Source organism: Paenibacillus athensensis (genome assembly GCF_004514475.2).
Lineage (GTDB): Bacteria > Bacillota > Bacilli > Paenibacillales > NBRC-103111 > Paenibacillus_AL > Paenibacillus_AL athensensis.
On record NZ_MYFO02000004.1, the window covers coordinates 228,570 to 565,108 of the forward strand.

General features: G+C 53.9%; 287 protein-coding genes, 1 tRNA gene, 1 other RNA gene and 2 riboswitches (1 of these 291 only partly in view). Of the genes, 200 read left to right on the forward strand and 89 right to left on the reverse strand.

The window, feature by feature from the left end; genetic code table 11:
• Window positions 1-46, forward strand: a riboswitch (cyclic di-GMP riboswitch) (it extends 50 nt beyond the left edge of the window).
• A gap of 110 nt (window positions 47-156) precedes the next feature.
• From B5M42_RS09200 to B5M42_RS09215, 4 genes are all read left to right on the forward strand, one after another.
• On the forward strand, window positions 157-456 hold the full coding sequence (locus B5M42_RS09200; protein ID WP_134749379.1) for a hypothetical protein: 300 nt from the start codon (window positions 157-159) through the stop codon (window positions 454-456).
• Window positions 457-717: 261 nt separating this feature from the next.
• The gene (locus tag B5M42_RS09205) at window positions 718-1,632 is read left to right on the forward strand and encodes an exopolyphosphatase (protein WP_134749382.1); all 915 of its coding nucleotides are present in this window, start codon (window positions 718-720) and stop codon (window positions 1,630-1,632) included.
• Between the two features lie 42 nt (window positions 1,633-1,674).
• Complete coding sequence (locus B5M42_RS09210) at window positions 1,675-2,454, forward strand: DinB family protein (protein WP_134749385.1); 780 nt, start codon at window positions 1,675-1,677, stop codon at window positions 2,452-2,454.
• A 19-nt stretch (window positions 2,455-2,473) separates the two neighbouring features.
• Window positions 2,474-4,969: a hypothetical protein gene (locus tag B5M42_RS09215; protein ID WP_134749389.1), complete on the forward strand. Its 2,496-nt coding sequence runs from the start codon at window positions 2,474-2,476 to the stop codon at window positions 4,967-4,969.
• Window positions 4,970-5,137: 168 nt separating this feature from the next.
• Here B5M42_RS09215 and B5M42_RS09220 read toward each other — a convergent pair whose 3' ends face one another.
• On the reverse strand, window positions 5,138-6,298 hold the full coding sequence (locus tag B5M42_RS09220) for a THUMP domain-containing class I SAM-dependent RNA methyltransferase (protein WP_134749392.1): 1,161 nt from the start codon (window positions 6,296-6,298) through the stop codon (window positions 5,138-5,140).
• 132 nt (window positions 6,299-6,430) lie between these two features.
• On the opposite strand from B5M42_RS09220, the gene B5M42_RS09225 reads away from it, so the two are divergent.
• On the forward strand, window positions 6,431-7,069 hold the full coding sequence (locus tag B5M42_RS09225) for an O-methyltransferase (RefSeq protein ID WP_134749396.1): 639 nt from the start codon (window positions 6,431-6,433) through the stop codon (window positions 7,067-7,069).
• Between the two features lie 125 nt (window positions 7,070-7,194).
• Here the strand turns inward: B5M42_RS09225 and B5M42_RS09230 are convergent, their stop codons facing one another.
• Both B5M42_RS09230 and B5M42_RS09235 read right to left on the reverse strand, forming a co-directional pair.
• The gene (locus tag B5M42_RS09230; protein WP_134749399.1) at window positions 7,195-7,413 is read right to left on the reverse strand and encodes a hypothetical protein; all 219 of its coding nucleotides are present in this window, start codon (window positions 7,411-7,413) and stop codon (window positions 7,195-7,197) included.
• 127 nt (window positions 7,414-7,540) lie between these two features.
• Window positions 7,541-8,761, reverse strand: a complete 1,221-nt coding sequence (locus tag B5M42_RS09235) for an MFS transporter (protein WP_134749401.1) — start codon at window positions 8,759-8,761, stop codon at window positions 7,541-7,543.
• Between the two features lie 184 nt (window positions 8,762-8,945).
• Between B5M42_RS09235 and B5M42_RS09240 the strand changes: the two genes are divergently transcribed.
• The gene (locus B5M42_RS09240) at window positions 8,946-9,542 is read left to right on the forward strand and encodes a spore coat protein (protein ID WP_134749404.1); all 597 of its coding nucleotides are present in this window, start codon (window positions 8,946-8,948) and stop codon (window positions 9,540-9,542) included.
• An 80-nt stretch (window positions 9,543-9,622) separates the two neighbouring features.
• On the opposite strand, the gene B5M42_RS09245 is transcribed toward B5M42_RS09240, so the two are convergent.
• Window positions 9,623-10,378 (reverse strand): metallophosphoesterase family protein, encoded by a 756-nt coding sequence (locus tag B5M42_RS09245; RefSeq protein ID WP_134749407.1) that lies wholly within the window; start codon window positions 10,376-10,378, stop codon window positions 9,623-9,625.
• Window positions 10,379-10,498: 120 nt separating this feature from the next.
• On the opposite strand from B5M42_RS09245, the gene B5M42_RS09250 reads away from it, so the two are divergent.
• Window positions 10,499-11,767: a CapA family protein gene (locus B5M42_RS09250; protein WP_230632820.1), complete on the forward strand. Its 1,269-nt coding sequence runs from the start codon at window positions 10,499-10,501 to the stop codon at window positions 11,765-11,767.
• A gap of 138 nt (window positions 11,768-11,905) precedes the next feature.
• Here B5M42_RS09250 and B5M42_RS09255 read toward each other — a convergent pair whose 3' ends face one another.
• Together B5M42_RS09255 and B5M42_RS09260 are read right to left on the reverse strand one after the other, a co-directional pair.
• Complete coding sequence (locus tag B5M42_RS09255) at window positions 11,906-13,612, reverse strand: methyl-accepting chemotaxis protein (RefSeq protein WP_134749412.1); 1,707 nt, start codon at window positions 13,610-13,612, stop codon at window positions 11,906-11,908.
• Window positions 13,613-13,768: 156 nt separating this feature from the next.
• A complete protein-coding gene (locus B5M42_RS09260) occupies window positions 13,769-14,971 on the reverse strand; it encodes an HD domain-containing phosphohydrolase (RefSeq protein ID WP_134749415.1) in 1,203 nt (400 codons plus the stop codon).
• A 318-nt stretch (window positions 14,972-15,289) separates the two neighbouring features.
• On the opposite strand from B5M42_RS09260, the gene B5M42_RS09265 reads away from it, so the two are divergent.
• Window positions 15,290-16,147, forward strand: coding sequence for a DUF92 domain-containing protein (locus B5M42_RS09265; protein WP_134749418.1), 858 nt, complete (start codon window positions 15,290-15,292; stop codon window positions 16,145-16,147).
• Window positions 16,148-16,553: 406 nt separating this feature from the next.
• On the opposite strand, the gene B5M42_RS09270 is transcribed toward B5M42_RS09265, so the two are convergent.
• The 6 genes from B5M42_RS09270 to B5M42_RS09295 all read right to left on the reverse strand — a co-directional run bounded on the left by B5M42_RS09270 (window position 16,554) and on the right by B5M42_RS09295 (window position 23,516).
• Window positions 16,554-19,112: a beta-propeller domain-containing protein gene (locus B5M42_RS09270; RefSeq protein WP_134749421.1), complete on the reverse strand. Its 2,559-nt coding sequence runs from the start codon at window positions 19,110-19,112 to the stop codon at window positions 16,554-16,556.
• Between the two features lie 267 nt (window positions 19,113-19,379).
• Entirely contained in the window at window positions 19,380-19,802 is a 423-nt protein-coding gene (locus B5M42_RS09275; protein WP_134749424.1) for a LapA family protein, read from the reverse strand.
• Window positions 19,803-19,860: 58 nt separating this feature from the next.
• Window positions 19,861-21,654, reverse strand: a complete 1,794-nt coding sequence (pepF, locus tag B5M42_RS09280) for an oligoendopeptidase F (protein ID WP_134749427.1) — start codon at window positions 21,652-21,654, stop codon at window positions 19,861-19,863.
• Window positions 21,655-21,880: 226 nt separating this feature from the next.
• Complete coding sequence (locus B5M42_RS09285) at window positions 21,881-22,063, reverse strand: hypothetical protein (protein ID WP_134749430.1); 183 nt, start codon at window positions 22,061-22,063, stop codon at window positions 21,881-21,883.
• A gap of 106 nt (window positions 22,064-22,169) precedes the next feature.
• Window positions 22,170-23,009: a TerC family protein gene (locus tag B5M42_RS09290; protein ID WP_134749433.1), complete on the reverse strand. Its 840-nt coding sequence runs from the start codon at window positions 23,007-23,009 to the stop codon at window positions 22,170-22,172.
• Window positions 23,010-23,282: 273 nt separating this feature from the next.
• Complete coding sequence (locus B5M42_RS09295) at window positions 23,283-23,516, reverse strand: hypothetical protein (protein ID WP_134749435.1); 234 nt, start codon at window positions 23,514-23,516, stop codon at window positions 23,283-23,285.
• 218 nt (window positions 23,517-23,734) lie between these two features.
• On the opposite strand from B5M42_RS09295, the gene B5M42_RS09300 reads away from it, so the two are divergent.
• The 3 genes from B5M42_RS09300 to B5M42_RS09310 all read left to right on the forward strand — a co-directional run bounded on the left by B5M42_RS09300 (window position 23,735) and on the right by B5M42_RS09310 (window position 25,774).
• Window positions 23,735-24,451 carry a class I SAM-dependent methyltransferase gene (locus tag B5M42_RS09300; RefSeq protein ID WP_134749438.1) on the forward strand — a complete coding sequence of 239 codons (717 nt, stop codon included), beginning with the start codon at window positions 23,735-23,737 and terminating at the stop codon, window positions 24,449-24,451.
• 106 nt (window positions 24,452-24,557) lie between these two features.
• Window positions 24,558-24,755 (forward strand): cold-shock protein, encoded by a 198-nt coding sequence (locus B5M42_RS09305; protein ID WP_134749440.1) that lies wholly within the window; start codon window positions 24,558-24,560, stop codon window positions 24,753-24,755.
• Between the two features lie 449 nt (window positions 24,756-25,204).
• Window positions 25,205-25,774 carry a dihydrofolate reductase family protein gene (locus tag B5M42_RS09310; protein WP_134749443.1) on the forward strand — a complete coding sequence of 190 codons (570 nt, stop codon included), beginning with the start codon at window positions 25,205-25,207 and terminating at the stop codon, window positions 25,772-25,774.
• Between the two features lie 233 nt (window positions 25,775-26,007).
• On the opposite strand, the gene B5M42_RS09315 is transcribed toward B5M42_RS09310, so the two are convergent.
• Complete coding sequence (locus tag B5M42_RS09315) at window positions 26,008-26,631, reverse strand: TetR/AcrR family transcriptional regulator (protein ID WP_134749446.1); 624 nt, start codon at window positions 26,629-26,631, stop codon at window positions 26,008-26,010.
• A 134-nt stretch (window positions 26,632-26,765) separates the two neighbouring features.
• On the opposite strand from B5M42_RS09315, the gene B5M42_RS09320 reads away from it, so the two are divergent.
• Window positions 26,766-29,018: an MMPL family transporter gene (locus B5M42_RS09320; RefSeq protein ID WP_134749448.1), complete on the forward strand. Its 2,253-nt coding sequence runs from the start codon at window positions 26,766-26,768 to the stop codon at window positions 29,016-29,018.
• An 80-nt stretch (window positions 29,019-29,098) separates the two neighbouring features.
• On the opposite strand, the gene B5M42_RS09325 is transcribed toward B5M42_RS09320, so the two are convergent.
• The 6 genes from B5M42_RS09325 to B5M42_RS09350 form a co-directional block, all read right to left on the reverse strand.
• Window positions 29,099-29,746, reverse strand: a complete 648-nt coding sequence (locus B5M42_RS09325) for a nitroreductase family protein (RefSeq protein ID WP_134749451.1) — start codon at window positions 29,744-29,746, stop codon at window positions 29,099-29,101.
• A 177-nt stretch (window positions 29,747-29,923) separates the two neighbouring features.
• The gene (locus B5M42_RS09330; RefSeq protein ID WP_134749454.1) at window positions 29,924-31,024 is read right to left on the reverse strand and encodes an efflux RND transporter periplasmic adaptor subunit; all 1,101 of its coding nucleotides are present in this window, start codon (window positions 31,022-31,024) and stop codon (window positions 29,924-29,926) included.
• 13 nt (window positions 31,025-31,037) lie between these two features.
• A complete protein-coding gene (locus B5M42_RS09335; protein WP_134749457.1) occupies window positions 31,038-32,381 on the reverse strand; it encodes an ABC transporter permease in 1,344 nt (447 codons plus the stop codon).
• Window positions 32,378-33,067: an ABC transporter ATP-binding protein gene (locus B5M42_RS09340; protein WP_134749460.1), complete on the reverse strand. Its 690-nt coding sequence runs from the start codon at window positions 33,065-33,067 to the stop codon at window positions 32,378-32,380. Before B5M42_RS09340 ends, B5M42_RS09335 begins: the two co-directional genes overlap by 4 nt.
• A 13-nt stretch (window positions 33,068-33,080) precedes the next feature.
• Window positions 33,081-34,268, reverse strand: coding sequence for an MFS transporter (locus B5M42_RS09345; RefSeq protein ID WP_134749463.1), 1,188 nt, complete (start codon window positions 34,266-34,268; stop codon window positions 33,081-33,083).
• Window positions 34,255-35,628, reverse strand: a complete 1,374-nt coding sequence (locus B5M42_RS09350) for a multi antimicrobial extrusion protein MatE (RefSeq protein ID WP_230632821.1) — start codon at window positions 35,626-35,628, stop codon at window positions 34,255-34,257. The genes B5M42_RS09345 and B5M42_RS09350 overlap by 14 nt, the downstream gene beginning before the upstream one ends.
• Window positions 35,629-35,820: 192 nt before the next feature.
• Between B5M42_RS09350 and B5M42_RS09355 the strand changes: the two genes are divergently transcribed.
• From B5M42_RS09355 to B5M42_RS09375, 5 genes are all read left to right on the forward strand, one after another.
• The gene (locus B5M42_RS09355; protein ID WP_134749465.1) at window positions 35,821-36,135 is read left to right on the forward strand and encodes a hypothetical protein; all 315 of its coding nucleotides are present in this window, start codon (window positions 35,821-35,823) and stop codon (window positions 36,133-36,135) included.
• Between the two features lie 24 nt (window positions 36,136-36,159).
• Window positions 36,160-36,792 carry a hypothetical protein gene (locus tag B5M42_RS09360; protein WP_134749468.1) on the forward strand — a complete coding sequence of 211 codons (633 nt, stop codon included), beginning with the start codon at window positions 36,160-36,162 and terminating at the stop codon, window positions 36,790-36,792.
• A 31-nt stretch (window positions 36,793-36,823) separates the two neighbouring features.
• The gene (locus B5M42_RS09365; RefSeq protein ID WP_134749644.1) at window positions 36,824-37,855 is read left to right on the forward strand and encodes a tetraprenyl-beta-curcumene synthase family protein; all 1,032 of its coding nucleotides are present in this window, start codon (window positions 36,824-36,826) and stop codon (window positions 37,853-37,855) included.
• A gap of 40 nt (window positions 37,856-37,895) precedes the next feature.
• Window positions 37,896-38,864, forward strand: coding sequence for a 6-phosphofructokinase (gene pfkA / locus B5M42_RS09370; protein WP_134749472.1), 969 nt, complete (start codon window positions 37,896-37,898; stop codon window positions 38,862-38,864).
• 90 nt (window positions 38,865-38,954) lie between these two features.
• Window positions 38,955-39,494, forward strand: a complete 540-nt coding sequence (locus B5M42_RS09375) for an NADPH-dependent FMN reductase (protein ID WP_134749475.1) — start codon at window positions 38,955-38,957, stop codon at window positions 39,492-39,494.
• A gap of 87 nt (window positions 39,495-39,581) precedes the next feature.
• Here B5M42_RS09375 and B5M42_RS09380 read toward each other — a convergent pair whose 3' ends face one another.
• Window positions 39,582-40,772: a putative glycoside hydrolase gene (locus B5M42_RS09380; RefSeq protein ID WP_134749478.1), complete on the reverse strand. Its 1,191-nt coding sequence runs from the start codon at window positions 40,770-40,772 to the stop codon at window positions 39,582-39,584.
• 166 nt (window positions 40,773-40,938) lie between these two features.
• On the opposite strand from B5M42_RS09380, the gene B5M42_RS09385 reads away from it, so the two are divergent.
• The gene (locus tag B5M42_RS09385) at window positions 40,939-42,096 is read left to right on the forward strand and encodes an MFS transporter (protein WP_134749480.1); all 1,158 of its coding nucleotides are present in this window, start codon (window positions 40,939-40,941) and stop codon (window positions 42,094-42,096) included.
• Window positions 42,097-42,161: 65 nt separating this feature from the next.
• Here B5M42_RS09385 and B5M42_RS09390 read toward each other — a convergent pair whose 3' ends face one another.
• A complete protein-coding gene (locus B5M42_RS09390) occupies window positions 42,162-42,404 on the reverse strand; it encodes a Sec-independent protein translocase subunit TatA/TatB (protein WP_329959282.1) in 243 nt (80 codons plus the stop codon).
• A gap of 112 nt (window positions 42,405-42,516) precedes the next feature.
• Window positions 42,517-42,705 (reverse strand): hypothetical protein, encoded by a 189-nt coding sequence (locus tag B5M42_RS09395; protein WP_134749482.1) that lies wholly within the window; start codon window positions 42,703-42,705, stop codon window positions 42,517-42,519.
• A gap of 269 nt (window positions 42,706-42,974) precedes the next feature.
• Here B5M42_RS09395 and B5M42_RS09400 point away from each other — a divergent pair, with 269 nt between their 5' ends.
• Together B5M42_RS09400 and B5M42_RS09405 are read left to right on the forward strand one after the other, a co-directional pair.
• Window positions 42,975-43,574 (forward strand): TetR/AcrR family transcriptional regulator, encoded by a 600-nt coding sequence (locus B5M42_RS09400; RefSeq protein WP_134749485.1) that lies wholly within the window; start codon window positions 42,975-42,977, stop codon window positions 43,572-43,574.
• Window positions 43,571-45,385, forward strand: a complete 1,815-nt coding sequence (locus tag B5M42_RS09405) for a YhgE/Pip domain-containing protein (protein WP_167689583.1) — start codon at window positions 43,571-43,573, stop codon at window positions 45,383-45,385. Before B5M42_RS09400 ends, B5M42_RS09405 begins: the two co-directional genes overlap by 4 nt.
• 265 nt (window positions 45,386-45,650) lie before the next feature.
• Here the strand turns inward: B5M42_RS09405 and B5M42_RS09410 are convergent, their stop codons facing one another.
• The gene (locus B5M42_RS09410) at window positions 45,651-46,376 is read right to left on the reverse strand and encodes a DUF4247 domain-containing protein (RefSeq protein ID WP_230632822.1); all 726 of its coding nucleotides are present in this window, start codon (window positions 46,374-46,376) and stop codon (window positions 45,651-45,653) included.
• 58 nt (window positions 46,377-46,434) lie between these two features.
• A complete protein-coding gene (locus B5M42_RS09415; protein ID WP_134749491.1) occupies window positions 46,435-46,968 on the reverse strand; it encodes a DUF4178 domain-containing protein in 534 nt (177 codons plus the stop codon).
• Window positions 46,969-47,258: 290 nt separating this feature from the next.
• Between B5M42_RS09415 and B5M42_RS09420 the strand changes: the two genes are divergently transcribed.
• The 3 genes from B5M42_RS09420 to ssrS all read left to right on the forward strand — a co-directional run bounded on the left by B5M42_RS09420 (window position 47,259) and on the right by ssrS (window position 50,033).
• On the forward strand, window positions 47,259-48,860 hold the full coding sequence (locus B5M42_RS09420; RefSeq protein WP_134749494.1) for a DEAD/DEAH box helicase: 1,602 nt from the start codon (window positions 47,259-47,261) through the stop codon (window positions 48,858-48,860).
• Between the two features lie 128 nt (window positions 48,861-48,988).
• Entirely contained in the window at window positions 48,989-49,795 is an 807-nt protein-coding gene (locus tag B5M42_RS09425) for a YesL family protein (protein ID WP_134749497.1), read from the forward strand.
• Between the two features lie 56 nt (window positions 49,796-49,851).
• Window positions 49,852-50,033, forward strand: a non-coding RNA gene (ssrS, locus tag B5M42_RS09430) — 6S RNA.
• A gap of 384 nt (window positions 50,034-50,417) precedes the next feature.
• Here the strand turns inward: ssrS and B5M42_RS09435 are convergent.
• From B5M42_RS09435 to B5M42_RS09460, 6 genes are all read right to left on the reverse strand, one after another.
• Entirely contained in the window at window positions 50,418-50,555 is a 138-nt protein-coding gene (locus B5M42_RS09435; RefSeq protein ID WP_167689585.1) for a hypothetical protein, read from the reverse strand.
• Window positions 50,556-50,559: 4 nt separating this feature from the next.
• Window positions 50,560-51,102, reverse strand: coding sequence for an accessory gene regulator B family protein (locus B5M42_RS09440; protein ID WP_134749500.1), 543 nt, complete (start codon window positions 51,100-51,102; stop codon window positions 50,560-50,562).
• Complete coding sequence (locus B5M42_RS09445; protein WP_134749503.1) at window positions 51,099-51,794, reverse strand: hypothetical protein; 696 nt, start codon at window positions 51,792-51,794, stop codon at window positions 51,099-51,101. Before B5M42_RS09445 ends, B5M42_RS09440 begins: the two co-directional genes overlap by 4 nt.
• A gap of 123 nt (window positions 51,795-51,917) precedes the next feature.
• On the reverse strand, window positions 51,918-52,559 hold the full coding sequence (locus B5M42_RS25495) for a CPBP family intramembrane glutamic endopeptidase (protein WP_134749505.1): 642 nt from the start codon (window positions 52,557-52,559) through the stop codon (window positions 51,918-51,920).
• A 415-nt stretch (window positions 52,560-52,974) separates the two neighbouring features.
• On the reverse strand, window positions 52,975-54,507 hold the full coding sequence (xylB, locus tag B5M42_RS09455) for a xylulokinase (protein ID WP_134749507.1): 1,533 nt from the start codon (window positions 54,505-54,507) through the stop codon (window positions 52,975-52,977).
• A 151-nt stretch (window positions 54,508-54,658) separates the two neighbouring features.
• Window positions 54,659-55,213 carry a GNAT family N-acetyltransferase gene (locus tag B5M42_RS09460; protein WP_167689587.1) on the reverse strand — a complete coding sequence of 185 codons (555 nt, stop codon included), beginning with the start codon at window positions 55,211-55,213 and terminating at the stop codon, window positions 54,659-54,661.
• 150 nt (window positions 55,214-55,363) lie between these two features.
• On the opposite strand from B5M42_RS09460, the gene B5M42_RS09465 reads away from it, so the two are divergent.
• Window positions 55,364-56,725, forward strand: a complete 1,362-nt coding sequence (locus B5M42_RS09465) for an Nramp family divalent metal transporter (RefSeq protein ID WP_134749511.1) — start codon at window positions 55,364-55,366, stop codon at window positions 56,723-56,725.
• A 136-nt stretch (window positions 56,726-56,861) separates the two neighbouring features.
• Window positions 56,862-57,251 (forward strand): DUF1499 domain-containing protein, encoded by a 390-nt coding sequence (locus B5M42_RS09470; RefSeq protein WP_134749513.1) that lies wholly within the window; start codon window positions 56,862-56,864, stop codon window positions 57,249-57,251.
• Window positions 57,252-57,316: 65 nt separating this feature from the next.
• On the opposite strand, the gene tpx is transcribed toward B5M42_RS09470, so the two are convergent.
• Window positions 57,317-57,835: a thiol peroxidase gene (gene tpx / locus B5M42_RS09475; RefSeq protein ID WP_134749515.1), complete on the reverse strand. Its 519-nt coding sequence runs from the start codon at window positions 57,833-57,835 to the stop codon at window positions 57,317-57,319.
• A gap of 142 nt (window positions 57,836-57,977) precedes the next feature.
• Here tpx and B5M42_RS09480 point away from each other — a divergent pair, with 142 nt between their 5' ends.
• On the forward strand, window positions 57,978-58,871 hold the full coding sequence (locus B5M42_RS09480) for a LysR family transcriptional regulator (protein WP_134749517.1): 894 nt from the start codon (window positions 57,978-57,980) through the stop codon (window positions 58,869-58,871).
• Between the two features lie 96 nt (window positions 58,872-58,967).
• On the opposite strand, the gene B5M42_RS09485 is transcribed toward B5M42_RS09480, so the two are convergent.
• Both B5M42_RS09485 and B5M42_RS09490 read right to left on the reverse strand, forming a co-directional pair.
• A complete protein-coding gene (locus B5M42_RS09485) occupies window positions 58,968-59,657 on the reverse strand; it encodes a zinc metallopeptidase (RefSeq protein WP_134749519.1) in 690 nt (229 codons plus the stop codon).
• 21 nt (window positions 59,658-59,678) lie between these two features.
• Window positions 59,679-60,119: a MerR family transcriptional regulator gene (locus B5M42_RS09490; RefSeq protein ID WP_134749520.1), complete on the reverse strand. Its 441-nt coding sequence runs from the start codon at window positions 60,117-60,119 to the stop codon at window positions 59,679-59,681.
• A gap of 313 nt (window positions 60,120-60,432) precedes the next feature.
• Between B5M42_RS09490 and B5M42_RS09495 the strand changes: the two genes are divergently transcribed.
• From B5M42_RS09495 to B5M42_RS09505, 3 genes are read left to right on the forward strand one after another with little or no spacing between them, the layout of a single operon-like run.
• Entirely contained in the window at window positions 60,433-61,815 is a 1,383-nt protein-coding gene (locus B5M42_RS09495; protein ID WP_134749522.1) for an ammonium transporter, read from the forward strand.
• Between the two features lie 44 nt (window positions 61,816-61,859).
• Window positions 61,860-62,945: a DUF294 nucleotidyltransferase-like domain-containing protein gene (locus B5M42_RS09500; protein WP_134749524.1), complete on the forward strand. Its 1,086-nt coding sequence runs from the start codon at window positions 61,860-61,862 to the stop codon at window positions 62,943-62,945.
• A gap of 51 nt (window positions 62,946-62,996) precedes the next feature.
• Window positions 62,997-63,731, forward strand: a complete 735-nt coding sequence (locus B5M42_RS09505) for an exonuclease domain-containing protein (RefSeq protein WP_134749526.1) — start codon at window positions 62,997-62,999, stop codon at window positions 63,729-63,731.
• Here B5M42_RS09505 and B5M42_RS09510 read toward each other — a convergent pair.
• Both B5M42_RS09510 and B5M42_RS09515 read right to left on the reverse strand, forming a co-directional pair.
• The gene (locus B5M42_RS09510) at window positions 63,725-64,156 is read right to left on the reverse strand and encodes a Mov34/MPN/PAD-1 family protein (protein ID WP_134749528.1); all 432 of its coding nucleotides are present in this window, start codon (window positions 64,154-64,156) and stop codon (window positions 63,725-63,727) included. The two genes, B5M42_RS09505 and B5M42_RS09510, sit on opposite strands and share 7 nt — an antisense overlap.
• A 71-nt stretch (window positions 64,157-64,227) precedes the next feature.
• Window positions 64,228-65,550, reverse strand: coding sequence for an MFS transporter (locus B5M42_RS09515; protein WP_134749530.1), 1,323 nt, complete (start codon window positions 65,548-65,550; stop codon window positions 64,228-64,230).
• A gap of 140 nt (window positions 65,551-65,690) precedes the next feature.
• Between B5M42_RS09515 and B5M42_RS09520 the strand changes: the two genes are divergently transcribed.
• Window positions 65,691-66,245, forward strand: coding sequence for a TlpA disulfide reductase family protein (locus tag B5M42_RS09520; protein WP_134749532.1), 555 nt, complete (start codon window positions 65,691-65,693; stop codon window positions 66,243-66,245).
• Between the two features lie 119 nt (window positions 66,246-66,364).
• Here B5M42_RS09520 and cimA read toward each other — a convergent pair whose 3' ends face one another.
• Complete coding sequence (cimA, locus tag B5M42_RS09525; RefSeq protein WP_134749534.1) at window positions 66,365-67,984, reverse strand: citramalate synthase; 1,620 nt, start codon at window positions 67,982-67,984, stop codon at window positions 66,365-66,367.
• A 247-nt stretch (window positions 67,985-68,231) separates the two neighbouring features.
• Between cimA and queF the strand changes: the two genes are divergently transcribed.
• The 9 genes from queF to B5M42_RS09570 all read left to right on the forward strand — a co-directional run bounded on the left by queF (window position 68,232) and on the right by B5M42_RS09570 (window position 79,491).
• Complete coding sequence (gene queF / locus B5M42_RS09530) at window positions 68,232-68,591, forward strand: preQ(1) synthase (RefSeq protein ID WP_134749536.1); 360 nt, start codon at window positions 68,232-68,234, stop codon at window positions 68,589-68,591.
• A complete protein-coding gene (locus tag B5M42_RS09535) occupies window positions 68,575-69,879 on the forward strand; it encodes a DNA polymerase IV (RefSeq protein WP_134749650.1) in 1,305 nt (434 codons plus the stop codon). The genes queF and B5M42_RS09535 overlap by 17 nt, the downstream gene beginning before the upstream one ends.
• Window position 69,880: 1 nt before the next feature.
• Window positions 69,881-70,381: a molybdopterin-guanine dinucleotide biosynthesis protein B gene (mobB, locus tag B5M42_RS09540; RefSeq protein WP_134749538.1), complete on the forward strand. Its 501-nt coding sequence runs from the start codon at window positions 69,881-69,883 to the stop codon at window positions 70,379-70,381.
• Window positions 70,382-70,445: 64 nt separating this feature from the next.
• On the forward strand, window positions 70,446-70,679 hold the full coding sequence (locus B5M42_RS09545; protein ID WP_134749540.1) for a ferredoxin: 234 nt from the start codon (window positions 70,446-70,448) through the stop codon (window positions 70,677-70,679).
• 175 nt (window positions 70,680-70,854) lie between these two features.
• The gene (locus tag B5M42_RS09550) at window positions 70,855-72,723 is read left to right on the forward strand and encodes a CHASE2 domain-containing protein (protein WP_167689589.1); all 1,869 of its coding nucleotides are present in this window, start codon (window positions 70,855-70,857) and stop codon (window positions 72,721-72,723) included.
• Window positions 72,720-74,795, forward strand: a complete 2,076-nt coding sequence (locus B5M42_RS09555; protein ID WP_134749544.1) for a FecR domain-containing protein — start codon at window positions 72,720-72,722, stop codon at window positions 74,793-74,795. The genes B5M42_RS09550 and B5M42_RS09555 overlap by 4 nt, the downstream gene beginning before the upstream one ends.
• 49 nt (window positions 74,796-74,844) lie before the next feature.
• Window positions 74,845-76,461 (forward strand): NHL domain-containing protein, encoded by a 1,617-nt coding sequence (locus tag B5M42_RS09560; RefSeq protein ID WP_134749546.1) that lies wholly within the window; start codon window positions 74,845-74,847, stop codon window positions 76,459-76,461.
• Between the two features lie 134 nt (window positions 76,462-76,595).
• Window positions 76,596-77,390 carry an HD-GYP domain-containing protein gene (locus B5M42_RS09565; protein ID WP_167689591.1) on the forward strand — a complete coding sequence of 265 codons (795 nt, stop codon included), beginning with the start codon at window positions 76,596-76,598 and terminating at the stop codon, window positions 77,388-77,390.
• A 496-nt stretch (window positions 77,391-77,886) separates the two neighbouring features.
• Entirely contained in the window at window positions 77,887-79,491 is a 1,605-nt protein-coding gene (locus B5M42_RS09570) for a L,D-transpeptidase (RefSeq protein WP_230632843.1), read from the forward strand.
• A 100-nt stretch (window positions 79,492-79,591) separates the two neighbouring features.
• Here B5M42_RS09570 and B5M42_RS09575 read toward each other — a convergent pair whose 3' ends face one another.
• A complete protein-coding gene (locus B5M42_RS09575) occupies window positions 79,592-79,729 on the reverse strand; it encodes a hypothetical protein (protein ID WP_167689593.1) in 138 nt (45 codons plus the stop codon).
• A 371-nt stretch (window positions 79,730-80,100) separates the two neighbouring features.
• Here B5M42_RS09575 and B5M42_RS09580 point away from each other — a divergent pair, with 371 nt between their 5' ends.
• The 11 genes from B5M42_RS09580 (at window position 80,101) to B5M42_RS09630 (ending at window position 91,283) form a co-directional block, all read left to right on the forward strand.
• Complete coding sequence (locus tag B5M42_RS09580; protein ID WP_134749550.1) at window positions 80,101-81,456, forward strand: ABC transporter substrate-binding protein; 1,356 nt, start codon at window positions 80,101-80,103, stop codon at window positions 81,454-81,456.
• 273 nt (window positions 81,457-81,729) lie between these two features.
• Window positions 81,730-82,635: a carbohydrate ABC transporter permease gene (locus B5M42_RS09585; RefSeq protein WP_134749552.1), complete on the forward strand. Its 906-nt coding sequence runs from the start codon at window positions 81,730-81,732 to the stop codon at window positions 82,633-82,635.
• Between the two features lie 40 nt (window positions 82,636-82,675).
• Window positions 82,676-83,515: a carbohydrate ABC transporter permease gene (locus B5M42_RS09590; RefSeq protein WP_134749554.1), complete on the forward strand. Its 840-nt coding sequence runs from the start codon at window positions 82,676-82,678 to the stop codon at window positions 83,513-83,515.
• Between the two features lie 144 nt (window positions 83,516-83,659).
• The gene (locus B5M42_RS09595; protein ID WP_329959283.1) at window positions 83,660-85,114 is read left to right on the forward strand and encodes a PTS transporter subunit EIIC; all 1,455 of its coding nucleotides are present in this window, start codon (window positions 83,660-83,662) and stop codon (window positions 85,112-85,114) included.
• Window positions 85,115-85,197: 83 nt separating this feature from the next.
• Window positions 85,198-86,031: a PRD domain-containing protein gene (locus tag B5M42_RS09600; protein WP_134749556.1), complete on the forward strand. Its 834-nt coding sequence runs from the start codon at window positions 85,198-85,200 to the stop codon at window positions 86,029-86,031.
• Between the two features lie 160 nt (window positions 86,032-86,191).
• Complete coding sequence (locus B5M42_RS09605; protein WP_134749558.1) at window positions 86,192-87,289, forward strand: quinone-dependent dihydroorotate dehydrogenase; 1,098 nt, start codon at window positions 86,192-86,194, stop codon at window positions 87,287-87,289.
• Window positions 87,290-87,324: 35 nt separating this feature from the next.
• Entirely contained in the window at window positions 87,325-88,128 is an 804-nt protein-coding gene (locus B5M42_RS09610; RefSeq protein WP_134749560.1) for a GTP pyrophosphokinase, read from the forward strand.
• A gap of 2 nt (window positions 88,129-88,130) precedes the next feature.
• Window positions 88,131-88,547: a DUF309 domain-containing protein gene (locus B5M42_RS09615; RefSeq protein WP_134749562.1), complete on the forward strand. Its 417-nt coding sequence runs from the start codon at window positions 88,131-88,133 to the stop codon at window positions 88,545-88,547.
• 2 nt (window positions 88,548-88,549) lie between these two features.
• Window positions 88,550-89,560, forward strand: a complete 1,011-nt coding sequence (locus B5M42_RS09620) for an ABC transporter ATP-binding protein (RefSeq protein ID WP_134749564.1) — start codon at window positions 88,550-88,552, stop codon at window positions 89,558-89,560.
• Window positions 89,557-90,375 carry an ABC transporter permease gene (locus B5M42_RS09625; RefSeq protein WP_134749566.1) on the forward strand — a complete coding sequence of 273 codons (819 nt, stop codon included), beginning with the start codon at window positions 89,557-89,559 and terminating at the stop codon, window positions 90,373-90,375. Before B5M42_RS09620 ends, B5M42_RS09625 begins: the two co-directional genes overlap by 4 nt.
• 122 nt (window positions 90,376-90,497) lie before the next feature.
• On the forward strand, window positions 90,498-91,283 hold the full coding sequence (locus B5M42_RS09630) for an ABC transporter permease (protein WP_134749568.1): 786 nt from the start codon (window positions 90,498-90,500) through the stop codon (window positions 91,281-91,283).
• Window positions 91,284-91,973: 690 nt separating this feature from the next.
• Here B5M42_RS09630 and B5M42_RS09635 read toward each other — a convergent pair.
• A complete protein-coding gene (locus B5M42_RS09635) occupies window positions 91,974-92,483 on the reverse strand; it encodes a thioredoxin family protein (RefSeq protein WP_134749656.1) in 510 nt (169 codons plus the stop codon).
• 154 nt (window positions 92,484-92,637) lie between these two features.
• Here B5M42_RS09635 and B5M42_RS09640 point away from each other — a divergent pair, with 154 nt between their 5' ends.
• The 5 genes from B5M42_RS09640 (at window position 92,638) to B5M42_RS09660 (ending at window position 99,653) form a co-directional block, all read left to right on the forward strand.
• Entirely contained in the window at window positions 92,638-94,188 is a 1,551-nt protein-coding gene (locus tag B5M42_RS09640) for an RsmB/NOP family class I SAM-dependent RNA methyltransferase (RefSeq protein ID WP_134749570.1), read from the forward strand.
• A gap of 4 nt (window positions 94,189-94,192) precedes the next feature.
• A complete protein-coding gene (locus tag B5M42_RS09645; protein ID WP_134749572.1) occupies window positions 94,193-94,945 on the forward strand; it encodes a pseudouridine synthase in 753 nt (250 codons plus the stop codon).
• A 716-nt stretch (window positions 94,946-95,661) separates the two neighbouring features.
• The gene (locus tag B5M42_RS09650) at window positions 95,662-96,474 is read left to right on the forward strand and encodes a Cof-type HAD-IIB family hydrolase (RefSeq protein ID WP_134749574.1); all 813 of its coding nucleotides are present in this window, start codon (window positions 95,662-95,664) and stop codon (window positions 96,472-96,474) included.
• Between the two features lie 87 nt (window positions 96,475-96,561).
• The gene (locus B5M42_RS09655; RefSeq protein WP_134749576.1) at window positions 96,562-98,205 is read left to right on the forward strand and encodes a hypothetical protein; all 1,644 of its coding nucleotides are present in this window, start codon (window positions 96,562-96,564) and stop codon (window positions 98,203-98,205) included.
• Window positions 98,205-99,653, forward strand: coding sequence for a tetratricopeptide repeat protein (locus B5M42_RS09660; RefSeq protein WP_134749578.1), 1,449 nt, complete (start codon window positions 98,205-98,207; stop codon window positions 99,651-99,653). Before B5M42_RS09655 ends, B5M42_RS09660 begins: the two co-directional genes overlap by 1 nt.
• Window positions 99,654-99,747: 94 nt before the next feature.
• Here the strand turns inward: B5M42_RS09660 and B5M42_RS09665 are convergent, their stop codons facing one another.
• Window positions 99,748-99,837 (reverse strand): YjcZ family sporulation protein, encoded by a 90-nt coding sequence (locus tag B5M42_RS09665; protein WP_209280650.1) that lies wholly within the window; start codon window positions 99,835-99,837, stop codon window positions 99,748-99,750.
• A 180-nt stretch (window positions 99,838-100,017) separates the two neighbouring features.
• Here B5M42_RS09665 and B5M42_RS09670 point away from each other — a divergent pair, with 180 nt between their 5' ends.
• Window positions 100,018-101,115, forward strand: coding sequence for a hypothetical protein (locus B5M42_RS09670; RefSeq protein WP_134749580.1), 1,098 nt, complete (start codon window positions 100,018-100,020; stop codon window positions 101,113-101,115).
• 70 nt (window positions 101,116-101,185) lie between these two features.
• Here B5M42_RS09670 and B5M42_RS09675 read toward each other — a convergent pair whose 3' ends face one another.
• Window positions 101,186-101,815 (reverse strand): nitroreductase family protein, encoded by a 630-nt coding sequence (locus tag B5M42_RS09675; RefSeq protein ID WP_134749582.1) that lies wholly within the window; start codon window positions 101,813-101,815, stop codon window positions 101,186-101,188.
• A gap of 137 nt (window positions 101,816-101,952) precedes the next feature.
• On the opposite strand from B5M42_RS09675, the gene B5M42_RS09680 reads away from it, so the two are divergent.
• A complete protein-coding gene (locus tag B5M42_RS09680; RefSeq protein ID WP_134749584.1) occupies window positions 101,953-102,228 on the forward strand; it encodes a hypothetical protein in 276 nt (91 codons plus the stop codon).
• Here the strand turns inward: B5M42_RS09680 and B5M42_RS09685 are convergent.
• A complete protein-coding gene (locus B5M42_RS09685; protein ID WP_134749586.1) occupies window positions 102,198-103,610 on the reverse strand; it encodes an RsmB/NOP family class I SAM-dependent RNA methyltransferase in 1,413 nt (470 codons plus the stop codon). The genes B5M42_RS09680 and B5M42_RS09685 overlap by 31 nt on opposite strands.
• A 169-nt stretch (window positions 103,611-103,779) precedes the next feature.
• On the opposite strand from B5M42_RS09685, the gene B5M42_RS09690 reads away from it, so the two are divergent.
• The 8 genes from B5M42_RS09690 to B5M42_RS09725 all read left to right on the forward strand — a co-directional run bounded on the left by B5M42_RS09690 (window position 103,780) and on the right by B5M42_RS09725 (window position 117,136).
• Entirely contained in the window at window positions 103,780-104,466 is a 687-nt protein-coding gene (locus tag B5M42_RS09690; protein WP_134749588.1) for a 7-carboxy-7-deazaguanine synthase QueE, read from the forward strand.
• A 47-nt stretch (window positions 104,467-104,513) separates the two neighbouring features.
• Window positions 104,514-105,191: a response regulator transcription factor gene (locus B5M42_RS09695; RefSeq protein ID WP_134749590.1), complete on the forward strand. Its 678-nt coding sequence runs from the start codon at window positions 104,514-104,516 to the stop codon at window positions 105,189-105,191.
• A complete protein-coding gene (locus tag B5M42_RS09700) occupies window positions 105,188-106,579 on the forward strand; it encodes a sensor histidine kinase (RefSeq protein ID WP_134749592.1) in 1,392 nt (463 codons plus the stop codon). The genes B5M42_RS09695 and B5M42_RS09700 overlap by 4 nt, the downstream gene beginning before the upstream one ends.
• A gap of 208 nt (window positions 106,580-106,787) precedes the next feature.
• Entirely contained in the window at window positions 106,788-109,919 is a 3,132-nt protein-coding gene (locus tag B5M42_RS09705; protein ID WP_134749594.1) for an efflux RND transporter permease subunit, read from the forward strand.
• 26 nt (window positions 109,920-109,945) lie between these two features.
• Entirely contained in the window at window positions 109,946-111,196 is a 1,251-nt protein-coding gene (locus B5M42_RS09710) for an efflux RND transporter periplasmic adaptor subunit (RefSeq protein ID WP_134749596.1), read from the forward strand.
• Between the two features lie 28 nt (window positions 111,197-111,224).
• The gene (locus B5M42_RS09715) at window positions 111,225-112,991 is read left to right on the forward strand and encodes a hypothetical protein (RefSeq protein ID WP_134749598.1); all 1,767 of its coding nucleotides are present in this window, start codon (window positions 111,225-111,227) and stop codon (window positions 112,989-112,991) included.
• Window positions 112,992-113,147: 156 nt separating this feature from the next.
• On the forward strand, window positions 113,148-114,419 hold the full coding sequence (locus B5M42_RS09720; protein ID WP_134749600.1) for a hypothetical protein: 1,272 nt from the start codon (window positions 113,148-113,150) through the stop codon (window positions 114,417-114,419).
• Window positions 114,420-114,613: 194 nt separating this feature from the next.
• Complete coding sequence (locus tag B5M42_RS09725; RefSeq protein WP_134749602.1) at window positions 114,614-117,136, forward strand: hypothetical protein; 2,523 nt, start codon at window positions 114,614-114,616, stop codon at window positions 117,134-117,136.
• Window positions 117,137-117,228: 92 nt separating this feature from the next.
• On the opposite strand, the gene B5M42_RS09730 is transcribed toward B5M42_RS09725, so the two are convergent.
• From B5M42_RS09730 to fabF, 3 genes are all read right to left on the reverse strand, one after another.
• Window positions 117,229-117,684: a helix-turn-helix domain-containing protein gene (locus tag B5M42_RS09730; protein WP_134749605.1), complete on the reverse strand. Its 456-nt coding sequence runs from the start codon at window positions 117,682-117,684 to the stop codon at window positions 117,229-117,231.
• A gap of 101 nt (window positions 117,685-117,785) precedes the next feature.
• Complete coding sequence (locus B5M42_RS09735) at window positions 117,786-118,184, reverse strand: helix-turn-helix domain-containing protein (RefSeq protein ID WP_134749607.1); 399 nt, start codon at window positions 118,182-118,184, stop codon at window positions 117,786-117,788.
• Window positions 118,185-118,407: 223 nt separating this feature from the next.
• Window positions 118,408-119,646, reverse strand: a complete 1,239-nt coding sequence (fabF, locus tag B5M42_RS09740; protein ID WP_134749609.1) for a beta-ketoacyl-ACP synthase II — start codon at window positions 119,644-119,646, stop codon at window positions 118,408-118,410.
• Window positions 119,647-119,794: 148 nt separating this feature from the next.
• Between fabF and B5M42_RS09745 the strand changes: the two genes are divergently transcribed.
• From B5M42_RS09745 to B5M42_RS09755, 3 genes are all read left to right on the forward strand, one after another.
• A complete protein-coding gene (locus tag B5M42_RS09745; protein WP_134749611.1) occupies window positions 119,795-120,643 on the forward strand; it encodes a helix-turn-helix transcriptional regulator in 849 nt (282 codons plus the stop codon).
• A 413-nt stretch (window positions 120,644-121,056) separates the two neighbouring features.
• On the forward strand, window positions 121,057-121,263 hold the full coding sequence (locus tag B5M42_RS09750; RefSeq protein ID WP_134749613.1) for a helix-turn-helix domain-containing protein: 207 nt from the start codon (window positions 121,057-121,059) through the stop codon (window positions 121,261-121,263).
• Between the two features lie 97 nt (window positions 121,264-121,360).
• The gene (locus B5M42_RS09755; RefSeq protein WP_167689595.1) at window positions 121,361-122,383 is read left to right on the forward strand and encodes a potassium channel family protein; all 1,023 of its coding nucleotides are present in this window, start codon (window positions 121,361-121,363) and stop codon (window positions 122,381-122,383) included.
• 181 nt (window positions 122,384-122,564) lie between these two features.
• Here B5M42_RS09755 and B5M42_RS09760 read toward each other — a convergent pair whose 3' ends face one another.
• On the reverse strand, window positions 122,565-123,692 hold the full coding sequence (locus B5M42_RS09760; RefSeq protein ID WP_134749618.1) for a GGDEF domain-containing protein: 1,128 nt from the start codon (window positions 123,690-123,692) through the stop codon (window positions 122,565-122,567).
• A gap of 162 nt (window positions 123,693-123,854) precedes the next feature.
• Here B5M42_RS09760 and B5M42_RS09765 point away from each other — a divergent pair, with 162 nt between their 5' ends.
• The 5 genes from B5M42_RS09765 (at window position 123,855) to B5M42_RS09785 (ending at window position 131,571) form a co-directional block, all read left to right on the forward strand.
• Entirely contained in the window at window positions 123,855-124,976 is a 1,122-nt protein-coding gene (locus tag B5M42_RS09765; protein ID WP_134749620.1) for a glycosyltransferase family 4 protein, read from the forward strand.
• Window positions 124,977-125,010: 34 nt separating this feature from the next.
• Window positions 125,011-126,288 carry a metallophosphoesterase family protein gene (locus B5M42_RS09770; RefSeq protein ID WP_134749622.1) on the forward strand — a complete coding sequence of 426 codons (1,278 nt, stop codon included), beginning with the start codon at window positions 125,011-125,013 and terminating at the stop codon, window positions 126,286-126,288.
• Window positions 126,285-130,484: an AAA family ATPase gene (locus tag B5M42_RS25290; RefSeq protein ID WP_268999132.1), complete on the forward strand. Its 4,200-nt coding sequence runs from the start codon at window positions 126,285-126,287 to the stop codon at window positions 130,482-130,484. Before B5M42_RS09770 ends, B5M42_RS25290 begins: the two co-directional genes overlap by 4 nt.
• Before the next feature lie 22 nt (window positions 130,485-130,506).
• Window positions 130,507-130,791, forward strand: a complete 285-nt coding sequence (locus tag B5M42_RS09780) for a hypothetical protein (protein WP_134757658.1) — start codon at window positions 130,507-130,509, stop codon at window positions 130,789-130,791.
• 357 nt (window positions 130,792-131,148) lie between these two features.
• On the forward strand, window positions 131,149-131,571 hold the full coding sequence (locus B5M42_RS09785) for a hypothetical protein (RefSeq protein ID WP_134757656.1): 423 nt from the start codon (window positions 131,149-131,151) through the stop codon (window positions 131,569-131,571).
• Here B5M42_RS09785 and B5M42_RS09790 read toward each other — a convergent pair.
• Window positions 131,518-132,552, reverse strand: coding sequence for a YkvI family membrane protein (locus B5M42_RS09790; RefSeq protein WP_134757654.1), 1,035 nt, complete (start codon window positions 132,550-132,552; stop codon window positions 131,518-131,520). The two genes, B5M42_RS09785 and B5M42_RS09790, sit on opposite strands and share 54 nt — an antisense overlap.
• 82 nt (window positions 132,553-132,634) lie before the next feature.
• Between B5M42_RS09790 and B5M42_RS09795 the strand changes: the two genes are divergently transcribed.
• On the forward strand, window positions 132,635-133,237 hold the full coding sequence (locus B5M42_RS09795) for a DedA family protein (RefSeq protein WP_230632823.1): 603 nt from the start codon (window positions 132,635-132,637) through the stop codon (window positions 133,235-133,237).
• Between the two features lie 210 nt (window positions 133,238-133,447).
• On the opposite strand, the gene B5M42_RS09800 is transcribed toward B5M42_RS09795, so the two are convergent.
• Window positions 133,448-134,173 carry a hypothetical protein gene (locus B5M42_RS09800; RefSeq protein ID WP_134757652.1) on the reverse strand — a complete coding sequence of 242 codons (726 nt, stop codon included), beginning with the start codon at window positions 134,171-134,173 and terminating at the stop codon, window positions 133,448-133,450.
• Between the two features lie 304 nt (window positions 134,174-134,477).
• Between B5M42_RS09800 and B5M42_RS09805 the strand changes: the two genes are divergently transcribed.
• The 5 genes from B5M42_RS09805 (at window position 134,478) to B5M42_RS09825 (ending at window position 137,248) form a co-directional block, all read left to right on the forward strand.
• Complete coding sequence (locus B5M42_RS09805) at window positions 134,478-135,047, forward strand: xanthine phosphoribosyltransferase (RefSeq protein ID WP_134757650.1); 570 nt, start codon at window positions 134,478-134,480, stop codon at window positions 135,045-135,047.
• Between the two features lie 87 nt (window positions 135,048-135,134).
• A complete protein-coding gene (locus B5M42_RS09810; RefSeq protein WP_134757648.1) occupies window positions 135,135-135,455 on the forward strand; it encodes a hypothetical protein in 321 nt (106 codons plus the stop codon).
• Window positions 135,456-135,489: 34 nt separating this feature from the next.
• The gene (locus B5M42_RS09815; RefSeq protein WP_134757646.1) at window positions 135,490-135,783 is read left to right on the forward strand and encodes a hypothetical protein; all 294 of its coding nucleotides are present in this window, start codon (window positions 135,490-135,492) and stop codon (window positions 135,781-135,783) included.
• A gap of 30 nt (window positions 135,784-135,813) precedes the next feature.
• A complete protein-coding gene (locus B5M42_RS09820) occupies window positions 135,814-136,071 on the forward strand; it encodes a hypothetical protein (protein WP_134757644.1) in 258 nt (85 codons plus the stop codon).
• A 331-nt stretch (window positions 136,072-136,402) separates the two neighbouring features.
• Window positions 136,403-137,248 (forward strand): adenosylcobinamide amidohydrolase, encoded by an 846-nt coding sequence (locus tag B5M42_RS09825; RefSeq protein WP_134757643.1) that lies wholly within the window; start codon window positions 136,403-136,405, stop codon window positions 137,246-137,248.
• A gap of 78 nt (window positions 137,249-137,326) precedes the next feature.
• Here B5M42_RS09825 and B5M42_RS09830 read toward each other — a convergent pair whose 3' ends face one another.
• Complete coding sequence (locus B5M42_RS09830) at window positions 137,327-137,518, reverse strand: hypothetical protein (protein ID WP_134757641.1); 192 nt, start codon at window positions 137,516-137,518, stop codon at window positions 137,327-137,329.
• A gap of 187 nt (window positions 137,519-137,705) precedes the next feature.
• On the opposite strand from B5M42_RS09830, the gene B5M42_RS09835 reads away from it, so the two are divergent.
• Window positions 137,706-137,792: transfer RNA gene (locus tag B5M42_RS09835), tRNA-Leu, on the forward strand.
• A gap of 2 nt (window positions 137,793-137,794) precedes the next feature.
• Here the strand turns inward: B5M42_RS09835 and B5M42_RS09840 are convergent.
• Both B5M42_RS09840 and B5M42_RS09845 read right to left on the reverse strand, forming a co-directional pair.
• Window positions 137,795-139,063 carry a tyrosine-type recombinase/integrase gene (locus B5M42_RS09840; RefSeq protein WP_134757639.1) on the reverse strand — a complete coding sequence of 423 codons (1,269 nt, stop codon included), beginning with the start codon at window positions 139,061-139,063 and terminating at the stop codon, window positions 137,795-137,797.
• Window positions 139,064-139,138: 75 nt separating this feature from the next.
• Window positions 139,139-139,408: a helix-turn-helix domain-containing protein gene (locus B5M42_RS09845; protein WP_134757637.1), complete on the reverse strand. Its 270-nt coding sequence runs from the start codon at window positions 139,406-139,408 to the stop codon at window positions 139,139-139,141.
• A gap of 896 nt (window positions 139,409-140,304) precedes the next feature.
• Here B5M42_RS09845 and B5M42_RS09850 point away from each other — a divergent pair.
• Window positions 140,305-141,177, forward strand: a complete 873-nt coding sequence (locus B5M42_RS09850; RefSeq protein ID WP_230632824.1) for an ankyrin repeat domain-containing protein — start codon at window positions 140,305-140,307, stop codon at window positions 141,175-141,177.
• Window positions 141,178-141,544: 367 nt separating this feature from the next.
• Here B5M42_RS09850 and tnpB read toward each other — a convergent pair whose 3' ends face one another.
• Window positions 141,545-141,943 (reverse strand): IS66 family insertion sequence element accessory protein TnpB, encoded by a 399-nt coding sequence (gene tnpB / locus B5M42_RS25715; RefSeq protein ID WP_167689825.1) that lies wholly within the window; start codon window positions 141,941-141,943, stop codon window positions 141,545-141,547.
• Between the two features lie 69 nt (window positions 141,944-142,012).
• Here tnpB and B5M42_RS09855 point away from each other — a divergent pair, with 69 nt between their 5' ends.
• The 21 genes from B5M42_RS09855 (at window position 142,013) to B5M42_RS09955 (ending at window position 168,756) form a co-directional block, all read left to right on the forward strand.
• The gene (locus B5M42_RS09855) at window positions 142,013-142,840 is read left to right on the forward strand and encodes a ParA family protein (RefSeq protein ID WP_134752239.1); all 828 of its coding nucleotides are present in this window, start codon (window positions 142,013-142,015) and stop codon (window positions 142,838-142,840) included.
• A complete protein-coding gene (locus B5M42_RS09860) occupies window positions 142,788-143,732 on the forward strand; it encodes a ParB/RepB/Spo0J family partition protein (protein ID WP_134752241.1) in 945 nt (314 codons plus the stop codon). The genes B5M42_RS09855 and B5M42_RS09860 overlap by 53 nt, the downstream gene beginning before the upstream one ends.
• Window positions 143,733-143,815: 83 nt before the next feature.
• Window positions 143,816-143,986, forward strand: a complete 171-nt coding sequence (locus tag B5M42_RS09865; protein ID WP_167689827.1) for a hypothetical protein — start codon at window positions 143,816-143,818, stop codon at window positions 143,984-143,986.
• A 2-nt stretch (window positions 143,987-143,988) separates the two neighbouring features.
• On the forward strand, window positions 143,989-144,600 hold the full coding sequence (locus B5M42_RS09870) for a hypothetical protein (RefSeq protein ID WP_134752243.1): 612 nt from the start codon (window positions 143,989-143,991) through the stop codon (window positions 144,598-144,600).
• Window positions 144,601-144,733: 133 nt separating this feature from the next.
• Window positions 144,734-145,777 (forward strand): SAF domain-containing protein, encoded by a 1,044-nt coding sequence (locus B5M42_RS09875; protein ID WP_230632825.1) that lies wholly within the window; start codon window positions 144,734-144,736, stop codon window positions 145,775-145,777.
• Window positions 145,778-145,788: 11 nt separating this feature from the next.
• A complete protein-coding gene (locus tag B5M42_RS09880) occupies window positions 145,789-146,496 on the forward strand; it encodes a hypothetical protein (protein WP_134752247.1) in 708 nt (235 codons plus the stop codon).
• Between the two features lie 14 nt (window positions 146,497-146,510).
• Window positions 146,511-147,350 (forward strand): hypothetical protein, encoded by an 840-nt coding sequence (locus B5M42_RS09885; protein ID WP_134752249.1) that lies wholly within the window; start codon window positions 146,511-146,513, stop codon window positions 147,348-147,350.
• Complete coding sequence (locus B5M42_RS09890; protein WP_134752251.1) at window positions 147,347-149,209, forward strand: Flp pilus assembly complex ATPase component TadA; 1,863 nt, start codon at window positions 147,347-147,349, stop codon at window positions 149,207-149,209. Before B5M42_RS09885 ends, B5M42_RS09890 begins: the two co-directional genes overlap by 4 nt.
• Window positions 149,206-151,275 carry a hypothetical protein gene (locus B5M42_RS09895; RefSeq protein ID WP_134752253.1) on the forward strand — a complete coding sequence of 690 codons (2,070 nt, stop codon included), beginning with the start codon at window positions 149,206-149,208 and terminating at the stop codon, window positions 151,273-151,275. The genes B5M42_RS09890 and B5M42_RS09895 overlap by 4 nt, the downstream gene beginning before the upstream one ends.
• Before the next feature lie 73 nt (window positions 151,276-151,348).
• A complete protein-coding gene (locus B5M42_RS09900) occupies window positions 151,349-151,828 on the forward strand; it encodes an ABC transporter permease (protein ID WP_076119684.1) in 480 nt (159 codons plus the stop codon).
• Window positions 151,829-151,895: 67 nt separating this feature from the next.
• A complete protein-coding gene (locus B5M42_RS09905; protein WP_134752255.1) occupies window positions 151,896-152,288 on the forward strand; it encodes a hypothetical protein in 393 nt (130 codons plus the stop codon).
• The gene (locus tag B5M42_RS09910) at window positions 152,285-152,833 is read left to right on the forward strand and encodes a hypothetical protein (protein WP_134752257.1); all 549 of its coding nucleotides are present in this window, start codon (window positions 152,285-152,287) and stop codon (window positions 152,831-152,833) included. The genes B5M42_RS09905 and B5M42_RS09910 overlap by 4 nt, the downstream gene beginning before the upstream one ends.
• Complete coding sequence (locus tag B5M42_RS09915) at window positions 152,820-153,803, forward strand: hypothetical protein (RefSeq protein ID WP_134752259.1); 984 nt, start codon at window positions 152,820-152,822, stop codon at window positions 153,801-153,803. Before B5M42_RS09910 ends, B5M42_RS09915 begins: the two co-directional genes overlap by 14 nt.
• 69 nt (window positions 153,804-153,872) lie before the next feature.
• Window positions 153,873-154,844 carry a hypothetical protein gene (locus B5M42_RS09920; RefSeq protein WP_167689829.1) on the forward strand — a complete coding sequence of 324 codons (972 nt, stop codon included), beginning with the start codon at window positions 153,873-153,875 and terminating at the stop codon, window positions 154,842-154,844.
• A 126-nt stretch (window positions 154,845-154,970) separates the two neighbouring features.
• Window positions 154,971-156,083 (forward strand): copper amine oxidase N-terminal domain-containing protein, encoded by a 1,113-nt coding sequence (locus B5M42_RS09925; protein ID WP_134752263.1) that lies wholly within the window; start codon window positions 154,971-154,973, stop codon window positions 156,081-156,083.
• Entirely contained in the window at window positions 156,084-159,917 is a 3,834-nt protein-coding gene (locus B5M42_RS09930; RefSeq protein WP_230632826.1) for a DUF5704 domain-containing protein, read from the forward strand.
• Window positions 159,918-159,947: 30 nt separating this feature from the next.
• Window positions 159,948-160,436 (forward strand): hypothetical protein, encoded by a 489-nt coding sequence (locus B5M42_RS09935; protein ID WP_134752265.1) that lies wholly within the window; start codon window positions 159,948-159,950, stop codon window positions 160,434-160,436.
• Window positions 160,437-160,450: 14 nt separating this feature from the next.
• Window positions 160,451-160,717: a helix-turn-helix domain-containing protein gene (locus tag B5M42_RS09940; RefSeq protein WP_084781212.1), complete on the forward strand. Its 267-nt coding sequence runs from the start codon at window positions 160,451-160,453 to the stop codon at window positions 160,715-160,717.
• A 13-nt stretch (window positions 160,718-160,730) separates the two neighbouring features.
• Complete coding sequence (locus tag B5M42_RS25850; protein ID WP_230632827.1) at window positions 160,731-166,484, forward strand: DEAD/DEAH box helicase family protein; 5,754 nt, start codon at window positions 160,731-160,733, stop codon at window positions 166,482-166,484.
• Between the two features lie 46 nt (window positions 166,485-166,530).
• Complete coding sequence (locus B5M42_RS09950) at window positions 166,531-166,725, forward strand: transposon-encoded TnpW family protein (RefSeq protein ID WP_134752267.1); 195 nt, start codon at window positions 166,531-166,533, stop codon at window positions 166,723-166,725.
• Between the two features lie 81 nt (window positions 166,726-166,806).
• Window positions 166,807-168,756, forward strand: a complete 1,950-nt coding sequence (locus B5M42_RS09955) for a DUF4368 domain-containing protein (protein WP_134752270.1) — start codon at window positions 166,807-166,809, stop codon at window positions 168,754-168,756.
• Window positions 168,757-168,825: 69 nt separating this feature from the next.
• On the opposite strand, the gene B5M42_RS09960 is transcribed toward B5M42_RS09955, so the two are convergent.
• Window positions 168,826-169,044 (reverse strand): helix-turn-helix domain-containing protein, encoded by a 219-nt coding sequence (locus tag B5M42_RS09960; protein WP_134752272.1) that lies wholly within the window; start codon window positions 169,042-169,044, stop codon window positions 168,826-168,828.
• A 258-nt stretch (window positions 169,045-169,302) separates the two neighbouring features.
• Here B5M42_RS09960 and B5M42_RS09965 point away from each other — a divergent pair, with 258 nt between their 5' ends.
• From B5M42_RS09965 to B5M42_RS09990, 6 genes are all read left to right on the forward strand, one after another.
• Window positions 169,303-169,602 carry a hypothetical protein gene (locus B5M42_RS09965; protein WP_134752274.1) on the forward strand — a complete coding sequence of 100 codons (300 nt, stop codon included), beginning with the start codon at window positions 169,303-169,305 and terminating at the stop codon, window positions 169,600-169,602.
• 310 nt (window positions 169,603-169,912) lie between these two features.
• A complete protein-coding gene (locus tag B5M42_RS09970) occupies window positions 169,913-170,773 on the forward strand; it encodes a ParB/RepB/Spo0J family partition protein (RefSeq protein WP_134752276.1) in 861 nt (286 codons plus the stop codon).
• Between the two features lie 400 nt (window positions 170,774-171,173).
• The gene (locus tag B5M42_RS09975) at window positions 171,174-172,310 is read left to right on the forward strand and encodes an endospore germination permease (protein ID WP_230632828.1); all 1,137 of its coding nucleotides are present in this window, start codon (window positions 171,174-171,176) and stop codon (window positions 172,308-172,310) included.
• 2 nt (window positions 172,311-172,312) lie between these two features.
• Window positions 172,313-173,839: a spore germination protein gene (locus tag B5M42_RS09980; RefSeq protein WP_134752278.1), complete on the forward strand. Its 1,527-nt coding sequence runs from the start codon at window positions 172,313-172,315 to the stop codon at window positions 173,837-173,839.
• Complete coding sequence (locus B5M42_RS09985; protein WP_134752280.1) at window positions 173,836-174,972, forward strand: Ger(x)C family spore germination protein; 1,137 nt, start codon at window positions 173,836-173,838, stop codon at window positions 174,970-174,972. The genes B5M42_RS09980 and B5M42_RS09985 overlap by 4 nt, the downstream gene beginning before the upstream one ends.
• 88 nt (window positions 174,973-175,060) lie before the next feature.
• Window positions 175,061-175,756, forward strand: coding sequence for a hypothetical protein (locus tag B5M42_RS09990; protein WP_230632829.1), 696 nt, complete (start codon window positions 175,061-175,063; stop codon window positions 175,754-175,756).
• An 11-nt stretch (window positions 175,757-175,767) separates the two neighbouring features.
• Here the strand turns inward: B5M42_RS09990 and B5M42_RS09995 are convergent, their stop codons facing one another.
• Together B5M42_RS09995 and B5M42_RS10000 are read right to left on the reverse strand one after the other, a co-directional pair.
• Entirely contained in the window at window positions 175,768-175,986 is a 219-nt protein-coding gene (locus B5M42_RS09995; protein ID WP_134752282.1) for a helix-turn-helix domain-containing protein, read from the reverse strand.
• Between the two features lie 267 nt (window positions 175,987-176,253).
• Window positions 176,254-176,493, reverse strand: a complete 240-nt coding sequence (locus tag B5M42_RS10000) for a hypothetical protein (protein WP_134752284.1) — start codon at window positions 176,491-176,493, stop codon at window positions 176,254-176,256.
• Window positions 176,494-176,954: 461 nt separating this feature from the next.
• On the opposite strand from B5M42_RS10000, the gene B5M42_RS10005 reads away from it, so the two are divergent.
• The 8 genes from B5M42_RS10005 to B5M42_RS10040 all read left to right on the forward strand — a co-directional run bounded on the left by B5M42_RS10005 (window position 176,955) and on the right by B5M42_RS10040 (window position 183,735).
• Window positions 176,955-177,320 carry a plasmid mobilization protein gene (locus tag B5M42_RS10005; protein ID WP_230632830.1) on the forward strand — a complete coding sequence of 122 codons (366 nt, stop codon included), beginning with the start codon at window positions 176,955-176,957 and terminating at the stop codon, window positions 177,318-177,320.
• Window positions 177,321-177,334: 14 nt separating this feature from the next.
• Entirely contained in the window at window positions 177,335-178,726 is a 1,392-nt protein-coding gene (locus tag B5M42_RS10010; protein WP_134752286.1) for a relaxase/mobilization nuclease domain-containing protein, read from the forward strand.
• Window positions 178,668-179,630 (forward strand): PcfB family protein, encoded by a 963-nt coding sequence (locus B5M42_RS10015; RefSeq protein WP_134752288.1) that lies wholly within the window; start codon window positions 178,668-178,670, stop codon window positions 179,628-179,630. The genes B5M42_RS10010 and B5M42_RS10015 overlap by 59 nt, the downstream gene beginning before the upstream one ends.
• A complete protein-coding gene (locus B5M42_RS10020; RefSeq protein WP_134752290.1) occupies window positions 179,627-180,529 on the forward strand; it encodes a hypothetical protein in 903 nt (300 codons plus the stop codon). The genes B5M42_RS10015 and B5M42_RS10020 overlap by 4 nt, the downstream gene beginning before the upstream one ends.
• Window positions 180,530-180,575: 46 nt before the next feature.
• Window positions 180,576-180,767, forward strand: a complete 192-nt coding sequence (locus B5M42_RS10025; protein ID WP_021877380.1) for a hypothetical protein — start codon at window positions 180,576-180,578, stop codon at window positions 180,765-180,767.
• A complete protein-coding gene (locus tag B5M42_RS10030; protein WP_134752292.1) occupies window positions 180,754-182,523 on the forward strand; it encodes a VirD4-like conjugal transfer protein, CD1115 family in 1,770 nt (589 codons plus the stop codon). The genes B5M42_RS10025 and B5M42_RS10030 overlap by 14 nt, the downstream gene beginning before the upstream one ends.
• 11 nt (window positions 182,524-182,534) lie before the next feature.
• Window positions 182,535-182,828 (forward strand): glutamyl-tRNA amidotransferase, encoded by a 294-nt coding sequence (locus B5M42_RS10035; protein WP_256715116.1) that lies wholly within the window; start codon window positions 182,535-182,537, stop codon window positions 182,826-182,828.
• A gap of 67 nt (window positions 182,829-182,895) precedes the next feature.
• Complete coding sequence (locus tag B5M42_RS10040; RefSeq protein ID WP_028598725.1) at window positions 182,896-183,735, forward strand: hypothetical protein; 840 nt, start codon at window positions 182,896-182,898, stop codon at window positions 183,733-183,735.
• A 21-nt stretch (window positions 183,736-183,756) separates the two neighbouring features.
• Here B5M42_RS10040 and B5M42_RS10045 read toward each other — a convergent pair whose 3' ends face one another.
• Window positions 183,757-184,092 carry a helix-turn-helix domain-containing protein gene (locus B5M42_RS10045; RefSeq protein ID WP_134752294.1) on the reverse strand — a complete coding sequence of 112 codons (336 nt, stop codon included), beginning with the start codon at window positions 184,090-184,092 and terminating at the stop codon, window positions 183,757-183,759.
• A gap of 164 nt (window positions 184,093-184,256) precedes the next feature.
• Between B5M42_RS10045 and B5M42_RS10050 the strand changes: the two genes are divergently transcribed.
• Genes B5M42_RS10050 through B5M42_RS10065 form a run of 4 tightly spaced genes read left to right on the forward strand, consistent with a single transcriptional unit; the run spans window position 184,257 to window position 187,510 of the window.
• On the forward strand, window positions 184,257-184,442 hold the full coding sequence (locus B5M42_RS10050) for a hypothetical protein (protein ID WP_076119668.1): 186 nt from the start codon (window positions 184,257-184,259) through the stop codon (window positions 184,440-184,442).
• Window positions 184,443-184,466: 24 nt separating this feature from the next.
• Complete coding sequence (locus tag B5M42_RS10055; protein WP_134752296.1) at window positions 184,467-184,796, forward strand: hypothetical protein; 330 nt, start codon at window positions 184,467-184,469, stop codon at window positions 184,794-184,796.
• Window positions 184,797-184,821: 25 nt separating this feature from the next.
• Window positions 184,822-185,187, forward strand: a complete 366-nt coding sequence (locus tag B5M42_RS10060; protein WP_028598727.1) for a PrgI family protein — start codon at window positions 184,822-184,824, stop codon at window positions 185,185-185,187.
• Entirely contained in the window at window positions 185,180-187,510 is a 2,331-nt protein-coding gene (locus B5M42_RS10065) for a VirB4-like conjugal transfer ATPase, CD1110 family (RefSeq protein ID WP_134752298.1), read from the forward strand. Before B5M42_RS10060 ends, B5M42_RS10065 begins: the two co-directional genes overlap by 8 nt.
• A gap of 340 nt (window positions 187,511-187,850) precedes the next feature.
• Here B5M42_RS10065 and B5M42_RS10070 read toward each other — a convergent pair whose 3' ends face one another.
• Both B5M42_RS10070 and B5M42_RS10075 read right to left on the reverse strand, forming a co-directional pair.
• Window positions 187,851-189,968 carry a heavy metal translocating P-type ATPase gene (locus tag B5M42_RS10070; RefSeq protein ID WP_134752300.1) on the reverse strand — a complete coding sequence of 706 codons (2,118 nt, stop codon included), beginning with the start codon at window positions 189,966-189,968 and terminating at the stop codon, window positions 187,851-187,853.
• Window positions 189,958-190,335, reverse strand: a complete 378-nt coding sequence (locus B5M42_RS10075) for an ArsR/SmtB family transcription factor (protein WP_134752302.1) — start codon at window positions 190,333-190,335, stop codon at window positions 189,958-189,960. Before B5M42_RS10075 ends, B5M42_RS10070 begins: the two co-directional genes overlap by 11 nt.
• A 210-nt stretch (window positions 190,336-190,545) precedes the next feature.
• Here B5M42_RS10075 and B5M42_RS10080 point away from each other — a divergent pair, with 210 nt between their 5' ends.
• The 8 genes from B5M42_RS10080 (at window position 190,546) to B5M42_RS10115 (ending at window position 195,784) form a co-directional block, all read left to right on the forward strand.
• Window positions 190,546-190,977, forward strand: a complete 432-nt coding sequence (locus tag B5M42_RS10080) for an arsenate reductase ArsC (RefSeq protein WP_134752304.1) — start codon at window positions 190,546-190,548, stop codon at window positions 190,975-190,977.
• 14 nt (window positions 190,978-190,991) lie between these two features.
• Window positions 190,992-191,315, forward strand: a complete 324-nt coding sequence (locus B5M42_RS10085; RefSeq protein ID WP_134752306.1) for an ArsR/SmtB family transcription factor — start codon at window positions 190,992-190,994, stop codon at window positions 191,313-191,315.
• A 15-nt stretch (window positions 191,316-191,330) separates the two neighbouring features.
• A complete protein-coding gene (locus tag B5M42_RS10090; protein WP_134752308.1) occupies window positions 191,331-192,743 on the forward strand; it encodes an arsenic transporter in 1,413 nt (470 codons plus the stop codon).
• Between the two features lie 29 nt (window positions 192,744-192,772).
• On the forward strand, window positions 192,773-193,198 hold the full coding sequence (arsC, locus tag B5M42_RS10095) for an arsenate reductase (thioredoxin) (RefSeq protein WP_134752310.1): 426 nt from the start codon (window positions 192,773-192,775) through the stop codon (window positions 193,196-193,198).
• A gap of 10 nt (window positions 193,199-193,208) precedes the next feature.
• Window positions 193,209-193,679 carry an ArsI/CadI family heavy metal resistance metalloenzyme gene (locus B5M42_RS10100; RefSeq protein ID WP_134752441.1) on the forward strand — a complete coding sequence of 157 codons (471 nt, stop codon included), beginning with the start codon at window positions 193,209-193,211 and terminating at the stop codon, window positions 193,677-193,679.
• Window positions 193,680-193,682: 3 nt separating this feature from the next.
• Window positions 193,683-194,126 (forward strand): protein-tyrosine phosphatase family protein, encoded by a 444-nt coding sequence (locus tag B5M42_RS10105; RefSeq protein ID WP_134752312.1) that lies wholly within the window; start codon window positions 193,683-193,685, stop codon window positions 194,124-194,126.
• 101 nt (window positions 194,127-194,227) lie between these two features.
• Window positions 194,228-194,677: a MarR family winged helix-turn-helix transcriptional regulator gene (locus tag B5M42_RS10110; RefSeq protein ID WP_134752314.1), complete on the forward strand. Its 450-nt coding sequence runs from the start codon at window positions 194,228-194,230 to the stop codon at window positions 194,675-194,677.
• Window positions 194,678-194,728: 51 nt separating this feature from the next.
• Window positions 194,729-195,784, forward strand: coding sequence for a flavin-containing monooxygenase (locus tag B5M42_RS10115; protein ID WP_134752316.1), 1,056 nt, complete (start codon window positions 194,729-194,731; stop codon window positions 195,782-195,784).
• Window positions 195,785-196,159: 375 nt separating this feature from the next.
• On the opposite strand, the gene B5M42_RS10120 is transcribed toward B5M42_RS10115, so the two are convergent.
• Entirely contained in the window at window positions 196,160-197,638 is a 1,479-nt protein-coding gene (locus B5M42_RS10120; RefSeq protein ID WP_134752318.1) for a transposase, read from the reverse strand.
• A 230-nt stretch (window positions 197,639-197,868) separates the two neighbouring features.
• On the opposite strand from B5M42_RS10120, the gene B5M42_RS10125 reads away from it, so the two are divergent.
• The 3 genes from B5M42_RS10125 to B5M42_RS10135 all read left to right on the forward strand — a co-directional run bounded on the left by B5M42_RS10125 (window position 197,869) and on the right by B5M42_RS10135 (window position 199,460).
• The gene (locus B5M42_RS10125; protein WP_134752320.1) at window positions 197,869-198,669 is read left to right on the forward strand and encodes an arsenite methyltransferase; all 801 of its coding nucleotides are present in this window, start codon (window positions 197,869-197,871) and stop codon (window positions 198,667-198,669) included.
• 42 nt (window positions 198,670-198,711) lie between these two features.
• On the forward strand, window positions 198,712-198,945 hold the full coding sequence (locus B5M42_RS25505) for a hypothetical protein (protein WP_329959285.1): 234 nt from the start codon (window positions 198,712-198,714) through the stop codon (window positions 198,943-198,945).
• Window positions 198,946-199,115: 170 nt separating this feature from the next.
• Entirely contained in the window at window positions 199,116-199,460 is a 345-nt protein-coding gene (locus tag B5M42_RS10135; RefSeq protein ID WP_230632831.1) for a bacterioferritin-associated ferredoxin, read from the forward strand.
• A 130-nt stretch (window positions 199,461-199,590) separates the two neighbouring features.
• On the opposite strand, the gene B5M42_RS10140 is transcribed toward B5M42_RS10135, so the two are convergent.
• Window positions 199,591-200,601, reverse strand: a complete 1,011-nt coding sequence (locus tag B5M42_RS10140; protein ID WP_134752322.1) for a cation diffusion facilitator family transporter — start codon at window positions 200,599-200,601, stop codon at window positions 199,591-199,593.
• A 199-nt stretch (window positions 200,602-200,800) separates the two neighbouring features.
• Window positions 200,801-202,426: a multicopper oxidase family protein gene (locus tag B5M42_RS10145; protein ID WP_134752324.1), complete on the reverse strand. Its 1,626-nt coding sequence runs from the start codon at window positions 202,424-202,426 to the stop codon at window positions 200,801-200,803.
• A gap of 164 nt (window positions 202,427-202,590) precedes the next feature.
• Here B5M42_RS10145 and B5M42_RS10150 point away from each other — a divergent pair, with 164 nt between their 5' ends.
• The 8 genes from B5M42_RS10150 to B5M42_RS10185 all read left to right on the forward strand — a co-directional run bounded on the left by B5M42_RS10150 (window position 202,591) and on the right by B5M42_RS10185 (window position 209,428).
• Window positions 202,591-202,989: a DUF1259 domain-containing protein gene (locus B5M42_RS10150; protein WP_134752326.1), complete on the forward strand. Its 399-nt coding sequence runs from the start codon at window positions 202,591-202,593 to the stop codon at window positions 202,987-202,989.
• Window positions 202,990-203,161: 172 nt separating this feature from the next.
• A complete protein-coding gene (gene lgt / locus B5M42_RS10155) occupies window positions 203,162-203,944 on the forward strand; it encodes a prolipoprotein diacylglyceryl transferase (RefSeq protein ID WP_134752328.1) in 783 nt (260 codons plus the stop codon).
• A gap of 7 nt (window positions 203,945-203,951) precedes the next feature.
• A complete protein-coding gene (locus B5M42_RS10160; protein WP_134752330.1) occupies window positions 203,952-204,596 on the forward strand; it encodes a TVP38/TMEM64 family protein in 645 nt (214 codons plus the stop codon).
• A 105-nt stretch (window positions 204,597-204,701) separates the two neighbouring features.
• On the forward strand, window positions 204,702-205,394 hold the full coding sequence (locus B5M42_RS10165) for a response regulator transcription factor (RefSeq protein ID WP_134752332.1): 693 nt from the start codon (window positions 204,702-204,704) through the stop codon (window positions 205,392-205,394).
• A complete protein-coding gene (locus tag B5M42_RS10170; protein WP_134752334.1) occupies window positions 205,391-206,458 on the forward strand; it encodes a sensor histidine kinase in 1,068 nt (355 codons plus the stop codon). The genes B5M42_RS10165 and B5M42_RS10170 overlap by 4 nt, the downstream gene beginning before the upstream one ends.
• Before the next feature lie 136 nt (window positions 206,459-206,594).
• Entirely contained in the window at window positions 206,595-207,500 is a 906-nt protein-coding gene (locus B5M42_RS10175; RefSeq protein ID WP_134752445.1) for a F510_1955 family glycosylhydrolase, read from the forward strand.
• 12 nt (window positions 207,501-207,512) lie between these two features.
• Window positions 207,513-208,820, forward strand: a complete 1,308-nt coding sequence (locus B5M42_RS10180; protein WP_230632832.1) for a cell wall-binding repeat-containing protein — start codon at window positions 207,513-207,515, stop codon at window positions 208,818-208,820.
• A 260-nt stretch (window positions 208,821-209,080) separates the two neighbouring features.
• Window positions 209,081-209,428, forward strand: a complete 348-nt coding sequence (locus B5M42_RS10185; RefSeq protein WP_134752336.1) for a four-helix bundle copper-binding protein — start codon at window positions 209,081-209,083, stop codon at window positions 209,426-209,428.
• Window positions 209,429-209,525: 97 nt separating this feature from the next.
• On the opposite strand, the gene B5M42_RS25735 is transcribed toward B5M42_RS10185, so the two are convergent.
• A complete protein-coding gene (locus B5M42_RS25735) occupies window positions 209,526-209,708 on the reverse strand; it encodes a DUF4158 domain-containing protein (protein WP_134752338.1) in 183 nt (60 codons plus the stop codon).
• Between the two features lie 226 nt (window positions 209,709-209,934).
• Here B5M42_RS25735 and merR point away from each other — a divergent pair, with 226 nt between their 5' ends.
• The 3 genes from merR to merA all read left to right on the forward strand — a co-directional run bounded on the left by merR (window position 209,935) and on the right by merA (window position 212,576).
• Window positions 209,935-210,348 (forward strand): Hg(II)-responsive transcriptional regulator, encoded by a 414-nt coding sequence (merR, locus tag B5M42_RS10190; protein ID WP_134752340.1) that lies wholly within the window; start codon window positions 209,935-209,937, stop codon window positions 210,346-210,348.
• Window positions 210,345-210,593: a hypothetical protein gene (locus B5M42_RS10195; protein ID WP_134752342.1), complete on the forward strand. Its 249-nt coding sequence runs from the start codon at window positions 210,345-210,347 to the stop codon at window positions 210,591-210,593. The genes merR and B5M42_RS10195 overlap by 4 nt, the downstream gene beginning before the upstream one ends.
• 342 nt (window positions 210,594-210,935) lie before the next feature.
• Window positions 210,936-212,576 carry a mercury(II) reductase gene (merA, locus tag B5M42_RS10200; RefSeq protein WP_134752344.1) on the forward strand — a complete coding sequence of 547 codons (1,641 nt, stop codon included), beginning with the start codon at window positions 210,936-210,938 and terminating at the stop codon, window positions 212,574-212,576.
• Between the two features lie 199 nt (window positions 212,577-212,775).
• On the opposite strand, the gene B5M42_RS10205 is transcribed toward merA, so the two are convergent.
• Window positions 212,776-213,663 carry a cupredoxin domain-containing protein gene (locus tag B5M42_RS10205; protein WP_134752346.1) on the reverse strand — a complete coding sequence of 296 codons (888 nt, stop codon included), beginning with the start codon at window positions 213,661-213,663 and terminating at the stop codon, window positions 212,776-212,778.
• A gap of 269 nt (window positions 213,664-213,932) precedes the next feature.
• On the opposite strand from B5M42_RS10205, the gene B5M42_RS10210 reads away from it, so the two are divergent.
• The 18 genes from B5M42_RS10210 (at window position 213,933) to B5M42_RS10295 (ending at window position 234,118) form a co-directional block, all read left to right on the forward strand.
• Window positions 213,933-215,354, forward strand: a complete 1,422-nt coding sequence (locus B5M42_RS10210; RefSeq protein ID WP_134752348.1) for an MFS transporter — start codon at window positions 213,933-213,935, stop codon at window positions 215,352-215,354.
• Between the two features lie 163 nt (window positions 215,355-215,517).
• Entirely contained in the window at window positions 215,518-215,868 is a 351-nt protein-coding gene (locus B5M42_RS10215) for a metal-sensitive transcriptional regulator (RefSeq protein ID WP_134752350.1), read from the forward strand.
• A gap of 120 nt (window positions 215,869-215,988) precedes the next feature.
• Window positions 215,989-216,324 (forward strand): metal-sensitive transcriptional regulator, encoded by a 336-nt coding sequence (locus B5M42_RS10220; RefSeq protein WP_167689833.1) that lies wholly within the window; start codon window positions 215,989-215,991, stop codon window positions 216,322-216,324.
• The gene (locus tag B5M42_RS10225) at window positions 216,321-216,521 is read left to right on the forward strand and encodes a copper ion binding protein (protein WP_134752354.1); all 201 of its coding nucleotides are present in this window, start codon (window positions 216,321-216,323) and stop codon (window positions 216,519-216,521) included. The genes B5M42_RS10220 and B5M42_RS10225 overlap by 4 nt, the downstream gene beginning before the upstream one ends.
• A 29-nt stretch (window positions 216,522-216,550) precedes the next feature.
• Window positions 216,551-218,986 (forward strand): heavy metal translocating P-type ATPase, encoded by a 2,436-nt coding sequence (locus B5M42_RS10230; protein ID WP_134752356.1) that lies wholly within the window; start codon window positions 216,551-216,553, stop codon window positions 218,984-218,986.
• Window positions 218,987-219,030: 44 nt separating this feature from the next.
• Complete coding sequence (locus tag B5M42_RS10235) at window positions 219,031-219,651, forward strand: NAD(P)/FAD-dependent oxidoreductase (RefSeq protein WP_134752358.1); 621 nt, start codon at window positions 219,031-219,033, stop codon at window positions 219,649-219,651.
• A gap of 26 nt (window positions 219,652-219,677) precedes the next feature.
• Window positions 219,678-219,881 carry a heavy-metal-associated domain-containing protein gene (locus tag B5M42_RS10240; RefSeq protein ID WP_134752360.1) on the forward strand — a complete coding sequence of 68 codons (204 nt, stop codon included), beginning with the start codon at window positions 219,678-219,680 and terminating at the stop codon, window positions 219,879-219,881.
• A gap of 30 nt (window positions 219,882-219,911) precedes the next feature.
• Complete coding sequence (locus tag B5M42_RS10245; protein ID WP_134752362.1) at window positions 219,912-220,151, forward strand: glutaredoxin family protein; 240 nt, start codon at window positions 219,912-219,914, stop codon at window positions 220,149-220,151.
• 252 nt (window positions 220,152-220,403) lie between these two features.
• Window positions 220,404-220,489: riboswitch (cyclic di-GMP riboswitch) on the forward strand.
• Window positions 220,490-220,574: 85 nt separating this feature from the next.
• Window positions 220,575-221,300 (forward strand): response regulator transcription factor, encoded by a 726-nt coding sequence (locus B5M42_RS10250; protein ID WP_134752364.1) that lies wholly within the window; start codon window positions 220,575-220,577, stop codon window positions 221,298-221,300.
• A 424-nt stretch (window positions 221,301-221,724) separates the two neighbouring features.
• Window positions 221,725-222,186: a hypothetical protein gene (locus B5M42_RS10255; RefSeq protein ID WP_134752366.1), complete on the forward strand. Its 462-nt coding sequence runs from the start codon at window positions 221,725-221,727 to the stop codon at window positions 222,184-222,186.
• A 1,011-nt stretch (window positions 222,187-223,197) separates the two neighbouring features.
• Entirely contained in the window at window positions 223,198-223,617 is a 420-nt protein-coding gene (locus tag B5M42_RS10260) for an RNA polymerase sigma factor (protein ID WP_134752368.1), read from the forward strand.
• Between the two features lie 119 nt (window positions 223,618-223,736).
• Window positions 223,737-224,144, forward strand: coding sequence for a DUF6075 family protein (locus B5M42_RS10265; RefSeq protein ID WP_021877429.1), 408 nt, complete (start codon window positions 223,737-223,739; stop codon window positions 224,142-224,144).
• Between the two features lie 28 nt (window positions 224,145-224,172).
• The gene (locus B5M42_RS10270; RefSeq protein WP_209280695.1) at window positions 224,173-226,176 is read left to right on the forward strand and encodes a C40 family peptidase; all 2,004 of its coding nucleotides are present in this window, start codon (window positions 224,173-224,175) and stop codon (window positions 226,174-226,176) included.
• A 406-nt stretch (window positions 226,177-226,582) separates the two neighbouring features.
• Window positions 226,583-227,695, forward strand: coding sequence for an ABC-three component system protein (locus tag B5M42_RS10275; RefSeq protein ID WP_134752370.1), 1,113 nt, complete (start codon window positions 226,583-226,585; stop codon window positions 227,693-227,695).
• On the forward strand, window positions 227,692-228,195 hold the full coding sequence (locus B5M42_RS10280; protein ID WP_134752372.1) for an ABC-three component system middle component 2: 504 nt from the start codon (window positions 227,692-227,694) through the stop codon (window positions 228,193-228,195). The genes B5M42_RS10275 and B5M42_RS10280 overlap by 4 nt, the downstream gene beginning before the upstream one ends.
• Window positions 228,195-230,093: an SMC family protein gene (locus tag B5M42_RS10285; protein ID WP_134752374.1), complete on the forward strand. Its 1,899-nt coding sequence runs from the start codon at window positions 228,195-228,197 to the stop codon at window positions 230,091-230,093. The genes B5M42_RS10280 and B5M42_RS10285 overlap by 1 nt, the downstream gene beginning before the upstream one ends.
• A 27-nt stretch (window positions 230,094-230,120) precedes the next feature.
• The gene (locus B5M42_RS10290; RefSeq protein ID WP_209280696.1) at window positions 230,121-233,213 is read left to right on the forward strand and encodes a sacsin N-terminal ATP-binding-like domain-containing protein; all 3,093 of its coding nucleotides are present in this window, start codon (window positions 230,121-230,123) and stop codon (window positions 233,211-233,213) included.
• Window positions 233,210-234,118 (forward strand): AlbA family DNA-binding domain-containing protein, encoded by a 909-nt coding sequence (locus B5M42_RS10295; RefSeq protein ID WP_134752376.1) that lies wholly within the window; start codon window positions 233,210-233,212, stop codon window positions 234,116-234,118. Before B5M42_RS10290 ends, B5M42_RS10295 begins: the two co-directional genes overlap by 4 nt.
• A 531-nt stretch (window positions 234,119-234,649) precedes the next feature.
• Here B5M42_RS10295 and B5M42_RS10300 read toward each other — a convergent pair.
• The 3 genes from B5M42_RS10300 to B5M42_RS10310 form a co-directional block, all read right to left on the reverse strand.
• Window positions 234,650-234,853 carry a hypothetical protein gene (locus tag B5M42_RS10300; RefSeq protein WP_230632833.1) on the reverse strand — a complete coding sequence of 68 codons (204 nt, stop codon included), beginning with the start codon at window positions 234,851-234,853 and terminating at the stop codon, window positions 234,650-234,652.
• Between the two features lie 345 nt (window positions 234,854-235,198).
• A complete protein-coding gene (locus tag B5M42_RS10305) occupies window positions 235,199-235,690 on the reverse strand; it encodes a CBO0543 family protein (RefSeq protein ID WP_134752378.1) in 492 nt (163 codons plus the stop codon).
• Window positions 235,687-236,178, reverse strand: coding sequence for a CBO0543 family protein (locus B5M42_RS10310; protein WP_230632834.1), 492 nt, complete (start codon window positions 236,176-236,178; stop codon window positions 235,687-235,689). The genes B5M42_RS10305 and B5M42_RS10310 overlap by 4 nt, the downstream gene beginning before the upstream one ends.
• Before the next feature lie 143 nt (window positions 236,179-236,321).
• Here B5M42_RS10310 and B5M42_RS10315 point away from each other — a divergent pair, with 143 nt between their 5' ends.
• The 6 genes from B5M42_RS10315 to B5M42_RS10340 all read left to right on the forward strand — a co-directional run bounded on the left by B5M42_RS10315 (window position 236,322) and on the right by B5M42_RS10340 (window position 250,893).
• Window positions 236,322-237,416 carry an L-dopachrome tautomerase-related protein gene (locus B5M42_RS10315; RefSeq protein ID WP_209280697.1) on the forward strand — a complete coding sequence of 365 codons (1,095 nt, stop codon included), beginning with the start codon at window positions 236,322-236,324 and terminating at the stop codon, window positions 237,414-237,416.
• A gap of 394 nt (window positions 237,417-237,810) precedes the next feature.
• Window positions 237,811-242,637, forward strand: coding sequence for a RecQ family ATP-dependent DNA helicase (locus tag B5M42_RS10320; RefSeq protein ID WP_134752382.1), 4,827 nt, complete (start codon window positions 237,811-237,813; stop codon window positions 242,635-242,637).
• 27 nt (window positions 242,638-242,664) lie between these two features.
• Window positions 242,665-243,111 carry an oxidoreductase gene (locus B5M42_RS10325; protein ID WP_134752384.1) on the forward strand — a complete coding sequence of 149 codons (447 nt, stop codon included), beginning with the start codon at window positions 242,665-242,667 and terminating at the stop codon, window positions 243,109-243,111.
• 254 nt (window positions 243,112-243,365) lie between these two features.
• Window positions 243,366-244,997, forward strand: a complete 1,632-nt coding sequence (locus B5M42_RS10330; RefSeq protein ID WP_167689835.1) for a condensation domain-containing protein — start codon at window positions 243,366-243,368, stop codon at window positions 244,995-244,997.
• Entirely contained in the window at window positions 244,994-247,519 is a 2,526-nt protein-coding gene (locus B5M42_RS10335; RefSeq protein WP_134752388.1) for an ATP-binding protein, read from the forward strand. Before B5M42_RS10330 ends, B5M42_RS10335 begins: the two co-directional genes overlap by 4 nt.
• A gap of 266 nt (window positions 247,520-247,785) precedes the next feature.
• Complete coding sequence (locus B5M42_RS10340; protein WP_134752390.1) at window positions 247,786-250,893, forward strand: ATP-binding protein; 3,108 nt, start codon at window positions 247,786-247,788, stop codon at window positions 250,891-250,893.
• A 5-nt stretch (window positions 250,894-250,898) separates the two neighbouring features.
• Here B5M42_RS10340 and B5M42_RS10345 read toward each other — a convergent pair whose 3' ends face one another.
• Both B5M42_RS10345 and B5M42_RS10350 read right to left on the reverse strand, forming a co-directional pair.
• Window positions 250,899-251,882: a glycosyltransferase family 2 protein gene (locus B5M42_RS10345; protein ID WP_167689837.1), complete on the reverse strand. Its 984-nt coding sequence runs from the start codon at window positions 251,880-251,882 to the stop codon at window positions 250,899-250,901.
• Window positions 251,883-251,921: 39 nt separating this feature from the next.
• On the reverse strand, window positions 251,922-252,860 hold the full coding sequence (locus tag B5M42_RS10350) for a tyrosine-type recombinase/integrase (RefSeq protein ID WP_134752394.1): 939 nt from the start codon (window positions 252,858-252,860) through the stop codon (window positions 251,922-251,924).
• A 345-nt stretch (window positions 252,861-253,205) separates the two neighbouring features.
• On the opposite strand from B5M42_RS10350, the gene B5M42_RS10355 reads away from it, so the two are divergent.
• Both B5M42_RS10355 and B5M42_RS10360 read left to right on the forward strand, forming a co-directional pair.
• On the forward strand, window positions 253,206-254,177 hold the full coding sequence (locus tag B5M42_RS10355) for a LacI family DNA-binding transcriptional regulator (RefSeq protein ID WP_134752396.1): 972 nt from the start codon (window positions 253,206-253,208) through the stop codon (window positions 254,175-254,177).
• Complete coding sequence (locus B5M42_RS10360) at window positions 254,170-254,355, forward strand: hypothetical protein (protein WP_134752398.1); 186 nt, start codon at window positions 254,170-254,172, stop codon at window positions 254,353-254,355. Before B5M42_RS10355 ends, B5M42_RS10360 begins: the two co-directional genes overlap by 8 nt.
• A gap of 47 nt (window positions 254,356-254,402) precedes the next feature.
• On the opposite strand, the gene B5M42_RS10365 is transcribed toward B5M42_RS10360, so the two are convergent.
• A complete protein-coding gene (locus B5M42_RS10365) occupies window positions 254,403-255,614 on the reverse strand; it encodes an MFS transporter (RefSeq protein ID WP_134752400.1) in 1,212 nt (403 codons plus the stop codon).
• Window positions 255,615-255,829: 215 nt separating this feature from the next.
• Entirely contained in the window at window positions 255,830-256,276 is a 447-nt protein-coding gene (locus tag B5M42_RS10370) for a DoxX family protein (protein WP_230632835.1), read from the reverse strand.
• A 130-nt stretch (window positions 256,277-256,406) separates the two neighbouring features.
• Between B5M42_RS10370 and greA the strand changes: the two genes are divergently transcribed.
• Together greA and B5M42_RS10380 are read left to right on the forward strand one after the other, a co-directional pair.
• Window positions 256,407-256,886: a transcription elongation factor GreA gene (greA, locus tag B5M42_RS10375; RefSeq protein ID WP_134752404.1), complete on the forward strand. Its 480-nt coding sequence runs from the start codon at window positions 256,407-256,409 to the stop codon at window positions 256,884-256,886.
• 452 nt (window positions 256,887-257,338) lie between these two features.
• Entirely contained in the window at window positions 257,339-262,558 is a 5,220-nt protein-coding gene (locus B5M42_RS10380) for a galactose-binding domain-containing protein (RefSeq protein ID WP_134752406.1), read from the forward strand.
• A gap of 235 nt (window positions 262,559-262,793) precedes the next feature.
• Here B5M42_RS10380 and B5M42_RS10385 read toward each other — a convergent pair whose 3' ends face one another.
• The 3 genes from B5M42_RS10385 to B5M42_RS10395 are packed head-to-tail and all read right to left on the reverse strand — an operon-like array spanning window position 262,794 to window position 266,985.
• Entirely contained in the window at window positions 262,794-263,753 is a 960-nt protein-coding gene (locus B5M42_RS10385) for a polyprenyl synthetase family protein (RefSeq protein ID WP_134752408.1), read from the reverse strand.
• Window positions 263,750-264,430, reverse strand: coding sequence for a response regulator (locus B5M42_RS10390; protein ID WP_134752410.1), 681 nt, complete (start codon window positions 264,428-264,430; stop codon window positions 263,750-263,752). The genes B5M42_RS10385 and B5M42_RS10390 overlap by 4 nt, the downstream gene beginning before the upstream one ends.
• Complete coding sequence (locus B5M42_RS10395; RefSeq protein WP_134752412.1) at window positions 264,427-266,985, reverse strand: ATP-binding protein; 2,559 nt, start codon at window positions 266,983-266,985, stop codon at window positions 264,427-264,429. The genes B5M42_RS10390 and B5M42_RS10395 overlap by 4 nt, the downstream gene beginning before the upstream one ends.
• 88 nt (window positions 266,986-267,073) lie before the next feature.
• Here B5M42_RS10395 and B5M42_RS10400 point away from each other — a divergent pair, with 88 nt between their 5' ends.
• The 6 genes from B5M42_RS10400 to B5M42_RS10425 all read left to right on the forward strand — a co-directional run bounded on the left by B5M42_RS10400 (window position 267,074) and on the right by B5M42_RS10425 (window position 278,343).
• Complete coding sequence (locus B5M42_RS10400) at window positions 267,074-267,247, forward strand: hypothetical protein (RefSeq protein WP_167689839.1); 174 nt, start codon at window positions 267,074-267,076, stop codon at window positions 267,245-267,247.
• A gap of 221 nt (window positions 267,248-267,468) precedes the next feature.
• Window positions 267,469-267,906, forward strand: a complete 438-nt coding sequence (locus B5M42_RS10405; RefSeq protein WP_134752453.1) for a hypothetical protein — start codon at window positions 267,469-267,471, stop codon at window positions 267,904-267,906.
• A gap of 202 nt (window positions 267,907-268,108) precedes the next feature.
• A complete protein-coding gene (locus B5M42_RS10410; protein ID WP_134752414.1) occupies window positions 268,109-269,515 on the forward strand; it encodes a hypothetical protein in 1,407 nt (468 codons plus the stop codon).
• Window positions 269,516-269,692: 177 nt separating this feature from the next.
• Window positions 269,693-270,034, forward strand: coding sequence for a helix-turn-helix domain-containing protein (locus B5M42_RS10415; RefSeq protein ID WP_134752416.1), 342 nt, complete (start codon window positions 269,693-269,695; stop codon window positions 270,032-270,034).
• 149 nt (window positions 270,035-270,183) lie between these two features.
• Complete coding sequence (locus tag B5M42_RS10420; protein WP_134752418.1) at window positions 270,184-271,383, forward strand: MFS transporter; 1,200 nt, start codon at window positions 270,184-270,186, stop codon at window positions 271,381-271,383.
• A 789-nt stretch (window positions 271,384-272,172) separates the two neighbouring features.
• Window positions 272,173-278,343 carry a galactose-binding domain-containing protein gene (locus B5M42_RS10425; protein ID WP_167689841.1) on the forward strand — a complete coding sequence of 2,057 codons (6,171 nt, stop codon included), beginning with the start codon at window positions 272,173-272,175 and terminating at the stop codon, window positions 278,341-278,343.
• 318 nt (window positions 278,344-278,661) lie between these two features.
• On the opposite strand, the gene B5M42_RS10430 is transcribed toward B5M42_RS10425, so the two are convergent.
• From B5M42_RS10430 to B5M42_RS10445, 4 genes are read right to left on the reverse strand one after another with little or no spacing between them, the layout of a single operon-like run.
• Window positions 278,662-280,536 (reverse strand): electron transport protein, encoded by a 1,875-nt coding sequence (locus B5M42_RS10430; protein ID WP_134752422.1) that lies wholly within the window; start codon window positions 280,534-280,536, stop codon window positions 278,662-278,664.
• A 19-nt stretch (window positions 280,537-280,555) separates the two neighbouring features.
• Window positions 280,556-281,677: a Ger(x)C family spore germination protein gene (locus B5M42_RS10435; protein ID WP_134752424.1), complete on the reverse strand. Its 1,122-nt coding sequence runs from the start codon at window positions 281,675-281,677 to the stop codon at window positions 280,556-280,558.
• Entirely contained in the window at window positions 281,667-282,746 is a 1,080-nt protein-coding gene (locus B5M42_RS10440) for a GerAB/ArcD/ProY family transporter (RefSeq protein ID WP_134752426.1), read from the reverse strand. The genes B5M42_RS10435 and B5M42_RS10440 overlap by 11 nt, the downstream gene beginning before the upstream one ends.
• Before the next feature lie 19 nt (window positions 282,747-282,765).
• The gene (locus tag B5M42_RS10445; RefSeq protein ID WP_167689843.1) at window positions 282,766-284,106 is read right to left on the reverse strand and encodes a spore germination protein; all 1,341 of its coding nucleotides are present in this window, start codon (window positions 284,104-284,106) and stop codon (window positions 282,766-282,768) included.
• Between the two features lie 762 nt (window positions 284,107-284,868).
• Here B5M42_RS10445 and B5M42_RS25300 point away from each other — a divergent pair.
• Complete coding sequence (locus tag B5M42_RS25300) at window positions 284,869-287,439, forward strand: carbohydrate-binding protein (RefSeq protein WP_134752430.1); 2,571 nt, start codon at window positions 284,869-284,871, stop codon at window positions 287,437-287,439.
• A gap of 413 nt (window positions 287,440-287,852) precedes the next feature.
• Here the strand turns inward: B5M42_RS25300 and B5M42_RS10460 are convergent, their stop codons facing one another.
• The gene (locus B5M42_RS10460; protein ID WP_134757822.1) at window positions 287,853-288,488 is read right to left on the reverse strand and encodes an isochorismatase family protein; all 636 of its coding nucleotides are present in this window, start codon (window positions 288,486-288,488) and stop codon (window positions 287,853-287,855) included.
• Between the two features lie 518 nt (window positions 288,489-289,006).
• On the opposite strand from B5M42_RS10460, the gene B5M42_RS10465 reads away from it, so the two are divergent.
• Both B5M42_RS10465 and B5M42_RS10470 read left to right on the forward strand, forming a co-directional pair.
• Complete coding sequence (locus B5M42_RS10465; RefSeq protein WP_230632836.1) at window positions 289,007-293,095, forward strand: carbohydrate-binding protein; 4,089 nt, start codon at window positions 289,007-289,009, stop codon at window positions 293,093-293,095.
• A gap of 360 nt (window positions 293,096-293,455) precedes the next feature.
• Entirely contained in the window at window positions 293,456-293,872 is a 417-nt protein-coding gene (locus B5M42_RS10470; RefSeq protein WP_134757492.1) for a hypothetical protein, read from the forward strand.
• Between the two features lie 152 nt (window positions 293,873-294,024).
• Here the strand turns inward: B5M42_RS10470 and B5M42_RS10475 are convergent, their stop codons facing one another.
• Both B5M42_RS10475 and B5M42_RS10480 read right to left on the reverse strand, forming a co-directional pair.
• Window positions 294,025-294,507, reverse strand: a complete 483-nt coding sequence (locus tag B5M42_RS10475) for an SRPBCC family protein (RefSeq protein WP_134757494.1) — start codon at window positions 294,505-294,507, stop codon at window positions 294,025-294,027.
• The gene (locus B5M42_RS10480) at window positions 294,494-294,871 is read right to left on the reverse strand and encodes an ArsR/SmtB family transcription factor (protein ID WP_209280805.1); all 378 of its coding nucleotides are present in this window, start codon (window positions 294,869-294,871) and stop codon (window positions 294,494-294,496) included. Before B5M42_RS10480 ends, B5M42_RS10475 begins: the two co-directional genes overlap by 14 nt.
• 97 nt (window positions 294,872-294,968) lie before the next feature.
• Here B5M42_RS10480 and B5M42_RS10485 point away from each other — a divergent pair, with 97 nt between their 5' ends.
• Entirely contained in the window at window positions 294,969-295,517 is a 549-nt protein-coding gene (locus B5M42_RS10485) for a hypothetical protein (protein ID WP_134757496.1), read from the forward strand.
• Window positions 295,518-295,672: 155 nt separating this feature from the next.
• Here the strand turns inward: B5M42_RS10485 and B5M42_RS10490 are convergent, their stop codons facing one another.
• Window positions 295,673-296,266, reverse strand: coding sequence for a TetR/AcrR family transcriptional regulator (locus B5M42_RS10490; RefSeq protein ID WP_167690340.1), 594 nt, complete (start codon window positions 296,264-296,266; stop codon window positions 295,673-295,675).
• A gap of 159 nt (window positions 296,267-296,425) precedes the next feature.
• Between B5M42_RS10490 and B5M42_RS10495 the strand changes: the two genes are divergently transcribed.
• The 6 genes from B5M42_RS10495 (at window position 296,426) to B5M42_RS10520 (ending at window position 301,552) form a co-directional block, all read left to right on the forward strand.
• Window positions 296,426-297,316 carry an ABC transporter ATP-binding protein gene (locus tag B5M42_RS10495; RefSeq protein ID WP_134757500.1) on the forward strand — a complete coding sequence of 297 codons (891 nt, stop codon included), beginning with the start codon at window positions 296,426-296,428 and terminating at the stop codon, window positions 297,314-297,316.
• Window positions 297,313-298,122 carry an ABC transporter permease subunit gene (locus B5M42_RS10500; protein ID WP_134757501.1) on the forward strand — a complete coding sequence of 270 codons (810 nt, stop codon included), beginning with the start codon at window positions 297,313-297,315 and terminating at the stop codon, window positions 298,120-298,122. Before B5M42_RS10495 ends, B5M42_RS10500 begins: the two co-directional genes overlap by 4 nt.
• A gap of 130 nt (window positions 298,123-298,252) precedes the next feature.
• Entirely contained in the window at window positions 298,253-300,301 is a 2,049-nt protein-coding gene (locus B5M42_RS10505) for a Na+/H+ antiporter (protein WP_134757503.1), read from the forward strand.
• Window positions 300,302-300,408: 107 nt separating this feature from the next.
• Window positions 300,409-300,546 carry a hypothetical protein gene (locus B5M42_RS10510; protein ID WP_167690342.1) on the forward strand — a complete coding sequence of 46 codons (138 nt, stop codon included), beginning with the start codon at window positions 300,409-300,411 and terminating at the stop codon, window positions 300,544-300,546.
• A 43-nt stretch (window positions 300,547-300,589) separates the two neighbouring features.
• Window positions 300,590-300,859: a hypothetical protein gene (locus B5M42_RS10515; RefSeq protein ID WP_134757505.1), complete on the forward strand. Its 270-nt coding sequence runs from the start codon at window positions 300,590-300,592 to the stop codon at window positions 300,857-300,859.
• A 33-nt stretch (window positions 300,860-300,892) separates the two neighbouring features.
• Window positions 300,893-301,552: a YidC/Oxa1 family membrane protein insertase gene (locus B5M42_RS10520; RefSeq protein ID WP_134757507.1), complete on the forward strand. Its 660-nt coding sequence runs from the start codon at window positions 300,893-300,895 to the stop codon at window positions 301,550-301,552.
• A gap of 194 nt (window positions 301,553-301,746) precedes the next feature.
• On the opposite strand, the gene B5M42_RS10525 is transcribed toward B5M42_RS10520, so the two are convergent.
• The gene (locus tag B5M42_RS10525) at window positions 301,747-302,712 is read right to left on the reverse strand and encodes an acetylxylan esterase (RefSeq protein ID WP_134757509.1); all 966 of its coding nucleotides are present in this window, start codon (window positions 302,710-302,712) and stop codon (window positions 301,747-301,749) included.
• 145 nt (window positions 302,713-302,857) lie between these two features.
• Between B5M42_RS10525 and B5M42_RS10530 the strand changes: the two genes are divergently transcribed.
• From B5M42_RS10530 to B5M42_RS10540, 3 genes are all read left to right on the forward strand, one after another.
• Window positions 302,858-303,022 carry a hypothetical protein gene (locus B5M42_RS10530; protein WP_167690345.1) on the forward strand — a complete coding sequence of 55 codons (165 nt, stop codon included), beginning with the start codon at window positions 302,858-302,860 and terminating at the stop codon, window positions 303,020-303,022.
• A gap of 12 nt (window positions 303,023-303,034) precedes the next feature.
• On the forward strand, window positions 303,035-303,904 hold the full coding sequence (locus tag B5M42_RS10535; RefSeq protein WP_134757511.1) for a DUF695 domain-containing protein: 870 nt from the start codon (window positions 303,035-303,037) through the stop codon (window positions 303,902-303,904).
• A 62-nt stretch (window positions 303,905-303,966) separates the two neighbouring features.
• Window positions 303,967-304,620 carry a Bax inhibitor-1/YccA family protein gene (locus B5M42_RS10540; protein ID WP_134757513.1) on the forward strand — a complete coding sequence of 218 codons (654 nt, stop codon included), beginning with the start codon at window positions 303,967-303,969 and terminating at the stop codon, window positions 304,618-304,620.
• Between the two features lie 104 nt (window positions 304,621-304,724).
• On the opposite strand, the gene B5M42_RS10545 is transcribed toward B5M42_RS10540, so the two are convergent.
• Both B5M42_RS10545 and B5M42_RS10550 read right to left on the reverse strand, forming a co-directional pair.
• Window positions 304,725-304,934 (reverse strand): hypothetical protein, encoded by a 210-nt coding sequence (locus B5M42_RS10545; RefSeq protein WP_134757514.1) that lies wholly within the window; start codon window positions 304,932-304,934, stop codon window positions 304,725-304,727.
• A gap of 99 nt (window positions 304,935-305,033) precedes the next feature.
• Window positions 305,034-305,444, reverse strand: a complete 411-nt coding sequence (locus B5M42_RS10550; RefSeq protein ID WP_134757516.1) for a YjdF family protein — start codon at window positions 305,442-305,444, stop codon at window positions 305,034-305,036.
• A gap of 232 nt (window positions 305,445-305,676) precedes the next feature.
• Here B5M42_RS10550 and B5M42_RS10555 point away from each other — a divergent pair, with 232 nt between their 5' ends.
• Window positions 305,677-305,958 carry a hypothetical protein gene (locus B5M42_RS10555; RefSeq protein ID WP_134757518.1) on the forward strand — a complete coding sequence of 94 codons (282 nt, stop codon included), beginning with the start codon at window positions 305,677-305,679 and terminating at the stop codon, window positions 305,956-305,958.
• Window positions 305,959-306,115: 157 nt separating this feature from the next.
• Complete coding sequence (locus B5M42_RS10560; protein ID WP_134757520.1) at window positions 306,116-306,328, forward strand: YqzE family protein; 213 nt, start codon at window positions 306,116-306,118, stop codon at window positions 306,326-306,328.
• 180 nt (window positions 306,329-306,508) lie between these two features.
• Here B5M42_RS10560 and B5M42_RS10565 read toward each other — a convergent pair whose 3' ends face one another.
• The 3 genes from B5M42_RS10565 to B5M42_RS10580 all read right to left on the reverse strand — a co-directional run bounded on the left by B5M42_RS10565 (window position 306,509) and on the right by B5M42_RS10580 (window position 311,265).
• Complete coding sequence (locus B5M42_RS10565) at window positions 306,509-307,762, reverse strand: hypothetical protein (RefSeq protein WP_230632837.1); 1,254 nt, start codon at window positions 307,760-307,762, stop codon at window positions 306,509-306,511.
• Window positions 307,763-307,870: 108 nt separating this feature from the next.
• On the reverse strand, window positions 307,871-309,478 hold the full coding sequence (locus B5M42_RS25305; protein ID WP_134757184.1) for a YqhG family protein: 1,608 nt from the start codon (window positions 309,476-309,478) through the stop codon (window positions 307,871-307,873).
• Window positions 309,475-311,265 (reverse strand): DEAD/DEAH box helicase, encoded by a 1,791-nt coding sequence (locus tag B5M42_RS10580; RefSeq protein ID WP_134757182.1) that lies wholly within the window; start codon window positions 311,263-311,265, stop codon window positions 309,475-309,477. Before B5M42_RS10580 ends, B5M42_RS25305 begins: the two co-directional genes overlap by 4 nt.
• Window positions 311,266-311,507: 242 nt before the next feature.
• Here B5M42_RS10580 and B5M42_RS10585 point away from each other — a divergent pair, with 242 nt between their 5' ends.
• Window positions 311,508-312,347 (forward strand): lipoate--protein ligase family protein, encoded by an 840-nt coding sequence (locus B5M42_RS10585; protein WP_134757180.1) that lies wholly within the window; start codon window positions 311,508-311,510, stop codon window positions 312,345-312,347.
• A gap of 332 nt (window positions 312,348-312,679) precedes the next feature.
• Here the strand turns inward: B5M42_RS10585 and dat are convergent, their stop codons facing one another.
• Window positions 312,680-313,510 carry a D-amino-acid transaminase gene (gene dat, locus B5M42_RS10590; RefSeq protein ID WP_134757178.1) on the reverse strand — a complete coding sequence of 277 codons (831 nt, stop codon included), beginning with the start codon at window positions 313,508-313,510 and terminating at the stop codon, window positions 312,680-312,682.
• A 569-nt stretch (window positions 313,511-314,079) separates the two neighbouring features.
• Between dat and B5M42_RS10595 the strand changes: the two genes are divergently transcribed.
• Window positions 314,080-316,761 (forward strand): adenosylcobalamin-dependent ribonucleoside-diphosphate reductase, encoded by a 2,682-nt coding sequence (locus B5M42_RS10595; RefSeq protein WP_134757176.1) that lies wholly within the window; start codon window positions 314,080-314,082, stop codon window positions 316,759-316,761.
• 521 nt (window positions 316,762-317,282) lie between these two features.
• Here the strand turns inward: B5M42_RS10595 and B5M42_RS10600 are convergent.
• The gene (locus B5M42_RS10600) at window positions 317,283-318,503 is read right to left on the reverse strand and encodes an IS256 family transposase (protein ID WP_134757174.1); all 1,221 of its coding nucleotides are present in this window, start codon (window positions 318,501-318,503) and stop codon (window positions 317,283-317,285) included.
• Window positions 318,504-318,994: 491 nt separating this feature from the next.
• Between B5M42_RS10600 and B5M42_RS10605 the strand changes: the two genes are divergently transcribed.
• Window positions 318,995-320,449: a 4-hydroxyphenylacetate 3-hydroxylase family protein gene (locus B5M42_RS10605; RefSeq protein ID WP_134757172.1), complete on the forward strand. Its 1,455-nt coding sequence runs from the start codon at window positions 318,995-318,997 to the stop codon at window positions 320,447-320,449.
• 112 nt (window positions 320,450-320,561) lie between these two features.
• Here the strand turns inward: B5M42_RS10605 and B5M42_RS10610 are convergent, their stop codons facing one another.
• Entirely contained in the window at window positions 320,562-321,269 is a 708-nt protein-coding gene (locus B5M42_RS10610; RefSeq protein ID WP_134757170.1) for a DNA alkylation repair protein, read from the reverse strand.
• Window positions 321,270-321,692: 423 nt separating this feature from the next.
• Between B5M42_RS10610 and B5M42_RS10615 the strand changes: the two genes are divergently transcribed.
• The 6 genes from B5M42_RS10615 to B5M42_RS10640 all read left to right on the forward strand — a co-directional run.
• On the forward strand, window positions 321,693-328,430 hold the full coding sequence (locus B5M42_RS10615) for an SdrD B-like domain-containing protein (RefSeq protein WP_167690309.1): 6,738 nt from the start codon (window positions 321,693-321,695) through the stop codon (window positions 328,428-328,430).
• Window positions 328,431-328,504: 74 nt separating this feature from the next.
• Window positions 328,505-329,338 carry a class B sortase gene (gene srtB / locus B5M42_RS10620; RefSeq protein ID WP_134757166.1) on the forward strand — a complete coding sequence of 278 codons (834 nt, stop codon included), beginning with the start codon at window positions 328,505-328,507 and terminating at the stop codon, window positions 329,336-329,338.
• 184 nt (window positions 329,339-329,522) lie between these two features.
• Window positions 329,523-330,677 (forward strand): response regulator, encoded by a 1,155-nt coding sequence (locus B5M42_RS10625; RefSeq protein WP_134757164.1) that lies wholly within the window; start codon window positions 329,523-329,525, stop codon window positions 330,675-330,677.
• Between the two features lie 370 nt (window positions 330,678-331,047).
• Window positions 331,048-332,841 (forward strand): sensor histidine kinase, encoded by a 1,794-nt coding sequence (locus B5M42_RS10630; protein WP_134757162.1) that lies wholly within the window; start codon window positions 331,048-331,050, stop codon window positions 332,839-332,841.
• A 3-nt stretch (window positions 332,842-332,844) separates the two neighbouring features.
• Window positions 332,845-333,966 (forward strand): response regulator, encoded by a 1,122-nt coding sequence (locus B5M42_RS10635; RefSeq protein WP_134757160.1) that lies wholly within the window; start codon window positions 332,845-332,847, stop codon window positions 333,964-333,966.
• Between the two features lie 146 nt (window positions 333,967-334,112).
• On the forward strand, window positions 334,113-336,539 hold a 2,427-nt coding region (locus B5M42_RS10640), incomplete at its 3' end, for an S-layer homology domain-containing protein (protein WP_230632838.1).

Consider the following 336,539-nt stretch of genomic DNA (forward strand, 5'->3'; position numbering starts at 1 on the left):
CTTACGATCCCGCCTGCGGGACGCCGGTTGCCAGCCAGCTGCCGAAGGACAGGTTGCGCTCAGCGAATGCGAGCCCCTACCGTCGGATCTCGAGGTAGGGCTTTTGATATGAAACTCGGCAGTCCATCAAACATTACAAAGGGGGACATTTCAGGCATGCAGCCAGAATGGACGCACAATGAAGAAGCGGTGCTTACGTCAATGAACGGCAGCCAGATCCGGCTCATTCCGTCAAGCGACGGGCCGAAGCTGCTGATTGACCGGGAGGAGTATTTGCTGAAGGAATCGTGCTGGGACGTGGAGATGTTTCACGGGCGCAGCAGCAGCATTCTGATTTTTTACTGGAAGGGCGAAGTGAAGCTGTCTGTCAAAATCCCGCCGCTGTCGCAGGTGGATGCCTTTTTGACCCGATTGTTCCAATGTCTGACCTTTAAAGCAAGAGCGGTATTGGCTTGAAGCAAAGCGGCCAAAGCCGCTTTTTTGTTGCCGAAAATCGGACATCCGGTGCGGATTTGCCGTGGGCCGTCGCCGGACAGGCTCCAAACCTCCCTCAAGCGCATAAAATAAAGGAAACGTCATGCTGCCGCTGCGAGAAGGAGGGGGACCGGGATTGTTTGTCATTTGCGTAAAAAGCGTTGTCGGACTCCGGCAGGAGCGATATAATAATGATGAATACATAGCAAGTAGTTCTTGGGAACTATCGGGAGGAGTACATAGATGAGATTGATTACACGTTCGGATTTTGACGGTCTGGTCTGCGCCATGCTGTTCAAAAAGCTCAATATGGTGGACGAAATGAAATTCGTGCATCCGAAGGATATGCAGGACGGCTTGATCGAAGTGAATGAAAACGACATTCTCGCCAATGTGCCATACGTTCCCGGCTGCGGCCTCTGGTTCGACCATCATTCCAGCGAGCTGGAGCGCATGGGCGAGAAGGTGGAGTTCAAGGGCGAGACGCGCATGGCGCCAAGCGCCGCCCGCGTCGTGTACGACTATTACGGCGGCAAAGCCGTTTTTGGCGATATTGACGACATTATGCGCGGGGTGGACAAAGCCGATGCGGCGCAGTTCAGCAAGGAAGATATTTTGAATCCGCAGGGTTGGGATTTGCTCTCGTTCATCATGGATGCGCGTACGGGCCTTGGCCGCTACCGCGATTACAATATCAGCAATTATCAACTGATGGAGCAGCTGGTGGATCACTGCGCAACGATGAGCGTGGACGAGATCATGCAGCTGCCGGACGTGAAGCAGCGCGTCGACCGCTATTTTGAGCTGGATGCGCAGTACCGCGAGATGCTGCAGAAATATACGCGCACGGAAGGCAATGTCATTATTACCGATCTGCGCGATGTGGAGACGATTTATCCGGGCAACCGCTTTATGGTGTACGCGCTGAACCCGGAACAGAACATCTCGATCTGGATCGTCGACGGCCGCAATAAGCAAAATTGTGTATTCGCTTGCGGACACAGCATCGTGAACCGTACATCGAAGACAAACGTTGGCGCGTTGATGCTCAAAAACGGCGGTGGCGGCCATCATGCCGCCGGTACGTGTCAGGTCCCTTACGAGCAGGCGGAAGCGGTACTGCAGGAGCTTGTGGCCACGATGAGACAGGACGGATAAGATCAGCTTGGACATCGCAGGGGCTTCCTGAAGAGGCCGCAAATGCTGCAGCGTACTGATGGGGTGCGCTCAGTGTTTGCGGCTTTTTGGCTTGACCGACTTGACGTTGTGCGCGATAGCGGTCTTGCGCGGCGGGAAGTTGAACAGCAAGGAATGAATGAAGATGAGGTGAGCGGCATGAAGGAGCAGCGGACACAGAGGCAGCAGCGGGGGGACGCAGACAAGTCGGCGGAGCAGCAGGTGCGTTTGAGCGAGCAGGCGGCGTCCGTGCCAGGCGGGCTGCTGCAGCTTCAGCGGACGCTGGGCAATCGAGCATTTGGACGGTGGCTGGGCGGCACGCTTGTGCAAAGAGGCAGCAAGCCTGGGAAGGAAGCGGAGAGCCCGGCCGACAAGCTGCCGCCGGTCGATCCGGACTTGAACATCATTTGCTGGAGATCGGTCGGCAAATACAAATATTTTCAGGGCGATTTCACCCGAGAGCAATACGAGCAATTTGAATGGGGCTACAAGGATGGAAGCGATGCGGCGAAAGCGATGCTCGTCAACGATGGCGATACGGAGGTCACCGATCCCGGCTCGATTCCGGACGGCGCGGCGGTCGGCTTGTACCGGGCCAAAGCTTCAAGCGACGGCTATACGCTGGCGCATGTGATGGTGGCCAAGGGCGGCGGTATTTGTCTGGGCAGCAACAATGGTTGTATTGGCGGCACTGCCAACTGGTCGGAGTACGATTTGGGCAAGCAGTTTGACTGGAAAAGCGGTCAGCCTACGCTGCAAATTGGCGATTTCACGCAAAAATGGAAAATCTATTACCGATTGTAACGAGCATAGGAGGGATTTGATGAACATGTATGCAGGCGGGCGCCGCTTGTCGAAGAAGTCGATCAAGCGCAAGGCCGCAACCGGCTCCGGCTTGCAGGAGGAGGTGCGCCCGCTTGCGGGAAGCGAGCCATCGGCTTTGTCCGCGCCGCTCCAGCTTCGCCGCTGGCAGGAAACGCTGGGCAACCGCGCAACGCAGCAGCTCGTGCAGCGCCAGCTGGCGCTGCCGTCGATTGTGGCTGCCGGTCCATCCGCAAACTCAGCCGGCGCGCATGCCAGCAAGCGTGGTTCCGGCGGGGCTTTTCGTCCGAACGGCGGCTCCGGGCTGGTCGTGCAGCGCGTGCTTTCCCAATTCCGGTTTAATGAAGAGCAGAAGACTGAGGGGAATGCCAACAACATTGCGATTGCCGATGTGCTGATTGCCGGCCGCACCCCCTCTCCGTTCACGGGCACGATGGGCGCGCATTCAACGGCATGGGTCGCCCATATCGATGCCGTCCGCAGGCAGATGATCGGTTATCATCTGGACGAGGTTTGCAGCTACATGACCGACTTTTCGATCAAGCAGCTGAACTCGCCGCTGCTGCGGCTTACCCAATATATACATAGTGACCATCGCGAAAAGCTGAAATTGGCCGGCGAGTCTTTGCAATTAGCCGTGCTTCAGATTGCACCTTTTAAAGACGAGAGCAATATTACCAGTGCGCAGCCGGTTGTGGCGGGCCTGCAGAAGCTGCTGGGCTCGTTGCTGACCTTTGTCAACTATTTGCCGATGGCGACGGTGGCGGGCGGAGATCCGGGAGGAAACGGCGAGGGGCCAGCGCGCACGCTGCTCAATCTGCACGAGACAGCCGGCTCGGCCAAGGATTATATCGACGGGGCGAAAGAAGATATTGTAAGCGAGAAGATGAAGGATGAGCCGTCGGAGGAGAAGCTCCAGGGCTACGGGGAGACGATTTCCAGCTACGAACAACTGCTCAAAGATGTGAAAAAGGAAGACTCCGCAGTCGACCTTGACAAGCAGGAGCCGTTGAAAAAGAAAGTTCAGGAGCAACTGCGCAAAATGTTTGCAGCGGAAACGCCCGGCGTCTTTGCGCAAACCCGTATCGGGAAGCAGGATGCGCAGCTGATCTGCGAAATCTGGGCGCTTGGCCTGCAGCATTATCTGGAAACCGTCAAGTCCGCATACCCGTATTCCTACACGTTGGCCGGCTGGAATGATGAGAAGCAGCTTGGCAAGGAAGTGCGGCTGCTGCTTGAGCGTCAGGCTGAAGCGTATGAGGTCGACAATGAGTTCAAGCTGCAAAGCAACAAGAATATCTCCACGTATATCCTGCAGCTGCTGCGCGGACAACAGGGCTTTGCCAAGCTGGGCAAGGAGCACGAAGCTCCGCTTGAAGACGTGCTAGGCAAGCAGGCGGAAAGCTCGGCTGCCGGCGTCGGTCTTTCCGATTTTGCCAGTGAAAGCAAGGGCACGTTCATGAGCTCGATTTTTCTCGACGAGGACGGGAAGGTCGGCGATGTGTTCATTCAAGGGCGGACGCCCAAGCCGTTTTCCAGCTCGGAGGGCATGGGAGCGCATTCGACGGCATGGACGGCCCATGTGGACGCCGTGCGTACGACAATGAGCGGCAAGACGGTCAAGGACGCCGGAGGCGCGTTGGCCAAGCTGGCGAGTCAGGCGCTTTCCGCTCCGGCTTTTACGGAGCTGTACGATCAGGTGGGCGAGAAGCAGGCTTATCAGCTGGAGAATGCGGCTGATTATTTGCGGAAGCTGCTGGATCAGCAAATCGATTTTGGCAACCTCACAGCGGCGCTGGGCCATTTGGAGCAATTGATATATTTGCACCTTAATTTTGTGAACCTGACGCCGCTTAGCACCGTTTCGGGCGGCCACGTGCCGGGCGGGCGCAACGAGGGCCGTCATCGCCAGCTGCTGCAATCGTTTGAGCAAAACGAGCCGGAGGTTACGATGAATCTGAAAAGCGGACTGCGCGAGGCGATGTACGGATTGTTTGACGCCAATGCGATCGATAAATTTTCGCGGGATGAAGATAGCAAGGGCAAAGAGGCCGAAAACCTCGAAACGAAGAAATGGCTTTACAGCCTGAATTCGCTGATGCATACATTGAAAACCGCGTACCCCAGATCTTATGCGGCTGCCGATTTTCGTGAATTTTTGCTGGACAAGCTGAATGCGCCGATTGAAGTGGTGATGGGCGGCTCGGAATACGAAAAAAGCGATAAAGAAAAGGACGTTGAACTGAACGAATTGAGCAAGAAGAAGAAAATTTCCAGCCTGCTGGACCCGAGCGAATGGAAGCTGGGACAAATGGTTCGAGTCGAACGTCCATACTTGGAGCACTACGATACGGGGGTTATTTGCGGCCGATTGAACAAGGAAAGCCAGACGGTCAAGGTGCAATTTATTAACGAAAAGGACAAGGGCTCCTATCAGATTTACAACATCATCGGTATGGAGTCCTATCCGGTCGATGAAGTAACGCCGCTGCTGTGAGCGGCAGACCGGACTTATGCAGCCGCAGCGGACAGTTGCGGCCCAATAATCACCTTAACCGTTGCGGCACATACAAACAACCCTTTTCCGCGCCATTCGCAAGCCTTGTCCCGCCTGATAAGGGCAAGGAGCCGCGTTTGCCGGAAAAGGGTTGTTAGCTGCGTTGGCTTACTTCGCTGTCGCGCCGCCGCCCTTAAAAATATGGCCTGAAGCCCAGTACTGGTAAAGGTTGCATTCAATCCGGCCGTTGAACAGCTTGCGCTTCTTGTCGGCGCGGCGGGCCATGTAATGCTCCAACTGGCGGCTCGGGCTGAGAATAAACACGCTCCACGTAGGCAGCTGCCCCGTGATCGAGCCGAGCTGTCGCAGCGCCTGCTCCACCTCGCGTGAATCGCCAAGCCGTTCGCCGTAAGGCGGGTTGGTGATCAAGCAGCCGTTCTCGCCGATGGGCCGCGCCTTGGCGACAGGCTCCACGCGCAGCGCGAACTGCTTGGAGAGGCCCGCGGCTTTGGCGGCGGCGAGCGCCACATCGATGGCTTTGGCATCGATGTCGCTGCCGACGATGTCCAGCGGCACATCGTCGCGAACGGCGTCGTAGGCCTCGTCGCGGGCCGCTTCCCACAGCTCGGGCGGGACGACGTTGTCCCACGCCTCGCTTGGGAAGCTGCGGCGCAGGCCCGGCGCGATATTCCAGCCAATCATCGCCGCCTCGATCGGAATCGTACCCGATCCGCAGAACGGATCGTAGAGCGGGCGATCGGCGCGCCAGCGGCTGAGCAGCACCATCGCCGCCGCCATCGTCTCCTTGAGCGGCGCCTCGGTGACGAGCTTGCGGTAGCCGCGCTTGTGCAGGCTTGGGCCGGTCGTGTCGATCGTCAGCGTGGCGATATCGTTCAGCAGCGCGACCTCGATCACGTAGCGCGGGCCTTGCTCGGCGAACCATTCGGTGCCGTAGCGCAGCTTCATTTTTTCCACAATCGCTTTTTTAACAATGCCTTGACAGGCGGGAACGCTGGACAGCTGCGATTTATGCGACCGGCCCTGCACCGGAAATTCGGCGTCCTCCGGCAGCCATTCCGGCCAGTCGAGCGCCCTGGTGCCTTCAAACAGCTCGTCAAAGGTACGGGCCGTGAATTGGCCCATCAGCACGAGCACGCGGTCGGCGGTGCGCAGCCATAGATTGGCGCGGGCAATGGCCAGCGGATCGGCTTTAAACACCACCCGTCCGTTCTCGACGGTGGCGTCGGCGTAGCCAAGCTCGCGGATTTCGCGGGCGACGACGGCTTCAAGGCCCATCGGGCAGGTGGCGATCAAAATTAGTTGCTGCATAACAGACATCCCTTCCTGTACGGCAAAATTTCGGCGAGTTGTGCGTCCGGGCAAAAACTCATACAATTAACAAGTATAGGGCAAAAGAGACGCACATACAAACACAAAAACGCCCGAAAGGAGCACGGCACAATGGAAACGATGACGGCGGAAAGCTACGTCGAGAGTTTATATGAAGAGGATGCGCTCTTGCAGCGGGTCAAGCAAGGGATACGCGAGCGCAACATGCCGGAAATTTCGATTGCGCCCGGCTACGGCCGGCTGCTGACGATGCTGGTGCGGATGACGCGGGCCAAGCGGGTGCTGGAGATCGGCGCTTTGGGCGGCTACAGCGGAATTTGTCTGGCACGAGGTTTGGAGCAAGGCGGTAAGCTGGTTTCGCTGGAGCTGCGGCCCGAATTTGCCGAAGCGGCGCTGGCGCACATGCGTGAGGCGGGGCTGGGCGATTGCGTGGAGCTGAGAGTCGGCGAGGCGCTGGCGAGTCTCGAAGCGCTTGCGGCTGAAGGAGCGCGATTCGATCTGTTTTTTATCGATGCGGACAAAGTGAATTATCCGAATTATTTGGAGGCGGCGATTGGGCTGGCCAATCCCGGCGCGATTATTGTTGGTGATAATACGCTGATGCGCGGCCGGGTCGTCAATCCCGAGGAGCGCAAGGCGTCGGTGGAGGCGATGCGGTTGTTCAACCGGCGAATTGCCGAAGACGAGCGGCTGGAGAGCACGATGCTGCCGGCCTATGACGGCTTGGCGCTTGCCAGGGTCAAAGATTAACGCCGCTGCGCGTCATCCGGCGCTTGCAGCCGCTTCACGTTGCAATGCCCCCCTGCTGGGCGAAGATCAAGCCTGATTGGCTGGTTCTTCGCCCCGTAGGGGGGCATTTTGTTGAACGGGGAACGTCAGGACGCCTTCCGTTTCAATACGAGCGGAGCTTCCGGCGTTTGCGGTACGGGACCGGGGGTTTGCAATTGGCTCAGCGGCTCATGAAGCGGGCTCTGGATAGCCGGATGGACGGCTTGCCGTTTGCGTGTCTGCATCACGCCGATCATGTTCCAGTATACAAACAAGAGCTCGGCCAGCAGCACAATGAACGCAATCCTACGCCAGTTCAGCTTCATTATCGGGCAAATCCTCTCTTTCGGTTGTTGTCCATATATTACCATAGCTCGCCGACTAACAGCTACAGAAACTTTTTTTTCACAAAAGCTTGCTCGCCTCCTGCATACTGCTTCAAGCTTCTCTCGTTTATCGCTTGCCTTCCGTGGCCGCAGAGCGGCGTCCGGGCAGCAGCAGCGTGCGATATACCCAGAACGCATTCAGCGCCAGCAGCACGCAGGAGACGACAAACAGCTCGCGGATGTTGAACCAGCCGGATACCGAGCCGCCGACGACGGGACCGATCATGTTGCCGAGGCTGAGCGCGCTCGTGTTGAAGCTGTAGGAGCGGCTTTCCATGCCGGACGGCGTATATTTGCGGATCAGCGCGTTGACAGTCGGCAGCAGGCCGCCCATAAAGACGCCCAATCCGAAGCGGGCTGCGAACAGCTGCCATACATTGTGGACGAGCGCTTGCGGCACAAACATCAGCGCTGCGCCGATCAGGCACAAGCCGAGAATGCGCTCGGGCCCGATCCGGTCGGACAGCCGGCCGAGCAGCGGCGAAGCGATCATATTGGAGAAGCCGGTAATGGAGCTGACCAGCCCGGCGAAGAAAGCAAGACCGGCGGCTTGACCGTGCAGCTCGGCGACAAACAGCGGCATCAGCGGCATCGCGCTCAGGAACGCGAATTGAATCACGAAGGTGACGGCGTAAAGCGCCGGGAGCTGGCGGATATGCTTCAACTGGCCGAAGCTTTGCAAAATCGAGGTTTTGGCTTTGGCTGCGGCTTCCTTTGCATTGAAATTCTCCCGCACCAGCAGCAGCGTCAGCACGGAAGCAGCAAACAGCAGCGTGCCCGTGACGAAAAAAATGTTGCGGTAGCCGATCCACTCGGCAAGCAGTCCGCCGATAAACGGTCCGAGAATCGTGCCGGCGACCGCGCCCGATTGCAGCGTGCCCATCGCAAAGCCCATATGCTGCTTGGGCGTGTTCGTCGACATAAGCGCAACGGCCGCCGGCGCGTAGCCAGAGATAACCCCGTTGAGCATGCGCAGCAGCAGAAGCTGCCAGGCGTTGCCGGCAAGCCCCATCAGCGCCATCACCAGCGCCATGCCGAAGCCGGAGCGCAGCAGCATGACCTTGCGGCCGTAACGGTCGGCGAGAGCGCCCCAGATCGGCTGAAACAGAAACGAGGTCACGAAATTGCCGGCAAAAATAATGCCTGCCCACAATGCTACCCGATGCGGATCGGTCATGCCCAGCTCCTGCAGGTACAGCGGCAGAAACGGAATAATCATCGTCATGCCGCCCATGACGAGGAACTGACCGAGCCACAGCACGGTTAAATTGACTTTCCAGCGTACCACGACAATCTCCTCTTTTCTTGTAGGTGCCGTACAGAGCGGTTCAAGATTTCATTATATCAGGAAACGGACTGCTCGCCCAAAGCGTGCAAGCTATGACGCGCAGCTGCATACTTTGGCAGCGGGCGGGGATATTAGTTGTGGCGCTGCGGCGTTAATCCACAATGAACGGTAAAGGAGCTGTACCATGCCATTCGGAGCCCACGAAACGATGGAAGTCCATGAAATTTTGAATGAAAAAATCAACATGATCAATCATTTCTCGATGTACGCCGAGCAAGCGCAAAGCGAGCAGGTGCGCGGCTTGATCCGCCAGCATTTGCAAACAGCGATCGGGCATTACGACCAGTTGGTCGCCTATACGCACGATTACGAAGCAGCGGGAGGCCTGCAGGGCAGCTGGCAGCCGGTGGGTGAGAGCGGCATGAACGGGGCGTCGTATCAGGATATCCGTTACGGCTTGCGCCAGCCGCAGCCTGTAGCGCCGCAGCTGCAGGCACAAAGCCGGTTGAACGACCGGCAAATTTTGAGCGCCGTCCTTTGCTGTCACAAGAACAGCGCCAAAAATGCGATGCAGGCATCCTTGGAATGCGCCGATCCGAACGTCCGGCAAATGCTGCTCAGCGGAGCTATTGCCGCCAATCAGCACGCCTACGATACGTTCCTGCTGATGAACCGTCAGGGCTTTTATCAGGTGCCGACGATGCAGGACCATACGGCCAAAACGTATCTTCATACGTACCAGCCTATGAACGCTGCGCCGAATGCTCATGCGTTTCAATAACAGCTCGGCTGATTGGCCGTGACAAACAAAGCCGACCGTTCTCATGCTTGACCGGCATGGGAGCGGACGGCTTTTTGGTGTTATTTGTGGACGCGCGCCGTCATAATTTCCAGGATGTAGAGCTCGGCATCGGGCATGTCCGAATCGCGGGCCAGCCGCACGGCTTCCTCGACGTCATACGGGACGCGAACAAACTGGATGCCCAGCGGAGACGGCTGGTCTGCGCCGATGATGCCCTCGACGATGCAGTAGGACGCTTGGGGGATGCCGTCATAGGGGATGCCGATGCTGCCGGTATTAAACAGCGTCAGCCCGCCGGTCGGCGTATCCGGACGCTCAAGCGTCCGCAAATATGACAGATGAATGTCGCCATAGCCGACCACATCCGGCGTCGCGCCGTCCTGCGGAACGCCGGTGGCGGCGGTATTGTCGAACATCGCCAGCCTTTCGGCCTTGGACGCCTTGCGGTTGACGCGATGGAACACGCTAACGGCCGAAGCGTGAAACAGCCGCATCCGCCGGCCGCTGATCGTCATATCGACGCAATAGGGCAGCCCCGCCAAATAGTCGAGCTGGTCGGGCAGCAGCTGGCTCTGCTGCCACAAGCCGTGAGCTTGCTCCTGCGGCATCGCCATGCTGACGTCCCAATTGCCGGGAACAACGGCTTCGCAAGCGGTCCGCACCCGGTCGATCACTTCCGCCGGGCCGGGGCCTTTGCCGACCAGATCGCCAAGACAGATGATGCGTGCGATGCCGCGGGCGGCGATATCGGCCAGCGCGGCTTCCAGCGCCGGCATATTGCCGTGAATATCGGAGATGAGGGCAATTTGATCCACGTTGCTCCGCCTTTCGAAAGTTGTTTTTTTCTTTATACCATAAACCGAACCTGCGAGAAAGGGTACCCTTGCCCGGCGCATTCTGATATAATTTGGTCAATGAAAGGTGGGTTTGTGACGGTGGAATCAAGATCCGAACGACTACGTAAACAAAAACATCGCAGAAAGTCCAAGGGAGCCGCGTGGAAGAAGCTGCTCGGTCTGACCGCAGCCGGCGTCGCTTGTTTGTCTATCGGCGTCTTCGCGGCGTATTTGACAACAAATTCCGACAAGGCCGGTTTGGAGCAGGCGCAAGAGGAGCTGGTCATTCCGACAGCTACCGCGGCGCCCAAGCCGAAACCGGCGGCAAGCGCGAAGCCTTCCGCACAGCCGGAATCCGATCAAGCCGCCAAGCCCTCCCCGCAAGCGACCGTCAAGGAGCCGTCGGCGGGAGCTTCTGCGGGAGCAAGCGGCCGTGTGGAGCTGGCTTTTGTCGGCGACGTGCTGCTCGGGAGCAAGGTTGAAGATATCATGAAGAAAAACGGTTATGATTATCCGTACTCCAATGTGAAAGCGTTATTAAGCGACCCGGATTATACGATAGCCAATCTGGAAACGCCGGTGACGACGCGCGGTGAGCAGCAAACAAAAGAATACGCGTACCGCTCGCCGCCGGAAGCGATTCCGGCGCTCAAGGCGTCGGGCATTGATCTGGTGAACCTCGCCAACAACCATACGCTCGATTTCGGCGTACAGGGACTGACCGATACGATGGATGCGCTGGACAAAAACGGCTTGGCCCACGTAGGTGCAGGGATGAACAAGGACGAAGCGTACCGTCCGGTCATTGTGGAGAAGATGGGAATCAGGATCGCCTTCCTCGGCTTCAGCCGCGTGCTGCCGGAAAGCTGGTGGAAGGCGGGCGACAGCAATCCGGGGCTGGCCGAAACGTATAACTACGTGCTGCCCGTGGAAGCGGTCAAGCAAGCCAGACAGCAGGCCGATCTGGTCGTTGTGATTGCACACTGGGGCGTGGAGCGCTCGGATTCGCCGGACGCCTCTCAGACCGAGATGGCGCACCGTTACATCGATGCGGGAGCCGATCTGGTCGTAGCGAGCCATCCTCACGTGCTGCAGGGCTTTGAAGCCTATAAGGGCAAATGGATTGCTTACAGCTTGGGCAATTTTATTTTTACAACCAACGATGTGCCCAAAACCTGGGAGACGGCTGTCCTGCAGGCATCCTGCTCGAAGGAGCGGGATTGCGACCTGACGGTCGTGCCGGTGTGGACCAAGTCGGCGCTGCCGACGCCGATGAACGCCGAGGATGGCGCCAAGCTGTTCCAGCGGCTGAGCGGGATTTCGATCAACGCGCAGGTGCAGCAGGACGGACGAGTAGTCGGCCGATAGAAGATTCTCCTGAATCGCAACGGAGCCGGATGCAGGTCGTCATGCGCAGATTAGCAGATTAGATGAATATAACGGCACAAAGGGTCGCTCGATATGTCGAGCGACCCTTTGTGTTAAGCTGCGCGCTGCCGGGACCCGCTACAGCTTGAAGCGATTGACGGCTTCCTGCAGCTCTTGAGCCATGTGAGCCAAGTTGTTCGACGCAGCCGTGACCTCTTCCATCGAAGCGAGCTGCTGCTCGGTAGCAGCAGTCACCGTCTGCGCGCCCGCCGCCGATTGCTCGGCGACAGCGGCGATGCTTTCAATCGAAGCGACCACCGACATGGCTCCGACCGCCGCTTGCTGGACGGAGGCGGACACTTCGGAAATCAGCGTGGACGTTTGCTCCGAGGCGGTGCGAATGCCTTCAAAGGTGGCGCCCAGCGTCGTGATGACTTCAACCGATTCGTTGACCGTGCCGGAGGACACTTCCATCGATTGGACGGCGGAGGCGGTTTCTTCGCGCACCTGAGCGATCAGTCCGGCGATTTGTCCGGCTGCCTGCGTCGTCTGGTCGGCCAGCTTGCGCACCTCGCTGGCGACGACGGCAAAGCCGCGGCCTTCGCTGCCGGCACGGGCCGCTTCGATGGCTGCGTTCAGCGCCAGCAGGTTCGTCTGCGCCGCGATGCCGCTGATCAGCTGCACGATGTCGCCGATTTCCCGCGAGCGATCGCCGAGCGTGTTCACGACGCCCTTGAGCTCGGACACGCTGCCTTGCAGCGCATCCATTTGGCGGATCGCGCGTGCCACGCCCTGACCGCCCGATTCAGCGCGCTGGGCCGTGCTGGCAGCATGCCGGGCCGCGGTTTGCGCCGAATCGGCGATGCTCGTGACCGTTCCTGATACGAGCTGAATCGCTTCGGAGCTTTCCATGACAGCGCGCACCTGATTTTCCGATCCGGTAGCCAGCTCTTGAATCGTCACGGAAATATGCTCGCTGCCGCGGCCGGTTTCTTCGGCGTTCTGGGTCAGCTCCTCGGAGGAAGCGGCAACCTGCTGGGCCGTGCCCTGCACCTGCGCCAGCACGTCGCGCAGCCCGGCAATCATCGTATTGAACGACAGCGTCAGCCGGCCCAGCTCGTCTCTCGAACGATAACTGCCGCTTACCGTCAAGTCGCCTTGCTCGGCGCGCGACATCGCCTGCTGAATCTCCTTCAGCGGCTTCGTGACGAGACGGTTGATCCAGTAGCCGATCAAGGAGCCGAGAAGCAGCGCCGCGATCAGCATCGCGATAATAAACTCATGCGCATTGGTATTGTCGCGGTCGACCGCCAGCTTCAAATCGTCGCCAACCTTGGCATTGTAATCGGACAGCTCGGTTAACAGCCCGTTCAGCTGATTCACCTTATCCGTATGGGCAAGCATCAGCTGTTGGGACTTGGCGATATTGCCCGCTTTGGCCGCGTCCATAATTTGACTTATTTCGTCTTGATAAGCAGCGTCCATGGCCCGGAGCTTATCCAGCCGTTCGACCTCGTAAGGATCAAGCTCGGTGGCGCCGTAGCTGGCGATCGCTTCGGCGAATTTCGCTTTGGCCTGATTGACATCGGCTTCGAGTTTTTTTTGCCCGGCGGCGTCTTGCGTCAGCGTTGCGGCGTACAGATTGGCCTGAGCCTGCCAACTGAGCGCCCGGGCTTCATTCAGCCATTTGACCGGCTGCACCCGGTTGTCGTACATTTCGGTAACCGAGTTGTGCATGATGTCGAGATAGCGTGAAGCCACGATGCCCACAGTCCCCATCAACGCCAACAGCACAAAAACGAGGATGACTAATTTGAATGAAACGCGAAGGTGCTTGAAACCCATCCCACAACCACTCCAGTCGACAATTTTCTACAATCATCTCATAAATTTGTTAGACATACATTAAAAAAACATGAAGATTTCCCTAAGTGCGCCCACGCCAAAAAAACCGGCTCCGCCCGGAACGGACTGCCGGTCTGCGGCTGCAGCGCATGAATCTTAATTGGAATCCTGCGCCTCCAGAGCCTTTTCCTCCAAAGCTACGTCGGAATATTCGTCGCGAATGCGCAGCAGATTCGGAAGCTGTTCAAAAAACACGTCCACCACCCGCGGATCGAAATGCTCGCCGCGCTCTTCCTTGAACAAATTCAAAATCCGGTCGAGCTCCCACGCCTTTTTGTACACCCGCTCGCTGCCCAAGGCGTCAAACACGTCGGCGATTGCGGTAATTCGCCCGTAAATATGCGTTTCATCGCCCTTCAAGCCGCGCGGATAACCGCGTCCGTTCCATTTTTCGTGATGCTCGTAAGCGACGATGGCTGCGGTTTTGAGGATGTGGCGCTTGGAATTTTTCAGCAGATTGTAGCCGATTTGCGTGTGCGACTGCATGATCGCGAACTCTTCCTCGGTTAGCTTGCCGGGCTTTTTCAGCACAGCGTCAGGGATGGCCACCTTGCCGATATCGTGCATCGGCGACGCCATTTTCAGCAAATCCGCCTCCTCCTGGGACATGCCAAGCCCAAGCGCGAGAATATAGGAATATTCCGCGACGCGTTTGACGTGATTGCCGGTTTCCTTGGAACGGCTTTCGCCGATTTCGCCCATCGTGAAAATGATTTCCTTTTGCGTTTCTTCAATTTCGTGCGTCAGCAGCGCCGATTCCAGCGATTTGCCCGCATAGGAGGCAGCCAGCGTCAGATACTCCATGTCCTTTTCGGAAAACTGCTCGCTTTCCGTCAGCTTGTTGATCGCTTGATATGCGCCCATAATTTCGCCTTCATTGTTGCGGAACGGAATGACCATGAGGGCTTTGGTCGTGTAGCCGGTCAGTTGGTCGGTACGCAGCGCGCCGTTGAGGAGATATTCGCGATATTCTTCGTTGGTGTAGGCGTCGTCGATAAACACGGCCTGATCGTGCGTGACGGCGTAGCCGACAAGTCCGGCCGTGCTCGGAATGCGGATTTCGCTTACCCCGTGCGCGACCTTCGACCAAAGCTCGTTTTTGTTGCGATCCAGCAGCCAGACCGTACAGCGGTCCGAAACGATCATATCGCGTCCCATGTCGGCCATCAGCATCAGCACATTGTCGAGATTGCGCTCATTGGCGATTTTGGCGGCATAATCAAAAATAACGCGCAGCATTTCCTGCGGTTCCAGGTCCCGCTTGCGCCTGGGGACGAAATCCAGTATGTCGTACTCCATAAATAACCTCCTGCTCCTGTGTCTATATAGGGCTGCCGCAGCGCCATATTCCTGCTTGGAGGACGCCGTCGGGAGTTTTCTAATTTTTACTTTTATTATAATATCTATTCCGCGCAAAAGGGGAACTTCCTGCCGCCTATCGGGACAGTCACGAGATTTTTGTCGAAAAAAAGCGAAAAACCGCCAAGATAGCCCCGGCGGGCAGCGCTATGGTAAAATGCGGATGGGACAAAAGTCGGTTCGGATCGGCCCCGCAAGCTTCCGGCAGCCTAGACGGCGGCCCGGCCTGCGGCCGAATCCGGTAAAGGGGATTCAGTTGTGGATTGGTTGATCGGGCTGGGAGGCAGCCTCGTCATTGCCGGAGCGGCATATGGCAAAAAATCGCTGTCGGGCTCCGGGTTCGCCGCCGCCGTCGTTATGGGGACGCTGCTGTATGCGCTGGGCAGCGCGGCGTGGTTCGGCTCGCTGCTTGCGTTTTTCATCTCTTCGTCGGCGCTGTCGCGGCTGAAGCCGCAGCGCAAGGCGGAAGCCGAAAGCGGCTACGCCAAAAGCGGGCGGCGCGACGCCGGGCAAGTCGCCGCCAACGGCGGCGTCGGCCTGCTGCTGTGCGTCGGCCACGCGTTATGGCCGCACCCGGCCTGGTGGGCGTTATATGTCGGCGCGATGGCCGCCGTCAACGCCGACACCTGGGCCACGGAGCTGGGCGGCCTCAGCCGCATCGCGCCGCGCTCCATCGTCAGCGGACGGCGCGTGGCCCCCGGCGTCTCCGGCGGAGTGACGCCGCTGGGTCTCGCCGCCTCTGCGCTGGGCGGCGCGTTCATCGGAGCAGCCGGCTGGCTGCTGCTCCGGTGGGGTTCGCCGCCGTTTGCCGGGGAGGCGGCGGAGGGCTGGCCGGCGGCGTCGCTGCAGCTGCTGCCGTTGGCGGCGGCGGCTTGCCTCGCCGGACTCGGCGGCTCGCTCGCCGATTCGTGGCTCGGCGCCGTCGCCCAAGCGATGTACCGCTGCCGGGCGTGCGGCAGGGAGGTCGAGCGCCGAATCCATTGCGGCGAGCCGACCTTGTTTGTCCGCGGCTTGCGCTGGATGACGAACGACGCCGTCAACGCGTTGTGCGCATGCGCGGGAGCCGGAGCAGGGCTGCTTGCTTTAGTTGTCTTTGCGCGAATAAGCTTTATTTAGCACCCAAATCAATAACGCCAGCATGCCTAATACCAAAATAATGGAAAATACGATCACGGCCGTCACAGCTTGCATTCACCCGCTTTCCATACGTTTGCTGTGATCATTGTAATGCAGCCTTTTTCACAACACAACCCTGAATGCCGACGGAGGCGTTCAGGGTTGTTGACGTTGGCAGGCGAAGCCATTGCCAGAGGTGCGAGATGGGGGCGTACCGGAGCCGTACCGGAGGAACCGTACCGGAGCCGCACCGAAGCCGTACTGGAGTCGTACCGGAGTCGTACCGGAGCCGCACCGAAGCCGTACCGGAACCGTACCGGAACCGTACCGGAGTCGTACCGGTGCCGAATGGGCTTGGGGAGCCGTCAAGCTTTAGGTTTCAGGTTTCATGTCAGGCCCAAGCGCGTCAGGGCAGCTTGAGCTCGCCGATCGGCGCCAGCGTCGTCAAATCATTGGCCTTGATCATGCCGGGAGAAACGGAATACAGCACATTGCCGACATACAAACCGCGCTGTACGTTGCGGTTGCTGTCATACCAGCCGCTGCCGGCTTGCTGCAAATCGGTAGCCGTCAGATGGCTGATTTTTCCGCGCAAGTCGAAGCCGCTATTCAGGTCGAGGTGGTACACGTATAAACCCTGGAAGGCGAAGTCGCCGTATTCCCAAGCTTGGCCGCTGCCGGCGGCTTGCGCTTCGGTGACGGTGACCGGGAACGCCAGCAGCCCTTTTTGCTGGTCAAACAGCAGCGCTTTATGATTGTACAGCAGTTCGGAATCAGTACCCCGCGCGCCGATCGCGGTTTTAAACAGCTCCTTGGGCTGCGATACGTCGCTGACATCGAACAAGGCGATTTTCATGCCTTGATAATAAGCCGTTGTTGAGCCCTGCGGGTCCCATTCGTTGGCGGCTTCAACGGCGTCTTTGCCGAAGCCGATCAGGTGAGTGGCGTCGTAAGGATGCAAATAATCGCTGTAGCCGGGAATCTTCAGCTTGCCGAGAACGGCAGGCGCTGCCGGATCATGCAGATCGAGGACAAACAGCGGATCGACCTTTTTGAACGTAACGACATAGGCGCGATCGCCGAGAAAGCGCACGGCGTAAATTTTTTCGCCGGGAGCCAGTCCCTCCAGCTTGCCTGCGGTTTGCAGCGCGCCGTCGAGCACGTAGACATTGCTCTTGGACGTGTGCTCGTCGCTGCGCCACATATCGCCGGAGGTCGTGGCCACGCGCAGATAGCCGGCATGCTCATCGAGCGAAAACTGGTTCAGCACCGTGCCGGGAACGCTGCCGCTGCCGCTGGGGCGAGCGCCGCCGCGGTCGAGCGCAAAACGGTAGACGACCGTGTTGGCTTCCTGCGGCACAAAGCGGATGGCGCTGGAGCCGGCGGTTGGAGCCGGTGCGGATACCGCTGCCGTATCGGAGCCGCCAGCGTCTGTCGCGGCAGTCGGGGCGGCTGTCGGGACTGGCGTCGCTGGATTACTGGCAGCCGAGCTGCCGGCTCCCGATCCGCTTGTATCGTCCGCAGCCGGAGCGATCATGCTTGCCGCTGTCGGCCCTTCCATCGCTTCCTGACCGGGATAAACGGTCGTGGCTACGTACAAATACGCATCGGATGCGTAGACGCTGCTGCCGGAGCCGACGACGGACGTCACCTGCATCGGTTCGCCCGGCGCATCGAGATCGACACCGCCGATCATCAAGTAATTGGCCGAAACCGCGCCGGGGAAATATTTGACCTGGGCATACGGGATGACCGTAAAGGCGTCGCCGTTCAAGGAATCGCGATAGGCGGGCGCGACGCTGTCCCGCTCCTCTGCGGAGCCCTGCAGCATATACGAATAGATCGATTTGTTCGCTGCCAGATAAAGCGAGCTGCCGATTTTGCGCGACGAGAGGTAGCTGCCCTCCAGCTCCAGCTCGCGTTGCTTGAGCAGCTTTGATTTGTCGCTGATGTCGTAGACGATCGCTTTGGTCGTTATCCGGCCTTGCGGGCGAATCGGCATTATCAGCCGTTTGCTGACGACCGGATCGCCGGCGTCGGCGTAAGGCTGGATCAGCGGCAATGTGCTGCCGATGACGATCAGGCGATTGCCGTCCACATACAGCTCCTGCGGCTGGAACGAGCCATCGTCAAAATCCACGGTGCCGACAACGGACATTTGTCCGGCCGGAACGGCTTGGGAGACGTTGATCCGGCTGCCGCTGACCTGGTACAAATACGTGCCGTCTGTTTTCACAATGTCAGCTTCGTCCACGCCGGCGACTTGCACGTTCGTCTCCGAATACCCGGCCGCTCCGCTGCCCGGCGCGCCGTTGCCGGCCGCTTCCCCCGCGGTCGCGCCGCTTCCGGCCATGCCGTCAGCCGTGGCGCCTCCGCCTGCGGCGCCGACCATCGGCGCCGGCACGGGAGCGGCGGCCTTCTCGGGCGATGCGGCCGCCCGCATCGTCAGCCCGCCGTAATAAGGCGCGCTGCTCGCGAGCAGCTGCGCCAGCTTGTCGGCGGTGCCGACCAGCGGCAGCGGGTGTTCGTCCCGCTGCAGGCTCAAGCTGTGGGTGGCTTCATTCCACAGCACAAAATACCCGAACGCTTCTGCAAAGGTGCGAAGCGGCACCATCACCCGCCCCCCCGACAGGTACGGTGCGGCTTCCAGCGTGACGCCGCCCTCCGTGCCGGCGGCGGTGCGGCTGCCCAGCGTCCAGGTTACGGAAGCGCTTCCTTTGGCGGAAGCGACCGCTTGACGCTGCTCATCCCAGACGATGCTGACGCCCAGCGCATCGGCGGTATCGCGGATCGGCACCATCAGATGGCCGTCCACATTTTGCGGGGCCGTAGCGAAGGCGATGGCGCTGCCCTCGACATCGACCGGATACGGCCCGCGAACGCCCGCGCTGTCGGCAGCCGCCGTCGCGGAGATCGTCGAAGCAGCCGTGAGCAGCACCAGGCTCCATAACGCCCATTTTTTCATAAAAAAATCCCCCTTAACCAAGCTTTGTCTTCACAGACGTAGCGAAGGGGGAGTTTTGTTGCAGCGCCGGGCGCTATTTTTGATATATTTTTTTCCTTGGCAGGGAGGACGGCTGGCGTCAACGGGACAGGCAGGCGGTTCGTCGGCGTCTTACGCGCAGTCGGTCTCCTTGTCATGCCGCATGGCCACCTGCACAGCCTGTCTGCTTGTGGGCCGTTGCTGCGCATGGAGCGCTGCCTGGGCGATTAGCCGGCCGTCCCGAAGCCGCTATTCCTCGCTGTTGCTGTTGCCGGTGCGCGGTGTGTACGCTTCGCCAGCCGCCGCCGTCGACTGCTCTTCACCGGCAACCGGCCCCGGCCCTGGCGCCACGGCCGCCGCCGCTTGCGCCATTGCCGCTTCCGTATCCGGCACCGCAGCCACCGCCGCTTCACCCGGCAGCGGCAGGCCGTGCTCGCGTAGCAAGCGCTCCAGCAGGCGCATCCGCCGCTGCAGCTTGTATTGGCGGATAATGCCGAACAAGCCGACAATCAGTCCGCCGAGCAGCGTCGAGGTCAGAATGACGAGAATGAGCGGCAGGCTCACATCGCCGAACAGCAGATTGACCTGCACGGCTTCGACGTTGCTGACGGCGAACACCGCGGTAAGCAGGGCAAAAACAAGGGCGCAAATCAAGGTCCATTGTACTCGCATCGGTGACATCTCCTTCATGGGCGAAAAAGCCGGACGCCGCAGCGCCCGGCCTTTGCTGTTATTGGGTTAACTGCTCCATCTGCTCGATCAGCGAGCCGAATACGCTCATGGCTTGCTTGATCGGCTCCGGCGAAGACATATCGACGCCGGCGCGCTTGAGAATATTCAGCGAGTAGTCGCTGCCGCCGCTTTTCAGGAAGCCAAGATAGCGGTCGACGGCCGGCTGGCCCTCGTCGAGAATTTGCTTGGCGAAGCTTGTCGCCGCCGAGAAGCCGGTTGCGTATTTGTACACGTAAAAGCTGTTGTAGAAATGGGGAATGCGCGCCCATTCCATCTCGATGTCCTTGTCGACGACCATCTCGTCGCCGTGATACAGCTTGTTCAGACCGTAATAAATTTCGCTGAATGCTTGCGGCGTCAGCGATTCGCCGTGCTCGGCCTTGTCGTGGGTAATCATTTCGAATTCGGCAAACATCGTCTGACGGAACACGGTCGTGCGGAACTGGTCGGCGTAGTAGGTGAGCAGGTAGAGCTTTTCCTTAGGATCGGTCACCCGCTTGAGCAGATAGTCCATCAGAAGCGCTTCGTTCAGCGTTGAAGCGACTTCGGCGAGGAAAATCGTGTATTGCGCATACCGATACTGCTGATTGGCGTCGGACAGGTATGAATGGATCGCATGACCCATTTCGTGCGTCAGCGTGAACATGCTGTTCAGATTGTCCTTATGGTTAAGCAGCACGTAAGGATGCGTGCCATACGCGCCCCAACTGTAAGCGCCGTTGCGTTTGTTTTTATTTTCATAGACGTCAATCCAGTGGTTGTCAAAGCCATCCTGCAAAATCTTCAGATAATCCTCGCCGAGCGGCGCGAGGCTTTTTTTGATTTCCTCCTGCGCTTGCTGGTAGGTGATGTCCATTTTGAATTCTTCAACGAGCGGAGCGAACAGGTCGTACATGTGCAGCTCGTCGACCTTGAGCAGCTTTTTGCGCAGCTTGAAATAGCGGTGCAGCAGCGGCAGCGACTCGTGAATGGTCGCGATCAGGTTCGTGTACACTTCTTTGTTGATGTTGTCGCCGAACAGCGACATCTCCAGCACCGACGGGTAGCTGCGCGCCTTGGCGTAAAAAATGTTTTTGTTGATGTTGGCGCTGAGCGTGGCGGCGATCGTATTTTTTTGACTCGCGTATGTAGAATAGACGGCTTCGAAAGCGCCTTTGCGCACGTCGCGGTTGCGGCTTTCGAGGAACTGGATGTAGCTGCCGTGGGTCAGGGGCGCGTCCTCGCCGTTTTCGTTTTTGACGTTCGGGAATTTCAGGTCGGCGTTGTTGAGCATGCCGTAAATCGTGTTCGGAGCGACGGCCATGTTGCCGGCTTGAGCCAGCAGCGCTTCCTGCTCCTTGCCCAGCGTATGCGGCTTCTGGCGGATCATTTCCTCCAGCGTATCCTTATAGAACGCAAGCGTCGGCTCGTTCACCAGCTTGTGAAGCTGCTCTTCGCTCAGGCTCAAAATTTCCGGGGAAATGAAGGAGAGCGCTTCGCTGACCTCGACGCTGATTTTTTTTGCTTTATCGGATAAGGCCTGGTATTCGGATTCTGCGGTGTCTTCATGGTGCTTCATGTTAGCGTACACATACAGACGTTCGGCGTGGAGCGAAATTTCGTCCTCCAGCTCAAAGCACGCTTTCACCTGCGCGGGGTCGCCAAGCTTGCCCTGGAAGGCGCTGATGCGGCCCAGGGAATCCTTGACCTGCTGATATTCCTGATCCCAAGCCTGCTGATTGGGGAACAAATCCTCCAGATTCCAGCGATGCTCGGCCGGTACTTGCTTGCGTTCGAGTACTTGTTGATTCATCGGAGCCCTCCTGATCTTCGTTTGAGATTGGGGTTTAGCTGCTTGCTTCGCTTGCGAATCGGCCGCGGGCAGCCCGCCTGCCAGCAGACTGAGCGCGGCAGCTACCTGTATCCAGCGCATGACGGTCACACTCCCGGTAGTTTGCCATCCAAATGATGGGTTTCACCTAGTATGACCGCTTCATTCTTCATTTATGATTATAAGAAAAAGCTGGAAGGAAGTAAATTTACTTGCCCAGTCCGAAAAAACTCATCACGATCAGCACAAACGACATCGTCACCATCACAAGAGCAAGAATCGCCAGATAGCGTTTCATCGGCGGAGCGATGGAATCCCGCTTGAGAATCAAGATCAGGGCCAGACAAAAGGAAACGATAATAAACGTTAAAATAGTACCGGACTCCGTCATAAACGACCACCTGCCGCGTTGAAGTAAGGAAGGGAGGAAACTTTTTCCTTCCGCCTATCCCTATGATATGTTCGCGGTCGACGGCGAAATTCCTGCCGGCTGCGTTTCAGCCCGCATGCGGCATCGAGGAGCCGCCAGGTCCGCCTTCTGCGTCCAGCTTGACGAGCGTGAGCCGGCCGCCTTCGTCGCGGATGACCGTGTAGCGGTCGTCTGGACAAATGCGCGCTTCTTCGCTCAGCTCCTGCGGCAAGGTCAGCTCGCCGCGCGCGCCGACGCGCACAAGGTAGCCGGCGCTGCGGCTCCATTTGCCTGCGGCCAGCACCGCAAACGTCAGCAGGGCGATCAGCAGCCATTTGGCGGAGGGATGCGCGCCCAGCCAGGAGCCGAGCAGCGGCTCGGCCGCGAGCATTTTGCCGGCGGTGAATGCCAGCACGCCGGCTCCGGCGTAGATCAGCGCGGGGCGTCGTTCGAGCAGCCGGGCGAACAGTCCGCTGCCCCAGACGACCAGCGGCACGCTGATGGCGAGGCCCGCGGCGACGAGCGCGAAGCTGCCGTGCGCGGCTCCGGCGACAGCGATCACGTTGTCGAAGCCCATGACGGCGTCGGCGACGATGATCGTGCGGATCGCTGCGCCGAGTCCGGCGACGCTGTGAACGGCCGGCCCGCTCTTGCGCTCGGCGAGCAGCCGGTAGGCGATCCAGAGCAGCGCCAGCCCGCCGGCCAGCAGCAGGCCGGGCAGCTTGAGCAGCAGCGAGACGCCCAGCGTCGCGATGACGCGGATCAGCACTGCGCCGGCGGTGCCCCACCAGATGACCCGGCGGCGCTCCGCGGGGGGCAGCTTGCTGGCGGCGATGCCGATGACCAGCGCATTATCGCCGGCGAGCACCAGATCGATGACGATGACGCCGAGCAGCGCTGCGAGAAATTCGGGTGACAACCCTTCCATGTTGACCACGCTCCTTTTTTTCGATGGGATGCTTGAACAGCCTCACACCTGCTGCGGCGAAGGCTCTTTTCCATCAAAAAAGACCTTCGCCGACAGATCGGCAAAGGTCTTGCTAACAACGCGTGCGTTGCCAATAAAGCCGGGGGCGGTGCGGCCCCGAATTGACGACTTTACTGTATCAGCTACTCCCCTTTGGAGTGACAGGTATGAACTTATAAGGTCATTATAAGGAGCGGACAAGCGGCGAGTCAAGCGCCAAAGGGCGGCTGCGGCTCACACCTCGGCAAAAGCGTTCATGATCGCTTCCCATTCCTGCTCGTTGCCCTCGAAATTCGACTTGGGAAAGCGTTCGTGGGCCCAGTGCATCATGGCCGGCCGGCCGACAAACGTATACGATTCCTCGCCCCACTGGTCGGAAATCTCGGTCAGGACGATTTTCGTGCCGTGAACCTCCACGTTCATCATGTTCCATTTGTCCTTTTTGTAGATCGTATGTTTTTTGATCATGGCGGTTGTACCCCCAAAGCGAAATAAGTTGAAGCCATCATACCGCAACGCGCCGGGGAAAGCAAACAAAAGGGCAGGAAGGGCTATTGCCAATTTGGAAATCCGGTGGTAAAATTCCTTCAATCCTTTCCCGAGGGGAGAGAGCCTTGAGGCGGCGTGCAGACGAGTTGAGCCGGTTGAGGCAAGTGGAGATCAGACGAGACGAGGAGAGATGAGACATGCAAGAGAGCAGGTTTTATGAACAGATCGGCGTTGCGATGACGTCAAGATCGTATGAGGAGTACGTGCGGATGTTTAGCCTGGACGGCGGGCTTGCTGCCGGGAGCCGGGTGCTCGACGTGGCCGGAGGCGCAGCGTCGTTTACAGCCGATGCGCAGCGGCGGGGCTTGCGGGCCGAAGCGGCCGATCCGCTGTATGCGATGACGCCGGAAGCGATCGAACGGCACGGCCGGGACGAAATCGAAGCGGTGGCGGCCAAGATGGATAAGCTGCGCGGGGTATACAATTGGGAGTATTACGGTTCGGTAGAGCGTCACAAGGCCGGACGGGTGGCGAGTCTGGAGCAATTTCTCGGCCATTACCGCAGCGGGGATGCTTCGGGAACGTACAGTGCCGCGGCGCTGCCGGACTTGCCTTACGAGGCGGGACGGTTCGATCATGTGTTTTGCAGCCATTTCCTGTTTCTGTATGAGCAGCAATTCGATTATGCCTTTCATGAAGCGGCATTGCGCGAGCTGCTGCGCGTATGCAAGCCGGGAGGCGAGGTGCGCGTCTATCCGCTGCTGAATTTCCGTACCGAGGAGTACAGCCGGATGGAGGAGCTGCTTGCCATGCTACGCGCATCGGGAGCCGAAGCGGAGCGCAGACGGGCGCAATTGCCTTTTTTGCCAAATTCGGAATTTTACCTGTATATTCGCAAACAAAACGAGAAATAATGAAATTCGTTAACGCCTTTGAATTTGCGAGTTGATTTATGCAGACAAAGGTGATATACTTTTGGTATTCGTCATAGATGGCGATATTTTTAGGAGGTTGTTTACAGTGAAAGGCACAGTGAAATGGTTTAATGCAGAAAAAGGCTACGGCTTCATTTCCGTTGAAGGCGGCGAAGACGTATTCGTACACTTCTCGGCAATCCAAGGCGATGGCTTCAAAACTTTGGAGGAAAACCAAACGGTTGAGTTCGAAATCACGGATGGTAACCGCGGTCCTCAAGCATCAAACGTTGTAAAACTCTAATAGCTAACATTACCTTATAAGATCAAGGGATTTCCCACTTATAAATAGTGTCAAGCGTACAGAAAAACAAAGACAGTTACCGTCAACGGGGCTGTCTTTTTTTGGCGTTACGGCGAACTTTGCTGAAAAATGTAAGGACGGGCTTCCGGCCAAGCTTTCGTTGAGGAGCGGGGCGCTGCGCTCGGGGTGCGAAAAATCAGCTTCCAATGTATGTGCTTTCATAAAGAAAGGCAATCGTATATAATGAAAAGAATGCAGTCCAGCGAAGCGTTTTCTTGCTATGAAACGGATAGCAGCCTGACGGGGCAGGGTCGTTTGTAAAAAAATCAAATCAGCCTCTTGAACCTGACGTAACGTTATGTTTTATAGTGATTGCAGCAGCAGAAGAAAAACGATCGGGCTTCGGCCCCTAATTGCACCCATCATTTCAATATTGGAGGAAAACGAACATGAGAAAACTCGTATTATTCATGCATGTGTCGCTGGACGGGTATGCGTCAGATTCAAACGGAGGACTGGGCTGGATTCCGTACAACGAGGAGTTAGAGAAATATGCCGAAGAGGTTGTGGCCGAAGTCGGCTCTCCCGTTTACGGGCGTACGACGTACCGCATGATGGAAAATTACTGGCCCGAAGTGCTGAAGAATCCGGATGAATCGAAGCACGCTTTGGAGCACGCCGCATGGCTGCAGGAAGTGCAAAAAATCGTCATTTCCAGCACAATGGACGAGCCGGAATGGAACAATACGCTGCTGATCAAGGACAATGTTGCCGAGCAAATTCAAGCGCTCAAGGAGCAGCCTGGTAAAAATCTCGTTATTTTCGGCAGCCCGGGAGCTGCAAAGACGCTGCTGGACCTTGGTCTGATCGATGAATTCCTGCTGACTATTTGTCCGGTTGTGCTTGGCAGCGGGAAGACGGTATTCGAAGCAGGGGGCGAGAAAATCAAGCTCAAGCTGCTGTCCAGCCGCACGTTCCAGTCGGGCATTATCGCCACTCGCTATGAGGTTGAGAAATAACCGCGTCCTGCGCGCCATACGCCATATAAGAAGCTCCGCTTGATCAGGCATCCTGCTTTGACGCAGGGGCCTGCCGGAGCAAAGATCAAGCCTGTCGTCGAAACGACAGGTTTTTTCGTGTGGGCCACAATCAGAGCGGTTGAGCGGTAAGGGAGTGCTGGAAATGGCACCCCCCGGCCGATCACGCCGCAGGATGAACGCGCGAGGTCTGCCCGTGCGGGCTGGCGCTGCGGTCAGCCGGCGGGCGGGAACAGGCCGTGCCACAGCAGCCCGATGATGTGTTCGGCCGCTTCCTGCGGCGAGCGGAACAGCGGCGCCCCTTCGGCATCGCGGGAGTGGCCGGTCATCAGCAGGGCGACAAAAGCGCGCGCCGTCATGCGCGGCTGCACGGGGCCGATCTCGCCGTCGCCGGCAGCTTGCGAGAACGCGGCTTCCAGCGCGTCGAAGATGCCCTGCTCGGCTCGCCGCATCAGCGCCATCTGCTCGGCGGACATCGTCGATTCCAGCTTGCGCATGAAGGAATGCAGGTCGAAGTCGATGGCTCGCAGGTGCGCTACGGCAATGTCGAGCAGGCGCTCGCGCAGAGGCCGGGGCTCGCTCAAGCGGGCCTGGGTAATCCGGGCGACGCTTTCCATCATTTGCACCATTGCAGCGGTTAGCAGCTCGGCCTTGGAGGGATAGTAGTAATAGACGGAGGCTTTGGTTACGCCGCTTTCGCGCGCGATGTCGTCCATTGAAACAGCTTCATAGCCGCGCTGTAAAAACATCGGGATCGCGGCCCGGATAATCGATTGCTGGACGTTAGGAGCCCCCGGTTTGGAGCGGGGGCGGCCAGGTGACTTGGGTGATTGGGTCATGGGTGCTCATCCTTTTGTATAAGGTTTAGAGAAAATTTTATACAGAGGTTGTACAAAACACTTGATTAATTAACCGACTGGTATATATAATTATAGCATGTTCCTCATTATTCATGAAGGGTGAGTTTTCGCGTATGCAAAGAACATCGTGGCTTCAAGAATGGACCGGGGTCGTGGCCGGCCGCCGTTCCAAGTGGGTGACGCTGCTCGTCTGGATCGTGCTGACGGGCGTGTTATCGGTAGTGTGGCCCAACGTGAATTCGCAAGAAAACAACGCTGCCCGCCAGCTGCCGGAGGATTCCTGGTCGCTGGCTGCAAGCGAGCTGCAGCAGCGGGAGTTTCCAAGCAGCGAGGGCGTTCCGGCGCTTGTCGTCTGGTATCGCGCCGGAGGGCTTGGCGACGACGATTTAGCCGGCGTGCAGAAGGTAGCTGCTCGCCTTGCCGCCGAGCCGCTGCCAGCGCAGACTGGCGTGCCGCCGTATGACCGCATGCCGCTGCCGGCTTTGAAGGCGGCGTTGTCGCAAGACGGCAGCCTGCTCGTGATGCCCGTGACCTTTGCCGAGGGTACGGAAACCGAGGTACTGCAAAGCGGCGTCACCAAGCTGCAGGAGCTCGCTGCCGCCGAGCTGGGCACGGATCCGTTTGCGGCCGCGGATGTGGAAGCGGCCGGATTGCATGCCCGCGTCACCGGCCCTGTCGGCATCCAGACGGACGCCACTGAGCTGTTCAAGGGAGCCGACTTTGCGCTGTTGCTCGCGACCGTGCTGCTGGTGCTTGTGCTGCTCATTGTGCTGTACCGCTCGCCGATTCTCGCGATTGTACCGCTAATCGGCGTCGGCTTCGCCTACGGTGTCATTTCGCCGATTCTCGGCTGGCTGGCGCGAGAAGGCTGGATCGTCGTCGATGCGCAGGCGATCTCGATTATGACGGTGCTGTTGTTCGGCGCAGGCACCGACTATTGCCTCTTCTTCGTTGCTCGCTACCGCCAGGCGCTGCTGGAAGAGGCCGACAAGCACCGCGCGCTTAAAGCCGCGCTCTCCGGCTCGGCAGGCGCGATCGGCATGAGCGGCTTGACCGTCATCGTCTCCTTGCTTGGCCTGTTATTCGCCCGCTACGGCTCGAACCATCGTTTTGCGATTCCGTTCAGCGTCGCGATTCTGATTATGGCGCTGGCCAGCTTGACGCTCGTGCCTGCATTGCTCGCCATCGTCGGCCGCAAGTCGTTTTTCCCGTTCGTGCCGCTGACGCCGGAGCAGCGCGCTGCGCGCGAAGCCGCCACCGGCAAGCGTCTGCGCCCGCAAAAGGCCGTCGGCCGGGCCAGCGCGCTGCTGGGCCGGATCGTTACCGAACGGCCGCGCAGCGTGCTGGCAGTCAGCCTGCTCGTGCTGCTCGTGCTGAGCGCGTTCGCTCCACAAATCAAATTTACGTATAATTTGCTCGAATCGTTCCCCGCGGATATGCCGTCGCGGGAAGGATTTACGCTGCTGGCGAAGCATACGTCCCCGGGGGCGCTTGCACCGCTCAAAGCGATTGTCGACACGAACGGAGCGAACGGGGAGGTCGATGTTCGCGGCGCGCTGCAGGGGCTGCCCTACGTGGCGACGGTATCCGAGCCGCAGAGCGGCAGCAGCGATGCCAACCTGAAGCTGTACGAGGTCGTATTCAAGGATGATCCGTACAGCCTGGAAGCTATTGAGTGTATCCCGGAAATACGCGGCACGCTGCAAACTACGCTGGCCGGAGCGGGGATTGCAACGCCGAAGCTGTGGGTCGGCGGGGAAACGGCGACGCAATACGATACGAAGACCGTTGTTGAACGCGATACGCGTGTGGTCATTCCGATCGTTATTGCTGTCATTGCGCTGCTGCTGCTTGTGTATTTACGGTCGATTGTAGCTACCGTCTATCTGATTTTGACTGTCCTGTTGTCGTATTTCTCGGCTCTGGGCGCAGGCTGGCTGATTTTGCACCACGGCATGGGAACTGATGCGATCCAGGGGCTGATCCCGCTGTATGCGTTTGTTTTTCTCGTTGCGCTGGGAGAAGACTACAACATCTTCATGGTATCGAGCATTTGGCAGGAACGCAAAGTCCGCTCGCTGCGCGAAGCGATTCGGCTCGGTGTCAGTCAGACGAGCAGCGTCATTACCTCGGCCGGGCTGATTCTCGCCGGCACGTTTGCGGTGCTGGCCACCTTGCCGATCCAGGTGCTTGTCCAGTTCGGCATTATTTGCGCCGTCGGCGTGCTGCTCGACACCTTTGTCGTGCGCCCGTTCCTCGTACCGTCGATTACACTGCTGCTGGGGCGCTTGTCGTTCTGGCCGGGACGCCTGTACGCCGCCCAAGATGAAAGCCGCGGCGAAGCTTCCGCCGAAGCGGCGAAGTAAGCAAAAACCTCCAATCCCGCAAGGTCCGGGGATTGGAGGTTTTTTGGCTTGTGTGGCGCGCCGCATTTTTCACCGGACGATTAACGCACAATCATCAAGATATCGTCGATCTCCTTGCGCGGCAGCTTGCCGGGCCGTTCCGACGGATAGCCGAGCGAAATGACCATATTGATCTGGCATTCGGCGGGAATGTCCAAATACTCGCGCAGCTGGTCCTGCGCCAGCAGAACGGGGCCGGTCATCGGGCAGGTTGCCAGCCCTTTGGCGTGCGCGGCCAGCATCAGGTTCTGCGCTGCCAGGCAGGAGCTTTTGATGCCTTCTTCAGCCCACACCTCGTCGCTGACGAAGCGGATCGGATCAAAAATTTTCTCGCGGAATTTGGAGTTGTAGGGGGTAGCCAAGCAAACGATCAGCACCGGCGCATCGGCAAAAGCCGTCGCGTAGGGACCAAACGATTTGGTCAGCAGGCGTGCTTCCTTGCTTAACCCTGCCTGCTCGGCAGCTGACGCCCGCAAGTGCAGCTGCTCCCAGGTCATTTCTTCGATCCGTTTGATTTTTTCTTTATTCATCACGGCAATGAACTTCCACGTCTGTGAGTTGGTGTCGCTCGGCGCATAACGCGCGCAATCGATGATTTCGCGGACGTCGTCTGCGGAAACCTCTTGTTCGGTGAAGCTGCGGATGCTGCGGCGCTCAAGCACAATGGCTTTGAATGCATCATAATTCATAAGAGCGGTTACCTGCCTTTATCGGAATAAGGTGCCATGAAACCGAATGGTATCTGGTACTAAAATCGTTCTTCATTTATTATAAGGCAGTTTGCCGATTTTGCAATGACAACGCGAAGCCCCGGCAGTGGGCAGCGGCTAGCGCGACTCACTGTCGGGGCTTATCTTGTACAGCGCTTATTGGAGCACGACTGTTTCGCCTTCCTTGACGCCTTTGAGCACTTCCGTTTTCTCCGGCGTTTCCAAGCCCAGCTCGATATCGCGGCGTTCTACGCCTTGCGGCGTCTGCACCATCACGAAATACGTTTCCTTTTCCCGTTGAACGGCCAGCGTTGGCACAACGATGGCGCCGGAACGTTTGTCCGTTTCAATCGTGCCCGACAAGCTCAAGCCAGCGATCAGCTGCTCGTTAGGCTCCAGTGAAATCGTCACCTCGAATTGCGCCGCGCCGGTTCCCTGATCGGAGCCGGACTTGGCGAACTTCGACACCTTCTCGACCTTGCCGCGCAGCTTGGTTTGCTTGAGCGCGTCGACTTTGACGTCAACGGCCATCTCCGGCTTGATGCGAAACACGTCGAGCTCGCCGACCGTGCAGACAAGCTGCAGCTTGGTCAAATCGACGATTTTGCCGATCCGCTCGTTATCCTGCACAAGCTGCGGAATTTTCGCCGAGTCTTCGAACAGGAAGATGCCGTCTTCCGGCGCTTTGAAGGCCGCTTGGGCGATTTTCTCCTGCTTTTGCCGCAGCTGGAGCTGCGCCGATTCGCTGTTGACGACGCCCAGCTCCTCCTGAATGCGGCGCTCCTCGGCATTGGCGAAACGCTGGCGGGCATCGGCTTCGGCGACGCCGCCGGCGGCAACTGCGCCGTCCGTCGCTTCGCCGGAGGCGCGAAAGCGGCTGAGCTGCGCTTCCAGCGACATCTTGCGGATGTTCGACTGCAGCTCGGAAATTTCACTGCGCAGCGGCGTATCGTCCAACTCGAACAACAGATCGCCTTTTTTCACTTGGGCGCCTTCGGCGACGCTCCAGGCGCGAATTTCTCCGCCGAAGGGAGCGTAGACGCGGGTTTCTTTTTGATACGAAGATTTACCTTTGACCTCCACGGTGCTGACCAGATCCTCTTTGGTCACCGGAAACTGCAGCGCGGCTGCGGCTCCGGTCGCAAGCGCGGTGTCGACGGGCTTTTTGCCCTGATGGCCCATGACGTAGAGGCCGCTGCTGATCGCGCAGACGACGACGGCTGCCGCCACGAGCGCCACGGTTCTTTTTTTATTCATCGTCCGTAATCTCCTATTCTCGTTTGATGGCGGTCAGCGCATCGGTTCGCGACGCCTTGACGGCGGGGTACAAACCGGAGAGCACGCCCGTTAAAATAGCAAAAAACATCCCGACCGGCAAAATCCACAAGCTGACGAACAGCACCTGCACGTCTTCGCCCGGCGGTCCGCCGCTGAATTTGATAATAATGGCGTTGATGCCCCAGATGACCCAATACGACAGCACGATGCCGCACAAGCCGCCGAGCATGCCCAGCAGCGACGATTCGACGATAAACATGTTGCGGATTTGCCGCAGGTTGGCGCCCAGCACCTTCATGATGCCGATCTGGCGGCGGCGCTGGTGCGTCGACATCGTCATCGCCACGACTATGGAGATCGATGCGACGAACAAAACGAACAAGCCGACGCCGGTCAGCAGCAAGCGGATGATGGCGAATTCGCCCTTCATCCGGTCCTCCTGATACAGATTGGACTGCGGATTGAGGCGCAGCTTGCGAATCAGCTCCACGACTTCATTCACATGGGCGCTGCTGTCGACTTTCACCTTCACCTGGGAAAAAACAGGCGAGCTGCCGGCGGACGAGCCCTTCATCAGCTCGGTAATTCGGGCCCCGACTTCGAGCGAAACAAAGGCGCGTTTGTCGCCGGTCAGCATGTAATCGGGTATGCCGTCGGACTTTTTCAGCACGCCGGTGACGCGCATCGGAATGTCGATCGCTTTGCCGCCTGCTTGCGTCTGGCCGCTTTCGGGACCGTTGAAGCTGACGGGAATCAGATGAAGCTGTTTCTGGTACAGCGGCGTCGGAATCCGGTCGAGCTGCTCGAACGTATCCTTGAGCTCCTTGTTCGGGTTTTGCTCCATCAGCTTGCTGCGGACCGTTTGAGTTTTCTCGTCCATCAGTCCGAGCATCGAGCCGAAGGTGAGTGCAACGCTGTTGTCCGAATCCGACGGCCCGCCTTGCTGAAACTTGTTGTCGAACACGTCAATCGTTTCCGGCTCGGTGGCGATCAGGCGCAGCGTGCCGCTTTTGCCGTCATCCAGCTTGTATGTAAAATATTGCAGGTCCTGAAAGCTCGCAACCGCGGTTACGTGCGGAAAGGTGCGGATCAGGTTGAGCTTTTCCTTGGTGATGCCGCCGTCACTGCCGCCATTGCCGTTTTCAATCGTAATTTCATCGGTTTTCAAATAATAGCTCATTTGCTTCTGACTGTAATGCTGGATCGATTCGCCGAACGCCAGCGCGACCATGATCGAGGCCGAGCCGATGGCGATGCCAACCGCGCAAAGCGCCGTTACGACCTTGCGCCGCTGCAGCTGATCCCAGCCAAGCCGGAAATAGTCTTTCAGCTTCATGTGAGCGCTCCTTTCCCGGCGCTATCCTGCATATAGCCGTCGCGCAGCTGCAAAATGCGCTGGGTTCGCGCTGCGACCTCGTGCTCGTGCGTGACGATGACGAACGTAATGCCCGACTGCTGATTCAGGTTGATGAGCAGATCGATAATTTCTTTTTCGGTTTTGGTGTCGAGATTGCCGGTCGGCTCATCGGCGAACACAATCGCCGGTTTCGTGATGAGCGAGCGGGCGATACTGACCCGTTGCTGCTGGCCGCCGGACAGCTGCGAAGGGAACAGCTCGGCTTTGTCGCCGATGCCGACCTGGTGCAGCAGCTCCAGTGCCCTGGCCGCGCGCTGCTTGCCGGACACGCCCTGGAACACGAGCGGCAGCTCGACGTTCTCGCGCACAGTCAGATGAGGAATCAGCTCATACGATTGAAAAATAAAGCCGATGTGCGAGCGCCGAAATTCGGCGAGCCGGTTCTCGCTCATCTTCTCGATCGGTTCGCCGGCGATGCGGATGGTGCCGCTGGAGGGCTTCATCAGACCGGCCATCAGGTTGAGCAGCGTCGATTTGCCAGAGCCGGAGCTGCCTAGCAGCGCGACCATTTCACCGGCTTCGACGCGAAAGTCGATATTGTGCAGAACCGGCGTTTCCTCCGGTCCGTTGCGAAAGCTGTGCGATAACCGTTCTACGGTTAACACGCGCTCACCTCCTTCATTTAGGTGTTTTGGAATCCGTCAGCAGCTCGCCTGTTTGCAGCGCGTGCGTGGCGGCAAAGCCCAGAGCAGCCAGCAGCGACAGGCCGGCTCCCGCATAATACAGCGTCGTGCCGCCCCATTCGTCAAACAGATAGCCGCCCAGGGTGCCGCTGATCAAGCCGGCCACGCTGGACCAGGCGACGGTGAAGATCGCTTGTCCCGAAGCGCGGTACTGATCGGGTACAATGCTTTGCAGATAACGGACGGCCGTGAACAAAAAGATGCCGAACGTCAGGCTGTGGAGCATCTGGATGAAGATGATCCAGACCGGATCATGCGTCAGCGCGACAAGCGTAAAGCGCAGCGTATAAGCCAAGCCTGCGAATGCGAGCAGCGGCAGCTCCTTATAGCGGTGGCCGAATCTGCTGAGCAGGAAGAAGATGGGGATTTCGCTGAGCGAGGAGGCCATCCACGCATAGCCGACGAGCGTCGCCGGCGCGCCAAGCTGCCGCATGTGCACGGCGAGGAAGCCGTCGTTCATCCGGTGGGCTGTGGCCAACATGCAAATCAGCAGCAGGAACCACAGGAACCGTTTTTGCCGGACGATGGCAAGCATGCCGCCAAAAGCGATGCGGCCCGGCTGGCGCGGGGCGTCCTTGAGCACAACGGCCAACAGCAGCGACAGGCCGATTGTGGTCAGGCACAGCCACGGCGTCAGACCGTAGCCGAACGTCTTGAGCAGCAGGCCGAAGGCTCCGGCCGCGAACGCAAAGCCGCTGGAGCCCCAAATGCGGAAGGAGGCGTAGCTGGCGCGCGTTTTGCCGACATGCAGCATCAGTTGACTGTCGTTCAAGGAATTGACCGGCTGCTGAAAAAAGAAAAAAACAGCCAGACACAAATACAACACGACAAATCGCTGCGAGCTGAACACCAGCAGGGCGGCTGCGGCTTGCCCGACCAGCAGCACCAGCATAATGCGCTTCACGGTTTGAAACTTGTCGCTGAGAATGCCCCACAGCAGATTCGTGGCGATGCCGATCAGCGGTCCGATCGCGTACAACATGCCGATCTGCAGCTTCGTATACCCCTTATAATCGAAGTATAGCGGAAAGAAAGAAACAACGATGCCCATCGTCATAAAGAAAGAGAATGTAAATGGCTTGAGCAAATGGTCATTCCACTTCACAGTATTAGACGTTTTCATGATGATTTTCCACTCGCTTTCCGGTAAAAAAATAAAACGGCCCAACAGCCTGCCCTTGATCGCGTTCGGTGATCCGAAGCACGTACAGCACGACGCCAAGCTCCGCCAGCATGCCGAGCGATTGGGCCAGCGCGCCGATCGCCCCGTTCCAGCCGGGAGTCAGCCAAATGCACAGCACGAGCGTCAGCAGCGTCAGCACGACATTGGCGCCCTGCGACCAGACCATGATTTTTGTCTGGCCGCGCAGCATAATCAGGCCGTTGGCGAAATCGAGCTGGGGAAACACAAGCGTCACGATCATCAGCACCCGCAGCGCGTCCAGGCTTGCTTCCATCAAGCGATCGCTGACGCCCATCACATGCGTCATCAGCCACGGGCCTACGGCTGTATAGGCCATGATGGCAATGAGCAGGCCGGGCAAAAGGCTGATTGATAACGTAAACCGACGCACCGCGCGCGGGTCCTTGCGGTAGAAATTAAGCACGATTTGGTGCGTATATGAAAAAAAGCTCATGACGAGCTGTGACAGGCTGCCGGCAATCGCATACGAGGCGATGGCCAAATGAATATCGGCGGATTTGCCAAGCATGGCATTGATGGATGGACCAATAAAGACGGCGATAAACGAAGAATATAGCAGAGGCTTGTAGAACTTGAGAATGTGACCGGGCTTCTCTACAGGATGGTCGGGCATCCGGCGGGGAATAACGGTGCGCAGCAGCGAACGTCCTTCCCACACGCTGACGGCGGCTTCGATGGCCATGCCGGCGAGAAAGATGACGGCTCCGACCCGGCCGCTTTCAATGGGGCCGGAGGCAATGAAATACAGCGCGAGCAGGTACATGACGGCAAGCCGCACGCCCATGCCGATCGTGAGCCATTTGGTGCGCATATTGGAGATGATGATGCCGTGGAACAGGCAGCGAATGCCGGAGAACAGACTGACGAACATCATGATGCGGTAGACGCCGATGGTTGCAGCCAGCTGATCGGGCTCAACCCCAAAGCCGTAGACGAAAATCCATTCGCCAAGCGCGGTGTAGTTGATCAGCACGCCGAGCAGCAAAATGCCGGCGATTACAACGGCAGCCAGACGGCTCATGGACAGGAACGACAGGCGGTCGCGCACGAGCGTCGAGCAGGTCTGGCGCAGCAGCAGAGCCGGGCGTTCAGTGATCCCCTGCAGGCTTAACGCCAGCGCATAGCTGGAAATAATCAGCTCGGGCCGCTCGGCGCGGGCCAGCGTGCCGTTAATGATGACATGCGATAGCGTAACGAGCGTTGCCGACAGGCCGAGCGGTACAAAAAACGAGATCAGCCGCTTCCAGGTTACGGGCGATAGGGGTGCGTCAGCGTTCATAGACTTACTCTCCTTACGGATGCTTTTTCGCAAACGTTATTCTAGTATAGCAGAAATTGAAATGTGATTGACATATATTTTTAACTGGAATGCAGGGGCGTGAAATGATACATTTAAAGGTAGCATCCGTCATTTGCGCCTTGGGCGGCTGACGCCCGCAGGGCGCTGGAGAGAAGGAGGGCTGCGTCAATCATGGATCGATATTTTCAATATGATGAGAGATTGGGCATTGAGCTGCCCGCGCTGGATCAGGAGTGGGAGATGTATTCCGAACAGACGCGCGCCGATATTTTGCTGCGCTGGGAGCAAACCCGCGGCCGGATTCCGGACCGCATCCATCAGCTGGAAGCGATCATTATCCGCAAGCAGCATTCGCTTGACCACGAAGACGACTTTCCGACCTCGTGTCGTTTAAATTCCGAAATAGCCGATTTGGCGAGCGCCATCAACGATCTGCATCTGTGGTTCCGCATCAATCAGGATTTGGAGACGAAAATGCATCAATAATCGTCAGAAAGGAGCGTACCGCACATGACTAACGGGAATGGACAGTCGTCATGGCTGGCGACGATTGCGAGGCCGCTGCTTGAGCGCTTGCCGTCCTTGAACCCTTTGCAGGAATGGGACGCCGCTCTGGACGCGCAGATCGACGCTTTGTCATTGGACATCCCTACGAGGGGCAAACTGGAGCAGGAGACCTACGGGCTGGCCCTGAAAGCCGGTCTGCATCTATGGAATGAAAGTCTGGACCGCTCGCATACGATTTCCCAGGAAATTACCAATTCGACCGGCAGCTATTGGCACGCCTTGATGCATCGCATGGAGGGCGATTACAGCAATGCGAAGTATTGGTTTCAGGATGTCGGGCATCACCCGATTTTCACCCGGCTCGTTCATTGCGTCCAGAGCCACGTATCCGTGAGGGATTTGACCGATACGGACAATGACGCGCTGCGCAGCAAGCTGGAGGTGCTGATTACGTCGCCGGAATGGAACCCGTTTGTGTTTATCGACGCGGTCGAGCTGCAGGTAACGCATGTGCAGCAGCCGCGGACGGACGATTGGCTGCGCCACTTTCAGCGATACGAGATGAAGCTGCTGCTGGAATACTGCTATGAGCAAAGTTGTGGGGGAAGTTTACTTGAAGCGATTGGAGACGAATAAAGGCGGCGTCCCGCGGGGGCCGCTGAAGCTGATGCAGCGGGTGTACCGCTATGTGCTGCCCGAGGTGCGCAGCCAGTTGGCGCTGTGGAAGGACGCCGCAGCGCGCATCCCGGATGCCGAGCTGCAGAAGCAGGCGCTGGCCAGCATCGCCACCAAGCAGTTTCATTGCGAGGGCGGGGCGGTGTATGCCGCGGCGCGGCTGCCGATGCGGCATATTTTGATTCCGCTGATTGTGGCGTTTCAGACGATCAGCGATTATTTGGACAACCTGTGCGACCGCAGCACGTCGCTGGACCCCGCCGACTTCCGGCAGCTGCATCAGGCGATGCTTGATGCGGTCAATCCGGCTGCGCCGCTGCACGATTATTACGCCTTCCGCGACGAAAAGGAGGACGGCGGTTATTTGCACGAGCTGGTCAAGACGTGCCAGTCGTGCATTTGCCTTTTGCCTGCCTATGACCGTGTCGCCGAGGAGGTGCGCGTGCTCGTCGGGTTATATTGCGATTTGCAGGTGCACAAGCATATTCGCCACGACCTGCGGGAAGCGGCGCTGCTCGGGTGGTGGCGGGAGCACGAAGCCGTCTACGGCAAGGAGCTGGGCTGGAATGAATTCGCCGCAGCGACAGGCTCGACGCTGGGCGTATTCATGCTGTTTCTGGCGGCATGCGATGCCGGTTTGCAGCGAGCGGCTGTGATACATATTATGGAAGCGTATTTTCCGTACGTTTGCGGCTTGCACATTTTGCTCGATTATTTGATCGATCAGGAAGAGGACGAAGCGGGCGGAGATTTGAATTTTTGCAGCTATTACGGCGGGATGGACGAAACGGTGGAGCGCATCGCTTTTATTGTCCGGCAGGCCCGCGATAAAATTTTATGCTTGGAACATCCGTCATTTCATCGTATGATAATTGAGGGCTTGCTTGCGCTCTATTTATCCGATCCCAAGGTACGGAGCCAGCGGCAGGTTCGGCAAATTTCGAAGCGATTGATGAAGAACAGTCCGTTAACCCGGTTGTTTTTTTTCATGAACAGCGTGTATATTCGAACTACATCAACATAAAGAAGCGCAAGTTGTGCACATTCTGGAGGAGGAAGAGGAAATGTCAGCAGTAAAATCCATAGCAGTATTAACCAGCGGGGGGGATTCCCAGGGAATGAACGCGGCCGTGCGCGCTGTCGTGCGCAGCGCCTTGTTCCACGGTCTGGAGGTTTACGCCGTGCAGCGCGGTTATGCCGGTCTGATCAATGACGACATTCGCCCGATGGACTTGCGCAGCGTAGGCGATATCATTCAACGCGGGGGAACGATTCTGCAGACGGCCCGCTGCAAGGAATTCATGACGCCGGAAGGCCAGCAGCTTGGCGCTGACAATCTGCGCAAGCGCGGCATCGACGGTCTTGTCGTCATTGGCGGTGACGGCTCGTATCAAGGTGCGAACAAGCTTAGCAAGCTGGGCATCCGCACGATGGGTCTGCCGGGCACCATCGATAACGATATTCCGTTCACCGATTTCACCATTGGCTTTGATACCGCAGTCAGCATCGTTGTGGATGCGATCAACAAGCTGCGCGATACGATGACTTCCCACGAACGCTCCTCGGTTGTCGAGGTCATGGGCCGCCACTGCGGGGAAATTGCCCTGTATGCCGGTCTTGCGAGCGGTGCGGAAACGATTCTCGTGCCGGAGGTGCCGTTTGATATTAATGAAGTCGCTACGCGGATGAAGGATAACTTCTCGCACGGCAAGCGCCACAGCATCGTGATCGTGGCCGAAGGCGCAGGCACAGGCGAAGACATCGCCCGTCAGATTACCGAGAACAACGGCATCGAGCCGCGCGTTACCGTGCTCGGCCACATTCAGCGCGGCGGCTCGCCGACGCATAACGACCGGATTCTGGCCAGCCGTCTGGGCGATTTTGCCGTGCGCAAGCTGATCGAGGGCGATTCCTCCAAGGCGTGCGGCGTCATTGACGGCGAGCTCGTGGCGACGGACATTGATCTGGTCGTCAACAGCAAACGCGAGTTTAACAGAGAGTTGTATGAGCTGGCTCAACGACTTTCTCAATAGCAGGCATGCCAAGCAACCGCCCGGCTCGAATCAGGAGTCAGGGCGGTTTTTAGAAAGAGAATCGGCCAAGATAGAAAGGAAGAGTGGGAGATGACGTCAATTGCAATTATTTCCGGCAGCAATCGCGCGGGTTCTACCAGCGGTCAGCTGGCGTTGTATGCGGGCAAAAAGCTGGAAGAGCTCGGCTGCAAGGTAACGGTAATCAATTTGTATGAAAAGCCGGTTCCGTTCTACAGCCCGGATACGATTCCGTATGGCGACGACCATTTGCAGCTACTGCTGGACACGGCCAAGCAAGCGGACGGCCTGATGCTGATTTCACCCGAATATCATGGCGGCGTAACCGGCGTTTTCAAGAACGCGTTCGACCATTTGAGCTGGGAGCAGTTTCAAGGCAAGGTCGTGCTGTCGGCATGCTCGGCCGGGGGAGCAGTCGGCATCAGCGCGCTGCAGCAGCTGCAAGCCATGGTGCGTTATGTACACGGCGTCAATTGCCCGGAGTGGATTTCGCTCGGCGGCGATCAGCGACGTTTCAATGCCGACGGTGAACCGGAATCGGAAGCGGTGCGGGCCCGCGTCGCCAAGTGCTTGTCCTATTTCGTCCATATGATCGAAAAGCTGCGGGCGTAAGCCGCCCTTGAGCGCGTCTCAAGCCCACAAGCGCAAAAAAAGCACTCCGTTCAGCCGTCAAACGGCCTAAGCGGAGTGCTTCTGCACTTATTTGCCGATACTGTAGTTAACATCGGCCGTATAGTTGTTGTTGGCGTTCCACAGCAGGAACTCGTCGACGCCGTTTTGCTCCAGCGCGCGAATCTGCTCCTCCAGCTCGTGCTTGCCGTATTTGATATGGCCGGGCACCCAACTGGCCGTAAAGTCCTGAATCCACGGGCGGACGATCGGCTTCAAGCCGACCTGGCTGATCGGTTCCAGCTTCTTGGCCGTATCGACCATGGCCCCGTTGATCGTGGCGAACGGCGCGGCGTCCGGCACCTTCGAGCCAAACCAGCCGGTGCTGTAGTGGCTCGGATAAATCATCGGACAAATGACATCGACATTTTGCGAAATTTTTTCAAAATCCTGACCGATCCCTTCAGCTGCCGGCACGGAAGCGGCGTACCCGAAAATATCGACCGACACGCGCACGCCCAGCGGCTGCAGCTGTTCCTTGGCGTATTTCACAAACGAAGCGACCGCTTCAATGCGCGTCCGTTCGTCCTTCGTATAATTGAGAATGTCGGCACGTTTCTCAAAGCCCTCGGGGAAGCGCACATAGTCAAACTGGATTTCCTTGAAGCCGGCCTTCACCGCTTCTTTGGCGACGGCGATGTTGTAATCCCACACTTCCTTGCTGTAAGGATTGACAAAGCTGTCCGGCGGATTCTTGCTGTTGCCCCAAAGCGTGCCGTCCGGGTTGACGTAGCTGAGGTCCGGTCTTTTCTTGGCCAGCACCGTGTCCTTGAACACCACGATCCGCGCGATCGGATATACCTGATGCTCGGTTAGCGTCGTCATCAGCTTGCTCATGTCGGGAATGATTTTCTGCGTCGTTCCCATTGCGTCGAGATCGGCGTTGCCGGTTTCCCAAGTGATGTAGCCCCAGTCGTCCTTGACGTCGATGACCATTGCGTTCAGCTCCGTGTCATCCATCAGCTTCAGCAGCGTCTGCATCCGGCTTCCTCCAGCGCTGTGGGCGGTGGTGTAAATGCCTTTGACGAGCGGAGCGTCCTTCTGCGGGTCGACCTTGTTGACCGGCGCCAGCGGATCGGCGTTAGCGGCGGGAGGCGCTGCTTGCACGACTGCGGTTTTAGCATCCAGCGAAGCCTGCACAAGCTGTTCAAAATTGGCATCCGGATGATCGGCCGATACATTGCCCCAAATCATCATTAACGAAGCGAGTAAAATGTCCATGTTGGAAAAGTCCTCTCATTTTTGCAATCTCTGAAATCTATTATAAAACATGCCGCCAACCACGCACAGAGGAAATTTGTAGACGGATGTAGAATTGCGTCTAAAGTTGGGGTAGGATAGGGAAAAAAGACCTTCGCGTCCACTCCGCATAAAGGATGAAAACACCATGAAATTCGATCGCCAGCTCGCCGCTCTGCGCGGCCTCAATGTATTTTATTACGCATCCAGCGCTATTTTGCTGCCGTATTTGCCGCTGTATTTGCAGCAAAAGGGCTACGACTCCCGCGATATCGGCTTGTTGATGATGATCGGGCCGTTCGTATCGATTTTTGCCCAGCCGTTCTGGGGGTATTTGAGTGATCGCCTGCATACCGTGAAAAAGCTGATCCTGCTGCTGTGGAGCTTGTCGCTGCTCGCCAGCGCCGGGCTGTTTGCGACACAGGGCTTCTGGCTGACGCTGCTGTTTATTTTGCTGCTGTACTTTTTCCTGCTGCCCTCCGTGCCGCTGCTCGACAGCATCATGATCAAATCGGCGGCGCAACGCGGCCGCTCTTACGGCTCGATCCGCATGTGGGGCTCAATCGGCTTTTCAAGCACGGCGCTGGTGTCGGGGCTGCTGCTTGCCAAGCTCGGCGGCATCGGCAGTATACCGTATATTTACTGGACGATCTGGATTTTTCCGCTGCTGCTGCTGATTCCGCTCAAGGACGAGCAAAGCGGCGGCCAGCGCGTGTCGCTCGCTGTAGTAGGGAGGCTGACGAAAAACAAACCGTTCCTGTGGTTTCTACTGCTGGTGCTGCTGCTGGCTATTCCGCACCGCATGAACGACGCCATGCTCGGCTTGTATTTGAGCCATCTGGGAGCGAGCGATTCGATGGTCAGCTGGGCATGGGCGCTTGCCGCCCTCAGTGAAATTCCGACCTTTGCGCTGTTCGGCCGCTTCATGCACCGCTTTCACGAGCTTGCTCTGCTCGGCGTCGTTGCTGTGCTGTACGTGGTGCGCTGGAGCCTGTATGCGCTGATCGACCAGCCAACCGTGCTGATGGCGCTGCAAATGTCGCACACGATTACGTTCGCCTTGTTCTGGATCGTTTCCGTGCAATATGTGGTGCGGCTGATGCCTGCCGAGCTGGGCTCGACCGGACAGGCTTTATTGGCGATGGTTTTCATGGGGCTGGCGGGAATGATCGGCGGCACAGTGGGCGGCTGGCTGAACGAGCTGTGGGGCGGGGCGAGCATGTATGTGTTTGCCGCGGCGCTGTCGCTGCTGGCGGCCTGCCTGTTTATCGCAACCCATATGTATATGCGCAAGCGCATCGTTTAACGACGCAACAAAAAACGCCCGGTCCGACGAGGACTGAGCGTTTCAGGCGGGCTGGCTCCGGTTGCTTACTTACGAGCCTGTCCGGCTTCGGGTTGCGCGACTTCGGCCGGATTGATTTCCTTGCGGCCTGCGGACTCGTCCGGGTTGCTGCCGCCGTTGCCGTTTGTAGCGTCTTTGAATTCTCTGAACATTTTACCAAAACCACGACCGAGCTCAGGCAATTTGTTTGGCCCGAACAACAGCAGCGCGACAATTGCAATCAAAATAATGTGCCAAGGAGATAAAGCTCCCATCACAGACACCTCCACATTCAACTATCCTTATCATACCATGTTCTGCGCCCAAACCAAACACCTGAATTATTACAAAACGTTAAACTTTCTGCGAAATCCGGCAAAAACGCCAAAAAGACGCCCCCAATTAATGGTAGAGGGCGTCTTTGTGATGCTCAAGAATGCTGAATTGAATAATTTCCATAACATCGTTTTCCTGCAACGCGTCCAAGCCGTACCAAAGAATGATTTCGGATTCCAGCTCGTTATCGGTCAGGGATTCGTACAAATCGGGCACTAATTTCATCACAATTCTGGAAAGTTTCACAGTCTCCACAAGCCTCACCCTTCCAATCAAAGGATTAGAAAAAGACTTACGCCTGAATCGATGTCATTGAATGGAACCAGAACTATATGAAATTACATTTTCATTATAGCACAAAGGCCCCGTTAATAAAGAGGCGATTTTTACAATTATTGAGTGATCGGCAAAAAGGCAAAATGACCGTTGTCAAAACGGCTTGTCGGGTGTATGATTTGACTACAGAACCGAAATCGTATTTCGGTCATTTTTAGATAAAATTGGTCGGAAGGGAATGGAGCTGTATGGAGCTTTTGGATAAAAAAGAGCGGATCCTGCGGGCGGCCGAGCATCTGTTTACGTTATACGGCATCAAGAGCACGACCGTCGAGCAAATCGCCAAGCAGGCCCAGGTCGGCAAAGGCACGGTGTACCTGATCTTCGCTGATAAGGAAACATTATTCGGCGAAGTGCTGCAGCGCAATTGGGAAAGCTTTAGTGAGGAGACGGTGGCGGGGCTGGACGATTCGCTCGGGTTTCTGGCCACGATCGATTATTGGCTGACCCGGATGACGTTGCACCGCGCACAGGACCCTTTATTTCATAAGGTGTATACGGAATTTCTCGACTTCGGCACGCCGGAAATCGGCCAAGGCATCAAGCGTTTGCAGCTCTTGGCCGTCTGCCGGATCGAGGAGCTGGTGGAGCGCGGAGCCGCTGCCGGCGAGCTGCCGCCAGGCATTGCGCCGCGCATGCTGGCCTTTATGCTCGTCAAAAGCTATGCGGCGTTCAGCTATGAATGGCCCAAGGAGTTCGGACCGATCGGTCCGGCGGAGGTGCGGCAATTGCTGGACGACTTGCTCGGCGTTTATTCCCAAAGCGGCAAAGGAGCGATGAATCCATGAACAGATGGCAAGGCTTGAGCGCCATGCTCGGCTCGTTTTTCCGCGAGCGCAAGGTGTTGGCCGGCACGCTGGTCGGCTTGTTTATACCCGCTATTTATTGTGTGTTGTACTTGAATGCGATTTGGGACCCGTATGGCAAAACGCAGCAGGTCCCCGGCGTGATCATTAATCTGGATCAGCCGGCGACCTTGAACGGCAAGCCGCTGCAGCTCGGCGCCGATCTGACCGACGAGCTGCTCAAGGAGAACAAGCTCGCTTGGCAAACCGGCACGGATGAAGCGGCGGCGCTGGCGCAGCTGCGCGAGGGCAAGCAGCTGATCGTGCTGACGATTCCCGGCGATTTCTCGTCGAGCGTGGCCGGGCTGGCGAAAGCAAACGGCGCTGCTCCTGCGCCGATCCGCTATTATGCGAATCAGGGGCAAAGCCTGATCGTCAGCCAGCTGGGCGACCGGATGACGGAGCTGCTGCGCGAGCAGCTCAACGACAAGGTCGCCGCGCAGGTGCTGGCCGAGCTGATCGGCACGCTCGGCCAAGGGCAAAGCGGCTTGCTCCAAGCCGCTTCAGGGGCGCGCGAGCTGGAGGCCGGAGCCGGCCAGCTCGCCGACGGCGCAGCGACGCTGACGTCGTCGCTGGAGAAGGCCCAGCAGGGTGCCCGGCAGCTGGGCAAGGGCGCAGCCGGCGCGGCGAACGGCTCGCAGCAGCTGACCGGCGGGATCGGTCAGCTGCAGAGCGGCAGCGCGTCGGCTGCCAAGCAGACGGCCGCAGGCGCAGCGGCCGTGCAGCAGCTTGGCGAGCAGCTGAGCAAGCTCGCCGCGGATCCGCAGCTGCCGGAGGCGACAAGCCGGCAGCTCGCGCAGTTGGCGGCGCAGACGCAGCAGCTTGGCGCCGGGTTCCAGCAGGGCGCGCAAAGCTTGAGCGCCCTGGCCGCCGGCAGCGGCGAGGCGTACCGCAGCTCGCAGCAGCTGTCCGCGGGCCTCAAGCAGCTGAGCGAAGGCGTCGCCTCGCTGCAGACGGGCCTCGGCCAAGGCGCGGACGGCGCCGGTACGCTGAAGGCGAAGCTCGGCGATCTGCAAAGCGGCCTGACGCAAATGGCCGACAAGCTGACGGCAGCCGGCAGCACAGAGAACACGCTTCAGGGCAAGGAGGAGCTGCTGGCTGCGCCGGTAGCGATTGACCGCCAGCCGGTCCATCCGGTGCCGAATAACGGGACGTTTTTTGCCGGGTTTTTTGGCCCGATGTCGCTGTGGGTGGGGGCGTTCCTGTTCAGCTTCCTGACGCTGATGGTCAAATGGCAGGGCTGGGCCCGTCGCAGCCTGCTGCCGCGTTACGCGCTGCTGGCGGTGCTGGGCACGCTGCAGGCGCTGGTGCTCGACCTGGTGCTGATTCAAGGGCTGGGCCTGCAGGTTGACGATCTCGGCGCCTTCGTGCTGATGACCGTATTGACGAGCCTGAGCTTTATATCCATCGTGCACTTTATTCTGGCAATGACCGGCGTGGCCGGCAACCTGATCGTGCTGGTACTGCTGGTGTTCCAGCTCGGTCTTTCCGGAGGCTCTTATCCGGTGGCGATGCTGTCCGCAGCGAACCAGACGCTGTCCCAATGGGCGCCGCTAACCTATGCGGTGCAGGGCTTCCGCATCGCGATTTCCGGCGGCAGCAGCGCGGTATTGCAGTCGCAGGTTCTGCACTTGCTGCTGTTCCTGGCCGTTGGCCTCGGTCTGCACGTTGCCTATGGCGTCGTCAGCCGGATTCGCAGCCGGACGCGCCGCGGCTCCGGCCAGCAGCTCCAGCTTTCCGAGCTGCCGGAATAATCGGCGCTTGCTGCACAGCGCATACGTTCTGCATGGCAACGAACACAAAAAAAGGATGGCCATTTCCCGGGAAACCCGGAAGTGGCCATCCTTTTTGCAGCCGTTGCGAGCCTGAGGACGCGCGTTGGCACAGCCCGTGCGGCGGCGGTCCCCATGCGTCAGCGTCAACGCCGCTATGCCCGCGCGTGCGCGCTCCCGCAGACGCGCGCGAGCGCTCCTGCCATTGCCCGCCGCGCCATCGCCCGCCGCGCCATCGCCAGCAGATTCACTTGCGCTTGAACGACCCCGTGCGCTTGCCGGTGCTCGGCTTGCTGCCCGTGGACGGCTTCGTCACCTTATTGGGCGTCGAGCCGTCGTTCTTGCGCCCCGTTGAGCCGCTGCCGGAGCTGCCGGAGCCGGTATTGACGCCAGAAATGCCCTTGTTGGTCTTGAAATCGCCCGTGCGCGTCGAGGTCGACGGCTGCTTTTGGCCCTGATTCGACTCGGAAACAGGCGGCTTGGCCGTCGCCGTCGGGCTGCTGTAGGACGGGCTGCTCCGGTAGCCGCGGTAGTCGTAGCCCGTGCGGCTGCCCGACCAGCCGCTGCCGAAGATCGACTGCACAAGCGCTGCGGTCAAATAGCCCTGCAAAAACGACGAATTGTAATGCTCGCGCGCATACGCGATGCTGTCGATCTGCACAAGCGTCGTCGTTGCGGCCGCTTGCGGATCTTTTTGCAAATTAACGACCTTGTCGCTGTAAAGCAGGAACATCTGGTCCTGCGACGCTTTGCTCGTTTCCTTGGGCGTCTCGCTGGCCGTCAGCTCGGCCGCGACCTCGGGCACCGTTTTGCCCTCAACCGCGTACACCTTGGACAGATTGCCGCCTTGACCTTCGGCGCTGACCAGCGGATAGTGGTCCTTCGCATACCGCTGCGCGTCGCCGCATGCTGTCAGCAGGCAGACGGTCACGACCATCGCAATCCAGAAGCTCCATGTCTTCATCGCTTTCATCGCCGGCTACCTCCTTTCAGAAGAGGACGTTTTCTGTTTCTTAGTATGCGAACAACAGCTAGCGTTGAGCCTTGTAAAATTTAATCTGGCTGCCCGGCGTCCGTTCGCCCTCCATCGCTACAAACTTGCCGTCCTGCCATTGCAAAAAGAAATAGCGGTCGTCCGGGCCAAAATAATGCCAGAATAGCACCTCGTCGCCGTTGCGGAAGTCCGTATCGCCCTCCGTCTTGGCTACATCGCTGCGATGATGCTCCAGATCGTACGTCATGTCTTCATCCAGCACGAGCCTGCTGGGCACATCGTTCGGATCGTCGAGCGCGCCTTCCAGGAAGTCGCACAGGAAGCAATCGTACGTCCGGCCTTTCTGCACAAGCAGACAGCGGATCGTTGTCCCGCTTTGCAAATAGTAAGCATACCGATGCGGGGCATAGCCGCGGTCGAAGTAAGTCACCTTGCCAGTAATGACATACTCTTCCAAATCCAGCGAAGCGACATCGCCGATTTGCGCTTCCTCCAGCGGTCGGGAGGCCGGAGCCTCCGGCACCTCTTTGTTGCTGCGCAAAATATTGCCAACCCGTTTAAAAATGGACATTTGCCAACGCTCCCTCGAAATTCCGTTTATCTTGCTTTCTTTTGTTATACGTATAAGCCACGCTCGAAGTTTCGAGCTCATTTAGGAAAGACTTTACTGGCAATGTGCGGTGCACCTATGCTATAATATGCAAGATGTTCTTAAGGGCGGCTGTTTGGATCATGGATGATGTGAATCGAAAGTGTATTCCACAGAGAAAACGATAAAAAACCGGATAGGAAGTCGTACTTAAGGGTAAATTAAAGAAACAAGGCATTTGCCTGCCCTGTACAGAAGGAGATTGAATTTATTTGAAAACATTTCAGGAGTTTGGTTTGGAACCAAAGGTATTGCGCGCAATTACGGAGATGGGCTTTGAAGAGTCCACCCCGATTCAAGAAAAAACCATCCCGCTTGCGATGGAAGGCCGCGATCTGATCGGTCAAGCGCAAACGGGTACGGGTAAAACTGCCGCTTTCGGCGTTCCGCTCGTTCATAAAATCAACATTCAGGAAGACCGCATCGTCGCCCTGATCATGTGCCCGACTCGCGAGCTCGCCATTCAGGTAGCCGAAGAAATTGCCAAGCTGGGCCGCTTTAAAGGCATTCGCTCACTGCCGATTTACGGCGGACAGGATATTGTCAAGCAGATCCGCGCGCTGAAGAAGAAACCGCAAATCATCATCGGTACGCCGGGCCGCCTGCTCGACCATATCAACCGCAAGACGATCAAGCTGGATGACGTGCAGACGGTTGTGCTGGATGAAGCGGACGAAATGCTCGACATGGGCTTTATGGAAGACATCCAGTCGATCCTGAGCCTGGTGCCGGAAGAACGCCACACCATGCTGTTCTCGGCCACGATGCCGACGAACATCCAAAAGCTGGCGCAGCAGTTCCTGAGAAACCCGGAGCATGTCTCTGTTATTCCGAAACAAGTCAGCGCGCCATTGATTGATCAAGCTTACATCGAGCTGCACGAAAAGCAAAAATTCGAAGCGCTCAGCCGCCTGATCGATATGGAAGCACCGGAGCTGGCGATTATTTTCGGACGTACGAAGCGCAGAGTTGACGAATTGGCCGAAGCGCTGCAAAAACGAGGCTACGCGGCTGAAGGCTTGCACGGCGATCTGTCGCAGAACCAACGCGACAACGTGATGCGCAAATTCCGCGACGGCAGCATCGACGTGCTCGTTGCTACAGACGTAGCTGCGCGCGGTCTGGACGTATCGGGCGTAACCCACGTCATCAACTTCGATCTCCCGCAGGATCCGGAAAGCTATGTGCACCGGATCGGCCGTACGGGACGCGCCGGCAAGGAAGGTACTGCCTGGACGTTCGTAACGCCGCGCGAAATCGACCACCTGCATTTCATCGAGAAGGTTACTCGCCACAAAATCAGCAAAAAGCCACTGCCTAGCCTGGCTGAAGCGATTGAAGGCAAACAAAAAATGACGGCCGAGCGCATTCTTGAAGTCATGCAAAGCGAATCGCATAGCGAGTTCAAGGGCCTGGCGATCCAAATGCTGGAGCAATACGATTCCGTTCATCTGCTCGCTGCGGCCATGAAGCTGCTGACTGGCGAGAAAAAGGAAGTCGAAATCGAGCTGACGCCGGAAGAACCGATCCGTGCGAGAAAAAGAAAGTTCGACGTTCGCAGCCAAGGACGCCGTGTTGGCGGCGGCTACGGTTCCGGCGACCGCAATCGGAGCGACCGTCCGTCCGGCGGTTACGGCTCCAGCTCGAACCGCTACCCGCGCAAGGACGGCGGCCGTGAATACGGCTCCCGCGAAGGTGGACGCGAATACCGCGATGGCGACAGCCGCAACCGCAACCGCGATTACGGCTCCGGCCAAAGCCGCGACCGTTCCCGCGCGCCGCGCAAGAGCGAAGAGACGCTGGTTAACAACTAATATCGAGCGGCAGGCAAGCCGCTGTGAGGCGAAGATCCGGGCGGATCTTCGCCTTTCTTTTTTTTGCTCACATACGGTATAATGGACAAGAACAGGATCAGGATGAGGATGTTGAGGAGGACGCGATTTTGGAATTTAAAGGTGCAATGGGCGGGCTTTACCGCATTACTGAATGGATTATGCGCTTGACGGTTACGAATTTATTGTGGTTTTTTTGCTCCCTGCCCGTATTTTTTATCGTATTTCTCGGGCTGATTGCCGGTGCGGAAGACACCGCTTCATTTTTTTACAGTTTGATTGCTGCCGGTGTGCTGGCACCGTTTCTGCTGTTCCCGGCCACTGCGGCGCTGTTTACCGTGGCGCGCAAATGGGTGATGGGCGATGAAGATGTACCGATGTTCAAGACGTTTTTCCGCGGCTACAAAGAAAATTACAAGCAGAGTTTGCTTGGCGGCTTGATCATGATGGCGGTCGTCGGCATTATCGCCGTGAATTTCTTCTATTATAATCGGTTAAATAGCTCGCTCAGCGCGATTTCGATTGTTTTTATTATTTTTTATGTGATTATTACGCTCGCTGTATTTAATTTCTTTGCGCTGATGACGCATTTGCACATGAAGACGCTGCAATTGGTCAAGAACGCGATCCTGATTACAATCGGCAATCCGGTTACATCGTTTTTCTTGCTGGTGCTTAACGGGGCTGTCGTGTATATCAGCGTAACGTATATGAATTTTTTCTTTGTGCCGTTTTTTACGGGCAGCGTGATGGCGACGATTTCCTTCTGGCTGTTTTACCGGGCGTTCCAGAGCCTTCAGCTCAAGCAGATGGCTTTGGACGAGCAGGAGCGCCAGCGCAGCGAAGAAGCCGCGCGCGAGCTGGAGGAAGCGCAGGTGATCGACCTGCATAAATCGGGAGATAAGCGTCAAGACTAACGGATGGAGCTGCCAGTTGAAATTCTCAAGCGGCGGCACTATAATAGGAGTACAAATAAATCCTGCGATGTACGTTTCGGTTTTAAGTTGTTTTGAACCAATGACTGTTTCTAGGGAGATCAATAAGACAACGTGGCTGACATGCCCTCGAAAAGGGACTTCAAAAGCGCTGCTGCGATCACCCACCTGCGAGAGCGGGTTTGAAACGCCAAAATCGGACGGCATATGCGGGTTTTTTTGTCGCTCGAATCAGGAAAGCTCTGTTTCGCCAATCGGCGGGGCGGAGCTTTTTGCTATAGCGCCGCGTCGGCGGCTGCGCAATCAAGCGGAAGCCGAGGTGCCGCTGTCGTCACGGGGGCTTGGCGTCTTTACCGTTGGATCGCTTTTCGCGCGACTCCCGGAGTAAGGTGTCAGCCGCTCGGCGGCTGTTAGACCTTGAGGCCGCCGCGGCGGAAAGGCCGCTGGCTGAGCGGCTTTATCAACGATACGGCTGTACAACAGCGGTCAATCGGGTCTCGCACCGTCGATGTGGTCGACCGACCGCCACCGCGAGCTGGGAGCTGTGCTGTGCGGAGCAACGCGCAAAAAAGCCGTCAGTGCAAGCCTGACGGCTGCGGCTGGCTTACGCCTGCCATTGTTTTTTTAACTCATCGGGAATATCGGGCGAATAGCTGAACCAGCTCAAGGGGCCGGCAACGGGAACGACGAGCGCAACGGCGGCGACGATGAAGGTAATGAGGCGGAGAATCAAGGTTTTCATAAGCTTACCTCCTTTCCAGAAAGGTGAACAACCGCTGGAACAGAGGGGTTATGGAAACGGCCTGAAAGAAGCAGGTGCCTATGGCCAGAGGTGCCTGGATGATGGTGAAAAAGGCGACAAGGGCAAGGGCGGCCCATTTGAGATGGGCGATTTGGCCGGGCTGGAGCTTGAGGAAAACAGAAATGTTTTGAGGAGCATACAAGGTGATAAGCGCGATCGTACAAGCCGATAGCAGATAGAGGAGTTGGGGGTCGGCCAATTCGATATGCGCAAGCATGATCATGGAACCGGACGAATAGATGACGCAGGCGACGATGGAATGAAAGTGGAAGCTACCGATGAAAATTTTGATGAGCACGGTCGTGCCGACCACGATCAGGCCTGCCAGCCAGTGGCCAGTCAGCGTACAAACCAGCAGGGTGATGACCACGGTCAGCACGACGTTGCTCAAAAGGCGGAAAACGAAAATGATGACGCTTCTGGATGGCGATTCGGGATTATGCGCGAGCGAATAATCGGCGACCCGGGCGATCCAGCGGTCGATCATATCCACGGCTGTTGGCCGTTCCGCGTGTATTTGTCCAGCAGCAGCTTTTTGTTGAACTGGTAGGAGAAAGCGACGGTCAGCGATACGCACGCCAGCAACGAGAAGACGACGATGACGTGAGTCAGGCTGATCATCCCGGTAAACAGATAAGCCGCGATCATAAGCGCGAATAAGGAGGCCAGCAAAATGGCCGACACGATCATCGACAGCTTGTTCAGCGGGGGCTTGCTGTAAATGTTCGGAATGTGGAATCCGATTTTTTTGCTCCCGAGATACAGTGAAATGCCGTACAGCAGCACGGAGACGCAGCCGAGCACGATATTGCGGGCGCTCTCGTCCAGGGCTCCCAGGTTGACGGCTTGAATCAGATTCGTGATCAAGTAGCCGACAAGCTCCAGCCCGCCGCCGATCAGTGCGGATATGATGCCGATGAGCGCGCTGTACCAGATGGAAATGCGGAATACGACGGTCATCGCGATAATCCACATAAACAGCTTGAAGGCAAAGGTGTACGCGCCAAGCTGCGGCCAGTAAATGAAGAAATAACCGCCGAGGATGCCGAGAAACAGCGAAATCAGCACCTGCTTGAGCAGTTTGTAATTTTCATACGGCAGCCGGAACAGGACGTTGGCCAGCGACATACCGGCAAGAAACTCAAGGAAAGAGAAAAAGACGTTGATGACAAGATGCATGGTTCATCCCCCCTTTTGTGCGCAAGTATGCGAGTTTGGTTGTGTCATGTTCCTGTTTCGACAGAAAAAGACAGCAGTCCTGCTTGTCTGAGGCCAGAAAAGCAGGGAGCGGAAAAATATTTATCAAAAAAGTGAAATATTTAACAAAAAAATCAGGTTTAGCGCCATATGCGCGCATAAGGAAGGAACAATCGAGCGGGAGCGGGCATATAACCAGCAAAACAACAGGCCGATGGCGAAATAAAGCGCAAAACCGATCCAATCGCGATGCAGCGCGCCGAACAACGCAGAGCTGAGCAGGGCTGCGCCTGGCGCGGATAGCTTGCCGCGGAGCTGGCCGAACACGATTTTGCGGAAAACGACTTCTTCCACAATTGGCGCTTGCAGCACCATATAGACGGGCACAATCGGGTAAATCTGCATAAGCTGATAGGGCACACTGTTAACTGTGGATTCGTTGGGGAGCAGCACATGGAAGGCGATCTGGGCGAGAAGTGCGATCACGATGCCGATTTGCGCCTGGCTGCCAAGGCGGCGTCCGCGCAGCTGCTGTAAGGAGAGTGCGGCGTATTCATGCCGCAGCAGGTACATCGTCAAGCCGAGCGTAAGCAGCGGAATGCCGATAACCATATAAGGATGAAGAAGAAAATATGAGGGAATCATCGCGGCCGCATAGACGGCTGTAATCAGGGCGTAGCGCTGCCCATCCGTCAGCCTGCGGTTGGCGCCGGCCTGCGGCTGATTGCGGAATTCGGGTTTTTGCACGTGGGCCTCCTGCGTGGCTCAGCGGCTTGTCCGCCGCTGCCACCTGTCTATGGTATCGTATATCATCTTGCAGCGATTGCCTACCCTCAGAAAAAGGAAGCCGCTGCAAGGCGCCGGCTTCGCGTGGAAGCGGCGTTGCAGCGGCAAAAGGGAGCGCGCCGGCACGGCGGGTGCAGCGGGCGAGCGTTGCGGATGCGCGGGCCCTGGCGGTGCTGGGCCCAGCGGGTGCAGCGGATGCAAGGCCAACGTTGCCTGGCGCAGCGGTCCTAAGGTTACTGGGAGAAGCGCCTGTAGCGTATGGTTCCCGTGCCTGCGCTAATCCGTACACGTCATCCGGCAGGCTGCTTCAACCTTGCAGCCGGGACGCTCGGTGAGCGGCGGATATGGAACAGACGGCAGCGCAAGGATGCGGATGCTACCCTTGGGCGGCAAGATCGCTGAGCTGATGGAACGCGGGCTTCAGCGCGGCGTAAAGCTCGCGATAAATCCGGTAATACGGCTCGTAGGCGGCATGGCGTGCGGCATCCGGCTCGGCGCGATCAACGATGCGGATCCATTCGTCGCACAGCTCGGTGATGTCGCGGCCGAGCACGCCGGAAGCAGCCATCACCGCAGCGCCGTAAGCCGGACCGTCCGTCGAGTTGACGGTCACGACCGGGATGCCGAAGATGTCGGCAATCATCTGCCGCCACATTGGGCTGCGCGCTCCGCCGCCGCTGACGCGCAGCTCGCGCACGGCGACGCCGGATGCGCGGATCAGCTCCAGCGAGTCGCGCAGGCCGAAGGTGATGCCCTCCAGCACGGCGCGCGTCAGATGCGCTTTGCCGTGCCGCAAATTCAGCCCGATAAAGCCGCCGCGCGCTTTGGGATCGGGATGCGGGGTGCGTTCTCCCGTCAAATACGGGAGAAAGAGCAGCCCTTCGCTGCCGAGCGGAGCGGCAGCCGCTTCGGACGTCAATACATTGTAGACGTCCCGGCCTTCCGCTTGCGCGCGAGCGAGCTCTTCGTGGGCGAAATGCCGCCGCCACCACTGCAGCGCTCCGCCCGCCGCAAGCATGACCCCCATCCGGTGCCATTTGCCGGGCACGCCGTGGCAGAACGAATGAAGCCGGTACGCTTCATCCGTCTGATACGCGTCGTCGTGCACGAAAACGACACCGGAGGTGCCGAGGGCAACGGAGGCAATGCCCTCGCGCACGACGCCGACGCCGACCGCCCCGCACGCCTGGTCGCCGCCGCCGGCCACCACGGGCGTGCCTGCGGCCAGGCCCGTGAGCGCCGCCGCTTCCGGCAGCAGCCGGCCGGCGATCTCGCCGGACTCATACAGCGGCGGCAGCCAGTCGAGCGGGATGTCCAGCCGCTCGGTAACGGCCTGTGACCAGCGGCGCGCGGCCACATCCAGCAGCAGCGTGCCGCTGGCGTCGGCGACGTCCATGCCCAGAGCGCCCGTCAGGCGCAGCCGCACGTAGTCCTTGGGCAGCAGCAGGTGGCGCACGCGGGCATAATGCTCCGGCTCATGCTGGCGCAGCCACAGCACCTTGGGCGCGGTGAAGCCGGTCAGCGCCCGGTTGCCGGTCAAGCGCCCAAGCTCGTCGACGCCGACGGCCTGCTCGATCTGTGCGCATTGCTCGGCCGTGCGCTGATCGCACCAGAGCAGCGCCGGACGGATGACCGCTTGATCGGCGTCAAGGAACACCGAGCCGTGCATCTGGCCGGAGAAGCCAATGCCGATGATATCAACGCCCGACGTTCCCGTGTGGTCCAGCAGCTCCCGGATGCCTTGGACCGTGCCTTGCCACCAGTCCTCAGGGTGCTGCTCGGCCCAGCCCGGATGCGGCTGATCGAGCGGGTATTCAACGCTGTGACTGCCGGCCACCGCGCCGCGCTCGTCGACAAGAATACATTTTACTGCAGAAGTTCCCAAGTCCAATCCCAAAAAATAAGACACATGCTTCACCTCGGCTCGATATCGTTAACTGCAAATCTTAGTTTAATGATTATACAAAGATCATGATGTATTATATTCGCAATCGACGGCGGAAATCCTCCTTGAAAGGGAAGCGACACGCAAATAATTTGGAATTGGAGCGATAACGGGCTTATCGGCTTGCTTTCGGGCTTGAATGCGGCCCGGATTCGCTGCCGTTGCTGCCTGCTTTCGGGAACCTGGGCAAATCGAGCTTCATTTCGTGCCAGACGATGCTCCCGTGCTGCGAAGCCGAACGGCGTATATAGCAGAAGCCGAAACGCTCGTAAAACGGAATCAGCGGCTCCTCGCACATCAGCGCGATTCCGTGAAGGCGGTCGCTTTGCGCTTGCGCGATTACGGCGGCGAGCAGCGCCGAAGCAACGCCGCGGCCGCGATGCTGCTGGTCCACGACAACGGTCAGCAGACAGAAATACGCGCCGTCGTCCTGCGCGCCTTGCGCCTGCTTGATGCCTTCGTCGGCCAGATCCGGATCGTCCAGCCGGACGCCGTTGGCGACGCCAACAATGCCCCCTTCCTCTTCAGCGACGAAGAAATAGCTGCCGAATGTGCGAAAGCGGAAGCCGAACGCTTCGCGCGAAGCGGCAGCCTCCGGCGGATAGCCGGCCTGTTCAATCGCGTAGGCGTCGTCGATATCCTGCATGGTTGCGGCGGGTCGAATGTGCATGACAATCATAACCTCACTTTTTCCCTAGGGAAACTTTTTTTCGTACAAACATATTTTTTTACCTGTAGCATAAATTGAAATTGTATAGTATACTGAGCATATGTTTCCGCTGTGCAACTTTATTGCTCTTGAGAAAGAAGGCGAATTTCTATGGAACCGGCAGTTCAACCGATTGAATCAAAGCTTCATTCTAAGCAGTCAGGCTGGAGAAGGGCCTCCGATACGCCGAGCTTGCCGGAGGTGCATCAATCGATGCACGTGCCCAAGAAGGCTGGCTTTTTCCGCAAGCTTCTCGCTTTCGTAGGCCCCGGCTATCTCGTAGCCGTTGGTTATATGGACCCCGGCAACTGGGCGACAGACCTGGCGGGCGGCTCGCAGTTCGGCTACGCGCTGCTGTCCGTCATTTTGATTTCCAACCTAATGGCGATTTTGCTGCAGGCGCTTGCCGGACGGCTTGGCATCGTCACAGGTCGCGACTTGGCGCAGGCGTGCCGGGATCATTACAGCAAGCCGGTGGCAATGGGGCTGTGGCTCCTGTGTGAGCTGGCCATTGCCGCTTGCGATTTGGCCGAAGTGATCGGAGCGGCGATCGCCCTCGATCTGCTGTTCGGCATTCCGCTTATATACGGCGTCATCCTGACCGCGCTTGACGTTCTGCTCGTGCTGCTGCTGCAAAAACGCGGCTTCCGCTACATTGAAGCTATCGTCATCAGCTTGATCGCTCTGATTACGTTTTGTTTTGTTATGGAAATTATTTTCTCTCGTCCGGAAGTGCAGGCCTTATTCGCCGGCTTTATCCCGACAACGGAAATCGTCACCAATCCTAACATGCTGTACATCGCGCTTGGCATACTTGGCGCTACCGTCATGCCGCACAATCTGTATTTGCATTCTTCCATCGTCCAGACGCGCAAAATCGAGCCGACGATCGAAGGCAAACGCGCGGCGATCCGCTTCTCGACGATTGATTCGACCGTTGCTTTGATGCTGGCGTTGTTCGTGAACGCCGCTATCCTGATTTTGTCGGCCGCGGCTTTCCATACGAGCGGTCACCAGGAGGTGGCGGAAATTCAGGACGCCTACCAGCTGCTCGGACCGTTGCTCGGCACCGGAGCCGCCAGCATTTTATTTGGCGTCGCTTTGCTCGCATCCGGGCAGAACTCGACGCTGACCGGAACGCTAGCCGGCCAGATCGTCATGGAAGGCTTCCTCAACATTCGGCTGACGCCGTGGCTTCGCCGCTTGATCACGCGGCTGATCGCGATTGTTCCGGCTGTGATCGTGATCGGCATCTATGGCGAAAGCGGCGCCACCGATCTGCTCGTGCTTAGCCAGGTCATCCTGTCGCTCCAGCTTTCCTTTGCCGTCATTCCGCTGGTCAAATTTACGTCCTCGCGCAAAAAAATGGGCGAGCTCGTCGCGCCCAAATGGATGATTGTTTTAAGCTGGATCGTCGCTGTCATTATCGCGGGTTTGAACGCCTACTTGCTGTACGGCACGCTGTTCAGATAATACGGGCGTAAAATGCCGTTCAACTTTTTTCGCAAATTGAATTTCCCCCTTTTGTTGAAACCTAATCAGTGGTAAGATAAAAGATAGTGTAGAAAAGGCAAGCAGTCTATACACTCATCGAAGGGGGAAAAGGCTTTTGCTAAAGAGAACGCTGGCAGGAATCATTCGCAGTCATGAGCTGACCGGAGATAGAGCAAGAGATCCGCTGCTGAAAACGAGATATTATAAGCTGCCAAAGGAGCAGGTATGGGAGGAAGTCACGGCGGTCTTGAAGAAAACGCCGGGCTACAGGCTGCTGCACGAGGTCAAGAACGTCGGCGAGATCGTCGCTGAACGCCGGACGATTCTCGGTCGTACGCAGGACATTACGCTTACCTTGTTTGCGATCAATCCGACGAAAACCGCCGTGGACATTTATTCCGCTTCGCGCGGCTCGCTGGGTGATTTGGGCTCCAATTACCGCACAATACTCGATATTTTCAAACAGCTAGATCGGAAGCTTAATTCCTATAAAATAGACGGCTAATAAAAACAGCAGGGAAGCCAGGCCTCCTTGCTGTTTTTGTATTTTCTATGCAGGTTGCGGAAAAATTACAGGAGCGCCTTCACAGCAGCGACAGCCGCTTCGTAGTTCGGATGCTCGGTCATTTCGCCCAAATACTCGACGTATTGGATCGTGTCGTTGGCATCGATGACGAAAATCGAACGCATGTCGAGCTGGATTTCCTTGATCAGCACGCCGTACGCCTCGCCGAACGACTTCGTTTTGTAGTCGGACAGCGTAACAACCTTGTCGATGCCTGCTGCGCCGCACCAGCGGGATTGCGCAAACGGCAGGTCGACGCTGATCGTCAGAATAGCTACGTTCTCGCCGAGACCGGCGGCTTCTTCGTTGAAACGGCGAGTTTGCGCATCGCAAACGCCTGTATCCAAAGAAGGAACGACGCTGATCAGTTTTACTTTGCCGGCATAGTCCGACAGAGATACAGTGTTCATCAGATCTTTGTTAACGGTGAAATCAGGAGCTTTGTCGCCAGCTTTGAGCTCGGGGCCGATCAGCGTGATCGGGTTGCCTTTCAAAGTCGCAACGCCTGTACGTTCTTGTGCCATGATTCGTAGTTCCTCCTTTATTTTCCATAAAACTTGGTAATCCTATTCATTATAAACTTTTTGCAGATCGCTTGTCCAATCGTTTCAGGCTCGTTATAATAGAAGGCTGGATCAGCAAAACAAGCGGGCCGGAGGCGTTCGTGTGGAATTAAGACAATTGCAATATTTTGTAAAAGTTGCTCGCAAGCAGCATGTCACGCAAGCCGCCGAAGAGCTGCGCGTCGCGCAATCGGCGGTCAGCCGGCAAATTCATTTGCTGGAGGAGGAGCTGGGGGTGCAGCTGTTTGTGCAAAAAGGGCGCAACCTGCATCTGACCTCAGTCGGCCGGCTGCTGCTCAGTCGAGTGGAAGGCATTCTGACCGATCTGGAGCGGGCAGTGAACGAGATTCACGAATTTCTCGATCCCGAGGCGGGAGAAATCCGCATCGGCTTTCCGCACAGCCTGGTGATTAATCTGCTGCCTTCTGTGGTAGCGGCTTTCAAGAAGGATCATCCGAACGTGAAGTTCCGATTGCGGCAAGGTACATATAACAGCCTGATTCGCGATGTGACCAAGGGTGAAATCGACCTGGCGTTTATTTCGCCATTTCCGGAATCGCACGAGCATGTGACGGGAGAAACGCTGCTAACTGAAGAAATGTTTGCGATTCTGCCAAGCAATCACGTGCTGGCGGATTACAACTCGATTCGGCTGGAGCAGCTCCGGCACGAGCCGTTCGTCATGTTCAGCGAGGAGTATACGCTGCGCGCCATCGTCATGGATGCGTGCTTGAAGGCCGGCTTCGTGCCCAAGATTGAATTCGAGGGCGAAGAGACCGATACGATCCGCGGTTTGGTTGCAGCGGGCATGGGCGTCAGCCTGCTTCCGGGAATGGCGTTAACCGAAGGCGGACTGCTGCAGCCGGCCAAGGTCAGACTGACGGAGCCGCAGGTGACGCGCACAGTTGGGCTGATTCGGCGCGGCGGCGAGCAGTTGCCGCTGGTGGCCGAAGTGTTCCGCCGTTTTTTGCTCGAATATTTTCATTGCTCGCGATAATGAATGTAGCCTTGCTTATGGCTTATCGCAAAAAAAGCTTCCCATTGCATCCGGGTATCCGGAGCAGCGGGAAGCTTTTTGTTTATGGCGGCGTCATCAGTCGTTGCTGCGGCCGTTGAAGATCAAGACATATTTGAGCAGCTGCAGAACGGAAATCAGCGCAGCGGCGACATAGGTTAATGCAGCGGCATTCAGTACCTTGGCGACGCCGTGTTCTTCCTGGCTCGAAATGAAGCCGGCTTGCACCATTGCCGTGCGGGCCCGGGCGCTGGCGTTAAATTCAACGGGCAGCGTGACGAGCTGGAAAGCGACGGCGGCGGAGAAGAACAAGATGCCGAGCAGCAGCAGCCACGAGAATTGCTGGAATACAAAGCCGGCAATCAGCAGCAGCGGGGCGACGCCGGAAGCGAAGTTGACGACCGGGAACATGTAGTGGCGGGCGACGAGCATCGGATAGCGCATTTTGTGCTGGATGGCGTGGCCGACCTCATGGCAGGCAACCGCGATTGCAGCAATCGAGCTTTGACCAAACACGGGCTCGGACAACCTCACTGTGCGGGAGACCGGGTCGTAATGATCGCTTAGCGCGCCAGGCACACTTTCGATGCGGACATCGTAGAGACCGTTGCTGTCCAGCAGCCGTCGGGCCGCCTGGGCTCCGGTCATTCGCGAAGCAGCAGGAACCTCCGACCAGCGGTTGAAGGTGCCACGGACGCGGAAGGACGCCCATAGGGATACGCCAAACGCAATCAGAATCAGAAAGTCGACCGGATGAAAATAAAACATCTCGAACTGCCTCCATTCGGATTAAGTAAAAGGACCTTTCCCGAGGAGATACAACAGCGCTTCGATGCAGGCCGCGGTGGGCTGAGTCAAAATTTTGTACAGCTTCTTTAATTGATTGGGCTTGAGCTGCTGGATCAGCGGGCCGATTTCTTTGGCTTCCTTGACCAGCTCCTCAATATGAAGCTGCAAAGATGTCAGCTTATCTGTCACGACATCATCGCGGGAAATTTTGCTCCACTGCCGAAGATTCGCTTTGATTTCCTCAAGCGTATATTTATCCTTTTTCATGCTTTCAATACGCTTCAGCCGCGCCAGGGTTTCATCGCTGTAAAGCCGATAATTTGTGTCCGAACGTTTTTCGGGCTCCAGCAAACCGAGCTTGGTGTAATAATCAATGGTTCGGGTGCTGACATCGGCCAGGCTGGCCAGCTCTCCGATTTTATACAGCTTCGTTTCGTCCATTGCAATCACCTTCTACTCTTATATGTATGTATGGAACACCTCTATAGAAGTATGATACTTGATTCAAAAGTGTACAGTCAAACGTTATGCTTGTCCAAATTCCCGTACGGACAGGTTTGTTAAGGAAGAAATGTTGACACAGAATCAAATCTGACATCCCAAACACGAATTATTCGAGTTTGATGTCAGGTTATTTTTCGTTTTTTTCTAATTCCTCGTGAAAAAGCTATTGTCAAACCGGATGTTCCTGTATATAATGACATTAAGAATTTCATTGCATGTTATAAAAACTAACATTAAAGGAAGTGGTCGTGTGGTTAAGAAGTTTTTATTCGCTTTTGGGGTACTCGCCCTGCTGTTCCCGACATTGGCATTCGCCGATGACGCGACGCCGTCGCAGCTTACTGGAGCCATTGACGCGGTATGGGTCATGCTCGCCGCGATTCTCGTTATCTTCATGCAAGCGGGCTTCGCCCTGCTGGAAGCGGGCTCGACCCGGATGAAGAACGCCGGACACGTTGCCGGCAAAACGATTCTGACCTTCGGTATTTGCGCCATCGCCTTCTGGGCGGTTGGCTTCGGCTTCGCCTTTGGCGACGGCAACAGCTTCTTCGGTACTACCGGGTTTTTCGTCTCCGGTCTTGAGGAGCAAGCGAAATCGGCCTTCTCGGCGCTGTCCTTCTCCGATGTGCCCATCGGCATCAAGTTCCTGTTCCAATTGGCGTTTGCCGGCGTATCGCTCGCTATCGCCTGGGGCGGCTTCGCAGAACGCGCCAAGCTGCCGGTTTACTTTATCTTCGGTATTTTGTTCACGGTTGTGATTTATCCGATCGTTGCTCACTGGGTATGGGGCGGCGGCTGGTTGGCCGAGCTGAAAATGCAGGACTTCGCCGGCTCGACGGTCGTTCACTTGCAAGGTGCTACAGCGGCTCTCGTGGCCACAATTCTTTTAAAACCGCGTATCGGCAAGTATAATAAGGATAAAACAGTCAATCTGATCCCTGGTCACAACCAAGTGCTTTCCGTACTCGGCGTCATCATTCTCTGGATCGGCTGGTTCGGCTTTAACCCAGGCAGCACGCTGAGCGCAATGGGCGACGGCTTCTTCGGCTACATTGCACTCACCACGAACATGGCTGCTGCTGCAGGCGCGGTCGCTGCCTTGGTCGTATCGTGGATGTATTTCGGCAAAGCCGACATTCCAAGCATGCTCAACGGCGTACTCGCCGCACTTGTTGCCATTACTGCATCTTGCGCATTCGTAGATACTTGGGCCGCCATCGTGATCGGCGCCGTTGCTGGTATCGTTACCTTCTTCACGGCTCAATGGTTTGAAAAAGCCGGTATCGACGATCCGGTATACGCCTTCTCCGTACACGGCATCGCCGGTATCTGGGGAACGCTGTCCACAGGCTTGTTCGCAACGCCGGAGCTGGCCGAGAAGGTCGGCGTAGGTCAAGCGGGTCTGTTCTATGGCGGCGGCTGGCACCAGCTCGGCGTGCAAGCGCTCGGCGTATTCGGCGCACTGGCTTTCGTGCTCGTGCTTTCCTTCATTATCCTTGGCGCGCTGAAAGCGACGATTGGTCTGCGCGTGACGGAAGAAGAAGAAATCATCGGTCTGGACTTGTCGGAGCACGGTTCCTACGGTTATCCGGAGCAAATGAAAAAAGCGGGCCAAAACAGCGTATCCCTATAAAGAATCAAGCAGATTGATCAGCATACAAGCGAAGGAGATGCCCCATGAACCATCTCTCAATGGAACAGATTCTGGCGCGCATTACGCAATCGGAGCGATTCGACGAGATGCGGATGATCCGGGATCAGGTACATGAGATGCTTCGTGAGCATCTCCTTTTCGCCCATTCGCTCGGGCTTAGCCGCGACATCAATCGGATTCACGATGCCTTGATCCATCGTGCGGCTGCTTTGACCGAGGCGGAGCTTGCGCGGGAAGGGCGGAGTTGTCCGCCAGTCCGTTTTGCCTTGATGCTGTTTGGCAGCGGAGGCCGGTGCGAGCAGACGTTATGGAGCGATCAGGACAACGGCTTTATTTACGAGGATGTGCCGGAAGAAGAGCGGGAAGAAGTGGAGTCTTATTTTGCCGAGTTTGTCGGTCGTCTGCTCAGCGGACTGGAGGCGCTTGGCTACCCGCCCTGTGAAGGCAATGTCGTCGCCAACAATCCGCAATGGCGCAAGCCGGTATCGGCTTATATCGCTATGGCGCTGGATTGGCTGGCGGAGCCCAATTGGGAGAATATGCGCTATCTGCTGATTATGGCCGATATGCGCTGCATCTACGGGGAACCGGAGCTGGTCGAACGGCTGCGCGGCGCGGTACTGGCGTATGTACGCGAGCATGTGTCTGTCTTGCAGCAGCTATTGTCCAATACGCTGCACCACAAAATATCGCTTGGCGTTTTCGGTCACCTGATTACCGAACGGTACGGGGAGGATGCCGGGGGCTTTGATGTCAAATACGGGGCGTATATCCCGATTGTCAATGGCATTCGGCTGTTGGCGATTCAAGAAGGCATTGCTGAATCTACGACGCTGCGGCGGCTGGAGGGGCTGGTCGCTGCGGGGGTATTAGGCGCAGCCGAAGCGCAGACGTGGCGACAGGCTTTTGAAATCGCCTTGAAGCATCGCGATATGACGCCTTTTACCATAGACAACGGCATGTATACGACGCGCAGCAAGCTCAGCGCCGAGCAATTGACGCGCGAGCTGAAGCAGGAGCTTAAATTTTGTTTGCGCGCGGGCATGGAGCTGCAAAAATTTGTCCGCAAATCGGTGGAAGCGAAGCTGCATCAGAGAGAAAAAGGTTAGGGAATCGGGGAGAAGGAACGGTCGGATTTCAGAGATGAGGTGACTTGCATCATGAAAGACATGCGTCCGGGAGGTCGGATGTGGCAGCTCTACAAAATGGGCGGCATCACGCCCGCCATTACGTCCATGTTTGATGTTCAAAGCGCGCAGCAAATGGCTTTCATTCGCTCGATGCTCAAGGAGCAGCGTAAAAATTCCCTGTACGATATTCCGCTGCATTCGATGGAGCTTGTCGTCTTTGATCTGGAAACGACCGGATTCTCTCCTTATAATGGAGACGAAATTGTTTCGTTCGGCGCGGTATCCGTCGTTGGCGGCGATGTGCAATACGATCATACGTATTACAGTGTCGTGAATCCCAAGCGCAAAATTCCCGAAGAAATCGTGGAATTGACCGGCATTACGAATGAAATGGCTGCCGGCGCGCCCGATTTGATTCAGGTGCTGCGCGAGTTTCTGGAGTTTGTGCAGCAGAAGGTGCTGGTGGCCCATGCGACCGGCCACGACAAAAACTTTTTGAATGCGGCTTTATGGAAAACGTCCAAGGTGAGCTTGTCGCACCGGGTCATGGATACGATGATGATTGCCAAGTGGCTGATGCCCAAGCGGAAAAACTACAGTCTGGACGCGTTGCTTGATGAATACGGCATTCCCGTCACCCAGCGCCACCATGCGCTGGAGGATTCGCTGATGACGGCCAGGCTATGGTCTTGCTTTATGAAGGAAATTCAATCAAGACAGGTCGATACACTGGGCGACCTGTACGCGCTGTTGAGCCATCACTGAGACGCAATCGCAAACGGAAGTTTGCGGAAGGTCGCAGGGATGGTTTTTTTTATGTGGAACGTGCGGAGGGCCGGACCGCCGTTGGGAGCCAGCGACACGATCCAATACGTCGGAATCGACGTCCATAACGTGTCGCCATCGGCCCGCGACGGGGCCGCAGGCTCGTCGGGGTGCGAGTGAAACAGACCGATCACGTTGTGACGGTCTGGATCAAGCAGATACGGCAGCGCGGCAGCCGGATCGAGCAGGAAACGCCGCCGGGGATCGGCGGCGGCGTTGGGGATGGGCACGAGGGCGGTGGCGGCATATTGCTGCCGCGCCGCGTCGAACGTGCCCTGAATAAAGCCGCAAGCCTCTGCGGGCTTGCGGCTGGCGCAGTACGCCAGCAAATCGGCGTACAGCTGGCGGGGGATGGCGATGAGCATGGGCGAGTCGGCTCCGTGTTTTTTTCTATGCTGTTAGTATAACGTTCGACCGTCCGGTTGAAAAGCAGCAATCAGCCAATGGTTCCTTGCGGCTTGATCAGGAAAAACACCAGTACGAGCGTGAGAAGCGACAGCGACGAGACGGAGATGAATACGATGGCGTGCGATTTGTTCATCAGCCATTCAAAAATCGGAGGCCCGAAGGCGACGCCGATGAAGCGCAGGCTATTATAAATGGAAGTAATCATGCCGCGCTGCTCTTGCTTGACCGCTCCCGTAATCATGGAATTGAGGCAGGGCAGCAGCAAGCCGGTCCCGATGGCGCTAAGGGTCAGCAGCCCGATCAGCAGGTACAAATTCGTGTTAAGGAAGATGGTCAGCGTCAGCGTGATGGTCATGACGGCAAGTCCGATGTTGGATAACCAGCGCATGACCGTGCCGTTTTTCTTGATCAGCGCGCCGGTCGTGTACGAGGTGATGACCAGACCGAGCAGCGGGATCGCAAGGACGAGCCCTTTTTTTACCCCGTCAATCTTGTAAGGATCTTCTTCCAAAATGTTGGATAAATAAAAGAGCACGCCGAACAAAATGAACAAGGCCAGCGAGCCGGCGAAAAAAGAGGTGATCAGCCAACGGCCTTTTTCCTTGAGAATCGCCCCGATTTGCTTGATATAAGGTCCCAGCTTGTGAGCTTTGTTGTTACTTTGCGCTTTCTTGGGCTCTTTGATGATGAAGATGACCGCAAGCAGCGACAGCAAGCAAAAGACGGGGAAAGCAAAAAACGGCGCAAACCAGATCAGCAGCGCCAGCAGCGAGCCGATGATTGGGCTCAGCACCTTGCCGACGCCGTTGGAGGCCTCGATCAAGCCCAGCGCTTTGCTCTGCGTGCCACCCTTGTACAAGTCGCCGACGAGCGCCATTGCAATCGAAGCCGTGCCTGCTGCGCCAATCCCCTGAATGGCCCGGGCGATAATCAGCAGCGTGTAGGACTTCCATACCGCAGCAAAGCCGGCAAGCACCCCTGCCGCACCGTAGACGATGAGGGAAGGAATGATGACGCCCTTGCGTGTAAAGCGGTCGGATAAGTATCCCGACACGGGAATGATCAGGCCCGCAGTCAAGGAAAATAAAGTGATGACCAAACTGCTTTGAAATCGGGAAATGCCCATCTTGTCCTGCAAGTCGGGTAAAATCGGCACGAGCATGGAATTGCCGAGCACCAGCACGAGCGGAATGGACGCCAGCGCCATATACACCCATACGCTGCCCTTGGCTTCCCCGGCTTCTTGGCTCTTGCCCGCCTGTCCGTTCCGGGGGGATGTGGCGGAGCGCCGCCCGGCCGGCACTTCGCTTTCGAAAACGATCTGCAGCTTTCTTGATTTCGTTTTTTCCATGATGCAGCCCCTTTAATAACGAGATTCTACTCCCTTCAGTTACTGTCTCCGTTCGATTGAAACGTCATACTTTCTTCACGAGTTCAGATGTTGGAATCGGTCGTTTTTGGCGATAATAGAAACATGGAGGTGGGCTTGGAATGGAATCGAAAACGACAAGGAAACGGAATGCGCTTGTACTTGCGCTCGTGCTGATATTGGCCGGCTACGCGGTGTACCAGAGCTTGCATAAAAAGCATCAGGAAGAAGCGGCGCTGGCGGCTGAACGGGGGCTCGGCGCGAATACGGCTGCGCCTGGCTTTACGCTGAAGGGGCTGGACGGACAGACGTATACGGCGGGCGGGGAACGCGACAAGCCGATGATGATCAATTTCTGGGCGTCGTGGTGCGGGCCTTGTGTCGAAGAAGCGCCGGATTTGGTCAAGGTCTATGAGAAGTACAAGGATCAGTTTGATTTGTATGCGGTCAACGTGACGCCCGGCGACAAAATGGACAACATCCGCAAGTTTGTCCAAGACAACGGCTACTCGTTCCCGGTGCTGCTCGACGAGCAAGGCACGGTTGCCGAGCAATATCGGTTTATTGTGATTCCGACGAGCTTTCTCGTCGACAAGCACGGCGTGATCCGCGAGGTCATCAATGTATTACCGGCAGATCAGTTGGAAGCGAAAATCAAAAAGCTGATCGCGAGCTGATGCCGCCATGCATGCAAATAAGCCCCAAGCTCTCGTCTGTGTGACAGACAAGGCTTGGGGCTTTATTGTTGTTATACCGGACTGCTGCCGCGGCAGCAGTCCGTTTCGCCGATGCGCCGTTAGTGGTTCACCAGACCCAAACGTTCTGGCTGATCCTTGGTGCCTTGCTCGACGCGGGTACGGCCGAGCAGCGCATACCGGAGGCTGTCGACGAGGGCATACCAGCTTGCTTCAATAATATTGCTCGATACGCCGAGCGTATTCCAGGTAGTAGCGAAATCGGTCGATTCCATCAGCACGCGCACCTTGGCGGCTGTAGCGTCCTTCTCGTCCAGCACGCGCACCTTATAGTCGGACAGATGAACCTGCCGGATGTCAGGATAATATTGCACAAGCGCTTTGCGCAAGGCGTTATCGAGCGCGTTGACCGGCCCGTTGCCTTCGGCGGCTGTATAGATCGTTTCTCCGTGCACCTTAACCTTGACGATGGCTTCCGAGACAACGGCGTGGGCGGCATTTTTCTCAACCAGCATTTTGAACGATTCCAAGGTGAAGATTTCTTCCAGACCTTCGAATGATTCGCGCAGCAGCAGCTCCAGCGAGGCGTCGGCGCCTTCGAATTGATAGCCCTGATGCTCAAGATCCTTGATTTTTTCAATGATCTGCTTCGTTTTGTGCAAGTCCTTGTTGATGTCCAGGTTCAGCTCCTGGGCTTTGACCAGTACGTTGCTTTGACCGGCCAGCTCGGAGACGAGCACGCGTTGCTTGTTGCCGACCAGCTCTGGAGCAATATGCTCATAGGTGCTGGCATCCTTGAGAATGGCCGACACGTGAATACCGCCTTTGTGGGCAAAAGCGGCATTGCCGACGTAAGGCTGGTTGACCGGCATATGCATATTGGCGATTTCGCTGACGTATCGCGAAACTTGAGCCAGCGTCTTGAGCTGTTCGTCGGAAATAACATCGTATTTGAGCTTCAGCTGCAGATTCGGAATAATCGAGCTGAGGTTAGCGTTGCCGCAGCGCTCGCCGTAGCCGTTGATGGTTCCTTGAACCTGACGCGCTCCGGCTTGAACCGCAGCAAGGCTGTTAGCTACGCCCAGCTCGCAGTCGTTATGGGCGTGGATGCCGACCGGCGCCTGAATCTGTTGTTTGACGGCTTCGACGATCGTTGTAATTTCGCCCGGCAACGAGCCGCCGTTCGTGTCGCATAGCACGATCCAGTCGGCGCCTGCTTCTTCGGCTTTGGCAATCGTCTGCAGCGCGTACTCGGCATTGTTTTTGTAGCCATCGAAAAAATGCTCGGCGTCATAAATGACTTCCAGGCCCTTGCTTTTGAGATAACGCACGGAATCGAAAATCATGGCCAGATTTTCTTCCAGCGTCGTCTGAATGGCGGTGTGTACGTGGAAATCCCACGATTTGCCGAAAATCGTCGCCACCGAAACGCCGGAATCGATCAGCCGGTTCAGGTTGATGTCGTCTTCGGCGCGCGAGTCCTTGCGGCGCGTACTCCCAAAGGCGGCAATCTTGGCGTTGGCGAACGTCATCGTACGCACGCGGTCGAAAAATTCGATGTCTTTGCTGTTGCTGCCCGGCCAACCGCCTTCAATATAATGAACCCCAAGCTCATCGAGCTTGCGGGCGATTTTGATTTTGTCTTCGACCGACAGGCTGATGCCTTCTCCTTGCGTCCCGTCGCGAAGCGTGGTGTCGAAAATTTTTACAGAGTTAAGCATGGTTGTCCCCCTTCAAAACTGGCTGCCGCATGTCAGAACGTGAGGCAGATAAGTGCACGAAAGCGCTAATGTATAATGAATGATTATAACATAAACCGCAGGACGTTGGACACTTTTTCTCAAAATTCCGTTTGCTAAGCGCTGCGATTTCTTGTATGCTGAAATTGGCCTGTCCGGAGCATGTTGTCAGGCTTTCTTAGATTATGCCGAACGGCTTTTTATTATTTTTGGAGGTGCTTTGCACGTTATGTCTACCAATCCGTCAAGAACACTGCTGCCTGTCCCGAATCCGCATCCGGATCGTGAATATGAAGTGGAAATCGAATCGCCGGAATTTACCGCGCTTTGTCCGGTAACAGGCCAGCCTGATTTTGCCACGATTACATTCAAATACGTACCGGGTCCGTATATTTGCGAGCTGAAATCGCTCAAGCTGTACCTGTGGAGCTTCCGTGACGAAGGTCATTTCCACGAGGATGTCACCAATATGATTTTGAAGGATTTCGTCGAGTTCATTCAGCCGAAGAAGCTTCATGTTACCGGCAGATTCAACGTCCGGGGCGGCATTTACACGACTGTTCGCGCCGAATATGAAGCCGGACAATAAGTTTTACCCCAAGCAAGGCAGAGTTATTTTGCATATTGATATGAACGCTTTTTACTGCTCTGTTCACGAGGCGGTCGAGCCTTCCTTATATAAAGGAAAGCCGATTGCCGTCGCGGGCAGCGTTGAGCTGCGCAGAGGCATCATTGTAACGTCTTCCTATGCGGCGCGGGCCAAAGGCGTTCGAACCGGCATGCTGGTGAAGGAAGCCATGCGGCTGTGTCCGGAGCTGGTGCTGATCAAGCCGGACTTTGATTTGTACCGCAGGTTTTCGCGGCGGTTTATGGAGATTGCGTACAGCTATTCGCCGCTTGTTGAATCGATGTCGATTGACGAATGCTTTGTTGACATTACCGGCTCCAAGCAGTTCGGTACGCCGCTGGATATTGCCGGCCGGCTGCAAGAGCGGATCATGGAGGAGCTGAAGCTGCCCTGTTCGATTGGCGTTGCTCCGAACAAGCTGCTTGCCAAGATGGGCTCCGATTTCAAAAAGCCGAACGGCATTTCCGTCATGCGCTTGCGCGACGTGCCCAAGCTGTTCTGGGACAAGCCCTGCCATTATTTGTACGGCATCGGCAAAAAGACAGCGGATAAGCTGGTGAAATTGAATATTCATACTCTCGGCCAATTGGCCCACGCGGATGAGCAGCTGCTCGCCCGCCATTTTGGCGTTCTCGGGCCCCATCTCAAGCTCGCAGCCAGCGGCATCGATCACAGCCCGGTCAACCCCGAGCATGAAACGAGCAAGTCGATTGGTCATACGACGACGCTGCCGCACAATTTTACCGATAAAAAAGACGTGTATCGCGTTTTCCTGAACATTGCCGATCAGGTGGCGCGCCGACTGCGCAAGCAGCAGCTGCTTGCCTGGACGGTGCAGATCACGATCCGCAACCCGGACATGCGCACGATTACGCGTTCGCTGACGCTCAAGTCGCCGACCGAGAATATGGAAGATATTTATCGGACGGCTTGCGGCTTGTACGAGGATCACTGGCAGGAGGGCAATCCCGTCCGTTTGCTGGGCATTACGCTGCAAAGCCTGTCGCCCAAGGAGGAGACGGCCGTCCAGCTCGATTTGTTCGACTACGAGAAGCAGCCCAAGAAAGAGGAGCTGAACCGGACGCTGGATCGTTTGCGCGATAAGTTCGGCGAGAATGCCGTGCTGACAGCCGGGATGCTGGGCAACGATCCTTCGGCGATGATCCGCAACCACAAGGAACGGGGCACATCGCTGCAAATGGATCATTTGAAGCAACGGCCGCTGCACAGCGGGGAGGAGGAGGCGTAGCATGCCTGCCGTGATTGGCTTTGCAGGATATTCGGACAGCGGCAAAACGACGCTGATAACAAGGCTCGTGCCGCTGCTCAAGCAAGCGGGCCTGAAGGTTGCCGTATTGAAGCACGATGCACACGGGCATTATAAAGAAGTCGCCGGCACGGATTCCATGCGTTTGGCCGAAGCGGGGGCCGATGAGGTATGGACGCTGTCGCCGGATAGCGTGCACATGTACCGAAGGACGGCCGAGCCGCTGCCGGAAAAGCTGATCGGCGAGGAGCTGCAGGCGATGGACCTGGTGCTGATCGAGGGCTTCAAGCACGGCAGTCATCGCAAAATCGCCGTATTCCGCTTGGCAGAGCAAAGCCGCATTGTCGGCGAGCTTGCGCCTGCTCCGGTGGCGATTGCGGCGGGTACGCCGTTTGTTTGCGGAGATACGCCGGTTTTTGCGCTGGACGACGCGGAGGGGCTGGCCCGGTTTTTGATTGCCCAAGCCGGTGCCTGGCAAGATTAAGTTTGAACTTTGGCCGCTTTTATATTATATTTTACTGTGAGGATATTTTGAGGAGGAATTTAGAATGGCGAAGTACACATGGGTTGATAAAGAAACCTGCATCGCTTGCGGCGCTTGCGGCGCTACTGCCCCTGACATCTACGATTACGACGATGAGGGCCTTGCGGAAGTGATCTTTGACGGCGACGGAAACAAAGGTATTACCGAAATTCCGGACGATCTGTACGACGATCTGGCAGATGCTGTGGACGGCTGCCCAACTGATTCCATTAAAGTGCAAGACTCGCCTTTCAACTAAGTTGAAGGCGGCTGGAGATATTTTGTGAAGTACTTCACAGAATGTCGAAAGAACCCAATTCCAGCTCTGGAATTGGGTTCTTTTTTTGATACGTTTTGTAGAATGAGCCAACAATCGATTGCCAATTCTGAGCGCCCATCTTACAATGAAGCTAGTACATAAAGGGGAGGAACTTATGGGCAAGAAGAACTGGATTCAGACGCTCGGCGCCGGACTTGTCATCATGCTTCTTTCGACATACTTTTACACGGCCGGATCGAGCGGAACGTTTTATTTTATTGAGAATCCGCTGCAGGACGTGATGCGCAATGCCAAATCCAAGGCAGAGCGGCAGCCCGAAGACCGGATCAAAATTATTACGATCGACGACAAGTCGCTGAAGGAGATCGGCAAGTTTCCGTGGGACCGCTCCGTGTATGCCCAAGCGATCGAGAAGCTGGAGCAATCGGGCGTAGCGGCGATCGGCATCGACGTCGTGATGGCTGAACCTTCCAAAAACCCCGAAGACGACAAGGCGCTTGCGGATGCGCTCGGCAAATACCCCAACGTAATCATGCCGGTGCAAATCAATTATCCCGCCCAACAGCAAGCCACCAATGAATTGATTCCGGAACGAGTCGATTACCCCTCCTCCACCTTGACCACCAACAGACAGCAGATGGCGCATATCAACGTGTTCGTCGACAAGGACGCCAAGGCACGGCAGCTGTCGGTCGGATTGCCGGACGAGAAGGGTGAATATATCCCTGCGTTTAGCGTGGCGCTGGCGAATTTCCTGCTCCCTGACGACGAAAAGGTCAAACGCGACGACGCGACGGGAGAATGGCTGCGCGGCAGCGAGGTGATTCCGACCCACGGCAAAAATCAGGTGCCGACGGAGTTTTATTCCAAACCGCGTCAGAAGCTGCATGCTTCGACCGGCTATGAAACGATTTCGTTCGCTGACGTATACAAAAGCGAGAATCCGCTGCCGCTGAACGGCGCGATTGCGCTGATCGGACCGTACGTGACGGCGATGCAGGACGAATACCAGACCCCGGCCAGCTCGGTCAAAATGTTCGGGATCGAAATTCACGCCAATATGATTCAGGCGCTGCTGGAGAATCAGTTTTATAAGGAAACGAGCGGTCCAGTCGGCATAGCCATTATTGTTATTGTTTCCCTGCTGGCGATTTTCTTATTCGAACGCTTCAAGGGACGCGCGGCCATATTCTTTTTTATCGGCATGTTTCTCATGTATAACGTAATATGGCTCGGCTTGTACACCATCGGCTCGATTCTAGCGCCGTTGATTTATCCGCTGTTCGCGCTGGTTGCTATTTACATCTGGTCAATTGTCAGCCATTATCTGGCCGAGCGCAAGGAGCGCAGCCGCGTTACGGGCATTTTCGGACGTTTCGTGTCCAAAACGGTCGTTGACGAACTGCTGCAATCCGGCGAAGATGTCAAGCTTGGCGGCAGCCGAAAGGATATCAGCTTGATTTTCGTCGATATTCGCGGCTTTACGCCGATGTCGGAGCGACTGGAGCCGGAGCAGGTCATTCAGGTGCTGAACGAATATTTGGATGTGTGTACGAAAGCGATCTTCAAGTTCAACGGAACGCTGGACAAATTTATCGGCGACGGCGTTATGGCGATGTTCGGCGCGCCGATTGAATATGACAATCATCCGGAAATGGCGGTGCGCGCCGCGATCGAGATGAAAGGTCAAGCGAATGTTTTGGAGCAAAAGCTCATAGAGAAGTACGGAATCGGCGTAAAATTCGGTTTGGGGATTAACAGCGGTCCGGCGGTTGTCGGCAACATCGGCTCCGAGGATCTGCGTCTGGACTATACGGCGATTGGCGATACAGTCAACCTGTCGGCAAGGCTGGAGTCGAATGCCAAGCCCGGGCAAATTCTGATCAGCGAAAATACATACGCCCGCGTCAAGGATTTGTTTGACATCGAGCCGGTCGGCGAGATCAAAGTAAAAGGCAAGGAAAAGCCGGTCATGGTGTACGAGGTTATCGGCCATGCCGAACAAGGGAGGAATTTAGCGTGAACCTGTTGTTACCGAATCATCGCTTCAACAAGACATCATTTATCGCATTAATCATGAGCTTTGTTATTGTATTCGGGCTCGTATCGTCTGTGCTGGCAAAGCCCGCGCAAGCGAAAACGGTCCGTCTGGCGCTTGTCTCGTCGATGAGCGGCACTGTAACGGTCAAGAAGGGCGGCGGCTCCAAGACGTATGACGCTTATACGAATATGAGCTTGAATCAGGGCGATACGATTTATACCGGCTCGGGCTCTTCCGTCGTTCTGGCTGTAGGCGACGATGACGCCGAAATGACGATTGGCGCCAATTCGGAATTCAATATTTCCGATCTGGCCGGCAAAGACAGCGGCAAGAAGTCGAAGCTGAAAATGTGGGCCGGTTCGATGTGGGTCAAGGTCAAATCGCTGGCTGGCTCCGACGATGAGTTTGAAGTCGAAACGCCGACTGCGGTCATGGGCGTGCGCGGAACGCACTTCTTCGTTGGCGTAGATCCGAAAACAGGCAAGACGACGATGGCGGTTGCTGCCGGCAAAGTATCGGCTTCGACGGTGACCAACTCGCAAAACGACCAGCAGGAAGCGAAAGAAACGTTCCTGTATCCGACGCAGCAAATTTCCCTCGACTCGCGCGATGAGGTGGAAGACCTGTCCGTGAAAGTCGAGCCGATCGACATTGAAGAGATCGTCAAGCAGGCGTCTCCGGAAGTGATCGAAGCGATCGTGAAGGACAAACAATCGATCGACAAGGAAAATCAGGAATTCGTCGACAAGAAAAAAGAGCAGTTGAACAACAACACGCCGGGAACGACGAATGAGAACACGACGTTTGCGGTCGGTTCGCAGGATGATTTGAACAAGGTGAGCGGCAACCTCGACAATCTGGTCGGCAATTTCGCCAAGCAGGCGGTTAGCGATAAGAAGGTTTCCAAAGAAAAAATGGATCAAATCGTCTCCGATGCCAACTCGAAAATCGGCAGCGACGGCAAGAAGCTGGATTTGAATAACGTGAAGGATCTCGACAAAACGGCGGGCCTCGATCCGGAGAAGGAAAAACAACGTCAGGTAGAGCTTGCGAAAGCGGAAGCCGAAAAGAAGAAAAAGCAGGATGAAGCAGCGAAAAAGCTGGCCGATTTGCAGCAAAAGCTGAACAGCGTGCTGAAAACGGTCCAGGAAGCAAATAAAAAAGCCGAGGAAGCGAAAAAGCAAGCGGAAGCCGAAGCGAAAGCCAAAGCAGAAGCCGAGCTGTTGAAAAAGCTGTCTGACGCGGAAAAGGCGAAATACAACTCTGATAAATCGAAAACACCAACACCGACGCCAACACCAACACCGTCGTCTTCCGGCGGAGGTTCCTCACAGCAAACGACGGTGTTGCTGAGCGATTACGTCTCTTCCATTACCACGGCATCGACTTATGTTCACGGTCACACTGAAGCTGGCGCGCTTGTAACGGTTAGCGCTTTTTCCGGAAGCTTCAAGAAAACGGCTACGGCGGGAACGGACGGCATCTTCAGCGTTGACCTGGGGACGAACCTGAGTTTGGGTACAGTCGTGACGATCACGGCGCAAGCGCCGAACAAAAAAGTCAGCGCTGCGGTCACGCGTACGGTAACGGCGGCAGTCGGCGGTATCAAAATGACGAAGGAAACAACGGGTAACGGCACGATCAACGCGGTGCTGACGCTGAAGGATTTCATTGGCGACAGCCAGATTTACGCAGTTGAAGTCCATCTGGTTTATTGGGGCGACGTCAATGCGGTAACGTCCAGCGGCAATACGGTTACGCCGATCAACGGCACTGTGTTCAGCTACACCGGCTCTCCGTCTGTAGACAGCGCGAAAATTTATAGCGGCAACGGTCAAACCGAGCTGGTGTACGCGATTACGAGCTATGGAAGCGCCAATAACGTGTCTGTGTCCGGCGAGAAGGTGCTTGTCAAGCTGCCATTTACGCTGAACGGCATGAGCGGTGGCATTCATATGCCGGAGGACGGCGTGATTATCGTGAAAAAAGACGGTACGCGCGTGCCGGTTGATATCTACGACAACTACATTACGCTTGCAACTGCGCCGAACTAACGGCTGCTTTGAGCAGCGCTTTGAATTTACCAGTATAAAGGAGAAATCTATGAAACCGATCAAGGGAGTACTCGTTTCATCCATCGTAGCCGCTTCGTTGCTTGGCAGCACGAGCGCCTGGGCCGCCGGTTTGTCGGGCGATGCCTTGCGCACAGCTGACGGCCGTATTATGGCCGACGTGACTACGCAAGCGGGCATCGGTGATTTTGAAGATAAAGACGGAGCAGCGGCATCAGCCGCCTTCCGTTCGCCGGCAAGCGTAGCGGTGCTGCCGGACGGCAGCGTGCTGGTCGCAGACACGCGCAACCACAATTTGCGTAAAATTTCCGCTTCCTCGGTCAGTACTTATGCCGGTCCCGAGCTGCCGGTGCTGGTAAACGATCTGGGCTTTCCGGTCGGCGGTCAAGCCGACGGCAAAGCCGGAGAAGCATTCTTCAACGAGCCGTCGGGTCTGGCGGTCGACGCCCAGGGCGCTGTATACGTAGCCGATGCGGGCAACAATACGATCCGCAAGGTCGCGAAGGACGGTACGGTGACGACTTTGGCCGGCAGCGGCGAGGTCGGAGCGAAGGACGGTAAAGGCGCAGAAGCGCAGTTCAATTATCCGACGGATGTCGCTGTGGCTGCAGATGGCACAGTGTACGTGGCGGATTCGCTGAATCATGCGATTCGCAAAATCGCCGCCGACGGTACGGTGTCGACGCTGAATGCAGCGTCAACCCGCGCGATTCAGGTACGGCCGGGCGAGGCTGCTTTTGCCGGCGATTATGCCGACGGCAGTCTGGCGCAGGCCAAATTCAACGAGCCGTCGGGTCTGGCGATTGACGCCAAAGGCAATCTGTACGTCAGCGACACAGGCAATCAGCGGATTCGTTATATCGATTTGGCTGCCGGTACGGTTACGACGGTTGCAGGCTCTGGTAAAGCCTCTGACAGCAGCCTGTACGAGCAGGATGAGCTGTACGCGGCCGGCGATTATGCCGACGGCGCAGCGAGCGCGGCGATGTTTGATTTTCCGAAAGGCATTGCGCTGACTGCTGAGGGCGGTCTGGTCATCGCGGACAGCTTGAATCATGCCATTCGTTACCTGCTTGACAGCAAGGTGACGACATTGGCGGGAACGGTCAAAACCGGCGAAGCGGACGGCGTGGAGAGCGCAGCTCAATTCTACAGCCCGAGCGACGTAGCGGTAGCTGCCGACGGCAGTCTGATCATTGCCGATGCCTACAATAACAAAATTCGCAAGCTGACGCCTTATCAGCTCCCTGCTGGGCTGCCGGCACAGGGCGTGAAGGTCGTACACAATCACGACGCGATTACGTTCGATGCGCAGCCGGAAGTCATCGACGGCCGCACGATGGTTCCTGTTCGAGCGATCGGCGAGGCGTTTGGCTACGAAGTGAAATACGAGGAGAAAAACGGCGTTAAGGCCGTGCAACTGGTCAAAGGCGACGTGACGGTTGAGCTGTATATTGGCAAAACCGGCGTAGCCCGACTGGAAGCCGGCAAGGCTGCGGTCAATACGGACACAGACGCCGCTCCTTATATCAAGCAGGATCGCACGTATGTGCCGGTACGGTTTTTTGCCGAACAGATCGGCCTTGACGTACAGTGGGATCAAGCGACGACGACCGCCATTCTTCGCGAGAAGGCTTTCACCCATTAATTAGCGGCGCAAGTGCGTCGATACACCCGTTCGGCAACTGCCGGACGGGTTTTTGGCGTCTGGACGGGCGCTTCACATTCCCCGCTATTTGGATTATGATTAGAGCAATCGGAAATGTTGGGGAGGCTGGCGGGGTGTCGGACGTAAGGGAGCTCGAACGACGGATCGCAGAGCTGGAGCGGCGCAATCGGGAATTGACGCTGCTGCTGGAATCTGCGCGGGAATGGCAGCAGGAGGGGGAGCTGGCGCCGCAAACCTTTTCCATGAGTGTGATTCATTCGCTGGTGTTGGCATTGGACTCGCGCGACCCGTATACGGCGGGCCATTCGTCGCGGGTGGCGATTTATTCGCTCTGGACGGCGCGCCAGCTTGGTATGCCGGAGAAGGAATGCCGGGCTTTTCATCACATTGCGCTGATGCACGATATCGGAAAAATCGGCGTGCCGGACCATGTGCTGCTCAAGGACGGCGCATTGGATGACGAGGAATTTCGGATAATGAGCTCGCACACCACGATTGGCGCGCGGATTCTTTCGAAGATGGAGCCCAAGGAACGCCGCGAGGCCGCTACGGCAGTAGCCAAATACCATCATGAAAAGATGGACGGCACGGGTTATCCCGAGGGGCTGAAAGGTGAGCAAATTCCGTATTTGGCGCGGATTGTGGCTGTGGCCGATGCGTTTGACGCGATGACGACCGATCGCCCGTATTCGAAGGGGCGCAGCTATTTTGACGGCGTGCAGGAGCTGATTCGCTGCAAAGGCGCTCATTTTGATCCGGCTGTGGTTGATGCGTTTGCTGCGGTGATGGAGCAGCGGCGGTATTTGGCGGAAGCGGCTGAGCTGCATGTCGGGGACGAACTCCTGCAGGGAGCACGCGGAGACGGAGCGGGTGCGGAAGGGACAAAGCGCGCTGAGCTTGAGAGGTAGGCGCTTGTGTGGCTGAAATGTAAATCGGCGCAGGCTGGGTGATGGGCGGAAGTGCTGAAGTGCGGATGTGCGGAAATGCGGAAGTGCGGAAGTGCAGAGGTGCGGAAGTGTGGAAGTGCGGAAGTGCTGAGGTGCAGAAGTGCGGAGGTGCGGACGTGCTGAAGTGCAAAGGAACGAGGGTGCATGTGAGGGTGTGGGTATGGCGGTACGCACGCGCGAGCTGCAAGCATCTGGTTTAAGGGGCTAATGGCCGGTTAGTGAATGCAAACTTAGCCGCATAGCGATAGGCTGCCAATCACGTTGGCAGTTTTTTTGCGTCTTCATCCCGGAAGGCAAATTGCCGATAACAGGAGAAGAGACTGTTTATGTGAGGAAGGAGGGGCTCCTTGTGCCGGATAAGAAAATAGGCGATCAGGTGGATCGTTTTTTTCAGCATGATCCGTTTGCCGATCCGCTTTACTTGAAGCGCTATGTCAAGGAGCACCCGGATCATAAAATGGCCTGGTATTTGCTCGGTCGCGAATACGCCGCAAGGGGCGAAGCCGGCAAGGCGGCTTATTGCTTTGCGCAGTCGGGCGAAATTTACGAGGCGTTCGAGAAGCAGAAGATCGTCGTCGACGGCCCGCTGCCGCCGTTTGCGCCGCAAGCCGGCGGAGCGGCGGGGGACGCAAGTGCGGGAGCCGCAAGGAGCGGGGGGGCAGGAGCGAGTGCGGCGAGGAGCGGGAGCGCGAATGCCGCCAGAGGCGCAGGCATCGGAGCGGGAGCCGGTGCGGCGCGAAGCGGGGGCGCGGGCGCAGCCGCGGACCCAGCCGGCGAGCGGCGGGCCGCCAGGCGCAGGCGCCTGCGCTGGGCGCTGCGCCTCGCCCTGGCGCTGCTGATGCTGCTGCCCACGTCGCTGGACGTGGCCCGCCCGCAGCAGCGCGAGGACCGCGCCGCCGAGGCCGTGCCGACGGCGGCGGATGCGGGCGCGACGGCGTCTCCGACGCCCGCGCCCATAGCTACACCACCGCCGCCCAAGGACGGGCGGGCGGTGGTGTTTGCGGACGGGGATCTCGCGCAGGCGATCCCCGAGCTGCTCACGCCGGGCGAAGCGGCGTGGAAGACGGCTGTGCTCGTGGAGGCGCAGCCCACGAGCGATGGCAAATGGCTGGCGTGGAACAAGCCGCTCCAGCCGCTCTTGAGCGTCGAATACGCCTCGGCGCAAAGCAGCACGGCCCAATTGTCGTACTACAAGTCGACCCTATGCTCGTGCCAGGCCGGGGACCCGACGCCGCTCGTACCGCTGATCAGCGAGTGGTCCCGCCAGCGCGAAGAGGCGCTGGTGATGATGTCGGCGCTGATGGCGTATCAACAGCGGCACGGGGCGCTGCCGAACGCCCCGGAGCAGCTCGTGCAGCCGTATCCGGATAACGAGCTGCCAGGCTTGACCGAGGGCACGCGGGCGTATTTCCCGCAAGCCCTCGCCGAGCTGCAGCAGGTCGTCGTTGCGGGCGGGCAGCCTGCCGACGGCGCAGCCGCACCATCGGCAGCGCCGTCTCCGCAGGCTTCCCCGGCCCCGGGCGCGCAGCCTGCTGCGGCCAAAGCGGCGGCGTATCCGTTCACGCAGCCGCTGGAAATTATCGTCGATGTCGATGCGCATCGGCTGGCGCTGGTCAGCGGCAAATTCGTCATCCGCAGCTATCCCGTAGGGCTGGGCGGTGCGAAGACGCCGCTGGGCGAATTCGTCATTTCGGAGAAGGTGCGTAATCCGAACGGCCACTCCAACGGCGAATTCGGCAGCCGCGGGATGACGTTGTCCGATACGCTGTATGCGATTCACGGCACGAATAAGCCGTCCAGCATCGGGAAGGACGAATCGCACGGCTGTATCCGCATGCTGCAGGCCGATGTTGAGGAATTGTACGATATGGCGCCACAAGGCACCAAGGTGACCATTGGCAAAGGGACGTTGGCCGGAGCGCCGGGCAGCGGGGGAAGCGGAGCTGGCGAAGGAGACGGTGGCGGCAGCGGCGCAGGCGGCAGTCAGCCGGGCAAGCCGTTTCAGGCTCCGCTGCAAACCGAAGACAGCAATCCGCACAAAACCTATAAGTGGCTCGATTGAGCCCAAGGAAAAAGGACTCTTGTGAAAGAGTCCTTGACACTGAAAAAGAAAGCGATTACAATTCAAATTGCGGCATCAAGCCCGTTGGCGGGATTTCCGCTTATTTGCCGAAAATCAGCAGGACCGCCATCGCGATCACGATAAAGAGCAGCACGGACCCCGTCCAGATGATCGCTCTCTTGTTCATTTCTTCTTTGGCCCGGCGGTTGGCAATGGGAGCTGGTTTACGCTTGGACATTAGATCACCTTCTTTCTGAGATCGTGGATGGCTCTATTTTATCATAAGTTGTCTCTGCTTAGAATATGAATATTTTGAGCGAATCTGCAAGATTTGGCTTGACGGTCGTGTCATTTTATTGTAATCTTTAATTACACAAGGTGTAAGTTACAACTGTATATTTTTTCAAATAACATGTTACCGCAAGGGCATTAGTTATTGAAGAATGAGAACATTCTTCTATGACTATGCCCTTTTTTATTTTGTTTTTTTGCGGTTTTAGCCGACCTACCGTCGGCCAATCGACGCTGCGCAGCGTAGCGGACTTTTTAACAAAGTCTGCCGGTACCGCAAGATCTGATTATTTTACGAAAAAGGGAGAAGATGAAATCATGAAAATGAAAGCATGGTCGGCAGCAGGGCTGCTGGCATCCATTGCGCTGATTGCAGCGGGCTGCGGCTCGGGCAGCGCTCCGGCAGAAACGTCCAACGCAGCGGCAACGGCTGCAGCAACGGCGGCGGCATCGCCGGCAGCCAGTGGCGGCGCGCAGAAGCTGACGGGTGATTTTGAAATCCAGTATTTCGTGGGCGGATACGGCGACAAATGGTGGAAGCAGGTTATCGCCGACTTCCAGGCAGCCAACCCGGATTTGAAAATCAAGGAAAGCGCCGGCCCGAAAATCAACGAGCAAATGAAGCCCCGCTGGATCGGCGGCAATCCGCCCGATTTCGTCTACATCGACGGCCCGGAGCTGTTCGACCGGCAAATGGTTACCGACGGCCAGCTGGAGGATTTGACCGACTGGATCAAGGACGCCAAAAACGTCGACGGCGAAAAAATTCTCGATCTGCTCGCCCAGCAGCCACAGCAATTTGACGGCAAAATTTACAACATTCCGTTCGTCATGAGCTCGTGGGGCATTTTCTACGACAAAGCGCTGTTCAAGGAAAAAGGCTGGTCCGAGCCTAAGGATTTCGACGAATTCCTGAACGTCAGCGAAACGATTAAAGCAGCGGGCGTGAACCCGTTCATTCATACCGGCAAATATCCGTATTATATCAACGGCGCGGTGCTGTATCCGGCGATTGTATCGGCGAACAACAACGACTACAATCTGCTCAAGGATATGGCGTCGAACAATCTGGAGGCTTGGAAAAATCCGGCGATCCTCAAAGGCTTGGACAAAATCGTCCAACTTCGCGACAAAGGCTTTATCGACAAGGCATCGGTCCAAATCAACCACACCGATTCGCAGTCGCTGTTCCTTCAGCATAAAGACGCGTTCATTCCGAACGGCCTCTGGCTGCCGAACGAGATGGCCAAGGACGTGCCAAACGGCTTTGACTTCGGCTTCATTCCGTCGATTACACAGGACAAAGGCGGCAAGGTAGTCGCGAACACGTCGACCTCGACCTTTGCGATTGCCAAAAAGGCAAAAAACAAGGAAGCGGCCAAAGCGTTCATGCAATTCGTCTTTTCGAAAAAGCAAGCTTCGCAATGGGCTGAGCTGAGCGGCGCGCCATCGAACATCAAAGGCGATATCAGCGCTTCGAACGCGCCGAACTTCGTCAAGGACGCTGCAAAATTCCTTTCCTCGCCGGACACCGTCGTCGTGCCGAACGTTTCGTTTGCCGCCGATGTCGACAAGGCGATGCAGGATGCTACCGTGGCGCTCACCATTGGCACGATTACGCCGGAAGAGTGGGTCAAGCGCGTCAGCGACGTGGTGGCCAAGCAGAAAAAGTAACATCCGCCGCAAGCGGCGCGATCGGCACAGGCGGCGAAGCCCGACGGGCTTTGGCCGCACATGCCGTTTCGCTGCCGGGGTCAAGGCGCAGCTGCGGGCCGCGAGGTGTTTCCCGCCCATGCGGGGATGCCGCGTCCGCACTGCCCAGCCTCGGCAAATGCTTGCGATTCAGACCTGCAAGCTGCGGGTACGGCGGGCAAGCGGGATGGCAACATGCGCGCGACGCCAGCAGTTTTCGCGGTTATTCCAAGTAAAAGCGACGGTGAGAAAGGCATGACAACCAGCTCCAAAAGGTGGAAACGAAGCTTGTTTATCGCCTCGTTCATTCTGCCGACCTTTGTGTTCTTTTGTTTGTTTACCGTGTATCCCGTGGTTCAAGCGCTGCAAAAGTCGCTGTATGACTGGTCCGGCATGTCGGAAAACAGCACGTTTATCGGCCTGGACAATTTCAAGGACATGTTGAAGGACCCGATCGTTTGGCGGGCTGTCGGCAATGATTATTTTCTGGTCGCCGGCAAGGTGATCGGCATTATGTGTCTGGCGACGTTTTTCGCCGTAGCGTTAACGCGCTTCAAGCAACGCGGCTCGGGCTTTTTCCGGGCGATCTTTTTTATCCCCAATGTCATTTCCGTCGTAGTTATCGGCGTGTTGTGGAATTTTATCTACAATCCGCAAATCGGCTTTCTCAATGCGTTTTTATCCTTGTTTACCGATGAAAAGGTGGATATTACGTGGCTTGGCTTTCCCAAGCATACGATCTGGATGCTGCTGCCGCCGACGATTTGGGCGGGGATCGGCTTCTACATGATTTTGATGATTGCGGCAATCGTGAATATTCCCGCTTCCTATTACGAGGCGGCTAATATAGACGGGGCGGGGCAGTGGTCGCAATTCCGCCACATAACGCTGCCGCTGATTTGGGAGCAGATCAAGGTATCGATCATTAACATTGTCATCACCACGCTGAACGGCTCGTTTGTGATCGTGCAGTTGATGACCAATGGCGGACAGCCGGACAATACGACGCAGGTGATGGGCTCCTACCTGTACCGCATGGCGTTCCAGCAGTACCATTTTGGCTATGGGGCGGCCATCGGGGTGTTGATTCTGATCGTTTCGCTCGTGACGACGCTTTTGTTGCAGCGCATCATGCGCCAAGAGACGGTTGAAATGCAGTAAGCCGCGTCAGGCAAGTGACACTGAAGGGAGAAGCCTCGCTATGGCTATCAAAAATCCGGTCGCCAGGTCGATCGTATGGCTCATATTGCTGCTGTGGAGCGTGGCCGTGCTGTATCCGCTCATCTGGACACTGCTCGACGCGCTGAAAAATAACGAGCAATTTTTTCTGAATATGCCTTGGGCGCTGCCCAAGCTGCCGCTGCTCTGGTCGAATTTCAGCTATGTATGGAGCAAGTACAACTTCAGCACCTATTTTCTGAATTCAATCGTCGTTACGGTGGGCAGTACGCTGCTCGGGATGATTTTGTCGGCGATGACGGCTTACGTGCTGGCCCGCTATGCATTCAGGGGCGGCAAGCTGCTGTTCACCCTGTACATTTCATCGATGATGATTCCGTTCGCGCTGGCGCTGATTCCGCTGTTTTTTCTGCTCAACGATCTGCACATGGTCAATACGCGGATCGGTCTGATTCTGGTGTACGCTTCGCTGAATCTGCCGTTTGGCATTTTCCTGCTCGTCGGCTTCTACAAGTCGTTGCCCAAGGAAATTGAAGAAGCGGCGGTGATGGACGGCACCTCGCATTACGGCACGTTTTTCCGCATTATGCTGCCGCTGTCGCAGCCGGGGCTGATCACCGTATTGATTACGAACATGCTGAACAACTGGAATGAATATTTCCTCGGCGTTGTGCTGACGAATGATCCGGAGAAATATACGCTGCCGATCGGGCTGGCGGTGATGCAAGCGGAAATGCAATACCGCGTCGAGTGGGGACCACTGTTCGCGGGGCTGCTCATCACGATGGTGCCAACGCTGATCATCTACATCATCTTCCAGCGGCAAATCGCCGGCGGGATTACCGCAGGCGCCGTCAAATAGATGGACTGTGTCATGAGAGAAAAAACACCTTCGCCAAGAGGATTTTCCCCCTCTTTGAAGGTGTTCTTTCTACTATAATGGAAGAAGAGACATCAGAAGGCGCTGCAGCTTGCGGCACCACAGCGCTTGACGGGGGTTGGATAGATGAGATTGATGTATCAGCTGCAAAAGGTCGGACGTTCCCTGATGATCCCGATTGCTGTGTTGCCGGCCGCTTCCGTGCTGCTGCTGATCGGCAACATGCATTTTCAGTCGCCGCTACTGGTGCGGCTGGCACAAATATTCGCTGCCGGCGGCAGCGCCGTATTTGACAATTTACCGTTGATTTTTGCCGTCGGGTTGGCGATCGGCTTGACCTCGGGCGAAGGCATTGCCGCTTTGGCAGCCACGGTCGGCTATCTGGTTTTTGACAACGTGCTCAAATATTTCCCGGCAGGCACGCAAAATGCCGAACGCGTCGATATGGGCGTGCTCGGCGGCATGTTGGTCGGCGTGCTGGCCGCGGTGTTTTTTCGCCGGTTTCAGCATGTGCAGCTGCCCAAGGCGCTCGGCTTTTTTGGCGGCAAGCGGTTTGTGCCGCTGCTGACGGCGCTGGTGATGGTGCTGCTCGGCGGGATCATGGGCTTCGCTTGGCCGCCCGTGCAAAGCGTCATCAGCGAGGTTGGCTTGTGGGTTGTGGATAACGGCAGCGTCGGCGTGTTCATTTACGGCGTCATGAACCGGCTGCTGATTCCGACCGGGCTGCACCATATTATTAACAACATCGCCTGGTTCCAGATCGGTGACTTCGTCACGCCTACGGGCAAGGTCGTGCATGGCGACATCGCGCGGTTTTTCGCCGGCGATCCAACGGCCGGACTGTTTACGACCGGCTTCTATCCGGTGTTTATGTTCGGGCTGCCGGCAGCGGCGCTGGCGATGATTCAGCGGATGGATGCGTCGCGCCGCCAATTGTACGTGCCCGTACTGCTAAGCGCCGGGCTGATCAGCTTCCTGACCGGGATTACCGAGCCGATTGAATTTGCATTTATGTTCGTGGCTCCGCTGCTGTACGTCGTCCATGCCTGCCTTACCGGCTTGTCCTTGACGGTGATGAACCTGCTTGGCGTCAAGGTGGGCTTCGGCTTTTCGGCCGGCTTCATCGATTTGGCGCTGAACTGGAATTTGTCGACGCACCCGCTGCTGGTGCCTGTCGTCGGCGCGGTCTATTTTGTCGTGTATTACACGGCATTTCGCACGTATTTGCATTTCTTTCCGGCGCGATTGTTTGCGCAAAGCGAAGCGGCAGAGGAAGCGGGAGCCGAGGCCGAGCCGGCCGCCGGGCAGGCGGAGTCGCGCACAGGCCATATTTTGCGCCATATCGGCGGTGCAGCCAACGTGGTCAGCGTCGACGCCTGCATTACGCGGCTGCGGCTGCTTGTGAAGGAGGAGAAGCTGGTCGACGATTCCGAGCTCAAGCAGCTCGGCGCGATTGGCGTCATCCGGCTTGGCCAAGGCAACGTGCATATCGTGTTCGGCACGGAATCGGAGCAGATTCGCGAGGATTTGCAGCCGCTGCTGCCAGCGGCGAGAATCAGGCCGGGCAGCGGTCAGGGATGACGGTGGAGCCTGCAGCCGTCGCGGCAGGCGGCGTGTGGCGGGAGCGCCGGAATGATTTTGGAAATGGGGCAAGGGGGTGTCTTATGATTGAAAGAACGATTATTCACGTGCTATCGCACAATGTGGTCATGTCGCATCTATCAACAGGCAAAAATTCGATTGCGTTTGGCAAAGGCATCGGATTCAAAAAGACACCAGGAATGGCGATTGCGGAAAGCGACATCACACAGGAGTTTTTGCTGCATACGTCCGAAGTGCTGCGGAACTACGAGCAAATTTTAAATGCGGTCGATGTCAAAATTATCGGGATTACCGAAGAGGTCATCGCTTATGCACAAGGGATGCTGGAGGGCGATTTCTCGGAAACGATTCACGCCTCGCTTGTCGATCATATCAACTTTGCCGTAGAGCGGCAGCGGCGCGGGATCTTTATCACCAATCCGTTTGCTTACGAGATTCAATACATGTATCCGGAGGAGTATAAAGCAGCGAAAAAATCGGTTGAATACCTGAACGAGCATCTTGACGTGACGCTGCCCGAGGACGAGGTTGCCTTTCTGGCGATGCATTTCAACGGCGCGCGGAAAAAAGGGCAAGCTTCCGATTCGCTGGCCGTCGTCAAGCTCGTATCCCGGATTATCGATTCGGCCAAGGAGCTTGGCTTCGGCTTTGACGATTCCTTCTCGACGCTGCGCTTTATCAGTCATTTGAAAAGCTTGATCGAACGGGTCAAGACGAACAAAACGCTGCAAAATTCGCTGCTGGGCAAAATTCAGGAGGAATACGGCGAAACGTATGTCAAAGCAAAGGTGCTGGCGCTGACGATTGCCGACGCTTTGCAGATGGATGTGCCCGACGACGAAGCCGGCTATCTGACGATGCATCTGGAGCGTATGCAGCAGCGCGCGGAGTCGTGAATGTCGTGAATACGGAACATTTTCAATCCCTGAGCCTTCCGGAAGCGGGGATTTTTGTTTTTTGCCCGCGGCAGCTCCCGTTCTGGCGATTGCATAAATGCACATAGTCGGCTAAACTGACTGATAGAGATAGAGTCAAGACAGAACGGAGTGTATGGACATGCTGTATTCGAAGTTGGGTAAGCCGGTGCTGTTTCGGATGGACCCGGAGAAGGCACATCATCTGATTATCGACGGACTAAGCGCAGCCAGCGCGGTGCCTGGCGCCACACAGTTGATGAAGGCGGCCTGGGGCGTGAAGCGTTCGCCGGAGCTGGCGACCAAGCTGTGGGGCATCGATTTCCCGAATCCGATCGGGCTGGCCGCGGGACTGGACAAAAACGCCAAGGCGGTGCGCGGTTTTTCGCAAATCGGCTTCGGCTTTATGGAAGTCGGAACGATTACGCCCAAGCCGCAGCCGGGCAACGAGCTGCCAAGGCTGTTCCGCTTGCCGCAGGATGAAGCGCTGATCAACCGGATGGGCTTCAACAATGTCGGCGCTGAGGAAATGGCGCGCAATTTGAGCAAGGTTGGCGCGCATACCATCCCGGTAGCGATCAATATCGGCAAAAACAAAACGACGCCCAACGAGATGGCCGAAGAGGATTATCGCGCCTGCATTCGGACACTCTTCGAATACGGCGATTTCTTTGTTGTGAACATTTCTTCGCCAAATACGCCGGATTTACGCAATTTGCAGCATGGCAACGATTTGTACCGCTTGCTGGAAGCGGTCATGACCGAGATGAACCTGCAGCGCGAGCGGCATGGCGGCAGCGGCAAGCCGGTGTTGGTGAAAATTGCACCCGATCTGAGCGATGCGGAGCTGGAGCTGACTGTCGGCACGATCAAGGAAAGCGGCGTGTCCGGCATTATCGCTACGAATACGACGCTCAGCCGCGACGGTTTGACGCATGTCAACCGCGAGCAGGCCGGCGGCTTGAGCGGCAAGCCGTTGACGAAGCGCTCGACCGAGATGATCGGCAAGGTCTACGCGATGACGGAAGGCAAGCTGCCGATCGTCGGCGCCGGCGGTATTTTTTCCGCTCAGGATGCATATGACAAAATACGGGCCGGTGCAAGCCTCGTCGAAGTGTATACGGCTTTGATCTACGAGGGGCCAACGCTGCTTGCCCGCTTGAATCAGGGCTTGCAAACGCTGCTGAAACGTGACGGATACACACATATTTCCCAGGCAATAGGCGCAGATCATAAGTGACCCCATAAGAATTTGTCAGAAATGGAGGCAACCGGATGGATGGACGCGACTGGAAAAAGTTCCTGCTTCCTTACGAGCAGTCGGTAGAAGAATTGAAGGTTAAATTTAAAACGCTGCGCAGCGAGCTGAAAAGCCGCGAGGAGTACTCTCCCGTTGAATTTGTAACCGGCAGGGTCAAAAAAATATCGAGCATTCTGGAAAAAGCGAAGCGGTTGAACGTTTCCGTTGATCTGTTGGAATCCGGAATCGAAGATATCGCCGGCATTCGCATTATGTGCCAATTCGTGGAAGACATCCAGCGGTTGGCCGATCTGATTCGCGCCCGCCAGGATATGCAGGTGCTCTACGAAAAGGACTATATTACGAATAAAAAAGAGAGCGGCTACCGCAGCTTCCATATGATTATCGAATATCCGGTGCAAACGGCGCTCGGCATGAAACGGGTGCTGGCGGAAATTCAAATTCGCACGCTGGCGATGAATTTCTGGGCGACGATTGAGCATTCATTGAATTATAAATATAAGCAAACGCTGCCTGACGATGTACGCGTGCGGCTTAGTCGCGCAGCCGAAGCGGCTTATGTGCTCGATCAGGAGATGTCGAGCATTCGCGAGGAAATCATGGAGGCTCAGCAGCTGTTCGAGGACAATTCGAACCTCGTCAATAAGGTGCTGAACAACATTCAAGAGCTGTATTTTTATCATCGGGTACGTGAAGCGGCGCAGTTTCAGCTCCGTTTTAACGAAATTTGGGAGCATGAGGATGTGTGGAGTCTCGGCGAGCTGTCGGCTGAGCTGGACGCGGCGATTACCCGGGCGAAAAAAGGAGACCAGTCCTGAAGATGCCGACCTATGACCGCTTGTATGTGGAATTTCTGTACTATTTTAATGAAGCGCGCGATTATTTCGAATGCCACGAGGTCATGGAGGAGTTGTGGCTGGAGGAAGGGCGCAATCCGTTATACCAAGGTCTGCTGCAAATTGCGGTAGGCCTTTATCATCATGCAAACGGCAATGTCAGCGGTTCGCTCAAGCTATTTACGGCCGGTTTGGAAAAGCTGGAGCCGCATCGGCCGGTGGCGCTGGGCATTGATCTGGGTCGGCTGCTCGACGACAGTCATCGGTATGTGCAGCGGCTGCTGCGAATAGCCGAAGAACCGTTTGCGCCATATGATCTCGATATCGCGGTGCTGGATGAAGGGCTGGCGGAGCTGGTGGAAGCCGTCAAACGCAACCCGCCGCAGCATGAGGAGGATTAGCGATGATCGAAGTCAATCATCTGTGCAAATATTACCAGGTGCATGAGCGCGACCCCGGTTTCATGGCTTCGATGAAAAGCTTGTTCAATCGCCGCTTTCGGACGGTCAAGGCCGTGGACGATGTAAGCTTCCATATTCCTGAGGGGCAAATTGTTGGCTTTCTCGGGCCAAACGGAGCGGGCAAAACAACGACGATGAAGGTGCTCAGCGGCTTGCTTCATCCGTCGGCCGGCGACATCCGCGTCGGCGGTTTTGTGCCATTCGAGCAGAAAAAGCAATTTAAAATGAACATCAGTCTCGTCATGGGCCAAAAAAGCCAGCTGATCTGGGACGTACCGGCGATGGAGACGTTTTTGGTCAATAAGGTCATCTATGAAATTCCCGATGCACCGTTCAAGGAAACGCTGGACGATCTGGTCGGCTTGCTGGAGCTGGATGAGGTGCTGCGAAAGCCGGTGCGCCAGCTGTCGCTGGGGGAGCGGATGAAATGCGAGCTGGCGGCTGCGCTGCTGCATCGCCCGCGCATCGTGTTTCTTGACGAGCCGACGATTGGGCTTGACGTGAACATGCAGGAAGTGATGCGGCAGTTCATTCAGGACTACAACCGCAAATATAAGGCGACGATCCTGCTGACGAGCCATTATATGGCCGACGTAACGGCGCTGTGTGAACGCGTACTGGTCATTGGTAAGGGGCGGCTGCTTTATGACGGCGCCATTTCACGGCTGATCGACAAGTATGCGCCGTTCAAGCGGGTAGCGCTCAAGCTGGCTCAGCCTGTGGACGCGGACAGCTTGCGCGAGGCGCTTGGCGGCGACGGACAGCTGGTCGGCTGCGAGTCGACCAAGGTCGAGCTGGATGTTCCGCGCGAGCGCGTGTCGGAACTGTCGGCGCGGCTGCTGACGCGCTTTAACGTGCTTGATTTGACGATTGAAGATCCGTCGATGGAATCGGTCATTGCTCAAGCGTTTGAAGGGCGGGCCGGGTTCGATGAAACGGAGGGTACGCCATGAAGCGGCTTTTGCTCGGGTTCTGGCGCAAATATGCGGTTATGCTGAAGCTGGAATGGTCGGTCATGCTCGCGTACCGCAGCGAGACCGTTGTCTGGATGCTGGGCGCGTTCATTCAGCCGCTCGTCAGCCTTGCCGTCTGGCTGTCGATCAGCGGCAGCGGCAGCGTGGCCGGTTACGACGCACATGATTATATCGTTTATTTTCTCGGCGTGCTTCTGGTAGAGCGATTGACCCGAACATGGGATGTTTGGGAGCTGGATTCCAGCATCAGTGACGGCTCGATGTCCGCCAAGCTGCTGCGGCCGTTTCATCCGGCGCATTGGAGCATTGCCCAGAATCTCGTTTACAAGCTGTTTTTTGCGCTGACGTTAATTCCGATCTGGCTGATTCTAGCCTGGATCTTCCCGCTGCTGCGGCTGGACGCCGGTCCGGGCGCTTATGCGGGCGCGTCGCTGGCGATAGCGCTGTCGTCGATCATCCGCTTCCTGCTGGGGTTCGAATTCGGCATGCTGGCGTTTTGGACGAATCGCGCCACGGCGATTTATGCGCTGTTCGAGGGCGTCCATCTGTTTTTGGCCGGGCGGCTGGCGCCGCTGTCGATGTTTCCGGGCTGGGTGGACGATTTGGGCAAATGGCTGCCCTTCTATGGGACGGTAGGCTTTCCCGTGGAGCTGATGACCGGCAAGCTGGCGGCCGGCTCGTCGGAGGCGCTGCTTGGCTTCGCCGTCCAAGCGTTTTGGTGCGCTGTGCTGTATGCGCTGTTCCGTTGGCAGTGGCGACAGGGCGTCAAACGATATGGAGCCGTTGGCGGCTAGTTTCCGGCGAGCATGTGCGTTGGGTGAGGAAGAGGGAGATCGTGAGCGTGTAAGAGTGAGCGTGTAAGACTGTGTGCAGGTGTATCCGATAGAGGCAATTTGCAAAAAAAAGAGGTGCGGCTATGAAATACGCGCGGCTGTTTCGCGAATTTTTTCGCGCTTGTCTGGTCGAGGAATTTGAATATCGCGCCAATTTCGCGGCCAATTTGCTGACGACGCTGTTCGGGCTGGCGATGGCGCTGCTTACGGTGCAGGTGTATTTTTACCGCACGCAGCAGATAGGCGGCTGGAGCTATTACGAGGTGCTGGTGCTGCTGGGCGTGTTTAATGCGATACACGGCTTTATCGAGTTTTTTCTACAGCCGAATATGTCGCGTCTGGTCGGGCATATCCGCAAGGGGACGCTCGATTTCGTCTTGACGAAGCCGGTGGACAGCCAGTTTTATATCAGCTTCCGGCATTTGGTGTTTTGGCGGCTGGCCGATGTCGCGTTGGGACTGGGGCTGGTCGGCTTTGCGTTGTGGAAGCTGGGCGCGTGGCCGTCGGTGGAGATGGGGCTGATGTTTGCTGTCGTCTTCGCGGCTTCGCTGGTTGTGGTGTATTCGTTTTGGATGGGAATGATGATTTTCTCGTTCTGGGCGGTCAAAGTCGATAATTTATCGTATTTGTTCGGTTCGTTTTTCGAAACGGCGCGGTTTCCGGTGTCGGTTTACAAGGGATTGCTGCGGCTGGCTCTGACGTATGTGTTCCCGATCGCCTTCATTACAACGTTTCCCGCGGCAGCAGTCGTCGGACGGCTTGGTCCGTGGCAGGCTGCACTTAGCGTGGGCATCGCACTGGCATCCTTTGTGCTGGCGCGGCTGCTGTGGAAGTTTGCGCTGCGATCGTATACGAGCGCGAGCAGTTAGAGCAGTTAGAGCAGATAAAGCAGATAAAGCAGATAAAGCAGATAAAGCAGATAAAGCAGATAAAGCAGGTAATGTTGTTGAGGCTGCGGGGATGGGGACTGTTGCGGGCGGCGGGAAGGAGATGCTGAGGAGATGTCCTGTGGTAGAGGACAAAAATGAGAATTTGTCTTTTAAATAGTGGACACGAGGGCTACCTGTGTTACCGGAAGTTTGCTTGCGTTGTAGTACTAGATATAGAATTTTTTTCAATGTAGATTCTATATATTGATTTTTTGCTTGAGGCGGGTCTATTAGGGGTGGTGTCTTCTTTTGAAAAGACAAGAGTCCACCTGGAGGAGACGTTTTGCCGGGTATGGATGGTGTGAAGAGCAGAAGCTAGAGCAAGGCGCAGGAAGCAAAAGCGAGAGCTGGGGCGAGAGTAGGAGCAAGTGCGAGAGCGAGAGCAGGAGCGAAGGCGAGAGCAGGAGCGAGGGCGAGAGCAGAAGCGAGGGCGAGAGCGGGAGCGAGGGCGAGAGCAGGAGCGGGGGCGAGAGCAGGAGCGAGAGCAGGGAGCGAGAGCATAGCAAGAGCGAGAGCAGGGAGCGAGAGCATAGCAAGAGCGAGCAAGTCGCATTTAAATGGATGCCGCAGCATGCGGGTGAATAAAAAAGCAATGGGCGATTGCGTTCCCATTGCTTTTTGTGTTGGCGATCAGCCTTTGTATTTGGTGAAAAATGCTTTGTATTTCTCCGGTGGATTGCCGCCTTCGGCGCCAGGCTCCGGCAGGCCGCCTTCGATTCTTTCCACTTCTACGCCGTCTTTATAGTAGATGAGGGTTGGCGTGTATTGAATTTTGTATTTTTGCCAAGCGTCGGGGAACTCTTGCAGGTTGAATTGCGTGACGTTGACGCCCATTTCTTTTTCAATCGGCACAAGCACCGGCGTGGTCAGCTTACAGTGCGGGCAAGTGGACGAGTAAAAGTACTGGAAGAAGCTTTCTTTGTTCGCCAGGCGCTTGTCGAGATCGTCCGGCAGGATAACGTTCTGGTAGTTCGGGTCGTTCAGTTGCTTGACGGTTTCGGGATTAAGCTTGTTGACCGAAACGCCGTAAGGATTGTACGGATAGTCGGCGTCGGCGGATTTGTTGGACTGTCTGTTGACCAGGTACAAGCCCCCGAATAAAATAACTACGATGCCTAGATAAATGAGCAGCTTTTTCATCATACACCTCTTTGATTTACGTACTTTCCTATACTTTCTATATAAAGATTAGCAAATCCTGCTGCCGGAGGCTGAAAAATATTGGCTGTTTGGTGACAAGTCGGCTATAATACCGATAGATTAGGGGCTCCCCGAAGAAAAGGAACGATGGATCATGAGCGGCAAGCTGCCTGCGGGCTTTGTGGACAAAATGAAGGATTTGCTTGGCGAGGAGGAGTATGCGCAGCTGGCTGCTTCCTACGACGAGCCGCGCGCTTACGGATTGCGGGCGAATACGTTGAAAATCGGGCGCGACGAGCTGGCGGCGCGGCTGCCTTTTGCGCTGACGCCGGTGCCTTGGGCAGCCGACGGTTTTTATTACGAGGAAGGCGAGCGCCCCGGCAAGCATCCGTACTATCATGCGGGGCTTTACTATATTCAGGAGCCAAGCGCGATGACGCCCGGCGAGCTGCTGGATGTGCGGCCGGGCGATCGCGTGCTGGATTTGTGCGCTGCGCCGGGCGGCAAGTCGACGCAAATTGCCGCCAAGCTGCGGGGGCGGGGCGTGCTCGTCGTCAATGACAATCATGCGGAGCGGGTCAAGGCGCTGGTGAAAAATCTGGAGCTGTTTGGCGTGCGCAATGCCGTGGTGCTTAATGAAAAGCCGGAGCGGATGCTGGGGGCGTTTGCGGGGTATTTTGACCGGATTGTGATCGACGCGCCTTGCTCGGGCGAAGGGATGTTTCGCAAGGAAGAAGAGATGATGGCGCAGTGGGAGCGCCATTCGGTGGCGGTGTGCGCCGGAATGCAGCGCGAGCTGCTGGAGCAGGCGGCGGCGATGCTGGCGCCGGGCGGTAAGCTCGTGTATTCGACCTGCACGTTCTCGCCGGAAGAGAACGAGGCGCAAATTGCCGCCTTTCTCGACAAACACGACGATTTTGACGTCGTGCCGACCGGCGGCGCAGGGTTTGCGCCGGGGCGCCCGGACTGGCTGCGGGCGCCCTGGACCGGCGGCGGCGCGTTCTCGGCGCGCGCTGCCGCCGCTGTAGCAGGCACGGCGCGGCTGTGGCCCCATCGCCTGCGGGGCGAGGGGCATTTTGCCGCCGTGCTGCAGCGGCAGGGCGGCGTGCCGTCCGCGCCGCCCGAGGCTGACGCCGCTCCCCCCGCGATGCGGATCGGGGGCGGGGGAGCGGCGGAACGCACGCGCAGCGGCCGCAAGGCCGGGCTGCGCGCAGAGCGCCCGCGCGGCGGCGGCCCTGCGGGGCCGGGCGCGGGCCTTGAGCCGCTGGCGGCGTTCGAGCGCGAGCTGCTGCGGGGCAGCAGCTGCGCCGAGCTCGCCGGCGGGCGGCTCGTGTGCTACGGCGACCACGTGTACGTGTCGCCGGAGGGCTTGCCCGGGCTGCACGGACTGAAGGTCGTGCGCCCGGGCTGGTACATCGGCACGCTGCGCCGGGGCCGATTCGAGCCTTCGCATGCGCTGGCGATGGGCCTGCGCATGGAGGAAGCGGCGCGCGTGCTGCCGCTGGCGAGCGCCGACGGCCGCGCCCTTCGTTATTTGAAGGGCGAAACGCTGGAGGTCGCGGAGGACGAGATCGTGCGCGACCGCGCGGATGTGACCGTCAAAGGCTATTGCCTCGTCGGGATCGATGGTTTTCCCGTCGGTTGGGGCAAATGGCAGGACGGATTATTCAAAAACGAATATCCTGCAGGCTGGAGGTGGACCTGAACGGATGAAAATGACACAACGTCTCGACAAACTGCTCGTTCATATCGGCATCGGCACCCGCTCCCAGCTCAAGCAACTGGCGAAAAGCGGCGCGATTACCGTCAACGGCATCGCCGTCAAGGACAGCGGCATGCAGGTCAACCCGGAAGCCGACCGCATTGCGGTGAATGGCCAAGAGGTGCGTTACCGGGAATTTGTCTATGTGATGCTCAACAAGCCGCCCGGCGTCGTGTCGGCGACAGAGGACAATCGCGACCGGACGGTCGTGGATTTGCTGCCGGACGAGTATCGGCCGTTTGCGGTGTTTCCCGTCGGGCGTCTGGACAAGGACACGGAGGGGCTGCTGCTGCTGACCAATGACGGCAAGCTGGCGCACAATCTGCTTTCTCCGCGGAAGCACGTGCCCAAGACATATTGGGCTCGCGTTGCCGGCGCGGTCGGGGAAGCGGACCGGCTGGCGTTTGCCGAAGGGGTGACGCTGGATGACGGCTACGCCACGCTGCCGGCCCAGCTGCGCGTGCTGGAGGTGCGCGAGCAAGCCGAAGGCGGGGCGATTTCGGAGATTGAGCTGACCATTATGGAAGGCAAGTTTCATCAGGTTAAGCGCATGTTCGAAGCGGTCGGCAAAAAAGTCGTGTACCTCAAGCGTTTGTCGATGGGACCGCTGGAGCTCGACCCGGCTCTGGCGCTCGGCCAATCGAGGGAGTTGACAGCTGGTGAGCTGCTGGCGCTGCAGCAGGCACACGAGGATCAATAAAGGGTTGTGCGGAAGGTAAACCGCCCGAAAACGGCCGACGTGAGCGGTGCGAGCGGGCGGTTTTTGCCGAGTCCGTCCGCGCCGCTGTTCCTGAGCGTCCATGCGTTTCTTGCGGAATCCGGCCACGCCGCTGTCCCTGAGCATCCTTGCGGTTTTTGCGGAATCCGTCCGCGCCGCTGTTCCTGAGCGTCCATGCGTTTTTTGCGGAATCCGGCCACGCCGCTGTCCCTGAGCATCCTTGCGGTTTTTGCGGAATCCGTCCGCGCCGCTGTTCCTGAGCGTCCATGCGTTTTTTGCGGAATCCGTCCACGCCGCTGTCCCTGAGCATCCTTGCGGTTTTTGCGGAATCCGTCCGCGCCGCTGTCCCTGAGCGTCCATGCGGTTTTCGCCGAGTCCGTCCGCGCCGCTGTCCCTGGGCGTCCACGCGGTTTTCGCCGAGTCCGTCCGCGCCGCTATCCCTGAGCGTCCTTGCGGTTTTTGCCGAGTCCGTCCGCGCCGCTGTCCCTGGGCGTCCATGCGTTTTTGGCCAAGTCCGACATTATCGCTGGTCTAGTGTATCCATGTCCGTGGACTACATAACGCCGGCTGCCAATGCCGCACTGCCTGCTTGGCCGCTTGCCGGCAGCGCGTCCATCCAGCGATTGCGCTAGTGTCCGCGGACCGCACTTATGTTACAATAATCGATAGATTAGGAGATTCCATTGGGAGGAACTGCAGTGAACTATCAACTGATCGCTTTGGACGTCGACGGCACCTTGTTGAATGATCAGCACCAGATAACCGAACAAACGAAAGCGACGATTTGGGAAGCGTATGAACGCGGCTGTAAAATCGTGCTTTGCACCGGACGCGGCCCGGATAACGCGCTGCCCATCTTGCAGCAGCTGGAGATGGAAGGCACGATGATTACGCATAACGGCTCGGCTACCGTCCATGCGGACGAGCGGGGGCAAAGCGTGCTGCATGAATACACGTTTGCACTGAATGAAATCGTCCCGCTTGTCGAGTACGCCAGACGGGAAGGCATTCATTTTGACGTCTGCACGTCTTACAATATGTATATCGAACGGCTGGACGAGCGGGCCAAGCAAATGTATATTCAATACGGCGTCAATCCCAAGCGGGTTGCCGATGTGATCGATCTGCAAATGCCGTTGGTCAAAATGACGCTTTCCGGTCCTGCCGAAGCGCTGGATCGCGTGCAGCGGGAATGGGACGAGCTGAAGCTGTACGGCTCCTTGCGCATGCTGCGCAGCGGCGATTTTTTCATCGACATCATGAATCCGGCGGCGAGCAAGGGCAATGCGCTGCGCGAGCTGGCGGCCTCCTGGAGCATCGGGCGCGAGCATGTTCTTGCGATTGGCAATTATTATAACGATATCGACATGCTGACATTTGCCGGGCTGGGCATTGCGGTTGCCAATTCGCCGGACGAGGTCAAGGCAGCCGCTGCAGCCGTTGTCTCCTCGAACAATGACGAAGGCGTGCATGAAGCGATTCAACGCTACGTGCTGGAGGAAAATGTCTGAGCTAACCGCCGGATTTTCTCGTTTTTGTATATCTTCGGCTATCTGGCCTGTGGTAGAATAAAAGAAAACACGAACGGTGGTGCAAGTGTGTCCACAATGAAAAAAAAGCTGTTTTCCAGACGTGAAAAAATAATTGCTGCTGCAGTAACGGCGGCAATGGTTACCGCGCCCTTTGCGCTTGGCGTAGAACGTCCGACGACGGTAGGGGCGGAGGTGAGCATGCCGCCTACAACCAATGTAGACAAAGTGTACGATATGGTGCTCCCGGCCAACGGCAGCTCGGATATTATCGATTTAAATTATTTGTTTGGCCAAGAGGTCTGGGGCTTGTATACGTCTTCCGACGAAGATCAGTTGCTGGCGTCAATCGATCAAGATCTGCTGATGAGCGGGCTTTTGAAGGTGACCACCTATGACCCGCAATCGCTTCCGGCGACGGTCAGCTTTACGCTGAGCTTGTCGCAGCCGGACTCCTCGACGATGCAAATCGAGAAGTTTAACGTTACGATCGGTCTGCCAACCGGCGCGGACGGTCATTTTGATATCAGCGATGCCGTTTCGTATATGAACAGCAACCAGGGTACATACGGTCCATCTTCGGTAACGCCGCAATTAGTCAGCGGTCTGCTGGGCAATATCGGTCCGGATGCCTCGACTTTCTACCAGTTTCCGGGCAATCGCAAGCCGGTGGCAACGTCGGGCGGCATTCAGGGGCAGGGACTGATCAGCGGCAATGATGTATCCGCGGATGAGCTGCTTGGTAATTTGTCCGATTATTTCAGCGATCCGGACGGTCAAATGCTGACTTATTATTTTGGCTCCAGCAATACGGAGGTCGTGAGGACTTATTTGGGAGAAGGCGGAGATTGGCGTTTCTGTGCAGATATGCCGGGCGACGCGACGATTTCGTTCGTGGCGACGGATTCGATGGGCGGAGCGGCTTACAAGACGTTTAACATCCACGTGGATGGGGAAGGCTCCGGCAACCAAGCGCCTTACTATTACAACACGATTACGACGAATTACCTGTATGCCGGAGCGACGATTGATTTAAGCGATTATTTTACAGATCCGGATGAGGATCCGATCTCGTATGAGCTGACTGTGATGAATTCCGGCGGTACGACCAGCACGACCTCTTTGACCGGCTCGCTGATTCAGATGAGCAATATTCCGTTGTATGGGAAAATTATCAATGTTCGCGCAATCGATCCAGAGGGCGCCTACGAGGATATGGAAGTCAACATTTCAAGAATGTCCCCGAACGCGCTTGATACGCAAAGTCTGTATACGGGAAGCTCGTATCTGCTTGATTTGAACTCGGTTTTCAATCTCGGCTCCAATATCAGCTATTCGGTGATCACCTACGATATGGTCGATGCGAGCATTGTAGACGATGTGTATTTGAAGGTGGACACGCCGGTTGACGGCAATGCGCTTCTTCACGTGTATGCTTACGATAACGACAACAACAAGACGTATCAGGACGATCTGGAGGTTCAAGTGCTGACGTTCGGCGATACGAACGGCATGGTTCACATTCCGACCTTGTTCCCTTACGACAATGCTGGCGACATTTATTCCCACATGACCAAATCGACCAGTGATTCCACCATGCTGGGAACGGGAGATTATATTTACTGGGGCGGTCCTTCCGGCGGTTCGGTGACGTTTACGTTTGATCCGAATGACGGGCACAAAATCATTACGGTTCCTTATACGAAGCCTTAATGGAAGCCGCTTTGAACTACGAGCCGGTTCGGAAGCTTTTTCAAGCCAAGCGGTTTCGCGAGGCGGAGGAGCCGTGCAAGCAGCTTGTGCGCGCGAATCCGCTGGATGCGCAGAGCTGGGTTCTGCTGGCGGAGGCGCTGCTGCATCAGGGCTTTGGCCGCGCCGCCCGTCGCCTGTTTGAACGTGCGTGGTTGCTTGATCCGCAAGCGATTTGGGTCGAGGCGGCGAAGCAAGCGCTCGGTCGAACACCCGACGGTGACGAGCGGTTTGATATCGAGGGCTTGCTGCATGTGCCGCGGGTGACGATTACAGCAGCCGTGCTCGCCGGTAACGAGGAGCAATCGATTGCCGATTGCCTCTTGTCACTGGAGGGAGCGGTTGACGAAATCGTGGTCTTTGCGACAGGTGCCGACCGGACGGCGGAAATAGCCGGTCAAATAGCCGGTGTGCGCGTCGTCCCCCTTGCATGGCAAGACCATTTTGCGGCGACGCGGAATGAGGCGATGACCTATCTGCATACGGATTGGGTCATCTGGTTTGACGCCGACGAGCGGCTGCTGCCAGAAGATGCGTCTTGCGTACGCGAGGCTGCAGGTGTTTTTCACACGCATCCGCTGTTGCCGGTTTTGCACATTTGGCATTTGAACAAGATGCGCGACACGGTCGTTCATGATTTTTCCCAAGTGCGCTTGTTTCCGCTGCGTCCGGGCGTCCGTTATTGGGGGCGCGTCCATGAGCAGGTCGGCACGAATGCAGGCTTGTATGCTGACGACACGTACCGACGTCCAGTCAAAATCCGCTATCTGCATGACGGCTACGACCCCGATGTGGTGGTACGCACAGGCAAGCTGGAGCGCAATTTACGGCTCTTGCGGCTGATGCTGGACGAGGAGCCGGATAACCCTGGCCACTGGCTGTTCTATGGGCGGGAATCGCTTTTGGCGGGATTGGACGAAGAGGCGGAACGCGCGCTGCTGGAGGCGCTGCGTCTGGCAGCGGAGCAACCGCGGTTCGGGCGGGTGTTGGACATTTACAACCTGCTTGTGCAGCTATCGATGAAGCGCGGGAATTGGGAGGAAGCCGAACGTTGGTGCCGCGAAGCGCTGGAAGTAAATCCGGATTTTCCGGACGCGTTTTTTTGGCTGGCGCAAGTGCAGATGAAACAGGCGGAAGCGCTGTACCGGGAAGCGGAGAAGGGCGTCCGCCAAGCGCAAAGGTCCTTGGCGACTTACCGCGGCGGCGTGACGGCGGACTACCGGATCGGCGCGTGGATGGCGGAGATGACACTGGCCGATATCGCCTTCCGCTCCGGCAAATGGAGCGAAGCCCGCAAGCTGTATGCGCGCCATATGCACAGACCGGAAGCACAGCAGCTTGCGCTGAAACGGCTGGCTTGGATGGACAAGGAAGGCGCAGGACCAGGGCGCGACGCGAAGCCCGGGGTCTGAAGCAAGCGAAAGAGGACGTTCCTCAGCCATGCGAATGGCTTGACGGACGTCCTCTTTGTTGTAGAAATGCCCGGAGAGGCCGGGCGTAGGGGGATTAGATCAGGAAAGAACGAGTGATGATCACCAGGAGAATGAACAGAACCAGAATGGCGCCTGCGGACGAATAACCGACTGCGTGGGACATGAGATTACCTCCCTTGTTCACATAATTGGGGACCGCGGCTCATCTTGACCGTCGGTATACGATACTATATGTCCCTAAAGGCAGCTGTGTATGGACATTTATCCCGCATCGGCATATTTTGGGCGCTTCCCGGGCAGGCTACCCTTGTACAAAAGGAACTGTAGAGGAGGCGAGTCTGTCATGGCCGCAATTCAGCTTAGACCGGATTTGAAAACAGCAGGCGGCGAGGTCTGCGACATTATGTACGAAGGAGAGTTTGCCGGCACGCTCACGCTCGTGTACCGGGAGTCGGATCGGTTGTCAGGCTCCGTCCAATTGGAGCGGCAGTCCTTATCGGCATCGGACAAGGAACGGGTATTGGTTTTCGTCAAGGAGCATGTGGAGGATCTCGTTCGCGCGGTGCGCGCGCAATCGTGCGAGGTGTTCGTGACGTACAGCGATTATGAGCTGATTATTGCTACCGAGCATGCGCTGCAAACCGCGCAGGGAAGCGGGCTTGCCCCGCGGCGGGAGCCTGTTGTTTTACACGAGGATGAAGCGGATTATGAATGGGTGCAGGATGGAACGCGCTTTGACGACGTGGACCCGGACGGCGGGGATGAGTTCGATATGGAGATGGTCTCGCCGTCGGCGGATTCCGCAGAGACGGATTACGAGTTGGTCATTGTCGGAGAAAAGCGCAACCGCGTGGAATACCACGTATACGATGACGAATCGGAGCTGATTGCCGAGTGCGCGCTGGTGCTGTATGGCGCCGACGTGGTCGGCGAGATCAACTGGCGTTTTGATCCGTTCGAGGAGGAAATGAACCGGATTACGGAGCTGCTGGTCGCCGATTTTGACGAAACGCTAATTGATACGTATGTGCTGCATATGAACTATAATGGGGAAACGATCGACACGATTGAGCTGACGCACCGGGATTTGCTGGAGGAAGCGGACAGCAGCCGCGCTCCGGTTGAGCTGGAGCCGTTCAATAGTGAGGATTACACGGTTGTGTTGGCCCGGGACGACGGGGACACGCTGACGTATGAGATTTATCAGCAATCGTACGGCGGACTGCCGATTGGCACAGCAACGGTCGATATCAGCGAGCGGCAGCTGACCGGATTTATCGATTTCCGCGAGCCGGGCAACGCCGACGACCGCGAGCTGATCGCGATGCTGCTGCTTGACGAGCTCGACAAGGAAAAGGACTACGAAACGGTCAATTTTTCGATGCTGTATCGCAATAAGCTGATCGATGAAATTTTGTTTGAATCGGAGCAGGTGCATTAGCAGACGGCAAAAAGGCATGAGCCCAAACGAGGGTTCATGCCTTTGCCATGCCGAGCCGGGGAAATGCGGATCAGAAGGATTCTTTGACGACGACCTGATCGAGCGACAGACGGCCGCTGCCGCGCGCCGGCGTTGCGGCCACACCTACAGTGATCAACATGATCGGCAGATAACGTTCAGGCACATTGAATTCGCTGACGAACCGCACCGGATCGTAACCGCCCATCGGGCACGTATCGTAGCCCAACGCTTTGGCGGCCAGCATCAGCTGCATCGAAGCAAGCGAAGCGTTGCGAATCGCTTCGTCGCGCGCAACCTGCGGGTTCTTGTAAGCGCCGTTCACTTGACCGCTGAGCCCTTCTTTAATTTCCGGCTTCAGGAAACCGGCTTCCACGAGTGGACCAAAAACCGGCTCAAGGTTAAGATTGGCTTGGAGGTCGCCCAGAACGGCGATGACGGCCGAGCTCTCGGCGATTTGCTTCTGGCCAAAGGCGATCGGCAGGAGCTTCTCCTTGTTCGCTTGATCTTCAATGACGAGGAATTTCCAATGCTGCAGGTTCCAGGAGGACGGTGCCTGGGAAGCGGCGGTGAGAATTTGTTCCAGGTGCTCTTTGGGCAGACGGTGTCCGGTTTGATACTGCTTGACGGAATGGCGCTCAGCCATCACTTTAAACACTTCGGATTGGACTTGCTCGGTCATTATGGAATCCCTCCAATTGGTATCTATCTGGCTATATACTGTAATCATAAATGTTATAGTTAGTGTTGTCAAGCGCGACCTTTTCTCTTTTCCTTTGATCGGGGATAATAGAAGAAAGGAAGGGGATGTCTTCCATCATGAATATGACGCAGGAAGAGCTGAGTCATCTCATTTTTCTGACGGAGGTCGTTATTGCCGGCAAAAAGAAAAGCCTGATGCACGAAACGCTCCAGGTGCTGCTGTACATCGTCAAATCGGTCGATCAGATTGAGCTGCCGGATTCAGTCATCGACCAGATCGAGCGGCTGATTGCGCTGATCGAACACGATTTGCGTCAGGAAAACGAGCGGATGCAGGAAACCTACAGCTATTTGGACTGGCCTCAAAGCGGCCAGCGCAAGCCTTTGGGATAATGATTTTTCAGCTGGCCGCCGCTTTCCTTGCCCCAGCCGAGCGGGAAGCCGTCGACGCGCAAGAGCGCCCAGCCGCTGGAATCCCGCGCGGTCGGCAGCGCTTCGCCGCGCAGGTAAGCGAGCGCGAGCGGCGAGTCAGCCGCGACATCGAAGGCGAGCGCGCCTGCGCAAGCGGCGTCGTTCAAGGCGAGCGCCAAAGCATGCGACGGTTCGAACCGTCGCTTCTTCAGCTCGCCCAGATGCAGCCCCGGGCGCAGCACCCGGAGGCCGTCCAGCCCGCGGCCGCCAAGGCCAAGCGCCGCTGCGGCGGGGGGCAGCAGGTATAGCTGCTCCCCGAACAAAAGCGGCTCGCCGGCCGGGCGATACGCGGGCAGCGCATCGCGGCGGAACGCCTCGAACAAGGCCAGACCTTCGGCCGCGGCCTTGTCCGGTGGAGGCGTGCCGCCGCCGCGTTTGCCGCGCGGCCGGGGGCCGGGCTCGCCGGCAACGCCCGCCGCATCAGCCGGCCCGCCCGCGTCTGCGCCGCCGCGCTTGCGCAGCAGCGCGACGAAGTGGCCCTCGCCGCGCTGGCGGTGCGGCCAGATGCGCTCGACGCGCACCAGCTCCAGCGCGCCGCCGCTTGCGGCGATGAGCTGCTCGACGACGCCCTCGTTCTCCTCACGGTTGAACGTGCAGGTCGAATAGGCGAGCAGCCCACCCGGCTTGAGCATCGCGACGGCCTCCGGCGCGATGTCGAGCTGCCGCTTGGCGCACATGACGACGTGCGCCGGCGACCACTCGGCGATGGCATCGGGGTCCTTGCGGAACATCCCTTCGCCCGAGCAGGGAGCGTCGAGCATGATTTTATCGAAAAACTGCGGGAACCGCTGCGCCAGCCGATCCGGCGCGCTGCTGACGACAATTGCGTTGGCAACGCCAAGCCGCTCGATATTTTCGGACAGGATTTTGGCCCGGGCCGGATGAATTTCATTGGCGATCAGCAAGCCTTCGCCCTGCAGCTTGCCGGCGATATGCGTCGATTTGCCGCCGGGGGCAGCGGCCAGATCGAGCACGATGTCGCCCGGCTGCGGCGCGAGCAGCTCCACAGCCGACATCGCCGACGGCTCCTGCATATAGTAGAGCCCGGCTGCATGCCACGGGTGCTTGCCTGGACGGACCGAATCCTCGTAATAATAGCCGGTCGGGCACCAGGGCACAGGCGTAAGCTCCAGCGAGCGTGTCAGGCGCTCTGCCGCTGTGCTGGCCGGCGAGAGCTTTAAGGGATTAAAGCGCAGCCCCTGCACGCGCGGGTTGTCGTAGCTGGCAGCCAGCAGCGCCGCTTCTTCGGCGCCCAGCAGGCCGTGCATTTGTTGGATAAATTCGGGCGGCAATGGCCGATTCATGCGATAGGCTCCTTTTTCCATGTTGGATCACGATCATTATACTCTTTTGCGGGCATTGTGAGAAGTCGGCCGGACGTGCTATAATACTTCGTGGTTTTTGATCGGAAGTGGCGGTGAAGCGCTCCCGCAGGCTGCAGAGCCCGCGCGGCCGAAAGATGGAGGACACAGCATGATGCAAAAGGATATCCGGATTCCGATGGTAGAAATATTCGAGACGGTGGAAGGCGAAGGGACCCGTGCCGGGTTTCCGACGATTTTCGTCCGTCTTTTTGGCTGCAATTTGCGCTGTACGTGGTGCGATACGAAATACAGCTATCCGCCAGCGGAGGCGGAGCATGTGATGACGATTGAAGAGATCGTCGCTGCGGTCGGTCGTTACCGCTCGCGGCACATTTGTTTGACCGGCGGCGAGCCGCTGCTGTACGGCGATCGTTCGCTGGCGCTGATTGAGGCGCTGGCGGCGCTGGAGCAGGTCGACGACCTGCATGTCGAGACGAACGGGGCGATTGATCTCGCGCCGTTCCTGCAAGCGGTCGCTTCGCCGAAGGTGCGGTACGTGATGGACTACAAGCTGCCGGACTCCGGGGAAGCGACGCGGATGCTGCCCGGCAATCTGGCTTTGCTGCGGCCGCAGGACGAGCTGAAGTTTGTCGTCGGCAGTCAGGCCGATTTCGATGCGGCTGTGCGGCTGCTGCGTGAGCATCCGATTGCGGCGCAGCCGCTGTTTAGTCCGGTGTGGGAAACGATGCCGCCCCGGAGGCTGGCCGAGCTGATATTGGCCGAAGGCTTGAGCCGCGTCAAGCTGAACATGCAGCTGCACAAAATCATTTGGGACCCAGCCCAGCGCGGGGTCTAGCGCCAACCGGCAGGCACGGGCGAGGCGGAGGAAAGGAGCGGCGGCCGATGGCGAAAATTTTGGTAGTGGACGATGATGCCGGCATTCGCGAGCTGATTCGTTTGTACTTGAGCGGCGAAGGCTTGGACGTGCTGGAGGCGGGCAACGGCCGGGAAGCGCTGGCGCTGCTGGAAAACGTTCAGGCCGATCTGGTCGTGCTCGATGTGATGATGCCGTATATGGACGGCTGGGAGCTGTGCCGCGAGCTGCGCCGCCTGCAGCCCGAGCTGCCGCTGCTGATGGTGACCGCCAAGGGCGAGACAGCCCACAAGGTCAAAGGCTTCCAGCTCGGCACGGACGATTACGTCGTCAAGCCGTTTGACCCGCTGGAGCTGGTTATGCGCGTCAAGGCGCTGCTCAAGCGCTACCGGATTGCCGCTGCGGCCGCTGTGCAGATCGGCGAAGCGGTCATCGACCGCGCGACGTTTGAGGTGCGGATCCACGAGCAGCGCGTCGTGCTGCCGCCCAAGGAATTCGAGCTGCTGTACAAGCTGGCCAGCTATCCGGGGCAAATTTTCACGCGGGCGCAGCTGATCGAGCATATTTGGGGCATGGACTACGAGGGCGACGAGCGGACCGTGGACGTGCATGTCAAAAGGCTGCGCGAGCGCTTCGAGCCGCTGGAAGCGGCGTTTGCGATCACGACGGTGCGTGGGCTTGGCTACCGGCTGGAGGCGCGGCTATGATCAAAACGTTGTATTTGCGCGTGGTGCTGACGTATTCGTCCATTGTGTTCATCAGCCTGCTGGTGGCGTTTCCGACGGCCATGACGCTGTTTACGAACCGCTTTATCGGCGAAATTCAAAAAGAAATGCTCTCGATTGTGGCGCGTATCGCCCAGCTGCAGGAGCAATTCCAGCCGCAGGATGTCGATGCGTTCCTGAACGGCTTTTCCGACGTGCGCTCGTATTACTACTTCATGCTGTACGACGAGCGCGGCGGGCGGCGCATGTACGGGGCGCCGAATAAGGAGCAGGCCGACGAGCCTGAAGCTGCCGATGTGCGGCTGGTGCTGAGCGGACAGGATTATAAAACGCTGGATTTCCGCACGGAGCGCGATCCAAACCGGCTGATGGTCGGTGTGCCGATGCAGGTGCGCGGCCAGCCGTATGCGCTGTTTATTTTGCCGAAATTTTTCGACCGTTATCAAGAGGCGCGTTGGCTCATTCTCGTGGTGCTGCTGATCGTGCTGGTCATTGGCAGCCTGCTCATCCTGATCGCTTCGCGGTATGTGGTCAATCCGCTGAAGAAGCTGACGCTGGCGACCAAGCGGCTGGCCCGTGGCGATTTTAACGTGGCGGTGCGCGTCAAGCAGAAGGATGAGCTCGGCGAGCTGGCGGCCAGCTTTAATCATATGGCGGGCGAGCTGAAACAGCTGGAGCAGATGCGTCAGGATTTCGTCTCCAATGTATCGCATGAAATTCAGTCGCCGCTGACGTCGATTCGCGGCTTTTCCAAGGCGCTGCGCCGCCCCGACCTTGGCGCGGAGGACCGCGACCGCTATCTGGAAATCATCGAGCGGGAAAGCGAGCGGCTGTCGCGGCTGAGCGAAAATTTGCTCAAGCTGGCTTCGCTGGAATCGGAGCATCACCCGTTCCATCCCGTTCCGATCGATCTGGATGAGCAGCTGCGCAAGGTTGTGCTGGCGTTCGAGCCGCTGTGGTCCGCCAAGCAGCTGAAGCTGGAGCTGACGCTGCCCAAGACCAAGCTGGTCGGCGACGAGGATCAGCTGCGCCAGGTCTGGACGAATTTATTCCATAACAGCGTCAAATTCACCCCGGAGGGCGGAACGGTCCGCATCGAGCTGCGGGCCTTGACGCAAAGCGTCAAGGTGCGGATTGCCGATACGGGCATCGGCATTCATCCGGCGGAGCGGGAGCAGGTGTTCCAGCGGTTTTTCAAAGCCGACGCTTCGCGGCAGGCGATGTCCGGCGGAAGCGGACTCGGTCTGGCCATCGTCAAGAAAATCGTCGACATTCATCACGGGACGATTACGCTGGATAGCGAGCCGGGACGCGGCACGGAAATGACGGTCGAGCTGCCCGCGACGCATGAAGCGCTTGTGCAGCGTTAAGCCGGGTCCAGCTTGTTCATTTCGATATTACGAGGTCTGCCGAGCAGCTAGCGGCAGGCTTTTTTGCGCAGGTCGACCGCTTGCGGGCAGCCGCTGTCACAATATTGTCTTTTTTTGCCGGGGGTTGCAGGAAGATCGTTCATATTGAGTTCATATTGGACATGTACATTGGGGAGTATTACGAGAATTCGAGAGTGGAGGGACCCGCATGATCCGATTTACCAATTTCGCCATGAAGCATGTGGCGGCGATCATGATTCTTATCGTGCTGCTCTTGGGCAGCGGGGTGTATGCGACGTCGCAGCTGAAGCTGGAAAGCTTCCCGGACATCTCCTTTCCGGTTGTCATGGTGACGACGACTTATCAGGCGCCTCCGAAAGACATCGTGGAGGATATTACGAAGCCGGTGGAGAAGGCGCTGGCCAACGTGTCCGGGCTCGACAGCATGTCGTCGACGTCCAGTGATAACGTCTCTTCGGTCATCCTGCAGTTCGTGCAGGGCACGAAGGTAGAGGACAAAAAGAAAGATATCGAAAGTCTGGTCGCCAACATCAAGCTCCCGGTCGGCGCGGAGCGCCCTAAGGTGCAAACGTTCGGTTTTGCGTCGTTCCCGTCGTATTTTATGGCAATTTCGGCAGAGGGCATGAACCAGACGGCATTGGACCAGCTGTTTAAAGACGTGCTGGAGCCGGGCTTTACGTCGATTTCGGGCATCGACCATGTCGATTCAATCGGCAGCCGCGAAGCCAAGCTCGATATCAAGCTGGATGCCAATGCGCTGCAGGCCTACAATTTGAGCAGTGCGCAGGTCGTCGCTGCCATTCGCGCCGCGCTGGCTGAAGGGCCGGCCGGAACCGTAAAGACTAACGGCAATACCGAGCTGATCCGCATCAGCGGCGATATGAACAGCATATTTAACATGGACAATCTGGAGATTACTGCGCCGACAGGCGATACGTTGCTGCTCAAGCAAATTGCCAAGGTGGAAGCGGTGGCGGAATCGGATTACGTCGCCCGCGTCGACGGGCTGCCGGCCATCGGCGTCAATTTGTATAAAACGAAGGACGCCAATGCGGTGCAATTTTCCGACGATATTCAAAAGATGATCAAGGATTGGAAGCAGCAGTATCCAGGGCTGAAATTCCAGAAAACGTTCGATATGGCCGACAGCGTGCGCGAATCGGTCAACGGATTGCTGCGCGAGGGCATTCTGGGCGCTGTGCTGGCGTCGCTGATGATTCTCGTGTTTCTGCGGAATTTCCGGATGACCGTGATCGTGCTTGTGTCGATCCCGCTGTCGATTCTTATTACGCTGCTGATGATGTGGTATTTCGATATCTCACTGAACATCATGACGCTTGGCGGTATGGCGATTGCTGTAGGCCGGGTCGTCGACGACAGTATTGTCGTCATTGAAAATATTTTTACCCAGCTGCAAAAGGCGCAGCAGCGCGACGAATCGGTCATTCGTCTGGCCACCAAGCAGGTGGCTGCGGCCATTACGTCGTCGACGCTGACCACCGTTGGTGTATTTGGCCCGATCGGGCTGGTCAGCGGCATCGCCGGGCAAATTTTCCGCCCGTTTGCGATTACGATTTCCTGCGCGCTGCTGGCGTCGCTGCTCGTGGCGCTGACGGTCATTCCGCTGCTCGCCAAGCTGCTGGTGCTGCGGGGCTCCGCTGCAGCCCATCATGAGGAGCCCAAGCAAGGCCGCGTGACGGCTTTTTATCAAAAAAGCTTGAACTGGTCGCTCAATCACCGCAAATCGACGCTGGTTGCCGCGATTCTGCTGTTCCTCCTGTCGGTGGGCGCGATTGTGCCGAATCTGGCGATCACGTTCATCCCTTCGGGCGATGAAGAGAAGGCGTTTTATTATGAGATCAAGCTGCCCAAGGAAACGTCGCTGGAGACGACCGACGCCAAGCTCAAGGAGCTGGAGAAGGTGCTGCAGGACGCCAAGGACGCCGACGGCAAGCCGGTGTTCATGTATACGGAGTCACTGGCCGGGTACACGATGCAAGGCGACAAGCTGGCTTACATGGGCATGCTGATGACCGAGGTGGCCAGCGACAAGCAGGTGGCCGAGATCAAGCAGGAATTTCAGGAGAAGCTGAGCTACAACATTCCCAAGGGCGGCAAGGTGACGCCGCAATCGCTTGGCGGAGGCGGACCGGGCGAGTCGGACTCCGACTTCACGTATTCGTTGAAGGGCGACGACCTGCTGCAGCTGGAGCAGGCAGCGGAGCTGGTGCAGACCAAGCTGGCGGCCTATCCCGAGCTGAGCAACGTGAAGAACAGCCTCAGCGACGCCAAAATGCAAATTAACGTCAAGGTGAATCAAAGCAAGGCCCGGCTGTATGGCTTGAGCGCGGCGCAAATCCGCGACAGCGTGCGCAGCTGGGTGAGCGAGGAGCAGCTCGGCGAGCTGAAATTTGACAATGTCAGCTATACGACAGTCGTCAGCATCGACGAGTCGTTCCGCAGCTCGCTGGACAGCATTGGCGGCATTCAGCTGAAAACGGCGTCCGGCAGCGCGATTGAGCTGCGCGACGTTGCTGACGTGGTGCGCGAGGAAGCGCCGACGACGATTCACCGCGATAAGCAGGAGCAGGTCGTCAGCGTGACCGCAAAAATCAATTCCAACAACAAAGCGGGCATCAGCGCGAAAATCGCCAAGGAGTTGAGCCAGGTCGAGCTGCCGAGCGGCGTCACCCGCAAGGTCGGCGGGATCAGCGAGGATATTTTCAAAAGCTTTTCGCAATTATTCATCGCAATGGGCGTTTCAATCTTTATCGTGTATTTCGTGATGGTGCTGGCATTCGGCAACGCTTCGGCGCCGTTTGCGATTCTGTTCTCGCTGCCGCTGGCGGCGATTGGCGGCTTGTTCGGACTGCTGGTCAGCCGGCAGCCGCTCGACGTCACTGCGCTGATCGGCTTTATGATGCTGATCGGGATTGTCGTTACGAATGCGATCGTACTGATCGATCGCGTGCAGCAGCTGCGCGAGGAAGGCTATACGACGCGCCATGCGCTGGTCGAGGCCGGCTTGACGCGCTTGCGTCCGATCATCATGACGGCGGTGGCGACGATTGTCGCGCTGGTGCCGCTGGCGCTCGGTTTGTCGAAGGGAACGATCATCTCGCAGGGGCTGGCCGTCGTCGTGATCGGCGGCTTGACGACCTCGACCGTGCTGACGCTCGTCGTCGTGCCGGTCGTCTACGAAATCATCGATACGCGCAAAACGAAGCGGGCCGAGCGGAAGGCGCGCAAGCGTCGCGGGCCTTCGGCGGGAGCCGGAGCCGGAGTCGGTTCTGCCGGCATGACCGTCACTGTGGAATAACGCGAAAAAGAAGGAGAGATAAAGCGATGATCTATCAAAATCGGTTCAAACGCGGCGCGCAGCTGGCCGCTTTGCTCGGGCTGGCCGCCATATTGGCGGCAGGCTGCGCCAAGCCGGGCGCGGCTCCGGAGGCGTCGGAGAAGTCGGCAAGCGGCATGAAGCAGGTGAAGGTGCAGGCGGTGACCAAGCAGAAGATCGGGGAGCCGGTCGAAATGGTCGCCGATGTCGTTGCTGCAGCGGCGCTGGACATTCCCGTGAAGGCGGACGGCGAGGTGCAGGAGGTGTTGAAAAAGCGCGGCGACCGGGTCGAGAAGGGCGAGGTGCTGCTGCGGATCGATGCCACCGACGCTATGTCGCAGCGGGCGAAAAGCGAACTGAACCGCGAAAGCCTGCAGCAGCAAATGGACAAATCGGAGCAGGACACCGAAAACGGCAAAAAGGATTTGCAAAATACAGTCAACAAGCTCCAGACGCAGGTCGGCGATTTGGAAAAAGCGTACAACCGCGTGCGCAACAGCTACGATGAAGGCAGCGCGACCGACGATCAGGTCGAACAGGCGGAAACGGCGCTGCGCAATGCGCGGATGGATTTGCAGTCGGCGCAGAGCAAGCTGGAGACGCTGGAATCGACCAATTCGCTCGCCTCGCTGGAGACACAGTTGAAATCGGCGGAGCTGTCGTTGTCCGACGCGGAGCGCGCGCTCGGCAACTACGAGGTGAAGGCGCCGGTGAGCGGCGTGCTGACGGATTTCAGCGTCGAGCCGGGCATGACGGTTTCGCGCGGCATGAAGATCGGCCAGGTGCAGCAGGTTGATCATCTGAAAATCAAAGCCGATTTGACCGCATCGGCGGCCAAGCTGGTGCGGGGCAAAACGCAGCTGCTCTTTCATCAGTCCGGCAGCGCCGATGTGATGACGGCCGACGTGACCTATTTGGCCGACATTATGAGCACGCAAAGCAAAACATACCCGCTGGAGCTTGCCGTCAGCAACGCCTCCGGGACGCTTGTGCCGGGCATGCGCGTTCAGGTGCAGCTTACCGGGGAGTCGGAACAAAACGTCGTCGCCGTGCCGACGCTGAGCATCGTGCGCGAGGGCAGCGACAACTTCGTATTCGTGCTTTCCGGCGACCATGTGGAGAAGCGCAAGGTAACGCCGGGCCGGCTGAGCGGCTCGATGCAGGAGGTGCTGGACGGCGTGAAGGAAGGCGAGCAGCTTGTCGTCAGCGGCCAGCATCAGGTGCAGGATCAGGAAAAAGTGGAGGTCGTCAAGCCGTAGGCTTGGCCCCGATAAGGAGGATAACAACGTGAAACAACCGTGGAAAACAACCTTGACCGCCGTCGCCCTTTCTTGCACGCTGCTGACTGGCGCCTACCCGGCGCTGGCCGACAGCGGCGCAGCCACTCCCGCGCCGCTTTCCTATGCGCTGACAGGCAGCCTGCAGGTGGCTGTGAAAAGTGTGCTGAACGAATATGACAGCAGCGGCACGGGACTTGGCGTCGTCGTTCGCGTGACGAATACTTCGACGCGCGTCACGCGCGTGCCGGATTACGAGGTGCGCTTGCGCACGGCCGAGGGCGTCGAATATACGCTTGCGCCCAGCAGCTCCAACGTTCGCTCCGTGCAGCCCAAGGGCAGCGTCGAGCTGAATTATATCGCTTCCGTTGACAGCGACGGCGCGTTCAGCGTGACCGATCTCGTCTGGACCGACGTCAATCTGGACGTCTATCCGAAGACCGAGACGGTCAAGCTCGACGTGCCGCTTGACGGCAGCGTCTGGCAGGGCGATCTGACGATGCTCAGCGATCCGTCGGCGATCAAGAGCTGGGGCGACAGCTTCACGCTGCCGGCGCTGAATTCGCCGCTCCGCTATGCGACCGCAGGCTTTACCAAGGACACCGCTTCGGGCAAGCCGGTGTACGTCGTGCAGCTGCTCGTAACGAACCCGAGCGCGTGGACGCAGACGCTGCCGGAATTCAGCCTGAGCGGCGTTAGCGGCAGCAAGGCGTTTGCGGGCTCCCGCGTCGAGCAAGGACCGATCAAGCTGGAGCCGGGCGAGTCGAGCTATGTGCACGTGGCGATTCCGGTCGATGAAGACGTTACGCTGAGCCGGTTGAACGTGCTGTCGCCGGAAACGTTCCGCGTGGCTGGCTCCGCCGTCACCTACAATGTCGGCCGCCTGCAAATCGGCCTGCCTCAAGGCGACGACCAGCAGGCGATTGCAGCAGCCAGCGACAAGGCGTTCGGCCAGCCGATTGCGTTCGATCCGCACAGCCAGCTGCTGCCAAGCGGCGTCAGCGTGTCGCTGATGAGCTTGCAGCGCTTCGAGAACGACGGCGAAAGCTTCGGCACGGCCGTTGCCAAGCTGAAGATCGTCAATCAGGGCGACACGGCGATTGGCGTGCCGGTCATGGGCGCCGATCTCGTCAGCGAGAACGGCTACACGTATCCCGGCGCGAAAAGCGGTGCGGCCGCTGCCGGCGCAGGCGCGTCTGCTGCCGGGGCCGCAGCGGCGGGGACAACGGCGCAGCAGGTGCTGCCCGGCACGGGCACGGTGGTCAGCTACACGTTCACGCTGCCGAAATCGGACGAAAGCCAGCGCTTTGCGCTGAAGCTTAGCGATATCAAAGCGGCAGCGCCGTACAAGTCGGAAATTGCCAAGCTGTACGTGCCGCTGCAGCAGGACGACACCAGCGATACGAAGCTGACGATGTATCCGTATGAAGTCACGCTGCGCGACTGGAACCTCTCGGCGGTTGCTTCTCAGGGGCTCGCCGGCATCAGCTATTCGTACCAGCTCAAAACGAATCTCGCCGTCAAGCAGGTCGAACCGCTGATCGTCGACCCGTCGCTGACCCGTCTGACTGTCGAGGTCGAAGACGGCACCGGCAACGTCGCCGGCAGCAAAACCGTCGCTCTGACCGGCGCGGAACGCCTCATCAGCGGCGATCAGAAGCTGGTGCTCAGCTCCGGCACCGGCCAGCTGGATTACCCGCTGACGCTGAAATTTTACGAAACGGTCAGCACGCCAAACGGCGATGTGAAACGTTTGCTGTACAGCTACAAGTATTGATAAGCTTGCCCGTCAAGGCTCCGATAGGGGCGCTGGCGGGCTTTTTTTTTAGAAACGAGATAAATCGGTCATTCCATTTGCAAGCGTATTTTGGTAATATTTTATAAAGTAGAAGAATTGTTCCCACGTCAGATTTCCCGGCAAAGGAGAATGCGCATGCGAACCTATGCAAAGCCGCCCCGGACTTCGCCTTCGGGCCCGTCGCTGCGCCGCAAGGCGGGTAAAAAGGCCGGCGTTCGCCGCCAACCGCTTGACGGCCTTCACGAGCTGCACCGGACGATCGGCAATCAGGCCGTACAGCGGACGATTACGCTCGCCGATTATAACGGTCATACCAACGTTGAATTTAAAAAGCCCACCGCCGGTTCGACGAAAGCGCTGCTGAAGGAGAAAGCGATTGATGACATAGGGTATGGCGTCGTCAAAGCGGTGAAAGCTTTGGTGTCCGATCCGCTTAATCACTCGTTCGCCGATGTGGCCGAGCTGGCCAAGCATCTGGACAAACAATTAAACAAGAAAAAGTCAGGATCGGCTATCGATAAGGTGGCCAAATCCGAGCATAAGAAAAACTCCAAGCTGGCCAAGCTTGTCCTTGATCCGACCGCCAAAGAGGTATTGAACGGCCGCGCCCTGACCAACATCAGCAAAGGGACGCTGGCGGCGCTGCGCGAGCATCAGCAGAAGAAAGCCAATTACGCTTCGCTTTTCGGCGATTTCAAAACGAACATCAAGCAACCCGACGGCGTTGACAGCGGGGGCGACGGCAATGCGCTCAAGGACATGATGATGTACATGGATTATATCGAAAGTGAGGGCGTTCAGGATCTGCACGGCAAAATCCAGGACGTTGCGTTCTCGACCAATCTCGACACATCGACGAAAAACCCCGAGGAAGCGTTGTCGATGACCCATGTCAGCATGAGCGGTACGAAAAAGAAATCGGCCTACGCCACGTTCCCGGCCAACAATATTCAATTGCCGCTGCTCAGCGATAACAAATCTCAGCAAACCTTAAATGCGCTGGAAGCGTCGCGCAACAGCGGAGCGTTCATTTTCTCGCAAATCGGCAAATACAAATCGCTGCAAAACAACTGGATGACTCCGCAAAACGCCATCGATCCGATGCAGCACGGCAGCTTTGAAATCTCGTCGATTTCCGGACAGCACAGGAATGACTTTAACGATCGCCTGGCGGAGAATTCGAACCGGACGTACGATATGCTGCTGGCCAACAATGACGGCTGGGCGAAGCAGCTGGAGGGGCATGTCAAGGGCTATCAGGATTCGAAGGCGAGCGACGACGATAAATTCAAAGCCTTTAAGGAGGGGAGCCGCTTGATGGTCCAGCAGCTTGGTGCTTTCACGAATCAGGACAAGCTGACCCCGCCATCAACGCCGGAATATCAGACGGTTTACGATAATATGTAGTGTTTGGATGTAAAATAACCACGAGTACGGCCGGGAGGGATCCCGGTTTTTTTGGTGTTTTGGCAAAAAAATCAGCGATTTGTTCCCGCGGGGCCGCTGCTCTGTGATAAAATAAGGAAATGAGCTTGAAAGCGCTTATTTATCGGCAGGCGCAGATGGGTGTGCGCTGAGTACGACGAAAGGGAGGGACCGCTATGGGCGAAGATCGGCTATGGATTCGCGCGGTCGTTGGCGCGCTGCTGGGAGCGGCGCTGCTGGCCGCAGCCTGGCTGGTGCTGGTGTGGCAGCCAGAGGCGGCGGACAGGCCGCAGAAGACGCCCAAGCCCTCCTCGGAAGCGGCTCCATCCCCGACGCCGGACAAGGCCGGAGAGCTGGCCCGGCGCTTGGCGGATATGGCTGGCTGGCCCTCTGCCGGACGACGCTTTACGACCGATAGTCAAACTCCGCTGGTGCTGCTGCGCAAGGAAAGCCAGGTCGTGTATGTGCAGGACAATCAAATCCGCTATGACTGGCTCGACGGCACGAACTATCAGAACATTCCGCTCAGCTTCCCGAGCGCGCGTAGCGGTTATGTCTGGCGCAGCGGAGCGATCGCCTATATCGGGCTTCCGGTCAAGAGCGGAGAGTCGGAAACGGCAGGGGACTGGTATGTCCTTCAAGTTGCCCCCGGAGTCTCCAATCCGTTGAAGCGGCTGGGCCGACTGCCAATTGCTCCCGATATGGTCAAAGCGGTATCGTTTGCCGACGGTCCGCAGGGAGCGTTGTTTCTGGTTGAAAATGAAAAAGAAAATGAATATAAGGAATACTGGATCAGCTCCGAAGGCAAGGGGCCGCTGTATGTGTCCGATTCGTCCTACGAGGCGTCGCGGGCGGCAGCGCTGGCTGCGGAGAGGCAGCAGTTGGACAAGCTGGCGTTTGACAGCGTACGGCGGCTGGAAACAACCGGCGGCCAACTGCTGTATGCGCTGCAGGATGCGCGCGGACTTGTTCTTTATGAAGAGCTGGCGACCGGGCCGACGGTGTATCGGCTGTCGGGCTACGCGCTGAATCAGGCCCGGCCGGTATCGCCCAGAACGACGCTGGCCGGCTCGGCCGGGAGCACGGCGTATTTGCTGAATGTGCAGCCGTCGTCTGGAGCAGGCAGCCGCACGTTGCTGCTGCGTAGCGGAGGTCCGGTATGGCTTGGAGACGGGGGGCGGCTGCAGGAGCCGGGCTGGGAGCTGTTCGATGACTGGAATTTTGTCCGTTTGTCCGAAACGCACGTCGAGACGGTCGCCGTTGAACCGGCTCGCGGCTCTGCACAGGGCGCTGAGGCTGCGCCCCTCCAGCTGCGCTACGATGCGCTGGAGCTTGGCGGCGCAGCCGAGGTTGTCCGGTCGCTAAGCCTGTTGACGGGCGAGTTCGGCGAAGAACGCCGCTACTTGTCGCTTTACGATTTGCTGAATCGGACGAGCGGGGAGCAGGACGCGCTCTGGATGAAGGAGCTGCCGGAAGGCCGCTCCGTTGCCGCTGCAGGCGCAGCTGCGCCGGAGGGAGAGCTGAGCGTGCCGTTTCCGGCGCAGCCGGAAGCGACCCCCGGCGTACCGGAGGAGCTGCAGGGCGCGCTGGACGCCGTGGACCGCGCCGGCAGCGGAGAAGCGACGACGCATACGGTGCGGCGCATCGACGGGCGCTGGTACGTGCTGACCGGCAGCCGGCTGGAGGCGTGGGACCGCGAGCAGGGACTGACCCGGATTGCCGAGCTGCCGGTGTCGGTGCGCTGTACGGAGGGCAGCTATCGGACGTGCAGCACCGCGCTCGATTTTACCCGGTCGGGCGGCTATTGGTACGTGGCCGATACGTTTGGCGACCGTGTGGTCAAGGCCGATGCCGCAGGACGATTGAAGGCCGAAGCCGAGCTGCGGTTGCCGTCTGCGCTGAGCTGGAATGCTGGCGGGGAGCTGCTGGCAGAAGGACTTGGCGGACGCAGCCGGCTTTCGCGTGAGCTGACCGTGCTGGGCCATACGGCGCCGGCGCCAGCCGTCGATGCGAGCGCGCTGACGATGCAGGAGCTGCTCATTGACTCGGACAGCTATTACGAGGACGGTCGCGGGCGGCGCTGGGCGTTTCGGACCGACCGGCTGCTCGTGTGGGATGAGAAGCAGATGATGCTGCGCTCCATCTACACCGGACCGGCAAACAACGCGGCTGTTCGCGTCAGGCTGCTGCCTTACAGACAACAGTTGCTGCTTGTATATGACGACCGCATTTTGTTTTTTGACGCCAACGGAAAATGGCTCAAGCAGATGACACTGCCGCCTCCGGCGACCGGCGAGCCGCAGAGCATGGGCGATACAGGCTCCTGTGCGCTGGATGGCGGCAGCGGCGTGCTGTATATGCAACGAGGCGCGCAGGTGCTGCGGATCGATTTGGAGCAGGGCAGCGCAGCCGAATTGTTTGCGCAAACGCGCGCTTCCTTTGGCAAGCTGCTGTATGAGGCGGGCGCTTTGTACATCACGCTGCAGCCCGCCGGCGGCTATGCTGCGCCAGACGCATTGACCGAGCTGCTGCGCATCGATCCTGCCACCGCAGCGGTACAGCGTTACCGCGCCCCTGCAGGCTATCGTTCGGAAGCGCTGACGGCTGAAGCCGAGCTTGTGCTCGAAGCTCCGCGCCTTGCGGCGGGCGGCAACGGGCAGCTAACGCGGCTGCTCGTCCCGCTGCAGAGCTTGAAGTAACAGAAAACCTCCAGACCGCCATTTGGCGATTCTGGAGGTTTTGTTTTACCGGACGCTTTGGTCCCCACGGCTCGGGCCGAGGCAATGCCTGTTCAGTTATCTTCGCTGCTATCAGGTTCCGCTGCGTCTTCCGCTGTTCCGGCTGTCGACTCGGATTCCACTGCCGGAACGGATTCGACCGGCGCATGACGCCAGAACATCACCGTCAGCATCCGATCGATCCAATCCTTATCCAGCTCGCTGAGTACCACGCCGTCGAACAGCAGCTCATTTTCGCGCAAAAAACGGCGCAAATTCACCGGACTGCGGCCTTCCTCGGGCGCAGCGGGCTCCGACGCCTCCAAATAGCCGGCCATCACCATCAGTTCGGCATACGAAATATTCAGCCCTTCGGACAGCTTGGCCAGCACGTCCGGAGACGGAATGCCGCGATTGCCGTTCTCCAGCTGCGAGATATAGGCAGCCGACACGCCGGAGCGATCAGACAGCTCGCGGATGGTAAAGCCCTTGAGCTTGCGCAAGTCTCTCAATTTATCGTAGAAATACATCGAGGTCCCCCCGATCCGCGAGATGGTAAACGAAAGTTAACATTTTTATAATAACAGTTTACATTAGTGAAATCAATCACAAACGTTGCCAGGCTGTGGCGTCACTGGTCTTCACGCGTTGGAATTTCCCCGGCGCGCCGCTCTTTCCAGAACAATACGGTGAGCATGCGTTCAATCCATTCCTTGTCCTCGTCCGTCAGCAGAATACCGTCGAACAGCAGTTCATTCTCGCGCAAAAACCGCCTTAAATTCACCGGATGAACAGCCGCTTCCGCGCCTTTGGCCGGCGCTTCCAAATAACCGGCAATTTCCATCAGCTCGGCATAGCTGACGTTCAGCCCCTCAGAGAGCTTCATCAGCACTTCGGGCGAAGGCACGCCGCGATTGCCGTTCTCCAGCTGGGAAATGTAGGCCGCCGACACGCCGGAGCGCGCCGCCAGATCGCGGATCGTAAATCCGCGCAGCTTGCGCAAATCTTTTAATTTATCATAAAAATACATCGCATCCACCCCAGCATAAAACAAAAGTAAACATAAGTTAACGAATCTATAATATCAGTTAACTATAGTACTAGCAATATCCGCACAAGGGGGGCTGGGGCGTCCCTTGGCTGACTGGCGGTCGGTAAGGCGGCGGCAATAAAAAAACCGGAAGGCGCGTATCTTGCGCTTCCGGTGCTTGCCGTTGTCGAGTTGCCGCTTTGATGCCGATAACAGGCGGCGATCAGCGGGAATAGGTTTGAAAAATAACGACGGCGTTATGGCCGCCAAAGCCAAACGAGTTGGACAGGCCCGTCCGGAGTCGGGCCCGGCGCGCCGTATTCGGCACGTAGTCCAGATCGCACGCCGGATCGGGATGCTCCAGATTGATCGTTGGCGGAATCAGACCGCTCTGCAGGGTGCGAATAAGCGCCACGGCCTCGACGCCGCCGGCTGCGCCGAGCATATGCCCGAGCATCGATTTGTTGGCGCTGATCGGCACGTCGCCGGCGCGCCGTCCGAGCAGCTTTTTGATCGCCAGCGTCTCGGATAAATCGCCGGCTTCGGTGCTGGTGGCATGCGCGTTGATCGTATCGATTTCCTCCGGCGCAAGCTGGGCGTCAGCGAGCGCGTCGCGCATGGCCCGATACGCTCCTGCGCCTTCGGGATCGGTCGCCACCATATGATAGGCGTCCGATGTTGAGCCATAGCCGACGATTTCGGCATGGATGCGCGCCCCGCGCCGCTCGGCATGCTCAAGCGACTCCAGAATCAGCACGCCGGCTCCCTCGGCGGCAACGAACCCGTCCCGCTGCGCATCGAACGGGCGGCTGGCGCGCTCCGGCTCGTCGACCCGTGTCGACAGTGCCGTTGCGTTGCCGAAGCCGGCGAGCGCCAGGTCGGTCACCGTCGCTTCCGCGCCCCCGGCGATGACCGCATCCGCGCCGCCGCGTTGGATCAGCTTGAACGCCTCGCCGATCGCGTTATTGCCGGTTGCGCAAGCCGTCACCGGCGCCAGCACCGGGCCTTTGGCCCCGAACAGGATGCTCACTTGGGCAGCGGCCATGTTCGCAATCATCATCGGCACGAGGGTGGGGCTGACCCTTCCGGGGCCGCGCGCCAGCAGCGTGCGATAATTGTCCAGCATCGTTTGGATGCCGCCGATGCCGGAGCCGATGTAGACGCCGATCCGTTCCGCGTCGGCTTGGCCCATGTCGAGCGCCGCGTCGTCCAGCGCTTGGCGGGCGGCGGCGACAGCAAATTGGCAATAGCGGTCCATTCGCCGCGCTTCACGCCGGCCGACTGCGGCTTCGGCGTCAAAATCGCGGACGATGCCGGCGATATTCGTTTTATAAGCCGAGGTGTCGAAGCTGTCGATGCGGCTGACTCCTGATTGTCCGGCAACCAATCCGTTCCACAATGTGGTCGTATCGTTCCCAAGCGGAGAAATGACGCCCATTCCTGTAATGACTACGCGCTGCATAAGCTGCGGCCTCCTTCAAGCCCCGGAATCCGACGGCTTCATATCGTCTATTTGCAACTAGCATGTCACAGGATTTATCATATTACAAGTAAGCATTTATACTGGTATAAGTACTGACAGGCTAACCACACAACAGGGAGGAACGAACATGAACAGCGCAGAACGTCTGGCCGCTTTATCTGAATTTCTCACCACGCATCGCGCCCGCTTGCAGCCGGAAGCGGTAGGGCTTCCCGCTGCGGGCCGCCGTCGCACGCCCGGCTTGAGGCGCGAGGAGGTCGCGCAAATTGCCGGTGTCAGCACAACGTGGTATACGTGGCTGGAGCAGGGACGTGCCATCAAAATGTCGGCCCAGGTGCTTGATCGCATCGCCTTGGCGCTGCAGCTGAATGAGGATGAACGGCAATATTTGTTTATGCTGGCGCTGGAGCAGCCGGCGCCTACCGCTGTCGACGAGCGGGCGCCGACGGTGACACACGCCTTGCGCCGGATCATGGAGGAGCTGCGCGAATGCCCGGCGATTTTGTTCGACCGACGCTGTAATATCGTGGGCTGGAACCGGGCGGCCGCTGCCGTTTTTATCGATTTCGAGCAGGTTCCCCCGAGTGAGCGCAACATGATCTGGCTGCTGTTTACGCGCAAGGAGTTCAAGGCGCTGGCAGCGAATTGGAACGACTTCGTCAGCGGATTCCTGGCGATGTTCCGCTCCTACTACGGACAGTATGTCGGCGATGACTGGTACAGCGATTTTATTCGTTCCATCAGCGAACGAAATGCCGAATTTGACGCGCTGTGGCACCGCAACGATGTCAGCTCCGCACCCGAGGTTTCCATTGAATTCAGACACGCCAGAGCCGGCAAAATGCTGTTCGATTTGACCATGCTGCAGGTGCAGGGGCAAACGGATTTGCGCTGCAGCGTCTATACACCCGCGCCCGGCACGGACACCGGGGAAAAACTGAGCCAGCTGCAAAAAAGGCTGGGAGACAGGCTATAGCCGCGATGCAGGAGGGAATGTCCGTGGACAAAAACAGGACTGCCTTTTTTTGTCATAACATGGTATAATGAAGCGGGAAATGGGAATGCGTGTTCGTGGTGAAATAACAGCGCATCGTCCAGTTGTATAAGAATGACAGTTCGGCCATAAGCGCAAAATCAAAGCTGCTGCCGGCGGCTTTGCTTCCCGGCTTGCGAGCAGGCGTCTCCCGGCCCAGCCTTCGGCGTGCAGCGCGATCCTTCTGTTTCGTGTACGCGGCCCGCGCTTGAAACCAGCTCTCCAACCCCTGAAACGGACCCGGAAAAAGCATGATTCACAAATGTGTACTTTTGTAAACAAAATTGGTTGCAAAAGTAAAATAAAATGCTATAGTGGAAATCAGGGGAACAAAAGGAGAACAGGGGTGGGCACGGATGAGAATAGTCGCGAAGTCGCAAGATTTCATAAAGGCCAGAATTGTCAAAGGGTACACGCAGAGAGATTTGGCCAAGCGGTCGGGCCTCAGCCACGCCTATATCAGCTTGCTGGAGCGGTCGGTGAAGACGGTGGGTCCGGCGACGGCCAAGAAGCTGAGCGATTTGCTCGGCAAGGAGATGGAGGAGCTGTTCCATATCGAGTAGCCTCTATGCGCCGTAAGAAGCCTGGTGCGGCGTGCGCTTTTCCCTGACGGATCAAAGCTGTATAATGAAGAGCAAATCAATCCGTGCAGGAGGAACTATGCTTCTATTCATCCAATGGTTCCGGCGAGTTTTGAGAATGAACAGCGCCGTGCTGGTAACGGTTTCGGTCGTATTGATTGCAGCGGCTTCCTTTGCTGCGTATGCGCTGGAGCCGCAGACGTTCAAGCATCCGTTTAACGGCTTCTGGTGGGTCATGACGACGGTCACGACGGTCGGCTATGGTGATTTTTATCCGCATACGGTCCCCGGCAAAATTCTCGGCGTCGTGCTTTACTTGTTTGGCATCAGCTTGATTTCGATTATCATCAGCCGTGTGGTGGACAGCATATTCGTCTACAAGCGCAAAAAGGAGGAAGGCCGGTTGCGGTATCGGGGAGAAGGGCATTTCGTCATTATCGACTGGAGCAAGCACGCGGAATTCGCCGTGGAGGAAATATTGAACACCGATCCGAAGGCGGATATCGTATTGATTGATCAATACGAGAAAACGCCCTACGAGCATGATCGCGTGCATTACGTCCGCGGCAATCCCGTACGCAAGGAAACGCTGGACCTTGCCAATCTGGAGCAAGCCAGAGCCGTGTTCATTTTTGCCAACGAAATTACCGAATATAACAAATATGTGCGCGACGACTCGTTTGTCGACGGCAAGTCGCTGCTGACCGCCACGGCGATTGAGCGCCATTTCTCGCATATTCATACGGTCGTTGAGGTGGTGGACCGCGAGCATATTCAGAATTTCCAGCATGTCAAGGTCGACGAGTTCATTGTCAGTACGGAGACGGTGTCGAGGCTGGCCGTTCGCGCCGCCTTTAATCCTGGCGTTTCCAAAATCGTATATGAGCTGTTATCCCGCGGTCAAGGCGAGGATTTGTACGAAATTCGTCCGCGCAAGCATTGGGCCACCTATCGCGACGCGTACATGGAGCTGCTGCAGCAAGGCGCTACGTTAATCGCCGACGGGGACAAGCTCGATATCAACCGCAGGCTCGACGAGCCGATTCCCGCAACGGCAAGATTATTTGTCATTTGCGATTATGCTACCTATGCCAAGCTGTAGCGTTATTTGACGATAGCTTGTACAAAGCCGCTTGCCGCCCTTCGTTGCATGAACGCCGGGGCCAGCGGCTCTTTTGTTTTTTCGCCAGTTTGCGCGGAACCAGGATATGTCCAAGCTTTTTGGCGGCTAACGGAACCACGGAACAGGCAGCCCGGCCCGCAGCGAGTAGGACCGCCATGCGCTATTCGTATTTGACCACCTTGTTTTTGCCGGTTGTTTTGGCTTTATACATCGCTTCGTCTGCCATCTTGATCAATTTCTCGGCATCAAGTCCGCTTTTATACATACTGTAACCAACACTGACGGTAACGATCGTTTCTGTTTCAATTCGTTTGCGCACATGCTCGGCGAAAGCGGCCATGTCGACATCGGGATCGGTCACCATCGCCACGATCTCTTCGCCGCCGTATCTTCCGGCAATGCCGCAGTCCTCGCACGCTTCCTTCACAATCGCCGCCACCTGCTTGAGCGCTTCGTCGCCCATGTGATGCCCTTTCGTATCGTTCAGCTTTTTGAAGTTGTCAATATCGCTGAAAAGAATCGAGACCGGCAGCTGCCGCTGCACGTATTGCCTGACCCGCCCGTAAAAAAATTTGCGATTATACAGCCGCGTCAGTCCGTCCGTAATCGAAGATTGGTAAATCGCCTGCATCAGCTCGACCACGCGATCAAACAGCAGGAAAAACAGCAGAAAGCAGTACAGCACCGGCAGCGCAAACTCCAGAAAAGTCAAAAACGGCTGCGTATCACTGTAAATATAGGCGTTCAGCAAATGAGCGGTATGCTCGGCAAAAAACACCGTTAACGTCAACTGGTATTTGCCCTGCTGGCCGACAAAAGGCGGTATTAGATAGGAAAACACAAAGATCAGCATAAAAATATACAGCTCCAGGCCAATATCCTGCAAGAGCTGCACCTGCTGCTCCGGACCCGCATACCACTGCGGAATGTAGACATGAAGCAGGGAAATGAGCAGGCCGAGCCCGATCAAGCCGTAGAACAGCCAATAATGCCGGCGGCGCGTCCGGTTATAGAGCTGGAACACACCCATTTGCACCAGCACAAAGGATACGATTTTCAAAATGACCACCGTATAAGCCGTTACGCTATGGTAAGCCTCGACTTTAACATACAGCCGCAGCCCATAGTAGGCGGCAAGAAATACGAGCGCTACTGTAATCGACAAATAGCCTTTTTTGCGGCGGCTTGCATACAGCCTGAGCGACATGACCAGCATCAGCGCGATTATGACGAGAGCGGCGGCACAGCCCAGCAACGGGCCGTTCCCGCCATTAAACAAGTAGGTCATCGGGCAGCTTCCTCCATCATTCGACAATCGTTCTTTCATTATATGACAAAAAACGGCGTGCGCATAGAAACGGATTGATTTGGGCATACTGTTCTCTTTTCTATTCCAGCCGCACCAGTTACAATAAGAAGGAAGGTGAACGAATCAGAGAGGGGCTTTGCCGTGAACATCCTGCAAGCATTGTTTTTTCCCCCGGAGCAGCCGGGAGGGGTTTCGTCGATGGTGCCCTACATACTGGAACGTTTTCATAAAAAGGGCTGGCAAATGGAGCTGTTTTCCCTGCCCAAGCGTATTCGCGGGAAGGGGACGGAGGAAGTCGAATTCTCCACCTTCGACTGGCGCGCTTTTGCCGGCAATCCGATCGTCGATAAATATATTCAAACCTATAAGGACTACGTCTGGTGGACGAAGCTGCGTCTGACCAAGCCGTTTCATTTGATTCACGCCCATCATCCGATTGCCGGTCTGGCGATGAAGGAAGCGTTCCCGGATACGCCGGTCATTATGACCGTACACTCCAGCTTCGAACGGGAGCTGATGCTGAACGGCCGCATTCAGGAGAACGGGCCCGAACATCAATTTCTGACCGCGTTATATGGGGAGCTGGAAGCGAAGGTCGAGCAGCTTTTGACCGTGTCCAACTCCTTTAAGCATTATTTGGCCGATTACGTGCAGGATGCCGAGCGGATTGGCGTCATTCCGAACGGTTTTGACGAAAAGCGCTTTCGTCCGGTTTCTCATGAAAACAAGGTGCCGCAGCTGATTACCGTGTGCCGGCTCGTGCCGGCCAAAGGTCTCGACACGCTGCTGCTCGCTTGCGCCGAGCTGAAACGACGCGGTCATTCGTTCGTGCTGCACATTATCGGCGACGGACCCAGCCGTGAGGAATTGGAGCAGATCGCGGTTCGCGAGCAGATTTATGAAGATACGATTTTTTACGGCTATATGCTGCATCCAGAGGAGTTCATGCCGTTTTTTGATATTTTTGTGCTGCCGTCGCGGGCCGAGGCGTTTGGTTCGGTGTTTGCTGAAGCGGCCTTGTGCTGGCTGGCGCTGATCGGCACGAATGTAGGCGGCATTGCCGAGCAGATCGAACACGGTCATAACGGACTACTGGTGCCGGTCGGCGACGCGCATGCGCTTTGTCTGGCGCTGGAAAAGGTAATTATCGATCCGTCGTATCGCTACAATATGGCGCGGGCGGCTTGGGACAAGGCGAAAAAAACGTATTCCCTGAACCGCGTGCTCAATCAGCTCAAGCATGTGTACGAGGCTTATCAATAAGCGTGGCGCAGCCCAAGGAGAGTGAACGTCAGCCATGTTACCGCTAAGGTTTTTGCATGCAGCCGATCTGCATCTGGACAGTCCGTTTAAAGGAATGGCAACGCTGCCTGAGCCGATTCGCGAGCGGGTGCGCGAAGCGACCTTCGATGCGCTGCGCGCGCTGGTGACGCTTGCGGAACGCGAGCGTGTCGACTTCGTCGTGGTCAGCGGCGATGTATACGATTTGTCCGATCGCTCCCTGCGCGCCCAAATCCGCTTCCAGCGCGCGCTGGAGCGACTGGCGGCGGCTCACATTCCCGTTTATGTCATACACGGCAACCACGACCCTGAGGACGGCCGCGCGGCGCAGCTGAATTGGCCGCAGGCTGTCCATTTTTTTGCCTCCGACCGGGTGGAGACCGTTGCTGTCGAAAAGCCGGGGCGCGGCGTGATTGCTCATGTCCACGGCATTTCCTATAAAACGGCGGCTGTCCACGACAATCTGGCGCTGCGCTTCCGCGGCGCCGATCCGGGCGTGTGCCAGATTGCGCTGCTGCATACGAATGTCGACGGCGACCCTGCCCACGGCAACTACGCGCCGTGCACGCGCCGCGATTTGCTGGATCGCGGCATCGATTACTGGGCGCTTGGGCATGTCCACACCCGGCAGGTGCTGTGCGATCAGCCGGCCATCGTCTACCCGGGCAATATTCAGGGGCGCAGCGTGCGCGAAACCGGCCCGCGCGGCTGCTACATCGTCGAGATCGACGAGACGGGACGAGCCGACTTGCAATTCCATGCGCTGGATGCCGTGCGCTGGTATCAGGAAACGCTGTCTGTGCAAGGACTGGGCACCGAGCAGCAACTGAAGGATGCGCTGCTGGGCCGCTTGGAGCAGGTAAGGGAGCAGGCAGATGGCAGGTCCGCAGTGGTGCGGATCGTGCTGGAAGGCAGATCGGCGGTTGGACGCTTGCTGCGCAGAGGACGAGCCTTGGAGGAATTAACGGCCGAGCTGCGCGAAGGCGAAGCCGATCGCAGCCGCTTCGTCTGGCTGGAATCGATCGACGATCGCTCGCGCAGCGAGCTGGATTGGGAGGCGCTGCAGCAGGAAGCGAGCTTTCTCGGCGATTTGCTGCGCTTGTCCGGGCACTTGCAGCAGGATGATGAGGCGCTGCGGGCGTTTGCAGCAGAGGCGCTGGCAGCGCTGGACAGCTTGCCCTCCGTCGCGGGACGGCCGCACGCTGCCGGAGATGAGCAGTTGCGCGAATGGCTGCGCGCTGCCGAAGAGCTGGCCGCCGATTTGCTGGCCGGGGAAGGAGGGAAGGACGCATGAATATCGTCGCGATTGAAGTAGCCGGCTTCGGTGCGCTGCGCGAACGCAGCTGGTCGCTGGAAAGCGGGCTTACCGTGCTGTACGGGCCCAATGAAGCGGGCAAAAGCACGCTGATGAGCTTTATCCGCGCCGTGCTGTTCGGCTTTCCTTCACGCATGAAGCCGGCCGAGCGCTATGAGCCGGCAGGCGGCGCGCACGGCGGCGCTTTGGTGCTGCTCGACGAGTCCGGCCGCCGGATTCGCGTCGAGCGTTACGACGGAGCCGCTGCCGGAATGGCCGGAGTGCGCCACCCCTCGGCAGGCACGGTCAAGGTGACGCTCGAAGACGGCACGACCGGCGGCGAGGAACTGCTGCGCGCGCTGCTCGGCGGCTTGTCGGCCGAGCTGTTCCGCAGCCTGTTTGCTTTTGGACTCGGCGAGCTGCAGGAGCTGGGCACGCTGCAGGCCGGGGAGCTGAGCGGCTATATTTACAGCGCCGGTCTGGGCGTCAGCGGAACGACGATCCGGGAAGCCGAGCGCAAGCTGGCAGCGCAAGCAGACAGCTTGTACAAGCCGCGCGGCCGCAATCAGGAAATCGCCGTTCTGGTGCGCGAGCTGGACGAGACCGAACGGCTGCTTCGCCAGCCCCGTCAGCAGTCCGCTGCTTACGACAGCCTGCAGGCCGAAAGACGCGGCCTTGAGCTGCGTGTCGCCAAGCTTCGCGAGCGGCAGCGCACGCTGCAGCGCCAGTTGGACAAGCTCGAACTGACGGCGCGGGCGCGCAGCACGTGGGTGCGCTTCAAAGGCGTGAGCCGCGAGCTGGAGACATTGCCCGAGCTGCCGAATTTTCCCGACGAAGCGCTTGCCCGGCTGAATCACCTCGAGGATGAGCTGGAGCGGGCCGCAGCCGCCTGCGAAACGCTCGCGCTGAAGCAGCGCAGCTTAGCCGATAGCCTGGCCCGCCTGGCCGGAGCGGCTGCGGAGAGCGAGCTGGGTTTGCCCGTTGCGATGTCGGGAGTTTGGAATGAGCGGAAGTTGGAGGAAGGCGAGCTTGGGGCGGAGAGAAAGCAGAAGCCGCAGGAGGGCGAGTCTGGGCCGGAGGGTGAGCAGAAGCCTCTGGAGGATGAGCTTGGGGCGGAGAGTGAGCAGGAGCCGCAGGAGGGCGAGTCTGGGGCGGAGAGTGAGCAGAAGCCTCTGGAGGATGAGCTTGGGGCGGAGAGTGAGCAGAAGCCTCTGGAGGGCGAGTCTGGAACTGAGAGTGAGCAGAAGCCGCAGGAGGATGAGCTTGGGGAAGAGAGAAAGCAGGAGCCGTTAGAAGGCGAGTCTGGTGCGGAGAGTGAGCAGAAGCCGCAGGAGGACAAGCTTGGAGCGGAGAGAAAGCAGGAGCCGTTAGAAGGCGAGTCTGGAACTGAGAGTGAGCATAAGCCGCAGGAGGACAAGCTTGGAGCGGAGAGAAAATCGAAGCTGCGTGAAGGCGAGTCTGAAGTGAGGCAAGCGGGGTTTTCGGGTCTAGTGGTTTCTGATGTTGTTGTTACGGCGGCAGATGTACGCGCGAGCGATTCGCAGGCAAAAGCTGCGCTGGAAAAATTGCTCGATGAGCTGCCTGTCTATACTGACAAACGCAGGGAGCTGCTGGAAAATGGAGCAGAGCTGGCGCAAGCGAGGCTGCTGACCGGACGGCTGTTGGAGCAAATCGATGCAAGCTGGAGCGAGACAACGTTAGCTGCATTCCCTGTATCCATTGCGTTGCGTGAAGAAATTCGCTCGTTCAAGGAAGCGTTTGCCGGGCTCCATGCCGAGGAGCAGCGGCTGAATGCTGAGCGCGAGCATTTGCGTCTGCAGGCGGTCAGGCTGGACGACAGCGTGCGGACGCTGGAGCTTGATCTGGCGCGATTAACGGCGGCAGAGTCGGCGAACGCGGATGTTGGCGGCCAAGCGGACATCGTTGCCGGAGCGGGCCAGCGCGCGGAGAACGCCGATGCGAGCGGTCAAGCGGGCGACGGCGTGTACGGCGCGGCTGCCGGGACGGGACGCGGAGGCGACGCGCTGCGGCGGGCGCTGCAAGACGCGGAAGCGGCCGGGCAACGAGCCGACGAAGCGGCTGCGCTCGTGCGCCAGCTGACGCGCGAGCACGCGCGTTGGCGGCTGCTGAGCAAGGACGTCGAGCACGCCCGCGAGCGGGCGGACGAGCGTCAGCGCCAGCAGGCGCAATGGGCCGAGGCCGAAGCGCTCGGCCGGCAAGTCGCCGCGAGCCGTCGCCTGCGGCTCGCGCTGCTGACCGCGCTGGCCGGGCTGCTGCTGGCCGCGTGGCTGCTCTGGCAGGGCGCTGTGCCCGCCGCTGCCATCGCCGGCGCCGTGATGATCGTCATCGCGATCATCCTCGGCGCCCCGGGCGCGGGCGAAGCCCGGCGCGCCCGCAAGGCCGGCGTGCGCTTCGCCGGCACGCCGGAGCCGCCGCCCGCCCCCGGCACGCGGGCGGCAAGAGCAGCGGCGCGCGCCCCCGGCGCGCCGTTAGCGGCGGCGCCTGCGGGAGCGCCGCGGGGCGCTTCGCCCCTCGTCGGGGGCGAAGCGGAGGAGGCCGCGCGCGATGAAGGCGCGGCTGCGCGTCTGGAGGCTCAGCTCGCCGAGCTGGAGCAGAGCCTCCAGACCAAGCTGGAGCGCCTGCTCGGCGGGCGCTCCGAAGCAGCGGCGGCGCTGGGCGATGCCGGCGCGGTGCTGCGCAGCTCCGCCGCGGGTTACGATGCGGCCGCCAGCCGCACCAACGCGCCGGCCGGAGCAGCAGCCTTCGCGCCTGATCGCGGTCCTGCCGCTGCCGGGCGCATGCCCGCCTCGCTGCTTGCCGAGCTTGACAGCCTGCTGGAGCGGCTGCAGCTCGAAGTGGAGCATGGGCGTGAGCGGCGCGCCGAGCTGCGGGCCAAACGCGACAAGCTGCGCGAGGCGCAAGCGATCAGGGAAGCGCACAGAGCGCAGGAGGCGCAGCTGGCTGCTGCCGGACGAAGGCAGGAGCTGGCGCTTGCCGAGCTGCATGCGGGCTGGCAGGCTTGGCTGGGCGACCATCAGCTCAGCAGGGGACTGTCGCCGGATGCGGCGCTGGAGACGGCGCAGGCGGCCGAACGCGCTCAAGAGCAGCTGCGTCAGCAGCGCCGTCTGGAGGCACGGTGCGCGCGTCTGGGCAGCGACATTGCCGAGTACGAAGATGCGGTCGCAGCGTGGCTCGGCGAAGCGGCACGCGCTGAACCGGCTGCTGCGTTGCGGCGCTGGAAGGAGCAGCGGCAGGAGGCGGAGCGCATCGAAGAGGAGCGGCGCGGACTGCAGCAGCGGCTTGCCGAGCTGGAGCAGGAGCGCGAAGCTGCCGATGCGCATGCTGCGCGTGTGCAAAGCCGGCTTGAAGCGCTGCTGCGCGAGGCGTCTGCGGCCAGCGGCGAGCAGCTGCGTCATTTGCATCGGCGGCAGGAGCAGCGCGGCAAGCTGCTGGAGGATCACAAGCTGCTGGCTGAGGCGCTGGAGTCGCTCGTCGGTGCAGCGGCGCTGCCTGAACTAACGGAGCTGCTGGAAAGCAGCGGCGAAGACGAGCTTGAAGGAAGCCGGCGCAATCTGGAGCAGCAGCTGCAGCAGGCGGCTGAGGAAGAAGACGCGCTGCGCGAGCAAGCCGGAAGGCTGCTCGGCGAGGTCGAAAAGCTGGAGCAAGGGCGCGAGCTCGCCGACCGGCTGCTGCAGGCCGAGGCGCAGCGGACGGCGCTTTCCGCGCTCGTCGGGAAATATGCGGTGGCTTCCTTTGCCACTGCGTTAATTCGCAAGGCGCAAGAGGTGTACGAGCGCGAGCGGCAGCCGGGCGTTTTGCAACGGGCTTCGGGATATTTCAGCGCCATGACGGATGGACGGTTCGTTCGGGTAAAAGCTCCGTTTGGCCAGCAGCGTCTGGTGGCCGTCCGCGCAGGCGAGGAAGCGGTCGAGACGGAAAAGCTGAGCCGGGGCACGGCCGAGCAGCTGTATCTGGCGATGCGGCTGGCGCTGGCTGAAGAATATGCGGGTAAAGCGGTGCTGCCGCTGGTGTTGGACGACATCCTCGTTAATTTCGATGACGGGCGAATGGAGAGCTGCTTGCGGGTTTTGAACGATTTTAGCGCCAGACATCAGGTACTGCTGTTTACGTGCCATGCTCACGTCCGTGAAGCGGTGCGCAAGCTGTGTCCGGGGCAAGGCGTAATCGAGTTGTAGCAATCAACGGAGGAGATGCATCATGGAATCGGGATCGGGATCGGGGAAAAAAGAGCAGCGGGAGATTACATACCGGGTCGGCTGGCGCAAGGAACGCATCGAGCAGCGCGGCACGAACAGTTCGGGCGTTTCTGAACCGTATAGCCCGTTTGCCGATGAACTGGAGCAGGCGCAGCGTAAGCTGCGCCTGCTGTGGCGGCCCGCGCCTGCGCTGCCGGAAGCGGCGTTGTTGCCGCTGCTGGTCGCTTTGCCGGTCTTGCTGTTTGTGCTGACTGTGCTGCTGGTTTACGGCTTGCGCAGCGGGTAGAGACGTACAGGGTCTGTAGGTGTTGGCCTGAGCAGGCGCAGCGGATCAGCGCATCCGGTTTTAAACCCGCTTGCTTTAGAAGTCCGGTGAACAAGTGGCCGGAGAGTCGAGAAGGAGTTGGAACAGCGTCAGCGGTCGCCTTTGTCGACGGATTTTCACCCCAAACGGGGTCATTCCACCGGAGAATCCGGCTACAACAGCGAGTGGAAACCGCTATCGACCGGAGGACACTGGTTTTTCACCGGATTTCTAACGCTCTCAACCCGCCTGAACACGTATAGTGCCTGCCTTGAGCGAATGCGGCTGGACGTGCTTTTTTTCATAATAGTTTCGGTACATTAAACAGGAGGGAATCTCATGAATGTGGCATTAGCGGTGTTTGGCGGCGTACTCGGTCTGGGCATGACGGGCGTCGCTGTATATTCGGTATGGATGATTCGCCAATTGTGGCAGCAGCAGGCGGCGTCGCCGCACGCGGTCAGCCAGCAGGAAATCGCTGCGGCATACTTGTCCAGGTGGACGCTGCTGGATTACGGCGCGGTCGGCCTGTTTGTCGTCGGTTTGCTGCTGCTGCTCGCCGATTTGCTGGCGGTGCTGCGGGACCGCGCGGCTTTCCCCGATTATCATTTCGCGTATTTGCTGTGCGGGATCATCATTTCGGTGATGAGCATGCTACTGCTGGGCATCCGGCTGTTCGTGGTCATCGGGCTGGCGAAAAGCGGCGTTCTAAAGCGCCCTGTTGCGCCAGACCATCAAAACGAGCCAAGCCATGCTGATTAAGCCAAATACCGGATACAGCGCCGACAGCAGCGCTTTAAAGCCGATCTGGCTGACCAGATAGCTTAGCGCAAGGATAATCAGCACGATCACCTTCATCGGCAGTCGGGTCCGCTGCTGAAGCTGCAAGGCAAGCCCGTAGGCGTCAGCGATATAGGTCGTAAAAATTTCGCCGTAAATCACCAGCAGGTAGGCGATTTGCGGTACGGAGCCGAGTCGGTTCATAATATGGCCCATCGGGATTTCAAATTGGGCGATGCCGGGCATTTGCGCCGACAAGGCGTAATGTGCCGAGAGCAGCAGGACGCCAATGCCGGCTCCGCCGAGCAGGCCGCCCCAGAACAGCACCGATTTGCTCTCAACGGAAGCGCCCATCGGCACGAGTACGGCTTGGGCCATTGCAAGGTTGAAGGCGGTGTACAGCAGCGGGGCGAACCAGATCCGGCCCGGCGACAGGTCGGTCGTCAGGCGCAGCCAGTTGCCGGAGCCCGGCGAATGCCACGTGTATACGACGATGACGATGCTGAACAGCAGCATGATCGGGACGACGATGGAATTGACGGTCATGATCGCTTGAATGCCGCGCGAGATGACCAGATAGGCCAACACAAGCGTAACCAGAAGTCCGGTCTGATAGCTCAAATGGAGCTGCTCGCGGAAAACGGTGCCGCCGCCGGCCAACATGACGGTGGTAATGCCGAACAAGACGATCATCGTGAACAGGCTGATCCATTTGCCGGCCCGTTCGCCGAACAGCACCTTGTTCAAATCCTCGTAGGAGCCGGCTTTCAGCTCGCGGGCCATCAGCATCAGCTTGATGCCCAGCCAGACGAACAGGATGCTGGAGAGTGCAATCGTCAGCGTAGCCATCCACCCGTAGCGGGTAAAAAATTGCAGGATTTCCTGACCGGAAGCGAAACCGGCCCCGACAATCGTGCCGATATAGGTGAAGGCGACCCGGACAATTTGTGCACCTTTGTTCATTTGTTGCCCCACTCCCCTCCTTTTGATATAGTACAAGGTATGCGAGGAAGTCAGGATTATTCAAGTGCAGGAGTGTGTTCGCGTGCAGCAGGCTTTTTTCCATTTTATAGAACAGTTCGGCTACTTGGCGATTTTTGCGTTGTTTGCGGCGGGGATTGTTGGCGTCCCGGTTCCGGATGAGACGATGCTGACCGTGGTCGGTTCCTGGACGGCCCCCGGAGGGCCGTTTACGTTTACCAAGGCGCTGATGTGCGTCTATGCAGGCACCATGACCGGCATGGTGGTCAGCTACGCGCTCGGGCATCGTGTGGGCAAGCCATTTTTATATCGCTTCGGCAAGTGGGTCAAGCTGACGCCAAGCCGCCTGGAGCGGGCGGAGCGCTGGTTTCACAAATACGGGCTGTGGACGGTGTTTTTTGGCTATTTTGTCCCTGGCTTGCGTCATCTGACGTGTTATTTGTCGGGCATGAGCGGCGTGAAATTTTATAAATATGTGTTGTATGCAGGCACAGGGGCGCTGCTGTGGTGTACGAGCTTTTTGGTGCTCGGCCATTTCATCGGCCGCAACTTGGAGAGCATGCTGCATATGCTGCACGGCTATATCGGTATGAGCGTCGCGGCTGTCGCGGTGCTGGCCGGGCTTGTTCTGTGGCTGCTGCTGCGCTTTCGCAAACGCACGATTTGATCGCGCAGCTGCGAAAGCCCGGTTTGAGTGACGGCGCGCACGGCAAGTAGATAACGAGAAAAGCGGTCAGGCGGGCTTGAAGCCCTTTTTTTGTTTGTGCACCCGCAGGTGGAAAAGCGGACTAGACGCACAATCAGACATCGCTACTCAGGCATAAAAATAGACCGCAGGCAGCTTCCGCTCAGGAAGCGCTGCGGTCTTTCGCGTTTGTTAACGGTCGGCGAACAGCTTGATGGATTGAATCGTGTCCGATTTCGGATCGAGGTCCAGCTTGAGCACCGTGCCCTGAGCTTTGTAGGACAGCACGTATTCGGTGCGGGTATCGGGCTTGCCGAGCACGGCGACAGCGTCGTCGGTCGTTTGTCCGAGCCGGAGGCCGCCAAGGCCGGGATCGATGTCGCCCGAGCTGATATCGACGAATTCGAGCGCCCCGCCGCTGCGGAAGCCGACGGAAAAATCGGCGTATTCATATACGGTAATGGCTGCTTCATTGTCGTCTTCGTCCATGATGAATTGATTTTTGCTTTTGCCGAAGCGCTTGAGCACGGTGTCTTTCGACGTTCCGAGCGTCAGGCCCATCAGGGTAGGCTTCTCCTGCTTGTAGGCGTCTTCTGCGTTTACCTTGGGCTTGGGCGCCTGTTTGCCGGCTGTTCCCGGCGTACCGCTTTTGGGTTCGCTGCCGGCGGCTTCATTGGACGATACCTGGGCTTCATGTCCGGTATCCTCCGGCGTAGCGGTCGGCAGAGCTGTCGGCGACGGGGCCGTATCGGCAGTCGCTTGCGGCGTCGGACTGGGTGAAGCGGCCAAGCCCGGCGACGGCGAAGCCGGTGAAGCGGTCCGAATCGATGACTTCTCACAGCCTGTTAAAAGCGCGGCCGTCAGCACGATGGACATGGAGCCGAACAGGACATATTGGGAGAACTTCTTCATGGTCATCGATCCTCTCTGTTCCGAATAAACGTTGGTAAAAAGCAACATTACTAATCATAAGGCTTCCGTGCCCGCGACTCAACGGTGAAAAGTGGCCGAAAGCAGGCAAATTTCGTGAAAATAGGTCATTTTCATTTTCAAAACGCTGTTTTCATGGCAAAGGTAAACCTTTCATGTTCTTTCATGAGTATAGACAGCTTCGAAAGCCGAAAAGTTGCACCTTCAGAGGCGATCTATGAAAATTGGGACTTGAAACCTACTTTGCCAATGTGGTAATTTTACTCATAATACATAGAGTGGAGGGAACGCTATGGAACTGTTAAAGCAGCGGATCTTGGAGGTTGGCGTCATCGTATCGGACCAGGTGCTGAAGCTGGACGCCATCTTGAATCATCAGGTCGATCCGACGCTGATTGTAGAGATGGGCAAGGAGTTCGCCCGTCTGTTCCGCGAGGCCAAGCCCGACAAGGTGCTGACGGTGGAATCGTCCGGCATTCCGATCGCTTTCGCGACCGCGCTGCAACTCGGCGTACCGATGGTGTTCGCCCGGCGCAAAAAAACGGTGACGATGGATCAGGACACCTACAGCGAGCGCGTTCCGTCATTTACAAAAGGCATTGTGACCGATATTATGGTGTCGGCACATTTACTTAACAAAGGCGAGCGCATTCTGCTGATCGACGATTTTATTGCCAATGGCGATGCGGCCCGCGGCTTGATCCGGATTATTGAAAAAGCCGAAGCGGAGCTGGTCGGCGTCGGTATCGCCGTCGAGAAGATGTTCCAGGCCGGAGGCCGTTCGCTGCGCGAGCGCGACATCCGCGTAGAATCGCTGGCCCGGATCGCTTCGCTGGCGGACGGACAGATCCGCTTCGAGTGATGTCTGATTTTTCATTTGCAGGGTGCCTTCCCTGAAAGCGATTTATCCATTATAATGGGGATATGGGAAGAGAGGAGGCTGACATCTATGGGCATTGAGAATGTATCGCCTGAATATTTCGCAACCAAATTGGCAGAAGCCAAGAATCATTTCGAACGGGCTCTCGATTGTAAACATACGGAATTCGACGATCTGTACCCTTATATGATTGAACATCCGCAATTTTTCTGGTACAAACGTTACGTCGCTTGGTCGGAGCTGCTCACAGTCGTGAAGCTTTGCACGGAGCTTTCAATCGCATGGGAAGAGCAATTCTCCCAGCAGCAGGTCGAGTATATCAAAAAACGTGTGATGTCGAGCAAAGTGCTGGATTTCTGGTTTGAGACGAACGATTCCAAAGTCAGCTAACGAATCCGCCGCGGCCCCGAGGCTGCGTCCTACCTTGAAAGACCCGGAAGATGGTTTCCGGGTCTTTTTGTTGTTGGGCGTGGGCGAGCAGGCTGCGGGCGGGATGAAGCGGGCAAAAGCTGTGGCGAGGGTCGGGCTAATGACAATGAATCGCGGCCCGTTCTTAACGTCAGCCGTCGTTTTTATCCGTCGCCCCTATCCGTCGCCGCTTGGCGGCTTGTTGGAGCGGGATCGCTTTATCGTGCATGGAAACGAACATGAAACATGGGGCAATTGGTGCCGGGAAGACCGGGTGTTTGTTAGGATGGCGGTTTTTCGTGTATGCTAGAAAAAAGGATTTGCGAAAAGGAGGGGCGTTATGATCAGCGATGAGCAGTTGGATGCGTTGCGTGTGGAGGGGACGTTTTTGCGTGTCGTGCGCGACGTCAACCCGGAGAATGATGTCCGCGGCTACGTGGTTGCGTGGGATGACGAAAGCGTGCTGATCCGCAAGCGCAGCCGTAAGGTGGTCAAGCTGCGCCGCAGCTATGTCTACCAGCCGTATACGGAGCCAAGACCTGCGGAGTTCACGCTGCCTGCAGCGGGCGGAGAGCTGGAGCAGGCGGACGGCGAATAGACGGCCTGCAGGCGTTTAAACCGTGCAGTAGCGACTGGCTTGGGAGAATGGCTGGGAGCCCCTAAAAGGTGCGAACTTAGTGAATGTTCCTGCAAGCATGGCAGCGGATGTGTGGCTTGAAGCCGGGCAGGTGCGAAAGGCAGGAGTGAAAGGCGGATGCGAATGGCAGGTGCAAATAAAGCTGTGATTCAGCAATTTCACGTGCAGCAGCCAACGCGTTTAGCACCTTAGCATCCGATGGGAAACGCGCCTTGCCACGAAGTTCAAAAGCCGTTGTCGGAACGAATGAGACAAGCTGTTGCAGCAAAACGGAGCAGAGGAGGAAGCTAAGATGGAACCGATCGCAGCCTGCGTATCCGGCGTAGTCTGGAGCCGCGTGGAATCGCAGCGCGGCGCTTATTTGCTGTGGCGCAGCGCGGAGCCGCTGCGCACGCTCAACACATCTCCGTGGGGCGGAGGCTTCGGCTACCACACCTGCCTGATCAATCGGCAGGTGGACAAGTCGTATGCGGCCGAAGACCCGCTGGCGGAGATGGAGCTGTTCCTGCGGCGCGAGGAGCTGCCGCCGCAGGACACCGCCGGGCTGCTGACCGCAGCCCGGGTGCGCGACGCGGGCCGACTGGCGCTGACGGCCCGCGCAGATGATGGCGGCGACATGGCCATCGCCGCCGCCGAGCCTGCCGCGCCGCTGCTTGCGGGCGCGGGCGGTGGAGCCGCCGCTATCCGCGAGCGCGGCGGCTTGACGGTCGAGGCCTGGGCAACGGCCGGCCTCGGCAACAAAGCGCGGGCGGGCCTGACGCTGCCCGCAGCCGCGCTGTATCCCGGCACGATTAATATTATCGTGCTGACGAATGCGCAGCTGACCGACGCGGCAATGGCGAATGCGGTGATCACCGCAACGGAGGCCAAAGCGGCGGCGCTGCAAGAGCTGGCCGTGCGCGTGGCGGCGCACGGCGCACAACCGGCGGCGTCCGGCTTGCCCGCAGACGCCGCCCTGCCGCTGGCGACCGGCACAACGACGGACGCCGTGCTGATTGCCGCCACGGAGCGCGGGCGGCTGTGCAGCTATGCCGGGACTGCGACGCGGCTCGGCTATATGATCGGACGGACCGTATACGAGTCCGTCCTGGAAGCGGCGCGGCGCTGGACGCCGCCGGACGAGGCGGGCGCAGGATAATCCGGCCGCGCAGGCGACAGCCCCGGCGGCAGGCAGGGGCGGAGTCGGTTTTTATGCGGTTGAAGGAAAATCGCGCAGCTACGTTCTCCGAAAAATACCGTACGCCGCTGCAGCCGTAACGCCATCGGCGACGATTTCATCGTCAACGCCGCTGCTCTGGCTTTCGGCATTGGCCGGGTCGTGGACGATGCCTTCGGCCTCGCCTTCCGTCAGGTCGCGCGTATTGCCCGTATATTTGGGCTCCAGCGCATCAATTTCTTTTTGCTTCATGGGTCTGACCTCCTTTTTTCCATAAGGTGTGCTGCATCCTGAACGTTTATACGAAGCAACAAAAAATCATTTGACTGGAATAATCATGCGTGATATATTAAATCTTGTCGCTGCCAAGCTTTGAGCTTTGCAGAAGGCAACACTTGCGGTCGTGGCGGAATTGGCAGACGCGCACGGTTCAGGTTGTGCGGTCATGGCGGAATTGGCAGACGCGCTGGCTTCAGGTGCCAGTGGTAGCAATACCGTGGAGGTTCGAGTCCTCTTGACCGCACCACCCTAACAATTAACGAGCTCTTGAATTTGTCCTTGTGACGATTCAGGAGCTTTTTGCATGATTGGGATTTGTAAAGTGTTGCTCATGACCTGTGCCGACGAAATCTTTGAACTGTAGTCAAGATGAGCATAAATGTTAGCCGTCGTGGAGTAATGGCTATGCCCAAGCCATTCTTGAATGTCCTTCATATTAACGCCATTTGCCAGCAATAAGCTGGCGCAGCTATGCCGAAGATCGTGAAAGCGAATCCTTCTCAAATTATGCTTCTCTAGCACAATCGGGAAGTGCTGCGTAATATACCCCGGTTTTATCAATTGCCCTAGCTTATCTACATAGATATAGTCTTTGTAGTCATTGGAGTACGAACTTTTGTAGAGCGCCTGATTTCGCTGCTGTTCCTCCAGTAATCGCAAAAGCAATTCCTGAAACGCCGGGACGAGGGGAAGGGTGCGACGACTGGATTTATTTTTGGCCCGGTCCTTTGCGATTGTGATTTGTTTGCCCTCATAGGAAACAGGAATGACGGTGTGCTGGATGGTAAGTGTCTGGTTCTGAAAGTTGATCGCCTGCCATTTGAGCCCTACAATCTCGCCGCGCCGTAAACCATAAAAAGCGGCCAGTAGGACGGCAAGCTCGACTGGATCGCCTTTTACTGCCTCGAATAACTCCTGAAGCTCTTGATCGTTGTAGAAGCTTCCTACAAAATGGTTCTTTTTTGGGCGCTCAACTTTATCAGCCGGATTGGTTAAAATCATATCCATTTTAAGTGCGTGTTGCAGAGCTTGACGGATATAGGCATGAAAGTGTTGTACGGTACTTGTAGAAAGCTTGAACTCCTTTAACATGTGCTGGTAAAAATCATGCAAGTGCTTGGGTTGTATCTCCAGCAGTCGAAATCCTTTTTCACGAAAGTAAGGGACGATTCGGCCTTTGACCCCAAAGGTGTACGCGGCATGAGTAGTGACTTCGACTCGATGCTTCATCATTTCCAGCCATTCCAACATGAAATCGCTGAAAAGAACACCGGCTGGACCGTCCGCATCTGGAGGGGCTTCCTTCTCAATCGACGGCGTTATTTCCTCGACAATCATTTCAGAAGGAATTTCAAAGCTCTTGCGTGCGTCTTGCAGCATACTTTCTGCTTTCTTCTTGTTTCCCTTTGTCGGTAGCCCTGTTGCAATCCATTTAGTTCTCCGCTTTCCCTCTTCGTCTTTGTAGTTCAGAACGATATAATAATTCCCTTTCTTTTCTTGCAGATGGCCTGCTACCATCGTAATCCCTCCCAGGATAGCAGCCCGGCTTCCTACCATCGACACTTTAATGATAACAGGCATAGAAAGAATAGTTCAATGCTGTAAAGCGTCATAGTCAAGTGGAGTGCCGGGGATCATAATTTCCCGTAAATAATGGATGATGCTCAGCTTCGGGATTCTGTAGAAGCGCCCGATGCGAAAGTGGGCGATGCGCCCTGATTGGAGTAATTTGCGGCCCGTTTTGGTACTAATGCCGCCTAACATGGTACACATTTGCTCGACGTTTACGACATCGGGCATGGTCTGAAAAAGAAGTTGGTAAGGATCAGGTTCGAGAACTGGTTGATTTTGATTGTGTGGCATGGGCGAACTCCTTATTCAACATAATTCGATTGAGAAGAGGTTCTGAAATATCCTTCTACTATCCGTTTCATTTTTTTGGGGAAATCGGACACTTCCGAGAAAAATAATTTACTTTATACGCTGAAAACAGAATGAGCGGAGTTCATGTCTGCTGTGAAATTCTGGGGAATGTGCGGTGGGCAATAGAGGAAATGAAAGACTTTGTAAACCTGATCTCGAAGGAGGACTCGCACTTGCGCGAATGCTATGAAATGATCATTGTCCTAAAACACTAGAGCATATCTTCTATTAAAGAGTTTTTCAAACATACGGAAAGGATGCAGTTACACACAATAATTTGCGGCAGCTCCAAGCTCTATGAAGAGTTTGATGCTGCCGCTTTTATTTTCATAAATATTTTTGTGAGAGAAGGGTCCGGTTTGACTTCAAATATGAAACGGATGGTAGAGGGGATGTCCCTCGACCGTTCTTTGACAATAACATAACCTCTCATCCGGTACGTTCCCCGCATGCCTGAAAGGGAAAGCCATTTTGCAGGTACGCCACGACCATCCTTTATTTTGGGTGCGAGCGATCATTACCTGTGCAAAAATAAATGATGGTATCATTTAGGCGATAATCCATGCGGAGGGATAATGATACTTCCGTCTAGCCACAGTTATCGCAATGGGGGCGGCTTGCAGTGATCCTGGAAGGGGCGACAGCCTATGTGGACGGTTAACCGCCGTTCGCTGGATGAGTTTATTTTAATTTTTCGATACATATTTCCGTGTAGTAGTATTAATGATTTACCTGTTAAACGTATTCAGTCATGTGGAGCGGATCGCGTGGTAGGAATATGTGTAAGCGTCAAACAGTCCCCACCTTGATGTCAAACTGAGGGCTATTTGACGCTTATGGTTATCGAGCATTGTTGCGACGTTCCGCATTACACTGTTATAATTTGGAATAATAATTTCAGGATAAAAATTTTAGAAGGGATGTTTTACATTGTGATAATTTCCGAAAACGAGCCTCTTGCGGTCACCTTGCTCGAGGTAATCCGCACCGGCGATATCCCGGGATTGCAGAAGCTGCTCACCGAGAATCCGGGACTGGCTACGGCGAGAATTATCGGAAGCGATATGCGCAACGGTAACGTATCGCGTACGCTGTTGCATGTGGCTACCGACTGGCCCGGCCATTTTCCAAACGGTGCGTCGACGATAGCCACATTGGTCAATGCTGGCGCTGAGGTGAACACTCGAATCGCCGGCCCTCATGTCGAGACACCTCTTCATTGGGCTGCGAGCAGCGATGATATCGAGGTGCTTGACGCGCTTCTCGATGCCGGCGCTGATATTGAGGCGTCGGGTGCGGTCATCGCCGGTGGAACGCCGCTGGACGACGCAGTGGCTTTTGGGCAGTGGAGGGCTGCACATCGTCTGGTTGAGCGCGGCGCAAGCTTCGCTCTCTGGCATGCGGCCGCGCTCGGACTGTTGGATGACATGGAAGCCCACTTTACCGGGACCACACTTACACAGCGATATCCGTGGGGAGCCGGGCACAATCCACCTCCAGATGAAGTTACCGTCGCCTTCTGGTGCGCTTGCCACGGCGGACAGCGGCACTCTGCCGAGTATTTGCTCGAACGAGGGGCCGAACTGAACTGGATTTCCGTGTGGGACGGATTGACCCCTTTGGATGCAGCACAACGAAGCGCTACTGGCGATTTGGTTCAATGGTTGCACAACCGGGACGCTAAATCCGCCAAAGAACTACATCGTTAAGACATTGACTCTTGAAAGTTTTTCTCAATTTTCATCTGATAGTAAAGTTGATTAAAACAGTATCAAAAAACATACTAAAACCAGCTTAAATTACTTGCGGGTAAGAAATAAAGTTGTTTCAGCTCCAACTGATCCAAATGCGTTTTCTCGCTGGAGTCGGCAGAGCGCTTATGCTGCGCCAGACGAACTGTTCCTTATACCACTTCAGCTTGGCGGACAGCTCGGCGTTTTGGCGGACCAGCTTTCGTTCTGTTGTTGAAGTTGTTCTGCGTTGAGGGAATCCGTTCGTTTTTCCATACGTTTCGATTTCAACGTGAGAAGGCCGAAACCTCTCGTAAGCGATGGCGAGAAAAGGAAGGAATTTGTTTCAAATGACGGTTTCGGCTACCACCTTCGGATGCGCTTGCCGCTGGTTAAGAGAAAGGCGTCGAGCAACCAGCGTAGTTCGCGCGCGGAAACCGCAAACGTCCGCTCCTGATGGGTCGGCCATTTGGAAGGTGCCGCGATCCAGTCGTCGGTAGAATAACCAAATGCCGTTGTGTTCCCAATACAAGATCTTCAGTTTGTTGCGCTCGTTGTTACAAAAAACAAACAAGCTGGGGGCGAACGGATTTAACCCAAGTCCCTCTTGAACGAGCGCACCCAGTTCGTCTATAGGGATATGCCTATTTAGAATGTGGGACAATAAAACCTTCCATAAAATATTGAAATATCCAAGAGAGCGTCCTGAATTGGGGCGTTTTCTTTTTATATAGATACTTTTCAAAAAGCCGATTGTCTGGACTATTGAATGTTCAGCGCAGTCGGCTCTTTTGCGTGAAGGGAGAATTGTTGGATGGGCAAAGTAATCGCTCTCGCCAATCAGAAAGGTGGCGTCGGCAAAACGACAACAGCGGTCAACCTAGGCATTGGCTTGGCGGCTGATGGCAACAAGGTTCTGCTGTTGGATGCGGATGCGCAGGGCAACCTGACGGATTCGTTAGGCTTCCATGAACCGGATAGTCTGTCCATTTCACTCGCCACAATGCTAGTGAAGGGCATGACGGAGGAGCCGTATGAACCGAGGGAAGGTATTTTGCACCATCACGAGGGTATCGACCTGATGCCGGGAAACATCGAATTATCGGCAGTCGAAGTGGCGCTCGTCAATACGATGAGCAGGGAAACGATTATGCGTTCGTACATCGATTCCGTAAAAGCAGATTACGATTTTATCCTGATCGACTGTATGCCGAGCTTGGGCATGATGACGATCAACGCATTGGCAGCGGCGGATAGCGTCATCATCCCGGTACAGGCACACTATCTGCCCGCCAAAGGCATGACGCAGCTTTTGCAGACGGTTGCCCGCGTTCGGCGTCAAATTAATCCGAAGCTGGCTGTGGACGGTGTGCTGCTCACGATGGTAGACAGCCGAACCAATTTCGCCAAAGACATTTCTTTAGTTTTGCGTCGGGATTATGGGGATAAGCTGCGTGTATTCAATACAGAAATCCCCCTGTCCATCCGCGCGGCGGAAACAAGCGCCAAGGGTAAAAGCATTTACGCCCACGATCCGAACGGACAGGTTGCTAAAGCCTACGCTGCACTTACGAAGGAGGTGCAGGATATTGGCAGCGAAAGAAGATCGGCTCGCCAGCATAAAGCTGACCAAAGTCGATGATTTATTCTCGACAGAGGAAAGCCGCAACGATTCGCAACGGGAAAAGGTGATGGATATTCCATTGGCTGAAATTAGTGAATTTCCCGGTCATCCCTTTAAGGTAAGGGCGGATGAAGCGATGTTAGAAATGGCGGATAGTATCAAGCAGTATGGTGTCCTTGTTCCCGGCTTAGTTCGGCCAAAGGTAGGCGGTGGATACGAGATGGTATCCGGCCATCGTCGAAAGAAGGCAAGTGAATTGGCTGGTATGGAGACAATTCCATGTCTCGTTCGCGAGTTGGATGACGATCAGGCGACTATCATCATGGTGGATAGCAACCTGCAACGGGAGTATATTTCTCCGAGTGAAAAAGCTTTTGCCTACAAAATGAAATTGGAAGCTATGAACAGACAAGGACAACGAACAGATTTAACTCGTTCCCAAGTTGGGAACAAGTCTGCTGCAAAGAAATCAAGTGAGATATTAGCAGAACAGATGGGCGAAAGCAAAAACCAAATATTTAGATACGTTCGCCTAACCGAACTCACTCCTCACATTCTCGAAATGGTAGATGACAAACGGATTGCCTTTAATCCTGCCGTTGAGTTATCTTACTTGGCCGAGAAAGAACAGCAAGCCCTATTCGAGACCATGCAGGCCGAGGACTGCACGCCTTCACTTGCTCAAGCTCAGCGTATGAAAAAGATGAGTCAAGAAGGCAGGCTGAATACAGATGTCATTTACACCATACTGACGGAGGAAAAGCCGAATCAGAAAGAAAAAATGAGTATTCAGCGAGAACGAATCGACCGCTTTTTCCCACGAGATTTCTCGGAAAAACAAAAGGAAGACCTAATCGTGCAACTGCTGGAAAGCTGGTACAAAAGGCGGCAGAGGGAGCACGAACGGTAATTCCCCCGTTGCCGCCCTGTTCATGCGCCCTCTCCCCTGACGGAGAGCTTTTTTTATGCCCATTTTCGGGGAGGAGATCATCAATGGACTTTACGAAAGGAAAACGGCGTCAGTATGAACGTCTGATGAAAGAAAAGCCGGGTTTTGCGCGTAGTAGGCCATCCGAGGAGGAAGAAGCACTACTGCGCAAGCAGGCTCAGGAAGCCGAAGGCTGGCACAAGAAACGTGACCACAAAAAGAACCGGGAGGGATGACGATGGAGCAAGAGAAAAGAATGGCCGGTGACTACGAAGTCTATCAAGCGCTACCCATTGGCAGGGTGGAGGTTGTTTTAGGCATCGACATCACGAATACCGAAAAGCCCTATTTGGTTTGCTACTGCTCGCAGAATAATTTGTTTGGCATCGATCAGTATTACGGTGCAGAAGGATATGCGGATTACCTGGTCGCAATGCAGGAATTTACCAAGCTATTGCAATGGGAAATCGAGAAACTCCAGACCGAGCGCGCTACGATCACGGAGCCGATGCCTCCCATTCAACCCGACCAATGCCTGCCCATCAAAAGTGACGATGATCTCGGCGGCAGAATTGTTGTGACCCGTTTGGATTGGTTGCGGCCGGAATTTCGCACGGCAGACCATCAGTTGATTTGGGTAACGGGAGGCTTCGGTGCCTCCGGGAACTCACGTGGGCGGGCGGTCTATGCGGAAACCCTCTATTCCGGCGATGAATACCGCTATAACCGGGAAGACCTGATGGGGTTCCTGAAGCCGGAGCATACGCCCACATGGGCGGCCGAGAAGCTGGCACAACGACAAGCGGAGCAAGCCCCATCAAAGCCGCGTCCGCGAGGCGAAGCGCGTTAAGAGAAGCGCAAGGTATCTTCTATATAATGAAAGGAGATCGTGAACGATGTCATGGACGTATCGACACCGCAAGACGCTCATCATGGGAGCCATTGCGATCAGCGTGGCGCTTCTGGTAGCAGCGGCCTTGTATATGCTGATGCAGCACACCGACCAGCAGCAAAAGCAGCAACAGATGAAAGAGGAGTATGAGCGGCGGATTCAGCAATTGAAAAAGGAGGAGCAGCAAAACAGCCGAAATGTCTGGACGACTGCAAAAACGATACCGGCAGGCGTCTCGCTCAAAGCGGATGACCTCAAGGCTGTTCCGATGCCCGTCAGTTTGGTTCCGCCGGGCGTAATCACCGACCGGGAAAGCATCATCGGCAAAAACGCCAAGATCGAGCTTGCATCAGGAATGCCGCTACTTTCCTCTTTATTGTACGAAGGACAGCCCATTCCGAAGGATTTGCGCATACAGGAGTTTCAGGTCATTCAGCTTCCCTCTAATCTCAAGCCTAACCAATATATAGACGTTCGCATCGGCTTTCCAACCGGCGAGGACTTTGTTCTTTTATCTAAAAAGAAGGTACAGGAGCTGTCCGGTACGGTTGTGTGGCTGGAACTGAATGAGATGGACATCCTCCAAACGTCCAGCGCCATTATTGATGCGTACTTGCAGGGAGCGCGGCTGTATGCCCTCCCGTACATCGAGCCGGGCTTACAGGAAGCGGCTGTGGTCAACTATCCGGCCAATCAGAAGGTATTGAACCTGATGGCGGTCGATCCCAATCTGCTCGAAACCGCAAAAATCGAACTTGCCCGTGCGCTGCGACAAACGCTTGATGGCAATTTGAAGGCGGTCAGCGACTCGGAGAAGCTTCGCGTCACCAGCGGTAGTGTAACCGTGCAGCAGCAGTTGCAAAACGAACGGATGACGACTCGGCAGGGTACTGCCATGAGCGGAGCACAGCCAGTAGGAACACCGCAGTCTGGAGAATCAGCAGTTTCGACGAATGGTCCGCAGCTTAGCGTGAGTGATGCTGCTGGTGCTGCTGGTGCTGCAGCTACGCAATCTCCGAAAAATCAACAGACGCCACCTCCTGCCGTTTCGCCGTCGCTGCCATCGGGTACGCCTCCTGCAACCGAAGCGCCTCCGGCGAGCGAAGATAAGTGGGAAAACATCTTCAATCAATGAGGAGTGCGGATATGAAAAAAATTGTTTTTATCGGCGTAGCGGACAAGACGCATGCTTTGTTGGTGCTTGGCCGCTTGCTTGTGGCGTTGGGGAATAAAGTGCTGCTGGTGGATTCTACAGTCACGCAGTCGATTCGTGGTTATCTGCCGCATGCTTATGTGAGCAGCGCCATACAGGAATTTGAAGGTATGGATGTGGCCTACGGCTATCTCACTCCCGAACAGCTTGAACTAGGCTTGGCACAGGCAGGGACGACACCGGCATACGACATCATGCTGGTGGACACGGATCATACGGAATTTGTTTTCCACCACAACCTGTCCCAGTTTGACAAGCGAGTGTGGTGCTGGGACGGGAAACGGTTGTCGCTGGAGAAAAACGAGGAGCTGATGCTTCGACTGGGCTTGCAGGACGTGGAAGCGCCTGTCTCGTTTTTTGAGTTGCTCTCTCCATACGTACCGGGAAAGCTGGCAGCGTGGCGAGCCGAAAAGCGGTTGCGGCATATCCAGTTGGAGGATACGGTGTTTCGCTTCCCTTTGGACGAACGCGATGCAGCCGTCGATTTGAACAATCAACACCACGGCCGCATCGACCTTCGCGGGCTGACCGGGGCGTTTCGCGAGATGCTGCTGACGATGCTGGAGCAGCTTTGCGATTGCGACCGCAAGACAGCGCGACGAGCCTGGGCAATCGCCCGTAAACGGGTGCGGGTGTGGTAGAAAGGAGAACGTTTATGGGAGCTACCGTTGTATTTTGGAGTCCTGTATCCGGTCAGGCCGGGACAACGACCAATCTGCTCGCCGCGGCGACGTGCATGGGTTTGGAATATTCGGCGCGATTGCTGCTGCTCGGGCATTTGCTAAGCAGCTACGCCGCTGTCGAACGAGCCTATTATCGACCTGCCGCAAGAGAGGACATGCATACCCCGGACACGGGAATTGATGCGCTCTTGCGTCTGCTGAAAAACCGCAAGCTGGAGCCTGTCATGCTGCGTGACTATGCCCATCCGTTGCTGCGGGATCGCCTAGATATTTTGCACGGCTCCATCAAGCAAGAGGATATCTTTATCGAAACGGCAAAAGAATGGCTCACACCGCTGCTTGAGGTTGCCCGCCGCGCTTACGATGTAGTGCTGTTGGATGGGGGGAGCGGCAGCGGGTCGGCTTGGAACGAAATGCTGCGGCAGCAGGCCGACGTATGGGTCGTCTGCCTGCCGCAAAACCGTCTCCTTCTAGAGCGATTTTTTCAATCGGCAGAAGCAGCGATGCTGCAAGGCCGAAGAACGCTGCTCGTGTTCGGACAGTACGACCCTTATTCGACGCTCACTTCTAAAAATCTCATGCGTCAATTCCGTATAGGACCGTCCGTGTACCCTGTTTCACATAATACAGGCTGGATGGATGCGGCACAGCATGGCGAAGCGAATCCTTACTGGTTTCGCAACAGGAAGATAGCAAGCGGTCATGAGAACCACCTGTTCATGCAGCAGGTGCGACGATTGGCGCAGGCTGTGATCGACAGCGCAGGCGCAAGGCAGCCCCTTTTCGGCGGGAAGGAGGGCGACACGCCATGACGGCTATGCTCAATGCCTTCATCCTGATCGCGTTCTTGTTGCTTTCAATCTTCTTCCTTTATTTGCGCCTGAGTCGACGATTGCCGGAACGGACGGACGACACATCGGTATATACGCTGGAAGCGATGACCACTTTCGTAAAAGCAACGCTACACGAGTTAACCAGCAGCAACCTGGCCGACTTCGGTTTGTCGGAGGAAGAATACCGCCGCCGAAAAAGCAAACGGGCGGAGCTGAAAAAGGCGCTGCGGGGCTGCACCTCCGGTGATCTGCGGGACAAGGAATACGTCAAGGAGATCATTGCCGACCTGCTCGCGCAGCGCTATGAGTTGGACGATGCGCATTTGAACCTCCTGCTGCCTTTTCATCAGCCGGAGTCCCTCTCCGCGCAAGACCAGTTTGATATTCTGCTTTACACATATAAAAAGGAAGCCGGGCTTCATGCGCTCGACCGGCTCGTTCAAACCTATGAATGGGATCGGCAAAGACGAAACGAGGAGGGCCAGCTTGAAACGTACCGGATTACGGCGGAGGATATTCGTAGCGTCTTCGCCCATGAAGCGCCGTGTTTGACGACGGACGATAAGCTCCAACTTGTCGTCCAGCGGATTTATCAGCATTACAAAGGATTCAGCGTCGTGGACGAGCTGCGCGACATGCGTGTGGACGGCGTATCCGGGGGCGTATCTGGTCTGCCGCCGCTCATGTGGGAGGGCGAATGGTCGCTGGAGGAGGACGCACAACTTCAGTCGCTGCCCCGTTCGCATGACAGCGTATGGCTGTTTTACAAAGGGAAGTCCATCCACCTGAGCTTCTTGTCCTTCGGCTCCGAGCAGGAACTGCGACGCGTTTGCCAGATCATCTATAAGCACAATTTTCCCGGCCAGTTGTCCGAGGCGAACGGATTTAAGGTCAATGAAATGGCAGACGGCTCCCGCGTCGTCGTGCTGCGCCCCCGATTCAGTGAATCGTGGGCTTTTTTTGTGCGCAAATTCGACGTGAAAAGCGCGACGCTTGAGCAGTTGATTCAGGACGAAGGCGCGGAATTGCCGATTGGCCTCATTCGTTACTTGGTATCGGGTGCGCGGATCACAGCGATTACCGGCGCGCAGGGCAGCGGCAAAACAACGCTGCTTATGGCGATGGTTCGCCATATTCCAGAAGTGCTGCCGATCCGGGTACAGGAAATGAGCTTTGAGCTTCAATTGCGCAAAATTTATCCAGAACGCAACATCGTCAGCCTGCGCGAAACCGAGACGATTTCCGGTCAACAGGGGCTGGACATCCAGAAAAAGACGGACGGCTCTGTCAATATTTTGGGCGAGGTAGCGACCGATCCGGTCGCCGCTTGGATGGTTCAGATGGCACAGGTGGCGTCATTATTCACCTTGTTCACGCATCACGCAAAAACCTTCCGTGACCTTGTGCTGTCTCTCCGCAATTCCTTGTTGAAAACAAAGGTGTTTACGAACGAGCGTGTGGCGGAGCAGCAGGTCGTCAGCGTCGTCAACTTCGATATTCACCTCCGCCGCGACCTGGACGGACGGCGCTATATCGAGCGCATTACGGAATGCGTCCCAGTGCCGCAGGAGACGGCGTACCCGGAAGCCTTTCGAGGGAAAATGACAAAGGACGAACGGATGGCAGCCTTTATGGAAACGACGCTCGAATACTTTCGCCGCTCGACGGATCGCCCGCTGTACACCGCCCGAAATCTCGTCGAATACCAGGGCGGCCGTTACGTTGCCGTTCATCCCCTGTCCGAGCAAAGTCGCTGCGAGATTGCGGAATACTTGAGCGGCCCCGATCAGGCCGTCTTTGATGCGTTTCTGGCATCCCATTGGGGGGATGAGACATGATTCGGGAATGGCTCTCCCCTCTGCTCGGCATCGCAACCGTGCTCTTTCTTGCCGCTGTCGCGGCCTTCCTGTGGCTGTCCCGGCGTGATTCGGAGGTGGCGGCAGTCCGGCGCTACGAAGCGCTGCGTAAGCCGGGGCAAGCGCCTCGCAAGCAGGCGGTTTACAGCTTCATGCAGCAGCTATACAGCGTTTGCGAGCAGATGCCGGTTTTAAGGATGTACTTGCAGCACCTTCGCAGGCGATTGGTCATCCTGCGGCTCGGGGACGAATGGAAGCTTCGGCTTGAGGTGATGAAATCGGCGCTCTTGATGTGGCTTGTCCTGTTTTTGGCCGCGATTCCGCTTGTTTTGGCGGTGAGCGACCCTTACACGCTGGCGATGCTCGGCATTGGTCTTTGGGTCGGCCACGGCATCCTCTCGGATATGGGTGTTTATCGGCTCGAAATGCGGCTGCTGCGACAACTTCGCCTGTTTCTTGGGGATGTGAGACATCATTACCATCGTCACGGGATGGTGGATGAAGCCGTCTATGAATCGGCTGACAGCGCGCCGTATGAAATGGCGCTGCACGGGCAAGAACTGTTCGACATGCTGACGGACAGCGACGCCGAAGATAAACTGGCGCAATATGTGGAGCATGCCCCGAATCGCTATTTGCAGGGATTTGCGGGATTGTCGTATCTCATCAAAGAGCATGGCGATCAGCAAACGGAAAGCGGTTCGGTCTACCTCAAGGGACTGGAAAAGCTGTCCATCGAACTGAATCTGGAATTGCTGCGTCGCGAGCGTCTCAGCTTCTTATTACAGGGGCTGACCGTTATCGCGCTGCTGCCGCTGCTGTTTACCCGTCCGATTGAAGCCTGGGCCAGCCACTTTTTTCCGGCAATGGACACGTTCTACGCCAGCGCTTTCGGTTGGGCCGTCAAACTCTGTCTGCTTGTCGTCGTGTGGCTATGCTACGTGCTGCTGCGCAACCTGTCGGAGCTGGATGCGACCGCAAGGCCCACCAGCCGAAAAAGATGGGAGCAACGGGTCTATGGCTGGCCGTGGATGCGTTGGCTGGCCCACCGGCTGGGGCCGGTTCCCGGCTCGCGAGAAGCGGAACGGATAACCCGGCTGCTCAAGGATACAGCCTCTCCCTTACGTCTCGAATGGTTTTACGTGCAACGGATCGTGGCCGGGTTCGCAGCCTTTTTGACGGTGCTGGGCTTGTTCGTGTCCTTGCATGCAGCGGAGCGGCATCAGGTGCTGTATGCACCGGTGAAGCCGGGAACACTTTTCGGGCAGTTGTCCCCGGAGGAGGAAACGAAGGCGCGGGAAGCCGCCGCGCTGGATCGCAGGATGCTCGATCAATTAAAGGAGGTGAGGCCGCGAAGCGAAAATAGCGTCATCAGCCTGCTGCGCAAGGACCCGGCTGCACAGGTCAAAGAGGATCAGCTTCGAGAGGCTGCGCGGCGCATCCTGGGCAAGCTGGAGAAGCTGAATAGGCCTTTTCTGGCGTGGTGGGAAGCGTTTTTGGCTTTCGCCGCAGGATGGGGCGGGTACACGCTGCCAGTTGGTATTCGGCTGTTCCAGCGGCGTATGCGGCAGTTGGAGATGAAACACGAGGTGGATCAGTTGCAGGCCGTGATTGCCATGCTCGCCGGGATGGAACGGATGTCGGTTGAACAGCTTCTGCTATGGATGGAGCAGTTCGCGCAGGTCTTCAAGGAGCCACTGCAAGCCTGCCTTCTTCATTTTGAACAGGGTGAGGAGCAGGCGCTCGCGCAGCTCAAAGAAGATGCACCGTTTCTGCCTTTTGTTCGGATCGTGGAAAAGCTGGGAATGGCTTCGCAGCATTTGACGATCCGGCAGGCATTCGACGATCTCGAAGCAGAGCAGGGGTTTGCGCGGGAGCAGCGCAAGCAGGAGTATGAACAGTTAATTGAACAAAAGGCAGGCTGGGGCCGCTGGATCGGGTTTGCCCCCTTGATGGCGCTGATATTCGGGTATTTGGTCATTCCGCTTGTCGTCGTCAGCCTGCATCAGATGACCGTGTACTACGATCAGCTTCAACGCATCCAGTAACCCATACAGACGCTTTCCTTCATCAGCGGGAAGGCGTTTTTTTTATCCCCCCAATCAAAGGAGAGAATTGTACATGTCCAATGCGCAGAAGGCACTTGTCATGGCAGCAGGAATCTTCCTTGCCATCGCACTCATTACACTGGCTGTCGTGCTGTTTATTTCCGCCCAGGATTCGACCAAGGCGGCTCAAAGCAATTTCAGCAATATCCAGACGGAGCTTTCACAAACGGCGTTTACGGTGTATGACAATACGACGCTTTCGGGCAGTCAGGTTGTCAACGCGCTTCGCAAGTTCCGCGATCAGGACCAATTTGGCATCCAGATCGTTACCGGCAAAAACCCGACCGGTCAGTGGTACGGCAAGGTTGTCAATACCGGTGTGCCTCTGGATAGCATCACCTACGGTGCAATCGTCGGAGCCGCACCCGGCCAGATTAGCCAGACCGTAGACGAAGCGGACATCAACTACGTTAATCCAAGCGGCAAGTTCCGCAGCACGCTGGTGCTGGACAGCAGCAATGTCATTCGCGGCATCGTCTTCCGGCAGCAATAAGGTCGAATGAGGTTACGAAAGCGTCCGGCCCAGGTTGGACGCTTTCGTCATGAAGGAGGTGTAACGCATGAACTATGCGCCAAGAACGATGCTGGAGATGAGCGCAGCATTGCTCGTTTTCCTCATGGCCGCAGGGAGCGGTCTGATTTTGTTTCAGACCGGTGCCTCACTCAATTCGCTCGCCTATGTAACCGGCCAATCGCAGGATCGTAACTTGCAGCAAATCGCTGTACCGCTCTCGGGCGACGGTTCGGTATCCGGTGCGGAAGTGCTGCAAGCTATCGCTCGCCTAGATGATGGAGATGCGGAAATGGTGGTAGACGGCGTTCGGTTCGCGCCGCCGCTGGAACGAGAGCAGCTTTCGTCCGCAGGCATACGTCTGAAGGGGCGATATCAGCCCGCCTATGAACGGGACGCTTCCGGTCACTTGCAGCGCCTGACACTAAGGAGCCTGCCATGAACAGTTTGATCAAAATTTTCGCCGTATTGATCGCTATTCTGCTGCTCTATCTCTACCCGCTCTCTGCCGCCTTTGACCAGCAGGACGATATTTCGGAGCTGGTTGCCTTGCGCGCGACGACAGCCTTCGTCGATGCGGTTCGGGACAAAGGCGGCATCACGCCAACGATGTACAACGATTTCATGACCGCACTTGCGGCGACCGGCAATAGCTTTGACGTTCAGATGGAGCATGACAGCAAGAAGTATGTACCGGTTTACGACGATCCGATACGGCCCGAAACCTTTAAGGGCAACTACGAGGTACAGTACGATGCGTTTTTCAATGCGGAGATCCTGACGGTGCTGTTTCCCGACAATCGGGAAGCAAAGGATGACCCAAGCCGTCGTTATCGGATGCGCGCGGGTGACAGCTTCTCGGTGATTGTGCGCAATACGAACCGAACGGCAGGCACGCTGCTCTTCGATTTTCTGAATAATACCATCAGCCCAAATGAAAAAATCGTGATTCCGTATGGCGGGGTGGTGCGCAATGAAATGGATTGAATGGGCAATCGTCGGCGCGCTGTTGTTTCTCCCCTTCGCGATAGTCAACCGGAATGAGACGGATACCCTGCGACGGACGGTGCTGACGGAGATGAGATACGACGCTGCGCTGGATGCGGCGGTGGACGACGCCGCGAGGTTGCTCGTCGTTAACGCAAGCCAGCAGCAGGAAGCGCAATATGCCTCGGCCAAACATGTCGCACTGAACAAGGAAGAAGCACTGGCGGCGTTCTACCGGACGCTGGACGCGGGCTTCGGCGCTACTGATGATCCGGTGTCGCAAGATGTCCTGCATCGCTACATTCCGGCTATCGTGATCGTCGGGTACGACGGCTTTTACGTCTATTCCGAGCAAGAATGGACGGGGACAGACGGAAAAACCGTCATGAAACCGGCTTGGGGAACGAAGAAGCCTTATGTGTATTCCGATTCGGCGGGTAACAGCCTTTCCTTTACGCTCGACCAGCAGGTACTCGCTTACGATGCGGCCAGTCGAAGCTGTCATGAGGGCTTGCGGCAGGACATCCGGCAGCAAACGACGATTCCGCTTTTGCAGGATGCTGCGCTCTTCGAGCAGGTACGACGAAGCACGATTGTCCGGGCGATCCAGGACGAGTTGGCCTACCAGATCAATCGATATAACGAAACGGTTTCTCGAAATGGCCTGTCCTACACGTTCACCCTGCCTCTGATCTCCGATGAGGACTGGCACAATACGGTGGATGACGTGGGCGTTTTGGCTTTTGTACAAGGTATCCCGATGGGAGCAAAGGTGTACAACAACTATGCGCTTGGCGGGAGCCGCATCGTGAAACGTCCAACGATCATCGGGGCCAGGAGAGGCAGTATGAAGGTGTACTACCGCAGTTCCTGCGGTTACACCTATCCGGCCGAAGAAACGTTTGCCAGCGAGCAAGCAGCCGCGCGCAAGGGATATATGCCCCTGACTTGCCTCGGCTCGGCCTTCTAGCAGGAACGTATGCCTTTTCGCTCATGTAAGCGATGGCAAGCGGAACAGAAGCAAAGGAGTTCATCAATCATGTGGATTCGACTGTTGCTAGCGGCAATCGTTTTTTGGATAGCCGCCGGATTTACCAACCCTATGGACGGCCAGCAATTGGTCATCAGTGGGGATTCCGACCGGATCAATCCGGAGTTAGGCGCTTATGTCGAGGATATAGTACCCGGCGATAAGCGAGAGTACAAGGTTCACGTCACGAATCCCACAGATGAGGAAATAACAGCACTGCTCTATGCGGCCGATGCCATGCCTGCACTGGGCGGCGGTAAGGATTTTACTTTACCGAGCGATCCCGATACCGGTTCGGCTGCATGGTACAGGGCGCCGGATCGCAGCATATCCCTCAAGGCTGGCGAGACGCAAACCTTTTCAATGGAAATGCAGATACCTGAAAGTGTGGAGCCGGGCCAGTACGTGTCCGTCATCGGCGTCTACGATCAAAGTATGAGGGAATCGGCGGCGCGTAAAATCGGGTTGCAGGTCGTCCTCAACTACAAGTTGGACGAAGCGAAGCCTCCTGAGGCTTTCCCGCACGCAGCTGTATACTCGCTGGAGAACGGAAAAGCGAGCCTGACGATTTTGCTGGTCAATGAAGGCGAAAGCTTGTCCGAACCGGAGATCGAGGTGCGGCTCAAACGGCAGGATGATGCCAGCGAGCTTTTGTTTAAAAGGAAATCAACGGTTGATTCCATTTATGCAGGCACGGTCGCACAGTACATGGCGGACCTAAACAGGCCGCTTTCTCCCGGTTCTTACATGGCGGAAGTAAAGACAACGCTGGGTGACCGCACAGAACAGAAGGATTTCCCTTTTGAAGTAACGGACGGTCGGACTATGCCTTCAGGAACCGTGATTCAAGCTACTGAGGACATTTCTCCGCATCATGAAGGTTCATTTGGATTGCGCCCATCCTTCGTCTACGGGGGCTTGCTGCTGATTCTTGTCATCGTCGTTGTTGTTATAAGAAGAAGGGCTTCGCGCACGGAGTAACGAGCGGCTCCTGGTTCCTGCAGAGGACAGACTGCCGGACAGTGGACAGGCAACAGAATCGGCACTATGATGTAGGAAACAGCAAGTTTTTCCAGTTCCGCACATTTTCTTTAGGGAGTGAGGCATTTGAAAAGAAGGTTAGTATCCCTCCTCATTGTGACACTTTTCGGAAGTATATTCAGTTTGACGGCAAGCGCAGCCAGTAAACCGCCAACCTTTGTCAGCGTCGTCATGGACGGCAAAAAAATCTGGTTTCCCGACGCGCAGGCGTTTATTGATGAGAACGGGCGAACGCTCGTCCCGGTACGTTTTGTCGCCGAATCGCTCGGAGCGAAAGTCGGCTGGGAATCGAAAACACAGACGGTTCCGATTACGAGAGACGATCAATCTATCGTTCTGACGATTGACCAAAATGTTGTGCAGGTAGATGGCAAAGCGGTCACTTTGGATACGAAAGCCATCCTGAGCGGCGGTCGAACGTTTGTGCCGCTCCGTTTCGTCAGCGAGGTGTTGGGTGCGAAGGTGGATTGGGACAATCCGACAGACACCGTGTTCATCAAGACCAGCGAAGATAGCGCGGGGCAGATCGACCAATGGGGGCGCTTGATTCGCACGACCGACTTACCGAAGAATGCGAGCGATTATCCATACATTCTTGCGGACGTTCCGAACGAAATGTACGAGATGGGCTATCCATTTTCGCATCCAACAGACACCAAAGTTTCATCCGTCCTCTACTCGACGAAGCCGGAATTCAACAAGAAGAACGTGGATATTTGGATGGGAAGACTGAAAGCATTCGGTGCGCTTTGGCTGAATGTAAATTACAACACGATTGATGACGCTTGGGCGCAGGCGGTTTTTGCTACCAAAATGCAAAACTCTGATGCCGAACTGAAACATATTCGCCGCTACGCAGAATGGGTCAAAGAGAACCAAATCCAGATGGAAGGCTATCTTGATCCCGAGCCATCCATGATTTATAAAGATGGGTTTGGCAACAACTTTGTGCGATCCAAGTTCAGGATTAAATTCGTCTCGTACAAGGCAAGCAATGACTTGCTTTACGATGAGTGGTTCCCGAATAAACAAACGTTTGAGAAAGGTGTTTGGTACGAAGGCTACGCCGATATTTCTCTATCCACTAATGTAGGCGGCGATTGGGGAAGTACGTTGAAGGTCGATCCGAATGCAAGTTTGTTCCGCAATCATATCATTAGAAAGGCGGACTCGAACTAGATGCGCAAACTTAAATTCATACGAATCACGTTGAGCATGCTGCTGGCATGCTCTTTTTTATTGTCGTGCTTTCCGTTTCTTACGAATGCCGCGACACCGGCTGTCCGGGTAGATGAGGGTAAGATCAAATTTGAAATCACTAGCACAGCAGCAACCTCGTCCATCCGCTACAGAACGGTAGGTTGGACGGTGCGTCGTGACCAACTCTGCACGAATACATCATCCAAACAGTGTAGTGATCCGCGTAACGGCAGTCACGCATCCTTTGTCAATCAGCAGGTTCGTCAAGTCGCGCAAAATCCGAACCCCCCAATTCCCGGAGAGCCGGTCACGACCTACTACGAAGTCAGTGAAGATTTAGTAACGGACGGCATGTGGCAAGCAGGCATGGGAGACATCAAGGACAACGACGACCTGTACTTGTACGCAATTATGGTATCCGTCGATGGCAATGGAAACGTGCGCAAAGGCCCATTTTACACGTTAGAAGGAATCAAGAACGCTGAGCCTTGGGCGCACCCGGATGATCTCGATGATTACTTCGGGATTCACGTCCCCTATCGTAGCGCGAATTTTCCTGTCGATGTCGTTGCGAAAACCGTGGGAGGAACGATCCTCAAGCAGCCTGAGGTCACGTTCCATAAGGGCGACTACAAAGTCGGCGAGACGATCAACCACGAGTTTCCTGCGACGATTGAGGATAACGGGAAAACGTACAGTATTGTCCGCTCCTATCTATCGCCGAAGAAGGACCTAACGCAGAAAAGCTGGTTGCAGGAAAATCCGGATACGAATCCGAAGGTGCGAACGCGAAGCTTCACGGTGGCGCTTGGTGGAACGGACGCTATTGCCGAATACGCTGAAAATAACCCGGTAAAGGCGATCTATCAAAAGGAAGATGGTACGAAACTCAAGGAAGTCGACAAAGGCGTCTACGAGACTGGAGAGGAAGTGAACTATACGTTTGATCCGCAGCTCACATCTGGCGGCCAGACCTATGAAATTGTTCGCACTTATATCACAAACAACAAGAAGCCGGATGAGAAGCTATTCATACAAGAAAAAGGCGACGTGAAGCTGCTCGAACGCTCCATCTTGGTTGGCTCTGGTGGCTCCAACTTCGTCGGCATCTATAAAATTCCTTCCCCGATTACCGTGACCTCTCGTATTGACGCGCCAGATCACGTCGATGCTTCCGTCACCTCTGTGGATGGAAATTTTGAATTTGAAGCGAAGTCACCCGTGCCGCTCAAAACGTATGAGATCACAAAAATAGAGAACGCAACATTCGTTACGCCTAGCGATAAGTCCGGCTCACTCAGCGGGCTGACGGCAAGTAAATCGCTGCCGATCAAAATTCCATTCACATCCGGCTCCAGTATTACCGTCAAAATCACGGTCGTCGTAAAAGATGCTAATGGTAACAGCGGAGATTCCACCTCGGATCACACCGTACGCAAAGGCGACAATGACGGCGGCGATACTTCGTTACCTGGCACGAGCCAGCAAGTCGAGGCGATGGATGCCACGGCATCGGCGATCATAAAGGCGGATTCTCGCGGCGCAGAACGCTTTGACGTTTTGAAGGGAATACCGACCTCAGAAAGCCTTTATGTTAACGCGAGCGCCAAAGCGTATTTGTATCGCAACACGTTCACAGAAGTGAAAGGCTCGAAATCGTATCCGATTACAGTCAGCCGCACCTATACGCTGAGCTGGACGGAATATGTTCCCGGCCCGCCGGATAGCGAAGGTCATTCGACCACGGTTCCGGTATCCCGATCCGACACGCAAACGGTCACCCAAAGCTACAGTGTGGAACGAAAGTACAGCTATTGGCTGGCAGACCGTTTGGAAGTGTACGGCTTACAGAAGGCGACAGTCGCCAACTATGCCCTGCCCTCCGGTTCGGTGACGCTGCAAGCAAACGGGTATTCCGCACCGTCTGTTTCCGCCACCCATAATGCAGCGGTCTCGTCTCATATTACGGACCCGGTGTATCGCAACGTTGTGCTTTCCGGTCAAACGGTTTACGGCGGCTCCAGTAGACCTTCGGTTCCAAGCGAGAACTGGAAGTCAGAGGCCGAAAATGCGGTCGGGAAAATCAAGGTCAAGAACGACACGGTTGTCTTTAATGGACAAACGATCATGGACAATCGGACGGTGGAGGAAACGGCTCCTGCTCCGGGGGCGATTCCTGCATCTCCCATGATCGGTCAGGATGTTTTATATGGTTCGGGATTTATCATCGATGCGACTAAAACGAACAAGGGGAGCCAGCCAAGCACGGGGACGATTTATTATACGCTGGTCAAGGGCATCGGAGGCGGGTCGAACCAAAGCTTCCCGATCAGCGGTATCAATCCGGTGACGGTGCATACCCCCGTCGTCAATCTGGCATCTGTAGCCGACGATCAGGCGCACAATCAGAAAACGGTGCCGACAGCCGATCATTCGGCGCTTATTCTGGATCGCCCCTTTACCGTGACGATTCCTACCAGCGGGCCGCACCGGGACATTACCGGCTACGGCAATCGGGACTATGCCAAATATGTGCGAGACAAGCAGGTAAGGTTCCCATTCGATGTATACAAGGCTGACCACGCAACGTTGATTCCGAAGGACACCTGGACTTCGATTCCTGTCGGCCAGCTTACAACCACTTATTACATGCCCGTTTGGGTAGATGAGGGAAATTATGATGTACTGTTTCGCACGTTTGCCGAAAACAGTCCGGCTTCATTCACATCACAAAGTAATGCCAATTTGGACTTAACTCATCATGTGGCGACGCAAGTTGTGGCGGTTGAGGTTATTGGCCGTCTGTTCGACTTCCGAATTACCGATATTGCCGACTACCAGTGGGAAAAGGTGTTCAGAACGGCGGCAGGCAGTGCGACGCCGACCGGAAATAGCTATTGGGTTGGCACAAAAGGGATCGACGGCGCGGCGCGCGGCAATACGGCCCCTTACGTGCTGCCGATTCGGCCCGGCAGTCACCCGGAGAGCGGAAAGAAAAATGTTGTCGTAAAAACAGGCTATCACTTCAAATTTGAGGTCAAAACGCTCGGCAACATGTTCAGCGCGGGCGATGGCGTGAAGATTACGCCGACTTTTTACTTCGTTGACAAGCAGGGCAAAAACCGGCAACAGGTGGACTTGTACTATCATTCGGGAAACAAGCGGTTTATTCGGATCGGCTCCACAGAAGATACCGAGCAGCGGTTGGTGACGCTCGACACCCGCCTCCGCAATGTGTCGCAGCAGGAGCTGACCAACACGGCCAGTTCACTGTGGAAGCTGAATGGTTCCTCTGGCACTCAGACGTCGTATGTACAGCAGGTTTTGAAGGACGCGGCGCAAAAGCGGATTTACGTCGGTGGTTACGACGGCATGCTGCTTCCTTCGCAGCTTCGGACGTTTATCGGCAGCATGCAGGTGCCGTCTGGCATTGATACTGCGCGGGCCAATGCCTCGGTGCAGCGCTGGTTTGGCGAGTATAGCCTTCCGGCTGCTCCTTATGCAGTGCCAGTGGGCATGAATCTGGCCGAGTACGGACGTACCCACCGGCTGGACGACAATGCGCCGATCTTCCTGCGTGACGGCTATATTGTAGTCAATTTTAACATCGAAACCATTCGCAATAAGGACATCGCTCACCCGCATTTGCAGTATAAAAATGCGCCGCTGGACAACCAGTGGCAGATGGAAGGTTTTCAACGCAGTTTTGTCGATCCTTACGGGGGGATGTTCTCTTTGCTAGACGGGGACGTTGTGTTTTATCACGCCGACTTGTCCAGCTACGACGATTTTGGTACGGGCGGCACCCATTAAAAACAGCATACCGTTTGGGAGGAAAAGAGCATGATTGAGAAGCTGAAGCTTGCCACATCTGAGGATGAGGCTTATTTTTATTCCGCCTCCATCGAGAAGGATACGGAGCGCGGTTGTATTGGGCATGTGCGCGGTGATTTCGGCAAAGATGGGGAGGCATTCTGGGCAACTTGGTTCGAACATATTTCTTCGTTGAAAACTCCTGATTTTCGGGAGGAGCTTGGAGCGGTCATTCAAGCGTTGACGGAACAGGGGCTGATTCAAAACCGCAGTGGCATGCACGATTTTTGTATAAAACATCCAGAGGCCCGTCTACCAAGCGCGCGGCATAGCGATGTCTATGGCTTTTGTTTGCAGACGGCAAAGCATCGTTACTATCTGCGATGCTTTCCGCGTGCCGGCGACTATAACTTCTATTTATATTGCTTCGCCCGGCCGGAGCGAATGAATGAATTGTCGTCGCCCCTCCATTCCCCTTCATCGGCACCACTAAAGCAGAAGTCTGAACTGGAACGATAGGAGGATGCACTTCTATGAATGATCTTGCCCGTTACCGGTTGCTGACCGGAGCATCTATTCCCCCTGCAGCGAAGCTGCTGTACAGCTATTTGTTGGATCGTGCAGGCGGGCGAAACGGCGCGGTACTGCTTTCGTCCAGGCGACTTGCGTCAGAGGTGGGTCTTTCCACTTCTGCTGTGCGTCGCAACCTGCATCGGCTTCAGCAAAATGGACTTATTCGGCTCACGCCAAGATATTCCGAGGAAGGCATTCGTCTGACGAACCAAATTACCTTCGTATAAGGAGGTGCGACCGGTGACAGCAAAGTTACAGCGAATCGCCGAGCTTGCCGCGAGTACGGCCCACGCGGTTTCGGATCATCCCGAGCGCTGGGCCGATTTTTTACGGTCGGCAGCGTGGAACTATAAGTATCCGTTTCAAGATCAACTATTGATCTATGCACAACGACCGGATGCAACCGCCTGTGCATCCATCGATATTTGGAACAAGCGACTGGACCGCTGGGTAAAGCGCGGTGCAAAAGGCATCGCGCTGATTGAGGATCGGGGTAGTCATTTGGGGTTGCGTCATGTCTTCGATGTGTCAGACACGCAGAGTCGAAGCCGACAACCCGTCCCCCTGTGGCGCATGGAGGAGCCGGATACGGAGACCGTCATTGAAACGCTGGAAAATGCGTTTGGCAGTGAAACGGGACCGGGGATGGAACTGGTTGACACGCTGTTGTCCGCTGCCCGAAACGCGGTGGAGGATCATAGCGCCGATTACGTGCGGATGCTGCTGGCCGAACGCGATAACAGCCTGCTGGAAGAACTGGATGAGCCGCATGTGGAACTGTTGTTCAGGGAAGCCGCACAATACGCGGTCGCCTTTATGGCGCTGACACGCTGTGGTTTGGAACCCTCCCATTACATCAGCGTTGACGATCTGTCCGGCGTCGGCTATTTCAATACGCTCCCTGCGCTCTCTCATTTGGGCGCGGCGATCAGCGACGTAGCTGAAACCATGCTGCGTGAGATTGAATCCACCGTCCGGGCGATGCGCCGCGATGAGCAGCGAAAAAAAGAGCGTCAGGCCAGCCGTACCGTTGCAAGGCCAGAATCCTTGCCGCAAAATGAAGCTAAAGCACACGAAAGGATGATGAAACATGGAACTGACCTACACGCCGAACGGGGATTACCTCCTGCCCGACCTGACGATGGCCGTTCCGATGAGGTTCGGGAAATATGGGATGTTGCGCAAGACGTTTCTCAAGGACCAACGGAGGGGAACCTTCGCCCATCTGATGCTGTCGGAGCAGTTGAATCAGCATCTGGCGGACATCGACCGGACAGCGCGGGAGCAGATCGACCTGACGATGCAGGAACTGATCCGGCAGTATCCAGCACCGGACAAGGCGACCGACCCGATGGGCTGGACGGGTCACATGAACAGCCTGAAGCAACAGGCCGAGGAACTGATTCTCACGGAACTGATCTATCACTAAAATGGTATGACCGATCGACGGAAGACAGGAGTCTTCCGTTTTTTCATGACCAAGCAATCATCAATGACATGCTTTGCGTCGCGCCGCTTACGGAGAGCAAGGCGGCTATCGAAGCCTTTTTCGACGCACATGTGGAGAGCCGTGAACGAACGCTATATATACGCAGTCTGTTCCCTCCGGGAATTACGGAGTTAACGCTAGATGATGACATAAAGGCCGGATTTGAGCCGTACCGCAACGTACTGCATCTTTGGACGGGATCGACGGAGCAGCGGACGGCGCAGAGCTTTTACGATTGGTCGGTTATTGCCGGACATTTTTCCAGCATGATTCTCCTTAACGAGTTTGATCCTGCTCGTACATCGGTGCCTTCCATTCAGCAACAGACATTATGGATGAAGCAAGCGGAGGACGAAAAAGCCTTCGCTTTTTCACTTCCTCAAGCGGCCATCGACGCTGTTCTGCAAAGTGGAAGTGGTTTTGAGAACGGAAAGCTTCGCATCGCGCTATTTTTCCAACAGTCGTTATCGACGCAGGAGAACGCTGATTTTCTGAAACGGGAATATGGCACTGGCGGACGCCTCCCTGCCCTGATAGGCACCGATATTCATGAAAATCACGATAGTAAGGGGATTACGCTGACACGCGGTTCCATTATGAACCCGGATGTTCGGGTTGTGTTGCCGTGGATCAAGGTGCAAAAGCGCATTGGCGAACTGCTGGCAGCGGGCCGCTATCTGAACCGCCAGGAAGAAGAACGATTGCCTGCATATGCCGAGCAGCAGGAGGAGAAGCGCAGGCAGCGCGCGGCGGAAAAGACGGAACACAATCTGCCGCTATCGGAATTCCAGCAGCATGAAACACAGCAAACGCCCAATCGGGCTCGGGCGCATTATGCGTATGTCGAGGGCAGCAAAGTCTTTATCGGTGCGGACGAATACGAAATTGCACAACTGGAGCCGCGAAAGGTTGTGCTGCAGGACGTTCAATTTCCGTTATTCATGCAGGAAATGAATCGCCGGGATTTCGAACGCATGCTGCGCGAGAATCCACTGAACGATCATCTAATTTCCGGCCAGCAGGAATTGGATTCGGAGTATGCGGAATGGGATATGGAACCGGTGGTCGAACCGGAGCAAGCGGCACAAGTAGACGAGGACAGGATATCTCTCGGCACTCCTTCTCCTGCCACGCCCGAGAACCGACTTGAATCGACTACAGCCAGCAACTACCGGATCACGAATAACGATTTGGGACACGGCGGCGCGAAAACCAAGTACAAATGGAACGTGGAAGCGATCCGGCTGCTCGCGCGACTGGAGAAGGATAACCGTCAGGCGACAGCGGACGAACAGGCCGTGCTTGCTCGTTACGTTGGATGGGGCGGTATTCCACAGGCATTCGATGAGGGGAATCCGCAATGGGGAACGGAGTATACGGAACTGCGAGATTTACTGGACCCGGAGGAATATGAATCCGCCCGCGCCTCCACGTTGAATGCGCATTACACCTCTCCGACCGTCATCAAGGCGATGTACGAATGCCTGGAAAGAATGGGCTTTCGTAGCGGTAATATTTTGGAGCCGTCTTGCGGTATCGGCAATTTTTTCGGTCTATTGCCAGAGTCATTTAAGGATGCCCGGCTGTTTGGCGTGGAGTTGGACAGCATCACTGGGCGCATCGCGCGGCAGCTTTACCCGCAAGTTTCGATAGCCGTCAGCGGCTACGAGCAGACCAGCTTGCCAGACAGTTTTTTTGACCTTGCAGTTGGTAACGTCCCGTTCGGCGGTTATGGCGTAGCCGACAAGAAGTACGACAAGCACAAGTTTCTGATTCACGACTATTTTTTTGCAAAGACGCTGGATAAGATTCGTCCTGGCGGAATTATCGCCTTTGTTACTTCTAAAGGCACAATGGATAAGCAAAACCCATCTGTCCGCAAATACATCGCTGAACGGGCCGCACTGCTCGGTGCGGTGCGTCTGCCTAGTAATGCGTTTCTGGCGAATGCCGGAACGGAAGTGACCGCCGACATTTTGTTTTTGCAAAAACGAGATCGCATGGTGGCAGTAAGCGAGCAAACAGAGGAATGGCTTTCGCTCGGTGTTACGTCAGAAGATGTACCGATCAATTCCTACTTTGCGGCCCGTCCCGATATGGTGCTCGGCACGATGGCCTTTGACGACCGGATGTATGGCAACCAGCAGGAAACGACCTGCCGGCCCTACCCGGACGCTCCGCTGGACGAGCTGCTGCGCGAAGCACTGGCGAACATCCATGCGGAGTGGGTCGAATTGGAACGGGAGGAGCAGCCGGAGGAGGAGGAGGTCTCCTTGCCTGCCGACCCGTCCATTCGTAATTTCAGCTTTGCGCTGGTCGAAGGACGCATCTATTTTCGGGAAAACAGCCGAATGCGGCCTGTTGAAACTTCGACCACGGCGTTGGGCCGCATCAAGGGCATGATACAGCTTAGAGACACGGTTCGCGAGCTAATCGATTATCAGACCGAGGATTACAGCGACGAGATGATCCGGGAACAGCAGCGCAAGCTGAACACGCAATACGAACGGTTCACAGCACAATACGGTCTGATTAACAGCCGCGCCAACAGCCTTGCATTCTCCGATGACAGTTCATACTTCCTCCTTTGTTCTCTTGAAGTCGTGGATGAGGAAGGACGGTTGCTACGCAAGGCGGATATGTTCACGAAGCGTACCATTCGGCAACGCACCCACATTAAACAGGTGGATACGGCTTCGGAGGCGCTGGCGGTTTCTATCGGTACGAAAGCTCGCGTCGATCTGCCGTATATGGCAGAGTTGACAGGGCTCGCGCAGGAACAGCTTGTGCAGGAGCTTCGCGGAGTGATCTTCCCGAATCCTGAAAATCTGGACGAAGAAGGACAGCCGGTATACGAAACAGCAGATGCGTATCTATCTGGCAATGTCCGTGATAAGCTGCGCGTTGCCAAACAGTTCGCTGCTTATGAAGCCGAACGTTACAGCGAAAACGTCAATGCGCTGGAAAGTGTGCAACCAAAGGATTTGGATGCCTCGGAAATTGACGTGCGGCTGGGCGCAACTTGGCTGCCGCCGGAAGTCATTCGGGAATTCATTTTCGAACTGGTAGATACGCCGTACATGTACCAGTCTTACATCAACGTGATGTATTCCGGCTACACAGCAGCTTGGAACGTCAAAGGCAAAAGCGATGATCGCAGTAACAATATTAAGGCAAATGTCACCTATGGCACGAATCGCATCAATGCGTACAAAATTCTCGAAGACACGCTGAATCTGCGGGATGTGCGGATTTTCGATACGGTTGAGGAAAATGGCGTGGAAAAGCGCGTGCTGAACAAGCAGGAAACGGCTATCGCACAGCAAAAGCAGGAAGCCATGAAGGAAGCGTTTCGGGACTGGATATGGCAAGATCCGCAGCGCCGGGAGCGGCTCACTCGACTGTACAATGATCGGTTTAATTCCATCCGTCCACGCGAATATGATGGAAGTCATATCCGCTTCACCGGGATGAACCCGGAAATCCAGTTGAGACAGCATCAGGTCAATGCGGTTGCCCGAACGCTCTACGGCGGCAATTCCTTGTTCGCCCATTGCGTTGGTGCAGGCAAGACCTTTGCGATGACTGCCGCGGCGATGGAAAGCAAGCATTTGGGACTGTGCAACAAGAGCATGCTGGTCGTACCCAATCATCTGACCGAGCAGTGGGCGGCGGAATTTTTGATGCTCTATCCGTCCGCGAACGTACTTGTCGCCACCAAGAAGGATTTTGAAACGAAGAACCGGAAGACGTTCTGCGCACGGATTGCCACCGGCGATTACGACGCGATTATTATCGGCCACTCACAATTTGAAAAAATTCCGATCTCGGCGGAGCGCCAGCGGCAACAGCTTTACGAGCAAATATCCGAAATCACCAGCGGCATCCGCGAGCTAAAGGAAGCCAAGGGCGAGCGGTACGCCATCAAGCAGCTTGAGAGGACAAAGAAGACGCTGCAGGTCAAACTGGAGAAGCTGAACGACAAGAGCCGTAAGGATGATGTGGTTACCTTTGAGGAACTCGGCATCGATCGATTGTTCGTCGACGAAGCAGACTCGTACAAAAATCTATTCCTTTATACGAAAATGCGCAATGTCGCCGGGCTATCGCAAACCGAAGCGCAAAAGTCATCGGACATGTTTGCCAAGTGCCGCTATTTGGATGAATTGACCGAGGGACGGGGCATTATTTTTGCCACGGGTACGCCGATCTCCAACTCCATCACCGAGATGTACACGATGCAGCGCTACTTGCAATACGAGCGGCTCCACGGGCAAGGCTTGCAGCACTTTGATTCGTGGGCTTCAACATTTGGCGAAACAGTTACTGCCATCGAATTGGCACCGGAAGGTGGAAGCTTGCGCATGGAAGGAAACGGATATCCATGCGCAGGAGAAAAATTCCTATCATACAGGCTGAAAAGAAGATTGCCTATGGCGCAAGCGTGGCGATCTGTCTTGTTCAGCCTTTTTGTGTGCCTTTGTAGCTCTGAAATCGCGCTGTAGGCTGCGTTAAGCGCATGCAGCGTATTAGGAAGAAAGGAGCCACTACATGACCGAAAATCAAAATCCGGATGCCGTGCCGCCGCAACCCGATTTACCCGTCGCCGCGCGCAGGATATCCTGCAAAATTGGCTCAACGACCTACGATGTGACGATTCATTTCAGCAAGACCAGCAAGGAGAATATGAATGACAAGATACTGCGACTTGTCCGCAACGATCTGCAACGCCTCCAGACGGAGTAAACGGCACAATGGAGGCGGCTAACGAAAGCATGATAAAATGACACCAGCCACAAATGAGTTGACTGTCTGAAAGGAGCCATTATGCTTAGACAGTCAAATGAGAAAATCACCGCCCTGTACGAACGCCTTTCGCGGGATGATGAATTGCAGGGGGACAGCAACAGTATTGTCAATCAGAAGAAAATGCTTGAGGATTACGCGAAGAACAACGGTTTTAAAAATCTTGTTCATTTTACAGACGATGGCTATTCAGGAACGAACTTTGAAAGACCCGGCTGGAAGCAGCTCATGGCAGAAATGGAGCAGGGTAAGGTTGGCGCAATCATCGTCAAGGACATGTCGCGAGTCGGGCGGGATTATTTGCGTGTTGGCATGTATACGGAGGAATTTTTCAAAAACGGCATCCGTTTTATCGCGATAAATGACAACGTGGACAGCGAGAACGGAGATAACGATTTTACTCCCTTTCGCAACATCATGAATGAATGGACGGCACGAGACACCAGCCGTAAAATTCGGGCTGTTTTCCGAGCTAGAGCTATGGAGGGCAAGCGCATATCGCCATCAACGCCTTATGGCTATCTGCGCGATCCGCAGGACAAGCAAAAATGGATTGTGGACGCGGAAGCTGCGGAGGTTGTGCAGCGCATTTTCCGGCTTGTAATCGAAGGGTATGGCGTCTACCAAATCTCTGATATATTGACCGCTGACAAGGTGCTTATTCCTTCCGCTCATTGGGAACGCATCGGGGCAGATAATCAAAGGCACAAGCATTATCAAGATCCATACCGCTGGCGCGGCGGCGTGGTGGCAAAAATTCTTGAACGCATGGAATACATGGGCCATACCGTGGCCTTCAAGACCCATACCGTATCCTACAAAGACAAACGCTCCAAGGCGACAGCACCGGAAGAAAGGGTAATCTTTGAAAACACGCATGAACCCATCATAGACCCTGAAACGTGGCGCAACGCCCAGCGGCTGCGCCGAACGGTGCGTAAGCCTGATAAGCAAGGGAAGCCTAGCAGACTGACCGGGCTGCTGCACTGCGCCGATTGCGGCGCGAAAATGACGCATGACCGCTCCATGGACAAGCGGCCGGGCAGAAGTGCCAAGAATGAATACTTCTGTTCCAGCTACCGCACACAAACCCGTAGCTGTACAATGCACTTTATCCGCGTTCCCGTTGTTGAGACACTTATTCTGAATGCGCTGCGGGAGGTTAGCGCTTTTGCGCGGGCAAACAAGCAGGAATTTATTCGTCTGGTAACGGACAGCACTTCCATGCGGCAGGACAAAACGGCAAAGCAGCAGCGGAAGAAGCTGACCGCTTATCGGAAGCGCAATAATGAACTTGATACGATCATCCGCAAGCTTTATGAGGACAATTTGAGCGGGAAGCTGTCGGACAAGCGTTTCGAGAAGCTATCCGACGATTATGAGCGAGAGCAGGAAGAACTGGAGCAGACTATAGAGCGCATACAGAGTGAGATTGACAACATGGAGAAGCAGACGGTCAATGCAGATCGCTTCCTAGACTTGGTTGACCGCTACACCGATTTTGAGGAACTTACTACGCCTATGCTCAATGAATTTGTGGAAAAGGTAGTTGTTCACGAAAGGGATAAAGGCAGCCGCTACACGACCACGCAAAAGGTGGATATTTATTTTAACTTTGTGGGATTGATGGAGTTGCCGGGAGAGAAAAATAATGTCGTTCCTGATAGCAGTACCCTGCAAAAACCCGTTTCAAAAAAGGCAATGAAAACTTACGCGCCTTTTAAGCAATATCTGGAACGGCAGAATGCTTCTACGATTCGCCTGACCATTTCGGGTATAGAGAGAATCATTGGGAGCAAGTTAACGGCAACTGCATATAAGTACAGGGCGTACTGGTATCCTCAAAAAAACCGCCCGTTAGGCTGCTTAATCTTTAATGCCGGCTACGACATTGAAAAGCTGGATTTGGAACAGCAGATTATTCTGTTGAAAAGAACAGAGGAAATTGACGTAAAGCAGTTTATAAGCTGATTAAGATAGATAACGCACCGCTCACCGTAAAGGCAAAGGGTGCGTTTTTTCGTTCAAACTGAACTCTGTTTATATTTGTTTGCCTGTGTCGTTAAGTGTAAAAATCCCTTCAAATGTGGCATTGCAGGCTTTTGCGATTTGGTGCAAATCGTATTCGGAAAGGTTATCACGCCGCAACTTGGCAGCTACATTTTGATTAGTTGTTTTTGGCTCCAATCTATTAGCCAAATCGGCAATGGTCATACCTCTTGCCGCGAGCAACATTTTGACCTTGGTCGCCATGCCCATAAGATCACACTCCCTTTATGCAATGATATAAGATTTTGTTTCTCCGGGCAAAAGAGTATTTTCTAAAAACAATTCGCAGGTTGTTTTATATATTTGCTTATGTAAATACAAGGGTTTAGAATAAAAACGAATAAGTTTATTTGTTAAATATTTTTGTTTATTGAAAGGAGTTGAAAATTTTTTATTGATATTAGTAGGGCGTGTGGGATAAGAGTGGGACTAAGCTTTATCTTGATTTCGCTGGAACGGAGGATAGGAATGAGCCATATTTCTGAAATATTTGATAGGGCGCATATTCAATGTATCCGCGAATTTTTACTACGAGGTGTGAAAAATACCGACATTAATTCGATGGACTACAAGGAACGTCTTGCCGATGCACACAAAGCTGCTATTGAGCTTATTGAGGAAAAGTTTCCCGATATGACTGAATTTGAGGAAGTAACGACAAGGATATATGACTACGCCGGAGCCTGCGAAGATGTGTACATGGAAATCGGTTTGCAATGCGGTTTTATGTTGGCAATGCAGATGTTCCATAATGTGCAAACGAAATAGGAAGTCCTTGCATAGCGTGGAGACTGCCATACAGTGGCGGTCTTTTTTTATTTGAAGCGATACAAGCGCTGAAACAGCGAGTCGACACCGTTCCGACGCTTTTTATATAGACGGAAACCCTTCCCCAATAAAACACATGCATGCCTTATCTATAGGCGGTACTACAGGCTCGTAGAAGCGGTGGGGTATTAGGGGCGTCGCCCCTAACAAGCGAATTTGGATATCCAAATTCAGTGCTTGCTACAACGTGAGACAGCCGTCTCACGTTGCCTGTAGATCACCTGCCGGGAAAAAAGGAGGAGCACGTCCGATGAACGAAACGGTTACGACAATTCCTATAGAAAAACTACACCCGTTCCCCGACAACCCCTATCATGTTGCGGATAACGACGAGTTGCAGGCCATCGCGGAAAGCATTCGGAAGCATGGCGTGATCTCGCCGCTTGTCGTGCGACCGCGGGATGGAGGAGGTTATGAAATCATATCCGGACACCGACGAAAGGCGGCTTGTGAAAAAGCGGGAATCGCTGCGGTCCCCGCCTTCATTCGTGAAATGGACCGAAACGCCGCGATTATCGCCCTGGTGGACAGCAATCTGCACCGCGAGCATGTGTTGCCGTCCGAAAAAGCATGGGCCTACAAGATGAAGCTGGATGCCATCAAACGGCAAGGGCAGCGCAACGATTTGGCCGATAGCGGAACTCCTGACCAACTCGGACAGAAGTCGCGGGAGCGCGTTGCCGTTGATGTAGGAACGAGCGCGACGCAGGTGCAGCGCTATATCCGGCTGACTGAATTGATTCCGCCGCTTCTGGAAATGGTGGACAGCGGCAAGGTGGCGTTCAGTCCTGCCGTGGAGCTGTCCTATCTGTCCGAAAAAGAACAGGAAGCCTTGCTGGAAACGATGGGTAGCGAGGAACGCACCCCTTCCCTTTCCCAAGCCCAGCGCATGAAAAAACTGAGCGCGAACGGCCTGCTCGACATGGACGCGATTTTCAAAATCATGATCGAGGAAAAACCGAGTCAACGGGAACAAATCAAGCTGCAAAAGGAAAGCATCAAGGACTATTTTCCGAAGGGCTATACGGCCCAGCAGATGGAACAGACCATATTGAAGCTGCTGGAGGAATGGAAGAAAAGGAGGGAACGGGGCCGCGAGAACAGCCGCTGACTTTTTCCCGGCTGGTATTTGGGGTAGTAGTACCAGCGAAGCTGACACCATCCGCAAAGTAGATGTAATTAAATGGGAGCAACAGCTACCGGATGAAAGGGAAGCTGCCACTTCCCCCAAGCGCAGACGGTCAGCGAGTGGGTCATTTTTAAGTTGGCGTTAGTGGGTCAATTTAAATCCGGCCTTGACATACGCAACAGTCTTGAATTTTTTTCCGTAAATCTAAGCTCCCAATTTCGCTTCAAATGATCCCCTCCGAGAAAAGTTACCTAAAATGGTCAAAATCGGTATACCGAAGCATACTTAATGAGACAATATGGGAATAAATGCTGCGAAGTTCTAATTCCCGAATCAAAGCTGGAACTTTATCGAAAGGAATTTCTGAAATGAGTAATTTGGGATGAAGATGGGGAAAGTAATGGTACTGCTTCCATTTAGTGCTTCACAGGGTAAGGTGAGTTTGATGCCGAAAATTTCAGTTTTACAGTCATACATGATCATAATACTTTCTGTCGGTTTGCTGAACCACGTCATCATCATACCGTTACTGCTCGGTGCATCAGGGCGAGATGCCTGGCTTGTAGTACTTCTTGTTTTAATCGCTTCGCCAATTTGGATTGGCATTCTGAGCTATATCCTAAAAAACATGAACGGAATGCATGTTAGGGATTGGTTAAAGCAACAATTCGGAATGGTTCTCTCGGCAACCTTGATTGTCCTATACAGTGTACTTGTATGGCTTATGGGACTCATTTCCTTTAAGGACACTATAACATGGACAATTGCAACTTATATGCCTCAATCTCCAATGCTTGTTCTCGCAGGAACGACGCTTTTCGGATGCTTCTTCGCGGCATATAAAGGGCTTCGCACCATTGCAATTTTAAGCGGGATATTGTTGCCTTTTGTTGTTATTCTGGGTGACCTTGTCATGGTTGCAAACTTTCAGTTTAAAGACTACACCATGCTATTTCCTCTTCTCGAAAATGGGTTATCTCCGCTTTGGAAAGGCATACCCTACGCAGCTGGGGGATTGTTGGAGTTGTCGTTGCTGATTTTGTTTCAGCACAAGTTAACGAAAAAACCAGGTTTCAAAAGTTTAATGCTTATTTGCATCATATTATCCGGGCTAACGATCGGCCCTTTGATGGGCTCGATTACCATGTACGGCCCTGATGAAGCGGCACACCAACGATACCCCGCTTTCGAACAATGGAGAATGGTTCGACTGGGCGAGTATGTGGAGCATGTTGATTTTTTCTCGATTTACCAGTGGTTATCCGGTATGTACATTCGAGTTTCCCTTTCCCTGTTACTCTTAAGCGAATTGTGGAAATTGCAAAAGTATAAGTGGTTGCCTATGTTTCTGGGCGCTTTATTCATGCTGGTTGCTACATTGTTGCCAATCAGCGATATGCTTTTTCAAGACCTGCTCAGCCGATATTACTTTCCTTCGTTTTGTGTCTTTACCATTGGGGTCATGTTCGTATATTTCGTGCGAATTTTAATCTCAACACGGAGTAAAAGGAGCAATTGAAGATGATAAAGCTTTTCAGAAATAAATGGGCAAAGGACATAAAATCGTCGACACAACAAGGGGCGCCTGATACACAACCGCTTAATGAACAAACACTTCTTCAACGTTTCCAGATGTGTCGTGATGTAAAGCATCATGTTTACAAATTAAAAACTGGCGACGATCAATCCAGGATCGTTTTACTGTATTGCGATGGGTTATGTGACAACCAACAACTCATTCAGGATGTGGTGCTTCCTCACTTGACTCGGTTTTACGAAAATCACGGTTTTCAAAAGAACAAGGAAGTTCTTGAGTCGTGTCAATTACAGCTTGAGAGCATTTCCTTCGAGGAGTGGGGGCAGAAATCCGAAACGGACATTTTTGAGGGAAAACTGCTTTTGTTCATTCCGACACTAACTTCTTTGTTCTCCCTCGACATATCGAAAAAACCGGCACGCCAGCCCGAAGAATCCAATATCGAAGTCTCTATTCGCGGGCCGAAAGACGGTTTTGTTGAGGAACTCGGTGTCAATGTTGCGTTAATTCGGAAACGAATCAAGTCAACAAGCATGGTATACGAAACGAAAACAGTAGGTGTCCGGACAAAAACAACTATTGCAATTCTCTATATGCAAGACATTGTTGATCCGAAAATCGTCCAAGATATCAAGATGAAATTGGATCGTGTTCACATTGACGGAGCAATCAGCGCCACTCAACTGGAAGAGTTAATGGAACCGACCAAAGCTTTGTTTCCTTTGATGGGCTATACGGGAAGACCCGACTTTACCGTTAACTGCATGATGAATGGACGTGTAGCGCTGATTGTGGATGGTACGCCTGCCGCGTTGATCGCACCGGCAAATTTGTTCCTGCTCTTGAAAACGCCGGAAGACATCCACTTTACTGCATTATCGTCTACGTTTGGGCAAGCGCTTCGTTTGCTCGGATTGACCGTATCACTCATGCTGCCCGGTTTTTGGGTTGCCATTCTTTCGTTTCATCAGGATCAGTTGCCCTATTACCTTCTTGCAACAATTGGCATCAACCGATTAGGCATTCCTCTTGGCCTGACAGGGGAAATGTTTCTCGCGCTCATCTTTTTGGAAATATTGCGGGAAGCCGGTATTCGGTTGCCTTCAGCGATAGGATCTACAGTTACGGTAGTGGGAGGGCTTATTTTAGGGGATGCAGCCATACGCGCAGGATTTTTATCCCCTAGCATTGTTGTCATAGGAGCTATTACGCAAGTGTTCGGTTCGACTTTATCCAACCAGTCAATGAGTGGGACAATAAGCATTTTGCGCTTCTTCATCTTCGCACTGTCCGCCATCCTTGGGATCTATGGTTTCTTGCTTGCTTTATTTCTTGTAACAACTCATTTGGCCTCTTTGCGTTCATGCGGATTGCCTTATCTGGCTCCGGTTTCGCCTCCATATAAAGATTTCGCCAATGCCTTATTTCGGTTACCTTGGAAATGGCGGAAAACCCGCCCTGACATGCTAAACACTCAAGATCCCACACGCCAAGGGGAGGGGCAACAATGAACGCATACAAATTTACCGCAGTTCTTCTGCTTCCCTTCTTTCTCACCGGATGTTGGAGCAAATACGAAGTGCAAAACATGAATTATGTAACTGCTGTTGGAATTGACTATGCGGATGGTCAATACATCATTTATGCGCAGTTGCTCGATTTCTCGACAGTGGCAAAACTGGAAGGACAACAGAAAGCGGAACAGCCTCCGGTCTGGATCGGTAGAGGAAAAGGTATCTCATTTACAGAAGCAGGGAATGATTTATACAGCACTTCGCAACAAAGGTTAAACTGGGGACAAATCTCTGCAATCTTGTTTAGCGAAAGGTTATTGAAGGAACGAAAAGTCGGTGAAGTGTTGGAACTGATCGACCGATATCGTGAGATAAGGTACTTAGCTTGGGTGTTCAGTACGCGCGATCCCCTTGACGAGGTCTTAATTGCGACTCCATTTTTCAGATTATCGCCAAAAGCATCGATTCTACATAACCCCGAACAGAATTATCGGCAGCGTTCTATCCTCGCTCCGATCCGCCTGCAAAAATTTGTAATGGATTCAAACGAAAAGGCGAAGACAAGCTACATACCAGAATTATCTGTTCGAAAGGATCAATGGAAGGAAAATCAAAAACCGCATGAGATGCTTAGATATTCAGGCATACAAATATACGATAAGGACAAATATTACGCACGCATGAGCCTCGAAGAAATAAAAGGATTGCCATGGCTGAATAAACACACAATCCGACTGCCCGTTGACTTGTTTTCCGATAACAAGCTTGTTGCAGTTCTCGTCGCAGAAAAACCCGAATATGACGTCAAACCAAGGGTTAAATATGACAAAGCATATTTCGATATTTCCGTTAAGGTGAAGGCCGGAGTAAATGAGCTACATGCAGACGTTACGGAGCAAGAACTCACGCAACTGGCTCAAAAAGAAATTGAGCATCAAATTAGGCAGACCTTTCAAACCGCGTTTGAAAAGAGAATAGATATTTATAATCTAGGGGAATCTCTTTTTCGCAGGAATCCGTATGCGTGGAAACGGATTGCATCTGGGACTGTACTAAACAAAGATTCCTTACGAACGATCAACGTTAACGTACAAATCGTGTACCCTGGCAGGTATAAACTTTCACCTTGATATTTGGTTGTGATTTTCTTTGCGGGTGGTGTCAGCTTCGCTGGTACTGCCCCTATATGGGGCATTGGGCGACCGGTGCCCGTTTCATTTGAGTTATAACCTCCTTGACAAACTGCACCGGAAGGATATGCTCCAGCTTCCGGTTCCCAAAGCCCACTTCCACAACGTCGCTGTTCCGCCGAGCGATTTTCAGCGTGAGATGGTCGCGGATCTCGCCAGCCGCGCCGAACTGGTGCGAGCGAAGCGAGTAGAGCCGCATGAAGACAACATGCTCAAGATCACCAACGACGGGCGCAAGCTGGCCCTCGATCAACGGCTTGCAAACGCAATGCTACCCGATGACGAAGGCAGCAAAGTGAGCGCTTGTGCGGATAACGTCTATCGGCAATGGGCAGACAGCCAGGAGCAGCGGCTTGCGCAACTGGTCTTTTGCGATCTTTCGATCCCTAAGCAGGATGGCACCTTTAATGTGTACGACGAACTGCGGCGTAAACTGACGGAGAAGGGCGTTCCGGATGATGAGATCGCCTTCATCCACGACGCCAACACGGAGGTAAAGAAGAAGGAACTGTTTGCTAAGGTACGGACAGGGCAGGTTCGTGTTTTGCTGGGGTCGACGTTCAAAATGGGCGCAGGGACAAATGTACAAACCAAGCTAATTGCACTGCACGACCTTGACTGTCCGTGGCGGCCGCGCGATGTCGGGCGTGCTTTGCGGACAATGAAGATGTGGGGGCGCATCCCTTGTCTATCAAACAGATACAAAAACGCACCGCTCGAATGAGGGTGCGTTTCTTATATTTGCTTGCCGGTATCATTGAGCGTGAAAATCCCCTCGAACGTCGCGTTGCAGGCTTTTGCGATCTCATGCAGGTCTTGTTCCGAGAGATTATCGCGCTTCAGCTTGGTGTTCACATTTTGCCTGGTTGTTTTCGGCTCTATTCGATCAGCTAAATCGGCAACGGTCATTCCCCTTGCCGCGAGCAGCATTTTCACCTTGACGGCCATGCTCATAGAATCACGCTCCCTTATGTAATCATAAAGGATTTATTTTCCTAAAGCAAAAGAATTGTTGTCATCTCGGGGGACGGTTCAGGTGTTCGAAGAAACTAAGCCGATAAATGCAACAACGGCAGACTGGGACGTGAAAATGAAGTTCCAGTCTGCCGTTGTTGTGCTTAACCCTCAACTATCGTTTCCCGTTAGTTTAATAAGAACAGCGATGCTAATTCAATAATTGTGCCCATTTGCTGAATAAAAGCAGGAATACATTGTTTAACATTATGATGTTTTTAATGTTTTTGTTGTTTTTATAGTCATTATAAATCCTACGATTAATTCGAGAATAGCTATTCCCAACACATATAATCCGATTGAAGGAAGTGATAAGATACCCAAAGCAATATGGAAAGCTGCGGCAATGTATAAGCCTATTGGTTTCTTTAAATAAACACTTAAAACTGCATAGACTAATACAGCTATCATAAGTCCTACAGCGAGCCAGGAAATCCAAGATGCCATTACAATCCCTCCTCGTTGAGATAATATCTTACCTTAATCTTAACACATCTTATCGCAATGATCATGACCCGTTTGTTGAACAAATAACAACATTATCCTTCAAGTAAACTGCCCGTTGGCTTAAAGCCCGACGCCACTCTACCACTTTATTTTCTCCAAACATCACGCTGATCGATGGTGACGCCGCGATTGTTTTTTTCGTCGGTCTTCGTCCTTTTTCTCGGCGGGTTCTGGGAGTCAACACGAGACGGGTGTCTCGTGTTGCAGCAAGCACTGAATTTGGTCTCCCAAATTCGCTTGTTAGGGGCAAGCCCCTAATACCCCTACCTCAACAACACGCTGTTTTATCAAGAATATAGGTTTCAACAAAGATCGGTATTTTTCAGAAACGCCAGAAAATATTTAGCGTTTCATTCGGCTTCGGTGATCCAGTCTTATTTCCTTTGAAGAGGGAAGTGAACATGATGAGAAGACGAGCGATTCGCATTCAGGTATGGGTGAACAACGATGAAAACACAAGACTCCAAGCGAGCGCGAAAAAATCGGGACTTTCACAGGAGGGTTATATTCGATCTCTCATTAATGGCTATGTTCCGAAGGCGATGCCGCCAAAAGACTATTTCACGATGATGCGTGAACTGCACGCTATCGGCAATAACCTTAACCAATTGGCCGCGAAGGCGCATGCGACCGGACATCTGGATCGTGGAGCTTTTCAGCAGGAGGCTGATCACTTGCGCCGCGCTGTCCAGCAGATTCAACAGGCCGTGACAGCACCGGAACCGAGAACCGTACCACAAGGAAATCCTAACGTACATCCGCCGTAAAGGAGACAGCGCATATGGCGACAACCGCAATATGGGACGTGACCGACCGTCTCAAGCGCGTGCTGGATTACGCCACCAATCCTGATAAGACCGATCAAGCACGTGAAGCGCATGATGACTTGCAGCAGGTGCTCGCTTATACCAGCGCGGATGCCAAAACGGAAAAACAGCTTTACGTGAGCGGGATCAATTGCGATCCTCTTACCGCTTACGAGCAAATGCAGCGAACCAAGCGACAATATCAAAAGACCGATGGCATTGTGGCTTTTCACGGGTATCAGGCGTTTGCACCGGGTGAAACGACGCCGGAAATGGCACACGCCATTGGCATCAAACTGGCGCAGGAGCTATGGGGGGAGCGCTTTGAAGTCGTTGTATCGACCCATCTGGACAAGGAGCATCTGCACAATCATTTCGTATTAAACTCGGTGTCGTTTCTGGACGGTAAACGCTACTACGATAACAAAGCCTCTTACGCGCTTATGCGGCAAACCTCCGATCGACTGTGCCAGGAGCATGCCTTATCGGTCATCGAGCAGCCAGAACCGGACAAGGCCAAGCATTACGGCGAGTGGCGAGCGGAGCAGGAAAACAAGCCGACCTGGCGCGGTTTGATTCGCGAGGACATCGACGCCGCTATCGCCGCTGCCATGACGATGACGCAATTCTTCACGATCCTTCAAAAGCAGGGTTATGAAATAAAGTCGAACGTAAAGCATTTGGCGGTACGTCCGCCGGGCAAAGAGCGGTTTGTTCGATTGCACAGCCTTGGCGACGAGTACACGGAGCATGCGATAAAAGAGCGTATTCTGCAAAACCAGTTACCGCAGCGTCAGCCACCCATGCCGTTGCCGCGGCGCAGGCGAGCCGTCATCGTTCGCAGCACCGTACACATCGGACGCAGATTTAGCGGTCTGCAAGCCTTGTATCTGCGTTACTTATTCAAGATGGGTATTCTGCCCCTTTCACGTGCGTCCCGTAAACGGACGTCTTTTTTATTGCGTGAAGACTTAAGACACCTGACTGCCATTACAGAGCAAACCAAGCTGCTATGTCGTCATGGCATCTCCAGCAGGGCACAATTGACAGCTTATCACGATGGGCTGCAAGCGGAGTTGAAACAGGGATACTGTTCTCGCAAAATGCTGTACAACCGCCTTCGCCGTTGTCGGAAACCCGAGCAAATCGAGCTATACAAATCGCAAATTGCTGAACTATCCCGACAGCTCGCGAAGCTCCGAAAGGAGGTGAGGCTTTGTACGGGCATCCTAGCCCGATCCGGCGAACTGGCAAACAAGCTGCAACGTAACGAGGAAGACCAATCGACACGAAGGGAGGCTAATGTCCATGAGCAGTGGAACCGAGGCGGCCGATCAGGTCGTCAGTATGAGTCTCCGTGGCATTGAGGTCATGGCGAAAATTTCCGGTGAAGGCGCGAAGCATCTGGCTGTTTATTTGTTCGCTGCCCTACAAGGGCAAAAGCGAACAAGAGGCCGCATTCGTCTGGAAAGCTTGCTGCGCAGTGGCAAGGAACTGAAGGTATTTGCGGTACGAAATGAAGACTTGCCGACTTTTTGCAAAGAAGCGAAGCGGTATGGTGTCCTCTATTGTGCGCTGCGTGACAAGAAAAACGTAGACGGACTTTGCGATGTGATGGTACGAGCCGAGGATGCGTCCAAAATCAACCGGATCGTTGAACGCTTCCAATTGGCGACGGTAGATACCGCCAGCATTAAGAATGAAATTCAACAATCACGCAATCAAAAACAGGCGGATGACGGCAAAACCGAACAATCACCGGAGCAACATGCTGTAACACCCGAAGAAGGAGCCAGCGAGCCGCCAGCGTCAAACGAGGGCGCGGCAGTTGCCAGTGAGGATTTTTTGGACGAACTGTTGGGAAAGCCCGAGCCGTCGGCGGAGGTTCAGCCGGTAAACAAGCAGCAGCGAACCGATCATCCGGCGGTCGAGGAGCGGGTGGACGGACAAACGGAACCGGATCGTCCACTCCCCCTCCCACCGACAAAGGAGGAGACGACAACGGAACCGTCCTCTCCGTCCGCGCCTACCTTCGGGCGCAGCGCGGCATACGAAAAGGTTACGATTGACCCGGAAAAACCAAAGGAGAAAATGTCCGTTCGCCAATTGCTGCGCGAAATTCGGGAGGAAAACCGGGCAGCAGAGACAAGACGGCGGCAGCAGGAGCAGGAGCCGTCGTTGCCTAAGCGCAGAGATCGAAGGAAGTCGACGTCCAATAATAAAGCGTCCGTCCCGGCGGCCGGGAATCGAAAGCGAGGGAAATCGAAATGAGCGAACTGGACGAGTTATTCCAGCCCCAAGCATCTACGATCTCCGCTCAGCGTGAACAGCCATTCGACAAAGAAGCATGGGCGCAAAAAAAGCAAGAACTGCGGCAATGGACGTATGAGACGATTGACGCTACCACAGTCGCCATTGCTCAAAACGGTGAACAATTTCAGCATTATCTGGACGTACAAAGCCGCTTTGATCTCTACAGCGTCGCTAATGCGCTACTTATTCTGGCGCAGCGTCCGGATGCCACTCGAATTGCTGATTTTGATAGCTGGAAGGAACAAGGCGTCTTCATTCGCCGCAAGGAAACCGGATTTTATATCTTAGAGCCGGGCGAGGAATACAAGCGGGAGGATGGGAGTACCGCAATCAGCTACAACCCCAAGAAGATGTTCGATGTTGCGCAAACAACCGCGCAGAAAAAGGAGCCTGCAACCTACCCGGATGATCGCACACGCATCAAGGCGTTGATGGACCGTTCACCTGTTCCGATTGTGATTGGAGACGCCCTGCCAGCGGAAGTCCATGCGCTTTATCAGCCGGATACGCAAAACATCGTGATACGTCGTGGACTTGGGGCCGATGACATTTTTCGAGCGCTCGCGCAGGAACTGGCGCACGCAGAGATTGATCGCGGGCATAACAACTACAGTCGTTCTGATTCGAATTTCCAAGCTTACTGCTCAGCGTATATGCTTTGCAAAAAGTTTGGCGTCGAGACGACCTCCTTTCGTTTCGGTCGGGTATCCGAACGGCTCAAGGATATGGAGCCGCAGCAAATCCGCGCCGTGCTGACGGTTATGAAGGATGCGGCACACGACATTTCACGTCGTATGCACCGTATGCTGGCCCAGCAGCGACAGCAGCAACCGGGTCGCAGCGATTCCACCCGCTAGTAGTGGCACGAATCTGCTTTACATTTTTCTGTTGGGAGGAATGGCGATGAAGGAGGAAGAACGCATCCTGAGAATGGATCATTACGAGCATGGCATTGTCATCAACGCCCTGAATGCGCTGCGCAACGATTTGATCGGCCAGCAGAGGCCGACCGATCCTGTTGACGATTTATTGCTCAAAGCGATTGACGCTCCCTATCAAAAAATAAAGCGCCGGAGTCATCATGCGGCGCGCTGAAACCGCAAGGAGTAATCTCTTACTCTTTGCGGTTTTTTTTATTCCTGTCGTGTGGGCGGCGTTGCTTGCCGCCCCCGCTTTGTCTAAGGGATTACCGGCACTTCTGCTGTATCTCAGCGAAGCGATCTATCATCCCTTTCAGATTCAATGGGTCGATGATACGCCACGAAGCTTGTTTTTGTTTTTTCTCATTTACGCCGTTGCGGTCGGCGCATATCTAGCGTCGCCACGCAATTACCGCCGTCGAGAGGAACATGGCAGCGCTAAATGGGGCAAAGCGAAACCGATTAATGCCAGATATCGAAGCAAGCAACCGGAACAAAACAAAATTTTGACTCAGCAGGTACGAATCGGCTTGGACGGCCGCAAGCATCGCCGGAACTTGAATGTCCTTGTCGTGGGAGGTTCCGGGTCTGGCAAAACAAGGTTTTACGCCAAGCCGAATGTCATGCAGGCGCATACGTCCTTTGTTGTGCTCGATCCAAAGGGCGAGATTTTGCGCGATACCGGGCATCTGCTCAAGTCCAAAGGCTACGACATCAAGGTGCTGGACCTCATCAATCCGCACCGTTCGCATGGCTACAATCCTTTCGCCTATTTGCAAGACGACAAGGATGTTCTCAAGCTGGTCACCAATCTGATTCGTAATACAACTCCGAAGGGCAGCAATACCAACGATCCCTTTTGGGAGCGATCCGAGACCGCCTTGCTGGAAGCGCTCGTGCTATACCTCCTATATGAAGCACCGCCCGAGGAGCAAAACTTCCCAATGGTCATGGAAATGATCGCGGCTGCGGAGGTGCGGGAGGAGGACGAAACGTACCAAAGCCCGCTCGATGAACTATTCGAGCGGCTGGCCATGCGCGATCCGGAACACCTTGCCGTCAAGCAGTACAACATTTTCAAGCTGGCGGCGGGCAAGACGGCCAAGTCCATTTTAATTGGCCTCGGCGTTCGATTGGAGAAGTTCAATTTGCATACGATTGCGGGGATGAGCATGGTCGACGAAATGGAATTGCCCGTTATGGGGGAGAAGAAGACGGCGATGTTTGCCGTCATTCCCGATAACGACAGCAGCTTCAACTTCATTGTCGGCATGCTCTACACGCAGCTTTTTCAATGCTTGATGTACGAGGCGGACTATCGGCATGGCGGACGCCTGCCGGTTCATGTTCACTTTGTCATGGACGAGTTCGCCAATGTAGCGCTTCCCGACGAATTTGACAAGCTGCTCTCCACGATGCGCAGCCGGGAAATTTCCGTTTCTATCATTTTGCAAAATTTAGCGCAACTCAAGGCGCTGTACAAGGATGCGTGGGAATCGATTGTGGGCAACTGCGACGAATTTTTGTACTTGGGCGGCAACGAACAGTCTACCCACAAATACGTCTCGGAGCTGCTGGGCAAGGAAACGATTGATACCAATACCTACGGCCAGAGCAAGGGGAGAAACGGCAGCTACTCGATCAACTACCAGCAATCAGGCCGCGAATTGCTCACACCAGACGAGGTGAGGTTGCTGGATAACCGCTTTTGCCTGCTCTTTATCCGTGGCGAACATCCAGTCCAGGACGACAAATATGATTTGCTCAGGCATCCTCATGTCTCGCTCACGACGGATGGTAACGGTCTTCCCTATCAGCATGGCGGCACGGAACACGCTTTGGACTGGCAATCCGTGTTCCTTCATGCAGACGGGGATTATGAACTTCTTTCGGAAGAAGAAGTAGAGTCGTTATTTTTACGAAGGGAATGATGAACTTGAAAATGAAAACGAAACGGCTGCTGGCCCTGTACATCGTGCTGATCTTAACGGGAACTGTATTCGTCTCCACTGCTTATGCAGAGGGCGATCCGATGACGACAGTCAACAACCTGTCTACTTTTATCTTCGGTTTAATCCGTGCGATTGGCATGATTATTCTCGGTTTCGGCATTGTTCAAATTGGATTGTCGCTAAAATCCCATGACCCTTCTCAGCGCGCAAACGGGTTTCTGACGCTCGCCGGAGGGGTCATTATTACGTTTACGAAGGAAATTCTTACCCTGATTGCCGGATGAGCCTGAAGCTTTGCATGAAGGGGGGCGGACGTTTCGTCTGTTCCCCGTTTACGGAAGGGGTGAGCATGTGTCAAAAAACAGTTGGGTGATCGACAACCTCGAAAATGCCTTGGATACCTGGAACGATAAGATGAATGAAATCTGGAGCCTCGTTACGCAATCGCCAGCGGATTTTAAGGGTGGGGGCGTTTGGCGTGTCATCACAGATATTCACGGTGCGTTGCAGGCGACGGGACTGGCGCTTCTGGTCTTGTTTTTTGTGATTGGCGTGGTGAAGTCGACCGGCAGTTTTGCGGAAGTGAAAAGGCCGGAGATGGCCGTCAAGCTGTTTATCCGCTTTGTGCTCGCCAAGGCGGTCGTAACCTATGGTCTGGAGTTGATGATGGCTCTCTTTACGATTGTACAGGGGATCATCTCAACGATGATGGGACGCTCCGGGTTTGGAACGACAGAGGCTATGGCCTTGCCGGATACGGTAGCGCAAGCGATTGAAGACGTTGGCTTCTGGCAAAGCATTCCGCTGTGGATCGTCACCATTCTCGGCAGTTTGTTCATTACGGTGCTATCCTTTGTGATGATCCTTTCGGTGTACGGGCGCTTTTTCCGTATCTATTTGTATACGGCAATAGCCCCCGTTCCGCTGTCCGCATTTGCGGGGGAGCCAAGCCAAAATATCGGCAAGTCGTTCCTGAAAGGGTACGCGGCAGCGTGTCTGGAAGGAGCGATTATTGTACTGGCTTGTATCATCTATTCCGCTTTTGCCACCGCTCCCCCAGCCATCGATTCTAGTGCGGGCGCGGTTACGATGGTGTGGACGTATATCGGGGAACTCATTTTCAATATGCTCGTTCTCGTCGGTACAGTGAAGATGGCAGATCGTATCGTGCGCGAAATGATGGGACTGTAATCACCTTGTGAATGATGGAAGTTATCGGATTGCAGTCAGAAAAAGCTTCAATAGCGCCAAAGCATCCTTACGCTGCTTCTCTGTGCATTGATTGAGCGCAGCCATAATCAATGCTGTTTCATCGTAAGGTGAGGTGCTCTCCTCTTGACCCAGAAGCAATTCATTAGGAGAAAGCTTGAGCAAATTGCAAATGCTGAACATCGTTTCAATGGACATCCCGGCTTTACCTCGTTCAATATCGGCGCAAAATCTTGGGACCCGTCCAATTCGTTCAGCCAGTTGTTCACGAGAAGTTTCCAAAGCCTCTCGTTGCTTCCGAATGCGTTGCCCCACCTTCTTTTTATCGTAACCAATCATCAAGCGTCACCTCTTTAAAGGGGATGAGTTTATAACTCCCATTATGGAGAAGCACACAATTGACATAAATGAGATTAAAACTTACCATCGAAGTAGTCTTCTAACATACACCATGTTTCATTCAAAAATGTCGGCTCTCACAATAAAAACGGGAGGATGGATAAATGAACGAATTGTTAAGAGAGCTGGAAGAGGAGCGGCGAAAGCTGAATACGCTTGGTGAACAGTTAATAAAGCAATCCATTTCTTTATCCGGCCATCAAGCATTTCAAGAGCAAAGTCAGAAGGTCGATCAGCTAGTAGCCTGCTATCATCACATGAAAGCCAAGCAGAAGCAGCAGGTAAGGTAAAAGAGTTGTGGGGGGAAGCAGGCAATGGAAATTCCACCGTGGTTTCGAACAGCTATTCAAGGTCGATTGGACTACGTTTCTGCACGATTCGAGCATCATCCTGCTCTCAAGCGTGTTCGTGCTGAAGAAAAGAAGGCTTTTCAAGTCTTGTTTGTTGGTATGGATATTGGTCGTATGCCTGAATTTGAAGCTTGGGAGGACAGACATCATTTTAAACAATCGATTATCAATGAGTGGTTATATTTGCAAGGGATGAAGGATGGCTTTCAGCTTGCTGTGGAACTATTGAGCAATCCTGTGCCATTTGATGACGACACACTGTTCAAACCTGAACGCAACGAGCCTGAGGCGTAGACTGCTCATCCGGGAGGGATAAAAAGTGGAAGTGAAAATCAACCGGGAAATCCGGGATTATACGGAAAGCTTGTTCTTCGGACTGTCCTTGCGGCAGTTCTTTTTTTCTATTCTGGCGGTCGCTGCGGCGATTGGACTGTATTTCGGGCTGCGCAGTCATTTCGGACTGGAAACGCTCAGTTGGATGTGCATATTAGGGGCAGCTCCCTGCGCCGCGCTCGGGTTTATCCGCTATCACGGTATGACGGCGGAGCAACTATTGTGGGCGTATGTGAAGTCGGAGTTTCTGATGCCAAGACGGCTTGTCTTCCGCTCGACCAACATATACTACGAAGCGCTGAAAGGAAGCCTGCACAAGCGTGAGCAAGAAAGGATGAAGCGCAATGATTAAGACGCTCAGGCGCACCATGAAGCAGGACAAGGAACGGTCTATCATTCCCAAAAGCGTACAACAAGCGATCCCGATCCGCGCCATCTGGCCGGACGGGATTTTTGCTGTCGGCAACAAGTTCTCGAAGTCGTTCCATTTCGCGGACATCAACTACGCTGTCGCATCGAGAGAGGACAAGGAGACGATGTTCCTTTCCTACTCCGAATTGCTTAATTCGTTTGACAGCGGCGCGACGACGAAGATTACGATTCACAATCGGCGGCTTAATCAGGCAGATGTAGAACGTTCCATTCTTATTCCGCTCCAGCACGACGGGCTGGATGTGTATCGGCAGGAGTACAACGTCATGTTGCTTGGTAAAGCGACTGATGGCAACACCAATGGGACGATTCAAGAGAAATACATTACCATCTCCGTAGTTAAAAAGAACGTGGATGAAGCTCGCCATTACTTCGCGCGGGTCGGCACGGAGTTGACGGCGCATTTCTCTCGTCTCGGCTCGAAATGTACCGAGCTTGATGCGACTGACCGCCTGCGCATTCTGCATGACTTCTTCCGGATTGGCGAGGAAGCCGATTTTCGCTTCGACATGCAGGAGATGATGCGCAAGGGACACGATTTCAAGGATTACATTTGCCCGGACACCTTCGAGTTTGCCAAAGATCATTTTCGGATGGGCGAATACTACGGTCGGGTCATCTTTCTACGTGATTACGCCAGCTACATCAAGGACAGCATGGTAGCCGAACTGTGTGATTTGAATCGCAACTTGCTGCTGTCGCTCGATGTGATCCCGATACCGACCGATGAAGCTGTTCGCGAAGTGGAGAATCGACTGCTCGGCGTGGAGACGAACATTACGAATTGGCAGCGTCGGCAAAACCGGAATAACAACTTTTCCGCCGTTGTTCCTTACGACATGGAGCAACAGCGCAAAGAGAGCAAGGAATTTCTTAGCGACCTGACCACACGCGACCAGCGGATGATGTTCGGACTACTTACGATGGTGCATGTCGCGGACAGCAAAGAACAACTCGATAGCGACACGGAGACCTTGCTCACTACGGCCCGCAAGCATTTGTGTCAGTTTTCCACGCTCTACTATCAGCAAATGGACGGTTTGAACACGGTGCTGCCTTATGGGCTGCGAAAGGTTCATGCTTTGCGGACGCTCACGACTGAAAGTACGGCTGTCTTTATCCCGTTTCGAGCGCAAGAGATCATGCATCCAGAAGGCATTTATTACGGGCAAAACGTCATCAGCAAAAATATGATCGTCGCCAATCGCAAGCAACTGCTGAATGGAAACAGTTTTATCCTTGGCGTATCCGGTTCCGGTAAAAGCTTCGCCGCGAAACGGGAAATCGTCAATCAGATATTGGCGAGCGATGACGACATTATCCTAATTGACCCGGAGCGGGAGTATTCCGCTCTGGTAAATGCGCTGGGTGGCGAGACGATCCACATCTCTGCTACCTCGTCGAACCATATCAATGCGATGGATATGAACCGGGATTATGGCGACGGAGCCAATCCGATCATTCTTAAGTCGGAATTCGTCCTGTCGTTGTGCGAGCAGTTGATCGGAGGACATCAGCTTGGAGCCAAGGAGAAATCGCTCATCGATCGCTGTACCGCCGCTGTGTATCGCAAGTATTTGCGGAGCAACTATAAGGGACAGCCTCCGACATTGCAGGATTTTCGCGCGGAGCTGCTCAAGCAAGCAGAACCGGAGGCTCAGGACATCGCGCTGGCTATTGAATTATTTACTTCCGGCAGTCTGAATACGTTCGCCCAATCGACCAACGTCAATGTCAACAATCGGCTCATTTGCTACGATATTCTCGACTTGGGCAAGCAGCTTCTTCCCATCGGCATGCTGGTCGTACTCGACAACATCTTGAATCGGATTACGCAAAATCGCGCTAGAGGCAAGAATACGTTTATCTTTATTGATGAAATCTACCTTTTGTTCCAGCACGAATATAGCGCCAACTTTCTGTTCACGCTCTGGAAGCGTGTCCGAAAGTATGGCGCTTTTTGCACGGGCATCACGCAAAATGTGGATGATCTACTGCAAAGCCATACGGCCCGCACCATGCTTGCAAACAGCGAATTTATCGTCATGCTGAATCAGGCCAGCACCGACCGGATGGAGCTTGCCGAGTTGCTCAACATTTCGGACCTGCAACTGTCCTACATTACGAATGTTGACGCCGGGAATGGTCTGATGAAGGTCGGCAGTTCCCTCGTACCGTTTACCGACAGGTTCCCGCGACACACGAAACTGTATGGCCTAATGACAACGAAGCCCGGAGAGTAATGGATAAACAGCAGTAAGCGGCTGGTCGCAAACAGGATCAGCCGCTCAAGCTTTAATATGCATCTCTCAAACTTAAAATCGGAGGAGTCATATTGATTCTTAGCTCGACCAAGCATTTCGAATGACAAGTCAATTGCAGTTACAGAAACATCATTGTCTTTAATGAACTGCAAACTGCTCCTGTCCCAACGCCTACAAAAAGAACTTTGCTTTTAGGCTCAATGTCGAGGTTCTCAAAAATCTTTTTCCGGGCCTTTAAAATAGCCCGGAATTGAAGAGGTAATCATAAAAGGGTGCCCAAACCGATAAACACTTTATTCCAAGGGTTATTCATAGGCGATCATTTCCCTTTCACTCTTAACAAACGTAGGCTGTTCAAAGTAACAATTAGGGTAGCTCCCATATCTGCAAAAATAGCCATCCATAGCGTAAGCCATCCAGGAACAATCAAAGCCAACGCGACAAGTTTAATCCCGAGCGAGAACGTAATGTTTTGTTTTATTATCGCAAGGGTTTTACGGCTTAACCGAATCGTATACGGGAGTTTACCTAAGTCGTCAGCCATCAGCGCAATATCGGCGGTTTCGAGGGCAGTATCCGTACCAGCGCCGCCCATTGCGATACCAACCGTTGAAGCTGCAAGCGCGGGCGCGTCGTTTACGCCATCGCCAATCATTGCGACATTACCATATTCTTTACGAAGCTGCTTGATATAGTCTAATTTATCTTGAGGCATGAGGTCGGCTTTAACGTCTGTAACATTTAGTCGCCGCCCGATTGTTTCGGCGGTTACTTGATTATCACCCGTAAGCATAATCGTTTTCTTGATGCCAATTTCGTGTAAGTGCTTAATAACGTCATTACTGGAATCGCGCACTTCATCGGCTACGGCTATTAAGGCAAGGACTTGTTTTTCCGTTCCCAAGACCATAACCGTTTTCCCTTGTTTTTGTAGAGCTTCGATACGTTGATTCGTTTCAACTTTCATATCGGAGTGAAGTTCTGCAAAGAGTTTCGGACTACCGACGTAATACAATTCCCCGTTTACCTTTGCTTTAACGCCTTTCCCGGTTATGGATTGAAAATCCTCAACGGCTAGGGATAAGTCGGCTCCGAGGTATTCAGCTTTACGAACAATCGCGGAAGCAAGCGGGTGTTGAGAACCTTTTTCGATAACTGCCGCGATAGCAAGCAATTCTTTTTCGTCTTTCGTTCCGAAAATATCGACATTCGTTACTTCCGGGAATCCCTTCGTCAGCGTACCCGTTTTATCGAATGCAATTGCGGCAAGGCGCCCAGCTTCTTCAAGATGAATGCCGCCTTTGATAAGGACGCCATTTTTCGCCGCGTTTCCGATAGCAGTAACAATCGAAACAGGTGTCGAAATGACCAATGCGCAAGGACAGCCGACGACGAGTAACGCTAATCCCCGATATACCCAATCGCCCCAATCAGCGCCGACGAACAGAGGGGGCACAACGGCAATACCTAATGCCATAATCATAATCGCTGGCGTATAGTATTTCGCAAATCGGTCAACGAACGCTTGCGATGGTGCACGTTCGGCTTGTGCTTCTTCAACCAGGTGAATAATTTTGGAAATGGTTGTATCCTCAACGTGCTTCGTTACTTTGACCTCAAGCAACCCTTCTTCGTTTAATGTGCCTGCGAAAACTTCATCATCAATTGTTTTCGTTACGGGAACCGATTCGCCGGTTATCGCGGCTTGGTTAATGGTTGATGTCCCTTTAATAACCACGCCATCCATTGCAAGTTTTTGGCCTGGCTTTACAATCATGACGTCGCCAACCTGTATATCCGCAACACTTACCGTAATTTCTTCGGAACCGCGTCGAATCAGAGCTTCCTTCGGTGCAATATCCATCAAGGAACGAATGGATTGACGGGCTTTCTCCATAGAGTAACGTTCCAAAACTTCACTAATTGCAAACAAGATAACAACCGTCGCGCCTTCGCCCCATTTGCCGATCGCCGCGGCACCGATGACGGCCACCGTCATAAGGGTATTCATATCGAACTGAAGCCAGAAGAGATTCTTAATCCCTTTTTTGAATAGATCGTAACCACCAATGAGAATAGAAGCTGCAAAAATGACTGCAGATAAGTTACTTCCCTCACCTAGAAAATAACCTGCCGCAAGCAATACGGCAGAAACCAATACGTTCCAATGCTCTTGCCAAAATGGCTTTTTCTTTTCAATCGTCCGTTGTTTTTGAGGTGTAACTTTCAGGCGTTCAAACGCTCCAGCCTTTTCTAAATCCTCCACTGTAGTACTTCCATAAACGGTAATCTTGGATGCTCCAAAATTGACTTGTGCATCTTTAACGCCAGGCAAACCTTTTACATTTTTCTCGAAAATGCCTGCGCAATTCGTACAGGTAAAGCCTTGAACTCTGTAGACGTTTTTATCTTCGGTGTTTTCAACGCTATTTTCCATTGGTGATCAACTCCCGTGAATGAGTAGAAGCTAGTTGTACCAAGTGACGAACATGGTCGTCCTCCAGCGAGTAAAAGACTAATTTACCTTCCTTGCGATATTTCGCCAAGCCGAGCTGTTTTAATGTTCGAAGATGATGAGAAGCTGTTGCCATCGAAGAACCGATGATGTTGGCCACGTCACAAACACATAGTTCGTCTTCTTCGCACAAGGCGAAAGCAATTTTCATTCTTGTTTCATCAGCCAGTACCTTGAACAGCTTTACCATGCCTTGAATATTTTGTCCTTCAATTGCAAGTTGTACTTTTTGGACTTTAGGTTCGTCATAACAAAAAATTTCACAGGAGTCCTTTTCTTGCTCGCTCATTTCTTCACCTCAACAATCAAATCATTATTTGATTATTATCATACAACAAACCTTAATATTATTCAAATGCACATTTGATTATTTATCGAGCGCGGCTGCTTTTTTCTTTTTCCAACGTTAATACTGCGATAACATTCGGCATGTAAGATCGAACTATAAATAAGCAAATAATTATATGGCTATTTACAACGGGTAGGGGAGCGTGGGAGAATGAAACGGGATGTTACACGAATTTATTTCATTTGCGGGCAAAATCGGTGCCGAAGTCAGATGGCTGAAGCTTTTGCCAAGTATTATGGCGGGGATCAGGTGGTGGTGGAGAGCGCCGGATTAGATCCATCCGATGAAGTGCATCCTTACACCATTGAAGCCATGCGTGAGGTAGGCATCGATCTTTCCCAGCATGTTTGCAAAAAAATTGATATGAGGTTTTTTCTAGCGTCGAATGCGATCGTCAAGCTGTGCGAACAAATTGTGGAGCGCTGTCCCATCGTACCGTTCAAGATCATGAACGTTGAGTGGAACATCCCCGACCCGTTGGCTGTAGACGGCGGTACCCTAGAAGACGTGAAGCGAGCGCGTGACGAAATTCGGGAGAAAGTGATCGGGTTGCTAAAAGGGATGGACATTCCCGTCGCTTAAAAGGAGTGAAGCAGTTGAGCAAACTAGAAGAAGTAGCGGATGCCTTGAAGCTATTGGGGGACCGGAACAGGCTCACTATCGTAGCCTTGTTGCAGGAGAAGGAACTGTGCGTGTGCGAGATCGTGGACATTTTGAAAACAAGCCAGCCCAATATCAGTCAGCACATGCGCAAACTTCGGGACGGGGGCTTGGTCAAAGAGTCGCGCAGGGGGCAATGGGTGTATTATTCGCTCTGCCTGGAAGACAAGCCTTATATTTTGGATATTTTAAAGGAAGTTCCTTCGCAAGCGGCGCTGATTGAGCCTGCCGTTTGCGAAACCAATGATTGCTGTACGTAGTTCAGGAGGACGCATATGGTTTATGTAGCGATTTTGATTTTCTTGATAACGTTGCTTTTTGTCATTTGGCAACCGAAAGGATTAAATATCGGCTGGTCGGCAAGTGCCGGAGCGATCCTTGCCTTGCTATTTGGCGTGGTCAGCTTCGCGGACGTCGGCACCGTAACTGACATCGTGTGGAACGCCACCTTGGCGTTTGTGGCCATTATTTTAATCTCATTGGTGTTGGATGAAATCGGTTTTTTTGAGTGGGCTGCATTGCATATGGCGCGGCTGGCACGCGGAAACGGCCTGCTCATGTTTGTATTTATCATCCTGCTGGGATCGGCGGTTGCCGCCTTGTTTGCCAATGATGGCGGGGCCTTGATTATTACCCCGATTGTGCTCGCCATGGTCCGGGCACTTAAGTTTGATGAAAAGATGATCCTGCCGTTTATTATGGCCAGTGGGTTCATTGCGGATACGGCTTCCTTGCCGCTTGTCGTCAGCAACTTGGTTAACATCGTATCTGCGGATTATTTCAATATCGGTTTTGCGGAATACGCAAGCCGCATGATTGTTCCGAATTTCTTTTCCGTCATTGCGAGCCTCATTGTGCTGTATCTGTATTTCCGGAAAAGCATCCCAAACAATTACAATCTCACGCAGCTAAAAAGGCCGAAGGAAGCCATTAAAGATATGCGGCTGTTCAAGTTATCTTGGGTCATCTTAGCCGCGCTGCTCGTTGCGTATTTTATCAGCGAATTATTCTTGATCCCTGTTTCCATTATTGCCGGGGTTGCCGCGATTGCCTTTTTGTTCGCGGCGAGAAAAAGCCCTGCGATTCATACCTGGAAACTGGTAAAGGGCGCTCCCTGGGCTGTCGTGATCTTCTCTATCGGCATGTATGTGGTCGTTTATGGCTTGCGTAATGCCGGACTTACGGATGCACTAGGCAGCTTGATTCAAGCGGTCGCAGACAAAGGGTTATTTGTGGCTACCGTAGGTATGGGCTTTATTGCAGCCATCCTGTCGTCCATTATGAACAACATGCCCACGGTCATGATTGATGCGCTGGCCATTCAAGGCACACAAACCGATGGCTTCATTCGTGAGGCGCTGATCTATGCGAATGTGATCGGCTCTGACTTAGGACCGAAAATTACGCCAATCGGCTCCCTGGCCACGCTGCTTTGGCTGCATGTACTATCCACGAAAAACGTGAAAATTAGATGGGGCTATTATTTTAAAGTCGGCATCTTGTTAACCATTCCCACGTTGTTCATAACGCTCACCGGTCTTTATGTATGGCTTTATGTTCTCCAGACGCTACAGGTGAATGTATGGCTATGTATTGCGGTGATTGTGGTCGTCCTGGTGGTAGTTGCAATGATCATGAAGTCTTTTATGGGAAGTAAACAAACGAAAAGAGTTCATCAAGGTGATTAACGAATTGAAATTAAAGGAGATTGTTCACCATGGAGAAAAAACCGTTAATTTATTTTTTGTGCACCGGAAATTCTTGCAGAAGCCAAATCGCGGACGGTTTTTTAAACGCGCTAGGCAGCGACAAATATGAAGTCAAGAGCGCAGGTCTTGAAGCACACGGACTGAATCCGCGTGCGGTGCAAGTCATGCAAGAAGCTGGCGTAGATATTAGCAAAAACACCTCCGATGTGATCGATACGGACATTTTGAATCGCGCCGACTATGTCATTACCTTATGCGGCCACGCCGACGAGCATTGCCCTGTGATCTCCAACAAGAACGTAACGAAATGGCATTGGGGTTTTGATGATCCGGCAAAAGCAACCGGAACGGAAGAAGAAATCATGAACCAGTTCCGCACCGTTCGTGATTCGATTAAAAGCAGGATTGAACAATTCGTCAAAGAAGGGAAATGAGGTGGCGACGATGATTAAACGAATGCATGTTGCTTTAAACTGTACGGAGCTGAACAAGTCTTTAGATTTCTATCGCGCTTTTTTTGGGGCAGAACCGAGTAAGGTTAAAGATAATTACGCCAAATTTGAGTTAGAAGAACCGGCGCTTCATTTTTCGCTCAATGTACGTCCCTTCGAACAAAAGGGTGTTCTGAACCACTTAGGATTCCAAGTGAATAATACGGAAGAAGTGCTGGCCATGGGGGAAAGGCTTCGTCAAAGCGGACTGCTGCTGATTGATGAGATGAATACCACATGCTGCTATGCGTTGCAGGATAAAGTTTGGGTATATGATCCGGACGGCAACGCCTGGGAGATTTTCTACACAATAGAAAATTCCGAATTCGAATCCGCCGGTGAAGCCAGGGATTTGTCTCTGTGCTGCGCACCGCCAGCGGCCCTGATTCCGATTGAGTTTGGATCGTTTAAAAAAGGAGTATAGTCCATGGCGTCTGAAAAAACCTACCATGCTTTGATTCCGAATAAAATTTTCATGGGCGCGGCAACTGATGTGGAATCGATGGTGAAAAATGAAGGGATCGACGTGATCGTGGATCTTCGCGGTGAAGCGACGGAATGCGCCTATCCAGCGGCGAGTGCGAAATGGATTCAAATTCCGTTAGCGGATCATGCCGCTATGCCGCAAGAGAAAGCCTTCGAGCAAGCGATCCAGGCCGTCACCGAAGCGTATCACCAAAACAAGAAAATTGCTTTTCATTGTGGCGGAGGAAAGGGACGGACCGGTACGGTAGCCGCGGGCACCTTGCTTGCCTTGGGATTAAGCGATACGCTTGACGAAGCCGAGGCCAAGGCAAAGAGCATTCGCAAAATCATAGATATTAAGCCTTCACAAAGAGAATCTCTGAACAAATTATATCCCGGCAAATAAGCTCGCAAGAAGCCACTCAATCGAGTGGTTTTTCTTTTGGTGTAAAAATACTTGCAAATTGCAAATTATTAATGTATAACTAAGTCATGAGGTGAATCACAGTGGAAGATGTTCGCGAACTATTTCAGATCATGACACGCCGTTTTGGGTTTCTCAATAAAAATTGCTGCTCCGCCGGTGGCTGCGATATTACCTTAGTGCAAAGCCATATTCTTTACGAGATCGATCGTCAGCATCAACCGTCCATTCAACAGGTAGCCGAGGCGTTAGGGACAGATATTACGACCTTTAGCCGACAAATCCAATCGTTAATCAAAATGAATTTGGTCAAAAAATCGCCCGATCCGGACGATCGCAGGGTGTATGTGCTTTCGCTCACGACAGAAGGGAAGTACGTGGCCACGACGATTGACCAGCAAATGAACGCTTATTTAGCTGAAGTTTTCTCTCACATGAACGATTTTGAAAAAGAAACGGTCATTCGCTCCATTAAGCTTTTGAATGAAGCGATGTCAAAATCCAGCCTATGCTGTTCCACCCCCATCGGGTGATTTCTTTTCTCTTATACTTGCAATTTGCAAATAAATTGGAGGGTATTGGGTATGAATGAGGTACTTGATACGATTATCATTGGAGGGGGGCAGGCGGGTCTTGCATCCGGCTATCATCTTCAGAAGAAAGGACTTCGATTTCTGACTTTGGACGCGGGCGAAGAGGCGGGCGGCTCGTGGCCGCGTTATTACGATAGTCTCAAACTGTTCTCTCCAGCACGTTTCTCGTCGATGCCAGGCATGAAGTTCCCCGGCGATCCGAATAGCTATCCCAAGCGTGATGAAGTCATTCGTTATCTACAGGATTATCGAGCAAAATTTCAATTGCCGGTTCGGACCAATCAGCGCGTAGCATCGGTCGAAAGGGATGGAGAAGGGTTTACGGTCCGTACGAAGGTAGGGGATACGTTTCGGGCGCGCACCATTATTAATGCGACCGGCTCATTTCACAATCCCTATACGCCAGTTGTGCCGGGGCAGGAGGCGTTTCAAGGCCGCACACTTCATTCCTCCGAATACCGGAATCCGGAGCCATTTCGCAATCAACGCGTAGTGGTGGTCGGGCGTGGCAATTCTGCCGTACAGATCGGTGTTGAGCTGGCCGAGGTGAGCAAGACGTCTTTAGCGGTACTCCGGCCGGTCCAATTCATGAAATCAAGGCTGTTGGGTCAGGATGTGCATTTTTGGATCAAACTGATTGGATTTGACGCCTTTCCATTTTGGCGGTTCGGGAAAACTGCGCCGAGTTCAAGTGCGGTGAACGATTCGGGTGGGTACAAAGAAAAAGTAGCAGAAGGAAAACCGGATCAACAACCGATGTTCACATCCTTTTATGAGGATGGCGTCATTTGGCCGAACGGGACAAAAGAGCTGGTGGATACTGTGATCTTTGCGACAGGCTACCGGCCGCATCTTCCCTACCTTCAAGCGATTGGCGCGTTGGATGCGGAAGGAAGGCCGTTACATCAAGCAGGCATAAGCGACGTTCCGGGGCTTTATTATGTGGGGCTGGAAGGGCTGCGTTCCTTTGCTTCTGCTACCTTAAGGGGGGTGGGGCCGGACGCGCAGTTTGTTGTTAGAAAGCTTTTGCATCATCTTAAACACTGAATGCTTACATTTTTTGATAAAAGGATGGGACCGACTTGAACCTCAATTGGTTTGCTGCGGAAATGCTTATGAAACAACGCCAAAGGGAAATCGAACGATCGGCTAGAGAAGCGTGGAAATGGTCAGACGCTATGCGAAAGCAATCGGTCCGATTCTTTAACCGACGGCCAATCATTCGTGCAACACCAACGGCTTGCTGCGCTGAGAGCTGCTGTTGATTGTATAAAAAATAGACTCTCGGAGTAGCTGGTGACTTTACCGCGAATCTGTGTGTGAAGACTGGAAAATCTCCTTCGCGGAACTGGATTTCAATGGGATTTACAAAAAAGGGCACAGCGAATAAGCGTAGCATGAAGGTTTTTTTAAAAATTGGCTTTAGGCTGCGAAGAGAATCGATTGTAGGTCGAGCGTTCTCTCTTCCGCCCATGCATCCATATGCTGGCACATCATAATGCCGTAAAGGCGTATGGTCCACATACGGGTGCTACGGTGTTTGGCGGCTTCTAGCATATAGTCCACTTTCTCCCGTTTGTTGCATCGCTCGACGGTGGTGCGTCGGCTGTAGATGCGTTTCCACTCTTCGCTCCCCCGAGCGACGGGTGGAAACAAGCGGGGATTGTCCTTGGCGTACAGGTAGATGGTGCGCCCGCAGGAAGCATTCGAGCAAGGAGTATCACAAGTGAGTACGCGGTTCTTGACTAACGGACAGCGGTATTTCCGGCGGCGACGAGCGTAATCGAATCCATCGCTTTTCATTTCAAGTCCCTTTTTACAAATCGGGATTCCGTGCGGTGAAAGGGAGATGTCATCTTTGTATTTGAGGATCCCCGCCTTGCGTTTGTTAAGGTCGATGAACGGCTCGACTTGCTTGTCCAGAAAGTGCCGGTAAATCGGCATCGCGTCGTGCGCAGCGTCAAGAAGCACCTTCTTCCAGGCCCACCCAGGGAAGCGACTGCTAAACTCTCCGCTGCTGACCAGAATGGAGATGGAGTCGTGCCTGGAAGCACGATGAAGGCGCGGGTAGAGAGGAAGGTCATGCTTGCTGTCGGCGGCGGTCAGCATGTACAAGTGGTAGCCGTGAAAGTAACATTCGCGGGAGCTGTCCCAGCCAACATCACAATCCGGTTGCGTGTAGAGACGTTTGCACGAGCAGGAAGGGAAGCCCTTTTCCCGGCAATCGCACAACCGTTTGCTTCGAGGGAAAGCGGAAGTTCGCAGCGGTGTACCGTCAGCGGCAATCGAAAGGTTTTGGACGTCACCAAGCAGACCAAGGGAGGCCGAGATCATTAAAAATTGTTCGCGAAAGAGCGCAAACAAAGTGTCACACGGGGATGTCACCCTAGATAACGGATACTTGGCGATGCGCGCAGCGAGACGTTCTACCTTACCGGTTGAAGTTGTCGGCGCCTTCTCTCCCTTCTTGCCCTTCGGGGGCTTTGAGAGAGCAGGTTTCATACGACCAGTTAGATGGGCTTTGGGGGAGCTCCATAGGCGGCGAAAGAAATCGTAAAACGTACCGACACCCGGAATATGACCGGGTTCGAAGCCGCTGAGGATCGCGAAGAAATCGCAGCGATGGAGTCCTGCAACCCAACGAGTCACTGACACTTCCTTCATCTGAAGCATAAGCAGGTAAGAGCGTAGCAGATTAGCCGGATCGTGAGGAATGGGACCTTTTACATGAAAGGTATGTTGAAGCAGCGCGGCGGTACCGGATAAGTCGGTAAGCCAAAATTTCAGCAATAACGGCAGATCCTTGGCGATGAAAGGCAGGAAACCGCGAGGATAATGCAGGCGAAGCTGATGCACCACAAAATGTTGATACTGGGAATGAGTGCGTACTTGGGGAAACACGAGGAGCACCCCCGGACTCAGAAGATAGGGATAAAATGGAATATCCCTTCTTGCCGATTATTGGGGCGTTTTGAAAAAGTCAAGTAATTTCGACAGTTCGGGTAAAAATATTTTCCAGTTTTTCGACTATTGAAATGGAGTGAAATGAAAATAACCCAAGGTCCTAAAGCCTTGTATTATCTGCCTCGGCAAATACCGAGAGGCTATAAAAAACTAAGGAGTGATCTTTCATGAATCAAGTGAGTAATGATCAAATTCGTCAAAACGTTCGGAATCGGTATAAAGAAATCGCCTTACAGGACGTAGGGGCAGGGTCCTGTTGTACGCCAACGCCAGCCAATGACTGCTGTGGTTCGGCCGCGGATGTTTCCGCTAAAATGGGCTACTCGTCAGAAGAATTAACAGCCGTTCCGGATGGGGCGAATCTGGGCCTCGGCTGTGGCAATCCGCAAGCGATTGCCGCTTTGCAACCGGGAGAAGTCGTGCTGGACCTGGGCAGCGGCGGCGGGTTTGATTGCTTTCTTGCCTCCCGTCAGGTGGGCGCTTCCGGCCGCGTCATTGGTGTAGATATGACACCGGAAATGGTCAGCCGCGCCCGTGAAAATGCCAGTAAAAGCGGATTTACCAATACGGAATTTCGGCTGGGCGAGATCGAGCATCTGCCGGTTCAGGACCATTCGGTTGACGTAATTATTTCAAACTGTGTCATTAATCTGTCCCCATCGAAGCAGCAGGTTTTTGACGAGGCGTTCCGTGTGCTGCGTAACGGCGGCAGACTGGCCATATCGGATGTCGTGGCAACAGCCGATTTTCCGGATGAAATCAAGCAGGATATCGACCGTATCTATTCAGGGTGCATTTCAGGAGCTTCTTCCATCGGCGAACTGGAGGCCATGCTTGCACAAAGCGGTTTTACCCAAATTGAGATCGAACCTAAAGACGAATCCCGGACGTTCATCAAGGATTGGATTCCTGGCGCAAATGTCGAACAATACCTGGTGTCCGCCGCGATACGTGCCATCAAGCCTTGAGCCATGACGGGCCGAGCTGCACTCCCTAATAAGGAGTGGAGTGTGCTGACTTCCGCTCCTGCAGTCGCTAAATATGCGCTTCATATTTTCGACCGGGCTGAATTTTTTATGCTGCTGCTTGATATCACTGCTGAAGAGTTCAACATAATAGTCAAGCATATCGAGTGTAGCGTGACCAAAAATACGCCGGAGGGTAAAAGGATCGCCGCCATTCAAAATGTAAAACTTCGCCATCGTATGTCGGAATGTATGGGGCGGGACCCGAACTCCTTTTAAGTTTGCGGCGAGGCCATATACCTGCATCTACTCCTGTAATGCTCTGGTGCTAGGAGTGATAAAAAAATGGATAATTGTTGCCAAACGTCCATTGAAAAGCAAGTATCGCTTGCCAATGCCCTGTTTGTCATCAAAAGGGCAAAAGCGTTCAACTGATAACACTCAAAGCATTGCTACGATCTACAGCGTTAGAAACCATTCATCCAGAATCGTCATACGCATTTTGTTCCAATTCATCTTGTGTGATCTATTTTAGCGATTTGCAGACCTATGGCAAAGATACACTGAAAGTTTCGGTGTTTCAGAAATACGATTCATTGGATGTGCCTGTTTGCTACTGTTTTGGATGGATGAGAGAACGCTTATTGCAAGCGGTTCAAGTAAATCAAAGTCCAACTGAACATATTCGTGAACAAGTGCAAGCGAACCGCTGTGGTTTTGAAGTACATAACCCACAAGGAGCCTGTAGTTTGGGTAACGTTAACACGTTCATTCGAAATCTCGACAAGTGTTAGTCTCTTGTCAGCTTTTAGTAACAATGCTTACGAAAAGAGCCTAAATAAGCAGGTTTTTCCTACACTGATGGGTCATCGGCACTTATTTTGTTTTTAGGCAGTACAAATCGATTATTCAAGGTTCCGTTCCTTAGTGAACCCAGTTTCGATCAATACCGAACATTTCCTTATCGTGGAGATGTTCGTTGTCTTCCACTTGAATGGTAGCATGACCAATTTGAAATTTTTGGGCAAGAACGTTCTCAATTTCTCTTATAATAGTCTGAGCTTCCTTCACAGATAAATTTCCGTCAACGCGGATGTGACCGCTCATCGCATTTCTGTTTGACGTCAAACTCCATATATGTAAATCGTGAATATTTTTCACGCCTGAAACAGAGCGAATTGTCTTTTCGACATCTTCAAATTGAATTCCAACAGGCGTTCCCTCCATTAAAACCACATAGGTTTCTTTGATAACGCGCCATGCTCCAAAAGCAACCAATACTGCAATCAGTATGCTCAAGATTGGGTCGAGTATGTACCATTTCGTGAAATACATGATAATACCAGCTACAATGACACCAGCCGACGCCGCCGCGTCGCCCAAAACGTGAAGCATCGCACTTCGAATGTTTACATTGTTGGCTTGGTCCCTCATGCCGAGTCCGATATATAGATTCACGACAACCCCAACTGTCGCAGTGATAAATAACACCAGTCCCTCAACCGGTACTGGGTTCAGAATCCGTTGATAAGCTTCTCCTCCGATAAAGAATGCAATTCCGATTAGTGTCAACGCGTTTAAAAGCGCAGCGAGTATGGTGATTCGATGGTATCCGAATGTCATTTTGCCATGCGGTTCTTTCGTCGACATTCGGATAGCCAGCCACGCCACAATAAGCGCTGCGACATCGGTCAGCATATGCCCCGCATCGCTTAGCAATGCCAAGCTGTTTGCCCAAATGCCACCGATCACTTCAGCCGCCAACACGATGGATCCCAAGAAAATCGCTTTCTTCAGTTTGTCTTGAGCAACATGGACGTGTCCACCCCCGTGAGAATGCTTATGCCCATGATGGTCGGAGGTATGGTCATGATGCTGTTGACTGTGTTCATGAGAATTATGAGTAGACAGCCCATCATTTTTTCGTACTTTCATCTAACTTCCTCCTGGTGCTGAAAAATTACGAAAGAAAGGCGCAATGTATGCGCCTAAATAGCTTTCAGTTTATAACCGCAGCTTGGGCAAAAAGCTGCGCTTTTGGTACAGACGTTTTGCAATTTGGACAATTTTCTGTATCGGGTACCGGCAAATGAAGTTAGTTTCGTTAAATTGTTGAGCGGGCCACCTTTTCATATTATTCCGGCTTATTTCCAGCGTTCGGATCTGCAACAAAGTTAGTTTTATAATCTGTATATTTTAATTCTGTAACCATACCAGCAGAAGCGTGATGCAAATCATGACAGTGGAACATCCAGTTCCCTTCATTATTTGCCTTGAATGCGACAACATATTCTTCACCCGGCTTCAAATTCAACGTATCCTTGATGACTGGAGATCCTTCAAGAGGTTTTCCGTTCTTGCTTAGTAGTTGAAAGAAGTGACCGTGCAGGTGCATCGGATGGTCGTCAGTCTTTGAGTTATTGACGAGGCGAACCTTGACGGTATCTCCTTCTTTAACGTTTATCGGTTCGGTTTCCGGAAATGTTTTTCCGTTTATCGTATAGACCATTTCGCCTTTTTTCATTTCCGTGTTCAAATTCATCGTGTATTCCAACGTATACTTCTGACCTAATGTAAAGTTGGCTGTGCTTGCTTGGCCGTAACGGCTCATGTCTACAGCCGTCAGCTTCTCCGTTTCATTCGCCTTGTCTGAACCGACAGGAGCCCCTTCATAAGTTATCGTGGCTTTCATCCCTTTAACAGCAGCTTTGTCGCCGTGGTCTTCGATCAACCATTGGCCTGGATTGTTGGCAACAAATTCAATATCGTAACGCTCTCCTGGAGCGATGCTTACGACATTATCTTTCAGGATACCTGGATTGTTTATAGGCTGCCCGTCGGTAGCAATAACTTTGAATTCATGTCCGTGCAAATGAATTTGATGAGACAGATAGCCCGCATTTATCAAACGAATTCTAACTTTATCTCCTTGCTTGACAGGGAGATGATCCACTAACGAACCGGATTTTCCATTTATGGTATACAGATCGTACATACTCATATCGTGTCCCATATTCATCGTACTATGATCCATGCCGGACATATTCCCAGCGGAAATATTCATATCGGATTTATTGTCTTTGCTATCAGAGTTGCCCATATTCATTTTGCTATGATCCATTTCCGACATGTTGCCTCCGGACATATTCATGCCGGACATTTCCCCGGAGCTCATCCATTCATCGAGGACAAGCGTATAATCACGATCAACGCGGGTGCCTTCTTTTGGCTCGACGATAAAGGACCCATACAATCCGCGATCCAACTGATTTACGCTATCCTGATGTGAGTGGTACCAGTATGTGCCAGGGACATCTGCTTTAAACTCGTACGTAAACGACTGGCCCGGCTGAACCGCGTTTTGCGTTACACCTGGAATGCCGTCCATAGCGTTTGGTACAGGAACACCGTGCCAATGAATTGTAACTGGCTCCTGCAGCTGGTTCTTCAAGTTGACTTTTATCGTTTCACCTTGTTTTACCCGAATTTGCGGGCCAGGAACAGAATTGTTGAATGTCCATACCGGCAAAGTTTTTCCAGGGGCGATTTCCTGATTGCTTGCAGATGCAGTCAAATTAATTTCTTTGCCCGTTAAAACAGTTGTCTTTTCTGTTTGAGCATCTGACGCCTTCGGAGATTCTTTTGTCCCTTCCATATTCATTTTCGAGTGATCCATTCCATTTGAACCGGTACAGCCAGCCAATATAATGGATAAACCCCCGACTATAATCATACTTTTGAGCTTCCAACCAGTCTTCATTGCTTTCATCCCTTTCTGTATTTGAACATCCGATAGATCAATCATAGTCGGTACTTATGTAGAACTTTTGAAGAAGAATACGAAGGGATATTGTCCGATTCTTTCGTGCACATCATCCGTTCAGTAGGCATAAGCTGATAAAAATTGTATAAGGGGAACTTTGAATGCAGGATATAAGCGCACTATGCCAGCAGTTTGCACATATTCTTGGCGGGGAGCAGAAAGTAGAGCATGGTGTATGTATGGTGAATAGAGATCGTTCACATATTAAAGTCAGCATATTGGGAAGACCGAGCCATTCCGGACTTGCTCTCCATTCCATGTGGTCATTTGAATCAATGGATTCTCAGGGAAGGACATTAAACTTGGGGGAAACAGCACTTCTCCAAGATGAAGTTTATCCATTTAATTGGCATTTGCAAAAGAACGGGATTATACTGTCTGCTTTGCATAACCATTGGTTAATGGACAATCCCCATCTTATTTATGCACACTATGCTTCTGTTGAGGAGCCGCTTTCCTTCGCAAGAAAAGTAGCGGAAGCTTACAGAGTACTGAAATAAATAAGTTTTTCAACCATCGAAGGCATTATGAAAACCAGGTTCCTTTCTCTTATAAGGACCTGGTCTTCCTTTTTCTAAAAGGAACCTTGTCCATTTACCGCAGATTCTCTACACGGAATCTTCACAAGTTAAGGATATCCTTAATCGAACAGCATGGCAGGGGGGCTTTGAAATGAGGGTTGTCTTATTTATGATTGGGGATTTTCCTGTAAGGGCATATGGTACGATCATTGCTTTCGCCATCCTCCTCTCGCTTGGGGTAGCCCTCTATTTGGCTAAGGGAACGGAATACCGTAAGCATCTTTGGGATGTCGTTTTTTATGTTATCTTGGGAGCAATTGTGGGAGCTCGTTTATGGGAGGTCGTCTTCTTTGAGGGAGGATATTATTCACAGCATCTTCTCGAATCGTTCGCGATTTGGAAGGGCGGTTTATCCATTCAAGGAGGGCTCGTAGGGGGATTTACAGCCGGTCTTATTTATTGCTGGAGTAAAAAAATTAATTTCTGGGAATTTGCAGATATCGTGGCACCGGCGATTATTTTTGGGCAAGGAGTAGGTAGAATCGCTTGTCTTTTAAATGGGGATGCCTTTGGATCGCCAACGGGTTCGAGTTTTGGGCTTGTCTATCCACCGGGCACGATTGCCTATGACACTTACGGTTCCCAACCATTGTGGCCTGCGGAAGTGTGGGAAGGCCAATGGGACTTCGTTGTATTTGGGATTCTGCTTGCACTTAAAAACCGATCTTGGCCCCGCGGCTTTATTTTCCTGTCCTATAACATCCTGTACTCGCTGGGGCGCTTCATGTTGGAAATGCTTCGGGGGGATACGCCTAGATATTTATTCCATCTTACTGCCGCGCAGTGGACAAGTATTGGTGTCATACTCATTTCCCTTGTATTTATCCTGCGGAACTATCTTTCCTCTAAAAATACTCGAAGTACCTGTATATAATAAGAGTATGATAAAAAAAGGGATAATCCTTCTACTTTATGTGGCTGGAATTGCAGCTATCATTACTTACAAACAACCAATGCTTATGTGGCTGGCACATAGCGATATGGAACGTCTTCCCTGGATGATCGGAGCTGCGATTTTGCTAGCCGCAGTACCCGCCGTCCCTTTTGGGATTGTAGCCGGGATCATGGGGGCTCAATACGGACCCGTTTGGGGTACGCTGATTAATGTTGCCACTTCTGCAACAGCCGCCGCTCTCCAATTCCTTGCCGTTCGGGTGTTGTTTCAGAAACAGGGGCGGCAGTTCGTAACGAAGTTCAAACGGATTGAGCATTTCATCTTATTTTTAGAGCGTAATGCGTTCCTCGCAGTGATAACGGCCCGGCTTCTTCCTTTTGTCCCGGCTCCAGTTATCAATATAGCCGCCGCGATCAGCCATATGAGCTTCGGCAGCTTCTTCCTTGCTACGGTAATGGGGAAATTCCCGGTGATGGTTCTATTTGCCATCCTGGGAGACAAACTGCTGTTTTCGAGCGTTTCCGGTATGATCTGGCCGCTGATTATTTATGCGCTTTTCCTAATGACCGTTTATGCAGGCTATCGCTGGCTGTACATGACGAAACTTTCGAAGCCGGATTCGGAAGAATAAACGATTGCTAAGGGGAGACTGGATAGTAGCGGTCCGCCCTTTTATTATTTTGGGTAAGCACTATAAAGTTGTGGAACGGTTAAACTGTTTTTCTGGAGGGGCGTTATGAAAACCATATTAGTTGTTGATGACGAGTCCAAAATTCGAGAAGTTGTCGTGTCGTACCTGAAAAAAGAAGGCTTTCAGACTTTAGAAGCCGAAACCGGCGCTGATGCGATTCGAATCGTACAAAACGAAGCGGTTGATTTTGTCATTCTCGATCTCATGCTTCCGGATATGGAGGGGGAACAGGTCTGCCAAACTATTCGTCAAATCCATTCGGTTCCGATTCTAATGCTTACCGCCAAGGTTTCGGAAAACAACCGGATCAAGGGGTTATCCGTGGGAGCCGACGATTACTTAATTAAGCCGTTTGATCCGCGCGAAGTAGTAGCACGGGTGCGGGCCATCTTACGGCGTACGGACGATCATTATTTACTTGCCGATCGCCTTGCCTTTAATCAGGGCGAACTCACGATCGATTCATTGAAGCAGCAGGTGCACTGCAGCGGTGAACTCGTAAGCTTGACACCGAATGAATACAAGCTGCTGCTTATCATAGCGAAATATCCGCAGCGCATTTTTTCCCGGGAAGAGCTCGTGGAACGAGTGCTTGGTTATGATTTTGAAGGCGATAGTCGTACGATCGATCAGCATGTGAAAAACATACGGCAAAAAATAGAACGCGATCCCAAGTCCCCCAAATATATTGTGACGGTGTACGGAACCGGCTACCGTTTTGCAGGAGGAACAGCATGAACCGGCTGCACACCCGTTTGGCACTGATCATTATAGGAATTGCTGTCGGCATTGTCTTGATCTCAACCGTCAGTCTTATTATGACAACACACTATCACTTCTCTATGTATCAAGCACAGGCGGGTATGAGTCATGAATTTCCGGCGCTGGATTACCATTTAGAACAGGCGCTCATGCAAACGATTGTATGGACGAGCTTGATTTCAATTTTGCTTGCGATTTTTCTCGGGTTTTATGTGGCCAGGCGGATTTCGGCTCCCCTCGTGCATATGACTCACGTTGCGGAACGTATGACGGGAGGGGAGTGGAACTCGCGTGTGGTAATCCGCGGCAAAGATGAGCTTGCAGATTTGGGCGCATCTCTAAATACACTGGCGAGTCAACTTCAACAGCATGAGCAGCTACGCATGACGATGACGGAAGACATTGCTCATGAGCTGCGAACCCCTTTAGCTACGCTCAAAAGCCATATGCGTGCTTTGGAAGACGGGATTTGGGAGCCTACACCGGAACGTATCCATTCGTGCTACGAAGAAATCGAGCGATTAGCGCAGCTCGTGGCTGAACTGGAAGACCTGACCTACGTGGAATCACCCGGTTTTCAGTTGGTGAGAAAAGAAGAATCGCTCGCGGCGATCATAGAAAGAGGAGTGCAACTAGTCACTGCTGCTTATCGTGAAAAAAACGTACGTCTATCGGGCAACGCCAGCCCTCACATCCGGGTTAATGTTGATCAGGATCGCATGATTCAAGTTCTTGTGAATCTGCTTAGTAACGCTCTGAAATTCACCCCCGAACGGGGAGAGGTGCGAGTAAAGGGAAGCGAGGAGAGGGACCATGTGCTTATCCAGGTTCATGACACGGGGACGGGAATACCGCAAGAGGACTTACCTTATGTGTTCGAGCGATTTTACCGGGCAGATAAGTCTCGCAATCGACGGACCGGCGGCAGCGGTCTCGGATTAACCATTGTTAAGGAATTGGTTGCAGCACATGGCGGGGATATTTCTGTAGAAAGTTGGCAAGGTACGACGTTTACGATTCGTATTCCAAAAGGAAAATAGATGTTCTACATAGGATCTTCAAAAGTATTGTTTACACTGTTAGCGTATGTATTCCAAATGAATGATTTGGAAATAAATGTGGGACACTTGATTGAGGTCCCTTTTTAAAGAAATAGGGGGATGTTCTTTGAAAAAAATGACAATGCTTTCACTAGCGGTTGTGCTATTCATTGGGATGGCTGCATGCTCAATTAAAACGGCGGAAGGGCCGAACTCCAATACGAACACAACCTTTATGCACTTGCATGGCCTTGGTTATTCCGCAGACGGAAAGCGCCTAATGATCCCGGTTCACAGTGGGTTAAAAGTATATGCAAATGGCGCTTGGAGTGATGCTCCGGGAGAGAAGCACGACTATATGGGTTTCTCTGCTGTGGATAACGGATTTTACAGCAGCGGCCATCCGGCACCAGGTTCGAAGTATAAAAATCCTTTGGGGCTTGTGAAGAGTACAGATGATGGGAAAACCATTGCCGTTCTCACTCTTGAAGGAGAAGTTGATTTACACGGTATGGCTGCTGGTTATCGTTCGCATATACTGTATGTGGTAAATCCACAACCCAACTCAAAGATGAACCAGGCGGGGCTTTTCTACAGCAAGGATGAAGGGAAAACCTGGACAAGCAGTCCTGCAGCTGGTCTTCAGGGGCAGATGACGACGATCGCCGTGCATCCTGACAAGGAATCGATTGTCGCTATCGGCACAACAGCGGGGGCCTATTTGTCGAAGGATCACGGTCAAACGTTTACGGCTTTGGTTTCAGGGCGTCCAATTTCGGCCATAACGTTCATGAACTCCGGCGATGTGTGGGTTGCCGGTACCGGTCCAGATGCTTCGCTGGTCAAAATCAATACGGAGAGTACAGTTTCGGTAACGCTCAAATTGCCGACCAAGGATGAGATCACGTATGTTGCCCAGAATCCGGCAAATCCAAACGAGTTGGCTATAGCAACGGAACAAAAGGATGTCTATCTCTCCACAGATAGCGGCGCAACGTGGACGCAAATTGCAGATAAAGGCAACATGATCAATAAAAAATAGGGAGGTTTTTTGATGAAAACAGGATGGAAAGTCGGATTGGTTTCCGTGATTACGGCTGTGGCCCTAACTGGATGCTTTAATAAATCAAACACTTCCGCCACACACGATATGAACAACATGGGCCAGCAACAAAACGGTGCAACCCAAAGTTCGAGCAATCCGGTATCGATGCCCTGGATCGCCTCAAAAAACACGACGCGCATCAACACAAGCGACCCAGTAGAAGCGGCGGTGCTGGTTTCGAAAACATTGTGGATGGCAACCAGTGATGCGAATCGGCCCGGGGGCGTCATTCTTGCGAACCCGAAAGATTGGCAAATTGCCTTGGTTAGCGCAGATTTGATTCATCATCCCAACAATGGACCGGTGCTGTTTGTGAATAAGGATGGCGTACCGGATGTAACGCTTAACGAATTGAAGCGACTGAAACCGATGGGTGTCGACATGAACAAGGGAACTCAGGTTATATTGGTCGGAGATCTTGATCCAAAGGTAGAGGAACAGGTGAAAGTGCTCGGTTACAAGACGGATAGAATCTCAGGAGGGAATCCGGCGGCTGTAGCCAAAGCTGTCGATGCTTATTATGCCGCCGTCTCAAAAGAAAATCCTCCTTCGGTGATCGTAGGTTCAATGGACAGCGAAGAATACACGATGCCGGCCGTAAATTGGATCGCCCATATGCCGGAACCGCTGCTCTACGTTAAGAAAGATGAGGTACCCCAAGAAACGATTGATGCTTTGAAGACGCGAGGCGGCAAAGCCAACATTTATATTCTTGGCCCCGAAACGGTCATATCAACGAAAGTACAGGAACAACTGGGCCTATACGGGAAAGTGGTTCGTATTTCGGGTAACGACCCGTATTCGAATTCGGTTGCCTTTGCAAAATACAAAGATTCGGCGACAGGATTCGGATGGGGAATTACAACGCCGGGCCACAATTTTTCGTTCATCAATAAAAATTCTGCGGCTTTGGCGCTTGCAGCAGCTCCATTCTCACATCTGGGCAAACATGCGCCGCTCCTTTGGACGGACAAAGACAAGCTGCCAGATGCGGTCATGTCCTATGTGATGTCCGTCGAACCGAAGTATAAAAAGGAGCCGACCGAAGGGCCTTACAATCATGCTTGGTTAACGGGAAGTGAGGACGTTCTGTCCGCCGCGGCGCAAGGTGAGATCGATTCGATGCTGGAAATCGTGTCCGAGTCCGGAGAAGGCCATGGAGGGCACGGAGGCAGCAATACGAACGCAGGAACTCAACCAGACACAGGTGGAGGCGGCGGGCATGAAATGGGCAGTATGCCGGGGATGAAGCATTAATTAAGGGGCCTACTCCTGTAAGGTTGAAGAAACGTCATAAGCCAAGCTTTTAATGAACAAGGTAACGACGATGCTTTCGTTTCAGATTGTCCAATCCCTAAAACCAGTCATACACACGAATAAGTGTGTTTTGACTGGTTTTTGTATTGTACAAATGATTCCCGTGTTTGTCATTTTAATGATTTGGAACTGACGATACATACAAAATCATTACGCGGGGAAATAATAAAGGGGTAAATTACAAAAACGGAGGAACGTTTATGACAGCTACCGTGGATTCGTCCGTCACTCAGTTTCAAACTTGTATTGACGCGTGCAACAGATGTATGCAGGCATGTGAAGAATGTTTGATTTCTTGCTTGAAAGAGCCCGATGTGCAAGCCAGAATTCACTGCATCAATATGCTTCGTGACTGTGCGAACATCTGTGCATCAGCTTCGCAATGGATGTCTCGCGGAAGCATGTATGCCAAACAAATTTGTCAATTGTGTGCAACCATCTGCGAAGCCTGTGCAACTGAGTGCGCCAAGTTCCAAGATGCGCATTGCAAAGCTTGTGCTGACGAATGCCGAAAATGCTCCGACGAATGTAGAAGGATGGCTGGGTAAGCAATGAGGGTGGATTATTCACCCCTGTCAAATTTTTATCAACAAATGGGATGGTTGCTGCGGCAACCATCCCATTTGTTGACCAATCCGTTTTGAGTTATATCAATAAACTAACAAGAGTCCCTATAGTTTTTGCGGAATAAGGACGTTGTGCATACTGCTCAGCTAGTGTTTCGATCTTCTTCGCTATGTATTGAATAACCGCTTTGGGCACTTCGAATTTATGTGAGAGGAACCGCGCTTTGTATTGGAAAAACTTAAACAGTATGGCAACCCCCAACCCAGTTTCTCCCTATTTTTTCCGACTTGCTGCATTTCGTTAGGAAGAAACGTAAAATGCTCAATTCATTCGTTCAGCTCCCAATTACGCTTCACATGATCCCCCTCTGAGAAAAGTTCCTACTGGTAAGAATAAAACTAAATTCGGCACTTTAAGGGAATAAATAAAAATTATCTTGACTGTGTACCGTAGTACATGGTTTACACTTAAAACGGGGAGGTGAACCATGAGTTATCGTTCCGGAGACATATCAAAATTCTGTAATGTTAATAAAGAAACGCTAAGATACTATGAACGAAAGGGTCTGATTCCGGAACCCGTAAGATCGGATGCGGGCTATAGGCTTTATCCGAAAGAAACGGTAAAACGGATCATGTTCATTAAAAGTATTCAAGAGCTTGGTTTTACGTTATCTGAAATTGATAAATTGCTTGGCGTCGTTGATAAAGATAGTGTGAGATGTGCGGATATGCACGATTTTGTTATTCAAAAGCTTGAAGATGTTAGGTTGAAAATTAGAAACCTCGTGCGAATCGAATGTGTGCTTAAAGATTTAAAAGATCGCTGTCCGGATGAAAAGGCAATCCATGAATGCCCAATCATCGAAGCGTTAATTGACAACGAGGAGGAGGTCCAATGAAAGAAAATGCAAAAAAAATCGGATGGGGCTTTTTAGCTTTGGTTTCCTGTCCTTGCCATCTTGTTTTAATTCTCCCTCTGATTGCTGGTACGACGTTTGGTGCTTATTTTGCTACCCATCAAACAACGATCAGTTTGATTTTGGGGATCGTTTTTGCGATTTCCATTTTGATGATCTTCAGAAAATTGAATAAACAAGAAAAAAACGATGCAGAACATGATTGCTGCTCGGTTCCAAGGCGCTAGCCATGGTTCTTTTTTGAGTTGGCTGAAAGAGAGCTATTTTAAGAAAGGGTGTTTTATGTGAGAGGGATGGGGGAATGATGATGGTATTGTCAGATTTATTATTAAGTACGGCATGCGGTATTAATGAAAATCAGCAGTAGCTGTGCAAACTACAAATGCAAGTGCAGTTTTAGTGTACCTAACCGTTCAGAAACCTTTACGGTGACAGGGCTTGATTGCTGCCCGCCTTCCGATGTTGTAGATTTGATTTCAAAGATAGTCGGTGTTAGTCATGTAGACATTGAATAAAATAAATTCAATCATCAATTAACAATTTGGGTTTGGAATCAATGGAGGATAAAAATGGGAAAATACCGCATAAACGTACAAGGAATGACTTGCAGTGGGTGTGAAGAACACGTTGCAACGGCACTTGTAAACATTGGAGCTGTTAATATTAAAGCGAGTTTTCGCCGCAATGAAGCCACGTTTGAATTGCCCGATGGCGTTGATATCAAAACGGCACAAAAAGCGATCAACGAAGCAAAATATCAATCCGGAAATGCGGAAATAATCGAGTCTCATAATGCTCCCGTTCTTGGGGGTGAAGGCGACTATGATTTTATCATCATCGGATCCGGTGGGGCAGCGTTTGCCGCCGCGATTCAAGCGGTTGAACATGGTGCAAAAGTCGCGATCATCGAGCGAGGCACGGTTGGCGGAACCTGCGTAAACATTGGCTGTGTGCCATCCAAAACTCTGCTTCGTGCAGGGGAAATCAATCATTTAGCCAAAAGCAACCCTTTCTTAGGACTTGCTACATCGGCTGGAATTGTGGATTTAGCAAAATTGATTGAAGAAAAAAATGAACTTGTAGCCAACATGCGTGAACAAAAGTATGAACAGTTAATTGGTGAATACGGATTTGAACTCATTCGCGGCGAAGCGAAATTCATTGATGAAAAAACCATCGAAGTGGGTGCGCGAAAGCTTACCGCAAAGCGATTTTTAATCGCAACAGGTGCATCACCCTACATTCCGGATATTCCAGGATTAAAAGATGTAGAATATTTAACAAGCACATCCCTACTTGAACTAAACCGATTGCCTAAAACGCTTGCCGTCATTGGCTCCGGATATATTGCACTAGAATTAGGTCAGTTGTTTCATCAACTAGGCTCTGAAGTTACGCTACTTCAAAGAAGTTCCCGCATTTTAAAAGAATATGACCTTGAAATTTCCGAAGCGATGACAAAAGCAATCACCGAACAAGGAATAACTCTTATTACCGGCATCATATATGACCGGATTGAAGCAAATGGGCACTTGAAACAAGTTCACATTACCGTAAATGGCGAAAAGAAATTGATTGAAGCCGAGCAACTTCTAATTGCAACCGGCAGAAAGCCAAATACCGAAGATTTGAATCTTTCTGCCGCAAACGTAAATGTAGGCGCTAAAGGCGAAATCGTGGTTGATGATTTTTTAAAAACTTCAAACCCAAGAATTTTTGCTGCAGGCGATGTCACGATGGGTCCGCAATTTGTGTATGTGGCTGCGTATGAAGGAAGGATCGCGGCAGATAATGCCATTGGCGAGTTAGAGAAAAAAGTAAATCTTGAAGCTGTTCCGAGCGTTACGTTCACTTATCCTTCCGTTGCTACCGTAGGACTTACGGAAGAACAAGCCAAAGCCGAGGGGTATGAAGTGAAAACATCTGTTTTGCCTTTGGATTCTGTGCCTAGAGCACTTGTCAATCGCGAAACAACTGGTGTATTTAAGTTAGTGGCTGATTCTAAATCGTTAAAGGTGCTCGGTGTTCATATTGCCGCTGAAAATGCCGGAGATGTGATTTACGCCGCGACATTTGCCGTTAAATTTGGTTTAACGGTCGAGGATCTACGCGACAGCTTAGCGCCATATTTAACTATGGCTGAGGGATTAAGACTGGCAGCTCTTACGTTCAATAAAGATGTATCTAAATTATCCTGTTGTGCTGGATAAAAAATGAGCTATTTGAAAACAGCCTCATCTAGGTCATAACAAAAGGAATGAAACCAGTCAAACACTAGTTTTGTGTTTTGACTGGTTTTTTCTTTGCGATATTTACCGCTTTAATAACTTATATTTAATTACATCTACTTTGCGGGCTATGTCAGCTTCGATGATACTACACAAGAGGGTGATTTTCTATTCCCGAAAATTACTTTGAAACCTGAATAGAAGCTGTCATTCCAGCTTCTTTATGTCCTGGCAACGTACAAATGACCTGATAATAGCCAGCTTTATCAAAGCTAACGACCAGACTGTTCTTTTTGCCTGGTGCAGAGTGGATGTGAATATTGGTTCCAACAATTTCAAAGTCATGCTCAATTTGTCCGGTATTATCCAGGGTTATTTTGACTTTTTGACCTAAACGGATATGTATGGAACCGGGATTAAATGAATACTCCTTCGCCTGTACAAGTAATTCCATGTCTGTGCTTAAGTTAGCCTCGGGCTGGGAGGAATGGTCATGATCATGACTCAATTGAATATGGTGCTGATCGTCTGAAAATCGGGTGAAATCTTGAAGAGGGCTAATCTGAGTGAAAGCAAGAACAAGACCAATCACCAAAAACATCGAAATTGGCGTTGAGAATAAAAACGATCTTTGCTTTAAAAGTTCTGGTTTGATTTCCGATAGCAGCATGATAAAGAGGATAAAAATAACCCCGCTGAAGAGCATGGAAATGACCTTTACCGCGATCAACGTGTACGGTGAAGGCATCATCACCATGAGCATGGTTCCCATCATGCCCCCCATAATTCCGGATAACAATCCGTCCATTACAGCCATTACACTAATTGGCCCCCCGATTAAAGCCCCAACTGCTCCTCCAATTAACATGCTGATAACGGTCGACTGAAAAAATTGTCCCGGCAACCAAAGTGTAAGAATCGTTCCCATTGATAATCCAACAGACATTCCCATTGCCATGGCCGCCATCATGCCGACCATACAAGTCAATTGTTTTCGAAAGGCAAAAATAAATCGAGTTACCCATACTGTGAGAATACCGAATAAAATGCTTAGCACAATTTCGCTCATGTACTATTCCCCCTTACCCTATGTTAGATCCATATGGCTTGACCTAAGAATTTATGTCATAGGGGATAAAATGAAAGAATGCTGCCAAGTACCGGACTCTTAAGTCGAATAAATAAAGAACCATATTGACAATAGGGTAGGGGGCTATACTATAATGAATCTGTGATCCGGAAAAATATGGCTCCCCTACACACTGATTTTTTAAGACGGCCGTCGCGAGTGCTTAGGTGAACCCTTCGGACATTTTAGATTAGAACGGAGGTATAAACATGTCTACGCAACCACAGGCTTTATCGCAAGCCGATCCTAAGCGTTGGAAAGCACTTGCCTTGCTTTGCCTTGCAAATTTTATGGTGATTATGGATACCTCGATTATTGGGGTAGCATTACCGGCTATTAAAGAAGCACTTGGATATACGCAGGAAAGCTTGCAGTGGGTATTTAACGCATATGTCATTTTCTTTGGCGGTTTGCTGTTGCTCGGTGGCCGATTATCCGACCTTTTCGGTCAACGAAACATCTTCATGTGGGGTTTCTCTATCCTAACCTTAGCCTCCTTGCTTGCAGGATTGGCATGGAGTGATGTGGCGCTTAACGTTGGCCGCGCATTGCAAGGATTCGGTTCCGCTCTAATTGCACCGTCTGCATTAACGATTGTCATGATGCTGTTTAGCGGAAACCCAAAGGAACTAGGCAAGGCTCTTGGCTTCTGGGGCGCTTCCGCAGCGGCAGGAGGGTCTGCTGGCGTGTTTCTTGGAGGAGTGATTACCGAATGGCTGAGTTGGAAGTGGACGTTTCTAATCAATGTTCCAGTCGGTATTCTAGCCTTATTATTAGCCCCGACCCTGTTGTCGAAAGGGCTGCGCAGAAAAGGGAGCATTGATGTCGTTGGCTCCATGTTTGTCACAGCTGCTTTGGTTTTGATTGTATACGGCATTGTAACAGCAGAACATAATGGATGGAGATCGCCGTCCACTCTATGGACCATCATTTCGGGAGCCGTACTTTTCATTCTCTTTCTCATCATTCAGGCTGTTAAAAAAGAACCTCTGGTACCGCTTCGAATATTTAGAGCGCCAAACCTGGCTGCCGGGAATATCGCGCTCATCATGCTGTCTGGAGGATGGATCCCGCTTTGGTATTTCCTCAACCTTTACATGCAGCAGGTTTTGAAATTTACCGCCTTCGCCGGTGGGGTTGCTTTGCTTCCGATGACGATACTGATTGCGATTTTCATGATGTTCATTACAGGGAAATTGATTGGGAAGTTCGGAATGAAAGCCAATTTAGTGATCGGTTTGATCGCTCTTGGAGTATCCATGTTGTTGTTTTCCGGAAATACACCGGTAGACGGTACTTTCGTTGCGAACGTCCTCCCGCCATCGTTATTAGGGGCGTTGGGTATGTCTCTTGCCTATATCCCGGCAACTATGGCAGCTATGTCAGGGGTGAAACCGGAAGAGGCAGGCTTAGCATCTGGCCTGGCGAATACCAGTTACCAGATAGGCTCGGCAATTAGTTTAGCCATTATGGTGGCTATCGCTGCAGGAGCAACAGCTTCCCAAACAGGAGTTGATTCATTAATAGCTCTGAATGTTGGATTTCATCAAGCATTTTTTTGGTCCAGCATCGTGGCCTTTGCAGGAGCTGTTTTAGCATTTCTCTTTATTCGTTCGCCAAAACAAGGGTAATCAAACGGTCCGGCAGCAATGTGATTACGAGAGGTCTCCGGCCAAACGAATGCTTGGCTGGAGACTTCCGTTGAATAATTCTTTCCCAATACCCCTTTCAAACGAATTGCATTGTATAGGGGGTGGGAGTATAGTATAATGACTTGTAAGGGAGGCGAATCAGATGAGCGTTGATGCGGATTTGCTGGAGCATGTAAGTGAAGATGATTCCAGTTGTTGCGGGGCTGATGGATCAGAGCGAAAAAGCCATCATTCGGATAAAGTGAAAAACAGCTTAATTAGCCGGTTAAATCGAATAGAAGGACAAATACGTGGTATTAAAGGGTTAATTGAAAAAGATACGTATTGTGATGATGTACTGAATCAAATTGCTTCGGTTCAATCCGCTTTGAACGGGGTCGGAAAGCTCTTGCTGGAGAATCATCTTAAAAGCTGCGTCATCGAGCGGATCCAGGAAGGGGATACCGAAGTTTTGACAGAGCTTATGACAACCATGAATAAACTGATAAAATAAGATCGAGCAGCAGTCGCTGCTTTTTCTTTACATAAAAATATAGGGTGCTGGGGTATTGTAAAAACATGTTGACTGATATAGGGTAGTGGGGTATTCTAATTGACAAGGAGATCGATGGAAATGAAAAATAAGGAATCGATGAAATCATTTCCTGAGCATCGAAAATCAAGTCAACTTCATCCGAAAGCAAAGCATGCGATCGGGCTGAGACTAAATCGGATTGAGGGGCAGGTTCGCGGCTTACAGAGGCAAGTGGAACGGGATGAATATTGTGATCAGATCGTAAACCAACTTGAAGCTGTCCATTCCGCTCTCAATGCAGTAGGCATTCTGCTTCTATCGAACCACTTGGAATCATACGTCGCGAGAGCTAGCTCAAGGTGTAAGGATTCCATCACACAGGAAATGCTAATAACATTGAGCATTTTGATTAAAAGAAGGGATGATGAAAAATGAAAAACATTACATTGCAAGTTGAAGGTATGAGCTGCCAGCATTGCGTTAATTCCATTGAAGGGGCTCTCAAGGAAATTGGTGCAGCCGGCAAGGTCGATCTGAAGAACAATTCGGTGGACGTATCATTCGATGAAAATCAAATATCGATCGAACGTATCAAAGAAATCATCGAAGAACAAGGTTACGACGTGGTGTAATCTCATCCGACAACAGGGAGTGAAAGATCGTGGAAGCAACCGCTATTCAGGAAACGAAGCAAACGACTTTGCAAATCACGGGTATGACTTGTGCAGCTTGTGCTAACCGCATTGAAAAAGGCTTGAATAAATTGGAAGGCGTCACTTCCGCCAACGTAAATTTTGCTTTGGAAAAAGCGAGTGTTACCTATGATCCAGTGAAAGTTGGCGTTGGAAATTTGGAAGAAACCATAAAAAAACTCGGATATGATACGGCCAAAGATGTGGCTCAGTTTAAACTGGAAGGGATGACGTGCGCCGCATGCGCGAATCGGATCGAGAAGGGACTTGGCAAGATGCCCGGCGTTACAAGCGCCTCCGTCAACTTTGCGATGGAAACAGCACGTGTCGAATATTCGCCGGGTGAAGTATCGATCGAGGATATGCAAAACAAGGTCAAACAGCTCGGCTATAAAGCCATCACGAAGCAGGAAAACGAAAAAGCGGGAAATCATCGTGATCATGAAATTCGCCATCAAAAACGGAAATTGCTCATTTCGGCGATTCTTTCCTTCCCGCTTTTGTGGAGCATGGTCGCTCACTTTTCGTTTACCTCATGGATCTACATGCCGGAAGTGCTTATGAATCCATGGTTCCAGCTTATCTTGGCTACTCCGGTGCAATTTTATGTCGGAAGGCAGTTTTATGTAGGTGCGTATAAAGCGCTTCGTAATGGCAGTGCTAATATGGATGTTCTGGTTTCGCTCGGAACCTCGGCCGCTTATTTCTACAGCCTCTATCTGACAATCGATTGGTTCGCTCGGGGAGGTAGTGTCCATCACGGACCATCCTTGTACTATGAGACTAGCGCGATCTTGATTACGCTGGTCATTTTGGGGAAACTGTTCGAATCGCTCGCCAAAGGCCGCACATCGGAAGCAATCAAATCTTTGATGGGTTTACAGGCGAAAACAGCTTTGGTTGTTCGTGATGGTCAAGAACTGACAGTTCCGGTGGATGAAGTCATCGTAGGGGATATCGTGCTTGTACGTCCCGGAGACAAAGTGCCGGTAGATGGAGAAGTGCTTGAAGGTGTGTCGTCTGTAGATGAATCGATGCTCACAGGCGAAAGCCTTCCTGTGGAAAAGAAAACCGGCGACTCGGTCATCGGTGCCACGATCAACAAAAACGGCATGCTCCGAATTAAGGCAACGAAAGTCGGCAAAGAAACGGCGCTTGCCCAAATTATTAAAGTCGTGGAAGAAGCACAGGGCTCCAAAGCGCCGATTCAACGGGTAGCGGACATCATTTCAGGCATTTTTGTTCCGATTGTCGTGGGGATCGCAGTTGTCGCGTTTTTGGTATGGTATTTCTTCGTTACGCCAGGTGAATTTGCAAATGCTTTGGAAAAAGCGATCGCCATCCTCGTCATTGCTTGCCCTTGCGCGCTTGGTTTGGCAACGCCGACTTCCATCATGGCAGGTTCCGGTCGCGCCGCGGAGCTCGGGATCTTGTTTAAAGGCGGCGAGCATTTGGAGCAAACGCATAAGATCGACGCGATCATTCTGGATAAAACCGGCACCGTTACGAAGGGGAAACCGGAGCTCACAGACGTGTTGACGGAAGGAAACGAAACGGACTTCCTTAGACTCGTCGGCGCGGCGGAAAAAAATTCGGAGCATCCGCTTGCGGAAGCGATCGTTGCAGGTATTCTAGAAAAAAACATCGAGCTGCCGGGTACAGAGTCGTTCGAGGCGATTCCGGGTTTCGGAATCAAAGCTGTGGTAGAAGGCAAACAAATGCTCATCGGTACTCGCCGGTTAATGGAAAAATACGAAGTGGATGCAAAGCACGCTTATGAATCGATGGCTCGTGTAGAGGAGGTCGGAAAAACAGCCATGCTCGTTGCGATCGATAACCGGTATGCAGGTATGATCGCTGTGGCAGATACGATTAAGGAAACATCGAAGGCCGCTGTGAGCCGCCTTAAAGAAATGGGAATTGAGGTCATCATGATCACAGGCGATAATGAACGGACGGCCAAGGCTATTGCGGCTCAAGTCGGCATTGATCATGTTCTCGCAGAAGTGCTTCCGGAAGGAAAAGCCGAAGAAGTGAAGAAGTTGCAAGCTCAAGGGAAAAAAGTAGCCATGGTCGGAGACGGTATTAATGATGCACCTGCCCTGGCAACAGCGGATATTGGGATGGCCATCGGTACCGGTACCGATGTGGCCATGGAGGCAGCGGACGTAACGCTCATGCGCGGTGATCTGTCCAGCATCCCAGATGCGATCTATATGAGCCGCAAGACGATGAGCAACATCAAGCAGAATTTATTTTGGGCACTTGGTTATAACACCCTCGGGATACCGATTGCTGCGATTGGTTTGTTGGCACCATGGGTAGCAGGCGCAGCGATGGCATTAAGTTCCGTTTCCGTTGTTCTCAACGCGCTTCGCCTACAGCGTGTTAAAGTACGCCACTAGTCGATGTGAAATAATTCGATAAATTCGAAAAGAGGTGGCTGGTCATGGGAGAGACAACAAAAATCGCAATAAGCGCGGGGATTCAAGTTGGGGGCAGCCTGTTCACACCGGAGCAGTTTGCCAAAATCGGTTCCGTCGTGGGGACGGATGCAAAAATCGAGATGACCCCGTTTAAACAGCTGTATGCAGAGGTGCCTCACGAGCGGCGCGATGTCATAAAAGAAGAGCTTGAGCGTTATGACCTTGAAGTGTATCCGGCAGGGTTTGTAACTAAAAGTCTGATTGCCTGTAATTTCTGTAAAGGGGCTGAGGAAGCTGGTTTGGATTCAGCTAGATCCTTAAATACAGCAATAGCAGGTATTGAGACGCCCACGCCCCTTAAGATTGGGTATGCGGGTTGTGCATTAGGTACAAGTGAGCCGTTGCTTAAGGATATCAGCGTTGTCAAAATGCGAGATACATTTGACATCTATGTCGGCGGTGAACCGAAGGGGCTTAAAACCTCCTTTGCCAAACTACTCATCTCAGGATTAACCGAAGACAAACTCGTTCCAGCCGTAACTGCCCTTATCCATTTCTATAAGGCACACGCGAAGGGTAAAGAAAAATTCAGCAAATTTGTGGACCGGGTTTCGCTCGAGCGGCTGCGGCAAATTGCAGGTTAACAGATACCTGGAGAGGAGGTGAAACCATGCAAGAAGCAACTGTTAAAATACAAGGCATGTCTTGCCGCTCTTGCGTTAGAACGATCGAAGGGGCTCTTGATTCGATTGGTGCTGAAGGTCACGTTAACTTTGAGCAAGGCACAGTACATGTTCAGTATGACGAAGCGAAAGTACAATTAAATGATATAAAGGAAGCCATCGAAAATAAGGGGTATAACGTTTTAGTATAAGGGCAGTTTAGTAGCAAGGAGTGATCCTGGATGACGGAACCAGTAAAAATTTATTCGATACCCACCTGCAGTGACTGCAACTATGCCAAACGTTATTTCAAAGAACACGAGATTGCCTATACAGATTTCAACTGTGAAGAAGACGCCAAGTATGCAGAGGAAGTCTGGAACTTGACTGGAAAACAAGTGGTGCCGACGATCGTGATCGGAGACAAGGTGTTTGTAGGATTTGCAGAAAATTTAAGCGAAATAAGTCAGATATTTAATTAAAGTTGGAACCCGGTGAATATGGCCGGGTTCTTGTTCAACATAATATGAGAAGCAGTATCTTTAACAATGCCGATCGAGCTCGATGATCGGAATTTCCAAATCGACGTTCCTGCATAAGATCCTAGATCATTCGATCCACGTATATGAAAACACGGAGCATCACATTCGACATAAAACCTGACCAATAACGAAAGATGATCAAAGCTTCATGAAATATGGTAAAATAATTTAATTCAAATATGTCGAATAGACTAGGAAAAAAGGCAAACCTGATCGAAAGACAGGGACGCAAAGCCACGGGTCTTCTGCACTAGTGCAATGATCGCCGGGTTACCCTCTCAAACCACACCAAGATGACAAGCAGGCACGCCAGTGAGGGGGCGTGTCTTTTTGTCATTTGAAAATAAAAAGAGGTGATCGATTATGAACAAACAAACAAGCTTTTCTGTAGAGATAAAAGATATGATCCGTAGGAACGGGAGTATCAAAGTATTACTGGCGGATGGTGACCTAGCTTGGCAACAGCGACTCGCTATGTTGCTTGAATCCGAGCCAGATATTTATTTATCTAACATCGTTTCGACAAAAGAAGAAGCGATTCGAGCGAGTGCACAATTAGACGTAGACGTAATGATCTTGGAAATGATTTTGAATTCGCCCAAACGAGACGGGCTGGACGCCGCAGCGGAGATTCTCAGAAATAAAGAGTTACCGATCATTGTCCTTTCTTCGATACAAGATCCGGAAGTCATGGTCGATGCAGTTGTTGCCGGAGCGGTCAATTATATTACAAAGTCCAACTATATGGACATACCGGTTGCGATCAGAGAAGCGCACCGACGTCAGTCCTCTCTCCATGCGGATGTCGCGACGATAATCCGTAATGAGATCGAGCTTATAAAGCGAAAAGAATTGCATTGCATGCTTACACCTACGGAAAAAGAAATTTTGCAACTCATAGGCTTGGGCTATCGGCAGACAATTATCAGAGAATTACTTGGCATTACTTCGAACACCCTAAAATCGCACGTTCGGCATATCACTCGTAAATTCGACACCCGGTCCATTCGAGAAGCAGCTGAGAAGGCGAAACGAAGAGGTCTGTATGATCTGCACTATGCTACGCGATTTAATGGGACTGAAATTTGAAACAAGCTTTGAGGAAATTCGAGGATATTTGACAAAAATGTCATGGCAGAGGGTGACAAAAAGATCACCCTCCCCATTCGAACTAATAATAGGTAAAATGAAAGGGAAATATGAGGAATAATAGGAACATTATCCCGTACCAAAGGAGGTGGAGAGAAAAAAGATGAATGCTGGAGATTGTTGTCGTGAATCGAAGTCTGAAGAAAATCAAAATGGGACAGGCTCTCGTAAAATGAAGAGGATGGTGCCTTTAACTTACGTAATGATGCGGCTGTCCCCAATATAACAATGAAGGGATGATCGTCATGTATCAATTAGAAACGGAGCGTGAATTATGTTTATTAGCATGGATTGATTTGCACTTCATTCAGCAGTTTTGCGGAAGGAGAGTTGTAGTATTTCTTGGAATTGGGGAGGGTGTTTGATGAATCTTACCCAACAGTCCATCCCCTATGAAAAAGTGGAAGCATGGCTTATGTCCTATAGTGATTGGAAAGCAAGGTTAGCATATGCGCAGGCAGAGCTTAAGCATATTCCGGGATTAACTAGGGCTTTGCATGAGTGGGTGAATCATGGCAATGGAAGAAAACAAGAACCATTATTGCGTACGGTCATTCATCGGATAGAGATCACTGAACATGAAATCCCGTTGCTATTATCGAGAATCGGATTGATCGATTACGCTTTCTCGGCTCTCACCACAGAGGAAATTTTGTTCGTTCGTCTACGATATTTGGATAAACTGGCGCTTTCGGTCATTATGGATCGCATTGCACTTTCTCGCCGCGCGTTCTTTTATCATCGGAAGCGAATTCTGCATAAAGTATATCGAAAAATCAAAGATCGGGCGGTCCTGTTGGAACTGGATTCCTTTGGAGACGACTGATCATATCATTACTTCAGAAGATGCACATACGCATCTTCTATTTTTATGGTTCGTGAATTGAAGAATATCACCTCAATCCCCCATCTTTTCAAACAGGCTCTTGGGTCTACCCCCATTTTTAGCAGTCAGTTCAATCTCTCCGAGTACGATTAACTCCTCACCAAGAGATGAGATGCCGTGAATCTTTCTTGCACCGAACATGCACCGAACGCTGCACTAGATTTGCTCTTGTTTTGCACGAATTGTGCACCCAATATGCACGATTTTCCTGATACGATGATAGTATAGCAAGCTTAAGGGCAGCCTACAAGATCATCGGCTGTCCTTATGTTTGTGAAGCGAGTATTGACGAAACGGGCATAACTTGTTCCATGGTTTCGTCATGTTTCCGCATTAAGTCGTACAATCATACCGATGAAAGGAGGGCGATGATGCGGTTCCTATTAATCTGTAATTTAGAAATAGGTAGATATGCCATCCTGAACTGGTTACATCTGTATTCATTCTATGCGCATTACTTTGCATTCCAGCCATTGAGCGCCGCTTCATTTTTTGCTGTGATCAGCAAAAAGAAGCGAAGCGCTCTTTTTATTTTCTAATTGAAACCCAAAAGAAGGTAGCTTTACAGTGACGAGTGCTGAAGGCATGTGATACGGGACAGTCAAAAAGGAGCGTTTGAACTAAAACGTAGGACAACACCATCATAATACAGACTGGATATTCCTCTCGCAATGGTGTTGCCATGTGAGGAGGGAAATTGATATTATGTGCCCCACGTTGCATGCAATGTCAAACCACGATCCTTTTATGTGTTTTTTCGATTCGTATGGCTCATAACGTCTCAACGATGGATATTACTATCAGACTTGGCTGCAAATCAGCATTGGATTGCTGAGCGGCAAGGTCTTTTTTATTTTTGTAACAAAATCAAAAAACGTTTTAAAGGGAGCTTGGGCTGTCGCTCTCCCCCTCTATTTTGGTTTGCAAAAAAACCAAAATGGAGGGGCGAATATGAAAAGGATTAATTTGCGGGACATGTATCCCTATATCAAAGCGGATGTATGGATCGACCTAGATGATGAAGTGGCACAAGAAATCCGCCGTTTCGACTTAAACGAAAACGCATACAAATTGCGCACCTATCGTCATCGCGCTTATTATTCGCTTGATCGGAACGACGGTATAGAACAAGATATTCTATTCCTTTCGATTTCCCCGGAGGAATATTACGAGCGTAAGCTTTCCAATGAGCAGCTTTATGCGGCTATGTGTCGATTACCGGAAAAATCGTTCAGACGAATTTATGCTCACTTTTTCTTAGGCATGAGCAAAGTAGCGATTGCCCAAGCTGAACAAGTTGATGAACGGGCAGTACGAAAATCTATTGAACGCGGCTTAAAACAAATGGCGCAGTTTCTCAAAAAAATGTGATTGCAGTAGGTCAAAGGGTCCGATTTGCTTGCCAAAATGAACAGAAAGGTAAAGAGCTTTATGTAGGCGGCGGCTGGTTATAACCAGCCGCTCATTTTCCATGAGAGGGGCAGGTAACAATGAATCCGATTCGATTTCGAGATGCTGAACACGAAAGTTTCTACTATCGGATGCTGGATGAAAGGAAATGCAGCGACGGCTATCATCGGGCACTTTTCTACACATTAGGTATTTCCCGCGATACTCGGAGTCATATCCGCGATTTGTTTGATTTTTCTAATGGGGGCATTAAACCCGGAGGTCTCGCAGCCTCGTGGCAAACCGGTAGTTCTATCCGCGTGTGCAGGCTTGCTTTTAATCTGTGGAATGGCTGGACGGAAAAAGGTGGGGAACGCTACTCTACTCCCCACGAATTATTCGATTGCAGCTACGCTCCCTATTTTTTTGAAGCGATTCAACTTCGTTATCCGGATTATTGCCGAAGCCAGGAGAAGAATTTCAAGCGGCTGAACGAACAAGTTCGTTGAGTGGCAACCAGCTAAGGGAGTGGAATAGATGAAGGATATTAAAACGAGGACTGTTGTGAAAGACATTAAACGTTTGGACAGACTGCCAAACTTGATGGATCGTGTAAAACATTCAAGCGCTCGCACAAAACAGCATATAAACAATGAAAAGACAACTTCGCAATCTCCAAATGAATATGCGCAGCACCATTCTGCATCGGCCATAGATAAAACGGTACGTTTTCAAGTTGGAATGAGCGTGGTTGCTAGCAAAAGATTGATAAGGCTCATTCAAAAAAGGCGGGCAAAGTCAGAGGGGGATATGGTATCGGTGCAGAACCCCGCTGCTATAATTACTAAACCTTCAGGTACACATCAATTGCGACTTGCCCGTAGGTTGCATCTCCGCAAGCCGGTAGATGGGAAATATCTCTTATCAGCTAACCATCGCTCAAAAAAACAACGCTTTATTCGAAGCCGGGTCAATGCCCGGCTTCTGCATCCTTCTCGCAAAGATAGCTTTCCTGACCGAATTCGGGAAGGTAGACATCAAGAACCAGCCGGGAAAAAAGGAGCATTTGCCGCCGCGGCATCTCATTCAGCAAATGTACGCGGGAATCGCCCAAAAGCGCTAACGTCCGAAAGTTTGAGGAAGCGGCATTTCAGGCCACCGTCATCCCGAATCCCCTTCGCAATATCCAAGCAAGCAGGCCATATGATCAAACGTAAAGAACGGAAGTTCAAGACAATATCGCCATTTATTAAAACGGGACAACGGCTAGGGCAGGCTAAAAGCCATTCTGATAATCAAGCGGAAGGAAAAATGAATAGCGCCAGGACAGCGCAGCGGACTGGACAGATGGCGATGACTGCCCGCCGCTCCATTCAAAGGGCACAAGCTGCCGCGCGATTAAATCTTCGGATCATTAAAATGGTAGTAAAAGCAGCTGCTTTGCTTGTTAAAGGGGTAGCCGCGCTTTTGGGGATTAGTAGCACCGTTATTGTATTGCTGTGCATTGTTATGGCTATAGCTGCTGTCATTTCCTCTCCGTTCAGCATCTTTGTTTCCGGTGAAAACACGGATGCCGATGTAAAGCCGCTTTCCCGAATCGTTCAAGAGTTGGACATTGAGTATGCCGACCGACTGGCAGAAATACAGCGGTCCTCTGGCCGTGTAGACCGGGTGGAGTTTCATTACCCCGGTAGCGCGGACAACACGCGAATAGATAATTGGATGGATATTATAGCCGTTTTTGCCGTGAAGACTGTCATGGATTCAGAAAACGGAATGGATGTAGCAACACTTGATGCAACAAGGATCGGGATCATCCAATCGGTGTTTTGGGACATGAATCAACTGGAATCCCATATCGAAACGATTGAACATACGGAAAGCGTTACGGTAGAGCATGAAGATGGGACTACCAGCGAAGAGACGACTACCAGCTATGAACACATTTTGCATATTACCGTTTCGAGCAAAACTGCGGAGCAACAGGCTGAATCTTATCACTTTACAAATGAACAGATGGACATCATGAAGGAAATGATGTCTGGAGAGTTTCGGCCATTCATGTTTGCGATGCTGGGTAAAGAAACGGATATTGGCTTGACGCCGGGGCAGCTTGCGGATATTGGGCAGCATTTGCCCGAGGGAGAAATAGGCAGCGAAGTCGTCAAATTGGCGCTAACTCGTTTAGGTGATCCGTACAGTCAGCCGAAGGCCGGACAGGATGACTTTACAGATTGTAGCTATCTCGTTCAATGGGTTTATCGACAGCTAAGCATTAACCTGCCACGAACCGCAGCGGAACAAGCAAGATTTTGCGTAGAAAATGGCCTGACAGTAAGCGTGGTAGACCTGGCTCCCGGCGATCTTGTATTTTGGAGCTACGAGCGTAATGGCAGGTTTATGGATATAACTCACGTTGGCATTTATGCGGGGGATGGCAAAGTTGTAGATGCTTCCTCAAGTCGGGGACAGGTGGTGTACCGCAATCTATTTGATTCGGACAAGCAAGTGTTGTTTGGAAGACCTCATATTCAGGGGTAGAACTGGATTTTCGTATTTCAGTGGAGCAATAGGAATCCTATTTTTGGTGGGATACTGAATAACGTTCTGGTTCAATTGTATCCTGTATCCCAATGGAGTAATAGGGCTTTCCCGAACAAGCTAGCCTCCGCTGAAAACAATCATCTGGTAAAACATTCAGGTTGCTCGGTTATCAAGATGGAAGACACCTTTCGGTTCAGGCAGTGGTAGCTCGATACTCTCACATTGCCATACAAAGCGGTGTTTTTCTATTTTGCAATTGGACTATCTAACCGCCAATAACCTACCAACAACAAGGATCAAAGTCGATTTTCACCCTGCGGAAGTTGAGTTAATGACCAGCATTTTTGCGGAAAAGGGAGGAAATGCTTGGAAAATGTAGAATATCCTAATGAAGTAGTATTTCTTGTTGAAAGGTGATTATATGGAAACTACTCTAAGTGACTTAAAACCATTCAAATTACCGCAAAAGCCGGATAATTACGATATTCTTTTTGGGTTGCCTATCCCCCCTATAGATAGATTGCGAACATTTTCAGCAGATCAATTTGAGGATATGATTTGTGAATGGGTCGATGGATATTTGAAAAAAGAGTATACATCTGTGTATCGCTCAGGCTCGGCTGGTGATAAGGGAAGGGATATAGTTGCATTTGTAAATGATGATTCCCCGAATCATGTCTGGGATAATTATCAATGTAAGCATTATGACCATCCGCTTTATCCAAGTGATGTATGGTTAGAATTGGGGAAACTATGCTACTACACGTTTATTAAAGAATATACAATTCCAAGAAAGTACTATTTGATTTCTTCTTGTGGTTTGGGAACTTCTTTATCAGAATTAATCGAGTATCCGACTCGTCTGAATGCTGGATTAATCTCAGCTTGGGAAGATAAGTGCAAGAGAAAGATTACGAATGTAAGTGAAGTTTCTTTAACTAATGAGTTGCTGGAATATATCCAAAAGTTTGACTTTTCAATAATAAATCACTGTCCTCCTCAGAAATTGATAGAACAGTACAGCAGCACACCTTTTTATAAATATCGTTTTGGTGGTGGGTTAAATAAGCCTAGACCTCAGTCGGAGGCCCCAGGGCCTTCAATAAAACCGGAAGAGGTAAGATATGTTTCACAATTATTTGAAGCATATTCAGATCACCTTGGAAAAAAGATTGCTGGTGTTGAGGAGTTGAAAAGCTACAGCTCGCTGCATCGACATTTTAACAGACAGCGGGAAGACTATTATAAAGCAGAATCACTTAGAAGATTTGCTAGAGATGAGTTGCCTTATGACGAGCCCTTTGAAAAGTTGCAGGATGAAATTTATAGAGGAGTAATAGACACTGCAGAGGATACTCATGCTGACGGCTTTGTATGTGTTAAGGAAACAATAAAAGAAGCTAGAAAATTGGAGATTACAAGCAATGTACTAATTAGCTACATTGATGGAAGTGATAGAAGTGGAATTTGCCATCAACTGGCGAACAATGACATTCTGAACTGGGTGAGAAAATGAACGAGGTAAAATTAAGTAGAGAAACCTACCTATTCAATACTCCATTAGAAACTGGACTTCGATGCTTAGTGATTTTAGCAGGATTAGAAAATAAAGCTATAGATATTCAAAGGTTAATTTATTTGGATTATCTATTAACACATTATGGTGATGTTGAGCCAGAATTTGAGAGTCTGCATCCTTCAACACCATCTCGATCTGGTGAAATACTGATAAAGCGAGATTTAGTAAGCCAAGGGCTTCACTTAATGATTAGCAAAAAGCTCATTAACATCGAATATGGAAAAAGCGGAATTTTGTATGGAGCAACACCTTACTCTAAAGCGTTTCTTCAACATTTTGAGTCTAACTATATGCTACGGCTTCTGGATGTGAATAAATTACTGATCGACAAATTCTCTAATTATACTGATGTGGAACTCAAAAATTTTATAATGAGAAATATTGATCGCTGGGGTGGAGAATTTGTAAAAGAAGCTTTCGTAAGGGGGGGCAACTAATGAATACAGAGGGTTTTTTTATTTCGGAAATCCGACTTACAGGAAAAAATAAGAGAAATGCTAGTATCGTACTCAAAAAAGGGCTTAATGTTATCTCAGGTGCTTCTGATACTGGGAAGACTTACATATTTCAATTAATAAACTATATGTTTGGTGGTAAAGATGAACCAAAAGAAATAGATGAAAGTATTGGGTATTCAACTATTTTTATTGAACTTGAGAAATATGAAGGAGAAAGCTATACATTAAAGCGTGAAATTGGTGATTCATCAATTTTTGTCTATGAGTCAAAAATTGATGATATTTCATTTCTGCAGAATTGTGTGAAACTGAAAGCTAAGCATGATAAGGATGACAAGGACAATATATCATCATTTCTCTTAACCTTAACAGGAATCAAAGATATGCTTTTAAGGAAAAATGCAAGAGGAACCAAAGTATCTTTTTCTTTTAGAAATCTTGTTGCTCTAATGATGCTTAATGAGGAAAAAATTATATCAGAGGAAGTGCCTATTTTTTCAGGTATACCCTCTAATAAAACGACTGAACAGTCTGCATTTAAGACTATTCTAACAGGCGTAGACGATAGCCATGGAGAAGAGATAGAAGACCCTAAGATATACAGAACCCGACTCGAAGGAAAGTTGGAGTTTGTAAGCTCTTTGTTGCAGAAATTGAAAATGGAATTGAAAGAAAAAGGCGCACAAATTCAGGACTATGATGCCAATGAACTAACTAAAGAGATTGAGAAATTAATGAGTACATTATCAAATAATAGCAAAGAAATTAATCTTAGGATGGGACAAAAGAAAGAAATATGGATTCAAGAACAAGAAATGAAATCAAGAATTTTAATGCTTGAAGAACTATTAGAAAGATTCAGATTGCTTGAAAAAAGCTATCTTTCTGATTTAGATCGACTTCAATTTCTTATTGAAGGGGATCACTATATCTCACAATTATTTGATTCAAATTGCCCTGTTTGCAATAATCCTTTCAACTCAAAAACTACTGAGCATAATCATGATTTTTACTTAGAGGATTTACAAATTGCGTGTTCTGAGGAAAGTAATAAAATTAACGCCCAGCTAATTGATCTTAGAGAAACATTAACAAATCTACAAAATGAGAATAAAGAAAACAATGAAAAAGTAAAACTTCTAAGTCAACAAATTAAGGAAATTGAGGTCATTATTCAGCGTGAATTAAAGCCAGTTGCAGTATTAACGAAAGAAAGAATGGATACTTTGTTGAACATAAAAAAGATTTTTCAAGAAATCGAACTTAATGAACGTCGTATTGCTGAGTATCAAACTAGCCAGTTAGATATTATGAGGGAGTTGTCTAAAAAGAATCAGAAGATGAAATTCGTTAATGAAATAACAACAGAAATTTATGATGATTTTGCTACAGAAGTGAAAGAGTTACTTGCTGGATGGAACTACCCTGATTTAACAAGTGTAAGCATAGATTATGATGATCAGGAGTTAATTGTTTCAGGTAAGAAAAGAAAAAATCATGGAAAAGGTTATCGGGCAATATTAAATGCTGCTTTTGTTATTGCTATTATGAAATATACAAGAAGTATTGGACTCAAGCATCCTGGGCTGATTATTTTAGATTCTCCGTTAACTACTTACAAAGAAAGACTCAATCAAACAACACTAAGCAGTAGTGAAGAAGATATATCGTTAGACATGAAGCAAGCCTTTTTCAAAAATTTATCTAAACTTCGAAATGATGTTCAGGTAATCATTTTTGAAAATATAGACCCTATTAAAGAAGTACAGGATAACATGAACTATATTCACTTTAGCAAAGTAATTGGTATGGGGAGATATGGTTTTATTCCGGTTGACAATACTTCTGAATCAGTGAGCAATAATCCAATTGAATAAAATTGAATAGTTGAAGGTGATAGTGAAATGATGGAGTTTTCGCAGAAAATACGTAATTTACGAAATAAAGCCCAAGAGACACAAGCTGCAAATAAAATAATTGATATGCTGACTGAGTTAAAATTGAAGAATGATGAGACAACCTCTTATAGATGGATCTGGGAACTTATACAAAATGCGAAAGACGTTGTTAACACAAGTGGGATGGTTGACATAATTATAAACTTTGACGAAGGCAATAAGACTGTTGAATTCAAACATAATGGCAAACTGTTCTCGACAGAAAATATTGTTTTTCTTATAGAACAAGTGTCAACAAAAGATCGTACAATAACTAATGAAAAAAATAAGAAGACTACAGGGAAATTTGGAACAGGCTTTTTAACTACTCACTTGCTTTCAGAAAAAGTTAGGGTTTCTGGATATCTGCAGGATGCTGGTGAATCACCATGTTCTTTTAATGTTGTTTTAGACCGATCTGGTATGGATCAGCAATCAATAATTAGTGCCATACAAGAAAGTTGTTCGCAGTTAGATAAGAATACTACCATAACTACTGACAAAGCAATAAATGACGAAGATTTCAATACATGCTTCACCTATGTTTTGGACGAGTCTGGAGTGTCAACAGCAAAGAAAGGTCTGAAGAATCTGCTTATTGCTGCACCTTACGTATTTGCATTTGTTCCAGAGATAGGTTCAATCACAGTAACAAGCGGTCAATATATACAAAAAATTAGCCGCGGCAGAATGATTGAAACTGAGCTTAAATATGCGAGTGTGACAAATGTTGTAATTGCAACAAAGGGGATGACAAAAGATAGATATATTTTTGTTTTGGGAACGAATGACTTATCTGTTGCAGTAGAAGTCGAACAGCAAGCAGGTAACAATTTTACAACAAAGTACGATACTCAATTACCCAAAATATTTTGCGACTTTCCTCTCTTAGGAACAAATGATTTTTCATTTCCTGTTGTAGTAAACAGTCCAATGTTTAATCCAACAGAACCGCGAAACGGAATACATTTAACGGATAAAGTACATAAACAAATAGCTGAAAATAAGCAAATATTAATGGAAGCTTCACTACTTTATGTTAAGTTAGTGGACTACTTTTTAGAAAAAGAATATGAGGGAATCTACAACATTACTAAAATCCCTGAACAGCCTGCAAAGGATTGGCTATCTAAAGAGTGGTTTGAGCAAGAAATAATTAATAAACTAAAGTCCCATATCATAGAAATTCCTCTCATTTCTACACATAATGCTGGCAAAATGCCTCTTATAGATGAATGGGGCGGTACAGGTGTATTCATTCCAAAAGATTTAGATGAAACTCTCAGGGCAAAAGTATGGACACTATCAAGCAAACTCATTCCCCATATGATTACAAAGCGTGATGAATTAGAGTGTTGGTACAATTCTTTATGGGAAGAATGTCGAAATTACGGTTTATTAGATTTAATTAACCGAGTAGAAGCATTTGAAAATATTAGTGAGTTATCAAAACATCTTAATGGTAATGTAACTGACTGGCTAAATGAATTATTAGCATTATTCTATTCTAATGAATATTCGTATACCAACAACCTTGGCAGAAGCCCACGTATTTTGCCAAATCAATACGGTGAATTTCGTACTTTAGATGAGGTATCACTTGATTGCGGTATTGATGAAATTTATAAAGAAATATCTACTGTATTAAATTTCGATTTTAAAATTGAATTATTGGATAGAGAAATTAATAGTGAATTCCTTACTAATTTAAAAAAACTCACGTTAGATGATGTTTTCTCAGAGATTCTAAAAAAATTGCATAGATCACATCCTTCAGCAGAAGACTTTTATAAGAGCATTATTTCTCTTCAAGCTAAACAGAATAGCGAACAAAATGACTTTTTAGATCTCGTTTGTGAATTACAAGGTAAAGATGCCTGGATAAGGAATAGTGTATCGAAACATTCACAAGAGCTATTAAAATTGGCATTGAAATTCTGGAGGGAAAAAATAACCAAGGACATAAGCTCCTATGAAAGTATAAGAATCTTTGCCTCTAGTTTTAATTTTGCCAGTGAGCATGAGGCGATGATGTGGGTGTCAAATTTGGTTCGAATTTTGGTGAAATATGAGCAAGATGGTTTATTGGATCGGATTGCTATATTGCCTGATCAATATGGAAATTTCAAAATGAGAGCAGAATTATCACTGGATTCAGGTGAAATTGATGAAATCCTTAAAGATGCATCTAAATATGCTGGATATGATGTACGTAAAACATTGTTATCAAAAGACATTATTTTAGATCTGACTGAAAATAGAACTGTCTACCTTGAGAATATTTCCGAGAAAATCACACAGTATGTGAAAGAAAATAAAAACAGCATTGGACACAACGATATTGATGTAAAAGAAGTATTTAATAAAACGTATCTTTGGCTTAGAGAAAATTTGGCTAATGAAAAGGTCAAAAAGTGCTTCAGAGAATTATCAACTAATTTACATTGGTTTTATAATGATAATGATATTGCTGAAAATATGTCGAAAATTGAAGAATACAACGACATATTAGAGAAATATGGTGTTTCTGGAGTGCAAGAATTAGAGCAGATATTATCTCGCTCGAATGTTGAAAGTAGTTCAAGTAAAACGGTGGAGATTTCAATGGAAATTCTTGCACAATGGGGTATTTCAACTGAAGAAGATTTAAATCGTGCTCTGGCAAATAATGTGTTTGGCCCAGAATTTATTCATGATTCTAAACGCAATTCAGAATTATTCAGCTATGTCCAAGATATTCTTGAGCGCTCCAAGAATAAAATCATTGAATTTTTAGATAAGAAAAAATCGGAATATGACGTTTCAGATCCAATCAGAATTAGTAATACTATCTTCGTAATAAAAAAACACGGTACTGAAATTTATTTAATTACTCGACCGTCTGATTATGGTCAAATAATATTATATTATGATACTGAGTTGGATATGCTTGACTATGAAAAGGATTGTGAATTATGGGTTGAAGATGATAAGAGCGAGCCGCAAAAAATTACATTTGGGAAAATATTAAAGCTGACTGGTGTTAACAAGATTCCACTTAGGAGCATAAGAGAAAAATGATTGACATTAATGAAGTAAAGCAATTACTACTATCCCCTGATTCGAAAAATCTTATTTGTAGAAACGTAGAATTCAGACCGCAAAATTTGGCTATGTTTATTGCTGCTCTGTCAAACATGACAGAGGGGTATGGCTACATTGTAATCGGGGTAAGCAAAAATACAGATAATTACTCTATTAATGGAATAAGTAATGGGTTCATATTAGATGAACCTATTAAACGGGCACTCAGTTTGTTAGCTGAGCAACCAATAATAGAATTTGGTACACTTAGTATTGAAGGTAAAAATATTTATGCAATAAAAGTGATAAATATTACAAACGAGATTTTCTTCAAGCCTCCACAAAATACAGAGTCACTAACCGATTTATTTATTCGTGATCTTTACTTGGCTTGCATCAAACTTCAAGCACGTAAGCTTTACGTTAGCACTACAGAAGATGAGCGTAATGACTTTATTACAGATTTATTGGAGACAAACGGATATCGCATAAAAGACCAAACTCGACGCGGAAGTTCTGCTAGTGGTAAATCATCTGGCGAAATTGATATTTTTGTTGAAAACGATAGAATGCCTTTTACTATTATTGAAGCCCTTAATTTGGATAGCTTAAATACTAATTATCTTGATGTTCATCTTGACAAGATATATTCTTACGATACAACAGGAAATGCATTCAATGTATGTTTGTCATATGTTAAAGTTAAAGATTTTGGGTCTTTTTGGGATAGGTATTGCAACTACGTTAAAACACGTGAATATCCAGTAATGCTAGTCTCTTCTGATACAAATGCTGATAAAGATTATTCATACTCTGATATAAGATTCATGACTACGACGCATAATCGTTCAGGTAAAAATACACGGCTTTATCATATGTGCGTAAAAATACAAGAATCGTAGTTACTTAGTGAAAAGTTCTTATATAAGAATCGTAAACTAGGGAAACAACCTAATCAAGCGATTGTATTAGGCTTCTTACACAAGAAAGGTATTTAATTTCTTGCTCCGCTATAATTTGTCGATGGTAGTGGAGCAGGGCTGATTCGAGTGTCGTTCTCTCCGAGTTCTCTCAAACGTGCAATTTCAGTCACTTTTTGATGAATTTCCGAGACGCCTTGTGGCACTAGGGAAGGGTGGCGTGAAACGCCGAAACCCCTTGATTTTATAGGCTTTTCGTGGTTTTTTGGTTCCTCTAAAGGAACATAGTTTCCGCTTGCTTCCCTTTAGCGCGCAAGTTTCAGGTCTAATGACTGCGCCGACGACATTTTGGAGCTGTAGTCCAGATGAGCATAGATGTTTGTTGTTGTGGAGTAATGGCTATGCCCCAACCATTCTTGAAATTCCTACATCCCTACACCATTTGCCAGCAGAAGGCTGGCGCAACGATGCCGAAGATCGGTGTGCGCGGTTCTGCCCATGTTTCGGCTAAAATCAAAAAACGCGCCTGAAGCCATGATGGTTTTGCGCGTTTTGTCGGGACGAATACGGAGTCAGGACGGAATTCATAGCGGTCTGAATATTTTTAAGATCGAGCTGAATTTGCTCCGGAATATGGTAGGGATGGTATAGGCTCCGCTGCATCATGTAGTTTGTTATCTGTTCATGGGTGTCTATAGCTTCGCCGAGTTGTTTCATCAAAATTTGCCTGTATTACCCTCCCTTCAGCCAGCAGAATTTCTGGGCCAAGCTTTGGAGACGGCCCGGCAGCATTTGACCCAAGTTGAGGAATTTTTAGATCAAGTGCAAACTTCGGCAAACGCATTACATCTGCCGGATCAACAATAAAACGGTCATGGCGCAGATAGGCTTGGCAGAGATTCTCGTTCTTTTCGGATACAAGTGGAGTCAAGCTCACGAATGTCGAGGTATGGTCGTCTATGTAGACGCTGCGTATATTGTTTCCGAATTTACGCCGATACTTACCGCATAGGCCAATGACTTGCGTTAACGCTCGGAAGAACGTTCTGCTGCTTCCTATTATTAGGGGTGGTCTTTAAAATGCCGTGTCATGGTTCCGAAGTAGACCACACAGAACACTCGAGTTATCAGGAATGTGAGAAAAATCGTGGCCCATGACCAAAACCAGTTCCAACGAACATACCGAATCAGATCGGTATATTGTACGAGCAGCACCTCAACTATCGTCAGTACAGTAGTGAATAAGACGTAATAGCCGAATTGAATCCAGCCATTCCGATGGCTCGGATAATACGCGTTAAACACCGCGCATGTCATCGGATAGGCCATATATTCGTAGGTGAAGCTCGTCCGGCTAACGGCAGCAAGCTCCCTTACGGGATAGGCGATAAGTTGGAGTTGGACCACGACATGACCGAATATACACGTAATCCACTGTTTGAAAAAAAAAGCGACCATCGCCAATCGACGTTTCTGCCGCGGGATAAAGAGAATCAATAACAATGAAAGAATCCACACGGAAAAGATGATCCCATATTGCAGTTGCAAACTCATCGCTCGCTCGCTTCCTTCCTGAAAACTTTGCGGTCTCTAAAGAACAAGCTCGCTAGGCCGTGGACGGACAGGAAAATAATCGAGAACACGATCGCCATCAAACTCCAGTGAAAATGTACATAATCCACCAATTCGGTATTTGCAGCTATCAACCCGTCAATTAAGGTGAGCAGTGAAATCCAGGCGGCAAAGTAAAAAAACTTCGTCAAATTATTCCCACCAGGTCTGTAGATGTAATAAAGACCGCTAGCAACAGGCGTCAACACCACTTTGAACGTAATATTCAAATCCGAAGCTTTGGGGAATTCACGCAACGGGTAGGCCACCAAATCAAATTGAACGAGCAGCACTTCTACTATCCATCCAACAGCCTGACACGCAAGAAAGCACAACACAAATTCATGAGCTTTCGCTCTGGGAACAAGAAAATAGATGGTGGTTATACACACAAACCAGAATAGCAGCAATAAATTTCGTTCCATGTCCATGACCATAGCTTGTACAAGGAAGGAGGCTACTATGTAAGTGTACTTGCGGGTTACCGTAAAATTTTTTTATTATCCAGGCACTTGAACCACATTCAGCCATATACATAGGTGATAACACTTCGGAACTTGTTGAGGAGGATTCTATGCAAGTGATGTTACCGACTGAAAAGTATTTCGGTAAGTTTGAGGCGGTTTTTTTATTTTACGGAGCCATGCCTACAGGCGTTACTGTTTCTGAAACCGGACGTATTTTCATTTGCTTTCCGAAATGGGGTGACGATGTTAAATTTACAGTGGCTGAAATCGTTCGCGATACATTACAGCCTTATCCTAGTTTAGTCGCTAATGTGGGAAGTCCATCGAATATCACATCGTCCTTCATTAGTGTCCAAAGTGTTGTTGCTGATGGAAAGGGAACGCTTTGGGTACTGGATACGGGGGCTCCTAATTTCTCAGAACCCATCAAAGGGGGGGCGAAGTTAGTCGCTGTAGATTTAAATTCAAATACTATAAAAAGGGTATATACATTTACGGACAATGTTGTCCTGCCGACCACTTATCTGAATGATGTCCGATTTGATTTTCGTGTTGGTAAAGCAGGTTATGCTTATATAACGGATTCGTCTTCCCGGGGACCAGGAGCCATTATTGTCGTTGATTTAGAAACGGGTTATGCGTGGAGACGGTTAAACGGAGCCAATTCAACCTCGCCCGATCTCTTTTTCATACCGAAAGTTGAAGGTAGAATTTTGATGAATCGAAGTAAAGACGGATCTACTTCTCCTTTTAGATTGGCATCCGATGGTATAGCGATTTCCCCTGAAGGCAAGATGTTGTATTTTTGTCCTCTCTCCAGTCGTCATCTGTACTCCATTTCAACGGAAGCCCTGAGAGACCGAACGATACCGGATATGAATTTGCAGGATTACGTGAAGTATTGGGGAGAAAAAGGGGCTTCAGACGGAATGATCACCGATGCAAAAGGAAACGTTTACGCTGGAGACTACGAAAACAATAGTATTCGAAAGATATTGCCAAATGGAATAATGGAAACCATCGCACATGATCCGAGGATTTTATGGCCGGATACTTTTTCTATTGGTCCAGATCAATACTTATACTTCATCGTGAACCAATTACATCGGCAGGCAAGATTTCATTATGGAGATGACCTGCGGCAGAAGCCTTATAGTTTACTCCGTATGAAAATAGACGAACCACCTGCTCCTACTTTTTAGTATATATCTCGCTTTACAGAGTTGACTCTATTGGCATAGAAAATCTATTTTGTGACTTTATAGTTATTTAGAATTTGGAGGCTGCCGTTCGGCAGCCTGTTCAGCTATCGCATCAAAGACCAAACTCGACGCGGAAGTTTTTGGCAGGTAAAAGTACACTTCTTCATCATATGTGCAAAAATACAAGAAAAGTAGCCGCTGGACAGTGAAAAGTCCGTCCAATTTGGCTCACTTTTTGATGATTTCCGCCGGGTTCCCTTTAACGCGCACGGTTCAGGTCCGTGTGGGCTAACCCCCTCTGAAAAAGTTGGAATAGAAAGGAATTTCAGGAATCATGTCGAAAGCATAGGGAAAGCCAGCATATAGCGGCATTTTGCGGGTAGGAGAGGCTTCCATGGAACCCATTGCTTTCATCGATACGGAAATCGAACCGAAAACCGGAAGAATCGCGGATATTGGCGGCCTTTTAGAGAGCGGGCGAACCTTCCACTCCTCGTCGATCTCCGACTTTGTTTCTTTTTTGCGGGGTTCCCGCTTTATATGTGGACATAATTTGCTTAATCACGACTTGAACTATATCCGGCATGCCGTTCAGGCTGCGGGGATTGATTCGTGCCGAGTGATTGATACGCTGCACCTGTCTGCTTTATTGTTCCCCTCCAAGCCGTATCATCGGCTGGTCAAGGACGATAAGCTGCAAACGGAAGAGCTGAACAACCCGTTAAATGATGCGATTCAAGCCAAAGAGCTTTTTTTTGACGAAATTACTGCTTTTCGCAAAACTCCACCCGCTTTGCAGCTTATTTTCTATTCCCTTTTGCACGATCAAAAGGAGTTTGCCGCGTTCTTCCAATATCTTGGATACGCTGGCCAGCCCGTGAATCCGTCTGAAGCGATCCGCCGCGAGTTTCACTTGCGGATTTGCGACCACGTCGATCTTGCACATCTAATCCAACACAATCCTATCGAGCTGGCCTACTGTCTGGCTTTGATATACGCCGGTCATAAGACTTCCATCACGCCGCCGTGGATTGTCAAGAGTTTTCCGGCTGTACAGGGAACTATGTATTTGCTTAGGGGCAAGCCCTGCTATCGGGCCTGTGTCTATTGCGAGGCGCAGTTAGACAGCCGCAAAGGGCTCAAGCGCTTGTTCGGACATGATAACTATCGAAGCTATGCGGGTCAACCCCTGCAAGAAGATGCGGTTAATGCCGCGATCGCCGGTAAATCCTTGCTGGCCGTATTCCCTACCGGGGGCGGCAAATCAATTACCTTTCAAGTGCCTGCGTTGATGAGCGGGGAAAGCGTAAGAGGGCTGACTGTGGTCATTTCTCCCTTGCAGTCGCTGATGAAGGATCAAGTAGACAATTTGGAGAAGCAAGGAATAACCGAGGCGGTTACCGTTAATGGTTTATTAGATCCTATCGAACGAGCGAAATCCCTGGAACGGGTCGAGAACGGCTCCGCCTCCATTTTATATATCGCGCCGGAATCTTTGCGATCCAAAACGATCGAACGTTTGCTGCTCGGAAGGAACGTTGTCCGGTTCGTCATTGACGAAGCCCACTGTTTTTCTTCATGGGGACAGGACTTCCGGGTCGATTATTTGTATATTGGCGACTTCATTAAATCCCTCCAGGACAAGAAAAATCTCGCCGACGGGATTCCGGTATCCTGCTTTACCGCAACAGCCAAGAGGAAAGTCATCGAGGACATCCAGACGTATTTCAGGGATAAGCTTTCCATCGAGATGAGCCTCTTCAGCTCCAGCGCAACCCGAACCAATCTTCATTATCAAGTGTTCGAGCGGGCTACGGACGAAGAAAAGTACAATACCGTTCGGGAATTGCTGGAATGCAAACCATGTCCCACGATTGTCTACGTCTCCCGCACGAAACGAGCGGATGAATTAGCCATGCGGCTGTCCAAAGACGGCTATCCGGCCAAATCCTATCACGGCAAAATGGAAAAACACGTGAAAACGTCGCATCAGGACGCGTTCATGAAGGGCGACGTTCAAATCATGGTTGCTACGTCCGCCTTTGGCATGGGCGTTGACAAGAAGGACGTAGGCATGGTTATTCACTACGATATATCGGATTCTCTGGAAAACTACGTTCAGGAGGCCGGTAGAGCAGGGCGAGATGAAGCGATATCTGCCGATTGCTATGTGTTGTTTAATGATGAAGACCTGAACAGGCATTTTATTCTGTTGAATCAGACGAAGCTGAGCATTCAGGAAATTCAGCAAATCTGGAAGGCCGTCAAGGAGGTTACCCGGCTGCGCGCGACCGTGTCTCAATCGGCATTGGAGCTGGCCCGAAGAGCGGGCTGGGATGACGGGATTCTCGACATTCAAACGAAAGTCACGACGGCGGTCTCTGCGCTGGAGGAAGCGGGATATTTAAAGCGGGGGCAGAATATGCCTCGGGTGTACGCCACCAGTATTCTCGCCAAAAACGCAATGGAGGCTATCGAGCAGATTCACCGCTCCGGCAAATTTGATGAAAAACAAAAGACGAATGCTTCGCGGATCATCCGCAAGCTGTTTTCCAGCAAAAGCAGAAAGCATGTAAGCAATGAAGCGGCGGAATCGAGAATCGATTACATCGCCGACCATTTGGCGATTCCCAAGGAAGAGGTCATCCAACTGATTACGCTGATGCGCGAAATCAAGGTTCTGGCTGACGCCAAGGATTTAACGGCTTTTATTAAGAAAAGGGAGCACGTCAACCGTTCACTCGGTATCTTGAAGACGTATGTCCATGTCGAACGTTTCCTGCTCGCTGAAGTAGATATGGAGGAACAAATCCTGCATATCAAAGAATTAAATGAAAAGGCGGAGCATGCCGGCTGCCAGGAGGCTTCACCTGCCAAATTGAAAACCATCTTCAACATTTGGGCGGTGAAAAACTGGATAAAAAGGCGGACAGTAGATTTCAATAAGCATCATATCGCGATTCAGGCTCTTTACGGGCAGGAGCAGATGAAGGAAAAGCTGGAGAAGCGCCATGAGCTGGCGACTTTTATTGTGGAGTATCTTTATGAGAAAAGTAACTCCGAGTCTTCGGACGACGATAAGCCGCGTGAGGAAGATCTGGTCGAATTCTCCGTACTGGAACTGAAAGAAGCGTTTGAAAGCCGCCAAATCTTGTTTCAAGTCAGGATTGCCGCAGAGGAGATTGAAGACGCGCTTTTCTACCTGTCCAGGATTGAAGCTTTGAAAATAGAAGGCGGCTTTATGGTTGTCTATAATGCTTTGACCATCGAGCGCATTGAACAGGACAATAAACGTCGATATAAGGTTGAGGACTATCAAAAGCTGAATCAGTATTACGAGAGCAAAGTGCAGCAGATCCACATTGTGGGGGAATACGCTAAGCAGATGATCGCCGATTATCAGGCGGCCCTGCAGTTTGTAGAAGATTATTTTCAGCTCAATTACTCGTCGTTTCTGAATAAGTATTTCAAAGGTAGTCGACAAAATGAGATCAAGCGCAATATTACGCCGGCGAAATTTCGCCAGCTGTTCGGCGAGCTGTCTCCCGTCCAATTAAAGATTATTAACGATAATGCGTCTAAACATATGGTCGTAGCTGCCGGGCCCGGAAGCGGCAAGACGCGGATTCTGGTCCACAAACTTGCTTCCCTGTTGTTAATAGAGGACGTGAAGCATGAACAATTGCTGATGTTGACGTTCTCCAGAGCGGCGGCTACCGAATTCAAGATGAGACTTCAGCGGCTGATCGGGAATGCGGCTCATTTTATCGAAATTAAAACCTTCCATTCGTATTGTTTTGATCTGCTCGGTAAAATGGGGACGATCGAGAAATCGGATGAAATCATTAAAGAGACGCTGAAGCGGATCGAGTCGGGGGAAGTCGAGGCGGCCAGGTTGACCAAAACCGTGCTTGTGATTGACGAAGCTCAGGATATGAATACCCAGGAGTACGCCCTTGTCTCTCTGCTGATGGAAATGAACGAAGAGATGCGTGTTATTGCGGTTGGCGACGACGATCAGAATGTATACGAATTTCGCGGTTCGAGCGCCAAACACATGAAGAGCTTGAGCGGTCACCCATTAGCGGTAAAGTACGAGCTGCTGGAAAATTACAGAAGTAAGCGCAATCTTGTAGATTTTGCTAATCAGTTTGCAGGGACAATTACGGATCGATTGAAGGAGACGCCAGCTATTGCGGTTCAGGGGGATTCCGGTCAAATCAAGCTGATTCGGCACAGCGGCGGGAATTTGATTGCTCCGTTGGTGGAAAGCATACTGGCCGGGGAGCTGCGAGGGACGACTTGCGTACTGACCCGGACCAATGACGACGCCTCCCTCTTGGCAGGGCTTCTGGTGAAGCACGGTATGCAAGCCAAGCTTATCCAGTCCAATGATGGATTCAACCTGTATAATCTCAGCGAGGTCCGCTTCTTCGTAGAGCAGCTTCATCTGACAGAGGACATGTATACGATCGGTGAGGAGGATTGGAGGGCGGCGGAACGCGCGCTTGTCCAAAAGCATAAGAGAAGCCCGAATGTGGAGATCGTCTTGAACCTGCTGCGGGATTTCGAACAGGCGAATCCCCGGAATAAATACAAATCCGATTTGGATATCTTTATCCGGGAATCCAGGCTGGAAGATTTCATTCGGGGGAATACGGATACCATTATCGTATCCACGATACATAAGGCCAAGGGCCGCGAGTTTGACCATGTGTTTCTCATGCTGGATCAATTTTCGCTGCGTACAGACGAGGAGAAACGGCAGGTTTATGTGGCCATTACCCGGGCGAAAAGCAGCTTGACCATTCACTGCAGCGGTCCGGTTTTCGATTTCATTCAAACGGATGGCTTGCTGGCGCAGAAGGACGATCGAATACGTCTACGGCCTGACAAGCTGGTGATCCAGCTGATGCTGCAGGACGTATGGCTGGATTTTTTTCTTAGCTGTCAGGAGGCGGTCAAGCAATTGAATAGCGGTGATCAGCTTGCGGTAGATGGGGAATGCTGCCGCAACGCCAAGGGTGTCGCGATCATTCGCTTCTCCAAGCAGATGAAAGGGAAAATCGAACGGCTTCGAAGAGATCGCTACCAGCCGATGAGCGCAAGGATTAAATACATCGTGTACTGGTACAAAGAAGCTCAGGATAAAGAAATTTTGATTGCCCTGCCGGAGCTGCATGTTGAACGTGCCGTGTTGACGCAGTTGCCGAACACTTAGAAATTACGACCTATCAAGGAGGTACTTATGCCGGTTTTCAACGACCTGCAGTTCCAGCCTGCCAGCCGGTTTGATCCGCTTGACTGTGCGCAGGAGGGCAACAAAAATATCCGCTTCGCCGATGTCATGATTGACGGTCGTTCGCTTTACGGCATGCTGCGCAAGCATGATCTCGTGCCGATTTTTGGCTGGGGCGGCCGGGAGCGGCAGTTGGAGACGCTTGATTTTTTTTTGCTCCGAAAACCGCATGAGAGCTTGTTTTACCGATATCCTCTGCTGGTTTGTCCTTGGTGCGGGGACGAGGGGTGCGGCTTTATCTCGGTCAAGGTGGACCGGGAAGGGGAGCGGGTGATCTGGAAGGATTTTTATGCCGAGCATCAGCGATTGAGCATCCCGCTTGGCCCTTTTGTTTTTTCGTGGGCACTGTATGAGCAGGCGATCCTTTCAACGTTCGAGATGTTCGGGGAGCAGTAGTGCCATACACCTTCCAGATATCATTCTGGAGGGTGTATTTTTGGAACGCCTGAGACGAATGATGAAAGGAAGGAAATCGTAAAGAGATCATTGACAGCTGTCCGCATTGTTCAAAATCGCGGGCCCGGCCGGTCTTTTGTATGCTGGTAAATACGTTTTCTTGTCCCATTTTCTGTGCTATAGTAACTAGGAAGACAGCTCCTGTTTGTAACCAAATCCATTTTGGGCTGCATGGAAAGGAAGTTGCTGTACCGATGAATACCATCCAACTGAACGCTTTAATTCCCGGACAGGCATACACGTTTGACGACCTCGATGTCAATCGCTTTCACTATAAACGGATGACGATTGTCAGACAGATCAACCATCTGGTATTCCAGATGAACGATTACCACTACGGTTCTCAGGAACCGACGCCTTACGCGGTGAAGCTCGATCTGTTTCAGCATACGAGTTCCTTGCCGACGGCCAATTCGATTCTCAAGGAATACGGAGGCATGGACCCGGAGGAGATTCCGGTGGACGAATGGCTGGTGCAATATCTCGACGTTGTGCACCATCGCTACTTTACGCGGCAAGGCATCGTCGGCACGGCGACGTCGGCAGGCATTGAGCTGGATGTGGAACGAAAATATTATCCGCTCAGCCATCCGCAAAAGCGCGTCTGGTATACGGAGAAGATTTTTCCGGATACGTCGCTGTTTAATATTGGCGGTACGGTCCGCATATACGAGCATTGGGACGCGGAGCTTTTAAAGCAAGCTATTCAGCTGTTTATCCGTCGGCATGATGCGATTCGGATTCAATACGCGGAGCAACAGTCCGACGTACACCAATATGTGGTTGATGACGTAGCCGAGATTGAAGTTAAGTCTTTCCCATCCGAAACAACGTTTCAGCAATGGGCGGAGAAGGCGTTCAGAACGCCGTTCCAGCTTGCCGATCAGCCGCTGTATCAATTTACCGTTTTTCAAGTGGAGCAATCGTGCGGGTATTTAGTGCGTTATCATCACTCCATTTGTGATGGCTGGTCGATTCAATTAATGATTGACCAAATTTACGACTTGTACCGGAATTTGGCTGCAGGGGAAGCGATTGCTCATGAAGCAGGGCCTTCCTATCTGAAGATTCTCCGGAAGGAAAAGCAATATTTCGAATCGGACCGCTTGGAAACCGATAAAGCGTTTTGGAGCGAATATTTGAAACATCCTCCCATTGCCTTTTTGAAGCAAGAGCTTCATGACCTGAGCGGAGATCGCAAAAGGTTCTATTTGGATGAAGCGCGGTCGCAAGCGTTGAAAGCATGCTCTCAGGATATGAAGGTATCGCTGAATACGATGTTTACTGCATTTATGTCTGTATATTTGTTCAAGTTATCGGGGTTTGACGATATTCTTTTGAATGTGCCGGTGCTGGGACGTTCCGGACAAGTGGAGAAAGCGACGTTCGGTATGAGCACCTCGAGCATGTTGTTCCGTTCTCAGCTGCAAATGGAGCAAAGCTTGATGGATGTCATCAAGCAAACGAACGAACGCTTGCGCCAATGTATGAAGCATCAACGCTATCCGTACGATTTGTTGATCAAGGATCTGGGTCTCCATCAATCGGCGCACACGAATCCTTTGAAATATGCCATTAATTATTACAATACTTCGTTTAATAACGATTCGGAAACGATTGAGTATTACTCGGGCTATCAGTTAAACGCCCTGCAGCTGGCGATCAAAGAGTGGAATCAATTCGAGCTGCAAATGGATTATCGGTTGGAAGATTTCAGTCATGCAGATATCGAACGCTTATATAGCTATTTGGTTTACGTTATCGATCAAACGATTCTCGCGCCGCATCAAACGTTGCAGGAATTGCTTGAAGGAAGACCCGTATGAAAAAATGGGTTTTAACGATGTTATGTTTGTGGCTGCTTGCATCGACTCATGCTGCTCTGATCGTATCCGCTCAAGCGGAAGCGAGCGAGGGAGGCTGGCAATACCGCTGGGGCGACTCCCCGCTGGACGACAGCGGTCTGCCCATTTGGACGGACGCGGCAGCGAACGGAGACAAGGATTGGACAACATTGTCCAATATCAATGACATCGGCAAGAAGCAGTCGAACAGCATCTGGTACCGATTCAATCTGGACAACATTCACTGCGACGAAATTTGCTCGATCAAAATCAGCCGGATTTTTCAAAATTATGAGGTGTATGTCAATCGTAAGTTGATTTATCAATTTGGCGAGATGGATAATCCGGACCAGGTCATGATTCAAGGCCGGACGCTCAATCAGATCAGCTTCCCTAAAGATCAGAAGGGTTATGTATACTATCGAATCCATTCCGGCATTGCGCGAATCGGTCTCGAAGGAAAAGTGATTCTCGGCGAGCAAGACGATGTGATGATGCATACCGTCAAGTCCAGTATATTGTCTGGCATTCTTACGGTTCTTTCGGTTGTAGTCGGCATCATTCTGCTGATTTTCTCCGCATTAAACAAGCAGCGGCTGATGCTCGTCTCGGGTTTGTTTATTTTATTGATGGGGATTTATACCTTCCTGCTTTCGGATGTTAAATATTTGCTGTTTCCCCATCACGATCTTTTGTTCTATCAGCTGAAGATACTGGAAGAATATATACTGTCGACGTTGATCAGTCTGACCTACCAAAGTTTGTGGGGGAAGGGCTACAAGGGGATTAATCGGTGGGTGTCCGTCATTTTTGCCATCGAATTGATGGTGTATTTTGTTTATTCGCTCATCAATCTGACGGCAGCGCAAACGTTGTTTACCTATTTTAATATTTCTGTAGTTCTATCTTCTACCTATTTCTTTATCAATGCGTTGATTAAATATGTAAAGCATCGTAACTATGAAACGACCATGCTGGTTTTTGCTACCTTCAGCGTCGTGATTACATGCGCGCATGATGCACTCCGGGCCGTGCTTTTATTTAAAACGAATCAAATTATCCCTTGGGGACTTTCTACTTTCATGGTCTTTTTATGTGCCATTTTTGTAAAAAGATTTTATGATGTGCATGTTGAATTGCAGCATTCGAACAAGAGGCTGGACGAGCTTCATAGTCAGAAGGACCAGATCTTCGCCAATACGTCGCACGAATTGCGTACGCCGCTGACGGGCATTATCGGTTTAGCTGAAAGCTTGATGAGCGATGCCAACGCCAATATGAAAACGAGTCTGGAAATTATTGTTTCCAGCGGCCGGCGGCTGTCGAAGCTGATTAACGATATTCTCGATGTCTCCAGCATCAAGAATAAAACGGTCGAATTGTGGCTGAAGCCGGTGAACGTGTATGCTACTGCAGAGACGGTTATTGCTTTGTCGCAGCCGTTGATCGGTAATCGCATGGTCGATATCTCCAATAAGATCGGACCGCTGACGGTGCTTGCCGATGAAGACCGGCTGCAGCAAATTTTTCATAATCTGCTATCGAATGCGATTAAATTCACCGAGCAGGGCTGCATTGAGCTAAGCTCGTTCCTGGAGAGCGACAAGGTGGTCATTTCGGTCAAGGATACGGGTATTGGTATTCCGCAGGACAAGCTATCGGTGATCTTCAATCCGTTTGAACAGGTCGACGGCTCGCTGGCGCGGAAATATGGCGGCACAGGACTGGGGCTGCATGTTACCAAACAGCTGGTAGAGCTGCATGGCGGAACCTTGACGGTTGAATCGCAGTTGGGGCAATACACCGCATTTTCGTTTAATTTGCCGCTATTCGATCAAGAGGTTGCGGCGTCCTTGTCGACTGATAGCACAGCGCAGTTCCATCAGCTGTATCCTTCTCCAATCGACGCCAGCCTCGTCCGAACGACAGGCAAGGTCAATATTCTTGTTGTTGACGATGAAGTCGTAAATCTGCAGGTTTTGTACAATTTGCTTACGCCCAATTACGGGGTTACGGTAGCTCATGACGGTAAGCAGGCGCTGGAATGGGTGAAGCAGGAGGAGTTTGACCTGATTGTGCTCGATGTCATGATGCCCGGCCTGACCGGCTTTGACGTCTGCGGGGCCATCCGCGAGTCCTATTCACAGCTGGCGCTGCCGGTGATTCTGATTTCGGCGTACAGCACCTCCGAGCATATTGCCAACGGCTTCAAGCAGGGCGCGAACGAATACATCACCAAACCGTTCATCAAGCAGGAAATTTTAACGCGGATCGACGCGCAGTTGAAGCTGAAATTCGTAAATGAAGCTAAAAATATTTTGAGCGAAAAGGAAAAGGAAGTGCTGCGAATGTTCGAAACGGGTAAGGAGCGCAGTGCCATTCGTGAAGCCTTGTTCATTAGTGAAAGTACGTTAAAAAATCATATTACGAAAATCAATAAAAAGCTGGGCACGAAAACGATCCAGGAAGCCGCAGACCAAGCACGGAAGGAGAAAATGATATAAGGTATGTGCGTATGAGCCAGTGGAGCATCCGGTAGATGTCGGAAGGAAGCTGTTCTGCGCAGGGAGAAGGGGAAGCCGAAGGGGGCTTCCCTTTTTGTGTGCGGCGAATAATTGCGTCATAACCTTCATTTTTTATGGATCGCTGTATTTTCTATTGTAGGGAAAAATAGGGATTTGTCGAATTTTAGGAAATAGGCTGTGAGCGAAGTGGGCAGAGGGCACTTGAAAATATCCTAATAACTATGAATTATTTGGAGGTTTTGCGCATGGGGCAATTCCATTGGGGCAGTATAAAGGAGGGATTTAGAGGGTTCGAGAATCTGGCTTATGAATATGTACAAAAAGAATTTGAAAATGCTTCAGGCTGGAATGCTACGCCTAAAACTCGTGATGGTAATAAAGACGCGTTCACCATTGTTGTCGGCTATCAACCTTATGTAGGTGCAAAAGAGGAATGGTGGATGGAAGCGAAATATTCGACAGAGTCCGAAAAACTTTCACGCTATAAACTTGATGCTACCATTGTGAGTGCAATTCTTCATGGGCACGTATCGAAAATTATATTTGTGACTAATATTTCGATCCATTCAAAAACGATGATCGATATCCGTAGAGCTCTTGAAAGCTCCACCAACTGTAAAGAAGTAACGTTTTGTACGAAAAGTACATTAGAATATTGGCTTTCCAAGAATAGTTCTATTTATAATAAGTATTTCGATGACCCAAGCGGTGGGCATTTCGAAATCAACGATTTATTTATACTTGAAGAGATTAAATTCTATTCGAGCATTGATAAACATGTAGCTTTCCGAGAAGCTTTGCAAGTATTGTATGAACAGAATACATACTCCGCTTTTTTTTCTGTTTTTAGCGCAGAAGAGCGCACTGTAAAAATAAGTATAGACAAACGGATGAAGTCTTTTTGCAAATGTAAGGCAAAAAAATTACATCTCAAAAAAGGCGAAAATACGGTACATATCGATATCTATGTGAAAGAACATTTTTCTCAAAATGGGAAGTTTATATCCGGTGTGCTGTTTCTTATTGAGAATGACCTGGAGGTTTTAATCAGGTCCGCCGTCAACGTTTTTCCCACAAACAACCTTCCTTTATACATTCATTCGCAGCATGTCATTGAGGAGGATATTCATCATTCAATAAAAGCATTTATGAAGAAACCCATGCTGAGGATTCATAGTCTATTCGGTGATTCCGGCATTGGAAAAACCTATTTGTTAAATAAAATTGTTCAAACAGATCAACTTAAGGAAAGGGACACGTTATACCTCTCCTTCTCTTCGGATTCTTTTAAAAATCGCAGAATGTTGTTGGACCTTGTCTTATTTATTTTATTTCCGTTTATGTCGCTAGGAACGACTGATAGAGAGTATTTGACGAAATTAATGAATACCGGGTACATGAATGATTTACTTATTGAGCTATTCGATAGTAAAGATGATCCTGATCGTTTAAGCATCGCCATGTGCAAATATTCCCCTGAGTTGCGTTTGCTGCCTAATATAACATCGATGAATAAAAGATTTATACTTATGGATGATTTACATAAGTTATTTGAATTTGAATATAGGTTCCTAACATTTTTTTTGCAAGAAATTTCACTGTTAAAATTCCCTATATTTTTCCTGCTATGTGGTCAGAAAACCTTCTTTATGTCCAAGGAATATCAAGAGTTGAAGGAATTTTATGTACTAACAGAGCATCCATATGAATTAGGAACAGCGGATCTTATTAGCTCGATTCAAGACCATATACAACTGCCAAGTAATATTGATGAAAATATTATCAACGCTTTATTTTTAAATACTTTTGTTTTTTTTAAGTTTATACAATATATAAAAGATTCCGGTAACACGTTAAGCAGCATCCATGAGTTTGTGTTCGCCTACAAAATGTTTCAAGAATCACGGGTCGTTGAACAATATATCATAGATTCTTTTAGGCGTGTGTTCAATCAAGATAGTTCTGTCAAAGAATGGTGCGATCAAATCTATCGCTCATCGAATGGACTTGATGCTGGAATAAATGCGGAGAAACTCCCGAAAGCGATTGATCTGCTCTTGCGAGAGCAGTTAATTCGCTTTAATTATGAGGGGCGTTTGGTTCCATTTCATGATATTTATGCAGATGTATACAAAAAATCCTTTGGATTATCCAGAAGCAATCTATCGATAGCTTATCCAAATAAATATGAGGAAATGCATAATAAAATATCTATTCATAGCAATATGGATGATCTGAAAACTACTGCGCAGCAGATTATTCAATTAAAAAATGAGGGCAAGTATTATTCCATTCTTTACATTCTAGAATCTGTTTTTATGACAGACAGCAGTAAACTAAAAGATCTGTTGGGCGATGTACTTTATTACAAGCTTTACTTTGTATACGCCTATGCTATGGCTAATCAAAGCAAAACGGTTTCCGGTCGACCTATTTTTGAAAAAATTTATCAGGAGACAAAAAATAATTTAAACTTTGAGGTGATGTATACCTGTACCGAAGCCATTTCTGAATTAGTGAATAGCAAATATGAATCGCTTGACTTTCAAGAAGCTGAAGAATTAGCTGAGGATCTGGAAAAAAAGATTGAACATTTAGTGAGGTTTCATTATCTGCAAGGGCATAAGTATCAGTCAAATAGTTATATTCTAGCGCAAGAGGTAAAGGTACTGATTCTTTCTGAGAAAAATGACAGCCAAGCAGAATTAGCATATAAGGCGCTGAATCATGCGTTGATCAAACAGGGTAAGGATAATGTAACAATTATGTTCAGATATGCACGTACACTATATGTAAGAGATGTGGAAAAAGCATTGGAGTTGCTTAAACAATGCTTAGAATCGATAGAACTACGTAAAAACAACAACCCTAAGTTAAAACAATTAATCACATTTGATTATTTGTTTTTGCAACTGATTATGTCTAATAATCTCTCTTCGATACAGGAGTTAATTGAACATCACGAAAAAATGAAAGAAAATGTATTTAATGATTTTAGAAAAGGGGTATTTGCGCTCTCCGCCTTATTTTATATGCATTTTGATATAGATAGAGGCAATAGTTATTTATTTTCAGATGTTACGGTGGGTAGAAAGTTCCGGCCCCGCCAAGAAGGTTTCTATTTGCAAAACCTGTCCTTGTATGAAATCATGACGGGAAACAAGGAAAAAGCTTTAGTCGCGTTAGAACAATCGCGTAAAGTTTTTTCGGGGTTAAAGGAGTATGTCACGATGATCGATCATAATATGGAAGTCATCCAAAATGGCAATTTTTCTTCTAATCAGATTCGTTTTTATACTGGAGGAACGATGCTGACAGATGTTTATTACATAGATTCGAGATGCTGCTGGTAATAGTCTCAGTATATGGTTGTGCTTTTCAAGTGGGGTTGGATGTGCTGACGCAATTTTTCTGCCGTAGCATATTCTAAATATTCTTCGAATTCGATTAATTCCTTAATGCGACTAAAAGAGTACCGCATATACGATTTTCTTTCTTCTTCATTGTGAACGTATTCAAACATTTGCCGAATAATCAAGTTGTAAAACTGCTCGCCAAATTTATAATAATTAAATTGATAGCGTTCATAGAGGTGATTTTCTTTCAAATACTTTCGAATTTGTAAAAACACTTCATAAAAATCATCAATGTGTTTTTGTGAGAATGATTGCACAATGGATCCAATTCGTTTGTAATGGTGATAGTACGTAGATGGAATACAGATCACTTTTTTTGCATTTAACATCATTTTAAATGAAAACAATAAGTCTTCATAATATACGTGTTCTAAAAAAAACAAGTTATGTTGTAAAATAAATTCTCTTTTATATATTTTATTTACAGAAGATGGGACGATATGAATGCCGTAGTCGTATTGTTTCGTCATGATTTTAAAAGCGGTTTCTCCATTTAAGGGGATAAGCGAATCATATTTACATTTATATACTTTTTCTTGCAGCTCAACATCATAGTTTCGAACAAGTCCACACGTACCTACGTCTGCTGATTCTTGTTCCATAAAATTGACGGCAGTCTCGTAAAAATTCAAGTCCAGCCAGTCATCGCTATCACAAAAACCTATATATGTACCAGTAGACAACGATAATCCCTTATTTCTTGCGCCTCCCGGACCTTTCTTCGAATCAAGCCGAATGAACTGAACTCTCTCATCCGTATAATATTTTTCAAGTATAGTTCTAGGGTCGTTGATTGAGCAATCGTCAACTACAATTATTTCCGTTTGCTTTATCGTTTGATGTACCAAAGAATCCAAGCATTTTTCGAGATGCTTTTCAGTATCGCTTACGATCACTATAATGCTTACTTTAACTTCTTGCCCCATGCGCAAAACCTCCAAATAATTCATAGTTATTAGGAGGTTTCAAAGCTTCAAATGATTACGAGGATTAAATCGATTGAGTACTTCCTTTTTCCTTTCCACGGATACTTCGGTATAGATTTGCGTGGTGCTTACGCTGGAATGGCCGAGAATTTCCTGAACGGCACGCAGGTCTGCGCCGTTATTCAACAAATGCGTAGCGAAGCTGTGCCGCAAAAAGTGGGGGGTGGAATTTTTGCTGATATTCGATAGATCCCTGTACGTTGCGTAAATGTCTTCAATTGAATAAATCGAAAGTCGTTCGCCATATTTATTGATAAAAAGCGCATTTGTTTTGGGCTGTAGATGGGGGCGTACCCGCAGCCACATCTGTATTTTCTCAACAACTTCATTGCTTGAAATATAAAGGATGCGTTCTTTCCTGCCCTTCCCCAAAATGACGATGGTTCTCTCTGTCAAATCCATATTCTCCAGATCGATGCCCACCAGCTCTCCGATTCGAATGCCAATCACGTAGAGCAGCTCGATAATCGCATTATTGCGAATACAAATCCATTTCCGGAACGAGGTGCGTAATCGTTTCATCTGTTCTTGTGGAGAGTTGAGCAGCTTTTCGACTTCGAGAACCGAAAGCACTTTCGGTATTCGCTTGGATTGCTTGAACTTTTTGCCGAATTCCGATAACGGTGAGGCGGTCAGTTCTTGCTTGTGGACCAGGAAATTAAAAAAAGCTTTGATTGAAATATATTTTCGTTTGATGGTGGTGTCTTTTAAGTTGTAGGTGAGCGACAATTCCTCCAGATATAATTGCAGATTTTCCATCGTGATGCTGGGAAGGGCACGTGCCTGGTACCAGGCGAGCACGCCGTTCAAATCGGAGCGATAGGCTTGAATCGATTTTAAAGAAAGATTGCGTTCCAGGTTTAAAAAGACTTCGTATTGCTTCATGCAGTTGGCGAATATCGTGACGGCAAGTTCCATGTGGCCTCCTGATATATAGGAAAGTAGTAGAATACTAAGACATTCATTATACTGGACATGTTACTTTTGCAAAACCTTCACTCTCTGTCAGTTTGCGGACGAGGGCTGCCCGCGGCATAACGGTCTGGCGGTGTCCATTTTTTCGTCCAACGATTGAGGCAAGCATGACGCGTCGTATGAGGATAGCTGCGCTGTGTCGCATCTTTTTACGAATCTTCTAGTAAATTTACAAAAAAAAGCGATGATTTCTATGCTATAATTCGGTTAATCAAGCAAGCCGTCGCTCATGATAGTATCGGAGCGGATCGGTTGCCGAATTCCATTTTTCAGGGAGCGCGTTGACTTATGCCAGGATTAAAGGAAATTGCCGAATTGGCGGGTGTTTCGGTTTCTACGGTGTCTAATGTGCTGAACGAGCGTAGCAATGTCGGTCCGGATACAAAAGATAAAATTCTAAAGATTTGTGCAGAGGTGGGCTACTTGCCGAATACGCTGCGCAAGAAGGCTAAGATGTCGCACTCAAAGACAGTCATGTTTATTTTCAGCGATTTCGATCGTCATTTTTACTTGAAGATTATTAACGGTATCAGCGATTGCCTGACGGAAAACGGTTATGATTTCATGATTTGCACGAACAAATCGAGCATTCATTTTATCGAAAACCGCTTGGCCTGCGGCATTATCAGTCTGGATAGCTCGATGACGGACGAGGACCTGCTGGCGATTGCCAAGCCGGATTTGCCAGTCGTACTGATGGACCGGATTATCGATCATCCGCGCGGATTCACGAAAAGCGTTATTGTCGACAATTACCCCATCATGTGCGAGATGGTTCAACAGCTTGTGAACAAAGGATTTCGTCGTTTCGGTTTTATGGGAGGCGTTGAGCATACGCTGGATACACAAGAGCGGTTTGCCGGATTGGAGGATACGCTCGCTCTCCATGATATTGTTTTTGACCGCAAATATTATTTTCATGGGAATTATCGCGAGGAAAGCGGCTATCAGGCCGCAAAAATCATGATTCTGGGCAACGATTTGCCGGAGGTGCTCGTCTGCGCCAACGATAATATGGCGATCGGGGCGATTCGTGCGTTTGCCGAGCATCGCCTGCGCGTCCCGGAGGACATCTCCGTCGTCGGCTTTGACGACAGCGCCGCTGCTGCGGCTGCCGGGTTGACGACCATTTCCGTACCGCGATACGAGAGCGGTTATTTGGCGGCCAAGAAGCTGATCGAAATGACGGAAGGTTCAGCGAGCAAGGAAGCGTTCAAGCTGAGCGCTGCCATTTGCTGGAGACAATCGGTGCGTGGCTGAAGGTACCCTCTTGGATTTCAAAAAGGACTTCATTTCTTCCTCCGGTTTCAGCCGTTTTGGCGCACATCCGGGAGGCAAGAAATCCGAAGTCCTTTTTGTCAGGCAAAAAAGCAAACAAGCCTGCGCCGAGGAGAATCAGCGCAGGCTTGCAGCGAAGGCGGAAATGATTGGAGAGTAAGACGGATTTGGCAGGGACTGTGCCAAGCGAGTTTGCTCAAACCGGCTTTACTGCCGACCCATCAGCCGCGAATCTTTGGGCAGCAGGAAGGCGCAGACGCCAAGCAGCGGCAGGAACGCGCACAGCCGGATCATCAGACTGACGCCTGTATGGTCGATCAGCCAGCCGAGCGCTACCGAGCCGAGTCCGGCCAGCCCGAAGGCCAGGCCAAAGAACAGACCGGCGATCATGCCGACGCGCCCTGGCAGCATCTCTTGGGCATAGACGATAATTACGGAGAAGCCCGACATCAGGATCATGCCAATCGCCAGACACAGCAGGACGGCAGTCGCCGGACCGGCGTAAGGCAGCAGCAGCGAAAACGGCGCGGTGCCGGCGATGGAGAACCAGATGATCGTCTTGCGCCCGAATTTGTCGGCGAGCGGACCGCCGAGCAAGGTACCGACCATGCCGGCGAATTGCAGCGCAAATAAGGCGAGCTGGGCGCGGGACAGCGGTAACCCGTATTTGTCCATGAAATAAAACGAGTAGTAGCCGGTCATGCTGGTCAAATACACAAATTTGGAGAACAGCAGCACGATCAAAATACTGACGACAAATCCGGTATATCCCCGCGAAAAGCCGGAGCCCGCGCTTACGGCAGCGCTGCGCGTCTGGGACTCGGCCCGGCGCGTCCGCGCACCGTACCAGCGGCTGACATAGGCTTGCACGGCGATGCCGACCACGGCCAGCAGGGTCAGCCAGAGAAAGCCGCTTTGCCCGCGTGGCAGGATCAGGAAGGCGACCAGCAGCGGGGACAATGTCTGCCCGAAGTTGCCGCCGACCTGAAAGATCGACTGTGCGAGTCCACGGCCCGAGCCGGCGGCCATGTGGGCGACGCGCGATGATTCGGGGTGCAGCACGGACGAGCCGATGCCGACGAGCGCCGCCGATACGATCAGGGCAAAGAGTCCGGGCGAAAGCGCCAGGCCGATCATGCCGAGCAGCGTAAACACCATGCCGAGCGGCAGCAGCAGCGGCATCGGGCGCCGATCGGAATAGTGACCGATCAGCGGCTGCAGCACGGAAGCGGTCACGTTGAGCGTAAAGGCGATCCAGCCGATCTGCGCAAAGCTCAGGTGCATGGATTCGCGGAAGATGGGGAAGGCCGCCGGGACGACGTTTTGCATTGCATCGTTGAGCAAATGCGCGAAGCTGACCCCGAGCAGCATAACGGTAGCTGCCGAGGCCGGATTTTTGACTGCGGCGGTTGTGTTCATGGGATCACCTCAATGGTTTTCCCCAGTTTACAGTATCCGCTGCATCGTGTCTTCGTGATTGTTGCTGAGATGAGGGAGCACTATTGGCGAGAGGCAGCAGCAGTGGGGCAGCGGCACAAGCTGCGTTATGCTGGTTTGGGCTTCGAAGACGGGACGTGCGCAACGCAAAAAAGATCAGCTCCGCAGCGGAGATGATCTTTGGTTCAAAGTACGGCTCAGTAGCCGCTTCGCGAAGCAAGCCTGCGGCTTGGCGGACGCAGCGCCCACGAGGCCATAACAAGCACGAGGAACAATAGCGGCTGGGAGGCCAGTGCCAGACCGTCGCTGTTCAGCAGATGGGACAGCGTCGCTCCGCTTAATTCAAAGAAAAAGCCGGCGTAGGCCCATTCTTTGAGACGCGGGAAACGGGGAACGAGGATGGCGATGACGGCGAGCAGCTTCCAGATGCCGAGAATCGTCAGCAAATATTCGGGATAGCCGAGCTGGGCTAGCGTATCGATTTGTTCCTGTTTGTGCAGCACGAACAAGCTACCGCCGATGACGAAGCTGGTCGGGCCGAGGATCGTCGTAACCCAGTAGGCGATGGTTTTGATTTTGGACGGTTGATGGGACATGTGTTCATTCCTCTCGCGATGAAGTTGGCTTGCGCCGATGGGTTTCATTATAACATATCTCCTCTGCGAGACTTCTTATCGATTGCTGTTTACTTTGCGAAAATTAGTTGGCCGGTTTCGATTACAAATGATTGATTTTAGGGTAGAATGGGAAGAGCAAGGGAATGGGAGTGGAACGATGGCAAAAGAAGAAATGATTTTGACGCCGGAAGGCTTGGCGAAAATCGAAGAGGAGCTGCGCGATCTCAAGACAGTCAAGCGCAAGGAGCTCGCTGAGCGGCTGAAGGTCGCCATCAGCTACGGCGATTTGAAGGAGAACAGCGAATACCATTCGGCGAAAGAGGATCAGGCGTTTTTGGAGACGCGGATTTTGACGCTGGAGCGGATGCTCAAGACAGCCAAAGTCGTCGACGCTGGCGAGCTGAGCTTGAACGAGGTGGGAATCGGCTCGACGGTCATTCTGAACGATATCGAATTTGCCGAACGGATCGAATACCAGATAGTAGGTCCGGCTGAAGCCAATGTCGCCGAAAATCGCTTGTCGTATGAAAGCCCGCTGGGTAAAGAGCTGCTGGGCAAAAAGGTAGGCGACACGATCAACGTTAACGCGCCGATGGGCGTGCTGCAGTATGAGCTGCTGGAGATCAAACTGGGCTGACCGGAGCTTCTGGTTGGGCTGTGAACGGATGAAGGAATCTCGCTTGAACAAAGCGGGATTTTTTTTGTTATTCATTTTTGCTTGTTTTTATCATTTATTGACAAAAATAATGAATTATTTTTGCGTTATTTTATATAATGTGCAATAAAATGAATATAATGATTTATATTTTGCGCTATGTGCATAACTTTTATTTGTGAATAGATTTCTTTGAAAATGTTCTAATATTGAGATCGATTGGCGCAAGATCGTTTATTTGTGTTCGAAATCGTTGAATTGTTCAATTGAATTTGGACAGGGCAAGGCGTAATTTGGAAGTACTATCCCCCGCAAGCCGGGAGCGATAGAGTAGCCAACGACAGGGACGTTAGGGAGGAGAAGCGGGCCAAGGACGCATCGGCCATGCAAACGGTAGATTAGATCGACTAACCCAGAAATAAGGAGGCATTTTCATGAGTAAGAGAAGCAACAACGCCCGAAACAAGTTTCGGCAAGCCGCTTCAATCTCGATGGTGTTCGCCATGGTATTGAGCTTGCTGAACTTCATTCCGCCAACGGAGGCGGACGCGGCTGGCCCTTATCTGCTGTCGCAAAACCGTCCGGCCTATTCGTCGACGATGAACGGCAACAGTTCACCCGACCTGGCATTTGATGGTGACACGGGTACACGCTGGGAAAGCGCATGGGGCGTTGACCAACAATGGATTTATGTGGATTTGGGTGCAAACGCTAACATTACCGGCGTAACGCTGCGTTGGGAAGGCGCTTTTTCCACGAACTATAAAATTCAAACGTCCAACGACGAATTGAACTGGAGCGATGCGTATTCGGTCACAAACGGTGACGGCGCGGTGGATGCGCTGACGTTCACGGCTACAGGCCGTTATGTGCGCTTGTTCTCCAATGCCCGCTCGATTTCGGCCTACGGCATTTCGCTGTTCGAATTCGAAGTGTACGGCACGGGCGGTGTGAACCCACCTCCGGCGCAGCTGGGCACGAACGTTGCTTTGAACCGTCCTGTAACCGCTTCCTCTTACGAGGTTGCCGATTACTTGCCGCCGAACTCGACGCTGCCGCAGCTGGTCGTTGACGGCAACGGCACGACGCGCTGGTCCTCGAACCATACCGACAATGAATGGATTTATGTGGACTTGGGCAGCGTGCACAACATCGGCCGCGTCATTATCAACTGGGAGTCGGCAGCTGGCCGCACGTACGATATTCAAGTATCGAACGATGCTGCGAACTGGACAACCGTTTACCGTGAGCTGCATGGCGACGGCGGTACGTTCAATCTGCCGATGTACGCTTCCGGACGTTATGTCCGCATGAAGGGGATCAGCAGAACGACGACGTTCGGGTATTCGATTTTTGAATTCCAGGTATACGACTATGTAGCCGGCGATCCGCAGCCTACGTATTCGATTCCTGCACTGCCAACGGCTTCTACGGTTGCAGTAGGCCAAGGTAGCTATGTGAAGGACGATCTGTCGGTGCCTCAGCCTAAATATCCGCTGTACAAAGCCGATAACCTGGCAACGCCGCTTCCGTCCAATGACTGGTGGCAGTCCATTATGATCAACAAGCTTGGAAACGGTATCATTACGCTTCCGCTGAAAAACAAATACACCAAGCAAGGTCTGAGCGTATTGAACCCGGGACAAGGCTTCATCGCCAATGACCGGACGCAAGCCGCGGACGGCAGCCCGGACCTGTATATTACGACCAATACGATGGACCCGGCCAAGGTCGTGAACAAAATCATCGGTTACGGCGATTTCTCGGCCGATGTCTCCTTCACAGACGGCACTTCCGAGCTGAAAACGACGTTTGTCAAAGGCTCGCCTTACCTGTACAACACGTTCAGCAATCCTGCTGATGCGCAATTGTACCTGCCGGCGACAACCCGTTTCTTTGACGACAACAACAACACGATCCTGACGACAGACGGCGCTTCAATTACAGCCGATCATATCGGGATTCAAGTGACCAATTCGAACGGCGCTCCGACGCCTTCCAACGTCACGCGTTATTACGGAGCATTCGTGCCAGCCGGTACGACGTTTACGAAAATCGGCGCTAAAATCAAAATTTCCCTGGGCAGCGGCGCGAACTACATGTCCGTCGCCACGATTCCGGGAACTGCCAACCTGAACTACTTCTATCAACATGCGTACGCGTTTGTAACGGGAACGGCTGCCTCGTACAGCTTTAACGATACGACGTCTGACGTAAGCACGACGCTTGCTGCAACGACGACGCTGAAGCGTACCGGCTTTGCCAATACGACGCTGATGGCGCAGCTGCCGCATCAATGGAAAATTACGACTTCGCCGCTCACGGCTTTGACGTACCAGTCCATCCGCGGCTTGATGAAAGTAACTGAGGGCAACTCCTTTACGACTGTCAACAAGTTCTACGGCATCGTACCGCAATTCACGGAGCCGGGCGACTCCACGTATTCCCGCCAAACGCTGAAGGACTATCTGGTCAAGCTGGACACCGACACAGCGACCAACCTGATGCAAGGCGACGCGTACTGGCAGGGTAAAAAGCTCCATCCGCTGGCGATGGGCGCGCTGATTGCCGATCAAATCGGCGATGCGAACTACAAAGCGCTGTTCGTCAGCCGCATGAAAACCGTTCTGAGCGACTGGTACACGTACACGAACGGCGAACCGACGTACTATTTTGACTACAATTCCGACTGGGGTACACTGATTTATAAAAACAGTGAGTTCGGCGCCAACTCCGGCATCACCGACCACCATTTCACGTACGGCTACTACGTATTTGCTTCCGCCGTTCTGGCTTCCTTTGATCAGGACTTCCGCGACAAATACGGCTCGATGGTCGACATGCTGATCCGCGACTACGCGAATCCGTCGAAAACAGACCCGCTCTTCCCGTCCTTCCGTAACTTCGATCCATACGAAGGCCATTCCTGGGCAGGCGGCTATGCCGACAACGACAGCGGCAACAACCAGGAAGCAGCGGGCGAATCGCTGTTTGGCTGGGTAGGCCAATATTTGTGGGGCAACCTGACCGGCAACACCGCGTACCGCAATGCCGGTATCTACGGCTTCACAACCGAGCTGAAAGCAGTTGAGCAATACTGGTTCAACTACGATCAAGACAACTGGCTGCCAGGCTTTAACCACAAAGCGCTGGGCCAAGTATACGGCAGCTCCAATTTCTTCGGCACCTTCTTTAACGGCGATCCGGTTTTCGTTTACGGCATCCACTGGCTGCCAACGGCCGAGTATTTGACCAGCTACGGCTTTGATCCTACGAAGGTACAAACGATGTACAACGGCCTCGTAGCCGATATCGGCGGACCTGAAAATGACTGGTACCACATCGTATGGCCGATCCAGTCGTTGTTTGATCCGCAAGCTGTATTGAACAAATTCAATCCGACGATCGTTCAGCAAAACGAGCTGTTCAATACGTACTGGTTCGTTCACAGCATGGCGACGCTCGGCAACCGGACGAAAGACATCTGGGCCACCGGCGGCGCAAGCGCAACCGTGTACAAAAAAGGCACGACATACAGCGCGCTTGTCTGGAACCCGACAAATGCAGCAATTACGGTCACTTTCCGCAATAGCGGCGGTGTTACAGGTTCGGCGACGATCGCTCCGAAAACACTGGTGAAAGTGAATCCGCAAGCGACAACGAATCCGCAAAACACGCCTCCGACGCTGACAGCCGACAGCACGCAAAACAATGTCGGTCAGCCGATGGACATTACGTTCACCGATAACGCTACCTGGAGAGGCGCGATCACTGCCGTTCAAGTAGACGGAACGAACGTGGCTTCCGGTCAATACACCGTAACGTCCGGCAAAATCACGCTGAACGCTTCGCTGTTCCCGACCGCCAAAGCGTATTCGATCACGGTGCTGGCTAACGGCTACTATGCAGCGACGGTTTCGCAAACCGTGAATGCAGGCAGCAGCGGCGGTACGAATCTGGCGCTGAACAAAACGGTTACGACCTCGACAGGCGCGCTGCAAGCTGGCAGTCTCGCGGTTGACGGCAACGCCGGAACCCGTTGGGAATCGGCCTTCAGCGATCCGCAATGGATTTCCGTCGACCTTGGTTCGACGCAATCGGTTAACAAAGTCGTTCTGAACTGGGAAGGCGCGTACGGCAAAAGCTACAAAATCGAAGTTTCGACAGACGGCAGCAACTGGTCGCAAGTGTACTCCACAACGACAGGAGCAGGCGGCGTTGAAACCCTCACGTTTGGTGCAGCAAATGCCCGTTATGTGCGTTTGACAGGTACGGTCCGCGGCACAGCCTACGGCTACTCGCTGTATGAATTCGAAGTATACGGCAGCGGTTCGACGACGCAAACGCCTCCGACGCTGGCGGCAGCGGCAACGACTGTGGGCTCGGCAGGTACGGTAACCTTTACCGACAACTCCGCATGGAGAAGCGCGATCAGCGCTGTGAAAGTAGACGGCACGACCGTGGCAACGAACCAGTATACGGTCGCCGCAGGTTCGATTACGCTGAACGCCTCCTTGTTCTCGACCGCCAAAACGTACGCTATTACCGTACAGGCTTCCGGTTACTCCGACGCCTCGGCTTCGCTGGTAGTTAACGCAGCAAGCAGCGGCGGTACGAACCTGGCGCTGAACAAAACGGTTACAACTTCTACAGGGGCTGTGCAAGCAGGTAACTATGCCGTAGACGGCAACGCCGGAACTCGCTGGGAATCGGCTTCAAGCGATCCGCAATGGATTTCCGTCGACCTTGGCTCCACACAATCCGTGAACAAGGTTGTCCTGAACTGGGAAGGCGCATACGGCAAAAGCTACAAAATTGAAGTTTCAACAGACGGCAGCAACTGGTCGCAAGTGTACTCTACGACGACCGGCGCAGGTGGCGTAGAGACCCTCACGTTCACTGCGGCAAACGCTCGATATGTTCGCTTGACCGGCACGGTTCGCGGTACACAATACGGCTACTCGCTGTGGGAGCTGGAAGTGTACGGTAGCGGTTCGACAACGCAAACCCCTCCGGCACTGACCGCTGACAGCACACTGAACAACGTCGGTCAGCCAATGGACATCACGTTCACCGATAACTCCGCATGGAGAAGCGCGATCAGCGCCGTGAAGGTGGACGGCACGACTGTTGCAACGAACCAGTACACGGTAGCTTCTGGTAAAATTACGCTGAATGCTTCGCTGTTCTCCACGGCGAAAACGTATGCGATTACCGTGCAAGCGAGCGGCTACTCCGATGCGACCGTCTCGCAGGTGGTGACGGCGGCTTCCAACGTCAATCTGGCGTTGAACAAAACCGTAACGACGTCCACGGGCGCGCTGCAAGCCGGCAGCTATGCCGTAGACGGCAACACCGGAACTCGCTGGGAATCGGCCTTCAGCGATCCGCAATGGATTTCGGTCGATCTGGGCTCCGCCCAAACGATCAGCCGCGTGAACCTGAACTGGGAAGGCGCGTACGGCAAAAGCTATAAAATCGAGGTGTCGACGAACGGATCGACTTGGACGCAGGTCTACTCGACTACAACGGGCGCAGGCGGCATCGAGAATGTCACCTTTACGTCAACCAGCGCGCGTTACGTTCGCTTGACCGGCACGGTCCGCGGCACGCAATACGGCTACTCGCTGTGGGAAATGGGCATTTATCAATAAGCTTCAGCACAAGGATAAGCAAGGGGCGCCTGCGGGCTGCCCCTTGCTTTTTTGCGTGATGCGACAGCCTTTGGGCAACGCGCGTGACTTCGGAGCACGCAATTTCCGTGGCGTGCGGCATTCGCAGCCTGCCGTGCTCGCTAGCGCGATACCGGCCATACGGCTGCCGGAGCGGCTCGGCCCGGACACGACCGGACATGGGCACGGCACGATTCGGACCGGACACGGTTTCGGCTCAAGCGAGCGCGCCGAGCGTGACCTTGCGCAGCTCGCTTTTCCAGAAGCAGTCGCCGTCTATGGCCGCCAGCGCGGTTTCCGCTTGATCCTTCAGCAGTCCGACAACGATTTGCGCATATTCGATGCAGCCGGACTGCTCGATATAGCGCAAGACGTCCGGCTTATAGGCCAGAAACTGCTCGGCGGTCAAGCGATGCTCGTAGAAATCATGCAACGGCGCACATTGTGTCTTTGACTCCTGCAGCAAAAATAAAATCGGCAGCGTGCGCTTGCGTGCGAGCAGATCGTTTTTCAAATCGTAGCGGCGCAGGTCCTGCAAGTCGTTGGCGATTTGCGCGGCGACGCCGAACAGCTCGGCGAATTGCTCCAGCGCCTGCAGCGTGGCGGCGTCGGCGCAGCCGGAGGTCGCGCTGCCGAGAAAGCAGGCCAGCCGGATCAGCGAGCCCGATTTCTCGCGCGTCATGTCCAGATAGGCGCTTTCCGAATCGGCGCGGTCGAGCAGATCCTTTTGCTGGCCGCACAAGGCGCGCGACAGATGGGCGCCGACGCCGACGGCCGGCAGTACGGCTGCGATAGGCCCGGCGGCGCTGCGCCCCAGCATGTCGGCTTGCGCAGGCAGCGTCGCAAGCTCGCTGAGTGCAGTGACGAGCAGCGCCACAGCGGCGTTCAGCGCCAGTGCCGGCGGGCACGTCATCCACGGCTTGCCGGTGTTGTCCTGATCCTGCAGGTCATCGACAATGTCGAGTGCCAGCACGATGACCTCGGTGAGCGCTGCCAGCCGTTCGATGTGCGGGTCGCTGCCGCCGAGCAGATAATGGGTGAAGCGGGTAATGTCGGCCCAGCGGCTGTCCTCGCGCGCTTTTTCCCGGATGAAGCTCGCCAGATGGGCGGATAGCGACGGCTCGGAAAAGCGGTTTTCCATCAGCTCCAGCATGAGCTGCACAATAGTGGGATTCATGATTCGTTCTCCTCTCTGAAATATGCGGCATACTGCTCGTCGCCAAGCACCTTTTGCAGCGCCTGAATTTTGGATGCGACGCCGAGCTTTTCATAAATTTTGCGCAGGTGGTTGTCGACGGTGCGGCGGCTCGTATGAATTTTGTCGGCAATCGCTTCGTGCGTGACGCCACGGCTGACCATCTGCAGGATGTGGATATCCTCGTCGGTTAGCGGCGTCTGGTATAACGAAACGCGCTGCGGCCGGCGCAGCCGGTTGAGCAGCGGACGCGGCAGCACCAGCTGATCGTGCAAAACGCAGGGGATCATGTGCTGAACGATCGCCTCCGGTGTGTCTTTGGAGATGACGGCGCTGATGCCAAGCTCCCAGACGATGATATCGGCGAGCGCCGACAGATCGTGGCCGGTAAACAGCACGATTCTGACCTCGGCGTCGATCCGCCGGATTTGCTCGGCAAGCTGAATGCCCGACAGATCGGGCAGCTGGTAGTCGAGCACAACCAACTCGGGCCGGTGTTGCCCGATCAGCTCCAGACCGGCTTGTCCGGTGACGGCGGTTGCCAGCACGCGGATATCGCCGGTCTGCTCCAGCAGCTGGCGGGTCGCGCCGGCCATGAGCGGGTGATCGTCGATGACAATTGCTGTGACGGGCGAGTCCGGCGGCATTGGCGCATTCATGCGGATTCTCCTTCCTGCAGGGCGGCGGGAATCGTAATGTGCACGCGCACGCCCGCGCCGGGAGCGGCTTCGATGCGGCAGCTTCCGTCCAGCGCTCCGACGCGGCTGCGCAGCTGCTCCAGCCCCCGGCTGCGCGGCCGCTCGGAGCCGGCGCGCAGCGGAACCGGCGGCGGGGCGGCGCTTCCGGCCGCAGTGCCTGGCGTAACGTCAAAGCCGACGCCGTCGTCTTCATAGCGCAGCGTAACGCGCCCGCCTGCCGCAGCCGCCAGCTTGAACCGGACGTGCCGGGCGCGGGAATGCTTCTTGGCATTGTTGAGCAGCTCCTGAACGATCCGGAACAGATGCATTTTGACCTCCGGCGTCCGCAGCTCCAGCTCCTCGTCGGACGCGATGTCGAATTCCAGCCGGAAGCCGCAGGTTTGCCGCTCTTGTTCCACAAGCTGCTCCAGCGTCCGCATCAGTCCGATATCGGCCATCAGATACGGATGCAGCTCAAAGCAGCTTTCCCGCAAGCTGCGGTGAATCGCGTCAATGTCACTGACGAGCTGCTGCAGCGGAGCAAGCCCGGCCCGGTCGGCGGCCGGAAGCCCGCGCAGCGCGCCCGTGAGCTTGCGGCGCAGGAAAAACAAGTCCTGCATCGTCGTATCGTGCAGGTCGGCGGCGAGGCGCATGCGCTCTTTTTCCTGCAGCTCGAACGTCAGCTTGCGGAACCAGGCCAGCTCACGCGAGCTGCGCCGGTCGGGCAGTCGGCCGATCGCTTGCTCCAGCGAGGAGGTCAGCTTGCGCACCAGATGGACGTTCTCCATCGTGACGGACAGATACGTCACGATAAGACGCAGCCATTGCGTCTCTTCGCGGCTCAGGAGCGTATTGTCCTTTTTGGCCGACAAAACGAGATAGCAGGCGTATTCCTCCTGACGGGTGACGGTTATGACGGTGCAGCCGGTTTCCGTAGAGGCGCTTGCGTCCGTGTTTGCTTCGGCTCCAGAGCCAGAGCTAGAGCCGGAGCCAGAGCCACCGGCAGCACAAGTGGCAGAGCTGGAACTAGCGCCAGCGCCAGCGCCGTTGCCAGAGCCGGAGCCGGAGCCAGCGCCGTTGCCGCTACCCGCACCAGCGGATGCGCCCGCCGATGAGTTAACGGCTGTGTCGCCGCCCGTTTCGCTGGCCAGCGCCCGTGCGATGTCGGCTTCGTCGATATCGCCTTCGGCGGCGCAGTCGGTATGGTTGTCATAGCGGTAGACAACGGCGCCGCCGAACAGGTCGAGCGTGTCGACCAAGCCGCTCAACAGCGTGCGTTTCAGCTCGCGGAAGCTGCTGGTGGCGCCGAGGTCGCCGGCGATTTTTTTCAGCGATTGCTGGAGATAATGCTTGCGCGGAAACAGAAGCGGCGCGAGCCGGCTCGTCCAGGTCTCAAACGCATAGAAGATGAGCGATTGGGCGAGCAGGAACAGCGAAAAGGCGATAAAGCCCATGCGGCCCGTCATCCGGTCCGGGAACAGCAGCCAAACGATGGCGAGAAAAACAACGCACGGCGGGATGGCGGCAAGCACAGCGAACAGCATCCTTTTCAGAATAAAATCGATGTCGTAAAGCTGATGGCGAGCAATCAGACAGGCGAATGCAGCCGGAAAAAAGAGGACGAACCAGCCCGTGTAAAACGGGTTGATCCAATAGAAGCCGGCCAGCATTTCCGGCACGAATGAAAGGACAATAAGCGGCGCGAACGAGATGAACAGCGCAGCGGCAATCGTTTTGAGCAAAGCGGCGATATGCGGCGTCCGGCGGTGTCTGGCGTAAGCGTAGGCAAGCACAAGCGCGCTCAGCAGGACAATGACGATGACGAAAATTTCCAGAATCAGCGTCGTATAATGCGTGATCAGGTAGGAGACCGGGGCGTTGACGAAGGTCGTCAGCTGCAAGGCGAACAGACCGCCGATAAAGCCGTATAAATACGGGATAAAGGAAGAAGGCAGCGTGACGCCTGCCCGCTCGCGCAAAAATACGATCAGAAATTGCAAAAAGGATACCGGCAGCAGCATCACCGCCGCTCCGATCAGATTGATCGCCAGCGCGTCGCCACGAATTGAAGCCAGCAGGCTCATGAAGGCGAGCCCGATGCAAGCAAACATCTGCGCCAGTCTGCGGGCGGAGGCCGAGCGCGGCAGCTTGCGGTGGAACAGCCAAGCGACGGACAAGCTGACCAGCTCACCGAACAGCGCGAAATAATCGGCTTCGGCCGCTTTGGGGATGCGGTCGGTCGTAAGCTCAAGCTCGACGCCGCTGCGATTCACTACAATCGTGTGGGCTTGATCGATGGTGCGCAGCTTGACAACCGACGGGAATTGTCCGGCGGGAATGCCGTCCAGCGACACGACCCGGTCGCCGATGGCGATGCCCAGATCGCTGGCGATGCGGTCAAACCGCGAGACGACCCATGTGCCGTCCGGCTGCGCAGCGACGTTGATGCCGAAGCTGGGATACGTAAATAAAAGGTAGAGAAACCAGATATGGAGACAAAATAAAAGAAATATGAATATTTTCATCATTTTCACCATTTTAGGCCTTCTTTCTTTGTATATTTTAAGATACAATTGGGATAGGCTTTAGATCAAAGCCCGTTTATCCCGAATGGAGGTGAGAACGATGTCGACGGTTCTGTGGTCTGCGAATCTGCAAGAGGTGGTCCGCAAGCTGAAAGCCGCTCCGGCCGACCGTACTGCGGTTGCCGGGCTGTCCGCTTTCGAGCAGGCGGCTGTGCTGCAAGGCTTTCAACGGAAAGTGAACACTGAGCAGCAAAACCTGCCTTGGAGAGACTAACATGAAGTTGCAGTTGCTTTAAGCAAAAGGGTTGTATAATATAAACGTGCATTTAATGTACTTTATAGTATACAATCCTTTTTGTGTGCACGAGCTTATGTCGGACAATTGTTTACAATTGCGAAAATAAATTTTTGCACGAATGCGAAAGAATGTTGCGCTGAAAATTTCACAAATCCTCCATATACTAGAAATATAGGCACAATAGGGAGGCTTGAATGATGAAAGACAAAGAGACGAAGCGTTGGACGACATACGAACCGTTTTACGTGGAGCTGAACGACAAGAAGGTAGCCGACATTGTCATAACGAATCATGCGGTTGAGCGTTGGACGAGCCGGATCAGCTCCGAAGACGGCACGTTCGAGGCGATTTCCGCTTACTTGTGGAGCCGTCTGAAGGACGGGCGGATTGCGCCGTACTACCAAAGCGAGCAGGATGTGTATCTCGTTGACGGCGATGTGGTCGTTGTGGCCGATTTTGCCGTGCTGGAGCGCGAGACGGACATTGCGGGCAATCCGCTGCACAAGATGATTGTCATTACGTTTCTCGGCAAGCTGTCCGAGACGATCGAGCTGCGCGACCTGCGCTCGTATTACGCCTGGCTGCGCCATTCCCGGCGCATGACGCTGGTGAAAAATTCGCGCAAGCGCCGCTAGGCGCGATTGCGGTGTGCAGGCGGGGGAGCGGTCTTTCGTGCGACGCCTTGTTTGCTATAGTGAACCATATATTTAGTATAGTATGAAAGACGCACGGTTTCCAGCGTCATTTAAAATTTGAAAAGTTTTGGAATATTCGAAAGGTGGTGTGTTACAATTGCGTGCAAGCGCAATTTTTTTATTTTCGGGGAGGCTCTGATGAATGTCGGATTCATATCTGAGGACGTTGCTGGGGCAGTACGGTTTTACGAATTTTTTTTCACTGGATGTTATTGAAAATAACCCCAATTTTATTTTTTACACCGAAGTTCATGAATATATGCATACGAGACTTACGCTGACAACTCCATATGGATTCTATGTTTATTTGCTGAATGCGTGCGAGAAGTACGATGATACTTATGCGAAATTCAGGCTTGATTTAGTGGATAAAATGAGGTTTGTACAAGAAGCTTTTGCGACTTTCCATGAGATGTGTTATTTGCACATCAAAGAAGGGAAGGAACAATTTTCACATGAAGTAGGTCGATTAAAATCGCGGAACAAGGAATATTACTCGTATTACGAAAGTTTGGCTTTTCTTCTGGATGACTGCGGTGTTGAAGAAGCTGCGGCGGTGTCGGCTTGGATTGCAAATCTGTCGATGAATGTGGCTGTTGTCAATATACCCGTCCATCACAAAGAGCGGAAAAAATGGCTAAGTCATTCCGAGAATGCCCAACGTTACCTTCCCAACAGCAGATTCAAGAAAATTTGCAAAATGATGAAAAAGGTTTTGGCGAAGGAGCCCGACGCAACGGAGCAGTTTGCCAAATGGTTCGCCGACTATAATGAAACGTTTACGGATTTTCAATATGACGATACAAGCATCAATAAAATAAAGTCGTTTGTATTGCAGCTTTATGCTGAATCCGCTCAGCTCGATCCCATCAAGGCTATCATTTCGACCATGTATAATTTTAATTTATCCAAATACGATACATTTCTGTCGCATCCTACCTTGCTTAACAAACAGCCTGATCTTTCTTCCTATACAGCGGAACCAAACTGGTTGTCATTATTCGGGCAATCTGTTGACGCTCGCATCACATTTATTTCGTTATTTTCTATCATTAAACAGGGGGTTACTGCTTTCCATGTTTCTCATATTGTTCATAATAAAGTGGCGTCGTATGTTTCATATGTAGAAGACGACAAGCTGGCACAGCTATTGATGCAAAAACCGAATACTCTCGTATTGTTGGGGCAAAAGGCTCGTGCCTATCAATTTTATCAAACATATGCGTTGGAGCATGCTTATCAATTTATTGATCACGCGTTGGTGGACAGCGTAGCTTATATCAATCAACATTTTGCCGGAGGAAGATTCAGGGTTTTTAACTATCAGAATCGCTTTTCCGTGTTGCTCCTTTCCGACGGTAAATTAAAAGTATTGCAGCCTGTATCGATCCACGCCATTGATCAAATTCGCGAGGCATGCCGGAGCGGCTTTTTACAGTTAGCCGAAGCGGAAAAAAATGACTTGGAGTTTGATCCTTTCTTAATCAAAAATGCGCAAGACAAAAGAGAACTGGACGTCATCGTGAGTCTGCTTTTTTTTAATTGGTGATGATGTTTAGTGCATTGGAGCTGTGAGCAATCGGTTTTAGGGGTTACAGGCTACGTCGCTGTTTACTTTTTTTCAATCATTGTTTACAATTCATTCTATAGTATACACAATCATTAACCTTATCGTGTGTTCCCTTCTATCTCGCACAAAACTAGACTTGATGTGAGGTGATGCTTTTTGGAAGATACGAAGAAGCGGCTGGGCCGGAAGGTCAAGGAGCTGCGGCTCAAGCTGGGCTTGACCCAAGAAGAGCTGGCTGAGCGGGCCGACCTGCATCATAACTATATCGGACTGATCGAACATGGCAAAAAAAACGTCACGCTTCACGTGCTGCAGCGCGTTGCCAGCGGCTTGCGGGTCGAACCGGGCCATCTGTTCCAGTTCGAGCAGGAGGAGCTGCCGCTGCCGCTCGTCCAGCTGCAGGCGCTTTTGCAGCATCAATCGGAAGAAGATTTGGTTTTCCTGCTGGCGCATATCGAGCATATGCTGAAATGGCGCGTTGCGGCGGGCAAATCTTGATATACGCAGGACAATAAGCCGACAGGAGCTGGTAAAATGCCCACAACGCGACCTCCCTGCTAATCGTTAGCGTTTTGCGGTTCGCGTGCGCCTCCGGGCGTTGGATGCAAGCTGATCAAGCCGTCATCCAAACGAAGGGGAGCATTAACATGCGAATATCAAGCAATGTATGGAAGCTGTATGCTCAGCGTTTTTTTTCAAGCCTGATTCCGGCTTATGTCATCGAGCGCCTGTATTGGGAGCAACGAGGCATGACCGTGGAGATGGTCGTGTATACAGAAATCATTTATGCCGTGACGATTGTGCTGCTGGAGGTGCCGACGGGCATTCTTGCCGATCGGCTCAGCCGCAAGGCGCTTATCGTGGCTGGGGCGGCGATGGGCTGCTGCGAGTTCGCGCTGCTGCTGGGAGCCTCGCAGTTTTGGCATTTTGCACTTGTTGTGTTTCTGGCCGGAATCGGCCGCTCGGCTGCCAGCGGCTCGGAGAACGCCCTGTTGTATGAAACGCTGGCGCAGCTTGGCAAGCCGGAGGCATTCGAAAAGCAGCTCGGCCGCTTGAATGCCTTTGATTTGGCCGGAACGATGCTGGCTGCGCTTTGTGGCGGGCTGCTCGCCGCGCGATTCCCGCTTGCGCTCAATTACTGGCTGTCGCTCGGCAGCGCCGTTGTATCGCTTGCGTTCGCCTGCTGGCTGACCGAGCCAGCGGCTGCGGCGGATCGCGAAGAGCCGGGAGAAGCTGCTGCGGAGGCGGCGCTGATGCCGGTGCGCGAATATGTAAGGGCGTCGCTGCTTTTTTTCCGCAACAGACCTGGGGTCCGATTTGTGCTGCTGGCGGGGATGCTGCTGGGTGCGTCCATCAGCTTTATCGATGAATTCTGGCAGCTGTACGTCGGAAAGCTGGGCGTGCCGGTCGGTGCTTTTGGCCTCGTCTCGACCTGCCTGTTCCTGCTGCGTATGCCGGGCAGCCTGCTTGCCTACAAGCTGAAGGGACGCTTCAGCAGCAAGGGGCTGCTGGCTTCCGCTTATGCGGCGTTTGCCGTCGGCTTCGCTTGTATGGCTTGGCTGGGCGGCTGGGGCGGTTTGGCGGCAATGGCGCTGGTCTGTTTGTTCGCAGGCATCGTCGAGCCGCTGTGCGCCGGCTACTTGCATCATCGCATCGATTCGTCGATGCGGGCTACGCTCGATTCGTTCCAATCGCTGGGCGTGGGGGCTGCAACCAGCCTGGTCGGACTGGGCTTCGGTTATTTCTCGTCGCAGGTGGATGTGAGCGGAGGATATGGCTTTCTAGCGGTCGTTTGCGCAGCGTTTTTCCTGTATACTGCAGGGGTTCCGCGCAAGGTGACGGAATAGCGAAGCAAATAGGCTGTTTGTCGGGAAAACCGGCAAGCGGCCTTTTTCGTTTGTCCGGCTGGGGCTGCTAGCGGAGTTGATGCACAATGCAAACTTTGCATTAATTGCATAAATGGATATTTGAACAAAGGTTAATAGCTGCGTGTTTAGCGTTATCAAGCAAGTTCAGGTCTGTAAAGCGTGGTTTTTTCCCTGGAAGCTTGAGATGTTTTGCACGACTATGCTTGCATGCGCTTTAGCTTGTTCGCGTGCCGGTCAAGCATGGCGAACTGTGACTTCCGTTATAGAAAAACTAGATTTGACGCGGTTTAAGGAAACGATTTACAAAAAATACAGCGCTGTCCTCCCCTGATGTTCGACGGTTCATCGGGAGCAGGGAAGCCGGTCAGATGACGTGTGACGCCAAGTGAAAACGAGATTTCGTGCAATTGATGCAATTTAATGCAAAACTATTGACATAATTGCATCGCGGGTTTACATTAAGAATATGCAGTGGCAAATTCGCTTTTATTTGTTTTACGTGATAACGCTTTCTTTTTTGAAGGTTGGAAGACAGGGAGGTGCAGACGAGCATAAAGCAGGTGCAGACGATTCCCCATCACAAGAGTCGCGCGATGCAGTGTTTGAATGCAGGCCGGCAAGTTGGTGACGCGCGGTTCGGCGGCGTTTTTGTTTTATCGTTATGATACCGTTTTCAAAGAGCGAGAGGGGCGCGAAGGAGCGCCGTTTTGCAGTCGGAGCCGGTTGGTTGGCATCAAGATCAGCATGCATAAAGGAGAGAAAAGCATTATGTTTCGAAAACTACAGATAACGTTAATTGTTGCACTTTTGCTTAATTTGTTATCCGGTTTGACTGCGATGGGACAAGCCACGCAAACGCAGGAGATTGCAGCCGAACCGGCTGCGGCTCCGGTGCCGGGGGCGTCTGCAGCGGTTAATTTGGCCGACGCCGCCGCTCATTGGGCGGCCAAGCCGATTGCGCGCTGGGTGCAAGCAGGCATTGTGTCGGGCTATGACGACGGCTTGTTTCATCCGGATGCGGCAGTGACGCGGGCGCAGTTTGCTGTCATGGTCAACGGGCTGTTCGGCTTCACGCAAGCGGATGCCTCGGCTCCTGCCGATGTGCCGGCCGGGGCCTGGTACGCCGCAGCGATGCTGCAGGCGAAGAAAGCCGGCTATATGCAGGGGTATCCGGACAATACGATGCACCCGAACGATCCGGTCAGCCGACAGGATGCGGCAGTGATGCTGTCGCGGCTGTTGCGGCTGGGTGGAAGCGGCGTTGCGGATATTGTTTTCACCGACGCGGCGGCGATTGCCGATTATGCGCAGGACGCCATTCAAGCGATGGCGGGCAAGGGGTATTTGTCGGGTTATAGCGACGGAAGCATGCAGCCGCGCAAAGCGCTGACGCGTGCCGAAATCGCCACGCTGCTGGACAATATGATCGGGCGGTACGTCAGCGAGCGCGGCTCGTTCGCTTCGGCCGGAGGGCAGGGCAGCGTGATTCTCAACGCGCCGGGTCTAAGCTTGAGCGATCAGGTCGTCGCGGGCAATCTGTTTGTGACCGGCCGCGTTGGCGAAGGCGACGCCACACTGGACAACGTCATTGTCAAAGGCACGACGATTGTCGCCGGCGGCGGCAAAAACAGCATACACGTAAACAATTCGATTCTCGGCAAAACCATCATCGACAAGTCGGACGGCGCGGTCCGGGTCGTTGCATCGGGCAGCGGCAGCATCGGTGAGACGCACGTCCAGTCGAGCGCGGTGCTTGTCGAGCAAGGCGTGGATGGCGGCTCCGGCTTTACGGACGTGATCGTCGATTCGACGGAAGCGGGCGGCGCGTCCGTGGAGTTGGCCGGCAGCTTCGGCAAGGTGCGGGTCGAAGGCAGCGGTCATACGCTGAATCTGTCCGCAGGCAGCGCCGAGCAGCTCGCGCTGAACGCCAAGACGGATGTGACGATTGGCGGCGCCGCCACCGTCAAGCAGCTGCAGATTGGTGCGGGCGGCAGCGGCAGCAAGCTGAGCATCACGGGCAATCTGGGCAGCGCTGACATTCAGGCGGATGCAGTGACGCTGAACAATCAAACGGTCCGCAAGGGCCAAGCAGTCAACGTCAAAGACGGCGCAGTTGGCGCCGGCAGCGACGCGGGTGTGGCCGGCGGCTTTTTCGGCGGCGGTGGAGGCGGAGGCGGTGCGGGCGCGTCGAATCCGCGCAATGTGGATGTCATCGGCGACGGCGATTTCTCCGCCGGACTCGGCGGCTGGAAGGCTTCGTGGGGCAATGACGAAACCGGCCTTTCGACAGGCACGCTATCAACCGAGCAGGGCCAGATGAAAGTCAGCCTGCAAGCGGTCGGCAGCTCAGCGCAAAGCGCGCTGGTGTATCGCGACGGCTTGACGCTGAGCAGCGGCACCGTGTACACGGTCAGCTTCAAGGCCCGCGCAACCGCGAGCCGCAAGATCAACGTCGCTGTCAGCGACGGCGTGAAGGATGTCGCTACGTTGCGTAGCTTCGTGTTGACCTCCGATTTGCAGACGTATTCGTATTCATTTACGATGCAGGAAATTTCGTCGGCCACAGGCAAGCTGACGTTCCAGCTCGGGACGATCAGCGGCGGTACGAATGCGCCGGTCGACGTGTTTTTCGACGATGTGCAGCTGACGGCGGTGCAGGGCGCAATTGTCGATAAAACGGCGCTGAACGCCAAGCTGGCGCAAGCCGACGGGCTGCTCGAAAGCGAATATACGGCCGTGAGCTGGTCGATTTTGCAAAATGCGCTGATCACGGCCAGAGAAGCGGGCTTTTCCAACACCGCGACCAAGCAGCAGGTCGACCAAGCGGTGCTGGCGCTGACCCGGGCCATCGACGGACTCGTGAAGGTTCAGCGGTCGGCCGGTTTGACGGACATCGTCTTCACCGACGGGGGAGGCAGCGCGCTGCCTTACGAGCTGACGCCAGGCTTCCGCGCGGACCGTTACAGCTATGTGCTGGGCGTGCGCAGCGGCACGGCCACGGTGCTGCTCGATCCCAAGCTGGCGCCGAACAATACGGTGACGGCAGTTACCGGAGCGAGCGCTTCCGGCGGCAAATACGCCGCAGCCGTGCAAGCGGGCACGAACGAGGTGACGTTCGAGGTTGCGCAGCCGGGCAAGGTGGCTGCCACGTATCATGTTTATCTGATCAAGGAGCAAAGCGGCAACGTGCGGCGCGATCCGGCGGATTGGCAGCTGGACTGGAACGACGAGTTCAACGGCGATCAGGTCGATACGTCCAAATGGAATTTCGTCAATCAGGGCGGCGGCTTCGGTAACCGCGAGCTGGAGTATTACACGCCACGGACGGAGAATGCCCGCATCGAGCCGCTGGACGATGGCAACAAAGGGCTTGTCATCGAAGCGCGCAAGGAGAAATACAACGGACAGGATTACACATCCGCGAAGCTGTTTTCGCAAAATAAAGGCGACTGGACGTACGGCAAATTCGAAATCCGTGCCAAGCTGCCGAAATCGCAGGGCATCTGGCCGGCCATCTGGATGATGCCGACCAACTACGATCTGTACGGCCCGTGGCCGGCGACCGGAGAAATCGACATCATGGAGCTGGTCGGTCACGAGCCGGCGACGGTGTGGGGCACGCTCCACTACGGCATGCCGTGGAAATATTCCAACTCGTCCTTCAAGCTGCCAGGTACGATGGATTTTTCGCAGGATTTCCATACGTTTTCGATTGAATGGGAGCCGGGCGAAATTCGCTGGTACGTCGACGGTATTTTCTACCAGCGGCAAAACGACTGGTATACGAAGCGCGACGGCGAATCCGCGCCTTATACATGGCCGGCTCCGTTTGACCGCGATTTCTACATCCAGCTCAACTTGGCTGTAGGCGGCGACTGGCCGCAGTTTCCGGACAACACGACGATTTTCCCGAGCCGGATGACGGTTGACTATGTGCGGGTGTACAAATTGAAGGATGGCTTGTCTTATGCCGATCCGGGCAACGGGCCTGCTTCGACGATCAATGTGCCGACGCCGCGGCCGGAGAACGGTTTGGGCGGTCTCGTATATAACGGCACCTTCGATGAAGGCATTGGCCGGATGCAGTTCTGGAGCTTTAGCGCTGACAATACGGCTCAGGCATCGTATTCCGTAGGCACGGCGATTCCAAGCCGCGAGTTCAAAGCGTCGCTGACCAATGGCGGCTCTAGTCCGACTGCGGTCCAATTGACGCAAACCGGCATTCCGCTGGTCAAAAATCGTCAATACCAGTTGAAGTTCAAGGCGCGTGCCAGCGAAAACGGCACTGCGCTGCAGGCGAATGTGTTCAAGGGCGCGACAAGCTATTCGGGCGTGCAGACGTTCCCGCTCAGCGCCGATATGCAGACGTATTCCTACATTTTCATCATGACCGGCGACAACGAAAACAATGCCCAGCTCGCATTCAATCTGGGACAAAACACCGGCGACATCTACCTGGATGATGTCAAGCTGACGACGTATTATCCGCCGCAGTATCAGAAGCTGGAGGCGGAGGATTTTGCCAACCAGACGGGCTATGCCGTTCAGGACGGCGCGATTGCGCCGACGGCAGGAGACAGCAGCTGGGTGCAGTACAATGCGACGATCCCGGCCGAGGGCGATTATATGATCGCTTACCGCGTCGCAACGGCTGGCGATAACGCCAAGCTGACGTTCCAGGGAGCGGGACCGGGGACAAGAACGATTCATTTGCCGAATACGGGCGGCTTGACGCAATGGCAGACGGTGACCGATCTCGTGCATTTGAAAGCGGGCACGCAAACGCTGCTGCTGGCCGGCACGGGCTATCGCCTCGACAGCTTCACGCTCGGGCAAAACGTCGTGAAAAACGGCAGCCTCGACAGCGGCACCGATCAGTGGGACCTGTGGACGCAAAACGCTGGAGGTACGGTGCTGTCAACCGTGCAGGGCCAGACGAAGCTGGCGATTACGGCAGAAGGCGACGATTTCTGGGGTACGCAGTTCAGCCAGTTGAACGTCCCGCTGTATAAAGGCAAAACGTACCGCGTCTCGTTTGAAGCGCGTTCGACGGTCAATCGCAAGCTGCGTCTGACCATCGACGATCCGGTAACGAATGGGCCATATGCGTTGTACGATGCGATTTCGCTGACGCCGCAGCTCAAGACGTACACCTTTGATTTTACGATGACCGGCGCGACGAACCTGGCCAGCCGTATCGACTTTAACCTTGGCAAAATCGGCACGGCCTCCGGCGTACACGATGTGGTGCTCGATCAGGTGCGCTTTGCGGAAATCCCGGCGATCGAGCAAGCAAGCGGCGTCGCTCCAGCGCTCGTGATCGACGCTCCGGGCGACATGATTCAAGTGCAGCAAGCCGACGGCTTTACAGCGTTGACGGTTAATCAGGGCGCGCTGAATCCGGCGTTCCAGAGCGGAACGACGGACTACACCGTCAAGGTAGCGAGCAACGTCACCAGCATTACGCTGACGCCGACGCTGGCTGCCGACAACACCCTTTCGCTGGTCAGCGGAGCCGTACAAAGCGGCGGCGATTACACCGCGACGCTGAGCGAAGGCGAAAATGCGATTTCGTTCATTATCGATCAGGCCGGACGGGTGCCTAAGGCGTATATGATCCACGTCATCCGTACACCGCTCAATCTGGCCAAGGGCAAGACCGCGACGGCTTCGTCAGGAGCCGGCAATCTGGCCGTCGACGGCGATATGGCGACCCGCTGGGAATCCGACCACAGCGATCCGCAGACGCTGAACGTCGATCTTGGCGATCTGTACAATCTGTCTTCCGTTACGCTGAACTGGGAAACGTCGCGGGCGACGGCGTACACGCTGGAGGTGTCCACGGACAAATCAAGCTGGATCACCGTATACAGCACGACCAACGGTAGCGGACCGACCGATACGATTACGATTCCGGAAATGGTCACAGCCCGCTACATCCGCTTGACCGGCACGGAGCGCTTCTCCTTCGGCGGCGTGCGTTACGGCTACTCGCTGTTTGAGCTGGCCGCCAGCGGTGCGCCATATGCGACGGCAGCCGACTTCCACGCCTTCAAAGGGGCGCTCGCCGCGACAATTACCGGCGCGGGCGCGCTGATCGAAGCCGACTACACGAGCGATTCGTGGGCAGCGCTGACGACGGCGCTGTCGGCAGCAAACGCGGCTTACAATCAAGCGGACGCGGCGCAAGCTGCGGTCAATTCCGCTGCGCAGGCTTTGACGAATGCGATGGCAGCGCTGGTGAAGCTGACGAAGGCCGACGGCTTGACCGCGCTGACGCTCAGTCAGGGCACGCTTTCTCCGCAGTTTGCCAAGGATACGCTGAGCTATTCGGTCATCGTCAATAACGCTGCAGCCACGCTCGATTTCACGCCGGTGCTCGAAAGCGGCAACGTCTTCGACGCGGTGTACGGAGCTACGGAAACAAGTCCAGGCGTGTATCAGGCGAATCTCGATACAGCGCATCATACGGTGCAGTTCGTGGTGGCCAAAGCCGGCGCGCAGCTGACCAAGACGTATACGATCAACATCGTGCGCTTGTCGGCGACCAATGCGGCGCTCGGCAAGTCGGCAACCTCCTCCTCCGGAACGGCCAGCGCCGCAACAGATGGCAATGCCGGTACGCGGTGGGAGTCGCTGCAAAGCGATCCGCAGTGGATTTACGTCGATTTGGGCAGCAGCCAGACGATTACGGCCGTGAAGCTGACTTGGGAAACCGCTTCGGCGAAAACGTACAAAATCCAGGTCACGGACACGCCGAACGACGAAAGCAGCTGGCACGATATCGGCTCCTTTGATCAGGAGGGACTGGCGCAAGCGCCGCGCACCGATCTGATTACGGCGACAGGCACCGGACAGTATGTGCGGATGTACGGCACGAAGCGCAATACGCCGTGGGGCTATTCGATCTTTGAGTTTGAAGTGTACACGGATTTCTAGGCAAAAAAATCAAGAGAGCCGCATCCGATTCGTTCGGAGCGGCTCTTTTTGCTGCAGCGCTGGCCGCGTGAGGCTTGCGGCGTGAGGCAAGGGGCCGTGATTGCGCGGAAGGCGGCGTTGCGGCGCGAGGCCGGGAACGCGCGTCTGGCGACGAGGGTGGCTGCGCCGGCACGCGGCCGTAGGAAGCGGGCGACGCAAGCGCTCGGCGAAGATGCAAGCGGTCGGCCGAAGACGACGCCTGCCGGAGCGCGACCGCGCAAGCGAGCTCGCGCCGCGCCGGCCGAAGCGCCGTTGCGCCGCGCCTTGCCGCGCGCGCTGTCACGGCGCGGCGATCTGCAGCAGGTAGCGGACGAGCGCTTCCTGCTGCTCGCGTGTGAAGCCGGCCTGCGGATCGGCCCAGAACTCGTGGCCGATGCCGCGCACGTGGGCGGCGGCAGCGGCCGGGCTGGCCGCGTTCGCGCGGGTGACGCGGCTGCGCAGCTCGCGATCGATCAGCGCGAGCAAGCTGTTGTGCGCGTCGGGCAGCACGCCGCCATACAGCGTGGCGGGCGCGCCGGCTTGCCGCGCCGCGTCCGGCCCGACGGCGACGCCGCCGTCGTGAAGATAAGGCGCCGACCACGCCAGTCCCCAGAGGCTCGGCGTCTTGTAGCCGCCGCTCTGCGTGCCGTGCGCCAGCAGGAAGGCCGTCTGCGCGGGAGACGGCCCGGACACCGCCGTAGCCTGGGCCGACGGCGGCAGCGGTACGGTCGTGCTCCAGTCGTAGAAGGCGGCGGGTCCCCACTGGGCCTGCGTGTTGCGCAAACCCGCGGCCCGGACCGCTTCGCTGCCGATTTCGGCAACGGGCACGACGCGGTTGTTGGTGAAGAACGTTCCGGCATGGCAGGCGACGCAGCCTGCGCGGCGGAACACGGCTTCACCTTCGGTCAGCTCGGCTTGCGTCGCGGAGACGGGCGGAGCGGGCGGCCGCAGCGTGTTCTGGAACGCGGCCATTGCCAGCAGATGCTCGCCGAAGCGATAGCCCGGCTTGGACGCCAGCAGCCCGGTGCTGCTGACCGCTGAAGCGCGCGGGAACGGCGGCAGCGGAACCAGCTCGGTCACGCCTGGCGCTTGAGGCGTCGGATCGACGGCGGCGAAGAACGCCGAAGGCCGGGTGCGTCCGTCGGGCCGGTAGCGGAATTTGGCGTTCGCGGCTCGCTGCAGAATCGTGCCGATATACAGCTCTTTATCGATGCCCAGCAGCGCCTGACTCAGCTCCGATTGCGACAGTGGGTCCATATTTTGCGCATTCGGCGTGCTGGAGAAGACGACGAGCCCGTGGAACGGACCGGCCGCGGCAAAGCCGCTCCAGCTGTATGGGAAATCGCCCAGCGTAAACGCGTCGGGAATTTGCACCGGGCCGTTGCGCAGGTCGATGGTCGTGTCGACGCTGCCCTTGGGCCACGTCAGGAAGGCACGGTCAACCGCGTCCTCGAGGGCATCGGGATCGGGTAGCTGTCCCGTGCGGCCGTCCGACAGCGGAACAGCGCGCGCCTGCTCGCGCACGAACGTCTGCAGCGCGCCGATATCGGTGTGGGCGAAAAAAGCTGCCGAATTCGACGATAGCGCAAGCAGCAGCCCGGCGTCCAGATCAGTGTTCGGCACGCCTTCGACGATGCGGCCGTGCGGCACGTCGACGACAGCGTGGCAGGCAATGCAGCCGACGCCGGCCGATACATGTCCGCGCTCGGTTTTCATCTTGATGCCCAGCGGCACATAAGCACCGACGGGCACATCGAGTCCGGTTGCAATCAGCTCGCCCTTGCGGAACAGCCGTCCGCCGACAGTTTCCGTCCGGGCGGCCTCGACAAGCAGGTTCGTCGTTCCTTTGCCGCCCAGGCGCAAGATCGCCTTTTCGATATTGGCCAGCGACAGCACGCCGTCAAAGGCGCCGAGAATATCGGTGAAAAACACCTCGTTGCCGAACGTTTCGCCGTAGAACGCCTTGCGTCCCAGCTCCAGCATCTCCGCGGTGACAGGAGGGTCGTCCGCGGACATGGCGCGGATTCCCGGCAGCGCATCGGCGGCATAGGGCGTTTGGGCCGCTTTGTCGCGTCCGGGCACGTAAACGTAATCGAGCGTGAGCATTCGGAACACGCCGGTCAGCAGTATGGCCGTTCCGAGCGGAACGAACAGGAACAGATAAGCTTTTTTCATCACGGTTCTCCCGCTCTCTTCAATTAATCATAATGCCGGGACTGCGAATGTTCACTTTGGACGTTACCTCGAAATTCGCCGCGGGGTAGAAGGAGTGCTGCCAGCGCTGCCAGTCAGCATCGTCGACCCAATGGGAGGCCCGGTATTTCAAGCCGAAGCCGATCGGATCAAGACCCGCGGCCTGAAACTTTTGCAGCAGCGCAAGCGTCCGTTCGCGTACAGCTGCTTCAGCCAGCTTTTCCAGCTCGGGCAAATGCGTTTCGGGAATCGGGGTTTGGCTTTCCTCCATCAATCCGTGGATCGTCTGACGGGCCAGCAAGGTGCAGGAGCCGTCCGGATTTCTTCTGACGCCGAAGCTGGTTGCGAGCTGGTCGATCGACATGACCATGCGATGTCCGTTTTCTTCAAAGGCCAGATCAACTTTATCGATTTTGTTATTATAAAAGCTGTTGAAAATTTTTGTTTCCTCCGGGGACAAGTCCATGCGGCGATGCTCTTTGTCAAAGACAGTCATCGACGTGATGTTGAGCTGATCCTCCGGGAGCAGCCGAATAATCGGCATGATCGGATCCAGTCCCCGCTCGGTCATGCGTCTTCGGAAATCGTACAGAAATTCCGACACAACATACCCGGTTTCCGTTCCTGCGGCGCCGAAAAACAGAAACAGCATGTTCGAGGGCAGCCGTTCGGAACGCGGACTTGCTTGCAGGATACTGTAGGCGTCGGGATAGCCGATCCCGGTCCACGAGATGAGCTGGATATCGCGGCGGCGCAGGAACCAGTCCATCGTCACCTGCAGCGGAATCTCGGAATCAAACAGCTTATTGCCGAAAATGATCGCTTTGGCGTGGCCGAAATCGAACTCCTTGTCGACCTTGCCCTTCATAATGCGCACAGCTTCCGCCATCGTATCGGCTTCCTCCTCGACGATGATCGAACGGTTGGAGCCGAATTTCTCCTGCGGACTCGGAATCGCCAGCTTGAGCATCACTTTGTACGTGCGGTGCTTGCCCGGATCGATACCGATCGCCACGACAAAAAAACGCTTGTCGATGTCCTTAAAGCCGTAACAGCCGGTCAGCAGGCTGCAGACGAGCAGCAGCAGAAGCGCTGTGCGCCACAAGGGGGCACTAGGCCTCATGCGGACTCCTCCTTTTTTTATAAAGGGTATAAAGCAGAATCAGCAGCAAAAAAATTTCGCCGCCCATCCGCGCGCTCATCCAGTATTCGCCGATGCGGAACATCGGATATTCGTCCAGATCGTGGCTCATAAAAACGGCTGTTCCGCACATGAGCGCTGTCACGCACCAGGAGAACGTCCGCGAGCTTTTGTTCGCCGCCGACTTGATCAGCTCCAAAGCGACATGAAAATGAATGACGACGCTGATAAAGGCAATTTCGCCGTAGAGGATATAAAAAATATAAAGCACCCGCTCGACGAATCCGAATTCCACCCGCATGGAGTCCGCTGTAGAGAGCCACGGGAACAGATAGTCCTTGACCCCGTCGGCACCAAGGAAACCGATGGGCAGGAACATCGTGGTCAGCAAAATGCTTAGACCAATTGGCGCGAATACCCATAGCCATTTCATGGTAAATTTAGGAAAAACGCGATTGAAAATGACCATATTGGCATATCCGCTGAAAATATAGGTAGCGGAGGCCAGACTGCTTACCGTCGGCAACTGCTTGTAAGTTTGCACGACCGTCATCATCGAGTCGAAGCGGAGCCCGGAGCTGATGGAGGCTTTGAAGAAAATAAAAGCGACAAGCGGAAAGCTGAGAATAAAAATCATCTCGACCACATACAGCACCTGCTGGCTTTTGCATTGCATGACAAAGCAGATGACAATCAAATACATGAACACGACGTGGGAGGAGGGCATCGACGGGTTGATGAAATAATTGGTCAGGTTGGCGGTCACGAGCACGCTAAGCGCCCCGGCAGTGAACCAAATGGTGCTGAACAGCAGCATCATCAGACGAATGAGTGCCGAGGGGAATACGCCGGCCAGCATTTCGGGCAGACCCATCATCGGGAATCGCTTGATGGCATAGGAAAACGTCAGCAAAAACGCCATGCCGAGGACGGTGGAAACCGGGAGCGCCAACACGGCCCCGTTAAAGCGGTCGCGGATCAGAATGCGCGGTGTGTAGGCCAATACGTTGACGATCATGTTTACCAGAATCAGATAATAGTAGTACCGCATAATCAAGCCTCCCAGTCGGTTAGCCGGATCGTGGAGAGGAGGCCGGCTTGGCCATGTACAAGCGGAAATATTTTTGACCAAAGCTTTCCAACGTAGCCAGATAGGATAGCAGGGCTGCTGTACCGATAATCAGACCCGTAAGTCCGGAAAGCGTTGTGATGATCAGCAAAATGTATTTCAGTACCCTCAGACTGAAGCCCATTGCAGCCAAGGGGACGACAAAATTGGAGATGGCGACGGCGGCGACGATAATGATCATGATATTGCTGACCAGCCCGGCTTGCGTAGCCGCTTGACCGAGAATCAAGCCGCCGACGGTTGTAGCCGTCGAGCCGATTGACTTGGGCAGCCGAATACTGGCTTCCGTCAGCAGCTCCATCATCACCAGCATGAACAGCACCTCAATGTAGGACGGATAGGGTACCGAGGCCCGGCTCCCGGCAATGGACAACGTAAGCTGAACGCGCAGGAAATCAGGATTGTACGAAGCGATGGCGACATAGACTGAGGCGAGCGTCAGATTGATCGCCAGACCGATATACCGGACGGTGAGCAAAAAGCGGCCGACCCAATACGCTTGCGTCAGGTCCTCCATTGAAGTGAAGAAATCGTAGAAGACGACCGGAACGATCAGCGCAAACGGCGTGCCGTGCAGAACTACGATGATTTTGCCCTGCGATAAATTGAAGGCGATGCGGTCCGGGCGTTCCGTGACCATCATTGTGGGCAGCAGCGAACGATTTTTGCGATTCAGGTGCAGCTCCAGCTGATTGGCTGCCTGGATCATCGGCGCCTTGATTTCCTTGAGCGTACGGCGCAGGGCGTCCAGCACCTGCGGATCGGCCAGATTGGCGTCATAGACAATAGCAATGGGCGTTTGCGAGACGGTGCCGGCTGTCAGGCTTTCGATTTGCAGCGACGGCTGAGGGTAACGCGAGCGCACAAGGAAGAGGTTCGTGTTCAGATCCTCGCTGAGCCCGTTTTTCGGACCTTGCACGACGTTTTCTACATTAGCTTCGGAAATGGAATTGTTCAGCTCGGTGCGCAAATCCAGCAGCAGCACGCGCCCGTCGTAGAGCAATACCGCGTATCCACGGGCAACCGACTCCATAGTCTGCGTCAGCGTCTGGTACGGCTTGAGAAAAGGGAGCGCCTGCAAATAAGCCGTAAATTGGTCCGGCGACTCCATCTTGCTGAACGGAGAAAGGATCAGCTCGTGCAATTTTTGCCCGCTGCACATGCCCTGCAAATAGCCGATGCGCGCATGGGCTTGTGGGGCCTCCAGCTCCTGCCAGACAAAGCCTGAATAGCCGCTGAACTTGATATTGAGAAACTCCGCTACTTCTCGTGTATTGTCCATCGTGGACGTTCTCCTAACGGCGGTGAGGCGTATACGAAGTATTTTGTGGGAAAGCATGCTGTTTTATGCAATCGGGGGTTGTTGACGTGCAGGCTGGTAAGAAAACGTAAATTTGGACATGAATAAAATAAAATCGCACATCGTAACTCTGGCAGCGCTTCCATTATAATGTAGCAAGTGGATGCGCTTTGACGTTTCCTGATTGCCAGACCGCAGACAAGCCGCAAACGGCTAGCGGGCGTCGGCCGTGGCGCCGCCGCCCGCCTGCGCGCTGGCGTCTGCACACGTCATCGCGTTGTCCGACAGCCCCCGTATTCGTATGCACGCGATGCGGGGGCTGTCGGGCGCTGAAAGGAGCTTTTTGTGGAGCGTCGGCTTGGTCCGCCTGTCGGCTAGCCGCATGTGGTCAGAGAGCAGGTCCGCAGCAGCGAAGGACGTTCTGGACAGGTTCTGGGACAAGCAACGCTGCGGCGCCAGAGGCAGGGAGGATGCACGGGTCTGACAGCCGCCTTAGGGCCGGCACTGCACTCCGGGAGTCGCGCGGTGCGGAAGGCAGGTAAAGGGCAGCAGGGACAGGCGTGTCTCTTAATGATGGCGCTTACAAAATAATGAAATCGATTCCAAAAATCGGAGCTTCAGGAAAGGAGGTGAAACGTCGGTCAGCTTGAAGCTGAGACGGAATTTCTGCACGGCTTCATTTTTTAATGAGGACATATCGTCAACAGTTACCCTTAACGACATTTCGAAACGGAGGATGATGGGATGAAGAAGCTTTGGACAATTTACAATCAACCGCTATGGCTGCTCGTAGTGGTCCTTACACTGCTGGCGGGCCAGCTGGCACTGGCGCCGGGCGGTGCAAGCGCAGCTACGAATCTGGCGCAGGGCAAGCCGGTTACGGCTAGCGGACACGCCGACGTTTACAGCGAAGGCAACACAACCGACGGCAACGCCGGGACGTATTGGGAAAGTGTGAATAACGCCTTCCCGCAATGGGTGCGCGTGGACTTGGGCAGCGCGAGCAGCGTTAATCAGGTAGTGCTGAAGCTGCCGAGCGGCTGGGGCACGAGAACGCAAACGCTGTCGGTGCAAGGCAGCACCAACGATTCCACGTACACAACGCTGGCTGGCTCGGCCGGATATACGTTTGATCCGGCGAACGGCAACTCGGTGACGATCAATTTCACCGCAGCCAGCGTGCGTTATGTGAAAATCAATGTGACCGCCAACACAGGCTGGCCGGCGGGCCAATTGTCGGAGCTGGAGGTGTACGGCACTTCAAGCCCAACGCCAACGCCGACGCCGACACCAACAGCCACACCGACGCCAACGCCAAGCTCGGGCCCAACGGGCGTCATTCCGGGTAAAATCGAAGCCGAAGCGTGGACAGCGATGAGCGGGGTGCAGACCGAGACGACGTCTGACACCGGCGGCGGTTTGAACGTAGGCTGGATCGATAGCGGGGACTGGATGGATTATGGCGTGAATGTACAAACGGCCGGCGCGTACACGGTTGATTTCCGCGTCGCTTCGCCGAACGGCGGTCAGCAGCTGCAATTGAAAACCGGCGGCGGTACCGTGCTGGCGACCGTCAACGTGCCGAATACGGGCGGCTGGCAAAGCTGGGCGACAGCCAGCGCTACGGTAAACCTGAGCGCAGGGGCGCAAACGCTGCGCGTGGCGGCGGTGACGACGGGCTTCAACGTCAACTGGCTGAATTTTACGAAACAAACGGCCACGCCAACTCCGACGCCAACGGCGACCCCAACCCCAACGGCGACCCCGACGCCAACGCCTTCGGCGAATTTTTTGAAAGCGAACGGTACGGTGCTGCGAAATAATTATGGCTCGGGCGCGGTGGTGAATCTGCACGGAACGAATCTGGGCGGCTGGCTGATGCAAGAGGCGTGGATGTCGCCGATGAACACGGCCGATCAGTTTGCTTTGACCCAGACGTTGACGAATCGTTTTGGCGCTGCGCAGTCGGAAACGCTGCAAAACGGTTTTCAGGATAGCTGGATTCAAGCGAGCGATTTGGACAAAATCAAAAGCTTTGGTCTCAACATGGTGCGCGTGCCGATGTATTGGGAGGATTTCATGAACGCCGACGGCTCGATGAAGCCGGATGCGGTTTCGTTCCGCGAGCTGGACTGGCTGGCGGCGCAAAGCGCGGCGCGCGGTCTTTATATCATTCTTGATTTCCACGGCTTGCCGGGCGGCGATTGTCCGTGGCAGTCCTGCGGCATTTCCAATTCCAACCAGCTATGGGTGAACGGCACCTACCAAAGCCGCGCCGTGCAAATCTGGGAGCGGATCGCCGTCCATTTTAACGGCAATGCAACGATTGCGGGCTACGACTTGCTGAATGAGCCTTTGCTGACCTCGGGGGCGGGTGAATCGGCTGCCCAGGTGCGGCAGAAATACGATTATTACAACCGACTGTACAACGCCGTGCGGGCCAAAGACGCCGATCATTTGATCATCGTCGCTGCGTTTTTTGATTGGGAGCAAGCGCTGGCGCCGTCGACATATGGCTGGACGAACGTCATGTACCAGACGCACCATTACAACATGTCGCAGTATGACGACTGGAATATGACGAACTCGATGATGGATTCGTGGCTCAGTAAAATGGCCCAATATCAGGCTAATTGGAACGTTCCGGTGTATGCCGGCGAGTATTCGTTCGGGCAAAACGATCTGTGGGAAAAATGGCTGACCGGCCTGAACGCGCTGAATGCGTCCTGGTCCAACTGGTCGTACAAGGTGACGGGCGGCGGCAACTGGGGCTTTTATTTCAACAACGGCAGCCCGGTTCCGGACATTTACAACGACAGTGCCGCTACGATTGCGTCCAAATGGACGAAGTTCACAACGGCCTATTTCCAGGAAAATACCGCTTTGAAAAATCTGATTCAGAACTACGCTTCCATACCGGCTCCATCCAGTCTCAAGGCTTCGGCGAACAATACCTTCGTGTCCGCTGACAACTACGGTGCAAATCCGCTTGTCGCCAACCGTACCACGGTCGGGGATTGGGAGCGTTTCAAGGTCGTTGGCAATCCGGACGGAACGGTTTCGCTGCTGTCAATGGCGAACAATAAATACGTCAGCGCCGATCTGAATCAGGGCGGACGGCTAATTGCCGGGGCCAAAGGGGTTATGGCGTGGGAGCGGTTCCGCGTCATCGACCGCGGCAACGGCAAGGTGGCGCTGCAAGCTGTCGCCAACAATAAGTACGTCAGCGCCGATTTAAATCAGGGCGGGGTCCTGTACGCGAACCGCGATACCGTATCCGGCTGGGAGGAATTCGCGCTGGCTGCTGCGCCGTAAGGCTTCTAGCGTGCGCGCAGGGCGCGCTGCGCGACGAGCGCGGGGTAGCGCGGGCGGACGCTGAGCGCGAGTAGCGCGGACTAGCGCGGCGGGCTGAGCGCGTGTTGCCGGCGAGGCATCGTGGCGCGGCGGGCGCGGCCGGCTAACCCCCGAGCCGGCTGCAGCCCCGCCGTGCGGGCCGGTGCGCCCGCACGGCAGCCCGCCGCGCTCGCGCTACGCCGGCGCTCAGCGCCGCGCGGGCCGGTGCGCCCGCACGCGGCGCAGCCTGGCATCCCCACGACCGCAAAGCAAAGACGCTTCCCTCGCCGCCGTCCTAGCGGCGGTTGGGAAGCGTCTTTGGTCGTGGGGATGCCCAAGCGGCCCCTCCGCGCATACAGCGCAGCGTGGAGGGGCCGCTGCTGTCGCCGCCCTGCTCAGGCGGGCGGCGCTGCAGGCGCATCGCCGAAAACAGCGGCGATGGCCTGCGTCTCGCGAATCCGGCCGATTCGCGGAAAAATCACGTCGCGCACATGCGCGTGCTCGGCTTCGCTGAACCCCGTCATCGCATCAATGGCGAAGACGAGCTCATAGCCGAGCTGGAACGCTTCGCGCGCCGTTGTATCGACGCCTAGGCCCGAAGCGATCCCGCAGAGCACGATCGTCTTGATGCCGCGGCGGCGCAGCTGCAAATCGAGGTCGGTGCCGTAGAACGCGCTCCACTGTTTTTTGGTCACCAGATGATCTGTGGCTGTCACTCCGATCTCCGGTACGATCTCGTCCCAGCCGTCGGTCAGTGTCATCGGCGGCAGCGGGTGATCGAGTCGGGGACGCGGCAAATCGCCAAAATCGCTGCTGGTGACGCGAACGAGCGCGACAAAGGAGCCGGCCCGGCGAAACGCTTGCACAAGCTGCGCCGAGCGGCCGATTACTTCCTTGGCCGTGTAGGGAGCGTAGTTATTGCCCAACCAGCCTTGCAAATCGATGACGACAATCGCCGTTGTCGACGGATCGAACAGCGGCTCGGCAGGATCGGCTGGGGTAGGGGCGGAAAATTGGACAGTTGTTGTCATGGCGTTGCACTCCTTTAATTGATCATTATGGCTTCCTTAGTGTATCCGGACAGAACCACGGCAGCGAGAGGGCCGATTATCCTAGGAGATTTGCTCCCTGTTTCAGTAGCCGCAAAGAGGAAAGCCACCAAACCAGCCCGGCAGATTCGGCTGCCGGACAGAAGGCTCCGGTGAGTAGCGCTCCGACGATCCGGTTGCGTTCGATAATTTCGCACATGAAAGCGATAACATTGCACATCGAAGCGAAATAAAGCTTTCGATATAATCAAGGAAAGAAGTGGAAAACACGTTGTTAGTGTGTGGCGCTATGCTGCGTTTCAGCCGTTTGTTGGCGCGTGAGCCAAGCATAGCTCTGCAGCTGCAGGGGCCGGCAAAGATGCCGTCTGATGGGAGACATCGGCGGCTTTTTGCGCTGAGGCCGGTTTATGTCCGCTTCTGAAATCAATTTCATTTCGGCGCAGGGGAGGGATGACGCTCAGGTTTCGTGTTTTCCTATTACAGAAATGGAGGTTTATAAAATGACTTACAAGCTTTTGATGAGAAAAAATCCGTTTATTTTCTGGCTGCTTGCTGTCGCCTTGCTGTTTGGGCAGCTTACCCTGGCTCCAGGCCGGGCAGAGGCGGCGACGAATCTGGCGCTGGGCAAATCGATGACGGCCAGCGGCCACGCCGATGTTTATGGCGAAGGGAATTTGACTGACGGCAATGTCGGCACGTATTGGGAAAGTGTCAATAATGCGTTTCCGCAGTGGGCGCGCGTCGATCTGGGCAGCACCAGCAGCGTCAACCAAATTGTACTGAAGCTGCCGAACGGCTGGGGCGCGCGCACGCAAACGCTGACCGTATCGGGGAGCACGAACGATTCGACATACGCCACGATGGCGGCGTCAGCTGCGTATACGTTTGACCCGGCGAGCGGCAACACGGTCACAATTAGCTTCGCCAGCACGTCCGTCCGCTACGTCAAGGTGACGGTCACTGCCAATACGGGATGGCCGGCGGCGCAACTGTCCGAGCTTGAGGTCTACGGCGCAGCTGTGTCGAAAACCGTTCCGGGCCAAGTGGAAGCCGAAAATTGGGATGCGATGAGCGGCGTGCAAACGGAAGCTACGTCCGATACGGGCGGCGGGCTTAACGTTGGCTGGATCGATGCCGGCGATACGCTGGATTACAATGTGAACGTTCAGGCGGCGGGCACATACACGGTGCAATTCCGCGTCGCTACGCCAAACGGAGGGCAGCAGCTTCAGCTGCGCAGCGGCAGCGGCGCGGTGCTGGCCACAGTGAACGTGCCCAACACCGGCGGCTGGCAAACCTGGACCACGACCAGTGTAAGTGTCTCCCTGAGCGCGGGCGCGCAAACGCTGCGCGTGTACGCAGTGACCACGGGCTTCAACTTGAACTGGCTTAACTTTACGGCAGGAGGGACGGCCACGCCGACAGCCACGCCAACGCCAACGCCGACGGCCACGCCAACGCCAACACCAACGCCAACACCGACGGCCACGCCAACACCAACACCAACACCAACACCAACACCAACACCAACACCAACACCAACACCAACACCAACACCAACACCAACACCAACACCAACACCAACACCAACACCAACACCGACACCAACGGCCACACCAACACCAACGCCAACGTCCTCTCCGGGCGCCAATCTGGCGTTGAATAAGGGAATTACGGCGGGAAGCTATACGCAAATTTATACGGCTGCCAACGCCAATAACGGCAATCAGGCCGATTATTGGGAAGGTGCGGCCAATACGTACCCGAACTGGCTGCGCGTCGATCTTGGCGGCGTCAGCAGCTTGAACAAAGTCGTGCTGAAGCTGCCGACAAACTGGGGTTCGCGCACGCAGACGCTGTCGGTGCAGGCGAGCCTTGACGATGCGAGCTATTCTACCATCGTCAACTCTGCGACCTACACGTTTAGCCCAAGCGCCAATACCGTCACAATCACGTTTGCGTCTGTTAACGCCCGCTACGTCAAACTGAATTTTACAGCCAACAGCGGTGCAACGGGCGGTCAATTATCGGAATTCGAGGTGTACGGGGGAGCGGTTTCTACGCCAACACCAACGCCAACGCCAACGCCAACAACAACCCCATCACCGACACCGACGCCAACGTCGGGAACGCGTTCGGCTTTTGTGCAGACCGCCGGGTCGGAATATGATAGCATGTCCGGCATTCAGCTGGAAGCATCCAGCGAAGGCGGGCAAAACATCGCTTTTATCGATAACGGCGACTACATCCAGTTCAACCATGTTGATTTCGGCTCGGGCGCGTCCTCGGTTAATTTGCGCGTTGCCAGCAATTCGAGCGGCGGCAACATCGAAGTTCGTCTGGACAGCTTGAACGGCACGCTGGCTGGCACCTGTGCTGTTCCGGTTACGGGCGGCTGGCAAAACTGGGTGACACAATCCTGCGGCCTTAACACAGTCAGCGGCGTGCATAGCCTCTATTTGAAATTTACCGGCGGCAGCGGAGCCTTGTTTAACGTCAACTGGTTCAAATTCATTTCCGTGAGCGCCACGCCGACACCTCCGGGCTTTCCTCAGCCGGGCCGTCATACGAAGATTGTGAGCACGAACTATCCGACAACCGATGTTGTGATCGCCGATTATGACGTGATCGGTTACGGCGCTGACAATACCGGCGTCAGTGACTCCACCAGCGCCATCAACGCAGCAATGAACGATTGCTACAGCAACGGCGGCGGCACCGTTTGGCTGCCTGACGGCACCTACAAGGTCACCAGTACCATCAACGTGTATGCCTATTGTACGCTGCGCGGCGATTGGCACGATCCGGACAACGGAGCGGGAGCTTACGGGACGACGATTCGCGCAGAGGTGGCTTCCGGCGACAGCGGGCCGGTCGTTTTCCAAATTGGCGGCAGTGCCGGCGTCAAGGGAGTAACCGTCTATTATCCGAACCAAAATGCCAGTAATCCGGTTCCATATAACTCCACGCTGCTGATTCCGGGCGGGGACTGGATCGGCAGTCAAAATTTCATGATGTCGACGATTGAAAACGTCACGCTGTTGAATTCCTACCGTGGCATCGGCATCAGCGTCAAGCCGGGTGATGTAGGCGCAGGCGGCCATGAGGTCGCGCAGGTCAAAAATATCCGCGCCACCGCGCTTTATCGCGGCGCCGTCGCCTACAACGGCTCCGATGTCGGTACATGGCAGCATGTGAAATTCAGCAACAGCTATTGGGCCAATGCCGGCGCCAGCTTTAACGCGCCCGCTCTGACCACGCTGAACAGCTACACGCGCGCCAACGGCATCGCCTTTACGATTGGCGAGCTGGAATGGGATCAGTTCCAGGATATTTACGCCTCCGACTACAACATTGGCATGAATATCGTCAAAGGTCCGCGCGGCGAGTTCAGCGGCGTACTGTGGGGGGCTACGCTCATTAATACGAACGTGGCCGTCAAGGTTGACGCCATCGATACCCGCTGGGGAGCAGCCTTCCTGCGCAGCACGCTCGCCGGTTCCTCGTATTCGGTGCAAAATAACTCCGGCGGCTATATCAAAGTAGCCGACAGCTCCCTGAGCGGCGCGACAGCCGGCAATGTGCAGGTGTCCAATCCGGGCTCACCGACGTCGTATTCGGAGCCGGTGGTGCCTAAGGTGACGCGCGCTGTTCTGTACGATGTCAGCCAGTCGCCTTACAATGCGCCGTCCGTTTCTTCGCGCGGTCCGTCACTGCCAACCGTCGATGCCACATCGAGCATTCAAAGCGCATTGAACGACGCGGGCAATGCCGGCGGCGGCGTTGTGTACGTGCCGGCAGGCTGGTACAAAATTAGCACGCATCTGACGATTCCGGCCAATGTCGAGCTGCGCGGCGCATCTTCCGTTCCCCAGCGCGACGAGGACGGCTATAGCGCAGGTACAGTGCTGATGGCTTACGAAGGCCATAACACCTCGAATCCCGAGACGGCTACGGCGCTGCTGACACTGAACGGCAACCGGGCCGGCGTCAGCGGTCTGCGCGTCTTTTATCCGAACAACAATCCGGCGAACGGCGTAGTGCCGTATCCGTACATGATTCGCGGCAACGGCAGCAGCACCTATGTCGTGAACATTGGCACAGCAAACGCCTACAACGCTGTCGATTTGAGCACCTATCGAAACGATAATCATTATGTCCATCGCGTCGTTGGCTTGTTCCTCAATAACGGCATCGTAGTTGGCAACAGCACGACCGGCTGGATTGACAACGTGCTGACGAACGGCAATGCTATTACGCGCATCGGTTACAACGTGCCCGGTTGGGTGAGCGGCTCCAATCTGTTCAGTCAGGTCATCGACCCGGTCACGCGGCAAAACGAAAAGCTGATCGTTATTAACGGCGCCAGCAATGAGTGGGTATCCAACGCATTTGCTTATGGAGCGAATCTCGGCTTGTACGTCAAATCGGGTACCGTCAATGCGGTCAATCTCGGCACGGACAATCTGGGTACGGGCGGCTACACCGTCAAGGTAGATAGCGGCACTGCCAAAGTCATGAATATGATGCGTTATAACGGAACCACCTCGACAGGTCCGGTTACGATTTACAATGAAATGCATCTGTAACCGCTTCGCGAGGCTCTGCAGCTGAAGCAGGCTCCAATTGGAAAAGGTATCCCGGCGGTATAGGCCGCGGGATACCTTTTTATATGCATCCAGGAATAAATCGTCCGCGCATTTCACAAACTGCCGGCTTGCGTGAAGCGGAGCGAACCGCGGGACATTGCCGGCACGGTCATTTGATTAAGCGCTTTCATGAAAACGCAGCTTCGCATAACATCAGCCATAACTGAGGTAATAATACACACTCCTTTTCGCCCCTTTTTTCTTTATAATGATAGCAACGGAACAGCTCGTACCGGGCATGATTCCCGCATACAGACATCAAAAGAAAAGAGGCGAGCCATGATGATCAGAAGAAGATGGTTGAGAACATCCGTAATGACCGCAGCCGCGGCGCTCGCCGTTATGACATCGGCAACATCGGCGTTGGCAGGTACCGATATCTATGAGAATCCGAACGGATCGTCCGGCTATAGCGTGACCCCTACATTAATTGGCGCGACCAATCACGGCACGACAGCGAACAACAGGATCGTCGATTTCTGGAATTTTACCAATGACGCCAGCAGCTCGCATTCCATTACGTTTAACGTACTGACTGCAGGTGCGCACGGCGGTTTTACGGTGCTGGATCAGACGGCAAATACGGTCGCCTTCAGCGCGACTTACGGCACAGGCACCCAAACGTATGCGTTGGCGCTCATCCCCGGTCACCAGTATCAGGTGCAAGTGATTCCCTACGGCGGGCCCGGCTATCCGTACACATTTGTTATCAGCTAGCCCCGCAGGCGGTTGCTTGTTTTTGAAGCGTTGTGCGCCAAAAAGCTCGTTTCACCACGCAAAGGTCTTGGGCCATGCGAGTGAAACGAGCTTTTTGCTTAATAAGGGAAATGACGCTTGCGTCATCTCCGCAGGAGCGGGTGGAGGTCCGGCTACATGCTGGCCAGCACCTGATCCAAAGCTTCATAGGTCATCTGCATGCCTTCTTCCATGTTGCTGTGCAGCATGCCGTCACGGTCTGCTGCGCTCATGAAGGTGGAGGTGGCCACCAGTCGGGTCCGGCCGTCGCCGAGGTCGAACAGCTCCGACTTTTGCAACGAGACGTGACCGGGTTCGCCAAGCCCGTCGAATTCGAAGGTTTGAATGGTCATTTCAGGGGTGACGAGATGAAAACTGCCGTGAAAGCTGAATTGCTCTCCATTTGGACCGCTTTGTACGAATTTCCAGGAGCCGCCGTCGCGCGCATCAAGGTGCTCCACACGGTTCGTGTAGCCGGGGCCCGTCCACCAGCGTTCCAGCTTGTCCTTTTGCGTCATGGCAGCAAATACCTTGTCGCGCGGCGCGTTAAACACCCGCTCGACGATAATGTTTTGTCCGGCCGGATCGGCCTTTACCTGTGCTTTATTCGTTGTCATTGTTCGAATCCTCCTCTAAAATGGCGTCCAATAGATCAAATCGGTAATTCCACAGCTGTTCAAATTGCGTCAGGTAGTCGCTTGCATCGCGCAAGGCAACGGGGGAAATGCTGATAATCTGCTCCTTTCCGTTTTTCCGTTTGACAATCAGTTTAGCTTTCTCAAGTACATTCAAATGCTTGGCTACGGCGGCGAACGACATCTCATAGTTGGCGGCGAGCTGGCTGATCGTATGCTGGGCCCGAATCAGCCGCTGCAAAATATCTCTGCGCACCGGATCGGCCAGCGAGCCGAACAAACCGTCTAAGTAAGGATTATATTCAACCATATGGTTTAATATAGGGCGCGCGAAGCGATTTGTCAAGCTGAACCTCATCTGCGATTTACAAAAATAAGCAGGAAATTTTTTAATATTGGAATTATATTTAATTTATATTTTTACATAAATTGAAGGTTGTTGCATGGCAAGTTGGTGGCTTCAAGATTCGTATGGAAGGTTTCATCAAGCCCGTTTCCTGAGGGTTACGCCAATTAATGTCTTACAGATGCAGTGGACGACTGATCTGCTCTGGAGCAACGAGCTGGCAGTACCGTCACGGGAGGTTTATAAATTGGTCGATGAAGCGGAAGATCGTATTCAAGGTGGAATCTCTATCTCGGATGCCGACGACCACATATACATTCATTTATTGGAGGCTGCGCCGCATAATCGATACAGAGGTTGTTTTACCCGCATATTTGTGAATGTAGCTCGTTTATTGATTGCTTTTGCCGGTGGATTGTCGAATATATACGGCTGTGAGGGATTTCTTGCATTAACGCCCAAAACAAATCTTGTTTCGTATTATCGGCAGAAATTTCGGGCTTTTGATCTGCCGCAACGCAAAATGGGCATTGACGGTGTTGTGTCTAATCACTGGATTAAGGATTTACAGACCAACCGCTCAAGGTCACAGTTGGAACGCCGGATCCGAAGGTGCCGTCAGATCGGGACCCGCAAGGCATCTTGACGATCCCTGAAGGTCACACGCCCGAATCGAAAGCAGCAATGTCTGAATATATACGTCAACGCAAGAGCGGCGAAATCGACGCCTTGCGCCCCTAGCATCCGCCTTCCGCGGGTGCTTTTTTTGTTTCTTACAGCAGGCACCGTGCGCCTGCTTGTCTATTCCTTCCCGCAAATCCCGTAAAAAAACAAATGGACCATTCCCTCCAGAAATGCCTCCACGTCGGCGCTTTGCTGCGCCATATTCAGCATCTGCTCGTACTGGTTCATGTAGACGCGCATCAGCGCCAGCACGCTTTCCGCCGAAACGTGTGCGGAGATTTCCCCGTTTTGCTTGCCTTCCTCGATCATCCGCAAGGTTAGCGGTAGGGCCTTACCGGCATATTGCTCTTCCATATAGCGCGCCAGCTCCTGGTCGGCCTGCATCAGCTGCTGGATCAGCCGCGGCGGAAATTCGTGAATCATTTCATTTTTTTTCAGCAAAATGTGGGCGATTTTCTCCTTCAGCGAATGACCTTCATTCATATACGCTTCGAAATTGCGCGTGGCGTCGTCGATGTAGCTTTTGAAAGCTTCGCGCAGCAGCCCTTCCTTGCTGCCGAAGTAATTATAGATCGTAACCTGCGAGACACGGGCCGCTTTGGCGATATCGGCGATGCGCAGGTTTTCGGGACCGGAAGTGCGCAGCAGCTCCAGAGTAGTTGTTTGAATCGTTTCCTTGATTCTATGGGCTCTTTTTTCAAATCCGTTCATGTCCATTCCCCTAACCGTATCAACTTGATGAATAAAGATATGAAATATATATTCATAAATATTTCATAAAATCATTGACGAACTTTATCCGCGGGTATATTATAACATATGAAATATCAAGTATTGAATATTTCATTTTTATTCATTGGAGGTGCCGGCATGCTCACGGTGCATCAGTTGACCAAGCGTTTTTCCAACGGCAAGGGGATTTTCGACATTTCGTTTTCGGTGAACCAAGGCGAGGTATTCGGGTTTCTCGGACCTAATGGGGCAGGCAAGTCGACGACGATCCGGCACATTATGGGTTTTATGAAGCCGGATCACGGCTCCGTGCTGGTCAGCGGGCTGGATACGTGGCGCGAGCAAGGCAAGGTGCAGGCGTGCCTCGGCTATCTCCCGGGAGAGATTGCTTTCATTGAAGGGATGACCGGCCAATCGTTTCTCGATTTTATGGCTGCGATGCAGGGCGTGCGCGATTTGCGCAAGCGCGAGCGGCTGATTGAACGGCTGCAATTCGATGTCCGAACGCCGATACGCAAAATGTCCAAGGGCATGAAGCAAAAGGTCGGCATTGTCGCCGCCTTCATGCACGATCCGGCTGTGATCGTTCTGGACGAACCGACCTCCGGGCTCGACCCGTTGATGCAGAAGGTTTTTATTGAACTGGTGCTGGAGGAAAAAGCCCGCGGTACGACGTTCCTGATGTCTTCGCACAGCTTTCCGGAAATCGAGCGGACGTGCGACCGCGCCGCGATTATTAAAGACGGCCGGCTTGTTGCCGTCAGTGATATGCATGAGCTGCAGTCGCTGCAGCGCAAGCTGTTTGAAGTGACGTTTGAAGATGCTGCCGACGCGCTGCGCTTCGCGGATCATACGGAGCTGGCCATTGATTCGCGAACGGAGCGGAGCGTGCGTGTCGCCGTGCAGGGCAACTACGATGCGTTTGTGCGGGAAACAGCCAAATACAAGGTGCGCAGCATCGATGTGTTCACGCAAAACCTGGAGGACATTTTCATGAATTATTATGACCGCAAGGGGGATATCCGATGAATGCCACGTTGTATGTGCAAATGATGAAGGTGAATTTGAAAGGCTTTCTGAATTACGCGCTTGGCTCGGCTTTCTACATTTTGTTGATGTTCTGGCTGTATCCGAGCATGGCTTCGAATGCCAAGGCGATTGATGAACTGGTGCAGGCGATGCCCGAGGGCGTCGGGCGGGCGTTTGCGCTGAACGGCTTTGACAGTGCCGAAGCGTTCATATCAGGGGAGTATTACGGATTGATTCTCGTATTGATTCTGGCGATAGTGTGCGTGCAGCTGTCGACGCAGCTAATGGCCAAGCTGATCGATCAGGGAGCGATGGCGTATTTGCTGGCGACGCCGACCACACGGGCCAAGGTTGCCGGAACGCAAGCGGCGGTGCTGGTCAGCGGCTTGCTGCTGATTATGACGGTAACGACGCTGGCCGGGCTGGCGGGGGACGCCTGGTTCCTGCACGGGGAGTTTGCGTTCGACACGTCGCGGTTTTTGCAGATGAACGCTGCGGCGTTCCTGTTATTTTTTGCCGTCGGGGGCATCTCGTTTCTGGTGTCGGCCTGTGCGAATGACGAGAAAAAGGCGCGCGGCGTCTCGGGCCTGATTACGTTCGGCTTTTTCAGCCTCGACCTGCTCGGCAAGCTGAGCGAGAAGATCGCCTGGATGCGGGATATTTCGATTTTTTCCTTGTATCGGCCTGCGGAAATTGTCAATGGCACGGGGCGGCTCGCTCCGGCGTTTGCGCTGCTGCTGGCGGTCGGGTTGGCCGCTTTCGCAGCGGCGGTGGTGCTGTTCCGCAAGCGGGATTTGCCGCTATAGCGGATGAAGCAGGTTTTATCGCAGCTGGCGATAAAGCCTGCTTTTTTTATTTAAATCGGATAAGGGGCCAGTTTTGCTTTTCGTGCGGAACCGCTATAATGGAAAAAACGTGATGAAAAGGAAGGTTCCTGTGGACATTTTCATGGCTGTGCTTATGTTGTTGGCTCTTATCGGCATTTCTAACGTCGTGAATCGCATGATTCCGTTCGTCCCGGTACCGTTGATTCAAATTGCGCTCGGCAGCCTGCTGGCCGTTGCGCCGCTCGGGCTGCATTTGCCGCTGGAGCCGGAGCTGTTTTTCGTTCTGTTCATTGCTCCGCTGCTGTACAACGACGGCAAGCATACGCCGCGGGACGAGCTGTGGCGGCTGCGCGCGCCGATCCTGCTGCTGGCGGTCGGTCTGGTCTTCGTCACGGTATTTGTGGTCGGCTATGCGATCCACTGGCTGATTCCGTCGATTCCGCTGCCGGCGGCGTTTGGATTGGCTGCCATTTTGTCGCCTACCGATGCCGTTGCAGTCAGCTCGCTGGCCGGACGGATTCATCTGCCGCGCAGTCTGAAGCGTCTGCTCGAAGGTGAGGCCTTGATGAACGACGCTTCAGGTCTTGTTGCCTTTAAATTTGCCATTGCCGCGGCGGTGACCGGCGTATTCTCGCTGCCGCAGGCGTCCTGGAGCTTTGTGCTGATTTCCGTCGGCGGCTTGCTAATCGGCGCGGTGCTTGCGCTGCTGATTACGAGCCTGCGGGCGCTGCTCCGGCGCTTTGGCATGGAGGATGAGACGATGCATATGCTGCTGCAGATTTTAACTCCGTTCATTCTGTACTTAATTGCCGAGGAGCTTGGCATGTCCGGCATCCTTGCAGCCGTCGCCGGCGGCATCGTGCATGCGATTGAAAGCGATCGCTGGGGAATGGCGACGCCCAAGCTGCAGGCGATGTCGACGAACACGTGGTCTGTTATCCTTTTCGTGCTGAACGGGCTGGTATTTGTGATTCTTGGTCTGCAAATTCCCGATGTGTCGCGGACGATTTTGTCCGATCCCCACTTCAACAACATTGAGGTGCTCGGTTATGCCGCTGCGATTTTTGCAATGCTGATGGCGCTGCGTTTCCTCTGGTCGCTGGTGTTTACCCGCGGGGGCCGGCTGTTCGGCCGGGAGCGGCGCGAACGGACAAGCCTGAAAATTTTGTTGATGGCTTCGATTTCCGGCGTGCGCGGCGCGGTGACGCTGGCTGGCGCCTTTTCGATCCCGCTTGTGCTGGAGGGCGGCGGCTTGTTCCCGGAGCGCAATCTGATTATTTTTCTCGCGGCGGCGGTGATTTTAATGTCGTTGCTGACGGCCAGCGTCTTTCTGCCGATGTTGTCTCGGCGCAAGCAGACGGGCGGTGAAGCGGAGAAGCTGCGCGTGCAGCGCAAGGTGCAGGTTCAGGTGATGGAAGCGGCTGTAAACGCTGTGTACCGGCAATCGGAGCCGGAGAACGAAGGAGCGGTTTCGGCGGTCGTCGACGACTACAAGCGCTGGATGCAGCAAATCGACACGAACCATGCAGCGCGCGACACCCGGCGGCGCGGCTTCCGCGGCTATTGCGAGAAGGAGACCGGCCTGCGTTTGATGGCGCTGGGCGCAGAGCGCGACTGCGTGCGCGGGCTGCTCGACAAAGGCGAAATCAACCGCGAGATGGCCAGTCAATTCGCCTATACGCTGGACCAGATCGAGCTGGTGCTGGCCAACCGCGTCCATGTCTGGATCGTCTTCGTTAAAGCGTTGTGGCACCGTTTGCGCGCGAACTTCGGCAAAGGCCCGCTGCAGGCGATGAGCAAGATGTCCGGCTCCGACTTTGATCGGCTGCGCAAGGTGAAGATTGAAAGCTGCAACGCCGCTATCGCCGTGCTGACCCGTCAGTGCTGTCAAGACAATGAAACAGAGACCAATCGTCTGGTTATGCACTATAAAAATATCGTCGAACGCCTGCAGCGCTTCGTTCCGGGGGATAGCCGCCGAACCGAGCGTTTCGACGAGCAGAAAAAGGAGCTGCACGGCGTGGCGATTCAAGCCGAACGCAACGAGGTGCAAAGCTTATATGAGAAAGGCGCGATTACGCGCGATTTGGCCGGCGAGCTGCGGCGGATGATCGGGCTGCGCGAAGCGCAAATGCTGGAGCAAGGCGAGCTGGCATAAACGCGGGTTGCCCATTGGCAGAAAAAAAGAATGGAACCGGAAGCGTGGTTTCACGTAGAATTGAAAGATAGAGAAGTTACGATGGACGTGATTCGGGAGATGATCTTATGGCGCGGTGCACGAACAAAAACCATAAGGCCGGCTGGTTCGAGGGCTTTTTTGGTGAGTTGCTGATCGAGGGCTTGCTGCAGGGCTTGGGCCGCTTGCTGGCTGCGGCGCTGCGGCTGCTTACCCACTGGCACTAGGGAGTTACGCAGAAAGAGACAACAAGAAAAGGAGGCAGGCCGTATGGAAATCAGCGCAGATGTGTCGTTTATCGTTTTGCTGCTCGGTTTGGGCGGCCTGCTGCTCGGATGCGGTTTGGGCTGGGTTGCGAGCGGTCGGCCGTTGCTGCCTGGGACAGAAGTTGCAATGGATCTGTTGCCGCCCAAGCGCGGAAGCTCAGGCATTGAACGCCGCCGTGCCGACGAACTGCACTGGATTCGCCGCAAGCTGCCCGGACGTCGCAGCGGCCGAAGCGGACAGGATGAACCGTCTTCCTCTTATTGTGTGACTTGACCAAGTTCACCAATAAGAGGAGGAATCCGGTTCATGAGTTCAATTTTACAGCCTGTTACCGATGTGCTGCATGCGGCGCTTGTCGGCTTATATCATCTTTCTTTGGATTGGGGCGTTGCCCTGATTGTACTGACGATGGCCTTGCGTTCTGTGTTGTTTATTTTTAATTTGCGAACGGCCCGCCAGCAGATGCGTCAGCTGAGCATGCGCCCGGAGCTGGAGCGGCTGCGCACTGCTCATCAGGGCGATCATGCGGCGTTGCTGCAAGAAACGGCCAAGCTTTACGGCAAATACGGCGTCAAGCCGATGTCGATGCTCACAACCGCGCTCATCCAGGCACCGCTGTTTCTCGGGATGTACCGTTTGTTCGCGCAAAGCGGCTCGGCGATGACCAGCCATCTGATTCCTTGGGTCGCCACGCTGGGTCAATTCGATCCGCTGCACATCATTCCCGTGGCGTATGCGCTGATTACGCTCGCCAGTATGCTGATGCCGCTCGTGCCGGACATGGCCGTCGCCGGTTCCACGCTGCAGCGCTTGGGTCTGCCGCTGGTGATGTGGAGCGCTCCGGTCGCGGTCGGCATGTACAGCGCCACGAACGCGTTGTTCGCTATCGCAGAGCGCGGCTTCTACCGGACGCCGCTTGGCCGCAAATGGCTGCTGCAGGGCATGCCTGCCGCTTCGGCCGGTTGAGAATTTGCCGGAGGAGATTATGCCCGCGACTGCGGTCGTGGACGCACCGGCCAAGCCGAAAAGCCCGCCGCTTCTGTCATCTTTGAATGACGGAGGCGGCGGGCTTTTCCATAGGCTTGCTTAGTCAAGCCAACCCGCAAGCTTTAAAATCTGGCAAATAAATTCGCTTTTTGCCATGATTTCTATCCCGAATGTCACGGCTGCAGCCTTTCGGCCAGCGTGCGTAGCTTCGCTTCCATCGAACCGGGAATCCCTTCATGGCCGAAATAGCGGTGAACGGAGATGTCCTTGGAGCAGGTCAAATGATTGTAAACGGCAAAAACCGTTGACGGCGGCGTAATATCGTCGACCAGACCGATGCTGATCCAGGTATGGCAGGTGATTCGCGGCGCCAGATTCATGATGTCGACATAGCTGAGCGTTCGCCGGGCTTGCGCCTCCAGCTCGACGCCGCTGTTGCGCCGGAAAAATTCGTTCAGCTCATGGTACGGCCCGTTCGGGGCTATATCGACGGCCCGCTCGAAATGCGACAGATACGGATAATCGGCACAAGCAACGAGAGGCAGGTCGGATAAAGCGGCAGCCGCCAGCGCCAGCGCTCCGCCCTGACTGCCGCCAACGACGCCAATGCGCGCCGGATCGACGGCGTTCAGCGAAGCGAGCGCTTCGACGGCGCGTACGGCGTCCATATAAACGGCACGGTAATAATATTCCTCGGGCTGCAGGATGCCCTTGGTCATCCAGCCCGCCGCATGTCCGTTGGAGGATGCGATATTGTCAACGCTGCCCCCATGCTGGCCGCGAACGAACATTTGCAGGCTGGCATAGCCGTGCAGCGCCCAATTGACCGTATCGTGCAAATTGCCTTCGAACGCCCAGTTGTAGCCGTGGAACAGCACGAGGCCGGGAAACGGGCCGTCACCGGCCGGCAGCGCCAGCCAGCCTTCGATGCAGGCATGGGCAAAGCCGGCGTATCGCATCCGGTACACGCGCGCTCCTTTGACCGGATAGGCATACGGTTCAAGCTCGATTTCCAGCGGCACTGCCCGCAGCTGCGCGAGCGCCTTGTCCCAATAATCGCCGAAATCCGGCTGCCGCGTCAGCGCCGGACGGTAGACCCGCAGCTGCTCCAGCGGCAGGTCGTACGGTTGATTCGCCATAGTTTGCCTTCTTTCTAAAAACGTTTTCTGCTCGGGTTTGCACCTCCCATCTTATCATGAAAAACGGCAACGCGGCAGATGGGATTCGGGAAAGAGGTTGAAACTTCGCCCCGCCCCGTTATAATCGAAGTAAGGGGGGATCGCGATGCTTTTGACCAACGAGCAAAAGCGGCTGGTGCTGGAAGTGCTGCGCAAGGAAAAACGGCGGCTATTCTCCAGGCACAAAGGCAAGCTGCTCGATCGAACGATTGCCGATCTCGCGCAGATGCTGCGCAACGAGGCGGTCAACGACACCAACAGGCGCAGCTGAAAGGGGGGCCCGATGCCCGAAGACTGGAATTTGTTCGAGCGCAAGCTGGGCGGCGAGACGATGATGATTTTTATGAACACCGCGCTGAAGGACCGGGCGCCGATCGCCGGATTTTCACAGATGATCGCCGTTGTGTTCAACATGTACAGTCTCTGGGACGCCTGCGGCCACTCCAGCAAAAGCGCGCAGGAGCTGTTCTACAAGCTGGAGGAGCGGTTGATGCGCCGTTCGAAGGAAGCCGATCTTGCCGTCTATGCCGGAAGGATTTCATTGGACAGCCGTATGGAGCTGATTTTTTATGCCCGTGAGGGCGAGGAGCTGGAGGAGCGCCTGCAGGCGGTTATGGCCGACTTTCCGCAATTCCGCTGGTACACGTCGGCGCGCGAGGACGAAGCGTGGAGCTTTTATTTGCAGGACATGTACCCGTCGCGGCTGGAGGAGCAGTGGATGCGCAATGCGAAAATCGCTTTCGCGCTGCATCGCCACGGCGACAGGGCCGATGTGGTTCGCGAGGTCGAACACTGGCTGCATTTTGCCGAAGCCGACCAGCGCGATGAAGCAGCCAATCGGGCGCTTGCCACGGGCTATGAAGTAAGCGCCTCCACCATGGACGCCTCCCGTTCGGCGATGCCCTATGTGCTGCAGCTGACCAAGCGGCACGCTCTCGATCTGGCGACGGTGAATGAAGTGACGAAGGAGCTGTATACGCTGGCTGCGGAAGCGGGCGGCGCCTACGACGGCTGGGGCACGCGACTCAAGCTGCGGCGTCTGGCTCGAATGCGCAACATGCTTCGGCTCTGGTGGGCCCGCAAAGTGGTGCGAGCGGGCGTCGTGGCGCTGTTGGCGACGATTGCCGGATTTGTCGTATGGTTTCTTACATGATTACCGTGTATAATACATAGTATAGATTGTACTATTTTATGTGAAAAAGGGGATGAGTGTTCATGCAAAGAACGGTCACTGCGGCTGCTCAAGGCAGCTTCGCTCATGTACTGCAAACGTTCGCCATTTCGCTGCTCGTTTCGTTTCTCGGGACGCTGATCGGGGCGATGGTCATTCCGGCATCGCTGGTCATGCTGTTCGTAGTTGCCGAAGTGGTTATGCTGATTGCGGCGGTTGTCGTACGGATGCGCGGCAAGCACATCGGTTACGGTTTTCTTTATTCATTTACAGCGATCACCGGGGTGACGTTGTATCCGGTCATCATGGCGTACGGCAGCCAAATCGGCGCGAACGTCGTTTCTGGCGCGTTTCTGGCAACGACGCTCATTTTTGGCGGATTGGCCTTTTATGCGCATCGCTCGCAGCGTGATTTCAGCTATCTGGGCGGCTTCTTGTTTGCAGCGACGATTGGTCTGGTCGTAATGGGCTTATTGTCCATGTTCGTCAGCTTCGGCTCGACCATGACAATTGTCTGGTCGATGATCGGTATTCTGATTTTCAGCGGCTGGGTGCTGTATGACGTATCCCAATACCGCGAAGGCGTCGAGCCGCAGGAAGTGCCGCTCGCTGCGCTGAATATTTTTCTGGACTTTATCAACCTGTTCTTGTATATTCTGCGTTTCCTCGCCGCGATTCTAGGGGGCAACCGCAACTAGGCCCTTTTGACCGAAACCGCAATGTTGGAAATGAAACGGGAGGACCGTTCGAGCCGCCGAGTTGGCGTTCGGACGGTCCTTTTGCGAGCCAAAGAAGCTTGCGCTTATGCCTCAAAATAAGTCTCATCACCGCGAAACGTCCGGTTAATTTCCAGCAGTGTATGCATCACCTGCATCAGCTCGGCATGGCTCAACCGAATGGCCGTACCCGGGGTTTCCACAGCTCCGGCCTCCTGCAGCTTAACCTCGACGACTTGGCTCAACGCTTCCATTTGAATCTCCAGACGGTTTGTTTTCAGCATGCTCTTCCACATAGTGCCCATCTCCTTTCCAGTTCCGGTACTCTAGTATATGCAGAAAAAAAAAGATTAGAAGCTTGATAGCTTCTAATCTTCTCGCGGCTGTGGGACCGGCTACCGGCCCCGGTGCTTTTCCTTCGCTTTCTGACGGGCGAGCTCGCGCTTGCGCACTGCAGCGGCTTCCTTCTGCTCGCGGGAAAGCGAGCGGTGCTCCCGTTTGCGTTCGGCCAGCTCCAACTGCAGGGCTTGCTGCGCCAGTGTTGAGACGCCGCGCTGCTGGAGCTCGCGCGCTGTTTGTCGCGCCAGCCGTTTGGGGCTGATGCGACGCTCGGGTTGCATAGCCGCTTCCGCAGATTGCCGGACACGCCCGAACCACTCGAGCAAGCGATGCTGGACGAAATCCATCACTTCGCCGTCCTGCGGCTCTGCGCCGAACACATAACGCGCGGCACGCAACCGGCCTTCCGACATTTCCTCGATCACCCCGACCCAAAACGGATCTTCAAAAAACACCGTTAATTTCATCTGGTCATCCCCTCAAGAAAGCTTCTGGCGACGGACATCCCGAGGGGGGAAGGATACGACACGAAGCCGGGGGCTCCGTGCATCCGGACTACCAACCGGACCGTGTTTTTACGCTATCTTCATTATAAAATCGCCGCTCGCCGCTGACAATATGGCTTTGCCGAAAAAGGCACGAATTGCTGCACCCGCACATACAATTTAAAGTACCTATGCGGCAAAGGGGAGTGAGCCGATGGCAGCTTGCAATACGTGGAGTTACAAAGGAGTCACCGCTACCGTGTTCAGGGCGCTGCAAAGCGCCGGGAAAAAGCAAGGCTTTTCGATTCCGAGCGCAGCGACGGGGAAATTCGCGATTACGGTAGCCGGAATGAACGTGGGCTTTCAGTATGCCTGGGATCAAGGCAGCAGTACGCTGCTGCTGCAATGCGTAACCAAGCCGATGCTGCTTGGCTGCGGAACAATCAAGTCGTTTGCCGACAAAATCGTGGCCGAAAGCGGCGGACAGCCGGGTTAGACGGGGCTGCACGCAGCTGGTCTGAGCTCGCCGGAGGCTGGCGTGCAGACGGCCAGCCCTGCGCTCCGGGAGTTGTACGCGGTTGGCGCTATTTCTTTCTGTTTAGTCCGCTGCGGAGCTGGCTACACTAGGAAGGAAGGGCGGTGACCACAAGCTGATGTCCAAGGGCGATGAAATCGTTAAGCTGATTGCCGAGCGGCTGCTCACGTATCTGGAGACGCCCCGCGAGGAGCGGCACCAAGCGCGCGTCAGCCACCGCGAGCAGCGCGAAACGTGGCAGACGCGCTGGTTCGGGCAGCTGCCGCTGGCAGCGCGCATGCTGCTGGGACAAACGCGCGGCAAAAAAGGAACACCTCCAAACGGCGGCTGAAGGCCGGTCGAAGGAGGTGTTCCTTTTTGTCAGGCGTGCGAATGCAAGGGTCGTCGGTGCAAGATTTGCGTGCGACTGCGCAGCCCTGAGTGTGAAGCGCGCGGATGTAAGCATGCCGCCCGCAGCTTGAGCGGCGGCAGTTGCGGTTGGTATTTATACCGGGCAAGTAGTCGGGCGATATCAAGGATAAAAGCCGCCTTTGGCCAGCGCGTCTTGCAGCGGGATATACCGCGGACCGAGCTGGTCGAGCACCAAGTAAGGCTCGTTCGTTCCGGTTTTGCGGTAGCCGGTGACCGCCAGCGGCACTGTTACGCCGCCGTGATACAGCTCGGCGACATAGGTCAGCCGGGGATGACTGTTCAGTGCGGCTTTCAGCTCCGGCAGGCTCCCGATGTGCAGCGGCTTGCCTTCGATCCAGGGCATTCGATCGTAGGGATCAAACGTTGGCAGCAGTCGTTCATCGACGGCGCCGTCGGGCTGTGTAGCTTGCGGCGCGTCTGTGGCTGTTTCGGCGGTTGGTTCGGCCGTCAGCGGCAGCAGCTCGCCGGTTTTGGCGTCGAGGAAGTAGGTCATCTCGCCGATGCCGATTTTCCACAATGCCGACAAAGCATGATAATACAAACGTTGTTTGTCGATCGATTTGTCGTTGATGAATCCCGCCAATGAGGCGTTGCGGGGAATGAGTTCCTGCTGCACCAAAGAGCGGTACAGCGTGGCGTAGCTGAACAGCGGGCTGTCGCCGCTGCCGTATTCGGTCAGGCGGTAGCCGCCGTTTTCTGCAGCGTGGACGACCATGTAGCCGACTTCTTTGCCTTCATTATATAGCAGCACGATCCAGCCGTGCGTGCCGGGGCCAAGGGGATAGCTGTTCCAGATCGCCTTGGCCCAATTCTCGAAGCCGCGCTCTTGCGATAACGCGGCTTTCCAGCCCTCGACGACGCTGTCGAGCGTCGTCGTTGCGGGCTCGCCCGCGCTGGCTTGCGCGGCGCGGGCCCCTACGGCAGCGCTGCCTGCGGGCGCTGCCGGTTCCGCCGCCTGCACAGAGGCGGCGGTTTGTACGGCGGCGCTGCGCCCGGGCGCCGCCGCCGTGAACGCAGCCGTCTGCAGCGGCTGCGGCTGGTCTGCGCGCGCTGCCGCCGTCTGCGGCGCGCGCGCGCTGGCGCCGCCCGGCGTTGCCGGGGCGGCGGGACCTGCGGCCGCCGGCCGCTGGCCCGTGTCCGGGTTCGGCCACGACCCGGCTTGCGGGCGGCCGGAGGCCGGGGGCTGCGCGGTATCCGCGGCTTCGGCGGCTTGGGCCGAAGCCGGGGCCAGCAGCGCAGCCAGCGGGCTTGTCCCGTGCCGTCCATTGTTCGGCACGGGGAGGTTGTACGACGCCATCCCGCAGAGGGCGGCGCCTATGACACAAGCCGCAATCCAGGCTTGTCTTCGATTCATCGCAATCACCTGCCAACCTGTCAGTGTATGCTACCATTGTAATGCGTATGTCCTGAAAAGAATGTTAGAACGTGTTGCGGCAAATTTGAAAAGTTTTAGCGACTCGCGTCAGTTCCTGGGAGCACGGGGGGCGCTCAGGTGGAACATTCCGCAATTGATGACAGAAACAGCGATGCGCGGCTTGTACTGCCAATCGATTTCCTGCAGCCGGTTGCGGCACTGGCTCTCGATCTGCGGCCGCTGCTCGGGCTCTGCGCCCATCAGCAAGCCGTCGTAGTACGCTTCGACACGCCGCAGCTCAAACAAATGCTGCTCGTGCGCTTCTGCGGCCCAGCTATGATCATAGCGGGCGACGATCCGTTCAAGGTGCGCCTCCAGCTCGTTCATCGCTTTGTGTACCGGGATCAAATCCGGCAAAAGATGCAGGTTCGCCGGCAGCTTGGGCGACAAGCTTTTCGTTAATAGCTGCTTGTGAAAATGCTCGCGAATTTCACCCGTATTCAACTGCATCGCCAGCGAATGAATTTCGCTGCGCTTGCGGTCGCAAGCCAGCTCTACTTTATAATTAACGCAAAACCATGTATCGTAAACAAGCGTCGTGCGCGGCGCAGAAGGGAGGAAGAAAGGCTCTTCAAACAGACGGACAAAACGGCCCTTTTGCAGCGTAATGTCAAAAAGCTGCTCCAGCCGCCTGCTGCCCAGCGTCACCTCGTCGCGCGGCACGCGGGCAGTCACAGTCGTCGGTACGAAGCCGAAGTAGCGGCCAAGGATGCTTTCGGCTCCGCTGCCGGACTCGCCCGACGCGGCTGTTCCCGGCCCCGGCGAGGCGTTTGTCGTTGCAACGCCGCCCCCAGCACCCCGGGCACCAGCCAGTCCGCTCGCAGCAGTTCCCATGCCATACGCGCCCGGTCCCGCGCCGAACGCGCCCGCCGCCGTCACTCCCGCACCCGGTCCCGCGCCGAACGCGCCCGCTGCCATCACTCCCGCCCCCGCGCCCGCCGCCGTCGCCCCTGCGCCCGGTCCCGCGCCGAGCGCGCCCGCCGCCGTCGCCCCCGCACCCGGTCCCGCGCTCGCGCTCGAGCCCGCCGCCGTCGCCCCTGCGCCTGCACCCGCGCCGAACGCGCCTGCCGCCGTCACTCCCGCACCCGGTCCCGCGCCAATCGCGCCCGCTGCCGTCACTCCCGCGCCCGGTCCCGCGCCGAACGCGCCCGCCGTCGTCGCCCCCGCGCCCGGTCCCGTGCCCAACGCGCCCGCCGCCGTCACCCCCGCACCCGGTCCCGCGCCGAACGCGCCAGCCGCCATCGCCCCCGCGCCTGTTCCCGCGCCGAACCCGCTTCCCGCCGTCGCCCCTGCGCTCGTTCCCGCGCTGAACGCGCCCGCCGCCGTCGCGTCGGTTCCAGCGCCAATCGCGCCCGCGGCCCCCGTACCCGGTCCCGCGCCCGTCTGGTCGCTACGTCCGGCCCTCCCGCCAGCCCCCTTACCGGCCTTTATCTCCGCCTCGTGCGCCTCCGGGTCAAAAACGAACGTATACGTCATCGTTTCCGCGGCCGCGCCCGTCCGTTCGACGAAGCTCCAATAATACGGCCGGCCGGTCATTTCGCGGTCGGCTTCCGGCGACAGCTTGACTGTTACGCTGGCCGGCGTTTTTTCCAGCACTGTGCAGTCATAAGCTTCGAGAAAACGCATTACAAACGTATGAATACTGCGTTTATTCATGGCCGCACCTCAACGTTTTGTCCGTAAGCGCCGTTCAAAATCGCTCCAATCGCCGGGGCCGGGCGCTCCGTCTGCTCGCGGACGACCTCGGAGCGCGCTTGGCTGAACGCATGGCCCAGCTCGTCCAGCCGCTGGCGGATCGTTTCGCCGCCGCTTTCCATGACGATGCGGAACAATGACGATTCCAGCGAGCCTTTTTTCTCAATCCGCTCCAGAATCGTATCCAGTTCGCCAATCACGGATTCGAACATATTGATTTTCTCATGCAGCAGCGAGAGGATGTGCTCCTCGATCGTGCCTACGGTCGACAGGTTGTAAATTTTGACGTCGTGCGTCTGGCCGAGCCGGTGTACCCGCCCGATCCGCTGCTCGACGCGCATCGGATTCCACGGCAGGTCGAAGTTGATCATATGGTGGCAAAATTGCAGATTGATGCCTTCGCCGCCGGCTTCCGTGGCGACCAGCACCTGCGCCCGGCTTTTGAACAGGTCCATCATCCAGTCCTTTTTGCCGCGATTCATTCCGCCCCGATAGGGGACGGCGGAAATTTTATGCTGCTTCAAATAATTGAGCAGGTATTCTTGGGACGCCCGATATTCGGTAAAAATAATCACCTTCTCGCCCAGCGACTCGACGAGCTCCATGACCTTTTCGGCCTTCGTGTTGGCCGTGATGCTGCGGATCAGCTCGACCAGCTCCCAGATTTTCGCGCGGACGGGGGAGTCTTCAGCCGTTTTCTTGAACAGGTTGACCAGCGTAATAAATACCGCGTCCCGCGAGCTGCACACCTCGCGCTGCAGTGTAAGCAGCGACAGCATGCTCGTCATATCGCCTGCGCTTTCGCGATAGCGCGAGCGCACAAATTCGGTGACGCCGTCATACAGCGCCTGCTCCTCGGGGGATAGCGTCAACGGGATATTTTTGACCACGCGTTTGGTAAATTGCAGGCCGCCGTCGCTGCGCCGGTTGCGGATCATCACCTTGGCGAGCTCCTGCTGGAGCTGGTCTTCATTTTTGACCGTACGCTTGCCGACAACGAAATTCGTCTTGAAGCTGGTTTGCCCGCCGAGCTGGCCCGGCTTGAGCAGGGTGATCAGGTTGTACAGCTCCTTGAGATCGTTTTGCACGGGCGTAGCGGTCAGCAGCAGGCAATATTTTTTGCGCAGCTCGTTGACGAACTGGTAGTTGGTCGTTTTTTTGTTTTTCAGCTTGTGGGCCTCGTCGATGATCAGCATGTCGTATTCGAGGCGGGTGACGATATCCTTGTGCGGGTCGCGTTTGGCGGTGTCCATTGAAGCGACGACGACGTCGCATTGCTCCCACATGTAGGCTTTTTTTTGCGCGGCGGCGGGAATGCCGAACTTCTGGTTCAGCTCGCGCACCCATTGCAGGACCAGCGATGCCGGCACGAGAATCAGCGTTTTGCGGACGAGCCCGCGCACCATGTACTCTTTGAGCACCAGTCCGGCTTCAATCGTTTTGCCGAGGCCGACCTCGTCGGCGAGAATTGCCCGCCCGCGCATCTCGCTGAGCACGCGCCGCGCCGTATCGAGCTGATGCGGCAGCGGAGTTAGCCCGCGCAGATGTTTTAAACTGAGCAGTTCGTCGAAGCTGGCGATCAGCCGCGATTCCTCGGCCTCATAGGCAAGCTGGTAGAGCGTCCAGTCGTCCCACGGGCCGCCGGTAGCGAGCCGGGCGTTGAAGTGGTGGAACCATTCCCGGTCGATATGCATATGGAGATGATCATGGATCGGGCGAATATTCTCCTGCTGTTCGTTCTGACGCATGGGAGCCTCCTCGTGATCTCGGATTGTGCATACAGGAAAAAAAAGCCGCTGAACGCGGCGAAGCGCCGTCGGCCGGACCTGAAAAGGTCCCGAAGGACAGCGGTAAAGAGCTTACTGGTTAGTATGTCCAAAACGGGGGCGTTCATAACTTTTCCAAGCCGTTTGTGATATGATAGATGAAGTTTGCAGGGGGCAGCGGCCGTGTGGAGGGCCGGACAAGCCGAAGGAAGGATGGAGTGGTTATGGGATCATGGCGTTTTTTACATACAGGGAATCGTTCTCCCGCTGAAAATATGGCGATTGACGAAGCGGTGCTGACCGCGCACAGCGAAGGGCTCGCGCCGCCGACGGTGCGGTTCTACGGGTGGGAGCCGGCCACGCTGTCCATCGGATATTTTCAAAAAATCGCGGAAATCGACTTCGATGCCGTGCGCGCCGAAGGCGTCGGCTTCGTGCGCCGTCCGACGGGCGGCCGGGCCGTGCTTCACGACAAGGAGCTGACGTACAGCATCATCGTCTCGGAGACGCATCCGGGCATTCCCAAAAGCGTCACTGACGCCTACCGCGTGCTGAGCGAAGGGCTGCTGCGCGGATTTCGCGCGCTGGGGCTGGGAGCGGAGATGGTCAATCTGGCTTCGGAGGAGGAAAAAGCGAAATACGCCTCGGCCGGCTCGGCGGCGTGCTTCGATTCGCCCTCTTGGTATGAGCTGGTCGTCGAAGGCCGCAAGGTCGCCGGCAGCGCCCAGGTGCGGCAAAAGGATGTCGTACTGCAGCACGGCTCGATCCTGCTCGATATGGATACGGATCAGCTGTTCCGGCTGCTGCGCTTCGACAACGCGCGGACGGCCGAGCGGCTGAAAAGCAGCTTCCGGCAAAAGGCCGTGGCCATCAACGAGCTGCTGCGCGCTCAAGGCAAAGCGCCGGTGACGCTGGCCGACGTGGAGACGGCGTTCCGCCGGGAAATACCCGCCGGGCTTGGCGTTGAACTGGTCGAAGGGACGCTGAGCGATTATGAAAAAGAGCTGGCGGTACGGCTCGTTCGCGAAAAATACGGCACGGACGAGTGGAACCTGCGCCGTTAAGGCGCTGTCTGATGAGCGCGCCGTTCAGCACTGACTGGGAAAGTCGCCGGTATCTTAAAGGCGTCAACCGGCCCGCATCAAAAAAAGGCGCTTCGCGCCAATCGCAGCCAGAGCTGTGATTGGGCGAGGCGCCGTTTCTTTTTCAATATCGCGATCAAAACGCACGTATACGCATCCGGGACTATCGTCTCTACCTTGTGATTTCCATGCGCCCTTTGTCCGAATTTGGCGGAAAAATTTCCCGGGTAATAGTCCCGGCCAGCAACAGGGGATAACCCGGCCCTACCCTACAGCAGCTATCAGACGCCCCCCCAGTGGGCAATTCCCTTCAGCTACGCGCTGAAGGTCGCTTCAAACGCCGTTTGCAAGCGGCGCGTCACAATGCCGGGTTCGCCGCTGCCAATCGGCTGACCGTCAATGCGCACGAGCGGCGTCACTTCAACCGTCGTGCCGGTAATAAATACCTCTTCCGCGCCCAGCAGCTCATCAAGACCGAAAGCTTCCTCCCGTACCCGCAGGCCAAGCCCGCGGGCCAGCTCCAGCACGACGCCGCGCGTAATGCCGTGCAGGATCAAATGGTTGGCCGGATGCGTGAGCAGCATGCCGTCCGCGACAATCATCACATTCGAAGCGCTGCATTCTGTCACCGTTCCGTTACGATGCAGCACAACCTCCTGCACGCCGTGATCCATCGCTTTCTGCTTGGCCAGCACATTGGGCAGCAGGTTCAGCGTTTTGAGATCGCAGCGCAGCCAGCGGATATCGTCCTGCGTCACCGCGCTGATGCCGGATTGCATCGCACGCGTCGGCCGGTCGACTTCGGAGCAATAGGCCATCAGGACGCTTTCTGCGCCGGCGGGAAAAGGATGCGAGCGAACGGCCTCGCCTCTTGTAATTTGCATATAGAGCGTTGCTTCGTCCAGCTCGCTTTGTGCGGTCAGCCGCTCCAGCAGGTCGCTGATTTCGGCGAGCGAATAGGGCAGCGGCAGGCGCAGCTCGCGCGCGCTGTTTTCCAGACGGCGCATATGCGCTTCTTTTTCATACAGCTTGCCGCCGTAAATCCGGAACACCTCGTAAACGCCGTCGCCGAAATAATAGCCGCGGTCGTCCGGCGATATGCGCACCTCGTCCTTCGTCATGAAGCGGTCCTTGAAAAAATACAACGTAAATCTCCTCCTTCGCCTGCGGTTGTCCGATCTGCTACCAGCGTATCAAAGGACGGCAGTCCCGTCAAAAAGCTTCGTCGCGCTGGCAGTCGGCGCTGACGTTTTCAGATTTGGCAGCGGGTGCAGACTGTGTCTGAAGCTGTGCCTTACGCCTAGCATGAAGCGTGCTGCCGCAACGCCTGTACGGAGTCGTGGGCAGCGCGTTTCCGCCTTGCGCACCCGCCTTGTCGGCGGCAATTACGAGCGCTTTGCGGGCGATCAGGATGAGTTTTTTTCACGGTCCCGGTTGCTTGAAAATTGCTTGGGACTTTGGTCGGAGGATGCGGAAAATGTCGTTTTCGCTCAAAATATGCATTTGAAATAGAGAGGATTTCGAAGAAAATCGCAGATAAATACGGGAAAACCTGTCCCAATCGCCGAATTTGCTTTTTGGCTCATTCGATGCACAACATGTAGTGTTGTATAATGAAATCCGCACACTATATATTGTGATTTTACATATTCTTCATATAGTCCCAGACGTTATATTCGGCAGGCAGTTGAATCCTATTAGGAGGGTGTTGTGGTTGAAGACGATGCAGCTTAAAAAGAAATTGGATGGGTTAAGCGAGAAGATTTTTTTGGACCGTTATGCGTTGAAAAATGCGGACACGAGCGGAGCGAAGGTGGGCGACACCGTACTGGTGCTGACCAAGGACGATCCTAAGTTCCCGGCCAAAGAAGTTGGCGAAATCATCAGCCGCGACGGCAATACCGTCAAGGTCAGAACGCGCAGCGGGGAAGTGGTGGAATCCGCCGTTGAGAAGCTGACGTTGAATGTGGAGAAAACGCCTGAGGAGATGTGGGACCGGCTGGCCGGCGCTATGGCTTCTGTCGAAGCGACGCCGGAGAAGAAGAAGGAGTGGACCGACAAGTTCCGCTATATTCTTGACGACTGGAAGCTCGTTCCGGGTGGCCGGATCGCGGCGGGAGCCGATGCCAGCGACGAGTTGACCTTGTTCAACTGTTACGTCATTCCGTCTCCGCACGACAGCCGCGGCGGCATTATGGCTACGTTGAGCGAAATGACCGAAATCATGTCCCGCGGGGGCGGCGTCGGCATCAATCTGTCTTCGCTGCGTCCGCGCCGTTCCGTCGTGAAGGGCGTGAACGGCTCCTCCAGCGGCGCAGTATCCTGGGGCGGCTTGTTCAGCTACACGACCGGCCTGATCGAGCAGGGGGGCAGCCGCCGCGGCGCGCTTATGCTGATGATCAATGACTGGCATCCCGATCTGCTTGATTTTATTACGGTCAAGTCGACGATGGGCCAGATTACGAACGCCAACCTGTCCGTTTGCGTCAGCAACGGCTTTATGAAAGCGGTCAAGGAGGATCTGGAGTGGGAGCTGGTGTTCCCCGATACGACCGATCCTGAATATAACGACAAATGGGACGGCAACCTCGACGCCTGGAAGCAGATGGGCAAAGCGGTCAAGCCTTACCGCACCGTACGCGCGCGCGACGTCTGGCATACGATTATCGAATCGGCATGGAAATCGGCCGAGCCGGGCGTCGTGTTCATGGAATATTACAACCAGATGTCGAACAGCTGGTATTTCAACCCGATCATTTGTACGAATCCGTGCGGCGAGCAAGGGCTGCCGGCTTGGGGCGTCTGCAACCTGTCGGCGATTAACCTGTCGAAGTTTTACGACGCCGAGAAGCACGATGTCGATTGGGAGGACTTGGGCCGCGTCGTCCGTTATTCCGTGCGTTTCCTCGACAACGTCATTGACAAGACGCCGTACCATTTCGAAGAAAACCGCGAGAATCAGCAGGGCGAACGCCGCGTCGGCCTCGGCTCTATGGGCCTTGCCGAGCTGATGATCAAGCTGCGCATCCGCTACGGCAGCAAGGAATCGCTGGATTTCCTCGATCGCATTTACGGCTTTATGGCGAAGGAAGCGTATCTGGCTTCTGCCGAAATTGCCGGCGAGAAGGGCTCCTTCAAGCATTTTATCGCCGATAAATTCCTGCAAAGCGGCTTTATGCGCAACATGACCCAGGTATATCCGGAGGTTGGCGCAGCGATTCAGAAAAAAGGCATGCGCAACGTCACCGTCATCACGCAAGCGCCTACGGGCAGCACGGGCACGATGGTCGGCACGTCGACGGGCATTGAGCCGTATTTTGCCTTCGAATATTTCCGTCAAAGCCGACTGGGCTTCGACAAGCAATACGTGCCGATTGCTCAAGAGTGGAAGGATCAGCATCCGGAGCAGGAGCTGCCTGACTACTTCGTGACGGCGATGTCGCTGACCGCGGAAGACCATATCCGCGCGCAAGCGGCCATCCAGACATGGGTCGACAGCTCGATTTCGAAGACGGCGAACTGCCCGTCCGATTTCACGGTTGAAGAGACAAAGCAGCTGTATGAATTGGCGTTTGATCTTGGCTGCAAGGGCGTAACGATTTACCGTGACGGCAGCCGCGACGTGCAGGTGCTCAGCACGAGCGACAAGAAGGAAGAGAAAGCGGCAGAAGCCGCGCCGGCTGCGGTGCAAGCTGCGCCTTCCGAGGCTCCGGCCGCCGAAGCGACCACTGGTGAAGCAGGCTCCGACGTCGCAGGACTGACCAGTTTGTCCAGCAAGCTGTCCGTGAATGTCGACGCCAAAACCGAGCAGGTATTCGATAAGCAATATAAACGCCGTCCGCAAATTTTGCGCGGGGCTACGTATAAAGTCAACACGCCGTTTGGCATGGCGTACATCACGATCAACGACATGAACGGCACGCCAAGCGAAATTTTCCTGAACGTAGGCAAAGCCGGTTCCGATGTGTTCGCGATGTCCGAAGCGTTGGGCCGCGTCTGCTCCTTGTTCCTGCGCTACGGCGACCACGGCGACAAGGTCAAGCTGCTGGTCAAGCATCTCAAAGGCATCGGCGGTTCCGGCGCGATTGGCTTCGGCAATAACCGCGTCGAATCGATTGCCGACGCCGTTGCCAAAGCGCTTGAGCAGCACGCCGAAGTAATGGGCGAAGGCGACGACGCGCAGAACTACGTCACCGCGACCAGCGAAGTGCTCGACGCCCCGGCAGCTCCCGCTGTCGAAGCGCCGCAAGCCGCTTCCTACAGCGGCGGCCACAGCCACGGCGACCACGCCGGCCCGGCCACGAAGGACCTGTGCCCGTCCTGCGGCTCCGCCTCGCTGATCAACAGCGAGGGCTGTAAGAACTGTGCGAACTGCGGGTATAGTCGTTGTAGTTGATGGAATTTTGAATTGAAGATTTGGAATTAGCTAAAGAAATGAGTTTTACCTGTAGTCGAAGCCGCATCATGAAGCTTTGACTACAGGCTTTTTTTGTTTAAGTGAGATCGGTGCTTAGGGTATTGAGAGTAAATCAAAACCAAAAGTATTCGTAGCAATGAGCTTCTTTGAAAAAATAGAGAAAGCAAGAAATAGTATCTTAAAAGCAATTAAGGATTCAGGTTATATGCCAATCCTTTTATTAGACAAGCAATATAATGGACAAATTGTTCCTGAGATTCTATACGAATTAAAAAATTGTAAATTTGTTGTTGCTGATTTTACGGAGAACAAAGGTAACATATATTTCGAAGTATGAGTGATTGACAAAAAAACACCTTTCGTTTGGTAAAATGGAAATTGTCGAGATCCCCATTCCAGACAGAAAGGTGCACACCACCATGTTACACCAAATCGGGTCTGTCAAGAACTTGGTGTAAACTCCATTGAAGCGAATCCCCCCGAGGGGGGATTTTGTGCTTTCATCGCAGGTGTTGGCCGATGCGGTCAGGAAAGAATACCGAGAGCTGGAGCAGCATCTGGCCCCACTTCTGCACGCGGCCTGTCCATTTGCGAATGACGTCCATTGTCGCCAAATAGAGCATCTTCAGGAGTGCTTCGTCCGTCGGGAAAATACTTTTGCCCTTCGTCACCTTCCGCAGTTGCCGGTGGTAGCTCTCGATCATGTTGGTGGTGTAGATCAGCTTGCGGATTTCCGGCGGGTACTTGAAAAAGGTGGCTAGCTCCTCCCAGTTATTCCGCCAGGATCGTACAATGAGCGGGTATTTGCCGCCCCAAACCTCTTCAAACCGATCCAGTTCGAGCAGCGCGCTTTCCTCGGTAGCTGCCTTGTAAATCGGCTTTAGATCCGCCGTGACCTTCTTCAGATCCTTGTAGGAGACGTACCGGGTCGAATTGCGGATTTGGTGGATGATGCATGTCTGGATTTCGGTTTTCGGATAGCTGGCGCTGATCGCTTGGGAGAAGCCGCTCAGGTTATCCACACAGACGATCAGGATGTCCTGAACGCCGCGGTTTTTCAGATCATTCAGCACACCTAGCCAGAACTTGGCGGACTCGTTCTCGCCGATCCACATGCCCAGCACGTCCTTGTTGCCATCCAGATCGATGCCGATCACCATGTACGCCGCTTTGTTCACAATGGCCCCGTCCTGCTTCACTTTGAAGTGAATCGCATCCATATACACCACCGCGCACACGCTCTGCAGCGGCCGGTTTTGCCATTCCTTGATCAAGGGGACAATCTTGTTCGTCACATTGGAGATCAGCGTCGGTGAGACCTCGATGCCATACAGGTTTTGCAGATGATCTTGAATGTCTCGGGTACTCACTCCCTTGGCGTACAGGGCGATGATCTGATCTTCAATCCCGGTGACATTCGATGGGTGCTTTTTGACGACGGAAGGCTCAAACTCGCTGAGGCGATCACGGGGGACGATAATCTTTTGCTCGCCGTACTCGCTCACGACGGTCTTCTTCCGTTTTCCATTTCGGCTGTTCAGCGTGGTCTTGTCTTTCACCTCATGTTTCTCATAGCCCAAATGCGTGTCCAGTTCCGCCTCCAGCATTTCTTGCAACGTCTCGGCAAACAGGTCTTTCAAGGCGTTCTGCGCGTCCTGCGCTGTCACCAGCTTGTTCTCCTTGATGAACGCTCGCAGTTGCTCTTTGCTCCACATTCCCATGTGTACTCCCCAACCTTTCGTATACCTTCATTTTACTGGGTTTTGAGAGCCCCTGAACAGGTAGTAAATTTTTATGAGGTTTATATTGACACTGCACTTTTCAATGATGGACTAACAAATGAAAAAGATGACTACAATCAAATTTTAAGTGAGGTAGTATTTAAAAAGATTTCTTGTTTCAATGAGGTTCATTGATTCTTATATTGGAAAAAATGTTAATAAATTGTTTAAATGATAAACTGTATTCTTGTTTTCAAATGTATGGAAAAATGTTAGTATGCAACTTATTAAATAATGCTCCATTTCTACGGAAACTAAATGAAAGGCTACGGGGCCTTTTCATTTTGAGTTTAATTTCAACAAAATCTTTGCAGGCTTGTCCGACGCGGGCCAGCCTTTTTCCCTACTGTGCATAAGCCGGTAGGTATATGTACATGCAAATTCTCCTTGATTCGAATAAAGTAACGTAGAATCGAGGAGGTGACGGGACAATGCCGGTGAAAAATGGAAGCCAGTACGTGGAGCGGATCAATAGCAGCTTGCCTGACGTGCGGATCGCCGGAGAACGGCTGACAGGAGCGATTTCGGAGCACCAAGCGTTCAAGGGGGTCATGGCGACGCAAGCTGCCATGTACGATATGCAGCATGACGAGCGTTGGCAGGCGTCTCTATGCTATTCATCGCCTCTGTCGAGCGAGCCGGTGGGCCTTTCTTTTCTGCAGCCCAAAACGAAGCGGGACCTGGCAGCCAGAAGAAAGATGATGCAAGTATGGGCGGAAGCGCATCACGGCTTTTTGGGCCGGGCTCCCGACTACATGAACACCGCAGTGATGGCATTTGCCGCTGCGGCGAGGCTGCTGGAAGAGGATAATCCGCAATTTGCCGAGAATCTGCAGCATTATTACGAATACTGCCGTGAGAATGATATCACGTTATCGCACGTATTTATTCAACCGAAAGCGGCGAGATTCCCGCCATCTCTTGCCCGTTTGATCGAAGAGCCGGCCGCCGCTCGTGTGACGGATAAGAACAAGGATGGTATCGTCGTGTGCGGGGCATTCCTGATGGATACCCAAGGGGTCACCTCGGACGAAATTTTCGTCTATCCGGCTCCGTTCTTTTCAGAGTCGAGTCAAGACAGTCCCTATGCTTTTGCATTCGCTGTACCCAGCCGCCATCCGGGGGTCCGGTTCGTCTGTCGGGAGAGCTTCGTTGGCGGCGATTCCGCTTATAACTACCCGCTAAGCTCCCGATATGATGAAATGGATACGCTGGTCATCTTCGATCATGCGCTCATTCCGTGGAATCGGGTGTTCATATGTGGCAATGAAAGTATGCTGAGCAGGCTTTTCGACGGAAGCCATTTTCATACGCATGCGGGGATGCAAATTATGTGCAAAAATATTGCCAAAACAGAATTCGTGCTCGGCACGCTGGAAATGCTGATAGAAACGTCAGGATTGCAGGGATACGGACAGATCGTCGAAAAGGTGACGGAAGTCATTGTGGCGCTGGAGACGCTAAAGGCGCTGCAGCTTGCAGCGGAAAAGGGGGCCGCTCTCGACCGGTGGGGCAGCATGCTGCCAGACCGTAAGCCGCTCTTGGCCGCCAATGTTTATTTTCCGCAAATTTACCCCCGTCTGGTGGAAATCGTCCAATTGATCGGCGCAAGCAGCTTGATCATGATTCCGGACGAGAAGGATTTTGATACGGACCTCGACGATTCGCTCAACCTTTATTTGAAAGGCATCGGCTTAAACGGCAAGGCGAACGTGCAGTTGTCGCGGCTGGCCTGGGATTTGAGCGTTAGTGCGTTTGGCGGGAGGCAGACGGTGTATGAACGGTTCTTCTTCGGCAATGTCCATACGGTGAGCAGCCGCTTGTACAATGGGTACGAACACGGCAGAGAGCTCTTAATGAAACGGGTACAACATTTTTTGTCCTAACATGCAGGCTCCCGCCTATGCCATAAAATGAATGGACATAATCGTCAAGCTCAGCAAAAATACGTTGTCTGTATGGTAAACGATGATGTCATCCTTGGAAACACCACGCCCCCTAACACCTCACATGCTTCCGCTTGAACCCCAGCCTTCCTCTCTCCATTGTCTTGTGAATGTTCTCCACGGTGCTCAGCACCTTGCTTTTCCCTTTATCGCTGGTCACTTCTACGGGGCTGACGGCGTTCGCGGTGGCGACGGCTTGGTCGTGCAGCGGCAAGTAGGAGGTAGCGACGGTGTAGATGAAATTGCTCATCGAATATTTGGTTCGCTCGGGAGCGCTGTGAATCGTTTGCTCGATCTGCTCCAGCATCGCGGCGAGCTTGTTTGACGCGAATTGTGCGTCTGGGCGGCTGCCGAGCAGCCAGCAGTAGCAGCTCCAGCCGGCGGACATGCGCAGGTCTTCGCCACTGGCGATCCATTTGTCGGCCACGTCTTGGGCGATATCCGCTTCCGATAAGGTGACGGCGACGACAAAGTCGGACAGCATATAAAAGTAAGCGGCGTCCATCCAGCGGTCATAATCCGCTTCGGTCATGACGTTGGGCTCGGCGATGACGCCGGCGAAATACATCGCATCGTAATTCCCCGTGGCATACAGCTCCTCGGCCAGAGCTTGATTGAGCTTGGTTTTTTTCAAAATCGGCTTCATGTCTCCGGTCGCCACCCCAAAAAGCGGCTCGTGCGCGCCATTGGACAGGTACATTTTTTTCAGTCGTTCCTTGCCGAGCGCTTCGAGCTCCTGCATGACGGTTTCTATATGCATTGTTGACCACTTCCTTCGTTTGAACGGTTTTCTTTTCTGTGCTTCTCAAGCTTATGATACCTAATATCTGGTCCCGGCACCACTGTGAGGTGGAGTCCGATCACTGCGGGAACGCTGGTTGTAAAGCTCCTGTAGAGGTGGCTGTGGTATAATAGGAACGATTCTTTTTATGACAGCAAGTAACTGGATAAATATGATTTGGAAAGGGGGCGCACGTAAAGCGAATGGCCGGGCAACGGGAGATCGCATCGGTTGACTCGATGTCATGAAAAGAAGGGTCCAGTTATTTTATGTCACGGTATGAGACGAGGTTGTGTTGGGAAATCGCATACAGGCCCGCTCATGCCGGTAGATTTGGGGGAGCTGTGTATGAAAAGAATGCGGCGTCTGTCCAGAGGCAGACGCAGGCGCAGAAGTGCTCTTTTGCGATTCAGTAGAAGGGCGCTTGCTCTGGTATTGGCGTTGTCGCTGATCAATTTGCCGTACTTCAGTATCCTGGTGTCGGCGGCCGGGGCGATTTCGCTTTCGCTGCAAAAGACGGTAGACAAGACGACGGCGCTGCCGGGCGAAACGATCACGTATACGATCAAGTACGCCAATCCGAGCACGACGGACGATGCAGAGCACATGGTCATTACCGATGTGCTGCCTGCAGGGCTGGAATATGTCGGTGCCGATACGTCGGTCGATGTGGCGAGTGTGGATACGAGTACGCCGGGGACGGTCAAATTTGTGATGGTCCATCCGCTGTCGGCAGGAAAGACGGGGGTTCTCAAGCTAAAGACCCGGTTCAAGCCGGGTACGACCTTAGCGGGAGATACGGCGCAAAATACCGCGACGGCCAAGGCGGATAACAGCGCTGTGGCGACGGCGACGGCGCCTGTCGTGACGGCGCAGGTGAACGCGCCCGACTGGTCGATCAGCAAAAGCAAGCTGCTGCCGGCGATTGATCCGACGATGGACAGTCCTGTCACGTATCGAATGACGCTGCAGGGCAACAGCGCCATAGGCGGCACGAATATTCAGAACGTGCGGGTGGTCGATACGCTGCCGGCCGGCGCTACGTTCCTGTCGGCTTCCGGCGGCGGGGTGTACGATTCCGTATATGGAAGCGTCGCTTGGGATTTGCCGGTGCTTAATGCCGGCCAGAGCGTATCGTACAATGTCGTGCTGAGCTATCCGGGAGCGACATTCCATGCCGGAGATACGGTGACCAATTCGGTCTATGCGGCAGGCACGGATTTGTCGGGAGCGTCGCTGATGACCAATATCGCGACGGCCACGCATATGCTGACCGGACCCACGCCGGGAGTTTACGGCATTCACAAGGAGTCCCGGCAAGCGAGTGACGAGTATGCGATCGGGCAGACAGTAGCGTACAAGATCAACGGCTTCGGCAATCAGGGGAACGTCGATCTGGATACGTTTACGGTGGAAGACGCGATTCCGGATGCGATTGAGCTGGCCGGTGTTTCTACGGGCTCTTACACGAATAACGCAGGCGTCAATGTCACCGTCCAGTATCAGATTAACGGGATCAATACCTGGCATGATTGGACGGGTGGAGTTGGCCTCAGCACAGCTGCGGACCAGTCGCTGAACGTATCCGCTTTGGGACTGGCGGGCAGTGATTATGTATCCAGGGTGCGCTGGGTGTTCGGTGCGGTGCCGGCCAGCTTCCGCATCGCTTCCGATATCCAGCTGCAGGGGACGCTGCTTGGCGTCGACCACGCGAGTGCGCCGGTCGCGGTGAACGATACGATCACCAATACGGCGACGCTGAACGCGTCGTACGGAGCGACGCCTTTGAGCAGCAGCTCCAGTGTGACGATCAAGGCCGTCAATCCGAGACCGTGGATCGTCGCCGCCAAATCGGTCGTAGGCAGCGCATCGGTGCGCGAAGGCGATACGGTGACGTATCAGCTGCGGATTCAGAACCATCCGTTTGCGACAGGCGATCTGACGGCTCCGGAGATCGTGGACTTTTTCCCGGAGGATAAGCTGGACAGCTATACGGTTGTCGGCATCGATCAGTCGCACGCCACCACGCCGGATGCAGCGCCTGTAGCGACCTCCTACGACAAGGTCATTGGCGCCGATACGTTCAAAGCGAAGCTGTGGACGTTCGCCAATGCGGTGCTGAAGCCGGGCGACTATATCGACGTGACCGTGCGCGGAACTGTGAAAACGGGCGCGCCGAATGGTAACTTCGGCAATACGATGTTTGCCACGACGACGGCTACGAACGACTACAAGGGCACGACGGTTGACGACACGACTGATGACCGGGATAATGATGGCAATACGCAAAAATTCGTCGCTTCTACGGCGAATGTCTACGTCAAGTTTACCGGCTCGCTGGATTCAGTGAAATGGGTAAAAGGCGAGCTTGACGGCGTATTCACCAAATATCCGGCCAACGGGGAAACGCTGCCCGGCGGCAAAGCCATGTATCAGCTGCGCGTGGGCAATACGAATTCGAACGGTCCGATTTCCAACATCGTGATCATCGACAAATTGCCGCGAATCGGCGATATCGGGGTAGTGGATACGAGCGCGCGCAGCTCGGACTGGCGGCCGTATCTGGTCAACGTGGTGACAGGCGCGGGCGGAGCGGCATTGGACCCGCAGATCAAGGTGTATTATTCGACGACGAATACGCCCGATCTCGGCGATATTTCCGATCCGCTGAACCGGACGCACCATACCGGCTGGAGCTTGACGGCGCCGGCGGATATTACGACGGTGACGGCGCTCAAGTTTGATTTTGGCAATATCACGTTAAATCCCGGTGAATCCGTTACGCTGGAATGGGATATGCGCGCGCCGGTCCATGCGCCGAGAAACAAGATTGCGTGGAATTCCTTCGGCTACGGTGCCACGTACCCGGATGAAGGCGGGCCGCAAGCGTTCCTCCCGTCCGAGCCGATCAAGGTCGGCTTCCTCGTTCAAGATCCCGATCCTGTGGGGACGGGAAATCTGGGCGATTTCATCTGGAAGGACACGAATGCCGACGGCATTCAGGATGCGGGCGAGGACGGCATTAACGGCGTGCTGGTCAATCTTTACAAGCATGGCGATTATTCGACGCCGTATGCGTATACGCGCACGTTTAACGATCATGTCAGCGGCAAGCCGGGATATTATGCATTCCCGAATTTGCCTGCCGACGATTATACGGTGGAGTTCGTCATGCCGGCCGGGTATTATCTTTCGCCGAACGACCGGGGGGCAGACGACGCCAAGGACAGCGATTTCACGCTGTATGACAATGCTTCGCGCACGTATCGCGTCAACAAAACGCTCGCTGCCGATGAGACGGATATGACGCTGGATGCGGGCATTTATACGAAGGGCGCGCTCGGCGATCTGGTGTGGGAGGATACCAATGCCAACGGCCGACAGGACGGCGGCGAGCCAGGCATCAGCGGCGTCACGGTTGAGCTGTATGATGCGGCTGATCTGAGCACATTGCTGCAAAGTACAACGACGAATGCCAGTGGCAAATACAGTTTTACGAATTTGGATCCCGGGCATTATCAGATCAAATTCCTGTTGCCAACCGGGTACAAGTCGACGCTGAAAAATCAGGGAAACAACACCGGCGACTCGGACCGGGATGCGGTAACGGGCTTCAGCGATACGATCACGCTCAGCTCGGGCGAAACGAACAATACGATTGACGCCGGCTTTTATCTCGGAGAGATCGGCGATCTGGTGTGGCATGACCGCAACGCCAACGGCGTACAGGATGCCGGCGAGCCGGGCGTGTCCGGGGTGACGGTGAAGCTGTATGATGCGTCCGATCTGACGACGGCGCTGCGGACGACGACGACGGACGCCAGCGGCATTTACAAATTTACCAGCCTGCTGCCGGGCAATTACGCGGTCAAATTTACCCGCCCTGGCGCATACGCCTATTTCTCGCCAAGCGATCAGGGCGCCAATGATGCCAAGGACAGCGATGCCGTTTTTGCTGCGCGAACGGATGGGGAAGCGATCGTCAGCGGTATTTCGCTGAGCGACGGCGGACGGGATTATTCCTTTGACGCCGGACTGTTCAACCCGGCAAGTCTGGGCGATAAGGTGTTCCTTGATGTGAACAAAAACGGGATCCAAGACATCGGTGAACCCGGCCTGGCAGGTATCACAGTCAAGCTGTACAGCGCCTCTGCGCCTGCAGTCGCCATCGCGACGACAACGACGGATGCTGCGGGGCTGTATCAGTTTACGAATCTGGACCCGGGCGATTACGTAGTGGAATGGACGGTGCCTGCGGGCTACGGCGTGACGGCCAAGGATCAGGGCGGCTCCGATGCGCTGGATTCGGACGCCGATCCGGCGACGGGCCGTTCGGACACTGTGACGCTTCAGTCCGGCGATACGAACGTCTCGGTCGACGCCGGATTGTATCAGCTCACGAACGGCACGCTAGGCGACCTCGTCTGGCACGACCGTAATGCCAACGGCGTTCAGGATGCCGGCGAGCCGGGTATCAGTGGCGTGACGGTGGAGCTGTACGATGCGGATACGAATGCGCTGCTAAATACCGCGACCACCGATGCCGGAGGGCATTATTTATTCACCAATCTGCCGCTGCTGGCCAATTACAAGGTGAAGTTCCTCAAGCCTGTCGGCTTTAAGGAAAGTCCGGCAAATGCCGGGGGAGACGACAGCGCCGATTCCGACCGCGATCCCGTGACCGGCTTCAGCCATACGGTATCCCTGCTGACGGTCGTCAATGATTTGACGGTCGACGCCGGCTTCTACCAAACGGCGCAGCTCGGCGATCTGGTGTGGGAGGATACGAATGCCAACGGCCGGCAGGGTGTCGGCGAGCCGGGCATCAGCGGCGTCACGGTCGAGCTGTACGATGCGTCCGATCTGACGACAGCGCTACAGAGCACGACGACGGACATCAGCGGCAATTACAGCTTCACGAATTTGGACCCGGGCAGCTACAAGGTGAAATTTATCAAGCCCGCCGGATACAAGTCGACGCTGCTGAATCAAGGCGATGACGCCGGCGATTCCGACCGCGATGCAGCGACAGGCTTCAGCGATACGATCGTGCTCGACTCTGGCGAGACGAACAATACGGTCGATGCGGGCTTCTATCTCGGTGAGATCGGCGACCTTGTCTGGCATGACCGTAACGGCAACGGCGTGCAGGATGCCGGCGAGCCGGGTATTGCAGGCGTCACGGTGACGCTGTACGATGCGTCCGATCTGACGACGGCGCTGCGGACCACGACGACAGACGCCAGCGGTCTCTACGCATTCACCAGCCTGCAGCCAGGACAATATGCGCTCAAGTTTGTCCGTCCGGGCGGGTATGCGTATTTCTCGCCTGTCGATCAAGGCGCAGACGACGCCAAAGACAGCGATGCCGCCTATACGCTGCGGACCGATAACGAAGCGTGGATTAGCAGCATTTCGCTGAATGAAGGCGAAAGAACGTATACGTATGACGCCGGGCTGTTCAATCCGGCCAGTCTCGGCGATACGGTTTTCCTTGACGCCAACAGCAACGGACAACAAGATCCGGGCGAATCTGGCCTGCCGAACGTCACGGTCAAGCTGTACAGCGCTGCGGCACCTGCTGCCGCTATCGCAACGACGGTGACGGATGTCTGGGGCCAGTATGGGTTTGCCAATCTGGAGCCCGGCAATTATGTCGTGGAATGGACCGTACCGGCGGGCTACGGGGTGACGGCCAAGGATCAGGGCGGCTCCGACGCGCTGGATTCGGACGCCGATCCGCTGAGCGGACGTTCGGACACGGTGACGCTGCAGTCGGGGGACAATAACCTGACTGTCGATGCCGGACTTTATGAGCTGACCAACGGGACGCTGGGCGATTTCGTCTGGGATGACCTCAACGCTAACGGCATTCAGGATGCCGGCGAGCCAGGATTGCCAGGCGTTACCGTCGAGCTTTACAACGCCAATACGAATGCGCTGCTGAACACGGCGGTTACGGATGCGGGAGGGCAGTATTTGTTTACCCATCTGCGGCTGCTGAATCCGTACAAGGTGAAATTCCTCAAGCCTGCCGGCTTCAAGGAAAGCCCGGCGCATGCCGGGGCCGACGATAGCGTTGACTCCGACCGCGATGTGGTAACGGGCTTCAGCCACACGGTTTCTTTGCTGAGCGTCGTCAACGATTTGACTGTTGATGCGGGCTTTTATCAGCTGGCCCGTCTGGGCGATCTCGTCTTTCTGGACGCCAAGGTGAACGGCATTCAGGATCCGGGTGAAAAAGGCGTGCCGAACGTGCCGGTCAGCTTGTACGCATCGGGCGATTTGACGACGCCGCTGGCGACAACGACGACAGCAGCGGACGGCAGCTATTTGTTCGATCAGCTGGAGCCGGGCTCTTATGTTGTCGAGTTTGCGCCAGCCGGCCGTTATGTGTTTACTTACAAAAACTTCGGTCCCGATCGCGCCGTCGATTCGAACGCCAATGTGAACGGGCGGACAGATGCGATAACGCTGCAATCGGGCGATGATAACCGGACGATTGATGCCGGTATCTATATCTTCACGGGCGGCGGCAGTCCGCCGGCGATTGTGCCGGAAACGCCTACGCCGGAGCCAACTCCGCCGGCCGTTACGCCGACGCCGGCACCAACGCCGCCTCCGGGCGCGACGCCGCCGGGACCGGGTGCGCCGACGGCGACACCAGCGGTTACGCCGACGCCAGTGCCGTCGGAGCCTGCCCCGACACCGACGCCGCAAGCCGTCAAAACGGGCGAGAATACGCCGGTGCAAGGCCAGATCCCGCTGCCGCCGAAGACGGGTGAGGAAGAAAAGCCGCCGGTGCTCACAGTAATTGAGGAGCCTGCTAACGGCACCGTTCAATTAGCGGACGACGGCAGCTGGGTGTATACGCCGAATGAAGGCTTTACGGGCGATGATTCGTTCACTGTCAGCGTAGACGACGGAGACGGAGGCAGGAGCTTCCAGAATGTCGCTGTTGAAGTTACGCCGAAAAATGCGCAATTAGGTTCCAAAGCGGCTTCCAAGCCGCTGGCTTCGCTTGTACCGAAGACTGGGCAAGCAGACTACAGCAAGCTGTTTCTTGCAGGATTAATTTTGATTTTGGCAGGTTTAGCGGTGTTTGGTGCGACCTACTGGCGCGCCCGCCGCTCTAAGTAAGTCACACAGTTGGCAGGGGCACTTTTGAAGTGTCCCTGCTTCTATTCGAATGACGCTCGGGAGAGGACACGCCAATGACTTTGTCCAAACGTTTTACGAGAAAAAACAAACGCTTCACCGTCTTCTATGGGCTGGCAATAGCGCTGCTGTTTGCCGGCATCGTTGTCATCGCGATTGACGCCAGCATGCAGCATGCAGCACAAATCCGGTCACAGCAGTTGAAACAAGAGCTGAAACAGCTCTACCTGGCAGCGGATTCGTCTGCGGCCCGTTCCTCACTTACTTCGCCAATTCCCGCAGGCGACCAGGCCGATCCGCAGCAAGCCGCTTCCCCGGAAGCGGCGCAAGCGGAGCGCTGGGAGCGTCTGCGTGCCATAAATCCGGAAACCGTCGGCTGGCTGCGCGTCGAAGGCACCGATATCGATGATCCGATCGTGCAGCATGCCGACAATGCCTACTACCTCAACGTCGATGTAGCGGGCAGGAGATCGATGTACGGCAGCATTTTTATGGATTTCCGCTCGGATTTCCAGCGCACGCAGCAAAATATCGTCATCTATGGCCACAACATGCTGGACGGATCGATGTTCGGCAGCTTGCAAAGCTACAAGAACCGGACGTTTTTTGATGAACATCGCTTTATTTCTGTGGAAACGCCGTCTGCTTCGACGAAGTGGGAAATTTTCTCGGTGTATACAATTGATGCGCAGAAGGACGAGGTGGATGTGAATTATGCTGATGAGCAGGGACTGGAGCAGGCCGTCGATGGCTATCGCAAGCGGTCGCTGTTCCCGGGACCGTTGCTTGCGGACAATCCGGAGCGCCTTTTGACGCTGGTAACGTGCAGCAACGAAACGGACGATACGCGTCTGGTCCTGCATGCGTTCCCCGTTGCAGGCTCCTTGTGACGGTGCATGAAGCCGGCCAGGACGGAATCAGGCTGTGAGACTCTTGATTTTTTCCGTTTTTTGGTTAAGGTTAATGGGAAGCTATTTTTCAAGAAGGCTCCTGGGTACAAAGCTCGACCACAAGATGACACAGCAGCAGGAAGCTCTTGGAGAATCGCGCAAATGATGCAGGGAGCGTGCAAGGGTGAAGGTGCTGTTGGTCGACGACGAGCCGTTAGCGTTAATCGGGCTGCAAAGGGCTTTAGAGCGTGAAGTCCCAGGGATTGAGGTTGCAGCCTCCTATTCCAATCCGAAGGAAGTTATCGAGGGAGTTTCCTTGCACCGTCCCGAGGCGGTATTTCTCGATATACATATGCCGGAAATCGACGGGCTCAAGCTGGCCAGACAAATTCAGGCCGTCGTGCCGGGCGTAGAAATTGTTTTTGTCACGAGCTACGATCAGTATGCCGTACGGGCGTTCCAGCTGTATGCGCTGGATTATATCGTCAAGCCGGTGCAAAGCCAGCGGCTGAAGATGACGGTGCAGCGCGTGCAGGAAAAGCTGCAATTGAAAAAGCTGGTCAAAATGACGGACGCCGTTGCGCCCGTCATTTGCAGCTTCGGTCAAATTCGCTTTCAGCTGCCCGGTCAGGAAGCGATTGTGCCCAAGTGGCGTACGAGCAAGGTGCAGGAGCTATTTGCGTTTTTGCTCCATCACCGCAGTCAAATGGTGTACCGGAGTACGCTGTTGGAGCTGCTGTGGCCGGACATGGAGGAGACGAAGGCGGCTTCGCAGCTGTACACGGCCATGTACCATATCCGGCAAACGCTGAAGGCGTGCGGACTGGGCGAGACCGTGTCCATCCGGATTGGCGAGCTGGAGGCTGGCTACCGGCTCGAGCTTGGCGACGCGCGGGTCGATACGGACATGTGGGAGCAGCAGATGAGAGAGCTCGGCGTTATCAACGCTGGCGCAGTCAAGCGCTACGAGCGCGCGTTAAGCGGCTATGAAAGCGACTATCTGGGCAGCTATACCTATTTGTGGGCCGAGCATGAACGGGAGCGCCTGCGGCTGCTGTGGCTGCATCATATGATGATGCTGGGAGGCTTTTACTCGAGTAGCGGGTTTGCCGAGCGGGCCGTCGAGGTGTACCGCTGCGTGCAGAAGCTCTGTCCGGACGAGGAGGAAAGCTATTTGGCGCTGATGAAGCTGTACGGTTCGCTGGATAATCCCGCTGGCGTTGAGGAACAGTTCTTTCTGCTGAAAGAGCGAATCGAGCGAGAACTGGGCCTTCCGCTTGGCGATGAGGTGACGGCCTGGTACGCGACATGGAAAGCGGAGGTGGCAAGCCGAAGATGAGCAGGGCGCTGTGACGGCTGAGTCCGCATCGTTTTGTGCTGCTGTGCCTGCTGCTGCTGCTCGGTGTTTTATTGGCATTCATTTGATCTGGAACGGGAAATTGTTTGCGCTGGACGTCCCTATCAGGCGCATGATGGGGTCATCGATTTGCAGGGCTTGGGCTTTTTTTCATGGAACGAATGGCAGCGCGAATCCTTGCGATGTGATAACATGAAGCTGTTGCGATTTGATCCAACGGCGAAAAAATTTTAAATAACCGGCAATTCATCCAGCCTGTCGTTACCATGAGTTTACGAAGCTTGCTACTTGTCCATTCGTAAAATCCGTTCGGTTACAACTACAGACGAGCGCCGAGGGAGAACGGGATTGCATGAAATATCATTTTTATTTGGCAATTTTGCTGATTGCGGGCACGTGCTGCTCGATGATTCTGGTGTACCTCTCGTGGAAGCGAAGAGAGCTGCCGATTGCGATCAGTTACGGTCTGGGCGTGCTGACCGGGGCTTTTTATTCATTCGGGTATGCGTTTGAAATTGTCAGTACGAATTTGGAGCAAATCCGCTTCTGGCTGCGCATCCAGTATATTGGAATTCCGTTCGGAACGGTCTTCTGGATGATGCTGGTGCTCCAGTATACCGGGCGCGAGGCCTGGGTGCGCAAATGGCTTGTGGGGCTTTTGCTGGTCGTGCCGGTCATTACGTTATTCGCTCATTATACGAACGAGTGGCACCATCTTTTTTATACCCATATGAGCTTAACTCAGGTGGATGGCTTCCCGTTTGTCCATTTGGAAAAGGGGCCGTTCTACAAAATTCACGTTGTTTACAACTATGTGATTTTTGCCGTAGGGATGGGTATGCTGATCCGCATGTACGCTGGAGCCGGGTCGCGGATGAGAAAGCAGATCGCTTTTATGATTGTCGGTTCATGGGGTCCTTACGGGTTTACGCTCGTATATTTAAGCGGGATAATACCTTCGCCGGTCGACGTGTCGCCGTTCGGGTTTTTGGTGTCGGGCATCTGCTTCCTGTGGGGAATTTATCAATTTGATATGCTTCGTCTGGCCCCGCTCGCGTCGCAGAAGGTGTTTGCGTCGATGCAGGACGCTATTCTGGTGTTTGATCTGGAAGGGCGCTTGACCGAGTTCAATGAAGCGGCCCGGCTGGCGATTGCCGGTTTACAGAGGAAAAGCAGAGGGCAGCCGGCGCTGCTGGTGCTGGCCGAGTATCCGGAACTGCTGGAGCAGTTGACGGCGCGGCGCGCGTTTGTCGGCAAGCTGCAGCTGCCGGCCAATGGGAATGACCGCTCTTACCAGATTCAGGTAGCGATGCTCGGGGACAGCCAACAGCATCCGGTCGGTACGCTACTGCAATTAAGCGATGTGACGGAAGCCGTGCACGCGGAGGAACGACTGCAGGCCAACGCCCGCCAGCTGGCAGAGCTCAATGACTTCAAGGATAAGATGTTCAACGTATTGGCGCACGATATTCGTGATCCTCTGGCTGTGCTGATCAATTTAATGGAGCTGCTGGAGGACGAAATGGCGGAATGCCCGACCGATCATCGGGAAATCGTCGAGGAGATGGGGCAGCAGGTTCAGAATACGTTTGTGCTGGTCGAAAGCCTGCTGGACTGGTTCCGCGGGCAGCGTGGCGGCATGGTTTTCGATCCCGTAGCGCGTGGTTTGGCGCAGGCGGTGGAGGCGAATCTGAAGCTTTTGCAAGTGCCAGCCGATAATAAAGAAATACGCATCGTTTCTGAAATTGCCGACGATATCATGGTGTGTGCCGATAAAGAAATGCTCGATTTTATTATGCGCAACCTGTTGTCCAATGCGATTAAATTTACGACGCCCGGGGGCTCTATTCGGATTGGCGCGGAGACGGGAGAGCGGCGCGTGGTCTTCTCGATTCGCGATTCGGGCGAAGGGATGCCTGTCGTCCAAGCGGATATGCTGCTCAAAGAAAGTTATCCGCTTCCGATGACCGGGACGGCGGGAGAGCGCGGCGTGGGTCTCGGCTTGTCGTTGTGCCGGGAGTTTGTTCGCTTAAATCGCGGGGAAATCTGGTTTGAAAGCGCGCCGGGGCAAGGTACGACGTTTTATGTGTCGCTGCCCTGCCCTGACCTGATGCCTGAGCTGACCATGAACGGCGAGGAAGGATGACTAATGCTGAAGGCGATTCTCATTGACGATGAAAAAGCGATGCATTTGATTGTAAAGCGAATGCTGGCGAAGACGGGGGAAGTCGAGGTTACGGGGTTCTTTCGGGATACTGCCTCAGCGTTCGCGTATGTGAGCGACCATGAGGTCGATATTATTTTTGCCGATATCAGTATGCCTCGCGAGAACGGGATTGAGTTTGCGCAACGGGTGCGCCAAAGCGGCAGAGAAATCAAGATCGTGTTTATTACGTCCCATAAGGACTATGCGCTGGACGCTTTTGACGTAACGGCTTTCGATTATTTGTTGAAGCCCGTAGTTCAGGAGCGCTTGAGCCGCACCGTGCAGCGGGCGCTTGCTGACAAGAAGCAGGTCCGGCTTCCGCCAGAGCGAAAGCAACCGTTGGTGATGGAGCTGAATTGCTTGGGCCGTATCGACATTCAGCGTACGCCGGATCGGCGGGCGAAATGGAAGTCGAGCAAAAGCGCGGAGCTGTTCGGCTACCTGCTGCTGCATCAGGGAAAGCTAGTGTCGCGGACGCGGCTGATTGAAGATATGTTTGCCAGTATGCCGCACAAGAACGCACTGGTTTATCTGAACACGACGGTTTACCAGCTTCGCAAGGTGCTGGAGGGCCTCGGTCTTAAAGAGCAGCTGCATTCGGACAGCCAGCATTACGCTTTTCATCCCGGTCCTGCGTTTGTGGATTTTCTCGCATTTGAAGAAGGCTGCCGGAGGCTGGCGGTCATCGATGAAACGAATCTGGAGGAGGCTTTGCAGCTTGAACAGCTATATGCAGGCGATTTGTTCGGCGAATACGGCTTTGCTTGGGCATGGAGCGAGATTGAACGGTTTTCGCAGCTGTACACGTCGTTCACCCAGCGGTTGAGCCAGGCGTTGCTGAAACGGGGCGAGACCAACGCTGCGACTCGGCTGCTGCTGAAGCTGACGGCGCGCGATGAGCTGAATGAGCAGTCGTTTATGCTGCTGATGGAAGCGTTGGCGGCACAAAAAAACAAAGAAGCGCTCGTTCGCCGCTACGAGAAGTTCACGTCCACGCTGCGTGTGGAAATGGGCATCGCGCCGTCGGCGGAGGTTGCCGGTTTATTTGCCCGGCTGATGCTGTAGGAGACCGCTTGTGTGGAAAAAGAACCTTGTCGTACAAGGTTCTTTTTTTGTCGTTATTTATCATTTCGCCGTCATTGGGTGTACGTATAATGAGGGATGGCAGCTGTGCCAATATTTTTGATTTTTTTCGGGAGGCGTAATTCAGAATGTTTTTATTACGAAAGTTTACTTCATTAATGGTTCTGCTTAGTTTATTGGGTTCTTCCTTAAGCACGGCGGCAGCCGCTGAGACCAAGTCTGTTTCCGACTGGGAAGGCCATTGGGCGGCTACGCAAATTTCCGCCTGGCTGGACAAGGGGCTTGCCGGCGGTTATGAGGACGGCAGCTTTAAGCCGGATGCATCGATTACGCGTGCGGAGTTTATGGCTTTTGTAAACCGGGCGTTCGGTTTTACAGAGCAAGCTGATATCGCATTCCCGGATTTGACACGGACGGACTGGGCCTATGCGGATGTAGCGAAGGCCGTGCGGGCGGGTTATATTACAGGCTATGAAAATGGTGCGATTGGCGCCAATCTGCCGATCAGCCGCCAGGAGGTGGCGGTGATTGTCAGCCGTCTGCTCAAGCTGCAAGCGGCGGAGCCGGGTGCGGATGCTTCGTTTGGCGATGCCAGCGCGTTTGCCGGCTGGAGCGTGGCCGCGATTCAGGCTGTTGCGTCGGCGCACATCATGACGGGCTACGGAGAAAGCGGCCTGTTCAAGCCGGCGGCTCCAATTTCTCGTGCCGAAGCGGTCGTAACGCTGGATCGCGCCGTAGCAGCGCGGACGGTGACGTATGATCAGGCCGGTACATACGGCCCTGAAGCGGGAATCGAGACGATCGACAAGAACGTTACGGTCAATGCGCCGGGAATTACGCTGAAAAACATGGTCATCCGCGGCGACTTGCTGCTGGGTGAAGAAATCGGCGCAGGCGACGCTTACCTTGATAATGTCAAGGTAACAGGGAAGGTGACCGTACGCGGCGGCGGCGAGCACAGTATTCATTTTAATAACTCGGTGCTCGTTGATGTAATTATCGACAAGCAAACAGGTATGGGGACTGTGCGGATTGTTTCAGAAGGGGCGACTACGGTTGGGCTTGTCATTGTCAATTCGCCGGCGACGATTCAAAATACCGGCTCAGCTGGCTCGGGCTTCAGCACTGTCAACCTTAGCACGGCGTTACCAAGCGGTTCGAAGGTGACGCTGCAGGGAACCTTTGAAACGCTGAATATCAGCTCGACGCAAATTCAGGTTGATTTGCCGGAAGGCGGCATCAATAACGTAAATGTGAATTCAACGGCAACAGGCTCCTCCCTGAATCTGGGTCAAGGCACGCAAGTAAATTCCCTGATTTTGGACACGATAGTCAGCATGCTTGGTCCGGGGACGATTGTGGCGGCCAAAATCAATACGCCGGGCACGACTTTTGAGAATCCGCCGGCACAAACGTCAACGCCGATTCCATCGGCAACGCCAACACCGACAGCGATGCCGGGATCGCCGTCAGGCCCAGGGCCGAAGCCGACGCCGAAGCCAACGCCGAAGCCAACGACGACACCGACAGCGACGCCGACAGCGACGCCAACAGCGACGCCAACAGCGACGCCAACAGCGACGCCAACAGCGACGCCAACACCAACACCAACACCAACACCAACACCAACACCAACACCAACACCAACACCAACACCAACACCAACACCAACACCAACACCAACACCAACACCAACACCAACACCAACACCAACACCAACACCACATGCTCCGTCGGTTTCCGGGGTGTCGATCAGCGGAACCTATGTGGTTGGTCAAACGCTGACAGGAAGCTACGAGTATGAAGATTTGGACGGCGATGCCGAAAACGGGACGACGTATCAATGGTATCGTTCTGACGATTCAGATTATGCGAATCGCACAATGATTGCAGGAGCTACGGCCTTGACGTATGAATTGAAGACGGAGGATATCGGCAAGTATGTTTCTTTCGAAGTAACGCCGTGTAATCAGGGCACACCGGCCATCGGTGAAGCCGCCGAGCAGATCGCAGAAATGGCTGTGCACACGCTGCCTGTTCTGAGCATCGACGGATCGCTCTCGAATCATCTGCCAGTGGTTGTGGCCGATAATGTGATGATCGGGGATCAGGTATCGGTTTACGATACGAATGGCACTACGCTTCTCGGCTCGGGTGAAGCAGGCAGCTCGTCGCTCACAATTGCGCTCGATGCTTTAAGTCCGGGAACACACGAGCTCAGCGTCAAGGTCATCGATGAGTCGGAATCGATTAACGTTGTTTCACAAATCATGAGCTACACTGTTGATCCTGTGCAAATTGCTGCGGTTAACCAGCTGTCCGAGGGTGCAGGCCACATGGCGGTGCTGGATACGGCAGGTCAAGTGTACACATGGGGGGCGAACTGGAGTGGGGGAATCGGCGACGGAACGACGACGACGCATCCGGAACGGTTTGCTGTGCCGGGTCTGCCAAGCAATGTGATTGCGGTGCAGGCCGGTTTTGACCATACGCTTGCGCTGACAGCAGACGGTCATGTCTGGCAGTGGGGCCGCGGTGCAGGAAGAACGCCGGGT

Excerpts from the sequence above, each read along its gene's own strand:
- B5M42_RS09200 (WP_134749379.1), top strand. The coding sequence starts at position 157 with ATGCAGCCAGAATGGACGCACAATGAAGAAGCGGTGCTTACGTCAATG.
- B5M42_RS09205 (WP_134749382.1), top strand. The coding sequence starts at position 718 with ATGAGATTGATTACACGTTCGGATTTTGACGGTCTGGTCTGCGCCATG.
- B5M42_RS09210 (WP_134749385.1), top strand. The coding sequence starts at position 1,675 with ATGCTGCAGCGTACTGATGGGGTGCGCTCAGTGTTTGCGGCTTTTTGG.
- B5M42_RS09215 (WP_134749389.1), top strand. The coding sequence starts at position 2,474 with ATGAACATGTATGCAGGCGGGCGCCGCTTGTCGAAGAAGTCGATCAAG.
- B5M42_RS09220 (WP_134749392.1), bottom strand. The coding sequence starts at position 6,298 with ATGCAGCAACTAATTTTGATCGCCACCTGCCCGATGGGCCTTGAAGCC.
- B5M42_RS09225 (WP_134749396.1), top strand. The coding sequence starts at position 6,431 with ATGGAAACGATGACGGCGGAAAGCTACGTCGAGAGTTTATATGAAGAG.
- B5M42_RS09230 (WP_134749399.1), bottom strand. The coding sequence starts at position 7,413 with ATGAAGCTGAACTGGCGTAGGATTGCGTTCATTGTGCTGCTGGCCGAG.
- B5M42_RS09240 (WP_134749404.1), top strand. The coding sequence starts at position 8,946 with ATGCCATTCGGAGCCCACGAAACGATGGAAGTCCATGAAATTTTGAAT.
- B5M42_RS09255 (WP_134749412.1), bottom strand. The coding sequence starts at position 13,612 with ATGGGTTTCAAGCACCTTCGCGTTTCATTCAAATTAGTCATCCTCGTT.
- B5M42_RS09260 (WP_134749415.1), bottom strand. The coding sequence starts at position 14,971 with ATGGAGTACGACATACTGGATTTCGTCCCCAGGCGCAAGCGGGACCTG.
- B5M42_RS09270 (WP_134749421.1), bottom strand. The coding sequence starts at position 19,112 with ATGAAAAAATGGGCGTTATGGAGCCTGGTGCTGCTCACGGCTGCTTCG.
- B5M42_RS09275 (WP_134749424.1), bottom strand. The coding sequence starts at position 19,802 with ATGCGAGTACAATGGACCTTGATTTGCGCCCTTGTTTTTGCCCTGCTT.
- pepF (WP_134749427.1), bottom strand. The coding sequence starts at position 21,654 with ATGAATCAACAAGTACTCGAACGCAAGCAAGTACCGGCCGAGCATCGC.
- B5M42_RS09285 (WP_134749430.1), bottom strand. The coding sequence starts at position 22,063 with ATGACGGAGTCCGGTACTATTTTAACGTTTATTATCGTTTCCTTTTGT.
- B5M42_RS09290 (WP_134749433.1), bottom strand. The coding sequence starts at position 23,009 with ATGGAAGGGTTGTCACCCGAATTTCTCGCAGCGCTGCTCGGCGTCATC.
- B5M42_RS09295 (WP_134749435.1), bottom strand. The coding sequence starts at position 23,516 with ATGATCAAAAAACATACGATCTACAAAAAGGACAAATGGAACATGATG.
- B5M42_RS09300 (WP_134749438.1), top strand. The coding sequence starts at position 23,735 with ATGCAAGAGAGCAGGTTTTATGAACAGATCGGCGTTGCGATGACGTCA.
- B5M42_RS09310 (WP_134749443.1), top strand. The coding sequence starts at position 25,205 with ATGAGAAAACTCGTATTATTCATGCATGTGTCGCTGGACGGGTATGCG.
- B5M42_RS09315 (WP_134749446.1), bottom strand. The coding sequence starts at position 26,631 with ATGACCCAATCACCCAAGTCACCTGGCCGCCCCCGCTCCAAACCGGGG.
- B5M42_RS09320 (WP_134749448.1), top strand. The coding sequence starts at position 26,766 with ATGCAAAGAACATCGTGGCTTCAAGAATGGACCGGGGTCGTGGCCGGC.
- B5M42_RS09325 (WP_134749451.1), bottom strand. The coding sequence starts at position 29,746 with ATGAATTATGATGCATTCAAAGCCATTGTGCTTGAGCGCCGCAGCATC.
- B5M42_RS09330 (WP_134749454.1), bottom strand. The coding sequence starts at position 31,024 with ATGAATAAAAAAAGAACCGTGGCGCTCGTGGCGGCAGCCGTCGTCGTC.
- B5M42_RS09335 (WP_134749457.1), bottom strand. The coding sequence starts at position 32,381 with ATGAAGCTGAAAGACTATTTCCGGCTTGGCTGGGATCAGCTGCAGCGG.
- B5M42_RS09345 (WP_134749463.1), bottom strand. The coding sequence starts at position 34,268 with ATGAAAACGTCTAATACTGTGAAGTGGAATGACCATTTGCTCAAGCCA.
- B5M42_RS09350 (WP_230632821.1), bottom strand. The coding sequence starts at position 35,628 with ATGAACGCTGACGCACCCCTATCGCCCGTAACCTGGAAGCGGCTGATC.
- B5M42_RS09355 (WP_134749465.1), top strand. The coding sequence starts at position 35,821 with ATGGATCGATATTTTCAATATGATGAGAGATTGGGCATTGAGCTGCCC.
- B5M42_RS09360 (WP_134749468.1), top strand. The coding sequence starts at position 36,160 with ATGACTAACGGGAATGGACAGTCGTCATGGCTGGCGACGATTGCGAGG.
- B5M42_RS09365 (WP_134749644.1), top strand. The coding sequence starts at position 36,824 with ATGCAGCGGGTGTACCGCTATGTGCTGCCCGAGGTGCGCAGCCAGTTG.
- pfkA (WP_134749472.1), top strand. The coding sequence starts at position 37,896 with ATGTCAGCAGTAAAATCCATAGCAGTATTAACCAGCGGGGGGGATTCC.
- B5M42_RS09375 (WP_134749475.1), top strand. The coding sequence starts at position 38,955 with ATGACGTCAATTGCAATTATTTCCGGCAGCAATCGCGCGGGTTCTACC.
- B5M42_RS09380 (WP_134749478.1), bottom strand. The coding sequence starts at position 40,772 with ATGGACATTTTACTCGCTTCGTTAATGATGATTTGGGGCAATGTATCG.
- B5M42_RS09385 (WP_134749480.1), top strand. The coding sequence starts at position 40,939 with ATGAAATTCGATCGCCAGCTCGCCGCTCTGCGCGGCCTCAATGTATTT.
- B5M42_RS09400 (WP_134749485.1), top strand. The coding sequence starts at position 42,975 with ATGGAGCTTTTGGATAAAAAAGAGCGGATCCTGCGGGCGGCCGAGCAT.
- B5M42_RS09405 (WP_167689583.1), top strand. The coding sequence starts at position 43,571 with ATGAACAGATGGCAAGGCTTGAGCGCCATGCTCGGCTCGTTTTTCCGC.
- B5M42_RS09410 (WP_230632822.1), bottom strand. The coding sequence starts at position 46,376 with ATGAAAGCGATGAAGACATGGAGCTTCTGGATTGCGATGGTCGTGACC.
- B5M42_RS09415 (WP_134749491.1), bottom strand. The coding sequence starts at position 46,968 with ATGTCCATTTTTAAACGGGTTGGCAATATTTTGCGCAGCAACAAAGAG.
- B5M42_RS09435 (WP_167689585.1), bottom strand. The coding sequence starts at position 50,555 with ATGAAAACCTTGATTCTCCGCCTCATTACCTTCATCGTCGCCGCCGTT.
- B5M42_RS09440 (WP_134749500.1), bottom strand. The coding sequence starts at position 51,102 with ATGATCGACCGCTGGATCGCCCGGGTCGCCGATTATTCGCTCGCGCAT.
- B5M42_RS09445 (WP_134749503.1), bottom strand. The coding sequence starts at position 51,794 with ATGCATCTTGTCATCAACGTCTTTTTCTCTTTCCTTGAGTTTCTTGCC.
- B5M42_RS09460 (WP_167689587.1), bottom strand. The coding sequence starts at position 55,213 with ATGCACATTCGACCCGCCGCAACCATGCAGGATATCGACGACGCCTAC.
- B5M42_RS09465 (WP_134749511.1), top strand. The coding sequence starts at position 55,364 with ATGGAACCGGCAGTTCAACCGATTGAATCAAAGCTTCATTCTAAGCAG.
- tpx (WP_134749515.1), bottom strand. The coding sequence starts at position 57,835 with ATGGCACAAGAACGTACAGGCGTTGCGACTTTGAAAGGCAACCCGATC.
- B5M42_RS09485 (WP_134749519.1), bottom strand. The coding sequence starts at position 59,657 with ATGTTTTATTTTCATCCGGTCGACTTTCTGATTCTGATTGCGTTTGGC.
- B5M42_RS09490 (WP_134749520.1), bottom strand. The coding sequence starts at position 60,119 with ATGGACGAAACGAAGCTGTATAAAATCGGAGAGCTGGCCAGCCTGGCC.
- B5M42_RS09500 (WP_134749524.1), top strand. The coding sequence starts at position 61,860 with ATGAACCATCTCTCAATGGAACAGATTCTGGCGCGCATTACGCAATCG.
- B5M42_RS09505 (WP_134749526.1), top strand. The coding sequence starts at position 62,997 with ATGAAAGACATGCGTCCGGGAGGTCGGATGTGGCAGCTCTACAAAATG.
- B5M42_RS09510 (WP_134749528.1), bottom strand. The coding sequence starts at position 64,156 with ATGCTCATCGCCATCCCCCGCCAGCTGTACGCCGATTTGCTGGCGTAC.
- B5M42_RS09515 (WP_134749530.1), bottom strand. The coding sequence starts at position 65,550 with ATGGAAAAAACGAAATCAAGAAAGCTGCAGATCGTTTTCGAAAGCGAA.
- B5M42_RS09520 (WP_134749532.1), top strand. The coding sequence starts at position 65,691 with ATGGAATCGAAAACGACAAGGAAACGGAATGCGCTTGTACTTGCGCTC.
- cimA (WP_134749534.1), bottom strand. The coding sequence starts at position 67,984 with ATGCTTAACTCTGTAAAAATTTTCGACACCACGCTTCGCGACGGGACG.
- queF (WP_134749536.1), top strand. The coding sequence starts at position 68,232 with ATGTCTACCAATCCGTCAAGAACACTGCTGCCTGTCCCGAATCCGCAT.
- B5M42_RS09535 (WP_134749650.1), top strand. The coding sequence starts at position 68,575 with ATGAAGCCGGACAATAAGTTTTACCCCAAGCAAGGCAGAGTTATTTTG.
- mobB (WP_134749538.1), top strand. The coding sequence starts at position 69,881 with ATGCCTGCCGTGATTGGCTTTGCAGGATATTCGGACAGCGGCAAAACG.
- B5M42_RS09545 (WP_134749540.1), top strand. The coding sequence starts at position 70,446 with ATGGCGAAGTACACATGGGTTGATAAAGAAACCTGCATCGCTTGCGGC.
- B5M42_RS09550 (WP_167689589.1), top strand. The coding sequence starts at position 70,855 with ATGGGCAAGAAGAACTGGATTCAGACGCTCGGCGCCGGACTTGTCATC.
- B5M42_RS09560 (WP_134749546.1), top strand. The coding sequence starts at position 74,845 with ATGAAACCGATCAAGGGAGTACTCGTTTCATCCATCGTAGCCGCTTCG.
- B5M42_RS09570 (WP_230632843.1), top strand. The coding sequence starts at position 77,887 with ATGGCCTGGTATTTGCTCGGTCGCGAATACGCCGCAAGGGGCGAAGCC.
- B5M42_RS09575 (WP_167689593.1), bottom strand. The coding sequence starts at position 79,729 with ATGTCCAAGCGTAAACCAGCTCCCATTGCCAACCGCCGGGCCAAAGAA.
- B5M42_RS09580 (WP_134749550.1), top strand. The coding sequence starts at position 80,101 with ATGAAAATGAAAGCATGGTCGGCAGCAGGGCTGCTGGCATCCATTGCG.
- B5M42_RS09585 (WP_134749552.1), top strand. The coding sequence starts at position 81,730 with ATGACAACCAGCTCCAAAAGGTGGAAACGAAGCTTGTTTATCGCCTCG.
- B5M42_RS09590 (WP_134749554.1), top strand. The coding sequence starts at position 82,676 with ATGGCTATCAAAAATCCGGTCGCCAGGTCGATCGTATGGCTCATATTG.
- B5M42_RS09595 (WP_329959283.1), top strand. The coding sequence starts at position 83,660 with ATGAGATTGATGTATCAGCTGCAAAAGGTCGGACGTTCCCTGATGATC.
- B5M42_RS09600 (WP_134749556.1), top strand. The coding sequence starts at position 85,198 with ATGATTGAAAGAACGATTATTCACGTGCTATCGCACAATGTGGTCATG.
- B5M42_RS09605 (WP_134749558.1), top strand. The coding sequence starts at position 86,192 with ATGCTGTATTCGAAGTTGGGTAAGCCGGTGCTGTTTCGGATGGACCCG.
- B5M42_RS09610 (WP_134749560.1), top strand. The coding sequence starts at position 87,325 with ATGGATGGACGCGACTGGAAAAAGTTCCTGCTTCCTTACGAGCAGTCG.
- B5M42_RS09615 (WP_134749562.1), top strand. The coding sequence starts at position 88,131 with ATGCCGACCTATGACCGCTTGTATGTGGAATTTCTGTACTATTTTAAT.
- B5M42_RS09620 (WP_134749564.1), top strand. The coding sequence starts at position 88,550 with ATGATCGAAGTCAATCATCTGTGCAAATATTACCAGGTGCATGAGCGC.
- B5M42_RS09625 (WP_134749566.1), top strand. The coding sequence starts at position 89,557 with ATGAAGCGGCTTTTGCTCGGGTTCTGGCGCAAATATGCGGTTATGCTG.
- B5M42_RS09630 (WP_134749568.1), top strand. The coding sequence starts at position 90,498 with ATGAAATACGCGCGGCTGTTTCGCGAATTTTTTCGCGCTTGTCTGGTC.
- B5M42_RS09635 (WP_134749656.1), bottom strand. The coding sequence starts at position 92,483 with ATGAAAAAGCTGCTCATTTATCTAGGCATCGTAGTTATTTTATTCGGG.
- B5M42_RS09640 (WP_134749570.1), top strand. The coding sequence starts at position 92,638 with ATGAGCGGCAAGCTGCCTGCGGGCTTTGTGGACAAAATGAAGGATTTG.
- B5M42_RS09645 (WP_134749572.1), top strand. The coding sequence starts at position 94,193 with ATGAAAATGACACAACGTCTCGACAAACTGCTCGTTCATATCGGCATC.
- B5M42_RS09660 (WP_134749578.1), top strand. The coding sequence starts at position 98,205 with ATGGAAGCCGCTTTGAACTACGAGCCGGTTCGGAAGCTTTTTCAAGCC.
- B5M42_RS09665 (WP_209280650.1), bottom strand. The coding sequence starts at position 99,837 with ATGTCCCACGCAGTCGGTTATTCGTCCGCAGGCGCCATTCTGGTTCTG.
- B5M42_RS09670 (WP_134749580.1), top strand. The coding sequence starts at position 100,018 with ATGGCCGCAATTCAGCTTAGACCGGATTTGAAAACAGCAGGCGGCGAG.
- B5M42_RS09675 (WP_134749582.1), bottom strand. The coding sequence starts at position 101,815 with ATGACCGAGCAAGTCCAATCCGAAGTGTTTAAAGTGATGGCTGAGCGC.
- B5M42_RS09680 (WP_134749584.1), top strand. The coding sequence starts at position 101,953 with ATGAATATGACGCAGGAAGAGCTGAGTCATCTCATTTTTCTGACGGAG.
- B5M42_RS09685 (WP_134749586.1), bottom strand. The coding sequence starts at position 103,610 with ATGAATCGGCCATTGCCGCCCGAATTTATCCAACAAATGCACGGCCTG.
- B5M42_RS09690 (WP_134749588.1), top strand. The coding sequence starts at position 103,780 with ATGATGCAAAAGGATATCCGGATTCCGATGGTAGAAATATTCGAGACG.
- B5M42_RS09695 (WP_134749590.1), top strand. The coding sequence starts at position 104,514 with ATGGCGAAAATTTTGGTAGTGGACGATGATGCCGGCATTCGCGAGCTG.
- B5M42_RS09700 (WP_134749592.1), top strand. The coding sequence starts at position 105,188 with ATGATCAAAACGTTGTATTTGCGCGTGGTGCTGACGTATTCGTCCATT.
- B5M42_RS09705 (WP_134749594.1), top strand. The coding sequence starts at position 106,788 with ATGATCCGATTTACCAATTTCGCCATGAAGCATGTGGCGGCGATCATG.
- B5M42_RS09710 (WP_134749596.1), top strand. The coding sequence starts at position 109,946 with ATGATCTATCAAAATCGGTTCAAACGCGGCGCGCAGCTGGCCGCTTTG.
- B5M42_RS09720 (WP_134749600.1), top strand. The coding sequence starts at position 113,148 with ATGCGAACCTATGCAAAGCCGCCCCGGACTTCGCCTTCGGGCCCGTCG.
- B5M42_RS09725 (WP_134749602.1), top strand. The coding sequence starts at position 114,614 with ATGGGCGAAGATCGGCTATGGATTCGCGCGGTCGTTGGCGCGCTGCTG.
- B5M42_RS09730 (WP_134749605.1), bottom strand. The coding sequence starts at position 117,684 with ATGTATTTCTACGATAAATTGAGAGACTTGCGCAAGCTCAAGGGCTTT.
- B5M42_RS09735 (WP_134749607.1), bottom strand. The coding sequence starts at position 118,184 with ATGTATTTTTATGATAAATTAAAAGATTTGCGCAAGCTGCGCGGATTT.
- fabF (WP_134749609.1), bottom strand. The coding sequence starts at position 119,646 with ATGCAGCGCGTAGTCATTACAGGAATGGGCGTCATTTCTCCGCTTGGG.
- B5M42_RS09745 (WP_134749611.1), top strand. The coding sequence starts at position 119,795 with ATGAACAGCGCAGAACGTCTGGCCGCTTTATCTGAATTTCTCACCACG.
- B5M42_RS09750 (WP_134749613.1), top strand. The coding sequence starts at position 121,057 with ATGAGAATAGTCGCGAAGTCGCAAGATTTCATAAAGGCCAGAATTGTC.
- B5M42_RS09755 (WP_167689595.1), top strand. The coding sequence starts at position 121,361 with ATGCTTCTATTCATCCAATGGTTCCGGCGAGTTTTGAGAATGAACAGC.
- B5M42_RS09760 (WP_134749618.1), bottom strand. The coding sequence starts at position 123,692 with ATGACCTACTTGTTTAATGGCGGGAACGGCCCGTTGCTGGGCTGTGCC.
- B5M42_RS09770 (WP_134749622.1), top strand. The coding sequence starts at position 125,011 with ATGTTACCGCTAAGGTTTTTGCATGCAGCCGATCTGCATCTGGACAGT.
- B5M42_RS25290 (WP_268999132.1), top strand. The coding sequence starts at position 126,285 with ATGAATATCGTCGCGATTGAAGTAGCCGGCTTCGGTGCGCTGCGCGAA.
- B5M42_RS09780 (WP_134757658.1), top strand. The coding sequence starts at position 130,507 with ATGGAATCGGGATCGGGATCGGGGAAAAAAGAGCAGCGGGAGATTACA.
- B5M42_RS09785 (WP_134757656.1), top strand. The coding sequence starts at position 131,149 with ATGAATGTGGCATTAGCGGTGTTTGGCGGCGTACTCGGTCTGGGCATG.
- B5M42_RS09790 (WP_134757654.1), bottom strand. The coding sequence starts at position 132,552 with ATGAACAAAGGTGCACAAATTGTCCGGGTCGCCTTCACCTATATCGGC.
- B5M42_RS09800 (WP_134757652.1), bottom strand. The coding sequence starts at position 134,173 with ATGACCATGAAGAAGTTCTCCCAATATGTCCTGTTCGGCTCCATGTCC.
- B5M42_RS09805 (WP_134757650.1), top strand. The coding sequence starts at position 134,478 with ATGGAACTGTTAAAGCAGCGGATCTTGGAGGTTGGCGTCATCGTATCG.
- B5M42_RS09810 (WP_134757648.1), top strand. The coding sequence starts at position 135,135 with ATGGGCATTGAGAATGTATCGCCTGAATATTTCGCAACCAAATTGGCA.
- B5M42_RS09820 (WP_134757644.1), top strand. The coding sequence starts at position 135,814 with ATGATCAGCGATGAGCAGTTGGATGCGTTGCGTGTGGAGGGGACGTTT.
- B5M42_RS09825 (WP_134757643.1), top strand. The coding sequence starts at position 136,403 with ATGGAACCGATCGCAGCCTGCGTATCCGGCGTAGTCTGGAGCCGCGTG.
- B5M42_RS09830 (WP_134757641.1), bottom strand. The coding sequence starts at position 137,518 with ATGAAGCAAAAAGAAATTGATGCGCTGGAGCCCAAATATACGGGCAAT.
- B5M42_RS09840 (WP_134757639.1), bottom strand. The coding sequence starts at position 139,063 with ATGGTAGCAGGCCATCTGCAAGAAAAGAAAGGGAATTATTATATCGTT.
- B5M42_RS09845 (WP_134757637.1), bottom strand. The coding sequence starts at position 139,408 with ATGCCACACAATCAAAATCAACCAGTTCTCGAACCTGATCCTTACCAA.
- B5M42_RS09850 (WP_230632824.1), top strand. The coding sequence starts at position 140,305 with ATGGTTATCGAGCATTGTTGCGACGTTCCGCATTACACTGTTATAATT.
- B5M42_RS09855 (WP_134752239.1), top strand. The coding sequence starts at position 142,013 with ATGGGCAAAGTAATCGCTCTCGCCAATCAGAAAGGTGGCGTCGGCAAA.
- B5M42_RS09865 (WP_167689827.1), top strand. The coding sequence starts at position 143,816 with ATGGACTTTACGAAAGGAAAACGGCGTCAGTATGAACGTCTGATGAAA.
- B5M42_RS09870 (WP_134752243.1), top strand. The coding sequence starts at position 143,989 with ATGGAGCAAGAGAAAAGAATGGCCGGTGACTACGAAGTCTATCAAGCG.
- B5M42_RS09875 (WP_230632825.1), top strand. The coding sequence starts at position 144,734 with ATGCTGATGCAGCACACCGACCAGCAGCAAAAGCAGCAACAGATGAAA.
- B5M42_RS09880 (WP_134752247.1), top strand. The coding sequence starts at position 145,789 with ATGAAAAAAATTGTTTTTATCGGCGTAGCGGACAAGACGCATGCTTTG.
- B5M42_RS09885 (WP_134752249.1), top strand. The coding sequence starts at position 146,511 with ATGGGAGCTACCGTTGTATTTTGGAGTCCTGTATCCGGTCAGGCCGGG.
- B5M42_RS09890 (WP_134752251.1), top strand. The coding sequence starts at position 147,347 with ATGACGGCTATGCTCAATGCCTTCATCCTGATCGCGTTCTTGTTGCTT.
- B5M42_RS09895 (WP_134752253.1), top strand. The coding sequence starts at position 149,206 with ATGATTCGGGAATGGCTCTCCCCTCTGCTCGGCATCGCAACCGTGCTC.
- B5M42_RS09900 (WP_076119684.1), top strand. The coding sequence starts at position 151,349 with ATGTCCAATGCGCAGAAGGCACTTGTCATGGCAGCAGGAATCTTCCTT.
- B5M42_RS09905 (WP_134752255.1), top strand. The coding sequence starts at position 151,896 with ATGAACTATGCGCCAAGAACGATGCTGGAGATGAGCGCAGCATTGCTC.
- B5M42_RS09910 (WP_134752257.1), top strand. The coding sequence starts at position 152,285 with ATGAACAGTTTGATCAAAATTTTCGCCGTATTGATCGCTATTCTGCTG.
- B5M42_RS09915 (WP_134752259.1), top strand. The coding sequence starts at position 152,820 with ATGAAATGGATTGAATGGGCAATCGTCGGCGCGCTGTTGTTTCTCCCC.
- B5M42_RS09920 (WP_167689829.1), top strand. The coding sequence starts at position 153,873 with ATGTGGATTCGACTGTTGCTAGCGGCAATCGTTTTTTGGATAGCCGCC.
- B5M42_RS09930 (WP_230632826.1), top strand. The coding sequence starts at position 156,084 with ATGCGCAAACTTAAATTCATACGAATCACGTTGAGCATGCTGCTGGCA.
- B5M42_RS09935 (WP_134752265.1), top strand. The coding sequence starts at position 159,948 with ATGATTGAGAAGCTGAAGCTTGCCACATCTGAGGATGAGGCTTATTTT.
- B5M42_RS09940 (WP_084781212.1), top strand. The coding sequence starts at position 160,451 with ATGAATGATCTTGCCCGTTACCGGTTGCTGACCGGAGCATCTATTCCC.
- B5M42_RS09950 (WP_134752267.1), top strand. The coding sequence starts at position 166,531 with ATGACCGAAAATCAAAATCCGGATGCCGTGCCGCCGCAACCCGATTTA.
- B5M42_RS09955 (WP_134752270.1), top strand. The coding sequence starts at position 166,807 with ATGCTTAGACAGTCAAATGAGAAAATCACCGCCCTGTACGAACGCCTT.
- B5M42_RS09960 (WP_134752272.1), bottom strand. The coding sequence starts at position 169,044 with ATGGGCATGGCGACCAAGGTCAAAATGTTGCTCGCGGCAAGAGGTATG.
- B5M42_RS09965 (WP_134752274.1), top strand. The coding sequence starts at position 169,303 with ATGAGCCATATTTCTGAAATATTTGATAGGGCGCATATTCAATGTATC.
- B5M42_RS09970 (WP_134752276.1), top strand. The coding sequence starts at position 169,913 with ATGAACGAAACGGTTACGACAATTCCTATAGAAAAACTACACCCGTTC.
- B5M42_RS09975 (WP_230632828.1), top strand. The coding sequence starts at position 171,174 with ATGAAGATGGGGAAAGTAATGGTACTGCTTCCATTTAGTGCTTCACAG.
- B5M42_RS09980 (WP_134752278.1), top strand. The coding sequence starts at position 172,313 with ATGATAAAGCTTTTCAGAAATAAATGGGCAAAGGACATAAAATCGTCG.
- B5M42_RS09985 (WP_134752280.1), top strand. The coding sequence starts at position 173,836 with ATGAACGCATACAAATTTACCGCAGTTCTTCTGCTTCCCTTCTTTCTC.
- B5M42_RS09995 (WP_134752282.1), bottom strand. The coding sequence starts at position 175,986 with ATGAGCATGGCCGTCAAGGTGAAAATGCTGCTCGCGGCAAGGGGAATG.
- B5M42_RS10000 (WP_134752284.1), bottom strand. The coding sequence starts at position 176,493 with ATGGCATCTTGGATTTCCTGGCTCGCTGTAGGACTTATGATAGCTGTA.
- B5M42_RS10005 (WP_230632830.1), top strand. The coding sequence starts at position 176,955 with ATGATGAGAAGACGAGCGATTCGCATTCAGGTATGGGTGAACAACGAT.
- B5M42_RS10010 (WP_134752286.1), top strand. The coding sequence starts at position 177,335 with ATGGCGACAACCGCAATATGGGACGTGACCGACCGTCTCAAGCGCGTG.
- B5M42_RS10015 (WP_134752288.1), top strand. The coding sequence starts at position 178,668 with ATGAGCAGTGGAACCGAGGCGGCCGATCAGGTCGTCAGTATGAGTCTC.
- B5M42_RS10020 (WP_134752290.1), top strand. The coding sequence starts at position 179,627 with ATGAGCGAACTGGACGAGTTATTCCAGCCCCAAGCATCTACGATCTCC.
- B5M42_RS10025 (WP_021877380.1), top strand. The coding sequence starts at position 180,576 with ATGAAGGAGGAAGAACGCATCCTGAGAATGGATCATTACGAGCATGGC.
- B5M42_RS10030 (WP_134752292.1), top strand. The coding sequence starts at position 180,754 with ATGCGGCGCGCTGAAACCGCAAGGAGTAATCTCTTACTCTTTGCGGTT.
- B5M42_RS10035 (WP_256715116.1), top strand. The coding sequence starts at position 182,535 with ATGAAAACGAAACGGCTGCTGGCCCTGTACATCGTGCTGATCTTAACG.
- B5M42_RS10045 (WP_134752294.1), bottom strand. The coding sequence starts at position 184,092 with ATGATTGGTTACGATAAAAAGAAGGTGGGGCAACGCATTCGGAAGCAA.
- B5M42_RS10050 (WP_076119668.1), top strand. The coding sequence starts at position 184,257 with ATGAACGAATTGTTAAGAGAGCTGGAAGAGGAGCGGCGAAAGCTGAAT.
- B5M42_RS10055 (WP_134752296.1), top strand. The coding sequence starts at position 184,467 with ATGGAAATTCCACCGTGGTTTCGAACAGCTATTCAAGGTCGATTGGAC.
- B5M42_RS10065 (WP_134752298.1), top strand. The coding sequence starts at position 185,180 with ATGATTAAGACGCTCAGGCGCACCATGAAGCAGGACAAGGAACGGTCT.
- B5M42_RS10070 (WP_134752300.1), bottom strand. The coding sequence starts at position 189,968 with ATGGAAAATAGCGTTGAAAACACCGAAGATAAAAACGTCTACAGAGTT.
- B5M42_RS10075 (WP_134752302.1), bottom strand. The coding sequence starts at position 190,335 with ATGAGCGAGCAAGAAAAGGACTCCTGTGAAATTTTTTGTTATGACGAA.
- B5M42_RS10080 (WP_134752304.1), top strand. The coding sequence starts at position 190,546 with ATGAAACGGGATGTTACACGAATTTATTTCATTTGCGGGCAAAATCGG.
- B5M42_RS10090 (WP_134752308.1), top strand. The coding sequence starts at position 191,331 with ATGGTTTATGTAGCGATTTTGATTTTCTTGATAACGTTGCTTTTTGTC.
- arsC (WP_134752310.1), top strand. The coding sequence starts at position 192,773 with ATGGAGAAAAAACCGTTAATTTATTTTTTGTGCACCGGAAATTCTTGC.
- B5M42_RS10100 (WP_134752441.1), top strand. The coding sequence starts at position 193,209 with ATGATTAAACGAATGCATGTTGCTTTAAACTGTACGGAGCTGAACAAG.
- B5M42_RS10105 (WP_134752312.1), top strand. The coding sequence starts at position 193,683 with ATGGCGTCTGAAAAAACCTACCATGCTTTGATTCCGAATAAAATTTTC.
- B5M42_RS10115 (WP_134752316.1), top strand. The coding sequence starts at position 194,729 with ATGAATGAGGTACTTGATACGATTATCATTGGAGGGGGGCAGGCGGGT.
- B5M42_RS10125 (WP_134752320.1), top strand. The coding sequence starts at position 197,869 with ATGAATCAAGTGAGTAATGATCAAATTCGTCAAAACGTTCGGAATCGG.
- B5M42_RS10140 (WP_134752322.1), bottom strand. The coding sequence starts at position 200,601 with ATGAAAGTACGAAAAAATGATGGGCTGTCTACTCATAATTCTCATGAA.
- B5M42_RS10145 (WP_134752324.1), bottom strand. The coding sequence starts at position 202,426 with ATGAAGACTGGTTGGAAGCTCAAAAGTATGATTATAGTCGGGGGTTTA.
- B5M42_RS10150 (WP_134752326.1), top strand. The coding sequence starts at position 202,591 with ATGCAGGATATAAGCGCACTATGCCAGCAGTTTGCACATATTCTTGGC.
- lgt (WP_134752328.1), top strand. The coding sequence starts at position 203,162 with ATGAGGGTTGTCTTATTTATGATTGGGGATTTTCCTGTAAGGGCATAT.
- B5M42_RS10160 (WP_134752330.1), top strand. The coding sequence starts at position 203,952 with ATGATAAAAAAAGGGATAATCCTTCTACTTTATGTGGCTGGAATTGCA.
- B5M42_RS10165 (WP_134752332.1), top strand. The coding sequence starts at position 204,702 with ATGAAAACCATATTAGTTGTTGATGACGAGTCCAAAATTCGAGAAGTT.
- B5M42_RS10170 (WP_134752334.1), top strand. The coding sequence starts at position 205,391 with ATGAACCGGCTGCACACCCGTTTGGCACTGATCATTATAGGAATTGCT.
- B5M42_RS10175 (WP_134752445.1), top strand. The coding sequence starts at position 206,595 with ATGACAATGCTTTCACTAGCGGTTGTGCTATTCATTGGGATGGCTGCA.
- B5M42_RS10180 (WP_230632832.1), top strand. The coding sequence starts at position 207,513 with ATGAAAACAGGATGGAAAGTCGGATTGGTTTCCGTGATTACGGCTGTG.
- B5M42_RS10185 (WP_134752336.1), top strand. The coding sequence starts at position 209,081 with ATGACAGCTACCGTGGATTCGTCCGTCACTCAGTTTCAAACTTGTATT.
- merR (WP_134752340.1), top strand. The coding sequence starts at position 209,935 with ATGAGTTATCGTTCCGGAGACATATCAAAATTCTGTAATGTTAATAAA.
- B5M42_RS10195 (WP_134752342.1), top strand. The coding sequence starts at position 210,345 with ATGAAAGAAAATGCAAAAAAAATCGGATGGGGCTTTTTAGCTTTGGTT.
- merA (WP_134752344.1), top strand. The coding sequence starts at position 210,936 with ATGGGAAAATACCGCATAAACGTACAAGGAATGACTTGCAGTGGGTGT.
- B5M42_RS10205 (WP_134752346.1), bottom strand. The coding sequence starts at position 213,663 with ATGAGCGAAATTGTGCTAAGCATTTTATTCGGTATTCTCACAGTATGG.
- B5M42_RS10210 (WP_134752348.1), top strand. The coding sequence starts at position 213,933 with ATGTCTACGCAACCACAGGCTTTATCGCAAGCCGATCCTAAGCGTTGG.
- B5M42_RS10215 (WP_134752350.1), top strand. The coding sequence starts at position 215,518 with ATGAGCGTTGATGCGGATTTGCTGGAGCATGTAAGTGAAGATGATTCC.
- B5M42_RS10220 (WP_167689833.1), top strand. The coding sequence starts at position 215,989 with ATGAAAAATAAGGAATCGATGAAATCATTTCCTGAGCATCGAAAATCA.
- B5M42_RS10225 (WP_134752354.1), top strand. The coding sequence starts at position 216,321 with ATGAAAAACATTACATTGCAAGTTGAAGGTATGAGCTGCCAGCATTGC.
- B5M42_RS10235 (WP_134752358.1), top strand. The coding sequence starts at position 219,031 with ATGGGAGAGACAACAAAAATCGCAATAAGCGCGGGGATTCAAGTTGGG.
- B5M42_RS10240 (WP_134752360.1), top strand. The coding sequence starts at position 219,678 with ATGCAAGAAGCAACTGTTAAAATACAAGGCATGTCTTGCCGCTCTTGC.
- B5M42_RS10245 (WP_134752362.1), top strand. The coding sequence starts at position 219,912 with ATGACGGAACCAGTAAAAATTTATTCGATACCCACCTGCAGTGACTGC.
- B5M42_RS10250 (WP_134752364.1), top strand. The coding sequence starts at position 220,575 with ATGAACAAACAAACAAGCTTTTCTGTAGAGATAAAAGATATGATCCGT.
- B5M42_RS10255 (WP_134752366.1), top strand. The coding sequence starts at position 221,725 with ATGAATCTTACCCAACAGTCCATCCCCTATGAAAAAGTGGAAGCATGG.
- B5M42_RS10260 (WP_134752368.1), top strand. The coding sequence starts at position 223,198 with ATGAAAAGGATTAATTTGCGGGACATGTATCCCTATATCAAAGCGGAT.
- B5M42_RS10265 (WP_021877429.1), top strand. The coding sequence starts at position 223,737 with ATGAATCCGATTCGATTTCGAGATGCTGAACACGAAAGTTTCTACTAT.
- B5M42_RS10270 (WP_209280695.1), top strand. The coding sequence starts at position 224,173 with ATGAAGGATATTAAAACGAGGACTGTTGTGAAAGACATTAAACGTTTG.
- B5M42_RS10280 (WP_134752372.1), top strand. The coding sequence starts at position 227,692 with ATGAACGAGGTAAAATTAAGTAGAGAAACCTACCTATTCAATACTCCA.
- B5M42_RS10285 (WP_134752374.1), top strand. The coding sequence starts at position 228,195 with ATGAATACAGAGGGTTTTTTTATTTCGGAAATCCGACTTACAGGAAAA.
- B5M42_RS10290 (WP_209280696.1), top strand. The coding sequence starts at position 230,121 with ATGATGGAGTTTTCGCAGAAAATACGTAATTTACGAAATAAAGCCCAA.
- B5M42_RS10295 (WP_134752376.1), top strand. The coding sequence starts at position 233,210 with ATGATTGACATTAATGAAGTAAAGCAATTACTACTATCCCCTGATTCG.
- B5M42_RS10300 (WP_230632833.1), bottom strand. The coding sequence starts at position 234,853 with ATGAAACAACTCGGCGAAGCTATAGACACCCATGAACAGATAACAAAC.
- B5M42_RS10305 (WP_134752378.1), bottom strand. The coding sequence starts at position 235,690 with ATGAGTTTGCAACTGCAATATGGGATCATCTTTTCCGTGTGGATTCTT.
- B5M42_RS10310 (WP_230632834.1), bottom strand. The coding sequence starts at position 236,178 with ATGGACATGGAACGAAATTTATTGCTGCTATTCTGGTTTGTGTGTATA.
- B5M42_RS10315 (WP_209280697.1), top strand. The coding sequence starts at position 236,322 with ATGCAAGTGATGTTACCGACTGAAAAGTATTTCGGTAAGTTTGAGGCG.
- B5M42_RS10320 (WP_134752382.1), top strand. The coding sequence starts at position 237,811 with ATGGAACCCATTGCTTTCATCGATACGGAAATCGAACCGAAAACCGGA.
- B5M42_RS10325 (WP_134752384.1), top strand. The coding sequence starts at position 242,665 with ATGCCGGTTTTCAACGACCTGCAGTTCCAGCCTGCCAGCCGGTTTGAT.
- B5M42_RS10330 (WP_167689835.1), top strand. The coding sequence starts at position 243,366 with ATGAATACCATCCAACTGAACGCTTTAATTCCCGGACAGGCATACACG.
- B5M42_RS10335 (WP_134752388.1), top strand. The coding sequence starts at position 244,994 with ATGAAAAAATGGGTTTTAACGATGTTATGTTTGTGGCTGCTTGCATCG.
- B5M42_RS10340 (WP_134752390.1), top strand. The coding sequence starts at position 247,786 with ATGGGGCAATTCCATTGGGGCAGTATAAAGGAGGGATTTAGAGGGTTC.
- B5M42_RS10345 (WP_167689837.1), bottom strand. The coding sequence starts at position 251,882 with ATGGGGCAAGAAGTTAAAGTAAGCATTATAGTGATCGTAAGCGATACT.
- B5M42_RS10350 (WP_134752394.1), bottom strand. The coding sequence starts at position 252,860 with ATGGAACTTGCCGTCACGATATTCGCCAACTGCATGAAGCAATACGAA.
- B5M42_RS10355 (WP_134752396.1), top strand. The coding sequence starts at position 253,206 with ATGCCAGGATTAAAGGAAATTGCCGAATTGGCGGGTGTTTCGGTTTCT.
- B5M42_RS10365 (WP_134752400.1), bottom strand. The coding sequence starts at position 255,614 with ATGAACACAACCGCCGCAGTCAAAAATCCGGCCTCGGCAGCTACCGTT.
- B5M42_RS10370 (WP_230632835.1), bottom strand. The coding sequence starts at position 256,276 with ATGAAACCCATCGGCGCAAGCCAACTTCATCGCGAGAGGAATGAACAC.
- greA (WP_134752404.1), top strand. The coding sequence starts at position 256,407 with ATGGCAAAAGAAGAAATGATTTTGACGCCGGAAGGCTTGGCGAAAATC.
- B5M42_RS10380 (WP_134752406.1), top strand. The coding sequence starts at position 257,339 with ATGAGTAAGAGAAGCAACAACGCCCGAAACAAGTTTCGGCAAGCCGCT.
- B5M42_RS10385 (WP_134752408.1), bottom strand. The coding sequence starts at position 263,753 with ATGAATCCCACTATTGTGCAGCTCATGCTGGAGCTGATGGAAAACCGC.
- B5M42_RS10390 (WP_134752410.1), bottom strand. The coding sequence starts at position 264,430 with ATGAATGCGCCAATGCCGCCGGACTCGCCCGTCACAGCAATTGTCATC.
- B5M42_RS10395 (WP_134752412.1), bottom strand. The coding sequence starts at position 266,985 with ATGGTGAAAATGATGAAAATATTCATATTTCTTTTATTTTGTCTCCAT.
- B5M42_RS10400 (WP_167689839.1), top strand. The coding sequence starts at position 267,074 with ATGTCGACGGTTCTGTGGTCTGCGAATCTGCAAGAGGTGGTCCGCAAG.
- B5M42_RS10405 (WP_134752453.1), top strand. The coding sequence starts at position 267,469 with ATGAAAGACAAAGAGACGAAGCGTTGGACGACATACGAACCGTTTTAC.
- B5M42_RS10410 (WP_134752414.1), top strand. The coding sequence starts at position 268,109 with ATGTCGGATTCATATCTGAGGACGTTGCTGGGGCAGTACGGTTTTACG.
- B5M42_RS10420 (WP_134752418.1), top strand. The coding sequence starts at position 270,184 with ATGCGAATATCAAGCAATGTATGGAAGCTGTATGCTCAGCGTTTTTTT.
- B5M42_RS10425 (WP_167689841.1), top strand. The coding sequence starts at position 272,173 with ATGTTTCGAAAACTACAGATAACGTTAATTGTTGCACTTTTGCTTAAT.
- B5M42_RS10430 (WP_134752422.1), bottom strand. The coding sequence starts at position 280,536 with ATGAAAAAAGCTTATCTGTTCCTGTTCGTTCCGCTCGGAACGGCCATA.
- B5M42_RS10435 (WP_134752424.1), bottom strand. The coding sequence starts at position 281,677 with ATGAGGCCTAGTGCCCCCTTGTGGCGCACAGCGCTTCTGCTGCTGCTC.
- B5M42_RS10440 (WP_134752426.1), bottom strand. The coding sequence starts at position 282,746 with ATGCGGTACTACTATTATCTGATTCTGGTAAACATGATCGTCAACGTA.
- B5M42_RS10445 (WP_167689843.1), bottom strand. The coding sequence starts at position 284,106 with ATGGACAATACACGAGAAGTAGCGGAGTTTCTCAATATCAAGTTCAGC.
- B5M42_RS25300 (WP_134752430.1), top strand. The coding sequence starts at position 284,869 with ATGAAGAAGCTTTGGACAATTTACAATCAACCGCTATGGCTGCTCGTA.
- B5M42_RS10460 (WP_134757822.1), bottom strand. The coding sequence starts at position 288,488 with ATGACAACAACTGTCCAATTTTCCGCCCCTACCCCAGCCGATCCTGCC.
- B5M42_RS10465 (WP_230632836.1), top strand. The coding sequence starts at position 289,007 with ATGACTTACAAGCTTTTGATGAGAAAAAATCCGTTTATTTTCTGGCTG.
- B5M42_RS10475 (WP_134757494.1), bottom strand. The coding sequence starts at position 294,507 with ATGACAACGAATAAAGCACAGGTAAAGGCCGATCCGGCCGGACAAAAC.
- B5M42_RS10485 (WP_134757496.1), top strand. The coding sequence starts at position 294,969 with ATGGCAAGTTGGTGGCTTCAAGATTCGTATGGAAGGTTTCATCAAGCC.
- B5M42_RS10490 (WP_167690340.1), bottom strand. The coding sequence starts at position 296,266 with ATGAACGGATTTGAAAAAAGAGCCCATAGAATCAAGGAAACGATTCAA.
- B5M42_RS10495 (WP_134757500.1), top strand. The coding sequence starts at position 296,426 with ATGCTCACGGTGCATCAGTTGACCAAGCGTTTTTCCAACGGCAAGGGG.
- B5M42_RS10500 (WP_134757501.1), top strand. The coding sequence starts at position 297,313 with ATGAATGCCACGTTGTATGTGCAAATGATGAAGGTGAATTTGAAAGGC.
- B5M42_RS10510 (WP_167690342.1), top strand. The coding sequence starts at position 300,409 with ATGGCGCGGTGCACGAACAAAAACCATAAGGCCGGCTGGTTCGAGGGC.
- B5M42_RS10515 (WP_134757505.1), top strand. The coding sequence starts at position 300,590 with ATGGAAATCAGCGCAGATGTGTCGTTTATCGTTTTGCTGCTCGGTTTG.
- B5M42_RS10520 (WP_134757507.1), top strand. The coding sequence starts at position 300,893 with ATGAGTTCAATTTTACAGCCTGTTACCGATGTGCTGCATGCGGCGCTT.
- B5M42_RS10525 (WP_134757509.1), bottom strand. The coding sequence starts at position 302,712 with ATGGCGAATCAACCGTACGACCTGCCGCTGGAGCAGCTGCGGGTCTAC.
- B5M42_RS10530 (WP_167690345.1), top strand. The coding sequence starts at position 302,858 with ATGCTTTTGACCAACGAGCAAAAGCGGCTGGTGCTGGAAGTGCTGCGC.
- B5M42_RS10535 (WP_134757511.1), top strand. The coding sequence starts at position 303,035 with ATGCCCGAAGACTGGAATTTGTTCGAGCGCAAGCTGGGCGGCGAGACG.
- B5M42_RS10540 (WP_134757513.1), top strand. The coding sequence starts at position 303,967 with ATGCAAAGAACGGTCACTGCGGCTGCTCAAGGCAGCTTCGCTCATGTA.
- B5M42_RS10545 (WP_134757514.1), bottom strand. The coding sequence starts at position 304,934 with ATGTGGAAGAGCATGCTGAAAACAAACCGTCTGGAGATTCAAATGGAA.
- B5M42_RS10550 (WP_134757516.1), bottom strand. The coding sequence starts at position 305,444 with ATGAAATTAACGGTGTTTTTTGAAGATCCGTTTTGGGTCGGGGTGATC.
- B5M42_RS10555 (WP_134757518.1), top strand. The coding sequence starts at position 305,677 with ATGGCAGCTTGCAATACGTGGAGTTACAAAGGAGTCACCGCTACCGTG.
- B5M42_RS10560 (WP_134757520.1), top strand. The coding sequence starts at position 306,116 with ATGTCCAAGGGCGATGAAATCGTTAAGCTGATTGCCGAGCGGCTGCTC.
- B5M42_RS10565 (WP_230632837.1), bottom strand. The coding sequence starts at position 307,762 with ATGAATCGAAGACAAGCCTGGATTGCGGCTTGTGTCATAGGCGCCGCC.
- B5M42_RS25305 (WP_134757184.1), bottom strand. The coding sequence starts at position 309,478 with ATGAATAAACGCAGTATTCATACGTTTGTAATGCGTTTTCTCGAAGCT.
- B5M42_RS10580 (WP_134757182.1), bottom strand. The coding sequence starts at position 311,265 with ATGCGTCAGAACGAACAGCAGGAGAATATTCGCCCGATCCATGATCAT.
- B5M42_RS10585 (WP_134757180.1), top strand. The coding sequence starts at position 311,508 with ATGGGATCATGGCGTTTTTTACATACAGGGAATCGTTCTCCCGCTGAA.
- B5M42_RS10600 (WP_134757174.1), bottom strand. The coding sequence starts at position 318,503 with ATGGGAATGTGGAGCAAAGAGCAACTGCGAGCGTTCATCAAGGAGAAC.
- B5M42_RS10605 (WP_134757172.1), top strand. The coding sequence starts at position 318,995 with ATGCCGGTGAAAAATGGAAGCCAGTACGTGGAGCGGATCAATAGCAGC.
- B5M42_RS10610 (WP_134757170.1), bottom strand. The coding sequence starts at position 321,269 with ATGCATATAGAAACCGTCATGCAGGAGCTCGAAGCGCTCGGCAAGGAA.
- srtB (WP_134757166.1), top strand. The coding sequence starts at position 328,505 with ATGACTTTGTCCAAACGTTTTACGAGAAAAAACAAACGCTTCACCGTC.
- B5M42_RS10630 (WP_134757162.1), top strand. The coding sequence starts at position 331,048 with ATGAAATATCATTTTTATTTGGCAATTTTGCTGATTGCGGGCACGTGC.
- B5M42_RS10635 (WP_134757160.1), top strand. The coding sequence starts at position 332,845 with ATGCTGAAGGCGATTCTCATTGACGATGAAAAAGCGATGCATTTGATT.